General features: G+C 56.8%; 391 protein-coding genes, 2 tRNA genes, 1 other RNA gene, 5 pseudogenes and 1 other annotated feature (1 of these 400 running past the window's edge). Of the genes and pseudogenes, 214 read left to right on the top strand and 185 right to left on the bottom strand.

Going from position 1 to position 420,663, the window contains the following annotated elements:
• Nucleotides 1-343 precede the first annotated feature (343 nt).
• Both spy and ves read left to right on the top strand, forming a co-directional pair.
• Nucleotides 344-838 carry an ATP-independent periplasmic protein-refolding chaperone Spy gene (gene spy / locus MOQ06_RS12355; RefSeq protein ID WP_242173180.1) on the top strand — a complete coding sequence of 165 codons (495 nt, stop codon included), beginning with the start codon at nt 344-346 and terminating at the stop codon, nt 836-838.
• Nucleotides 839-1,005: 167 nt separating this feature from the next.
• Entirely contained in the window at nt 1,006-1,563 is a 558-nt protein-coding gene (gene ves, locus MOQ06_RS12350) for an environmental stress-induced protein Ves (RefSeq protein ID WP_242173178.1), read from the top strand.
• On the opposite strand, the gene cho is transcribed toward ves, so the two are convergent.
• Both cho and nadE read right to left on the bottom strand, forming a co-directional pair.
• Nucleotides 1,541-2,419: an excinuclease Cho gene (gene cho, locus MOQ06_RS12345; protein WP_242173176.1), complete on the bottom strand. Its 879-nt coding sequence runs from the start codon at nt 2,417-2,419 to the stop codon at nt 1,541-1,543. The genes ves and cho overlap by 23 nt on opposite strands.
• A 112-nt stretch (nt 2,420-2,531) precedes the next feature.
• Complete coding sequence (gene nadE / locus MOQ06_RS12340) at nt 2,532-3,359, bottom strand: ammonia-dependent NAD(+) synthetase (protein ID WP_148419086.1); 828 nt, start codon at nt 3,357-3,359, stop codon at nt 2,532-2,534.
• A 229-nt stretch (nt 3,360-3,588) separates the two neighbouring features.
• Here nadE and osmE point away from each other — a divergent pair, with 229 nt between their 5' ends.
• From osmE to chbG, 7 genes and pseudogenes are all read left to right on the top strand, one after another.
• On the top strand, nt 3,589-3,933 hold the full coding sequence (osmE, locus tag MOQ06_RS12335; protein WP_148419084.1) for an osmotically-inducible lipoprotein OsmE: 345 nt from the start codon (nt 3,589-3,591) through the stop codon (nt 3,931-3,933).
• A gap of 275 nt (nt 3,934-4,208) precedes the next feature.
• Nucleotides 4,209-4,532: pseudogene (locus tag MOQ06_RS12330) on the top strand (PTS sugar transporter subunit IIB); the annotation flags it as partial.
• Nucleotides 4,533-4,612: 80 nt separating this feature from the next.
• Entirely contained in the window at nt 4,613-5,971 is a 1,359-nt protein-coding gene (gene chbC / locus MOQ06_RS12325; RefSeq protein ID WP_017384664.1) for a PTS N,N'-diacetylchitobiose transporter subunit IIC, read from the top strand.
• A gap of 48 nt (nt 5,972-6,019) precedes the next feature.
• Entirely contained in the window at nt 6,020-6,367 is a 348-nt protein-coding gene (gene chbA / locus MOQ06_RS12320) for a PTS N,N'-diacetylchitobiose transporter subunit IIA (protein ID WP_148419080.1), read from the top strand.
• 17 nt (nt 6,368-6,384) lie between these two features.
• Nucleotides 6,385-7,215 (top strand): annotated as a pseudogene (chbR, locus tag MOQ06_RS12315) (transcriptional regulator ChbR); the annotation flags it as partial.
• Between the two features lie 109 nt (nt 7,216-7,324).
• Nucleotides 7,325-8,674 carry a 6-phospho-beta-glucosidase gene (locus MOQ06_RS12310; protein ID WP_242173174.1) on the top strand — a complete coding sequence of 450 codons (1,350 nt, stop codon included), beginning with the start codon at nt 7,325-7,327 and terminating at the stop codon, nt 8,672-8,674.
• 11 nt (nt 8,675-8,685) lie between these two features.
• On the top strand, nt 8,686-9,435 hold the full coding sequence (gene chbG / locus MOQ06_RS12305) for a chitin disaccharide deacetylase (RefSeq protein WP_148419074.1): 750 nt from the start codon (nt 8,686-8,688) through the stop codon (nt 9,433-9,435).
• Nucleotides 9,436-9,556: 121 nt separating this feature from the next.
• On the opposite strand, the gene katE is transcribed toward chbG, so the two are convergent.
• Nucleotides 9,557-11,806, bottom strand: a complete 2,250-nt coding sequence (katE, locus tag MOQ06_RS12300) for a catalase HPII (RefSeq protein ID WP_242173172.1) — start codon at nt 11,804-11,806, stop codon at nt 9,557-9,559.
• A 203-nt stretch (nt 11,807-12,009) separates the two neighbouring features.
• Here katE and cedA point away from each other — a divergent pair, with 203 nt between their 5' ends.
• The gene (cedA, locus tag MOQ06_RS12295; protein ID WP_209007147.1) at nt 12,010-12,249 is read left to right on the top strand and encodes a cell division activator CedA; all 240 of its coding nucleotides are present in this window, start codon (nt 12,010-12,012) and stop codon (nt 12,247-12,249) included.
• 45 nt (nt 12,250-12,294) lie between these two features.
• On the opposite strand, the gene MOQ06_RS12290 is transcribed toward cedA, so the two are convergent.
• The 4 genes from MOQ06_RS12290 to hxpB all read right to left on the bottom strand — a co-directional run bounded on the left by MOQ06_RS12290 (nt 12,295) and on the right by hxpB (nt 16,062).
• Nucleotides 12,295-13,686, bottom strand: a complete 1,392-nt coding sequence (locus tag MOQ06_RS12290; protein ID WP_193356251.1) for an L-cystine transporter — start codon at nt 13,684-13,686, stop codon at nt 12,295-12,297.
• A gap of 127 nt (nt 13,687-13,813) precedes the next feature.
• Nucleotides 13,814-14,404 carry a metal-dependent hydrolase gene (locus MOQ06_RS12285; protein WP_148419067.1) on the bottom strand — a complete coding sequence of 197 codons (591 nt, stop codon included), beginning with the start codon at nt 14,402-14,404 and terminating at the stop codon, nt 13,814-13,816.
• Between the two features lie 95 nt (nt 14,405-14,499).
• The gene (gene kduD / locus MOQ06_RS12280; protein ID WP_176610567.1) at nt 14,500-15,261 is read right to left on the bottom strand and encodes a 2-dehydro-3-deoxy-D-gluconate 5-dehydrogenase KduD; all 762 of its coding nucleotides are present in this window, start codon (nt 15,259-15,261) and stop codon (nt 14,500-14,502) included.
• Nucleotides 15,262-15,393: 132 nt separating this feature from the next.
• Nucleotides 15,394-16,062: a hexitol phosphatase HxpB gene (hxpB, locus tag MOQ06_RS12275; RefSeq protein ID WP_242173171.1), complete on the bottom strand. Its 669-nt coding sequence runs from the start codon at nt 16,060-16,062 to the stop codon at nt 15,394-15,396.
• Between the two features lie 142 nt (nt 16,063-16,204).
• Here hxpB and MOQ06_RS12270 point away from each other — a divergent pair, with 142 nt between their 5' ends.
• The gene (locus MOQ06_RS12270; RefSeq protein WP_193356249.1) at nt 16,205-16,741 is read left to right on the top strand and encodes a YniB family protein; all 537 of its coding nucleotides are present in this window, start codon (nt 16,205-16,207) and stop codon (nt 16,739-16,741) included.
• A gap of 37 nt (nt 16,742-16,778) precedes the next feature.
• On the opposite strand, the gene MOQ06_RS12265 is transcribed toward MOQ06_RS12270, so the two are convergent.
• The 3 genes from MOQ06_RS12265 to pfkB form a co-directional block, all read right to left on the bottom strand.
• Nucleotides 16,779-17,639 (bottom strand): fructosamine kinase family protein, encoded by an 861-nt coding sequence (locus tag MOQ06_RS12265; RefSeq protein WP_148419059.1) that lies wholly within the window; start codon nt 17,637-17,639, stop codon nt 16,779-16,781.
• Between the two features lie 105 nt (nt 17,640-17,744).
• Nucleotides 17,745-18,035: a type V toxin-antitoxin system endoribonuclease antitoxin GhoS gene (gene ghoS, locus MOQ06_RS12260; RefSeq protein ID WP_242173168.1), complete on the bottom strand. Its 291-nt coding sequence runs from the start codon at nt 18,033-18,035 to the stop codon at nt 17,745-17,747.
• A 92-nt stretch (nt 18,036-18,127) separates the two neighbouring features.
• Nucleotides 18,128-19,060 carry a 6-phosphofructokinase II gene (pfkB, locus tag MOQ06_RS12255; RefSeq protein ID WP_148419188.1) on the bottom strand — a complete coding sequence of 311 codons (933 nt, stop codon included), beginning with the start codon at nt 19,058-19,060 and terminating at the stop codon, nt 18,128-18,130.
• Between the two features lie 296 nt (nt 19,061-19,356).
• Here pfkB and MOQ06_RS12250 point away from each other — a divergent pair, with 296 nt between their 5' ends.
• Both MOQ06_RS12250 and MOQ06_RS12245 read left to right on the top strand, forming a co-directional pair.
• Nucleotides 19,357-20,115: a YdiY family protein gene (locus MOQ06_RS12250; RefSeq protein WP_148419055.1), complete on the top strand. Its 759-nt coding sequence runs from the start codon at nt 19,357-19,359 to the stop codon at nt 20,113-20,115.
• A 259-nt stretch (nt 20,116-20,374) separates the two neighbouring features.
• The gene (locus tag MOQ06_RS12245) at nt 20,375-20,599 is read left to right on the top strand and encodes a hypothetical protein (protein WP_176610565.1); all 225 of its coding nucleotides are present in this window, start codon (nt 20,375-20,377) and stop codon (nt 20,597-20,599) included.
• A 188-nt stretch (nt 20,600-20,787) separates the two neighbouring features.
• Here the strand turns inward: MOQ06_RS12245 and yniD are convergent, their stop codons facing one another.
• Nucleotides 20,788-20,895: a small membrane protein YniD gene (yniD, locus tag MOQ06_RS12240; protein WP_003857815.1), complete on the bottom strand. Its 108-nt coding sequence runs from the start codon at nt 20,893-20,895 to the stop codon at nt 20,788-20,790.
• Between the two features lie 98 nt (nt 20,896-20,993).
• The gene (yncL, locus tag MOQ06_RS12235; protein WP_071785204.1) at nt 20,994-21,086 is read right to left on the bottom strand and encodes a stress response membrane protein YncL; all 93 of its coding nucleotides are present in this window, start codon (nt 21,084-21,086) and stop codon (nt 20,994-20,996) included.
• Between the two features lie 323 nt (nt 21,087-21,409).
• Between yncL and thrS the strand changes: the two genes are divergently transcribed.
• The 9 genes from thrS to btuC all read left to right on the top strand — a co-directional run bounded on the left by thrS (nt 21,410) and on the right by btuC (nt 29,664).
• A complete protein-coding gene (thrS, locus tag MOQ06_RS12230) occupies nt 21,410-23,338 on the top strand; it encodes a threonine--tRNA ligase (protein WP_148419051.1) in 1,929 nt (642 codons plus the stop codon).
• Nucleotides 23,339-23,341: 3 nt separating this feature from the next.
• On the top strand, nt 23,342-23,884 hold the full coding sequence (infC, locus tag MOQ06_RS12225; protein WP_023616141.1) for a translation initiation factor IF-3: 543 nt from the start codon (nt 23,342-23,344) through the stop codon (nt 23,882-23,884).
• Nucleotides 23,885-23,981: 97 nt separating this feature from the next.
• Complete coding sequence (rpmI, locus tag MOQ06_RS12220) at nt 23,982-24,179, top strand: 50S ribosomal protein L35 (RefSeq protein ID WP_001124225.1); 198 nt, start codon at nt 23,982-23,984, stop codon at nt 24,177-24,179.
• A gap of 50 nt (nt 24,180-24,229) precedes the next feature.
• Nucleotides 24,230-24,586: a 50S ribosomal protein L20 gene (rplT, locus tag MOQ06_RS12215; RefSeq protein ID WP_000124850.1), complete on the top strand. Its 357-nt coding sequence runs from the start codon at nt 24,230-24,232 to the stop codon at nt 24,584-24,586.
• A 116-nt stretch (nt 24,587-24,702) separates the two neighbouring features.
• Nucleotides 24,703-24,827 (top strand) — a sequence feature (Phe leader region).
• The gene (gene pheM / locus MOQ06_RS12210) at nt 24,708-24,752 is read left to right on the top strand and encodes a pheST operon leader peptide PheM (protein WP_001386830.1); all 45 of its coding nucleotides are present in this window, start codon (nt 24,708-24,710) and stop codon (nt 24,750-24,752) included. Its footprint overlaps the feature before it by 45 nt.
• Nucleotides 24,828-24,889: 62 nt before the next feature.
• Nucleotides 24,890-25,873, top strand: coding sequence for a phenylalanine--tRNA ligase subunit alpha (gene pheS, locus MOQ06_RS12205; RefSeq protein WP_033145275.1), 984 nt, complete (start codon nt 24,890-24,892; stop codon nt 25,871-25,873).
• Nucleotides 25,874-25,888: 15 nt separating this feature from the next.
• Nucleotides 25,889-28,276: a phenylalanine--tRNA ligase subunit beta gene (gene pheT, locus MOQ06_RS12200; RefSeq protein ID WP_242173165.1), complete on the top strand. Its 2,388-nt coding sequence runs from the start codon at nt 25,889-25,891 to the stop codon at nt 28,274-28,276.
• Nucleotides 28,277-28,280: 4 nt separating this feature from the next.
• Nucleotides 28,281-28,580: an integration host factor subunit alpha gene (gene ihfA, locus MOQ06_RS12195; protein ID WP_003857805.1), complete on the top strand. Its 300-nt coding sequence runs from the start codon at nt 28,281-28,283 to the stop codon at nt 28,578-28,580.
• A gap of 103 nt (nt 28,581-28,683) precedes the next feature.
• On the top strand, nt 28,684-29,664 hold the full coding sequence (btuC, locus tag MOQ06_RS12190) for a vitamin B12 ABC transporter permease BtuC (protein WP_242173267.1): 981 nt from the start codon (nt 28,684-28,686) through the stop codon (nt 29,662-29,664).
• Nucleotides 29,665-29,685: 21 nt separating this feature from the next.
• Here the strand turns inward: btuC and MOQ06_RS12185 are convergent, their stop codons facing one another.
• A complete protein-coding gene (locus tag MOQ06_RS12185) occupies nt 29,686-30,012 on the bottom strand; it encodes a nitroreductase (protein WP_242173163.1) in 327 nt (108 codons plus the stop codon).
• 226 nt (nt 30,013-30,238) lie between these two features.
• Between MOQ06_RS12185 and MOQ06_RS12180 the strand changes: the two genes are divergently transcribed.
• From MOQ06_RS12180 to selO, 5 genes are all read left to right on the top strand, one after another.
• The gene (locus MOQ06_RS12180; RefSeq protein WP_148419044.1) at nt 30,239-30,790 is read left to right on the top strand and encodes a glutathione peroxidase; all 552 of its coding nucleotides are present in this window, start codon (nt 30,239-30,241) and stop codon (nt 30,788-30,790) included.
• Nucleotides 30,790-31,545: a vitamin B12 ABC transporter ATP-binding protein BtuD gene (gene btuD, locus MOQ06_RS12175; protein WP_242173161.1), complete on the top strand. Its 756-nt coding sequence runs from the start codon at nt 30,790-30,792 to the stop codon at nt 31,543-31,545. The genes MOQ06_RS12180 and btuD overlap by 1 nt, the downstream gene beginning before the upstream one ends.
• Nucleotides 31,546-31,617: 72 nt before the next feature.
• Complete coding sequence (locus MOQ06_RS12170; protein WP_242173159.1) at nt 31,618-32,082, top strand: NlpC/P60 family protein; 465 nt, start codon at nt 31,618-31,620, stop codon at nt 32,080-32,082.
• A gap of 292 nt (nt 32,083-32,374) precedes the next feature.
• The gene (locus tag MOQ06_RS12165) at nt 32,375-33,088 is read left to right on the top strand and encodes an EAL domain-containing protein (protein ID WP_148419038.1); all 714 of its coding nucleotides are present in this window, start codon (nt 32,375-32,377) and stop codon (nt 33,086-33,088) included.
• A gap of 61 nt (nt 33,089-33,149) precedes the next feature.
• A complete protein-coding gene (selO, locus tag MOQ06_RS12160; RefSeq protein WP_242173156.1) occupies nt 33,150-34,592 on the top strand; it encodes a protein adenylyltransferase SelO in 1,443 nt (480 codons plus the stop codon).
• Here selO and MOQ06_RS12155 read toward each other — a convergent pair.
• From MOQ06_RS12155 to ppsR, 8 genes are all read right to left on the bottom strand, one after another.
• Nucleotides 34,589-35,368 carry a heme ABC transporter ATP-binding protein gene (locus tag MOQ06_RS12155; protein ID WP_242173154.1) on the bottom strand — a complete coding sequence of 260 codons (780 nt, stop codon included), beginning with the start codon at nt 35,366-35,368 and terminating at the stop codon, nt 34,589-34,591. The genes selO and MOQ06_RS12155 overlap by 4 nt on opposite strands.
• Nucleotides 35,361-36,353: an iron ABC transporter permease gene (locus MOQ06_RS12150; RefSeq protein WP_242173152.1), complete on the bottom strand. Its 993-nt coding sequence runs from the start codon at nt 36,351-36,353 to the stop codon at nt 35,361-35,363. The genes MOQ06_RS12155 and MOQ06_RS12150 overlap by 8 nt, the downstream gene beginning before the upstream one ends.
• Nucleotides 36,353-37,171 carry a hemin ABC transporter substrate-binding protein gene (locus tag MOQ06_RS12145; RefSeq protein WP_148419030.1) on the bottom strand — a complete coding sequence of 273 codons (819 nt, stop codon included), beginning with the start codon at nt 37,169-37,171 and terminating at the stop codon, nt 36,353-36,355. The genes MOQ06_RS12150 and MOQ06_RS12145 overlap by 1 nt, the downstream gene beginning before the upstream one ends.
• The gene (gene chuS, locus MOQ06_RS12140; RefSeq protein WP_242173149.1) at nt 37,168-38,196 is read right to left on the bottom strand and encodes a ChuX/HutX family heme-like substrate-binding protein; all 1,029 of its coding nucleotides are present in this window, start codon (nt 38,194-38,196) and stop codon (nt 37,168-37,170) included. Before chuS ends, MOQ06_RS12145 begins: the two co-directional genes overlap by 4 nt.
• Before the next feature lie 35 nt (nt 38,197-38,231).
• Nucleotides 38,232-40,214, bottom strand: a complete 1,983-nt coding sequence (locus tag MOQ06_RS12135; protein ID WP_242173145.1) for a TonB-dependent hemoglobin/transferrin/lactoferrin family receptor — start codon at nt 40,212-40,214, stop codon at nt 38,232-38,234.
• Between the two features lie 75 nt (nt 40,215-40,289).
• Entirely contained in the window at nt 40,290-40,478 is a 189-nt protein-coding gene (gene hemP, locus MOQ06_RS12130) for a hemin uptake protein HemP (protein ID WP_148419024.1), read from the bottom strand.
• A gap of 197 nt (nt 40,479-40,675) precedes the next feature.
• Complete coding sequence (gene aroH, locus MOQ06_RS12125) at nt 40,676-41,722, bottom strand: 3-deoxy-7-phosphoheptulonate synthase AroH (RefSeq protein ID WP_176610554.1); 1,047 nt, start codon at nt 41,720-41,722, stop codon at nt 40,676-40,678.
• Between the two features lie 151 nt (nt 41,723-41,873).
• Entirely contained in the window at nt 41,874-42,707 is an 834-nt protein-coding gene (ppsR, locus tag MOQ06_RS12120) for a posphoenolpyruvate synthetase regulatory kinase/phosphorylase PpsR (RefSeq protein ID WP_023620693.1), read from the bottom strand.
• Between the two features lie 335 nt (nt 42,708-43,042).
• Here ppsR and ppsA point away from each other — a divergent pair, with 335 nt between their 5' ends.
• From ppsA to MOQ06_RS12105, 3 genes are all read left to right on the top strand, one after another.
• Nucleotides 43,043-45,421 (top strand): phosphoenolpyruvate synthase, encoded by a 2,379-nt coding sequence (gene ppsA / locus MOQ06_RS12115; RefSeq protein ID WP_148419020.1) that lies wholly within the window; start codon nt 43,043-43,045, stop codon nt 45,419-45,421.
• Between the two features lie 234 nt (nt 45,422-45,655).
• A complete protein-coding gene (locus MOQ06_RS12110) occupies nt 45,656-47,056 on the top strand; it encodes an MFS transporter (RefSeq protein WP_193356235.1) in 1,401 nt (466 codons plus the stop codon).
• A gap of 3 nt (nt 47,057-47,059) precedes the next feature.
• Complete coding sequence (locus tag MOQ06_RS12105) at nt 47,060-49,435, top strand: glycoside hydrolase family 3 N-terminal domain-containing protein (protein ID WP_242173142.1); 2,376 nt, start codon at nt 47,060-47,062, stop codon at nt 49,433-49,435.
• Nucleotides 49,436-49,446: 11 nt separating this feature from the next.
• Here the strand turns inward: MOQ06_RS12105 and rprA are convergent.
• Together rprA and ydiK are read right to left on the bottom strand one after the other, a co-directional pair.
• Nucleotides 49,447-49,554, bottom strand: an RNA gene (rprA, locus tag MOQ06_RS12100) — antisense sRNA RprA.
• Nucleotides 49,555-49,760: 206 nt separating this feature from the next.
• Entirely contained in the window at nt 49,761-50,876 is a 1,116-nt protein-coding gene (gene ydiK, locus MOQ06_RS12095) for an AI-2E family transporter YdiK (protein ID WP_148419014.1), read from the bottom strand.
• Nucleotides 50,877-51,073: 197 nt separating this feature from the next.
• On the opposite strand from ydiK, the gene MOQ06_RS12090 reads away from it, so the two are divergent.
• The 3 genes from MOQ06_RS12090 to MOQ06_RS12080 all read left to right on the top strand — a co-directional run bounded on the left by MOQ06_RS12090 (nt 51,074) and on the right by MOQ06_RS12080 (nt 54,817).
• On the top strand, nt 51,074-54,130 hold the full coding sequence (locus tag MOQ06_RS12090) for an FAD-binding and (Fe-S)-binding domain-containing protein (RefSeq protein ID WP_242173140.1): 3,057 nt from the start codon (nt 51,074-51,076) through the stop codon (nt 54,128-54,130).
• The gene (menI, locus tag MOQ06_RS12085; RefSeq protein ID WP_176610549.1) at nt 54,127-54,537 is read left to right on the top strand and encodes a 1,4-dihydroxy-2-naphthoyl-CoA hydrolase; all 411 of its coding nucleotides are present in this window, start codon (nt 54,127-54,129) and stop codon (nt 54,535-54,537) included. Before MOQ06_RS12090 ends, menI begins: the two co-directional genes overlap by 4 nt.
• 85 nt (nt 54,538-54,622) lie before the next feature.
• On the top strand, nt 54,623-54,817 hold the full coding sequence (locus MOQ06_RS12080; RefSeq protein WP_148419009.1) for a YdiH family protein: 195 nt from the start codon (nt 54,623-54,625) through the stop codon (nt 54,815-54,817).
• Nucleotides 54,818-54,862: 45 nt separating this feature from the next.
• Here MOQ06_RS12080 and MOQ06_RS12075 read toward each other — a convergent pair whose 3' ends face one another.
• Together MOQ06_RS12075 and MOQ06_RS12070 are read right to left on the bottom strand one after the other, a co-directional pair.
• A complete protein-coding gene (locus MOQ06_RS12075) occupies nt 54,863-55,492 on the bottom strand; it encodes a helix-turn-helix domain-containing protein (RefSeq protein ID WP_193356231.1) in 630 nt (209 codons plus the stop codon).
• 77 nt (nt 55,493-55,569) lie between these two features.
• Complete coding sequence (locus MOQ06_RS12070) at nt 55,570-56,229, bottom strand: winged helix-turn-helix transcriptional regulator (protein WP_176610547.1); 660 nt, start codon at nt 56,227-56,229, stop codon at nt 55,570-55,572.
• A 355-nt stretch (nt 56,230-56,584) separates the two neighbouring features.
• On the opposite strand from MOQ06_RS12070, the gene MOQ06_RS12065 reads away from it, so the two are divergent.
• The 6 genes from MOQ06_RS12065 (at nt 56,585) to MOQ06_RS12040 (ending at nt 62,596) form a co-directional block, all read left to right on the top strand.
• Nucleotides 56,585-57,115, top strand: a complete 531-nt coding sequence (locus MOQ06_RS12065) for a fimbrial protein (protein ID WP_242173138.1) — start codon at nt 56,585-56,587, stop codon at nt 57,113-57,115.
• A gap of 62 nt (nt 57,116-57,177) precedes the next feature.
• The gene (locus tag MOQ06_RS12060; RefSeq protein ID WP_242173136.1) at nt 57,178-57,867 is read left to right on the top strand and encodes a molecular chaperone; all 690 of its coding nucleotides are present in this window, start codon (nt 57,178-57,180) and stop codon (nt 57,865-57,867) included.
• A gap of 72 nt (nt 57,868-57,939) precedes the next feature.
• Nucleotides 57,940-60,420, top strand: coding sequence for a fimbria/pilus outer membrane usher protein (locus MOQ06_RS12055; RefSeq protein ID WP_277932266.1), 2,481 nt, complete (start codon nt 57,940-57,942; stop codon nt 60,418-60,420).
• Nucleotides 60,421-60,429: 9 nt separating this feature from the next.
• Nucleotides 60,430-61,389 (top strand): fimbrial protein, encoded by a 960-nt coding sequence (locus MOQ06_RS12050; protein ID WP_242173132.1) that lies wholly within the window; start codon nt 60,430-60,432, stop codon nt 61,387-61,389.
• Nucleotides 61,390-61,400: 11 nt separating this feature from the next.
• Nucleotides 61,401-61,913 carry a fimbrial protein gene (locus MOQ06_RS12045; RefSeq protein WP_242173130.1) on the top strand — a complete coding sequence of 171 codons (513 nt, stop codon included), beginning with the start codon at nt 61,401-61,403 and terminating at the stop codon, nt 61,911-61,913.
• A 41-nt stretch (nt 61,914-61,954) separates the two neighbouring features.
• Nucleotides 61,955-62,596 carry a LuxR C-terminal-related transcriptional regulator gene (locus MOQ06_RS12040; RefSeq protein WP_242173128.1) on the top strand — a complete coding sequence of 214 codons (642 nt, stop codon included), beginning with the start codon at nt 61,955-61,957 and terminating at the stop codon, nt 62,594-62,596.
• Nucleotides 62,597-62,711: 115 nt separating this feature from the next.
• Here MOQ06_RS12040 and MOQ06_RS12035 read toward each other — a convergent pair whose 3' ends face one another.
• The 3 genes from MOQ06_RS12035 to ycgZ (MOQ06_RS12025) are packed head-to-tail and all read right to left on the bottom strand — an operon-like array spanning nt 62,712 to nt 63,584.
• Complete coding sequence (locus MOQ06_RS12035) at nt 62,712-62,990, bottom strand: biofilm/acid-resistance regulator YmgB/AriR (protein ID WP_022647868.1); 279 nt, start codon at nt 62,988-62,990, stop codon at nt 62,712-62,714.
• Between the two features lie 29 nt (nt 62,991-63,019).
• Entirely contained in the window at nt 63,020-63,340 is a 321-nt protein-coding gene (locus MOQ06_RS12030) for a hypothetical protein (protein ID WP_242173125.1), read from the bottom strand.
• A gap of 4 nt (nt 63,341-63,344) precedes the next feature.
• Entirely contained in the window at nt 63,345-63,584 is a 240-nt protein-coding gene (ycgZ, locus tag MOQ06_RS12025) for a regulatory protein YcgZ (RefSeq protein WP_148418990.1), read from the bottom strand.
• A gap of 337 nt (nt 63,585-63,921) precedes the next feature.
• On the opposite strand from ycgZ (MOQ06_RS12025), the gene MOQ06_RS12020 reads away from it, so the two are divergent.
• The 9 genes from MOQ06_RS12020 to MOQ06_RS11980 all read left to right on the top strand — a co-directional run bounded on the left by MOQ06_RS12020 (nt 63,922) and on the right by MOQ06_RS11980 (nt 73,011).
• Nucleotides 63,922-65,142, top strand: coding sequence for a diguanylate phosphodiesterase (locus tag MOQ06_RS12020; protein WP_242173123.1), 1,221 nt, complete (start codon nt 63,922-63,924; stop codon nt 65,140-65,142).
• Between the two features lie 187 nt (nt 65,143-65,329).
• Entirely contained in the window at nt 65,330-66,058 is a 729-nt protein-coding gene (locus MOQ06_RS12015; RefSeq protein ID WP_148418987.1) for a MerR family transcriptional regulator, read from the top strand.
• A gap of 324 nt (nt 66,059-66,382) precedes the next feature.
• Nucleotides 66,383-66,751, top strand: a complete 369-nt coding sequence (gene sufA, locus MOQ06_RS12010) for a Fe-S cluster assembly scaffold SufA (RefSeq protein WP_148418983.1) — start codon at nt 66,383-66,385, stop codon at nt 66,749-66,751.
• 8 nt (nt 66,752-66,759) lie between these two features.
• Nucleotides 66,760-68,250: a Fe-S cluster assembly protein SufB gene (gene sufB, locus MOQ06_RS12005; RefSeq protein WP_242173120.1), complete on the top strand. Its 1,491-nt coding sequence runs from the start codon at nt 66,760-66,762 to the stop codon at nt 68,248-68,250.
• Between the two features lie 9 nt (nt 68,251-68,259).
• Nucleotides 68,260-69,006, top strand: a complete 747-nt coding sequence (gene sufC / locus MOQ06_RS12000; protein WP_148418979.1) for a Fe-S cluster assembly ATPase SufC — start codon at nt 68,260-68,262, stop codon at nt 69,004-69,006.
• Nucleotides 68,981-70,252, top strand: a complete 1,272-nt coding sequence (gene sufD / locus MOQ06_RS11995) for a Fe-S cluster assembly protein SufD (RefSeq protein WP_242173117.1) — start codon at nt 68,981-68,983, stop codon at nt 70,250-70,252. The genes sufC and sufD overlap by 26 nt, the downstream gene beginning before the upstream one ends.
• On the top strand, nt 70,249-71,469 hold the full coding sequence (gene sufS, locus MOQ06_RS11990; RefSeq protein ID WP_242173116.1) for a cysteine desulfurase SufS: 1,221 nt from the start codon (nt 70,249-70,251) through the stop codon (nt 71,467-71,469). The genes sufD and sufS overlap by 4 nt, the downstream gene beginning before the upstream one ends.
• Nucleotides 71,470-71,483: 14 nt before the next feature.
• The gene (gene sufE / locus MOQ06_RS11985) at nt 71,484-71,900 is read left to right on the top strand and encodes a cysteine desulfuration protein SufE (protein WP_176610537.1); all 417 of its coding nucleotides are present in this window, start codon (nt 71,484-71,486) and stop codon (nt 71,898-71,900) included.
• A gap of 97 nt (nt 71,901-71,997) precedes the next feature.
• Nucleotides 71,998-73,011 carry a L,D-transpeptidase family protein gene (locus tag MOQ06_RS11980; RefSeq protein WP_242173114.1) on the top strand — a complete coding sequence of 338 codons (1,014 nt, stop codon included), beginning with the start codon at nt 71,998-72,000 and terminating at the stop codon, nt 73,009-73,011.
• 61 nt (nt 73,012-73,072) lie between these two features.
• On the opposite strand, the gene lpp is transcribed toward MOQ06_RS11980, so the two are convergent.
• From lpp to MOQ06_RS11960, 4 genes are all read right to left on the bottom strand, one after another.
• Nucleotides 73,073-73,309 carry a murein lipoprotein Lpp gene (gene lpp, locus MOQ06_RS11975; protein ID WP_001082307.1) on the bottom strand — a complete coding sequence of 79 codons (237 nt, stop codon included), beginning with the start codon at nt 73,307-73,309 and terminating at the stop codon, nt 73,073-73,075.
• 312 nt (nt 73,310-73,621) lie between these two features.
• Nucleotides 73,622-75,043 carry a pyruvate kinase PykF gene (gene pykF, locus MOQ06_RS11970; protein ID WP_080327350.1) on the bottom strand — a complete coding sequence of 474 codons (1,422 nt, stop codon included), beginning with the start codon at nt 75,041-75,043 and terminating at the stop codon, nt 73,622-73,624.
• Between the two features lie 377 nt (nt 75,044-75,420).
• On the bottom strand, nt 75,421-76,566 hold the full coding sequence (locus tag MOQ06_RS11965) for a PLP-dependent aspartate aminotransferase family protein (RefSeq protein ID WP_193356220.1): 1,146 nt from the start codon (nt 76,564-76,566) through the stop codon (nt 75,421-75,423).
• Between the two features lie 11 nt (nt 76,567-76,577).
• The gene (locus MOQ06_RS11960) at nt 76,578-77,948 is read right to left on the bottom strand and encodes a cystathionine beta-synthase (RefSeq protein WP_242173112.1); all 1,371 of its coding nucleotides are present in this window, start codon (nt 77,946-77,948) and stop codon (nt 76,578-76,580) included.
• A gap of 399 nt (nt 77,949-78,347) precedes the next feature.
• Here MOQ06_RS11960 and MOQ06_RS11955 point away from each other — a divergent pair, with 399 nt between their 5' ends.
• From MOQ06_RS11955 to MOQ06_RS11915, 9 genes are all read left to right on the top strand, one after another.
• Nucleotides 78,348-79,370 (top strand): ATP-binding cassette domain-containing protein, encoded by a 1,023-nt coding sequence (locus tag MOQ06_RS11955; protein WP_242173110.1) that lies wholly within the window; start codon nt 78,348-78,350, stop codon nt 79,368-79,370.
• Nucleotides 79,363-80,031, top strand: coding sequence for a methionine ABC transporter permease (locus MOQ06_RS11950; protein WP_148418963.1), 669 nt, complete (start codon nt 79,363-79,365; stop codon nt 80,029-80,031). Before MOQ06_RS11955 ends, MOQ06_RS11950 begins: the two co-directional genes overlap by 8 nt.
• A gap of 24 nt (nt 80,032-80,055) precedes the next feature.
• Nucleotides 80,056-80,868 (top strand): MetQ/NlpA family ABC transporter substrate-binding protein, encoded by an 813-nt coding sequence (locus MOQ06_RS11945; protein WP_176610530.1) that lies wholly within the window; start codon nt 80,056-80,058, stop codon nt 80,866-80,868.
• A gap of 108 nt (nt 80,869-80,976) precedes the next feature.
• Nucleotides 80,977-81,204: a fumarate hydratase FumD gene (gene fumD, locus MOQ06_RS11940; RefSeq protein ID WP_148418959.1), complete on the top strand. Its 228-nt coding sequence runs from the start codon at nt 80,977-80,979 to the stop codon at nt 81,202-81,204.
• Between the two features lie 100 nt (nt 81,205-81,304).
• Nucleotides 81,305-81,472, top strand: coding sequence for a hypothetical protein (locus MOQ06_RS11935; protein WP_176610529.1), 168 nt, complete (start codon nt 81,305-81,307; stop codon nt 81,470-81,472).
• Between the two features lie 144 nt (nt 81,473-81,616).
• A complete protein-coding gene (locus MOQ06_RS11930) occupies nt 81,617-83,023 on the top strand; it encodes a DUF1996 domain-containing protein (RefSeq protein ID WP_193356215.1) in 1,407 nt (468 codons plus the stop codon).
• Between the two features lie 92 nt (nt 83,024-83,115).
• Nucleotides 83,116-84,426 (top strand): ATP-binding protein, encoded by a 1,311-nt coding sequence (locus tag MOQ06_RS11925; RefSeq protein ID WP_242173108.1) that lies wholly within the window; start codon nt 83,116-83,118, stop codon nt 84,424-84,426.
• Entirely contained in the window at nt 84,419-85,030 is a 612-nt protein-coding gene (locus tag MOQ06_RS11920; protein ID WP_148418953.1) for a LuxR C-terminal-related transcriptional regulator, read from the top strand. Before MOQ06_RS11925 ends, MOQ06_RS11920 begins: the two co-directional genes overlap by 8 nt.
• A gap of 89 nt (nt 85,031-85,119) precedes the next feature.
• Nucleotides 85,120-85,599 (top strand): heme-binding protein, encoded by a 480-nt coding sequence (locus tag MOQ06_RS11915; protein WP_176610526.1) that lies wholly within the window; start codon nt 85,120-85,122, stop codon nt 85,597-85,599.
• Between the two features lie 38 nt (nt 85,600-85,637).
• Here the strand turns inward: MOQ06_RS11915 and MOQ06_RS11910 are convergent, their stop codons facing one another.
• Complete coding sequence (locus MOQ06_RS11910) at nt 85,638-85,778, bottom strand: hypothetical protein (RefSeq protein WP_003857665.1); 141 nt, start codon at nt 85,776-85,778, stop codon at nt 85,638-85,640.
• 124 nt (nt 85,779-85,902) lie between these two features.
• On the opposite strand from MOQ06_RS11910, the gene MOQ06_RS11905 reads away from it, so the two are divergent.
• Both MOQ06_RS11905 and MOQ06_RS11900 read left to right on the top strand, forming a co-directional pair.
• Nucleotides 85,903-86,685 (top strand): MBL fold metallo-hydrolase, encoded by a 783-nt coding sequence (locus MOQ06_RS11905; RefSeq protein WP_242173106.1) that lies wholly within the window; start codon nt 85,903-85,905, stop codon nt 86,683-86,685.
• Between the two features lie 72 nt (nt 86,686-86,757).
• Nucleotides 86,758-87,393, top strand: a complete 636-nt coding sequence (locus tag MOQ06_RS11900; RefSeq protein WP_148418947.1) for a carbonic anhydrase — start codon at nt 86,758-86,760, stop codon at nt 87,391-87,393.
• A 27-nt stretch (nt 87,394-87,420) separates the two neighbouring features.
• On the opposite strand, the gene MOQ06_RS11895 is transcribed toward MOQ06_RS11900, so the two are convergent.
• From MOQ06_RS11895 to mdtK, 4 genes are all read right to left on the bottom strand, one after another.
• Entirely contained in the window at nt 87,421-89,016 is a 1,596-nt protein-coding gene (locus MOQ06_RS11895) for an FAD-NAD(P)-binding protein (protein WP_242173104.1), read from the bottom strand.
• A gap of 122 nt (nt 89,017-89,138) precedes the next feature.
• Nucleotides 89,139-89,215, bottom strand: a tRNA-Val gene (locus MOQ06_RS11890).
• Nucleotides 89,216-89,219: 4 nt separating this feature from the next.
• Nucleotides 89,220-89,296: transfer RNA gene (locus MOQ06_RS11885), tRNA-Val, on the bottom strand.
• A gap of 153 nt (nt 89,297-89,449) precedes the next feature.
• Nucleotides 89,450-90,823, bottom strand: a complete 1,374-nt coding sequence (gene mdtK, locus MOQ06_RS11880) for an MdtK family multidrug efflux MATE transporter (protein WP_242173102.1) — start codon at nt 90,821-90,823, stop codon at nt 89,450-89,452.
• A 225-nt stretch (nt 90,824-91,048) separates the two neighbouring features.
• On the opposite strand from mdtK, the gene MOQ06_RS11875 reads away from it, so the two are divergent.
• Nucleotides 91,049-91,690, top strand: coding sequence for a riboflavin synthase subunit alpha (locus tag MOQ06_RS11875; RefSeq protein ID WP_242173099.1), 642 nt, complete (start codon nt 91,049-91,051; stop codon nt 91,688-91,690).
• Between the two features lie 31 nt (nt 91,691-91,721).
• Here the strand turns inward: MOQ06_RS11875 and cfa are convergent, their stop codons facing one another.
• Both cfa and punC read right to left on the bottom strand, forming a co-directional pair.
• Nucleotides 91,722-92,870, bottom strand: a complete 1,149-nt coding sequence (cfa, locus tag MOQ06_RS11870; RefSeq protein ID WP_148418939.1) for a cyclopropane fatty acyl phospholipid synthase — start codon at nt 92,868-92,870, stop codon at nt 91,722-91,724.
• A 299-nt stretch (nt 92,871-93,169) separates the two neighbouring features.
• Complete coding sequence (punC, locus tag MOQ06_RS11865) at nt 93,170-94,369, bottom strand: purine nucleoside transporter PunC (RefSeq protein WP_242173097.1); 1,200 nt, start codon at nt 94,367-94,369, stop codon at nt 93,170-93,172.
• 113 nt (nt 94,370-94,482) lie between these two features.
• On the opposite strand from punC, the gene punR reads away from it, so the two are divergent.
• Nucleotides 94,483-95,394, top strand: coding sequence for a DNA-binding transcriptional activator PunR (gene punR / locus MOQ06_RS11860; protein WP_242173094.1), 912 nt, complete (start codon nt 94,483-94,485; stop codon nt 95,392-95,394).
• 17 nt (nt 95,395-95,411) lie between these two features.
• Here punR and purR read toward each other — a convergent pair whose 3' ends face one another.
• A complete protein-coding gene (purR, locus tag MOQ06_RS11855; protein ID WP_148418933.1) occupies nt 95,412-96,437 on the bottom strand; it encodes an HTH-type transcriptional repressor PurR in 1,026 nt (341 codons plus the stop codon).
• A 297-nt stretch (nt 96,438-96,734) separates the two neighbouring features.
• Between purR and MOQ06_RS11850 the strand changes: the two genes are divergently transcribed.
• On the top strand, nt 96,735-96,824 hold the full coding sequence (locus MOQ06_RS11850) for a YnhF family membrane protein (protein ID WP_003857632.1): 90 nt from the start codon (nt 96,735-96,737) through the stop codon (nt 96,822-96,824).
• Between the two features lie 160 nt (nt 96,825-96,984).
• A complete protein-coding gene (locus MOQ06_RS11845; protein WP_148418931.1) occupies nt 96,985-98,151 on the top strand; it encodes an MFS transporter in 1,167 nt (388 codons plus the stop codon).
• 37 nt (nt 98,152-98,188) lie between these two features.
• On the opposite strand, the gene sodB is transcribed toward MOQ06_RS11845, so the two are convergent.
• Nucleotides 98,189-98,770, bottom strand: coding sequence for a superoxide dismutase [Fe] (gene sodB / locus MOQ06_RS11840; protein ID WP_148418929.1), 582 nt, complete (start codon nt 98,768-98,770; stop codon nt 98,189-98,191).
• 122 nt (nt 98,771-98,892) lie between these two features.
• On the bottom strand, nt 98,893-99,651 hold the full coding sequence (locus MOQ06_RS11835; RefSeq protein WP_242173092.1) for a C40 family peptidase: 759 nt from the start codon (nt 99,649-99,651) through the stop codon (nt 98,893-98,895).
• A gap of 338 nt (nt 99,652-99,989) precedes the next feature.
• Here MOQ06_RS11835 and grxD point away from each other — a divergent pair, with 338 nt between their 5' ends.
• Nucleotides 99,990-100,337, top strand: a complete 348-nt coding sequence (gene grxD / locus MOQ06_RS11830) for a monothiol glutaredoxin 4 (RefSeq protein WP_003832760.1) — start codon at nt 99,990-99,992, stop codon at nt 100,335-100,337.
• Nucleotides 100,338-100,381: 44 nt separating this feature from the next.
• Here the strand turns inward: grxD and rnt are convergent, their stop codons facing one another.
• From rnt to eptA, 5 genes are all read right to left on the bottom strand, one after another.
• On the bottom strand, nt 100,382-101,038 hold the full coding sequence (rnt, locus tag MOQ06_RS11825) for a ribonuclease T (RefSeq protein ID WP_148418925.1): 657 nt from the start codon (nt 101,036-101,038) through the stop codon (nt 100,382-100,384).
• 96 nt (nt 101,039-101,134) lie between these two features.
• Complete coding sequence (gene gloA, locus MOQ06_RS11820; RefSeq protein WP_148418923.1) at nt 101,135-101,542, bottom strand: lactoylglutathione lyase; 408 nt, start codon at nt 101,540-101,542, stop codon at nt 101,135-101,137.
• Between the two features lie 89 nt (nt 101,543-101,631).
• Entirely contained in the window at nt 101,632-102,729 is a 1,098-nt protein-coding gene (locus MOQ06_RS11815) for an alkene reductase (protein ID WP_148418922.1), read from the bottom strand.
• 53 nt (nt 102,730-102,782) lie between these two features.
• On the bottom strand, nt 102,783-103,382 hold the full coding sequence (locus MOQ06_RS11810) for a TetR/AcrR family transcriptional regulator (protein ID WP_193356207.1): 600 nt from the start codon (nt 103,380-103,382) through the stop codon (nt 102,783-102,785).
• A gap of 26 nt (nt 103,383-103,408) precedes the next feature.
• Entirely contained in the window at nt 103,409-105,049 is a 1,641-nt protein-coding gene (eptA, locus tag MOQ06_RS11805) for a phosphoethanolamine transferase EptA (RefSeq protein WP_242173090.1), read from the bottom strand.
• Nucleotides 105,050-105,197: 148 nt separating this feature from the next.
• Between eptA and MOQ06_RS11800 the strand changes: the two genes are divergently transcribed.
• The 3 genes from MOQ06_RS11800 (at nt 105,198) to sodC (ending at nt 106,982) form a co-directional block, all read left to right on the top strand.
• Entirely contained in the window at nt 105,198-105,437 is a 240-nt protein-coding gene (locus tag MOQ06_RS11800) for a DUF1289 domain-containing protein (RefSeq protein ID WP_148418916.1), read from the top strand.
• Nucleotides 105,438-105,485: 48 nt separating this feature from the next.
• Nucleotides 105,486-106,382 (top strand): aldo/keto reductase family oxidoreductase, encoded by an 897-nt coding sequence (locus MOQ06_RS11795; protein ID WP_193356205.1) that lies wholly within the window; start codon nt 105,486-105,488, stop codon nt 106,380-106,382.
• Between the two features lie 81 nt (nt 106,383-106,463).
• Nucleotides 106,464-106,982, top strand: a complete 519-nt coding sequence (sodC, locus tag MOQ06_RS11790; RefSeq protein WP_148418912.1) for a superoxide dismutase [Cu-Zn] SodC — start codon at nt 106,464-106,466, stop codon at nt 106,980-106,982.
• Here sodC and MOQ06_RS11785 read toward each other — a convergent pair.
• From MOQ06_RS11785 to MOQ06_RS11775, 3 genes are read right to left on the bottom strand one after another with little or no spacing between them, the layout of a single operon-like run.
• Nucleotides 106,961-108,994: an FUSC family protein gene (locus MOQ06_RS11785; protein WP_193356204.1), complete on the bottom strand. Its 2,034-nt coding sequence runs from the start codon at nt 108,992-108,994 to the stop codon at nt 106,961-106,963. The two genes, sodC and MOQ06_RS11785, sit on opposite strands and share 22 nt — an antisense overlap.
• Nucleotides 108,994-109,854 carry an HlyD family secretion protein gene (locus MOQ06_RS11780; protein WP_193356203.1) on the bottom strand — a complete coding sequence of 287 codons (861 nt, stop codon included), beginning with the start codon at nt 109,852-109,854 and terminating at the stop codon, nt 108,994-108,996. Before MOQ06_RS11780 ends, MOQ06_RS11785 begins: the two co-directional genes overlap by 1 nt.
• A gap of 2 nt (nt 109,855-109,856) precedes the next feature.
• Nucleotides 109,857-110,093, bottom strand: coding sequence for a DUF1656 domain-containing protein (locus MOQ06_RS11775; RefSeq protein WP_148418908.1), 237 nt, complete (start codon nt 110,091-110,093; stop codon nt 109,857-109,859).
• Nucleotides 110,094-110,280: 187 nt separating this feature from the next.
• Here MOQ06_RS11775 and slyA point away from each other — a divergent pair, with 187 nt between their 5' ends.
• The gene (gene slyA, locus MOQ06_RS11770) at nt 110,281-110,721 is read left to right on the top strand and encodes a transcriptional regulator SlyA (RefSeq protein WP_193356202.1); all 441 of its coding nucleotides are present in this window, start codon (nt 110,281-110,283) and stop codon (nt 110,719-110,721) included.
• Between the two features lie 38 nt (nt 110,722-110,759).
• Here the strand turns inward: slyA and MOQ06_RS11765 are convergent, their stop codons facing one another.
• Both MOQ06_RS11765 and slyB read right to left on the bottom strand, forming a co-directional pair.
• Complete coding sequence (locus tag MOQ06_RS11765) at nt 110,760-112,121, bottom strand: GGDEF domain-containing protein (RefSeq protein WP_242173088.1); 1,362 nt, start codon at nt 112,119-112,121, stop codon at nt 110,760-110,762.
• Nucleotides 112,122-112,312: 191 nt separating this feature from the next.
• Entirely contained in the window at nt 112,313-112,780 is a 468-nt protein-coding gene (slyB, locus tag MOQ06_RS11760) for an outer membrane lipoprotein SlyB (protein WP_063448917.1), read from the bottom strand.
• A 255-nt stretch (nt 112,781-113,035) separates the two neighbouring features.
• On the opposite strand from slyB, the gene anmK reads away from it, so the two are divergent.
• From anmK to pdxY, 5 genes are all read left to right on the top strand, one after another.
• On the top strand, nt 113,036-114,160 hold the full coding sequence (gene anmK / locus MOQ06_RS11755) for an anhydro-N-acetylmuramic acid kinase (RefSeq protein WP_193356200.1): 1,125 nt from the start codon (nt 113,036-113,038) through the stop codon (nt 114,158-114,160).
• Nucleotides 114,161-114,247: 87 nt separating this feature from the next.
• A complete protein-coding gene (gene mliC / locus MOQ06_RS11750; RefSeq protein ID WP_242173087.1) occupies nt 114,248-114,577 on the top strand; it encodes a C-type lysozyme inhibitor in 330 nt (109 codons plus the stop codon).
• A 57-nt stretch (nt 114,578-114,634) separates the two neighbouring features.
• Nucleotides 114,635-115,291, top strand: a complete 657-nt coding sequence (gene pdxH / locus MOQ06_RS11745; RefSeq protein ID WP_242173265.1) for a pyridoxamine 5'-phosphate oxidase — start codon at nt 114,635-114,637, stop codon at nt 115,289-115,291.
• Nucleotides 115,292-115,416: 125 nt separating this feature from the next.
• Nucleotides 115,417-116,691, top strand: a complete 1,275-nt coding sequence (tyrS, locus tag MOQ06_RS11740; protein WP_148418896.1) for a tyrosine--tRNA ligase — start codon at nt 115,417-115,419, stop codon at nt 116,689-116,691.
• A 66-nt stretch (nt 116,692-116,757) separates the two neighbouring features.
• Nucleotides 116,758-117,618 carry a pyridoxal kinase PdxY gene (pdxY, locus tag MOQ06_RS11735; RefSeq protein WP_242173085.1) on the top strand — a complete coding sequence of 287 codons (861 nt, stop codon included), beginning with the start codon at nt 116,758-116,760 and terminating at the stop codon, nt 117,616-117,618.
• Between the two features lie 61 nt (nt 117,619-117,679).
• Here pdxY and gstA read toward each other — a convergent pair whose 3' ends face one another.
• The 12 genes from gstA to blr form a co-directional block, all read right to left on the bottom strand.
• Complete coding sequence (gene gstA, locus MOQ06_RS11730) at nt 117,680-118,285, bottom strand: glutathione transferase GstA (protein ID WP_176610510.1); 606 nt, start codon at nt 118,283-118,285, stop codon at nt 117,680-117,682.
• Nucleotides 118,286-118,390: 105 nt separating this feature from the next.
• Nucleotides 118,391-119,899, bottom strand: coding sequence for a dipeptide/tripeptide permease DtpA (dtpA, locus tag MOQ06_RS11725; RefSeq protein WP_242173083.1), 1,509 nt, complete (start codon nt 119,897-119,899; stop codon nt 118,391-118,393).
• 608 nt (nt 119,900-120,507) lie between these two features.
• Nucleotides 120,508-121,143, bottom strand: coding sequence for an endonuclease III (gene nth / locus MOQ06_RS11720; protein ID WP_242173080.1), 636 nt, complete (start codon nt 121,141-121,143; stop codon nt 120,508-120,510).
• On the bottom strand, nt 121,140-121,826 hold the full coding sequence (locus tag MOQ06_RS11715; protein WP_176610508.1) for an electron transport complex subunit E: 687 nt from the start codon (nt 121,824-121,826) through the stop codon (nt 121,140-121,142). The genes nth and MOQ06_RS11715 overlap by 4 nt, the downstream gene beginning before the upstream one ends.
• Before the next feature lie 2 nt (nt 121,827-121,828).
• On the bottom strand, nt 121,829-122,449 hold the full coding sequence (gene rsxG / locus MOQ06_RS11710) for an electron transport complex subunit RsxG (protein ID WP_148418884.1): 621 nt from the start codon (nt 122,447-122,449) through the stop codon (nt 121,829-121,831).
• Between the two features lie 10 nt (nt 122,450-122,459).
• Nucleotides 122,460-123,512 (bottom strand): electron transport complex subunit RsxD, encoded by a 1,053-nt coding sequence (gene rsxD / locus MOQ06_RS11705; protein ID WP_193356195.1) that lies wholly within the window; start codon nt 123,510-123,512, stop codon nt 122,460-122,462.
• The gene (gene rsxC / locus MOQ06_RS11700) at nt 123,513-125,630 is read right to left on the bottom strand and encodes an electron transport complex subunit RsxC (RefSeq protein ID WP_242173078.1); all 2,118 of its coding nucleotides are present in this window, start codon (nt 125,628-125,630) and stop codon (nt 123,513-123,515) included.
• A complete protein-coding gene (gene rsxB / locus MOQ06_RS11695) occupies nt 125,623-126,201 on the bottom strand; it encodes an electron transport complex subunit RsxB (RefSeq protein WP_148418879.1) in 579 nt (192 codons plus the stop codon). The genes rsxC and rsxB overlap by 8 nt, the downstream gene beginning before the upstream one ends.
• On the bottom strand, nt 126,201-126,782 hold the full coding sequence (gene rsxA / locus MOQ06_RS11690) for an electron transport complex subunit RsxA (RefSeq protein WP_022647920.1): 582 nt from the start codon (nt 126,780-126,782) through the stop codon (nt 126,201-126,203). Before rsxA ends, rsxB begins: the two co-directional genes overlap by 1 nt.
• Before the next feature lie 76 nt (nt 126,783-126,858).
• Nucleotides 126,859-127,299, bottom strand: coding sequence for a DUF2569 domain-containing protein (locus MOQ06_RS11685; RefSeq protein ID WP_148418877.1), 441 nt, complete (start codon nt 127,297-127,299; stop codon nt 126,859-126,861).
• 85 nt (nt 127,300-127,384) lie between these two features.
• The gene (gene ydgT / locus MOQ06_RS11680) at nt 127,385-127,600 is read right to left on the bottom strand and encodes a transcription modulator YdgT (protein ID WP_000217941.1); all 216 of its coding nucleotides are present in this window, start codon (nt 127,598-127,600) and stop codon (nt 127,385-127,387) included.
• A gap of 231 nt (nt 127,601-127,831) precedes the next feature.
• A complete protein-coding gene (gene blr / locus MOQ06_RS11675) occupies nt 127,832-127,957 on the bottom strand; it encodes a division septum protein Blr (RefSeq protein ID WP_176611222.1) in 126 nt (41 codons plus the stop codon).
• A 239-nt stretch (nt 127,958-128,196) separates the two neighbouring features.
• Between blr and MOQ06_RS11670 the strand changes: the two genes are divergently transcribed.
• Nucleotides 128,197-129,237 carry an oxidoreductase gene (locus tag MOQ06_RS11670; protein WP_242173076.1) on the top strand — a complete coding sequence of 347 codons (1,041 nt, stop codon included), beginning with the start codon at nt 128,197-128,199 and terminating at the stop codon, nt 129,235-129,237.
• Nucleotides 129,238-129,276: 39 nt separating this feature from the next.
• Here MOQ06_RS11670 and add read toward each other — a convergent pair whose 3' ends face one another.
• The 3 genes from add to malX form a co-directional block, all read right to left on the bottom strand.
• Nucleotides 129,277-130,278 carry an adenosine deaminase gene (add, locus tag MOQ06_RS11665; protein ID WP_242173074.1) on the bottom strand — a complete coding sequence of 334 codons (1,002 nt, stop codon included), beginning with the start codon at nt 130,276-130,278 and terminating at the stop codon, nt 129,277-129,279.
• Nucleotides 130,279-130,374: 96 nt separating this feature from the next.
• Nucleotides 130,375-131,547, bottom strand: a complete 1,173-nt coding sequence (locus tag MOQ06_RS11660) for a MalY/PatB family protein (protein WP_242173072.1) — start codon at nt 131,545-131,547, stop codon at nt 130,375-130,377.
• A gap of 48 nt (nt 131,548-131,595) precedes the next feature.
• Nucleotides 131,596-133,188 carry a maltose/glucose-specific PTS transporter subunit IIBC gene (gene malX, locus MOQ06_RS11655; RefSeq protein WP_193356189.1) on the bottom strand — a complete coding sequence of 531 codons (1,593 nt, stop codon included), beginning with the start codon at nt 133,186-133,188 and terminating at the stop codon, nt 131,596-131,598.
• Between the two features lie 179 nt (nt 133,189-133,367).
• On the opposite strand from malX, the gene MOQ06_RS11650 reads away from it, so the two are divergent.
• On the top strand, nt 133,368-134,396 hold the full coding sequence (locus MOQ06_RS11650; protein ID WP_148418865.1) for a Mal regulon transcriptional regulator MalI: 1,029 nt from the start codon (nt 133,368-133,370) through the stop codon (nt 134,394-134,396).
• A 10-nt stretch (nt 134,397-134,406) separates the two neighbouring features.
• Here MOQ06_RS11650 and MOQ06_RS11645 read toward each other — a convergent pair whose 3' ends face one another.
• The gene (locus tag MOQ06_RS11645; RefSeq protein ID WP_242173069.1) at nt 134,407-135,294 is read right to left on the bottom strand and encodes a LysR family transcriptional regulator; all 888 of its coding nucleotides are present in this window, start codon (nt 135,292-135,294) and stop codon (nt 134,407-134,409) included.
• Between the two features lie 108 nt (nt 135,295-135,402).
• On the opposite strand from MOQ06_RS11645, the gene MOQ06_RS11640 reads away from it, so the two are divergent.
• Together MOQ06_RS11640 and MOQ06_RS11635 are read left to right on the top strand one after the other, a co-directional pair.
• Entirely contained in the window at nt 135,403-136,383 is a 981-nt protein-coding gene (locus MOQ06_RS11640; RefSeq protein ID WP_242173067.1) for an MBL fold metallo-hydrolase, read from the top strand.
• Between the two features lie 12 nt (nt 136,384-136,395).
• Nucleotides 136,396-137,250, top strand: a complete 855-nt coding sequence (locus MOQ06_RS11635) for an alpha/beta hydrolase (RefSeq protein WP_176610500.1) — start codon at nt 136,396-136,398, stop codon at nt 137,248-137,250.
• 39 nt (nt 137,251-137,289) lie between these two features.
• On the opposite strand, the gene MOQ06_RS11630 is transcribed toward MOQ06_RS11635, so the two are convergent.
• The gene (locus MOQ06_RS11630) at nt 137,290-138,816 is read right to left on the bottom strand and encodes a YdgA family protein (protein WP_176610499.1); all 1,527 of its coding nucleotides are present in this window, start codon (nt 138,814-138,816) and stop codon (nt 137,290-137,292) included.
• Nucleotides 138,817-138,915: 99 nt separating this feature from the next.
• Nucleotides 138,916-140,091, bottom strand: a complete 1,176-nt coding sequence (manA, locus tag MOQ06_RS11625) for a mannose-6-phosphate isomerase (RefSeq protein WP_242173065.1) — start codon at nt 140,089-140,091, stop codon at nt 138,916-138,918.
• A gap of 199 nt (nt 140,092-140,290) precedes the next feature.
• Here manA and fumA point away from each other — a divergent pair, with 199 nt between their 5' ends.
• Together fumA and fumC are read left to right on the top strand one after the other, a co-directional pair.
• Nucleotides 140,291-141,937 carry a class I fumarate hydratase FumA gene (gene fumA / locus MOQ06_RS11620; RefSeq protein ID WP_176610497.1) on the top strand — a complete coding sequence of 549 codons (1,647 nt, stop codon included), beginning with the start codon at nt 140,291-140,293 and terminating at the stop codon, nt 141,935-141,937.
• 146 nt (nt 141,938-142,083) lie between these two features.
• Nucleotides 142,084-143,478 carry a class II fumarate hydratase gene (fumC, locus tag MOQ06_RS11615; protein ID WP_193356184.1) on the top strand — a complete coding sequence of 465 codons (1,395 nt, stop codon included), beginning with the start codon at nt 142,084-142,086 and terminating at the stop codon, nt 143,476-143,478.
• On the opposite strand, the gene tus is transcribed toward fumC, so the two are convergent.
• From tus to rstA, 5 genes are all read right to left on the bottom strand, one after another.
• Nucleotides 143,479-144,408, bottom strand: a complete 930-nt coding sequence (gene tus, locus MOQ06_RS11610) for a DNA replication terminus site-binding protein (RefSeq protein ID WP_242173063.1) — start codon at nt 144,406-144,408, stop codon at nt 143,479-143,481.
• A 74-nt stretch (nt 144,409-144,482) separates the two neighbouring features.
• On the bottom strand, nt 144,483-145,781 hold the full coding sequence (gene rstB, locus MOQ06_RS11605; RefSeq protein WP_242173060.1) for a two-component system sensor histidine kinase RstB: 1,299 nt from the start codon (nt 145,779-145,781) through the stop codon (nt 144,483-144,485).
• Between the two features lie 207 nt (nt 145,782-145,988).
• Nucleotides 145,989-146,357 carry an anti-adapter protein IraM gene (iraM, locus tag MOQ06_RS11600; protein WP_148418846.1) on the bottom strand — a complete coding sequence of 123 codons (369 nt, stop codon included), beginning with the start codon at nt 146,355-146,357 and terminating at the stop codon, nt 145,989-145,991.
• A gap of 308 nt (nt 146,358-146,665) precedes the next feature.
• Nucleotides 146,666-146,926 (bottom strand): hypothetical protein, encoded by a 261-nt coding sequence (locus MOQ06_RS11595; protein ID WP_148418844.1) that lies wholly within the window; start codon nt 146,924-146,926, stop codon nt 146,666-146,668.
• Between the two features lie 335 nt (nt 146,927-147,261).
• Nucleotides 147,262-147,978: a two-component system response regulator RstA gene (gene rstA / locus MOQ06_RS11590; RefSeq protein WP_148418843.1), complete on the bottom strand. Its 717-nt coding sequence runs from the start codon at nt 147,976-147,978 to the stop codon at nt 147,262-147,264.
• A 129-nt stretch (nt 147,979-148,107) separates the two neighbouring features.
• Between rstA and MOQ06_RS11585 the strand changes: the two genes are divergently transcribed.
• Nucleotides 148,108-148,443 carry a GlpM family protein gene (locus MOQ06_RS11585; protein ID WP_032670034.1) on the top strand — a complete coding sequence of 112 codons (336 nt, stop codon included), beginning with the start codon at nt 148,108-148,110 and terminating at the stop codon, nt 148,441-148,443.
• Here MOQ06_RS11585 and folM read toward each other — a convergent pair.
• The 3 genes from folM to ydgH all read right to left on the bottom strand — a co-directional run bounded on the left by folM (nt 148,440) and on the right by ydgH (nt 151,714).
• A complete protein-coding gene (gene folM / locus MOQ06_RS11580; RefSeq protein WP_193356179.1) occupies nt 148,440-149,162 on the bottom strand; it encodes a dihydromonapterin reductase in 723 nt (240 codons plus the stop codon). The genes MOQ06_RS11585 and folM overlap by 4 nt on opposite strands.
• A gap of 39 nt (nt 149,163-149,201) precedes the next feature.
• Nucleotides 149,202-150,584: an amino acid permease gene (locus MOQ06_RS11575; RefSeq protein WP_176610488.1), complete on the bottom strand. Its 1,383-nt coding sequence runs from the start codon at nt 150,582-150,584 to the stop codon at nt 149,202-149,204.
• Nucleotides 150,585-150,769: 185 nt separating this feature from the next.
• The gene (gene ydgH / locus MOQ06_RS11570) at nt 150,770-151,714 is read right to left on the bottom strand and encodes a DUF1471 family protein YdgH (protein ID WP_148418838.1); all 945 of its coding nucleotides are present in this window, start codon (nt 151,712-151,714) and stop codon (nt 150,770-150,772) included.
• A gap of 535 nt (nt 151,715-152,249) precedes the next feature.
• On the opposite strand from ydgH, the gene pntA reads away from it, so the two are divergent.
• The 3 genes from pntA to MOQ06_RS11555 all read left to right on the top strand — a co-directional run bounded on the left by pntA (nt 152,250) and on the right by MOQ06_RS11555 (nt 156,398).
• Nucleotides 152,250-153,779: a Re/Si-specific NAD(P)(+) transhydrogenase subunit alpha gene (gene pntA, locus MOQ06_RS11565; RefSeq protein ID WP_032673495.1), complete on the top strand. Its 1,530-nt coding sequence runs from the start codon at nt 152,250-152,252 to the stop codon at nt 153,777-153,779.
• 10 nt (nt 153,780-153,789) lie between these two features.
• Nucleotides 153,790-155,178: a Re/Si-specific NAD(P)(+) transhydrogenase subunit beta gene (pntB, locus tag MOQ06_RS11560; protein WP_148418834.1), complete on the top strand. Its 1,389-nt coding sequence runs from the start codon at nt 153,790-153,792 to the stop codon at nt 155,176-155,178.
• Nucleotides 155,179-155,285: 107 nt separating this feature from the next.
• A complete protein-coding gene (locus tag MOQ06_RS11555) occupies nt 155,286-156,398 on the top strand; it encodes a mechanosensitive ion channel family protein (protein ID WP_148418832.1) in 1,113 nt (370 codons plus the stop codon).
• A 38-nt stretch (nt 156,399-156,436) separates the two neighbouring features.
• Here MOQ06_RS11555 and uspE read toward each other — a convergent pair whose 3' ends face one another.
• From uspE to MOQ06_RS11525, 6 genes are all read right to left on the bottom strand, one after another.
• The gene (uspE, locus tag MOQ06_RS11550) at nt 156,437-157,387 is read right to left on the bottom strand and encodes a universal stress protein UspE (protein ID WP_148418830.1); all 951 of its coding nucleotides are present in this window, start codon (nt 157,385-157,387) and stop codon (nt 156,437-156,439) included.
• 137 nt (nt 157,388-157,524) lie between these two features.
• Nucleotides 157,525-158,277, bottom strand: a complete 753-nt coding sequence (fnr, locus tag MOQ06_RS11545; protein ID WP_014070017.1) for a fumarate/nitrate reduction transcriptional regulator Fnr — start codon at nt 158,275-158,277, stop codon at nt 157,525-157,527.
• Between the two features lie 183 nt (nt 158,278-158,460).
• Nucleotides 158,461-158,976 (bottom strand): methylated-DNA--[protein]-cysteine S-methyltransferase, encoded by a 516-nt coding sequence (gene ogt / locus MOQ06_RS11540; protein ID WP_148418829.1) that lies wholly within the window; start codon nt 158,974-158,976, stop codon nt 158,461-158,463.
• Between the two features lie 10 nt (nt 158,977-158,986).
• Nucleotides 158,987-160,513, bottom strand: coding sequence for a p-aminobenzoyl-glutamate transporter (gene abgT / locus MOQ06_RS11535; RefSeq protein WP_242173058.1), 1,527 nt, complete (start codon nt 160,511-160,513; stop codon nt 158,987-158,989).
• A 41-nt stretch (nt 160,514-160,554) separates the two neighbouring features.
• A complete protein-coding gene (locus tag MOQ06_RS11530) occupies nt 160,555-162,000 on the bottom strand; it encodes a M20 family metallopeptidase (RefSeq protein ID WP_242173056.1) in 1,446 nt (481 codons plus the stop codon).
• Nucleotides 162,000-163,310: a M20 family metallo-hydrolase gene (locus MOQ06_RS11525; RefSeq protein ID WP_242173053.1), complete on the bottom strand. Its 1,311-nt coding sequence runs from the start codon at nt 163,308-163,310 to the stop codon at nt 162,000-162,002. The genes MOQ06_RS11530 and MOQ06_RS11525 overlap by 1 nt, the downstream gene beginning before the upstream one ends.
• A gap of 175 nt (nt 163,311-163,485) precedes the next feature.
• On the opposite strand from MOQ06_RS11525, the gene MOQ06_RS11520 reads away from it, so the two are divergent.
• Nucleotides 163,486-164,394 carry a LysR family transcriptional regulator gene (locus MOQ06_RS11520; RefSeq protein WP_242173051.1) on the top strand — a complete coding sequence of 303 codons (909 nt, stop codon included), beginning with the start codon at nt 163,486-163,488 and terminating at the stop codon, nt 164,392-164,394.
• A gap of 348 nt (nt 164,395-164,742) precedes the next feature.
• A complete protein-coding gene (smrA, locus tag MOQ06_RS11515) occupies nt 164,743-165,306 on the top strand; it encodes a DNA endonuclease SmrA (protein ID WP_242173049.1) in 564 nt (187 codons plus the stop codon).
• A gap of 36 nt (nt 165,307-165,342) precedes the next feature.
• Here smrA and MOQ06_RS11510 read toward each other — a convergent pair whose 3' ends face one another.
• Nucleotides 165,343-167,004, bottom strand: a complete 1,662-nt coding sequence (locus MOQ06_RS11510; protein WP_148418817.1) for a methyl-accepting chemotaxis protein — start codon at nt 167,002-167,004, stop codon at nt 165,343-165,345.
• A gap of 145 nt (nt 167,005-167,149) precedes the next feature.
• Between MOQ06_RS11510 and MOQ06_RS11505 the strand changes: the two genes are divergently transcribed.
• Nucleotides 167,150-168,016, top strand: a complete 867-nt coding sequence (locus MOQ06_RS11505; RefSeq protein WP_242173047.1) for an aldo/keto reductase family oxidoreductase — start codon at nt 167,150-167,152, stop codon at nt 168,014-168,016.
• A 39-nt stretch (nt 168,017-168,055) separates the two neighbouring features.
• Here the strand turns inward: MOQ06_RS11505 and MOQ06_RS11500 are convergent, their stop codons facing one another.
• On the bottom strand, nt 168,056-168,256 hold the full coding sequence (locus tag MOQ06_RS11500; protein WP_148418813.1) for a hypothetical protein: 201 nt from the start codon (nt 168,254-168,256) through the stop codon (nt 168,056-168,058).
• Between the two features lie 635 nt (nt 168,257-168,891).
• On the opposite strand from MOQ06_RS11500, the gene MOQ06_RS11495 reads away from it, so the two are divergent.
• Nucleotides 168,892-171,321, top strand: a complete 2,430-nt coding sequence (locus MOQ06_RS11495) for a membrane-bound PQQ-dependent dehydrogenase, glucose/quinate/shikimate family (RefSeq protein WP_242173045.1) — start codon at nt 168,892-168,894, stop codon at nt 171,319-171,321.
• 84 nt (nt 171,322-171,405) lie between these two features.
• Here MOQ06_RS11495 and pqqF read toward each other — a convergent pair whose 3' ends face one another.
• From pqqF to MOQ06_RS11460, 7 genes are all read right to left on the bottom strand, one after another.
• On the bottom strand, nt 171,406-173,679 hold the full coding sequence (pqqF, locus tag MOQ06_RS11490) for a pyrroloquinoline quinone biosynthesis protein PqqF (RefSeq protein WP_242173043.1): 2,274 nt from the start codon (nt 173,677-173,679) through the stop codon (nt 171,406-171,408).
• A 5-nt stretch (nt 173,680-173,684) separates the two neighbouring features.
• On the bottom strand, nt 173,685-174,827 hold the full coding sequence (gene pqqE / locus MOQ06_RS11485; protein WP_176610476.1) for a pyrroloquinoline quinone biosynthesis protein PqqE: 1,143 nt from the start codon (nt 174,825-174,827) through the stop codon (nt 173,685-173,687).
• The gene (pqqD, locus tag MOQ06_RS11480) at nt 174,814-175,092 is read right to left on the bottom strand and encodes a pyrroloquinoline quinone biosynthesis peptide chaperone PqqD (RefSeq protein ID WP_148418805.1); all 279 of its coding nucleotides are present in this window, start codon (nt 175,090-175,092) and stop codon (nt 174,814-174,816) included. The genes pqqE and pqqD overlap by 14 nt, the downstream gene beginning before the upstream one ends.
• 2 nt (nt 175,093-175,094) lie before the next feature.
• Nucleotides 175,095-175,850 (bottom strand): pyrroloquinoline-quinone synthase PqqC, encoded by a 756-nt coding sequence (gene pqqC / locus MOQ06_RS11475; protein ID WP_242173041.1) that lies wholly within the window; start codon nt 175,848-175,850, stop codon nt 175,095-175,097.
• A gap of 2 nt (nt 175,851-175,852) precedes the next feature.
• A complete protein-coding gene (pqqB, locus tag MOQ06_RS11470) occupies nt 175,853-176,770 on the bottom strand; it encodes a pyrroloquinoline quinone biosynthesis protein PqqB (protein ID WP_242173039.1) in 918 nt (305 codons plus the stop codon).
• Between the two features lie 55 nt (nt 176,771-176,825).
• Nucleotides 176,826-176,897, bottom strand: a complete 72-nt coding sequence (pqqA, locus tag MOQ06_RS11465) for a pyrroloquinoline quinone precursor peptide PqqA (protein WP_002905689.1) — start codon at nt 176,895-176,897, stop codon at nt 176,826-176,828.
• Nucleotides 176,898-177,035: 138 nt separating this feature from the next.
• Nucleotides 177,036-178,055, bottom strand: a complete 1,020-nt coding sequence (locus MOQ06_RS11460) for a dipeptidase (RefSeq protein ID WP_242173035.1) — start codon at nt 178,053-178,055, stop codon at nt 177,036-177,038.
• Between the two features lie 253 nt (nt 178,056-178,308).
• Here MOQ06_RS11460 and MOQ06_RS11455 point away from each other — a divergent pair, with 253 nt between their 5' ends.
• Nucleotides 178,309-178,755, top strand: a complete 447-nt coding sequence (locus MOQ06_RS11455) for a hypothetical protein (RefSeq protein ID WP_176610473.1) — start codon at nt 178,309-178,311, stop codon at nt 178,753-178,755.
• A 67-nt stretch (nt 178,756-178,822) separates the two neighbouring features.
• On the opposite strand, the gene yajD is transcribed toward MOQ06_RS11455, so the two are convergent.
• Nucleotides 178,823-179,170, bottom strand: a complete 348-nt coding sequence (gene yajD / locus MOQ06_RS11450; RefSeq protein ID WP_006808895.1) for an HNH nuclease YajD — start codon at nt 179,168-179,170, stop codon at nt 178,823-178,825.
• A 206-nt stretch (nt 179,171-179,376) separates the two neighbouring features.
• On the opposite strand from yajD, the gene MOQ06_RS11445 reads away from it, so the two are divergent.
• On the top strand, nt 179,377-180,411 hold the full coding sequence (locus tag MOQ06_RS11445; RefSeq protein WP_242173032.1) for an LLM class flavin-dependent oxidoreductase: 1,035 nt from the start codon (nt 179,377-179,379) through the stop codon (nt 180,409-180,411).
• On the top strand, nt 180,404-181,351 hold the full coding sequence (locus tag MOQ06_RS11440; RefSeq protein ID WP_242173031.1) for a zinc-dependent alcohol dehydrogenase family protein: 948 nt from the start codon (nt 180,404-180,406) through the stop codon (nt 181,349-181,351). Before MOQ06_RS11445 ends, MOQ06_RS11440 begins: the two co-directional genes overlap by 8 nt.
• Here MOQ06_RS11440 and MOQ06_RS11435 read toward each other — a convergent pair.
• A complete protein-coding gene (locus tag MOQ06_RS11435; RefSeq protein ID WP_148418793.1) occupies nt 181,348-182,388 on the bottom strand; it encodes an AI-2E family transporter in 1,041 nt (346 codons plus the stop codon). The two genes, MOQ06_RS11440 and MOQ06_RS11435, sit on opposite strands and share 4 nt — an antisense overlap.
• Nucleotides 182,389-182,808: 420 nt before the next feature.
• Here MOQ06_RS11435 and mdtJ point away from each other — a divergent pair, with 420 nt between their 5' ends.
• Nucleotides 182,809-183,171 (top strand): multidrug/spermidine efflux SMR transporter subunit MdtJ, encoded by a 363-nt coding sequence (gene mdtJ / locus MOQ06_RS11430; RefSeq protein ID WP_193356159.1) that lies wholly within the window; start codon nt 182,809-182,811, stop codon nt 183,169-183,171.
• A complete protein-coding gene (mdtI, locus tag MOQ06_RS11425) occupies nt 183,158-183,487 on the top strand; it encodes a multidrug/spermidine efflux SMR transporter subunit MdtI (protein WP_176610469.1) in 330 nt (109 codons plus the stop codon). The genes mdtJ and mdtI overlap by 14 nt, the downstream gene beginning before the upstream one ends.
• Before the next feature lie 5 nt (nt 183,488-183,492).
• Here mdtI and MOQ06_RS11420 read toward each other — a convergent pair whose 3' ends face one another.
• The 4 genes from MOQ06_RS11420 to MOQ06_RS11405 form a co-directional block, all read right to left on the bottom strand.
• The gene (locus MOQ06_RS11420) at nt 183,493-184,308 is read right to left on the bottom strand and encodes a serine protease (protein ID WP_242173029.1); all 816 of its coding nucleotides are present in this window, start codon (nt 184,306-184,308) and stop codon (nt 183,493-183,495) included.
• Between the two features lie 276 nt (nt 184,309-184,584).
• Nucleotides 184,585-184,890 (bottom strand): acid resistance repetitive basic protein Asr, encoded by a 306-nt coding sequence (gene asr / locus MOQ06_RS11415; RefSeq protein ID WP_148418789.1) that lies wholly within the window; start codon nt 184,888-184,890, stop codon nt 184,585-184,587.
• 147 nt (nt 184,891-185,037) lie between these two features.
• Nucleotides 185,038-186,522, bottom strand: a complete 1,485-nt coding sequence (locus MOQ06_RS11410; RefSeq protein ID WP_242173027.1) for a carboxypeptidase M32 — start codon at nt 186,520-186,522, stop codon at nt 185,038-185,040.
• A gap of 74 nt (nt 186,523-186,596) precedes the next feature.
• Nucleotides 186,597-187,850, bottom strand: a complete 1,254-nt coding sequence (locus tag MOQ06_RS11405; protein ID WP_242173025.1) for an MFS transporter — start codon at nt 187,848-187,850, stop codon at nt 186,597-186,599.
• Between the two features lie 121 nt (nt 187,851-187,971).
• Between MOQ06_RS11405 and MOQ06_RS11400 the strand changes: the two genes are divergently transcribed.
• The 3 genes from MOQ06_RS11400 to bioD all read left to right on the top strand — a co-directional run bounded on the left by MOQ06_RS11400 (nt 187,972) and on the right by bioD (nt 191,046).
• Nucleotides 187,972-188,877: a LysR family transcriptional regulator gene (locus MOQ06_RS11400; protein WP_242173023.1), complete on the top strand. Its 906-nt coding sequence runs from the start codon at nt 187,972-187,974 to the stop codon at nt 188,875-188,877.
• A 121-nt stretch (nt 188,878-188,998) separates the two neighbouring features.
• Complete coding sequence (mlc, locus tag MOQ06_RS11395) at nt 188,999-190,219, top strand: sugar metabolism global transcriptional regulator Mlc (RefSeq protein WP_176610463.1); 1,221 nt, start codon at nt 188,999-189,001, stop codon at nt 190,217-190,219.
• 131 nt (nt 190,220-190,350) lie between these two features.
• The gene (gene bioD, locus MOQ06_RS11390) at nt 190,351-191,046 is read left to right on the top strand and encodes a dethiobiotin synthase (protein ID WP_148418784.1); all 696 of its coding nucleotides are present in this window, start codon (nt 190,351-190,353) and stop codon (nt 191,044-191,046) included.
• Here bioD and clcB read toward each other — a convergent pair.
• From clcB to MOQ06_RS11350, 8 genes are all read right to left on the bottom strand, one after another.
• Nucleotides 190,981-192,291 carry a voltage-gated ClC-type chloride channel ClcB gene (gene clcB, locus MOQ06_RS11385; RefSeq protein ID WP_242173021.1) on the bottom strand — a complete coding sequence of 437 codons (1,311 nt, stop codon included), beginning with the start codon at nt 192,289-192,291 and terminating at the stop codon, nt 190,981-190,983. The genes bioD and clcB overlap by 66 nt on opposite strands.
• 104 nt (nt 192,292-192,395) lie before the next feature.
• Nucleotides 192,396-193,544 (bottom strand): osmoprotectant ABC transporter ATP-binding protein OsmV, encoded by a 1,149-nt coding sequence (osmV, locus tag MOQ06_RS11380; protein WP_242173019.1) that lies wholly within the window; start codon nt 193,542-193,544, stop codon nt 192,396-192,398.
• Entirely contained in the window at nt 193,544-194,191 is a 648-nt protein-coding gene (gene osmW / locus MOQ06_RS11375) for an osmoprotectant ABC transporter permease OsmW (RefSeq protein ID WP_045332238.1), read from the bottom strand. The genes osmV and osmW overlap by 1 nt, the downstream gene beginning before the upstream one ends.
• Before the next feature lie 8 nt (nt 194,192-194,199).
• The gene (osmX, locus tag MOQ06_RS11370) at nt 194,200-195,099 is read right to left on the bottom strand and encodes an osmoprotectant ABC transporter substrate-binding protein OsmX (RefSeq protein WP_176610460.1); all 900 of its coding nucleotides are present in this window, start codon (nt 195,097-195,099) and stop codon (nt 194,200-194,202) included.
• An 18-nt stretch (nt 195,100-195,117) separates the two neighbouring features.
• Complete coding sequence (osmY, locus tag MOQ06_RS11365; RefSeq protein ID WP_242173016.1) at nt 195,118-195,828, bottom strand: osmoprotectant ABC transporter permease OsmY; 711 nt, start codon at nt 195,826-195,828, stop codon at nt 195,118-195,120.
• Between the two features lie 254 nt (nt 195,829-196,082).
• The gene (locus MOQ06_RS11360; protein ID WP_242173014.1) at nt 196,083-196,826 is read right to left on the bottom strand and encodes a YoaK family protein; all 744 of its coding nucleotides are present in this window, start codon (nt 196,824-196,826) and stop codon (nt 196,083-196,085) included.
• Nucleotides 196,827-196,972: 146 nt separating this feature from the next.
• Complete coding sequence (locus tag MOQ06_RS11355) at nt 196,973-198,157, bottom strand: MFS transporter (protein WP_242173011.1); 1,185 nt, start codon at nt 198,155-198,157, stop codon at nt 196,973-196,975.
• A 58-nt stretch (nt 198,158-198,215) separates the two neighbouring features.
• The gene (locus MOQ06_RS11350; RefSeq protein WP_242173008.1) at nt 198,216-199,343 is read right to left on the bottom strand and encodes an alpha/beta hydrolase; all 1,128 of its coding nucleotides are present in this window, start codon (nt 199,341-199,343) and stop codon (nt 198,216-198,218) included.
• A 112-nt stretch (nt 199,344-199,455) separates the two neighbouring features.
• Between MOQ06_RS11350 and MOQ06_RS11345 the strand changes: the two genes are divergently transcribed.
• Both MOQ06_RS11345 and catA read left to right on the top strand, forming a co-directional pair.
• A complete protein-coding gene (locus MOQ06_RS11345; RefSeq protein ID WP_242173005.1) occupies nt 199,456-200,340 on the top strand; it encodes a LysR family transcriptional regulator in 885 nt (294 codons plus the stop codon).
• An 85-nt stretch (nt 200,341-200,425) separates the two neighbouring features.
• Nucleotides 200,426-201,103, top strand: coding sequence for a type A chloramphenicol O-acetyltransferase (gene catA, locus MOQ06_RS11340; RefSeq protein ID WP_242173003.1), 678 nt, complete (start codon nt 200,426-200,428; stop codon nt 201,101-201,103).
• A gap of 49 nt (nt 201,104-201,152) precedes the next feature.
• Here catA and MOQ06_RS11335 read toward each other — a convergent pair whose 3' ends face one another.
• The 3 genes from MOQ06_RS11335 to MOQ06_RS11325 all read right to left on the bottom strand — a co-directional run bounded on the left by MOQ06_RS11335 (nt 201,153) and on the right by MOQ06_RS11325 (nt 205,785).
• Complete coding sequence (locus MOQ06_RS11335; RefSeq protein WP_242173000.1) at nt 201,153-204,269, bottom strand: multidrug efflux RND transporter permease subunit; 3,117 nt, start codon at nt 204,267-204,269, stop codon at nt 201,153-201,155.
• 45 nt (nt 204,270-204,314) lie between these two features.
• Nucleotides 204,315-205,220, bottom strand: coding sequence for an ABC transporter six-transmembrane domain-containing protein (locus MOQ06_RS11330; RefSeq protein ID WP_242172998.1), 906 nt, complete (start codon nt 205,218-205,220; stop codon nt 204,315-204,317).
• 181 nt (nt 205,221-205,401) lie between these two features.
• Nucleotides 205,402-205,785, bottom strand: a complete 384-nt coding sequence (locus tag MOQ06_RS11325) for a transporter (protein WP_242172996.1) — start codon at nt 205,783-205,785, stop codon at nt 205,402-205,404.
• Nucleotides 205,786-206,120: 335 nt separating this feature from the next.
• On the opposite strand from MOQ06_RS11325, the gene MOQ06_RS11320 reads away from it, so the two are divergent.
• Complete coding sequence (locus tag MOQ06_RS11320; RefSeq protein WP_148418772.1) at nt 206,121-206,825, top strand: response regulator; 705 nt, start codon at nt 206,121-206,123, stop codon at nt 206,823-206,825.
• Nucleotides 206,822-207,883 carry an ATP-binding protein gene (locus tag MOQ06_RS11315; protein ID WP_242172994.1) on the top strand — a complete coding sequence of 354 codons (1,062 nt, stop codon included), beginning with the start codon at nt 206,822-206,824 and terminating at the stop codon, nt 207,881-207,883. The genes MOQ06_RS11320 and MOQ06_RS11315 overlap by 4 nt, the downstream gene beginning before the upstream one ends.
• An 18-nt stretch (nt 207,884-207,901) precedes the next feature.
• On the opposite strand, the gene MOQ06_RS11310 is transcribed toward MOQ06_RS11315, so the two are convergent.
• The 7 genes from MOQ06_RS11310 to MOQ06_RS11280 form a co-directional block, all read right to left on the bottom strand.
• Nucleotides 207,902-208,816, bottom strand: a complete 915-nt coding sequence (locus MOQ06_RS11310) for an ATP-grasp fold amidoligase family protein (protein WP_242172992.1) — start codon at nt 208,814-208,816, stop codon at nt 207,902-207,904.
• Between the two features lie 221 nt (nt 208,817-209,037).
• Nucleotides 209,038-209,355: a YebG family protein gene (locus MOQ06_RS11305; protein WP_242172990.1), complete on the bottom strand. Its 318-nt coding sequence runs from the start codon at nt 209,353-209,355 to the stop codon at nt 209,038-209,040.
• A gap of 109 nt (nt 209,356-209,464) precedes the next feature.
• The gene (gene dmsD, locus MOQ06_RS11300; RefSeq protein WP_242172987.1) at nt 209,465-210,079 is read right to left on the bottom strand and encodes a Tat proofreading chaperone DmsD; all 615 of its coding nucleotides are present in this window, start codon (nt 210,077-210,079) and stop codon (nt 209,465-209,467) included.
• 44 nt (nt 210,080-210,123) lie between these two features.
• The gene (locus MOQ06_RS11295) at nt 210,124-210,978 is read right to left on the bottom strand and encodes a dimethyl sulfoxide reductase anchor subunit family protein (protein WP_242172985.1); all 855 of its coding nucleotides are present in this window, start codon (nt 210,976-210,978) and stop codon (nt 210,124-210,126) included.
• 1 nt (nt 210,979) lies between these two features.
• The gene (locus tag MOQ06_RS11290) at nt 210,980-211,597 is read right to left on the bottom strand and encodes a DMSO/selenate family reductase complex B subunit (RefSeq protein WP_148421066.1); all 618 of its coding nucleotides are present in this window, start codon (nt 211,595-211,597) and stop codon (nt 210,980-210,982) included.
• A 10-nt stretch (nt 211,598-211,607) separates the two neighbouring features.
• On the bottom strand, nt 211,608-214,046 hold the full coding sequence (gene ynfE, locus MOQ06_RS11285) for a selenate/tellurate reductase subunit YnfE (RefSeq protein WP_242172984.1): 2,439 nt from the start codon (nt 214,044-214,046) through the stop codon (nt 211,608-211,610).
• Between the two features lie 132 nt (nt 214,047-214,178).
• Nucleotides 214,179-214,484 carry a DUF1161 domain-containing protein gene (locus MOQ06_RS11280; protein WP_148421070.1) on the bottom strand — a complete coding sequence of 102 codons (306 nt, stop codon included), beginning with the start codon at nt 214,482-214,484 and terminating at the stop codon, nt 214,179-214,181.
• Between the two features lie 105 nt (nt 214,485-214,589).
• On the opposite strand from MOQ06_RS11280, the gene MOQ06_RS11275 reads away from it, so the two are divergent.
• Nucleotides 214,590-215,300 (top strand): YnfC family lipoprotein, encoded by a 711-nt coding sequence (locus MOQ06_RS11275; protein ID WP_242172982.1) that lies wholly within the window; start codon nt 214,590-214,592, stop codon nt 215,298-215,300.
• A gap of 17 nt (nt 215,301-215,317) precedes the next feature.
• Here the strand turns inward: MOQ06_RS11275 and speG are convergent, their stop codons facing one another.
• Together speG and MOQ06_RS11265 are read right to left on the bottom strand one after the other, a co-directional pair.
• Nucleotides 215,318-215,878, bottom strand: coding sequence for a spermidine N1-acetyltransferase (speG, locus tag MOQ06_RS11270; protein WP_148421074.1), 561 nt, complete (start codon nt 215,876-215,878; stop codon nt 215,318-215,320).
• On the bottom strand, nt 215,878-216,216 hold the full coding sequence (locus tag MOQ06_RS11265) for a DUF1283 family protein (protein ID WP_148421076.1): 339 nt from the start codon (nt 216,214-216,216) through the stop codon (nt 215,878-215,880). The genes speG and MOQ06_RS11265 overlap by 1 nt, the downstream gene beginning before the upstream one ends.
• A 149-nt stretch (nt 216,217-216,365) precedes the next feature.
• Between MOQ06_RS11265 and MOQ06_RS11260 the strand changes: the two genes are divergently transcribed.
• From MOQ06_RS11260 to MOQ06_RS11230, 7 genes are all read left to right on the top strand, one after another.
• Entirely contained in the window at nt 216,366-216,692 is a 327-nt protein-coding gene (locus MOQ06_RS11260; RefSeq protein ID WP_148421078.1) for a YnfA family protein, read from the top strand.
• A 112-nt stretch (nt 216,693-216,804) separates the two neighbouring features.
• Entirely contained in the window at nt 216,805-218,019 is a 1,215-nt protein-coding gene (gene rspA / locus MOQ06_RS11255) for a starvation-sensing protein RspA (protein WP_242172980.1), read from the top strand.
• Nucleotides 218,020-218,033: 14 nt separating this feature from the next.
• Entirely contained in the window at nt 218,034-219,053 is a 1,020-nt protein-coding gene (locus MOQ06_RS11250; RefSeq protein WP_193356134.1) for a Zn-dependent oxidoreductase, read from the top strand.
• A gap of 73 nt (nt 219,054-219,126) precedes the next feature.
• A complete protein-coding gene (locus MOQ06_RS11245) occupies nt 219,127-220,512 on the top strand; it encodes an MFS transporter (protein WP_242172978.1) in 1,386 nt (461 codons plus the stop codon).
• Entirely contained in the window at nt 220,509-221,915 is a 1,407-nt protein-coding gene (gene uxaC / locus MOQ06_RS11240) for a glucuronate isomerase (RefSeq protein ID WP_242172976.1), read from the top strand. Before MOQ06_RS11245 ends, uxaC begins: the two co-directional genes overlap by 4 nt.
• A gap of 27 nt (nt 221,916-221,942) precedes the next feature.
• On the top strand, nt 221,943-223,481 hold the full coding sequence (locus MOQ06_RS11235) for an MFS transporter (RefSeq protein ID WP_242172974.1): 1,539 nt from the start codon (nt 221,943-221,945) through the stop codon (nt 223,479-223,481).
• Nucleotides 223,482-223,705: 224 nt separating this feature from the next.
• The gene (locus MOQ06_RS11230; protein WP_242172972.1) at nt 223,706-225,169 is read left to right on the top strand and encodes a mannitol dehydrogenase family protein; all 1,464 of its coding nucleotides are present in this window, start codon (nt 223,706-223,708) and stop codon (nt 225,167-225,169) included.
• Between the two features lie 44 nt (nt 225,170-225,213).
• Here the strand turns inward: MOQ06_RS11230 and ydfZ are convergent, their stop codons facing one another.
• Nucleotides 225,214-225,417: a putative selenium delivery protein YdfZ gene (ydfZ, locus tag MOQ06_RS11225; protein ID WP_148421092.1), complete on the bottom strand. Its 204-nt coding sequence runs from the start codon at nt 225,415-225,417 to the stop codon at nt 225,214-225,216.
• A 287-nt stretch (nt 225,418-225,704) separates the two neighbouring features.
• Between ydfZ and MOQ06_RS11220 the strand changes: the two genes are divergently transcribed.
• A complete protein-coding gene (locus tag MOQ06_RS11220) occupies nt 225,705-226,136 on the top strand; it encodes a universal stress protein (protein WP_148421095.1) in 432 nt (143 codons plus the stop codon).
• Nucleotides 226,137-226,171: 35 nt separating this feature from the next.
• On the opposite strand, the gene MOQ06_RS11215 is transcribed toward MOQ06_RS11220, so the two are convergent.
• Together MOQ06_RS11215 and ydfG are read right to left on the bottom strand one after the other, a co-directional pair.
• The gene (locus MOQ06_RS11215; RefSeq protein ID WP_176610443.1) at nt 226,172-226,858 is read right to left on the bottom strand and encodes a GntR family transcriptional regulator; all 687 of its coding nucleotides are present in this window, start codon (nt 226,856-226,858) and stop codon (nt 226,172-226,174) included.
• A gap of 90 nt (nt 226,859-226,948) precedes the next feature.
• Complete coding sequence (gene ydfG, locus MOQ06_RS11210; protein ID WP_148421099.1) at nt 226,949-227,695, bottom strand: bifunctional NADP-dependent 3-hydroxy acid dehydrogenase/3-hydroxypropionate dehydrogenase YdfG; 747 nt, start codon at nt 227,693-227,695, stop codon at nt 226,949-226,951.
• 143 nt (nt 227,696-227,838) lie between these two features.
• On the opposite strand from ydfG, the gene dcp reads away from it, so the two are divergent.
• Both dcp and MOQ06_RS11200 read left to right on the top strand, forming a co-directional pair.
• A complete protein-coding gene (gene dcp / locus MOQ06_RS11205) occupies nt 227,839-229,872 on the top strand; it encodes a peptidyl-dipeptidase Dcp (RefSeq protein WP_242172969.1) in 2,034 nt (677 codons plus the stop codon).
• A 110-nt stretch (nt 229,873-229,982) separates the two neighbouring features.
• Nucleotides 229,983-230,288, top strand: coding sequence for a hypothetical protein (locus tag MOQ06_RS11200; RefSeq protein ID WP_242172966.1), 306 nt, complete (start codon nt 229,983-229,985; stop codon nt 230,286-230,288).
• Nucleotides 230,289-230,840: 552 nt separating this feature from the next.
• Here MOQ06_RS11200 and MOQ06_RS11195 read toward each other — a convergent pair.
• A complete protein-coding gene (locus MOQ06_RS11195; protein WP_148419412.1) occupies nt 230,841-231,080 on the bottom strand; it encodes a DinI family protein in 240 nt (79 codons plus the stop codon).
• Between the two features lie 324 nt (nt 231,081-231,404).
• On the opposite strand from MOQ06_RS11195, the gene MOQ06_RS11190 reads away from it, so the two are divergent.
• Both MOQ06_RS11190 and MOQ06_RS11185 read left to right on the top strand, forming a co-directional pair.
• The gene (locus tag MOQ06_RS11190) at nt 231,405-231,824 is read left to right on the top strand and encodes a translesion error-prone DNA polymerase V autoproteolytic subunit (protein ID WP_148419413.1); all 420 of its coding nucleotides are present in this window, start codon (nt 231,405-231,407) and stop codon (nt 231,822-231,824) included.
• Between the two features lies 1 nt (nt 231,825).
• Nucleotides 231,826-233,094, top strand: coding sequence for a Y-family DNA polymerase (locus MOQ06_RS11185; protein WP_242172963.1), 1,269 nt, complete (start codon nt 231,826-231,828; stop codon nt 233,092-233,094).
• A gap of 105 nt (nt 233,095-233,199) precedes the next feature.
• Here the strand turns inward: MOQ06_RS11185 and MOQ06_RS11180 are convergent, their stop codons facing one another.
• Nucleotides 233,200-233,736, bottom strand: a complete 537-nt coding sequence (locus MOQ06_RS11180) for a GNAT family N-acetyltransferase (RefSeq protein ID WP_242172960.1) — start codon at nt 233,734-233,736, stop codon at nt 233,200-233,202.
• Between the two features lie 550 nt (nt 233,737-234,286).
• On the opposite strand from MOQ06_RS11180, the gene MOQ06_RS11175 reads away from it, so the two are divergent.
• The 5 genes and pseudogenes from MOQ06_RS11175 to MOQ06_RS11155 form a co-directional block, all read left to right on the top strand.
• A complete protein-coding gene (locus MOQ06_RS11175; RefSeq protein WP_242172958.1) occupies nt 234,287-235,015 on the top strand; it encodes a YiiX/YebB-like N1pC/P60 family cysteine hydrolase in 729 nt (242 codons plus the stop codon).
• Between the two features lie 316 nt (nt 235,016-235,331).
• Nucleotides 235,332-236,300 carry a hypothetical protein gene (locus MOQ06_RS11170; RefSeq protein ID WP_242172957.1) on the top strand — a complete coding sequence of 323 codons (969 nt, stop codon included), beginning with the start codon at nt 235,332-235,334 and terminating at the stop codon, nt 236,298-236,300.
• A gap of 444 nt (nt 236,301-236,744) precedes the next feature.
• Nucleotides 236,745-237,215: an Rrf2 family transcriptional regulator gene (locus MOQ06_RS11165; protein WP_242172955.1), complete on the top strand. Its 471-nt coding sequence runs from the start codon at nt 236,745-236,747 to the stop codon at nt 237,213-237,215.
• Nucleotides 237,205-237,903, top strand: a complete 699-nt coding sequence (locus MOQ06_RS11160; RefSeq protein ID WP_242172953.1) for a class I SAM-dependent methyltransferase — start codon at nt 237,205-237,207, stop codon at nt 237,901-237,903. The genes MOQ06_RS11165 and MOQ06_RS11160 overlap by 11 nt, the downstream gene beginning before the upstream one ends.
• Nucleotides 237,904-238,332: 429 nt before the next feature.
• Nucleotides 238,333-238,578 (top strand): annotated as a pseudogene (locus tag MOQ06_RS11155) (IS1 family transposase); the annotation flags it as partial.
• A 147-nt stretch (nt 238,579-238,725) separates the two neighbouring features.
• Here MOQ06_RS11155 and MOQ06_RS11150 read toward each other — a convergent pair.
• Nucleotides 238,726-239,532, bottom strand: coding sequence for a DUF1460 domain-containing protein (locus MOQ06_RS11150; RefSeq protein WP_148419417.1), 807 nt, complete (start codon nt 239,530-239,532; stop codon nt 238,726-238,728).
• A 392-nt stretch (nt 239,533-239,924) separates the two neighbouring features.
• Here MOQ06_RS11150 and MOQ06_RS11145 point away from each other — a divergent pair, with 392 nt between their 5' ends.
• The 4 genes from MOQ06_RS11145 (at nt 239,925) to MOQ06_RS11130 (ending at nt 245,472) form a co-directional block, all read left to right on the top strand.
• Nucleotides 239,925-241,112: an efflux RND transporter periplasmic adaptor subunit gene (locus tag MOQ06_RS11145; RefSeq protein WP_193356124.1), complete on the top strand. Its 1,188-nt coding sequence runs from the start codon at nt 239,925-239,927 to the stop codon at nt 241,110-241,112.
• Complete coding sequence (locus MOQ06_RS11140) at nt 241,109-243,049, top strand: MacB family efflux pump subunit (RefSeq protein ID WP_148419419.1); 1,941 nt, start codon at nt 241,109-241,111, stop codon at nt 243,047-243,049. Before MOQ06_RS11145 ends, MOQ06_RS11140 begins: the two co-directional genes overlap by 4 nt.
• A gap of 3 nt (nt 243,050-243,052) precedes the next feature.
• On the top strand, nt 243,053-244,423 hold the full coding sequence (locus MOQ06_RS11135) for a TolC family protein (RefSeq protein WP_242172951.1): 1,371 nt from the start codon (nt 243,053-243,055) through the stop codon (nt 244,421-244,423).
• Between the two features lie 287 nt (nt 244,424-244,710).
• Nucleotides 244,711-245,472, top strand: a complete 762-nt coding sequence (locus MOQ06_RS11130) for an OBAP family protein (protein WP_148419421.1) — start codon at nt 244,711-244,713, stop codon at nt 245,470-245,472.
• An 86-nt stretch (nt 245,473-245,558) separates the two neighbouring features.
• On the opposite strand, the gene MOQ06_RS11125 is transcribed toward MOQ06_RS11130, so the two are convergent.
• Together MOQ06_RS11125 and MOQ06_RS11120 are read right to left on the bottom strand one after the other, a co-directional pair.
• On the bottom strand, nt 245,559-248,867 hold the full coding sequence (locus MOQ06_RS11125) for an autotransporter outer membrane beta-barrel domain-containing protein (RefSeq protein ID WP_242172949.1): 3,309 nt from the start codon (nt 248,865-248,867) through the stop codon (nt 245,559-245,561).
• A gap of 322 nt (nt 248,868-249,189) precedes the next feature.
• Nucleotides 249,190-250,155, bottom strand: coding sequence for a magnesium and cobalt transport protein CorA (locus MOQ06_RS11120; protein ID WP_242173263.1), 966 nt, complete (start codon nt 250,153-250,155; stop codon nt 249,190-249,192).
• Nucleotides 250,156-250,527: 372 nt separating this feature from the next.
• Here MOQ06_RS11120 and MOQ06_RS11115 point away from each other — a divergent pair, with 372 nt between their 5' ends.
• Nucleotides 250,528-250,893, top strand: a complete 366-nt coding sequence (locus MOQ06_RS11115; protein ID WP_242172946.1) for a hypothetical protein — start codon at nt 250,528-250,530, stop codon at nt 250,891-250,893.
• A 10-nt stretch (nt 250,894-250,903) separates the two neighbouring features.
• The gene (locus MOQ06_RS11110) at nt 250,904-253,000 is read left to right on the top strand and encodes a pyrroloquinoline quinone-dependent dehydrogenase (protein ID WP_242172944.1); all 2,097 of its coding nucleotides are present in this window, start codon (nt 250,904-250,906) and stop codon (nt 252,998-253,000) included.
• A 92-nt stretch (nt 253,001-253,092) separates the two neighbouring features.
• Here the strand turns inward: MOQ06_RS11110 and MOQ06_RS11105 are convergent, their stop codons facing one another.
• Nucleotides 253,093-253,446, bottom strand: a complete 354-nt coding sequence (locus tag MOQ06_RS11105) for a DUF4142 domain-containing protein (protein WP_242172942.1) — start codon at nt 253,444-253,446, stop codon at nt 253,093-253,095.
• A 233-nt stretch (nt 253,447-253,679) separates the two neighbouring features.
• Here MOQ06_RS11105 and MOQ06_RS11100 point away from each other — a divergent pair, with 233 nt between their 5' ends.
• Nucleotides 253,680-253,958, top strand: a complete 279-nt coding sequence (locus MOQ06_RS11100) for a DUF1471 domain-containing protein (protein WP_176610425.1) — start codon at nt 253,680-253,682, stop codon at nt 253,956-253,958.
• 122 nt (nt 253,959-254,080) lie between these two features.
• Here MOQ06_RS11100 and MOQ06_RS11095 read toward each other — a convergent pair whose 3' ends face one another.
• Both MOQ06_RS11095 and MOQ06_RS11090 read right to left on the bottom strand, forming a co-directional pair.
• Entirely contained in the window at nt 254,081-254,917 is an 837-nt protein-coding gene (locus tag MOQ06_RS11095) for an alpha/beta hydrolase (protein ID WP_193356117.1), read from the bottom strand.
• 273 nt (nt 254,918-255,190) lie between these two features.
• Nucleotides 255,191-256,180, bottom strand: coding sequence for a 2-hydroxyacid dehydrogenase (locus MOQ06_RS11090; RefSeq protein WP_193356116.1), 990 nt, complete (start codon nt 256,178-256,180; stop codon nt 255,191-255,193).
• A gap of 210 nt (nt 256,181-256,390) precedes the next feature.
• Here MOQ06_RS11090 and MOQ06_RS11085 point away from each other — a divergent pair, with 210 nt between their 5' ends.
• The 3 genes from MOQ06_RS11085 to MOQ06_RS11075 are packed head-to-tail and all read left to right on the top strand — an operon-like array spanning nt 256,391 to nt 259,543.
• Nucleotides 256,391-259,030: a YdbH family protein gene (locus MOQ06_RS11085; protein ID WP_242172940.1), complete on the top strand. Its 2,640-nt coding sequence runs from the start codon at nt 256,391-256,393 to the stop codon at nt 259,028-259,030.
• Nucleotides 259,027-259,218: a YnbE family lipoprotein gene (locus tag MOQ06_RS11080; protein WP_148419429.1), complete on the top strand. Its 192-nt coding sequence runs from the start codon at nt 259,027-259,029 to the stop codon at nt 259,216-259,218. The genes MOQ06_RS11085 and MOQ06_RS11080 overlap by 4 nt, the downstream gene beginning before the upstream one ends.
• Before the next feature lie 7 nt (nt 259,219-259,225).
• Complete coding sequence (locus tag MOQ06_RS11075) at nt 259,226-259,543, top strand: YdbL family protein (protein WP_176610420.1); 318 nt, start codon at nt 259,226-259,228, stop codon at nt 259,541-259,543.
• Here the strand turns inward: MOQ06_RS11075 and feaR are convergent, their stop codons facing one another.
• Nucleotides 259,544-260,452, bottom strand: a complete 909-nt coding sequence (gene feaR / locus MOQ06_RS11070) for a transcriptional regulator FeaR (protein WP_148419557.1) — start codon at nt 260,450-260,452, stop codon at nt 259,544-259,546. It lies immediately after the preceding gene.
• 241 nt (nt 260,453-260,693) lie between these two features.
• Between feaR and MOQ06_RS11065 the strand changes: the two genes are divergently transcribed.
• Nucleotides 260,694-262,193 (top strand): aldehyde dehydrogenase family protein, encoded by a 1,500-nt coding sequence (locus MOQ06_RS11065; RefSeq protein ID WP_242172938.1) that lies wholly within the window; start codon nt 260,694-260,696, stop codon nt 262,191-262,193.
• A 118-nt stretch (nt 262,194-262,311) separates the two neighbouring features.
• On the opposite strand, the gene MOQ06_RS11060 is transcribed toward MOQ06_RS11065, so the two are convergent.
• The 3 genes from MOQ06_RS11060 to paaZ form a co-directional block, all read right to left on the bottom strand.
• On the bottom strand, nt 262,312-263,418 hold the full coding sequence (locus MOQ06_RS11060; protein WP_242172936.1) for a GGDEF domain-containing protein: 1,107 nt from the start codon (nt 263,416-263,418) through the stop codon (nt 262,312-262,314).
• A gap of 120 nt (nt 263,419-263,538) precedes the next feature.
• Complete coding sequence (tynA, locus tag MOQ06_RS11055; protein ID WP_242172934.1) at nt 263,539-265,815, bottom strand: primary-amine oxidase; 2,277 nt, start codon at nt 265,813-265,815, stop codon at nt 263,539-263,541.
• A gap of 656 nt (nt 265,816-266,471) precedes the next feature.
• Nucleotides 266,472-268,517, bottom strand: coding sequence for a phenylacetic acid degradation bifunctional protein PaaZ (gene paaZ, locus MOQ06_RS11050; RefSeq protein ID WP_242172932.1), 2,046 nt, complete (start codon nt 268,515-268,517; stop codon nt 266,472-266,474).
• Nucleotides 268,518-268,802: 285 nt separating this feature from the next.
• Here paaZ and paaA point away from each other — a divergent pair, with 285 nt between their 5' ends.
• The 14 genes from paaA to betT all read left to right on the top strand — a co-directional run bounded on the left by paaA (nt 268,803) and on the right by betT (nt 282,179).
• Nucleotides 268,803-269,732 carry a 1,2-phenylacetyl-CoA epoxidase subunit PaaA gene (gene paaA / locus MOQ06_RS11045; protein WP_242172929.1) on the top strand — a complete coding sequence of 310 codons (930 nt, stop codon included), beginning with the start codon at nt 268,803-268,805 and terminating at the stop codon, nt 269,730-269,732.
• 12 nt (nt 269,733-269,744) lie between these two features.
• Nucleotides 269,745-270,032, top strand: a complete 288-nt coding sequence (gene paaB, locus MOQ06_RS11040; protein WP_003857353.1) for a 1,2-phenylacetyl-CoA epoxidase subunit PaaB — start codon at nt 269,745-269,747, stop codon at nt 270,030-270,032.
• Nucleotides 270,033-270,040: 8 nt separating this feature from the next.
• Nucleotides 270,041-270,787 carry a 1,2-phenylacetyl-CoA epoxidase subunit PaaC gene (gene paaC / locus MOQ06_RS11035; protein WP_193356501.1) on the top strand — a complete coding sequence of 249 codons (747 nt, stop codon included), beginning with the start codon at nt 270,041-270,043 and terminating at the stop codon, nt 270,785-270,787.
• An 11-nt stretch (nt 270,788-270,798) separates the two neighbouring features.
• Complete coding sequence (gene paaD / locus MOQ06_RS11030; RefSeq protein WP_193356500.1) at nt 270,799-271,296, top strand: 1,2-phenylacetyl-CoA epoxidase subunit PaaD; 498 nt, start codon at nt 270,799-270,801, stop codon at nt 271,294-271,296.
• 7 nt (nt 271,297-271,303) lie between these two features.
• Nucleotides 271,304-272,374 carry a 1,2-phenylacetyl-CoA epoxidase subunit PaaE gene (gene paaE, locus MOQ06_RS11025; protein WP_242172926.1) on the top strand — a complete coding sequence of 357 codons (1,071 nt, stop codon included), beginning with the start codon at nt 271,304-271,306 and terminating at the stop codon, nt 272,372-272,374.
• Nucleotides 272,371-273,138 (top strand): 2,3-dehydroadipyl-CoA hydratase PaaF, encoded by a 768-nt coding sequence (gene paaF, locus MOQ06_RS11020; RefSeq protein ID WP_148419438.1) that lies wholly within the window; start codon nt 272,371-272,373, stop codon nt 273,136-273,138. The genes paaE and paaF overlap by 4 nt, the downstream gene beginning before the upstream one ends.
• Nucleotides 273,139-273,140: 2 nt before the next feature.
• Nucleotides 273,141-273,926, top strand: coding sequence for a 2-(1,2-epoxy-1,2-dihydrophenyl)acetyl-CoA isomerase PaaG (gene paaG, locus MOQ06_RS11015; protein WP_347272546.1), 786 nt, complete (start codon nt 273,141-273,143; stop codon nt 273,924-273,926).
• A gap of 1 nt (nt 273,927) precedes the next feature.
• The gene (gene paaH / locus MOQ06_RS11010) at nt 273,928-275,355 is read left to right on the top strand and encodes a 3-hydroxyacyl-CoA dehydrogenase PaaH (RefSeq protein ID WP_242172924.1); all 1,428 of its coding nucleotides are present in this window, start codon (nt 273,928-273,930) and stop codon (nt 275,353-275,355) included.
• Nucleotides 275,345-275,767: a hydroxyphenylacetyl-CoA thioesterase PaaI gene (gene paaI / locus MOQ06_RS11005; protein WP_148419441.1), complete on the top strand. Its 423-nt coding sequence runs from the start codon at nt 275,345-275,347 to the stop codon at nt 275,765-275,767. Before paaH ends, paaI begins: the two co-directional genes overlap by 11 nt.
• Nucleotides 275,767-276,972: a 3-oxoadipyl-CoA thiolase gene (gene pcaF / locus MOQ06_RS11000; protein ID WP_242172922.1), complete on the top strand. Its 1,206-nt coding sequence runs from the start codon at nt 275,767-275,769 to the stop codon at nt 276,970-276,972. The genes paaI and pcaF overlap by 1 nt, the downstream gene beginning before the upstream one ends.
• A gap of 26 nt (nt 276,973-276,998) precedes the next feature.
• A complete protein-coding gene (gene paaK, locus MOQ06_RS10995) occupies nt 276,999-278,315 on the top strand; it encodes a phenylacetate--CoA ligase PaaK (RefSeq protein WP_242172920.1) in 1,317 nt (438 codons plus the stop codon).
• Nucleotides 278,316-278,448: 133 nt separating this feature from the next.
• Entirely contained in the window at nt 278,449-279,384 is a 936-nt protein-coding gene (gene paaX / locus MOQ06_RS10990; RefSeq protein WP_193356495.1) for a phenylacetic acid degradation operon negative regulatory protein PaaX, read from the top strand.
• 9 nt (nt 279,385-279,393) lie between these two features.
• Nucleotides 279,394-279,999, top strand: a complete 606-nt coding sequence (gene paaY / locus MOQ06_RS10985; protein ID WP_242172918.1) for a phenylacetic acid degradation protein PaaY — start codon at nt 279,394-279,396, stop codon at nt 279,997-279,999.
• A gap of 182 nt (nt 280,000-280,181) precedes the next feature.
• A complete protein-coding gene (gene betT, locus MOQ06_RS10980) occupies nt 280,182-282,179 on the top strand; it encodes a choline BCCT transporter BetT (RefSeq protein WP_242172915.1) in 1,998 nt (665 codons plus the stop codon).
• A gap of 44 nt (nt 282,180-282,223) precedes the next feature.
• On the opposite strand, the gene MOQ06_RS10975 is transcribed toward betT, so the two are convergent.
• Nucleotides 282,224-282,859 carry a helix-turn-helix domain-containing protein gene (locus MOQ06_RS10975; protein WP_148419447.1) on the bottom strand — a complete coding sequence of 212 codons (636 nt, stop codon included), beginning with the start codon at nt 282,857-282,859 and terminating at the stop codon, nt 282,224-282,226.
• A gap of 203 nt (nt 282,860-283,062) precedes the next feature.
• Here MOQ06_RS10975 and MOQ06_RS10970 point away from each other — a divergent pair, with 203 nt between their 5' ends.
• Nucleotides 283,063-285,039, top strand: coding sequence for an alkyl sulfatase dimerization domain-containing protein (locus MOQ06_RS10970; RefSeq protein ID WP_242172911.1), 1,977 nt, complete (start codon nt 283,063-283,065; stop codon nt 285,037-285,039).
• A 57-nt stretch (nt 285,040-285,096) separates the two neighbouring features.
• On the opposite strand, the gene MOQ06_RS10965 is transcribed toward MOQ06_RS10970, so the two are convergent.
• Both MOQ06_RS10965 and MOQ06_RS10960 read right to left on the bottom strand, forming a co-directional pair.
• Nucleotides 285,097-285,849, bottom strand: coding sequence for a hypothetical protein (locus MOQ06_RS10965; protein ID WP_148419449.1), 753 nt, complete (start codon nt 285,847-285,849; stop codon nt 285,097-285,099).
• Nucleotide 285,850: 1 nt separating this feature from the next.
• Entirely contained in the window at nt 285,851-286,048 is a 198-nt protein-coding gene (locus MOQ06_RS10960; RefSeq protein WP_022648035.1) for a hypothetical protein, read from the bottom strand.
• 259 nt (nt 286,049-286,307) lie between these two features.
• Here MOQ06_RS10960 and MOQ06_RS10955 point away from each other — a divergent pair, with 259 nt between their 5' ends.
• From MOQ06_RS10955 to MOQ06_RS10920, 8 genes are read left to right on the top strand one after another with little or no spacing between them, the layout of a single operon-like run.
• The gene (locus MOQ06_RS10955; protein WP_242172908.1) at nt 286,308-286,742 is read left to right on the top strand and encodes a nuclear transport factor 2 family protein; all 435 of its coding nucleotides are present in this window, start codon (nt 286,308-286,310) and stop codon (nt 286,740-286,742) included.
• Nucleotides 286,739-287,458 (top strand): SDR family NAD(P)-dependent oxidoreductase, encoded by a 720-nt coding sequence (locus tag MOQ06_RS10950; RefSeq protein ID WP_242172905.1) that lies wholly within the window; start codon nt 286,739-286,741, stop codon nt 287,456-287,458. Before MOQ06_RS10955 ends, MOQ06_RS10950 begins: the two co-directional genes overlap by 4 nt.
• Nucleotides 287,455-288,714 (top strand): FAD-dependent oxidoreductase, encoded by a 1,260-nt coding sequence (locus tag MOQ06_RS10945; protein ID WP_242172903.1) that lies wholly within the window; start codon nt 287,455-287,457, stop codon nt 288,712-288,714. The genes MOQ06_RS10950 and MOQ06_RS10945 overlap by 4 nt, the downstream gene beginning before the upstream one ends.
• Before the next feature lies 1 nt (nt 288,715).
• Complete coding sequence (locus tag MOQ06_RS10940) at nt 288,716-289,438, top strand: DUF1365 domain-containing protein (RefSeq protein WP_242172900.1); 723 nt, start codon at nt 288,716-288,718, stop codon at nt 289,436-289,438.
• Entirely contained in the window at nt 289,435-290,655 is a 1,221-nt protein-coding gene (locus tag MOQ06_RS10935; RefSeq protein ID WP_242172898.1) for a cyclopropane-fatty-acyl-phospholipid synthase family protein, read from the top strand. The genes MOQ06_RS10940 and MOQ06_RS10935 overlap by 4 nt, the downstream gene beginning before the upstream one ends.
• Nucleotides 290,652-291,137 carry a DUF2878 domain-containing protein gene (locus MOQ06_RS10930; protein WP_242172897.1) on the top strand — a complete coding sequence of 162 codons (486 nt, stop codon included), beginning with the start codon at nt 290,652-290,654 and terminating at the stop codon, nt 291,135-291,137. The genes MOQ06_RS10935 and MOQ06_RS10930 overlap by 4 nt, the downstream gene beginning before the upstream one ends.
• Nucleotides 291,134-291,658, top strand: coding sequence for a hypothetical protein (locus MOQ06_RS10925; RefSeq protein WP_242172895.1), 525 nt, complete (start codon nt 291,134-291,136; stop codon nt 291,656-291,658). The genes MOQ06_RS10930 and MOQ06_RS10925 overlap by 4 nt, the downstream gene beginning before the upstream one ends.
• A complete protein-coding gene (locus MOQ06_RS10920) occupies nt 291,655-292,182 on the top strand; it encodes a DUF3833 domain-containing protein (protein ID WP_242172894.1) in 528 nt (175 codons plus the stop codon). The genes MOQ06_RS10925 and MOQ06_RS10920 overlap by 4 nt, the downstream gene beginning before the upstream one ends.
• 2 nt (nt 292,183-292,184) lie before the next feature.
• Here MOQ06_RS10920 and MOQ06_RS10915 read toward each other — a convergent pair whose 3' ends face one another.
• Both MOQ06_RS10915 and MOQ06_RS10910 read right to left on the bottom strand, forming a co-directional pair.
• On the bottom strand, nt 292,185-292,643 hold the full coding sequence (locus MOQ06_RS10915; RefSeq protein WP_148419458.1) for a DMT family transporter: 459 nt from the start codon (nt 292,641-292,643) through the stop codon (nt 292,185-292,187).
• Between the two features lie 4 nt (nt 292,644-292,647).
• Complete coding sequence (locus MOQ06_RS10910; RefSeq protein WP_242172892.1) at nt 292,648-293,082, bottom strand: DMT family transporter; 435 nt, start codon at nt 293,080-293,082, stop codon at nt 292,648-292,650.
• A 98-nt stretch (nt 293,083-293,180) separates the two neighbouring features.
• Between MOQ06_RS10910 and MOQ06_RS10905 the strand changes: the two genes are divergently transcribed.
• Nucleotides 293,181-294,113, top strand: a complete 933-nt coding sequence (locus tag MOQ06_RS10905) for a LysR family transcriptional regulator (RefSeq protein ID WP_242172890.1) — start codon at nt 293,181-293,183, stop codon at nt 294,111-294,113.
• Here MOQ06_RS10905 and MOQ06_RS10900 read toward each other — a convergent pair.
• Nucleotides 294,110-295,138: a methionine synthase gene (locus MOQ06_RS10900; RefSeq protein ID WP_242172888.1), complete on the bottom strand. Its 1,029-nt coding sequence runs from the start codon at nt 295,136-295,138 to the stop codon at nt 294,110-294,112. The genes MOQ06_RS10905 and MOQ06_RS10900 overlap by 4 nt on opposite strands.
• A gap of 25 nt (nt 295,139-295,163) precedes the next feature.
• Nucleotides 295,164-296,138 carry a DUF1852 domain-containing protein gene (locus tag MOQ06_RS10895; protein WP_242173259.1) on the bottom strand — a complete coding sequence of 325 codons (975 nt, stop codon included), beginning with the start codon at nt 296,136-296,138 and terminating at the stop codon, nt 295,164-295,166.
• Between the two features lie 168 nt (nt 296,139-296,306).
• Between MOQ06_RS10895 and MOQ06_RS10890 the strand changes: the two genes are divergently transcribed.
• The gene (locus MOQ06_RS10890; RefSeq protein WP_242172886.1) at nt 296,307-296,846 is read left to right on the top strand and encodes a DUF2058 domain-containing protein; all 540 of its coding nucleotides are present in this window, start codon (nt 296,307-296,309) and stop codon (nt 296,844-296,846) included.
• A gap of 7 nt (nt 296,847-296,853) precedes the next feature.
• Here the strand turns inward: MOQ06_RS10890 and MOQ06_RS10885 are convergent, their stop codons facing one another.
• The gene (locus tag MOQ06_RS10885; protein WP_193356483.1) at nt 296,854-297,540 is read right to left on the bottom strand and encodes an RluA family pseudouridine synthase; all 687 of its coding nucleotides are present in this window, start codon (nt 297,538-297,540) and stop codon (nt 296,854-296,856) included.
• A gap of 89 nt (nt 297,541-297,629) precedes the next feature.
• Nucleotides 297,630-298,235, bottom strand: coding sequence for an FMN-dependent NADH-azoreductase (gene azoR / locus MOQ06_RS10880; RefSeq protein ID WP_148419465.1), 606 nt, complete (start codon nt 298,233-298,235; stop codon nt 297,630-297,632).
• 204 nt (nt 298,236-298,439) lie between these two features.
• Between azoR and hrpA the strand changes: the two genes are divergently transcribed.
• On the top strand, nt 298,440-302,342 hold the full coding sequence (gene hrpA / locus MOQ06_RS10875) for an ATP-dependent RNA helicase HrpA (protein ID WP_242172884.1): 3,903 nt from the start codon (nt 298,440-298,442) through the stop codon (nt 302,340-302,342).
• Nucleotides 302,343-302,438: 96 nt separating this feature from the next.
• Here hrpA and MOQ06_RS10870 read toward each other — a convergent pair.
• The 5 genes and pseudogenes from MOQ06_RS10870 to MOQ06_RS10850 form a co-directional block, all read right to left on the bottom strand.
• Nucleotides 302,439-302,681: pseudogene (locus tag MOQ06_RS10870) on the bottom strand (methyltransferase); the annotation flags it as partial.
• Between the two features lie 452 nt (nt 302,682-303,133).
• The gene (locus MOQ06_RS10865) at nt 303,134-303,799 is read right to left on the bottom strand and encodes a DUF1120 domain-containing protein (RefSeq protein WP_242172882.1); all 666 of its coding nucleotides are present in this window, start codon (nt 303,797-303,799) and stop codon (nt 303,134-303,136) included.
• Between the two features lie 364 nt (nt 303,800-304,163).
• Nucleotides 304,164-305,543, bottom strand: coding sequence for an efflux transporter outer membrane subunit (locus MOQ06_RS10860; RefSeq protein ID WP_242172881.1), 1,380 nt, complete (start codon nt 305,541-305,543; stop codon nt 304,164-304,166).
• A complete protein-coding gene (locus tag MOQ06_RS10855) occupies nt 305,540-306,622 on the bottom strand; it encodes an HlyD family secretion protein (RefSeq protein WP_176610385.1) in 1,083 nt (360 codons plus the stop codon). The genes MOQ06_RS10860 and MOQ06_RS10855 overlap by 4 nt, the downstream gene beginning before the upstream one ends.
• Before the next feature lie 19 nt (nt 306,623-306,641).
• Nucleotides 306,642-308,291 carry an MFS transporter gene (locus MOQ06_RS10850; protein ID WP_242173257.1) on the bottom strand — a complete coding sequence of 550 codons (1,650 nt, stop codon included), beginning with the start codon at nt 308,289-308,291 and terminating at the stop codon, nt 306,642-306,644.
• A gap of 222 nt (nt 308,292-308,513) precedes the next feature.
• On the opposite strand from MOQ06_RS10850, the pseudogene MOQ06_RS10845 reads away from it, so the two are divergent.
• Together MOQ06_RS10845 and aldA are read left to right on the top strand one after the other, a co-directional pair.
• Nucleotides 308,514-309,307: pseudogene (locus tag MOQ06_RS10845) on the top strand (YdcF family protein).
• 199 nt (nt 309,308-309,506) lie between these two features.
• Complete coding sequence (gene aldA, locus MOQ06_RS10840; RefSeq protein ID WP_242172879.1) at nt 309,507-310,946, top strand: aldehyde dehydrogenase; 1,440 nt, start codon at nt 309,507-309,509, stop codon at nt 310,944-310,946.
• A gap of 53 nt (nt 310,947-310,999) precedes the next feature.
• Here the strand turns inward: aldA and MOQ06_RS10835 are convergent, their stop codons facing one another.
• The 3 genes from MOQ06_RS10835 to MOQ06_RS10825 all read right to left on the bottom strand — a co-directional run bounded on the left by MOQ06_RS10835 (nt 311,000) and on the right by MOQ06_RS10825 (nt 313,504).
• The gene (locus MOQ06_RS10835) at nt 311,000-311,662 is read right to left on the bottom strand and encodes a DUF1120 domain-containing protein (RefSeq protein ID WP_176610382.1); all 663 of its coding nucleotides are present in this window, start codon (nt 311,660-311,662) and stop codon (nt 311,000-311,002) included.
• 258 nt (nt 311,663-311,920) lie between these two features.
• Complete coding sequence (locus MOQ06_RS10830) at nt 311,921-312,583, bottom strand: DUF1120 domain-containing protein (RefSeq protein WP_242172877.1); 663 nt, start codon at nt 312,581-312,583, stop codon at nt 311,921-311,923.
• Nucleotides 312,584-312,841: 258 nt separating this feature from the next.
• On the bottom strand, nt 312,842-313,504 hold the full coding sequence (locus MOQ06_RS10825; RefSeq protein ID WP_242172875.1) for a DUF1120 domain-containing protein: 663 nt from the start codon (nt 313,502-313,504) through the stop codon (nt 312,842-312,844).
• A 393-nt stretch (nt 313,505-313,897) separates the two neighbouring features.
• Between MOQ06_RS10825 and cybB the strand changes: the two genes are divergently transcribed.
• On the top strand, nt 313,898-314,428 hold the full coding sequence (gene cybB, locus MOQ06_RS10820) for a cytochrome b561 (RefSeq protein ID WP_242172873.1): 531 nt from the start codon (nt 313,898-313,900) through the stop codon (nt 314,426-314,428).
• A gap of 39 nt (nt 314,429-314,467) precedes the next feature.
• On the opposite strand, the gene MOQ06_RS10815 is transcribed toward cybB, so the two are convergent.
• Together MOQ06_RS10815 and MOQ06_RS10810 are read right to left on the bottom strand one after the other, a co-directional pair.
• Nucleotides 314,468-315,535, bottom strand: coding sequence for an oxidoreductase (locus tag MOQ06_RS10815; RefSeq protein WP_242172871.1), 1,068 nt, complete (start codon nt 315,533-315,535; stop codon nt 314,468-314,470).
• Between the two features lie 13 nt (nt 315,536-315,548).
• Nucleotides 315,549-316,292 (bottom strand): DeoR/GlpR family DNA-binding transcription regulator, encoded by a 744-nt coding sequence (locus MOQ06_RS10810; RefSeq protein WP_176610377.1) that lies wholly within the window; start codon nt 316,290-316,292, stop codon nt 315,549-315,551.
• A 735-nt stretch (nt 316,293-317,027) separates the two neighbouring features.
• Here MOQ06_RS10810 and MOQ06_RS10805 point away from each other — a divergent pair.
• The 4 genes from MOQ06_RS10805 to MOQ06_RS10790 all read left to right on the top strand — a co-directional run bounded on the left by MOQ06_RS10805 (nt 317,028) and on the right by MOQ06_RS10790 (nt 340,007).
• Nucleotides 317,028-318,365, top strand: coding sequence for a TolC family outer membrane protein (locus MOQ06_RS10805; protein WP_242172869.1), 1,338 nt, complete (start codon nt 317,028-317,030; stop codon nt 318,363-318,365).
• A 122-nt stretch (nt 318,366-318,487) separates the two neighbouring features.
• Nucleotides 318,488-336,493, top strand: coding sequence for an Ig-like domain-containing protein (locus MOQ06_RS10800; protein ID WP_242172867.1), 18,006 nt, complete (start codon nt 318,488-318,490; stop codon nt 336,491-336,493).
• 176 nt (nt 336,494-336,669) lie between these two features.
• Nucleotides 336,670-338,835, top strand: a complete 2,166-nt coding sequence (locus MOQ06_RS10795; RefSeq protein ID WP_242172864.1) for a type I secretion system permease/ATPase — start codon at nt 336,670-336,672, stop codon at nt 338,833-338,835.
• A complete protein-coding gene (locus tag MOQ06_RS10790; protein WP_148419482.1) occupies nt 338,832-340,007 on the top strand; it encodes an HlyD family type I secretion periplasmic adaptor subunit in 1,176 nt (391 codons plus the stop codon). The genes MOQ06_RS10795 and MOQ06_RS10790 overlap by 4 nt, the downstream gene beginning before the upstream one ends.
• Before the next feature lie 33 nt (nt 340,008-340,040).
• Here the strand turns inward: MOQ06_RS10790 and MOQ06_RS10785 are convergent, their stop codons facing one another.
• Nucleotides 340,041-340,925 (bottom strand): MarR family transcriptional regulator, encoded by an 885-nt coding sequence (locus MOQ06_RS10785; RefSeq protein WP_176611220.1) that lies wholly within the window; start codon nt 340,923-340,925, stop codon nt 340,041-340,043.
• A 285-nt stretch (nt 340,926-341,210) separates the two neighbouring features.
• Here MOQ06_RS10785 and MOQ06_RS10780 point away from each other — a divergent pair, with 285 nt between their 5' ends.
• Entirely contained in the window at nt 341,211-342,668 is a 1,458-nt protein-coding gene (locus MOQ06_RS10780) for an EAL domain-containing protein (RefSeq protein WP_242172862.1), read from the top strand.
• A gap of 85 nt (nt 342,669-342,753) precedes the next feature.
• Here the strand turns inward: MOQ06_RS10780 and MOQ06_RS10775 are convergent, their stop codons facing one another.
• The 5 genes from MOQ06_RS10775 to MOQ06_RS10755 form a co-directional block, all read right to left on the bottom strand.
• On the bottom strand, nt 342,754-343,032 hold the full coding sequence (locus MOQ06_RS10775) for a biofilm development regulator YmgB/AriR family protein (RefSeq protein WP_148419484.1): 279 nt from the start codon (nt 343,030-343,032) through the stop codon (nt 342,754-342,756).
• Nucleotides 343,033-343,055: 23 nt separating this feature from the next.
• Nucleotides 343,056-343,355: a hypothetical protein gene (locus MOQ06_RS10770; protein WP_148419485.1), complete on the bottom strand. Its 300-nt coding sequence runs from the start codon at nt 343,353-343,355 to the stop codon at nt 343,056-343,058.
• 118 nt (nt 343,356-343,473) lie between these two features.
• Entirely contained in the window at nt 343,474-343,713 is a 240-nt protein-coding gene (gene ycgZ / locus MOQ06_RS10765) for a regulatory protein YcgZ (RefSeq protein WP_193355075.1), read from the bottom strand.
• A gap of 184 nt (nt 343,714-343,897) precedes the next feature.
• Entirely contained in the window at nt 343,898-344,170 is a 273-nt protein-coding gene (locus MOQ06_RS10760; protein WP_148419487.1) for a CsbD family protein, read from the bottom strand.
• Nucleotides 344,171-344,407: 237 nt separating this feature from the next.
• Nucleotides 344,408-345,013, bottom strand: coding sequence for a transporter (locus MOQ06_RS10755; protein ID WP_242172861.1), 606 nt, complete (start codon nt 345,011-345,013; stop codon nt 344,408-344,410).
• Nucleotides 345,014-345,258: 245 nt separating this feature from the next.
• Between MOQ06_RS10755 and MOQ06_RS10750 the strand changes: the two genes are divergently transcribed.
• The 3 genes from MOQ06_RS10750 (at nt 345,259) to MOQ06_RS10740 (ending at nt 348,536) form a co-directional block, all read left to right on the top strand.
• Nucleotides 345,259-345,534 (top strand): metal/formaldehyde-sensitive transcriptional repressor, encoded by a 276-nt coding sequence (locus MOQ06_RS10750; protein WP_148419489.1) that lies wholly within the window; start codon nt 345,259-345,261, stop codon nt 345,532-345,534.
• A gap of 32 nt (nt 345,535-345,566) precedes the next feature.
• Complete coding sequence (locus MOQ06_RS10745) at nt 345,567-346,685, top strand: S-(hydroxymethyl)glutathione dehydrogenase/class III alcohol dehydrogenase (protein WP_148419490.1); 1,119 nt, start codon at nt 345,567-345,569, stop codon at nt 346,683-346,685.
• A gap of 159 nt (nt 346,686-346,844) precedes the next feature.
• Nucleotides 346,845-348,536, top strand: a complete 1,692-nt coding sequence (locus tag MOQ06_RS10740; RefSeq protein ID WP_242172859.1) for a methyl-accepting chemotaxis protein — start codon at nt 346,845-346,847, stop codon at nt 348,534-348,536.
• 41 nt (nt 348,537-348,577) lie between these two features.
• Here MOQ06_RS10740 and MOQ06_RS10735 read toward each other — a convergent pair whose 3' ends face one another.
• Entirely contained in the window at nt 348,578-349,501 is a 924-nt protein-coding gene (locus MOQ06_RS10735) for a LysR substrate-binding domain-containing protein (RefSeq protein ID WP_148419492.1), read from the bottom strand.
• Between the two features lie 227 nt (nt 349,502-349,728).
• On the opposite strand from MOQ06_RS10735, the gene MOQ06_RS10730 reads away from it, so the two are divergent.
• Together MOQ06_RS10730 and MOQ06_RS10725 are read left to right on the top strand one after the other, a co-directional pair.
• On the top strand, nt 349,729-351,072 hold the full coding sequence (locus tag MOQ06_RS10730; RefSeq protein WP_176610366.1) for a VOC family protein: 1,344 nt from the start codon (nt 349,729-349,731) through the stop codon (nt 351,070-351,072).
• Nucleotides 351,073-351,114: 42 nt separating this feature from the next.
• The gene (locus MOQ06_RS10725) at nt 351,115-352,620 is read left to right on the top strand and encodes a carboxylesterase/lipase family protein (RefSeq protein WP_242172858.1); all 1,506 of its coding nucleotides are present in this window, start codon (nt 351,115-351,117) and stop codon (nt 352,618-352,620) included.
• Here MOQ06_RS10725 and MOQ06_RS10720 read toward each other — a convergent pair.
• A complete protein-coding gene (locus MOQ06_RS10720; protein ID WP_242172854.1) occupies nt 352,607-353,449 on the bottom strand; it encodes a LysR family transcriptional regulator in 843 nt (280 codons plus the stop codon). The two genes, MOQ06_RS10725 and MOQ06_RS10720, sit on opposite strands and share 14 nt — an antisense overlap.
• A gap of 113 nt (nt 353,450-353,562) precedes the next feature.
• On the opposite strand from MOQ06_RS10720, the gene MOQ06_RS10715 reads away from it, so the two are divergent.
• Together MOQ06_RS10715 and MOQ06_RS10710 are read left to right on the top strand one after the other, a co-directional pair.
• Complete coding sequence (locus MOQ06_RS10715) at nt 353,563-354,732, top strand: pyridoxal phosphate-dependent aminotransferase (protein ID WP_242172851.1); 1,170 nt, start codon at nt 353,563-353,565, stop codon at nt 354,730-354,732.
• A gap of 31 nt (nt 354,733-354,763) precedes the next feature.
• The gene (locus MOQ06_RS10710; RefSeq protein ID WP_176610362.1) at nt 354,764-355,537 is read left to right on the top strand and encodes an ABC transporter substrate-binding protein; all 774 of its coding nucleotides are present in this window, start codon (nt 354,764-354,766) and stop codon (nt 355,535-355,537) included.
• Nucleotides 355,538-355,590: 53 nt separating this feature from the next.
• On the opposite strand, the gene MOQ06_RS10705 is transcribed toward MOQ06_RS10710, so the two are convergent.
• Nucleotides 355,591-355,863 (bottom strand): hypothetical protein, encoded by a 273-nt coding sequence (locus MOQ06_RS10705; RefSeq protein ID WP_176610361.1) that lies wholly within the window; start codon nt 355,861-355,863, stop codon nt 355,591-355,593.
• A gap of 30 nt (nt 355,864-355,893) precedes the next feature.
• Between MOQ06_RS10705 and MOQ06_RS10700 the strand changes: the two genes are divergently transcribed.
• Nucleotides 355,894-357,549, top strand: coding sequence for a glucan biosynthesis protein (locus MOQ06_RS10700; RefSeq protein ID WP_242172849.1), 1,656 nt, complete (start codon nt 355,894-355,896; stop codon nt 357,547-357,549).
• 53 nt (nt 357,550-357,602) lie between these two features.
• Nucleotides 357,603-358,142, top strand: a complete 540-nt coding sequence (gene rimL, locus MOQ06_RS10695; protein ID WP_242172847.1) for a 50S ribosomal protein L7/L12-serine acetyltransferase — start codon at nt 357,603-357,605, stop codon at nt 358,140-358,142.
• Here rimL and ydcK read toward each other — a convergent pair.
• Nucleotides 358,137-359,117, bottom strand: coding sequence for a YdcK family protein (gene ydcK, locus MOQ06_RS10690; protein ID WP_242172845.1), 981 nt, complete (start codon nt 359,115-359,117; stop codon nt 358,137-358,139). The genes rimL and ydcK overlap by 6 nt on opposite strands.
• A gap of 121 nt (nt 359,118-359,238) precedes the next feature.
• On the opposite strand from ydcK, the gene tehA reads away from it, so the two are divergent.
• Nucleotides 359,239-360,234, top strand: coding sequence for a dicarboxylate transporter/tellurite-resistance protein TehA (gene tehA / locus MOQ06_RS10685; protein WP_242172843.1), 996 nt, complete (start codon nt 359,239-359,241; stop codon nt 360,232-360,234).
• Nucleotides 360,234-360,827: a tellurite resistance methyltransferase TehB gene (gene tehB / locus MOQ06_RS10680; protein WP_242172841.1), complete on the top strand. Its 594-nt coding sequence runs from the start codon at nt 360,234-360,236 to the stop codon at nt 360,825-360,827. The genes tehA and tehB overlap by 1 nt, the downstream gene beginning before the upstream one ends.
• On the opposite strand, the gene pepT is transcribed toward tehB, so the two are convergent.
• A complete protein-coding gene (gene pepT, locus MOQ06_RS10675; protein ID WP_242172839.1) occupies nt 360,824-362,053 on the bottom strand; it encodes a peptidase T in 1,230 nt (409 codons plus the stop codon). The two genes, tehB and pepT, sit on opposite strands and share 4 nt — an antisense overlap.
• A 111-nt stretch (nt 362,054-362,164) precedes the next feature.
• On the opposite strand from pepT, the gene MOQ06_RS10670 reads away from it, so the two are divergent.
• Both MOQ06_RS10670 and MOQ06_RS10665 read left to right on the top strand, forming a co-directional pair.
• A complete protein-coding gene (locus tag MOQ06_RS10670; protein WP_148419561.1) occupies nt 362,165-363,760 on the top strand; it encodes an ABC transporter substrate-binding protein in 1,596 nt (531 codons plus the stop codon).
• Between the two features lie 134 nt (nt 363,761-363,894).
• Nucleotides 363,895-364,569, top strand: a complete 675-nt coding sequence (locus MOQ06_RS10665) for a DUF3313 domain-containing protein (RefSeq protein WP_242172838.1) — start codon at nt 363,895-363,897, stop codon at nt 364,567-364,569.
• 31 nt (nt 364,570-364,600) lie between these two features.
• On the opposite strand, the gene MOQ06_RS10660 is transcribed toward MOQ06_RS10665, so the two are convergent.
• On the bottom strand, nt 364,601-365,497 hold the full coding sequence (locus MOQ06_RS10660; RefSeq protein ID WP_242172836.1) for an EamA family transporter: 897 nt from the start codon (nt 365,495-365,497) through the stop codon (nt 364,601-364,603).
• Between the two features lie 173 nt (nt 365,498-365,670).
• On the opposite strand from MOQ06_RS10660, the gene MOQ06_RS10655 reads away from it, so the two are divergent.
• Nucleotides 365,671-366,543, top strand: a complete 873-nt coding sequence (locus tag MOQ06_RS10655) for an AraC family transcriptional regulator (protein WP_148419507.1) — start codon at nt 365,671-365,673, stop codon at nt 366,541-366,543.
• Here MOQ06_RS10655 and MOQ06_RS10650 read toward each other — a convergent pair.
• A complete protein-coding gene (locus tag MOQ06_RS10650; protein WP_242172831.1) occupies nt 366,523-367,689 on the bottom strand; it encodes a benzoate/H(+) symporter BenE family transporter in 1,167 nt (388 codons plus the stop codon). The genes MOQ06_RS10655 and MOQ06_RS10650 overlap by 21 nt on opposite strands.
• Before the next feature lie 92 nt (nt 367,690-367,781).
• Here MOQ06_RS10650 and MOQ06_RS10645 point away from each other — a divergent pair, with 92 nt between their 5' ends.
• Nucleotides 367,782-368,309 (top strand): XRE family transcriptional regulator, encoded by a 528-nt coding sequence (locus MOQ06_RS10645; protein ID WP_242172829.1) that lies wholly within the window; start codon nt 367,782-367,784, stop codon nt 368,307-368,309.
• An 80-nt stretch (nt 368,310-368,389) separates the two neighbouring features.
• Nucleotides 368,390-370,354: a U32 family peptidase gene (locus tag MOQ06_RS10640; protein ID WP_148419510.1), complete on the top strand. Its 1,965-nt coding sequence runs from the start codon at nt 368,390-368,392 to the stop codon at nt 370,352-370,354.
• Here MOQ06_RS10640 and MOQ06_RS10635 read toward each other — a convergent pair.
• Nucleotides 370,351-370,584, bottom strand: a complete 234-nt coding sequence (locus MOQ06_RS10635) for a DUF2554 family protein (protein WP_242172827.1) — start codon at nt 370,582-370,584, stop codon at nt 370,351-370,353. The genes MOQ06_RS10640 and MOQ06_RS10635 overlap by 4 nt on opposite strands.
• 243 nt (nt 370,585-370,827) lie before the next feature.
• Here MOQ06_RS10635 and MOQ06_RS10630 point away from each other — a divergent pair, with 243 nt between their 5' ends.
• Nucleotides 370,828-371,190: a hypothetical protein gene (locus tag MOQ06_RS10630; RefSeq protein WP_242172825.1), complete on the top strand. Its 363-nt coding sequence runs from the start codon at nt 370,828-370,830 to the stop codon at nt 371,188-371,190.
• A gap of 147 nt (nt 371,191-371,337) precedes the next feature.
• Here the strand turns inward: MOQ06_RS10630 and ftrA are convergent, their stop codons facing one another.
• Entirely contained in the window at nt 371,338-372,336 is a 999-nt protein-coding gene (gene ftrA, locus MOQ06_RS10625) for a transcriptional regulator FtrA (RefSeq protein ID WP_193355094.1), read from the bottom strand.
• 73 nt (nt 372,337-372,409) lie between these two features.
• Between ftrA and MOQ06_RS10620 the strand changes: the two genes are divergently transcribed.
• The 8 genes from MOQ06_RS10620 (at nt 372,410) to zinT (ending at nt 380,420) form a co-directional block, all read left to right on the top strand.
• The gene (locus tag MOQ06_RS10620; RefSeq protein ID WP_148419514.1) at nt 372,410-372,826 is read left to right on the top strand and encodes a rhodanese-like domain-containing protein; all 417 of its coding nucleotides are present in this window, start codon (nt 372,410-372,412) and stop codon (nt 372,824-372,826) included.
• Between the two features lie 150 nt (nt 372,827-372,976).
• On the top strand, nt 372,977-374,080 hold the full coding sequence (locus MOQ06_RS10615) for a cobalamin-independent methionine synthase II family protein (RefSeq protein WP_242172823.1): 1,104 nt from the start codon (nt 372,977-372,979) through the stop codon (nt 374,078-374,080).
• A 200-nt stretch (nt 374,081-374,280) separates the two neighbouring features.
• Nucleotides 374,281-375,552 carry an urea ABC transporter substrate-binding protein gene (gene urtA / locus MOQ06_RS10610; protein ID WP_148419516.1) on the top strand — a complete coding sequence of 424 codons (1,272 nt, stop codon included), beginning with the start codon at nt 374,281-374,283 and terminating at the stop codon, nt 375,550-375,552.
• Between the two features lie 24 nt (nt 375,553-375,576).
• Nucleotides 375,577-377,151, top strand: a complete 1,575-nt coding sequence (gene urtB, locus MOQ06_RS10605; RefSeq protein ID WP_242172820.1) for an urea ABC transporter permease subunit UrtB — start codon at nt 375,577-375,579, stop codon at nt 377,149-377,151.
• Complete coding sequence (gene urtC, locus MOQ06_RS10600; protein WP_242172818.1) at nt 377,151-378,224, top strand: urea ABC transporter permease subunit UrtC; 1,074 nt, start codon at nt 377,151-377,153, stop codon at nt 378,222-378,224. Before urtB ends, urtC begins: the two co-directional genes overlap by 1 nt.
• Nucleotides 378,224-379,021: an urea ABC transporter ATP-binding protein UrtD gene (gene urtD / locus MOQ06_RS10595; RefSeq protein ID WP_242172815.1), complete on the top strand. Its 798-nt coding sequence runs from the start codon at nt 378,224-378,226 to the stop codon at nt 379,019-379,021. The genes urtC and urtD overlap by 1 nt, the downstream gene beginning before the upstream one ends.
• A gap of 9 nt (nt 379,022-379,030) precedes the next feature.
• Entirely contained in the window at nt 379,031-379,729 is a 699-nt protein-coding gene (gene urtE, locus MOQ06_RS10590; protein WP_242172813.1) for an urea ABC transporter ATP-binding subunit UrtE, read from the top strand.
• Nucleotides 379,730-379,781: 52 nt separating this feature from the next.
• The gene (gene zinT / locus MOQ06_RS10585; RefSeq protein WP_242172810.1) at nt 379,782-380,420 is read left to right on the top strand and encodes a metal-binding protein ZinT; all 639 of its coding nucleotides are present in this window, start codon (nt 379,782-379,784) and stop codon (nt 380,418-380,420) included.
• Nucleotides 380,421-380,465: 45 nt separating this feature from the next.
• Here the strand turns inward: zinT and ydeE are convergent, their stop codons facing one another.
• Nucleotides 380,466-381,659 (bottom strand): efflux MFS transporter YdeE, encoded by a 1,194-nt coding sequence (gene ydeE, locus MOQ06_RS10580; RefSeq protein WP_242172809.1) that lies wholly within the window; start codon nt 381,657-381,659, stop codon nt 380,466-380,468.
• Nucleotides 381,660-381,851: 192 nt separating this feature from the next.
• Between ydeE and eamA the strand changes: the two genes are divergently transcribed.
• Complete coding sequence (gene eamA, locus MOQ06_RS10575; protein ID WP_148419523.1) at nt 381,852-382,751, top strand: O-acetylserine/cysteine exporter; 900 nt, start codon at nt 381,852-381,854, stop codon at nt 382,749-382,751.
• Nucleotides 382,752-382,788: 37 nt separating this feature from the next.
• Here eamA and marB read toward each other — a convergent pair whose 3' ends face one another.
• From marB to marR, 3 genes are read right to left on the bottom strand one after another with little or no spacing between them, the layout of a single operon-like run.
• Nucleotides 382,789-383,004, bottom strand: coding sequence for a multiple antibiotic resistance protein MarB (gene marB / locus MOQ06_RS10570; protein WP_148419524.1), 216 nt, complete (start codon nt 383,002-383,004; stop codon nt 382,789-382,791).
• Nucleotides 383,005-383,036: 32 nt separating this feature from the next.
• On the bottom strand, nt 383,037-383,417 hold the full coding sequence (gene marA, locus MOQ06_RS10565; RefSeq protein WP_001303241.1) for an MDR efflux pump AcrAB transcriptional activator MarA: 381 nt from the start codon (nt 383,415-383,417) through the stop codon (nt 383,037-383,039).
• A gap of 20 nt (nt 383,418-383,437) precedes the next feature.
• A complete protein-coding gene (gene marR, locus MOQ06_RS10560; RefSeq protein WP_003857182.1) occupies nt 383,438-383,872 on the bottom strand; it encodes a multiple antibiotic resistance transcriptional regulator MarR in 435 nt (144 codons plus the stop codon).
• Nucleotides 383,873-384,128: 256 nt separating this feature from the next.
• On the opposite strand from marR, the gene MOQ06_RS10555 reads away from it, so the two are divergent.
• The gene (locus MOQ06_RS10555; protein WP_193355104.1) at nt 384,129-384,794 is read left to right on the top strand and encodes a MarC family NAAT transporter; all 666 of its coding nucleotides are present in this window, start codon (nt 384,129-384,131) and stop codon (nt 384,792-384,794) included.
• A gap of 44 nt (nt 384,795-384,838) precedes the next feature.
• Here the strand turns inward: MOQ06_RS10555 and MOQ06_RS10550 are convergent, their stop codons facing one another.
• Nucleotides 384,839-386,035 (bottom strand): sugar transporter, encoded by a 1,197-nt coding sequence (locus MOQ06_RS10550; protein ID WP_242172807.1) that lies wholly within the window; start codon nt 386,033-386,035, stop codon nt 384,839-384,841.
• Nucleotides 386,036-386,210: 175 nt separating this feature from the next.
• Here MOQ06_RS10550 and MOQ06_RS10545 point away from each other — a divergent pair, with 175 nt between their 5' ends.
• Nucleotides 386,211-386,999: a PhzF family phenazine biosynthesis protein gene (locus tag MOQ06_RS10545; protein WP_242172805.1), complete on the top strand. Its 789-nt coding sequence runs from the start codon at nt 386,211-386,213 to the stop codon at nt 386,997-386,999.
• Nucleotides 387,000-387,022: 23 nt separating this feature from the next.
• The gene (locus tag MOQ06_RS10540) at nt 387,023-387,844 is read left to right on the top strand and encodes a PhzF family phenazine biosynthesis protein (protein WP_242172804.1); all 822 of its coding nucleotides are present in this window, start codon (nt 387,023-387,025) and stop codon (nt 387,842-387,844) included.
• Here the strand turns inward: MOQ06_RS10540 and MOQ06_RS10535 are convergent.
• Nucleotides 387,839-388,717, bottom strand: coding sequence for a LysR substrate-binding domain-containing protein (locus tag MOQ06_RS10535; RefSeq protein ID WP_242172802.1), 879 nt, complete (start codon nt 388,715-388,717; stop codon nt 387,839-387,841). The genes MOQ06_RS10540 and MOQ06_RS10535 overlap by 6 nt on opposite strands.
• Nucleotides 388,718-388,816: 99 nt before the next feature.
• Between MOQ06_RS10535 and sad the strand changes: the two genes are divergently transcribed.
• From sad to MOQ06_RS10495, 8 genes are all read left to right on the top strand, one after another.
• Nucleotides 388,817-390,199: a succinate-semialdehyde dehydrogenase gene (sad, locus tag MOQ06_RS10530; protein WP_242172800.1), complete on the top strand. Its 1,383-nt coding sequence runs from the start codon at nt 388,817-388,819 to the stop codon at nt 390,197-390,199.
• Between the two features lie 127 nt (nt 390,200-390,326).
• On the top strand, nt 390,327-391,916 hold the full coding sequence (locus MOQ06_RS10525; protein ID WP_242173256.1) for a methyl-accepting chemotaxis protein: 1,590 nt from the start codon (nt 390,327-390,329) through the stop codon (nt 391,914-391,916).
• A 62-nt stretch (nt 391,917-391,978) separates the two neighbouring features.
• The gene (glsB, locus tag MOQ06_RS10520; protein ID WP_148419531.1) at nt 391,979-392,905 is read left to right on the top strand and encodes a glutaminase B; all 927 of its coding nucleotides are present in this window, start codon (nt 391,979-391,981) and stop codon (nt 392,903-392,905) included.
• Nucleotides 392,905-393,267 (top strand): DUF4186 domain-containing protein, encoded by a 363-nt coding sequence (locus MOQ06_RS10515; RefSeq protein ID WP_148419532.1) that lies wholly within the window; start codon nt 392,905-392,907, stop codon nt 393,265-393,267. Before glsB ends, MOQ06_RS10515 begins: the two co-directional genes overlap by 1 nt.
• A gap of 58 nt (nt 393,268-393,325) precedes the next feature.
• Nucleotides 393,326-394,291, top strand: coding sequence for a sensor domain-containing diguanylate cyclase (locus MOQ06_RS10510; RefSeq protein ID WP_242172798.1), 966 nt, complete (start codon nt 393,326-393,328; stop codon nt 394,289-394,291).
• Between the two features lie 82 nt (nt 394,292-394,373).
• Nucleotides 394,374-394,901, top strand: coding sequence for a GNAT family N-acetyltransferase (locus MOQ06_RS10505; protein ID WP_242172796.1), 528 nt, complete (start codon nt 394,374-394,376; stop codon nt 394,899-394,901).
• A gap of 117 nt (nt 394,902-395,018) precedes the next feature.
• Nucleotides 395,019-396,470, top strand: a complete 1,452-nt coding sequence (locus MOQ06_RS10500; RefSeq protein WP_242172794.1) for a tagaturonate reductase — start codon at nt 395,019-395,021, stop codon at nt 396,468-396,470.
• 200 nt (nt 396,471-396,670) lie between these two features.
• Nucleotides 396,671-397,585 carry a bestrophin family protein gene (locus MOQ06_RS10495; RefSeq protein WP_148419535.1) on the top strand — a complete coding sequence of 305 codons (915 nt, stop codon included), beginning with the start codon at nt 396,671-396,673 and terminating at the stop codon, nt 397,583-397,585.
• Here MOQ06_RS10495 and MOQ06_RS10490 read toward each other — a convergent pair.
• Entirely contained in the window at nt 397,573-398,121 is a 549-nt protein-coding gene (locus tag MOQ06_RS10490) for a GNAT family N-acetyltransferase (RefSeq protein ID WP_242172791.1), read from the bottom strand. The two genes, MOQ06_RS10495 and MOQ06_RS10490, sit on opposite strands and share 13 nt — an antisense overlap.
• A gap of 112 nt (nt 398,122-398,233) precedes the next feature.
• Between MOQ06_RS10490 and MOQ06_RS10485 the strand changes: the two genes are divergently transcribed.
• The 6 genes from MOQ06_RS10485 (at nt 398,234) to MOQ06_RS10460 (ending at nt 403,818) form a co-directional block, all read left to right on the top strand.
• Entirely contained in the window at nt 398,234-398,839 is a 606-nt protein-coding gene (locus MOQ06_RS10485; protein WP_242172790.1) for a hypothetical protein, read from the top strand.
• Complete coding sequence (locus tag MOQ06_RS10480) at nt 398,836-399,276, top strand: GNAT family N-acetyltransferase (RefSeq protein WP_242172787.1); 441 nt, start codon at nt 398,836-398,838, stop codon at nt 399,274-399,276. Before MOQ06_RS10485 ends, MOQ06_RS10480 begins: the two co-directional genes overlap by 4 nt.
• 143 nt (nt 399,277-399,419) lie before the next feature.
• A complete protein-coding gene (locus MOQ06_RS10475) occupies nt 399,420-400,415 on the top strand; it encodes an alpha/beta hydrolase (protein WP_242172786.1) in 996 nt (331 codons plus the stop codon).
• Between the two features lie 44 nt (nt 400,416-400,459).
• Entirely contained in the window at nt 400,460-401,200 is a 741-nt protein-coding gene (locus tag MOQ06_RS10470; protein WP_242172784.1) for a response regulator, read from the top strand.
• Entirely contained in the window at nt 401,197-402,492 is a 1,296-nt protein-coding gene (locus MOQ06_RS10465; RefSeq protein ID WP_193355126.1) for an ATP-binding protein, read from the top strand. The genes MOQ06_RS10470 and MOQ06_RS10465 overlap by 4 nt, the downstream gene beginning before the upstream one ends.
• A 135-nt stretch (nt 402,493-402,627) precedes the next feature.
• Complete coding sequence (locus MOQ06_RS10460) at nt 402,628-403,818, top strand: cytochrome c biogenesis protein/redoxin (protein ID WP_242172781.1); 1,191 nt, start codon at nt 402,628-402,630, stop codon at nt 403,816-403,818.
• A gap of 6 nt (nt 403,819-403,824) precedes the next feature.
• On the opposite strand, the gene tam is transcribed toward MOQ06_RS10460, so the two are convergent.
• Both tam and MOQ06_RS10450 read right to left on the bottom strand, forming a co-directional pair.
• Entirely contained in the window at nt 403,825-404,583 is a 759-nt protein-coding gene (tam, locus tag MOQ06_RS10455; protein ID WP_242172778.1) for a trans-aconitate 2-methyltransferase, read from the bottom strand.
• 83 nt (nt 404,584-404,666) lie between these two features.
• Entirely contained in the window at nt 404,667-405,251 is a 585-nt protein-coding gene (locus MOQ06_RS10450) for an NUDIX domain-containing protein (RefSeq protein ID WP_176610327.1), read from the bottom strand.
• A gap of 85 nt (nt 405,252-405,336) precedes the next feature.
• Here MOQ06_RS10450 and MOQ06_RS10445 point away from each other — a divergent pair, with 85 nt between their 5' ends.
• From MOQ06_RS10445 to MOQ06_RS10425, 5 genes are all read left to right on the top strand, one after another.
• Entirely contained in the window at nt 405,337-406,095 is a 759-nt protein-coding gene (locus MOQ06_RS10445; RefSeq protein WP_242172775.1) for a DeoR/GlpR family DNA-binding transcription regulator, read from the top strand.
• 104 nt (nt 406,096-406,199) lie between these two features.
• Nucleotides 406,200-407,492: a glycosyl hydrolase family 28 protein gene (locus tag MOQ06_RS10440; RefSeq protein ID WP_242172773.1), complete on the top strand. Its 1,293-nt coding sequence runs from the start codon at nt 406,200-406,202 to the stop codon at nt 407,490-407,492.
• Nucleotides 407,493-407,577: 85 nt separating this feature from the next.
• The gene (locus MOQ06_RS10435) at nt 407,578-408,246 is read left to right on the top strand and encodes an epoxyqueuosine reductase QueH (RefSeq protein WP_242172771.1); all 669 of its coding nucleotides are present in this window, start codon (nt 407,578-407,580) and stop codon (nt 408,244-408,246) included.
• Nucleotides 408,246-408,689 carry a cell envelope integrity TolA C-terminal domain-containing protein gene (locus MOQ06_RS10430; RefSeq protein ID WP_242173254.1) on the top strand — a complete coding sequence of 148 codons (444 nt, stop codon included), beginning with the start codon at nt 408,246-408,248 and terminating at the stop codon, nt 408,687-408,689. The genes MOQ06_RS10435 and MOQ06_RS10430 overlap by 1 nt, the downstream gene beginning before the upstream one ends.
• A gap of 83 nt (nt 408,690-408,772) precedes the next feature.
• Nucleotides 408,773-409,252: a GNAT family N-acetyltransferase gene (locus MOQ06_RS10425; protein WP_242172769.1), complete on the top strand. Its 480-nt coding sequence runs from the start codon at nt 408,773-408,775 to the stop codon at nt 409,250-409,252.
• 214 nt (nt 409,253-409,466) lie between these two features.
• Here the strand turns inward: MOQ06_RS10425 and MOQ06_RS10420 are convergent, their stop codons facing one another.
• Both MOQ06_RS10420 and MOQ06_RS10415 read right to left on the bottom strand, forming a co-directional pair.
• Nucleotides 409,467-410,348 carry an arginase family protein gene (locus MOQ06_RS10420; protein WP_176610323.1) on the bottom strand — a complete coding sequence of 294 codons (882 nt, stop codon included), beginning with the start codon at nt 410,346-410,348 and terminating at the stop codon, nt 409,467-409,469.
• Between the two features lie 37 nt (nt 410,349-410,385).
• Nucleotides 410,386-411,480: an NADH:flavin oxidoreductase gene (locus MOQ06_RS10415; protein WP_242172767.1), complete on the bottom strand. Its 1,095-nt coding sequence runs from the start codon at nt 411,478-411,480 to the stop codon at nt 410,386-410,388.
• A gap of 102 nt (nt 411,481-411,582) precedes the next feature.
• Here MOQ06_RS10415 and MOQ06_RS10410 point away from each other — a divergent pair, with 102 nt between their 5' ends.
• Nucleotides 411,583-412,467 (top strand): LysR family transcriptional regulator, encoded by an 885-nt coding sequence (locus MOQ06_RS10410; RefSeq protein WP_176610321.1) that lies wholly within the window; start codon nt 411,583-411,585, stop codon nt 412,465-412,467.
• A 127-nt stretch (nt 412,468-412,594) separates the two neighbouring features.
• Here the strand turns inward: MOQ06_RS10410 and MOQ06_RS10405 are convergent, their stop codons facing one another.
• Nucleotides 412,595-413,755: an ISNCY family transposase gene (locus MOQ06_RS10405; protein WP_242172765.1), complete on the bottom strand. Its 1,161-nt coding sequence runs from the start codon at nt 413,753-413,755 to the stop codon at nt 412,595-412,597.
• Nucleotides 413,756-414,004: 249 nt separating this feature from the next.
• On the opposite strand from MOQ06_RS10405, the gene MOQ06_RS10400 reads away from it, so the two are divergent.
• Both MOQ06_RS10400 and MOQ06_RS10395 read left to right on the top strand, forming a co-directional pair.
• Nucleotides 414,005-414,412 (top strand): hypothetical protein, encoded by a 408-nt coding sequence (locus MOQ06_RS10400; protein ID WP_242172762.1) that lies wholly within the window; start codon nt 414,005-414,007, stop codon nt 414,410-414,412.
• The gene (locus MOQ06_RS10395) at nt 414,405-414,974 is read left to right on the top strand and encodes a hypothetical protein (protein WP_242172760.1); all 570 of its coding nucleotides are present in this window, start codon (nt 414,405-414,407) and stop codon (nt 414,972-414,974) included. The genes MOQ06_RS10400 and MOQ06_RS10395 overlap by 8 nt, the downstream gene beginning before the upstream one ends.
• Before the next feature lie 72 nt (nt 414,975-415,046).
• On the opposite strand, the gene MOQ06_RS10390 is transcribed toward MOQ06_RS10395, so the two are convergent.
• Nucleotides 415,047-415,796: an ankyrin repeat domain-containing protein gene (locus tag MOQ06_RS10390; RefSeq protein ID WP_242172757.1), complete on the bottom strand. Its 750-nt coding sequence runs from the start codon at nt 415,794-415,796 to the stop codon at nt 415,047-415,049.
• Nucleotides 415,793-416,755 (bottom strand): LysR family transcriptional regulator, encoded by a 963-nt coding sequence (locus MOQ06_RS10385; RefSeq protein ID WP_242172754.1) that lies wholly within the window; start codon nt 416,753-416,755, stop codon nt 415,793-415,795. Before MOQ06_RS10385 ends, MOQ06_RS10390 begins: the two co-directional genes overlap by 4 nt.
• A 126-nt stretch (nt 416,756-416,881) precedes the next feature.
• Here MOQ06_RS10385 and MOQ06_RS10380 point away from each other — a divergent pair, with 126 nt between their 5' ends.
• The gene (locus MOQ06_RS10380; protein WP_242172751.1) at nt 416,882-418,261 is read left to right on the top strand and encodes an MFS transporter; all 1,380 of its coding nucleotides are present in this window, start codon (nt 416,882-416,884) and stop codon (nt 418,259-418,261) included.
• A 13-nt stretch (nt 418,262-418,274) separates the two neighbouring features.
• Here the strand turns inward: MOQ06_RS10380 and MOQ06_RS10375 are convergent, their stop codons facing one another.
• The 3 genes in view from MOQ06_RS10375 to MOQ06_RS10365 are tightly spaced (at most 9 nt apart) and all read right to left on the bottom strand, a layout consistent with a single transcriptional unit that may run on beyond the window.
• Nucleotides 418,275-419,270, bottom strand: coding sequence for a DUF2891 domain-containing protein (locus tag MOQ06_RS10375; RefSeq protein ID WP_242172748.1), 996 nt, complete (start codon nt 419,268-419,270; stop codon nt 418,275-418,277).
• A gap of 9 nt (nt 419,271-419,279) precedes the next feature.
• Nucleotides 419,280-420,266, bottom strand: coding sequence for a DUF979 domain-containing protein (locus tag MOQ06_RS10370; protein ID WP_047354811.1), 987 nt, complete (start codon nt 420,264-420,266; stop codon nt 419,280-419,282).
• Nucleotides 420,263-420,663, bottom strand: partial view of a DUF969 domain-containing protein gene (locus MOQ06_RS10365; RefSeq protein ID WP_148422681.1) — the 3' portion only. 322 nt of this gene lie beyond the right edge of the window; 401 of the gene's 723 nt are visible here — the last part of the coding sequence; its start codon lies off the right edge, out of view; it ends in the stop codon at nt 420,263-420,265. Before MOQ06_RS10365 ends, MOQ06_RS10370 begins: the two co-directional genes overlap by 4 nt.

The raw sequence follows: 420,663 nt of genomic DNA, 5'->3' as shown, positions 1-420,663 counted from the left end.
TCTGATCGTTTTCCCCTCGCGTCGACCGGAGGGGAAACGGTTTATTAATTTCTTAGCGATAAAAGCGTTCTTGTTTTGTTTGCGGAATATTCCTGGATAATTGCTTTATTATTAAACGCCACTTCGCTATACTTCTCCATAATCTCTTTAAAATCATCTTGTTGAATATTTTACTTTCATCTCTCCATTATTTTTCCTTAATTTCTCCACAATTGGCGAAAAAGTGTTTTTTATACTTTCATTGTTTTACCGTTGCTCTGATTAATTGACGCTAAACCCCGTAAAGTTAATCTCGTCAACACGGCATAGCGCCGAAGAATAACTGAAAGTAAGGAAAGACATTATGCGTAAATTAACTGCACTGTTTGTTGCCTCTACCCTGGCTCTGGGCGCAACCAGCACCGCGTTCGCCGCCGATACCGCGACCACCGCCGCCGCGCCAGCTGAAGGCAAAATGATGATGCATCATAAAGGCAAGCCGGGTATGCACCATGAAATGATGATGTTTAAAGATCTGAACCTGACCGACGCGCAGAAACAGCAGATCCGCGACATCAGGAAAAGCCAGCGTGACCAGATGAAGCGTCCTCCGCTGGAAGAGCGCCGCGCGATGCACGACATCATTGCCAGCGACAGCTTCGATAAGGCAAAAGCCGAAGCGCAGATCGACAAGATGGCTGAGCAGCATAAGGCCCGCATGCTGGCCCATATGGAAACCCAGAACAAGATTTACAACATTCTGACGCCGGAACAGAAAAAACAGTTTAATGCCAATTTTGAGAAGCGTCTGACAGAACGTGCCGCGCCGGAAGGTAAAATGCCAGCACCAGCCGAATAATCGGCTCACACTCTTAAGACCGCCGGGCTCCTGTCTACAAAAGCGAAAACGCTGTGGACAGGACCGGCGGTTTTTCTTTTATTCCATGCCTAAGGTCTGGCCTTACCGCTGCCGATAATACCCCTGTGAAAATGCCCATACGCACGGTGCGTCCTTCAGGAGTGGTAATGGAATTCTTTGATATCCGTAAAATGCCGGTCAGCCTCTGGCGTAACGGCGCGGGTGAGACGCGTGAGATTTGCTGTTTCCCTCCCGCGACGCGGGAGTTTTTCTGGCGGGCCAGCATTGCCTCCATCGCCAGCAACGGCGAATTCTCCGCTTTCCCGGGCGTTGACCGGGTGATTACGCTGCTGGAAGGCGGCGAGGTGACCCTGGATGCGGGCAGCGCGTTTTGCCATACCCTGAAGCACCATCAGCCTTACGCCTTTGCGGGGGATCTGGCGGTGAAGGCCGTGCTCACGGAGGGGAAGATGTCGATGGACTTCAACATCATGACCCGGCGGGACCGCTGTCAGGCTAAGGTGCGCGTCGCTAATCGTACGTTCACCACCTTCGCGTCACGTGGCGGCGTGGCGTTCGTGTTAAGCGGTGCCTGGCAGCTGGGAGATAAATTGCTGACCGCCGATCAGGGAGCCAGCTGGGAAGAGGGCACGCATACCCTTCGTTTACTGGCATCGAAAGGCACGCTGCTGTTCAGTGAAATCACCTGGCTGCCGGGTCATTAAGCACGATAATCTCATACTTTCCGGTTAACAGCGGCTTACACAGAATTTTATAGCCGTCCTGATCGAACCCCGCAGGGGTGCGCAGCAGAGCGGCTGCGTCATTCAGGTTTTCGACGGCGCCAAGCCAGAGCCAGTTGCGGATAATGTGATAGTGCGTCATGCCATCGCGGGTTTCCTTCAACGCCACGGCGCCTTCCCACGGCCAGCAGTTGACGCTGATGGAGGCCAGGCCCGCCATAAAGCGGGCATGATGCTCTTCAACGCTCTCCTTTCCGCAGCACGCTCCGGCGCAGCGCTTCAGTGCGGAGCGAAAACAGGCGCGCCCGCGGGTGGTGGCTTCCAGCCCCAACAGGCCATAACAAAGCTGTAATTCATCTGCCAGCGTTTGCAGGGTTTGCAGCGCGGCACGCTTGTTGGCAAACAGGCCGTAGAGATTCGGTTCATGCGAAAAATCGACTTCACGCGCGTAGACGACCTGCGGTTTTCCGGCGTTGACCTGCAGGGAACAAAGCTGGCGGTTGCGGCGCAGGCGTTTATTAAACAGCGGCTGCTGCTCCTTGATAAGCCTGGCTTCGAGCAGAAGCGCGCCCAGCTCGCCTGCCGTCTCTATCCAGGTGATGCGCCGCGACTGCCTGAGCATTGAGGCTTCGTCCGGCGTTCGCAGGTGCGACATTACCCGGCTGCGGATATTGACGCTTTTGCCGATATAAAGCGGCATGGTGTCACTGTCGCCGTGAAAGAAGTAGACGCCAGGCTGTTTAGGCAGCGCCTCAAGCCAGGGGCGAAGATGCTCGGGATATTCGTAGATAGCCGCCGCTTCAAACTCAAGACGCGGGGCGGATTGACGCCTGCTCACATACTGCTCCATATACTGTTCAGGCATACAGTGTAGCAGGAGTTGGGTGGTTAAAAAAGAGCCGGGCGGCGGTACCTCACCCGGCCTGCAAAACTGAGTTACCGTTCTGCTTTTACTTTTTCCAGAAGTCGTCAAACACCGTGATCGGTGGACGGCGCTTGTGCTCGGTTTTCAGATACCAGCCTTCGATAATCTTAGCGGTAGCGTCGTCGAGCGTTTTGCCTTCCAGATAATCGTCAATGTTGTCATAAGTCACGCCCAGCGCCGCTTCATCCGGCAGGGAAGGGCGATCGTCTTCGAGATCGGCCGTTGGCGCTTTCTTGTAGAGATGCTCCGGGCAGCCCAGCGCAGCCAGCAGCTGCTTGCCCTGACGCTTGTTCAGGCGGAAGAGCGGGTTGATGTCCGTGCCGCCATCGCCGTATTTAGTGAAGAAACCGGTAATGGCTTCCGCCGCATGGTCGGTCCCCACCACAACCCCTTTGGTCATCCCGGCGATACTGTACTGCGCCTTCATGCGCTCGCGGGCTTTCTCATTGCCCCGGACAAAATCGCTCAGTTCAATACCGGCTTCGCGCAGCGCCTGCTCGCTTGCCAGCACCGAACCCTTAATGTTCACGGTGAGCACCCGGTCCGGCTGGATAAAGGCGATAGCATCCTGGCAGTCCTGCTCGTCGGCCTGAACGCCGTACGGCAGGCGTACGGCGATAAACTGCAGCGCGGCGTCACCGGTCTCTTCGCGCAGCTCGGAGATGGCCATCTGGCTAAGCTTACCGGCCAGCGTGGAGTCCTGCCCGCCGCTGATGCCCAGCACCAGCGTCTTCAGGAAGGGATGTGCTGACAGATAAGCTTTCAAAAAATCAACGCTACGACGGATCTCTTCATTTGCATCAATCGCAGGTTTCGCGCCCAGCGCCTGAATAATCTCTTGTTGCAGAGCCATTACGCCCTCCCTATGCAGAACCAAACAGAAAGTGATCTGTTAAAACTAACCCTTTGTCGGGAAAACGACAAGGATCACAGTTTTGAGTGTATCGTTTTACAGCGATTTAGCAGCTTATCGTTGTTTTATTAGAATTTTCCGAAATTCGTCTGGCGTAACTCGCAAAGTTGAACAATCGTAATTTTTATCCCATGCTTAGTTAACACGCTGATAAACAAGAGGACGGAATATGAACAAGAACGTAGCAGGAATTTTAAGCGCAGCGGCGGTACTGACTATGCTGGCAGGGTGTACGGCTTACGATCGCACCGCGGATCAGTTCACACAGCCAGTGGTTAAAGACGTCAAGAAAGGCATGACGCGTTCGCAGGTTGCGGCTATTGCCGGTAAACCTTCTTCTGAGGTCACCATGATCCACGCGCGCGGTACCTGCCAGACCTATATTCTGGGTCAACGTGATGGTAAGGCAGAGACGTACTTTGTTGCCCTGGACGATACCGGTCACGTGATCAATTCTGGTTACCAGACCTGTGCTGAATACGACACCGACCCACAGGCACCTAAGGCGCAGTAACCGCGCTTGCCTGAGAGCGTTAAAAAACCGGCCTGAAGGCCGGTTTTTTTATACCTGCGTAAATCTTAATTCTTGCCGCGAATTATTTGCCTGAAATGTGAAGGTAGTCAACAAGCCAGGTCAATGAGAGACAATTTCAGCCTATCCAGAATTATCCCCTCCCTGTACCATTGCGTATACTCACTTCAACGACAAACAATGTTCAGCACACTGTCCGTCAGCCAGGAGAGCGAGTCGAGTGATAGCGCGACGGCGGTCAGACAAACAAGAGGGAAGTTATCATGGAAAAGAAACATATCTACCTGTTCTGCTCTGCGGGCATGTCAACCTCACTGCTGGTTTCAAAGATGCGCGCGCAGGCTGAAAAATATGAAGTCCCCGTGGTGATTGAAGCGTTTCCGGAAACGCTGGCGGGTGAAAAGGGCCAGATGGCGGACGTTATTTTGCTGGGTCCGCAAATTGCGTATATGTTGCCAGAAATTCAGCGTCTGCTGCCGAATAAGCCGGTCGAAGTGATCGATTCTGGCCTGTACGGCAAAATTGATGGTTTAGGTGTATTAAAAGCTGCTGTTGCGGCGATTAAAAAAGCTGCTAATTAATTTTTTATTTTTCCCGTCAAAGAGTAATTTCACACACAATACGCCGTAACCCGCGTTGCGGCATTTAAGGGTATTTTCCTATGAGTAAAGTTATCGCTTCACTTGAAAAGGTACTCCTTCCTTTTGCTGTTAAAATAGGAAAGCAGCCTCACGTTAACGCCATTAAAAACGGTTTTATTAAATTAATGCCGTTGACGTTAGCAGGGGCAATGTTCGTTTTAATTAACAACGTTTTTCTGAGCTTTGGTGAAGGTTCCTTTTTTTATTCATTAGGAATTAGGTTAGACGCATCCACTATTGAAACCCTTAACGGCCTGAAAGCCATTGGCGGCAACGTATACAACGGTACGTTGGGTATTATGTCGCTGATGGCGCCTTTCTTTATAGGAATGGCGCTGGCGGAAGAGCGTAAGGTGGATCCGCTGGCGGCGGGCTTACTGTCTATTGCCGCGTTTATGACCGTCACACCGTACAGCGTGGGCGATGCCTATGCGGTTGGCGCTAACTGGCTGGGCGGGGCAAATATCATTTCCGGTATTATCATCGGGCTGGTGGTGGCCGAAATGTTCACCTTTATCATTCGCCGCAACTGGGTTATCCGCCTGCCGGATAGCGTACCGGCCTCCGTTTCTCGTTCATTTTCCGCGCTGATTCCGGGCTTCATTATTCTCTCCATCATGGGGATTATTGCCTGGGCGCTCTCTCACTGGGGGACTAACTTCCACCAGATCATCATGGACTCTATCTCAACGCCGCTGGCGTCGATGGGTAGCGTGGTCGGTTGGGCGTATGTCATCTTTACCTCCCTGCTGTGGTTCTTCGGCGTGCATGGTTCACTGGCACTGGCGGCGCTGGACAGCGGCATTATGACCCCGTGGGCACTGGAAAACGTTGCGCTTTACCAGCAGTACGGCTCCGTTGACGCGGCGCTGGCAGCCGGTAAAACCTTCCATGTGTGGGCGAAGCCGATGCTTGACTCCTATATCTTCCTGGGGGGGACCGGGGCGACGCTGGGTCTTATCATCGCGGTCTTTATTGTCTCTCGCCGCGCTGACCATCGTCAGGTTGCGAAGCTGGCCCTGCCGTCAGGTATCTTCCAGATCAACGAGCCAATCCTGTTTGGTCTGCCAATTATCATGAACCCGGTGATGTTCATTCCATTTATCCTGGTTCAGCCGCTGCTGGCTGCAATTACGCTGACGGCGTACTACCTGGGCATTATCCCGCCGGTGACCAACATTGCACCGTGGACGATGCCGGCCGGTCTGGGCGCGTTCTTCAACACCAACGGTAGCGTAGCCGCCTTCCTGCTGGCGATATTCAACCTCGGAATCGCAACCCTGCTCTACATGCCGTTCGTTGCGATTGCCAACAAAGCCGCAACGGTTATCGATGAAGAAGAGAGCGAAGAGGATATCGCCCTCGCACTGAAATTCTAAAAATTGCACGGCGCGGGGCAACCCGCGCCGGCTAAAAGGAGCTAAAAGATGTTAGATTTGGATAGTATCGTTGCCGAAGAGGCCGCAGAGAACGATCTGGAAGAAGTGGTGATGGGCCTTATCATCAACTCCGGGCAGGCGCGCAGCCTGGCGTATGCCGCGCTCAAGCAGGCCAAGCAGGGCGATTTCGTCGCCGCGAAAACCATGATGGATCAGTCCCGCACCGCGTTAAACGAAGCGCACCTGGTGCAGACGAAGCTCATTGAAGGCGATCAGGGCGAAGGGAAGATGAAGGTGAGCCTGGTGCTGGTTCATGCGCAGGATCACCTGATGACCTCCATGCTGGCGCGCGAGCTGGTGGCAGAGCTCATCGAGCTTCACGAGAAGATGCAGTAAGTCCGAACAGGCATCAGGAGGTCAGCACGATGGAAATCAAAACCGCACATGAGCAGCAGCTGTTTAATGGCAAAAATTTTCACGTGGTTATTTACAACAAAACGGAGAGCGCCAGTGGTCTGCACCAGCATGACTACTACGAGTTCACGATTGTTCTGACCGGCCGATACTACCAGGAGATCAACGGTAAGCGCGTCCTGCTTGAGCGCGGCGATTTCGTCTTTCTGCCGATGGGCTCTTATCACCAGAGCTTTTATGAATTTGGTGCTACGCGTATCCTGAACGTGGGGGTGAGCCGGCGCTTCTTCGAAAAGCACTATCTGCCGCTGGTGCCGTTCTGCTTCGTGGCGTCACAGGTGTATCGCGTCAAAAACGAGTTTATGACCTGGATTGAAACGGTTATAGCCTCGCTGAACTTCCGCGACAGTGAATTTGATGAATTTATTGAAACCGTGACGTTCTACGTGATGAACCGTCTTCGCCATCACCGTGAAGAACAGCAGGTGGTTGATGATATTCCGCAGTGGCTGCGCAGTACCGTGGAGCTGATGCACGACAAAGGGCAGTTCAGCGATAACGCGCTTGAAAATATGGTGGCGCTGTCGGGTAAATCTCAGGAATATTTAACGCGCGCCACGCAGCGTTATTACCGCAAAACCCCGGTGCAAATTATTAATGAAATCCGCATTAATTTTGCCAAAAAACAGCTGGAAATTACTAACTACTCGGTCACCGATATTGCTTACGAATCCGGTTACAGTAGCCCCAGCCTGTTTATTAAAACCTTTAAAAAGTTTACTTCATTCACACCGAACAGTTACCGCAAAAATTTAACGGTAATAAATTAACCTTCCGCGGATTATCCGCGACGAACATTGACGTAATTGCTTGCCCAAATAGCGGGAAGAGAACGCTATACCTTGCAGGCGGTTAACCTGATACGCTAAGGGAGATATTATGCAACAGAAATTAAAAGTCGTGACCATCGGCGGCGGCAGCAGCTATACCCCGGAATTACTTGAAGGTTTCCTGAAACGTTATCATGAATTACCGGTCAGCGAGTTATGGCTGGTGGATGTGGAAGAAGGCCAAGAAAAGCTGAATATTATTTTCGACCTGTGCAAACGCATGGTTGAAAAAGCCGGTGTGCCGTTAACCGTGCATAAAACGCTGGATCGCCGCCTGGCGCTGAAGGATGCTGACTTCGTAACCACGCAGCTGCGCGTTGGTCAGCTTAAGGCGCGCGAGCTTGACGAGCGTATTCCGCTGAGCCACGGTTATCTGGGCCAGGAAACTAACGGCGCAGGCGGCCTGTTTAAAGGTCTGCGTACCATTCCGGTGGTTTTTGACATCATTAAAGACGTGGAAGAGATTTGCCCGAACGCCTGGGTCATAAACTTCACCAATCCGGCCGGGATGGTGACCGAGGCAGTCTATCGCCACACCGGCTTCAAACGCTTTATCGGCGTCTGCAACATTCCGATCGGCATGAAAATGTTCATTCGCGACGTGCTGGAACTGACCGACAGCGATGAACTCTCCATTGACCTGTTCGGCCTCAACCACATGGTATTCATCAAGGACGTGATGGTGAACGGGCAGTCGCGCTTTGCGGAGCTGCTCGACGGCGTCGCCTCCGGTCGCCTGACCGCGGCCTCGGTGAAAAACATCTTCGATCTGCCGTTCAGCGAAGGGCTGATCCGCTCCCTGAATCTGCTGCCGTGCTCGTATCTTCTCTACTACTTCAAGCAGAAAGAGATGCTGGCGATTGAAATGGGCGAGTACTACAAAGGCGGCGCGCGTGCGCAGGTTGTGCAGAAAGTGGAGAAGCAGCTTTTTGATTTGTATAAAGATCCGAACCTCAACGTGAAGCCGAAAGAGCTGGAGCAGCGCGGCGGGGCGTACTATTCCGATGCAGCGTGTGAGGTGATCAACGCCATTTACAATGACAAGCAGGCCGAGCACTATGTGAACGTTCCGCATCATGGGCACATCGACAATATTCCGGCAGACTGGGCCGTTGAGATGACCTGTATCCTTGGGCGCGAGGGGGCAAAACCGCATCCGCGCATTACCCACTTCGACGATAAGGTGATGGGCCTCATTCATACCATCAAGGGCTTTGAAGTGGCCGCAAGCAACGCGGCGCTGAGCGGCGAGCTGAATGACGTGCTGCTGGCGCTGAACCTGAGCCCGCTGGTGCATTCTGACCGTGATGCCGAAAAACTCGCGAGCGAAATGATCCTGGCGCATGAAAAATGGCTGCCAAACTTTGCCGCCACGGTTGAGAAGCTCAAACACCGTTAAGAGGAGGCGCGATGGAAAACCTGCTGATCGTAAATGCCGATGATTTTGGCCTGTCGAAAGGGCAGAACTACGGCATTATTGAGGCCTGTCGCCGGGGCGTCGTGACCTCCACAACAGCGCTTATCAACGGCGAGGCGGCGGAACACGCGGCTCAGCTGAGCCGTGAGGTACCAGAGCTGGGCGTGGGTATGCACTTTGTGCTGACGCTTGGGCTACCGCTGTCGCCAATGCCGGGCCTGACGCGCGACGGGCAGCTGGGTAAATGGATTTGGGAACTGGCGGAGCAGAACGCGCTGCCGCTCGATGAGATTGCCCGCGAGCTGGACTGCCAGTTTAATCGCTTTGTCGACGCGTTTGGCCGTGAGCCAACGCATATTGACAGTCACCATCATGTGCATATGATCCCGGCGATTTTCCCGATAGTGGCAGAGTTTGCCCAGCGCAAAGGCGTGGCGATGCGCGTGGATCGTGACGTGCGCGGGTTGCCGGAGGTCGCCGTAACGGCAACGGACGGGTTCAGCAGCGCATTTTACGGCGACGCGATCGACGAAGCGCTGTTCCTCAGGGTGCTGGACGATTCTGCCGCAAAAGGGGAGCGCTCGCTTGAGGTGATGGCGCACCCGGCGTTTATCGACCAGACCGTGCGTAAGAGCGCCTACTGCTGGCCGCGCCTGGATGAACTGGATGTCCTGACATCGGCGTCTCTGAAGCACGCGATTGCCGAACGTGGGTATCGTCTGGGGACGTTCCGGGATCTTTAAAAAGTGCCGGTGTCGCGATAAAAGCAAAACGGTAACCCCTGGGTTACCGTTTTAATTATTGATTCCCTCTCCCGTGGGAGAGGGGCGCGGGCATCAGGCCGCACAACCGGGTATGGTTTGCTTACGCCGGGATCTCGTCGGTTTTACTGCTGCGCGACCACACGCGGTGCGCGGCGAGCAGATCAAACAGCCGGGTCATGAACGCATCGTCAACGCTATCCCCCTCAACAATGCCTTCTTCCCCCTGGTCCGGCACCTTCAGCAGGGTTTTAAACTTCCGCGCATCGCCTGCCAGGGCTATCGGCTTCAGGTGCTTATAGGCTTCCAGAAGATAATAGGCGGCATCACCGTTGCCGAGAAGGCTCTCTACGTCACCGCACGGCATAATCACCGCATCAACCGTCAGCGACGGTGCGCCCGCAAAGGTGGCGGCAATCGGCAGGACAGAGCCGTCATCGGCCGTTACTTCGCCCATGCGTGAGTAAAGCAGCTTGGCATGCACTCCCTGGGTTTTCAGCGCCTTCATGATCCCCAGCACGTCGCTGGCGCGGGTTTTATCGTTCAGCAGGATCGCCACCACGCGGCCCTTAATTGACCCGCCGGGTACCGCATACAGGCTCAGGGACGGATCCTTTTTCAGCCCGTTCACGTCTTTCGGCGGTGCGGCATGGCACTGCTCGTCGGTGAGCGTAATTCCGAGGTTGTTCGCCACGCCCTGGGCAAGCTGAATATCAATATGCGCCAGATGATCGACCACGCGCTCGCGAATGTACGTGCGCACCACCTTGCTCAGCTCAAAGCTGAAGCCGCCGATAATATGCTGCTGTTCAATCGGGGTCTGGCTGTTCCAGAACAGGCGAGGATGGGCGTAGTATTCGCCGAAGGACGGGCTGCGCTCGCGAATTTTCGTTCCATCAACGCGCTCCTGATACGACTCAAACCCGCCGCGCTTCGGTGCCGGCGGCGTTTCACGCGGCCAGTTATCGTTAATGGAGTTCGGTTCGTAGTTCGCCGGGTTGGTGTCAATATCCTGGCGGTGCATCCCGTCACGCTGGAAGTTGTGGTACGGGCAGGTTGGACGGTTGATCGGAATTTCGTGGAAGTTAGGCCCGCCGAGTCGGCTGATCTGCGTATCGGTGTAGGAAAAGAGGCGGCCCTGAAGCAGCGGATCGTTGGTGAAATCCAGCCCCGGCACGATGTGGCCCGGGTGGAACGCCGCCTGCTCATTCTCGGCAAAGAAATTGTCCGGGTTGCGGTTAAGCACCATTTTGCCCACCAGCTGAACCGGCACCAGCTCTTCGGGAATAAGCTTGGTCGGATCGAGCAGGTCGAAGTCGAATTTGAACTCGTCCTCTTCCGGAATCAGCTGTAACCCCAGCTCGTATTCCGGGAAATCTCCGGCTTCAATGGATTCCCACAGTTCTCGGCGGTGGAAGTCCGGATCGCGACCGGTGAGCTTCTGCGCTTCATCCCATACCAGGGACGCTTTCCCCGCGACCGGCTTCCAGTGGAAACGTACAAACGTTGCCTTACCTTCGGCATTGATCAGACGGAAGGTATGAATACCAAACCCTTCCATGGTGCGGTAGCTGCGCGGGATCCCGCGGTCAGACATCGCCCACATCACGTTGTGCAGGGTTTCCGGCTGCAGCGAGACATAGTCCCAGAAGGTGTCATGTGCGCTTTGTCCCTGCGGTATGGCCCAGTGAGGCTCTGGTTTTACCGCATGGACAAAGTCAGGAAACTTATGCGCATCCTGAATGAAGAAAACCGGGGTGTTATTGCCGACGAGGTCGAAAATACCTTCTTCGGTGTAGAATTTGGTGGCGAAGCCGCGAATATCACGCACCGTGTCGGCCGAGCCTGCGCCGCCCTGTACGGTGGAGAAGCGCACGAACACCGGGGTGATTTTATTCGGGTCGGACAAGAAATCCGCTTTGGTTACCTCTTTCAGGCTCTTATACGGCTGGAAATAGCCGTGCGCTGCGGAGCCACGCGCGTGAACGATACGCTCAGGAATACGCTCATGGTCGAAATGGGTGATCTTTTCCCGCAGGATGAAATCTTCCAGCAGCGTCGGGCCGCGCGTTCCGGCACGCAGGGAGTTCTGGTCATCGGCGATACGCACGCCCTGATTGGTGGTCAGCGCATAGCCTTCGCCCCCTTTGCGGTGCGGATCGAGGGATTTTAACTTCTCGTTTTCCGCATCGGGGGACTTCATGCTTCCCGGTGCGGTAGGCTGTTCCCCCGGTGCGGAAGGGCCCGGGGATGGTTTATGAGAGCCGTCAGCAGGGGCGAGTGAATCCATTCCCGGTTGAGATTCTTCGGTGCCATGAATGGGTGACTGATGTGGTTTATCATTGTTCGACATTGCACGCTTCTCCTTTGTTCATTCCTAAAAACCCTATTAAGGATAGAACAATGTTATGAATTAGCAGGCGAACTAAGAGTTTTCAGAGCGATTGATTAGCGAAAGGAGCCATCTGCCACACGCCGGGCGCGACGGGCGGGGTGAGGATCGGCTATGATAGAAATTTCCTGCTTTAAGAATTTGCTTTAGTGAACCAGTCGCTTATGAAACCTCTTCGTCAACAAAACCGCCAGGTTATTAGCTATGTGCCCCGCGTTGAACCCGCGCCGCCAGACCACGCCCAGAAAGTGGATGGTTTTCGCGATGTCTGGATGTTGCGGGGTAAATACGTGGCCTTTGTGCTGATCGGCGAGCACTTCCGTCGGTCTCCCGCATTTACGGTGCCGGAGTCGGCGCAGCGTTGGGCGGTACAGGTTCGCCAGGATGAAGAGGTTGAAGAGTAGCAGACAAAAAAAACCGCCATCAGGCGGTTTTTTTACAGTCGTTAATTAACGGTGCGCCAGCTCGGCGTCGTCTTCGCTTTCCAGAACCGCTTTGTCGGTCTGCTTCAGCCACTGGCTGGTCAGCGTACCGGCGGTCATCGAGCCGCTGACGTTAAGCGCGGTACGACCCATATCGATTAACGGCTCTACGGAAATCAGCAGGGCAACCAGCGTCACCGGCAGGCCCAGCGCAGGCAGAACAATCAGCGCGGCGAACGTCGCCCCGCCACCCACGCCCGCCACGCCCGCGGAGCTGATGGTTACGATACCCACCAGCGTCGCAATCCAGACCGGATCCAGCGGGTTGATGCCCACCGTCGGCGCTACCATCACGGCCAGCATTGCCGGGTAGAGGCCCGCACAGCCGTTCTGTCCAATGGTGGCACCAAATGAGGCGGAGAAGCTGGCGATAGACTCCGGCACGCCCAGACGACGGGTCTGCGCTTCCACGTTCAGCGGGATAGAGGCCGCGCTGGAACGGCTGGTGAAGGCGAAGGTCAGCACCGGCCAGACCTTACGGAAGTATTTCAGCGGGCTAACGCCGTTCACGCCAAGCAGGATGCCGTGCACAATAAACATAATGCCCAGACCCAGGTATGAGGCAATCACAAAGCTACCCAGCTTAATGATGTCCTGCAGGTTCGAGCCTGCCACTACCTTGGTCATCAGCGCCAGCACGCCGTACGGCGTCAGCTGCATCACCAGACGTACCAGCTTCATCACCCAGCTTTGCAGGGTATCGATGGCCGTCAGAACGCGCTCGCCCTTAGGCGCATCGTCCTTCAGCAGCTTCAGCGCAGCCACGCCCAGAAACGCGGCGAAGATAACCACGCTGATAATGGAGGTTGGGCTTGCACCGGTCAGATCGGCAAACGGGTTCTTCGGAATGAAGGAGAGCACCATCTGCGGAACGGTGAGATCGGCCACTTTACCCGCGTAGTTGGTCTGGATCGCCGTCAGACGCGCGGTTTCAGCGCTGCCCTGAACCAGGCCCTCTGCGGTCAGGCCGAACAGGTTAGTCACCAGCACACCCACCAGCGCCGCAATCAGCGTGGTGAAGAGCAGGGTGCCGATGGTCAGGAAGCTGATTTTACCCAGCTGCGTCGCGTTGTGCAGACGGGCAACGGCGCTCAGAATAGACGCGAACACCAGCGGCATGACGATCATTTGCAGCAGCTGCACATAGCCGTTGCCGACAATGTTGAACCACTGGATGGACTCTTTCAGTACCGGGCTATCGGAGCCGTAGACGGCGTGCAGGGCCAGCCCAAACACGACACCCATCACCAGACCGACCAGCACCTTTTTCGCCAGGCTCCACTGTTTGTGGCGCGCCTGGGCAAGAAGCAATAGCAATACGACGAACACAACGATGTTCGCTATGAGTGGAAAATTCATCCCCGTTCTCCTGATTTATTATACGGTCGATTTTTACCGAACCTGTTGGCGCAAGGTTAGCAGAAGTGTGATGTGGCGCTTATATCCATATGGAATGGTTTATGACAAATGTGATTATTTTGTCGGTTTAATGTTCAATCTGGTGATTAATGAAACGATTGAACTGATATTGCAGCGAATTGATCATCTGCGACGACCAGCGCACTGCACCATTTTCGGGCAACGTCTGCGGCATCCAGACGGCATACGCAAACAGCGCCATGCACAGGACGCGCTCCAGCTGGTTGCCTTTTTGCGGAACGAGGATCGGCAGACGAAAGCGCCAGCGGCACGGCCAGAGCAGCGGAACGCCGGCCGGCGTCAGCATGTCGGCAAGAATATGGCTCAGATAGCCGAGCACCATGCCCTGAATGGCATCCGCCGGGACTATCCAGCTGTCGGGCACTTTTAAGTAGAAGAGCGTCAGCAGGCCAAACACGGCCAGCAGGCTGTGGGTGAACCCGCGGTGGCCAAAGGCTCTGGCGATGGGCTTTGAGATCCACTTCAGCCGCTGGCCGAGGAATGATTTGGGATGATCGATGTCGGGCAGCAGGCAGGTCAGCACGGCAGAAGGGACAATATGCCACCAGTCCCCCTGTGCCAGCACAGGGGTTAGCTCAGCGTTTTTGGCAAACACTGCACAGGCAAGAGAAAAAAGCAGGTGGCCTTCCGCCGTCATGATAAAACCCGGTAAACTGTCGATTCATACAGTATAGGGTTTTTATACAGTGTGCGAAAGAGGTGACGGTGTAACTCTTTGTCACAAACGCCCGGCTAGCGTGCCAGCCAGCCCCCGTCGACGGCAAGGGTATGGCCGTTAACGTAATCAGACGCCTTCGAGGCGAGAAAGACCACCGGGCCCTGCAAATCTTCCGGCAGCCCCCAGCGGCCCGCGGGGATACGGTCGAGGATCGCCTGGCTTCGCTGCTCGTCATCGCGAAGCTGTTGGGTGTTATTTGTTGCCATATAGCCCGGCGCGATGGCGTTCACGTTGATGCCGAGCGGTGCCCATTCGTTTGCCAGCAGGCGGGTCAGCCCCAGCACGCCGCTTTTGGATGCCGTATAAGAGGGCACGCGGATGCCGCCCTGGAAGGAGAGCATGGAGGCGATATTTATGATCTTTCCGCCCTGACCCTGAGCAATAAACCGTTTCGCTACCGCCTGGGAAAGGAAAAAGACCGATTTAAGATTGAGGTCGATCACCTCGTCCCAGTCCTTCTCGCTGAATTCAAGGGCGTCGGCGCGGCGAATGGTTCCGGCATTGTTAACCAGAATATCGATACGTCCCATCCCGGCGACCGCGCTGTCCACCACGCTCTGAATATTTTCCTGCCTGCCGAGATCGGCACGGATCGCGATAAAGCGTCGCCCGAGCGCGGTGACACGCGCTGCCGTTTCATCAGGCGCCTTGCGGTTTACGCCCACGATGTCGCATCCCGCCCCGGCGAGTGCAACGGCCATGCCTTGCCCCAGACCCGTATCGCACCCGGTCACCATCGCCACTTTTCCCGCCAGAGTAAAAGCATCCATTATCATACGCGCCTCAGAAGTCAGGTTATTGTCATTCTGCACGTAAGAATAGGAGCCTGGAATGAGAAAAGCAAATAAACTAAAACGTTGTTTTAATTCTTTGATGCAGGCAGCCGAAGCTGCCTGAAAAGCGGATCACTACCCGCGCAGATGGCGGGCAGTCAGTTCTTCAAGAGACGTCAGCCTGACGTCCGCGAGGGCAAAGCGGGGATCGTGTCGACCTTCTTCAGCCGGCACGACGATGGAGCGCATACGTGCGGCTTTTGAGGCCACCATTCCGTTAACGGAATCTTCCAGCGCCACGCAGGTGAGCGGGTCAAGCCCCAGCTTAGCGGCGCAGTCCAGATAGACCTGCGGATGCGGCTTGCTGTAGGGAAGCTTTTCGGCCGACGCCAGCGCGTCGAAGCTGTCGCGCAGCCCGAACATGATGAGCACTTTTTCCAGCATGTGCAGCGGCGAGGCGGAAGCCAGGCCCACCTTCAGCCCTTGCGCCTTGCACAGCGCGATAGCCTCGCGGACTCCCGGCAATAAAGGCTTATGCTCTTCAACCAGCGAGATGGCGCGGTTGATGATGCGCGCCGTAACCTCTTCGCGGTCGGGGCCAACCCACGGCTGGTGGGCATACCAAAGGTCAACCACCATATCGATGCGCAGCCCCAGGGTGTCGGGAAGCTCGCTACGACGACTGATATCGACGCCGAGGCTGGCCATCACGTCCAGTTCAGCCCGATCCCACAGCGGTTCGGAATCAATCAGTAATCCATCCATGTCAAAAATAGCGGCAAGTATCTGGCGCGGTGTCGACATTACAACATCTCCTTATCATAGGGGGTAAGACGAACGGTGCTAAGCACAGGCAATTTAGCATATTGCATTCAAAGATCGGGCGAAAATGACCGACAGCAGGTAGACTTAGGCACAAATAACGCGTCTTTATGAAGAGGAACTAATGACGTATCAACAGGCTGGACGCATCGCGGTCTTAAAACGTATCGCTGGTTGGGTTATTTTCATTCCCGCCCTGATTTCAACGCTGATTTCCGTACTCAAATTTATGTACGAACGCAGCGAAAAACAGCCGGGCATCAATGCCGTCATGCTTGATTTTGCTCACGTAATGATTGAGATGATGCGGTTCAACACGCCGTTCCTGAATTTCTTCTGGCATAACTCGCCCACGCCGAATTTTCACGAGCAGCTCAACGTGGGGTTCTGGATTATCTTTGCGCTAATTTTTATCGCGATGGCGCTTCAGGCTTCCGGCGCACGAATGAGTCGCCAGACCCGCTTTTTACGTGAAGGGGTGGAAGATCGGCTGATCCTTGAGAAGGCGAAAGGGCCGGAAGGGATGACCCGCGAGCAGATTGAATCGCGGATTGTTGTACCGCGCCACACCATTTTTGTGCAGTTTTTCCCGCTCTATATACTGCCGGTCATTATCATTGTGGCCGGGTATTTCTTCTTTACCCTGCTCGGCTTCCTGTAGGCGCAAAGCGGGTGGCGCGTTGCCACCCGTTCAGCCGCTATGCCGCCAGAATGCGATCCAGCGCGCGCTGGGCATTCACAAGGTGGCCCCCTCCAAACAAAATGGCCCGGTTCAGCAGGGTGTAAAGCTGGTAGACCGGCTGACGCTCAAGGAAATCCGGCGGCAGCGGCGATACCGACTGATAGCCATCGTAAATTTGCGGCGGCTGTTCAGGATGCAGCGGCAGCATCGCAAGATCGCACTCTCTGTCGCCCCAGTAGCAGGCCGGGTCGTAAATATACGGACCATCAGGCCCAAGCGCGCAGTTATCCGACCACAAATCACCGTGTAAAAGGGAAGGCTGAGGCTGATGCGAGGCCAGTCGCTGCTGGACGTGTTCGACGATGGCGTCGATATTGCCGAACGCTAATCCTTTTTCAGCGGCCAGCTCCAGCTGCCAGCCGATGCGCTGTTCGGCAAAGAATGTCGACCAGCGGCGCTGCCAGGCGTTTGGCTGCGGGGTTGTGGAGAGGTCGTTATCGAAATCCAGCCCGAACTGCGGCTGATCGCTCCACTGGTGCAGCCGGGCAATCTGCTGTCCGAGAATAAAGGCATTGTGCGCATCCAGGGGGCGAGGGGGAAGATAGTTCATCACCAGAAAGCTGTAGTCGCGATCGCTGCCGACGGCTAATACCTGCGGAACGGTGACCGTTTTACTGCGCGACAGCAGTTCAAGCTGATCGGCCTCGGCCGTAAAAATGGGGAGCAGTTCGCGCTCGTCACATTTAACGAAAAGATCGCGCCCGGCGTATCGTAAATGCCACGCGGCGTGGATCTCTCCGCCTGGCAGTTCGTTACGCAGTTCAATTTCACCTTCACCCAGTTGCTCGCTTAAAAGATGACTGATAGCCTGCCACATGATGTCTCTCCCATGTTGTCTGCCAGATCATAAAGTTAGCGCAAAATCGCTGTAAAAAAACAGGAACTAACGCACAACTGAGCGGTTTAATTTTAAACAGGGCACTTATTGCTCTTTTTTATGCCAGTTGTCCCAGGTATCCACGTCAATTTCCGTGCTTTTGTCGGTGACGCTTTCCACCAGGGTACTGGCCAGCGCCTGCACCTCTTCCTGGCTCAGCGGGCTTATCAGGCCAAACGCCAGCGAGCCGAGGTCGTGTATATTGCCTTCATCGTCCGTCAGCGTAAGCTGAAAATTGGCGCGCGTGAACGCATTGTTGAGTTCATTCAGTTCGGTCAGCGACGCCTCATGAATATTCACGGTTACGACGTAGCGGGTGATATCACCACTGCTCATAATTCACCTCGTTGTTATCCTGAAAGTTTTCTTAGCATAGTCGATATGCCCTGTTTAGCGACTTCCCCCTCTGCCGGAAGGGGGAAGATCGTTCAGCTTCTTGACAGGTAATCGACGATTTTCTGGGTATCCGCGAGTGAACACAGCCGCGTGCCCTGATTGATGGTGGCTGCACTCCCCGCCGCGACGCCATAGCGCGTCATTTCAAGCAGCGACGCGCCCTGCGCCAGCTTCAGCGCCATCGCGCCGACCATGCTGTCACCTGCGCCTACGGTGCTCTGGCTCTTCATTGGCGGCGGGACGACCTGCACGAAACCCGTTTTATCGACGGCCAGCGCCCCCTGTGGTCCAAGAGAGACCACAACGCGGTGCGCTTTGCCGGTGCGTACCAGCTCTTCTGCGGCGGTACGCACGTCATCAGGCTGGTTCAGTTCGCGATTAACAAGCGCGCTCAGCTCTTTCTGGTTGGGCTTAACGAGTTCCAGCTGTCCGGGTTCTAACGCGGCCCGCAGGGCGTCGCCTGAGCTATCGACAATGCAGCGAATGCCGCGCTGGAGTACCGCCTTAATCAGCGCCGTCAGCTTTTCAGTTTTCACGCCCGGCGGCAGGCTACCGCTGATGACCAGCAGCGAGCCGCTCTCAATGGTCAGCACTTTCTCTTCCAGTTGACGAAACTCATCGTCGCTCAGCTTTGCGCCCGGCATCACGAAACGATACTGCTCGCCGCTGGATTCAACGTGAACATGCAGGTTTTGCCGGGTCCAGTCGTGGGCGTCTACGGTATCCACCGCAACCTGCTCATCCGCCAGCAGCGCCACCAGATGCTCGCCCGTCGCCCCGCCGGCGGGGAAGATGGCGGTCGCTTTCCCGCCGAGATGCGTAATGGCGCGCGCCACGTTAATGCCGCCACCGCCCGGTTCAAACACCGGTGCGCTACAGCGGAGCTTACCTTCCGGGTATATTTGCGGCGTCATGGTCGCGGAGTCGAGGGAAGGGGAGAGTGTCAGCGTATAAATTGAAGCCATCATTACCTCCTTTTAGCATGGGTTCTTTTAAGCCTGGCACCGATCGCCAGGAAGGCAACGTAAATAACAGTATGATTTTAAATATGAATGCTGACAAAAACCCTGCGGCAGATATATAAAATAAAACGCGTTTTGAGATCGTTCTTATTCAAAAAATGAAATAAGAAAACATTGCTATGTTATTTGCGGCTTTTTATAATTTGTTACCTTTCTCTGGACGCCTTGTCATTGATCCTCAAGAAAGTTTCCGAGACCGTGATGGTCTCTTTTTTTGTTGTACGGACTCCTTAAATAAAATGAAGCTTTTGAAGACAGTACCCGCAGCACTGATGCTGGCGGGTGGCGTGTTTGCGTCACTGAATGCAGCCGCCGATGATACCGTTTTTACTGTCATGGACGATCCTTCCACCGCCAAAAAACCCTTTGAAGGTAACCTTAATGCGGGCTATCTGGCGCAATCCGGTAACACGAAAAGCTCCTCCCTTACCGCAGACAGCACCCTGACCTGGTACGGCAACACCACCGCCTGGTCGCTGTGGGGGAACGCCAGCAACACCTCCTCCAACGACGAGCGTTCATCTGAAAAATATGCGGTGGGCGGACGTAGCCGTTACAACATGACCGATTATGACTACCTGTTCGGACAGGCGAGTTGGCTGACTGACCGCTTCAACGGCTATCGCCAGCGTGATGTCGCGACCGCGGGTTATGGTCGTCAGTTCCTGAACGGGCCAGTGCACAGCTTCCGTTTTGAATTCGGTCCGGGCGTACGTTACGACGAGTACACCAATGGCGAAGATGAAACGCAGCCGCTGGGCTACGCATCGGGCACCTACGCATGGCAGATGACCGACAACGCTAAATTCACCCAGGGCGTGTCGGTATTCGGTGCTGAAGATACGACGCTAAACTCTGAAAGTGCTTTAAATGTGGCCATTAACGAACACTTTGGCCTCAAGGTGGCGTACAACGTGACCTGGAACTCTGCACCGCCTGATTCTGCGCCGGAACATACCGATCGCAGAACCACGCTTTCTCTCGGCTATAAAATGTAATTCCGACGGGCCGGACTATCCCGGCCCGTTTTTTATTTTCAGTAACTGTGCTGTTTTATAATAAACGGCGTTTTAAATTAACTGGTCCTTTTTCATTTTTATTATTTCTCCATAATGCGCTTGAGGCCTTATTCAGTTTATTTGACACGAATTGATAAATAATTTGACTAGGAAAAAGTGTGATCCAGATCTACACTGAAAGCACAGGCAAAAGCTCGCCTCAAGCCTTTCAGCATTAATTAGTATGAGAATTATCATTATGAAAAAAATCAAAACCGCTACAGCAGCGATGGTGCTTTCCGCACTTTCATTTGGCGTATTTGCTGCTGATAATATGACGCAACCTGCCAGCAGCCAAACCGGTATTGTCAAAGCTTCGGATGTTGAAGCAGGCTCAAACATGGCTCCAGGCTCTCAGTCTACCGGCCAGTCCATGAACGATGCGTTTGATGTACATAAGCTGGTGGCGGGTGAGTGGTCCTGATCCCTGTTAACTGCCAGACTGTTGTTGAATATTCATCAATATTACAGCCTGTGTAAAACCGGATGAAGACGTACCGGTTTTTACACGCGGGAATAACCTAAAGACAGTTACAATATATACAGGAAATTCACCACCTGTTTACGTTTCGCTTTACGATAACCGTATACGCTTCTTCTCTGCTGGCTATATCAGCCCCAGATCATCGCGGCCCAGCGCAGCAGCAGCATCGCGCCGCAAATAGCAATTAATACCACGACCATTTTCCAGTGCTTAACGGCAAATCGTTTAGTTGGCATAACCTAATCCTTGTCAGTTGAGACCCTTAGTCTACCAAATTAAGCGCCAAAATGCGCTTTACCCTGGACAGCAGGCTATGCCAGATCACCGGTCTGATTCAGAACCAGTGAAATCTGTCGGCCAGGATCAATACCAGACCGGCAGCGGAAAGAAGATTTAATATCACAACGGTTCTGCTGGATACATTCATGTCATCACCCCTGGATGTTTAAGGACATGTTCAAGGATAGCTCAGCACTTTCGGAATGCGAGCATCTGGCAGCGAAAGTTCCCCCGCTCATACAGAAGGTTGAGAGGTTCAAAACGGTCGCAGAAGGTGCATTCGCCTTGTCAATAGTGTTACCATTACGCTGCGTGCCGTAAATCCGCATTATTCTGAAATCGGCAGGTGCAGGATGACGAACCAATTTGACGATTGTTGGTCAGATGGTTTCGTAATCTACTGTTTAATCACGATTATTTTCTTTGTATATGCTCTTATGTGTGGGGCATCACTGCAAATAAGGATATAAAATGCCTGTAATTACTCTTCCTGATGGCAGCCAACGCCATTTCGATCGCGCTGTAAGCCCAATGGATGTTGCCCTGGACATCGGTCCCGGTCTCGCGAAAGCGACCATTGCTGGCCGCGTGAATGGTGAGCTGGTTGACGCGTCCGATCTGATTGAAAGCGATGCGACGCTCGCAATCATCACTGCGAAAGACGAAGAAGGTCTGGAGATCATTCGTCACTCCTGCGCGCACCTGTTAGGTCATGCTATCAAGCAGCTGTGGCCAAACACCAAAATGGCGATCGGCCCGGTTATCGACAACGGTTTCTACTACGACGTTGACCTTGACCATACCCTGACCCAGGAAGACATCGACGCGCTCGAAAAACGTATGCACGAGCTCGCCGAAACGAACTATGACGTCATCAAGAAGAAAGTCAGCTGGCACGAAGCGCGTGAAACCTTCGTGAAGCGTGGCGAGAGCTATAAAGTCTCTATTCTCGATGAGAACATCGCTCATGATGACAAGCCTGGCTTGTACCATCATCAGGAATACGTCGACATGTGCCGTGGACCGCACGTGCCGAATATGCGCTTCTGCCATCACTTTAAGCTGATGAAGATCGCAGGCGCTTACTGGCGTGGCGACAGCAACAACAAAATGTTGCAGCGTATCTATGGTACCGCGTGGGCTGATAAGAAAGCCCTGAACGCGTACCTGCAGCGCCTGGAAGAGGCGGCTAAGCGTGACCACCGTAAAATCGGTAAGCAGCTTGACCTGTATCACATGCAGGAAGAAGCGCCGGGTATGGTGTTCTGGCATAACGACGGCTGGACTATCTTCCGTGAACTGGAAACCTTCGTGCGCTCTAAGCTGAAAGAGTACCAGTATCAGGAAGTAAAAGGGCCGTTCATGATGGACCGTGTGCTGTGGGAAAAAACCGGCCACTGGGACAACTACAAAGATGCGATGTTCACCACCTCGTCTGAGAACCGTGAATACTGCATCAAGCCAATGAACTGCCCGGGCCACGTTCAGATCTTTAACCAGGGTCTGAAATCCTACCGCGATCTGCCGCTGCGTATGGCGGAGTTCGGTAGCTGCCACCGTAACGAGCCATCAGGTGCGCTGCACGGTCTGATGCGCGTTCGTGGCTTTACTCAGGATGATGCGCATATCTTCTGTACTGAAGATCAGGTACGTGATGAAGTTAACGCCTGTATTCGTATGGTCTACGATATGTACAGCACCTTTGGCTTCGAGAAAATCGTCGTCAAACTCTCAACGCGCCCGGAAAAACGTATCGGTAGCGATGAGACATGGGATCGCGCAGAAGCGGATCTCGCCGTAGCGCTGGAAGAGAACGGAATTCCGTTTGAATACCAGCTGGGTGAGGGCGCATTCTACGGTCCGAAAATTGAATTTACCCTGTATGACTGCCTCGATCGCGCATGGCAGTGCGGAACGGTACAGCTGGACTTCTCTCTGCCGCAGCGTTTAAGCGCCTCTTATGTGGGCGAAGACAACGAGCGTCAGGTGCCGGTTATGATTCACCGTGCAATCCTCGGTTCACTGGAGCGCTTCATTGGCATCCTGACCGAAGAGTTCGCCGGCTTCTTCCCAACCTGGCTTGCGCCAGTGCAGGTAGTCGTGATGAACATTACCGATTCTCAGGCGGATTACGTTAAAGAATTGACGCAGAAACTACAAAATGCGGGCATTCGCGTAAAAGCAGACTTGAGAAATGAGAAGATTGGCTTTAAAATCCGCGAGCACACTTTACGTCGTGTCCCGTATATGTTGGTCTGTGGTGATAAAGAGGTGGAAGCAGGCAAAGTTGCCGTTCGCACCCGCCGTGGTAAAGACCTGGGGAGCCTGGACGTAAGTGAAGTGATTGAGAAGCTGCAACAAGAGATTCGCAGCCGCAGTCTTCAACAACTGGAGGAATAAGGTATTAAAGGCGGAAAACGAGTTCAAACGGCACGTCCGAATCGTATCAATGGCGAGATTCGCGCCCAGGAAGTTCGCTTAACAGGTCTGGAAGGCGAGCAGCTGGGGATTGTGAGTCTGAGAGAAGCGATCGAAAAGGCTGAAGAAGCTGGAGTAGATTTAGTTGAAATCAGCCCTAACGCCGAACCGCCAGTTTGTCGTATCATGGACTACGGCAAGTTCCTTTATGAAAAGAGTAAGTCTTCTAAGGAACAGAAGAAGAAGCAAAAAGTTATCCAGGTTAAGGAAATCAAATTCCGTCCTGGTACCGACGATGGCGATTATCAGGTAAAACTCCGCAGCCTGATTCGCTTTCTGGAAGATGGCGATAAGGCCAAGATCACGCTGCGTTTCCGCGGTCGTGAGATGGCCCACCAACAGATTGGTATGGAAGTGCTTAACCGCGTCCGTGACGATCTGAGTGAACTGGCAGTAGTCGAATCCTTCCCTACGAAGATCGAAGGCCGCCAGATGATCATGGTGCTCGCTCCTAAGAAGAAACAGTAAGGCCTTCAAGCAGCAAAATCTGTGGAGCCTTAGGGCCCCATAGGTTTTGTTCGCCTATGTTTCGTTTATTTAACAATGCGAAGTGGAAGTTATTAAAATGCCAAAAATTAAGACCGTACGCGGTGCTGCTAAGCGCTTCAAAAAAACCGGTAAAGGTGGTTTTAAGCACAAGCACGCTAACCTGCGTCACATTCTGACTAAGAAAGCTACCAAGCGTAAACGTCACCTGCGTCCAAAAGCCATGGTTTCTAAAGGCGATCTGGGCCTGGTCATCGCGTGCCTGCCGTACGCATAAGTCGTTAACGTTTAACTTTTTTAACTTAGAATAGATACAGGAGAGCACACATGGCTCGCGTAAAACGTGGTGTAATTGCACGTGCACGTCACAAGAAAATTTTGAAACAAGCTAAAGGCTACTACGGTGCGCGTTCACGCGTATACCGCGTTGCCTTCCAGGCTGTTATCAAAGCTGGTCAGTACGCTTACCGTGACCGTCGTCAGCGTAAGCGTCAGTTCCGTCAACTGTGGATTGCGCGTATCAACGCAGCAGCACGTCAGAACGGTATTTCTTACAGCAAATTCATCAACGGCCTGAAAAAAGCCTCTGTTGAAATCGACCGTAAGATCCTGGCTGACATCGCAGTATTCGACAAAGTAGCGTTCACCGCTCTGGTCGAAAAAGCGAAAGCAGCACTGGCATAAGCCAGTTGAAAGAGGGGGCTTTGCTCCCTCTTTTCATATACCCGATCAGAAGATTGACATTTACCCGTCCAGGCTTTTCAATAAGGTCTTTACGGTTTTTACCACACAAGGTAACGCAAGCATGAATGCTGCTATTTTCCGCTTCTTCTTTTACTTTAGCACCTGACTTCAGGAGGCTAGCGCGTGAAAGATGAAACGAAAAACAGCGCCAGATAAGCCTCCCGATGGAGGCTTTTTTTGTGCCTGAATTTGAGAGAATACGTCCAACAATTCGGTGTCTGCACCGACATAATGAGGAAAACCATGTCACATCTCGCAGAGCTGGTTGCCAGTGCAACGGCCGCCATTAACCAGGCCTCAGATGTTGCCGCGTTAGACAATGTCCGCGTCGAATATCTGGGCAAGAAAGGGCATCTGACCCTTCAGATGACAACCCTGCGTGAGCTGCCGGCAGAGGAGCGCCCGGCAGCAGGTGCAGTGATTAACGAAGCCAAAGAGCAGGTACAGCAGGCGCTGAACGCCCGTAAAGCCGAGCTGGAAAGCGCGGTACTCAATGCGCGCCTGGCGGCAGAAACGATCGACGTTTCTCTGCCGGGGCGTCGTATTGAAAACGGCGGCCTGCATCCGGTGACGCGTACTATCGATCGTATTGAAAGTTTCTTCGGTGAGCTCGGCTTTACCGTGGCGACTGGCCCGGAAATTGAAGATGATTACCATAACTTCGATGCCCTGAACATCCCTGGCCATCATCCGGCACGTGCTGACCACGACACTTTCTGGTTTGACGCTACCCGTCTGCTGCGCACCCAGACCTCCGGCGTTCAGATCCGTACCATGAAGGATCAGGAACCGCCAATTCGCATCATCGCGCCGGGCCGCGTGTATCGTAACGACTACGATCAGACGCACACCCCAATGTTCCACCAGATGGAAGGTCTGATTGTTGATAAAAACATCAGCTTCACCAACCTGAAGGGCACGCTGCACGATTTCCTGAACAACTTCTTTGAGGAAGATTTGCAGGTTCGCTTCCGTCCGTCCTACTTCCCGTTCACTGAGCCCTCTGCGGAAGTTGACGTCATGGGTAAAAACGGTAAGTGGCTGGAGGTGCTGGGCTGCGGCATGGTGCATCCAAACGTGCTGCGCAACGTGGGTATCGATCCGGAAGTTTACTCCGGCTTTGCGTTCGGTATGGGCATGGAGCGTCTGACCATGCTGCGCTACGGCGTGACCGATTTACGTGCATTCTTCGAAAACGATCTGCGTTTCCTCAAACAGTTTAAATAAGGGCAGGACAGAACAATGAAATTCAGTGAACTGTGGTTACGCGAATGGGTTAATACCACGCTGGACAGCGAAGCGCTCTCCAACCAGATCACCATGGCGGGTCTGGAAGTTGACGGTGTCGATCCGGTTTCTGGCGCCTTCACCGGCGTAGTCGTGGGTGAAGTGGTTGAGTGCGGCCAGCACCCTAACGCCGACAAGCTGCGCGTCACCAAAGTAAATGTGGGTGGCGATCGCCTGCTGGATATCGTCTGCGGCGCGCCAAACTGCCGTCAGGGCCTGAAGGTGGCCGTGGCGACCGTCGGCGCCGTGCTGCCTGGCGATTTCAAAATCAAAGCGGCGAAGCTGCGCGGCGAGCCGTCTGAGGGCATGCTGTGCTCCTTCTCCGAGCTGGGGATTTCCGACGATCACAACGGCATTATTGAGCTGCCGCTGGATGCGCCGATCGGCACCGATATTCGTGAGTACCTGAAGCTTGATGACAACACCATCGAAATCAGCGTTACGCCAAACCGTGCCGACTGCTTAGGCATTATCGGCGTGGCGCGCGACGTTGCCGTGCTGAACCAGACCGAGCTGAACGTGCCGGAGATCGCTCCGGTTGCGGCCACCATCAGCGACACGCTGCCAATTCAGGTCGACGCCGTTGATGCCTGCCCGCGCTATCTCGGTCGCGTGGTGAAAGGCATTAACGTTAAGGCACCAACCCCGCTGTGGATGAAAGAAAAGCTGCGTCGCTGCGGTATCCGCTCTATCGACGCCGTCGTTGACGTGACCAACTACGTTCTGCTGGAGCTGGGTCAGCCAATGCACGCGTTCGATAAGGATCGTATCGAAGGCGGTATTGTTGTTCGCATGGCGAAAGAGGGCGAAACCCTGGTGCTGCTGGACGGCAGCGAAGCGAAACTGAGCGCCGATACGCTGGTTATTGCTGACCACAACAAAGCGCTGGCGATGGGCGGTATCTTCGGTGGCGAGCACTCTGGCGTCAACGACGAGACGCAAAACGTCCTGCTGGAATGCGCGTTCTTCAGCCCGCTCTCCATCACCGGCCGCGCGCGTCGTCATGGCCTGCACACGGATGCCTCTCACCGCTACGAGCGTGGCGTTGACCCGGCGCTGCAATATAAAGCGATGGAGCGAGCGACTCGCCTGCTGATCGACATCTGCGGCGGTGAAGCCGGTCCGGTTATCGACGTCACTAACGAAGCGACGCTGCCGAAGCGTGCGACCATCACCCTGCGCCGCAGCAAGCTGGATCGCCTGATTGGCCATCACGTTGCCGATGCGCAGGTGACCGACATTCTGACGCGTCTGGGCTGCGACGTGACCGAAGGTCAGGACGAGTGGAAGGCCGTAGCGCCGTCCTGGCGTTTCGACATGGAGATCGAAGAAGACCTGGTGGAAGAGGTGGCCCGCGTATACGGCTACAACAACATTCCCGACGAGCCGGTGCAGGCAGGTCTGGTGATGGGCACCCATCGCGAAGCCGATCTGTCCCTGAAGCGTGTGAAAACCATGCTGAACGACAAAGGCTACCAGGAAGTGATCACCTACAGCTTCGTGGATCCTAAGCTTCAGCAGCTGATCCACCCGGGTCAGGAAGCCCTGATCCTGCCAAGCCCAATCTCCAGCGAGATGTCAGCGATGCGCCTCTCCCTGTGGACGGGCCTGCTGGGCACCATCGTTTACAACCAGAATCGTCAGCAAAACCGCGTACGCATTTTCGAAAGCGGCTTGCGCTTTGTACCGGATACTCAGGCTAATTTGGGCATCCGTCAGGATCTCATGCTGGCCGGCGCAATCAGCGGTAACCGCTACGAAGAGCACTGGGATCTGGCAAAAGGCACGGTCGATTTCTACGATATGAAGGGCGATCTGGAATCAATCCTCGATCTGACCGGTAAATTATCTGAAATTGAATTCCGCGCAGAAGCGTTTCCGGCCCTGCATCCGGGCCAGAGCGCGGCGATTTATTTAGACGGCAAACGTGTTGGTTTCATTGGCGTTGTGCATCCTGAGCTGGAACGTAAGCTTGACCTCAACGGCCGTACCATCGTGTTCGAGCTGGAGTGGAGCCCGGTCGCAGACCGCGTTATTCCTCAGGCGCAGGACGTCTCGCGCTTCCCGGCAAACCGCCGTGATATCGCGGTTGTGGTCGCTGAAAACGTGCCCGCAGCAGATATTTTGGCCGAATGTAAGAAAGTTGGCGTAAATCAGGTAGTTGGCGTAAACTTATTTGACGTGTACCGCGGCAAGGGCGTAGCAGAAGGTTTCAAGAGCCTCGCTATTAGCCTTATCCTTCAGGATACCAGCCGTACACTCGAAGAAGAGGAGATTGCCGCTACCGTCGCCAAATGTGTAGAGGCATTAAAAGAGCGATTCCAGGCATCATTGAGGGATTGAACCTATGGCGCTTACAAAAGCTGAAATGTCAGAATATCTGTTTGATAAGCTTGGGCTTAGCAAACGGGATGCCAAAGAGCTGGTAGAGCTGTTTTTCGAAGAGATCCGTCGTGCTCTGGAAAATGGTGAGCAGGTAAAACTCTCCGGTTTTGGCAATTTTGATTTGCGAGACAAAAACCAACGTCCGGGCCGTAACCCGAAGACGGGGGAAGATATTCCCATTACAGCCCGCCGCGTGGTGACCTTCAGACCCGGCCAGAAGTTGAAAAGCCGTGTCGAAAACGCAACGCCCAAAGCAGAGTAATATGAACTAACTAAAAAGGCCGCTCACGCGGCCTTTTTTCTTTGCGCTATTTGCTAAACCCGCCGTAAAATCAATGATATCTCAATCTGATAACCTGTCGCCTATGCTTGATCTTGCCCGTCGCCAGCGCCGCTCCGATCTCTACCGCCTGTCTTTGCTCGGGATGCTGTTGATTATCGCCACCACGGTCAGCCTGTGCGCGGGCGATCGGTGGCTGGGGCCGGAACGCTGGTTTACCCCAGACGGGCAGCTCTTTGTCTGGCAGATCCGCCTGCCGCGGACGCTGGCCGTCATTCTGGTCGGCGCGGCGCTGGCGCTGTGCGGCACGATTATGCAGGCGTTGTTCGAAAACCCGCTGGCGGAGCCAGGGCTACTCGGCGTCTCGAATGGGGCTGGCGTCGGGCTTATCGCCGCCGTAATGCTGGGGGGAGGCGAGCTATCCGCCTGGGGCATTAGCCTCAGCGCCATTCTCGGGGCGCTGCTGATCACCGTCATTCTCCTGCGCTTTGCCCGACGTCACTTATCAACCAGCCGGCTGCTGCTGGCCGGTGTCGCGCTGGGGATCATCTGTAGCGCGCTGATGACCTGGGCCGTCTACTTTTCCACCTCATTTGACCTGCGCCAGCTGATGTACTGGATGATGGGCGGCTTTGGTGGCGTTGACTGGCGTCACGGGTGGCTGATGGCGCTTCTGATCCCGGTGATCCTGTGGACGGCGCTTCAGGCGCAGCCGCTTAATATTCTGGCGCTGGGCGAAACCTCTGCCCGCCAGCTCGGGATGCCGATTGGATTCTGGCGCAACGTGCTGGTTGTCGCCATCGGCTGGATGGTTGGGGTCAGCGTGGCGCTGGCGGGCGCGATTGGCTTTATCGGGCTGGTGATCCCGCATATGCTACGCCTGTGTGGCATTACGGACCACCGAACCCTGCTCCCGTCCTCGGCGATTGCCGGGGCGGCAACGCTCCTGATTGCCGACATCATCGCCCGGCTCGCCCTGACGGCCGCAGAGCTGCCGATCGGCGTAGTGACCGCAACGCTGGGCGCGCCGGTCTTTATCTGGCTACTTTTAAAGGCTGGTCGCTGAACGGAATGATATTTACTCTAATTAGCTCCCCGATACGCCTGATTTATCGGCATCGACGCTTACGCTGACGTTAAGCCTTTTCGCTTCCATCGTTATCATTTTTTGAGCAAGATCCTTATCGCCACCGTGCACCCGGTCTATCAGTTTTTGTACGAGTGTCATCATTAAAAACGGCTGATTGGCAGGATAAAAATCAGCCATATCAATGCCGCGATCCGACAGTTCCCGGTGTGCGTCTTTCTCTGTTTTTTCAATAATGTTAGTTACTTCCTCACTCATTTTATCGATATGGTCGAAGACAATACGATTGATAATGTCAATTTGCTCAGGCGTAAAGGTCTTTGTCATTCGGGCTCACCTTTTAAAGTTATAAGTATCCAGAATGATATCATAGCCTGACCAGGGGCGTATTTTGCCCTGTCTCGCGGGCCTTCTCCGACAGAAATGCAGCTAAACAACTGGTTTTCATGTAAAATTATGATTGATAAAAGAATCATGGAGTCAGGCTTTAATCTGACTACTATTAAAAGCTGGACGTTAAAACACACCCCGTAAGTCAACCTGAGGGCATGCTATGCAGTCTGATATTCTGAATACCGAAGTGACCACCATTGACGGTGAGAAAACCACGCTGGAAGGCTACAAAGGCAAGGTGTTGCTCATCGTTAACGTGGCGTCGAAATGTGGTCTCACGCCGCAGTATGAACAGCTGGAAAATATCCATAAAGCCTGGGAGAAAGACGGCTTTTGCGTGCTGGGTTTCCCGTGCAACCAGTTTCTGGGGCAGGAGCCCGGCAGCGAAGAGGAGATTAAGACCTTTTGCAGCACCACCTATGGCGTGACGTTCCCGATGTTCAGCAAGATTGACGTGAATGGCGACAATCGTCATCCCCTGTATGCCAAACTGGTGGCCGCTGCGCCAGCCGCCGTCGCGCCGGAAGAGAGTGGCTTCTATGAGCGTATGGCGAGTAAAGGCCGCGCGCCGCTCTATCCGGACGATATTCTGTGGAACTTCGAAAAATTCCTGATTGGTCGCGACGGGCAGGTGGTTCAGCGTTTTTCACCTGACATGACCCCTGAAGATCCTATCGTGATGGAATCTATCAAGCTGGCGCTGGCGAAATAATGACGCTGCTGATGCAGCTCACAGACGTTGCCGACAAGGGACGTCTTGAGCCTGTTACCGCTACGGTCAACGCAGGTGAAGTTCTTCACCTGGTTGGGCCAAACGGCGCAGGGAAAAGCACGCTGCTGGCGCGTATGGCGGGGTTAACCTCCGGGCAGGGGGAGATTACCTTTCTCGGGCAATCTCTCGTTGACTGGCAGCCCGCCTCACTAGCTACCCGTCGAAGCTACCTGGTACAGCAGCAGGTAGCGCCCTTTGCGATGCCCGTCTGGCACTACCTGACGCTGCATCTTCCCGATAAGCATCAGGTGGAATTGCTCAACGAGGTTGCTGCGGCGCTCGGGTTAGACGACAAGCTCACCCGTCAGGCCAGCCGGCTTTCCGGCGGTGAGTGGCAGCGCGTGCGGCTGGCCGCCGTCATCCTTCAGGTCCATCCGGCGGGGAATCCTCACGGGCGCTTGCTGCTGCTGGACGAGCCGATGAGCGGGCTGGATGTTGCCCAGCAGGCGGCGCTGGATACCCTGCTCGGCGCGCTCTGCCGCAAGGGCATGACCATTGTGATGAGCAGCCACGATTTAAACCATACCCTGCGCCACGCGCATCGGGTGTGGCTGCTGGCGCGCGGCAGGCTGATTGCCAGCGGGGCGCGGGACAGCGTGCTGACCCCGCCCAATCTGGCGAGCGCCTATCACATGTCGTTCCGGAGGCTGGATATTGAGGGACACAGGATGCTCATTTCCACGGCTCAGGAGTGACCCTCCTTGCACAGCGGCATAGATGCACGCTAAATTACCGAAAGAATAAAAAAAGCAGAGGATTCGTCTGAAATGCGATTCTGGTTTCTCCTTGTTGGCGCGCTATTTCTGGCGGGATGCAGTAGCCATCGTGCCCCACCGCCTAACCCGCGGCTTTCCGATTCCATAACGGTCATTGCCAGCCTGAACGATCAGCTCAGCAACTGGCGCGGTACACCCTATCGCTACGGCGGCATGAGCCGGGGCGGGGTGGACTGCTCGGGCTTCGTGCTGATGACCTTCCGCGATAAATTTGATTTACAGCTGCCGCGTGAAACGCGGATGCAGGCGGAAATCGGCACCGAAATTGATAAAGACGAGCTCCTGCCCGGCGATCTGGTCTTCTTTAAAACAGGCTCCGGTGAAAATGGCCTGCATGTGGGCATTTATGATACCGACAACCAGTTCATTCACGCCTCAACCAGCCGCGGCGTGATACGCTCCTCTCTCGATAATGTTTACTGGCGAAAAAAATTCTGGCAGGCCAGACGTATTTAACCGGTGAAAGCGATGCAGCTGCTGCGAGCCTGGTGATGAATAAAAGCGCCAGGCTTTTCTCGCAGTAAGATTAAAGTAAAATTTGTGCCAAATTATTTACCCTGGTAAGTGCCTGTTTTATCTAAAACTGGCTATTATTCACTTTCCAGGATAAAATTATTTTAGATTCAGGGAAAAATCTGAAAATTAATACGGAAAGAATGAAACTAATCTTATTAAAATCAAGACAGTGGAATTGTGCCTGCAATTGCTTCAGGATGTACTCTCTCATCTTTAATGCAGGGCGAGCGCGATGATAATTACGCTAGATAATGCTTACCAGTCTGAACTTTTACTGCTTCCGGCGCGTGATAGTGCAGGTTTGCTTAAAGGTTTAGAAATCGTGGTTAACTTTACTGGCGTAGGTACGGACGTGCGGATCCCTACTGAACTGGTTATCCCGCATCTTTCTAAGGAAGATGAATTAGCCCTGTTTCAGGAAAAACTACAATTACTCGATACCTGTAAGCTATTTTTTATTCAGCATCAGTTAATTGCATGGATCAATATTACACCTGCAACTGTTGAATTTTTATTAACTAATGGGAACGTTGTTTCAATTCTTGAACGTTATCCATTTCTTGAGTTTACTGTTAATGAGAACTATCCAGGTTTAAATAACGGGAAAGACGATCCCGACCTGGCAAGAATGGCGATCCATTTCCCCTTAGTGCTGGCTAACTTTGGCGCCGGGGCTGCATCCCTGAAGCCGGTTTATGATGGTTTGTTCAGGCGGGTCATTCTGGATAAGAATTTTATCCAGCAGCGCGTGTCGGCGCTCTCTTTTGAACCGTTTATGCGCGCCATTCTCTGGCAAATCGCGCCGCATTGTCAGTCGGTAATGGTCGCGGGTATTGACGAGCACGGCATATTACAGCGCGTGCTGCCCTTCAATTTTGACGCCATGCAGGGAACCCTGTGGCCTGCCGTCCCGGCAGAGCGGGTTACCACCCTCGTACAGCAATAACCCCTTTCTTCGCCCGTGTTTACGTTCAGGGAAACCCTCTACACTTAAAGCAGGAGGACTTATGACCCTGTCTTTTACTGCCCACTGGCACGATGAACTACCCGGCTTCTACACCGCGCTTAAGCCAACGCCCTTACAGAACGCGCGCCTGATCTGGCATAACGATGCGTTAGCGGACTCGCTCGGCATCCCTTCGGCGCTTTTTCAGCCGGAAAAGGGCGCCGGCGTCTGGGGCGGCGAAACGCTGCTTCCGGGCATGAAGCCGCTGGCCCAGGTGTATAGCGGACATCAGTTTGGCGTCTGGGCAGGGCAACTCGGCGACGGCCGGGGGATCCTGCTGGGCGAACAGTTACTCCCGAACGGCGACACGCTTGACTGGCACCTGAAGGGCGCAGGTCTTACCCCGTATTCCCGCATGGGAGACGGCCGCGCGGTGCTGCGTTCCACCATCCGCGAAGGGCTGGCCTCCGAGGCGATGCACGCGCTGGGGATCCCCACCTCACGGGCGCTGTCGATTGTCACCAGCGATACCCCGGTTGCCCGCGAGACGATGGAGCAGGGGGCGATGCTGATCCGCGTTGCCGGGAGCCACCTGCGCTTCGGCCATTTTGAACACTTCTACTACCGCCGGGAGCCGGACAAGGTTCGCCAGCTTGCCGATTACGCCATTCGCCGCCACTGGCCGCAGCTGCAGAACGAACCGGACCGCTACGTTGCCTGGTTCCGCGATATCGTCGCGCGCACCGCCAGGATGATTGCCCGCTGGCAGGCCGTCGGCTTTGCGCACGGCGTAATGAATACGGACAATATGTCCCTGTTGGGGCTGACGTTTGACTACGGTCCGTACGGCTTCCTTGATGACTATCAGCCGGGCTACATCTGTAACCACTCGGATTATCAGGGACGTTACCGTTTCGACAATCAGCCCGCGGTGGGGCTGTGGAACCTCCAGCGTCTTGCGCAAAGCCTGTCGCCGTTTATCGACGTCGATGCCCTGAACGATGCCCTCGACGGCTATCAGGAGGTTTTACTGCGGGAATATGGCGCGCTGATGCGCAGCAAGCTGGGGCTAATGACCCAGGAAAAAGGCGATAACGAGTTACTGAACGGGCTATTTGCGCTGATGGCGCGCGAGGGCAGCGACTATACCCGCACCTTCCGCATGCTCAGCCAGACCATGCAGCAGAGCGCCGCCTCGCCGCTGCGCGACGAGTTCATCGACAGGCAGGCGTTTGACGACTGGTTTGCCGCCTACCGCGCGCGTTTGCAGCAGGAACAGATTGAAGATGACGTCCGCCAGACGCAGATGAAGGCGGTGAACCCGGCGATGGTGTTGCGTAACTGGCTGGCGCAGCGAGCAATCGAGCAGGCGGAGCGGGGGGATTATGCCGAGCTGCACCGGCTGCACATCGCGCTGCGCACGCCGTTTGCCGACCGGGATGATGACTACGTCAGCCGCCCGCCGGACTGGGGCAAGCGGCTGGAGGTGAGCTGCTCAAGCTAGGGCGCGAGGAAAACCTGCGGCGCGGCGTGCGCCGGATGTTTGCCTACGTGCACCTGCGCACCGTACCACCGGGCCAGCGCGTCGGCCTGCAAAACCGCCTCCGGCGTTCCCCGGGAGACGATCCGTCCGTCGTGCAACAGCAGGATCCGATCCGCCCATAACGCGGCAAGATTGAGGTCGTGCAGCACCACGCAGGCGTGGAGGTTGCCCTGCCCGGTCAGCGATTTCAGCAGGCGCAGCAGGTGCTGCTGGTGGTAGAGATCCAGCGCCGAGGTGGGTTCATCGAGAAACAGCCAGCCGCGGGGCGTGCCGTCACGCCATAGCTGCGCCAGCGCGCGGGCCAGCTGGACGCGCTGCTGCTCGCCGCCCGAGAGGGCATGATAGCGTCTGCCGGCCAGCGGCATACAGCCGGTCAGGAGCATCACCTCACGCACGATCTCTGGCTCAGGATAACGCGTCCAGGGCGCGCGGCCCATCCCGACTACCGCCTCCACATGCCAGTCAAAGCCAAGCTGCGTCTGCTGACGCATCACCGCCCGGTAGCGGGACAGCGTTAGCGGATCCCATTGGCCGAGGGCTTTCCCCGCCAGCGAACAGCCCCCGCTGGTGGGCTTCAGGTAGCCGGTCAGCAGCCGCAGCAGCGTGGATTTCCCCGCGCCGTTAGGCCCAATCAGCGTAACCAGCTCTCCCTGCGACAGTGACAGCGAGACGTTCTCAACCAGCGTGCTTCCGGACAGGGAGAACGTCAGGTTTTCAGCCGCATAACGTTCAGCCATGCTGCCCTCCACGACGGAAAATCAACCACAGAAACCAGGGCGCGCCGAGAATGCTGGTGAGCAGGCCGACGGGCATTTCAGCCGGGGCCACCAGGGTGCGCGCGACCGTATCGGCCACCAGCAGCAGAATAGCACCGGCAAGCACCGCGCCGGGAACGGTAGCGCGGTGATCGGCACCCAGCCACATGCGCATCAGGTGCGGCACCACCAGCCCGACAAAGCCGATCACCCCGCTGACGGCGACAGCAGCGGCTACCAGCAGGGCGCTGCACAGCAGCAAGATCCGCTGCACCACCGCAACGTCCACGCCGAGGTAATGTGCTTCCTCTTCGCCAAGCTGGAGGAGGTTTAACGCGCCGGCACAGCGCCAGATCGCCAGAACGGCAGGCACCATCAGCGAGGTCACGGCCAGCAGCGTTGACCACTGCGCCTGGCCGAGGCTGCCCATACCCCAGAGTGAAAGCTGACGAAGCTGAGCGTCATTACTGACCCACGAAAGCACGCCCACGGCCGCACCGCACAGGGCATTGATGGCGATACCCACCAGCAGCAGGCGAGACAGGGAGCTATGACGCTGCTGGCTGAGCAGGAAGATCGCCCCTGTGGCCGCCAGCGCCCCAATGAATGCCGCCAGCATGGGAGCGTAAAGCATGACCAGCGCGGGCAGCGAGAGCGGGAGAACCACCCACAGGGCGACGGCCAGCGCCGCGCCGCTGCTGATCCCGAGCAGGCCCGGGTCGGCCAGCGGATTGCGAAACAGCCCCTGCATCACGCACCCCGCCAGCGCCAGCGACCCGCCAATCACCAGCGCCAGCAGCACGCGGGGCAGGCGAATGGTCAGCCAGATCTGGCGCAGCGTCTCGTCGCTGCCGCTCCACAGCACGCTCGCCGGCAGGCGTAACGCGCCAAACCCCGTGGCCGTGAAGGTCATGACGGTGAGCAACGCCGCCAGCAGCCACAGGGATAGCGTAACGCGCCGCGACATCAGGGCAGTTGCTCCGCTCTGGCGCGCAGCTGCTGAATGGCCTGCGGCGTGCGCACGCTAAAGCCGAGCAGCGCCATGTCATCGATCGCCAGCACCTGCCGGTGACGTCCTGCCGGGGTTTGCGCCAGGCCGGGTAACTTCCACAGATTCTCTTCACCGCCCAGGGCGTTGACGCCGTCCTGCGAAATCACCACCAGATCCGGCCGGCTGGCGATTACGCCCTCCTGCGAAAGCGGCTGATAGCGGCTAAATCCCTGCATGGCGTTCTGCAACCCGGCGGCACGTATTGCCGCATCCGCGCCGGTCTGTTGCCCGGCAGCCATCGCGGTCATCCCGCCGTGGTTGAGGATAAACAGCACGCGCTTGTTGAGCGGCGATGACGGCAGCGCCGCCATCGCCTGACGCAGCGAGCCGCGCAGGGCTTCACCCTGCTGCTCCCGGTGCGTCGCCTGAGCAATGACCCGCACCTTCTCGTCAATCACGCTCAGGTCGGGACGGCCGGGTACGGTGACCACCCTGACGCGGCTCTGTTCCACCTGCTTCAGCGCGAGAGACGGCTGTGCCTGGTCGCTCGCCAGCACCAGCGTCGGGCGCACGGATAAAATGCCCTCCGCATTGAGCTGGCGCAGATAGCCCACGTCAGGTAGCGCGTCCGCCGCCTGCGGCCACCGGCTGGTGCTGTCGCGCGCAACCAGGGAAGACGCCGCGCCGAGGGCATAGACGATCTCCGTCACGTCGCCGCCAAGGGCGACGATTCGCTCCGGCGCGGCGACGGCGGCCAGCGGCAGGGCGAAGAGCAGGGCAAACCATTTTTTCATGCGGCCAGCCCTTCTGGCGTCAGGGCGTCGATCTGGCTGCGCCACTGGCTTTGCTCCGGCTCGCCTTCGGTACGCTGGCCGTACAGCTGTGCGATTTGCGTACCATCCGCAGCAAACAGCTCCAGGCTGGTGACGTGACCGTCCGCCGTGGGCTTGCGCGTCACCCAGGTCTCCGCGATAGTCTCCTCAAGCAGATGGAGGGTAAAGGTTGGGTTGAAGATGTTCAGCCAGCCCTTCATCGGGACCAGTTTTTCCACCGCGCCGGTGAAGATCTGCACGCAGCCGCGGTTGCCGACAAAGATCATGATCTCGTTACCGTCTCGCCGCGCCGCCTCCAGCAGCTGTGCCAGCGCGCCGTTCTCTACCTTACAGGCCAGGTCGTCGCTCACCAGGCGAAACGCCTGCTGGCGACTCAGGTTGTGGCGCCTGAGCAGGGTGAAGAACTGGTGCACGTCGGTCATGGCGCGCCACTCTTTCTCCACCGTGCCCGCATCGGCCCGTTCCGCGTGAGCGGGGGCGTCGGCCGCTTTCAGCTCCAGCGCGGGATTATCGGCAAAGATAAAGCGGGTCAGCACGTCGCCCCAGGCGGACAGGTCAGTGTTATCCGTGGTGTAGACCTTCAGCAAAGCGTCGCCCTGACGATCGAAGAACTGAATGCTCTGACGTTCGCCGCGCGGGGTCGTTTCGCTGAGATGAAACGCGCTCGCCCACTGGTTGAGGAACAAACGCAGATCCAGCGCGCGCGGGTTCAGCACCAGCCCGGCATGGCCGCCAAGATGCTGGTTAGTAAACGCCCCGACCTGTTCGTGAACGGCGTATTCGTTACGGCAGATGCACTTTGTTTCGCCCACGGACTCCAGCGCAGCCAGAATGTCGCGCATTTCACCGCGCAGCCGCCAGGCGTCGTGGCCGACGCGCGCCCGGGCCAGCTCCGCTTCGCGGATGTTCATCAAACCGGCGATGTCGCGCGCGTACTTACCCGGATGCGCTTCTTTTAGCTCAAGCCAGCGTGTGTAGTGACTCATTGTCTTATCCTTCTGAATCGTTGCCCCGAAGGGAATTACCATTGATAACTGACGAAGATCTTGCCGTTGCGGCCATCCTGCGGGATGCCCTGCGGTGACCAGTAGGCTTTGTCAAAGGCGTTCCCCAGCACGAGGGTGGTGGTGATACCTTTGAACTGCTGCTGGCCTTTATAGCTGACGTAGAAATCGTTCACCGCATAGCCCGGCTGCTCGCTGTAGCTGCTGCTGACGTGCGTGGAGCGTTCGACGAAGGTGCCGATCCAGCCCACGGAGAAGCCGCTTTGCGCCACCGGAACGTCCAGCTTGCTGGTAACGGTGTCCGGGTTAATGCTGGAGATATACTCGCCCGTGTCGGTGTCCTTGCCGCGCGTGCGGTTGTAGGCCACGTCGAGGTTGAACAGGTCGGTCGAGTAGGTCGCCATCATGTCCCAGCCCCATATTTTGGCGTCAGGCACGTTATAGGACATGGTCGTGGCCGCCGCAAAATTGACGGCGGTGGAGATGTAATCTTTCGCTTTGGTGTCGAAGTAGCTGGCTTTGAACTCCAGCGCGTCGTTGGCGAGCATCAGGTCGTCGAAGCGCAGCCCAAAACCGAACTCCTGGGTTTCGTTGGTTTCAGGACGCAGGTTCGGGTTTGGCACCCAGTAGTTGGTGTAGAAGCTGCCAATAGAGAAGTGCTTCGAGTCGTTATACATTTCGCCCATGGTTGGCGCGCGGAAGGCCTGCGCGTAAGAGCCGAACAGCATCAGCCAGTCGGCAGGGCTCACGGTTATCCCGGCGCGCGACGACCACTTATCCGCGTTCACGTCGGCGTAACCGTCGCTGCTGCCGCGGTAGTTGTCGTAACGCGTACCGCCGAGAAGCGTGACCGGCAGGTCGCGAAGGGTGATCTCATCCTGCAGCCAGCCGGAGCTGAAGTCGATCTTCGCGTCCGGGAAGCCGGTGGTCGCGCCGCCGGGACGTTGTTCCTGACGGTAGTATTCGCCCCCGTAGGTCAGAAGGTGCGAGGCGAAGGAGTCGCTGAACAGGCGGGTGCGGTTTTCCACTTTGCCGCCTTTGGTGGTCTGCTTGCGGAACTCGCCGCTGCTGTCGATGTTCTGGGCGTTAATTCGCGCTTCGGACCAGTAAATTTTCGCATCGGCGTTCAGCCAGTCGTTTCCGGCCGGGGCGATGCGGTAGCCAAGCTGGGCATCGCGCTGGATGGTAGAGCGATCGGTCATCGGGTTACTGCTGCTGGCGTCCGTGGTTTGCGGGTTTTTCGGCTCCCGCGCGTCGTTGTTGTAGTAGCGCAGCGAGCCGCTCAGCGTCTGGGCCGGATCGATTTTCCAGCTTCCCTTCGCCAGCATATTGTTAATGGACTCGTCGTTTGGCGCGGTCGCGCCGTCGCTCTGGCGAATGTCGCCGCGATCGCGGCTGGACCAGGAGACCAGCCCGTCCAGCGTGTCGGTGCGGCCATAGGCGCTGGCCCCCATCCCGATGCTGCGATCGCCCGTCGCGCCGGTCCCGAATACGCGATAGCCGCTGTTTTTGCCGGCCTCCAGCAGATCGCTGGCGTCGGCGGTGTCATAGGAAATCACGCCTCCCAGCGCGCCACTGCCGTACAGCAGCGCGGAAGGGCCGCGCACCACCTCGATACGTTTGATCAGCGCCGGGTCAAGGAACGTGCTGTTCAGGTGTCCGGTGTCGGTGCCCTGGCGCACGCCGTCCACCAGCACCAGCACGCCGCGGCGGTCGTAGCCCCTGAGGTTGACGTCCTGGCCGTTGGTGCGCCCGGTGCCGTCCAGCGTCACGCCGGGTACCCTGCGCAGCAGGTCGGCGGCAGAGCTGGTGGTCTGGTTTTCCGGCGCGGTGGCGTCGATGACGCTCACCATCATCGGGGCTTCAAAGGCGCTGCGGGCGTTGCCGGTGGCGGTTACGGTGATATCGTCCGCGGCGGCAGACGCAACGCCCGGCAGGGTGCTGACAATCGCCAGCGCCAGAAGCGACGGGCGTAAAGACGCGGATTGCAGGTGTGGCATAGCAACTCTCCATAAGAATTGAAAAGCGCTGGCTGCCTGGGGATCACCTGGGTGGCTGGCGAAGGTTGTTCTGGTTTATTTAGTCAGAATAAGCTTTCCGGCATTGGTCTGGCGCAACAGGTAGTGTTGCCCGTCATGCTCGATAATCACCCGGCCCGCTTCACCGAGCAGGCTCTTACTGTCGATGCGGCGATCGCCGGGAGCAGGGGATGGCGCTGTGTGTGCTTTAGGTTGCGTTGCCGTGCTGTTATCTGTGGGTGACATAATGTTTATAAATAACAATCAATGTAACAATGATAATCATTATCAATAAACTGTATTTTCACAGCAAGCATTTTTGTGAAAATTGTGTGACGGGATCAAATTTGGGGGGAAGAGATGCGGCCTGATGCCCTCACCCCAACCCTCTCCCACGGGGAGAGGGAGAAGGGTGTTAAGCATAGCCGCCACCCGGCAAGAGTTTAAAATCGAGAATCAACCGCCGCAGCCAGCTTCTCCAGCAGCAGCTCGCTGTCTTCCCAGCTCAGGCACGGGTCGGTAATCGACTGGCCGTACACCATCTGCTGACCGGCCACGATCTTCTGGGTGCCTTCCTTGATAAAGCTCTCCGCCATAATCCCCGCAATGGCGGTCGAGCCGCTGCGGATCTGCTGGCAGATCTCATCGCAGACGTCCAGCTGGCGGCGGTGCTGTTTCTGGCAGTTGCCGTGGCTGAAGTCCACCACCAGGTGCTCCGGCAGGTCAAATTCCGCCAGCGTTTCGCAGGCGGCGGCGATATCCTGCGCGTGGTAATTCGGCTTTTTACCGCCGCGCATGATGATGTGCCCGTACGGGTTGCCGCTGGTCTGGTAGATGGTCATCTGACCGTTTTTATCCGGCGAGAGGAACATATGGCTGGCGCGCGCCGCGCGGATCGCATCCACCGCGATACGGGTGTTGCCGTCGGTACCGTTCTTGAAGCCCACCGGGCAGGAGAGAGCCGACGCCATTTCACGGTGGATCTGGCTTTCGGTCGTGCGGGCGCCAATCGCGCCCCAGCTGATGAGGTCGGCGATAAACTGCCCGGTCACCATATCCAGAAATTCGGTGGCGGTCGGCACGCCCAGCTCGTTGACCTGCAGCAGCAGCCTGCGCGCCAGGGCAATCCCGTGGTTCACCCGATAGCTGCCGTTAAGATCGGGATCGGAAATTAACCCTTTCCAGCCCACGACGGTTCGCGGTTTTTCAAAGTAGGTGCGCATCACGATCTCAAGGCGATCCTGATACTTTTCACGCAGAGCCTGAAGGCGTTTGGCATAATCTACGGCCGCATCCAGATCGTGAATGGAGCAGGGGCCAATCACGACCAGGAGACGCTTGTCTTCACCATTGAGGATTTTTTCGATACGGCGACGGGAGGCCGTCACGTGTTCCGCAACCTCTGCGGAGACGGGGTGCAGCCGGGCCAGTTCAGCCGGTGTGACCAGGCTATCGATGCGCGCAGTGCGCAGTTCGTCGGTTTTGTTCATGGAATGTCTCAGAAATTTTTTGCTTCATCGGCAGACTACCGGGAAGTGATGGGCATCACCTTAAACCAATCCCTGCTGATTTCAAGTTCGGGGCGCGCCGCCCCGGGAATAAGCAGCATAATAACTGAAACTGGATTAATGTACTAGCATATTAGTACATGCGGCGATTCAGGCCCATAATATCGAGGATCTTGGTGGCAATTTCTTCTACCGAATAGTTGGTGCTGTTCAGCCACGGAATCTGATTTTTCCGGTACAGCGCTTCCACTTCGGAGACCTCCATTCGACACTGGCGCATCGACGCGTAGCGGCTGTTCTCCCGGCGCTCCTCGCGGATCGCCGCCAGCCGTTCCGGGTTGATGGTCAGGCCAAACAGCTTGTGCTGGAGCGGCTTGAGCGCGGCGGGCAGCACCAGGTTGTCCATGTCATCGGCAATAAAGGGGTAGTTAGCGGCGCGAATGCCAAACTGCATCGCCAGGTAGAGGCTGGTAGGCGTTTTACCGCAGCGCGACACGCCGAGCAAAATGACCTGCGCCTGATCCAGATTACGCAGCGAGATCCCGTCGTCGTGCGCCAGGGTGTAGTCAATGGCGGCAATGCGGGCATCGTATTTAGTCAGGTTTCCGGGGTTCAGCCCGTGGGTACGGTGGGCAATCGGCGTCGGGTCGAGCTTCAGCTCGCTTTGCAGCGGCGCAACCAGCGCCTGCACGATATCCTGACAGAAGCCTTCGCTTTGCAGAATGATGTTGCGGATCTCGGGAATCACGATGGAGTAGAACACCAGCGGGCGAACGCCGGTCTGCTGGTAAATGGCGTCAATCTGGTCCTTCACCGCTCTGGCCCGGCTCTCGTTTTCCACAAACGGCAGCGTGATGCTGTTTATCGACACCGGGAATTGCGACATCACCGCGTGTCCCAGCACCTCGGCGGTGATCGCCGTCCCATCAGAAATATAAAAAACGTGGCGATCGACAGCATTATCCATTTTATCCACCCTGAATAGCGTACGTAATTGCCTGAAAGCATAAATTAAAAAAGTGAATTGCACAGCAAAGAACTTATCCGAATTTAAAATGAAATGGTGTTTTTGATTTTCCTGAAAAGTGGATTTCATTTCCTGAATAGCGGCTTTATTTCTATGGTTTTTGGCGGAATCTATAGGAATCATCGGGTTAGCGAGTGCAGGGAAAGTGTCCGAAAAGTTGAAAATTTAAATTGCTTACACGATTCACCGTTTTTTTAGCGGAAATAATTATGCCAGTATAAATACGTAGTCAGGTGTTTCTTACTCCGATCAAATATCACAAAAGGATTGTTTCGATGTCCAACAATGGCTCGTCACCGCTGGTGCTTTGGTATAACCAACTCGGCATGAATGATGTAGACAGAGTTGGGGGCAAAAATGCCTCCCTGGGTGAAATGATTACAAATCTGTCCGGTATGGGTGTCTCCGTACCTAACGGGTTTGCCACAACCGCCGACGCGTTTAACCTGTTTTTAGACCAGAGCGGTGTAAACCAGCGCATTTACGACCTGCTGGATAAAACGGATATTGATGACGTAACCGAGCTTGCCAAAGCCGGTGCGCAAATCCGCCAGTGGATTATCGACACACCTTTCCAGCCGGAACTGGAAAAAGCCATTCACGACGCGTACAACCAGCTCTCCGCTGACGATGCGCAGGCCTCCTTTGCCGTGCGCTCTTCCGCCACCGCGGAGGATATGCCGGATGCTTCATTCGCCGGGCAGCAGGAAACCTTCCTCAACGTCCAGGGCTATGATGCGGTGCTGGTGGCGGTGAAGCACGTCTTTGCCTCGCTGTTTAACGACCGCGCCATCTCCTATCGCGTGCATCAGGGCTATGACCATCGCGGCGTTGCGCTCTCTGCCGGCGTTCAGCGCATGGTGCGCTCCGACGTGGGCTCCTCCGGCGTGATGTTCTCCATCGATACGGAATCCGGCTTCGACCAGGTGGTGTTTATCACCTCCGCGTGGGGCCTGGGTGAAATGGTGGTGCAGGGGGCCGTGAACCCTGACGAATTTTACGTGCATAAACCGACGCTGGCGGCCAATCGTCCGGCGGTGGTGCGCCGTACCATGGGCTCGAAAAAAATCCGCATGATCTATGCCCCGACCCAGGAGCATGGCAAGCAGGTGAAAATTGAAGATGTGCCGCAGGAGCAGCGCGATCGCTTCTCCCTGACCGATGCCGAAGTGGAAGAGCTGGCGAAGCAGGCGGTGCAGATTGAAAAACACTACGGCCGTCCGATGGACATCGAGTGGGCGAAAGACGGTAACACCGGCAAGCTGTTTATCGTGCAGGCGCGCCCGGAAACCGTCCGTTCACGCGGTCAGGTAATGGAGCGCTACACGCTTCATTCGCAGGGTAAAATCGTGGCCGAAGGTCGCGCTATCGGACATCGCATTGGTGCCGGTCCGGTGAAGGTGATCCACGACATCAGCGAAATGAACCGTATCCAGCCCGGCGACGTGCTGGTCACCGACATGACCGACCCGGACTGGGAACCGATCATGAAGAAGGCGGCCGCTATCGTCACCAACCGCGGTGGCCGTACCTGCCACGCGGCTATCATCGCCCGCGAGCTGGGGATCCCGGCGGTGGTCGGCTGTGGCGATGCCACCGAACGCATGAAGGATGACCAGAAGGTTACGGTGTCCTGCGCAGAAGGCGATACCGGCTACGTGTACGCCGATATTCTCGACTTCAGCGTGAAAAGCTCCAGCGTGGACACCATGCCGGATCTGCCGCTGAAGATCATGATGAACGTGGGTAACCCGGACCGCGCGTTTGACTTTGCCTGCCTGCCGAACGAAGGCGTAGGCCTGGCGCGTCTGGAATTTATCATCAACCGCATGATCGGGGTGCACCCGCGCGCGCTGCTGGAGTTCGACGACCAGGACGCGAAGCTGCAAAACGAAATCCGCGAGATGATGAAGGGCTACGACTCGCCGAAAGAGTTTTATGTCGGTCGCCTTACGGAAGGGATCGCCACCCTCGGCGCGGCCTTCTATCCGAAACGCGTGATCGTGCGTCTGTCGGACTTTAAGTCCAACGAATACGCTAACCTGGTGGGCGGCGAGCGCTACGAGCCGGAAGAAGAGAACCCGATGCTCGGCTTCCGCGGGGCAGGCCGTTACGTGTCGGAAAGCTTCCGCGACTGCTTCGCGCTGGAGTGCGAGGCGGTGAAGCGCGTGCGCAACGACATGGGGCTGACCAACGTGGAGATCATGATCCCGTTCGTGCGTACCGTGGAACAGGCGAAAGCGGTGGTGGACGAGCTGGCGCGTCAGGGGCTGAAGCGCGGCGAGAACGGGCTGAAGATCATCATGATGTGCGAAATTCCGTCTAACGCCCTGCTGGCCGAGCAGTTCCTGGAGCACTTCGACGGCTTCTCCATTGGCTCGAACGACATGACGCAGCTGGCGCTCGGCCTGGACCGCGACTCCGGCGTGGTCTCTGAGCTGTTCGACGAGCGTAACGAGGCGGTGAAGGCGCTGCTCTCCATGGCGATTCGCGCGGCGAAGAAGCAGGGTAAATACGTGGGCATCTGCGGTCAGGGCCCATCCGACCATGAGGACTTTGCGGCCTGGCTGATGGAAGAGGGGATCGATAGCCTCTCCCTGAACCCGGACACCGTGGTGCAGACCTGGCTGAGCCTGGCAGAGCTGAACAAGTAAGGCCTTCTTAACCTGAATAAGGCGAGGATATATGTCCTCGCCTTTTTTATTTTCCTGCGAATATGCTCACCATCACAAATAATACAAAAAACCAAATATCATAATTTATCTGTTAATTTAGACAATTGTTAGCGAGCAATGCGTTGCTAATACTTGAGCCTTACCGCGTACCGCCTTCGGGACGATATGCAACTGGTTGAAATACGTTTTAACCTGATAAAAAGGCAAATAACAATGACAATCTCCTCTGTACTGCGTACCAAAGATAAAATAGGTTATGGCTTAGGTGATATGGCCAGCGCGCTGGTCTGGCAAACGGCAACGTTATTTCTCGCTTATTTCTATACGGACGTATTCGGTTTACCGGCGGCCATTATGGGCACCATGTTTTTAGTGGTGCGCGTGGTCGATGCCTTTGTCGATCCCTGTATTGGCGCGCTGGTGGATCGGACGCAGACCCGCCACGGCCGTTTTCGCCCCTGGCTGCTGTGGTTTGCCATTCCGTTTGGCGTAAGCTGCCTTATTACCTTCTATGTGCCGGATGCCGGGGATACGGCAAAAATTGTCTACGCCTGCGTAACGTACGCCATCCTGAGCCTGATCTACTCCGCGATTAACGTGCCCTATTGCGCTATGCCCGGCGCGCTGACGCTCGACCCGCGCGAGCGCCATTCGCTGCAATCCTGGCGCTTTGGCCTGTCGTTTATCGGCGGGCTGATTGTGACGGTTATCGCGCTGCCGCTGGTCTCTTTATTAGGTCAGGGCAACGTGCAGAAAGGCTATTTCTATGCCATGAGCCTGATGGGGCTGCTGGGCATTGTTTTATTCTTCTGCTGCTTCTTTATGACCCGGGAGCGTTACTCGCCGCGTAATGATACCTCCGGCTCGATGCTGACGGATTTAAAACTGCTGGCCGGTAACAGCCAGTGGCGAATTGTTTTTGTCTTTAATATTTTACTGTTAACCGCCGTCGTGACGCGCGGCTCCGCCACGATGTATTACGTTAACTATGTTCTGCTGCGCCCGGAGCTGGTCTTTGCCTTTATTGTTTCCGGCATGGTGGCCTCCCTGAGCGGGGCATTATTATCGGAACGCCTGCTGGGGAAATTTGACCGCGTTCGCGCCTACCAGTGGACCATTATTTCCTTCGTTATTTTTGGCGCACTGATTTTCTTCATTCCCCCTTCTCAGGTGTGGCTGATATTCGGACTGAATATTGTCTTTAGCTTTATTCAGAACCTGACCACGCCGCTGCAATGGACCATGTTCTCAGACGTGGTGGATTACGAAGAGCATCGTAGCGGCCGCCGTCTGGACGGGCTGGTCTTTTCTACCGCACTGTTTGCCATCAAGTTTGGCCTGGCGCTGGGCGGTGCCGTGGTCGGCTGGGTGCTCGGCATGGTGGACTACGCGCCGGGGCAGGCAAACCAGGCGCCCCACGTGCTCGCAACCATCAACGCGCTGTTCACCCTGATCCCCTGCGCGCTGTTCCTCTGCATGGTGGCGCTCCTTGCCGTCTACAAACTCAACAGCAGGCTGGTGGATTCCATTGCCCGTGAGCTGGCCAGCAGGCGCGACATTCGAAACGATGCGGGGCAGCCCAGCCCGGCAACTCAATCCGCACTACAGGAGTAAACCATGACTGTGATCTACAAGGACGCGGGACGTCCCGTACACGAGCGCGTCGCCGATTTGCTGGCGCGCATGACGCCGGAAGAGAAATTTGCCCAGATGCACGCGTACTGGCTGATCCTTGACGAAAGCGGCAACCACCGCGAGCGCAGCGACTTAAGCGACGAGTTTGCAGGCGTAAGCGAACAGGCCTCTCTCGGCGAAAGGCTGAAGCTGGGCGTGGGTCAAATCACCCGTCCGCTCGGGACGCACATTGTGGATGCGAAAACCGGCGTGCGTGCCGCCAATCGCCTGCAGCGAATGATGATGGAAGAGACGCGGCTCGGCATTCCGGCGCTGTTTCACGAGGAGTGCCTGGTGGGGCTGCTGTGCAAAGGGGCGACGCTGTTTCCGTCCTCGCTGAACTACGGTTCAACATGGGATCCGGCGCTGGTGCAGCGCGCGGCGGAGCAGATTGGCAAAGAGGCCCGTTCCGTCGGCTGTCAGCAGGGGCTGGCCCCGGTGCTGGACGTCTCCCGCGACGTGCGCTGGGGGCGCACGGAGGAGACCTTCGGTGAAGATCCGTGGCTGGTCGGCGTAATGGCCACGGCGTACGTAAAAGGCCTGCAGGGCGATAAGCGCGATCTGCTCGCGACCCTGAAACACTACGTCGGCCACTCCTTCAGCGAAGGGGCGCGCAACCACGCGCCGGTCCATCTCGGCTTTAGCGAACTCAATGATACCTTCCTGCTGCCGTTTGAAATGGCGGTTAAGCTGGCAAACGCCGGTTCGGTGATGCCTGCCTATCACGATATTGATAATCAGCCCGGGCACAGCGACCACTTCCTGCTGACTACCGTGCTGCGCGAACGGTGGGGCTTCGACGGCATTATCGTGGCGGACTACGGCGGCGTGAGCCTGCTGCACCAGCACCACGGCATTTCTCACGATCCGGCGGAATCGGCGGCGCTGGCCTTCAACGCCGGGCTGGATGTGGAACTGCCGAAGGATGACTGCGCGCGCCATCTGGCGGAGGCGCTAGAGCGCGGGCTGATCTCAATGGATAAGGTGGACGAGATTGTGGCGCGGGTGCTGGGTGAAAAATTCCGCCTCGGGCTGTTTGAAAACCCGTACGCCGATGAAGACGGTATCGATTTGCAGAACGAGGCTACCCGACGGGTGGCGCGTGACGTTGCCACCGCATCAATAACGCTGCTGGAAAATAACGGCATTTTGCCGCTCAGCGGAAAACCGCGGGTAGCGGTGGTGGGGCCAACGGCAGACGATCCGCTGGCGCTGCTGAGCGGCTACAGCTTCCCGGTTCACCTGATCATCAGCGATATGGTTGAAGAAACCTCACAGGTAACGACGCCGCGCGCGGCGCTGGAGCAGTACCTTGGCGCATCGCAGGTTCGTTACGCTAAAGGGTGTCACATTATTGAAAAACGGATGGCGGGGGCGCCGGTATTTCCGGGCGACAGCGGCGGTAAACCGATGCAGCAATCGCCGGTTTCCCGACGCACGGACCTGATCCCCGAGGCCGTAAGCGCCGCAAAAGAGAGTGACGTGGTGGTAGCCTGCGTCGGCGATCTCGCCGGGCTATTCCAGAGCGGCACCGTGGGGGAAGGCTCGGACACGGATTCGCTAAACCTGCCGGGCGTTCAGCAGCAGCTGCTTGACGCGCTGGTGGCAACCGGCAAACCGGTGATCGTCGTCATGACCGGCGGACGTCCCTATAACCTCCAGGGGCTGGAGGATAAGGTAGCCGCGCTGATGATGGCCTGGGCGCCGGGGCAGGAAGGGGGCTGGGCGATTGCCGATGTGCTGACCGGGCGCGCCGAACCGCAGGGCAGGCTGGTGGTGAGCGTACCGAAAAGCGCCGGCGCGATGCCGTACTACTACAACCACAAGCTCAAAAGCGGCGGCACGCCGTTTGCGTTCCATTTCGGCGCACGCTACCCGTTTGGCTTCGGCCTCGGCTGGACGCGGTTCCGCTGGGGAGCGGCGCGCCTGGCGGAAAGCCGCGTCCCCGTTGGCGCAGAGGTGATGCTAAGCGTGGATATCACCAATACCGGCGAGCGCAGCGGCAGCGAAGTGGTGCAGGTGTATGTGCGCGATAAGATCGCCACGCAGGTTCGCCCGCTTCAGGAGCTGAAGGCCTTCCAGCGCGTCACGCTTTCACCGGGAGAAACCGCCACGCTGACGTTTACCCTGCCCGTGGAGATGTTCAACTTCACGCGCCGTGACGGGAAGCGAATCGTCGAGCCCGGGGAGTTTGAGCTACAGGTTGGCGCCTCCTCAGCGGATATTCGCGAGGTGGTGACGGTGCAGGTGACCGGGGAGACGCGGGAGCTGGCGGACGAGTGGCAGATGCTCAGCCGCTGCGATATCACGCGCGCCTGAACGTAAAAAGGATAAAAAAAAGCCCATCGTGGGAGATGGGCAAAGACTACACACAGCAATTCGTTGTTTCACTCAGGGGATTTCCATGCTTATAAATCAAGGTGTTGATTTATAACCGTGTCCTAATAGTAGGCATGGCAACTTTTTGAGTCGATCGGATTCGTCTCAATAGTTAAAGAGAGGTAAAGATTTCTTGAGGATAACGGCGTTATCAGGCGCGAAAAGGCGGGTATGACCAGTGCGCAGAGATTAAATAGTTTAGCGTCGTTTAAGTATTGTGGCGAAGTGTGTAGGCCGGGTGGCACAATACCGCCCGGCAAAACCCTTACTGCGCGTTCTTGTCTTCCAGCTCTTCAAGTTCGCTTAAGATGACGTCCGGATCGGTTCCCGGCGGCGGCACCTCATGCACCCAGGCGGAGAAGAGTCGCCACGTCACCGCGAGCAGAACCGGACCGATGAACAGGCCAATCATGCCGAAGGCAATTAACCCCCCGATAACCCCGGACAGGATCAGGATCAGCGGCAGGTCGGCGCCCATGCGGATGAGGAGCGGACGGATGACGTTATCCATGGTGCCCACCACGCAGCTCCAGACCAGCAGCACCGTGCCCCACGTGGTGTCACCCGTCCAGTAAAGCCAGATGATGCTGGGGACCAGCACCAGCAGCGGGCCAAGCTGGGCAAGGCAGGTCATCAGCATGATGACGGTGAAAAGCGTGGCGTACGGCACGCCGGAAATCGCCAGACCGATACCGCCCAGCACCGCCTGCACCAGCGCCGTCACCACCACGCCCAGCGCAACCGCGCGCACGGCCTGCGCGGCCAGCAGCACCGCCGCGTCGCCGCGTTTACCCGCCAGTCGGGTGGCGAAATGACGCACGCCCAGCGCAACCTGCTCGCCGCGCCAGTAGAGCAGGGCGCTAAAGACCAGCATCAGCGCACAGTGCATCATAAAGCGGCCAACGTGGGCGGCCTGACCCACAAACCAGGTGGTGGTCGTGCCGATGTACGGACGCACTTTCGCCATCAGGGCGCTGCCGCCCATCTCCAGCAGGCCGTGCCAGCCGCTGTACAGCTTCGCGCCCACCACAGGAATGCTGTTCAGCCACGCGAGATCGGGCAGCGTCATGTCCCCGCTGGTGACCGCGCGAATGACCGGGCCGCTGGTATCAACCAGGCTGTTCACCAGCAGCGCAACGGGAATGATAAACAGCAGGAACAGCAGCAGCGTCATCACCAGCACGGCGAGGCCGCGACGACCAAACAGCAGCTTCTGCAAGCGTAAGAGTAAAGGCCAGGTGGCGACGACCACGGTAGCGGCCCACGCAAAGCCGAGCACGAAAGGCCGAACAATCCACAGACACGCAATAATCATGAGGGCCAGGAACAGCACCGACAGTAAAATTTGCGCAACATCCCTGGGCTGGCGAAGGTTGACCATAAATAAAACTTTCCTTAAAAGAACGCCAGCCTGGCTGGCGGGAACGTAAACCGCATCTCTTTAATCATTAATGATCTCAGCGATTTTTGACAGGCGAATTCTGCCTGTAATTCTGCTGAGCGTATAAGAAAAAAATGTGATAAAAAGTTGTGATACAACGCAAACGATTCCCACCACTCTAATTAGGGTCGACAGTAATGATCCCACAGATTTCTCAGGCACCTGGCGTCGTTCAGCTGGTGCTTAATTTTTTGCAGGCACTGGAGCAACAGGGTTTTACAGGTGATACCGCCACCAGCTACGCCGACAGGCTGACGATGGCGACCGATAACAGTATCTACCAGCTTCTTCCCGATGCCGTCGTTTTCCCGCGCTCTACCGCCGATGTGGCGCTCATCGCCCGCCTGGCGTCCCAGGAGCGCTTCGCGACTCTGGTCTTTACCCCTCGCGGCGGCGGTACGGGCACCAATGGGCAGGCGCTGAATCAGGGCATCATCATCGATATGTCCCGCTATATGAACCGCATCATTGAGATCAACCCTGAAGAGGGGTGGGTGCGCGTGGAGGCGGGGGTAATCAAAGATCGGCTGAATCAGTTCTTAAAACCGTATGGCTATTTTTTTGCCCCGGAGCTGTCCACCAGTAACCGCGCGACGATTGGCGGGATGATCAATACCGATGCCTCCGGGCAGGGCTCGCTGGTCTACGGTAAAACCTCCGATCACGTCATGGGCGTGCGGGCGGTGCTGCTGGGGGGCGATATTCTCGACACCCGGCCGATGCCGGTCGAGCTGGCCGAAACGCTGGCAAACGAGAGCACCACCAGCGGGCGCATTTATCGCACCGTGCTGGAGCGCTGCCGCGATAATCGCGAACTGATCCTCGAAAAATTCCCTAAGCTCAACCGCTTCCTGACGGGCTACGACCTGCGTCACGTCTTTAATGACGACCTCAGCCAGTTCGATCTCACCCGCGTGCTGACCGGTTCAGAAGGCACGCTGGCCTTTATCACCGAAGCGCGGCTGGACATCACCCCGTTGCCGAAGGTGCGCCGCCTGGTAAACGTCAAATACAACTCCTTTGACTCGGCCCTGCGCAACGCGCCGTTTATGGTGGAGGCGCGGGCGCTGTCGGTGGAAACCGTCGATTCAAAAGTGCTGAATCTGGCGCGGGAAGATATCGTCTGGCATTCGGTGAGCGAACTGATTACCGACGTGCCGGATAAAGAGATGCTTGGCCTGAACATCGTCGAATTTGCCGGCGATGACGCAGAGCTCATCGAGAGCCAGGTAAATACCCTCTGCCAGCGTCTGGACGAGCTGATTGCTCAGGGCGAAGGCGGCGTAATTGGCTGGCAGCTGTGTAACGATCTCTCCGGCATTGAGCGTATCTACGCGATGCGTAAAAAGGCGGTAGGGCTGCTCGGCAACGCCAAAGGCGCGGCCAAGCCGATTCCGTTTGCGGAAGATACCTGCGTGCCGCCGGAGCACCTTGCGGATTACATCGTGGAGTTCCGGGCCCTGCTCGACGGCCATGGCCTGAGCTACGGCATGTTCGGACACGTTGACGCCGGCGTGCTGCACGTACGACCGGCGCTGGACATGTGCGATCCGCAGCAGGAGATCCTGATGAAGGAGATCTCCGACGAGGTGGTTGCCCTGACCGCAAAATACGGCGGTTTGTTGTGGGGCGAGCACGGCAAAGGTTTCCGCGCCGAGTACAGCCCGGCGTTCTTTGGCGAGCAGCTCTACGCCGAGCTGCGCAAGGTTAAAGCCGCGTTCGACCCGGATAACCGCCTCAATCCGGGTAAGATTTGCCCGCCGGAGGGCGTTGATGCGCCCATGCTGCAGGTAGACGCCGTTAAGCGCGGCACCTATGACCGCCAGATCCCGATTGCGGTCCGCTCCTCCTGGCGCGGCGCAATGGAGTGTAACGGCAACGGGCTGTGCTTCAACTTCGATGTGAAAAGCCCGATGTGTCCGTCAATGAAAATCACCAGCAACCGTATCCACTCCCCGAAAGGGCGTGCGACGCTGGTGCGCGAATGGCTGCGCCTGCTGGCCGATCGCGGCATCGATCCGCTCAGGCTGGAGCAGGAGCTGCCGGAAAAACGCGCCAGCCTGCGCGGGCTTATCGAACGCACCCGCAACAGCTGGCATGCGAATAAAGGCGAATACGATTTCTCGCACGAAGTGAAAGAGGCGATGTCCGGCTGCCTGGCGTGCAAGGCTTGCTCGACACAGTGTCCGATTAAAATTGACGTGCCGGAGTTCCGTTCGCGCTTCCTCCAGCTGTACCACACGCGCTATCTGCGCCCGATGCGCGATCATCTGGTGGCGACGGTGGAGAGCTACGCGCCGATAATGGCGCGCGCGCCGAAGACCTTTAATTTCTTTATCAATCAGCCGCTGGTGCGCAGGCTCTCTGAAAAACATATCGGCATGGTGGATCTGCCGCTGCTGTCAACGCCATCGTTGCAGCGTCGGCTGGTGGGACACCGCTCGGCGAACATGACCCTGGAACAGCTGGAAGCGTTAAGCCCGGAGCAGAAGGCGAAGGTAGTGCTGGTGGTGCAGGATCCGTTTACCAGCTATTACGACGCGCAGGTGGTGGCCGATTTCGTCCGCCTGGCCGAAAAAATCGGCTATCAGCCGGTCGTGCTGCCGTTCTCACCGAACGGCAAGGCGCAGCACATTAAGGGCTTCCTGACCCGCTTTGCGAAGACCGCGCGCAAGACCTCTGACTTCCTGAACCGCGTGGCGCAGCTCGGCATGCCCATGGTTGGGGTCGATCCGGCGCTGGTGCTCTGTTACCGGGATGAGTACAGGCAGACGCTCGGCGACAGGCGCGGTGATTTTCACGTCCTGCTGGTGCACGAATGGCTGCCTGGGGTGCTGGAACAAACGGCGCCTCAGGAAGCCAGCGGTGAACCCTGGTATCTGTTTGGGCACTGTACCGAAGTTACCGCGCTGCCGACGGCGCCTGCCCAGTGGGCGTCCATCTTTGCCCGCTTTGGCGCGAAGCTGGAAAGCGTCAGCGTGGGCTGCTGCGGTATGGCCGGAACCTACGGGCATGAAGTGAAAAACCACGCCAGCTCGCTCGGTATTTATGAGCTGTCCTGGCATCAGGCGATGCAGCGCCTGCCGCGCAACCGCTGTCTGGCGACGGGGTATTCCTGCCGCAGTCAGGTCAAACGCGTGGAGGGTAACGGCGTACGCCATCCGTTGCAGGCTTTACTGGAGATAATGGGATGATCTGGAAACGTGCGGTCACGCTGGAAGCCTTAAACGCCATGGGCGCGGAGAACATGGTCGGTTTGCTGGACATCCGCTTCACGCGCATTGGCGACGACGAGCTGGAAGCGACGATGCCGGTAGACGGCCGAACCCATCAACCGTTTGGCCTGTTGCACGGCGGCGCGTCCGTCGTGCTGGCCGAAACGCTGGGGTCGGTCGCGGGCTATCTGTGTACGGAAGGGGAGCAGAAGGTGGTAGGCCTGGAGGTTAATGCCAACCATATCCGCTCCGTTCGCAGCGGGCGCGTACGCGGCGTCTGCCGCGCGCTGCACGCCGGAAGCCGTCATCAGGTGTGGCAGATTGATATTCTGGATGAGCAGGAGCGGCTGTGCTGTTCGTCCAGGCTGACGACGGCAGTTGTGTAAAGTTTCCAGATGTCTTGCTTTTGGTCAAAAATTAGCCACTCGGTTGTGATATACTGGTCGCGTTTTATACATAAGCGAGGACATCATGGATACTGAAATAACCCCAACACGACTGGCAATTGAATATTTACGTCGCGATAACAGCAACCTGTCTCCGGCACAGTACCTGAAAAAGCTGAAACAGCTTGAGCTGGAGTTTACGGACCTGCTGGCGCTCTCTTCAAACGAGCTGAAAGAAGAGATCTACTTTGCCTGGCGGTTGGGCGTTCACGTCCATTAAGCACTGAAGAAAAGGCCGCTAAGCGGCCTTTTTTGTCTCTGCCATTCAGTATCTGGCGGGAAGTTTGTTGATTTTAATAAGCCTGCCTTCTTCCATTTCGATGTATCCACCCGTTTTCAGGTCGGCCAGAATGCGCATTACGCCGCTGCGGGACAGCTGGGTTTTATCTCTGATATACCTCTCCGCCGGCACGCTGCGCCGGTAGCTGTCGTCTTCCTCCATCAGCTTCATCAGCTGCTGGCGAATCATCTCGTACGCCGTGGGCGCGCCTTTCGGCATAACGTTGTGGTAGAGGCGGTTATAGACGAACATCAGCTGGTTAGAGAGCAGCCCCCACAACGCGTTCTCTTTGATGATTGCAGCTACCCGCTCGGTTGTGAGCACGCCGATCAGGCAGGGCGTCACCGTGCGAAGATAATCGTTGAAATAGACGTCAGTCAGGTTTGCGAGGCCAAAAAGGGCGGGGCTGCGGGCCGTCGACAGCATCATATTGTCGCTTCTTCTGTATATCGCGATGGTACCCTCAAGGATCAAATAACACATGCTCTGGCCGTTGACCTGGAGATCGAACTGCTCGCCGGGCCCGGATTTGTGCAGGGTGCAGTGCGGCCGTAAGTGAGAAATGAGCTCCTCTGCATAGGGAGATCCGCGATGCGATGGCTTATCAGACAACATAGCGTAAACCTGGAAAAAGACTGAACTCTCTATAGTGTCGCTCTTCTTTTACGCCTTCACCAGATCTAAATAGCGCGTCAGTACCTGCGGGGTAAGTGATGGATCGCTATCAGCACGCCACGCTCCATGGTGATGTATTTTCCCGTCCGCAGCTCCGCCAGGATCCGCATAATGCCGCTGCGCGACAGGTAGGTCCGGCTTTTGATATAGGCCGCAGCGGTAATACTCTGTCTTATTGCCTCCGGCTCCTGCATCAGCTCGACGAGCTGAAAGCGGATAATGTCGTAGGCCGACATCTGCGATATCTGGGCGCAATGCTCATAGACGCGCGATGCGGTATAGATCAGCAGGTTCGAGAAAGGCTCCCACAAATTTTGCTGCGCCACCACGCTGTTAAAGCGCTCCAGCGAAACGCTGGCCACTTCGGACGTTTCCAGCGCCCGGACGTACAGGTGTTCTGAAGAAAACTGGCTGCTCACGCCGAGAATAAATGGCGCAGATTCAGAATTTAACACGATGCCGTCACCGCGACGGTGCAGCGCAACGCTGCCGTGTAACAGCAAAAAGCACAGGCGGATCTCGCCGGAGTAATAATGAATAACGTCCCCTTTAGCCATAATGCGTCGTTCCGCATGGGGAAATACGCTGTCGATGATTTTTTCAATGTGCTTAACAGGTTTAGCGCCAGCCACCGTCGATATTTCCTTGACCGACTCAGGCGCGATTCGGGTGTTCATAAGAGACCTCACTCACTGGTGCGATCATTTTTTGATCGGTATAGAGAATTATCTTAAAAAACAGTAGGTCAGGGAACGTTTTAAGCGGGTCTAATTATAGACTCGGCCGTATTCCAGAATTAATTTATTGAATTATAAAATCTTTTAACTCAGGTCTAAAAGTAGACCGGGGAAAAGAATCTTACGTTATTTCTGCATGAATGTGTTTTGTTTTTGTTAAACGGAGGTCTACAGCTAGACCTTAAAATTGATTGTGCGCCGAAATAGAGTTGTATAAATTTTAACTCATCGACGGGCATTATGTTTTTTTGCCTGAATATAAGTGGTCAATAAAAGCGACACAGGACAGAGCACTATGAATAAAAATTTGATGATGGCAATGTTTGCGGCAGGTTCTTTACTGAGCATGACTAACGTTTTCGCCGCGGCCGGCACCGTTAATTTCAACGGTAATATTCTGGATTCCGCCTGCGACGTCGATGTGGCATTGCAGAATCAGGTAGTGGTATTGGGCGATTATAATAAAACGGAATTCTCGGCAGCGGGTGCCAGAACGGCTGCAACACAGTTCAATATTATTTTGAAAAACTGTCCGGTGACGGTCAACAGTGCAAAAGTACGTTTTGACGGTACGCCGGATCTAACCAATTCCAGCCTGCTGGCGGTGGATACCTCCCTGCCGGGCGCGGCAACAGGGGTGGCGATTAACCTGATGACGGCAGACAAAGCCGACCTGCCGTTACACGGCAGCAACGGCTATACCTACGCGCTCAGCAGCACGGCTGACAATACGCTGAACTTTTACGCGCAGTATGTTTCAACGGCGTCAGCGGTCACGGCTGGCCCCGCAAATTCTGTGGCTAATTTCTCCGTCGTCTATAACTGATTTTTCCTGACGGAAGCCTTGGGGGGCCGGTCTGGTCGGCCCCTTCGTTATTGAGGAATAAAATGCATTTTCTGAGTAAAACTGTCGTTGCCTGCGTGTTTCTTTCTGTCGGTATTACAGAGGTAAATGCTGGCGTGATAATTGGAGGGACGCGTGTCGTTTATGATGGCAATAAAAAGGAATCTTCTGTTAGCGTCACTAACCCGGACTCATCGCCTTATTTAATTCAGTCGTGGGTGGAATCGCAAAATGGGAGCGCTGAGAAAACGCCTTTTATTATTACGCCACCGCTGTATCGCCTTGATAAAGGGCAGCAGAACGTGGAGCGTATCGTATTAGCGGGTTCAGTTGCTCAGGATAAAGAGTCACTTTATTGGCTAAACATCAAATCTATTCCTGCTGCGTCGCGAAAAAATAACGCGCTGCAAATAGCGGTGAAAACTCGCATTAAGCTGATTTACCGTCCATCTGCGCTGAAAGGGGTCATTCCTGAAGAGCTGGCAGATAATTTAACCTGGCGGCGTAGCGGGAGTCAGATTCAGGTAATTAACCCCACGAAGGTAGTCATGAATTTCAATGAAATCAGCGTCAATGGTAAAAAGCTTGAGGACGTAACCTATGTGCTTCCAGGGGCTAGCGCGCAATTTGATTTGCCGAAAGGTATTACCGGTGAAACGGTAACCTTCAAAATTATAAACGATTACGGTGGTGTCGGAAAGGCACATAACGCCAGCCTTTCAAAGGCGCTGTGACAGAACACCTATATTTCGTCCGGATGGAGCAACGTGGTGAATAAGCTTAATAAGCAGGCAGTTTTATTTAAACTGGCGGCCCTTGCTTGTTTAATCGCTACTGCGCTCGCTTCAGCTGCTTATGCAAATGAATATTTTAACCCGGAGTTGATTGAGCTTGATAATCCAGGCATGAAGGGTGCTGACCTCTCTGCGTTTGAGTCCGGCTCCCAGCTGCCCGGCACGTATCGGGTTGATGTTCTTATCGGCGGGCAGATTGTCGATACGCGTGAGATCAAATTCGACGCGGTAAAAAATGCAGAAGGCGAGACGACTTTGCAGCCCTGCCTGAGCGTGGCACAGCTCAACAGCTGGGGAATTAAAACCGGACTATTTCCCGATCTGGCTTCGGGGGGGGAATGTGCAAAGCTATCGGCGATCCCTCAGGCTTCCACCGAGCTCGTTTTCAGTGCACAGCAACTGGCGATCGGTATTCCACAGGCGGCGCTGTCAGCGCAGGCACGCGGATACGTGCCGCCAGAAATGTGGGATGAGGGGATCGCCGCTGCGCTGCTTAACTACAGCCTAAGCGGCTCGAATAACTGGGGACATGGCAGCAACGCTAGCAGCCTGTACGCCAACCTGCGTTCCGGAATTAACGTCGGTCCATGGCGGATCCGCAACTATGCCACCTGGATCCGCGATAGCAACGGAAACCGAAAATGGGACAATGTCTACGTCTACGCTCAGCGGGCGATCGTTCCACTAAAAGCGCAGCTCACAACCGGGGACGGTGCCTCTCAGGCGGACGTGTACGACAGTATTCCCTTTCGCGGCGTGCAGCTTGCCTCTGACGACGACATGATGCCGGACTCATTGAAAGGCTACGCCCCAGTGGTGCGCGGTATTGCGCGTACCAATGCACAGGTGATCATTCACCAGAATGGCTATCAGATTTACCAGAGCGACGTGGCTCCCGGGGCCTTCGAAATTACTGACATCTATCCAACTGGAAGTGCGGGCGATCTCGATGTCACCGTGAAAGAGAGTGACGGCAGCGAGCAGCGCTACAGCGTGGCCTTTGCTTCATTGCCGGTACTACAGCGAGAGGGGCGCCTCAAGTTTGCTATAACCGGAGGCCAGTACCGCTCCTCTGACAACGATGCAGATCAAATCCTGTTCAGCCAGTTGACCGGGATCTACGGCTTGCCGTATGGCCTGACCCTGTACGGCGGTCTCCAGGAGGCGAGTAAATATCATTCTCTGGCTGCCGGTATGGGTAAAAACCTGGGCGACTTTGGTGCCTTCTCAACGGATGTAACCCAGGCGTGGTCAACATTACAGAACATGCAGAGAAACAGCGGGCAGTCCTGGCGTATTCGCTACAGCAAGAACTTTGTCGGGACGGGAACCCATTTCGCCATTGCTGGCTACCGCTATTCAACCAGCGGCTACTACGGCATGCAGGAAGTCCTGGATAACTATAGTGACAATAGCGCATTACAGAATCGCCGTCGCAACCGCGCTGAGCTGACGATGAGCCAGAATATTGGTCAGAGCCTGGGGGCGCTTACGCTTAGCGCCGTACGTGAAGATTACTGGAATTCAGATAAAACCATTGCGTCTTACGGCGCCGGGTATAACAACGCCTGGCAGAGCGTGACCTACGGAATCACCTATACCTTTAGTAAAAATGGCAGTACCGACAGCTACAGTCGTACAACCCGCTACGGCAAAGATCGGCAGATTGCATTGAGCGTAAGCATCCCATTAGAGGCTTTACTGCCGCGTACGTGGGTTAACTACAGCATAAACGCCAGCAAGAACAACGGCACTACGCACAGCGTTGGACTGAACGGCACTGCGCTTGAGAACAACGCCCTAAGCTGGAACGTGCAGCAAGGCCATGGAACCGATGCCGTGGGCTATACCGGAAACGCCAGCGTTGATTTCAAAGGCACCTATGGTGAGGCCTATGCTGGCTACGGTTATGACAAGGGTAGCGATCGTCTGAACTATGGATTACAGGGTGGAATAATTGCCCACGCCGACGGGGTTACCTTCTCGCAACCGCTGGGTGAGACCAGTGTGCTGGTTAAAGCACCCGGGGCGGTAGGGGTGAGTATCCAGAATCAGAGCGGGGCAAAAACCGACTGGCGGGGGTACACAGCAGTGAGCAACCTGACGCCGTACCGTAAGAACGACGTGGCGCTGAGAACCGATACGCTCCCGGATGACGTGGAGCTGGAGCTGACCAATAAGACAGTGATACCGACCCGTGGTGCGGTGGTAAGAGCGGATTATGTAGCAAAAGTGGGTATGCGGGTGTTGATGACGCTCCATCACCGCGGTGGAGAGCCTGTACCGTTTGGCGCTATCGCGACTGCCGCAAATAGCGAGAGCAGTTTTATCGTAGGGGAGAAAGGCCAGGTTTATTTGACTGGATTGAGCCCAAACGGAACGTTGTGGGTGAAATGGGGTAATGAAGATTCAGAGCAATGTCGGGTCAACTACAGAATCAATGAAAAAGATAAATTTACCGCTATTTCTGTCGTTGCTTTTAATTGTAGTTGAGGACGAATAATGTGTTATCAAAATAAACATAGGCTGCGTTGGCGATTTATTCCTTCATTCTTATGGTTATGTTCTGTGCCTGTTGAAGCAGACTGTAACTATCAGGGAGAGGGATTTGAACCAGCGCAACCGCTTAACATACAGCAGCCCGCGGTATACGTTCAACGTGACGCGCCAACAGGAACCGTGATAAGTAGTTTTATTACCAATGGGACGGGTGATATCGATTATTGTACAGGCACGGGGACAATAACGTATGAGATGATTAAGTTTAGTAATCCTTCGGCAATACCTAACTATTATAATACGAATGTCCCCGGCGTTGGGATTAGCTTGAGGTTTACGTCTGCAGATTGGTATTTTTCAAAAATCAGACAGTATTCAGTATCATTACCGACAGTCACGGTTGTTGCTCCGCTGGAAGTCACTTTAATAAAGACGGGCGAAATCACCTCAGGCGCGATCGGTTCTGGATTACTGGCAAAGGCATATGGAGATGATGGAATTCAATCGTTAGTGGTCAACTTTACAGGTAATCAGGTGACTCAACTGGCGTGTTCAATCACAACGCCTAATTTAAATTTTCCTTTAGGCGATATTTCAGCAGCGAATTTTGGAAGTACGGTAGGTACAGTTCCATCAGGCGCGCAAAATACGCAGAATTTAGGCCTTGATTGCGACACCAACGCTAATATCAACGTCATGTTACAGGGCGCGCAAAACCCTGACGCAGGTGCCAGAAGCGTATTAGCCTTGACTGGACAGGGGAATGTGGATGTGGCGAAAGGTGTCGGCGTGCAATTATTATACAATGGAGCCCCGCTAGAGTTAAACAGCCGAATTGTTCTGAAACGATCTGCTGGTGGTCAGGAAACCTTTCCTGTAACCGCACGTTATTATCAGACCCAGCCTACTGTTACTACCGGTAGAGCTAACGCATCAGCAACCCTTGATTTAACGTACCAGTAATGGATAAAGCGATGAATATACTGCGCACGGTTGCGCACGCCGCCGTCTTAATCAGCTGTAGCGTATTTGCAGGGGAGCGCGTTAACGTCAGCGTTACCGGAAATATCGTTGCCTCCCCGTGTATCTTTAATGAAGGAAATAACAGTCTGGATATTAATCTGGGCAATATCCAGGCAACCAATCTGGCGACGCCGGGCTCAGCCTCAGATCCGGTGCCGTTCAGCCTCCGCTTCACCCGGTGCCCGTCGGGAACGCGCGGCGTGACGGTCTCGTTTACCGGCACCCCCGATCCCGTGGCGGGCGCGGAGTACTTCAGGAACAGCGGTTCGGCCACCGGCGTGGCGATTGCCATGCGTGACGCCGAAACCGGTACGCTGAAGGGAACAGGCTCCGCTATGAGCCAAACCGTTGCCGCAGACGGAACCGCGACCCTGCCCATGCAGGCCTCGGTGGTATCCGTGGCCGGTGGCGTCACGCCGGGAAGCATCAGTGCAGTGGTTGTCATGACGATGCAGTACAACTGAGCGCCGGTAAATAGCCTTCATAAATGACGTGGGTATCAACGATGTTAACGATTCTGATTCAGGAAACCGATCTGTTTTTCCAGGCGGGGCTACGGTATTTTTTCGAAGATTTTTTTGCGCATAACTTTCATCATCGTATCCGCTTTACCCTCAACCTGACCCATGACAACGTCAGCCAGGCCGATATCATCGTCCTTTCATTATGCCAGGGTGAGACGCTGACCTGTTTTCCAGAGCTGCTGTCCCGGCAAAAGGGGATTGTGATTGGGATGGTCGACGATGAGCTGCGATTTACCGCGTTGCCCTCCTGCTTTCAGGACATCATTTTCATCCCCCGCCGGGCATCGCTCGATCGTATTTGCGGCGCTCTGTTTATCGCCTGGTTCAGGACGCAGTTACCGGGCTACGCCTGGCGTAAAAAATCCTGCTTTGAGTGCAGGCATAAGGATTTATCCCGGCAGCAGATTCGTATTATGGTGAATTTTTACCGGGGGCTTTCGGTTGTGCAAACCGCAAGCGCGCTAAAGATGAGCGACAAAACGGTCTTTACCCACAAATATATGATGATGCAGAAGTTTAACCTGCGAAGTGATTACGAGCTGGTGGCCCTGCTGCGACGGATGATGGAGAAACAGAGCCGTCCGAACCTGCTTCGTGATTATCTGGAAAATAATCGGGCCTGATGGGGGGCTGGATCGCCTGCGCTTTTGCTGAGCTATGCGGCTATGATATGTGGTCAGAACAAGAGGCTCGCTGTGCGAGCCTTCAGGATGTGGTATCAGGAACAAAGCGGGATAATTACAGATCGTCCATTGTATAGCCGACAACGATTTCCAGCGTCTTGCGGATCACGTCCGCCTTAACGACATCATCGGTAGTTTCCAGCGTCTGGATCAGCCAGAGGATGATCGCCTTGTTGGTCAGATGACCTTCGGATGCGAGAACACAACGTACCGCAGTTGAAAAAATGGCAGATTCTTCAGCAAAGCGATCGCCGGCGTGGCGGAAATATTCCGACAACGCGCTATCTAAAAAGGCGGAATGGTATTCGGGTTGAAGCTGAATATTTTGTCTCATTTGTTCTCACCGTAGCTGTGAAGAAGAAGTCAATGTATCTTTTTGGAATCGGACGGTTTTCCATTACCAAATAAGGGCACTACATTGTCTTGTTTAGACTGGAGAGTTCCCTCTCTCTCTGTTCGTCCTTGCGCGGTTCTGCGACCATTAAAAGCGACCGTGTCTGAGCTGATTTCAGCTATTACCGTCGCCAGCGTCTCCCGCCGCCGGGGATCCGTTTCATATGCCTGCATGTCACGCAGCCGCTTAATCAACCCACCGGACGTCACGGAGCCTCGCTCCTTCAGAAGTGAAAGAACGGCTTCTCCAATAAGCAGGTCGATAAGTTTGTCTGCGTCTGTGCTGTTCATAACATTAACGTTCGAACAGCAGACCAAGCAGCATGTGATAATGTTGTTCCTCTTCCGGGCCATCGGCCTTTTCGAGTCGGCTCAGAAGTTTGGTGCAGAGCGATTTGCGGTTGAGATTCCGCCCGTCGCTAAGAATTTCAACAACAACCTGACCCAGCGTTTCCTGCTGGGTTGGCAGCGCGGCTTTTTCGAAGTACTGCGCAATGGCTGCTGCTGAGTCTGCGACGTAACCATTCTGGTGCATGTTTCGCTCCTGTAAAAATCTGTAATCAGTAACGTTACATTTAAGGTATACATAATTTTCAAATCTGTACATTTAAAATGTACAATTTTTTAAACATTTTATAATATATTTTATAATCTCTTTATTTATTAATAAGTTACTTGTGGGTGATTTTAAGCGTCTACCCGAGAATATATTGTACAATCCGAAGCGGGGACCTGGAGTTGTACAAACTGCCAAATGTTACCTGGATGCTGTTTAAATCATTGAGATGTAAATTATTTGTTGGGCAATAAATATGCTATAACAGAGCGCTATCCACGAGCTTCGTGGTCACCCCTCTATCTTCAGGATTAGCATGCTAACGACCATCATTTACCGCAGCCATATCTGCGAGGACGTTCCAGTGAAAGCGCTGGAGGACATGGTAGCTGCTGCAAATTGTAGAAATCGCCAGTTCGATGTGACGGGGATTTTGCTGTTTAACGGCACCCACTTTTTCCAGTTACTGGAAGGGCCCGCTGAAAACGTCAGGGAAATCTATCAGCTCATCTGCCAGGATCCGCGACACCACAACGTGGTCGAGCTGCTGAGCGATCACGGCCCCTTACGACGGTTTGGCAACGCCGGTATGGAGCTTTTTGACCTTCGTCAGTACGACACGGACGAAGTGCTGCAACAGGTGCTTGATAAAGGCACGACAAAGTATCAGCTGACCTACAACGACCGTGCCCTGCAGTTTTTCCGCACGTTCGTTGAGGCGACTGAAAAAGCGAACTATTTTGAGCTGCCTCCGGCAGACTCCTGGGATTTTGTCAGCGAAGAGACGGCGCTGTCTTCACGGCCCGCGGTCGTGCCAAAGGGGGCGGAGTGTAGCTTCGCGTTCCAGCCTATCGTCGATCCCTTTATGCAGCAGGTGGTGTCCTGGGAAGCGCTGATCCGCACGCCCGACGGTGATTCCCCTGAAGCTTACTTTGCTAACCAGTCGAGCGAGGCGCTGTACGACTCGGATCTGAAAAGCAAGCAGGTGGCGCTGTCGATGGCCAGCGCGCTGGGCTTGCAGGATCAAACGCTGTGCATCAACCTGCTGCCGATGACGCTGGTGAACGTTCCCGGTGCCGTGGATTTTTTACTTACGGCAATCGAGGCGAACGGATTTGTGCCGGAGCAGATTGTGGTCGAATTTACCGAGCGTGAGGCGATCTCGCGTTTCGAAGAGTTTACCAGTGCGGTCCGGCAGCTCAAAAGCGCCGGCATCAGCGTGGCCATCGATCACTTTGGGGCCGGATTTGCCGGGCTACAGCTGCTTGCCGAGTTCCAGCCAGACAGAATTAAGATTAATCGTGATTTAATCGCCAACGTGCACAAGAGCGGCCCGCGTCAGGCCATCGTGCAGGCGATAATCAAGTGCTGCGCTTCGCTGGAGATCCAGTTCTGTGCCGTAGGCGTCGAGCTGGCGGAAGAGTGGATGTGGCTGGAGTCTGCCGGGATTTCTCAGTTCCAGGGACACCTGTTTGCCAGCCCGCGCCTTGGCGGTATTCCGGCGATTGCGTGGCCTGAGAAAAAGTTCGATTTTTAAAAACTTGTACTGAACCCGCAAGAGTTACCTGTACGTACGGCAAAATTTATACAACAATATATTAACGAGTGAATGGCTCATTGAGCCATTCACTTGCTCAGAACGAGGAGTTAGTTATACAAATGGTTTGTACAATCTGATAAGGTTGGTTAGGTTAGGTATGGAAGTATTGAGCGTGAGGGAGTTAATGGCCTATTACAGTATCGGCGAAGTGGCCGAACGATGCGGTATCAACCCCGTTACGCTGCGTGCCTGGCAGCGCCGTTATGGATTGTTGAAGCCGCAGCGCAGCGAAGGGGGTCATCGTCAGTTTGACGATGAGGATATCCTGCGTATCGAAGAGATCAAACGCCTGATGAAAACGGGCATTTCGGTCGGCAAAGTAAAAGCCCTTCTTGAAAATAAAGAAGTGATGACGCAGGGGAACTGGGCATCCTTCCAGGAAGAGATGTTGACCGTTCTGCGCTATGCCAGCCCGGCAAAGCTGCGCGCCAAAATCGGCGAGTTCCGCCGCGACCATGCGATGGACGCCCTGATCGATAACATCATTACCCCGGTACGACAGCGAATGAACCAGGATCAGAATACGGTGCGCCATATGGCGAGCCTGCTCGACGGCGTCCTGATCGAGTTTGCCGTCACAAGCCTGCTGGATGCGCGAAAAAAAGCCGGTAAAGACGCGCTGCTGGTAGGGTGGGAATGCGACGACCGTACGCACCTGTGGCTGGAAGCGGCGCGTCTTGCCGGTAAAGGCTGGCACATTGACGTACTGGCTGAACCGATTGATTCTCCGCGCCCGGAACTCTTCCCGGGGCAAAAAATATTCGTCTGGACAGGTAAAGCGCCGACGCCTCGCCAGCAGGAACAGCTCGACCACTGGCGTGAACAGGGCTTTGCGGTATCGTTCCACCACTAAATTAAGGGGGGTCCGTCAGGGCCTTTTTTGTTTAAGCATTTCCTTCTTCAGTCCTGAACAATATCTATCTCAAAAATAGGTATTTTCAATGCATTTTTTCTTTTTGCCTGCCACGCCACGATCTTTCTGATGAAATGCATTATTTATCAATGCATTGAACAAATATAACCATCCCATCCGCATCCCGTCACAGGGTCTATGCTTAATGAAAGTAGCCAAAAAGGGCGGTTTAGCCCAAAGCCCCTGCTCGCAGGGGGTTGAAGTGATAATCGTTATCACTAACATGGTGTTATGCCCTGGTGGCTTATCAGATGAGGTGGACCTATGGAACTGCATTCAGAAACCTTCAATCCGGCCGATTTCGCCTGGCGTGGCTTAACGCTCACGCCTGCGGCAGCGGCCCACATACACGAGCTGGTGGGGAAAAACCCCGATATCCTCGGCGTGCGCCTGGGCGTTAAGCAGACCGGCTGCGCGGGCTTTGGCTACGTGCTGGACACCGTTACCGAGCCCGAAAAAGATGACCTGGTCTTTGAAACCGACGGAGCAAAACTGTACGTCGCGCTTCAGGCCATGCCGTTTATCGACGGAACTGAAGTCGATTACGTTCGGGAAGGTTTAAACCAGTTATTCAAATTTCATAACCCGAAAGCCCAGAACGAATGCGGCTGCGGCGAAAGCTTTGGGGTATAGGCGGTACTATGTCTCGTAATACTGAAGCAACGAGTGATGTAAACACCTGGAGCGGCGGACACCTCAACTATAAAGAGGGTTTCTTCACGCAGCTGCAAACCGACGAGCTGGCGAAAGGCATTAATGAAGACGTCGTGCGCGCCATCTCGGCCAAGCGTAACGAGCCTGAGTGGATGCTGGAGTTTCGCCTCAGCGCCTTCCGCGCCTGGCTGGAGATGGACGAACCACACTGGCTTAAGGCGCACTATGACAAGCTGAACTATCAGGATTACAGCTATTACTCCGCGCCATCCTGCGGCAGCTGTGATGACACCTGCGCGTCGCAGCCCGGTGCGGTACAGCAAACGGGCGCGTATAACAGCTTCCTGAGCAAAGAGGTGGAAGAGGCGTTTAACCAGCTCGGCGTGCCCGTGCGTGAGGGTAAAGAGGTGGCGGTGGACGCCATCTTTGACTCCGTATCGGTGGCAACGACCTACCGTGAAAAGCTGGCGGAGCAGGGGATCATTTTCTGCTCCTTCGGCGAAGCCATTCACGACCATCCGGAGCTGGTGAAAAAGTATATCGGCACCGTGGTACCGAGTAACGATAACTTCTTCGCGGCGCTGAACGCGGCGGTAGCCTCAGACGGCACCTTTATCTACGTGCCGAAAGGGGTGCGCTGCCCGATGGAGCTGTCGACCTATTTCCGCATCAACGCGGAAAAAACCGGCCAGTTTGAACGCACCATTCTGGTGGCGGACGATGGCAGCTACGTCAGCTACATTGAAGGCTGTTCCGCGCCGGTACGCGACAGCTACCAGCTGCACGCGGCGGTGGTGGAAGTCATCATCCATAAAGACGCGGAAGTGAAATACTCCACGGTGCAGAACTGGTTCCCGGGCGACGGCAATACAGGCGGGATCCTCAACTTCGTCACCAAGCGCGCGCTGTGCGAAGGCGAAAACAGCAAGATGTCCTGGACGCAGTCAGAAACCGGCTCCGCCATTACCTGGAAATACCCGAGCTGCATTCTGCGCGGGGATAACTCCATCGGTGAGTTTTACTCCGTGGCCCTGACCAGCGGACATCAGCAGGCCGATACCGGCACCAAGATGATCCACATCGGTAAAAACACCAAATCGACCATCATCTCCAAAGGTATCTCCGCCGGGCACAGCCAGAACAGCTACCGCGGGCTGGTGAAAATTATGCCGACGGCCACCAACGCGCGTAACTTCACCCAGTGCGACTCGATGCTGATTGGTGCCGACTGCGGGGCGCATACCTTCCCGTACGTCGAGTGCCGTAACAACAGCGCCCAGCTTGAGCACGAGGCCACCACGTCGCGCATCGGTGAAGACCAGCTTTTCTACTGCCTGCAGCGCGGGATTAGTGAAGAAGATGCGATTTCAATGATTGTTAACGGCTTCTGTAAGGACGTGTTCTCTGAACTGCCGCTGGAATTTGCCGTTGAAGCCCAGAAACTCCTCGCCATTAGTCTTGAACACAGCGTCGGTTAAGGAAAGCACATGTTAAGCATTAAAGATTTACAGGTTAGCGTGGAAGACAAAGCCATCCTGCGTGGCCTCAATTTTGACGTTAAGCCGGGTGAAGTTCACGCCATTATGGGGCCAAACGGCTCCGGGAAAAGCACGCTTTCAGCGACGCTGGCGGGACGCGAAGATTATGAAGTCACCCACGGCTCCGTTGAGTTTAACGGTAAAGATCTGCTAGAGATGTCGCCGGAGGAGCGAGCCGGTGAGGGGATCTTCATGGCCTTCCAGTATCCGGTAGAAATTCCGGGCGTCAGTAACCAGTTCTTCCTGCAAACCGCGCTGAACGCGGTGCGCAAGTATCGCGGCCTGGAGGCGCTGGATCGCTTTGATTTCCAGGACCTGATGGAAGAGAAGATCGGGCTGCTGAAAATGCCGGAAGATCTGCTGACCCGCTCGGTGAACGTGGGTTTCTCCGGCGGTGAGAAAAAGCGCAACGATATACTTCAGATGGCGGTGCTTGAGCCGGAGCTGTGCATTCTCGACGAGACGGACTCCGGTCTGGATATCGACGCCCTGAAGATCGTCGCTGACGGGGTGAACTCCCTGCGCGACGGCAAACGGTCATTCATTATCGTTACCCACTATCAGCGCATTCTGGACTACATCAAGCCCGACTACGTCCACGTGCTTTACCAGGGGCGCATTGTGAAATCCGGCGACTTTACGCTGGTTAAACAACTGGAGGAGCAGGGTTATGGCTGGCTTACCGAACAGCAGTAATGCACTCCAGCAGTGGCACCGGCTGTTTGAAGCGCAGGGCGAATCGCGTTCTGAACAGGCTCAGCACCATCTTCAGCAGATGCTGCGTCTCGGCCTGCCTACGCGCAAGCATGAAAACTGGAAATATACTCCGCTGGACGGCCTGCTGAACGGCGAGTTTGTTACGCGTCTGGCGCAGGTTAGCCCTGACCGGCGCGACGCGCTGGCGCTAAGCGTGGATGCCGCGCGTCTGGTGTTTGTCGACGGCCAGTTCCGGGCCGAGCTGAGCGACAGCGTGCAGGGCAGCGGGTTCGATATCGAGATTAACGACGAGCGCCAGAGCCTGAGCGCCCCGGTTCAGCCTGAGGTCTTCCTGCACCTGACCGAGAGCCTGTCCCGCAGCGTGACGCATATTCGGGTGAAGCGTAACCAGCGACCGGCGAAGCCGCTGCTGCTGATGCACATTACGCAGGGCGTTGAGGGTGACGAGATCAACACCGCCCACTATCGCCATCATCTTGAGCTGGCAGAAGGGGCGGAGGCGACGGTAATCGAGCATTACGTTAGCCTTAACGATACTCGCCACTTCACCGGCTCGCGCCTGACGATGAACGTGGCCGCCAATGCGCAGCTTCACCATATCAAGCTGGCGTTTGAGAATCCGCTCAGCCACCACTTTGCCCACAACGATGTGCTGCTTGGCCAGGATGCAGCGGCGTACAGCCACAGCTTCCTGCTCGGCGGGGCGGTGTTGCGCCACAATACCAGCACCCGGCTGAACGGAGAAAACACCACGCTGCGCATTAACAGCCTGGCGATGCCGGTCAAATCGGAAGTGTGCGACACGCGTACCTGGCTTGAGCACAACAAAGGCTACTGCAACAGCCGCCAGCTGCACAAAACCATCGTCAGCGACAAAGGGCGTGCGGTGTTTAACGGTTTGATCAACGTGGCGCAGCACGCCATCAAAACCGACGGGCAGATGACCAACAATAACCTTCTGCTGGGGCGTCTGGCGGAAGTTGACACTAAGCCGCAGCTGGAGATCTACGCCGACGACGTGAAGTGCAGCCATGGCGCGACGGTCGGGCGCATTGACGATGAGCAGATGTTCTACCTGCGCTCGCGCGGGATAGACCAGCAGGCGGCGCAAAAGATGATTATTTACGCCTTTGCGGCCGAGCTGACGGAAGCGCTGCCCGATGGCGCACTTAAACAGCAGGTGCTGGCCCGCATCGGCCAGCGTCTGCCTGGAGGCGAAGCATGACGTTCCCCGTAGAGAAAGTCCGGGCAGATTTTCCGGTGCTGACCCGTGAGGTAAACGGTCTGCCGCTGGCCTATCTCGACAGCGCGGCCAGCGCGCAAAAACCGAACCAGGTGGTGGATGCGGAAGCGGAATTTTACCGCCACGGTTATGCGGCGGTGCACCGCGGTATTCACACCCTGAGCGCCGAAGCGACGCAGCGCATGGAAAACGTGCGTACGCAGGCGGCGGCCTTCCTCAACGCGCGTTCGCCGGAAGAGCTGGTGTTCGTCCGCGGGACCACCGAAGGGATCAACCTGGTGGCCAACAGCTGGGGCACCGCGCAGGTGCGTGCGGGTGACAACATCATCATCACCCAGATGGAGCACCACGCCAACATCGTGCCGTGGCAGATGCTCTGTGAGCGCGTGGGTGCCCAGCTGCGGACGATCCCGCTGAACGAAGACGGCACGCTGCAGCTGGAGCAGCTGGATGCACTGCTGGACGACAGGACGCGGCTGGTGGCCGTAACCCACGTTTCAAACGTGCTGGGGACGGAAAACCCGGTGGCGCAGATCGTCGATAAGGCCCATCAGGCTGGCGCGAAGGTGCTGATTGACGGGGCGCAGGCGGTTATGCACCATGCGGTAGACGTTCAGGCGCTGGACTGCGATTTCTACGTCTTCTCGGGCCACAAGCTCTATGGCCCGACGGGCATCGGGGTGCTGTACGTAAAAGAGGACATTCTCCAGGCCATGCCGCCGTGGGAAGGGGGCGGGGCGATGATCGCCACCGTCAGCCTGACGGAAGGCACAACCTACGCCCGCGCGCCGTGGCGCTTTGAGGCGGGTACGCCAAACACGGGCGGGATTATCGGGCTGGGAGCAGCCCTTAGCTACGTCTCTGAAGCGGGGCTGGAGGCTATTCAGGAGTACGAGCGGCAGCTGATGCAGTACGCCCTGCACGAGCTTGCCGGCGTCCCGGATTTAACCTTATACGGCCCGGCAGACCGTCTTGGCGTAATAGCGTTTAACCTCGGGAAGCATCACGCCTACGATGTGGGCAGTTTCCTCGATAATTACGGCGTCGCCGTGCGCACAGGGCACCACTGCGCAATGCCGCTGATGGCCTTTTATCAGGTGCCCGCGATGTGCCGCGCGTCGCTGGTGATGTACAACACAATGGAAGAGGTCGACAGGCTGGTGGCGGGACTAAAACGTATTCACCAGCTGCTTGGCTAACGGAGAGGCGAGAGATGGCAGAATTGCCGGACAGAGATAAATTGCTGCGCAACTTTGGGCGTTGCGCAAACTGGGAAGAAAAATACCTTTATATCATCGAGCTGGGTCAGCGCCTGCCGCCGCTCGGCGAAGAGGCGCATAACCCGGACAACATCATTCAGGGCTGCCAGAGCCAGGTGTGGATCCTGATGCGGCAGAATGACGACGGGGCGATAGAATTTCAGGGCGACAGCGACGCTGCCATCGTAAAGGGGCTGATTGCCGTCGTGTTTATTCTTTATCACCAGATGTCGGCGCAGGATATTGTCGCCTTTGACGTCCGCCCGTGGTTTGAAAAAATGGCCTTAACCCAGCACCTCACTCCGTCCCGCTCCCAGGGGCTGGAAGCGATGATCCGCGCTATCCGCGCCAAAGCCGCAATCCTTAGCTAAACTTACAGAACAGCATTCATTCTGTTTCGCGGGGTGGTTTCCACCTCGCTGGTTTTTCAGCTTTCTGGCGTTCTGCCAGTGAATAAGGAATCTCAGCATGAAGCGCGCGTCTCTAATAACTCTATTACTCCTCGGTTCGCTCGGTGCGCTTAATTCAGCCCGGGCGGTTGATTATCCTTTGCCGCCTGCGGGCAGCCGCCTGATTGGGCAAAATCAGACGTACACCATTCAGGAAGGGGACAATAAACTCCAGGCGATCGCCCGCCGGTTTAATACCGCGGCGCAGCTTATCCTTGAAGCGAATAATACCATTGCGCCGGTGAACCCTGCGCCAGGTACGGCGATCACCATCCCGTCCCAGATGCTGCTCCCGGACACCGAGCGAGAAGGCATCGTGGTGAACCTGGCGGAGCTGCGTCTTTACTTCTACCCGCCGGGTGAAAATATCGTGCAGGTCTATCCGCTGGGTATTGGTCAGCTTGGGCTGGAAACGCCGGTCAGCACCACTCGCGTGAGTCAGAAAATCCCTAACCCAACGTGGACGCCCACAGCGGGCATCAGAGCACGCTCTCTGGCGCAGGGCATTAAACTGCCGCCTGTGGTACCCGCAGGGCCAAATAACCCGCTGGGGCGCTATGCGCTGCGTTTAGGCATCGGGAATGGGGAATATCTCATTCACGGTACCAGCGCGCCGGACAGCGTAGGGCTGCGCGTTAGCTCTGGCTGTATGCGAATGAACGCGCCGGATATTAAAGCGCTGTTTGAAAACGTGCGCGTCGGAACGCGTGTACAGATTATCAATGAGCCAGTTAAATTCTCCGTAGAGCCGGACGGTAAACGCTATATCGAAGTCCACAGGCCGCTGGCACAGGTCGAAGGGGAAAACCCTCAGACGGCATCGTTCACGCACTCTGCGGCGTTCACCGCGTTTGCAGGGGAGGCGGGCAGCGATAAAACGCTTATTGATAAGGCGCTGTCGCGCAGGGCAGGTATCCCGGTAGCCGTTTCAGCGGGCAATGCGCCATCTTCAGGCAGTGCGGTCCTGTCGGTGCAGAACAGTCGGGTATCAGCGGCGGTTGCGGAAGGCGAAGGTGAGAAAGTAACGCAGTAGGCGGTTTGACGCAGACAAAAAAAATGGCGCACAATGTGCGCCATTTTATTAACAGGTACTATTACTTACGGTATTTAGTAGCCTGGTTGTCCAGACGCTGGTTAGCGCGAGCTGCGTCGTCTTTAGCAGCCTGAACGTCGGAACGCATTGCGTTCACGTCGTTGCTCAGCTGGTCAACTTTAGCGTTCAGAGTCTGAACGTCAGAAGACAGCTGATCGATTTTAGCGTTGCTGGAGCAACCTGCCAGCAGAGTAGAACCCAGGATTACCGCGCCCAGTACCAGTTTAGTACGATTCATTATTAATACCCTCTAGATTGAGTTAATCTCCATGTAGCGTTACAAGTATTACACAAACTTTTTTGGGTTGAGAATATTTTTTTGATGGGATTACGCCTATTTTTGATCGTTCGCTCAAAGAAGCAACGAAATCGGCAGTTTTGACGAAAAAGCTATGTTAAAAAAGGCATTTTTCATCGGATTCATCTTAGATAAATCGCGATTAAATAGAGAAACCCGATTTGCTTTTTGAATAGTTCTGGTTAAAGGCGGGAATAAAAAAAGCGTCCCGCAGGACGCTTTTTAACAAAAATATAATTTGTTCGGGAAATATTACAGCACGTGAACAGATGCGGTGTTAGTTGTGCCGGACGGAACCAGAGCACCAGAAACCATTACCACAACGTCGCCTTTCTGTGCCAGGCCGCGGTCAACCAGCTCCAGAGCCACTTCTTTACCCAGACGATAGAAATCATCGGTAGAGGCAATTTCTTTCACCAGGTGTGGGATCACGCCTTTGCTCAGCACCAGCTGACGCGCGGTGGTTTCGTTGGTGGTCAGCGCCAGAATGGTCGCGTCCGGGAAGTATTTACGCACCGCGCGAGCAGATTTACCGCCCTGCGTCGCAACCACAATCAGTGGCGCTTCCAGTTTCTCAGCGGTTTCTACCGCGCCACGGCACACGGCTTCGGTGATGCGCAGTTTACGGCTGTCGTTGTTGTAATCCAGGCGGCTCTTCATCACGCGGTCGGTACGCTCACAGATGGTCGCCATGATGCTGACCGCTTCCAGAGGATATTTACCTTTAGCAGACTCGCCAGAAAGCATTACCGCATCGGTGCCGTCGAGGATGGCGTTAGCCACGTCGCCAGCTTCTGCGCGGGTAGGGCGTGGGTTTTTGATCATGGAGTCCAGCATCTGCGTGGCGGTGATAACCACCTTACGCGCGCGAACACACTTCTCGATCATCATCTTCTGCGCGAAGATCACTTCTTCAACCGGGATTTCAACGCCCAGGTCGCCACGCGCAACCATGATACCGTCAGACGCTTCGAGGATTTCGTCGAAATTGTTCAGGCCTTCCTGGTTTTCAATTTTGGAGATGATCTGGATCTTCTCGCCGCCGTGCGCTTTCAGGTGCTCGCGGATTTCAACCACGTCAGAACGCTTACGGATAAAGGACGCCGCAACGAAGTCAACGCCCTGTTCGCAACCGAAGATCAGGTCTTGCTTGTCTTTTTCAGCCAGCGCCGGCAGCGCAATGGAAACGCCCGGCAGGTTAACGCCTTTGTTTTCGCCCAGGTCGCCGTTGTTCAGCACTTTACAGATAACCTTGTTACCTTCGATGGCGGTGACTTCCATGCCGATCAGGCCGTCATCCACCAGAACGGTGTTGCCGACAGACAGATCGCTGGTAAAGCCTTCATAGGTTACTGCAACGATTTCGTTGTTACCTACCACGGACTTGTCGGTGGTGAAGGTGAAGGTCTGGCCCGCTTTCAGCGAAACGTCGTTACCGCCTTCCAGCTTAATGGTACGGATTTCAGGACCTTTGGTGTCGAGCAGAATCGCGGCTTTTTTACCGGTTTTGCTCATGACGTTGCGCAAGTTCTGGATACGCTGACCGTGTTCAGCATAGTCACCGTGGGAGAAGTTCAGACGCATCACGTTCATGCCGGCATCCAGCATTTTGCTCAGCATCTCTTCGGATTCGGTTTTCGGGCCGATAGTACAAACAATTTTCGTCTTTTTCATGACAGTCTTAGTCTTTAAGTTGGGAAGGATATGGAAATCTCGCTCCGGGGGCGCACCGCCGCGGAGTCAAACCTGTGTTGCGAAAGAGTCTATGACACGCACTAAGAATAGGTGACATCACATGAGCGTGCAGAAGAAAGTGTGCCTGAGTGCCAGCCCAACGAAGGAGAGGAGAAGTTGTACGTTGTTTTTTGTATTCCAAGCGCTGAAACCATTCACCAGGGGTTTGGCGCGCATTATACGCTGATTCAACGCAAAAAGGAAAATGGAAACGGTGTTTCAAAAACAATCTGTGCAGATTCACATAAGTTTGTTATCAAGGCGTTAAGGCATAATGTCATCTTATGAAGGCAGGCGGTACGCCCGCCGTCTTTTGCTCACTTTTCCAGCGCCTGCTGGAGGTCCGCGATCAGATCGTTTGCATCTTCAATTCCCACCGACAGGCGGATGAGCTGCGGCACAATGCCGTTCGCAAGCCGTTGCGCGAGGGGAATGGAGGCGTGGGTCATACTGTAGGGCTGGCTCACCAGGCTCTCCACGCCACCCAGGCTTTCTGCCAGGGTAAAAAGCCTCAGGCTGCGGATCGCGTCTGTTGCGCGTTGCGCATCTCCCTTTATTACTACGGAAATCATGCCGCCCGGTAGCGCCATCTGGCGGCGGGCAAGCGCGTGCTGCGGGTGTGACGCCAGCCCGGGATAGAACACGCTTTCAACCTGCGGATGCTGCTCCAGCCATTGCGCAATCGCCAGCGCGTTGGCGCTATGCTTTTCCATACGCAGGGAAAGGGTGCGGATCCCCCGCAGGGTCAGGAAGCTGCTGAACGGATCCAGAACACCGCCAACCGCGTTTTGCAGATAGCCGAGGCGCTCCGCCAGCTCGTTATCGGCCCCGACCACCGCCAGCCCGGCGACCACGTCTGAATGGCCGTTGAGATATTTGGTGGCGGAGTGCACCACGATGTCAAAACCCGATGCCAGGGGGCGATGAATGACCGGGGAGGCGAAGGTATTATCGGCCACGCTGATGACGTTATGGCGCCGGGCGACGTCCGCGATGGCCGCCAGATCGGCCAGCTTCAGCAGCGGGTTGGTCGGCGTTTCTACCCAGATCATCCGGGTGTCCGGGCGAATGGCGGCCTCAAGACCGGCTAAATCGTCCGGCTTAACCCAGCTCACCTGTAGCCCGGCGCTGCGCTTGCGGACGTTTTCAATCAGGCGATACGTACCGCCATACACGTCATCAATGGCGACAATATGGCTGTCTTTGTCCAGCAGCTCCAGCACGGTGGAGATGGCCGCCAGGCCGGAGGCAAACGCGTATCCGCGCGTGCCGCCTTCCAGTTCGGCGATGGCGGTTTCCAGCGCGTGGCGGGTCGGGTTGCCGCTGCGCGAGTATTCATAGCCGGTGTGCTCACCCGGCGACGGTTGCGCAAACGTCGAGGTGGCGTAAATAGGCGGCATGACGGCGCCGTGCCGATCGCGATACTCGCCGCTGTGTACGCTGAGGGTTGCCAGATTTTTCATCGTTTGTTCCTTTATTTTTGCAGACGGTTGCGCCACGCGGTGAGAACGTCGCTGCGCGTAATCAGACCCAGAAAGCGGTCCTGGTCATAGATAATGGCGACCAGGCCACGGTCAAAAATGGCGTGCAGCGCGCTCTCCGGCGCCTGCTTATCCAGAGACTCGACCTGCCGGGTCATGGCCGCCGTCACGGGGAGGGAGAAGCGTTCCCCGTCTCCGCCGATGTGCCGGAGCAGGTCCCATTCGTCAACGATGCCGATGACCTTATCGTTATCGAGCACCGGCAGCTGCGAGATATCGTACAGGCGCATGCGGGCCAGCACGGTGGAAAGGGTGTCATCCGGCGCGGCGGTGACCGTCGCGCCTTCATCATGCCGCAGGGCGATATAGTCGGAGAGATCGCCTGCCCGGGGGCGCGAGATAAGTCCCTGCTGGCGCATCCAGTCGTCGTTGAACATCTTTGAGAGATATTTATTGCCGCTGTCGCACGCGAAGGTGACCACGCGTTTCGGCGTAGTTTGTGCCTGACAGTATTTCAGCGCCGCCGCCAGCAGCGTGCCGCTGGAGGAGCCCGCCAGGATCCCCTCCGTTTTCAGTAGCTCACGCGCGGTGGCGAACGCTTCGCGATCGGTAATGCGCCAGGCGCGCTCCACCCCTTCGATATGCGCCAGAGGGGGGATAAAGTCCTCGCCAATCCCTTCAACCAGCCACGACCCGGCATCGTGATAGCGCCCGGTCTCGACCTGGTCCGCCAGCACCGACCCGGCCGGATCGGCAAGCACAAATTCCGTGTGCGGCGAGTGTTCAGCGAACCACGCCTGCAGGCCGCCCAGCGTACCGCCGGATCCAACGCCGACGACGATGGCGTCGATTTGCCCGTCAAGCTGTGCAAAGAGTTCAGGAGCGGTAGTGGTGCGGTGCGCCAGCGGGTTGGCCTCGTTATTGAACTGGTCAATATAAAACGCGCCAGGCACCTCGTTCGCCAGGCGCCGGGCGTAATCCTGGTAATAGGCCGGATGGCCCTTGTTCACATCAGAGCGGGTCAGCACAACCTGCGCGCCCAGCGCCCGCAGGTGGAAAATCTTCTCGCGGCTCATTTTGTCCGGCACGACCAGCATCAGCGCGTAGCCTTTCTGCGCGGCAATCAGCGCCAGCCCCAGCCCGGTATTCCCCGCCGTGGCTTCGATAATGGTGCCACCGGGCTGAAGCCGCCCCGTACGCTCGGCTTCGTTAATCATCGACAGCGCGACGCGGTCTTTGATCGAGCCGCCGGGGTTCTGGTTTTCCAGCTTGATGAACAGCGAGCAGGGGCCGGTATCAAGCTTGTGCAGCTGCATAACCGGCGTGCGGCCAATCATTTCGGTGACGGAGTGGTAGATCGTCATGGTTATTTCCTGTCAGGAGGTCATGACCGGATGATAGGACCACGAAATTTGCTCAATAAAGAACGTTTCACCAGGTTTTAGAACGGAAAGGAATATTCATCATGTTTTCAGACGCAAGGACAGCGAGACGTAAAGTTGTCTGGATGTGGGGATGGCTATACGCGCTAAAAATGCTGTAAAAATAGACGATTTTATCGGTTGCCGCCGGGCTGCTATGCCTCTGGCAGATAACCATTTCTGATATTCATCTAAGCCTTTCCCGCCAGCCGCTCTGCTGCTTATTTCATGACGTTATATGAAATTCCTTTTTGGTCATTTAAAAGCTGATAACGGCTGTTTACTATCGTTTGGACATCCATACTGCTAAACCGCTATATGCGAAACGGATAACCCATAAGAATGATCGTACTCAGCAATATTTCGAAGGTTTTTGATAACGGAAAGGCGTCGCTCACCGCCGTTGATAACGTCAATCTGACGATAGAGCAGGGACAGATTTATGGAATTATCGGCTACAGCGGGGCCGGAAAAAGCACGCTGATCCGCCTGCTGAACGGGCTGGAAAAGCCGAGCGCCGGAAGCGTCACCATCAACGGACAGGATATCTCAGCCGCAAAAGGGGAAGCGCTGCGTCAGGCACGCCTGAAAATCAGCATGGTGTTCCAGCACTTTAACCTGCTCTGGTCGCGCACGGTGCGGGAAAACATCGCCTTTTCGATGCAAATTGCCGGTGTGCCAAAAGCGCAAATTCAGGCCCGCGTCGCCGAGCTGGTGGAGCTGGTCGGCCTGAAGGGGCGCGAGAATGCCTACCCGTCGCAGCTGAGCGGCGGACAAAAACAGCGCGTTGGGATTGCCCGCGCGCTGGCCAACCATCCGGACGTGCTGCTGTGTGACGAAGCGACTTCCGCGCTGGATCCGCAGACCACCGATCAGATCCTCGATCTGCTTCTGGACATTAACCGCCGTTTTAACCTGACCATCGTGCTGATCACCCACGAGATGCACGTGGTGCGCAAAATCTGCGATCGCGTGGCGGTGATGGAGAACGGCAGGGTGGTGGAAGAGGGCGACGTGCTGAGCGTATTTACGCATCCGCAGCAGCCGATCTCCCGTCAGTTCGTCCGTCAGGTAAGCCAGTACGCCGAAGACGAAACCTTTAATACGGAACTGGCAACCGGGCTGGAAGGCACGATTATCAGGCTGACCTTTACGGGACACAGCACGCACAGGCCGATCGTGGGTGAGCTGACCCTGCGCTACGGCCTGCCGTTTAACATCCTGCACGGGAAAATGACGCAAACCGCCCACGGCGTTTTCGGGCAGCTCTGGGTGCACGTGGCGGCCTCCGATGAACAACTGAACAATATCCTCGCCGACCTGAAGCAAAGCGATATTGAAGGCGAGGTAATTAAGCATGGCTGAAAATCTTTTTCCGCACCTGAAGTGGGATCAGCTGTGGGCTGCAACGCAGGAGACGCTCTACATGACCGCGCTTTCGGGCGTGGCGACCTTTATTCTGGGGATCGCGCTTGGTCTGGCGCTGTTTTTAACCGCCCGCGGCGGGTTGTTCCACAACCGCACGGTCTACAGCGTGATTTCGATAGTGGTGAACGTGTTTCGTTCTATCCCGTTCATCATTCTCATCGTCCTGCTGATCCCGTTCACCAAGACCATCGTGGGCACCATTCTTGGCGCCAACGCCGCGCTGCCCGCCCTGATTGTTGGTGCCGCGCCGTTTTACGCCCGCCTGGTCGAGATTGCCCTGCGTGAAGTGGATAAAGGGGTTATTGAAGCCACGCGCTCGATGGGCGCACGGCTGAGCACGCTCGTGTTTCGGGTTTTACTGCCGGAATCCTCACCCGCCCTGGTGTCAGGAATGACGGTGACGCTGATTGCGCTGGTGAGCTACAGCGCAATGGCAGGGGTAATTGGTGCCGGCGGCTTGGGAAATCTGGCTTATCTGGAAGGATTCCAGCGCAACCATGGTGACGTCACGCTGGTGGCAACGGTGACCATTTTAATCATCGTTTTCATTATCCAGTTCTGCGGCGATGTCATCACATCACTGTTAGATAAACGCTAATAAATACACACAGGAACCATCATCATGAAAAAAACGCTGACGCTGATCGCCGCAGCCACCCTGAGCGCCCTGAGCTTCGCCTCCTGGGCTGACACCCTGACCGTGGGCGCCTCCAACACGCCGCACGCCGAAATTCTGGAGCAGGCGAAGCCGATCCTGGCGAAGCAGGGTATCGATCTGGAGATTAAACCGTTTCAGGACTACATTCTGCCAAACACCGCGCTGGCCGGACGCGACATCGACGCTAACTACTTCCAGCACGTTCCTTATCTGAACAGCGTGCTGAAAGATCACGCGGGCGATAAGGAGTATGATTTCGTGAGTGCGGGCGCGATCCACATCGAGCCAATCGGCATTTATTCCAAAAAATACAAATCGCTGAAGGATCTGCCGGAGGGCGGCAAAATCATTATGCGTGACGCGGTTTCCGAGGAAGGCCGTATTCTGTCTATCTTCGAAAAAGAGGGCGTGATCAAGCTCAAGCCAGGCATTGATAAAGTGACCGCGCGGATCAGCGATATCGTTGAAAACCCGAAAAAGCTGCAGTTTACCCCTAACGTTGAAGCCTCTCTGCTGCCGCAGATGTACAACAACGACGAAGGTGCGGCGGTGGTGATCAACGCCAACTACGCCATCGATGCAGGCCTGGATCCGGTACACGACCCGATTGCGGTTGAGAGCGGTGAAAACAACCCGTACGCCAACATCATTACCGTCCATCGCGGAGACGAGAAGAAGAAAGATATCGTCGCGCTGGTGAACGTGCTGCACTCCAAAGAGATCCAGGACTGGATCCGCACCAAATACAAAGGCGCGGTGATCCCGGTAAATAACTAATCTTCTGATTTTTAAGATGAAGCCCGGCGGGAAATACGCCGGGCTTCTTTTTTGTATCCAGCCAACGAATCATTTAAGCTGACGCTTTAGGGCAACGGAGTGATGACAATGGGCAATGTGACCAAAGACGAAGCGCTGTATCAGGAGATGTGCCGGGTGGTAGGCAAGGTCGTTCTCGAAATGCGTGATTTAGGCCAGGAGCCGAAGCATATTGTCATTGCGGGCGTATTGCGTACCGCGCTGGCGAACCAGCGCGTTAAGCGCAGCGAGCTGACAACCAAAGCGATGGAAACGGTGGTAAAAGCGCTGTCCGGCCATGACGTCAGCGCGTCGTGAGTTACTCAGATCCCGCATATCAACAGCCATTATTGTTATTTCCCCTTCATGGCTAACGCGTGCTTAACTGAGTTCCGGTTAAGCGAGAAGGGTGATGACGATGAAAAAGTGGATAAGCACGTTACGGCGGTTTTTTGCGGCCCGACCAGCGAGTGCGGAGAACAGCGCGCAACGTGTTCTTGAGTCAGTATTGCCCGTCGCCAGCCTGTACGGCGTGGACGTAGCCAACATTGACCCGGAGTGGTTCAATGATAAAACGTCACGCTGAACTGCGCCGGACGCGCGAAACGTACTGGAATGAGCTGTGCGTGATGCGTGTAAAGCAGGGATGAGCGGAAAAATACGCGGGTAAATCCTCGGTAAACCGCAGCCGTTTTGCTACCACTATCTCCTCTCAACGATGGAGATAATAATGAAACGGACAGTATTAACCCCGGCACTTTCTGCCACCGCTTTACTGATTGCCATGCAGGCGGCACACGCCGGGCCACAGGCGCACGTTGTCTGCGCTTACTCCCACACCCTCGGCGACGATGCCATTATGATGTACGGCATGCCCAACGAGGCCATGCTGCACGACTTCTTTGGCAACGAACAGGCGGATGCTTACGCCAGCCGTGAATCGCTGCGCGCGCATGAAAAGACCACCTGCGATAATAAAGCAGACGGCTCGGCCTACTGGGCCCCTTCGCTGAAGCTGCCTGACGGAACGGTGGTTAAACCCGCCTATCAAAAAACCTATTATCAGGCATCGAACGTTGACGCCTGGCCGCTGCACCCTTTCCCGGCGGGGCTGTCGCTGCTGGCAGGCGACCATCATGGTACCGCGCCGAACCCACATATCACCTTCCTGTGCGCCAACGGCAGGGGCTACACCACCAAAACGGGTGAGGTTTGCGGCCTGCGCAAGGCGAACGATGCCGTGCAGTTTAATATCGGCATTCAGTTCCCGAACTGCTGGGACGGGGTAAACCTGAAGCCCGCCCACGGCCTGGCCAACGCCACCTACGATACCAGAGGGCAGTGCCCGTCCGCCTTCCCGGTGAAAATCCCGACCGTTAACATGAATGTTGCGTACGTGCTACCGACGATCGACTCTCTGGATACCAGCAAAGTGCAGCTCTCCCTCGATCCAATCATGCACGGAGACGAGCGCGAAGAGCGGTGGGGAAGCCTGTATACCGCTCATGCTGACTTTATGAACGGCTGGACGGAAGATGCCGCGCGCTTTATGACCGACCTGTGCATGAACCGCGGAATGGATTGCGGCACCACCGTTCCGTATGGTTATTCGAAACCGAAGGCCAACGTCTGGCTCAGCAGCCTGGAGCCAGCGCTTTCCCAGCCGGATCCGCAGGTTCTGCTGGTGCAGGATAACTGGAAGAACGGCGGACGCACGCGCAACAGCGAAACGCTGTCGCTGGTGAAGTTCCGCATTCCGCCGCTGCCTGCCGGGCAGGACCCCTCGCAGTTTAAATACCGCGTGCGTATCTACGGCGGGAAAGTGGAAACTAACGGCGCGGACCAAATCTTCTTCTATCCGGCGAGCAACGACTGGGATCCGGCCAGCGTGAGCTGGCATTCGCGACCGTCCTGTAACTACCGTTCGGATGCGATTCTTTACCTGAACCACTCCCGGGAATACCGGATGGTGGATGTCGATAAAGCGGTGCGCAAGGCGCTGGCAGAAGGCAAAACCGAGATCTCATGGTACATCGGCGGCGATCGTCAGGGAAACCACTATCAGTTTGACGCGGCATCCTCCCCACAGGGCCCGATCCTCATGCTGACCGGTTTTAGCAGAACGCCGGAGATCTGATAACGTCCGCGTTTTTTTGTTCTCATCAGCGTTAACTGGTAATGTCGACAGCCTGAATGACTGCGCCCGTTAACGCTATGAGCTTAAAAAAGATGATAAAGCGCAGCATCGCTGCATGGGTGGCGGTCTGCCTGATAAGCGGTGTGCTGCTGTATGCGGAACAGATACGTCGCCAGTACTGGGAGCGCGATCGCGAGTTTACGGCACGCTATTCGGCGATCGGCGCGGTGCTGACGCAAAACGAATCGGTGCTTCCGCTTCTGAGCGGCGATGAAGATATCTCCGCGTTACGCAAAAAGTTTCCTTCTGTCCTGGCCCTGGAAAAAACCGCGGGGCGTGCGCTGGACGCCCCGCGCGTGGAGCCGTTTAGCGGGGTGCGGTACTGGTTATACAATCCCTGGCGGCAGATACGCGTGCTGGTCGACCTAAGCGCGCTGATTCCCGCGCGCCATAGCTTCGCGCAGCTGCATCTTAACGTCACGAACGGCGATGATCCGCCATCCTCCGGCGCTTTCTGGCGCTGGCAGCGCGCTTTCCCGCAGCATACCCAGCCCTTCGTTCTTACAGCCGAGGCAGAGCCTGACTGGTTCAGCGTTTCCCTGCTGCCTTACCTGCTGCTCTTTCTGACGTGGGGGGTAGCGATTGCGGGCGTGGGAAGCGTGCTCTGGCAGCGCAAACAGCGGCAGCAGGCCGAGCAGCGCGCCCGCTATTATCAGCATGCCAGGCTTAACACGCTGGGGGAGATCACCGCGGGCATTGTCCATGAAATTAACCAGCCGCTTACCGCCGTGCAAACCTGGATCCAGGGGGCGCAGCGACAGCTCGAGGCTAATCCGCAGGCCGTGCCGCAGGCGCTTGCGGCCGCGCTGCTGCAAACGCAGCGCATCAGCGCCCTGCTGACGCGCTTTCGCGAGCATGTGGTACAGGAGAAGGTGACCCTGCGCGAAACCGATCTGGTGCAGTGCTGGCAGCAGGTTGAGAGCCTGCTGGAGCACGAGCGCAAATCGAACCGTATCGCGGTCATCCATGCGTTTGCAGCGGATGCCACGACCGTGCTGGCAGACAGGCTCTGGCTGGAGCAGATACTGCACAACCTGCTCAGCAACGCGATTCAGGCTCAGCAGGAGAGCACGCACGGCTGGGTGCGGATCGACAGCCAGAAAAACGAGAAGGGCATTCTGGTCACGCTTACCGACGGCGGGCCGGGATTTAGCCCGGAGGCCCTGCAAAACGCCTTTATGCCCTTCTTTAGCGGACGCCCCGGCGGAACGGGGCTGGGGATGACGTTAACGGAAACGCTAATAACCCGCATGAACGGCTCGATCGCGCTGGGCAACGCCCCGCAGGGCGGGGCGCAGATCCGGTTGCAGCTGGCAGAAGGTAAGGAGACAAAGCATGGATAAGGTGGTCTGGCTCATCGATGACGATGAGTCCATCAGGGAATCATTGACGTTTTTACTCTCCGGAATGGGCTGGCAGGTTAAGGCATTCGAGAGCGTCGATGCCTTTACGCTGGCGCACGGCGGCGAAACGGCGCTTGTCGGCTGTCTGCTGCTGGATATGCGCATGCCGGGCAAGGGCGGGCTTGCCTGGCTGGAAGAGGGTGAATGGCCCTGGCCGCTGCTGCCGGTCGTTATCATGACCGGGCACGGAACGGTCGACGCCTGCCGTCGCGCGTTTCGCAACGGCGTGTTTGAGTTCTTCACCAAACCCCTGGATGCCGACAGGCTTATCGAAACGGTTGGCATGGCTTTCGAAGAGAGCCTGCGGCGATCTGCCGCCTGGCAGGATATCTCGCGGATTAAAGCGCGATTCGAACAGCTAACCGCGCGGGAGCACGAGGTGCTGAGCGTGCTGATGGAAGGATGCAGCAACAAAGAGGCGGCTGCGCGTCTTAACCTCTCCCCGAGGACCGTGGAAGCGCACCGCGCGGCGGCGTTTGCCAAGCTTGGCGTCAGCAGCCTGGTTCAGGCGAGCCGGGAATATGACAAATTGCAATCCGTATAACTACCAGGTGGAGTGCGTAATCAACCGAATTACGCGTAGACGCGCGCTTCAGTAATCTCGGGTTGTCTCCCAACACTCGAGGAAGTGCAATGAAAAAAGTATTGATGGTAGCGGCACTGGTCGCGGGTAGCGTAAGCCTGGCTGCACGGGCGGATGCGCTGAATCAGAAAAGCCTCTCTCTGGCACAGGCTAACGCGCTGGCAACGTCCGCCGTTCAGGCCTGTATGGCAAAGCACTATCAGGTTACGGTGACCGTGGTTGACCGCGCAGGGGTTGTTAAGGCGGTGCAGCGCACGGATAACGCTGGCCCACATACGGTAAAAGCCAGCGAAATGAAGGCCTATACCGCGCTGAGTACGAAAAACGCGTCAGGTAAGGTAATGGAAGCTGCACAGACTAACGCGGGCGCGCAGAATATGCGTGATGTTCCCGGCTTCCTGCTGCTGGCGGGTGGTTTACCTATAAAAGAGGGCGATGAGGTGATTGGGGCGATTGGCATCGGCGGCGCGCCGGGCGGTCATCTTGATGAAGCCTGTGCCCAGGCGGCCATTGACGGGGCCGGACAGTAATTCATAAAAAAAGCACCGGCATGGCCGGTGCTCTGTATTCAGATCTTGCAGGCATCGCCGCAGTCGTCATCGGCGACGATCGCCTGGGCTTTTTTATCCGCGTCGTCAAGACGTTCCGCGTTACGCTCTTCTGCTTCATCCAGCCCGTTAAAGACTAAGTTATCGAGATCAATTTCCATGTGGCACCTGCGTTTTCAGTTTTTGATACCGGCAGAGTATAAGCCAAAAAAACCGGGCAGTGCACCTCGCAGCACATAAGGATAATCCCTGCCATACTCAGAGCTTTATTGCTGAGGAAAGCTGATGATTACGCTCTGTAAAACCTGCGGTACCGCTTACGATGAACAGCCCATTAACTGTCCAGTTTGTGACGATGAGCGTCAGTATGTTCCGGTAACGGGGCAGGCATGGATAGATTTCAACAGCCTTACCGCCACGCACGTTAACAAATGGCAGCAGCTGGAGCCCCATCTGTTCAGCATCAAAACCGTACCGTCCTTTGCCATCAACCAGCGGGCAATCCTGCTGCGCACGCCGCACGGCAATATCCTGTGGGACTGCATCGCTAACCTCGATCCGGCGACCATAACGCTGGTTGAAGCGCTCGGCGGGATTAGCGCGATCGCGATTTCGCATCCGCATTACTACACCACCATGCAGGAGTGGGCCGGAGCGTTTAACGCACCGATCTACCTTCACGCCAGCGATCGGCAGTGGGTAATGCGCGACAGCCCGGCGATACGCTTCTGGGAAGACGACGCTCTTGAAATTTTGCCGTCAGTGACCCTGCTGCGGCTTGGCGGCCATTTTGCCGGCGGCACGGTGCTGCACTGGCAGTCGGGGGAGGGCGTGTTGCTGGCGGGGGACATCTTGCAGGTCACGCCGGGTAAAGACGCCGTGTCGTTCATGTGGAGCTATCCGAATATGCTGCCGCTGCCTGCCAGCACCGTCGAGTCCGTGACCCGCAGGCTTACGGGGAAAAAGTTTGCGCGCCTGTACGGGGCGTTTGAGGGGCAAAACATAGCGGCGAGCGCGGATGAGATAGTCCAGCGGTCGGGCCAGAAATATATTGCTTGTCTCCGCTAAGGCACGGTGGTTAAATTTTACGAGTGTGATCGCGATCATACCTAAACTAAAACAGATAAAAGAGAAATGGCTATGCAACATATCATTGAAGGTTTTCTCAGCTTTCAAAAAGAGATTTTCCCGCAACGTAAAGAGCTCTTTCGTAGTTTAGCGTCCAGTCAGAATCCCAAAGCGCTGTTCATCTCCTGCTCCGACAGCCGTCTGGTCCCGGAACTGGTTACCCAGCAAGAGCCAGGACAGCTCTTTGTCATTCGAAACGCCGGCAATATCGTGCCTCCGTTCGGGCCGGAGCCAGGCGGTGTCTCTGCGACAATCGAGTACGCGGTGGTGGCGCTGGGCGTAACCGACATCGTTATCTGCGGCCACTCAAACTGCGGTGCGATGAAGGCGATTGCTGACAACGCCGATCTGGAGCCAATGCCGGCCGTTTCCCACTGGCTGCGCTATTCCGATGCGGCAAAAGCGGTGGTGGAGAAGAAAGCCTGGGATAAGCCGATCGACAAAGTGAATGCGATGGTGCAGGAGAACGTTTTTGCGCAGCTGAGCAACATCAAGACCCATCCGTCCGTGGCGGTAGGCCTGCGCAACAACGCCATTCGCCTGCACGGCTGGGTGTATGATATTGAAAGCGGCAAAATTCTTGCCCTGGACAAGAACACCAAAACGTTCGTATCGCTGTCGGAAAACCCGGAAGTGTACTTCGAGTAATCCGACGCTCAGGGCAGGGATGCCCTTTTAATACTCCGCAAAAGGTAACCTGCGGCGCACTCCCGAAGCAGGATTTACCGCCGCCTTCGCCATCGCCTGACCAATTTCAGCACACTCTGACAACCCCTGTACAAACGGACGATCGTGCATCAGCCACGGAATCGCCCCAAAGGCTATACGCCCGCGCAGAGACGCTGGTGCCAGCAGCGTGTAGTCTTCCCCAACGTCCGGTATCTCATCGCCGGTTTCCTCAAGCTGTTTGCGCAGCGTCGGGAAGGGAATATGCTTATTTTTGAGCGGCTTTTGCCCGCGCGCGTCAATAAACACGTCAAAGCGATAACTCTTTTCTTTCGTGGTGATGACGGTTTGATCGCTGCCGATATCCAGATCGTAATCATCACCGAGCGTAACCACGCTGACGATCCCCGCTTCACGCAGCGCCAGCAGCCGGCGGATAGACTGCGGGGGTATAGCGGCATAGTTATCAATAAACACGCGTTCCAGCCCGGACTTAAACCGCGCTCTGTCCCGTTCGTTCAGTAAAGGGACAATCGCCTGAACCACCTCATGCAGGCGTAGCACGGTGTAGCGCCAGGCGACGGTACGTTTTTCGCGCTTATTTCGCTCCACTTCTTTCAGATTCGCTTCGGCCCATGTGAACGGCCCGTGCTTTTTGCGATCCTCAAACCAGACATCGCGAAGCGTGTCGGCATTCAGCGTGCTTAGGGAGATTGCCCGGCACCACTGCGGATCGGCACGCTCAAGCTCTTTCACCATCAGCGCAAAAATGCGGTCAAGCAGTCCGTCCGGCCCTTTTGCTATTTCGCTCTCAGCCACGGCCTCGGTTAATACGGACAGCGGCTCGTAAGGGATGGGGCAGTAAAAGTCGGCCTCCGGCAGCACGCCGGTGCGGGACATGAGCACGATTTTTAACGCCTCGCTGCCCTTATTCAGAATGAACTGCTCCCCGGTAAACTGACCATGCTGCATCACGACCGCCATGGCCGCGTCCAGCCCGCTGAGGGACGTGCCCATGATCCCCACCTCGCAGGCGCGGATCTCCGCGTCCATCAGCCCTGACCAGGGGCTTGGGAAAAAGGTGCGGGTGGCTTCCTCTTCATCAGGCCAGACGTGACCGGTGGCGACCACGGCAAGATCAAACCTCCTGGAGAACGGAGCATCGTTCACTGAAAGGGCCACGCCGTCTGCGTCAGCCTTGATATCCGTGACTTCAGCGTTGGGATGAACCTCGACGTGAAATCCCGCCTTTTTTGCCTCCGCGACAACGGCAAGAAACCGATCGTGAAAATATTCACCCAGCAAAATGCGCGGCAGGAACTGCCGGTCGTGCAGCGTCTCTTTGTCGACGCTATAGCGGGCAAGGTGAGCTGCATTTTGCTGCTTTAGCCATTCGAGGTAGCTGATAAAAATGGGCGGAATTTCAATACTGGCGATATTCGCCAGCATCAGCCGGGAGTTATCCTCATCGCTGTAGGGCATACCGACGCCGGGCTGGTCTGCTTTCTCAAACACGGTGACGGACAGTGGCGCTGCGTTGCCAAGAAGAGAGTAGAAGGTGTAAATCCCTGTTGGGCCTGAGCCGATAATGGCAATTTTTTTCATCGAAAGCGTTCCTGCGTTTCTGAACCATATAACAAGCGTAGCAGGAGAAAGGCTAAGTCATTCAATGAAGGGAGAAATTAAGATATTCAGAAGAGGAAATTTGCACCATTTCAGAACTGAAATGGTGCGTCCGAGTGGACTCGAACCACCGACCCCCACCATGTCAAGGTGGTGCTCTAACCAACTGAGCTACGGACGCAGAATGGTGCGTTCAATTGGACTCGAACCAACGACCCCCACCATGTCAAGGTGGTGCTCTAACCAACTGAGCTATGAACGCAACGTGTTGTCGGTGACAACGGGGACGAATATTAGCGGCACAGCACCATGGTGGCAAGAGGGAAAACGCATTTTTCTCTCTGATTTCACGCGATTGCTTCATTACCGCGCAAAGTGAAGAGAAAGTAGCCGCCATCCGGCGGCTACCGCGTGTTTAACGTGCAGCGCGCTGCAAAATCACCGCGGAAGGCTGACGTTGCAGGAAGCGCATGCGCAGCATCATCATAATGGCCGCCGAGGTTAAGCCGATGATAAAGCCCATCCAGAACCCGGCTGGCCCCATGCGGTTTACGACCAGATCCGTCAGCGCCAGAATATACCCGCAGGGTAAACCCAGCACCCAGTACGCAATAAAGGTGATAAAGAAGATGGAGCGCGTATCTTTATAACCGCGCAGCACGCCGCTGCCGATGACCTGGATGGAGTCAGAGATCTGGTACAGGGCAGCCAGCAGCATCAGGTGCGATGCGAGCGTCACCACCTCCGGATTATCGTTGTAGAGCAGGGCGATTTGCTCTCTCAGCAGCACGGTGAAGAGCGCGGTACAGACCGCCATGCAGACGCCGACGCCCAGCCCGGTGCGGGCCGCCGTTTGCGCATCCAGCGTTGAGCCTTGTCCCAGACGGAAGCCCACGCGGATCGTCACCGCAGCGGCCAGCGACATCGGCAGAACGAACATCAGCGAGCTGAAGTTCAGGGCGATCTGGTGACCTGCCACGTCAATAATGCCCAGTGGCGAAACCAGCAGAGCGACGACGGCAAACAGCGTCACTTCAAAGAACAGCGCCAGCGCAATAGGCAGACCCAGCTGGGTAAGGCGGGTCATCATCGACCAGTCAGGCGTGCTGAAGGCGGTGTCGTTACGAATGTCTCGCATGGAGCGTGAATGTTTGATGTAGGTGAGCATGCAGCCAAACATCACCCAGTACACCGCAGCCGTCGCCACGCCACAGCCTACGCCGCCGAGTTCCGGCATGCCAAAATGACCGTAGATAAAGATGTAGTTCACCGGAATGTTGACCAGCAGGCCGATAAAGCCCATCACCATGCCCGGTTTGGTTTTTGCCAGCCCCTCACACTGGTTGCGCGCCACCTGGAAGAACAGATAGCCGGGTGCGCCCCAGAGCAGGGCGCGCAGATAACCTACCGCCTTATCCGCCAGCGCCGGGTCGATATTATGCATAGCGCGGATGATATACCCGGCGTTCCACAGGACAATCATAATCAGAATGGAGACAATCCCGGCCAGCCAGAAGCCCTGGCGAACCTGATGGGCCACGCGCTCGCGTCGGCCAGAGCCGTTGAGCTGCGCAATAACTGGCGTCAGCGCCAGCAGCAGGCCGTGGCCAAACAGAATGGCCGGAAGCCAGATTGAGGTTCCGATCGCCACGGCGGCCATATCGGTGGCGCTGTACCCACCGGCCATCACCGTATCCACAAATCCCATTGCGGTTTGGGCTACCTGCGCGACGATCACCGGTATTGCCAGTGCCAATAACTGACGCGCTTCGATCATATACTTCTGCACGTGAACACCTTTGTATTGTAGTTATTTGAGAGACTAAAAAGGCCGCCGTAACTGGCAGCAAGAAGAAAAAACAGAGGGATGCCAGCTATTGTAGCGGGGTTTAACTAATTATCTAGTGAAAAAAACGTCAGAAATTGCGCATCGCTGGCAACCTGTTTTTTCAACTGTTATTGTGGTGGGATTAAACGGCGTTATCGCCGTCCGGAATGAACAGGAGCTGTAAGCATGTTTACTGGTATTGTGCAGGGCACTGCCAAAGTGGTGTCCATTGATGAAAAACCAAATTTCCGTACTCACGTGGTTGAGCTACCTGAATATATGCTCGACGGCATCGAAACCGGTGCGTCGATTGCGCATAACGGCTGCTGCCTGACGGTAACCGAAATTAACGGTAACCGGATCAGCTTTGATTTAATGAAAGAGACGCTGCGCATTACTAACCTCGGCGAGCTTGTGCCGGGCGATATCGTAAACGTCGAGCGTGCGGCTAAGTTTAGCGACGAGATTGGCGGGCATCTGATGTCGGGCCATATTATGACCACCGCAGAGGTGGCGAAAATTGTCACCTCGGAAAATAACCGTCAAATCTGGTTTAAGGTGCAGGATCCGTCATTAATGAAATACATCCTCTATAAAGGATTTATTGGCATCGATGGGATTAGCCTGACCGTAGGTGAAGTGACGCCAACGCGTTTTTGCGTGCATTTAATTCCTGAAACGCTGCAGCGCACAACGCTCGGAGCAAAAAAGCTGGGGCAGCGCGTGAATATCGAAATTGATCCCCAGACCCAGGCGGTCGTGGATACCGTTGAGCGCGTGCTGGCGGCGAAAGAAGCGGCGATAATAAAGGCCGTGGAAGAAGAATAAAAAATAACCCCGGGTAGCCGGGGTTATTTTTTTAGCGGGCCACCCGCAGGCCGTGCTCAATGCCCCGGCTAAACACCACCTGCCATAGCTGTATATCCCGCGCGCGGAACGCGCCAGCGCAGGCATTCAGGTAATAGCTAAACATTCGTTTGAATCGTTCCGAATAGTTGTCGGCAATTTCAGGCCACGCGGCCTGGAAACGCTCGTGCCACGCCATCAGGGTGGTATCGTAATCTGCGCCAAAGTTATGCCAGTCTTCCACGATGAAATGCGGTTCGCTGGCGTTCGCTATCTGGCGTACGGAGGGTAAACAGCCGTTCGGGAAGATGTATTTATTGATCCAGGGATCCACATTGTTGTCGGTGCGCTTAGAGCCGATGGTATGTAACAGGAAAATACCGTCAGGCTTCAGGTTACGGTCGGCCACCTCAAAATAGGTTTTGTAGTTCTTCGGACCCACGTGCTCGAACATGCCAACGGAAACGATGCGGTCAAACTGCTCGTTCAGGTCACGGTAATCCTGAAGCCGAATATCAACATCCAGGCCCAGGCAGCGCTCCTGCGCCATCTTCTGCTGTTCGGCCGATATCGTGACGCCCACCACGCTGACGCCGTAATGCGTCGCCATAAACCAGGCGAGACCGCCCCAGCCGCAGCCAATGTCCAGCACCCGCATGCCGGGCTGCAGCTGCAGTTTGTCGCAGATCAGCTGTAGTTTATCCTGCTGCGCCTGTTCCAGCGACGTTGCTTTTTTCCAGTATCCGCAGGAGTACTGCATTAACGGGTCGAGCATCCGGCTGAACAGATCGTTACCCAGGTCGTAATGCTCTTTGCCGACGATCCACGCCCGCTTTTTACTTTGCAGATTGAACAGGCGAGCGGAGGCGATACGCAGCGTATCTTTGAAGTGACGAGGGAGCTGATTTTCAAGACCGGCGCGTAATACGCTGGAGAAGAACATATCCAGCCGTTCACACTCCCACCAGCCGTCCATATAGCTTTCGCCCAGCCCTAACGATCCCTCCTGCAAAACGCGTTTAAAAAAATCGGGATGTTTAACCTGGGGATCGGAGGGGGATGAGCCATTAATCGTAATGCCCGCACGTCCCAACAGTTCACTGACGATCCGGGACCAGTTATCGTCCGGAACGCTGACTTCTTCTATACACGATGAACTCATAGCTTCTCCATCACCTTGCTGTGATCAGAACCTTAAAACAGCGTAGACGCTTTTTTTGGTTTGTGAGAAATCTCACGGTAAATGCCCGCGAGGCTAATATCCGACGTAGAACAGAGGAAGGGAGATTTCCCTTGCCGAAAAGCCGTCCATGGTAAAACGGGAGCGCTCCGGCTCCCGTTAACACTTAATATTTATCGTATTTAATCGAACCAAATTTAGTATAGGCCTCTAAATTTGGTGATTCAACAGAAAATTGTTAGCAACCTAATCACTGGTTTTTAACATAATTTCCTGTGCAATCAGGCGTGCGACGTTTCTCTGTGCGCGTCTTGATTCTGCTCACGATGCGCTGATGACTGCATGCGATAGCCCAGACCTGCCAGCGCAACGGTGGCCAGCATGACGCTGGTGGTCGTGAGCAGCGGTGTTGCAATCAGCGCGGAGACCACCAGGCTTGCCAGGAAGCACAGACCCAGCTGCAGGGTATTTTGCAGCGCGGCAGCGCGGCCCGTCGCCTGCGGGAACGGGCGCAGCGCCTGAGCCACAACGATAGGGTAGATGGCACCGTTTGCGATCGCCATGACGCAGAACGGAATCAAAATTTCAGCAAGCCCGGCGCCCGGAATAAAGCCAACGGCCCAGGTCGCGATCACGCTTAACGCGTAGAGCACCAGCAGCCAGGGAAGCATCTGCTGGCCTTCCCATTTTTGCAGCGCGGCGCGACAGCCGTAGCCGCCCACCAGGAAGGCGATGGTCTGCGGAACGTAGCTCAGGCCGATAGCCGCCGGGCTGTAGCCCATGTCATGCAGAATAAACGGCGAACCGGTCAGCCATGCGAAGAAGCTGGCGGAGCAGGCGGCGTAAATCAGCACGTTGCCGCGATAGGCCTTAGCCCGCAGTAAGGAGGTGAAGGTGACCGGCTTCGCGTCCGGATGCGCCTCTTTTTTATGCGCAGGCTTAAGCGCAAACGCGGGCAGCATCAGCACCAGCGTGATGGCGAACAGCGTGGCGAAAATGGCCTGCCAGTCGAAGTGTGCCAGGATCCAGCTGCCCAGCAGCGGGGCGAGCGCCGGCGACAGGCCAACCAGCGGCATAATGGTGGCGAAAATACGGTTAGTGCGCGAGGCCGGATAATAGTCGGTAACCAGCGCCTGCCACGTGACCGCTGCGGCGCAGACCCCGACTGCCTGAATGAAGCGCAGCGCCAGTAGCCAGGCGGCATCGCGAACCCACAGCATGCCCAGACAGCCAACGGCAAATATCGCCAGCCCCAGCAACAGAACGGGCTTACGGCCAAAACGATCCGACAGCGGTCCCCATAGCAGCTGCGCAAAAGCGAAGCCTGCGAGGAACAGGCTCAGGCTGGCGCTGATGGCGGCGGCAGGGGTTTGCAAATCTTCCTGCATCGCGGCGAACGCGGGCAGATACATGTCGGTCGCCAGAAAGCCCAGCACGCTTAAGCCGCCGAGCCAGACTAAAAATCCTTTCCTGGGTTGCACTATTTATTCTCCTGAGGAGGCAGGTGTACGTTGCCGCAGAGTGTAGGGAGTGCAAAGCGGCTTGTGAAACGCTAATATTTGGCGAGTGCATTCAAAAATTTTGCAGGCAGAAAATGTGGTCAGATTATTCCCTTGAAGTGGTCGATGCCGTGGCCCGTAACGGCAGCTTTACCGGTGCCGCGCAGGAGCTGCACCGCGTTCCCTCGGCAATCAGCTATACGGTGCGGCAGCTGGAAGAGTGGCTCGCGGTCCCGCTGTTCGAGCGGCGCCATCGCGACGTTGAACTGACGCCCGCCGGGGCGTGGTTTTTGAAAGAAGGGCGGTCTGTTATCAAAAAAATGCAGATCACCCGCGAGCAGTGCCAGCAGATCGCTAACGGCTGGCGCGGACACCTTTCCATTGCGGTGGATAACATCGTTAAGCCGGAGCGTACCCGGCAGATGATCGTCGATTTTTATCGCCATTTTTCCGACGTTGAGCTGCGCGTTTCGCAGGAAGTGTTCAACGGGGTCTGGGATGCGCTGGCGGACGGCCGGGCAGAGATGGCGATAGGCGCCACGCAGGCCATCCCGGTTGGCGGGCGCTATGCGTTTCGCGACATGGGCATGCTGAGCTGGACTTGCGTCGTGGCGCGCGATCACCCGCTGGCGGCGATGGAGGGGCCGCTGAGTGACGACACGTTACGCAACTGGCCGTCGCTGGTGCTGGAGGATACCTCCCGTTCGCTGCCCAAGCGCATTACCTGGCTGCTGGACAATCAGCGCCGGGTAGTCGCGCCGGACTGGGAGTCGTCAGCCACCTGCCTGAGCGCGGGGCTGTGCGTTGGGATGGTGCCGGTACACGTTGCGCGTCCGCGCATCGACACGGGGGAGTGGGTGGCCCTGACGCTGGAAAATCCCTTCCCGGACGCAGCCTGCTGTCTGACCTGGCAGCAAAATGACGTATCGCCCGCGATGGCCTGGCTGCTGGATTATCTGGGAGACAGCGAAACGCTGAACCGGGAGTGGTTACGGGGACCAGCGTAGCTGGCCCCGAGAAATGATTAACGACGGTAGTCGCGGAACGGGCCGTCCGCAACGGAGCGGCGTTCAATCAGGCGCGGGTGGACTTCAATGGACTGGGACTGTTCACGCTTGTTGACGATCCTGTCCATCAGCATATTGAAGGCCGTTTCACCCAGAGAGTCTTTCGGCTGGTGAATGGTGGTCAGCGCCGGGGTGAAGAAGCGGGCGTTGCGCACGTTATCATAGCCGATCACCGAAATGTCCTGCGGCACGCGCAGGCCCAGCTCGTCCGCCGCACAGAGCGCGCCCATCGCCATGATGTCGCCGCCGCAGAACACCGCGGTAGGGCGATGCTGCTGGGAAACGATCTGCTGCATGGCGCGGTAGCCGGACTCCGGCTCGAAGTCGCCCTGCACGATCCAGTTTTCCGGCACGACGATCATCGCTTCTTCCATCGCCTTCATAAAACCGGCCAGGCGGCCAGCGCCGGTGTTGCGCTCCAGCGGGCCCGGGATCACGCCAATTTCGCGGTGACCGCGTTCCACCAGGTAACGACCCGCCATGTAACCGCCTTCGAAGGCGTTATCAATCACCGAATCGGTGAAATCGGCGCGCGCTTCGCCCCAGTCCATCACCACCATTGGAATGTGGCGATACTCTTCCAGCATGGAAAGGACCGACTCAGGGTATTCAGAACACATCACCAGCAGGCCGTCCACGCGCTTTTGCGCCATCATCGACAGGTAAGCGCGCTGTTTCTCAATGTTGTTCCACGCGTTGCCCAGAATCAGGGTGTAGCCTTTCTGGAAGCAGTTTTTCTCAACGGCTTCGATGATTTCAGCAAAGTAGGCCGCTTCACTGCTGGTAGCCAGCAGGCCAATCGATTTCGTGTGATTAACCTTCAGGCTGCGCGCAACGGCACTCGGCGAGTAGTGCAGTTCTTTGATCGCTGCCCACACGGCATTACGCGTCTCTTCTGCGACGAAACGCGTTTTGTTAATAACATGTGATACGGTTGTAGTGGAAACGTTTGCGCGTTTTGCTACGTCTTTAATTGTTGCCATTAAATGTCACTCCAGACCATATCCTAAGCTCCTGAAAAACTTGAAGGTAAACGTTTGCCTTCTCTCACCCTTATTACGCAATCTTGAGTTGCGACACGCCGGGAAAACGACACAGGACGTCAGGAGGGGGTCAATGGCCGGTACGCTAATAAATTTAGCGTGGAATTTTGTCCTATCTTGATGAAAAGGGGAAGAGGTAAAGTGGATATCCGCTTAAATCCTGGAAGATTTTTGACCTGAACTGTGTAAAAATGAGCAGGCTCACTTTTCGTAGGGTGAATAAAAGGAGAAAAATTGATGAGTACCGATCTTAAGTTTTCGCTGTTTACCACCATTGTTGTTCTTGCTCTTATCGTTGCGGGTGGTTTAACCGCTGCGCTGCACTGATTCAGACGGGGGAGAGCTTTCTCCCTCGCTTTGTGCGATTGTTACCCCTCCGGCAAAAATCTTTTGCCAAAATGTTAACTTCTCATTTTTTGTGATTGATGTCATGCTTTTGACTTCTTAATTCTGTGTCGCGTTATGGCACGGTTTCCGGAGTTCATTCATGAAAATCAATTTTCCACTGCTGGCCCTGGCGATTGGCGCTTTTGGGATTGGCACCACTGAGTTTTCCCCAATGGGGTTATTGCCTGTTATAGCCCGGGGCGTGGACGTCTCAATCCCTGCGGCCGGTATGTTAATCAGCGCCTACGCGGTTGGCGTGATGGTAGGGGCGCCGCTGATGACGCTGCTGCTTTCGCACCGCGCGCGCCGCAATGCGCTGATTTTCCTGATGGCGATTTTCACCCTGGGGAACGTGCTTTCCGCGATTTCACCGGATTACACCACCCTGATGCTCTCACGCATTTTGACCAGCCTTAACCACGGCGCGTTCTTCGGGCTGGGATCGGTTGTGGCCGCCAGCGTGGTGCCAAAACATAAGCAGGCCAGCGCGGTGGCCACTATGTTTATGGGGCTGACCATCGCCAATATCGGCGGCGTGCCCGCAGCCACCTGGCTGGGTGAGACGATCGGCTGGCGTATGTCTTTCCTCGCAACCGCGGCGCTCGGCGTAATTGCGATGGTGGCGCTGTTCTTCTCTCTGCCGAAAGGGAGCGCCGGTGAGCGTCCGGAAGTGCGTAAAGAGCTGGCTGTGCTGATGCGTCCTCAGGTGCTTTCTGCGCTGCTCACCACGGTGCTGGGAGCAGGGGCGATGTTTACGCTCTACACCTATATCTCCCCGGTGCTGCACGATATCACCCACGCGACGCCGGTATTTATTACCGCGATGCTGGTGCTGATTGGCGTGGGCTTCTCCATCGGTAACTATCTTGGCGGGAAGCTGGCGGACCGCTCCGTCAGCGGGACGCTGAAGGGTTTCTTAACCCTGCTGATTGCGATCATGATTGCGATCCCGTGGCTGGCGCGTAACGAAGTGGGTGCCGCAATTGCCATGGTGGTGTGGGGCGCAGCGACTTTTGCCGTGGTACCGCCGCTGCAGATGCGCGTAATGCGCGTCGCGCACGAGGCTCCTGGGCTCTCTTCTTCGGTCAATATCGGTGCGTTTAACCTCGGCAATGCGCTGGGCGCGGCTGCCGGCGGGGCGGTCATTTCCGGGGGGCTGGGCTACAGCTTCGTTCCGGTGATGGGCGCAATCATTGCCGCACTCGGCCTGCTGCTGGTGCTGATGTCCGGTCGCAAACAGCCTGAAGCAGCGTGCACCGCTGAATAAACAAAAACGCAGAAGGGTCTCCCCTTCTGCGTGTCTCTTACGCGGCGAAGTTCTTCGCAACAAACTCCCAGTTAACCAGTGCCCAGAAGTGCTCCAGGTAGTTAGGACGCGCGTTACGGTAATCGATGTAGTAAGCGTGTTCCCACACGTCCACGGTCATCAGCGGCGTTGCGCTGGTGGTGAGCGGGGTGCCTGCATTTGAGGTGGAAACGATAGCCAGTTTTCCATCGGCCTCCTTCACCAGCCAGGTCCAGCCGGAGCCGAAGTTTTTAACCGCGGCGTCGGTAAACTTCGCCTTGAACTCGGCGAAGCTGCCGAATGCGGCGTTAATGGCTTCGGCCAGCTCGCCGGCTGGCTCTCCGCCAGCATTGGGTGCCAGGCAGTGCCAGTAGAACGTATGGTTCCACACCTGAGCGGCGTTGTTGAATACGCCACCGTCTGAGCTGCGCACGATCTCTTCCAGCGTTTTGCCTTCAAAATCGGTGCCCTTGATCAGGTTATTCAGGTTGGTGACATAGGTCTGGTGATGTTTGCCGTAATGGTACTCCAGGGTTTCCGCAGAAATGTGCGGGGCCAGGGCGTCTTTTGCATACGGTAGTGCAGGTAATTCGAACGACATTGCTTCTCTCCTTATAGTTTTATACGTTGCCAATAACCCTACAGACAACATGGACAGAATAGCAAATTGAAAGGGTATGCAAAAGAGGAACTTACCCTGCCACGGATGCGGCAGGGCAGGGTTTAGCGGATGGTTTTCGGCGTCATGACGCGTCGCGCGCCCACGTAGTGGCGCACCCAGTAATCTTCGCTGAGAGAGGTGATCTGAATGTCCCGGCCGCTGCGCGGTGACTGGATGAACTTACCGTTACCCACGTACACGCCAACGTGGTCAGCCGTGCCGCGTCCCTGGGTGCGGAAGAACACCAGGTCGCCGTTTTGCAGTTCGCCACGGTTAACCGGGGCGGCGTCGCGCAGATGGTACATTTCGTTTGCGGTGCGCGGAATGCGGAATTTCACCAGATCCTTATAGGCATAATAAACCAGCCCGCTACAGTCAAAACCGGTGCGCGGGGAGGTGCCGCCCCAGCGGTACGGTTTACCAATTTGCCCCATCAGCTTATTCATCGCCGTTTTTTGCGCCTTCTGCATGCGAACCTTATGCGCGTCGGCCAGCTTCGTCACTTTTGTGCATTTGGTTTTATGGCCTTTGCGCACGATGCATTTTTCGGAAGCGGATCTGGCGGCAGTGCGGGTGGTGTTGCGCGTGCTGGAGCGGAGCGTTTTTGATGTGGTGGAGGCAGTCTTCTTCGTTTTCGCGGTGGATTTCTTTTTAACGGTTTTGCCGGTGGTTTTTTTCTTTTTTTCTGCGTTTTTTGCCAGATGCGTTTTTTGTACGGCAGAGTGTCGCGCCTGTTCAGAGGCGTTCGCCGCTGGCGCAAATGAGAGTGTGGTAAACAGTAAAGCACAGAGCGTCATCGAGATTTTCGTTATCCGCGCCACTGGGCAGTCCCCTGATGAATGCAGGCTATCAATAATACCCGCGTATGATTTACAAAACGTGTCGATTCTAATCCAAAAAATCAGAATAAGTTAATAGCATTTTTCATTCTCAAAAGCTGTTTCGTTAGCAAGTGCAAAAAAATTCATCGTTCTGTAGCAGAATTGTTCGCTCCCTGAGCAAATCCGCGCTGCGGGCAGCGATAAACGACATTAGCAATGCATCTTTACGCGATAGCAGATAAAATAATGAGACGTGACAAAAATGTTATTTTCCGATGTCGGCCTGACCCGCTACAATGTCAGACTGATGCCGTAACAGAAGTTAAAGGAAGCAAGACATGAGCACCACTATTGAAAAAATTCAGCGCCAGATCGCTGAAAACCCAATTCTCCTGTACATGAAAGGTTCTCCGAAGCTGCCAAGCTGCGGCTTCTCCGCACAAGCGGTTCAGGCGCTGTCTGCCTGTGGTGAGCGTTTTGCTTACGTTGATATCCTGCAAAACCCGGACATTCGCGCTGAGCTGCCAAAATACGCAAACTGGCCTACCTTCCCACAGCTGTGGGTTGACGGTGAACTGGTTGGCGGATGCGACATCCTGATTGAAATGTATCAGCGCGGCGAACTGCAGCAGCTGATCAAAGAGACCGCGGCGAAGTATAAAACCGAAGAGCCGGACGCAGAATAAGTTTTCTGCGCGGACAAAAAAGCGACCTCAGGAGGTCGCTTTTTTTATGCCTGCTCTTCGCTGTCGCCCATCGGCAGGGGCCAGCCGCCCAGACGCTTCCAGCGGTTGACGATCTCGCAGAACAGCTCCGCCGTACGCTCGGTGTCGTATAACGCGGAATGCGCCTGGGTGCCGTCAAACGCAATACCCGCCGTGATGCAGGCTTTGGACAGCACGGTTTGGCCCAGCGCCAGGCCGCTCAGCGCGGCGGTGTCGAACGTGACGAACGGATGGAATGGGTTACGCTTCAGCGAGGCGCGTTCCGCAGCGGCCATCGTGAAGCTGTGATCGAACGTGGCGTTGTGGGCGACCATAATGGCGCGGCTACAGTCACTCTCTTTCATGCCCTTGCGCACCATTTTGAAAATGGCGTGAAGCGCCTCGTATTCACTTACCGCCCCGCGCAGCGGGTTTGTCGGATCGATACCGTTAAAGGCCAGCGCCTCCGGCTGTAGGTTTGCCCCTTCAAAGGGTTCAACGTGGAAATGCAGCGTGGTGTCCGGTACAAGCCAGCCCTGTTCATCCATCTTCAGCGTGATGGCGGCAATCTCAAGCAGCGCATCGGTTTTAGCGTTAAATCCGGCTGTTTCAACATCAATGACAACGGGATAAAAACCACGAAAACGGTCGCACAGACCGGTAAATTGAGCATTATCGGACATCAGGGTCTCTTACAAGGGGAAAAAAGCAGTGCGTATTATGGCAAATTTTGAGAGGCGATGCAGCAAAACAACGGGCGCATAGTGCGCCCTGCGGGATCAGTTGCCCAGACCACGACCAGCGTCTTTGGCTTCGATCAGTTCGATTTTGTAACCGTCCGGATCTTCAACAAAGGCAATCACGGTGGTGCCGCCTTTAACCGGGCCCGCTTCACGGGTGACGTTACCGCCGCTGCTGCGGATGCGTTCGCAGGCTTCGGCCGCGTTATCCACTTCCAGCGCAATATGGCCGTAAGCCGTACCCAGCTCGTAGCTGTCTACGCCCCAGTTGTACGTCAGCTCAATGACGGCTTCATCAGACTCCGGACCGTAACCCACGAACGCCAGGGAGTATTTATATTCCGGGTTTTCGCTGGTGCGCAGCAGCTTCATGCCCAGAACGTTAGTGTAAAAATCGATGGAACGTTGCAGGTCGCCAACGCGCAGCATGGTGTGAAGTAGGCGCATAATTTCCTCAGTTTGGATTATCTTTTTGAACAGAAACGATGTTTTAGTATAGCGGCGAAATGTCGCCGCTATCAATGTGCAATGCGGGATTAGAGAGAAGGGTAGTCGGTGTAGCCTTCCGCGCCGCCGCCGTAGAAACTTTCAGGGCGCTGCGGGTTCAGCTCCGCTTTCTTCTGCAAACGGGCAACCAGATCCGGGTTAGCAATGTAATCGCGGCCAAAGGCTACGGCATCGATCAGACCCTTGCCGATCAGATCTTCAGCTTTCTCCGCCGTGTAGGCACCCGCGCCGATAATCACGCCGTGGAAGCGCTCGCGCACCTTCTGGCGGAAGGCTTCGCTATAAGGCTTGCCGCCAGCCCAGTCCGGCTCGGACATGTGCAGGTAAGCAATGCCGCGTTTTGCCAGCTCTTCAATCAGGTACAGCGCGTCCGCTTCTTCATTCGGGCCGTTGTCGACGTTCTGGAACGTGCCGATCGGCGAAACGCGAATACCAATGCGGTCTGCGCTCCACTCGTTGCAAACAGCATCCACCACTTCAAGCACCAGGCGCGCGCGGTTTTCAACGCTGCCGCCGTACTGGTCGGTACGCTGGTTAGACGATGGTGAGAGGAACTGGTGCAGCAGGTAACCGTGCGCGGAGTGCAGCTCAACCAGATCGAAACCGGCTTCACGGGCATTGGCCACGGCCTGACGGAAATCGTTCACGATGCCCGGGATCTCGTCCAGCTCCAGCGCGCGCGGGGTGGTGGTATCGACGCGGATCGCGTTCCCGTTTTCATCGCGCAGGGAGGTACGGGTATTCGCGTTCAGGGCAGAGGCAGAAACCGGAGCCTGGCCGCCGGGCTGGATGCTGCTGTGCGAGATACGGCCAGTGTGCCACAGCTGTACCGCAATACGGCCCTCTTCAGCATGTACGCCCGCGGTGATCTTTTTCCACGCGGCAATTTGTTCCGGGCTGTGCAGGCCCGGCGCGCCGGCATAGCCTTTTGCCTGGGCAGAAATCTGCGTGGCTTCAGAGATGATCAGGCCTGAGCTGGCGCGCTGACGATAATATTCACCCATCAACGGTGTTGGGATATCGCCCGGCTCGATGCTGCGCAGACGGGTGAGCGGGGCCATAAATACGCGGTTTGGGGCGGTAACGGCACCGACTTTCAGTGGGGTAAATAACTTTTCAGCGGACATAACGGCTCCTGAGTAGACCAGTCGACTAGTAAAAGGATAAATAAAAATGCCGGCTACGCGCCGGACGCAGTAATACAGCTTTTCACATGTGCCAGCGCGCTTTCGAGCGGCACGGCGCTGCGAGAAATCTTGGCCTGCAGGTTAGCGCCTAACCAGAGTGAGTAGAGCACCTGCGCCTGCGTTAACGGATCGCCGAAGAAGGCGAGGGTTTGCTCATCGCGACCCTTCTCCAGCGCCTGCGCCAGCAGGGCGATAACGCCGCTGGCACCTTTATCCATGGCCGTGCGCATATCTTCGGAAAGATCGCACACTTCGGCAGACAGTTTTACCGTCAGGCAGCCGCTGATGATGCCCTGCTGACAGAACTGCGTCAGCGTCTCCTGATAGTAGTTCAGAACCCGATCCCGGTAGTTACCTTCACCGCTGGCGAAGTGCGTTGCCAGGCGCTGATGGTAGCTGGCATAGTGCCGCTCCAGCATGGCGACGCCGAACGCCTCTTTGGATCGGAAGTAGTGATAAAACGATCCCTTAGGGACTTCCGCGGTTTTTAACAACTCGCTCAGCCCCATACCGGTAAATCCGCGATGCATGCAAAGGCGCTCGCCGGTAGCCAGTAAATGTTCGCGGGTATCGTGTTCTGTATGTCTGCTCATGACTTCACTCTAATAGACCGTTCGGTCTAATGCAAGGCAGCATCGCGACGGCACTGCGACAAAATATCCAGCTGCGGTTGATAAACCGTTGATTTAACATCCATCATCCCCAGAACGGTGGCGAACAAATTGTCCTGTGAAACCGCATCTTTTGCAGCATGGTCACGCAGGCAGTCCGTGTTGACACCGAAGTTTTTCACGTAATCCGCAGAGAGCCAGAACATAAACGGAATATGCGTTTGCTGCTCCGGCGCCAGCATATACGGCGTGCCGTGCAGATAAATTCCGCTTTCGCCCAGCGACTCACCGTGATCGGAAAGGTAAATCAGCGCCGTGTTCATGGTGGCCTGTCGGACTTTCAGCGCGTCGATAGTCCTGCTGACCACGCTGTCGGTATACAGAATTGAGTTGTCGTAGGTGTTGATCAACGCCTGATGATCGCAGTTCTGAATTTCATTGGTGTCGCAGGTCGGGGTAAACCTGCGGAAACTGTCCGGATAACGGTTGTAATAGGCCGGGCCGTGGCTTCCCATCAGGTGGATCACCAGTACCGTGTCCTGCTTCAGACCATCCAGCACTTTGTCCAGGCGGTAGAGGTTTACGTCGTCGATACAGACTTTGTCCCTGCAGTACGAGTCCAGATTCCACTGGGTCATGTCCGTATGCGGCACGCGGTCGCAGGCACCTTTACATCCGCCGTCGTTGTCGCGCCACAGCAGGTTGAACCCGGCGTGGTTAAGCACGTCAAGCAGGCCTTCCTGATGTTGCGCCAGGTCCGCATCGTATTTTTTCCGCGTCATACCGGAGAACATGCAGGGAACGGAAACGGCGGTTTCCGTGCCGCAGGAGGAGGCTTGGGGGAAGTTGATGACGTCCTGCTTTTTAAGCTCCGGGTTGGTTTCACGGCGGTAACCATTCAGCGAGTAGTTTTCGGCGCGGGAGGCTTCGCCCACCACGAGAACCAGCACGGTTTTCTTTTGCTGGCCTGAAATTAGCGCGCCCTTACGGGCATCCTGACCAATGCGGACCAGCGTCCGATCGCCTGCGAACCAGCGCATTTTACCGTACTTGACCACGGCGCTTACGTAGTTCGCCGGGGTAACCATTTTGACGATGCTTTTATTATTGCGGAACAGCGAAGCGTAATCTTTATAAAATACCGCCGCGACCAGGATAATGGCCAGCAGCGCGCCGAGCAGGGTGGCAAGCCGCATCAGCAGGGCGTACCACCATTTTCCGCTTCGAATGCGCGTCAGGGCTAAGATGATGGACGGAACCAGGCCCGCCAGCACAAGCCACACGATCATCTGCGGCGTCACCAGGGCGGTGGCCTCCTGAGAGTTAGTTTCGAAGACGTTCACCATCATGTTCCGATCGATAACCGCGCCATAGGTATACATAAAATAGGTCGCGGCGGCGCATCCCATGGTCAGGACAATCATCAGCGGCTTGCGAATAAAGGGTATATTCAGCACGCTAAAGACGATTACCCAGCCGCAGAACAGCACCAGCGGTACGCTGGCGGCAAACAGCAGGTCGTGCAGGCGCGCTGGCGCAATTATTGCCCAGCTGCGCTGTATAAACAGCGCGTTAAACGCGGTGAAGAACAGCGCGCAGCCCAGGGTGAAAACCGTTTCGTTACAGCGTAACTTCTTAGTGAACCACATGATGAACAGACCATTCGTTATATCAGTGCGGCGAGTATAAGAGGGGAAGATTAGCGAAACCTTAACGTCATATTTGTGGCTGCCGCCCCTTGCGTGCGGGTCGTTTAGGGTCTTCACTGTAGGAAATAGTGACGCTGTGGAGGTAGAAGTGGCAGAGCAACTGGAATTTTTCCCCGTCCAGAGCCCGTGCCGGGGGATTTGCCAGGTTGATGAACGAGGTTACTGCCGCGGGTGCATGCGCACGCGGGATGAGCGTTTTAACTGGCAAAAATTCAGCGACGCGCAAAAGCAGGAGGTGATACGCCTCTGTCGGCAGCGACTGCTGCGCAAAATTCGCGCAAACAAAGCGGTTGAAACCGAAGAACCTCAGCAACCTTCACTGTTTTAGCAAGGTAATTGCGTATACTGGTGACATAATCTCCTTGAGGAAAATGTTATGGTTCAGCGTATTACTCTTGCCCCGCAGGGCCCGGAATTCTCCCGCTTTGTAATGGGCTACTGGCGCCTGATGGACTGGAATATGTCCCCCCTCCAGCTGGCGAACTTTATTGAAGAGCATCTTGATTTAGGAGTCACTACCGTCGATCACGCCGATATTTATGGCGGTTATCTGTGCGAGGCCGCCTTTGGCGAGGCGCTGAAGCTGGCGCCGGCGCTGCGCGATCGTATGGAAATTGTGACCAAATGCGGTATTGCCACAACGGCAAAACCGGAGAATGCCCTGGGACACTACATCACCGACAGCGCGCACATTGTGAAAAGCGCCGAGCAGTCGCTGGTTAATCTGGCTACCGATCGTATCGACCTGCTGCTGATCCACCGTCCCGATCCGCTGATGGATGCGGACGAGGTCGCTGAAGCCTTCCTGACCCTGCACCAGAGCGGCAAGGTGCGCCACTTCGGCGTGTCTAACTTTACCCCGGCGCAGTTTGCGCTATTGCAGTCTCGTCTGCCGTTTACGCTGGCGACTAATCAGGTGGAAATCTCCCCGGTTCATCAGCCGCTGCTACTCGACGGTACGCTCGATCAGCTGCAACAGCTGCGCATCCGTCCGATGGCATGGTCTTGCCTGGGCGGAGGCCGTCTGTTTAACGATGAGGCATTCCAGCCGCTGCGTAACGAGCTCGAAACCGTGGCCCGCGAGCTCAATGCGGAAAGTATCGAACAGGTGGTTTACGCCTGGATCCTGCGCCTGCCGTCTAAGCCGCTGCCGATTATTGGCTCCGGCAAGATTGAGCGCGTACGCGCGGCGCTTGCCGCCGAAGAACTGGAGATGACGCGTCAGCAGTGGTTCCGCATCCGCAAGGCCGCGCTGGGCTACGACGTTCCCTGAGCAAGTAATTGACTGACTTTCCGGTGAAATCTGCGCCTCTGGTATAGACTTAAGGTGCAAAAAATAACCCGTGGAGGTCTTATGAAGCGTTTTGCTCTGGCTATTGTCACGCTGGCCGTATGCGCAGGAGCGCAGGCAGCCAGCGACGACGTTGAAATGAATCTCGTCACTTCTCAGGGGGTCGGTCAGTCCATCGGGACGGTGAAAATCACCGAAACGGATAAAGGGCTGGAGTTTGCCCCCAATCTTAAGGCGCTGCCCCCCGGCGAACACGGTTTCCACGTTCATGCTAAAGGCAGCTGCCAGCCCGCAATGAAAGAGGGTAAGCCTTCCGCCGCAGAAGCCGCCGGGGGCCATCTCGACCCGCACAACTCCGGCAAACACGAAGGCCCGGACGGGATGGGTCACCTCGGCGATCTGCCGGTGCTGGTGGTCAATAACGACGGTAAGGCTACCGATCCCGTCGTCGCGCCCCGACTGAAAAAGCTTGATGAGGTCAAGGGCAAGGCGCTGATGATCCACGTGGGCGGCGATAACATGTCAGATAAGCCTAAACCGCTTGGCGGCGGCGGGGCGCGCTATGCCTGTGGGGTGATCTGATCGCCTATCGTGCCGGGAGGCGGCGCCTGTTCAAGCTGTGACAGGGAACAGTGCAGCCGCCAGATGATGGACGCCAGATCGCGCGCCGCAGGCAGATGATGGCGCGCCAGAGCGTCGCAAATGCGCTGAAGCTCGGCGAGGGTGACGCTGAGCGGGCGCTGCTGAACGCCGCGCTCGCTCATGACGTCGCGCAGCAGGGCAATGCAGGTGTCGCGGACCCGCGACAGCGGATCGGACCGCGTCTCCCAGGCGCGCAGCTGCCACACCACGTGCGAACAGTTCAGCAGCACCACGCCCCAGCGCAATAGCCAGCGCCGGGAGAGTGAATCCTGGCTGTTATTGAGCTGGCTGACGTGATGATAAACCAGCGATTCATATTCACTTTCGCGAAGGTGCGGCCTGCGGCTCAGCTGGTCGACAAATCCTCTGCGTAACTCCCGGATATGCCTGCGGCTTTTACGCGCGTCCGAACCAGGGCGCAGCACGGCGAACGCCAGCCATGCCAGCCCCACGCCGAGAATTTTCGCCAGGTTGTCATTCAGGAAATCGGCGTAATCGTAAACCGGCGGATTCGTCACCGAGATGAACGATCCCATAAAAACAATCAGCTGCCCCCACAGGCCGGCCAGCTTAGGCATTTGCAGCTTGAGCAGCTGCATGGTGGTTAACAGCGGAAAGAGAAACAGCAGGAATTGCCACAGATCGGTTATCTGCACCATCAGGCCAAACTTCACCACAAAGCTGAAGAGGGACAGCAGCACCAGCGTGCGCATGAGGAGCGTAAGCGAGTTGAAGGGGGACGCCGCCACCGAATAGAGCACGCAGCTGATGGCCGCAAGCGTCAGCGCCGCGCTGCCCGCGTCCCACTGCGTGGTAATGGCCCATGCGCCGACCAGCATCAGTGCACAAAAGGTACGAAAACCGCTCCACAGCGCCTCCATGGCGTCGGTATGCCGCGCCAGAGCGGGGCTGCCGGGTACGGAAAACTCGGTAACGGGCGTGGCATTTTCGACGGCTTTCAGCCAGCGGCTGCTGCGCAGATACAGGCGGCAGAAATAGTTCAGACGCTGCCAGAAGGCGCGGTGGCGGTAGTCATACTCATCCGCTGGGGCGAGCGGAGCAATTATCCGGGCCACGCTGTAGATATCCGCGTCCGGGCGCGCAAGGGCGGCGAGCAGAGTGTCAATCACCTCCCGGGTATGCGCGGGCGGTGCAGGCCAGTTCAGCAACATCCGGCGAAGGCTCGATATTGCGCTGGTCATGCGTAGCTGCTGGTGCAGCAGGTAGTTCAGCAGCGTGTTCTGGCGACGAAAGCGATAGTGGCTCCAGAAGGCCTGTATGCGCAGCAGATTCATGGTCAGGATCTGGCCGATGACTTTTTCATGCGCGAGACGGATCTCATCGTTTGTGTCGGGTTGCCAGAGCAGGCTGGCATGTTCCAGCAGGCGCGCGTGCATCGTTTTCAGGGCGGTGATGAGCGTGGTGCCGTCAGAGGTGCTGGGCAGGATCATCATCATCATGCCGCCGCACAGGATACCGACCATCACCTCGCACACGCGTGCCTGCGCGATATCCCACAGTTCGGTGGTATCCAGCACGTTAACCACCGGGAAGGCGATAATGGCCGCGGTATAGCCCGCCAGCTGAAACGCGTAGGCAACGTTATTGGTAAAATGGGCGCAGGCCCAGGTGCACAGCCCCAGCCAGGCGGACATGCTGAGCAGAAACAGCCACGGGTCGTTCAGGGTATGGCCAGCCAGAATCAGGGCGGCGGTGGCGCCGAGCAGGCTACCCGCCACGCGTCCGAGGCTTTTACTGATAACGCCGCCGACGGTGGGGAAGCTGACCACCGCCGCTGACGTCATCGCCCAGTAGGGTTCATCCAGGTTCAGGTAATAGGCAACCGTAAGCGCAAGGCACATGGCGATGCCGTTGCGCAGCGCGTAACGCCACTGCGGGCGCGTCGCTTTTATCCAGGGCGCATTGCGCCACGAGACAGCCCGCAGGTTCATCATCGTGTCCCGATGGAGACGGTACAGGTGGTCCCTGAAACGAGAGTAATCTCTTTCGGCAGGCTGTCGAACTCCACGCGAACCGGCACTCGCTGGGCCAGACGCACCCAGGGTACGTTGGGTTTAATATCAGGCACCAGGCCAGAATCGGTTTCGACGCTTTGGTCGTAGATTGCCCGACCGATACTGGATACGTGACCCTGTAACGTTTGCGCGCCGCTGTAGAGGGTGATTCGGGCTGGCGCGCCCTCGCGAATATGGCGCAGCTTCGTCTCTTCAAAATAGCCAACCACGTAAAACGAGCGGCTATCCACCAGGGCAAAAACCGGCTCTCCGGTCGTGGCGTAGTCTCCCACGCGCGTGGACAGGTTCGTAATCCACCCGTCTACCGGCGCTTTAACCACCGTCTGGGTCAGCTGCCACTCCGCCTCCTTCAGCGTGGCCTCCGCCACCTTCAGACCGGCCTGCATGGTTTTCACGTTGATGTTGGCGGTATCCAGATCTTCCGCAGAGATATAGTTTTTCGACAGATGACGGCGTCGGTCGGCTTCGTTGTTGGCTTTTGCGAGATCGGACTGAGCCTTAGCCAGCTGCGCCTGAGCGTTAAGCACGGCAATCTGAAAAGGGGTCTCGTCAATGCGGAACAGCACATCGCCCGCGTGGACGAACTGGTTGTCCTTTACCATGAGCGCGGTGATGCTGCCCGACACCTGCGGCGTGATGCTGACCTGTTCTGCGCGTATTTTGCCGTCGCGGGTCCAGGGGGACTGCATGTAATAGTTCCAGAGCCACCAGCCGGCAATCAGCGCCAGCGCCAAAACGAAAAGAGTGGAAAAATATTTAAGCGTTTTCAAGGGGATTCTCACCAGACGGTTAACACGGCAAGGCCAAGACAGACGGAAAGGGTAAACAGCGAGAGATCCATCAACATCGGGTGCCAGATTTCACCAGAATACATCCAGTCCCGCAGCAGTCGGTGCGCCACGAGCCAGATCACAAATCCAACCATAACGGCTTTAAAAAGAGGCGGAAAGTAGACCGATGCGCCGATAATCAGATCCTGAAGGGGCAACCCGGCAGAGAAAGAGAAAAACGTCACGAGCAGCGATCCTTTGCAGTGGAGTGAGTGCCGCAATGGCATGTATCAGTGCGATGGCGCATGAATATTCAGTGTAAATCATTCTTTCTGGAATGATGAATACCGTGATTGCATTTGTTTTGGCAATACAAATACTGCAAACTATTCTAAAATCACTATAATCACTTAGCAAGCTAATTATAAGGAGATGAAATTGGAATCGCCATTAGGTTCTGATCTGGCAAGGTTGGTACGCGTCTGGCGTGCTCTGATTGACCATCGCCTGAAACCTCTGGAACTGACGCAGACGCACTGGGTTACGCTGCATAACATCCATCAGCTCCCGCCAGAACAGTCGCAAATTCAGCTGGCAAAAGCGATCGGTATTGAGCAACCGTCCCTGGTGCGTACGCTTGACCAGCTGGAAGAGAAGGGACTCATCTCCCGTCAAACCTGCGCCAGCGATCGTCGCGCCAAGCGTATAAAACTGACGGAAAAAGCGGCGCCTATCATTACGGAGATGGAAGCCGTCATCAGTAAAACGCGGGGGGAGATCCTGTCCGGTATTTCACCTGCGGAGCTGGAGATGCTAATTGGACTTATCGCCCGTCTTGAGCAGAACATCCACGATCTGCAATCCCGCGACTGACCGAACGTAATGGCCCTGCTTATGCAGGGCCTTTCTCATTACCTGAACACCACGACCCGGTTGCGCCCCGTCTCCTTTGCCTCATACATGGCTTTATCCGCGCTTTCCACGCAGGTTTCCGCGCTGGTATCCGGCGAGGTTGCGGTGAATACGCCCATGCTGATGGTAATTGGCTCCGGCAGATGGCCGCCGCTGCTGGTTTTATCAAACCCGCTCAGCTTGAGACGGATGCGCTCGGCGACCTGCCGCGCGGCGTCTGATGGGGTATTGGTCAGCATCAGAACAAACTCTTCACCGCCGATTCGGGCCGCGATATCCTGGGGGCGCACGGAATCCGTCAGAAGATTAGAGACAAACTGCAGCACCTTATCTCCCTGCAAATGCCCGTAGCAGTCGTTGATGCGCTTGAAACGGTCAAGATCGCTTACCACCACCGATACCGGGTGTGCCTCCGTTGCCGAGCCGAGGGCGTAGTTTAATGAATCATAAAAATAGCTGCGGTTATAAAGACGGGTGAGCGGGTCGCGGATCGAGTTTTGATAAGACTGCTGGTATTTGACGTGCGAGTCGCGATACAAATTAAAGACGTCGGAAAGCAGAATAAATATTATCATTAACGTCGCGACGGTTTCGAATAACCGGGCGCGATACCACGAAACATCTTCCGCGTGTCCGCCTAACAGCAGCATTAACAGCGTGACGACATAACAGACGCACAAAAAATTTCCGCCTACCCAGAACAAATTTCTTATCCGGGTCACGGCCATCAGGGTGATTAACGTAACGCCCCAGAGAACGATCAAAATGATATTGATCGTCTGGCTCCAGAGAACCATAAACTTCCGGGTTTCATTATCCACGAGATCCAGGGTTAGCATCGTGGAATGGCTGGAATAGAACCACGCCAGCCCAAGCATACCGCACGCGAAAAGAGCCGATCCGGCAACGGTGCCGATGTGGGCGCTTCGCGTGAGGGGGGAAGCGCGAAGCGTATACAGTAATACCGAGGCGATCATCAGCACCGCCATTAAAAGGTGGCGGAACATATAAAAGATCATCGCGTCATTATAGTTCGCCTCGTTGAACTGATAGAGATCCAGCCAGGCCGGAAAGCTGGACAGCGTACCCACCATCAGCAGTGCCGAACCGGCAAAGGCCGCGGCAATCGGAACGAGATATAAACGTTTTTTATCGCACCAGTATTTCATTGCCATAAAGCAGGCAATAAACAGATGGAATACAAGAAGAAAAATAGTTAGCGTAGGGAAAAATAGCGGAGAGAATGAAGGAACCCATTCAACAAGTTTTATAAATAATCCCTGTAATACGCTTATGACGACGATGCATCCAATGACGAACGCCATATAGCGGTTTTTTACAAATCGAGAGATCGCAAGCATATAAGTTCAAATAAATAAAAAAGAAAAAATGAATGCGAAGAGTCTAACGAAGAGAAGTAAAAAATACTTTGCGCAGGAACAAGAACAGAGGAGATGAATAATTCACCAAATGAATTATTTTTGTAACTATATTTATTAAATTGATATGTTTTGTAAATGAATGCGGTCTTTTGACCGCATCCATTATTATTTTAACGCGGGGAGACGGTAACCTGGCTGCCGTTGCTAGCCAGTACAACACGCTGGCCAGCGGAGAAGCGGGTATTACCCTGTTTCTGCACGACCATAATGGTGCTGCCATCGTCCTTGCGAATTTCCAGCTCAACGCCCTGGGTTTTGTTCATCGCGCCCTGAACGCCCTGACCGGCTACGCCGCCGGCAACTGCGCCCGCCGCGGTGGCCAGAGAACGTCCGGTACCGCCGCCAATGGTGTTACCCAGGAATCCACCCAGTACCGCACCACCGATTGCGCCCACAACGTTCGTGTCATCGCCACCCTGAATCTGAACAGGACGGGCATTAACGATAGTACCGTATGTCACGTTCTGTACCTGTTTAGCTTCAGAAGCACTATATACGTCGCCGGAGAGTGAATTGTCGTTCACACAACCCGCCAGTGTTAAACCAATCAGCGAAACGCCCATTACACGTAAAATCATTTGACTCTCCTGTTCACCAAAAAACGCCCGGTTGGGGCATCCGTTATGGCTAAATTATATGGCATTAACGACCACAGTTCATATCTTTGCATGCCGAATAAAAAAATTTTACTTGAATCTGGCTTAACGGGACATAAACAAAAGCCGCCTGTGCGGCAGGTCTGAGATTGTTAAAAATTATAATCACCGCATAGCAAAGCAGCGTCATTTATGGTGGAGTGTTTGCACTTAGCCCACGTAACGTAAGGAAAGCGCATGAAATCGGGTCGCTATATCGGTGTGATGTCCGGGACCAGTCTTGACGGTGTGGATGTCGTCCTGGCCGCTATTGATGAAAACATGGTGGCGCAGCAGGCAAGCCTGAGCTGGCCTATTCCGGTCTCGTTAAAAGAAGAGATTCTGAGCATCTGCCAGGGACAGCAGCTGACGCTTTCTCAGCTTGGTCAGCTGGACGTGCGTCTGGGGGCGCTGTTTGCACAAGCGGTACTGGCCCTGATGCAGCAAGAGCGCCTTCATCCGCAGGATGTCGTGGCGATCGGGTGCCACGGGCAGACCGTCTGGCATGAGCCCGTCGGCGAGGTGCCGCACACGATGCAAATTGGCGATAACAACCAGATTGTGGCCAAAACCGGCGTGACGGTAGTGGGCGACTTCCGCCGTCGGGATATGGCGCTTGGCGGTCAGGGCGCGCCGCTGGTGCCGGCATTCCACCAGGCGCTGCTGGCCCATCCGGTTGAGCGCAGGATGGTGCTGAACATAGGCGGGATCGCCAACCTGTCGTTGCTCATCCCGGGTCAGCCGGTGCGCGGATACGATACCGGGCCCGGCAACATGCTGATGGATGCCTGGATATGGCGTCAGATCGGTAAACCTTACGACAAAGATGCCCGCTGGGCCAGCCAGGGGAAGGTGATCCTCCCTCTACTGCAGTCTCTGTTAAGCGATCCGTTCTTTGCGCTGCCTGCGCCAAAAAGCACGGGGCGAGAATATTTTAACTACGGCTGGCTTGAACGCCAGCTGGCGCAGTTCCCCGCGCTCGCGCCGCAGGACGTGCAGGCTACGCTTACTGAGCTAACCGCCATGTCCATTTCTGAACAGGTATTGCTGAGCGGCGGCTGCGAGCGTCTGCTGGTATGCGGGGGTGGAAGCCGCAATCCGCTGATCATGGCGCGCCTCGCCGCACTGTTGCCGGGCACGGAAGTGACTACCACAGATGAAGCCGGCATCAGCGGAGACGATATGGAGGCGCTGGCCTTCGCCTGGCTTGCCTGGCGTACGGTTGCCGGGCTGCCGGGGAATTTGCCTTCCGTGACCGGCGCGCGGGAAGCGAGCGTTCTCGGCGCTATTTTCCCCGCGAACCCCCGTCATAATCAGAGTTAACTGAAATTCAGCGGCGGGTGTAACCCTTAAAATGAGGAACAACAGGAGGGCGGCCATGCCCTCCGGGACCAGGATAGTCTTCGGGATATGCTCATGAAAAAACACCTTCTTATTGCTTTGCCTTTTCTTCTGACCGGATGCAGCGCCTATAACCAGCTTGTTGAGCGTATGCAAACCGACACGCTTGAATACCGCTGTGATGAAAAACCGCTGACGGTGAAGCTGAACAACCCTCGTCAGGAAGCCAGCTTTGTCTACGACAATAAGTTGCTGACCCTGAAGCAGGGCATGTCGGCCTCCGGCGCGCGCTACACGGACGGGATCTACGTGTTCTGGTCGAAAGGGGACAGCGCTACCGTTTACAAGCGTGACCGCATTGTGCTGAACAACTGTCAGCTCGAAAATCCGAAGCGTTGAGATTTTTACAAGGGGGGCGCACAATAGCGCCACCCAATGTCAATTTCAGCTAACGCCATGTCAGATAACGACGAATTGCAGCAAATTGCGCATCTGCGCCGTGAATACACCAAAGGCGGGCTGCGCCGCCAGGATCTTCCCGCCGAACCGCTGGTGCTTTTTGAACGCTGGCTGAAGCAGGCCTGTGAAGCGAAGCTGGCCGATCCGACGGCCATGGTTGTCGCCACGGTTGATGAAAACGGTCAACCCTACCAGCGCATCGTCCTGCTCAAGCACTTCGACGACAAAGGGCTGGTGTTCTACACCAACCTCGGCAGCCGGAAAGCCCACCACCTGGAAAACAACCCGCGCATCAGCCTGCTGTTCCCGTGGCATATGCTGGAGCGTCAGGTGATGGTAACCGGCAAAGCGGAGCGCCTCTCCACGCTCGAGGTCGTGAAGTATTTCCACAGCCGCCCGCGCGACAGCCAGATTGGCGCGTGGGTGTCTAAGCAGTCCAGCCGCATCTCTGCCCGCGGCGTGCTGGAGAGCAAATTCCTCGAACTCAAGCAGAAGTTTCAGCAGGGTGAAGTGCCGCTGCCGAGCTTCTGGGGCGGATTCCTCATTCCCATCGAGCAGATGGAGTTCTGGCAGGGCGGTGAACACCGTCTCCATGACCGCTTTTTATACCAGCGCGACAACGGTGGCTGGAAAATAGACCGGCTGGCCCCGTAAACCCTGAAATTTGTTGTGTTAAGCGCTAGCGCACGCCGCGCTTGCGCTTTATTCTATGTACCTTTCGCACCAGGCGAAAAGTCGTGTACCGGCAAAGGTGCAGTCGTTTATACATGGAGAATTTGATGGCAAGCAGTAACTTGATTAAACAATTGCAAGAGCGGGGCCTCGTGGCCCAGGTGACGGACGAAGAAGCGTTAGCAGAGCGACTGGCGCAAGGCCCGATCGCGCTCTATTGCGGCTTCGATCCCACCGCTGACAGCTTGCATTTGGGGCATCTTGTTCCGTTGTTATGCCTGAAACGCTTCCAGATGGCCGGCCATAAGCCCGTCGCGCTGGTTGGCGGCGCGACCGGTCTGATTGGCGACCCGAGTTTTAAAGCCGCTGAGCGTAAGCTGAATACCGAAGACACTGTTCAGGAGTGGGTAGACAAGATCCGCAAACAGGTTGCACCCTTCCTCGATTTCGACTGCGGTGAAAACTCCGCAATTGCGGCGAACAACTACGACTGGTTTGGCGGCATGAACGTGCTGACCTTCCTGCGCGACATCGGCAAGCATTTCTCTGTTAACCAGATGATTAACAAAGAAGCGGTGAAGCAGCGTCTTAACCGTGACGATCAGGGCATCTCCTTTACCGAGTTCTCCTATAACCTGCTTCAGGGTTATGACTTCGCCTGCCTGAACAAGCTCCACGGCGTTTCTCTGCAAATTGGCGGCTCCGACCAGTGGGGCAACATCACCTCCGGTATCGATCTGACCCGTCGTCTGCACCAGAATCAGGTCTTTGGTCTGACCGTTCCGCTGATCACCAAAGCAGACGGTACCAAGTTCGGCAAAACCGAAGGCGGCGCGGTATGGCTGGATCCGAAGAAAACCAGCCCGTACAAATTCTACCAGTTCTGGATCAACACGGCGGATGCCGACGTTTATCGCTTCCTGAAATTCTTTACCTTTATGGATATTGAAGACATCAATGCCCTGGAAGAGGAAGACAAGAACAGCGGTAAAGCTCCGCGCGCCCAGTACGTGCTGGCGGACGAAGTTACAAAACTGGTGCACGGCGAGGAAGGCCTGGCGGCGGCGAAACGTATTACGGCGAGCCTGTTCAACGGTACCCTGAGCGACCTGAGCGAAGCGGACTTTGAGCAGCTGGCCCAGGATGGCGTGCCGATGGTCGAGATGGAGAAAGGCGCAGACCTGATGCAGGCGCTGGTGGATTCCGAGCTACAGCCGTCCCGCGGCCAGGCGCGTAAAACCATCGCCTCAAACGCTATCACCATCAACGGCGAAAAACAGGCCGATCCGGAATACACCTTCACCGAGAGCGATCGTCTGTATGGCCGCTACACGCTGCTGCGTCGTGGTAAGAAAAATTACTGTCTGGTCTGCTGGAAGTAATTAAAAGTATGCAGGGGCGTGGGAAACCACGCCCCTTTTGTTTTGACAGGGTTTGGTAAGTACAACATGAAGAACATCCTCGCCATTCAGTCCCACGTTGTTTTTGGGCATGCCGGCAACAGCGCTGCGGAGTTCCCGATGCGCCGCCTCGGCGCCAACGTCTGGCCTCTCAACACCGTCCAGTTTTCGAATCACACCCAGTACGGTAAATGGACCGGCTGCGTGATGCCGCCCTCGCATCTGACGGAGATCGTTCAGGGTATTGCGGAGATTGACCAGCTCCGGCGCTGCGACGCTGTGCTGAGCGGCTATCTCGGTTCGGCGGAGCAGGGGGAGCATATCCTTGGCATCGTGCGCCAGGTGAAAGCGGCAAACCCCGCAGCGAAATATTTCTGCGACCCGGTGATGGGCCATCCGGAAAAAGGCTGCATCGTGGCACCGGGCGTGGCGGAGTTTCATGTCCGGCATGCCTTGCCGGCCAGCGATATTATTGCCCCCAACCTGATTGAGCTGGAGATACTGTGCGAGCATCCGGTAAACAGCGTAGAAGAGGCTGTAAGCGCGTCTCGCGAACTGATAGCCCAGGGGCCGGAGATTGTACTGGTAAAACACCTGGCGTGCGCAGGGATGAGCCAGGACCGTTTTGAGATGCTGCTGGTGACGAAGGACGACGCCTGGCATATCAGTCGGCCGCTGGTGGACTTCGGCATGCGTCAGCCCGTTGGCGTCGGTGATGTTACCAGCGGTTTGCTGCTGGTAAAGCTGTTGCAGGGGGCAGGCCTGCGCGATGCGCTGGAGCACGTGACCGCGGCCGTTTATGAAATCATGATTGCGACGAAAACGATGCAGGAATATGAGCTGCAGGTGGTTGCGGCGCAGGATCGCATCGCGAAGCCGGAGCACTATTTCAGCGCCACACGGCTGTAAATTCCCATATTGACGTTTGCCGGGTATGCGTTATCGCTACCCGGCAACACGGTCTCTCTGATTAGTTTAAACCTTCCGCTTTCAGCGCCGCGGCAACCGCAGGACGCTCCGCCACGCGTGCCATGTACGACGCGATATGATCTAATCCGTCCATATTCAGCTTAACCGCGCGCGCCCAGCGCAGAACGGTAAACAGGTATGCATCGGCAATGGTGAAGCGTGAGCCACAGATCCACTGGTCGTCCTTCAGGCTGTCGTTAATGTACTGAAGCTTTTTCTCCAGCAGCGTGCGCACGGTCGGTTTGTACTCTTCCGGGGTATCCGGGCGGAACAGGGGCGTAAAGCCCTTGTGCAGCTCGGTGGCGATGTAGTTCAGCCACTCCAGCGTCTTATACCGTGCAATGCTGCCGGTAGGGGCAAGGAGCTGACGATCCGGTACGTTATCCGCGAGATACTGCATAATCGCCACCCCTTCGGTCAGCAGGGTGCCATCATCCAGCAGCAGGGCCGGAACCTGCCCTTTTGGGTTAATCGCAAAAAAGTCATCCCCGTTTTCCAGGCGCTTTTTCATCAGGTCAACGCCGTCCAGCGTAAAATCCTTACCGCTCTCGCGAAGGGTGATATGGGAAGCAAGAGAGCAGGCGCCCGGTTTATAGAACAGTTTCATCGGTAACTCCTTTTTGCTGAGGTTCCAGCTATGTTAGTGCGCGTTCGGATAAAAAAAAAGCCGCTAATACGTTAGCGGCTTCTGGTCAGTCGTTTCCCGATGACGTTACGCGGTGGCGGTTGAGCTCGCCTTAGCGGATTTGTCGTCGTCCTGAGTCATACGATTCAGTTTAGGGGCAGTCAGCAGCATCAGTACGGCAATCACGGCGGTCGCGATACCAATCTGCATGAACACGGTGCCGTAAACGTTCAGGGACACCAGCGGGTCGGTAACGTTTTCTGGTACCGCCATCAGGTTCGCAATCTTACCGGCGATGATCGCCGCGCCAGCGGTGGTCAGGAACCAGCTACCCATGATGAAGCCCATCAGACGCTGTGGTACCAGCTGTGCAACCATTGCCAGGCCCAGGCCGGAGATCATCAGCTCACCGATAGATTGCAGCGCATAGCTCAGGATCAGCCAGTTAACGGAGACGATACCCGCGTCAGTCGCGAATTTGGTACCCAGCGGCAGGACCAGGAACGCGCCAGAGCACAGCACCATACCGATGGCGAACTTGTGCGGCATAGGCAGACGGTCGCCCATTTTGTTATAGATAGCGGCCAGAATCGGGCTACCAATCATGATCCAGAACGGGTTGAGCGCCTGATACTGCTCCGGCTCGAACGCGATACCCAGGATTGAGTGCTCAACGTTACGGATAGCGAAGAAGTTCAGAGACGTAGGCATCTGGCTGTACAGCACGAAGAAGATAATCGCTTCCAGCATCAGGATGAAGGCCACAATCATCTTGCGGCGGGCGGCACCCTGCATGGCGAAGGTTTCTTTGGCGAAGATGATAACGATACCCAGCGCAACCACGCCCAGTACCGCACGTGCAACGCCCTGGTTGTGCAGCAGCCAGGTGGCAACGGCGGCCAGGATCACAACACCAACGATGGTTGCCAGCAGTTTGCCCATGTGCACCGGTTCGAAGTCTGGTTTTGAACCATAATCTTTAACCCAGCTGCGGCAGAACAGGAAGTTCACTACCGTGATCAGCATGCCCACGAAGCTCAGCGCAAACGCCACGCTCCAGCCAAATTTCGCGGCCAGCCATGGGGTTGCCAGCATGGAGAAGAATGAACCGATGTTGATGGACATGTAGTACATGGTGAATGCACCGTCCAGACGGGGATCATCTTTGCTGTAGCAGGTAGAAAGCAGGGAAGACGGGTTAGCCTTGAAGAGGCCGTTACCGACCGCGATGGTGGCCATGCCCATGTATACCACGCCTGCATCGTGCCCGGACCACGCAACCAGTCCATAACCAATCGCCAGAACCACGGCGCCCAGCATAATGACGCGTTTAGTCCCGAGGACTTTATCGCCTAACCAGCCGCCAATTGCGACCAGGCCATACACCAGAGCGCTGAAGGATGAGAACAGCGTGATGGAATCCGCTTCGGACATACCCAGTTGCTTAACCAGGTAAACGGCCATAATCCCTTGCAGGCCGTAGTAGCCAAAACGCTCCCATAATTCGATAGAGAAAATGAGATAGAACGCTTTAGGCTGTTTGAAAGCGTTAAGACTTACGCTCTCATCTGTTGGTTTATTGTTTGCAGTTGACACATATACCTCTTTTTTTACATCCCATATTAACGGGGGTGTTCATAGCGTGATGACCGTAGTCCATCCGCTTTATAGTTATATTGGGAGGGGAAACGGCGGGTAATGTTCACTATCCAGCCCCGTCTGGCAATACGTTTGTAATACTCTGTTACATATAACTGATGCGGCATAATCCTCGGTTCATGCAAATGTTATTCAGCGTTAAATTTCATTGGTTGAAAATTGCTGGTTTTTTTCACTACAAAAGGCCCGGTCGAATGGCTGTTTGGCGATATGTTCTGCTATTTATGGTTGCTGGCAGTGATATAGCCCATAATCTGAAAAATGACTGGTCTTATCTGCGGCTTGGGGCCAATTACATCTTGTGTGGCAAAGGGGCAGGGACGGTTTTATAAACAAAAATCCAACATGACGTTATCAGAGTGATCGGGATCACAGATGTATAGAAATTTTTGGTAATGAAAAAACTATTAACCTGTTTGAGTGTTAAATGGCCGACGAATCAGCGTAGCTGAAAGCCAAAGCGGAGGGCATTTTATGGTCAATCTAAGGGATAGCAGAGCCCTTATTGAAACTAAGGGCTTAAGAAGCGAGCGGAAAAAGCGCTGTCAGGGATAGACCTTTTCGCTGTACTCGCAAAGATCTTCAATAATGCAGGAGCCGCAGCGCGGCTTGCGGGCTATGCAGGTATAGCGCCCGTGCAGGATCAGCCAGTGGTGGCAGTCCACCTTAAACTCGGCGGGAACCACCTTTAGCAGCTTCTCTTCAACCTGCTCCACGTTCTTTCCTGGCGCAAAATGGGTGCGGTTAGAGACGCGGAAGATATGCGTATCCACGGCAATTGTCGGCCAGCCAAAAGCCGTGTTCAGCACAACGTTTGCCGTCTTGCGCCCGACGCCCGGCAGCGCCTCCAGCGCAGCACGATCTTCCGGAACTTCACCGCCGTGCTGCTCAAGCAGGATCCGGCAGGTCTTAATAACGTTTTCAGCCTTGCTGTTAAACAGGCCGATGGTTTTGATATAGGATTTTACCCCCTCCACGCCCAGCTCCAGCATGGCCTTCGGGGTATTCGCGACGGGGTAGAGCAGGGCAGTCGCTTTGTTGACGCTTACGTCAGTGGCCTGCGCGGAGAGCAGCACCGCGATCAGCAGCTCAAACGGAGAGTTAAAGTTCAGCTCCGTCGTTGGATGAGGATTCTGATCGCGCAGGCGCGTCAGTATCGCAATGCGTTTCTCTTTATTCATGAGGCTTTTTCGGGGATCCCTTCCTGCACGCTGCGCTCGGCCGCGCGGCGCTTACGTTTTTCATCAATCAGGTATTTTACCGCCAGCATCATGCCAAGGCCAATAAATGCTCCCGGAGGCAGCATCGCCAACAGGAACGGGGTGTCCGTGTGGAACACCTCGATGCGCAGCGCCTTAGCCCAGCCGCCGAGCAGCGCATCTGCGCCGTCAAAAAGCGTGCCGTTGCCCAGAATTTCACGCATAGATCCGAGGACGAACATCGCGGCGGTAGCGCCCATGCCGATGGAAAATCCGTCCAGCGCGGAGATGGCCGGGTTGTTTTTCACCGCGAAGGCTTCGGCGCGGCCAACGACGATACAGTTGGTCACAATCAGCGGAATGAAGATCCCCAGCGACTGGTACAGGCCAAAGGCGTAGGCATTAATCAGCATTTGCACCACGCTAACCACCGAGGCAATGATCATCACGTAAATCGGAATGCGGATTTCCGACGGCGTCCAGCGGCGAAGCACGGAAATAGAGAAGTTGGTCAACGTGAGCACCAGCGTGGTTGCCAGGCCCAGACCGAGCGCGTTGGTGGCGGTGGACGTCACCGCCAGCAGCGGGCACAACCCCAGCAGCTGCACCAGCGCCGAGTTGTTCTTCCAGAGTCCCTGAACGATGACTTCTTTAACCTGGCTCATGGTCACTCCTCACACGGTGAAAGATTGTTAAGCTGCCCGGGCAGCGTTTCGGCATACAGCCCGGCGCGCTTGACGGCGTTGACCACCGCGCGCGGCGTTATGGTGGCGCCCGTGAACTGGTCAAACTCGCCGCCATCTTTTTTCACCGCGAAAGCGGGATCGTCCTCGCCATGAATCACCTTCCCGGCAAAGTGTAAGATCCAGTCGCTTAAGCGCGTTTCGATTTTATCACCGAGGCCCGGCGTTTCGTGATGCTCCGTGACGCGCGTGCCCAGCACGGTGCCGGAAAAATCACTGCCCACAAGCAGCTGAATCGCACCCGAGTAGCCGTCCGGCGCGGTGGCTTCCATGATGGCACCCACCGGGTTCTCGCCCTTACGGGCAATATACACGCGGTGCGGTCCGCTGCCGAGCTGCGGAGCCTGCACGACAAAGCAGCTTTTCTGCAGGTCGTTATCGTAGAAATCTGACGGGATCACCTGATCGAACAGCGCTTTTTGCTGTTTTACAGCCTGTTCTTCAATGGTGGTTTTCGTCAGCTCATTCACCAGCGCCGTCAGCCCGGTGAGGGCGGCGGCGAAGATTGCCAGCGTGACGCCGTGTTTTTGCATTGTCTTAAGCATGGCGTAACCCTTAGCGATGACCGTACACGCGCGGACGGGTGTAGTAGTCGATGAGCGGAACGGTGATATTGGCCAGCAGCACGGCAAACGCCACGCCGTCGGGATAGCCGCCAAAGCTGCGAATAAGCCAGACCAGCAGTCCCGCCAGCGCGCCAAAGATGAGGCGGCCGCGGTTAGTGGTGGAGGCGGTTACCGGATCGGTCAGGATAAAGAATGCACCGAGCATGGTCGCGCCGGAGAGCAAATGAAGCTGCGGGGTTGCCAGTGAGTCCGGGGAAATAACCCAGCCGAGCGTCGAGCAGACGGCCAGCGTCGCCAGGAAGCTGACCGGAATATGCCAGCGAATGGCCTTCTGTTGCAGCAGGAACGCACCGCCCAGCAGGTAGGCCACATTGACCCACTGCCAGCCAGCACCTGCCAGAACGCCGCTGTAAATGGAGGACTGCATCACCTGCTCAACGCTGTGTCCGGCGCGCAGGGAGGTTTTAAAGGTGTCGAGCGGTGTCGCCTGGCTGATACCATCCACGCCCATGCGCAGCGCGTTCATATCCGCGCCCTGCGCGGTGTGGCCGCTAAAGATTACATGCAGAGCGTCCATAAACCCGGGCACCGTGGCGGCAAGCTCATGCGGCGGCAGCCAGCTGGTCATCTGGACCGGGAAGGAGATGAGCAGAACAACGTAGCCAATCATCGCCGGGTTAAACGGGTTATGGCCCAGCCCGCCGTACAGCTGCTTAGCGATGACTACCGCAAATACGGTTCCTGAAACCACCATCCACCACGGCGCAAACGGGGGAATGCTGATGGCCAGCAGCAGGCCGGTCAGCAGGGCGGAGTTATCGCTCAGGATGCGGGCAACGTCCATTTTGCGCAGCTTCAGGATCAGGGCTTCCGCTGCAACGGCGCTGGCGCAACCAAGAGCCAGCTGGAAAAGCGTGCCCCAGCCGAAAAACCAACACTGAACGGCAATGCCCGGCAGCGCGGCCAGGCACACCAGCATCATGATACGCGATGTCTGGCGCTGGTTATGGGTATAAGGGGAACTAGCAATTCTGAAAACCATTTAATCCTCGTTAACGGCTTGCTGCGCGGCTTTCTTTGCCTGAACACGCGCAATCGCGGCGGCGACTGCGGCTTTGCGTGGATCGTCGTTAGCGGCCGCAGGCAGCGTTTCCTGCTGTGCCGCCTTGCGCGCCTTAGCGCGGGCGATGGCCGCTTCCACGGCGGCTTTACGCGGGTCGACGGGGGCTTCGCTCTCTTCGGCAGGCTGAATCTGTGCCGCCTTGCGCGCCTTAGCGCGGGCGATGGCCGCTTCCACGGCGGCTTTACGCGGGTCGACGGGGGCTTCGCTCTCTTCGGCAGGCTGAATCTGTGCCGCCTTACGCGCCTTAGCGCGGGCGATGGCCGCTTCCACGGCAGCCTTGCGCGGATCCGGCGCGTCCTGCTCAACCACCACTGCCTGCTGTCCGGCCTTGCGCGCTTTGGCACGGGCGATAGCCGCTTCCACCGCGGCTTTACGCGGATCGGCATCGGCTTCCGGTTTGGCGTTTTGCGCCTTCTCCGCCTGACGCGCGCGCGCTTCGGCTTTACGCGCTTCGCGGGCGGCAATCGCTTCGCTGTTGTCCGGTTTTTGTCCGGCCGCTATTTCCACCGCCTGGGCGGCAGTAGCTTTTTTCTCCCGCACGCGGGCCAGTGCGGCGTTAATCGCATCCTGATCTTTTGCATCAGGCTGCACGGCGGCCTGCTTATGGCGTTCCTGACGGGCGAGCTTCTCGCGCTCCAGTCTTGCCTGGCGCGCTTCAAAGCGGGCTTTAGCTTCAGCGGCGCGTTTTTCCTCCATCGAGATCGCGTAGATTTCGGCTTTCTCCTGGCGGAAGTACTGCACCAGCGGAATATTGCTCGGGCAGACCCAGGCACAGGCACCGCATTCAATACAGTCAGCCAGGTTGTGCGCCTGCGCCTTATCGTGCAGCTGGCCTTTGCTGTACCAGTACAGCTGCTGCGGCAGCAAATCTGCCGGACACGCGTCCGCGCAGGCGCTACAGCGAATGCAGCTTTTCTCTTCCTGCGTTTCGCCCATCTCCGTCGGGGAAGGGGCGAGCAGGCAGTTAGTGATTTTCACCACCGGGACGTCGAGCCACGGCAGGGTAAAGCCCATCAGCGGGCCGCCCATGATGACCATCTGATCGCTGCCCGGACAGAACCCCGCCTGCTCCAGCAAATGACGCACCGGGGTGCCCAGGCGAGCCCAGACGTTGCCGGGACGCGAGACGGACTCGCCGGTCAGGGTGACCACGCGTTCGGTCAGCGGCTCCCCATCGATGACCGCACGCTTCACCGCGTAGGCGGTACCGACGTTCTGCATCAGCACCCCGATATCGGACGAACGGCCCCCGTGGGGAACCTGCTTGCCGGTCAGGATCTGCGTCAGCTGCTTTGCGCCACCGGACGGGTATTTTGTTGGGATCACGCGCAGGCCGATATCATGGCTATCCGCCAGCACCGCGCGCAGCATGGAAATGGCCTGCGGCTTATTGTCCTCAATACCGATGAGCACTTCGCGGGGCTGCAGGATATGCGCAAGGATGCGAATCCCTTCCACCACCTGCGCCGCGCAGTCCTGCATCAGGCGGTCATCCGCGGTGATGTACGGCTCGCACTCGGCGGCGTTGATGATCAGCGTTTCGATTTTATCGCCGCCGCCGTGAAGCTTGGCGCCGGTCGGGAAGCCTGCGCCGCCCAGACCCGCAACGCCGAACTGATGAATACGCGCTATCAGCTCTTCCCGGCTGCGGGAGCGGTAGTCGCTCCAGCCGTCGCGATCGATCCAGCGGTCTTCGCCATCTGCTTCAATGATGACGCTCAGCTCGGACAGCGCCGACGGATGGGCAACGGTATGTGGGGCAATAGACACCACTTTACCGGAGGTCGGGGCGTGAACCGGCAGCATACGGCCGCGGCCAAAGGTCAGCGGCTGGCCGCGAAGGACGCTGTCGCCTTCCTTAACGCACAGTTCACCTTCCGTGCCGATATGCTGTTTCAGAGGCATAACGTAACGGGTCGCCAGCGGGATCTGACGCAGCGGCGTGCCGTTAGACTGCGATTTCATCTCCGGCGGATGGATGCCGCCGTCGAAATCCCAGATCTTCTCTTTTCTGAAAGCAGAAAATAACTTAAACATGTTGTTCCACAGGAATATTGCGAACCGGAATGGCTTGAAGATCCCACTTCCAGTTTTCGGTAGTCGTTTCAACCGGGCGTAGTTCTATACACTGCGTCGGGCAGGGCGCCACGCAGAGATTACAGCCGGTGCACAGATCCGCCACAACGGTGTGCATAGCGCGCGTTGCGCCCACAATGGCGTCTACAGGACACGCCTGAATACATTTGGTACAGCCAATGCAGTTGGCTTCGTCAATAACGGCAAGGGCGCGCACGGGCTCCTGCGCCTGTTCATCGCCGTCGACGGGCTGCGGGTCGACGTTAAGCAGCGCGGCAATTTTGAGCATGACGGCTTCGCCACCCGGCGCGCAGCGGTTAATTTTCTCACCCTGCACGCCCACCGCCTCAGCATAAGGGCGGCAGCCGGGGTAGCCGCACTGCCCACACTGGCTCTGCGGTAAAAGCTCATCGATTTTTTCAACAACCGGATCGTCCTCGACCGCAAAACGGCGGGAGGCATAGCCCAGAATGACGCCAAACACCAGTCCCAGCACGCTGATGGACGCGATGGCAATCCAGATAGCACTCATTACAACTTCACCAGACCACTAAAGCCCATAAAGGCCAGAGACATTAAACCTGCGGTCACCAGCGCGATGGCGTTGCCGCGAAACGGCGCGGGAATATCCGCCGCCGCCAGACGCTCGCGAATGGACGCGAACAGAACCATAACAAAGGAAAAACCGACCGCCGCGGAAAAACCGTACAGCGCCGACTGCATGAAATTATGCCCAAGGTTGATGTTGAGCAGCGCCACGCCCAGCACCGCACAGTTGGTGGTGATGAGAGGCAGAAAAATACCCAGCAGGCGATACAGGGCCGGACTGGTTTTACGCACCACCATTTCGGTGAACTGCACAACCACCGCAATGACCAGGATAAAGGACAGGGTGCGCAGATAAAGCATGTCCAGCGGGATCAGGATCCAGGTATCAATCAGCCATGCGCAGATAGAGGCCATCGTCATCACGAAGGTGGTTGCCAGCCCCATGCCCATTGCCGTCTCCAGCTTTTTGGAGACGCCCATGAACGGGCACAGGCCAAGGAACTTCACCAGCACGAAGTTATTAACCAGCACAGTTCCGACAAAGAGCAGTAAGTAATCGGTCATTATTTAGCCTGAAATAAAATAGCCGCCTATTATCGGATAAACGACAACAGGCCACAACAGGTTAACTGTAAGGTTATTACGGGTTAACGAAGGTCTTCTTCACGCGCGTTGAGCGCTTGAAATAGGGTACCAGCAGCGCCGTTGCCAGCAGCGGAAACAGCAGCTGGCGCACCGCCAGCGCGTCAGACACGGGCGAAAAGGCGAAAGCTTTTACGGCCAGCAGCACGGAGACCAGCAGCCAGATAATGTAGTGCTTCGGCACGCTTTTGCGGCGCCTGAAGAATGCGATGGTCAGCCACAGCGTGTAGTACCACATCGCGATCGCGAAAACGAACGACACAAACCAGGTCGCAATATTGAGCGCGCTCTGAGACATCAGCGTCTGGATAGCATGAGGCGTAATCAGTGCAGTGGTATAAAGCAGCAGCGCCAGAGACGCGCTTAATAATGCAACCAGCAGCCATGCCAGCGGGGCGATTAACCAGCCACCAATTCTTTCTCCAGGCAATGCGGTCATAGGCTCTCCCATAGTCTGCGCGAAATGTTATACAGAAATTTGCAGGGCGCAGAGTATATAACATTTCACGCGGATGGCTACTTTCTTATACTACATAACGCCATACGGATTTAGGGACTTCACCTACGTTGAACAGACGACCGCCAGAGACCAGTTCGGCGCGACGGTGATCTGCGGCACGGTACATATTGATGATGTCCTGATTATCCGACAGGGTATAGTTCAGATGGTCAAACAGTTTTTCCAGGCTCTCAAGGGAATTGATTTTGCGAAATTTTAATAAATAGTCCTGAACTGTCATATTAATGAGTTTCCATATAAAAGGGGTAATACCCGTAAAGGTAACGCGTTCGAATAATAAACGGATTAATAAAGACGTAAACTGTCCACTCGGGTAGCGTGACGAAATTAGGAGTTTTCTTTGCGAAGAATCAGGCACCCGTCGATGCCTGGAAGTGAAGGGTAACCCCGTTCATAACGTCAGGCAATACGTGCCATAACGTAAATTGTCACGCTTTATGACGATACCGGATTACTTATGTTGTGCAACGGTCACAGGCTCCGGCGGCTGGTAGTTATCGATATGGCTGGCAACGCCAAGCAACACGACCGACACCCCAAGGACAATCCATCCCGCTAATTCAATGATTCGATTAATTATTGACGCCATAATTTGTGTTTGTAATTTATCCATAAATACAGATTGCAAATGTTACAGCGCCATTTTCCTCAGAGCAAGCGCTTTGGGAACGATTCCCCGGGTTAAAAGGCACACTTTTACGGGCCGTAACAAATACCTTTGCCGCAGGATGCTATTTTAAGTCTAAGGGCACATTATTAATCCGTGCGGCAAGCGCAAATGCGGTGGTAAATAAGCGCACGGCGAGGGGGCATATCATGAGTGAAAACATCCGCGTCGGTCTTATTGGCTACGGATACGCGAGCAAGACCTTTCATGCACCGCTGGTTGCCGGTACTCCGGGAATGGAGCTGGCGGCTATCTCAAGCAGCGATGAAACCAAAGTCCACGCCGACTGGCCGGCCGTGCCGGTGGTGATGGAGCCAAAGCATCTCTTTAACGATCCGAATATTGACCTTATCGTCATCCCCACTCCTAACGACACCCACTTCCCGCTGGCGAAGGCGGCGCTGGAAGCGGGTAAACACGTTGTCGTCGATAAGCCTTTTACCGTGACGCTGTCACAGGCGCGCGAGCTGGACGCGCTGGCGCGCAGCCTGGGGCGGCTACTGTCAGTATTTCATAACCGGCGCTGGGACAGTGATTTTCTGACGGTTAAGGCGCTGCTGAACGAAGGCACGCTTGGAGAAATTGCTTATTTTGAGTCGCACTTCGATCGTTTTCGCCCGCAGGTGCGGGACCGCTGGCGCGAGCAGGCCGGACCGGGCAGCGGCATCTGGTATGATCTGGCGCCGCACCTTCTCGATCAGGCCGTTCATCTGTTTGGGCTTCCCGTGAGCATGACGGTCGATTTGGCTCAGCTCAGGCCGGGGGCGCAAACCACCGACTATTTCCACGCCATGTTAAGTTATCCGCAGCGCCGTATTGTGCTGCACGGAACGATGCTCGCGGCTGCGGAATCGGCCCGCTATATCGTTCACGGCGCGCGCGGCAGCTACGTGAAGTTCGGCCTGGATCCGCAGGAGGAGCGTCTAAAAAATGGCGAACGCCTGCCGCAGGAGGACTGGGGTTACGACATGCGTGACGGCGTGGTGACGCGTGCGGAGGGAGAGGTGCTGGTGGAGGAGACGGTGCTGACGCTACCGGGAAACTACCCGGCCTATTATGCCGCTATCCGCGACGCGCTGAACGGTTCCGGGGAAAATCCGGTTCCGGCGAGTCAGGCAATACAGATTATGGAGCTGATCGAGCTGGGAATTGAATCTGCCAGACATCGCGCAACGCTCTGTCTGGCATAAGGCCGTGCCGGGCAGGCCCCGTGCCGCCCGGCACTGGCGTTAACCGCGAGCCACTTTATCCTTAAGCGCCTGCTTCTCTTCAGGCGTAAGGAAGGCGATTTCCAGACCGTTGATCTGAGCCTTGCGGATCTGCTCCCGGCTCAGCCCGGCCTGCGGTGCGGCGATAGTGTATTCGTGAATGATATCCACGCCCTGGACCGCCGGATCGTCGGTGTTCAGTGAAGCCAGCACCCCGTGCTCGAGGAAGGTTTTCAGGGGATGGTGCGCCAGCGATGCCACTGTGCTGGTCTGAATGTTGGAGGTCAGGCAGGATTCGATCCCGATGCGCTGCTCGGCGAGAAAATCCATCAGGGCGCGATCTTCAACCGCTTTGACGCCGTGGCCGATACGTTCCGCACCCAGCTCACGAATGGCCTGCCAGATGCTTTCCGGCCCGGCGGCTTCACCCGCGTGAACGGTGATGTGCCAGCCTGCATCGCGCGCCCGGTTGAAATGGGACAGGAACAGGCTGCCCGGGAAGCCCAGCTCGTCACCGGCAAGATCGACGGCGGTAATCTGGTCGCGATGCGCCAGCAACGCTTCCAGCTCCTGGAGGCAGGCCGATTCACCGAAGGTACGGCTCATAATGCCGATCAGCCGCGCCTGAACGTCAAAGGTTTTACAGCCTTCACGCACGCCGTCAATTACCGCTTCAACGACGCCCGCCACGGGCAGGCCGTGGGTCATCGCCATATAGCCCGGCGAAAAACGCAGCTCGACATAGTGCAGGCCGTTACGTGCCGCATCTTCGATGTTTTCAAAGGCAACGCGGCGGCAGGCGTCGAGAGAGGCCAGCATCTTCACGCCCCAGTCGAGTTTGCTCAGGAAACTCACCAGATCCGGTTCGTTCGAGGTGACCTGAACGTGCGGGAGCAGGGTATCAAGCGTTTCGGCAGGAAGCGTGAGATTGAACTGGCGGCCAAGATCGAGAATGGTTTGGGCACGAATGTTGCCGTCAAGGTGGCGGTGAATATCTGTTAAAGGCAGGCGGGTATCAATCATGGTCGCACTCTTTGCTGGTTAAAGTGCGCCATATTATAAAAACAAATCGAGGTAAAAAGCTATTTGCGCAAGGGAATATTCCGTTGCGCAAATAATTTACAGCAGGGTGTTAATGCCGGCGATCAGCCGCTGAACGCCCTGTTCGAGCTTGCTGCGCGGGCAGCCGGCGTTCAGTCGGACGAAGCCTTTGCCCTCATCCCCGTAGGTATATCCCGGCATAATGGCCACTTTTTGCTGTTCGATCAGCACCTTTTGCAGTGCTCTATCATCGATATCCAGCGGGCGGAGATCGATCCAGGCCAGATAGGTTGCCTCGGGCGGCAGCCAGTTGAGCTGCGGGAAAGCGCGGTTTAGCTCGTCGGCAACGTAGCGCAGGTTCTCTTCAAGATAGGCCCGCAGCGCGTCCAGCCAGGGCTCGCCCTGCTGGTAAGCGGCGATGTGGGCGGTGAGGGCCAGCACGGAAGGGGAAGAGAGTCCGTCCCGGCCTTTTAGCGCACTCAGGTAGGCGTTACGGCTGTCGTTATCGGCAATCAGTCCGTAGGCCCCCGTCAGCGCTGGTATATTGAAGCTCTTGGAACCGGAGGTGAGCAGGGCCCATTTACCGCGCGCAACCGCGTTCCAGGGCGTATGGCGATGCGATCCCCAGACCATGTCCATATGAATTTCATCGCTGACTACCGCCACGTTATAGCGTTCGCACAGCGCCGCGATCCCGGTCAGCTCATCCCGCGTCCAGACTTTGCCGGTCGGGTTTTGCGGGCTGCACAGCAGCAGGATGGTGTTTTCAGGTTTTGCCAGCGCGGCTTCGAGCGCGGCCATGTTCCCGTCCCAGCCGCCCGGCGTCTTCTGCATTGGCACCGAAACCACGGTACGCTGGTTGCCTTCGATGGCCTTATAAAACGCATCGTAAGCCGGGGTATGAACCACTACGCCGTCCCCCGGCGAGGACCAGACGCGGATAAGTTCAGAAACCATATAGATGACAGACGGCCCGTACACAACGGTTTCCGGGTCAATATCGCTGTTAAAGCGCTGGCGGAACCAGTGCGCCACGGCGGCCAGAAACTCATCATTTTTCCAGCGGCTGTACCCTAACACGCCGTGGTTCACGCGCTGGTGCAGCGCATCGAGAATGCAGGGCGCGGTGGCAAAATCCATATCAGAGATGGTGAAGGGCAGCAGATCGGCGGCGCCGAAGCGGTCGGCGACATAATCCCACTGGGTACACCAGGTGCCGTGTCGGTCCACGACGGTAGAAAAATCAAACATCACGGTGCTCCGTAAAATAAAACCCCCTCACAGCGAGGGGGCGAGGCATCAGGCTTCGACGGTTCGCATCAGGGTTGCCAGTTCATCCTTCACTGACTGAACCTGCGGGCCTATGACCACCTGCAAATTGTGTTGATTTAACTGTACCACGCCGATTGCCCGGTTAGCCTTCAGCGCGTTAGCATCGACTTTAGACATATCCGCCACCGACAGGCGCAGGCGGGTGATGCAGTTATCCAGCGAGGTGATGTTATCCGCACCGCCCAGCGCCGCCAGAATCGCCGGCGTGTTATAGCCGGATTTGCCGACGGTACCGGCCACCGCCTGCTCAACGCTGGTGGCGGTATCGGTATCGCGTCCAGGCGTTTTCAGGTTGAAGCGGGTGATGGCGAAGCGGAAGATCCCGTAGTACACCGCGAACCAGATCGCGGCCACAACCGGCACCAGATACCACTTGGTGGACAGGCCGTGCAGGATACCGAATACCACGAAGTCGATCACGTTGCCGTCGGTGTTGCCGATGGTCACACCCAGTACGGCCATTACGGTAAAGCCCAGGCCCGTCAGAACGGCGTGGATGAGGTACAGCACCGGCGCTACGAACAGGAACAGGAACTCGATAGGCTCTGTCGTGCCGCCCACCACGCAGGCGATTACGCCGGAGATCAGCAGGCCCTTAATTTTATGACGATTCTCCGGACGGGCGCAGTGGTACATTGCCAGCGCGGCTCCCGGCAGGCCGCCGAGGAATGCGGGCATTTTACCCTGCGACAGGAAGCGGGTCGCGCTTTCAGAGAAGCCGTGGGTGGTCGGGCAGCTCAGCTGCGCCTGGAAGATGGTCAGCGCGCCGCTTACCGAATGGCCGCAGACGTCCATGGTGCCGCCGGCTTCGGTAAAGCGAATCAGGGCTACCAGAATATGCTGTAAGCCAAACGGCAGCAGCAGACGCTCGCCCGTACCGAAAATCATCGGGCCGAAATCACCCGCACCGTTAATGATCCGGCCAATCCCGGCGATCCCCATGGCAAACACTGGCCAAATCAGCGGTATGATCAGGCCAAACAGGCCCATTACAACCAGCGTAATGATGGGCACAAAGCGGGTGCCGCCGAAGAAGGCCAGCGCGTCGGGCAGGCGGATATTGTGGAAGCGCTCGTGCAGCATCCAGATAATCACGCCGGCGATCACCGCCCCGAGGATCCCGGTATCGATGGACTGAATGCCAATCACGCTCTGAATGTTATTGGCTTTCAGCACCGCCGCGTCGGTCGTCGGCAGGATCCCTTTAGCGGTGAGCCAGAAGTTGACCGCGAGGTTCATCACCGCATAGCCAACGAAGCCCGCGAACGCCGCTACGCCTTTGTTCTCGCGCGCCAGCCCCAGAGGAATAGCGATACAGAACATCACCGGCAGGAAGCTGAAGGCGAAGGAGCCAACCTTGCTCATCCAGATGAAGATCGCCTGAAGCACCGGATTACCGAGGAACGGGATCAGGGTAATCACGTCGTGGCTGCTTAACGAACTGCCGATCCCCAGCATAATCCCGCAAAAAGAGAGAAGCGCCACGGGCAGCATAAAGGTTTTACCCAGTTGCTGGAAAAACTCCCACAGCGATATTTTTTGTGCTGCTTTCGCCGTCATAAAACGACTCCTTAAATAGTGGAACGTTATTTACCTGCCTCAATGGAGCGAGAAGATAAAACGTTTTATCAAACTTTAGTGCGCGCTGAATCACATTCCCGGGCTTTCACTGGTAGTATAAAGAGAACATATTGATAAAACGTTTTAGCGATCTCACTATCAGGGAGTCACGCCACCACATGGCTGTAGCGAAAAAGATCACCATTAACGATGTCGCGCTGGCGGCGGGGGTTTCCGTCAGCACCGTTTCGCTGGTGCTGAGCGGGAAGGGGCGCATCTCTCCCGCCACCGGCCAGCGCGTCAACGAGGCCGTTGAGCAACTGGGTTTTGTGCGTAATCGCCAGGCGTCGGCGCTGCGCGGCGGGCAGAGCGGGGTGATAGGGCTGATCGTTCGCGACCTGACGTCGCCGTTTTACGCCGAGCTGACCGCCGGGCTTACCGAAGCGCTCGAAGCGCAGGGGCGAATGGTCTTTCTCCTTCACGGTGGCCGGGAAGCGGAGCAGCTACTGTCCCGGCTGGACATGCTGCTGACGCAGGGGGTAGACGGCGTGATCGTCGCCGGGGCCTCCGGGGTAGGCAGCGAGCTGTGCGAGCGCGCCGCGCAGAAAGGCGTGCCGCTGGTGTTTGCCTCGCGCGCCAGCTATCTCGACGAAGCCGATACGCTTCGCCCGGACAACATGCAGGCCGCGCAAATGCTGACCGAGCATCTTATTCATCGCGGACATCAGCGCATCGCCTGGCTCGGCGGCAAAAGTTCGTCCCTGACGCGCGCCGAGCGTGTAGGCGGATACTGCTCAACGCTTATCAAATACGGGCTTCCGTTCCACAGCGAATGGGTGGTGGAGTGCGAGTCCAGCCAGAAGAAGGCGGCGGAAGCGATCGCGACGTTGCTGCGCAGCAGCCCGACCATCAGCGCCGTCATTTGCTATAACGACGTGATTGCCATGGGGGCATGGTTTGGCTTAATTCGTGCCGGCCGCCAGAGCGGCGAGGGCGGAGTTGAAACGTTCTTCGGCCATCAGGTGGCGCTGGGGGCGTTTGCCGACGTCGGGGAAAATGCGCTGGACGATCTTCCCATCGTCTGGGCGACGACCCCGGCCCGGGAGATGGGTTACACCCTGGCGGACAGGATCATGCAGCGGATTGAAAAGTCGGACGTGCAGGCCGGGCACCAGATTGTGGCGGCGCGGTTAGTGACGGTGAAGTAATCCCTGCCGCTTACGTCAGTGGATCCTGCGCCAGCCGCGCCTCCAGGGCTTCCACAAACTTTCTTACCTTAGCGGGGATCAGCCGGGACGTCGGGTAGACGGCCCACACGGCCAGCGCTTCCGGCCGCGCATCCTTAAGAACGATCCGCTCGAGCTGGCCCGTGGCAAACGCGGGTTCAACGTACCAGCGGGACAAATTCGCGATCCCCATTCCCCCCAGGCACGCTTCAAAGATGGCCTCTATAGAGTTAGCCGAAAAACGTCCCGACACTTTTTGCCGGTGGCGGATATCGCCCTGCTCGAATGACCAGTGCATAGCGTCTGAAGCGGTCAGGCAGCTGTGTTCAGCAAGATCGCTAAGCGTTTCAGGATAGCCGTTCGCCGCCAGGTACTCCGCGCTGGCGCACAGGTCGCGGGGGTTATCGCAAAGCCGGTGGGCCACCAGGCGGTTATCCCTCAGCGGCGCGATACGTAAGGCCACGTCCAGCCCATGGCTGACAATATCGATTTGTTCGTCAGTAGCCAGCAAATCGACCTGTAGGGCGGGGTGCTGGCGCATAAAGCCGGGGAGCATCGGGGCGATGATTTTGCGTCCAAACGCCGCAGAGGCGGTGATGCGAAGACGTCCGGCAAGGTGAGACCCATCGGGAAAAAGATCCGCCAGCGCGTTGGTTTTATCCTCCAGCAGGGCATGCGCGTGGGGCAAAAACACCTCGCCATCGCCGGTGGGCGAGAGGGATCGCGTGGTGCGGTGAACCAGACGCACCCCCAGCTCCGCTTCAAGGGCATTCAGCGCGCGGGAAGCCGCCATGGCGCTCATTGACAGCCGCCGGGCGGCACCGGCCAGGCTGCCTGCCCTGACTGCTTCAACAAATACTTCAACGTCTTCCAGCTTCATTATATCGATTCTCGTTATACTGGCGTATCAAATCATACATCTACACTATTAATCGTTATAGCGCCATAGTCATTTCACGTCCTGATAAACGCTACATTCGGAGTGAAAATGAAAAAGATAACAACGGCGCTGGCGCTCAGCGGTTTGATTTTTGTTGGTTCAGCGTGGGCGGATGCGCCTGCACAGATTCGCCAGCAGTTTCCGGGCTATTACCGTCTGGCAGTGGGGCACTATGAGGTCACGGCGCTGTTCGATGGCTACAACGATCTTTCGCCATCACTGTTGAAGGGGCTATCCGCGAATAACATTCGCACGCTGCTGGCGCAGCGCCGCATCGATGCCGAACGTATGCCGACCTCATTTAACGCGTTTCTGATCAACACCGGTAAGCATCTGATCATGATTGACAGCGGGGCGGGCAATTGCGTGCCGCAGACCGCAGGCCAGCTGATCCCGAATATGGAGGCTTCCGGCTATCGCCCCGGGCAGGTAGACGCCATTTTCCTTACCCACCTCCATCTCGATCACGTCTGCGGTCTGAGCGATGCCGCAGGGAAGGCGCTTTTCTCTAACGCTACGGTTTACGTCCCACAGGGTGAGGCTGACTACTGGCTCGATCCCGCTAAAGAGGCGAGCGCGCCTGCGAATGCAAAAGAGTATTTCGCCATCGCGCAAAAAGCGTTGTCGTCTTATAGCGCCTCGGGGCGACTTAAAACCTTCGTTCCGCCCGCGTCGCCGATCCCGGAGGTGCAAACCGCCTATGCGCCGGGCCATACGCCGGGCAGCACCGTTTATCGTTTTACGTCTGAAGGGCAGGCGATCGACGTTATTGGCGATCTCATCCACGCGCCGGCGATCCAGTTTCCCCACCCCGACATCTCGATTCGCTTTGATGTTGACGCGAAGAAAGCCGTCGCGTCCCGCACGCAGGAATTTAACGCCCTGGCAAAAAGCGGCGAATGGGTCGCTGCTGCGCACCTGCCTTTTCCTGGCGTGGGCCATATTACCGCCAGCGATCAGGGCTTCAGCTGGAGCCCCGCCATCTATGGTCCCTATCAGCGCGCCGCGCACGTGCCGCTGCTGAAATAAGAGGTTAAACGCATGAAAAGTTACACCGTAACAGCTAACGGCATCCGCCAGTTTGTGGTTGAGGAAGGCGAAGGCGCGCCGGTGATCCTCCTGCACGGTTTTCCCGAAACGCATTACGCCTGGCGCTACCAGATGCCGGTGCTGTCCAGGCACTATCGCGTAATTGCACCCGATCTGCGCGGTTACGGGGAGACGGACAAACCCGCTTCGGGCTACGACAAACGCAATATGGCCCGGGATATCCGGGAGCTTATGCGCGCGCTGGGTCTGGAAAAAGTGGTGCTGGTGGGGCACGACCGGGGCGCCCGCGTCGCCACCCGGTTCGCTAAAGATTACCCTGAAAAGGTCGATCGTCTGGTGGTGATGGACAACGTGCCAACGCGTATCGTCGCACGCGATCTTAATGCCTCGGTTGCCCGGGCGTACTGGTTCTTCCTGTTCCATCTGGTGCCCGATCTGCCGGAGGCCTTAATTGCAGGGCGCGAGCATATCTGGCTTCGTCATTTTTTCTCAGACTGGACGTTCGATCCGTCGACAATTAGCGGTGAGGCCTTTGATACCTACGTCCGCGCGTATCAGGCACCGGGAGCGGTAAGGGGAGCAATGGCGGACTACCGCGCCAATGCCGAAGACGTGGCGCAGGATCTGGACGATGCCGATGTGAAGATTGCCTGCCCGGTTATGTCCTTGTGGGGTAATGATTTTCACGCAGTGGGTAAACTGTTCGATATGCGAAGCGTTTGGGCAGAAATGGCGGATGACCTCAGAGCGCATGCCATAGAAGAGTGTGGGCATCTGCCGCAGGAGGAACAGCCGGAGAAAGTGAACGCGCTGCTGATGGATTTCCTGGAGGGCTGGAAGGGATAAGCGGCAAGAAAAAGCCCCTCAATGAGGGGCTTGGGTCGATTACTGCTGCGGTACCGCCGGCGGCACTGCCGGGGCAGCCGGTTCCGGCATGCCCAGGGTCGGCATACCAAACATGCCGACAAAGTCTTCCAGCGGCATTTTGTCGCCGTTAAGCGTTACCTGCCCGTTGGCGTATTGCAGGCTGGTGGAGATAGTGTTGTCTTCCACCTTCGTGATGCGGAACATCTGGCCCATCGCCGCCAGGCCTTTCACCTGCTGGTTCGCCAGCTTGCCTGCATCATCCTCACCGTAACCCTCAAGCTTCGCAATCTGCGTCATGAACTCGGTCGCCATATCCATCGGGATGGTGAGCTTGCTGTCGAGCGACTTCACGCTGCGGTCAACTTCCTGTGCCAGCGTCTGCGGCTCACCGGTGGCGGCCGCCGGATCCTTCAGGAACAGGGACAGGTTAAGGTTGGTTTCGCCCTTCGCGTTTTTCCAGCTCAGCGGCGCTACGGTAATAACCGGTTCGCCTTTCAGCAGAACAGGCAGGTTATTAAACAGCACCGCCATGGCCTGCTGCTGGTAAGCCTGCGGGTTCTGCTGCAGCGCGGCATCGGTCAGCAGGGCCTGGCTCTCTTTGCTGTATTTCTGGCTAAACTCGTGCCACGCCTTGCCGTCAATATTGCCGATTTTGAGCGACAGTTTGCCGGTACCCAGGTCCTGGTTCTGCACCTTCAGGCTTTTCAGGCCGTAATCCAGCTGGGTATTGATGCTTTTACCGTCTTTGGAGACGTCGGACTTGCCGTCCAGCTCCATGCCTTCCAGCACGGCCATCTCTTTGCCCTCAATCGCAATGGCGATTTTGTCGAGGCTCAGCTTCTGGTCACCAATACGCTCGGCAAAATCGGTCATACGGCTGTTGCCGCTCGCTTTAAGGTTGTTAAAGGTGAGCTGGACCTTCTGGTTGTACTCATTGACTGAGTTAACCAGGCCGCTTTCCGCCTCGCCGGTCAGCGAGACGTTTTTGCCGTCGCGATCGGCATCAAGCTGGAAATTACCGCCGCTGAAGGCGACCTTGTCGGTGCCTTGTTCGTAATTCAGCGCTTTCAGGTCGATATCAGAGCGCGTGTCGCCGGCATAGCTGATGCGGGTATTAATCTCAAACGGAGATTCATTTTTCGCCATGTCGAAAAGCGGCTTCGTCACGTCGTTATTCACCAGCACGGTTCGGGCCGACGCCATGGATGGGATCAGGTTAAACTTTTTCAACTGCGCCAGCGGGAACGGACCGTGGCTGACCACTTCATCCAGCACGACGCTCTGGCCCGGCTTCAGCCAGGCATTCTGATTCCCCGCCACCGGCTTCACCACCACCTGCATATGGCTGGTAAACACGCCACGCTGGTAGTTCTGGTAGCTCAGCTCCAGGCCTGCTTCAGGCGCGCTGCGCTTAATCTCGCTGTTTGCCTGCGCCATCATCTCTGCCAGACGGCTTTCCAGCTGTTTCCCGGTATACCAGGAAGCACCCGTCCAGATCGCGCCTAAAGCAACAATCACTCCTACCGCTACGACCGATTTTTTCATTGCGATTATCCCTAAAATGAAACCAGGCGGTGAAAACCGCCTGGTGTTACAACGCCTGTTACTAGCTTAGCAAGAGTTGTTAAAAAATTCAGTAAGTCCCTAAAGCTTATTAAAAACGCGCGCCAGGCGGCCGGTGCCGCTCACCAGGACAGGCGACTCGTTTGCCGGAACAAAGGCGGATTCGCCCGGCCTGAGCACCAGGCGCTGGTCGTCTTTGCGCAGCGTCGCTTCGCCATCCACGCAGAACAGGATCGCCGCGCTCTCCTGCGCAACGGTAGCTTCGGCTGCGCTGAGGTCATGCAGGGCGAAGGCAAAATCGTCTACCGGGATAGGGAAATCCAGCTCTGCGCCATTTTTTACCGGCTGAGTAAGCAGCTCACCGGCAGGTTTAGCCTCGAACTTCACGTTGGCAACCAGCTCAGGGATGTCGATGTATTTTGGCGTCAGGCCCGCGCGCAGCACGTTATCGGAGTTGGCCATCACCTCCAGCGCCACGCCGTTCAGGTAAGCGTGCGGCGTTTCGGCGAACAGGAACATCGCTTCGCCCGGGTTGAGCTTCACCACGTTCAGCAGCAGCGGAGAAAACAGGCCGCTGTCGTCCGGGTAAAACTCGGAAATCACGCGAATGGTGTCCCACGGTTCTCCCTGCTGGCCTCTGAGGGCCGCTTTCAGCACCGCCAGCGCGTGGGATTTTTCCTCTCCCTGCATGCTGAGCAGGCTGGCAAATAGTTCGCTCAGCGCGTCTGCGTCCGGGTTTTCCAGGAAGTGGGCGATAGCCTTGCTGGCCCCGGCGACCGGTTGCAGAAGGGAGACAATCTCGGAAAACTCACGAAACGCGTTCATCGCCAGGAAAGGGGTAAGGGCAAACACCAGTTCCGGCTTGTGGTTGGGATCTTTGTAATTACGCTCTGCGGCGTCCAGCGGAATACCGGCGGCATTTTCTTTGGCAAAGCCGATTTCGGATGCCTTCTTGTTCGGGTGAACCTGAATGGAGAGCGGCTGGTCGGCGCACAGCACCTTAAACAGGAACGGCAGCTCGCCAAAGCGGTTCGCCACCTTACTGCCGAGCAGCGCGGTTTTGTCGGCATCGATCACCTCGCGCAGGCTGCGGGCCTGGCCGCTGGCATCTTCAATTTTTGAGCTGCTCTTCGGGTGCGCGCCCATCCACAGTTCTGCCATCGGCAGGTTGTTTGGGTTCGCGATACCGTAGAGATCCGTTAACGCAGTTTTACTTCCCCAGGCATAGTTTTGCACCGAGTTGATGAGTTTTTGCATTATCAAGCCCTGATTCAAATGTGGAATTAACTGCGCGTATTAAAGCAATAAACCGAATGGAAGTAACCTGCGGATGTAAAAAGTCGTACTAGTCTCAGTTTTTGTTAAAAAATTGTGTAGGATAAGCTGACTCGCTTTTAAGCCGGGCAGCGGAACATCTGCCCTGAATAAACAGACCGAAGCAGTAAGTGAGAGAACAATGTCGAATAAACCCTTCCATTATCAGGATCCTTTCCCCCTCAGCGAGGATCGGACCGAGTATTATCTGTTAACCCGCGATTACGTTTCTGTCTCTGAGTTTGAAGGGCAGGAGATCCTCAAAGTTGACCCGCAGGCCCTGACGCTGATGGCGCAGCAGGCCTTCCACGATGCGTCCTTTATGCTTCGTCCGGCGCATCAGCAGCAGGTTGCCGATATCCTGAGCGATCCGCAGGCCAGCGAAAACGACAAATACGTCGCGCTGCAGTTCCTGCGTAACTCGGATATCGCGGCGAAGGGCATACTGCCAACCTGCCAGGATACCGGCACGGCGATCATCACCGGCAAGAAGGGCCAGCGCGTCTGGACCGGCGGCGGTGACGAAGCGGCGCTGGCGCACGGCGTCTACAACACCTACACCGAAGACAACCTGCGCTATTCGCAAAACGCGGCGCTGGACATGTACAAAGAGGTCAACACCGGTACCAACCTGCCGGCGCAGATTGACCTCTACAGCGTCGACGGCGATGAGTACAAATTCCTCTGCATCGCCAAAGGCGGCGGTTCGGCCAACAAAACCTATCTTTACCAGGAAACCAAAGCGCTGCTCACCCCGGGCAAGCTGAAGAACTATCTGGTTGAGAAGATGCGCACTCTCGGCACGGCCGCCTGCCCGCCGTACCATATCGCGTTTGTGATTGGCGGCACGTCCGCGGAAAGCACCCTGAAAACCGTCAAGCTGGCCTCAACCAAATACTACGACGGCCTGCCAACCGAAGGTAACGAACACGGCCAGGCGTTCCGCGACGTGCAGCTTGAGCAGGAACTGCTGACCGAAGCGCAGAATCTGGGGCTTGGCGCGCAGTTTGGCGGCAAATACTTCGCGCACGACATTCGCGTGATCCGCCTCCCGCGCCACGGCGCGTCCTGTCCGGTCGGGATGGGCGTCTCGTGCTCTGCGGATCGTAACATCAAGGCCAAGATCAACCGCGACGGCATCTGGATCGAAAAGCTGGAAAACAACCCGGGCAAGTATATTCCGGAAGCGCTGCGCAAAGCGGGTGAGGGTGAAGCGGTACGCGTTGACCTGAACCGCCCGATGAAGGAGATCCTGGCGCAGCTGTCGCAGTACCCTGTTTCAACGCGCCTTTCGCTGAACGGGACGATCATCGTGGGCCGCGACATCGCCCATGCGAAGCTGAAAGAGCGCCTGGACAACGGTGAAGGGCTGCCGCAGTACATTAAAGATCACCCAATCTACTACGCGGGCCCGGCGAAAACGCCAGAAGGGTATGCCTCCGGCTCGTTGGGCCCAACCACCGCGGGCCGCATGGACTCGTACGTTGACCAGCTGCAGGCCAACGGCGGCAGCATGATCATGCTGGCGAAGGGCAACCGCAGCCAGCAGGTAACGGACGCGTGCCACAAGCACGGTGGTTTCTACCTCGGCAGCATCGGCGGCCCGGCAGCGGTGCTGGCGCAGGGCAGCATCAAGAGCCTGGAATGCGTGGAATACCCGGAACTGGGCATGGAGGCTATCTGGAAAATTGAAGTGGAGGATTTCCCGGCGTTTATCCTGGTGGATGACAAAGGAAACGACTTCTTCAAACAGATCCAGTCATCCCAGTGTTCGGCGTGTGTGAAGTAACCTGAAAAAAGCCGGGTGGCGGTTAAGCGTCAGCGCCACCCGAGATACTAAAGAGCGCACAAAGCGCCATATCGTTTCTCAGAAGTCATCAATACTTATCCCTTAAGCATGTGAGCAATCCCGACAGCGTTATCAAGGAGAAAGTAATGACAACGGTACGCCATGAGAAAGACTCTATGGGCGCAATCGAGGTTCCGGCCGACAGGCTATGGGGCGCGCAAACCCAGCGTTCGCTGGAGCATTTCCGCATTTCAACCGAGAAGATGCCCGTCTCGCTAATTCAGGCGCTGGCGCTGACCAAACGCGCCGCTGCCAAAGTGAACCAGGATCTGGGCCTGCTGGACGCCGAAAAAGCCACGGCCATCATCCGCGCCGCCGACGAAGTGCTGGCGGGTAAACACCCCGACGAATTCCCGCTTGCCGTCTGGCAGACCGGCTCCGGCACCCAGAGCAACATGAACATGAACGAGGTGCTGGCGAACCGGGCAAGCGAGCTGCTGGGCGGCGTGCGCGGCATGGAGCGCAAGGTACACCCGAACGATGACGTTAACAAAAGTCAGAGCTCCAACGACGTGTTCCCGACGGCGATGCACGTGGCGGCGGTTATCGCCATCCGCGAACAGCTCATCCCGCAGCTCAACGTCCTGAAATCCACGCTTAATGAAAAAGCGCAGGCCTTCCGCGATATCGTTAAAATCGGCCGTACGCACCTGCAGGACGCCACCCCCCTGACGCTCGGCCAGGAGATTTCCGGCTGGGTGGCGATGCTGGAGCATAATCTTAAGCATATCGATGGTAGCCTGCCGCATCTGGCGGAGCTGGCGCTCGGCGGGACGGCGGTCGGTACTGGGTTAAACACCCATCCCGAATACGCGGCGCGCGTGGCGGACGAGCTGGCGAAGATCGCCGGGCAGCCGTTCGTAACCGCGCCTAACAAGTTTGAAGCGCTTGCAACCTGTGACGCGCTGGTCCACGCGCACGGCGCGCTGAAAGGGCTGGCCGCCTCCCTGATGAAAATTGCCAACGACGTGCGCTGGCTGGCCTCCGGCCCGCGCTGCGGCATCGGCGAAATCAGCATCCCGGAAAACGAGCCGGGCAGTTCCATCATGCCGGGGAAGGTTAACCCCACCCAGTGTGAAGCCATGACCATGCTCTGCTGCCAGGTGATGGGCAACGACGTGGCGGTTAACATGGGCGGCGCGTCCGGTAACTTCGAGCTTAACGTCTATCGCCCGATGGTGATCCACAACGTACTGCAATCGATCCGTCTGCTGGCAGACGGCATGGAAAGCTTTAACGAGCACTGTGCGGTGGGCATTGAGCCAAATCGCGAGCGGATCGGCCAGCTGCTGAATGAGTCCCTGATGCTGGTAACGGCGCTGAACACCCACATCGGCTACGACAAAGCGGCCGAAATTGCCAAAAAAGCGCACAAGGAGGGGCTGACGCTAAAAGCCTCGGCGCTGGCGCTGGGCTACCTGACGGACGCCGAGTTTGACGCCTGGGTCCGTCCGGAGGCGATGGTCGGCAGCCAGACGTAATCATCCCGCCACGTACAGGTGCAGCCGCGGAATAATCAGCTTAAGCGGCTGCGCCTGGGGCTTATAGCGATGCTGTACGTTTTCGGCATCGTAGTTAAGCAGCTCCCCGATGTCCGGCACCACCGCACCGCGATCGGCGTCGTAAAGCGCTATCAGCGGCGTCGGGCAGGCATACTGCACCTGCTTTTGCTGCCCCGCATACCAGACGCGGGCGATAGGCTGTACCTTTACGGGACGTTTTATCTTCAGATGAGCATCCGCCGGCAGGGAGGCAATGCTGTGGTACTCCTGCTCCAGCCGCTCAATCCACTGTTCCCGCGACCAGGGGGCGACCGTACGCGGCGCCTTCAGGCTTTTCTCCAGCTGCGCCAGGATCTCATCGCGCGTGAAATTTTTAATGATGTGCTTATTCGCCCAGCCGAAGCGCAGCGTGGCGGGGTGGTTCAGCACCGTCAGCGTGCGGTAGGCGTTCAGGGTTATCAGCCCGGGAAGCTGACGATGCACCCACTCAAAACGGGCAGCCGGTGCCAGCCCGGATTCAACGGTCACGATCTTCTCGAAGTCTGCCTTCAGCGCATTAATATGCGCAATTCTGGCCTCCAGCGCCTCACGCGACGCGGTGTCCGTCTGCAGGCAGATGACGCCGGGCAGGCGCACGGCGGCCTTGCTGCTGCGGTTTTCGGACTGCTGCTGGATGAACAGGCGGCGATAGTGCTGCAACGTCAGCTCAAGCGCCGCGCTGCCGATATGCTGCGTCACCTCAATGGTGTCCAGCGGATCGTGTTCCGCCCCTTTCGCCACCTCGGGCAGGGAGAAGACGCGCGCGGCCAGCAGGCGACAGCCCTGTAATTCTGCCGTCAGGGTGAGTAATTCCTGTTCTATTTCCCAAAACGTGGCGTTCAGCCTTTCGATGAGGTCGTAAGTTGCCATGGCAGCCCCTAATTAGTTACAACATACTGATGGTATAGCACAGCACGCCGGGTCAGGCCAGCGTGCGGTGAAGGTCAGGCAGGAACGGGAAGGGGAATGTTGTGGTAGATCGGCCAGCTAAAGACGAAGCGGGCGCCGCCCAGTTCGCTCTCTTCACAACGGACCGAGCCGCCCATCTCCTGGGCAATGGAACGGACAATGGCCAGCCCCAGACCGCAGCCGCCGGTGGCGCGGTCGCGGCTGGGATCGAGGCGCACAAACGGCTCGAAAACCTTTTCCCGTTCTGACGGCTCAATGCCGGGCCCATCGTCTTCCACGGAGAGGTTCGCCTGGCTTCCCTGTAAATCTAAGCGAATACGCAGCGTGGTCTCGCTGTACCGCATGGCGTTATTCATCAGATTATCCAGCACGCGTTCCATCAGGCGCATGTCCAGCGCGCCGTAATCGCCGGGTTTAATGACCGTCAGCAGCCTGCGCTGTGGGTTAACGCTCTGCACATCGGTGATGTGTGTCTGTAACCAGGCAGGGAGATCCGGGGTGCTGAGGTGCAGCTCGTTCTGCGGCCGGTCGAGGCGGGCATAGGTCAGCAGCTCTTCAATGAGCGCTTCAAGCTGGCCGATATCCCGGTTGAGCGCCTGCGATTCAGCACCGGTCAGGTTCTCGCTCATCTCCAGACGATAGCGCAGACGCACCAGCGGCGTACGTAGCTCGTGAGCGATGCCGTCGATCAGCTGCTTCTTGCTGGCTATCAGGGCGTTGATATTATCGGCCATCTGGTTGAAGGCGATGCCGAGACGCTCAAAGCCGGATCCGCTGTCAAAGTGAATACGTTCGGTAAGATGACCCTCCCCGAAACGCTGCGCGGCGGATTCCAGCTTCAGCATGTCCTGCCAGTGCGGCCGCATCCAGATGAAAACCGGGAGCGCGAGCGAGATGGCAATGAAGGCGAGCAGGGCGAGATCCAGCAGGCGCATCTGGTGCAGATAATAGAGATAGGGCACGGGGCCGACGGCCAGAACGTAATGGCTACGCGGGATTCGCTGTATAAAAGTATACTTCTCGTCCAGCGCCACGATGTCTCCGTCCCGCAGGCGCTGCATTGCTGGCGGCTCCAGATCGAAATCCTTGATGGGCTCAATGCGCAGATCAAACGACAGGTTAAGGTCCAGCTCTTTCATCGTGCGCGCCCAGTCGTGCGGGGGTATTTCACGCAGCTCGCTGCGCATCAGGTAGAGCGAGCTTTTCATCAGGTCGTCAAGGGACTGCCTGCCCGCGCGCTCGGCAGTGAACTTATAAACCAGCCCGACCAGCATGGTCATCACCAGGAAGCAGACAAACAGCAGAAGATAAAACTGTACAAACAGCTTTTTCATTAAAACCACCAGCACACTACGCGGAAAGTATTTCAGCGTTCACACCCCAACAGTATTGCTATGAAAGCAGGGTTTAACCGTGCTGACAACACCGTAACGGCTCATCGTTGACTTCATTTACAGGATGACGCCATAAAGGAAAAGCCCTGACTCATTAGAATTTCTCATTGAATCAGAGCGTTGTAATCGCAGTGAGAAGTTACGGATTTAATGATTACGCCGTAATCCTATTATTAGAGGATTAGTGGTAAAACCGTGAGGGCATTTGCGCGCGTTACAGTGTATTGAATATGCACAGTCTTCAGTTTCATTATCTTTATTAAAAGGGCAGGACATTTTATTTTTTATCTCGTTCCATAATGCCTCCCGGTACGGCGAAACGTTATAAAGTGATATCGGACTAAATTCCCCGTTAATGAAAATGCCATTTTTTGTTGGATGAATTCTGTCGCCCGGCACTAAATAAATATCACTTTCGTACCATATAATCAGCCTTATTAATTTCATACCAACGATGCATGAGTAAACAATGCCTGTGTTTGGGCAGATCACAGAACTTAACACTCGCCATGCCATTACGGGTTCCTCAGATTAGGATTATAAGCCTGTAATTTTGTTTAGCACGGGATTTCAATTTGATCAATCTTGTAACCTATTGATATTGATCGTTATTTTTATTATGTTTGGATAATTCCTTTTATTTCAAGGAGGTAATCCTTATCAGCCTAAGGGTTTTTTTTGAGTTTTTTTTATGAATGATGATTTATCGGTTAAATTTTGATCTGGATTGGGGTTTAACAATAGTGAAGAATGTTGAAGAACTATCCGTAAGCATCATTGCCATTACGCCGGAGAACATACCGTAATGGCAAGGCTCAAAATATTTAAATTGCGTCTCCGGGACGTTTCAGTTTGGCTATCAGGTTTTCCGTAACGGACAGGCCTTCTGCGATATTCGCATCTATAACAGAAATACCAAATTCGTTGATTAATTCAAGGAGCGCTTCGTAGGTCTGGATCAGTTTCAGAAGATTAAAGATGGCTTTTTGGTCGTGCGGGGTGGGTAGCGGATGGTGAGTCGCTGACTGATGAACAATCCATTCAAGATTGGTTTTGATGCTATCTACATCATCGTAGCTATACATATTTCATGGGCTTAAATCCTCATTTCAAGATTTTTTTGAGAAGAATGGCTTTCAACGTCACTGTTAGAAGCGTTGCACTACATTAGAAGCACTGATGATTGAGTAGAGATAGGGCGATCTGCAGTAGCGGCTCCTGGCCGATTACGCTACCGCTGGCATGACCCGTGAAGAATGGCGCGAGGCGTGTAGGTCAATTATGAGCCTTCTTGCCGCGATAGCAAGAAAACTCTTACATAAAATTCGCTTAGTCGGGAATAAGGCCGAGCGATACCCGGCTTTCGAACGAAACGGGAAGCCGGGGCAGCACAACGTGCTTTTTCATCAGCGGATGTAGATCAGGTTTCCCACGCGTGCGGAGCAAACAGGTAGCCCTTGTTACGCACGGTTTTAATGCGGTAGGGCTCGGTGGCGCTGTCCTGGAGCTTTTTTCGCAGGCGAGAAATCGCCACGTCCACGCTGCGATCCATGCCGTCGTAGCTTACGCCGCGCAGGTTTTTCAGCAGCGCATCACGATCCATGATTTGCCCGGCGTGGGTTGCCAGTTCCCACAGCAGGTCAAAATCTGCCGTCGAGAGCGAAATCTGCTCCCCGGCGAGCATAACCTGACGGTTGACGGGATCGATAGACAGCGTGCCGAACCGCATCGCTTTATGCGGCGTTAACGAGCCAGCGGGCGCGTCACGCTCGGCGCCGGCACGCTGGCGAAGGTGAAGGCGCAGGCGGGCCAGCAGGACCGCCGGAGGCGTGGTTTTGAGTATGTAGTCATTGGCGCCCATCTCAAGCGACAGAATATGGTTCATATCGCTGTCGAGTGAGGTCAGCAGCACGATTGGCCCGTCCCACTTCGCCCGCAGATCGCGGCAGAGCGTCATGCCATCTTTACCGGGCAGCATGATGTCCAGCAGCACCAGATCCGGGTTTACGCGGGTGACGACGTCCTCTGCGCGGTCGCCGCGAGGCTCAACAATCACGTCCATATCATGTTTACCCAGGTAAGCGGCGATTAATTGCCCCACTTCTGGTTCATCTTCTACATAAACAATCTTATTCATACTGCATCTGTTATCGCGAAAAATGCCAACATACACCGCACAACGTTAACCTTCCATTAATCTTTCTCAATTAGCCAGAGTTCCGTTATTCTGCGTATCATTGTTATTTGATTGTTAATGGGAAAAAGCATGGGGCTGGTGATAAAAGCCGCGCTTGGTGCGCTGGTGGTGCTGCTGATTGGTGTGCTGGCTAAAACCAAAAATTACTACATTGCCGGGCTGATTCCGCTTTTCCCGACCTTTGCGCTGATCGCCCACTATATTGTGGCCTCCGAGCGGGGTATTGAGGCGCTGCGCGCCACCATCGTCTTCGGGATGTGGTCAATTATTCCGTATTTTATCTATCTGCTGTCGTTGTGGTACTTCACCGGCTTTCTGCGTCTGCCCCTGGCGCTGGGCGGAGCGGTGGTCTGCTGGAGCCTCAGCGCCTGGGTGCTGATCTTCTTCTGGAGCCGCTTTCACTAGCGCAGCGGACGGCCTCCGTCCACGGCAAAGGTTCGGCCGGTGACGTAACAGCTGGTCAGCAGATAGTCGATCAGGTCGATAATCTCTTTCTCGCCGGGCGCAATTTTCATTAGCGACTTGTTGAGCGCCTGCTGACGATACTCCGCGTCGTCGCCCTCGTTGAACAAAATCATTGCCGGCGCAATTGCATTGACCTTTACCTCGGGCGCCAGCCTGCGTGCAAACGATCGCGTCATGTTATCCAGAGCAGCTTTGCTGGCCGCGTAGGCGATGTGCTTGTCGCTTCCTCGCTCCACCACGTAATCGGTGAAGTGGATGATGTCGCCCGCGGCATGGCCGTGCCCGCGCAGCAGATCCTGCAAGGCATGGTTGAGCAAGTAGGGGGCATTAACGTGGATCTGCATCATGCAGGCGAGCGTTTCGCTGAGCGAGTGGCCTGCTTTTTCAGGAAGCCAGGTGCTGGCGTTATGAATAACCGCCCTCAGCCCGCTGGTGGTCGATTTCACTGCTTCCGCAAAGGCGAGGATGCCCTCATCCGTTGAAAAATCCGCCTGAATGCATACGGCTCCGGCGTTTCTCAGCCCTTCAATGGAGGGATATTCCGTGCGGTAACTGACAATGACCGGATGGCGAAGATTGAGGAAGTGATGGGCGAGGGCGAGGCCGATGCGGCGGCCTGCGCCAGTGATCAGTATTGGGCGTTGCTGCGTATGTCCCATCGTATTCTCCTTTTCAGTTCAACAATGGGACAGGCGGCGCTATCCCATTAACATCCACGTTGCCGGTACGGCAGCGACTAACAGCATACCTATCAACACCATTTCGCGGCGCTGAAGGGCATTCTCCAGCTGATGCGTGCGGCGAGCATAGATGAACACCAGCAGGCCTGGCGCGTACAGCACCACGGACAGCAGCAGATGCATCGGCCCGGAAGCATACAACAACCATAGCCCGTAAATACAGGCGCCGACGCCCACCGCATAGTGTGCCGGACGGGTCGCAATTTTTAACAGATATGCGCCCACTAAGAAATAGGGTACCAGAATCATCTCGGAGGCGATGGTCAGCAGCGTGTTATAGTCTGAACCTGTGAGCCAGATCAGCACCAGACAGACCTGTACGCTGATGTTGGTGAGCCACAGCGAGGCGGAAGGCGCGCTGTTTTTATTCTGACGCGCAAAGAGGCGCGGGAATGCCTTATGGGTGGCGGCCAGGAACGGGACTTCCGCGGCCATAATGGTCCAGCTCAGGTACGCTCCGCAGACGGAGACAATCAGGCCCGCCGCGATAATTACGTCGCCCCACGGGCCCATCATTTTCACCATCAGCCCGGCCATCGACGGGTTGCGCATTTCCGCCAGCTCAGGGCGCGCCACCACGCCGAGCGACAGCAGCGTCACCAGCAGATAAACGCCCAGCGCCGCCAGCACGGCCAACAGCGTGGCGCGTCCCACGTCGCGCTTGTTACGCGCTCGTGCGGAGACCACGACGGCACCTTCTACGCCGATGAACACCCACAGGGTGATCAGCATGGTATTTTTCACCTGCTCCCAGACGGGAACCCCCAGCGCAATCCCGCTGAAGTCGAGGTTAAACACGTCCAGGCGGAAGGCGAGAAAGGCCAGCACGACGAACAGGCCAAGCGGCACCAGCTTGGCCAGCGTCGCCACCAGGTTGATGCTGGCAGCGGTCTGGACGCCGCGTAAAATCAGCCAGTGAACGATCCACAGCAGTACCGAGGCGCCGACGATGGACTGCCACGTATTGCCGTCGCCAAACAGGCGCAGCTCGGGCGTATCGGTAAAGAAACTGAGCGCCGAAAAGACAATAACCAGATAGGAGACGTTGGCGATCACCGCGCACAGCCAGTAACCCCAGGCGGAGCAGAAGCCAATCAGCTCGCCGAAGCCTTCGCGCGCGTAGGTGAATATGCCGCCGTCCAGATCCGGTCGGATGCGGGTCAGCAGCAGCATGGCGAACGCCAGCAGCAAAATTCCGGCACCGGTTATGCCCCAGCCGATCAGCAGCGCGGCAGGGCTGGCGACGGCGGCCATATTCTGCGGCAAACTGAATACGCCCGCGCCCAGCATTGAGCTCAATACGAGTGCAGTTAAAGCACTCAGGCCAAGTTTCTTTTCCATTGGCTTCCTGTTATGAAACGTCCAAACCCAGAATAATTATTTCGCTAAGGCGCATAAAAATGGTGGATCACACTAAGGCGCGGGATTTTACGGAGTGTCACGAACGCATGCAATGACGTGTGGCAGAAATCAGAAAAAAAGTAACAAAAAAGGCGGCACGGTGCCGCCTTTATGAAACCGTTTTGTTACTTATACAGATCGGCGCTGATGGTCATGTTGTTACCACGTTCCTGCCACTGGCGGGTAATGTGATAGTACTTCGCGCCTTTCTTCGCAGCGCGCTTCGCCACCTGATAGGAGATCTCGGTCATATTGCCGTAGTTGCCGGTAAACTTGATGCTGTCGAACGGAACCATCTGCGCGGCAGTGGCTTTGTTCAGCTCTTCAATTTTAGTGCCGTCCGGTAACGTGACGGTGTAACGGCCACCCTTCGTGGATTGCGTCTCAAAGAAACGACCCACCTCAGCGCTTGGTGCAGCAGAGGTTGCTACGCCCGGAATTTCAACTTTCTTCGCTTCTTCACCACCCTTCGCTAACGCCGCGCGTCCGGCTTCAGAATTCGCAGGAATGGCATCCGGGCTTTGTACTACGCGCTTTTTCGCATCCTGCTTATAGATGAACGCGGTAATGCGCTGGTTGCCGCCCTGGTTGGCATCAACCTGGCGCACGATATAGAAAGCGTAAGCGCCTTTTTCACGCGCGGCTTTGGTGATGACATCGTTAACTTCTGGCTGGCTGCGGTAGAAGCCCTGAACGGTGACGGTGTCGTACGGTTCCAGCTGAACGGCCTGATCTTTCGGCAGCTCAACGATGCCGTTAATCACGCGGTTTTTCTGCTCATCTGCTTTAGGGGCGTTATCTTTGTACAGCGCAACGGTCACGCGCTGGTTGCCGCTGTTGCCCTGATCGGATTGATCGAGCACGTAAAACGCAGCCGCGCCTTTCTTATCGGCGGCTTTAGAAGCGGCGGCAACGCCGTCGCCGATGGAGTTAAAGCGGCCCACAATGACCGTCTGGTCAAAAGGTTTTAACGCTGCCGCTTGCTCCGGCGTTAACTCCGTCGCGGCATTCGCGGACAGGGCGGTCGCGGAAAGAAGTGCGGACGCCAGGAGTGTGTTCTTAAGCTTCATAAAAATAATCCTTCGCCTTGCGCAAACCATGTACTGGTATTGTTGTTAATTTGAGACGGTCCCGATTATGGCATTGAACACCCGTCGCTGTCTGCGCCATTTTTCACAGCCTGTGCTCACCGAAGCGCCTGATTCGATAACATTTAGTGATATGTGGAAAAAACAGGCGTTTGACAAGCAAAACTGATAAAGCATATGACTTTTACAAGTTAATTTAATGTTAATAAGTTGTTCTCTTATGGCGCTATATCATGTTTTTACCGCTCCGCTTGCGCGAATTATCGGTCATGAAGGTGAATTAAAGGTAAATATCTCTGTCAGTGACCCCGATCGCTTATTTTTCACAGATAAAGTAAGAAATAGTGTTTTCTGGCGGTAGATCGCGGGCGCTATTTTCAGTAGGTTATAGAAAGTTTGTTACTGTTTTATTTTCCGGGGTTAATCATGCTTCGCCGTTATGGTACTGGCGAAAAATGAAGCTAGCCGCGGGCAATTATCGACAAACCATCATCAAAAACCGATGGAAGGGAAAACTATGCGTATTGGGGTACCAAAAGAACGGTTAGCCAATGAAACCCGCGTAGCGGCAACACCGAAAACGGTGGAGCAACTGCTTAAGCTGGGGTTCACCGTCGCGATTGAAAGCGGCGCAGGCAAACTGGCAAGTTTCGACGACGAGGCCTTTATTCAGGCTGGCGCGGACGTTGTGGACGGTGCTGAGGTCTGGCAATCACCCATTATTCTGAAGGTAAACGCACCGGAAGAGAGTGAAATTGAACTGCTGAACGCCGGCACCACGCTGGTGAGCTTTGTCTGGCCAGCGCAAAACCCGGAGCTGATGGAGAAGCTTGCGGCACGCGGCGTCACCGTGATGGCGATGGACTCCGTGCCGCGTATTTCGCGCGCGCAGTCTCTGGATGCGCTGAGCTCTATGGCGAACATCGCCGGCTATCGCGCGATTGTCGAAGCTGCCCATGAGTTTGGTCGCTTCTTTACCGGTCAGATTACCGCGGCAGGTAAAGTGCCGCCTGCAAAAGTGATGGTGATTGGTGCCGGCGTGGCCGGTCTGGCGGCTATCGGTGCGGCAAACAGCCTGGGCGCTATCGTCCGCGCGTTTGACACCCGCCCGGAAGTGAAGGAGCAGGTGCAGAGTATGGGCGCCGAGTTCCTTGAGCTGGACTTCAAGGAAGAAGCGGGCAGCGGTGATGGTTACGCGAAGGTCATGTCTGAAGCGTTTATCAAAGCGGAAATGGCGCTTTTCGCCGCGCAGGCGAAAGAGGTGGACATTATTGTCACCACCGCGCTGATTCCGGGTAAACCGGCACCGAAGCTGATCACCCGCGAAATGGTCGATTCCATGCAGCCGGGTAGCGTCATCGTCGATCTGGCGGCGCAAAACGGCGGTAACTGTGAATACACCGTGCCAAACCAGGTTACTACAACCGCTAACGGCGTGAAGGTGATCGGTTATACCGACCTGCCGGGGCGTCTGCCAACCCAGTCCTCTCAGCTGTACGGCACTAACCTCGTTAACCTGCTGAAGCTGCTTTGCAAAGAGAAAGACGGCAACATCACCGTTGATTTTGACGATGTCGTGGTGCGCGGCGTGACCGTGGTGCGTGAAGGGGAAATCACCTGGCCTGCACCGCCGATCCAGGTTTCCGCTCAGCCGCAGGCGGCCCCGAAAGCGGCGCCCGAGCCAGTTGAGCCAGCGAAGCCTGCCTCACCGTGGCGTAAATACGCCATCATGGCGCTGGTCATCATCCTGTTCGGCTGGCTGGCGGACGTTGCGCCAAAAGAGTTCCTCGGCCACTTCACCGTCTTCGCGCTCTCCTGCGTGGTGGGTTACTACGTCGTGTGGAACGTCTCTCATGCGCTGCATACGCCGCTGATGTCGGTTACCAACGCCATCTCCGGGATTATCGTGGTGGGGGCATTGCTGCAGATTGGTCACGGCGGCTGGATCAGCTTCCTGAGCTTTATTGCGGTGCTGATCGCCAGTATCAATATTTTCGGTGGCTTCACCGTGACTCAGCGCATGCTGAAAATGTTTCGTAAAGGCTAAGGGGTAGCATATGTCTGGAGGATTAGTTACAGCCGCATACATTGTTGCTGCAATCCTGTTTATTTTCAGTCTGGCGGGACTTTCCAAGCACGAAACGTCTCAGCAGGGAAATAACTTTGGTATCGCCGGGATGGCGATTGCGCTGATTGCCACCATCTTCGGGCCGGACACCGGCAACGTGGCGTGGATCCTGGTGGCGATGATCATCGGCGGCGCGATCGGTATTCGCCTGGCGAAACGCGTTGAAATGACCGAGATGCCGGAGCTGGTTGCGATCCTGCACAGCTTCGTGGGGCTGGCGGCGGTGCTGGTGGGCTTTAACAGCTACCTGTACCACGAACCGGGCCTGGAGCCGATTCTGGTAAATATTCACCTCACCGAAGTGTTCCTCGGCATCTTCATCGGTGCGGTCACCTTCACCGGGTCGATCGTGGCGTTTGGCAAACTGCGCGGGAAGATTTCGTCTAAGCCGCTGATGCTGCCTAACCGCCACAAGCTGAACCTCGCGGCGCTGGTGGTTTCCTTTGTGCTGCTGGTGGTCTTCGTTCGTACCGAAAGCGTAGGCCTGCAGGTGCTGGCGCTCCTGGTGATGACCATCATCGCGCTGGCGTTCGGCTGGCATCTGGTGGCCTCTATCGGCGGGGCCGACATGCCGGTGGTGGTTTCCATGCTGAACTCCTACTCCGGTTGGGCAGCGGCGGCGGCTGGCTTCATGCTGAGCAACGACCTGCTGATTGTCACCGGTGCGCTGGTGGGCTCTTCCGGTGCGATCCTGTCTTACATCATGTGTAAGGCGATGAACCGTTCGTTTATCAGCGTCATCGCCGGTGGCTTCGGCACGGACGGCTCCTCTACCGGCTCTGATGAGGAAGTGGGCGAGCACCGCGAGATCGGTGCGGAAGAGACCGCCGAGATGCTGAAAAACTCGCATTCCGTCATCATCACCCCGGGCTACGGCATGGCGGTGGCGCAGGCGCAGTATCCGGTGGCGGAAATCACCGAGAAGCTGCGCGCGCGCGGGATCAAGGTTCGCTTTGGTATTCACCCGGTGGCGGGGCGTCTGCCGGGCCACATGAACGTGCTGCTGGCGGAAGCGAAAGTGCCTTACGACATCGTGCTGGAGATGGACGAGATCAACGATGATTTCGCCGATACCGACACCGTGCTGGTCATTGGTGCCAACGACACCGTTAACCCGGCGGCACAGGACGATCCGCGTAGCCCGATTGCGGGCATGCCCGTTCTGGAAGTGTGGAAAGCGCAGAACGTGATTGTCTTCAAGCGCTCGATGAACACCGGCTATGCTGGCGTTCAGAACCCGCTTTTCTTCAAAGAAAACACCCACATGCTGTTTGGCGACGCCAAGGCCAGCGTGGATGCGATTCTGAAAGCGCTGTAATTCAGCGTCATCCTGACAAACCGCTCTTCGGGGCGGTTTTCTTATTTCTGCGGTCAGCGTTTCTCCTCTGTCTATACTTTACCCTTTGTGTAATACGAGGAGGTGTAATGCAATTTTTGTCCCGCTTCGACATCATAGAGCTGATGATGACGCCAGCGTTCTGGATTGGTGTCGCCACGGTTGTCTTTGTGACGCTGCTGGTGTACTGGCTGCTGACGCGCCTGATCGCGTTCGTTAAGAAAGGCATCACCACCTGGGGCGACAAGCACCCAACCACTAACCGGATGCGCTTTATCCTGACGGATATGCTTAACCGCACCAGCCGCTTCCTGCTTTTTGTGGTGGCGCTGCTCTTCAGCCTGCGTTTCGTTGACTTACCCGATCGCCTTTTTGGCACCGTGAGCCACGCCTGGTTCCTGGTCTTCGCGATCCAGGTGGCGCTGTGGATGGATCAGGGGGTTGTGTCGTGGCTTCGTCACGTCATGCTGGCGCCGGGAAGCCATAAAAACCCGGTTACGCTGGTGATCACGGGGCTTATCCTCCGTGCCATCGTCTGGTCAGTGATGCTGCTGTCTATTCTTGCTAACGCGGGCGTCAACATCACTGCTCTGGTTGCCAGCCTTGGGGTAGGGGGTATCGCTATCGCCCTCGCGGTGCAAACGATCCTGAGCGATGTCTTTGCATCCCTTTCCATCGGCTTTGATAAGCCGTTCGAGATTGGCGATTTTGTGGTGTTCAACGACGTGGCGGGGACGGTAGAGCATATTGGCCTCAAAACCACCCGCATCCGCAGCCTGAGCGGGGAGCAGATTGTCTGCGGAAACGCCATTCTGCTGCAACAGACGCTGCATAACTATAAGCGAATGCAGACGCGGCGGATCGTCTTTACCTTCGGCGTGGCCAGCGATACGGCGCCGGACAAGCTGCGCTCCGTGGGCGAAATGGTGAAGCAGATCATCACGGACGTCGGTGAAACGAAGTTTGACCGCGCCCATTTCCTGGGCTTCGATCGCGATCGCCTGACCTTCGAGGTTGTCCATATCGTCAATACGGCGGATTACAACAAGTACATGGATATTCAGCAGGAGATCAATATCCGTATTCTGGAAGGGCTAAACCAGCAGGAGATCAGGCTGGCGCTGCCGAGCATGGTTCTGCACGCGCCGTGGATGAATGCTGGCGACGAGGCACCACCGCAACGCGTGAGCGAAGCGCAATAAAAAAAGCCCGCCTTACCGGCGGGCTTTCTATTTCTGGATTAGTCGTCTTCCTCATCGTCCAGTTCAACCGGCGTCTGGTACTGGTCCGGTTTAATGACCAACAGGTCGCAGCGCAGATGGTCGATGACCTGCTCGGCGGTATTTCCCAGGAACGCGGCAGAAATACCGGTACGACCGATGGTGCCCAGCACCACAATCCCGGCCTGCAAATGTTCCGCCAGGTCCGGAATAACCTCTTCCGGTAACCCTTTTTCTACGTGGGTCATGTTCTCGTCAATGCTGAATTTCTGGCGCAGCGCCTTCATAGCCAGCAGATGCTGGCCGCGAATCGCGTCGTTATATACGCTCGGATCAAATTCAGGCAGTTCGATGGCGATATTGATTGGCGTAACCGGATACGCCCCCACCAGATGCACTTCGGTGTGGTTTACCTGGTCGGCAAGCTGAAGTGTCTCCTTCACCAGCTTCTCGTTCAGCGAATTGTGATAATCCTCTTCGCTGGCCAGGTTGACCGCCACGACGGCTTTGCCGCCCTCGGGCCACGGCTGATCTTTCACCATCCATACCGGGCAAGGGCATTTGCGCAGCAGGTGCCAGTCGGTTGGGGTGAAGATAACGGATTCCAGCTTGTCGTGCTGGTGCGCCATTTTCAGCAGCAGGTCATGCCCGCCGGCCACCACTTCCTGGATAATGGCTTCGAAAGGCCTGTTATGCCAGACCACTTTGATATCGATAGGAACGCCCGCTTCCAGGTAATATTTCGCCTGCTCGCGGATCCACGCGGTACGCTGGCCGATCACTCCCTGACGCATAGCGGTACGCTCGTCAGGCGACAGAAGGGTGGTCATCTCGTATGAGAAGTCATAAATCGGCAAAAACGCTTTAATTTTGCCACCAATCCGTTGATGTAAATACACAGCACGTCGTAATGCCGGCTGATCGTCCTGGTTAGGATCGATAGCCACCAGCATGTTTTGATACTTTGCCATACAGGTCTCCTTACTACTGTCACCACAGTCTGTAAGTAAAAGAGTAACCTATATATCTTGAATGAAACAGGGGGGAAGTTTTTGCCAGATCAATAATTACGAAAATTTATCGACCTGGCATTCGTTATCCGGGAGGGTTATGCCACGTTGCGGGAGTGACCGGCCAGAACCGCCAGCGCTTCGCCGTTTTCAATGGTGATGTACTTACCTTTAACCGCCAGCATGCCACTCTTCTGGAAACGACCCAACAGACGGCTGATGGTTTCCACGGTCAGGCCCAGATAGTTACCGATATCGCCACGCGTCATGGTCAGACGGAATTCGCGCGGCGAGAAACCACGTTCAGCGAAACGGCGGGAGAGGTTATAGATAAAGGCGGCCAGACGCTCTTCTGCATTCTTCTTGGAAAGCAGCAGGATCATATCCTGATCGCCCTTGATCTCACCGCTCATCAGACGCATCATCTGCTGACGCAGGTTCGGCATCTTACCGGAGAGATCGTCCAGCGTCTCAAACGGGATTTCGCAGACCATAGAGGTTTCCAGCGCCTGAGCAAAGCTCGGGTGATGGCCTGTGCCGATGGCGTCAAAGCCTACCAGGTCGCCCGCCAGGTGGAAGCCAGTGATCTGCTCGTCGCCCTGTTCGGTGATGGTGTAGCTTTTGATGGTGCCAGAACGGATAGCATAGAGCGATTTCAGTTCGTCTCCCGCCTTAAACAGCGTCTGCCCTTTCTGAATAGGCTTTTTGCGCTCGATAATGTTGTCAAGCTGATCGAGTTCGTGCTCATTCAGGGTAAACGGGATACAGAGCTGGCTGATGCTGCAATCCTGGCAATGGATAGCACAACCGCCAGACTGAATGCGTCGTATAATTCGCTTTTCCGGGATCATAGGTTTGCTCAAGCCTTAATTGATATTGGTCAATTTTAACATCTTTTTGGTAAGTACGTAAGCCTGGCAAACCCCCAATAGCGACAAGAGACGGCAACGTGTTGCCATCTCATTGAAATTCCACAGAATGATTAAGGATTATTGGCCTAACCGGAAGAAAATTAAGCACTAAAAGCCTGGGATCTACAGCAGCAGATACCCTTCATGACGCAGCAGCCACTCCTTGCGCTGCACGCCCCCGGCATAGCCGGTCATGGTGCCGTTGCGTCCAATGACGCGGTGGCAAGGCACGACAATGCTGACCGGGTTAGAGCCGTTTGCCGCACCCACCGCGCGCGCCGCGCCGGCACGGCCAAGCTGCTCTGCCAGCTGACCATAGTGCATCACCTGGCCACAGGGGATATTACGCAGCGCCTGCCACACCTCGCGCTGAAAAGGGGTTCCCGCCGTAGCGGTTGGCAGGGTAGTAATGATGCCGAGATCGCCTTCGAAGTAGGCCTTCAGCTTATCGCTTAGCCCGCCCGGATTGCTGGCGGCGATGCGCTCGTAACCCTGGGCGCGATAATGGATGTTGAGCAACTCAACCATCCGGTCGCTGTGTTCTTCCCATTCAACGGCGCGCAGATTGAACGCTTCATCCGCGATAACCCACAGCGGACCCAGCGGCGTCGCAATCTTGTCTTCGAGTAATCTCAGCATCAATATTCCTTCAGTTCAGCCTCGGGTAAATACCCGGCCCAATCGGCAGGCCGACAAGATACCACGCCACCAGCATCACCAGCCATACCCCTAAAAAGATAAGCGGATAGGGCAAGACCAGCGAATAGTAGGTACCCAGTCTGGCCTCCGGCCTGTAGCGTTGCAGGAAGCCCAAAAACAGCGGCACGAAGGGGGAGACGGGCGCCAGCGGGATCACCGACGAGTCGGCGACGCGGAACAGGATCTGGGCGAACGCCGGGTGGAAGCCCAGCATCATAAACATCGGTACAAAGATGGGGGCCAGAATTGACCAGATAGCCGAACCGCTGGCAATAAACATGCACAGCAGGGATGACAGCAGCGCCAGGCCAACAAACGCCGGAACGCCGCTTAACCCCGCCGCCTCCAGCGCGTCCGTCAGGCTAACGGCCATAAACTTGCCCATGTTGCTCCAGTTAAACATGGCCACGAACTGCGCCAGCGGAAACACCATCACAATGAACCCGGCCATCTCTTTCATCGGCTCGATCATCAGGTGCGGCAGATCCCCCTGTCGGCGTATTTTGCCGGTGGCGATGCCGTACGCGAGCGAAACGACAAAGAAGAAGAGGATAATCAGCGGCACAATGCCCTGAATGAAGGGCGAAGGCAGAACGGTGTGCTTAACCGGGTCGCGAAGCACGCCGTTTTCCGGTACCACCATCAGCGCCACCGCCGCGACAAACGCCAGCGAGACGATCCCCGCGACGCGCAGGCCAAACTGCTGCTCTTTGCTCAGCGTCTCCAGCTTTTCATCGCTGCGTCCTTCCCATTTACCCAGGCGCGGCTCGATGATTTTATCGGTAATCAGCCCGCCGACGATCGTCAGGACAATCACCGAGCTGGCCATAAAGTACCAGTTGTCGATCACGCTGACGTGCACGGCGGCGTCGATGGTTTTAGCGGCCTCGGTACTGATGCCGGAAAGCAGCACGTCGGTGGTAACGATCAGCAGGTTAGCGGTAAACCCGCAGCCCACGCCCGCTATCGCCGACAGCAGCCCTGCAACAGGGTGGCGGCCAACGGCGAGGAAAATCAGCGCCCCCATCGGCGGCATGATCACCAGCGCGGCGTCGGACGAGATATGGCTGAAAAAGGCGATAAACAGAACCATGTAGCTGGCGTAGCGCGCGCTGACGTGAGAGGCCATCTTCACCATCAGCGCGGGCAGCAGGCCCACGCGTTCGGCCAGTCCCGCTCCCAGCACCAGCGCCAGAATGGCGCCCAGGGGGGCAAACCCGCTGAAGTTTTTAATCACGTTCGGTAAAAACCAGTGCAGCCCTTCAACGCTGAGCAGGTTTTTTACCGCCACCATGCTGCCGTCGGCCGGGCTGCGCACGCTGACATCAAAGGCCGACAGCACGGCAGTCGCGACCATCAAAATTACAATCAGATAGATAAAAAGCAGGAAAGGGTGCGGCACTTTATTGCCGATCCTTTCAACCCAGCCATAGAGCTTACCGGATGGGGAATGCGAAGGTATGGATGACATACTCATGGGCGTTCCTCGGGACTGTTGTGTTGTTGTGTTGTGTTTTTTTATTTTAAAGGTGACGGCGTCACGCCCGGTGGGATCGGACACGCGTACGGTTTTTCTTGTGTTTGTTGTTCGAACTCTTCACGGCATTTATTCAGCAGGTCGGCATCCTGTAGCAGGTTGAGCGCCGTGGCCCCCATCACTTTTCCGGCCAGCAGCATGCCTTTATGGGCAATGGAGGTACGCCCCTGCGCCACGAGTTGCCAGGTATGCAGCGGCGTACCGACGGTAAAGCAGGGGCTGAAGCACTGGGCGACCGGCATTTTCCAGCTGACGTCGCCCACGTCGGTTGACCCCGCCAGCACGTTGTCGGTGATGGCATAGGGGGCGACTTCATCCACCAGCAGCGTCTCCTGGTGACGGCGTGCAAAGGCTTTACCCGCCTCCCCACCGGTGGCGGCAATATTTTTCAGGCTGTTTTGCAGGTCGTTCGGGGTCAGCGTAGCCCGAATTTCACGGGCGAAGTCCCGCTCCTCTTCCGTCCATGCCGGCGTGCCGTAATGCTGCAACGCGCGGTACATCGCCGCCTCGAGCGTGCGGTTTGGCAGATAGCTTGAGCAGGCTTTATCAAAGCGACACTCGACGGTGGTTTCGGTCATCATCGCCGCGCCCTGGGCGATTTTCTCGATGCGTTCGTAAATCTGCTGCGCATCGGCCATCTCCGGGGCGCGGATGAGGTACAGCACCTCAGCCTGGGCCTGCACCACGTTGGGGGAAATGCCGCCGGTATCGGTAATGGCGTAATGGACGCGCGCTTTCTCAATGATGTGTTCGTTGAGGAAGTTGGTGCCGGTGGTCATCAGCGTCACGGCGTCCAGCGCGCTGCGTCCCAGATGCGGAGAGTTTGCCGCATGGGCCGCGATCCCCTTAAACCGCCAGGCGGCCTGAATATTGGCCAGCGTGCTGACGTTAAACATCCCGGCGAAGGCTTCCGGGTGCCAGGTGACGGCGGCGTCCACATCGTCAAATAACCCTTCACGCACCATGAAGGTTTTACCTGAGCCGCCTTCCTCGCCCGGGCAGCCGTAAAAACGCACCGTTCCGTCGCCGCCGTGCTGCTCCAGCCAGCTTTTCACCGCCACCGCGCCGGCGACGGCAGCGGCACCTAACAGGTTATGCCCGCAGCCGTGGCCGTTCGCCCCCGGCGTGGCGGATTGCGCCGTCGCGCAATGTGCCTGCTGGCTTAATCCTGCCAGCGCGTCGTACTCGCCCAGCAGGGCAACAACGGGCCTGCCGCTGCCGTAGCTGGCAATAAAGGCGTTGGGAATGCCGCCGGCTTCCCGCGTCAGGGTAAAGCCCTCGGCCTCCAGCGCGCCGGCAAGCCGTTCGGCTGACCAGAACTCTTCAAAACGCGTTTCGGGATGATCCCAGATGTCGTCGGCAATATCGGTAAACGTCCGACATCGCGTGTCGATGGCATCGGCGATAAAAGCGTAGTTCTCCTGCATTACACACCTCGCGTCCACGGGAAATTAAGCGCAGCTCGCGCCAGCGTTTCGATGGCAACGTTCATCACCTGCTCATCGAAATCGAATTTTTCGTTGTGATGTCCGGCGCTGAGCCCGGTGCCGAACACCATGTAGGAGGCCATTCCGCCGTTCTGCTGCACGCGGGCCATCATCAGCGTCGCATCTTCGGAGCCGGCAGGCGCGTTGACCCTGTCAATGGCGCGAGCAATGCCGGAAACCTGGCCTGCCTGTTCGCGAAGGTAGTCGACCCAGGCCGGAGAGGGGGCGCTGGAGGTCGCCGCCCCCATCAGGCTTATCTCAGCCGATACGCCGTAAAGCGCCGCTGCGCCGTGAATTACCGCCTGCGCGCGGTCAAAGACGTACTGGTTAATTGCGTCGCTTTCGCCGCGGGTTTCAACCTTAAGCAGCGCGCTGGCGGGCACCACGTTGCGTCCGCTGCCCGCCTGCATCACCCCCACGTTGACGCGGGACGCGCCTTCGCTGTGGGGCGCAATGCCGTGCAGCGCGATAGCGGCCTGGGCCGCCGCGAGCAGGGCGTTACGGCCATCCTCCGGCTTACCGCCCGCGTGTGCGGCGACGCCGGTAAAGCGCGCGTCAAATTTGGTGGTCGCCATAAAGTTATCGCTGCCGCAGACCGCCGTTCCGGCAGGCACGCCGGTCCCTATGTGGATGGCGGTAAAATAGTCCACGCCGTCCAGCGCGCCTGCGGCTACCATGGCGCGCGCGCCGCGCGTGCCCTCTTCGGCGGGCTGGAAGATCAGCCTGACGGTGCCGTTGAGCCGCGCTTCATTCTGCTTAAGCACCTGCGCCAGACCCAGGCCGATGGTGGTGTGCCCGTCGTGGCCGCAGGCGTGCATCATGCCGGGGTTGCAGGAGGCAAAACCCTCGCGGAACGGGCGATGGCTGTCGTCAAGCGCCTCGCTCAGATCAAGCGCGTCCATGTCCACGCGAAAGGCCAGGGTCGGGCCGGGACGGCCGGTATTCAGGGTAGCGACGATGCCGGTGAATCCCCCTTCGAACGGGGCGAGCCATTTCTCGGGCGCGCCCTGCGCGCGGGCCCGGTCAAACTCTCGCGAAAGGGTGGCATCGTCGGGCAACCCCATTCGGCTTTCGGCATCCACCACGTCGCGGCCCATCGCCAGTTCGTAACCCAGCGAGTCGAGGATTTCCGCAACTTTCGCCGCGGTACGAAACTCTACCCAGCCGGATTCCGCAAAATGGTGAAAATCGCGACGCCACGCGCTCAGCTGCGGGGTTAACGTCTGGATGTACTGCGCCAGTGTGTCCATATCTGTTCCTGTCATCATTAAAATATGTGAACTGCTTCACGCTGTGATAGTTTTTACTTATCACTAACCGATTTTTCACAGTTTTAACCGTTCAGGAATTACCCTCGCACATCCCTTTCCATTAAAGTAGATGACAGTTTCTTTACTCTGATAAACAACGGTTATCGGTCGCGATATGTCATTTCAGATTAAATTTCATCAAATCAGGGCGTTTGTTGAAGTGGCGCGCCAGGGCAGCATTCGCGGCGCCAGCAGGACGCTTAACCTCTCGCAGCCCGCGCTGACCAAATCCATCAAAGAGCTGGAGGAGGGGATGGCGGCACAGCTGTTTGTGCGCCGGAGCAAAGGCGTCGCCCTGACCGAGTGCGGGGAAGGGTTTTACCACCGCGCAAATTTGATTCTGGAAGAGCTGCGCGCCGCGCAGGATGACATCCGCCAGCGTCAGGGCGAGCTTGCGGGGCAGATCAGTATAGGCATGGGGGCAAGCATCTCACGCAGCCTGATGCCGAGAGTGATTACGCGCTTTCACGCGCGGCATCCTCAGGTCAACGTGCGAATTATGGAAGGCCAGCTGGTTTCGATGATAAATGAGTTACGCCAGGGCGAGCTGGATTTTACCATCAACACCTATTATCAGGGGCCGTACGATCACGAATTTACGTTTGAAAAGCTGTTTGAAAAACCGTTTGCCGTTTTTTGTCGGGAAGGGCATCCGGCGACGGGAGCAACCTCCATTAATGAACTTCTGCAATATAGCTGGACAATGCCAACCCCTCGCGGAAGTTATTATAAGCAGCTGCAGGATACCTTTACCCACCGCGCGCAAATACCGCGAATTGGCGTAGTCTGTGAGACCTTTTCTTCCTGTATCAGCCTGGTGGCGCAAAGTGACTTTATCAGCATTTTGCCGCAGGAGCTGGGCTGTGACCCGCTGCTGGCGCACCGTCTGGTGATGCTGCCGGTTGCCGAATCCCTTCCCAAAGCGGCATATTATTTAATTCAGCGACGAGATTCGCGCCAGACCCCGCTTGCCGAATCGTTAATAACGCTATTCAGAAGGGAAGCCGGGAATATTATTTGCTGATAATATCGACAATAAAAAAATAGAGTCTGCCCGACATCAGACAGACCCTACAGTACACACGGTCGTGCATCCTTTCGGGGATCCTACATGTATTATCCCTTTGGCAGGTTTAATAAGTTATAACAGGTTTTCTTTAAAAGAGAAGGGCGTTGAGTGACTGATTTCACGAATTTTTAACGTAAATTATTTTATTTATTAAGGCTAAAATTTACGTTAAGTTTCGATTAAATATTTTTCGGGTTATATTTATATATATTCATCGGGTAAATATTTGCCCTTACCCGGGGTTGTTGAGACCCGTATCGGGCGCAGGTATAGTACAGGCTCAGATGCAGCCGGAGGATTTCCATGAACCCTGACGACAAATCACTTTTTCTTGACGCCATGGAGGATGTCCAGCCGCTGAAACGCTGCGCGGATATTCACTGGCAGCAGAGCCGCAACGCGCGGGCGCGTCAGGAGATCGATACTGAGCAGCTCGACAATTTTCTGACGCTGGGATTTCTGGAACTGCTGCCGCTTGAAGAACCGCTGATGTTCCAGCGTGAAGGGGTACAGCAGGGAGTCTTTGAAAAATTGCGCTCCGGTAAATATTCCCGCCAGGCCAGCTTAACGCTGCTGCGCCAGCCTGTGGAGCAGTGCCGCCAGATGGTGTATTCCTTTATTCGCCAGGCCGGACGCGACGGTTTACGCAATCTGATCGTCGTGCATGGTAAAGGGCGAGAGCAGAAGACTCACCCGAACGTGGTGCGCAGCTATCTTGCGCGCTGGCTGACCGAGTTTGACGAGGTGCAGGCATTTTGCGAAGCGCAGCCGAACCACGGCGGCAGTGGAGCATGCTACGTCTCGCTGCGTAAGTCAGATGACGCGAAGCGGGAGAACTGGGAGCGCCACGCCAAGCGCAGCCGCTGACCGGGCAGGCGAGCGATATGCCCGCCCACCCGTCACTCAGAAAGTTTCCCAGTTAGCGTCTGACGCGTTCGCCCCTGCCGTTGACGGGCGCAGCAGTACGGGCGTTTTTACGTTTTTAGGACGAGATGCAGTGGCTTCCTGGGCGTTCAGCCTGAATGCCGCCACCGCCTGGCGCAGCTGTTCAGACTGATCCTCCAGCGCCGCTGCCGCGGTTGCCGACTCCTGTACAAGCGCGGCGTTTTGCTGCGTTACGCTGTCCATCTGCGAGACCGCCAGGCTGACCTGCTCAATACCCCGGCTCTGCTCGTCAGATGCCGACGAGATTTCACCCATAATATCGGTGACGCGGGTTACGGCGGCGACGATCTCCTGCATGGTCGCACCCGCCTCGCTCACCTGTTCAGAGCCCGTATTTACCCGGCTGACGGAGTTCTCGATAAGCCCCTTGATCTCTTTTGCCGCCTGCGCGCTGCGGCTGGCCAGCGTGCGCACTTCGCCTGCCACGACCGCAAAGCCGCGGCCCTGTTCTCCCGCACGAGCGGCCTCAACCGCCGCGTTGAGCGCCAGAATGTTGGTCTGGAAGGCAATGCTGTCGATCACGCCGGTAATATGCGCGATTTGCCGCGAGCTGTCGGCAATATCGTTCATGGTGCGCACCACGTTATCCACCACCTGGCCGCCGCGCGCGGCCGTTTCGGAGGCGTTCTTCGCCAGCAGCGTGGCCTGACGGGCGTTGTCGGAGTTCTGCCTGACCGTGGCTGTCAGCTCTTCCATGCTGGCGGCGGTCTCTTCCAGCGAGGCGGCCTGCTGTTCGGTTCGTGCAGACAGGTCGTTACTCCCGGCGGCTATTTCGCCTGCGCCCGTGTAGATGGAGTCCGTGCTGCCGCGCACGGCGCTGACGGTGCGCGCCAGCGACCGCTGCATCTCGTGCAGACCGGCGGCCAGCTGGCCCATTTCGTTGCGTCCGGAAATATCGACGTTTTGCGTCAGATCGCCGCTCGCGATGGTGCGAATATGGTTCATGATGGTCTTAAGCGGTTTTACCAGCAGGTGCTGCAAACCCTGCCAGATCACCACCAGCACGGCGATGACGGTCAGGAAGATCGTCGCCAGCGTCCACTGCATCTGGGTGAAGCTGCTCTGGTTCTCTTCAGCGGCGGCTTTCAGCAGGACGTTGTTTTCGGCGCGCCAGCGGGCGTACACCGCTTCCATATCGTCCTGCGCCTGCTGGGCATCCAGGTCGCCATAGGCCTGATAGTTATCGGCGCGCAGATACTCAATCGACAGGCGCATCACCTCGTGCATGTGATTCCACGCTTTCTGCATCTCTGCGGTGAGCGCGGCGTTCTGGCCGTTAACCTGCGGTATGTCCTGCCAGTTTTTATAATAGGTTTCGGCCCTGGTCAGCGAGGCGTTCGCGGTGCCGAGCAGGGTATTAATTGCCGCAAGGGACGCGGGATCGCGCTGGTTTTTCAGGTAGCGGATCGCCACCCGGGTAACGGTGACGCGCGTTTTAACCAGCGTGTTTACGCTGTCGCTCAGGCTCTCCTGTTGGGCATTGAGCACCCCGGAGTTCTGGAAGTTATGTCGATCGTTATTCACGGCAGAGTAGAACAACCCTCCCGTGACAACTTGCATCAGACAGAATATGGTGAGTGCAAAGATAATACCGGTAATCACGTGCAGATTTTTCAGCATAGCGGTCGTCCGTAAGAGAAGGTGCAGGGTTACATCAATACTATCGTCGTAGCGAATTTAAACTTTAATTTTACTATTGCTTAACTAATGGTTTCGTTGCAGAACCTGTTGTAAATCCGGATCATTTTTCACGAGGAAGGTCAGCATGAGCAGCATTGATAAAAGCGGAACGTTCACGCTCGGAACGCGTACGGTTAAACGATTTGGCTATGGCGCAATGCAGCTTGCCGGGCCTGGCGTATTTGGGCCGCCAAAAGACAAACAGGCGGCGCTGGCGGTGCTGCGTGAGGCGGTGGAGTCGGGGGTAAATCACATTGATACCAGCGACTTTTACGGTCCACATGTGACCAACCAGCTCATCTGCGAGGCGCTTCACCCGTATCGGGATGACCTCACTATCGTGAGCAAGATTGGAGCCCGGCGCGGGGATGACGCCTCCTGGCTACCGGCGTTTTCCGCCCAGGAGCTGACGAAGGCGGTGCATGACAACTTGCGAAACCTGAAGCTGGACGTGCTGGATGTGGTTAACCTGCGGATCATGTTCAGTGCCCACGGGCCGGCGGAAGGATCGATCGCCGCGCCGCTGAGCACCCTCGCGGAGCTGCAGCATCAGGGTCTGGTTCGTCATATCGGGTTAAGTAACGTCACCGCTTCGCAGGTTGCCGAAGCGCAAAAGATGGTTTCCGTGGTGTGCGTACAGAACATGTACAACGTTGTGCATCGCGGCGACGACGCGTTAGTCGATTCGCTGGCGCAGCAGGGGATTGCCTGGGTGCCGTTCTTCCCATTGGGAGGCTTCACGCCGCTGCAGTCTTCCGGGCTACAGGCGGTGGCGGATTCACTCGACGCAACGCCGATGCAGGTGGCGCTGGCGTGGCTGCTGCAACGCTCGCCAAATATCCTGCTGATCCCGGGTACCTCGTCGCTGGCGCATCTGCGGCAAAACCTGGCGGCAGCGGAACTGGTGCTGCCGCCTGAGGCGCTGGAGACGTTGAATTCGCTGATGGATTAGTCCCGGCATCAACGAAAGCCCGGCATCCTTCCGGGCTTTTTATGAGCCCATCTGGCTTTTCTGACGGTGAAGCGCTAACGCTTCCGCCACGATCTCCTGCTTACTTTTACGTGTTTCATACGCCGTAATGCGGATGTACTCCATCAGCGCCGGATCGATACGGGCGCTTAACATCCTCAGCTCTGCCTCCTTTGCTAAACCGCGAGCTACGCGCTTATCGGGATAATCACGGGCTGGCATAGAAAACGTTCTCCAGAAATTGTCTTGTTAATTTGTGCTGTAAAATATGCGCTAGTCTTGTTTGAAAGTCAATGCATAGTGAGAGTGCAGTGATATGGTTTTTATGGATTTTGTGTCTTAAGTCTTGAGTAAGTGTTTAGATAGTGTTTATGTTGTCGACGCCGTGAATTCGCTTTTATGCATAAAATAATATTTTCCGTTTTGATAATGAGCGAATTTGCAGCGCGCTGCATTCTATAAAATGATTAATAATTTCTTCCTGAAACTTACTTCACCTCTATTCCCGTGCCGGGGTAAGGGTATTATCGAATTAAATCTGCTGGCTGAACGCCAGGGTGTAAAAATCTGATGTGATGATGCCCGCTCCGCCGTGGATCCCTGATATTCTTCGAATAAGCATCGGTTGACCGGTCAAATATTCCAGAGCAGAGGAGTTATTTAGCGATATTCAATTATTTCACCCCGATAAGCCCCTGCTATTTCGCTGGTTTTCTTTTCTTCCGACGTAATACATTTTGTCTGCGCGCTATTTTTAATTTATGCTTCGCATACGAACAATTTGTGTTGTGCAGGGCTAAAGCATCGTAGCTGTTAATTTAGCCTTGTTTTATAAAGAAATCAGGAGATTCATTTTTATGTCAGACAATAATCCCCGCACATCCGGCTGGCTGGGGCTGTGGTGCCTGCTGGTCGGTGTGATACTTCTTGTGACGGGGCTGTTTTTTGCCGTCGGCGGCTTTAAGCTCGTTACCCTTGGGGGCAGCTGGTACTTTCTCATTGCCGGTATTTTCATCCTGCTCTCGGCAATTCAGTTTTTCCGCCGGAAGTCCTCCGCCGTGCTGCTGTTCGCCCTGGTGTTTCTTGGCACCCTGATCTGGGCATTTTTCGATGCTGGCGCAGACTTCTGGCCGCTGGTTTCCCGCTTAATGTTGCCCGCCGGGCTGATGCTGCTGGCAGCAGCAACCTGGCCGGCCTTGCGTAAACGTGAAGGTAAATCTTCCTGTGCAAAAGGAGCGTGGGGAGTCTGCGCGGTTCTTATTATCGCCATGGGCGTCACCTTTGTTCAGATGTTTCAACCCCATCCGACCGTGGCCTTCAGCGGCGAAAAACGCCCGCTGGTGCCGGTCAAGGATGATGCGAAACAGCAAAACTGGGATCACTACGGCAACACTGCCGGCGGCAGCCGCTTTGTCGCGCTGGACCAGATAACCCGCGACAACGTGAAAAACCTGAAGCCGGTCTGGACGTACCACACCGGCGACGTTCCGGAAAGCCCGGACGGCAATGGCGCAGAAGATCAGCAGACGCCGCTGCAGGTAGGCGATCGCGTTTTCCTGTGTACGCCGCATAACAACGTGATTGCCGTGGATGCCGATAGCGGCAAAGAGATCTGGAAAGCGGAAATCAACGCCAAGTCTGCAATCTGGATGCGCTGCCGTGGCCTGGCGTACTTTGATGCCACTAAACCGCTGGCGCAGCCGACCGTGGCTGGCTCCACGCCGGTTCTTCCGGCGCAGGTCGCGCCGGGCGCAGCGTGCCAGCGTCGCATCCTGATGAATACCATTGACGGTAAGCTGATGGCCTTAGACGCCGACAACGGGAAGGTCTGCCCTGATTTCGGCACTAACGGCAGCGTCAACCTGCATGAAGGGATGGGCGACGCGTCAGATCCAACCTATGTATTAACGTCGGCCCCAACCCTGGCCGGGACCACTATTGTGGTTGGCGGGCGCGTTGCGGATAACGTTAGCACCGATATGCCGGGCGGGGTGGTACGCGGTTATGACGTGATCACGGGCCAGCTGCGCTGGGCGTTCGATCCGCGTAATCCGGATCCGAACTACGTTCTGAAGCCGGGCGAACACTACAAACGTAGCTCCGCCAACTCCTGGGCTCCTATGTCCTGGGATGCGTCGATGAATACCGTGTTTATTCCGATGGGAAGTTCCTCCGTCGACCTGTGGGGCGCTGACCGTATTCCGGAAGATCACAAATACGCCACCTCAATCCTGGCGCTGGATGCGACTACCGGGAAAGAGAAGTGGGTATACCAGACCGTGCATAACGACCTCTGGGATTTCGATATTCCGATGCAGCCGAGCCTGGTTGATTTCCCGACCAAAGAGGGTAACAAGCCGGCGGTGGTGGTGGGCACCAAAGCGGGGCAAATTTACGTCCTCGATCGCCTGACGGGTAAACCGCTTACGGAAGTGAAAGAGGTTCCGGTAAAACCGGCCGATATTCCGCGCGAACAGTATCCGGCAACGCAGCCGCGCTCCGTGGGTATGCCGCAGATTGGCGCGGAGACCCTGAAGGAATCGGATATGTGGGGGGCAACGCCGTTCGACCAGCTGGCCTGTCGTATCAGCTTCAAATCAATGCGTTATGACGGCCTGTACACGATGCCGGGAACCGATGTTTCCCTTAGCTTCCCGGGCTCGCTGGGTGGGATGAACTGGGGCAGTCTGTCCACGGATCCGAACAACCAGTATATCTTCGTCAACGACATGCGCCTGGGCCTGTGGGTTCAGCTGATTAAGCAGGATCCGCAAAGCGCGGTGGCCAACACGGGCGGTGAAGCCGTAAACGCCGGGATGGGCGCCGTTCCCATGAAGGGGACGCCGTACTCGGTTAACAAAAACCGTTTCATGTCACCGCTGGGCATTCCGTGCCAGAAACCACCGTTTGGCTCCCTGTCCGCCATCGATCTGAAAACGCAGAAAATCGTCTGGCAGGTGCCGGTCGGTACCGTCCAGGATACCGGGCCGTTTGGGATTAAAATGCGTATGCCGATGCCCGTCGGAATGCCGACGCTGGGAGGTACGCTGGCCACGCAGGGCGGTCTGGTGTTCATTGCCGGAACCCAGGATTACTACCTGCGCGCGTTCGATTCGTCTACGGGTGAAGAAGTGTGGAAAGCGCGACTGCCTGTGGGTAGCCAGGGCGGCCCTATCAGCTATGTTTCACCGAAAACCGGCAAGCAGTACATCCTGATTTCCGCCGGCGGCGCGCGCCAGTCGCCGGATCGTGGAGACTACGTGATTGCCTACGCGCTGGATAACTAACCGCGAAAGCAGCCAGGCCCCGTCTCAGTACGGGGCTTTTTTTTGGCGTAAGCACCATGAAGATGAAGAAGGGAACGGTTCAGGTCAGCCTGTGAAAAGCACCCGCCAGCTGCGGCGACGGCGGGCCATCTCGCGGCCCAGCGCGATCGCCTCGTCGTGTTGCAGAGCGTCAATGGCCTGCGGGGTCAGTACCGGTAAACCATAGCGCTGGCGCAGGGCAGCCAGTGCCGTGGCGCTGGCATCCCCCGGGGAACGGATCTCCGCCGCCAGCTTCTGGCGCAATGCGCCGAATGTCGCCTCATCACACTGCGTCAGCTCACGCAAAAAACGTTTACAGCAGCCCAGCAGATTCAGGGGCGAGCGGTCAGGCGACTGTAACGCCAGCAGCAGGCCGTCCCGGTCGGCAACGCGCTGATAGCGACAGCTGACCACGTAGCCAATCTGCTCCTCCACGCGCAGGCGCTGGAAAAACTGCGGCTCACACCACAGCGCCAGCAGCCGCAGCGCGGCGAGCGACGCGCCCGGCGGCAGGGGGATAAACACCAGCAGTGCCGAATCCGCGCTGGCGTGCGGGATTCGTTCGATCCCGCGCGGAAAATCGCCAGGCGGCGTGCCGTCAGCGTTTACCGGCGCGTCAAGCAGGGCAAGCAGCCGGCCTGCCCGGCGCGCGTCCCCGGCGCTGCCGCCGGCTAACGCCGCCAGCCAGCCTTCCGGTGGTGAAGCCGGGACAAGGCGTTCAGGCAGCTGCTGAAGGAGCTGACGGATCGCAATGCCTTCCGCCGCTGGCGCAATAGCCGGTGCGGGACGCGCGAGGCACTCTGCTATTTTTCTGATGATGCGTTCCGCCTCCGCGAGGGCGTCAGGAAGCCGCAGGGTAAGCTGCCAGCTGCCGTCGACCGTTTGCCACTCGCCGCTGCCGCCGACATGGCGTAGCCCGGCAAGGAGAGAGCGTAACTGACTGCCGATCGCCACCCCTTCAGACCAGCCAACGCGAGAATAAAAAGGCCTGCGCAGGACAAGCGCTGGCGGCTGCGTCTGCGGGGACACATGCAGCAGCGGAACGGCTTCGGCGGGCAGCGGTGGCGCCGAGCCTGGCGCTTTCTGCGGGTAGAACGTAAACGCGATGGGCTTATCCGAAGCCCGCTGATGCCGCCAGCGGCGAAGCGGCAGGGCAAAACCCTGGCTGACGATAGCTTCATCGACGTCCATTTTTTTGCAGGCCAGATAAGAGGCTGGCGCCGCCAGCAGATCGGCACAGAAGGCGGAAAAACCGGCGGGCGACGCGCCGGGCGCAAAGCCAAACGCCCGCTGGCGCAGCTGCTCCAGCGCCGACAGGGCGCTAAAACGCTGCTGCGCCAGCCGGTAGTAGTGCCGCTGCTGATCCGCCGTCGTTTGCTGTAGCGCCCGCAGCCAGTGCGTAACCTGCTCGTTTATGGCTTCATGCTGCTCGCCGCCAAGCGTAATCGCCAGCCAGCCGCACTCGTCATCCTGATAAAGCCAGTCTAACCCTACGTCTTCGGCCAGCCCGCGCGCCCGTAGTCCGGCTATCAGGCTGCCGGGGGCGTCGTCGAGTAAAAATTCCCGAAACAGAGCGACGTTGTCATTTAACCGGATCGTCGGGCAGCGCCACAGGGCGGGGCGCTCCGCCACCGCCAGCTCATACTCCGCTGGCGCGCTAAGGCGCAGCGGCGGCGCGGCTTCAGGCGCTTCACCTGAAGCAAAACCTGCCGCAAAGGTATGGGCAAGTCCGGCTAAATCATCCAGCGCCTGCGGCCCCTGTAGCCACAGCTGCAGCCGCCCGGCCACATAGTAGCGGCGGTGAAAGTCGCGCAGGGCGGCCTGAAGCGCCTTTGCGTCATGGCCCAGGGAGTCCTGGCTGCCCACCTGAAAGCGGCGAAACGCCGCCGGTGCATCCATCGCGTGGCGCGCCGCGGCTTCGCGCCTTGCGCCATCGTGTTGCTGGATGAGCCGGTTTTCCGCATCAATGACCGCAACTTCACGCTGAACGTCATGCAGCGAAAGCAGCGGCGACTGCAGCATATCGCGCAGCCGCGCCACGCCGTCGGACAGGCTATCGGCGGCAACGTCGAAGAAAAAGGCGCAGTGGCGTGCCAGCGTGGTGGCATTAACGCTGCCGCCCTGGCGCTGGACCCAGGCCATTAGCCGCTCGTCGTCCTGATAGCCCTGACCGCCGCGGAACAGCAGGTGCTCAAGTAAATGCGCCAGCCCGGCGAAGCGCTGCGGCTCGTGATGGCTTCCGGCGCTCACTCGCGCCAGCGCCGCCGCGCGCGTCGCCTGCGGCTGATGAACCAGCGTCGCCCGGATGCCGCCTGCCAGCTCGACGATGCGGGTGTCCATGGACCTCAGAGTTCCCGGGTTTTGTAGATGAGCTGGGAGCGGGTACGGTTGCGGAACTGTAGCTGGCCGATTTTCATGTCGCTACAGGCCGCTTCGCGCCGCGCCTCGAGGATTTTATGGTGATGCGGCGATTTGCTGCACACCGGATCGGCGTTGTCCGCGCTGCCGGTAAGCATAAAGGCCTGGCAGCGGCAGCCGCCGAAGTCCTTCTCCTTTTCATCGCAGGAACGACACGGCTCCGGCATCCAGTCAAAGCCGCGATAGCGGTTGAAGCCGAAGGAGTCATACCAGATGGATTCCAGGCTCTGCTCAAGCACCGAGGGAAACTCCACCGGCAGCTGGCGCGCGCTGTGGCAGGGCAGCGCCGTCCCTTCCGGGGTGACGCTGAGGAAAACCGAGCCCCAGCCGCCCATGCAGCCTTTCGGCCGTTCCTCATAATAATCGGGCGTGACGAACAGCAGGTTGGTCAGATTGCCCGCGGCAGCCATTTTCTGACGGTATTCGGCAACCACCCGTTCAGCGCGGGCAATCTGTTCCCGCGTCGGCAGGAGACCCTGACGATTAAGAAACGCCCAGCCGTAGAACTGGCAGGTGGCAAGCTCAACGTCGTCGGCGTCCAGTTCGATGCACAGCTCGATGATTTTATCGATCTGATCGATGTTATGCCGGTGGAGGACGAAGTTGAGCACCATCGGGTAATCGCGCGCCTTAACCGCTTTGGCCATCGCCAGCTTCTGCTGAAAGGCTTTTTTATTCCCTGCCAGCGCGGCGTTGAGCACCTCATCGCTGGCCTGGAAGCTTATCTGGATATGATCGAGACCGGCCTCGCTGAACGCGTCAAGCTTGCTTTCCGTCAGGCCAATTCCCGAGGTAATCAGGTTGGTATAAAAACCCAGATCGCGGGCGGCGCGAATCAGCTCAGGCAGGTCTTTACGCGTGAGCGGTTCGCCGCCGGAGAAGCCCATCTGCACGCTGCCCATTGCCCGCGCCTGGCGGAAAACCTCGATCCACTGTTCGGTGGTGAGCTCCCGATCCTGCCGGGCAAAATCCAGCGGGTTAGAGCAGTAGGGGCACTGTAGCGGGCAGCGGTAGGTCAGCTCCGCCAGCAGCCACAGCGGTGGATTGACGGCGGTTTTATTCTGGCTCACGGAAAATTATCCACTTCTGCTGGTAAGCAATTTGCAGGAATTCAACGACGTCGTCATCGACGCCGCCGGCTTCCGGGAACCGCTCGTTGAGTTCGGCAATAATCGCTGCCGCATCGCGCTGGCCGTCAACCAGTTCGAGGATCGCGGCCGCGGTTTCATTAAGTTTAGCCATCCCTTCCGGATAGAGGATCACATGGCTGTCCTGAGCGGCTTCCCACTGCAGGCGATAGCCACGACGAAAGGCGACGATTGCGTTCTTTTTCATGCTTATACCAGTCGGGTTGTGTGCCAGGCCGCTTTGTCGGTGACCGTGTGATAGGGAGGGCGCTGCAACGCGTAGGCCATGGTCATTGCGTCAAGCATCGTCCACAGGATATCGAGCTTGAACTGCAGGATCTCCAGCATCCGATTCTGCTTTTCTGCGCTATCGCAGTAGGTCTTCGCCAGTTCCAGGCCATGCTCAACGTCGCGGCGGGCCTGGCTGAGGCGGCTGCGGAAATAAAAATAGCCTTCCTCTTTGATCCACGGATAGTGTTGCGGCCAGCTGTCGAGACGCGACTGGTGAATTTGCGGGGCAAACAGCTCGGTCAGCGAGCTGCAGGCCGCCTCCTGCCAGCAGGCGCGGCGGGCGAAGTTAACGTAAGCGTCAACGGCGAAACGGACGCCGGGCAGCACGTGGCGTTCGCTGATTAAGTCGTCGCGGCTGAGCCCTACGGCTTCGCCCAGCTGAAGCCAGGCTTCGATACCGCCGTCATGGCCGTTGCTGCCGTCATGGTCGAGGATCCGCTGCACCCACTTGCGGCGCGTGTGCGGATCGGGGCAGTTTGCCATGATTGCCGCGTCTTTCAGCGGAATGGTGGTCTGGTAGTAAAAGCGGTTCGCCACCCAGCCCTGGATCTGCTCGCGGCTGGCCTCGCCGTTGTGCATCGCGATATGGTACGGATGGTGGATATGATAGTAGGCGCCTTTCGCCCGCAGGGCGTGTTCAAACTCTTGCGGCGACAGCGTTTCGCGAATGTGCATAGTTAGTCCTGAAGCGTAATGTTCATCCCGTCCCAGCTCACCTCTATTCCCTGCTCTGCGAGGGCGTGACGCTGCGGCGATTGCTCGTTAAGGATCGGGTTGGTGTTATTAATGTGAATCAGAATTTTGCGCCTGGCCGGCAGGGAGGCCAGCAGCGCCATCATGCCGTGTTCATCCCCGAGCGCCAGGTGGCCCATGTCGCGACCGGTATTGCGCCCGACGCCGGCGGCCTGAAGCTCATCGTCCTGCCAGACGGTGCCGTCAATCAGCAGACAGTCCGCCTTGTTAAGCCACGGCAGGATGGCATCGTCGGGTTCGCCGAGTCCAGGGGCGTAGAACAGCGTCTGGCCGTTACGGCGGTTTTTGATAAACAGCGCCACGTTATGGCCCGGCAGCGGGCGGTCGCGCCACGGGGAATAGGGCGGCGCGTTACTGGCAATGGGGACAGCGGTAAACTCCAGGTCCGGGCAGGCTTCCACGCTAAACGGGCTGAGCGGGGCGATGGGATGATGAATCAGGCCGCCGTTCCAGTGCTTTAGCATGGTAAAAACCGGAAAACCGCTGGAGAGATCCTCATGCACCTCCGGCGTACACCATACGTGATGCGGGCATCCCTCGCGCAGGCTGAGCAGCCCGGTGGTGTGGTCAATCTGGCTATCGGTAAGGATAATGCCGCCGATATGCGTCCCGCGCAGAACGTCTTTCTTATTCAGTTCCGGCGTATGCGCGATCTGCTGGGCGATATCGGGGGAGGCGTTACACAGCACCCACTCTTTGCCGTTATCGCTGACGATGATGGACGACTGGGTGCGGGGGGTAGCCTGGATGGTGCCGTTGCGTAAACCCTGACAGTTGGCGCAGTTACAGTTCCACTGGGGGAAACCGCCGCCGGCGGCGGAGCCGAGGACTTTAATAAACATGGAGATGGACCAGGTAGTCAAACGAAAATGCCCGCACGGATGGCGGGCAGAGCGATTAGCGGTTGGAAATGTACAGCGTCACTTCCAGGCCAAGGCGTAAATCAATAAAAGCAGGTTTCTTCCACATCGTTTTTTCCTCTATAAAAATACGGCACTAACACCATCGTTTGTGCCGGTTTTGTGATAGCCATCAAATAATGCGCTACAGAGGGGTAAAGCTCAACCCGCAAAATGTAAGGAATTAACTTAACGTTTACAATACAACCTATTGTTGCCAAACATTTTTTAATACCTTTTGCCAGTTGCCCCACAGCAGCTTATCCAGCATTAATTGATCATAGCCGCTATCGCGCAACGCGCTGATTAGCCGCGGTAAACCACTCACGTCGCCTAACTCATCAGGCAGCGTAATGCCGTCAAAGTCCGATCCCAGCGCGACGCAATCGTCACCCATGATGTTAATAAGATAGTCGATATGGCGAACAATAGCGCTCAGCGGGGTGTCGCTATCGCGTTTACCGTCGGCGCGCAGAAAGGCATTGCCGAAATTTACGCCCACCACGCCGCCGCTGTTGCGGATAGCCAGCAGCTGCCGATCGGTTAAATTACGCGGCTGCGGGCACAGCGTGTGGGCGTTGGAGTGGGTGGCGACCAGCGGCGCCGAGGAATGGCGGGCGGTATCCCAGAACGCCTTTTCATTCATATGCGAGACGTCAATCAGCATGTTCAGGGCGTTAGCCTGCCTGATGAAGGCGATACCTTCCGGGGTGAGTCCAGGACCGCTGTCCGGGCTGCCGGGAAAGGCGCCGTTTACGCCGGTGCCAAAGCGGTTAGCAATATTCCAGAATGGACCAATGCTGCGCACGCCGGCGGCATAAAAAGCCTGCAGGTCGTCTCCGTCACTGTCGAAACCGCCCGCGCCCTCAATATGCGCCACCATCGCCAGCACCTTGTCCTGACGGCAGCGTTCAATATCAGCCGCGCTCAGGCACAGTCGCGCGCGGCCAGCAGATTGCGCGACGATCTGCTTAAGGATCGCCAGCTGCTGCCAGAGAATGTCGACCGGCTGCCACGGCTCGTCGGCGTGCTGCGGCGCCATGCGGGCGATATACGCCTGCGGCGGCACGAAGAGGGCAAACAGCCCGCCGGAAAATCCGCCCTGCTGCATGCGCGGATAATCGAGGTGCCCGTTCCCGATGCCCGAAAAGAAGGCCGTGACCGGATCCTGGCGATGGTGAAGCCAAAGATTAAGCAACAGGTCGTTGTGACCATCAAAAATCGCCATAGCGCATCCCACTGTGTTGTTGCTAAGAGAGTTGCCCGGCACGATAACCGATTTGTCCCGTCCGGCAAGGAGAAATTTACAACCTGGCAGCAATTATTAATACCACTTAACCGTTAGGAGATCGGCACATCGCGTTGCGCGTCGGGGCGAAAGCATTTCCGATTCCATCCGCCATTGCAGCGCATTCGTTCCCTGAGCTAGAGGTCTACGCTATACTCCGCCACTTAGCATTATGCGTGGCAGGTAATGAAATATGCGGGAGAGCATTAACTTACTTTTCGTGGTGCTGTCTTTTGCGGCACTGATTATGCTGATGCGCTTTTTCGTCAGGCGTATTCGGCATCCAAAGCGTATCGTTGCCGACAGTCGGGGATTGAAAAAAATCTCTACCCATCCTTTCTGGTTTGGCGGATCGTCAGGTAAAACCTACTTTTATGATGAGCAGTATTTATACGAGGTTATAAAGGGAGATGCCCGTAAAATTGAGCTGGCGGCTATCGTAAAAATTAAGCCGGGCTCGATAGTGGTAAATAACAGGCGGCTCTGGTCTGTGAGCTATCTTGAGGGAGCCGGTGAAAAACAGGTGCAGTTTTATAATAATCTGACGGTGTTTAATCAAAACTTCGCTGCTTTTTTAGAGACTGTAAAACGCGTGAATCCTGAAGCCGATATTAAGGCCGTCTCCTTGTTCAACCTGTGACTGGAATACATCACCTTTCTTTTTCTGACTGCCCATACGGCAGGTATGGGCAGTGAAGCCGTCGATATTATTTCTTCTTGTTCATCATCGCTTTTAAATCGGCGAAGGGGTTAAACGTGGCGACGCCCACGTCTTTTTGCGCATCCTCACCCGCGACAACGGTGGTGCCATACTGGTCCGCCTCGGTGTACTTCGAGTGCTCGTGATCGTGGCAAAACAGACACAGCAGCTCCCAGTTACTGCCGTCTTCCGGGTTGTTGGTGTGATCGTGGTCGATATGGTGAACCGTAAGTTCACGAAGATTCGAATAAACAAACTCGCGCGAGCAGCGTCCGCAAACCCATGGGTAGATTTTTAGCGCTTTTTCACGGTAGCCGCTTTCCAGCCGTGCGTAGTTTTTGGGGATAAGAGCCATTGCTGAAGTACCTGTTAACATGAGAATACGTCACACTATATCGCATTATGTTATGACGGGAGAATGCCATCCTCGCATGGCCGGATGGATACAAACGGCGTTTTTAGTCAGTTTATTTGAACCATTCCGTTAAATAATCACCATTTATTCTCATCCGTGAATGCGTAGAGTAGGGATTACGCAATGCTTCATCAGGATACGTCATTATGAAAAAGATCGGATTTTTGTCGTTTGGCCACTGGACACCGTCCTCCCAGTCCGCCACGCGAAGCGCGGCAGACGCGCTGCTGCAGTCTATCGACCTGGCGGTTGCAGCCGAGGAGCTGGGGGCGGACGGGGCGTATTTCAGGGTGCATCACTTTGCCCGCCAGCTCGGCTCGCCGTTCCCGCTGCTGGCTGCGATAGGCGCAAAAACCAGGCGTATCGAAATCGGTACGGGCGTGATCGACATGCGCTATGAAAATCCGCTGTATATGGCGGAGGATGCCGGTGCGGCCGATCTGATCTCTGGCGGACGGCTACAGCTTGGCATCAGCCGCGGCTCCCCGGAGCAGGTGATTGACGGCTGGCGGCATTTTGGCTATGTGCCGCAGGAAGGTGAAAACGAATCCGATATGGCGCGCCGCCACACGGAGGTACTGCTTGACGTCCTGCGCGGTGAGGGGTTTGCGAAACCGAATCCACAGCCGATGTTTCCGAATCCGCCGGGGCTGCTGCGACTCGAGCCGCACTCGGACGGCCTGCGCGAACGTATCTGGTGGGGCGCGGGCTCAAATGCAACAGCAGTATGGGCGGCAAAGCTGGGGATGAATCTGCAAAGCTCAACGCTGAAAGACGATGAAACCGGCGAGCCGTTTCACATCCAGCAGGCAAAACAGATCCGCGCCTACCGGCAGGCCTGGGCTGATGCGGGGCACGCGCGACAGCCACGCGTTTCGGTCAGCCGCAGCATTTTTGCCCTGATGGACGAACGCGACCGGATGTATTTCGGTTCAGGCCGCAATGAGAGCGACAGCGTGGGCTATCTGGATGAAAAAACGCGGGCAATCTTTGGCCGCAGCTACGCCGCGGAGCCAGACAGGCTGATTGAACAGCTGAAGCAGGATGAAGCGATCGCGGAAGCGGATACGCTGTTGCTCACCGTGCCAAATCAGCTCGGCGTGGAGTACAACGCGCACGTTATTGAGTCCATCCTGAAGCACGTCGCTCCTGAAATGGGCTGGCGGGACGGCAATGCATAACCTGTCTCTCTGGTATCGCCGTTTTGGCGAGCCTGAATCGGTACTCCAGGCAGAATCCGCCGCGCTTTGTGCGCTAAAGCCGGGCGATCTCCGGGTGCGCATGCTTTTTGCTCCGGTCAACGCCTCCGATCTCATCCCCGTTACCGGAGCGTATCGTCACCGCACGCCGCTGCCTGCGGTCGCCGGCTATGAAGGCGTCGGCGTAGTGGCTGAAGCGCCCGCGGCTTACGCGGCGCTGCTCGGTAAGCGGGTGCTGCCGCTGCGCGGGCAGGGAACCTGGCAGTGCTACGTCGACTGCCCGGCAGAATATGCCGTTCCCGTTCCGGACGACGTCGACTCGCTGCTTGCCGCGCGCGCCTATATCAACCCGCTTGCCGCGCAGATGATGCTGGACCGCTATCCTGCGAGCGGGAAAACGGTGCTGCTCACCGCCGCCGGATCGGACTGCGCCATCCTCCTTGGCCAGTGGGCGCGCCGGGCGGGGGCAGAAGCCGTTTACGGGATCCATCGTTCAGCGGTACATGCCGGGCGCCTGGCTGATATGGGGATCGTCCCGATCGCACAGCACGACCGGGAGGCGGTCAGCGCCGCGGCCTCTCGGGCGGACGTGGTGTACGACGCCACGGGCGGTAGCCTGGCGGAGACGATTCTGAGCGTGATGCCTGAAAGGGGGACGTTTGTCTGCTACGGGCTGCTCTCCGGGCAGACCTTCCGGCAGCAGCGGGCGTTGCCGCGCGTGGCCTGGTTTCATATCCGCAACTATCTGGACAGCCTCAGCGCAGGGGCGTGGCAGGCGGAGTTTCAGCGTATCTGGCCTGAACTGCGCGCCAGCCGGTGCAGCGATGTCGCCCTTTACCCTCTGCCGGAATGGCAGAGGGCACTGGGTTACTATCGCGAAGCGGGAAGAGCGGGCAAGCCCGTGCTGTCGATGGAGGATTAATCGGCCCTGTGGCTCATATCGCTCAGCAGAACCGCGATACTTTGCCCACCAGCCGTCTGCTCAAGGCCAATTTTGACGATAATGGTCAGCGGAACGGAGAGCAGCATGCCGACAGGCCCGAGCAGCCAGCCCCAGAATATCAGGGACAGGAAAACAACGAGGGTGGAAAGCCCCAGCCCGCGTCCCATCATTCGTGGCTCAAGAATGTTCCCGAAGACGAGGTTAATCACCAGATAGCCCGCCAGCAGGATCAGCGCGTCGTATAATCCGCTAAAAACCAGAGTCTGAAGGATAGGGGGGATCGCCGCCAGCACGGAGCCGATGTTGGGGATGTAGTTAAGCGCAAAGGCCAGCAGCCCCCAGACGAAGGCAAAACGCACGTCCAGCGCGACGAGCATCCCCCAGACCACGATCCCCGTCACCAGGCTGATGGCCGTTTTCAGCACCAGATAGCGTGAGACGCTGTCGAGCGCGCGCTGAATGGCGCCCATTCCCTCCACCGGACGAACCATAAGGTGCTGAAGCTTTGCGGGCAGCTGCGGGACTTCAAGCAGCATAAATACTACCGTCAGGAACAGCAGGAAAATGGAAGTCATCGCGTTAGACAGCTGCGCCAGCAGGCTGGTCACAATCGTCATGGCGGCATTCGGATCGATGTATTTAAGCAGCTCTTCAACCGAAACTTCGATGCCTGCCCGCTGTAGCCAGGGCTCAATTTGCAGCAGCGGGATCGCCAGCGAGGAGCGATACTTCGGCAACGTTCGCGCCAGCTCGTTCAGGGACGTTCCCAGATAGGCCACCAGCAAAACCATCGCAACGATAATAATGCTGATAAGCAGGCTTATCGCCAGCACGCGAGGAATGCGCAGCCGCACCATCCGCTGCACCAGCGGGTTGAGGATCACCGCGATAAACAGCGCCAGGATAAAGGGCACGATGATATCGGCCGCGAAGCGGACCCCGGTTAAAACGATCGTCAGCATGCCCAGCATGATGACGATCTTTAGCCCGTTGAGGGTAATAATGGGTTTAGCCATGAACGTTCCCAAAAAGTTTTTATTAATAATAGAGGGTAAAGCGGTTGCAATAAACTAACCAAAATCAAACGGAGTGGGTAAAGAAGTGAAAAGACTTTGAGTAATTTCCTGGCTTATGATACAAATCAGGCGTGTTCAACTACTGAGGACAATTTTCATCCGCAAAGACGAGAAGCAAGACCGCGGATAATTGTAATTTTATGGACAATTTGTTCAGGACGTATTTTTCAAACAACTCTGCTCTGTTTTCTACCTCCCTCTGCCTTCTTTCCGGTGAGCAACACTGGCGTTCCGCGCTATAGTCACGTCTTCTGCCTGAGCTGGCGCTATGCGCTTAGCTATCTGATTTAATTCCCTATATTTTTGGTTTGCTGCCCGCAGCGAGCCTCGATGGATTATATTCTCAAGCAGGAGAAAAACATGTTTTACTGGATTTTATTAGCTCTGGCTATCGTCGCTGAAATTACCGGCACCTTGTCGATGAAATGGGCGAGCGTCAGTGACGGCAGCACCGGTTTTATTTTGATGCTGGTGATGATTACGCTTTCCTATATTTTTCTCTCTTTCGCGGTTAAAAAAATCGCGCTCGGCGTGGCCTACGCATTGTGGGAAGGTATCGGTATTTTGCTGATTACGCTGTTCAGCGTGCTGTTATTTGACGAAACCCTGACGACGATGAAAATTGCCGGTCTGACGACCCTGGTAGCAGGTATCGTGCTGATTAAATCGGGTACCCGCAAGCCGGCTAAACAGCAGAAGGAGCAGACCCATGCAGCAGTTTGAATGGATCCACGCGGCCTGGCTGGGGTTCGCGATCGTTCTGGAAATAATGGCTAACGTCTTTCTGAAGTTTTCTGACGGTTTCCGTCGTAAAGCCTACGGCCTGTTATCGATTGCCGCGGTGCTGGGGGCGTTCAGCGCCCTGTCACAGGCGGTAAAAGGCATCGATCTTTCCGTCGCCTATGCGCTGTGGGGCGGTTTTGGTATTGCCGCCACCCTGGCAGCAGGCTGGATTATGTTTGGCCAGCGTTTAAACAATAAAGGCTGGATTGGGCTGGTACTGCTGCTCGCAGGCATGATCATGATTAAGCTCGCCTGAGCAATCTACTGCTGCGCCAGCGCCTCCAGCCTGTCGCGGAATCCGGTCACTGACAGCGCCCGGTTATCGGCCCGCCAGCGATCTTTCGCTGCCGGCGCCGAGCTTTGAACGCCAATCAGCTGCCAGCCCTTGTCGGTTTTTAGCATCAGCGGCGATCCGCTGTCACCCGGCAGCGTATCGCACTGATGCGACAGCACGCTGCTTTGCGCCCAGCCCGTTACCACGCAGTCCGTATGGGTGTACAGCGAATCGAGGTGATCGACAGGATAGCCTGCCTGCGTCACTTTTCGATCGGCGGCCTTCAGGGCGTCGGTAAGTGCGGCTTTGTCGCCATCAAAAAGCGGCAGCGGGGCGATCCCGGACGGCGGATAGCGTAAGGCAATGAGGCCGAAATCCCAGGATGCCGCGCCCGGCGGCACAATCCAGCCGTCACCGTCCGCTTTTAACCGTTTACCGAGCGACGGATCCACCCTGCCCTCGATACCGTGAATTTCATAACGCCATATCCCTTTTTGCGACACAAAGCGCAGGGCGATCGCCTTGTCCGGCTTGCCCTCGGGCGGCATTAACAGGCAGTGTCCCGCCGTCAGCGCCAGGTGTGGCGTAATGAGCGTTGCTGTACATAAATTGCCGCTGGCGGTTTCCAGCTGCCCGATGGCATCCCAGGGGGAGTCGGTAGGATCGGTGACACGCGTGCGGTCGTCATGACCAAAAAACAGCGTCTTAACCTCTTTAGCGCTAATGGCGTCGCCATCATCCGCATGTGAAAAGCCCGCAAAGAGGCTAAACGTTCCCAGTAACAGCACAACAGATTTACGCATATCACACTCTGGTGGGGTAATTATGATTATTAAAAGTGAACCCTATGAAAATACTATAGACGGGACAGCGCGAAAGTGGGAGTAAAATCAGCGTGCTACATTCAGGAAAGATAAAAACGGCTGGCAACGAGCGCGCATAAAATTAGCAGGATAAGAATGAACTCAAACCGATAGCGCCGCAGCATACGCCCTCCGGATAAAAAAACGGCGCTGACCTGTTTCCCGTTCAGCGCCGGTTTACCAGCGTGCCCCGAAGGGCACGGTTAAGCCTGTACCTTACGCTGCCGGCTGTGCAGCAGGTTTAGCCGCTTCGTGTTTTGCCGCTTTCTTGTGATGCTTTTTAGCGGCCTGGGCTTTCTGCTCTACCGCAGGTTTAGTTGCCTTTTTGTGGTGCTTTTTCGCCGCCTGAGCCTTCTGTTCTGCCGCAGGTTTTGCTGCTTTGTGGTGTTTTTTATGGTGAACCGCTTTGGCCGGAGCGGCGGTGGCTGCCGCAGGTGCTGCGGTGGCGGTAGTTTCCGCCGCGAATGCAGCAGAAGACAGACCCATAGCAGCGGCAACAACCAGAGCTAATACTTTTTTCATTTTCATACCCTCGAATTTGGTTTTTCATTTAACCCCACTGCGGGGCCGTTGAAATAACTATATCCCTGTAAATTCGGGGTTTCCGTGAGTGATTGGTATCGGCGTGTAACCGTATGTACACGCCGGGGTTGCCCCCGGCGCGGACGGTTACAGGTAGCGGGAAGTAAGATGTTCGCGGAAGTAACGACTGTTCAGATCTTCGCCCGTCGCCTGGGTCATTAACTGCGAGGTGCTGAAGCGGCTGCCGTGCTGCCAGATGTTCTGACGCAGCCACTCAAACAGCGCCGTAAAATCGCCTGCGGCAATTGACGCCTGCAATCCGGGCAGCGCGGTTTTCGCGGCGTGGAAAAGCTGTGCCGCATACATTGCCCCCAGCGTATAGGACGGGAAGTAGCCAAAACCGCCGTCGGTCCAGTGGATATCCTGCATGCAGCCGTTGCGGTAGTTGTCTTTGGTGGACAGCCCAAGCCAGGCCTGCATTTTTTCATCCCACAGGGCGGGGATATCATCGACCTCGATTTCGCCGTTGATCAGCGCGCGCTCAATCTCGTAGCGCAGCACCACATGCGCCGGGTAGCTGACTTCATCCGCGTCAACGCGAATGTATCCCGGCTTCACGCGCTGGTTCCAGGCAATGAAGTTCTCTTCGCTGAATGCCGCCTGGCTGCCGAAGCGGGCATGCACCGCCGGAAGCAGATGCTTCAGGAACGCGTCGCTGCGGCCAAGCTGCATCTCGAAAAACAGGCTCTGGGATTCGTGTATCGCCGTAGAGCGCGCCAGCGCAACGGGCTGACCGGCCCATGCCCGGGGAAGGTTTTGCTCGTAGCGGGCATGTCCCGTTTCGTGGATCACCCCAAAAAGCGCGCTGAGCAGCTCATCTTCATCATAACGCGTGGTGATTCGCACGTCCTCCGGCACGCCGCCGCAGAACGGATGGGCGCTGACGTCCAGACGACCGCCGTTAAAATCGAAGCCAAGCATTTTCATCGCTTCCAGACCCAGCTCGCGCTGGGTTGCGGTCGGGAAGGGGCCCTGTGGCGGAACGAACGAATGCTGGGCCTGCTTTTCCACCACCTTTGCCAGCAGATCCGGCAGCCACGACTTCATGTCGCCAAACAGCACGTCCAGGCGGGCGCTGGTCATGTCCGGCTCAAAAATATCCAGCAGCGCGTCGTAAGGCGTACAGCCTTTGGCATCGGCACGCAGGCGGGCTTCTTCACGACTGAGTTTCACCACCTCCTTCAGGTTGGCAGAAAAGCCCTGCCAGTCGTTGGCCGGACGCTGGGTACGCCAGGCGTGCTCGCACCTGATGCCTGCCAGCGATTTGGCCTCCACCAGCGATTCCGGCAGCAGCGTCGCCTGCTGGTAGTGACGCGTCATTTCACGCAGGTTGGCCTGCTCAACGTCGTTCAGATCTTCTTCTGCCGCCGCGGACAGCCATTCGCCCACTTTTTTATCGGTCAGGATCTGATGTTGCAGGACGCTCATCTCCGCCAGCGCTTCACCCCGCGCGGCGCTGCCGCCTGGCGGCATCATGGTGAACATGTCCCAGCTGGCGATGGAGGTGAGGTGAGAGAAGCGTGAGAGGCGCTGGAAGGTGCGGGTGAGCTGTTGATAGTTATTGTTTTTCATGAAGTCCTCGTGTCTGAATCAGCCGATGACAAAAATTAGCATCGGCTCGATTTAAACACGAAGAGGGAGGAATGTTAATGCAGACGTTTATGCAGGCTGGCGCCCACCAGCAGCGCAGCGCACAGCATCAGGGCAATAAACCCGCCCACACCGTTCCAGCCGTAGTGATGCCAGAACATGCCGCCGAGCGTACCGGCAATGCTGGAACCGAGGTAATAGCTAAACAGATACAGCGACGACGCCTGGCCTTTGGCGCGGCGCGCGCGCGGGCCAATCCAGCTGCTGGCAACGGAATGCGCGGCAAAGAATCCGGCGGAGAAGAGCAGCATGCCGGCAAAAATCAGCCAAAGGGAGGAGAAAAGCGTCATCAGCAGCCCGAACAGCATTACGCCGGTGGACGCCAGCATCACCGGACCGCGGCCGTAGCGAGCCGTCATAGCCCCGGCTTTTGGCGAACTCCAGGTTCCGGTGAGATACGCAACGGAGAGCAAACCGACCAGCGCCTGGCTGAGATGCCACGGAGAGAGCATCAGACGATAGCCAATATAGTTGAACAGCGTCACGAAAGAGCCCATCAGCAGGAATCCGGTCAGGAACAAACGCGGCAATCCCTTATCGCGCCAGTGCAGGCGGAAGTTGATAAACAGCGTTTTCGGGCGCAGGGAGGCAGGGCGGAAATGGCGCGATTCCGGCAGTATTTTCCAGAACATCAGCGCCGAGGCGAGCGCGAAGCAGCCGATAACCGCCAGGGCAATGCGCCAGTTAAAGAAATCCGTAAACACGCCGCTCAGCAGGCGTCCGCTCATCCCGCCGATAGAGTTCCCGCTGATGTACAGCCCCATGGAAAAGGCCACAAAACTCGGGTGGATCTCTTCGCTGAGGTAGGTCATCCCCACCGCCGCCACGCCGCTAAGGGAGAGGCCAATCAGCGCGCGCGCGATCAGAATGCCGTGCCAGCTGGTCATCATAGTGGACAGCAGGGTACAGACGGAGGCCAGCATTAACGCCGTTACCATGACCTGCTTGCGGCCGATAGCGTCCGACAGTGGCCCGGTAAACAGCAGGCCAATCGCCAGCATCCCGGTTGAGATGGAGAGAGAAATACTGCTGCTGGCCGGCGACACGCCAAACTCATGCGACAGGACCGGCAGAATAGGCTGTACGCAGTAGAGCAGGGCAAAGGTGGCGAGACCTGCGGAAAAGAGCGCCAGGGTGACGCGCATAAACTGCGGTGTTCCACGCTTAATAAACTGAACCGGCTGCGGTGCTGCGGGTAAGGCATCAATGTCGCTTGCCGGCGCGACATCAACAGCTGTTGTACGACTCACACGTAATCCTTGCTTAAACATCCCCGTGATTTCTGGTGACGGGTATGACCACAGGATCAGGGTAGGAAAATGTAAATATTCTGTCTAATATATTAATAATCTCAAATGATACTTTAAAAATATGAATATCGAACTGCGCCATTTGCGTTATTTTGTTGCCGTCGCCGAAGAACTGCATTTTGGCCGCGCAGCGGCAAGGCTGAATATCTCTCAGCCGCCGCTAAGCCAGCAGATCCAGATCCTGGAGCAGCAGGTGGGGGCGCGCCTGCTGGCGCGAACCAACCGCAGCGTGAGCCTGACGGCGGCGGGGAAGCAGTTTCTCGCCGACAGCCGACAAATCCTGAGCATGGTGGATGACGCCGCGGCCAGAGCGGAGCGGCTCTATCTTGGCGAAACGGGGGAGTTGCGCATCGGGTTTACCTCGTCGGCTCCCTTTATCAGCGCCGTTTCACAAACGCTGTCATCGTTTCGCCGCAACTTTCCCGACGTGCATATTCAGACTCGCGAAATAAATACCCGGGAACAAATATCGCCGCTCAATGAAGGCTCGCTCGACCTGGGGCTGATGCGCAACACGCGGTTGCCTGATACCCTGGCGTGGCAGGTGATCCTGCGGGAACCGCTGATGGCGATGATCCCCCGCGACCATTCTCTTGCCGCGCAGCACAGCGTCACGCTGGCTGAGCTGGCGAAAGAGCCGTTTGTCTTTTTTGACCCGCAGGTGGGGACCGGGCTGTACGACGATATTCTCGGCCTGATGCGGCGCTATGGGCTTGTTCCGACCATCGCCCAGGAGGTAGGAGAAGCAATGACGATCATTGGTCTCGTTGCCGCAGGGCTTGGCGTTTCGATTCTTCCGGCCTCGTTCAAGCGGGTGCAACTGCCGGAAATGCGCTGGGTAACTATTGCCGAGCCGGATGCGGTGTCGGAGATGTGGCTGGTGTGGTCTAAACATCATGAACAAAGCCACGCGGCACAGCGTTTCAAAGCAGCGCTAATTACCGCCTCTCACGGGCGCTATTTATAGGGAAAAGTGGGAAAAAATGTGCAGTAAATCACATGGCTAAGTAAAAATTTGACGTCGGCCATTGAAGTGCTTCACCATAGCCCTCAGTTTATTTCGAAGCTCGAAAATAAGGGAGTAAGAGGTGGTTGCTGATAGTCAGCCAGGGCATATCGATCAGATAAAGCAGACCAACGCGGGCGCCGTTTATCGCCTGATTGATCAGCTCGGTCCGGTTTCGCGTATCGATCTTTCGCGCCTGGCACAGCTGGCACCCGCCAGTATCACCAAGATTGTCCGCGAAATGCTGGAAGCCCATCTGGTTCAGGAGACGGAAATTCAGGAGCCTGGCAGCCGCGGCCGTCCGGCGGTAGGGCTGGTGGTCGAAACCGAGGCATGGCACTACCTGTCGCTGCGCATTAGCCGCGGGGAAATCTTTCTCGCGCTGCGAGATTTGAGCAGCAAGCTGGTGGTGGAAGACCGGCTCGAACTCCCGCTCGACGCAGAACAACCTCTTCTTGACGCCATTCTGATCCATATCGACCAGTTCTTTATTCGCCATCAGCAGCGCCTCGAACGCCTAACGGCAATTGCAATTACCCTGCCGGGAATTATTGATACCGAAAATGGCATTGTGCACCGCATGCCGTTTTATGAAAACGTCAAAGAGATGCCGCTGGGAGAAGTGCTGGAAAGCCATACCGGCGTGCCGGTCTACATTCAGCATGATATCAGCGCCTGGACGATGGCCGAGGCGCTGTTTGGGGCTTCCCGCGGCGCACGAGACGTGATTCAGGTGGTGATTGACCACAACGTCGGGGCGGGGGTGATCACCGACGGCCGCCTTTTACACGCCGGAAGCAGCAGCCTGGTGGAGATCGGCCATACGCAGGTCGATCCCTACGGCAAACGCTGCTACTGCGGCAACCACGGCTGCCTTGAGACGATCGCCAGCGTCGAAAGCGTGCTGGAGCTGGCGCAGGTGCGGCTCAGCCAGTCGATGAGCTCCACGCTGCATGGGCAGCCGCTGAGCGTAGATGCGCTGTGCGCGGCGGCAAGGCAGGGCGATCTGCTGGCGAAGGACATCATTACTGGCGTGGGCAATAACGTCGGGCGCATTCTGGCCATAATGGTGAACCTGTTCAATCCGCAAAAAATCCTGATTGGCTCGCCGCTCAGCCAGGCGGCGGAGATCCTCTTTCCGGCGATCTCCGCCTGTATCAGCCAGCAGGCACTTCCCGCTTACAGCAAAAATATCGTGGTCGAAAGCACCCAGTTCTCCAACCAGGGAACGATGGCGGGCGCCGCGCTGGTTAAAGATGCGATGTACAACGGCTCGCTGCTGATTCGTTTACTGCAGGGCTAACTCTTTTCCACTGATGTACGAAAAATTGCGCTATCTCAAGCCGGGTAGCGCACGCATCCCGTAGACTTTCCCCCACTGAATTATTTACCTGGTTTATATTTTTGAAGCATACCCAAGAGGTGGAATGAGTCATGCTTAAGCGTTTCTTTATTACTGGTACTGATACTTCTGTCGGGAAGACAGTGGTATCCCGCGCGTTGTTGCAGGCCCTGGCGGCAAGGGGTGAACGCGTTGCAGGATACAAGCCGGTTGCAAAAGGCAGTAAAGAGACGCCAGAAGGGCTGCGTAATAAAGACGCCCTGGTTCTGCAAAGCGTCTCGTCTCTGGAGCTGCCCTATGACGCCGTTAATCCTATCGCCCTGAGCGAGGAGGAGAGCAGCGTCGCCCACAGCGGGCTAATTAACTACAGCCTGCTTTCTGATGGCCTGGCAAACCTGAGTGAACAGGTTGACCACGTTGTCGTTGAAGGTACCGGCGGCTGGCGCAGCCTGATGAACGATTTGCGTCCGCTATCCGAGTGGGTGGTGCAGGAGCAACTGCCGGTGGTGATGGTGGTGGGTATTCAGGAAGGGTGCATCAATCACGCCTTGCTGACGGCGCAGGCTATTGCGAATGACGGCCTGCCGCTGATTGGATGGGTGGCGAACCGGATTAACCCGGGCCTTGCGCACTACGCTGAAATCATCGACGTGCTGAGCAAAAAACTGCCTGGTCCGCTGGTGGGTGAACTGCCTTATCTGCCCCGCGCCGAACAACGCGACCTAGCGCACTACGTCGATCTCTCTGCTTTCGGCGGTATGCTGCCCGTAGATCGAGTCGTGGCGTAACGTCCTCGACAGTACGGACGCCACCACGCAGGCAACCAGCAAGCCGGGGAGTAAGACATACTGCCCGGTCATTTCACATACCATCAGGGCCGACATGATCGGCGCGTGCGTAGTGGCGGCGAGCAACGTCGCCATCCCCGCCAGCCCGAGCAAAATCGCCGTCTCAGCGCCGGGAAACCACAGGGCAAATAGCTGCGCAAACAGCATGCCGGTCGCCATACCGACAAACAGCGTTGGCGTGAATACCCCTCCGGGCGCACCGGAGCCGCTGCTCGCGAGCACCGCCAGCAGCTTGCAGATAAAGACGCCCGCAATCACCGACAACAGCGGTGGCGACTGCAAAAATGCCTGAACCACGCTGTAGCCATTTCCCCAAACCTTCGGCGTTAGCAGCGACAGCAGCCCGACGATCAGCCCACCCAGCGCCAGCTGCCACGGCGGCGAAAGCTTCAGACGCAGAAACAGCGTATGGCTAAACCCCATCAGCCACATCAGCAGCGGGCCGCAAACCCCTGCCAGCAAACCGACGCCAACCATCAGCGCATAATCTGCGGCCGTTAAGGCTTCGCTCAGGTGCACCGTATAAAGCGTGTTTGCGCCGGGGCTTAACAGGCGCGTGGTGAGCAGCGCCACCACGGCGGCAATCACTACCGGGCCGAGCGAGGCCAGCATGAGGGTGCCGAACAGGATCTCAGCGATAAACAGGCTCCCGGCCAGCGGCGCGTGATAGGCGCTGGCCATCCCGGCGGCGGCACCGCAGGCTATCCACAGTTTCCATTCAGATTTCGGCGTAAAACGCTGTGCAAAAAAGGAGGCGGTGAGCGCCGCGAGCAGGATCATGGCGCCCTCGCGGCCGATGGCGCTCCCGCTGGAGACCACCAGCAGCGACGCGAGGGATTTCACCAGGCTGGCACCGTAATCAAACTGGCCGTCACCCGTTTCCAGCGCTTCCATATAATCGGTAGGCGCGTGGGGGCGCTGTGACGTCATGCGCTGCCATCCCCACAGCAGGATGCCTGCGGCCAGGCCGCCCAACGCGGGCGTCAGCGCCCGACGCCAGGGAGATAACGCGGCGGCGGCGTTCACCAGGCTACCGCTGTCGTTACTGAGAAACAGCCACTCCAGCAGATACATGCTGTGGCGAAACACGGCAACGGCCAGCGCGGCCAGTACGCCCGTGACGGTGGCAATCAGAAGCCGGCGGAACATCGCGCGGATATCGGGGTAAGCGTGAAGTCGTTGCATGGGGCAGAATTAAACGGAGACGATAGGATATTGTGATAGGAAAACGAGGGGTTAGCAAAAGGTATGCGTGCGAAAAGAGGCCGGGCATAGCCCGGCGTGGGTGTTTAACTGTCGCTATGAATATTTAACGCCCGGCGCGTGCGCCCTGAACTCAAATACTCCGCAATATAATCCTGAGAAATTTCGCCGTTGTAGCGTCCGTCTTCGTCCACGATCGGCATCCAGCTGGTGTTGCTTTCATACAGGCGAGAAAGCACCACGCGCAGGTTGTCTTCGGCCTTACCGGTCATGCGGAACGGATGGAGGATGTCGACGCAGGCGCCGATAGCATTACGCGCTTCGCGGCGCTTCACAAAGCCCAGCGGCTTGCCCTGTTCGTCAACCACGGTAATGGCGCGAATATCGTTATCGTCCATGATGGCAAAGGCCTCCGGCAGCGGCGTTGATTCGCGCACCGTAAGGGTAGGCTGCCGATCGGTCACGTCCCCCGCGGAAACCAGCAGCAGGCGTTTCAGCGTGCGATCCTGGCCCACGAAAGAGCCGACAAACTCGTTGGCCGGCTTCGCCAGCAGCTCGTCCGGGCTGGCGCACTGGACGATACGCCCCTGGCGGAAAACGGCGATGCGATCGCCCAGCTTCAGCGCTTCGTCAATATCGTGGCTCACCAGCATGACGGTCTTTTTCAGCTTGCGCTGCATTTCCAGAAACTGGTTCTGGATCACCTCACGGTTGATCGGGTCCACCGCGCCAAATGGCTCATCCATCAGCAGTACCGGCGGATCCGCCGCCAGCGCGCGGATCACGCCGATACGCTGCTGCTGGCCGCCGGACATCTCGCGCGGATAGCGGTTCAGGAACTTGTGCGGATCCATCGCCACCATATCCATCAGCTCTTCGGCACGGGATTTACAGCGGGCTTTGTCCCAGCCCAGCATGCGCGGCACAACGGTGATGTTCTCTTCGATGGTCATGTTCGGGAACAGGCCAATCTGCTGGATCACGTAGCCAATGTTGCGGCGCAGGGTAACGGTGTCCATTCCGCTGGTGTCTTCGCCGTTAATCAGGATCTTACCGCTGCTGGGGGCGATAAGCCGGTTAATCATCTTCAGGGTAGTGGTTTTCCCGCAGCCGGACGGGCCGAGCAGCACGCACATTTCCCCTTCGGGCACGTTCAGGTTAACGTTGTCGACGGCCTTAACGGTCTGGCCGTGCTTCTGTGAAAATTGTTTGGTGAGGTTTTCCAGTTTTATCATTATCGAATCCCCTTCGGAGTCAGTACTACCTGCAAACGGTGCAGCAGCCAGTCGAGCACAATCGCTAAAAGACAGATCATCAGCGCGCCCGCAATCAACATACGAATATCGCTTCCGCCAATGCCGTTAAGCAGCAGCAGGCCGAGCCCGCCCGCGCCGATCACGGCGGCAATCGCCATAACGCCGATATTCATCACCACGGCGGTGCGGATCCCGCCGAAGATCACCGGCAGCGCCATCGGGATTTCCACCCAGCGCAGGCGCTGCCAGAAGGTCATGCCGATACCGCGCCCCGCTTCGCGCAGCCCGGGGGGCAGGCTGTCGAGCGCGGTGTGGGTATTACGCACTATCGGCAGCAGCGAGTAGAGGAACACCGCCGTAATGGCGGGCAGGGCACCAATGCCCTGACCGATCAGCGAAAAGAGCGGGATCATCAGGCCGAAAAGCGCGATAGAGGGGATGGTGAGCACGATGGTGGCAATCCCCAGCACCGGCGTAGCCAGCCATTTGTGGCGAACGATCAGAATGCCAAGCGGAACGCCAATAATAATCGCCAGCCCCACGGCCAGGGCCACCAGCCAAAGATGCTGAAGCGTCAGGGTGAGCAGATAGTCCCAGTTGTCGAAAATGTAGTGAATGGTCTCCATAGCGCCTCCTACAGCAGCCGTTTGCTACGCAGGAAATCACGGGCGACCTGCTGCGGTGACTGATGGTCGATATCCACCTTCTTGTTCAGCTCGGTGATAACGTCGTTGTTAAGCTGGGCTGAGAGGGTGTTAAGCGCCTCTTCCAGCCCCGGGTTGGCCTCCAGCGTGTCTTTACGCACGACCGGCGTCACGGCGTAGCTCGGGAAGAAACCTTTATCATCTTCCAGCACTTTGAGATCGAAACCTTTTACTCGCCCGTCGGTGGTGTAAATCAGCCCCGCATCGACAAAGCCGTCGCGCACCGCGTTATAGACCAGACCGGGATCCATCTGGCGGATCTGCGGGCGGTCGAGCTCCATGCCGTAGGCCGCCTGCAGCGGCTTCATCCCGTCGCTGCGTCCGGCAAACTCCAGGTCAAGACCCAGCATCCAGTTGTTATCCGGGTCGGTTTTACGGACGTGCTCAATCTTTGCCACCATCTCAGACATGGTGTTGATATGTTCCGCCTCGGCGCGCTTGCGCTGCATGGCGAAGGCGTAGGTGTTGTTCATATCGGCAGGTTTAAGCCACACCAGGCCGTGCTTTGCGTCCAGGCGTTTCACCGTCTCGTAAGACTCCTGCGGCGACATGCGCTTGTTGATGTGGTTAAAGATGATTAGCGACGTACCGGTATACTCCCACGTCATGTCGATCTGCTTGTTGATCATCGCGTTACGGGAAATTACCGTTGCAATATTGGTCTGCGGCTGCACCTGAAAGCCTTTCTTTTGCAGGTACTGCACGGTCATGGCCGACAGGATGTGCTGCTCGGTAAAGCTCTTGGTCGCCAGGATCAGCGGGGCCGCCAGCGCGTGGCTGGAGAAGAGCGCGGCGGCACACAGCGCCGCCAGGCGGGAAAATGGTCTCATAAAAGCTCCTTGTTATTGTTATCGAGCGAGATGTGGGCTCATCACGCGGCCCAGCGCGGCCAGCAGGGTATCCAGGATCAGGGCGAACAGGGCGGTAGCCGCCGCGCCCAGGATCAGCGTCGGGAAGTCATTCAGATAAATGCCGGGGAATATCAGCTCGCCGTAGCTGCTGGCACCAATCAGGAACGCCAGCGGTGCGGTGCCGACGTTAATCGCGGTGGCTATGCGGATCCCGGAGAGCATCACCGGCCAGGCGTTGGGGATCTCCACCTGGCGCAGGCGCTGCCATTTGGTCATGCCAATGCCGTTCGCCGCTTCCAGCAACGATGAGGAAACGGAGCACAGCCCGGCATAGGTATTACGCACAATCGGCAGCAGCGAGGCGAGGAACAGGGCGATAATGGCCGGCTTATCGCCAATGCCAATCACCACCATCGCCAGCGCCAGCACCGCCAGCGGAGGAAGGGTGTTGCCCACGTTGAAGATTTGCATCACGTATTCAGCGATACCTCGCGCGGCCGGCCGGCTCAGCAGAATGCCGCTTGGAATACCGACCAGCAGGGCAAAGAACATCGATGAGAAGACCAGAATCAGGTGCTGCCGTCCGAGATAGAGCAGGTCAACCTGGCGCGCCTTAATCGTCTCAGGCCCAATTCCCCAGACGAGGAGGGCGAGAACCACGATAATGGCGCCGATAAAAAGCAGCGATCGTTTGAGTAATGGGTGCATTGCGGTGTGTCTCCCTGTGCGCATGCGTTATAGCAACCACCGGTTGCCTGTTGTTATGCCATGTTTCGGCAGGGGTACTTCACCTATAGCAAGCGAATGGGACGGGTTCCAGCGAAGGGGGTAAAACAGTAACCCTATGAAATTAGTGACAACCTGGACTAAGCCTTATGCGATAAGGGCTGTCAGCGGGAAGGCAGAATAGTCTTAAAGAGAAGCGCCGTAAGTGACAACGTCACCTAAGGCATAGCGACGGGCTATCGGCTCAGCGCGGCACGAACCTTTCGAACACGCCATGAGATGCGAACAATCGAGAAGCCAGCCACGAGTACCAGCATCAGCCCCAGCGCCAGCATCGCGTTGAATCCAAACCAGCGAAAGAGGATCAGCCCCGCAATACCGCCGGTGATAAACGAGAACAGGGTGGTTAAATGGGTTTTTAGCTGGCTTTTCTGCGCCGCCGTGTCTTTTGAGTAATCCCGGCGCAGCATGGCGATCATGACGGAGGCCAGCGAAATGCCCGCATCGGTTAGCGTGCCGGTAATATGGGTTGATCTCACCCGCCCGCCTGAAAGCTGCGTGGAGGTGGAATTATGGATCCCCATCAGTCCACACAGGAAAAGAATAATTTCCTGATTTGTGGCGAAGGAGTGGAAATAGAGTTCGTAGAGAGAGACCCCGGCCAGTAAAAAACCTTCCACCAGCAGAACCTGGCTAAATACCAGCCTGACGTTATGGATAATGCCCCAGATAACAATCATTCTGGCGACAATGGCGCCCGTCACAAACGACAGAATAATGGCGCCAAAGAAAAGGATATCGTTAAGATCGGTGGAGGAGACTTCGCTGGATAGCTGCGAGGTGTTACCCGTCATGTGGGAGGGAAAAAAGCCAAACGCGCCCAGCGCAATGGCATTCAGCAGACCCGCGGAGGTCGCCAGCCACAGAGCAAGACGGCGATCCTCCTGATGCGTTCGTTCTTTCTTTAATTTAATCAGCAAAGAATACCTCCCGTTTGAGCTTTGCCTGATTCTTCAAGCTAACAAAGCGATATCGCTGGCTGACCAGGATATTGCTTAATTATTATTTCATCGGGAGGGGTTCGTGGTTTTGTAATTAAATAAAATAACCCTGTTAATATAATGCCTTATCTTGCGTAGCGCGACGCCTTAAAGGTCAGCCCCACCGCGCTCAGCAGTAATATGCCGCTCAGCCCGAAGGTGCTCTTCCAACCAAGGGAGTCAAATATCAGGCCACCTGCCGTCGAGCCGAGCGCGATGGAGAGCTGGATCACCGCGACCATTAGCCCGCCGCCCGCCTCGGCATCTTCCGGGAGCGTCCGGGCGAGCCACGTCCACCAGCCCGTGGGCGCCGCCGTTGCCAGCATTCCCCAGAACCCTAACAGCAGAGCAACGATCCACAGGCTATGCCCGGCCAGGATCAGCACGCCGGCAATTATCGCCATCAGCAAAGGTATGGCCATTAAGGTCAGGTAAAAGCCGACATTCAGCACCAGGGCCACGATCAGCGTGCCGACAAAACCCGCTATTCCGATAGCCAGCAGGATCAGCGACAGGCCGGAGGCGCTTACCTGCGTGACGGTTTCGAGGAAGGGACGAACATAGGTAAATAACGCAAACTGGCCCATAAAGAACAGACCACACGCCATCAGACCGACGGAAACCGCGGGCTGAAGAATCAGGCGAAATACGCTTTTGCGTGACCCCTGGCCCTGGTTTGCGTTCATAGCGGGCAGGCTAAACCATTGCCAGACGAACGCCGCTATCGCCACGGGAACCAGGCAGAGAAACGCGCCTCGCCAGCCGATGGTCGCTCCAAGATAGCTGCCCAGCGGGGCGGCAACAACCGTCGCCAGCGCGTTGCCGCCGTTGAAAATCGCCAGCGCTCGGGAGACCTGATGCTGCGGCACCAGACGGATGGCCGTTGCGGCAGACATCGACCAGAACCCGCCGATGGCAATGCCGATCAGCGCCCGGCCCGTCATATAGACCAGATAGTTCGGGGCGAAAGCGATGACGATCCCCGATAGCGCCATCAGCATGGTCATGCCCAGCAGAAGATATTTACGGTTCATATTCCCGGCAAGTTGGGAAAGAAAAAGACTGGTCAGGACCGCCAGCGCACCGGAAATGGCGATGCCCTGGCCTGCAAGCCCCTCCGTCACGCCTAAATCCCGGGCAAGGGGCGTGAGCAGGCTGACGGGCATAAATTCCGAGGCAATCAGAACGAATACGCACAGGGTCATGGCAAAAATACCTCCCCAGCGCGCAGGTTCAGTATTACGGGATGTGATGGGGTTCAGCGTAGACATAGTCATAATTCACAGCGGAGAGAAGAGAAGCCCCCTTGAGACTCGGGGGCTGTGCGTATTATTTCAGGCTGGTTTTGAAGAACTGCGCAAACTGCGCGAACGGGATTTTCCCCGCGGCGTTGTCGTAGAGATCGACGTGGTTTGCGCCCGGGACAATCACCAGCTCTTTCTGTTTACTGCCGACGGCCTTAAACGCGTCTTCCGCAAAATAGCGAGAGTGCGCGTTTTCACCGGTCACAATCAGCGTCGGAATGGCGATCTCCCCGGCATAGCTCAGCAGCGGCATATTCATAAACGATAACGGCATTGTCGCGGTCCACGCGCCGGTGGAGTTAACGGAACGGGCGTGGAAGCCGCGCGGCATTCGGTAGTAGTCATAAAATTCTTTCAGAACCGGATGCGGATCGGCGGGTAACGCTTCCGGCAGGATCCGTTCGGCCGCCGTCACCTTACCGTTTTCATCAACATAAATGTCATGGCCGCCGTGGGCGAAGGTGCCGCTTTCGGCATCTTTCCAGCGCTGTGCGTTCAGATACTGCAATACGGCCCGGCGATCGGCCGTCGTGTAACGATCTTTCCCGTCGCCCACGCCGTGACCCATCGCGCGGCTCATGTCATACATGACGCTGGTGGCAACCGCCTTCACGCGGGTATCCATGGATGCCGCGTTCAGCGCCATACCGCCCCAGCCGCAGATGCCGAGAATGCCAATACGGTTACGGTCAACTTCTTTCTGTAATCCCAGAAAATCCACCGCGGCGCTAAAGTCTTCGGTGTTGATATCAGGAGAGGCGACGTTGCGCGGCTGGCCGCCACTTTCACCGGTATAAGACGGGTCGAACGCCAGGGTAACGAAACCCTGTTCAGCCAGAGTCTGGGCGTACAGTCCGCTGGATTGTTCTTTGACCGCGCCAAAAGGCCCGCTGACGGCAATCGCTGCCAGCTTGTGGTCGCCGCGGTTTTTAGGAATGTAGAGATCCCCAACCAGGGCGATCCCGTACCGGTTCTGGAATGTCACCTTGCGATGGTCAACCTTATCGCTCTCGGCGAACGTTTTATCCCAGGTGGTCACCATCGAAACGGGCGCGTTTGGATTCGTTGTTTCTGCATAACTCATTGTCGTCACTCCACTTAATGATGCGCAAAGCAGCATCGCTACGGATAGTTTTTGGGTGAATATTTTCATAAGAGGTACCGCGTGTTGTTGTGATGGGGGACATTATAGTTAGCAGTAATAGTGATGATTAGAGGCCGAAAGCTGCTAAAATTAATATCATATTGTTATAAATGGAGGGGCGATGGCGAAGCGGGAAAACTACAACGAGCTGTACCTGTTTATTCAGGTGGTGCGCGAGGGAAGCTTTACGGCAGCCGCACAGCGGCTCGGGCTTGCACAATCTGGAATCAGCCGCTCGGTCCGGGAGCTGGAAGAGCGGCTGGGCGTTCAGCTTCTGGTACGGACCACGCGTAAACTGTCGCTCACCCACGCCGGGGAACAGCTTTATCAGACCGCGGGCGCGGCCTTTGACTCGCTCGATTCCGGCCTTACCCGGCTGGCACATTACCGCCAGACGCCTGCCGGAACCGTGCGCATCAATGCCAGCCAGCACGCCATCGAAAAATGCCTGCTGCCAAAGCTTGCCGTATTCAAACAGCGCTACCCGGATATTCGGCTGGAGCTGATGAATGAAAGCCGCTTCGTGGACATTATCGCCGAACGGTTTGATGCGGGCGTCCGGCTGGGGCCGGAGGTGGGGCAGGGAATGATTGCCGTCCGCATCACGCCCGATATGGAAATGGCCGTGGTGGCCGCCCCGGAACATTTTCGTCGCTACGGTTTTCCGCAGACGCCCGCAGATTTAGTTGCCCATCCGTGCATTGCCTATCAGTTTGCCGACGGTAGCCACTATCAGTGGGAACTGGTGCAGAACGAAAAGAGTATTACGCATCGCCCCGAGGGCCAGTGGGCCTTTTCGGACAGCTATATGGAGGCCGAAGCGGCGCGCCTGGGGCTTGGGCTGGCCTATGTCCCGGTTGAGCTGGTGGCTGACGATCTGGAGCGCGGCACGCTGATACGCGTTTTGCAGCGCTACAGCCTGCGGATGGACGGGCTATATCTCTATTATCCGCACCGTAACGTGTCGCCGGCGCTGAGAGCCGTGATTGATACGCTGAAAATTTAAGGGCCATCTACGCTACGGCCTATACAGCCAGTATGGTTGTGATACGCTACTATTTTATATTGCGCTGCTCAACTAAGGCTAAGAAATGACAAAAATAACGGCAGAATATACGACTGTTGATCTATCCCGTTGGGCAAGAAAGGAACACTTTGCGGTATTTCAGGGCTTTGCTCAATCCACGTTTAACCAAACGGTTCAGCTGGACATTACCGCGCTGCTAAAACATATTAAACAGGCTGGCTGGAAATTTTATCCTGCGATTATTGCCCTTATTTCTAAAGCCGTAAACCGGCATCCGGAATTCCGCATGGCCATGAAGGATGATGAGCTTATAATATGGAACGAGGTGCATCCAGGGTACACCCTTTTTCATAAAGAGACGGAGACGTTTTCATCATTATGGAGCCACTTTGACGGGAATATTAGTCACTTTCAGAACGTTTATGCAGAAGACGTTTCTCGCTATGGTGATAACCTTGCCTACTGGCCTAAGGAAGAGTCCCGGGAAAATGTTTTTTTCATATCGAATATTCCCTGGGTGAGTTTCACCACTTTTAATGTCAACGTCGCTAACATGCGGAACTTTTTTGCACCCATGTTCACCTTCGGGAAATATTACGCGCTGGACGGGAAAGTCTTGCTGCCTTTCGCCGTTCAGGTTCATCACTCGGTATGCGATGGTTTCCATGTGGCAAGACTGATCAACGAGCTGCAGGAAATGTGTGATGACGTAGCGCGCTATTCAGAGCCTGAGATGCCATAAGCCAGCCCGGAGATAAAAAGCTCTGGACTGGCCGGGAGAGTGGACGATCTCAGACGTCCTGGCGTTTTACTAACCTGCCTTTTCGCACTTCAGTCAACCGCGTAATCACGACGAAGAATACCGGGACGAAGAAAATGGCCAGTAGCGTGCCGCTGAGCATTCCGCCGAAAACGCCCGTTCCGATAGCATGCTGGGTGCTGTCGCTGGGGCCTCTGGCAAGCATCAGCGGAACCACGCCTAAGGTAAACGCCAGAGAGGTCATCAGTATTGGCCGCAAGCGTTGCTTCGCTGCGGTCACCGTCGCATCAACCAGGTTATGCCCTTCGTTCACCAGCTGCCTCGCAAACTCAATGATAAGAATCGCATTCTTGGCGGAGAGTCCGATCAGGGTTATCAGGCCGACCTTAAAGAAGACATCGTTGGCGCTATTCGCAATGGAGACGGCCAGCACGGCGCCGACCAGCCCTGGCGGAACAGCAAGCATTACCGCGAACGGAACAGACCAGCTTTCGTAAAGTGCCGCCAGCACCATTAATACCACCAGTATCGACAGGGCAATCAGCGCCGGGAACTGGGCGGCGGACTCCTTTTCCTGTAAGGAGCTGCCTGCCCATTCACCCGCAAAGCCCGCAGGTAAGCGCCGCGCCAGGCTGTCCATCGCGTCCATTGCGGTACCCGTCGATTTTCCCTGAGCCGCACTTCCGGTTATGCGCAGGGCAGGAAAACCCTGATAGCGGTTCAGCTGCTGCGGGGCGACATTCCAGGAAAGCGTCACAAAAGTCGATAAGGGAACCATTTTCCCGAGACGATTCCTGACAGACAGGGCCAGCAATTGTTCTGGCTGCATCCGGTAGGGGGCATCCGCCTGAACGATAACCTGCTGAACCCTGCCGTTGTTGGTAAAATCGTTGACATAATTCGAGCCTGTCGCCACGGAAATAGTTTGATTGATTTCATCAAACGACACGCCCATGGCTTCTGCCTTCTCCCTGTCGATATCAAGCGCGAGGCTGGTTCCCTCACTAAGCCCATCGATATAAACATCGGCCAGCTGTTCATGCTGATTCGCCTGCATAACAAGTTCGTCTGCCGCGGCTTTCAGCGCCGGATAACCTTTACCGCCCCTGTCCTGTAAATAATAGGTGAAGCCGGATGAGGTACCCATATCCGAAATTGCCGGAGGCAGCAGGCTCATGGTCACCGCGTCAGGCACGTTTGCCATTCTGGTCTGAATGGAGTCAGCTTCGCTCTGCGCCGTGGCCCCCTGGCGTTTCTTCCAGTCTTTAAGCGTGGTGAATGCCATGGCCGAGTTCTGACCCGAGCCAGAAAAACCAAATCCGAGGATCATAATGTTACTCTGTATCGCCTGACGCTGAGCGATTTCCTCTTCAAATTTATCAACGACCTTTAGCGTTCGCTGCATGGTGGCATCAGAGGGGAGCTGGATTGATGACATAAAATACCCCTGGTCTTCGTCTGGCAAAAATGAAGAAGGCAAAGAAGACAGGCCCGCATACAGTGCTAAACATAACGCTGCGTAAATCAACATCATGCGGCCGGTACGCTTGAGCACAAATCCCAGACCGGAAAGGTAAAATGCGGTTAGCCTGTGAAAGCGCGCGTTGAACCATACTGAAAATGCTCTGCTTATACCGTGATGATTGCTATGAGGCTTGAGCAGGGTCGCACAAAGCGCAGGGGTTAACGTCAGCGCCAGGAATGCTGAAAGTAAAATAGAGATCGCCATCGAAATACAAAACTGTCGATAAATGATACCAACTGATCCGCTGGCGAAAGCCATAGGTATAAATACCGCGGTAAGCACCAGCGTAATGCCGATAATGGCCGGAGTAATTTCACTCATCGCTTCTCGCGTCGCTTCCTGAGGGGACATATTTTTTTCTTCCATCAGGCGCTCAACGTTTTCTACCACAACAATTGCATCGTCAACGATAATTCCGATGGCCAGCACCATACCAAACATGGTCAGAATATTGATGGAATAACCACTGAATAGCATAACGGTAAAGGTCCCGAGCAGGGCTACCGGCGCCACAATCGCGGGAATAAGCGTGCAGCGAATCTTGTGCAGAAAAAGCAGCATCACAAAAAACACCAGCACCATCGCTTCGATAAATGTCTCAACCACTTTCAGGATAGAAAGCTTAACAAACGGAGACGTATCGAAAGGTACGGTAAACGCCATGCCCTCTGGAAGCACATCGGATAGCTCCGCCAGCCGCGCGCGGATGCCGGCGGCAGTGCTCATCGCATTTGCGCCGGGAGAAAGCTGTATAGCGGCAGACGTTGCTGGCACGCCATTTTCACGTATCCCAAATGCATAGCTTTGCAATCCGATCTCCACGCGGGCAACGTCTGCCAGCCTCAGGCGAGCACCGGAGGTCTCTGATTTGATCGTGATGTTACGAAACGACTCTACCGAAGAGAGTTGCCCTTTTACCGTTATAGGATAACTCACCCCCTGTCCGCTGGTTGCAGGTTCATCTCCCGTTCTGCCCGGAGAAACAATCACGTTTTGATGGCTGATAGCGTTTAATACGTCGGTGACCGACAGCGCATACGCGTGTAATTTCATCGGATCCAGCCATATGCGGAGCGCCTTTTCCCCTCCAAAAAGCTGGACTTTACCTACACCGGGTACGCGTCGGAGTTCATCCGTGACGTTTCTGGCAAAATAATCGCTCAGGTCGGCTTCCTGATATTCTCCTTTTTTTGATTTCAGTCCTACCATCATTAAAAAACCGGAGTTGGCTGCCTCAACGCTTATGCCATTTTGCCTCACCGGTTGCGGCAGGCGCGGCTCCACAATTTTAATTTGATTTTGCAGATCCATTTGAGCAATTTTAATATCGGTCCCTGGCTTAAACGTTACCGTAATCGTTGCCATCCCCGTGTTGTCAGTGGAGGACTCGAAATAGAGCAAATCGTCAACGCCAGAAATTTCACGCTCAATCAACGATACTACGGACGTGTTCATCACATCCGGGCTAACGCCAGGATAACTGACCGAAATAATAATGCCCGGCGGCGCAACGGCAGGATATTGCGCAACGGGAAGGCGAGGAATAGACAATATTCCTGTAAGAACAATAAACAGCGCGACAACCCATGCAAAAATGGGCCGTTCAATAAAAAAATGTGACATTACAGGTTTATCCAGTCAGCGTATAAGAGTTTATCGTCAAGTTGTTTATTTTGATAAGGGTATTTCATCGTCCGTAGAAACCCGCTTACCGATATCCCTAAGCTGGGAGAATTTCTCGAGCAGATGGGGCGCATCATCCAGGCTTGTAGCAAACATCCACATATAAGTCATTACGGAATAAATATAACCAGCGCTGATCCCGGACTGCAGACTCATTCTGATAATCGTCACCGAAAAGAGGATAAATACCAGAATGCCGATGGAAAAATATCCCCACGCCTCTCTGTCGGACAAGACCATGCGCAGGCGGGCAAGCGTGTCATAATGTCTGCTCAGGGATTCAAACGATGCCCTGCTAACGTAATCCACCTCTTTTTCGAGGCGATTATTAAGCCGACGGTATAACGTCTCGTTTTTAAAGGCATAGCCCGGAACGAAGGCCATCAGTATTGCCACGATGATGAAACAGATCGCACCTGCCCAAAAATCAATCCATAACAGCATCGCTGCCGCGCCGAAAAGCGAAACAATCGAGGTGATAAATACGGGCAAATGCAGCTCGAAGAAATCCACAAATTCTCGCGATAGCGTGACCCTCGCGGCGATAGTCGAGTGACTAAGCGAGTATTTCCGTTGAGCGATAACAACCGTCACCGCAAGGCTTGCGTAGATACGTGCAAAGGTTCGCGTATCGACGCTGCGTCGGGCGGCGCCGATGCACCACATGAACAGCACCATCAGGCCATAAATGGCCGCACGGGAGGTTTGACCCGCCAGTATCGCATTTATCGCCACGCCCGCCAGAACGGGATACAGCAGGAAAGCAACGTTTTCAGCAATAACGAGCAGGAAAGTAATACTCAACTTTTTTCTGTGGCGGAAGGCGAGCCTCTTAAGTGAAAGCGCAACTCCAGAGGCCGCAGGCGCGTTTGTTTTGTCTTTATAGATCATCTTGTATATATATGCATCGAAGCGGCGAGAGCATTCTGCCGCTGGTTAATGACGTTCGTTCAGGTAAGTACCGGCTGGTATGCGCTGAGTATATCTTCATGATGTCACCCGCGAGTGGAGGTTTTATGGAGGATATGTGTAGCCAACGCTTAGGTACTTTTCATAATGGCAGGGCGTGTAATCAAATCATTCGTAAACATAAGTACATGGGCAAGCCGCAAAAAAACAGCAGTAAAAAACACTCATAATAAAAAACCAAATCGCTAACGTCTGGCATGATTTTTAAAAGTAAATGCAGGGCAGTAATGATTTGCAGGAATGTTAATATTGTTCCCGATGTAATGATGAAGAAGGTTTTCAGTACTCCCGGTCTTTTCTGTATGATGAAAAACAACACAGCTATAGCTATTGATATTCGGATCGGTGATGAAAAAGGTAGGGTTGACTCGCCTTTTTCATTGACATAATGCATAAGACAAAGCCAGGCGTATAGTAAGCCCCATGAAGCTAATGCGTATAAAAACGAGGCCACGACGTTTTCATGTCGTAAATTAAATTTAGCCATTATGATAGTTTTCCTTACGCAGCAGCGGCTGTCTTGCTATGGCGCTTTATCCTGCGAGGGCAGAAGGAAGTTGCTGGAGTCCCGAACGCTTATTACCTGTACGTTCATTATTACGTGACAATGTTGCTTTGTTATTTTTGAATTGTGTAGCCAGTATGGAGAACGCAAAGACCTTTTAAAGCCTCAGGCATAATTTCATGAACTTCTCCCTGGATTTCCTGTCAGACAGCACTGCTGTAAGAGATGTTGATAATGCAGCGAATATTTTTTAACCATGTCGTTAAAAGACCTTTCAGGGTAAAATCCTCGCTGTCATCAGTACTGTGGAAGAAAATATGAACAACAACATTCTGATTATCGTCGCCGAAGACGATGATGACATCGCTGCCATACTGACGGGCTATTTGCATAAGGCAGGAATGAAAACCCTAAGAGCTGAAGATGGTGAGCAGGCGATCAATCTTACCCGTATACATAAACCGGATCTCCTGCTGCTGGACATTCACCTGCCCGTATACGATGGCTGGAATGTACTGACCACCCTGAGAAAAGAAACCAGCGTACCCGTCATCATGGTTACCGCACTGGATCAGGACGTAGATAAGCTTATGGGGCTGCGGCTTGGGGCTGACGACTATGTCATAAAGCCTTTTAATCCCTCAGAAGTTATTGCCAGAGTGGAAGCGGTACTTCGCAGAACCAGAACGAGAGTTGAGGCTCCGCATTCACGGCCTGTAAGAACGCCGTATCTGACAATTTATCCCGATGAATTTTATATTGAAATTACTATCGAGGGTGAGGTTCACGCGCCGGTACTCACGACCACTGAATTTAAGCTTCTGACCTATTTAGCCAGAAACCCAAGAAAGGTATGTTCACGTGAAGAGTTACTCGACGCGTGTTTGCCTGAAGGGGACACGCTGGACCGCACGGTAGACAGTCATATGAGCAAACTGAGGAAAAAGCTTGAACAAGCCGGGCTTAAGGGGATGCCTGAAAGCATCAGAGGATTAGGCTACCGGCTGGGTGAAAAAAAATGAACAAAGAAACGTTTCTGAGCCGTCAAATATTGACGCATATGCTGTCGTTAACGTTCATCATTATCGCCATTGCCGTGCTGGGATCCTATTTATTCTACAGCTTCCTGATCGACTTTCTGCCGGGCGGGACGAATGCGGGTAATGAAGAAAATATGACATTCCTCGACTGGATGTGGATCCTGATCGCTTCACTTACCAGTCTGGTCGTTTCACTCTTCTTCACCGTCAAACTGTCTGCGAGGATCTTAAAACCGCTGAACGACGTGGCGTTCAGCCTGAAGCAGATCGCGCAGGGAAATCTTAGCGCCAGAGCGTGTGGCGGCAGCTCCCAGCTGGGTGAGATGAATAATCTCGTTAATGACTTTAATGAGATGGCGGAAAAATTACAAACGCTGGATACGCAGCGGAATTTATGGAATGCGGCAATCGCCCATGAGCTTCGCACGCCGGTGACTATTTTGCGGGGAAGGCTTCAGGGACTGGTTGACGGCGTTTTCGAACCAGACCCGGCGCTATTAAAAAACCTCCTGAAACAAACGGAAGGATTGACCAGCTTAATTGAGGATCTTCGCGTTGTGAGCTCCTCAGGCGGGGCAGGTTACTCCCTGATGCTTAGCGAGGTCGATCTTGCGGCAACGATTTCGAATGCGATCGAAACCTTTTTGCCTGATTTTAAAGCTAAACAATTTGTAATCATTCCTGAGCTTAAATATCAGCGAAGCGTTTGCGACCCTTTACGTATTATTCAGTGCCTGACGGTGCTGTTCGACAACGCCTTAAAATATTCAACGTCACAGACCCTCTTAGTGAAAAATGGCGTTATGGGAAACGATAACTATATTCTCGTTCAGGATAAAGGCCCTGGAATTCCGGAAGCGTTGCAGAAGTCTTTATTCCAGCCTTTTCAGCGAGGTGAAGAAGCCAGAAAGGTCAATCCTGATGGGTGCGGTTTAGGGTTGTCGGTAGTTAAGGCCATTATGCACGCGCACGGAGGAAACGTTAGCTATAGCCTAACGCGAGAAAACGGCTCGCTGTTCAAACTATCGTGGCCAGTGTAAAAACCTTGCTGCACAGGCTCAATTGAGCCTGTTGTCAGCAAGGGTAAGGTTCCACAAACTGCCAAGTTTAGCATCCCACTCCGCTGGGGTTATCTTCAGCTTTCCTCTTTTTGGGCTCAGGGTTATTTCACTGAAATACAGGTCCGGCCCTTTTAGCATAAGGTCGATGCGGCAATAGCTGATGTCTTTCGACAATTCCTGGGCAGCAATGACCGATTTAGCAAATGATTCAGGCTCATCAACCGGTTGCGGCGTGTTGGGATATTCCATTTGAAAGGGCTGCAAAGTCCATGAACTGTCATAGACATTAATGAATCCTTGTCCCTTATCATCTGTAAAGTCAGCTTCGATGAAGCAGGCTTTCCCATGAAAACAGTGTACTCTTAACATCTCTGGCGTAACGCTCCTGTCCTTATCTGCAAATAAATCAAGGTAAGGTTCGCAAATAATGACGGGCTTAATATCCTTATATTGCCATTCTCTGGTTGTATAATACATGTTTCTTTTTAGCGAAAGCTTCAGCCTGGTCAGTGCTTTCCTGGGTTCAAAATATGCTTTATCTTTGCAGACGATAGCGCTTCCACTGTCGTGATTGCATTTCAATACGAACCGATCGGGTAGTGTTTCGACGTCAATATCTTCCACCCTGTTATAAACGCCGGCCAGCGGAATAAGCTTAACTAAAGACGTGCTTTTTGCCACGTACTCTCTTACGGCAAGCTTATCAGCTAACATTGTGTAAAATGGATTATGTTCAAATAAGATGCGGTGGCAAATTTTCTCATTAAGCGTTGACGGGTTGCGTAAATCCGCGCTAACACCCGTCACTCTTTTAAGTCTGGCCAGATGGAAAGCCATATCATTAGTTAAGAGCGTTTTATACTTTCTTAAAAAATATTCCAGGTATCTAAGGTGGTAATTTATTTTATTCATTTCGCCTCCATATCAGAATTTGCATTCTGTCAGAGGATCATTGATTTAATTTTCGCAAATGATGGAGGCTATATGGACAGATATGCGCTTTTAATGCAGGGGGCTTTGAGAACCTTTGCCCCTCGCAGGGTGCGAACGGCCAGGAATGTCCGGGCTAACAAAAACGCCGCGAGCTGTTTCCAGCCTGCGGCGTAAGGATCGGTGATGAAGCGTTCTGACGATCAGGCAGCCTTAACGGCTCTGATTTTCTTACCGCCATCCGCCTCTGCGTCTGTCTTACCGGCAACAGGAGCGGCATTAAGATCGGGAAGCTTGCTGGTACGCAGAATATGCTGCACGGCCTCTTTCTGTTCGGCGAGATAGAGCCCAAGGTTTTCCGCCTGCGTTTCATCCATCTGCATTCCGCTTTGCAGCAGCCAGTCGGTGAACGCTTCTGCCATGTCGAGCAGTTTGTCGTGAGCGTCAGCCTCTTTCTTACTGGCAAAAGTCATTTTCTCTTCACCTTTTCTTACGACAACGAATTTTGTTTCAACAGCCATTTTGCGCCTCCGGTACTGTAATTATATACAGTATAACAGGTCCGGATCCGCGTTGCAGCAAAAATGTACATAGATGGCTTGCCCAAAAGGATGCGCAAGCCAGAAGCGTCTACCGGTACAGCGTTTTTTCGGCAACGGGGATGAGCAGGGTGGATTGCCAGTCTGCCAGCGTCAGCTGAGCCAGTTTACCCAGCGCGACGTAGAATGGGTGCGCCGCGTTTTCAACAAATACGGAGAGAAAACGCGTGCTCCACGGCAGCAGATGCCAGGCCAGAAGCTGGTCGCGCTCTGCGTCGCGTCCGTTTTCGGCGAGCCATGCCGCCAGCATCAGCAGCGTGCCGACGTGATCTTCCGGCTCATTCTGCTGCATCTCAAAAGCGATATTGTTTTCACGCATCCACTGGCGCAGCGCAAGGGTCGAATCGCCAAACAGCACGGACTCGCGATCCAGCCAGACGGAGCCCCACGGTGGAGCGGGTAAGGCATACGGGCCAATAAACAGACGCTGCCAGGCGTCCTTCAACGCTTCATCTGTTTGAGCCTTAAACATATCGGCGACGGGCTGCAGGCTTTCCTGTGCCAGCGGCCAGTCCTGAACCCAGTCACCTGCGGTAAGGGCGTTCACCAGTGGCGCGGTCTGTTCGCTGTCCGGGGCAAAATAAAATAGCGCACCCAGTACCCGGGCGCTGAACGCGAACGATTCGCGATGTGAGAGGTCATTCATTACAACATTCCTTACTTGCGCGCGGGCTGCCCCGCGCGCCTGTGTTAACCGGCAATCGCCAGTCCAGCGGTCATATGCAGACCATAGAATAGCCCACGGCCAATAAGTTCACCCAGCACCACCAGCACGAAGCCGGCGAACAGGCCGAGCGTTTTTGGTTCCTGGCGACGAATAAGAGGGCAGATCCAGCAGCCTAAACCCGCCGCCAGCAGCGCGATGCGCCACACCTGAAGCGAGCCATAATCAGGCAGCAGAGCGCTGGCCTGCTGGATGGCGCTGTGGATAGTCGCCAGCGCGTTGCTTTGCAGCACGATCGCACCCACGCTGACCAGCAGCGCCAGCGCGCTGACGGAGGCGGCAAAAGTCCCTCTGAACGCGACGTTTGCGGCGCGAAGCAGCAGCACGGCCAGCAGTGGACCAGCAAGAGCCAGCGTCAGGAAGAAGGCCAGCGTGGTATAGCCCGTGTACCAGGTCGGAACGGTATCAATCTGATAGACCCGGGTCATCGCCCAGACAAAGACGAGCCCCAGTATCTGACTGACGGCCAGCCACACTTTACCTAAAGCAGGGGGCATTTTACCGATAACCGACACCAGCCACCAGAAACCGCCCACGGCAAAGAAAAGCGAACCAGCCGCGATTTCATTACTCAGGGCAGAAGAGCCAACCCGGTTAAGCGAGTTAAAGGCGCGCAGCGGTGAGCCAAGGTGCAGTACCGAGGCCATAAACCCAACACCCATCACGACCCAGAGAAAAAACATGCTGCGCACGATACGTTTTTTAGCCGCATCGTCTTCTGCCCTGAGCCAGGCGAAACCCATCACGATTAACGCCCCGGCCACGCACTGCCCAAAGACCGTGAAGATTACAAGCGGCCATTCATGCCATCCACTTCCCATCTCACACCTCCTTCGGGTTTGCCAGGTAGCCGGTGGTGTCACCCGTCGGACGGCTGTTGGCGTTAGGTTTGATCGCAATGCTCGGCTTCGTAAAGTGCGCAGACGGCAGCGGCGCGACCGCGGCAAGCTGGCCGTGCTTTTTGCGCAGCTCCTCAATCGGGCCGAAGTCCAGCGCGCGCAGCGGGCAGGACTCGACGCAGATCGGCTTTTTGCCGTCCGCCACGCGGCTGTGGCAGCCGTCGCACTTGGTCATGTGGCCTTTGGCGGCGTTGTACTGCGGCGCGCCGTACGGGCAGGCCATGTGGCAGTAGCGGCAGCCAATGCAGACATCCTCGTCCACCACCACAAACCCGTCGTCGCGCTTGTGCATCGCGCCGCTCGGGCAGACCTTGGTGCAGGCCGGATCCTCGCAGTGGTTGCAGGCAATCGACAGATAGTAGGCAAAGACGTTCTGATGCCAGACGCCGTTATCCTCCTGCCAGTCGCCGCCCGCGTATTCGTAAATACGGCGGAAGCTGACGTCCGGGGTTAAGTCTTTGTAGTCCTTACAGGCCAGCTCGCAGGTTTTGCACCCGGTGCACCGGCTGGAATCAATAAAAAATCCGTACTGGGTTGTCATCGGTTACTCCTTAGGCCTTCTCAATCTGCACCAGGTTAGTGTGCTGCGGGTTTCCTTTCGCCAGCGGTGACGGGCGGTGCGTGGTCAGCGTATTGATACAGGAACCGTGATCGACCCGATCGCCGTTCATGCTGGCGTCGTGCCAGGCGCCCTGGCCCATTGCGCTCACGCCGGGCATGATGCGCGGCGTGACTTTCGCGGCAATGCGCACTTCACCGCGGTCGTTAAACACGCGCACCATATCCCCGTTTTTAATGCCGCGTTTATCGGCATCCACGGGGTTTAGCCATACCTCCTGGCGACAGGCGGCCTGAAGCACATCCACGTTGCCGTAGCTGGAGTGGGTACGGGCTTTGAAGTGAAAACCGAACAGCTGCAGCGGGAATTTGCTGCGCTCGGGCGCATCCCAGCCTTCGAAGGTGGGGGTATAAACCGGCAGCGGGGTGATGGTTTCGTCTTTTTGCAGCTCCCAGGTTGCAGCGATATCCGCCAGCCTGCTGGAGTAGATCTCGATTTTTCCCGACGGCGTTTTCAGCGGGTTGGCGTGCGGATCGTCGCGGAATTTTTTATAGGCCACAAAGTGTCCATTCGGATCTTTGCGCTTATAGATGCCCATTTTTTTGAGCTCATCGTAGGAGGGCAGCTGAGGATCTTTAGCGACCATTTTGGCGTACAGATATTGCAGCCACTGTTCCTGCGTACGGCCCTCGGTGAATTTCTGATAAATATCCGGCCCAAGGCGCTTCGCCACCTCGCTCATGATCCAGTAGATTGGCCTGCGCTCAAACTTCGGCGCGGTAACCGGCTGGAGGAAAATCAGGTAGCCCATGTTCCCGGCGTAATCGTTAGGAATGATATCTTCCTGTTCGACGGTCATCAGGTCCGGCAGGATGATATCGGCATACTTCGCCGATGAGGTCATGAAGTTATCGATAACGACGATCGTTTCGCACTTGCTCTCATCCTGCAAAATGTCGTGGGTTTTGTTGATGTCAGAGTGCTGGTTGATGATGGTGTTACCGGCGTAGTTCCAGATGAACTTGATCGGCACATCTAGCTTGTCTTTACCGCGTACCCCGTCGCGCAGGGCGGTCATCTCCGGGCCACGGGCGATGGCGTCCGTCCAGCAGAAGCAGGAGATTTGCGTTTTCACCGGGTTTTCCGGCAGCGGCATACGCTCAATGGTGATGGTGTAGGTCGATTCGCGCGCGCCGCTGTTGCCGCCGTTAATGCCGACGTTGCCGGTGAGGATCGGCAGCATGGCGATGGCGCGGGAGGTTTGCTCGCCGTTCGCCTGGCGCTGCGGCCCCCAGCCCTGACAAATATAGGCCGGCTTTGCAGAGCCGATTTCGCGGGCAAGCTTGATAATCCGATCGGCAGGAATGCCGGTAATCCGCGACGCCCACTCCGGGGTTTTCGCCGTCCGATCGTCACCCTGGCCGAGGATATAGGCCTTGTAATGGCCGTTGGCGGGCGCGCCTTCCGGCAGCGTTTTTTCGTCATAGCCAACGCAGTAGTTATCGAGGAAGGGCTGGTCGACGAGATTTTCATCAATCAATACCCACGCAATACCCGCCACCAGCGCCGCATCGGTGCCCGGACGGATTGGGATCCACTCGTCCTCGCGCCCTGCGGCGGTGTCGGTGTAGCGCGGATCGATAACGATCATGCGCGCGTTGGAGCGTTCGCGAGCCTGCTCGAGGTAGTAGGTGATCCCGCCGCCGCTCATGCGCGTTTCCGCCGGGTTATTGCCGAACATCACCACCAGCTTGCTGTTTTCGATATCCGAAGTGCTGTTGCCGTCGTTGCTGCCGTAGGTGTAGGGCATTGCGCAGGAGATTTGTGCGGTGCTGTAGGTGCCGTAGTGGCTGAGGAAGCCGCCGTAGCAGTTCATCAGGCGTGCGACCAGCGAGGCGTAAGGGGAGGAGCGGGTAATATTGCCGCCAACGATCCCGGAGGAGTAGTTAATATAGACCGCTTCATTACCGTATTTTTCGACCACGCTTTTCAGGTTCGCGGCGATGGTGTCCAGCGCCTCTTCCCAGGTGATTCGCTCGAACTTGCCTTCACCGCGTTTCCCCACGCGTTTCATCGGGTAGTTCAGACGGTCAGGATGGTTAATGCGGCGGCGGATGGAGCGGCCTCGCAGACAGGCGCGAACCTGGTGGTTGCCGTAGATATCCTCACCGGTGTTATCCGTTTCGACCCAGTAAACTTCGTCGTCGCGGACGTGCAGACGCAGCGCGCAGCGGCTGCCGCAGTTCACCGAGCAGGCACCCCACACAACTTTATCTTCCGCGGGCTGGATGGCGGCCTGCACCGCAGCGGCGGCGCTTTTCAGACCAAAAGGTAACGCGATCCCACCGGCGGCAAGCGCCAGGGATCCTATGGCGGTAGATTTAACCAGAGCTCGGCGGCTGATCCCGCCGTGATGTTCAACTTCGGACATGACTCACCCCATCATTGTTAGTATTTATTTTCACCCGTGATTACAACCGGGCTAATGATGGGGGGAGTGTTACTTATTTGGAGGTATTAAATATTAATCCTCGTCAAATCAGGGGGATTGAGTGCAGAAAAATCATTGCGGCTCAGCGGGCGCACTGTCCTGCGTACCCGCGCCGCTTACCGGGTAGTTACCGCTGCTGGTGCGGGTGTACAAAATTTTGAAGGTATCGTTGGCACAATGCCCAACGACCTGCGCATCCGGCTGGTCGGCCTGATCGTTGGGGACGATATTTAGCGTAAAGCCAGACTCCGGCACGCCGTTGTTGATAATTTTCTGCTGAATGTCGCTTTTCACGCGCTCGCAGGAATCCGGGGCGGCGAGGATCGCAGGTGAAGCACTCATTAACAGCAGGGCGGTAATCCAGGGTAACTGTTTCATCTGTTGCTCCTTTTCAGTGTGTATGAGTTAATTTTAGCAGGAACCGTGTAAATAACTGTATTTGCTAATATGATTGAGAATATTGTCTTTTGACGGGTAAATGATGTGAAGAATTACGCAGCGATAACGTTACTGGCAACGGTACTGGTGGGATGCGACAACAACAGCGCGCCGCTGTCCTTTACGCCGGAGATGGCGAGCTTTTCGAACGAGTTTGATTTCGATCCTCTGCGCGGCCCGGTGAAGGATTTCACCCAGACGCTCTTCAACGAAAAGGGTGAGGTCTCTAAACGCGTGACCGGTACGATGTCGACAGAAGGGTGTTTCGATACGCTTGAGCTGCACGACCTGGAGGCCAATACGGGAGTTGCGCTGGTGCTGGACGCTAACTTCTACCTCGACGCAGAGACCCAGCAGCAGAAGGTAAAGTTACAGGGTAAATGCCAGCTGGCGGAGCTGCCCTCTGCCGGCGTGAAGTGGGACACCGACGATAACGGGTTTGTGGTTGCCGCGCACAGCAAAGAGATGGAGGTGAAGTACCGGTATGACGCCGACGGCTATCCGCTGGGTAAAACCACCGTGTCCGGCGACCAAAAGCTGGCAGTTCAGTCTACGCCGTCAATCGATCTGCGCAAGCGCCTGGATTACACGGCGGTAAGCCTGTTGAACGATAAGCCAATGGGCAGCGTGAAGCAGACCTGCGACTACGATCGCCACGATAACCCGGTGAGCTGCGAGCTGGCGATCGTCGATGACAGCGTCAAACCTGCCGTTGAGCGCAAGTACACCATCAAAAACAGTATTGAATATTACTGAAATGAAAACCGCGCAGGTTACTGCGCGGTAGGTTTAAGCAGGCTGGCGGCGGAAGATTTGTGCCCGGCCAGATGCTGATGCTGGAAAATACACATGCGGATGGTGTTACGGTACTCGCCGTTGATAAAGAACTCATGGATCAGCTCGCCCTCCACCATGAAGCCCAGCTTACGGTAGATATGAATCGCTTTTTCGTTCTCTTTATCGACGATGAGATAAAGCTTATAGAGATTCAGAACGTTAAAGCCGTAATCCATCGCCAGCTTTGCCGCCCGCGACGCAAGGCCTTTCCCCTGATGTTCCGGTGAGATAATGATCTGAAACTCGGCCCGGCGGTGAACGTGGTTGATCTCAACCAGTTCAACCAGCCCGGCCTTCTCGCCTTCGCACTCCACCACAAACCGGCGCTCGCTCTGGTCGTGGATGTGCTTATCGTAAAGATCCGACAGCTCAACAAACGCCTCGTAAGGCTCTTCAAACCAGTAGCGCATCACGCTGGCGTTGTTGTCGAGCTGATGGACAAAGCGTAAATCTTCGCGCTCCAGCGGGCGGAGCTTAACGTCACACAGGTTCGTCATTACGGTGCAACCGTGCGTCCAGTGCGACGATCCAGACAGCGCAGGGTGTTAGGTTCCCAGTAAGCGTTGACGTTGGCACTTTGCTGACACTTATCGCGCGCATCAAACGCGACGTCTTCTTTATCCCACTCTTTTTCCGCGCGCTTGTTCACTTTCTGACGCAGGCTGCGGGTGTCATTCCATTGTTCTTTGTCCATGGCGGCGTTCTGACGGCTTTGCGCGCTGTCACCAGACTCAATGATGAGCTTGCTGGTTTCGGCAGTCGCCGTTGCGGCAAAGGTGAACGATGACAGCGCCAGTACGGCTGTCAGACAAAGGCGTTTGCTTAATGTAGTCATAGCGTTTCCTTTAAACGGGTGCAGATAATCGGATTCCCCGCTGGATTCTACACCAATCCAGAAGGGTGTCATACCCGCGCCGCAGGTATGGGAACGTTGAGACCATTATCGCGTATCATGCCTAAATCAATCCTCACGAAATGAAAAAAATGTTGAAAACAACGCTGCTTTTTTTCGCGACCGCGCTGTGCGAAATCATCGGATGCTTTTTGCCGTGGCTTTGGCTAAAGCGGGGCGCGCCTGCGCTGCTGCTGATTCCGGCTGGCGTGGCGCTGGCCCTTTTTGTCTGGCTTCTCACCCTGCATCCGGCCGCCAGCGGTCGGGTTTATGCCGCCTACGGCGGGGTTTACGTCTGTACCGCGCTGCTGTGGCTGCGCGTTGTCGATGGCGTCAGGCTCAGCGTATATGACTGGGCCGGAGCAGCAGTTGCCCTGTGCGGCATGCTGATCATCGTCGCTGGCTGGGGGCGCGCCTAGGCGCCCCCTATAATGTGATCGCTCGCCGATTTTACGATCATTATACTTGTATGGTAGTAGTGTAGTTGCGTAAATTTCCTGCATCACAACGAGCGATGTAAGGAAATGGATTATGAAGATTGTCGGGGCTGAAGTATTTGTAACCTGCCCGGGGCGTAACTTTGTCACCCTTAAAATCACCACCGACGACGGTATTGTCGGCCTGGGGGATGCCACGCTGAACGGACGTGAACTCTCCGTTGCCTCCTACCTGAAAGACCACCTGTGCCCTCAGCTGATAGGCCGCGATGCGCATCGCATCGAAGATATCTGGCAGTTCTTCTACAAAGGGGCTTACTGGCGCCGTGGCCCGGTCACCATGTCGGCAATTTCCGCCGTGGATATGGCCCTTTGGGACATCAAGGCGAAAGCCGCGAACATGCCGCTGTATCAGCTGTTAGGCGGGGCATCCCGTGAAGGGGTGATGGTCTACTGTCATACCACCGGCCATACCATCGACGACGTGCTGGAAGACTATGCCCGCCATAAGGAGATGGGCTTCAGGGCGATCCGCGTTCAGTGCGGCGTGCCGGGGATGAAAACCACCTACGGCATGTCCAAGGGGAAAGGGCTGGCATATGAGCCAGCGACCAAAGGGGACTGGCCGGAAGAGCAGCTGTGGTCCACTGAAAAATACCTCGACTTCACACCAAAACTGTTCGACGCGGTACGCAGTAAATTTGGTTTTAACGAACATCTGCTGCACGACATGCACCACCGCCTCACGCCAATTGAAGCCGCGCGCTTCGGCAAGAGCATCGAAGAGTACCGCATGTTCTGGATGGAAGATCCTACCCCCGCAGAAAACCAGGCGTGCTTCCGCCTGATTCGCCAGCACACCGTCACCCCGATTGCCGTAGGCGAGGTGTTTAACAGCATCTGGGACTGCAAGCAGCTGATTGAAGAGCAGCTCATTGACTACATCCGCGCCACTATTACCCATGCGGGCGGCATCACCGGGATGCGTCGAATTGCGGACTTTGCCTCACTCTACCAGGTACGCACCGGCTCACACGGTCCTTCGGATCTGTCGCCAGTCTGCCATGCGGCGGCGCTGCATTTCGACCTGTGGGTGCCTAACTTTGGCGTGCAGGAGTATATGGGCTACTCGGAGCAGATGCTGGAAGTCTTCCCGCACAGCTGGCGTTTTGATAACGGCTATATGCATCCGGGCGATAAGCCAGGGCTGGGCATTGAGTTTGACGAAAAGCTGGCGGCGAAATATCCGTACGATCCGGCCTATCTGCCGGTGGCCCGTCTGGAAGATGGCACCCTCTGGAACTGGTAAACGAGGAGCGAATAATGAAAAGCGTAGTAATCCAACAGCCAAATTCGCTGGTGATTGAAGAACGTTCCCTCCCGCTGCCGGGCGCTGATGAAGTCCGCGTCAAAATTAAGCTCGCCGGGATCTGTGGTTCAGACAGCCATATCTATCGGGGGCATAACCCGTTTGCGAAATACCCGCGCGTGATTGGTCACGAGTTCTTTGGCGTGATAGACGCCGTAGGCGAGGGCGTGGAGAACAGCCGTCTGGGCCAGCGCGTTTCCGTTGATCCGGTGATCAGCTGCGGGCACTGCTACCCCTGTTCTGTGGGTAAACCGAACGTTTGCACCTCGCTGGTGGTGCTGGGCGTGCATCGCGACGGTGGCTTCAGCGAATACGCCGTCGTACCGGCTAAAAATGCGTGGCGCATTCCGGATGCGATATCTGACAAACATGCCGTTATGGTGGAGCCGTTCACCATTGCCGCCAACGTGACGGGGCAGGCAAAACCAACCGAACAGGACGTGGCTCTGATCTACGGCGCAGGTCCGATGGGGCTCGTCACCGTGCAGGCGCTGAAGGGCGTTTATAAGGTGAAGCAGGTCATCGTGGTCGATCGTATTGACGAGCGGCTGGCGATGGCGCAGCGCAGCGGTGCGGACTGGGTAATCAACAACGGCGAGCAGGCGTTACCGGCCGCGCTGGACGAAAAAGGTATCAAGCCGACGTTAATCATTGATGCCGCCTGTCATCCGACCATTTTGCAGGAGGCGATCGCGCTGGCTTCTCCGGCCGCGCGTATCGTGCTGATGGGCTTCTCCAGCGACCCGAGCCAGATCGTGCAGCAGGGGATCACCGGCAAAGAGCTGTCGATTTTCTCTTCGCGCCTGAACGCCAACAAGTTCCCGGTCGTCATTGACTGGCTGGAAAAGGGGCTGATCGACCCTGAAAAACTGGTCACCCATACCTTTGACTATCACCACGTTACGGACGCAATCGAGCTGTTTGAAAAAGACCAGCGGCGGTGCTGCAAGGTCTTGCTCACGTTCGACCAATAACAATTCATGCGGTTAAGAGCCTGCGAAGACAGGCTCTAAGTGGTACGCATCTTACCTTTCAGAGATAGCCATTATGACTCATGTACAACCTCAAAGAACGACGTCGGATCTGGTGAAAGCCGCCGTATCCGGCTGGCTGGGCACCGCCCTGGAGTTTATGGATTTTCAGCTTTACTCCCTTGGCGCCGCGCTGGTATTCCATGAAATTTTCTTCCCTGAACAGTCCGCCGCCATGGCGCTGATCCTGGCGATGGGCACCTATGGCGCGGGCTATATCGCGCGCATCGTCGGGGCGTTTATCTTCGGCAGGATGGGGGACAGGATTGGCCGTAAAAAGGTGCTGTTTATCACCATCACCATGATGGGGATCTGCACCACCCTGATTGGCGTATTGCCGACCTACGCGCAGATCGGGATTTTTGCGCCGGTGCTGCTGGTGACGCTGCGTATTATTCAGGGGCTGGGCGCGGGGGCGGAAATCTCCGGCGCGGGTACCATGCTGGCGGAGTACGCGCCGAAGGGTAAACGCGGCATCATCTCCTCGCTGGTGGCAATGGGCACCAACTGCGGGACGCTGAGCGCCACGGCGATCTGGGCCGTGATGTTCTTTGCCCTCGACCGCGAAGCGCTCGTCGCCTGGGGCTGGCGCGTGCCGTTCCTCGCCAGCGTGGTGGTGATGATTTTCGCCATCTGGCTGCGTATGAATCTGAAAGAGAGCCCGGTGTTTGAGAAGGTTAACGACGCCGAAACCGTTGCGCCGGTCGCCGTGCAGGATACCTCATTAGGCGCGATGTTTAAGAGCAAATCCTTCTGGCTGGCGACGGGGCTGCGCTTTGGTCAGGCGGGGAACTCAGGTCTGATCCAGACCTTCCTGGCCGGGTATCTGGTGCAGACGCTGTTATTTGATAAGGCGATCCCAACCGATGCGCTAATGATCAGCTCGATTCTCGGCTTCCTCTCCATCCCGCTGCTGGGCTGGCTGTCCGATAAGGTGGGGCGTCGCCTGCCTTATATCATCCTTAACATTTCAGCCATCATTCTGGCTTACCCGATGCTGTCGATTATCGTCGACAAGAGCTACGCGCCGGGCGTGATTATGCTCTCTATGATCGTTATCCATAACTTCGCGGTGCTCGGGCTGTTTGCGCTGGAAAACATCACCATGGCGGAGATGTTTGGTTCGCGAAACCGCTTTACCCGCATGGCGATTTCGAAAGAGGCGGGCGGCCTGGTAGCCGTAGGCTTTGGTCCGGTGCTGGCGGGGATCTTCTGCAACATGACCGGGTCCTGGTGGCCGATCGTTGTCATGCTGGTGGCGTACTCGCTGATTGGGTTAATTTCTGCTTTGATGATGCCAGAAGTCCGCGACCGCGATTTAAGCCTGGCGGAAGACGCGGCTGATCCCCTGCGTCAGAACGCTGCCGCCGCGGAGCAGCAGAAATATGGAGCCCTGTCATGAGCTTCATTAACGATAACTTTATGATTGGCAATGCCAGAGGCGTCGAGCTCTATCGTGACGTCGCGAAAGCGCTGCCCATTATTGACTATCACTGCCACCTGGACGCGAAAGATATCTTCGAAAATAAAAACCTCGAGAATATTACCGAACTCTGGCTGGCAGGCGATCACTATAAATGGCGCGCCATGCGCGCCAACGGTATTGACGAAAAATACATTACGGGCAATGCCCCGGCGGAGGAGAAATTTGCGGCGTGGGCCGAAACGGTCGAAGCGAGCTATGGCAATCCGCTTTATCACTGGACGCATTTAGAGCTTCACCACTATTTTTCCTGTGACGAACCGCTGGGTAGCCATAACTGGCGTGAAATAATGGAACGCTGTAATCGGCTATTACAACAGCCTGATTTTACGCCGCGGGAACTTATTAAGCGCTCAAGAGTAGAGGTTATTTGCACCACGGACGCGCCGCTCGATGATTTACGTTACCATCAGCTGTTGCGTGATGACGCGACGTTCCGCGTGAAGGTATTACCGACCTTCCGCCCGGACGACGTTTTTTCACCAGACGCACGGCAGTTTGCTGCCTTTGTCGATCGGTTAGGAGAGAAGACCGGGGCGGCAATTCAGACCTTCGATGATTTTGCCAGAGGGATGAGCCAGCGTATTGCCTGGTTCCACGACATGGGGTGCCGAATTTCCGATCACGGCCCCGTGGAGCTCCCTTTTCAGGCAGCGGATGAAGGCCTGGTTGAATCCGTATTTGCCCGAAAACGCCGGGGCGAAAATCTGGACGCCCGTGATAACGCGATTCTCGACAGCGCCATTTTTATTATGCTGGCGCGTTATTACAGGCAGCACAGCTGGGCAATGCAGATACACTTCGGTGCGATTCGCAACAATAATTCCCGCATGTACCGTACCCTTGGCAGTAATACCGGTTTTGACTCACTGACCGACCAGTCGAATCTTGCGGCCAACCTCAACCAGCTTCTGGATGCCATGGCGCAGGCTGAGGCCTTGCCCAAAACCATCCTGTATAACCTCAACGCCAGCTATAACGATATCGTCGCGACGACTATCGCCAACTTTCAGTCTGCGGAGTTGGGCGTTAAATCCCCGATACAGTTTGGCTCCGGGTGGTGGTTTAACGACACCCGACGCGGAATGGAAAACCAGCTGAACAGCCTTGCGGATCAGGGGCTGCTAATGAATTTTGTCGGTATGCTGACCGATTCGCGCAGCCTGGTTTCGTATACCCGCCACGATTATTTCCGCCGCATTTTGTGCAATCTCATCGGTGGCTGGGTGGAGCGCGGGGAGGTTCCGGATAATAACGCCATCCTCACGAAGATGGTTAAAAATATTTGCCACGATAATGCTGAAAACTATTTCAGATTTTAAATTCTACTCACTGAGTGGGGATGAAACATGTCTCGGACTGCAAAAAAAATTACCATTCCAGTTAGTATCGGCTACGGACTAACGGATATTATGGGCGGCGGTGCATTTACCGTTATCGGCGCCTGGCTATTATTTTTCTATACTACATTTGTCGGGCTCTCTCCGGTTGAAGCGGCGTCTATTGTCGCCATCGCGCGTATTGTCGATGCTGTTGTAAGTTTGTTTATGGGGAGCTTCACGGACCATTTTTACAAAAACTATTTTGGTAAAAAATTTGGCCGTCGGCGCTTCTTTTTGCTCATCGGCGCACCGCTAATGCTGGTCTACGCGCTGCTGTGGCTTGACGGCATGACATACGGCTTTTATCTCGCGGTCTATCTGGCGTTTGAAATTATTGCCGCAATGGTGCTGATCCCCTGGGAAACGTTACCATCAGAAATGACGAAAGACTTTAACCAGCGGACCAAGCTCTCTACCTGCCGCATGTTTCTTTCGGCATCGGGGACGTTTCTGGCGACATTCATTCCCGGATTGCTGATTGGCTATTTCGGTGAAAACAGCGCCCATGCCTATCTCATTAACGGCGTTATTTTTGCCGTCCTGTTTATGGTGTGCGTATTTATCTCGTGGAAAGTGACCTGGGAGCGCGAGCTGACGCCGGAAATGCTCGCCGGGCTTGAAAAAAGCAGGCACCCGCAAACGGCACTGGAGAAGCTGGCCGCCTTTGGCCGTCTTTTTAAGGAGTATGGCTCAACCCTGAAAATTCGGGCCTTCAGAAAACATCTCGCCATCTATCTGCTGTCGTTTACCGGCAAAGACGTTTACAACACCGTGTTTGTCTTTTTCTGCGTCTATTGTCTGCATGTCTCATCCTCGCTGGCCGGCACGCTGCTGTCGATGAGCATCGTAGGGCTGCCCGTCACGTTAATCGCAGGCGTAGGGATCATCAAATATGGGCCATCGAAGCTGTACGTATTTGCCTATTCACTGATGCTGCTTTGTCTGGGTGGCTTCTTTGCCGTGTACCAGATCCCCGCGCTGAATACCGTCGCGACGCTGGTCATTCTGGCCGGAGTGTATCAGGTGGGGCGATGCGTGCTTGAATTTACGCCGTGGAACGTGTTTCCGTTCATTCCGGATATCGATGAGATGGTGAGCTGTCAGCGTCGTGAGGGGCTGTTTGCCGCGGTAATGACCTTCTCCCGGAAAACCACGGTCGCCATCGCCACCTTTATCGTGGGCCTTCTGCTACAAAGCGGCGGCTTTGTTAAAGGGAGCCTGACGCAGCCAGCGGAAGCCATCCACACCATCGCAATGCTTATGTTCATCGGTACCGCTGGCCTGCTTATTCTGGCCCTGTGGCAGGCCCTGACGTTCAACCTGAACAAGCGTACGCACAAAATCTTTGTGGATGAGCTCGATCGTCTGAAGGCAAACGGGTCTCCTCAGCGCGTATCCGCCGAGGCTCGCCGGGTCGTGGAAGATTTAACAGGCTACCCCTACGACAGGTTGTGGCGCGAGCCGACGGTCCGGCCTGGCGAGGAGCCGGTGCGCACCTCGGTATGATTTTGGTTTATATCTTTTGCCAGATGTCACACAACTTTATTTTTATATCACACCAGTTAGCCGAAAGTTAATGTAAATCAATGTTCACGGCAGCGTAACCAGTATGGTGATCGGCAAGACACAATAATGACGCTGCCATTCTAGTTGGTGTAGTCAACAGGCGCTGTTGCTCTCACGAAGAGCGGCAGCGGTTCTCAGCTTCCTTTATCAAACGAGTCACAATCATGGAAAACCGGTTATTACAGGCTAAAGCCACGCTTCCTCAGTACAATCGCGACGCGCTTCAGACCCGCATTGTTCACCTTGGATTCGGCGCGTTTCATCGCGCGCATCAGGCGGTGTATGCCGATATTCTTGCCGCCGATCGCGGCAGCGACTGGGGTTATTGTGAAATTAACCTGATTGGCGGCGAACAGCAGATAGCCGATCTTAAGGCGCAGGATAACCTCTATACCGTGGCAGAAATGTCTGCCGATGCGTGGACGGCACGCGTGGTTGGCGTCGTCAAAAGCGCGCTACATGCGCAGGTCGACGGGCTGGAAGCCGTGCTGGCGGCGCTGTGCGAGCCGCAGGTTGCCATCGTTTCACTGACCATCACCGAGAAAGGGTATTGCCACTCCCCGGCAACCGGAAAACTGATGCTCGATCATCCGTTAATCGTTGCAGACCTGCAAAACCCGCAGCAGCCCAAATCTGCACCTGGCGTCGTGGTTGAAGCGCTGGCGCGTCGTAAGGCAGCGGGATTACCGGCATTCAGCGTGATGTCATGCGATAACATGCCGGAGAACGGCCACGTGATGCGCAATGTTACCTGCGCCTACGCGCGCGCTGTTGATGGCGAGCTGGCAGACTGGATTGAAGCTAACGTCACCTTCCCGTCCACCATGGTGGATCGCATCGTGCCCGCCGTCACGGCCGATACGCTGGATAAAATCGAGCAGCTGACCGGCGTACGCGACCCGGCAGGCGTGGCCTGCGAGCCGTTCCGCCAGTGGGTCATTGAAGATAATTTCGTTGCCGGACGTCCGCAGTGGGAAGAGGCGGGGGCGGAGCTGGTTTCTGACGTTATTCCGTTTGAAGAGATGAAGCTGCGTATGCTAAATGGCAGCCACTCGTTCCTGGCGTATCTCGGGTATCTGGCGGGCTATCAGCACATTAACGACTGCATGGAAGACGAAAACTACCGCGCCGCCGCCCGCGCGCTGATGCTAAACGAGCAGGCCCCGACGCTGAAGGTGAAGGGCGTTGATTTAGCTCACTATGCCGACCTGCTGATCGCGCGCTACAGCAATCCGGCGCTGCGTCACCGCACCTGGCAAATCGCCATGGACGGCAGCCAGAAACTGCCGCAGCGCATGCTGGATCCCGTGCGCTGGCACCTGGTTCACCAGACGCCTTTCCCGCTGCTGGCGCTGGGCGTGGCGGGCTGGATGCGTTATGTCGGCGGGGTGGATGAGCAGGGTAACGCCATTGAGGTGAGCGACCCGCAGCTGGCGGCGATACAGGCGGCGGTAAACGGCAGCGCCGAGGGCGAAAGCCGCGTTAACGCGCTGTTGGGCATTGAGTCTGTTTTTGGCAACGAACTGCCGCAGGACGCCGTTTTTGTGGGGGCTGTTATGCAGGCCTATCAAACGTTACTGCAAAAAGGGGCGAAAGCCACGGTTGCTGAGTACGCCGCCCGGCTTTAATGCTATGACATGCCGCCGTTCGCGGCGGCATGTCGGGGCATAGCTTAGTGCATCCCCAGGCGAATCAGCTCAATCGGCTCGAACTTACCTTCGCATCCTTCCACTTCAACCGTTTTGCTACGACGCACCTGCTCGGCGTTAAGGCCGTCGCTGTGGATCGCTTTAATCACGCCGAACTGGCCCGTACCGCTAATCATGACGCGGCTGCCGGTGGTGATTGCATTTCGGTTACGGTCGTATGTCATCATGGTATTTTCTCCTCTCTCACTTATCCGTTACGGCGCTATTTCAGCGGCTGCCGTTCACGGGGCACTATTAATACGCCTCTCTTCGCCAAAATTATTTGTTTTTGATCAAGCTCACACTTTTTTCTTATTTGAGGGCGGCATTGACGGTTCAGCACATCCCTTTACAAAGCGGACAGTTCTTTTACGAAACTGATAGTTTCGACGCGTAAGCGTTTAGGGTTCGTTTATATCCGTAATGCCATTCTTGAAGCAGGAAATAACCCTTCACCGGAAAAGGAGTCAGGCTTATGTACAAGAAAATTTTGATGCCTGTTGACGTGTTTGAAATGGATTTAAGCGACAAAGCGGTACGCCACGCGGTCAACCTCGCGAAGGCGGAAGGTGCGACAATTACGCTGGTCAACATTCTGCCCAACAGCAGCCGTTCGCTACTTCGGGGCTTCAACGCGGATATTAAGAAGTTCGAAGAGTATATGACCGCCGAGTCCGACAAGAAAATGAAGGCGTTGAAACGCCTGTTTGATATGGCCCCGGAGAATATTGATTGCGAGGTACGCTTCGGCAACGTACGCGACGAAATAATCAAGCTCAGCAAAGAGGGGGAATATGACGTCATCGTCATCGGGTCAAAAAATCCGAGCATCACGACGCATTTGCTTGGTTCAAATGCCGAAACTATCCTGCGTTACGCCACTATTCCGGTATTAGTGGTCCGTTAAACGCGTCGCCGCAACCGAAAGGGGGCGGCGAGGCTTTATTCTTCGCTAAACCACTCGCTGTTTTCCTGACGAATTAACTGTACCGACTCGCTAATTTCCTGGAGGTGCAGCGTCATCGCTTTTTCTACGGCCTCCGCGTCGCGTTTTTCCAGCGCGCTGAAAATATCGTGATGCTGGCGCAGCAGCATTTCTGGCGGAGACACGTGGTCGAGGCTCATATAGCGCACGCGGTCAATGGTGGCTTTAATATTCTCGACGGTATCCCAGGCTAACTGGCACTCGGCAATCTGCGCCAGCTTCTGATGAAATTCATCGTCCAGCTGGAAAAAGTCATTTAGCTGTTTGCGATCGATGGCAATACGTTGCTGATGCAGGTTTTGCTCCAGCAGGTAGCACTGGTTGTCGTTGATGAGCGTCGCGGCGCGGCGCACAACGGCGCACTCGATGGCCTGGCGTACGAAACAGCCGTTACGCACCTGCGAAAGCGAAATTTTATTGACGTAGCTGCCGCGCTGAGGGCGGATCTGAATCAGGCCGTTTTCCGCAAGCTTAATAAACGCCTCGCGCACGGGCTGACGGGAAACGTCAAAACGCACCGAAACCTCTTTTTCTGAGAGCGGCGTACCCGGCGGGATCAGGCAGCGAACAATATCGCGTCGTAATATGCGATAAATTTGCTGATTAACGGGCTGGGTAGGATTAAGTTGCGATTCAGCGGCCATGGATTATGATTTCTCAGAGAGTTAACCTGAACATACTACCATTCTTTTGCATGCCGTCACATACCCGGCCCGCAGGCCGGGAAGGGCAGTTTAGCCGCGATGCACGTTCAGTCCGGCATAGCTTTGGCTAACCGGCATCATTTCAACGGTATTGATGTTGACGTGCTTCGGCAGGGTGGCGACCCACCACACGGTTTCGGTGATGTCTTCCGGCGTAAGCGCGTTGGCATTTTCATAGGTTTTATCCGCCTTCGCGTCATCGCCCTTGAAGCGCACGTTGGAGAACTCGGTTCCGCCCACCAGGCCTGGTTCAACGTCGGTCACGCGGATGGCGGTGCCGTGCAGGTCGGTGCGCAGGTTCAGGCTGAACTGGCGGACGAAGGCTTTGGTTGCGCCATACACGTTGCCGCCCGCGTAAGGCCAGCTGCCGGCGGTAGAACCGATGTTAATGATGTGCCCACGGTTGCGCTCAACCATGCCCGGCAGCACGGCGCGGGTCATGTACACCAGCCCTTTGTTGTTGGTGTCGATCATGTTTTCCCAGTCTTCCACGCTGGCTTTATGAGCAGGCTCCATGCCCAGCGCCAGGCCGGCGTTATTGACCAGAACATCAATTTCGCGCCATTCGGCAGGCAGGTGAGCAATCATCTCTTCAATGGCGGCGCGGTTGCGCACGTCCAGCTGTGCGGTCAGGATGCTGTCGCCCAGCTCGTCCTTCAGCTCCTGAAGGCGCTCCTGACGACGGCCCGTTGCAATCACTTTGTGTCCGTTGGCGACGAAGCGACGCGTGATGCTTTCACCAAAACCCGCTGTCGCCCCGGTAACTAAAATAATCATCTCACTGTTCCTCAACGCTTTTTGTGTGGTACTAACATAGCACGCTCTCCGGCACGTCGTTAAGGCAACATTTGTATGACATCGTTGCAGGCCAGCGCTGGCTGGCCTACTCTGGGGAGAAATACCGTGCTCAGGAGTAAACGATGTCGGTCAACAATCCGTTTTTTGAAAGTAGCCTGTTGCCCTATCAGGCACCACGTTTTGATGCGATCAACGACAGCCACTATCGTCCGGCCTTTGATGAGGCAATGCGCCTTAAGCGCGCGGAAATTGACGCGATCATCGCGCAGAGCGCCGCGCCGGACTTCGATAACACCGTGCTCGCGCTGGAAAAAAGCGGGGCCATGCTGTCGCGCGTCAGCAGCGTGTTTTTCGCCATGACGTCCGCACACACCAACGATGACCTCCAGGCGCTGGACGAGCAGTTCTCGGCCGAACTGGCCGGTCTGGCGAACGATATCTGGCTTAACGATACGCTTTTCGCCCGCGTGGAAGCCGTCTGGCAGGATCGCGACGCGCTGGACGCCGAATCCCGCCGCCTGGTAGAGGAGACGTATCAGCACTTTGTTCTCGCGGGCGCGCGCCTGAATGCCGATGAAAAAGCAGAGCTGAAAGCCCTGAATACCGAATCTGCCACCCTGACCAGCCAGTTCAACCAGCGCCTGTTGGCCGCGAACAGGGCGGGAGGGCTGGTGGTGGACGATGTTCGCCAGCTTGATGGACTCAGCGCGGAGGAGATTGCCACCGCGGCCCACGCTGCCGCGGAAAAAGGGCTGAAGGATCGCTGGCTGATCCCGCTTTTGAATACCACGCAACAGCCTGCGCTGGCGGCGTTGGCGCAGCGCGAGACGCGAAAAAAGTTATTTTATGCGGGCTGGGAACGCACTCAGCAAGGCGACGAAAACGATACGCGCGGCCCGATCAGTCGGCTGACCGCCTTACGGGCAAGGCAGGCGCAGCTGCTCGGTTTTGAAAACTATGCCAGCTGGAGTATTGCCGATCAGATGGCGAAAACGCCGGACGCCGCGCTCGGGTTTATGCGCGGGATTGTCCCCGCGGCGCGCAGCAGGGCCGCGCTGGAGCAGGCGGATATTCAGAAGGTGATTGACGACGAGCAGGGGGGCTTTGCGGTGCAGGCCTGGGACTGGGCATATTATGCCGAACGCGTGCGCTCGGTAAAATATGCGCTGGACGAGTCGCAAATCAAACCCTATTTCGCGCTCAATACGGTGCTGGAAGAGGGCGTGTTCTGGACCGCCACGCAGCTGTTCGGCATCCGTTTTGTCGAGCGTTTTGATATACCGGTTTACCACCCGGACGTTCGCGTGTGGGAGATTTTCGATTGCACCGGTGAAGGCATGGCGCTGTTTTACGGCGATTTCTTCGCGCGTGATTCCAAAGCGGGCGGCGCGTGGATGGGGAATTTCGTTGAGCAGTCTTACGAATTTGCCGCGCGCCCGGTTATCTACAACGTCTGCAACTATCAAAAACCAGCCAGCGGGCAGACCGCGCTGCTCTCCTGGGATGATGTGATTACCCTGTTCCACGAGTTTGGCCACACGCTGCATGGCCTGTTTGCCAGCCAGCGGTATGCCACGCTTTCCGGTACCAATACGCCGCGTGATTTCGTTGAATTTCCGTCGCAGATCAATGAACACTGGGCCAGCCATCCGCAGGTATTCGCGCACTTTGCCCGTCACTATCAAACCGGTGAGCCAATGCCGGATGCGCTGCGGGAAAAAATGCTCAACGCGACCCAGTTTAACAAGGGTTATGACATGACGGAGCTGCTGAGCGCCGCGCTGCTGGATATGAACTGGCACGGCATTCAGGAGCCGGTGGAGGACGTTGTTGCCTTCGAAGCCGCCGCGTTGAAAAAAGAGGGGCTGGATCTACCTGCCGTACCGCCGCGCTATCGCAGCAGCTACTTCGCCCATATCTTCGGCGGCGGCTACGCGGCGGGCTATTACGCCTACCTGTGGACGCAGATGCTGGCGGACGATGGCTACCAGTGGTTTGTCGAGCAGGGCGGCCTGACGCGTGAAAACGGACAGAAATTCCGCGAGGCGATTTTGTCGCGCGGCAACAGCACTGATTTAGCTGAACTTTACCGGAACTGGCGCGGGCACGATCCGAAGATCGAACCGATGCTGGAGAATCGTGGATTGAGTGAGTAAAGGCATTACTGGCTGAAGACAGAACCGGGCGTGAAGCCCGGTTTATTGCCTGAAATTGTTTTAACCGAGAAGACAATAAGGATAGAAACATTCGGCTTTGGAGATAAATCATGGAGATTGTCCAACCTGTCTGGCCTGCTGCGGTCTATTTTATTGTGTCTGTTGCAGTTTTTTTCTTGCGTTACCTGGGGAAGTTAAAAGTTAACAGGCTCCATAAATACCCGCCATTTATTGCCTATATGGTGTTCGTTATTGCTATGGCAACCGTTCAGATAAATATCTTTGCAAATGGCCACGAATTTTTCAGAGGGTTTTTACATATTGACTTTGACCCTTATCGATATGACTCGGTGTATTGGGGATCGTTGTTTTTCGCCATGCTTTACTTACTGGCGATACCACGGAACACGTTTTAGGATAACGTATTTGTTTCACCATAGAGTCAGGTACGGGAACAGAGCCAGCGAGAATAAACCGGCTTTACCCATGAGTAACATTGACTGGGAAAGTGAATGCGGCATAATTTATTCTTGTGGTGAATGTTTTGTGCCAAAGGGCGTTCCAGGCAACTGCCCTCTGCGGGTATGCGCATGTCTTTGCTGACTCGGGCAACGACACCGGGAGACACCACATTCTGTCTGCAAAATGTTGTCCCATTGGAAGGGGTTGAAGTGTTTAAGTTTAATTCATCTGTATTCGTTTTTTTTCTTCTGTCAGGCTGTAGTTCCGATCTGGTTCTTAGCCCTCCTGAACAACCTGAATATAAATCAATGCCTGAAATAACCCAGTCTGTGACGCCATCACAACAGCGTGCCATTATGGCTGGTGAGAGGCCCGACTGGTCAGAAAGGGCACCAGTCAACACAATGAAGCGATATTAATAAACATCTGTCCCACCTTTATTTGACGTCGATGACAGGGAAACTCCGGCATACGCTATAGCGGGTTTCCTTGTCACTAAACGCCTGTTACTCATGCGTCAGCCACATGTCTGACTCTTCAAACATTTCCTCAAGCATACGGTTCAGCTTTTCCCGGTCGCTTTTGCTGGCATCGCTATTCAGGCCGTTCGCCTGCATCGGCTTAACCTTGACGCTGGCATCAGGAAAAATCCGGTGCACGCGTTTTGTCAGTTCAGCCAGAATTATCTCCCTGGCTCCCTCCAGCCCCTGTACGTTGCGCTTGTCATAAACCAGTTCAACAAACATCTTTTTTCCTTATGAATATTAATTATGCGATTCAGTCTGAACGTAAAAATACTACTGTATATTGGTACAGTCAAACGACATTCCGGCTAAAGAAGTGCCATGCCGTCCTTCAGCTTGTCGCGTTGATGACAATCTATTCATTTAGTCTTTAAAACGAGCAGTCGAAGCGTTTAAGCGTAAAATTTACAAAAACCATAATTCGAAGCCAGAGAGAAACTTACAAGCGAAACGGTGAAGGTTTAAACAGTCGCTGCGGTTCAGCTACCTTGCGCGTGCTCCAAAACAAAACTACTGTATATAAAAACAGTAGCAGAGGTATGCGTAATGGAATTTATCAGACCTGCAGAACTGCGTGAGATTATCGCGCTTCCACTTTTCAGCGATTTAGTTCAGTGCGGATTCCCAAGCCCGGCTGCCGACTATGTGGAACAGCGCATCGATCTGAATGAGCTTCTCGTTGCTCATCCCAGCTCGACGTATTTCGTGAAAGCCGCGGGTGATTCGATGATTGAGGGGGGAATAAGCGACGGCGATTTGCTGGTGGTGGATAGCTCCCGAACGGCCGAGCACGGAGATATCGTCATCGCCGCGGTGGAAGGGGAATTTACCGTTAAGCGCCTGCAGCTGCGGCCTACCGTTCAGCTCAATCCGATGAACAGCGCTTATTCGCCGATTATCGTTGGCAGCGAAGATACGCTGGACGTCTTCGGCGTGGTTACATTTATTGTTAAATCGGCCAGCTGATATGTTTGCGCTCTGTGATGTGAACTCATTCTACTCATCATGCGAGACGGTATTCAGGCCAGATTTGAAAGGCCGACCGGTGGTTGTCCTCTCAAATAACGACGGTTGTGTGATAGCGCGCAGCGCAGAGGCCAAAGCCGCTGGCGTGACGATGGGTGCACCATACTTTAAGCAGAAGGAGTTGTTCCGGCGCGCCGGCGTGGTTTGCTTCAGCAGCAACTACGAACTTTACGCTGACATGTCCAACCGGGTAATGACCACGCTGGAAGAAATAAGCCCTCGCGTCGAAATATATTCCATTGACGAGGCCTTTTGTGACCTCACCGGGGTTCGAAACTGCCGGGATCTGACTGACTTTGGCAAGGAGATCCGCGACACGGTTTTGAAGCGTACGCACCTGAGGGTTGGCGTTGGCATCGCCCAGACGAAGACGCTGGCGAAGCTGGCAAATCACGCGGCGAAGAAATGGCAGCACCAGACGGGTGGGGTAGTGGATTTATCCAATATCGACCGCCAGCGCCGGCTGTTGGCTATCGTGCCGGTAGAGGACGTGTGGGGCGTGGGCAGGCGCATCAGCAAGAGGCTCAACGCGATGGGCATCAAAACGGCGCTGGATCTCTCAGAGCAGAGCACGTGGATTATCCGCAAGCACTTCAATGTGGTGCTGGAGCGAACGGTCCGGGAGCTTCGCGGCGAGCCATGCCTCGAGCTGGAAGAGTTTGCACCGACAAAGCAGGAGATCGTCTGTAGCCGGTCATTCGGTGAGCGCGCCACAGAATACGAGCAGGTGCGTCAGGCTATATGCAGCTATGCGGCCCGCGGCGCTGAGAAGTTACGCGGCGAGCACCAGTATTGCCGCTTTATCTCGGCGTTCGTTAAGACCTCCCCATTCGCGCTGAACGAGCCCTATTACGGCAAGAGTGCCTCAATGACGCTTCTCACGCCCACTCAGGATTCCCGCGACATTATCAACGCTGCCGTAAAGTGCCTCGATAAAATCTGGAAGGAGGGCCACCGCTACCAGAAAGCCGGCATTATGCTCGGGGACTTCTTCAGCCAGGGCGTTGCCCAGCTCAATTTGTTTGACAACAGCGCGCCGCGTGCCGGAAGCGAAAAGCTGATGGAAGTGCTGGATCGTCTGAACGCGAAGGATGGAAAGGGTACGCTTTACTTTGCCGGGCAGGGCATACAGCAGCAATGGCAGATGAAGCGTGAAATGCTTTCGCCGCGATACACGACCCGCTATTCAGATTTACTGAGGATTCGATGAATGTTAATGGCTGTTTTAGTCTGCTTTGTGCCAATGACGGACGTTGGTTCTTTCCAAAGCGCCGTAGAACGATTCTTTTGAATTAATGATTTAGAGTAAATATGCTCACATTGATTGTCTTAACCATTCACCGTGCGTAAGAGAAAAAAGCAGACTCGGCGGCGCGTCTTTCACATCATGAATCTCTTTGATGTATTGCAACCCAGCTTTTTGAAGGACTTTCTGCGATGCCACGTGGTTACCTCTCACTACGGCAGATATCTCGGTTAGCTTTAATTCACAAAATCCATATCTGACAGAGCTTTTCGAAAACTCTGTCGCCAGACCTTTTCCCCATGCCTCGGTGGCGAAACGATACCCTAAATTATTAATTAATAAATTCGCATAACTGCTGATACTCAGACCGCCAAAACCGATGATTCTTTCCGGGCTATCCTTCAAAGAAATTGCCCAGTTTCCAAAATTGTGAGTTTCCCAGTGGTTAATCCAGCGAGCTAAAACAGTTTGTGCGTGCTGTATGTCAGGATACGGCCCTGCAGGGTTAAAGGTGTTCGTAGCCGGGTCACCATAAATTCTGAAAAGATCATCCAGGTCAGATTCAGTTACGGGACGAAGATACAGTCGGGTGGGTTGAAGTTGCAAAACTACTTCCTAAATAAAGAGTCATTAGCAAAGTTGGATATCTGTTTTTATAGTAAGGAAAAAGTAGGTTCGCAACATCTCACGCATCATTTACTTTACAGGTCTGTTGGCAAAAATTTCGATGCTGGATACAGATTTGAATATCGCTATGTCCGCAGATCGCCCAGAGTGGAACTCCAACCCAGTTACCGTGTCCGCTCCCTGCCAGAAGAGGACATTGTTAACGTGGAGTTTGTGCCTAAGAGGGGGTGAGGACCGGGTTATTGATATGAGATTGTGTCCCGTAACTATTTTTGTATAAATCAACATTGTTATAACTGTGCAAAAATACTCTCAAGCGATAAGTGACGTCCTGAAAACGCTCAATGCTCAACCAAAAATCACGTTTTGGAAATGATTCCTAAAGCGCTTTTTAGTGTGTAGGGAGGTTAAGGGACACAGCCTAGCGTCGGCTGTTGCCGTCTTGACGATAGTTGAGGTATGTTATATAGAAATCGTTGTTAGGAAAGTCTATTTATTGCACTATACAAAACATTTAATGGTGGATGTGATGATTGGAGATATCTTTCTTGTTCGTGGTGGCAGCAAATCTTCAACTGCGATAGTTAATGCTCAAAAAATATTATACCCAAAGGCACAATCAAGCCATGTCGAATTCTATCTGGGTGATGGTTCTATCATTCATTCAACCGGTGATAATGGTGTGCACTTGGCTTTTTTGCTTGATGAGCTTAAAGATATAAAAGATGAGTGGAAAGTTATAAGGTTACTGGGGTTGACAGAGCAAGATACCGAAAATCTTGCTAAGGCTGCTCTTTATTTTCTTCGCCAAGAGTATAATGTAAAGTATATGATGGAAGGTGTTGATAATAAATCCTTCTGCTCAGAGTTAATTGCTAAAATATACATGAAGGCTAATATAAAAATCCTTAACGGAAAAGACCCTAGTAAGGTTGCTCCAGCTCATTTTGATAAGGAAGCGGATCAGTTAGGTCTATGGGAGGATGTTACAAGTGAATATCACCAAATTATAAAAAAAATTAAAGAAAATGAGTTTGAGTATCGCTTTATCCACAATGCAATTAAAGATTCTTTAGCAAAAAGACACATTTTAAGTCAGATGCGTAAAGATTTAAGTGAAGCAGCCACTATAATATCGGCGGAGACTGGGAGTGAAGGCGTCTCAAAATTATTTGATAAAGTGAAGAGGGAGTTGAGTGAATCTAGAACTCTTGATTTTTGGGATGAAAATGACACGTTACCATATAAGAAATATTAGACATATCTGCAACGGTGACTTAGGATTAAGCTAATGATTTTTACAACTTGAAATCCAGATCTCTAGAAGTATTGTGAGCTACCTAACCCAGTAAGGAATTAAAATGGATCTTTTCAAAGTAATTAAAATAGAAGTCCCAATTTGTGACGAGTTCAAATCAATACTTGAAGATCCATATTACCAACCTGTCCATAAAGTTCTGCAGGGATGGGGAGAAGGCCTGTTGGGAAGGGCTGGGGAGTAGCGTAAATTTATTGTCGAATTCCAGACCACATTTAACTCATCGTTTTGGGAGCTGTATCTTAACAAAGTATTCATGGAGCTGGGATATTCAGTCGATTATACAAAAGACAGACCTGATTTCTGCGTGACTACACCCGGGGGGCATCAGTTCAATGTCGAAGCAGTAATATCTGATAGAAGTAAGGTTTTAACTAAAGACGAGGAGGAAATGGATGAGGAAACCTATGCTCAGCATTCCACTATCAAACTAATAGGCAAGTTAAAAGATAAGAAAGATCTTTTTACAGGCAGTGAGAAGAAAAAGAATTCTTACTCTTCACTGGAGCATGTGAAAGGTAATCCCTTTGTTATCGCCATTGCCCCGTTTGATAGCAGGATGTCTTTGTCCCAAAATAATACGATGATTAATCGGGTGTTGTTTGGAATAGAGGTGCCTGACATGAATGATTTTACTGTAGGTAAACAGAGAACAGTAAGTTCAATTTTCAAGCCCAATGGTGCAAAGATTGAAGTCGGAATCTTTACGAATGATTCCTATAAAGAGATCAGTGCGGTAATATTCTCCACTACTGGTACGCTTGGTAAAGCCTTGATCGAAAGTGGTACTGGGCGGCTAGTAAGATCTACTCGTTTTAAAACGATGGGAATGAACGAATTCATATCTAAGGAAGGTATGAAAAATAAAGGTCGGCAGGTTCATAGGCTCAGTCGGTATAATTACCTGATCACCAATCGGATATTACATGATGACCTGGTTTTTGGCTCAGATACAAGTGTTTGCCATTCCTCAGATTGGATAGAAACGCATTTAGACGGTTTACACATCTACTACAACCCGTTCGCCACAACTCCATTAGACCCCAAAATATTCAAAGCGAAAGAAATTACTCATAACTTTTATGATATCGATCGACAAGTGCCAGACATGCAACATCCTGACGGGGCTTTAGTCTCTAGGCAAGTATATGAACCCACAAAGCAATGCTTGGACTTTTTAGTGGCTACAAACTGTCCTGAGTTTATTACTGATATCAAGTGGTAATTTCATTGCTACTGATCACCAAGGCACTTTAAAACCACTGTTTTCAGGTTTATTTACTACAGGCATAACGTCCGCTCCTCGCTCACAACGGACACTAAACCTACCAAGGGAAGTCCACAGGCCTTCCCCCTTCTAACTTACAACCACGCACCGATTTTTACATTAGGGATTTATCATCATTGCCAGTTGCATTGTTAATGAAGTCCGCCACCCTGTCCATGACCCGAGCGAACCGCGTCGGGTCGCTGGCAAACATTAGCAGTATCTCCCCCATATCCGCCTGTGCCATTGAACCAGACGCAAATGAAAGCAGCGGTAGGTAAGTGATTAACAAAACGATTTTTGCTCATCCTGAAGCGCTCACTGCTGCTTAGTTACACATTAATACCCGGATTAAAACGGCTGTGTTTGTAAAATAAACTCATTTGTAATATTGTAAGTTACATGAAAAGAGACAGTAAATTTTCCGGCATTCTGCACGTACTCCTGCATATGGCTGCAAACCCAGAGCCAGTCACCTCAGATGTGCTATCACACATTATGCAAACCAATCCAGTTGTTATCCGGAGGACACTGGCGGGTTTGCGTAAAAAAGGCTACGTCAGCTCAGAGAAAGGTTCAGGTGGCGGATGGAAACTGACTGCTGAACTTTCGCAGATCAATTTAGCCGGGATATGGCATGCGATTGGAGAGTCGCCATTGATAGCCCTGAATCACCGGACAGAATCACCGGGTTGCAGGGTTGAAACTGCGGTCAACTGTTTGATTACTGACGTTTGCGAAGAAGCACAGGCGTTAATTCTATCCCGTCTGGAAAACATCACGCTTGAACAACTTGTCGACAATCTTCAACTGCTTAGCGCTGAGCGTTTTATCTGCCCCACCTTCAATAAGGAACGACCCGATGGCGAATAATACGAATGACATCTTTAACCAGGAATTCTCCAGACGTTATGACGAATATAACGAGCCTCTGAATGCTGTATCCAACAATCTGCGTTTCCTGATTTCAGTTCTGCTTCGGCATCTTCCTGTGAATGCTCGAATACTGTGTGTGGGGGTAGGAACCGGTACTGAAATAAGCAGCCTGGCTCGTCAACATTCTGGATGGTCTTTTACCGGCATTGATCCTTCACCTGATATGCTGGCCGTCTGCGCAGAGAAAATGCATCAGGAAGGGTGTTATGATCGATGTACCTTGATTGAAGGCTATCTGTCAGATGTCCCGGCCACCGGGCATTTCGACGCTGTGCTTTGCCTGCTGGTAACGCACTTTATTCAGGATCACCGTCGGCTCGATATTTACGAGCAAATGAATGCACAGTTGGTTACTGGCGGCAGTATGATCGTGGCTGAAATTGCAGGCGATATGGATTCCAGTGACTTTGACGAAATGCTGGCCGCTTGGGCAGGTTTGCACTCCGGCGCCAGCAATATTGAACGTGATCCTGAAGAGATCCGCAGCCAGATGATCGAACGCCTGCTTCTGCTGCCACCGGCACAAACGGAACGGCTTATATCAGAAGCTGGATTCAGCTCTGTGCAACAGTTTTTCCAGTCACTGTTAATTCGTGGATGGGTTGCAAGAAAGCCTGTTTCCTGAAACAGGAGTAACCCTGAACAGGATGTAAATTGAAGACATGGCCAAATGCTCAGCCCCATAACGATCAACTTACACAACGTAATTAACGGATCAGTTTCTGGTCCGCTTCTCGCTCTTACTGGATGTTCTTAGTCAGTGATAGCAGCACGACTGAAAGGGACTCTGGATTTCACCATTCGATGGAATCTGAGGACGTTACCGTTACCAATGCAGATGACCAAACGTTTCTTCACCCCAAATCCCGCGCTTCCCTCCCTTACCCTTAAAGGCCTTTAAAGGCCCTTTAGCGAGCTTTTGTTTATGCTTATGAGGCTTGGCTCAATCGCAAAGTTGAATCGCCACAGTTTCGGTAGGCATCCTTTAAGTTGGCATATAAATCAAATGCCAACTTCCGCTGTTCGCTCACATCAGACTTCCAAAACATGCACAATGAGCCTGCTATCGGCCTTTCATATGGTGGTATGGGTAACGGGCGGATGGTAACTGTATGCATCACGCCAGGAGGGAAAGCTGCGTGTTATAAGCAAGCATTACGCGCAACGAAGTGAATGGCATAACTTGAATCAGGGGTACCCTCTGGCAAAGCCAGGCAGAAAGTCGTTGTAGTTCTCAGTTTCGGTGAAACTGTATGACAAAATCACTGGGCATTATCCGAACATAAAACTCTATCCGTAAACTGGAATCATTACTCCAGCAGGCCAAAAATGATCAGACGCGCGAGAGGGCGATCATCAAAAAGGATTGCTGTGTACTGCTACTCCTTAAAGCGTCTATACAGCAAACGAAAACTCGTTTAATACCATACTTACGATGATGGGCTGGTCACTCAGCTCGCAGAACGACGATGCCCGGTTTCGCGCGCATATATTCCAGAAACGCCGAATCCACCACTTTTCTGTTTGCGGCCAGCGAGGAGGCATTTCTGAACCATACCCGACCGTCGTGGCGGACTACTATCCCCACATGCGAAACGTCCAGCCCCTCAAGCGGAGAATAGACGCCGACATAATCTCCGGTTTTCAAGCGGTCCAGCACCTGCAGAGTGATGGCGTTTCCAGGAATATAATTAATTTTACGGGGATGTATGCCCAGGCCGGAGATGTACTCACCCCCATCCGGTTTGCGGTTAAGCTGCTTGTCGACGACAGCATAGTCAGGGCTTATCTCCGGCGTAACGTCCCGGGCATTGCGTGGTTGCGTGGCGAACCAGTCAGAGAAGAAGTGCCGGCGGCTGAGATAGTCAACATTCCCCTGGGTGTAACGAACCTCCGCCAGATTATGCAGAAATGTTGTCTTGTCATGGCTGCGCGTCAGCGCCTCGACGTAATCTGCCAACGTAAAGCAGTCCACGCCGTTGAAATTCGCGACAAGCGCTTCGGGAGTGTCGGGCCCTCCGATGAGCGTGTCAGCCTGGTAAGGCGTACCGAGAAAAGCAGCCGACACGCGGCTGATAATTTCCCCGTGTTTTTGACCTGAAGAAGGGATGACGTCCGACCGGATTATCCGGCTGACTTTTTCCGCCGTCACGCTGTCCATGATGGTCTGATATTTCTCTGTACGGGGTGTGGCACAGGAAGTCAGACATACCGACATCAGTAAAACTGTCCATGCTTTTACGTTCACAATCATATTCCTTAAAGGTGCAGGTGAGATTTTTACCTTTAAGAAAGACGAACGTAATTGATATAAAAAACCGCTACTGGTTGATTCCCGATTGAAAAATCAGGAACTGGAAAGTGAAAAATGTGAAGGCCATCATACGACCTGACTCAGCAGGGTTATCGTGTGGGGGCCGATCGCTCGGTGATGTCTGAATGCAAATGGTTGTCGGACATTTTGTCGATTCCGGCGCAGAACCCCTGGCTGGCGGCGGTTTACTGGCGGCTACGTAATTGATTGCGGGGTGGAGGAGCCCGATTACGCTTTTCGACAAATAGCGCAGCGCGTTTACCTCCGGTAAATACTGGCGATGTTACGATGATGCCTGATTCAATGTTTTATCGTTATGGAAAACCTGCGCCATGTTAATAAAATCCCCACCCCGTCGCGTATTGGCCTGTGCTGCGGCTCTGCTAATTGTTTTTAGCATCGCCTTGTTCTTCTTCCTGAAAAGCCCACAGGTTCCTGATTATGTTACCGCTCCAGTACGCCTCGGCGATATTGAAAACGCCGTACTTGCTACCGGTCGGATTGATGCGATTGAGCGGGTCAACGTTGGGGCACAGGTTTCTGGCCAGGTTAAGTCGCTGAAAGTGAAGTTAGGCGATCGCGTCACGAAAGGACAGCTAATTGCTGAAATTGATGACGTACCGCAGCGTAATGATTTACGCAACGCCGAGGCCGCTCTCAACGTGGTCAAAGCAGAGCTTCAGGCTAAGCAGGCGCAGTTGAAGCAAGCCTCTTTGCGTTTTAAGCGCCAGCGCCAGATGCTAAACGAGGATGCCAGCTCGAGGGAAGATTTCGAAACGGCTGAAACCACGCTGGCGACTACTCGCGCTGAGCTATCGGCATTGAACGCCAAACTCGTCCAGTCGCAAATTGATGTCGATAAGAAAAAGGTCGATCTGGGTTATACAAAAGTTGTTGCTCCAATGGACGGCATTGTTATTGCCGTTGTCACCCAACAGGGCCAAACGGTTAACTCCAGCCAAAGTGCGCCGACCATTATCAAACTCGCTCGTCTGGACGTTATGACAATTAAAGCCCAGATCTCTGAGGCGGATATCACGCGAATTTCACCGGGACAGAAAGCCAGATTCACCATTTTTTCGGAGCCGGATAAGCATTATGACGCCACGTTACGTACCGTTGAACTGGCACCTGAGTCGGTTATGAAAGATGATACCCTGGCCAGCAGTAGCTCAGCCTCGGGGTCAGGCACGTCAAATGCTTCGGTGTACTACAACGCGCTGCTGGATGTTCCCAATCCAGAAAACCGTCTGCGAATTGCCATGACAGCACAGGTGTCCTTGCTGTCTGGAGAAGCTAAAAATACGTTGCTGGTGCCGATTCAGGCTGTTCACAAAGTTAATGGCAACAAGCAGCAGGTGCAGGTATTAACCAGTGATAACCGGCTGGAAACCCGCGAGGTCAAAACCGGCATTACTAACAGTGTGGATATTCAGGTCCTGGAAGGTTTAAACGTTGGGGAACATGTTGTGTTATCGCAGCCGGGTGAAAAAGCGCCCGGGGAAGGGTTTGTATCTTGAGTAATATCATAGAACTCAAGGGCATCAGCCGCACCTACAGGAACGGTGGACAGGATCTCACCGTGCTAAAAGGGATTGATTTGACTATCGCAGCAGGGGAGATGGTAGCGATCATCGGCGCCTCCGGTTCCGGTAAGTCAACCCTGATGAATATTATGGGCTGTCTCGATGTCCCTGATTGTGGCGACTACTATATCAGCGGTCAAAATGCCGCCCAGCTTTCACCTGACGATCTGGCAAGGATCCGTCGGGAGCACATCGGCTTTATCTTCCAGCGTTATCATTTAATGCCCGACCTGAGCGCGTTAAGTAACGTTGAAATTCCGGCGATTTATGCCAATAGTGAGCGCGAAAAGCGCCGTCTGCGCGCGGCTACTCTGCTTGGTAGACTCGGGCTGGAAGGGCGTGAACATCATAAGCCGGGAGAGCTTTCAGGCGGCCAGCAGCAGCGTGTCAGTATTGCCCGTTCGCTGATCAACGGCGGTGAAATCATTCTGGCGGATGAACCAACCGGCGCGCTGGATACGCAGTCCGGTCAGGAAGTGCTGTCAATACTCAGTGAACTGAATCAGCGTGGCCATACCGTGGTTATGGTGACGCATGATATGAAGGTAGCGCAGCATGCTAACCGTATTATTGAGCTGCGTGACGGTGAAATTATTTCTGATACCGGTAGTCGAGTTACTTCCGGGGTTGCCCTTACACCACCAGACAGCGTTCAGCAGAGCTGGTGGCAAAGTATTTTTGACCGTACCCGTGAATCCCTGCACATGGCGTTAAAAGCGATGAATGCGCATCGCCTGCGTACGACGTTAACCATGACGGGCATTATTTTTGGTATCGCCGCGGTTGTTACGGTCGTGGCGCTGGGTGAAGGCGCGAAACAGCGAACCCTTGAGAATATCAAGGAGCTTGGAACCAACGTGGTGAGCATCTACCCGGGAAGGGATTTCTTTGACGACAGCACCGAAGGCATTCGTACGCTGGTCCCGGCAGACGCCGAAGCATTAGCAAAGCAGGGGTTTGTTGACAGCGTCAGCCCCGAAGTTAACGCTTCAGACAACATTCGCTTTCTCGGTAAATCCGCTACCGCCACGATCAATGGCGTTGGGCGCGATCATTTTCGCGTAAACGGTATTGAACTGATGCAGGGATCAACTTTCCGGGACGATCGAAATGCCTTGCAGGAGGTCATCATTGATGAAAACGCCCGCAAGGCGTTATTTGACGATGCAGGACTAAAGGCACTTGGGCAAATCGTTTTTCTGGGTTCAGTGCCTGCACGGGTTGTCGGCATCGCCAAAGGGAACAGCCGAAGCTATGCGCCTAATCGCATAAACGTCTGGATGCCTTACAGCACGGTGATGTACCGAATGACAGGAAAACCGGTGTTGACCAGCATCAGCGTAAGGCTTAAGGATGATGTTGCCAACGAGGCTGCGGTTAGCGCTATTTCTCAGCTTCTGACCCAACGCCACGGCGTGAAAGACTTCCAGCTTTATAATTACGAGCAGATTCGACAATCAATCGAACGGACCTCAATGACCTTTAGCATCTTGATTCTGATGGTGGCCTGCATCTCGCTGATGATTGGCAGTATTGGGGTGATGAATATCATGCTGGTGTCGGTCACTGAACGGACCCATGAGATTGGTGTGCGAATGGCGGTCGGTGCGCGTCAGGGCGATATCATGCAGCAGTTTATGATTGAGGCTGTGCTGGTATGTCTAATAGGCGGAGCGTTAGGTATTGCCCTGTCGTATGCCGCCGGAGCGCTGTTCACCGCGCTGGCAGGCGGCATTTTCACCGCCATTTATTCGTGGCAGGCCGCTGCTGCCGCCTTCTTCTGCTCAACGTTAATCGGCATGATCTTTGGTTATCTCCCTGCCCGTAAGGCAGCAAGGATGGATCCGGTCGTTTCACTGGCCAGCGAGTAACCCATGAAAATAGTATTTCCTTTAACGGTATGTCTTGCTTTCCTGCTTAGCGCTGGCTGCGCAAACTCTCTGAAAAGCGATTATCAGCCTCCTGAGGTGAAATATCCTGCCAGCTGGTATCAGGCGGATGCTGCGGAAGAGAAGGTGCCGTTCGACTGGCAGGCCTTTAACGATCCAGACCTCGACGGCTGGCTGCGGCAGGTTATGGCGCGCAATAACGATGTCGCTGGAGCGGTACTGCGTGTTTATCGCGCCCGACTGGACGAAGAGCGGATTGGCATCGCAAACGATCCGGGACTCAAAGGTTCGCTCGGCCTTAAAGGTGAAAAACAGCTGAACGGCTCAGCCAGCTGGAGCAGGAGCAGCTCTGCCAATATTAATACCAGCTATGAGCTGGATCTGTGGGGCAAAATAGCGCGGCAGCGCGACGCGAAGGTGTGGGCACGTTTTGCCTCGGAAGAGGATCTCCGCGCTGCCCGCCTGACGCTGCTTTCAAATGCCAGTGATAATTACTGGCGTTTAGGCTTTATTAACCAGCAGCTGTCTGTCCTGCAACAAAGTATCGACTATGCAAAAGAGACGCTGCGCCTGGCTAAGGCGCGTTATGCCGCGGGCGGCGCTTCCTCTCTGGATGTTGTGGATGCTCAGCAGGGCGTACTTTCGCAGGAAAACAGGCTGGCGGCATTGAAGAATGAACGTTTACAGGTGCTCAATCAGCAAGCCGTTTTGCTTGGTACCGCGCCGGGCAGCTCGATAGTCGAACCGAAAGCGTTACCCATGGGGCCACTGCCGCAGGTCAGTGAAAAAATTCCGGTCAACGTGCTGCGGCATCGGCCAGATATCAGCGCTAAAGAGTGGCGGGTAAGGGAAGCATTGGCCACCGTTGACGTCCAGCGTACTGAATTTTATCCAGCGTTTAGTCTGACCGGCTCGCTTGGCACCAGCAGCAGCACCCTCATGGCCTTCCTGCAAAATCCTGTAGGCTCTGTTGGAGCAAACCTGACCCTGCCGTTCCTGGAATGGAGAGAAAGGGGCATGGACGTGAAGATTGCCCGCAACGACTACGAACAACGGGTTCTGGAGTTTAAGCAGGAACTTTACAAGGCGATGAGCAGCATAGAAGATGCGCTTGCTTTGCGTCATCAACTCCTGGAACAGGAGACGCTTCTCCGTGAAGGTCTGGAACTGGCGAAAAAATCAGAGAGGCTAAACGAAGTTCGCTACCGGCAGGGCGCGGTGCGAATTTCTTTCTGGCTTGATGCCCAGGAGAAACGCCGTCAGGCCGAACTGTTACTGAGCGAAAATCGCTTTAACCAGTTAAATAATCTGGCAAAAATTTATATGGAGTTCGGCGGTTCGGTATCCTTCATCTGAATTATGCAGACTCATTTACGTCCGGCAGCAAATGGATTTGCTGCTCACGGCGCATCAGTTTGGCTATTTCGCTGATTTTCCGTCATATAAATTCACAGTGATGGTAGTTAAATGACTATTTACCGGATAACAGATGGTTTAAAAGATTTATAGCGTCCGGGCATAAATATAAATGGTGTTCTTAAACAGAAGGTACGCCCGTTTGCCCGATGGTTTAATAAAAATTCTCCTGGCGTGTCTGCGCGAATGTACTACTTTCAGTAAAGCGACTTTTACAGGGAGGGTCAATGAAACCATTATCGCTTTTATTATTGTCGAGCCTGACCTTGGTGGGTTGCGGCGCGAACAATACCCCTTCAAATACGCCTGTTCCGGGTGCAAAAACCTCCGTCGGGACGAGCACGCTTGAAGCCGGTGCGCAGCTTATCCAGTCCCGTCCGCCCATTGATGCAATTAGTGCCTACCTTGACGGTTTCCATTTTTATAGCGGCGATAAAAATGGCCAGATGGAAGCCCATCATTATGTAACCGTCCTGAATGAGGACGTGATGCAGGCGGTGATCTACGACGGTAACACCAAAGATGCCCGTTTAATGGGCGTTGAGTACATCATTAGTGAACGTTTGTTTAACACACTGCCGCAGGAAGAAAAAAAATTGTGGCACAGCCATCAATATGAAGTGAAATCCGGCAGCCTGATTGCGCCAGGTTTACCTGCAGTGGCTGACAAAGCATTGATGAGCAAAATTGTGAATACCTACGGCAAGACCTGGCATACCTGGCACACCGACCGCGATAAAAAGCTGCCGCTCGGCATTCCGGCACTGATGATGGGCTTTACCGGGGAAGGGCAGTTAGACCCCAAACTGCTGGCGGACAGAGATCGACGCTTTGACGTGAGCACGCAAGCCATCAAAGAAGAACGTAAGGATATTGTGGCGCACCCGGTTGCTAAGGGCGCTGATGCCTGGCAACGTGGTGAAGAGATCCAGCTTAAGCGGGTTAAAGGTTCAGGTGAGCATGGCCAGGGAGACACAAGCCATTTCTGATATCAAAAACCTTCAGGAATACCCCGGCAACGCCGGGGATACGGTGAGTTAAATTACCAGCCCTGTTATTTTCTCGTCCTCAGACATCAGAAACGCCAGGTGGCTGAAAGATTACCTGCGATCGAGTCATAGCCAGAACGAAACATTTCGCTTTCAACCCCGATGCCCAATTCGACATCAGCGTTGATTTTATAGCTCATACCTGCCTTAACGCCCAGAGCGTCACGGCCAGTCACCTGATTCCTGGAACTAAACCCTGTGCTTCGATAGCCGGCGAAAGAGGCTCGTTGCACTACGTTGCCATCAAGCAGTTCATGATCCCAGGTGAGCTGCAGCTCAGCTGCTACCGACGCCCCTGAAGCGAGCGGTACATTCCAGTTACCATTCACCCCGATACTTGATCTCAGAGAATCGAAGGTCTGCGAACCCAGCATCAGTCGGCTGCCGTCGTTGCCGCTTTCCTTCACGCCGGGACGATGTAATGTGGTGTAATTCAGTGACGTTACCGGTCCGGCGTTCACGTTATTATTCAGCGCCCATCGATAGCCACCGCCGGCCGACACAGAGCCTGACAATCCGGTCCAGGTGGCATGGTGGCTTGCTCCGTAAGTTTCGACATTAATGTTTCTGTCCAGCCTGCTGTCTTCAATACCCAATCGGCCAGTGCCGAATAAATACATTCCTTCGAACCTTTCAGCGCCGTAACGAGCATGAATACCCAGATCGAAAGCAGTGGTTTTCCCGGTCGCGGTTTCTGGTGATTTCACCGTCACCGACTGGCCGCTGACCGCGCCATGAAAGCCATAAATCCAGTTGTGATTCTCATCGTTTTGTTTTTCAGCACCGAATACAATGCCATAACTGCTGGCGTCGTACCCTACACTGTCACCCTGACGCTGTTGCCAGAAGCCGCCGCCAAAGGGTATGGCAAAGCTGCGCCATTCACCTTCCGCCAGCTGCTTCGGCATAACCACAGGATTTGGCCCGCCAACGATCCGCGCTATCTGCTGTTCACGGTGAAGGGAACTTGCGAACATGGCGCTGTAGGCGCCCGCAGAAAGTTGCGGCAAGGCATTGCTGATACTCCTGCCATCAGTGGCTGAGAAATCCAGGGTACGGTACAGCGGCTGTATATCAGACTTAGCTTCTGCCACAATTTTATCCAGCGCTTGCCCTACCTGCCGCGCATTAGCGTCCTGCGCATACCGGCTGTATGCGTTTGAAGCGCGCAACATTGAGAGCTGCCAGACATTCTTTCCCTGAGGCGTTGTTTGCAGCGTTAGCGTGGGTGAGCGGAGCACGCTGTTTACCGCACTGAAATTGCCGCCGGAAGAGTCCGTTTTTAGTAAATCTTGCGTATCCAGACGCCAGTTTGTTGCGTACCAGTCCGGCTGCGGCGCAAACGTCAGCTGACCGTCAAATTGTGCGTGACCGTCCACTCGCAGAGTATCATGCCTGCCGCGCCCGTCGACTTCCAGCAACAACTGCCCGGTATCCCCCTGTTGATAAGCACCGGATATATTGATTTGCCCAAGTGAATTACCCGGCGCAAGGATCCCGTTATTTACAAAGCGGCCTTCCTCATTAAGCGTGTAGCTAGCGTTGCCGGACAGGCTGGCACCTGGCGCGATAGTCATGCTGTAAATCTGAAAATCGCCGTTAAGCGAGGTTTTTCCTCCGTGCGCGTCCAGTGCCAGATTATTGATACCTTCAATGTTCCCGCGATAAGTAAAGCTGAAATCAGCATCGGCAGCTTCCGTTGCTTGCCCGTACGCATTGGCCTTCCGACCGAAGGTAAGCAGCGTTAACCGCTGTTGGCCATAGTCATCCCGCTGGGCGTAGTCCGAATAAATATCACCCTCCAGCCGGGCGCCCGTTAATATATTTATATTACCGACCAGCGCGTTCGGTGATATATAAATCGCCGCGCCTTTACCGGCAACCCGTCCGCTGATGTCGGCATTGTCTACCAGCGCTCCCTGCAGCTCGGGTAATAACGCATCGTAATATCCGTCCACGATATGAAGCCAGGATCCACGATAGTCCACTTCGTTACCCAGGAGATTATTGCCAAAATCAAAACTGATACCGACGCCACTGGCGCCCATTGCCTGAACGTCGCCACGCTGAATAAGGCTGTGCTGTTTACCGTAGGCAAACATCACCCCACGGCCATTAACGCCATCGGCGTATACCCGAACTCCGGGTTCGATGCTCAGGGTGTTATTTTGCCCGTCTATACGGATGCCCGCGCCGCCAGCCCCTGACGTCAGCAGGTCCGCTTGTTGAAAGATATGGTTATTACTGCCATACACATGCAGGCCAACCCCCAGGTTAGCGGTATTGTATTGACCAGCCAGATAGCCATCCGCCTGCTGATTACGCTGAAAATAGCCGTTGCGGTTAACGAGAGTTTGCCCGTTGCCATACAGCGAAAAACCGAAAAAGTTACGTCGGTCAATCTGATATCCCATATCCTGCAGCAACGCCAGTTCCGCTTCCATAAACGTTGTGTAATTACGGTAGTTCTGATGGCTCATCATGCTGTTTTTCAGCTCGATATGGCTCATGTAGTTATCATCGACCGAACCGTCGTCTGCTAACATTTTCACCGGCACGCCAGGCATGGCGCCTGCAAGGACTTCATCCACGTGCCTGCCGGTGAAATAGCCTTTATCGAGCCGTACATCAAAGCCTTGTGGATCCCATGTGTTATTGCATCCATTACACAATATCACTTGCCCAGGTCGGGCAGGATTGCCACGGTCATCGCGCAGATGGCTGGTCCAGGAGCCAAAAGGCTCGGTATCAAAAGCGGGCGTGAATGTGCCACTTCCCTGCAGCTCGGTAACCATATTGGATATTCCCAGGCCATGGGCCAGCTCATGAATAGCGACGCTGACCAGATCGGCCTTTCCAGTGCGCGGCAGCTGCGCGGGCACATAGGGAACGTTATCAAAATCCAGTTTGCCCATGATGAACTGGGCGTGGGAGCCAAAGGTCAGCTCTCCGGTATCAATGCCGTTCAATGCGCCCTGCAGCTGCGTCAGGCTTATGATGCCGTCGGTAACTGATTCGCTGGAACCTGCGGCATTCTCGTCATTAAACGTCCCCACATTGATGATGGCGGGCAGTTGCCCTGGGCTGGGGGTAATAACCTCAGCCCAGTAACGCATGGCATCGAGTATTTTTTCTTTTTGTTGCTGGCCAAGATCCCAGGTTGACTCAGACGCGCTCGGCCAGTCCGGCATAAAGGGGCCGTCGCCAACGTTAAAGAAACGGACTTCAAATACCGCAATATTGTGTGGGTTATAGACCAGATAGCTTTCTCCTGCATATGGATTATTACTGACAAATAAACCAGTTAATGCAGCCGTCATAAAAACCCTTTTCATATTAACCATCCTTGTGTAAAAAAAATTAGTGCCTATGTCCGTCAATATGAATTCACACCCGAGCTCAATAAAGCATAAACAAATATAATAATTATCGATGTGGCTTGATGATTTGTAATAACGAATGACCTTGCCCTGTAATTGCCTCGTTTTGCAGTATTTTATAAACGGTAAAGCGGGAGATCCCGGATCTCAATGAACAGGGATGTACCGACATATGCAGGGGAAATAGCGGAGAGGGTAGGGTGTCGTGGCATAATCGACGTAAGCGTGAGGCGCTACTGTACTTCACGACACCAAAAACTATCAGATCGCTTATCAATCAAAGCCAGCGAGAGCGTTTGAGCCGAAGCCACAGTAATACACAGGCCCCCAGCGTGACAGCGACCGTAGCCGGATAGCCAAAGAGCGTCTTCAGTTCCGGCATATGTTCGAAGTTCATACCATACATGCTGAAGACTACCGTCGGGATCACGAGTATCGCCCCCCAGCCGGCCAGTTTCTTCACGACTTCGTTTTGCTGCACTGAAACCAGGGCCAGGTTGACGTGCATCGCGCTGCTAAGCAGCTCACGCATGTCATTGACGTCCGTTACGACATGGCGAGCGTGATCCTGAATATCTCTGAAATAGGCCCTGAGGGGTTTTGGGATGAGTTCTTCATGAATGCGGATAAGCTCTGTACAGATTTCTTCTACGGGCTGAGCGGCATTGCGAAGCCCGAGCAGATTGCGGCGGAGGGAATACACGTCCTGAATGGCTTCACGGTCAAATTCACTGTGAAAAAGCGTCGCTTCAATATCGCCAATCTTTGTGTTGAGGCGCGCGGTCAGCTCTGCATAGCTGTCGACAATGAAATCCAGAATACAGTAAAGGGGATAAGCCGGACCATGCAAAAGCATGTCCGGGGCCTCGGCAGCGCGGGCGCGTATAGGCGCGTAGCTCTCTGAAGCCCCATGGCGCACCGTAATAAGGAAGTTTCGGCCCACGAACAAATGCGTTTCGCCAAACTCAATATTGTCGCCCTGACCGCTGACGGTCTTCACAACGATAAATGCCGAGCTGCCATAACGTTCTATCTTAGGCCGCTGATGTGCGTTAAGGGCATCCTCTACTGCCAGATCGTGCAGACCGAACTCCTCCTGTACCTTGTACATAAACGCCGGTTCAGGCTGCCAAAGCCCCAGCCATATAAACGCATCGGGGTCCTGAATAACTTCGCTGATATCTTCAATATCTACGGTTTCGGCGGGGTGGCCTGAACGGTAAACCATACAGTTAACAATCATTTTCTGGCTATCCTTAAGCATGTTTATAAGAAGCTTAACCATTTCCGTTAAATTTCCAAATTTTTGAGCCGGTAGGTTTTTACATGAGGAATTGCGTTGTTTGCTCCTCGTTCAAAGCAGACATTAAATCTCGCCCGTGCGTTTTTCTCGGAACACGCCGCCTTCTGAACGCAGCGTGGAGCAGGGCGCTCGCCGGATAAACGCCCCTTAAAAAAATCCTCTTCTATACTCTGTTACGTTTAGTGAAATATGCCGCCGTTTCTCACGCCGCGTTGTTTTTTTAGCGAGTGTCTGCGCGAACGGCAGCGGCATATATCCACGAAAACGCCTTATCGGTGGTTTATTTTGCATTTTTATAGGGGGCTTCCTGGTATGTATCATTCTCAATCCTCGCGCGTCGGCAGCATTTTGCTGCTGCTGGCCGCGTTAACCGGCTTCGCGGTAGCGCTGTACGCCTGGTGGACGCCGCTTACCGGCGTCACCGGCACCATTGGCGCACTGGGCGTAGCCATCGCCAGCGCGGTGCTGGCGATACTGGCCTTTATGCTACGCGCGGCGTCCGGTCGCGGATCGCGCATTTTCCTGATTATTATCACCTTGGTGGTGCTGGCGGGCGTAGGTTTTGCCGCCGCGCTGCTGCATCAGTACATCATCACGGCAGCCATGGTGGTCGGCCTGATCGGTCTGATTATGCTGAGCAGCACGTCCGCCCGTAACCATCAACGCGTCAAAGCCTGAGGAGCCGCCCGTGCATAACGATAAGTATTATCCCTTCCTGAAGGTCGGCATGACGGCGCTGGCGCTGCTGGTCGCCCCGTTCGCGCTACAGGCCCAGGATAAGGCCGCCGAGGCCTCTCAGGGGACCCAGGATTCGCTTGATATTGATGCGGCCGATCGACAGGCGCCAGGGACGACAAAAACCACAGACGAAGCCTCAACCGGCAACGGTAGTGGGCAAAAAGTCGCTTCGACCAGCCAGCCGGCAACGCCGCTGGTGCCTTCCACCGCCACCTGGGACAGCTTCCATGGGCAGCTTAACGCGCAAAAATACAGCCCGCTGACCCAAATCACGGCGGAAAACGTCGGCAAATTAACGAAAATCTGGGAGTTCCATACCGGCGACGTCTCGGATGGGAAAGGCGATACGCCCGCCACCGTCTGGTCCGCCACGCCCATTTTCGCCAACGACACCCTCTACATCGGCACACCTTTCGATCGCCTGATTGCGCTGGATCCGGGCACGGGCAAAGAGAAGTGGCACTATGACACCAAATCCTCGCGCAAGGCGCTGACCCAGCCGGTGCTGAAGAACCGCGGCGTGTCCTACTGGCAGGCAAAAAATCCGGTGAACGGCCAGGCATGCCAGAAGATCGTCTATATGGGCACCGTTGACGGCAAGCTCTTCGCGCTGGACGCCGATTCAGGCAAACCGTGCAGCGGCTTTGCGGACAACGGCGTGCTGGACGTGAACCAGTGGAACACCATTAACGCCAGGTATCCGCTCTCTATCCTGCAGCCGCCAACCGTGGTCGGCGACCATCTGCTGGTGGGCTGGGCCGGTAAAGACTGGGCCTATGCCGAAGCGCCTCCGGGCACCGTATTCTCCATCAATGCCCGGACCGGCGAGCGTGAATGGACCTTTGACGCGATCCCGGAAGCGATCCGCAAGCGTACCGGTACCGCCAACGTCTGGACGCACATGTCCGCGGATGAGGCCAATGGCCTGGTCTATCTGCCGGTCTCATCGCCGTCGCCCAACTACTGGGGCGGCAACCGCGTCGACGCGATTCCCCTCGGCACCTCGACCACCGCGCTGGACATCAACACGGGTAAGGTGGTCTGGTCCCGCCAGTGGGTACACCACGACGTCTGGGATTACGATATCAACTCCGCGCCGACGCTGATGGATATCACCGTAGACGGCAAAAAGATCCCGGCGCTGGTGCAGGCCACCAAGCAGGGCTTCCTGTTTGTGGTTAACCGCCTGACGGGGGAGGACGTATGGCCTATCGAAGAACGTCCGGTTCCGCAGGGCGACGGTTCGGTGCAGGGCGAAGTTCTCTCGCCCACGCAGCCGTTCCCAACCAGGCCCGCGCCGCTGCTCGACCAGTCGAAAAAGCCAAAAATCTGGAAGCTGGCGGATATCGTCGGTGCCGGCCAGTGCTCCCGCCTGTGGGACAACCTGACCTATGAGGGAATGTATACGCCGCCCACCACCAAAGGCGAGGGCGCGTTAACCTATCCCGATAGCGCCGGCGGCGTGCAGTGGGGCGGGGTTGCGTTCGATCCGCAAAAGCAGATCGCCATCGTCAACACCTCGCATATCGTCCAGTACGTGAAGCTCTACAGCCGCGAGGATTACGATAACGCCGATAAAACCGCCGGTAACGAAAGCGGCTTTGCGCCGCAGGAAGGGGCCCCGTACGGTATGCGCCTGCTGGTGGCCGATAACTGGCTGGGCATGCCGTGCTGGCAGCCACCGTTTGGCGAAATTGTGGCGCTGGACATGCACACGGGCGATGTGAAATGGCGTCGTCCGGTTGGCGCATCCCAGCAGTATGGCTTCTTTATGCCGGAAGGCTGGGGTTCACCTACTATCGGTGGTCCGGCCGTGACGGCGGGCGGGGTGATCTTTATCGGCGCCTCGATGGATGCCAAAGTGCGTGCCTACTCGGTTGAAAGCGGAGAAGAGCTGTGGTCCGATCAGGTTGAAGCCCCGGCAGTTGCTAACCCGTCGGTCTATGAATATAAAGGCCGTCAGTACGTGGCGTTTGTGGCGGGCGGGAACACTATCCTGAAGGATCAGGTGGGCGACCAGGTGGTGGTCTACGCGCTGCCTGAATAATTTCACCCGGGAGGGTAGAAATGCGCGTGGGGCCTGCGGGCCCCACTTTTTTTGGGTCAGCGCGCTCGGGGCGCGCTATTTTACCGCGGCACTTACTTTTTGTCCGCTGACGCGCCGGACGGCACCGACATTTGCTCGGCGGTCTTCAGATGCTGCTCAACGACCGGAGTATGCTCGTTAGCCAGGGCCTTCACGTCCGGATCGTCGATCTTGCTGGCATCCTTTTGTAGCTTCGACAGCACCATCTGGTGGTCTTTCACGCCGGCATATTCCATATACATCTTGTCAAAGGCGTCGCCGGAGCTTAGCTTAGCGCCCGATTGAGCCTGGCCCGCAGCGCTGGTTTGCGCGGCGTTAGTCGTCTGGGCTTGTACGCCAACGGTGCTGAACATCGCTGCAGCTACTGATACGGCTAGCACCCTTTTCAGGGTTTTACTCGTGTGCATATTGTTCTCCTGATGGTCATGGTACAGGTGAGTTTTCGTTACTTTACGCGTAACCGCGCGGATAAATGACAACTGCATCGGTCAGTATAGTAGATGAAACTGCTGGGCCCGCGTGGTGAGGAATAAAAGCCAGGAAATGAAGCACTGCTTAAACCCTTTGTGAAAATGACCCGGCTCGTTTACATATTTAGTGCTAATGTTAAACAGGAAGATACATCCACAGGAGGAATGATATGAAAAAGGCACTATTAGGGACTGTACTGGCTTTAACGGTAGCAAGCTTTGGCGCATCTGCGGCAGATATGATTTCCAAGGATGAAGCGCACCACTTCAAGCTGGAATACCTGGGTAATGTAACCGTAGGGGCTTCAGGTGGACAAATTTCTTCACCTTCCGATCTTCATGAAAAACTATCAAAACTGGCAGACGAGAAGGGCGGGAAATACTACGTCATCATTGCCGCTCGTGAGCATGGCCCTAATTTCCAGGCCGTAGCTGAAGTGTTCAAATAATCTTCATGGCTACTACAAAAACCCGCTCCCGGCGGGTTTTTTGCTTATGCTCAGCCCAAAATGCCCCTTGTGCAAAAGAGAACCGGGCGTGCCGCCCGGTTTTATATGCATAATCATCGTCTTTATGAGCGAATAAATGCCAGGATATCGGCGTTTATGGTATCGGCATGCGTGGTATGCATCCCGTGCGGGAAGCCCGGATAAATTTTAAGCTCGCTGTTTGCGAGCAGCTTGTCCTGCAGAAGGGCGGCATTTTTATACGGCACGACCTGGTCGTCATCGCCCTGCAACACCAGGACAGGCACCGTAATGGCTTTGAGATCGTCCGTCTGGTCGGTCTCTGAAAACGCCTTAATGCCCTCATAGTGGGCTTTGGCGCTACCGATCATTCCCTGACGCCACCAGTTCTGTATCGTGCCCTGCGAAACGTCTGCCCCGTCCCGGTTAAAGCCATAGAAAGGACCGCTGGCGACGTCGAGGTAAAACTGGGCGCGGTTAGCTGCCAGCGCCTGGCGGAAGCCGTCGAACACCTCAATGGGCGTTCCGCCGGGGTTAGCGTCCGTTTTTACCATCAGCGGTGGAACGGCGCTGACCAGGACCGCTTTGGCCACGCGGCCCTGAGGCTGGCCGTACTTCGCAACGTATCTGGCGACCTGGCCCCCGCCGGTGGAGTGGCCGACGTGCACGGCATTACGCAAATCCAGGCTTTCGACCACCGCCGATGCGTCGGCGGCATAATGATCCATATCGTGGCCTTCACTCACCTGATCGGAACGACCATGACCGCGACGGTCGATGGCGATGACGCGGAAGCCTTCTGCAAGGAAAAAGAGCATCTGGTTATCCCAGTCATCGGCGCTTAGCGGCCAGCCGTGATGGAAAACGATGGGCTGCGCATCCTTCGGGCCCCAGTCTTTGTAATAAATACTGACACCATCTTTCGTTGTTACGAATGCCATATTTCAGGCTCCTCTGCTAATGGCAACAATGTGTGAAGGCTACGTAAATAGCCCGGCATTTAAGGACGTAATAAAATTGTCTTATATTAATCTTATTACGGATATATCCGCTTAAAGTGTAGAACGGCTTCATGAAAACAGTTGTAGATTTGTTTTACGCGGTCGTTATTTATTTTTAAACGAAATATCCCCTCTGCCAGCCGGGGCACCGTTATTTTTCCGATGGGCTTATTATCGGCCGGGCAGAGGTAACCGCCACCCGGCCAGACTGGCTTAAACGATCGCGTTAGGACACGCTTCACCTTTTTCGAGCTGCTGCAAATTCCCCAGCGTGGTTTCCGAGATGCCGATCAGCGCTTCGGCGGTCAGGAACGCCTGGTGGCCGGTAAACAGCACGTTGTGGCAGGCCGACAGGCGACGGAACACGTCGTCCTGGATCACGTCGTTAGATTTATCCTCAAAGAACAGATCGCGTTCGTTCTCGTACACGTCCATCCCCAGCGCGCCAATTTTCTGCGTTTTCAGCGCTTCAATAGCGGCCTGAGAATCAATCAACCCGCCGCGGCTGGTGTTGATAATCATCACGCCGTCTTTCATCTGTTCGAATGCCGACTGGTTAAGCAGATGGTAGTTTTCCGGCGTCAGCGGGCAGTGCAGGGAGATGACGTCAGACTGGGAGAAAAGCGTTTTCAGATCGACATACTCTACGCCCAGCTCGAGCGCAGCCGCGCTTGGGTACGGATCGAACGCCAGCAGGCGCATGCCGAAACCTTTCAGAATGCGAAGGGCGGCCACGCCGATTTTGCCGGTACCGATTACGCCTGCGGTTTTACCGTACATGGTAAAGCCGGTCAGCCCTTCCAGAGAGAAGTTGGCATCACGGGTGCGCTGGTAAGCACGATGAATACGACGGTTGAGCGACATCATCATGCCGACGGCATGCTCGGCAACCGCTTCCGGAGAGTAGGCCGGGACGCGAACCACCTTCAGGCCCAGCTCTTTGGCGGCATCAAGATCGACGTTGTTAAAGCCCGCGCAGCGCAGGGCAACGTATTTCACGCCCTGTTTTTTCAACTCTTCCAGCACCGGTCGGCTGCCGTCATCGTTCACGAAGATACAAACGCCTTCGCAGCCGTGGGCCGTTTTTGCCGTCTTTTCAGTCAGCAGAAAGTCGAAAAATTCAAGATCGAAACCGTACGTCTCGTTAACATGTTGCAGATACTTTTTGTCGTACTGCTTTGTGCTATATACCGCGAGTTTCATAAGACGTTCTCCAGTGATTTTGCAACCACGTTAGCATGATTAAAATTATCTTACAATTTTTCAAATTTCATTGAAATCAATAAGTTCTATGAATTATTGTAGAGCATCTACTCTTAAAAATGGCATTACCTTCAACTGACTGGCTAAACATGCGACAATGAGCGGCAGGAACGGCTTATTTATTTCGCTAAATCAGGATATTAACTGCCCATGAAGGGTAAATACAAAGCCGCAATCGCGCTATTACTGCTGCTCTTTATTGTGCCGCTGACGCTGCTGATGACGCTCGCCCAGTGGGTGCCCACGCTCGCCGGGATCTGGCTACCGGTTGGAACGCGCATCGCGTTTGAAGAAAGCCCGCGGCTCACGCGCCACGCCCTGATCGTTCCCGATCTCCGCTATCTGGTAGATGAGTGTGAAATTGCCCGCGTCGAAAACCTCACGCTGTCCCATCCGGGCCGCTGGGATCTGGATATTGGCGCGCTCGATCTCAACGCCGTCTGCCTGAGCAAATTACCGCAATCCGCGCCATCTACGGTGGCGCCGAAAACGCTGGCCCAGTGGCAGGCCATTCTGCCCAACACCTGGCTTACCGTTCACCGCTTTACGCTTTCCCCCTGGCAGCAGTGGGAGGGGGAGCTGCACGCTTCACTGACCCCGGCCCGCCAGGAAATCACCTATAAAGGAGAGCAGGTGAGCATCAGGGGGCAGCTGCGCGGCCAGACGCTTTCAATAACCCAGTTCGATGTGCAGCTGCCGAACCAGCCGCAGCCCGTGAAGCTGGTCGGCGAATTTACGATGCCGCTGGTACCGGACGGCGTGCCGGTAAAAGGGCATACGGTCGCCACCTTCAACGTGCCACAGTTATCCTCGCTGGTCGATGCCGATCTTGACTGGGAGGGCAATCAGGGCCAGCTGCTGGTCATGGCGCGTGGCAATCCCGATCCGCTGCTCGATTTACCGTGGCAGATTACCGCCCAGCGGTTAAACATCAGCGACGGCCGCTGGAGCTGGTCGGCCTCCGGTATGCCGATGAGCGGTCGCGTCGGCCTCAGAGTGGATAACTGGCAGCAGGGGCTGGAAAAAGCCACGTTCACGGGGCGTCTCAACGTCCTGACGCAGGGGGATGCGGGTAAGGGCAACGCGGTGCTGAATATCGGCCCCGGCTCGCTCAGTATGGAAAACAGCGATATGCCGCTGTACCTGAGCGGTGAAGCCAAGCAAAACGATCTGATCCTGTATGCCAGACTCCCGGCAAAGCTGACCGGCAGCCTTTATGATCCTCAGCTTACTTTTGCTCCCGGCGCGCTGCTGCGCTCGCGCGGTCGCCTCATCGACTCGCTCGATATCGATGAGATCCGCTGGCCGCTGGCGGGGGTGAAGCTTACGCAGAAGGGCGTGGACGGCCGCCTGCAGGCCATTCTGCGGGCGCATGAGAACGAGATGGGCAATTTTGAGCTGCACCTGGACGGCCAGGCGAACGACTTTTTACCCGATAGCGGCCTGTGGCAGTGGCGCTACTGGGGTAAAGGGAACTTCACGCCAATGAACGCGCGCTGGGATGTGCGGGGCAGGGGGGAGTGGCGCGACAGCCTGATTGAGCTGACGGACCTCTCTACCGGTTTCGACAAACTCCAGTACGGCACGATGCTTGTCAGCAAACCGCGCCTGGCGCTGGATAAGCCGGTGCGCTGGTCGCGGGACCCGGATAAACCCACCTTCAGCGGCGCGCTCGTGCTTAATGCCGGACAAACCACCTTCTCTGGCGGAAGCGTGCTGCCGCCGTCCGTCCTGACCTTTAGCGTTGAGGGGACAGACCCGACGGTATTCCAGTTTAAGGGTGACCTCCATGCGGAAAAAATCGGCCCGGTACGGGTGAATGGCCGCTGGGACGGCCAACGCCTTCGCGGTCAGGCCTGGTGGCCAAAGCAGTCCCTCACCGTGTTCCAGCCGCTGATCCCACCGGACTGGAAAATGACGCTGCGCAACGGTGAGATGTATGCCCAGGTCGCTTTCTCGGCGGCAGCCGGGCAGGGCTTTGAGGCGGGGGGGCACGGGGTGCTGAAAGCAGGCAGCGCGTGGATGCCGGATAACGAGATAAACGGCGTCGATTTTGTACTGCCGTTCCGCTTGAGCCAGGGCACCTGGTCTCTGGGCACGCGCGGGCCGGTAACGCTTCGCATCGGCGAGGTGAAAAACCTGGTGACGGCCCGAAACATCACTGCGGATCTCCAGGGCGATTATCCCTGGACCGAAGCGAACCCGCTCCTGCTCACCAACGTTAAGGTTGAGGTGCTGGGCGGAAAAATCACCATGCAGCAGCTGAGAATGCCGCAGCACGATCCGGCACTCCTGCGCGTGGATAATATTTCCTCCAGCGAACTGATTAGCGCGGTAGATCCTAAGCAGTTTTCCATGTCCGGCCCGGTGAGCGGTGCGCTGCCGTTCTGGCTGGACAATGAGAAATGGATCATTAAAGATGGCTGGCTGACCAACCCGGGGCCGATGACGCTGCGTATCGACCAGGATACGGCAGACGCCATTGTGAAAGACAACATGGCTGCCGGGGCGGCAATTAACTGGCTCCGCTATATGGAAATTTCGCAGTCGTGGACAAAACTCAATGTGGATAATCTGGGCGTATTAACCATGCAGGCGTCCATTAAGGGCACCAGCCGCGTCGACGGCAAAAGCGGCTTCGTGAACCTGAACTATACCCATGAAGAGAACATTTTTACCCTCTGGCGCAGCCTGCGCTTTGGGGACAATTTGCAAACATGGTTTGAGCAACATGCGGCGATACCACTTCTCCGCGGTTCGACAGGCAAGGAAAGTGAGGAACAACAATGAAAATGAGGGCTGGTGTGCTCGCCGTGGCCGTGGCCGCGCTGCTGTCAGGCTGTACGCCGCGCATTGAAGTGGCGGCGCCCAAAGAGCCGATCACCATCAACATGAACGTGAAAATCGAGCACGAAATCCATATCAAGGTGGATAAAGACGTTGAAGCCCTGCTGAAATCCCGCAGCGATCTGTTCTGAGGATGCCATGAAACGATTAGCACTGCTGTTACTGGCGCTGGGGATGAACGTTCACGCCGCCACGCTCACGCTCAACGACGCGCGCGCCCAGGGGCGCGTGGGGGAAACCCTGAGCGGCTACCTTGCCCCCGTCCAGCATGACGCGGAAACGCTGGCGCTGGTGAACCGTATCAACGCCGCGCGCACGGAAAGCTATCAAAAACTGGCCGACAGCAATAATCTGCCCGTGGACGACGTGGCAAAAATGGCGGGGCAAAAGCTGGTGGCCCGCGCGCAGCCGGGGGAGTACGTGAAGGGGATAAACGGCAGGTGGCTGAAAAAGTAGCTAGCGAAAACGCTTCCGGTACTCGCCCGGCGAGACCCCAAAACGCTGCTTAAACGCGGTGGAAAAATGGCTATGGTCGGTAAAGCCCCAGCTGTAGCCAATTCCCGCCAGCTTTTCGTCATCGCTAATGCCGCGCAGCGCCTGAGCGCATAAATCGAGGCGACGGTTCTTGATATACTGCGCCACCACCAGCCCCTTCTCGGCGAACATGCGGTACAGGCTGCGTACTGACATGCCGCTCTCAGAGGCTATCCACTCCGGTCTTAACGCCTCTGACTGAATATGGTCGTCAATCAGTGACAGAACGTTGCGGAACTGGCGCTCCTTGCGCGGCAGCACCTCGTCACGCTGCTGGAACGCCGGGCGCAGCAGGCACACCATTGCCTCAAGGGCCGCTTCACTCTCTCTGGCGCTCAGATCGGCATTGCCCATGCTCTCCTGCAACAGACGATAGCTAAGCTGAACGGTAGGAAGACTGCGGGAAAGGGTAAGCGCGCAGCTCACTTCCTGAAAGCGCGCGTATTGCTCAACGATCTGCCGCGGCAGCAGCAGCGAAATCTGGCGGGATCGCTCCTGCCAGTATATGGAGCACGGGCGGGAGGCATCAATCAGCGTGATATCCCCGGTTTTTAACACCGAGCGGCGGTCGTCCTGCTCAATCTCCGCGCTACCTTCCAGCTGAAACACGGTATAGAACCAGGCGTCGTTGCCGTTTTTGATCTCCTGACGGGTGCGAAACAGGTTTACGCCTGCGGCGGTTACGGTGCTTAGCTTCAGGCTTTGGGTGTAGCTGGTTTCCAGCTCGCCGAGAAACGCGCCCCCTAGCGGACGCGCAGCAAAGCGCCCGCAAACCTGGTTAATCTGCGCCAGCCACTGCTGAAAATTGTCCTGTTCGCCTGCACATGCCATTGATTTTCTCGCTGTACCGTCACCGTTTTCACATTGTTGCATTTATGTTGCATTTAGTCAGGGCTACGAGGCTGACTATAGGAAAGAACACTCAATGGTTACAGCGTTATAAGCGGGAATTATCACAATTTGCGGAGCCTGTCACAGGTGGCAAAGCGAATGTCACACAGACAAAAGCAGGAATGCGAAACCCCTCTTAGACTGCATACACACCCTGCGAAGCATAACGAAGGAGTACCCTATGTCGGAATCACATATCGCCGTTCTACCGGGCGTGCAGCAGTTTTTAGATCGCCAGCATGGCCTGTGGATTGAAGGGCGTCAGGCCGCGTCCGATAGCGAAAAGCGTCTGAACGTCTACAACCCGGCGACCGGAGAGGTGATTGCCTCCACCGCCGATGCCAGCGTTGATGACGTGGATCGTGCGGTGATGTCGGGCTGGCGCGCCTTTGTCGCCCGAAGCTGGGCAGGGCGTCTGCCGGCCGAGCGGGAACGCATCCTGCTGCGGTTTGCGGATCTGGTGGAGCAGCACGGCGAAGAGCTGGCTCAGCTCGAAACGCTGGAGCAGGGGAAATCCATTACTATTTCCCGCGCGTTCGAAGTGGGCAGCACCCTGAACTGGATGCGCTATACGGCGGGGCTGACCACCAAAATTGCCGGTAAAACCCTCGATCTCTCTATTCCTCTGCCGCAGGGGGCGCGTTATCAGGCGTGGACGCGCAAAGAGCCGGTTGGGGTCGTGGCGGGGATCGTGCCGTGGAACTTCCCGCTGATGATTGGCATGTGGAAGGTGATGCCCGCGCTGGCGGCAGGCTGTTCAATCGTGATCAAGCCCTCCGAAACCACCCCGCTGACCCTGTTACGGGTGGCGGAGCTGGCGAGCGAGGCGGGGATCCCGGATGGCGTGTTCAACGTGGTTACCGGAAGCGGCGCCGTCTGCGGCGCGGCGCTGACCTCGCATCCGCGCGTTGCCAAGGTGAGCTTTACCGGTTCGACGGCGACGGGCAAGCAGATCGCCCGCGCGGCGGCGGACACGTTAACGGGCGTGACGCTGGAGCTGGGGGGCAAAAATCCGGCTATCGTCCTGAAGGACGCCGATCCGTCATGGGTGATTGAGGGGCTAATGACCGGCAGTTTCCTGAATCAGGGGCAGGTATGCGCCGCCAGCTCGCGCATTTATATTGAGGCTCCCCTGTTTGACACGCTGGTCAGCGGGTTTGAGCAGGCCGTAAAGTCCCTCAGCGTCGGGCCGGGCATGTCGCCCGAGGCGTTTATCAACCCGCTGGTGTCGCGCGCCCACTGCGATAAGGTTCAGGCGTTCCTTGACGACGCGAAAGCACACAACGCGGAACTGATTAGCGGTAACCGCGGGCCGGACGACAAAGGCTATTACGTTTCGCCGACGCTGGTGGTTAACCCGGATAATAACCTGCGCCTGACGCGTGAGGAGGTGTTCGGCCCGGTGGTAAACCTGGTGCGCGTGGCGGACGGGGAGGAGGCGCTGCAGCTGGCGAACGACACCGAGTACGGGCTCACCGCCAGCGTCTGGACGCAGAATATCGGTAAAGCGCTGGAATACACCGACAGGCTACAGGCCGGGACGGTATGGGTAAACAGCCACACGCTGATCGACGCCAACCTGCCGTTTGGCGGAATGAAGCAGTCCGGCACCGGGCGCGATTTCGGCCCGGACTGGCTGGACGGCTGGTGTGAAACCAAGTCAGTTTGCGTGCGGTATTAAAAACGTCGGGTAACCCTCTCCCTGTGGGCTGAGGGATCCTCACAAATTAATGCGGGCACTGAGCATGCCCTCGGCTCTCAGGGGAGAGGGTTAGGGTGAGGGGACGCGGGTGTCAGACTTACCGCGACCACCGATCCCGTCCTCCCTCTTTCGCCCGATACAGCGCCGCGTCGGCGCGGGCGATGATTTCCGGCCCGGCCAGACCTTCGGTGCGACCTGCGATACCCATACTGGCCGTCACATAGTTATTGACCTTAGACGCGGCGTGCGGGATCGCCGCCGCGCGCAGGCCAGCCTGGATCCGTGCGGCGACCTTTTCAGCAACGCCCTCCGTGCAGTCGAAGAGGATCACCACAAACTCCTCGCCACCGTAGCGTGAGACCACATCCTCAGGCGTGCGCACCGACGTATTCAGCACCTCGGCCACCCGCGCCAGGCACTCATCTCCCGCCTGGTGACCATAGGTATCGTTATAAAGTTTGAAGTAATCCACGTCCAGCATCAGCACCGTGAAGGGCTTGCCTTGCTCCACCGCGTTTTCCAGCACCAGCTCCATCGCGCGGCGATTGGCCGTTTTCGTCAGCGGATCCTGATGGGCCAGCGCGTCCAGCCGCGAAATTAACCGCTGGTTCTGCTGGTTGCGGCGCCAGGCTTCATCAAACCAGCGGAGCAGGATATAGCGTCCGCAAACGAGGATGAACGTGAAGATCACCCACAGCCCGGCAAATCGAAGCGTCATTTCCTTATTCAGCAGCATGCTGGCAACGGGCATGGTGAGCCACAGCGGCACGATGAAGCATAACAGCCCCACCGGGTGAAAATAGAGTGCGGTCATGCCGGCCATCAGCAGGGTGACAAATATCGGCCAGGGGTGAGGTAGCTGGATAACGTTGATAAACCAGTAACAGCACAGCGACCAGAGCACGCTGCATATAAACAGCACGGCGCTGACCCCGCGGATGCGTCGCCAGGCCATCATCACCAGCGCAACGGAGAGGATCACCACGCCCAGCATGGAGGCGTCAATCATCAGCCGCAGGTGCTGGCTGATGTGCAGAAGGGCATCAATATGGCCGAACAGGGAGTTGCGTAGCAGAACCATCAGCGCAAAGCTCGCATTCACGAAAGCAAGCCACGGCAGGTTTACGGCCAGCCCGTGGACGACCATCGAATTACGGGTTGGCCAGGTCGCTGGCTCAGGTGTAGCGTTGTGTCTTTTTTCCATTACAATTTTTGTTCCCGTCCGGTGGATAGCTCGCGAAAGCCAGGTATTACTAACTATAAGCAGGCTCGATTATTCCTCAAATGTATGGATAAAAAAACCGGGCAAATGCCCGGCGTGTGCTTATTTCTGCTCGGTTTTTTTCTTGCCGAGCGTTGGCGTCTCGTCGAAGAAGTTCCACGGTTTTAGCAGCGTGTGTACCCACTCCGTCGGCATAATCGGCCACTCTTCGGCGCGGGCAACGTGGGTGGTGCCGGTGGTCATCCAGATGACGTTATCCTGGTCGTTGAGCGACTCGTTATCTTTGCCGTACTGGCCGAGGCCCGTATCGCGCGTGGAGCGGTTCGGGAATTTTCCTTCCGGATACATTTCGTCAGGATGGTAACGCGTTACCCACAGCTGTTTATCCATAAAGCTCAGGCGGTGATAAATCCACTCGTCCGGGGCGAATTTCGCGCCGGTCGCCACCGGGTGCGTACCGCCCGCGTAAGGGATTATCTGATACGAGACCGGGTTCCCCATGCGGTTCTCCTTGCTGGTGTTGTTCAGCAGGCGAATGGTGCCCGGGTCAAACCTCTGCGCCGCCTGCTGTTCGGTATCAATGCTGTACTGATTAACCTGCATGGTGCTGGTGCGCGGGCCGCCTGCGGTGTTCGGCTTCACTTCCGGATCCATCGCCACCAGCCTGTTGCCGATCCCGTCCACGTCCATGTCCAGACGGAAGTTATAGATGTGCTGGTGCGTGGTGCCCACGATGTTATGGTCGATCAGCGTGCCGTAGCGGGTGTCATCCTTCGCGGTGGCGTCATGCATAGTTTTCGTCTGCACGCCCTTCACCGCTTCAATCCCCGTTGCGCCCGCATCAATGCCGATGGTGCCGTTTTCGTGGAACACCCAGTCGAAGATGTAATCGTAGTTGCCAACGGTGCTGACCCAGCGGACCACCAGCTCGCGGCGCTCGGTGCTGACGTTGGGCTTACCCAGCTCCTGATGCTTATATTCCGGCCCGGCGTAGCGCTCAAAAATCGCTATTGCGCGCGGGATCTCCAGCGGCGCCCCGGTGTAGTCCGGAATGGTTTCATCAAGCATAACGGCGTTAGACGGCACGTCCTTGCCGCGCACCAGCGGAGAGGTCAGGGTGCCCATGCCGTAATCGCCGGAATCCAGATAGGCTTTGAAGTACCAGCCGATATCCGGGTCGCCGTAAGGCACGATCATGCCGCCGAGCGAGCCCTGATACATCACCTGACGCTTTTTGCCGTTGTCGTTATAGGTGACGGTGGAGATAATCGGGCCGACGCGTGAATCCAGGCTCAGGTGGAAATCCCAGTTCTGCCAGTGCACCATATCGCCGGTAATGGTGTAGTTTTTGCCTTCCGGCTCGATAATCTCCAGCGGTTTCTTCACCGTTTCAACGCGGTCGCGGCCATCATAGGGGCGCGGAGTAAGCGGCACCGGCACCACCGGGCCTTCCTCAATCTTCTGAATTTTCTTCTGGTCGAGATCCACCACCGCGACCAGATTTTCAATCGGGTGCGCCCAGTAGTTACCGTCGCCCACGTCCAGATAGCCGATCACTTTCAGCAGGCGGTCTTCCTGCTTCAGGCCGTCTTTGCCGTCAAAAAAGCCGACGGTAAGCGGCGTGGTGATGACTTTCGTCGGATCGGTAATGCCGCGCTTTTTCAGCACCGCGGCATACTCCGGGCTCTCGTTGATGATCTGCTGAACGGTGTTGAAATCATCCAGCAGCACCATGCCGTGCGCGTCTTTTACCGGCGCCCAGTGCAGGATTTTTTTGTCCTTCAGATCCACGCGACTTTCGACAATCTGCTTGCCAACGAGCATGGTGATATTTGCCTGCCGGGGCGTATCCACGGCGGTGCCGTTGAGCACGAAGTCCCACACTTTGGCTTTTTCCGGCTCCGCCAGTGCGATCTGGGTAAAGCGGGTGTTGGGCTTAAAGTCCGCCGAGGCTTTCACAATCCCGACGGCCTGCTTAATTTCATCCGCCGTCAGCGCGTTTAGCGGGTGAGGGCGCTTCTCCACCTGGAAAGTCTGGTCAAGGCCGGACTGAAAAACGTCGTTGATAAAGGTCTCAGAGATAAACGCTTTTTTGTCCTTCATCACTACCGGCACCTGGAGCGTCAGGGGTTTACCGTTGACGATAGCGGTGTTCGCCCCTGGCTTGACCTTCACAAAAGCACCGTCCTTCGCGATGGTGAACATTTGGGCGTAATCATCCCACTGCACGTCAGCCCCAAACTCCTGAAGCGCGTTATCCATCGGGACCATATGCGCCTCGCTGCCGTGAGCGAAAACAGGGGACTGCCAGGCGCAGCAGAGCGTAACGGCCATGGCCAGCGCCGTTCTGCGGGCAGAAAAAGAAGGAGTGCTTCCCATCGTAGACCTCATCTTGTTGTGTTTATTGTGTTGTGTCAGCCTTATCCTGACAGGCGCCCACGAAAAACGTTTGCCTGCATCTGCCAGGTTGTTTGTCAGTCTTGCCAGGTTAAAAAAAGAGCGGGGGTTAATCACACGCTCATGCAGATGCATTCCCCACAACATAATGTCGGCAGGGACTGTTCCCTCTCCCGTGGGGCTGAGGGATCCCCAGTAATTTTTTTACCGAAAGCGACGAATGTTGTTTCAGGAAAATAAATGAATTACAGCGACGCCCTGGTCCGGCTGTAAATCGCTGAGGCGTTTCCTGCAGGCCGGGGCGAGGCGCAGGGATGCGCCGAGAGGGCGGCTTTACAGGGAGGTTACCTCCGCCCGTCCCCGATAAGCCGGAAGGAATAAGCCGAAGGCACCGCGAAGCGGCGATTTACCGCCGGGAGCCCGGGTCGCCAGGGCGGCGGCGACTGAGCCGCCATGGCACGTTCACAAGTCATGCCGTTAAAGAGTAGCAAGGAATTTAAAGTGAACGGAATTACCTCTACAACCATATGTTCCCCCTCACCCCAGCCCTCTCCCTCAAGGGAGAGAGGGTCCTCCGTGCAGGCATTATTTTGTGGGGAACCCTCAGCCCGTGGTGAGAGGGTTAGGGTGATGGGAAATCAGCCGTTGAAATCACCCTGCTGGCGCGCCACCAGCGTCAGGATGGAGTAGAGCGCCACGGCCTGCTGATGCTGGTTGAAAATTTCAACCGCCCATTCCACCACGCCGGTGGGCTTTTCATCGGCAGCGCGCTGCTTCTTCAGCGTTTTACGTTTGCAGGTCAGGCGTACCTGAATGGTGTCACCCGGCTTGACCGGCTCGATAAAGCGCAGGTTTTCCATCCCGTAGTTGGCAATAACCGGGCCGACGCCGGCGTCAACAAACAGCCCCGCTGCGGCAGAAATCAGGAAATAACCGTGCACCACGCGCTCGCCAAAAATCGACTCCGCCGCGCCAATTTTGTCCATATGGGCGTAGAAGTGATCGCCGCTGAGGCAGGCAAAATTGACGATATCGGCTTCCGTCAGGGTACGGCGCGGCGTAAGCAGGCTGTCACCCGGCTGTAGCTCCTCGAAGTATTTACGGAAGGGATGGATGCGATCTTCCTGTACCTCTGCGCCACGCACCCACTGCTTGCCAATGGCGGCCAGCATGGACGGACTGCCCTGAATGGCCGTGCGCTGGAGGTAGTGCTTCACCGCGCGCAGGCCGCCCAGCTCCTCGCCGCCGCCCGCACGTCCCGGACCGCCGTGCACCAGCTGCGGCAGCGGGGAACCGTGTCCGGTAGACTCTTTGGATGATTCCTCGTTGAGGATCTGAATACGCCCGTGGGCGCGTGCTGCTCCGGCAATAAACTGCCGCGCCACGTTTGAATCTGCCGTGACCAGCGTTCCCGCCAGGCTGCCGCCGCCTGCCCGCGCCAGCCGCATGGCGTGTTCGGTATCGCGGTACGGCATCAGGGTTGCGACCGGGCCAAAGGCTTCGGTGGAATGCACGGCCGGGGTTTCGTCAGGCTGCGGGCAGAACAGCAGGGTGGGCGGGAAAAATGCGCCAGCCGCCTGCAAATCGGCTTTGCCGCCCAGGCGGACCTGACAGCCGGCGGCAAGCAGGCTATCGACTTTTTCCTGCACGTCGGCGCGCTGCTCGCCGTTTACCAGGGCGCCCATCTTCACCCCTTCCTGCGACGGATCGCCGACAACCACCTTCTCCAGCCGCGCAATCAGCGCCTGGCTGACCGCCTCAACCTGCGCTTCCGGCACGATGATGCGGCGGATGGCGGTGCATTTTTGCCCGGCCTTGGCGGTCATCTCGCGCACCACCTCCCGAATGAACAGCGCAAACTCCGGCTGCTCCTGGGTCACGTCCTCACCGAGCACGCAGCAGTTCAGGGAATCGGCTTCCATGGTGAACGGAATGGCGTTCGCGACGATATTCGGGTGCACGCGAAGGCTCTGGCCGGTGCTGGCCGAGCCGGTAAACGTCACCACGTCCTGGCTGTCGAGCTGGCTCAGCAGATCCCCCGCACCGCCGCAGATCAGGCTGATGGCGCCGTCCGGCACCAGACCGCTTTCGACAATCGATTTCACCATCGCCTGAGTAACCTGCGCGGTGGCGGTGGCCGGCTTGATGATGGCGGGCATCCCGGCAAGCCAGGTAGGCGCGAGTTTTTCCAGCATCCCCCAGCACGGGAAGTTAAAGGCGTTGATATGCACCGCCACGCCGGATTTTGAGGTTAAAACGTGGCGGGCCGCAAAACCGCCTTCCTTCGACAGCGGGATGAGCTCATCTTCCGGCCACAGGGTATCGTCCGGCAGCTCACGGCTGCCGAGGCTCGCGTAGGTGAAGAGGGTGCCGATGCCGCCCTCAATATCCACCCAGCTGTCGGCCTTCGTCGCGCCGGTCTGGGCTGACAGCGCATAAAACCGATCCTTCTGGCCCAGCAGGTGTTTAGCTACCGCCTTCAGCATGGCGGCACGCTCGATAAAGCTCATTGCGCGAAGCGCTTCACCCCCGCGTTCAATGGCGTAACGGCGGGCGGCCGCCATGTCCAGCCCTTCGCTGGTCACTTCGTATAGCGTCTCGCCGCTGATGGCGTGGGTTATGGTGCGCGCGCGGCCCCGGCCTGACTGCCAGGTGCCGGACAAGAAGCTGGCTAACTGCTGCATTTCTTCTCTCCAGGTGTTTCGTGATTTACCTATAAATAGTTTGATCGTGAATCATAAAAATCAAGCTGAGTTTTAATGAATTGTTAACGATGTGATCTGCGTTGCCCGGAACCCTGATGCTAAACCCGCGCGTAGCAAGCCTTAAGCGAAAAGACTTGCGAGCGTCGTCACAAAACAGGCAAACGCTTCTTGGGGTTGTATTTAACCTTTGTGTAACTTTTAAGAAACCAAATGATTCACCATTTTGCTATATATGGTGATCTAACGAATCATAAAGGTGGTTATGTGACGCAAGAACAACGCTTTGAGCAACGCATCGCGCAGGAGACGGCCATCGAGCCGCAGGACTGGATGCCGGAAGCCTACCGCAAGACGCTAATCCGCCAGATTGGTCAGCACGCCCACTCCGAAATTGTCGGCATGCTGCCGGAAGGCAACTGGATCGCCCGCGCGCCGACGCTGCGCCGTAAAGCCATTTTACTGGCGAAGGTGCAGGACGAAGCCGGACACGGCCTGTACCTCTACAGCGCGGCGGAAACGCTGGGCTGCGCCCGGGAGGACATCTATCAAAAGATGCTCGACGGCAAGATGAAATACTCCTCCATCTTCAACTATCCGACCCTGAGCTGGGCCGATATCGGCGTTATCGGCTGGCTGGTGGACGGGGCTGCCATCGTTAATCAGGTGGCGCTGTGCCGCACGTCCTACGGCCCGTACGCCAGGGCGATGGTGAAAATCTGTAAAGAAGAGAGCTTTCACCAGCGTCAGGGCTTTGAAGCCTGCATGGCGCTGGCGCAGGGCAGTGAAGAACAGCGTCAGATGCTGCAGGACGCCATCAACCGCTTCTGGTGGCCGGCGCTGATGATGTTTGGGCCAAACGACGACAACTCTCCCAACAGCGCCCGCAGCCTGGCCTGGAAGATCAAGCGCTTTGGCAACGACGAGCTGCGTCAGCGCTTCGTGGATAACACCGTGCCTCAGGTGGAGATGCTGGGGATGACCGTGCCGGATCCCGACCTGCGCTTCGATGAGGAGAGCGGCCGCTACCGCTTCGGCGAGATCGACTGGCAGGAATTTGACGAGGTAATTAGCGGGCGCGGGATCTGTAACCACGAACGTCTGGCCGCAAAACGTAAAGCCTGGGACGACGGCGCGTGGGTGCGCGAAGCCGCGCTGGCGCACGCCGAAAAACAGCGCGCTCGCCGGGCCGCATAAGAGGAAACCAACATGAGCAATGTTTACTGGCCGTTATACGAAGTTTTCGTCCGTTCTAAGCAGGGGCTGTCGCACCGTCATGTAGGCAGCCTCCACGCTGCCGACGACCGCATGGCGCTGGAAAACGCGCGCGACGCCTATACCCGCCGCAGCGAAGGCTGCTCCATCTGGGTGGTGAAGGCGAGTGAAATTGTCGCCTCCCAGCCGGAAGAGAGCGGCGAGTTCTTCGACCCGGCGGAAAGCAAGGTCTACCGCCATCCGACGTTTTACACGATCCCCGATGGCATCGAGCACATGTGAGGTTAGGGATGAACAACGTATCCGCATATGCCCTGCGCCTGGGCGACAACGGTCTGGTGCTTTCTCAGCGTCTGGGCGCCTGGTGCGGCCACGCGCCGGAGCTGGAAATTGACCTGGCGCTCGCCAATATTGGCCTCGATCTGCTCGGCCAGGCGCGCAACTTCCTGACGTACGCCGCCGGGCTGGAAGGCCAGGGCGATGAAGACGCGCTGGCGTTTGGGCGCGATGAGCGTCAGTTCCGCAACGTGCTGCTGGTGGAACAGCCAAACGGCAGCTTTGCCGACACCATCGCCCGCCAGTACCTGATGGACGCCTGGAACGTGGCGCTGTACGAGCGGCTGATCCGCAGCAGCGACGGCCAGCTTGCCGCCATCGCGGCTAAAGCCATTAAGGAGGCGCGCTATCACCTGCGCTTCAGCCGCGGCTGGCTGGTGCGCCTGGGCGACGGCACGGAAACCTCCGCGCAAAAAATGCAGCAGGCGGTGAACGGCCTGTGGCGCTTTACGGCCGAGCTGTTCGACGCCGACGACGTCGAGCTGGCGCTGATTGATTCCGGCGTGGCGGTTGACCCTCGCACCCTGCGTGAACCGTGGGAGAGCGAGGTGTTTGCCGGCCTGGCGGAAGCTCAGCTCAGCGTGCCCGAAGAGGTGGCGTATCGCACGGGAGGCAAGAAGGGCCTTCATACCGAACATCTGGGGCCGATGCTGGCAGAGATGCAGTATCTCCAGCGCGCCTACCCCGGGCAGCAGTGGTAAAGGAGCACGCTATGCAACGCCTCGTCGACGTCACCCCGGCGCAAATCCCGCAGATCTGGGCGCTGTTAAGCCAGATCCCCGACCCGGAAGTGCCGGTTCTTACCATCACCGATTTAGGCATGGTGCGCAGCGTCAAGGCGCAGGGTGAGGGCTGGGTCATCGGCTTTACGCCAACCTATTCGGGCTGCCCGGCAACGGAGCACCTGCTGGGGGCGATCCGCGAGGCGATGACCGCAAGCGGCTTTACCCCGGTGCATATCGTGCTCCAGCTTGAACCGGCCTGGACCACCGACTGGATGACCGCCGACGCGCGCGAGCGCCTGCGGGCATACGGCATCAGCCCGCCCGTGGGCCACAGCTGTCACGCACACGCGCCGGCTGAGGTGAGCTGCCCGCGCTGCGCGAGCACCGATACCTCGCTTATCAGTGAATTTGGATCCACGGCCTGCAAGGCGCTCTATCGCTGCAATACCTGCCGTGAGCCGTTCGACTATTTCAAATGTATTTGAGGCCGCCATGACAACGTTTCATTCATTAACAGTGGCAAAAGTGGAACCCGAAACCCGCGACGCGGTAACCATTACCTTCGCGGTGCCGCAGGCGCTGCAGGAGGCGTACCGCTTCCGCCCCGGCCAGCATCTGACCCTGAAAGCCCGGCTCGGGGATGAAGAACTGCGCCGCTGCTACTCCATCTGCCGCAGCACCGCGCCGGGAGAAATTAGCGTGGCGGTGAAGGCCATCGAGGGCGGGCGCTTTTCCCGCTATGCCCGGGATGAGATCAAACAGGGCATGGCGCTGGAGGTGATGGTTCCCCAGGGACATTTCGGCTACCAGCCGCAGGCCGAACGGGAAGGCCACTATCTGGCGATTGCCGCCGGATCCGGGATCACCCCGATGCTGGCCATTCTCTCCGCGACCCTTTCCACGGAACCGCACAGCCATTTCACCCTGATTTACGGCAACCGCAGCAGCCAGAGCATGATGTTCCGCCGGGCGCTGGCGGACCTGAAGGATAAGTACCCGCAGCGTTTGCAGCTGGTGTCCATCTTCAGCCAGGAGACCCTCGACAGCGATCTGCTGCATGGCCGCATTGACGGCGAAAAGCTCCAGGCGCTGGCAAAAACCCTGATTAACTTCCGCCAGTACGACGAAGCCTTCATCTGCGGCCCGTCGGCGATGATGGACGACGCCGAGGCGGCGCTGAAAGCGCTGGGCATGCCGGAAAAAGCGATTCACCTGGAGCGCTTTAACACGCCGGGCATCGCCGCGAAGCGAACGCACGGCGTGCAGGCCGAGGGGCAGAAGGTGACCGTCCGCCAGGACGGGCGCGACCGGGAAATCACCCTGACGGCGGACGACGAGAGCATCCTGGACGCGGCCCTGCGTCAGGGGGCGGATCTGCCGTACGCCTGCAAGGGCGGCGTATGCGCCACCTGCAAATGCAAAGTGCTGCGCGGGAAAGTCGATATGGCTACCAACTACAGCCTGGAGCCGGACGAGCTGGCGGCAGGCTATGTGCTGAGCTGTCAGGCGCTGCCGCTGACCGCCGACGTTATTGTCGATTTTGACGCGAAGGGGATGGCATGAACGAACTGATTGTCACCCGCCATGGCCGCGTGATGCAGCTGACGCTCAACCGTCCGGCGGCGCGCAACGCGCTCAACAATGCGCTGCTGACGCTGCTCGCGGGGCAGCTCGAGGCCGCCGCCGCGGACGCGGAAATTTCTGCCTGCGTGATTTACGGCAGTGAACGCTGCTTCGCGGCCGGGGCAGACCTCAACGAAATGGCTGAAAAAGACCTGCCCGCCACCCTGAACGATATCCGTCCCCAGCTGTGGGCGCGGATTAACGCCTTCAACAAGCCGCTGATCGCCGCCGTCAACGGCTTCGCGCTCGGCGCCGGCTGCGAGCTGGCGCTGCTGTGCGACGTGGTGATTGCCGGCGATAACGCCCGCTTTGGCCTGCCGGAGATTTCCCTGGGCATCATGCCGGGCGCGGGCGGCACCCAGCGGCTGATCCGCTGCGTGGGTAAATCGCTTGCCAGCAAAATGGTGCTGACGGGCGAAAGCATTACAGCGGTTCAGGCGCACGGCGCCGGGCTGGTCAGCGACGTCTTCCCGGCCTCGCTGACGCTGGAGTACGCCCTGAAGCAGGCGGCGCTGATGGCGCGCCACTCGCCGCTGGCGCTACAGGCGGCGAAGCAGGCGCTGCGCCAGTCGCAGGAGGTGCCGCTCCAGGCCGGGCTCGCGCAGGAGCGTCAGCTGTTCACGCTGCTCGCGGCCACCGACGATCGCCGTGAAGGTATCGCTGCCTTCTTACAAAAACGCACCCCAGACTTTAAAGGACGCTAACTGTGGAATTTATTCTGAGCCATGTTGAGCAGGGCGTAATGACCATTACGCTGAACCGCCCCGAGCGCCTGAACAGCTTTAACGACGTAATGCACCAGCAGCTTTCCGAGTGCCTGAAGCAGGCTGAGCGCGATGACGCCATCCGCTGCCTGCTGATTACCGGCGCGGGGCGCGGCTTTTGCGCCGGGCAGGATCTTAACGACCGTAACGTTGACCCGAACGGCCCCGCGCCCGATCTGGGCATGTCCGTTGAAACCTTTTACAACCCGCTGGTGCGCCGCCTGGCAAAGCTTCCAAAGCCGGTGATATGTGCGGTGAACGGCGTGGCGGCAGGGGCCGGTGCGACGCTGGCGCTCGGCTGCGACATGGCGATCGCCGCCCGCTCGGCCACCTTCGTGATGGCCTTCAGCAGGCTCGGGCTGGTGCCGGACTGCGGCGGCACCTGGTTTCTGCCGCGCGTTGCCGGACGCGCCCGCGCCATGGGGCTGGCGCTGCTGGGGGATAAGCTCAGCGCCGAGCAGGCGCAGGACTGGGGAATGATCTGGCAGGTTGTGGACGACGAGCAGCTCTCCGCTACCGCGCAGCAGATGGCGCTCCATTTCGCCTCTCAGCCCACGTTCGGGCTGGGGCTGATCAAGCGGGCGATTAACGCCGCGGAAACCAACACGCTGGACGCTCAGCTCGATCTTGAGCGGGATTACCAACGGCTTGCCGGACGCAGCGACGACTACCGGGAGGGCGTCAGCGCTTTCCTGGCGAAACGCGCTCCGCGCTTTACGGGGAAATAAGATGGCGACGAACATTCACACGGTCGCCGTGATCGGCAGCGGCACCATGGGTGCCGGTATTGCCGAGGTGGCGGCCAGCCACGGTCATCCGGTGCTGGTGTACGACATTGACGCTTTGGCCATTTCCCGCGCCATTGACGGTATTCGCGAGCGTCTGTCCTCTCGCGTTTCGCGCGGAAAACTCACTGCCGAAGCCGGGGAGCAAATCCTGGCCCGCCTGACCCCGGTGACGAACATCAATGCCCTGGCGCAGGCCGATCTGGTGATCGAGGCGGCCTCTGAGCGTCTTGAGGTGAAAAAAGCGCTGTTTAGCCAGCTGGCAGAGGTCTGCCCGCCGCAGGCGCTGCTTGCCAGCAACACCTCATCCATCTCCGTTACCGCCATTGCGGCGGAGGTTAGCCATCCCGAGCGCGTCGCCGGGCTGCACTTCTTTAACCCCGCGCCGGTGATGAAGTTGGTGGAGGTGGTCAGCGGGCTGGCAACCTCGGCGGAAGTGGTCGATACCCTCTGCGAGCTGGCGCTGAACTGGGGAAAACAGCCGGTACGCTGCCAGTCCACGCCGGGTTTTATCGTCAACCGGGTGGCGCGTCCTTTCTATTCCGAAGCGTGGCGCGCGCTGGAAGAGCAGGTGGCGGCGCCGGAGGTAATTGACGCCGCCCTGCGGGACGGCGGTGGCTTCCCGATGGGGCCGCTCGAGCTGACGGACATGATTGGCCAGGACGTCAACTTTGCGGTGACCTGCTCCGTGTTTAACGCCTTCTGGCAGGAGCGCCGGTTTCTGCCGTCGCTGGTGCAGCAGGAGCTGGTGCTTGCCGGGCGTCTGGGCAAAAAAAGCGGGCAGGGTGTCTACCGCTGGCAGGAAGAAAAGCCTGCCGTCAGCTGGCTCGCGCCGGTTAGCGACAGCTTCAGCCCGATGCGCGCCCAGCGAAGAAGTGACGGCGTCACGGAAATCGACGAGCTGCTGTTGATTGAAACGCAGGGGGAAACCGCTCAGTCCCTGGCGCTGCGCCACGGTCGGCCGGTCGTGGTGGTTGACCGCATCGAGCGCGACGTGGCCGTGATTGCCGCAGCGTCTGGCAACCCGCACTCCGCCACGCAGAAGGCCATTCACTGGTTGCAGCACCAGGGGAAGCGGGTGGTGCAGATTGCCGATTACCCCGGCCTGCTGGTCTGGCGCACGGTGGCGATGATTGCCAACGAAGCGCTGGACGCGCTGCAAAAAGGGGTTGCCAGCGAAAAAGACATCGATACCGCCATGCGCTTAGGGGTGAACTACCCCTGCGGCCCGATTGCCTGGGGCGAGCGTCTTGGCTGGCAGCGTCTGTTAGCGCTGCTGGAGAACCTGCAACGTCACTACGGCGAAGAACGCTATCGCCCCTGTTCACTGCTGCGCCAGCGCGCGCTTCTGGAGAGTAGCCATGAGTCATAACGCCTGGCACAACGCCCGTGCCATGTATGAACGGGACGCCTGCGCCCGGGCGCTTGGTATCGACATTATCGAAATGGACGAAGGCTATGCGGTGGTCACGATGACCATCACGCCGCAGATGCTCAACGGCCATCAGACCTGCCACGGCGGCCAGCTGTTCTCGCTGGCCGATACCGCCTTTGCCTACGCCTGCAACAGCCAGGGGCTGGCGGCGGTGGCCTCTGGCTGCTCCATCGACTTTCTGCGTCCGGGCTTCGCCGGGGATAAGCTCACCGCCACCGCGCGGGTAAAGCATCAGGGCAGGCTGACCGGCGTATACGACATTGAAATTCAAAACCAACAACAGAAAACCGTCGCTCTCTTTCGCGGGAAATCCCACCGCACCGGCGGCAGTGTGACAGGAGAAGCCTGATGCGTGACGCATTTATTTGTGATGGTGTTCGTACCCCGATCGGTCGATACGGCGGCAGCCTGTCCGGCGTGCGCGCTGATGATTTAGGCGCCGTGCCGCTGCGCGCGCTGCTGGCGCGGTACCCGCAGCTTGACCTCGAGCGGATAGATGACCTGATCTTCGGCTGCGCGAATCAGGCCGGGGAAGATAACCGCAACGTGGCGCGCATGTCGGCGCTGCTCGCCGGGCTCCCGCACGCGGTTTCTGCTACCACCATTAACCGTCTGTGCGGTTCAGGCCTGGACGCGCTTGGCTTTGCGGCGCGCGCCATCAAGGCCGGAGAGGGCGATTTGCTGATCGCCGGCGGCGTGGAGTCCATGTCCCGCGCGCCTTTCGTGATGGGCAAGGCCACGGCGGCGTTCCAGCGTCAGGCGGAAATCTTCGACACCACCATCGGCTGGCGATTTGTGAATCCGCTCATGCATCAGCAATACGGAACTGACAGCATGCCGGAAACGGCAGAGAATGTAGCTGAATTGTTAAATATCAGCCGTGCCGATCAGGACGCGTTTGCCCTGCGCAGCCAGCAGCGCACCGCGCGGGCGCAGCAGAACGGCGTTCTGGCGCAGGAGATTGTGCCGGTTCAGGTGCCCGGCAAAAAAGGGGCGGTGACGGAGGTGGCGGAGGATGAGCATCCGCGCGCGGAGACCACGCTTGAACAGCTGGCCGCGCTGAAAACCCCGTTTCGTAAGAACGGCGTGATTACGGCGGGGAACGCGTCCGGCGTGAACGACGGCGCGGCGGCGCTGATTGTCGCCAGCGAGCAGATGGCGCTGGCCCAGGGATTAACCCCGCGCACTCGCATTGTGGCAATGGCAACCGCGGGGGTAGAGCCGCGTCTGATGGGGCTGGGCCCGGTTCCCGCCACCCGCAGGGTGCTGGAGCGTGCCGGGCTCAGTATCGCCGATATGGACGTCATTGAGCTTAACGAAGCCTTTGCCGCACAGGCGCTGGGCGTGCTGCGCCAGCTGGGCCTGCCGGATGACGCGGAGCACGTCAACCCGAACGGCGGGGCGATCGCGCTGGGCCACCCGCTGGGCATGAGCGGTGCCAGACTGGCGCTGGCCGCAGGCAATGAATTGCACCGACGCGGCGGGCGCTACGCGCTGTGTACGATGTGCATCGGTGTGGGTCAGGGCATTGCCATGATCCTTGAGCGTGTTTGAGCGAACAATAATGTGAGTACCCTGCGATGATAAATACAACAAAGCTTGACCCGATCGAATCCGCGTCCGTTGATGAATTACAGGCCCTGCAGACCGCGCGCCTGAAGTGGACGCTGAACCACGCCTACAGCAACGTTCCGATGTACAAACGCAAGTTTGACGCGGCGGGCGTTCACCCTGACGATTTTAACGAGCTGGCGGACCTGCAAAAATTCCCGTGCACCACCAAGCAGGATCTGCGCGACAACTACCCGTTCGATACCTTTGCGGTGCCGATGGAGCAGGTGGTGCGCATCCACGCCTCGTCCGGCACCACCGGGAAGCCGACCGTGGTGGGCTATACCCAAAATGACATCGACAACTGGGCCAATATCGTCGCCCGCTCCCTGCGCGCCGCCGGGGGCAGCGCGAAGGATAAAATTCACGTGGCCTACGGTTACGGGCTGTTTACCGGCGGGCTGGGCGCGCACTACGGTGCCGAGCGTCTGGGGGCGACGGTGATCCCGATGTCCGGCGGCCAGACGGAGAAGCAGGCGCAGCTGATCCGCGATTTCCAGCCGGACATGATCATGGTTACGCCGTCCTACTGCCTGAACCTGATCGAAGAGCTGGAGCGCCAGATGGGCGGTGACGCCAGCGCCTGCTCCCTGCGCGTCGGCGTGTTTGGCGCCGAGCCGTGGACGCAGGCGATGCGCCGTGAAATTGAAAAACGGCTGGGCATTACCGCGCTGGACATCTATGGCCTCTCCGAAGTGATGGGCCCGGGGGTAGCGATGGAGTGTCTCGAAACCGCTGACGGCCCGACCATCTGGGAAGATCACTTCTACCCGGAGATCGTCAACCCGAATGACGGCGCGCCGCTGGCCGACGGCGAGCAGGGCGAACTGCTGTTCACTACGCTCACCAAAGAGGCGCTGCCGGTGATCCGCTACCGCACCCGCGATCTGACGCGCCTGCTGCCGGGCACCGCGCGCACCATGCGCAGGATGGACCGCATCAGCGGGCGTAGCGACGACATGCTCATCATTCGCGGCGTTAACGTCTTCCCGTCACAGCTGGAAGAAGAGATCGTCAAGTTTGAACACCTTTCGCCGCACTATCAGCTGGAGGTGAACCGTCGCGGGCATCTTGATTCACTTTCGGTGAAGGTTGAGCTTAAGCAGAGTAGCTTAACGTTAACGCACGAGCAGCGCTGTCAGGTCTGCCACCAGCTGCGCCACCGTATTAAGTCGATGGTGGGGATCTCAACCGATGTGATGATTGTGAACTGCGGCAGCATTCCCCGCTCGGAGGGTAAAGCCTGCCGGGTGTTTGATTTGCGTAAAGTGGCCGCCAACGGTTGAATTTCCCTCACCCCAGCCCTCTCCCAAAAGGAGAGGGTGTACTACGTTCCCTCTCCCTTTGGAAGAGGGTTAGGGTGAGGGTCGATCCCAGATTCCTGTGCTATGATTCATCCAGGAAAAAAATCACAACAGAATGAATCATATGAATAAACTTGACGCCTTTATCCAGCACGCGGTCAGCTCCGTTCCCATCAGCGGGACCTCGCTTATCGCTTCCCTTTACGGTGATGCGCTTTCCCATCGCGGGGGCGAGATCTGGCTCGGCAGCCTGGCGGCCCTGCTGGAGGGGATGGGATTCGGCGAACGCTTTGTGCGCACCGCGCTGTTCCGCCTCAATAAAGAGGGCTGGCTGGACGTGTCGCGCATTGGACGACGCAGCTTTTACCGCCTCAGCGACAAGGGGTTACGCCTGACGCGGCGCGCGGAGAACAAAATTTATCGCGCGGAGCTGCCGGCGTGGGACGGCAAATGGCTGCTGCTGCTCTCCGAGGGGCTGGATAAAACCACCCTCGCGGACGTGAAAAAACAGCTCATCTGGCAGGGATTCGGCACGCTGGCACCAAGCCTGATGGCCTCGCCGTCGCAGAACCTGGCGGACGTGCAGTCCCTGCTGCACGACGCGGGCGTGGCGGAAAACGTCATCTTCTTTGAGGCCCATTCGCCGCTGGCCCTGTCGCGCGCGGCATTGCGGTCCCGCGTGGAGGAGTGCTGGCAGCTTACCGAACAAAACGCGATGTACGAGACGTTTATTGACTCGTTCCGTCCGCTGCTGCCGCTGCTGAAGGAAGCATCGCCGGAGGATCTGACCCCGGAGCGCTGCTTCCAGATCCAGCTGCTGCTGATTCATTTTTATCGTCGCGTGGTGCTAAAGGATCCGCTGTTGCCCGAGGAGCTACTGCCCGCGCACTGGGCGGGGCAAAGCGCGCGGCAGCTGTGCATCAATATTTACCAGCGCGTGGCGGCGGGCGCTCTGGCGTTCGTCAGCGAGAAGGGGGAAACCTCGGTGGGCCAACTGCCTGCCCCCGGCACGCTTTATCACCAGCGCTTTGGTGGTCTGAATATCAAGTAAGGAGATGCTATGCCCGTTTATCAAATTGATGGCCTGACGCCGGTGGTGCCTGAAGAGAGCTACGTTCATCCGACGGCGGTGCTGATCGGCGACGTGATCCTCGGTAAAGGCGTTTACGTTGGCCCCAACGCCAGCCTGCGCGGTGATTTTGGCCGTATCGTGGTGAAGGATGGCGCCAACATTCAGGATAACTGCGTGATGCACGGGTTCCCGGAGCAGGACACCGTGGTGGAAGAGGACGGGCATATCGGCCATAGCGCCATTCTTCACGGCTGTATCATCCGCCGCAACGCGCTGGTGGGGATGAATGCGGTGGTCATGGACGGGGCGACGATCGGGGAAAACAGCATCGTCGGCGCAGCGGCGTTTGTGAAGGCCAGGGCGGAGATGCCCGCTAATCATCTGATTATCGGCAGCCCGGCAAAGGCCATCCGTGAGCTGAGCGCCCAGGAGATGGAGTGGAAAAAGCAGGGCACGCGGGAGTATCAGGTGCTGGTGGAACGCTGCAAGCGAACCCTGCATCAGGTTGAGCCGCTGCGCGAAGAGGAGCCCGGACGCCAGCGGCTGGTCTTCGATGAGAATTTACGGCCAAAGTCGTCAGGCCGGGATAATTAACTCTTTCTCGCGTACGTGATAATACACCGGCATGAGGAAGCGCTAACGCGCGATAAATAATCCCGCTGCGGGATAGTGTATATTTGAACGAATCTGACCTGCATTCACACAGGTATTTTGTTACCCTGACGCAGATCATGCCTCTCATTCAGAGCGGTCAATGCGTTTATGGAAGACACTATATGAGTGAAAACGACACTATCCCAAAGCAGTCCAAAAGCCAGATTAACAAAGCGGTATTTTACACATCTGCTTTGTTAATTTTCCTTCTTGTCGCCTTTGCCGCGATTTTCCCCGACGTTGCCGATAAAAACTTTAAGTTACTGCAACAGCAAATATTCACTAACGCCAGCTGGTTTTACATTCTTGCCGTCGCGCTGATTTTAATGAGCGTGACGTACCTCGGCCTGTCCCGCTACGGCGATATTAAACTCGGGCCCGACCACTCCCAGCCTGACTTCAGCTACCACTCCTGGTTCGCGATGCTGTTTTCGGCGGGGATGGGGATCGGCCTGATGTTCTTCGGCGTGGCGGAACCGGTGATGCACTATCTTTCTCCGCCGGTGGGGACGCCTGAAACGGTAGCTGCGGCCAAAGAGGCCATGCGGCTGACATTCTTCCACTGGGGGCTGCACGCCTGGGCTATCTACGCCATCGTTGCGTTGATTCTGGCGTTCTTCAGCTACCGCCACGGCCTGCCCTTGACGCTTCGCTCGGCGCTGTATCCGATTATCGGCGACCGTATTTACGGCCCGATAGGCCATGCGGTGGATATCTTCGCGGTAATCGGCACCGTATTCGGCGTGGCGACCTCGTTAGGCTATGGCGTTTTGCAGGTCAATGCCGGGCTGAACCACCTGTTTGGCGTGCCCATCAACGATACCGTGCAGGTGATCCTGATCGTCCTGATTACCGGGCTGGCGACCGTTTCCGTGGTGTCCGGCCTGGATAAAGGCATTCGTATTTTATCTGAGCTAAACCTGGGGCTGGCGGTGCTGCTGCTGGTGCTGGTGCTGTGCCTCGGGCCAACCGTGCTGCTGCTGAAATCCTTTGTGGAAAATACCGGCGGCTACCTGTCCGAGCTGGTGAGCAAAACGTTTAACCTGTACGCCTATGAACCGAAGTCCAGCAACTGGCTGGGGGGCTGGACGCTGCTGTACTGGGGCTGGTGGCTGTCGTGGTCGCCGTTTGTCGGGATGTTCATCGCCCGCGTGTCCCGCGGCAGAACCATCCGCGAGTTTGTCACCGGCGTGCTGTTCGTCCCGGCAGGCTTTACCCTGATGTGGATGACGGTGTTCGGCAACAGCGCCATTTACCTCATCATGAATAAGGGGGCGTCCGATCTGGCAAATACCGTCCAGCAGGACGTGGCGCTGGCGCTGTTTAATTTCCTTGAGCATTTCCCGTTCTCGTCGGTGCTGTCATTTATCGCCATGGCGATGGTCATCGTCTTCTTTGTTACCTCCGCTGACTCCGGGGCGATGGTGGTGGATACCCTCGCGTCCGGCGGCGAGGCCAATACCCCCGTCTGGCAGCGCATCTTCTGGGCCGCGCTGATGGGCGTTGTGGCAATCGCGCTGCTGCTCGCGGGTGGACTGAGCGCGCTGCAAACCGTGACCATCGCCAGCGCGCTACCGTTCTCGATGATCCTGCTGGTGTCGATCTATGGCCTGCTGAAGGCGCTCCGACGCGATTTGACCAAGCGCGAGAGCCTGAGCATGGCGACTATCGCGCCGACGGCGGCCCGCAACCCCATTCCGTGGCAGCGACGTCTGCGCAACATCGCCTACCTGCCTAAGCGCTCTCTGGTGAAGCGCTTTATGGAAGAGGTGATCAGGCCGGCCATGGTGCTGGTTCAGGAGGAGCTGAATAAGCAGGGAACGCAAAGTCATATCAGTGACGCGTCTGACGAGCGTATTCGTCTTGAGGTGGATTTAGGCAACGAGCTGAACTTTATTTATGAAGTCAGGCTGCGCGGCTATAACTCCCCAACCTTCGCGCTGGCGGCGATGGACAACGATGAAAACCAGGCAGAGCAGCACCGGTACTACCGGGCAGAAATCTACCTCAAGGAAGGCGGGCAAAATTACGATGTGATGGGCTGGAACCAGGAGCAGTTAATTAACGATATCCTGGACCAGTACGAAAAACATCTGCACTTCCTGCACCTGGTGCGTTAATCGGCCAGCATGAGCATGCCCTGAGGCATCTGCTTCAGGGTAGGCTAATAGTCTTCCGGCAGCGGCCTGTCGATCGACACCAGCTTTCCGCGCTTCATGGTGATATAGCCCCCGGCTTTGAGATCCGCCAGCACGCGAAACACGTGGGTTCTCGACAGGTTAGTGCGCTTGATGATAAACAGCGCCAGGCCCTCATTCTCGCCCGTGTGGGTATTCTGCCGGTAGAGATAGCGATACAGCATCGGTTTGATGGTCTGGTAGCTGGTGACCTGCCTGCGTTCGTTATGCAGATCGATAGTAAAAATCGACATGAAGGTCAGAATGGTGGCCAGCTCCTGCACGCGCTCTGGCCCGCCGTGCAAAAATAGCCGATCGAAATCGGCACAGGGAATTTTTACCAGCTTAACCTTCGCGCTGCTGCGATATTCAAACTTCGCTAACGGGCAATACCGTTCCATAAGCCCTATCGGCATATATTCAATAGTATTGCCAATATTCAAACCATCTTCCGGCATTAATATCGTCAGTGAACCTTCGGTACAGAAATAAATATAGCCAGGCTCGACGGTTAGCTTTTTATTTGCACCAACGGTTAACGCTTCTCCTGTAGAAAGGATTTGGGGAAAAAAGCCCCCAATATTGAGCTGCTGATAATAGGTATGTATATCCTGAAAATTCACGCCAGGCCTCGTTCCGCAACGTCTGTCTTCGTAGCGAGTATAGCAGCAGTAGCGACCGGATGACGAGATAACCTTATACCAGTCCCATATGGGACTATCATGGGAAAGTATTCTGATTAGAATGGTCTGCAATGAGTTCGCATTAAAATTATCCGCCAGCAGTAAATATCGCAGGCGGTGCTAATAATCTATGAGGCCATTTAATGAAATTAACGATAATCGCGAAGCAGCTGGCGCTGGCCGGTGTATTCACATCGCTTTCGCTTTCTGCCTGGGCTGAAGCGCAGCCGCAGAATGCCACGCCCGTCACCCGCGAGGCGAATAACGCCCTGTATAACAAGCTGCCGTTTGCCGATAAGACTGACTTTGAAAACGCGCATAAAGGATTTATCGCCCCGTTACCGCAGAACATGATTAAAGGGGAGAAAGGAAACGTTATCTGGGATCCCGCGAAATATGATTTCGTGAAGGAGGGTGAAAAAGCCCCGGACACGGTAAACCCGAGCCTGTGGCGTCAGTCGCAGCTGATTAACATCGGCGGCCTGTTTAAGGTGACCGACGGCGTGTATCAGATCCGCAACCTCGACCTCTCCAACATGACCATCATCGAAGGCGAGAAGGGGATCACCGTTATTGACCCGCTGCTAAGCGCCGAGCCGGCGAAGGAAGCGCTCGAACTCTACTACGCTAACCGTGGCAAAAAGCCGGTAGTGGCGGTGGTGATCACCCACAGCCACGTTGACCATTACGGCGGCCTGCGCGGCGTGGTTGACGAAGCCGACGTGAAGTCCGGTAAGGTGAAGATTTACGCGCCGGATGGCTTTATGAAAGAAGCCGTTTCCGAGAACATCATGGCCGGGAACGCGATGAGCCGCCGCGCGAGCTACATGTACGGCAACCTGCTTAAGCCGGACGCGAAGGGTCAGGTTGGTGCGGGGCTTGGGACGACCACCTCCGCAGGTACGGTAACCCTGATCCCACCAACCAACTATATTACCCATACCGGGCAGCAGGAAACGATCGACGGCCTGACCTATGACTTTATGATGGCCCCGGGCTCTGAGGCGCCGTCGGAGATGCTGTGGTACGTCAAAGAGAAGAAAATGATCGAAGCGGCAGAGGATGTGACCCACACCCTGCACAATACCTACTCCCTGCGCGGGGCGAAAATCCGCGATCCGCTGGCCTGGTCTAAGTACATTAACGCCGCCATTGAGCGCTGGGGCGCGGACGCGGAAGTGATTATTGCCCAGCACCACTGGCCGACCTGGGGCAACGAGAATATCGTCAGGCTGATGAAAGGCCAGCGCGATATGTACCGCTACATCAACGACCAGACCCTGCGTATGGCCAATAAGGGCCTGACCCGCGATGAGATTGCCGCCGAATTTAAGCTGCCGGAATCGCTGGAGAAACAGTGGGCCAGCCGGGGCTATTACGGCTCCGTCAGCCACGACGTTAAGGCTACCTACGTGTTTTATCTCGGCTGGTTCGACGGCAACCCGGCTACCCTCGACGAGCTGCCGCCTGAACAGGCTGCGAAGAAGTTCGTGCAGTACATGGGCGGCGCTGATGCCATCATGCAGAAGGCCAAAGCTGATTATCAGCAGGGCAATTACCGCTGGGTGGCGCAGGTGGCCAGCAAAGTGGTATTTGCCGACCCAAACAACCAGGCCGCGCGCAACCTCGAAGCCGACGCGCTGGAGCAGCTGGGCTACCAGGCCGAAGCGGGCACCTGGCGTAACTTCTATCTGACCGGCGCGCAGGAGCTGCGTAACGGCGTTAAAAAGCTGCCAACGCCAAACACCGCCAGCCCGGATACCGTGCGCGCGATGACGCCGGAGATGTTCTTCGACTATCTGGGCGTGCACATCAACGGCGTGCGGGCCGGTAACGCGAAAGCGGTCTTTAATGTCGATCTCGGCAAAGATGGCGGCAAATACAAGCTGGAACTGGAAAACGGCGTGCTGAACCATACCGCCAATGCCCAGGCGAAGGATGCCGATGCCACCATCACGCTCGATCGCGCCACGCTGAACAAGATCATCCTGAAAGAAGCGTCGCTGAAGCAGGCGATGGACAGCGGTGAGGTGAAGGTGAGCGGGAACAGCGCGAAGCTAGAAGAGATGCTGAGCTACATGGACAAGTTTGACTTCTGGTTCAATATTGTGACGCCATAACCCGGCATTTCTCCCGTCCTGACGATGGCGCCTTATCTGCAATAAGGCGCCATTTTTTTACTCACGCATCGCCAGCGCGCTGGCGCTCGCCGGATCGAATAACGAGATACTCTCAATCTGGTCCAGCATGATCACCTTCCGAAAATCCATTGCGCTTTTTGGGTCTGAATCCAGCGTAACGTCATGCTCGGCGTACCACCTGCTGTAGTTGTGCTCAATGCACAGCTGCATATTTTTCCCGTCACGATAGCCGCTCAGCATGGGAATAAGCACGATGTTGGCCGTTTTTTCATATTCCAGGGTTGCGGTGTGGATCATGCCGATATAAATCCGCCGCGATTTCAGCGTGACGTGCGCCAGTTCACCTTCTTCCATGCACTGGTAGAGCAGCTGTTCGATCCCGCTCGACTGCGCGAGCCGCTTGTAGAGCTTTTTCCGGCCTTCGCCGTCCAGCCGGGCGCTGCCTGCCCAGTTCGAGCGGTAGAGGCAAAACAGGATCGCAAAGGTAAGCATTACCACCACCGGCGCCTGTATACCCAGAAAGCTCCAGTTCATGAAGTCAATTTGCCAGTCGGCGTATTTTGCGGACGTAAAATGGAACGTGTTGTCGGCGGCGGAGAGGGCGAACAGCAGCAGCCAGAGCAGGCCGGTGGCGATCACGCCCTGCAGGACGAAAATGCAGCCATACAGCGCAACCAGAAAATAGACATCCCAGCCGAATGAACGCTTAATTTTGAACCGTGTAGAGAGATCGCGGCTGGTGTACCAGTAGCCGCACACCATCAGAACCATAAATATTGCCGTTCCCATTTCAGGCCCTCTTTAGCGCGTTGACATGGCGCAGAAAGTCCTGCCGTACCTCGTTGCTTTTGTAGTTAACCGAGGCGTTTCCATCCTGATCGATAATGATGCGGTCGCCATCCTCGACGGCTTCGATAATTTCCTGGTGACTCATGACCTGCAATAAAGATTCCGGGCTGGAAAAGAGCGCCATCAGTAAATTTTTCATCGCGTGACATCCTTATGAATTAAAAGGATAAGTCTGGAAGATAAAAGCAACATTTGCCTTAAGGTTATCCCTAAAAAAATAACGGCGCGGCGGCGCCAGTCGACTTTTGAGTCAAAAGCGCAATACGGAGCGTCTATGTAAGCTCATGAAATAAAACAGATATAAAAAATATATCCGCACAAACTTGGACAAATAACGTTAATTGTGTAAGTTTAATTTATGCGATATCGCTACGTTGTTTACAGCCAGGATGTGACCCATGAGCACGTTACCGTCCGTCATCAGTCGGTTTGTTGATTACTACGCCGCGCTGGACACCCAGCCACCTTCCGCGCTGGCGGAAATTTACCGTTCCGATGCCACCCTTATCGATCCCTTTGGCGAACACCGCGGGCTGTTCGCGCTTCAGCGTTACTTCACACATCTGCTGGCTAACGTCCAGCAGTGCCGCTTTACCGTCGATGCGCCGCTGCAGCAGGGGGATCGCTTTGTTGTGACCTGGGTTATGCACTGGTCGCATCCGCGTATCGCCCGGGGAGCCGTGCTGCAGCTGCCGGGCTGCTCCGTGGTGGACATGCTGGACGATCGCATTATTCGCCAGCGGGATTATTACGATGCCGGAGAGATGATCTATGAGCATCTTCCGGTGCTTGGCTGGGCCGTGCGCGGCGTTAAGCGGAGGGTGAGATCGTGAAAACGGTGCTGATTACCGGCGCAAGCTCGGGCATTGGCGCGGGGCTGGCCGCCTCCTTCGCCAGCGACGGCTACCGGGTGATTGCCTGCGGGCGCGATGCGCAACGTCTGGCTTCCCTGCACCAGCACAGCCCCAACGTCACGGTGCGCCAGTTCGATATGACGGACAGGGACGCCTGTCGCCAGGCGCTGGCGGACTGTGCCGCCGACGTGGTGATTCTGTGCGCCGGCACCTGCGAATATCTCGATCGTGGCGTAGTGGACGCGGAGCTGGTGGAGCGGGTGATGACCACCAATTTCATGGGGCCGGTGAACTGCCTCGCGGCGCTGCAGCCGCAGCTGGTGGCCGGAAACCGCGTGGTGCTGGTCAGTTCGATGGCGCACTGGCTGCACTTCCCGCGAGCCGAAGCCTATGGCGCTTCCAAGGCGGCGCTAACCTGGTTTGCCGACACGCTGCGTCTCGACTGGGAGCCAAAAGGGATTGCCGTCACGGTCGTTTCACCCGGTTTCGTTGACACGCCGCTGACCCGTAAAAACGATTTTCCGATGCCGGGTCGGGTAAGCGTGGAGGAGGCCGTCGTCGCCATCCGCCGCGGGCTGGCAAAGGGAAAAGAGAGTATCGCGTTTCCCGCCGGGTTTGGCCTGGCGCTGCGGCTGCTCGCCGGGCTGCCTGACGTTGTTCAGCGCGCGCTGCTGCGCAGGATGGTGAGATCATGAAGATTGCGATTATCGGCAGCGGCATCGCCGGCTTAACCTGCGCCTGGCGCCTCGCCGGGCATCATCAGGTCACGCTGTTTGAAGCGCAGGCCACCCCGGGCGGCCATACCGCGACGGTGGACGTCGACACCCCGCAGGGCACGTACGCCATCGACACCGGATTTATTGTCTACAACGACCGCACCTATCCGCGCTTTATGGGCCTGCTCAGCGAGCTGGGCATCAGCGGGCAAAAAACGCAGATGAGCTTTTCGGTGCACAATCCGCAGAGCGGGCTGGAGTATAACGGCCACACCCTGACGTCGCTGTTCGCCCAGCGCCGTAACCTGGTGAACCCCGGCTTCTGGATGCTGCTGAGGGAGATTGTGCGCTTCAACCGGCTGGCGAAACGGGCGCTCCAGGCCGATGTGGATGCGTCCGCCACCCTGGGGACGTTCCTGAGCCAGCACCGCTTTACGCCGTTTTTCGCGCGCCACTACATTCTGCCGATGGGGGCGGCTATCTGGTCCTCGTCATTACAGGAGATGAAGCGCTTCCCGCTGCCGCTCTTTTTGCGCTTTTTCGAAAACCACGGTCTGCTGGACATCACCCATCGTCCGCAGTGGTACGTGGTGCCGGGCGGCTCCAGAGAGTATATCCGCGCGATGATGGACAGGCTCGGCAACCGCCTGACGCTGCGCCTCAACGCCCAGGTCCAGCGGGTTATTCGCCACGATCGGGGCGTCGACGTTGAGCTGGAGGGGGAAACATGCGCCTTTGACCAGGTGATTTTTGCCTGCCACTCCGCCCAGGCGCTGGCGATGCTTGCCAGCCCAACCCAGGCTGAACGCGAGGTGCTGGGGGATATCGGCTGGCAGCGCAACGAGGTGGTGCTTCACAGCGATCCGCGCTGGCTGCCGGTGCGCGAGCGCGCGTGGGCCAGCTGGAACTATCGCCTGAGCGAACAGGATCGGGCCAGCGCCTGCGTCACCTACAACATGAATATTTTGCAGGGGTTGCCCGCCGGTAGCCCGCTGTTTTGCGTCACCCTTAACCCGGAAACGCCGGTGGAAGAGCGCTTTGTGCTGCGCCGCTTCGTCTACGAACATCCGCTGTTTAACCCGAAAAGCTGGCATGCCCAGGCCCGGCGCGGCGAGATAAACGGCCGCCAGCGGAGCTGGTTCTGCGGCGCCTACTGGTACAACGGCTTCCACGAAGACGGCGTGCGCAGCGCGCTGGACGTGGTGAACGCCATCGCGGCCGGGGAGGGCGGGTGAGATGAACAGCTGCCTGTACCACGGCGCCCTGCGCCACCGCCGCCTTACGCCGAAAGCGCACCATTTTACCTACAGCGTGTTTATGGCCTGGCTCGATCTCGATGAGCTGGAGATGCTGCCCTCCGTCGGGGTGCGGCGAAACCGCTTTGCCCCGGCGGCGTTCTGTGATGCGGATTACCCGCTGGGCACGCCGCTGAAAGAGCGCGTCCTCGAGCGTCTGGAAAACCTGACCGGCGAGCGCCCGGCGGGGCGGGTCATGCTCCTGACGCAGCTGCGCTATTTCGGCCTGCATTTTAACCCGGTCAATTTTTACTACTGCTATGACGGCGAAGGCACCCTGCGCTGGGTGCTCGCCGAAGTGCGTAACACGCCGTGGAATGAACGGCATTACTACGCGGTGGAGGGGCAGGACGCCCGGCCGACGGAGAAAGCGTTTCACGTCTCGCCCTTTAACCCAATGGAGATGGTTTACCACTGGCGCTTTAACAGCCCGGACCACGCGCTGCGCATGCATATTGAAAATCATCAGGAGGCGAAGGTGTTTGACGCCACGCTGACGCTTCGCCGCGCGCCGCTCACGCGCCCGGCGCTGCGCGCGATGCTGGTGCGCATCCCGCTGATGACCCTCAAAACCGTTTTCGCTATTTACTGGCAGGCGCTAAGGCTGTGGCTGAAGCGCGTGCCGCTGCATAACCATCCCCTCAGCAGGAGTGAACGATCATGACCGATCCCGTCTTTGCGCTTGAACCCGATATCCCGCGCAACGCTCGCGTCGCGCGCTGGTTGCTTTTTCGCCTGCTGAGCGGCCTGCGCGGGGGCTCGCTGACCCTCCGTGAGGGCGCGCAGACCTTCCGCTTCGGCGATACCTCCGCCGCGATCCACGCTGATGTTCAGGTGCTCTCTGCGGGCCTGTACTGGCGCATCTTAACGGGCGGCAGCCTCGCCGCGGCGGAAGCGTGGATGGACGGCGACTGGGAGACGGCTCACCTCACGCCGCTGCTGGAGCTGATTGCGCTCAACGGCCAGATCCTCGGGCAGCTGGAAAAAGGGTTCCGCCTGTTCGGAAAGCCGGTAGAGCGGCTGCGCCACTGGACGCGGCGCAACTCCCGTGCTCAGGCGCGGGACAATATTGCCGCCCATTACGATCTCGGCAATAGCTTTTACGCCCATTTCCTCGATGAACAGCTCCTGTACTCCAGCGCGCTGTTTACCGCTGAGGATCAGGATCTGACCGCGGCCCAGCAGGCGAAAATGGCGAGGCTGTGCGACCAGCTGGCGCTCGGCCCGAACGATCGTCTGCTGGAGATTGGTACCGGCTGGGGGGCGATGGCGGAGTACGCCGCCCGTCATTACGGCTGTCGGGTCACCACCACCACGCTGTCTCAGGAGCAGTACCAGTGGGCCACGGCGCGGATCGCCCGGGCCGGCCTGCAGGATCGCGTTGAGGTGCTGCTCTGCGACTACCGCGATCTGACCGGCGTCTACGACAAGCTGGTGTCGATTGAGATGATTGAAGCCGTCGGGCAACGCTACCTGCCGACGTTTTTCCGCACCTGCCAGGCGCGCCTGCGTCCGGGCGGGCGTATGGCGATTCAGGCCATCACCATTCAGGATCAGCGCTACCGCGACTACAGCAAAAGCGTCGATTTTATCCAGCGCTACATCTTCCCCGGCGGCTTTTTGCCCAGCATTACCGCCATGAATGACCTGATGACCCGCCATACCGATTTTGTGGTGCGTAACCTCTTCGACATGGGGCCGGACTACGCCCGCACGCTGGCCCACTGGCGTCAGCGCTTCGTTCACGCCTGGCACGAAATAGAGAAGCTCGGGTTTGATGACCGTTTCCGCCGGATGTGGCTGTACTACTTTGGCTACTGTGAGGCCGGATTTAACGCCCGCACCATCAGCGTGGTGCAGCTGACCGCGGAACGCGTATGAAACGCTACGGGCAGGTCTTTCTGCTGGCCATCGGGTTTGATCTCTACTGGACCCTGGTGGTGCTGTTTCGCGAGCAGGGGCAGGTTATCTGGATCGCGCTGGCGGCGATTGCCTGGCTGATGTTACCGCCCTCGCACCGGATTTATGCCCTCGGGCTGGCCGCGTCGGGGGCGCTGCTGGACGCCGTCTGGGCGCTGACCGGGCTGATTGATTTTACCGGCGCGTCGATAATGCCGCTATGGATGGTGGCGCTGTGGCTAATGTTTGCCTGCGTCTGGACGCAGCTGACCCGCACGACCACGCTGCCGGGCTGGCTGCTGACGGCGCTGGCGACCCTGGGCGGGCCGGTGGCTTACCTGATCGGCGAGCGGCTGGGGGCCATTACGTTCCTGGAGCCGACCTTCATCGTCGTCAGCTGGACGATCCCGGGCTGGCTGGTGCTGATGCTGTTTTTCCACCTGCTGATGGGGAGGCAACAATGAGACATCTGTTACTCGCGCTCGCGCTAACCGTTATGGCCTGTAACGCGCAGGCGGCTGACTGGCTGAGCTGGCGCAAGGTGGGCGACGCCACGCTCACCTGGGGGCCGTTTACCGTGTATACCTCCCGGCTGCTGACGCCCGACGGGCGCTATGCGGGGATGGACAGCGATAACGCGCTGATTATCACCTATGCCCGGGATATCGATCGCGACGAACTGGTCGACGCGACCCGCGACCAGTGGCAGGCGCAGGGCATCCTGCAGCGGGAGCCGCAGAGTGAAGCCTGGCTGCGCATGCTGTCCACGCTCTGGCCGGACGTTACTGCCGGCGCGCAGCTCGCGTTTGTGGTGAGCAGCGGCCAGGGACAATTCTGGTATCGCAGCCCGACGTCGCAGACGGGCTTTACGCCGCTGGGGCCGCGACAGTCGGCAGCGTTCAGCTCGCGTTTTCTGGCGATCTGGTTCGATCCCCGCACCGAATATCCTGAACTGCGTCAGCGGTTAATCGGAGGTCCAAAATGAAACGTATTCTGTTAATGGCGCTTGCCCTGACGATGCTGGTGGCCGGGTGCAGCACGGAGGTGAAAGAGTATCGTCAGCAGCAGCCGACGCTGGATATTTTTACCTACTTCCAGGGGAAAACCGAGGCGTGGGGGATGGTTCAGGACCGCAGCGGGAAGCAGATCCGCCGTTTTCACGTCGAGATCGCCGGGGATGTTATCGGCGATACGCTGACGCTGAACGAGCATTTTGTCTACGACGACGGCGAGAAGCAGCAGCGCGTGTGGCACATCCGCCGGGTCGGCAGCGATCGCTACGAGGGTACGGCAGGGGATATTGAGGGCGTCGCTACCGGCCAGACGGCGGGCAACGCCCTGAACTGGCGCTACAGCATGAACGTGAAGGCGGACGGCAAAACCTGGCTGCTGCACTTTGACGACTGGATGTACCTGCAGGACAGCACGCATCTGTTTAATAAAACCGAGATGAAGAAATTTGGCGTCACCGTCGCCACGGTGACGCTGTTCTTTACCCGCAAGGAGTAAGGTTAATCGCCTTCGGGCCGCGGCTTGCTGCTGGAGTAAATAAAGCACAGCGCAATACCCAGGCAGACGACGGCCCCCAGGCGGCTCATGGAAAACGGAATGGCCGCATTGTTAAGCCAGCCGAAGTTGTCGATCAGCATACTCATGGTCAGCTGGCCCAGAATCACCGCCACCGTCGCGACGGCGGTGCCGATACGCTGCACGGCGAGGACCATAATCACGATATAGGGCACGCCGCACAGCGCGCCCAGAAGCTGCCATTTGGGCACGTCCATCAGGCCGACCGCCTGTTTCGGCTCAAAGAAGAAGATGAGCAGGGCGGTCACCAGTGCCCCGACGGAAAACGTCAGAAACGCGCTTTTGAAAACCCCCACGCTGCTGCCTAATTGCCCGTTGATGGCGGCCTGAACGCTCAGCGTCGCGCCGCCGATAACGGCCAGAATAATCATAATTACCGTCATAACCTTACCCCTGCGCCACGAGAATAAGCGCGGCGATAATAAACGCCAGCGCGATAATGCGTTTCGTATCGATCCTGCGGTGCGGCGTGCCCAGCAGGCCAAAGTGGTCGATTATCAGGCTCTTAAACACCTGACCGGCCAGAATGCCAATCATCGTCATGGCAATGCCGATTGCCGGCGTGGCAATGGTCAGAATGACGACGTAAACCGGGCCGAGTACCCCGCCGAGCAGATGCCACGACGGCTGCGCAAAGAACGAGGCGCTGTTGCGCGGGCTGAAAAACAGCATCAGCAAAAACGTCAGCCCGGCCCCCACGCTGAATATGCTGAATGTGGCCCACAGATCGCCGACTTCGGCACCCAGCGGCCCCAGCAGCCCGGCCTCCACGGACAGCCCCATACCGCCGGCAATCACCAGTAAAATCAAAATAACGTGCATAACGCCTCTTCTCCTTTTTTCAGGCGGAGAAGAGTACGTCTGATAATCATTGAGAAAAATGCCATAATGCAGGAAACACCTGTGCAGGATATGCATTAATGATTGATGCCGGAAATATCAGCATTCGCGCGCTGCTGATTTTTATCGACGTGTATGACGCGCAGAATTTTTCCGTGGTCGCGAGGCGGGAGGGGATCTCCGCGTCGCAGGTTTCGCGCGTGATCCACCAGCTTGAAGATGCCCTCGGGCAGCAGCTGTTCTACCGCAACACGCGGGCAATTATCCCCACCGAGAGCGGGCATCTTTTTGTTCGCTATGCGCGGGCGATGGCGGGGAATCTGGAGGACGCGCGACGCGAGCTGGATGAACGCGCGCGCGAGCCGTCGGGCACGCTGCGCATCAATGGACCGGTCTTTTTCGGGCAAAGGCACATCGCACCGGGGCTGCCCGCGCTTTCAGCGCGTTATCCCCGCCTTTCCGTCGAGCTGACCCTCACCGACGATTTTATCGATCCTCACCGCGACGCCGCGGACGTTATCTTCCGCATCGGCGCGCTCACGGACTCCTCGTTTCACGCGCGGGTGTTCGGGCAGCAGTTCTATCACCTCGCGGCCTCGCCGGACTACCTGCGAAAGCACGGCGCGCCTGAAGGGCCGGACGATCTCAGCCGCCACCGCTGCCTGGTCTATCGCGGCTCGTCCGGGCCTAACCGCTGGCTGATCCGCAGGCCGGGCGAGGCGTGGGTTCACTATCCCATCGCACCGCTGATGGCCTCGAATAATGCGGAAACGCTGCTTATTGCCGCACTGGGCGGCATGGGGATTGTGCTTTTCCCGGACTGGATGGTGAGCGAAAGGCTGAAAAGCGGCGAGCTGGTGGCGCTGCTGCCGGAGATGGAGTGTTCCATTAACGCGGAGCCACTGACGATTGCGGCGATTTACCCGAACGCGCGGCACCCGCCCCTGAACGTCAGGGCGGTTATCGATCACTATATTGAACGGTTCGGCACGCCGCTCTACTGGCAGGTCTAGCGGGCAAGCTCGCGGCGGACGATCTCTGCCCCGGCGCTCAGCGCGTTGAGCTTACCGTTAGCGACCTGGCGGGAAAGGGGAGCCATGCCGCAGTTGGTTGACGGATAAAGCTTGTCCGCATCGACAAACTGCAGCGCCTTGCGCAGCGTATCGGCGACCTCTTCCGGCGTTTCGACGGTAGTCGTTGCCACATCGATTGCCCCCACCATCACTTTTTTACCGCGGATCAGCTCCAGCAGATCCATCGGCACGCGGGAGTTGTGGCACTCCAGCGAGATGATGTCGATTTTCGAGGTCTGCAACTTAGGAAACGCTTCTTCATACTGGCGCCACTCGGAGCCGAGCGTCTTTTTCCAGTCGGTATTGGCCTTGATGCCGTACCCGTAGCAGATATGCACCGCGGTTTCGCATTTCAGCCCTTCCACGGCGCGTTCCAGCGCGGCGATACCCCAGTCGTTCACCTCGTCGAAAAAGACGTTAAAGGCAGGCTCATCGAACTGAATAATGTCGACGCCGGCCGCTTCCAGCTCGCGGGCTTCCTGATTGAGAATTTTAGCGAACTCCCAGGCCAGCTTTTCGCGGCTTTTGTAGTGGGCGTCGTAGAGGGTGTCTATCATGGTCATCGGGCCGGGCAGCGCCCATTTGATCGGCCTGTCCGTGAGCTGGCGCAGGTATTTCGCGTCGTCAACGAACACCGGCTTCTGCCGCTCGACCGCATCGACCACCGTCGGCACGCTCGCATCGTAGCGGTTGCGGATCCGCACCGTCTGGCGGTTTTCAAAATCCACGCCGCTCAGGTGCTCAATAAAGGTGGTAACGAAGTGCTGGCGGGTTTGCTCGCCGTCGCTGACGATATCGATTCCCGCGCGAAGCTGTTCATCCAGGGACAGGCGCAGCGCGTCCTGTTTGCCTGCCAGCAATTCCTCGTCCTGCAGTTTCCACGGCGACCAGAGCGTTTCCGGCTGCGCGAGCCAGGTAGGTTTCGGCAGGCTGCCAGCCGTTGAAGTCGGGAGCAATGTTTTCATAATAAGTAACCTTTTATCCGTAATATTAAAGCGTGAAGTTATGAGACCACTGCTCAAGAAGGGTTTTATAGGGTTTGATAAACCGCTCTTCGGTATATTTTCCCTGCTCAATGGCCAGCCGGCTGCGCTCTTCGCGGTCATAAACGATTTTCGTTAACGAGTGATCCTGCTGGTTCAAATCAGGCTGGTAACACTGTCCCGCGGCGGAATTGGCATTATAAATTTCCGGGCGATAGATCTTCTGGAACGTCTCCATGGTGCTGATGGTGCCGATCAGCTCGAGGTTGGTGTAATCGCGCAGCAAATCGCCGGTGAAGAAGAAGGCAAAGGGCGCGACGCTGTTTTCAGGCATGAAGTAGCGGACGCTGAGGCCCATTCTGGCGAAATACTGCTCCGTCAGCGACTCGCCGTCCGGCTGGTACTCAAAGCCCAGCACCGGATGATGGTTGCCGGTACGACGGTAGGTGTCTTTGCTTGAAACGCTCAGGCAGATTACCGGCGCTTTTTTAAAGTTCGTCCGATACGCCGCAGAGTGGATAAAGCTTTTAAAGATATTGCCGTGCAGCTCGCCAAAATTGTCGGGGAGGCTAAAACGGGATCGATCTTTATTATGCTCCAGCAGCAGGACGCTGAAGTCATAGTCGCGGACGTAGGAGGAGAAGTTATTTCCCACGATGCCTTCGATGCGCTCGCTGGTTTTTTTATCCACGATCGTCGCCTGCAGAATTTCGATGGCCGGGAAGGTAAAATCGCCGCCGATATTCATATCGACAGAAATAATCTCCAGCTCGACGGCGTAGCGGTCGGCTTTAGGGTTATCCCAGCGCGCCAGCGCGTTGAAGCGATTGTTGATCATCACCAGCGTATTGCGCAGGTTTTCCTGACGCTTCTCGCCGCGGGCCAGGTTGGCAAAGTTGGTGGTGGTACGCGTATTTTCAGACGGGTTATAATTTTCATCGAAGCAACTGCGCTTAAGGGTAAATGTGAAAGCCTGGCTCATTTGGTTATGCATCCTAAGTTCATGTTGCCGGAACGTTATCAATGTATAATTTATGCCTGAGCCGCTGGCGCAGGGGAAGTGACTTAATTTCACCGCAACATGAGGGTTCTTCATGAACGGCTCAATTCAGGTATAATCCTCCGACATTTCTAAACGGTTTAAACGATCATGACAAAACTCACCCTGCAGGAGCAGATGCTGAAAGCGGGCTTAGTCAGCAGCAAAAAGATGGCGAAGGTTCAGCGCACGGCGAAAAAATCCCGCGTCCAGGCTCGCGAGGCGAGAGAGGCCGTAGAAGAGAACAAGAAAGCGCAGCTTGAGCGCGACAGGCAGCTGAGCGAGCAGCAGAAGCAGGCCGTGCTGGCGAAAGAGTTTAAAGCGCAGGTGAAGCAGCTGATTGAGATGAACCGCATCACCGTGGCGAAAGGCAACATCACCTTTAACTTTACCGACGGCAACCTGATCAAAAAAATCGACGTTGATAAGCAGACGCAGGCTCAGCTGATTAACGGCCGTCTGGCGATTGCCCGACTGGTGATTAACGCCAGCGGCGACTGCGAATACGCGATTATTCCGGCCGTGGTGGCGGATAAAATTGCCCAGCGCGATGCCGACAGCATTGTGTTAAACAGCGCGCTGAGTCAGGAAGAGCAGGACGAAGACGATCCGTATGCGGATTTCAAAGTCCCTGACGATTTAATGTGGTAAACCCCGCTCAGAACGGCGCGGCGTGACGGGCGTGGATCGTCTCGCCGCTCGCCGGATGAATAAAATTCAGCTCGCTGGCGTGCAGCATCAGCCGTGGCGTCGCCCCGGTGCCCGGCAGCGTCAGTCCCCCATACAGATCGCAGCCTAAAATCGGATGGCCCAGCTGCTGGCAGTGAAGGCGCAGCTGGTGGGTTCGCCCGGTTTCAGGCGACAGTTCGACCCGCGTTACCGGCACCTCCCTATTCTGATACAGACGTTCCATCACCCGATAGCGCGAGCGGGCGGGTTTGCCGTTGACGGCACAGATCGACATCAGCGGAAACAGTGCCGGATCTTTGGCGATGGGTGCATCGACGATCCCGCCATCCTGCTCCACGTGCCCGCAAAGCAGGGCGCTGTAAACCTTGGTCACGGCGCGCTGGCTGAACTGGTGGCACAGGGCGGCGTTAACGGCTTTATTCAGGGCAATCACCATCAGGCCAGACGTGCCGAAATCGAGACGGTGCACCAGCGTGCAGCCGGGGAAGTCCTGGACCAGACGATAGTGCACGGAATCGCGGTTCTGCGGATTTTTACCCGACAGGCTAAGCAGCCCGGAAGGTTTGTTAATCAGCAAAAGATGATCGTCCTGCCAGAGGATCTCAACCTCGTCGTGACACGGCGGAGCGATAAAAGTATCGATAATGACAGACATCAGGCTGTCCGGCTGGAAAGGGGGAGCGGATGATAACGAACTTTCAGGGAAAGAAAAACCCTCCCACCGGGCGGTGAGAGGGGAGGATCTTACGCTGCGACCAGGCTGTCGATAGCGGCTTTCGCGTCGGTCTGCGCTTTGGTTGCCACTTCCGGGCCGTAAGCGATACCTTCCGCGAACACAAAGTTCACGTCGGTAATGCCGATGAAGCCCAGGAACAGCGTCATGTACGGCGTGACCAGGTCAGTTGGGGTATCTTTATGAATACCGCCGCGGCTGGTCAGCACGATGGCACGTTTACCTTTCACCAGGCCTTCCGGGCCGTTCTCGGTGTAACGGAAGGTTACGCCAGCGCGCGCCACCAGGTCGAAGTAGTTCTTCAGCTGGGTAGGAATGTTGAAGTTGTACATTGGAGCGTTGAACACGATAACGTCGTGCGCCTTCAGCTCGGCAATCAGCTCGTCAGAAAGGGCCAGGGCTTCCTGCTGACGCGGGGAGAGCGGCGCATCGCTCGGACGCAGCGCACCAACCAGTTCGCCATCCAGCACGGGAATCGGGTTTGCCGCCAGGTCGCGGACGGTGATTTCATCACCGGTGTGCTGTTCACGCCATTGTTCAACGAAATAGTCGGACAGCTGACCAGACTGTGAGTACCCTGCCAGAATACTGGATTTCAACACTAATACTTTGCTCATGGGTGATTCCTGTTTTGTATTTGACTGAAGGGGGTTGCCCCGTTGCTTGTTGACACTTTATTCACAATCCTGCCACAGGGATAGCGCAATATATCGAAGCCTATGTTCGAATTTTTTGAATAAGGCGCGAAAAGCGCTGATGTGGTACGCTATAGCAATCATTAAAAAGAGATTTTACCCGGCAGAGCACTGCCCATTAACGCTATGACAGAACAACAAAAGTTAACCTTCCCGATGCTGATGCAGCAGCTTGATTCGCTGATGCTGCGCGATAAACAGCGGTTTGCGCGCCGCCTGCACGGCGTTAAGAAGGTTAAAAATCCTGATGCACAACAGGCCATTTACCAGGAGATGGCGAAAGAGATTGAACAGGCGGCAGGGAAAGTTGTGCTGCGTGAAGCCGCGCGCCCGGAGATTACCTATCCGGAAAATCTGCCCGTCAGCCAGAAAAAGCAGGACATCCTCAACGCCGTGCGCGACCACCAGGTGGTGATCGTCGCGGGCGAAACCGGGTCGGGGAAAACGACCCAGCTGCCGAAAATCTGCATGGAGCTGGGCCGCGGGGTGAAGGGGCTGATTGGCCACACCCAGCCGCGTCGTCTGGCGGCGCGTACCGTGGCCAACCGTATTGCTGAAGAGCTGCAAACGGAGCCGGGCGGCTGTATCGGTTATAAGGTGCGCTTCAGCGACCACGTGAGCGATAACACCATGGTCAAGCTGATGACCGACGGTATCCTGCTGGCAGAAATCCAGCAGGATCGCCTGCTGATGCAGTATGACACCATCATCATTGATGAGGCGCACGAGCGCAGCCTGAACATCGACTTCCTGCTCGGCTACCTGAAGGAGCTGCTGCCGCGTCGTCCGGATCTGAAAATCATCATCACCTCCGCGACCATTGACCCGGAGCGTTTCTCAAAACACTTCAACAATGCGCCGATTATTGAAGTGTCGGGCCGTACCTATCCGGTGGAAGTGCGCTATCGCCCGATTGTGGAGGCGGCGGACGATACCGAACGCGACCAGCTGCAGGCTATTTTTGACGCCGTAGACGAGCTGGGGAACGAAAGCGCGGGCGACATTCTGATCTTCATGAGCGGCGAGCGCGAGATACGCGATACCGCCGACGCGCTCAGCAAGCGCGACCTGCGCCATACGGAAATCCTGCCGCTCTACGCGCGCCTGTCGAACAGCGAGCAGAACCGCGTGTTCCAGCCCCACGGCGGACGCCGCATCGTGCTGGCGACCAACGTGGCGGAAACCTCGCTGACCGTACCGGGCATTAAATATGTTATCGATCCGGGCACGGCGCGCATCAGCCGCTACAGCTACCGTACCAAGGTCCAGCGCCTGCCGATCGAGCCGGTTTCCCAGGCGTCGGCCAACCAGCGTAAGGGCCGCTGCGGCCGCGTGTCCGAGGGGATCTGCATTCGTCTCTACTCGGAAGACGATTTTCTCTCGCGCCCGGAATTTACCGACCCTGAGATCCTGCGCACCAACCTGGCGTCCGTCATCCTGCAGATGACCGCCCTGGGCCTCGGCGACATCGCCGCCTTCCCGTTTGTGGAAGCGCCGGACAAGCGCAACATTCAGGACGGGGTGCGCCTGCTGGAAGAGCTGGGCGCAATTACCACCAATGAACAGGCGAGCGTGTATAAGCTGACGCCGCTTGGCCGCCAGCTCAGCCAGCTGCCGGTGGATCCGCGCCTGGCGCGCATGGTGCTGGAAGCGCAGAAGCACGGCTGCGTGCGCGAGGCGATGATCGTTACGTCTGCGCTCTCCATTCAGGATCCGCGCGAGCGTCCTATGGACAAACAGCAGGCGTCGGATGAAAAGCACCGGCGCTTCCACGACAAAGAGTCTGATTTCCTCGCCTTCGTCAACCTGTGGAACTACATCGGCGAGCAGCAGAAGGCGCTCTCGTCTAACCAGTTCCGTCGCCAGTGCCGGGTGGATTTCCTTAACTACCTGCGCGTGCGCGAGTGGCAGGATATCTACACCCAGCTGCGCCAGGTGGTGAAGGAGCTGGGGATTCCGGTTAACAGCGAGCCGGCAGAATACCGCGAAATTCATATCGCGCTGCTGACCGGCCTGCTGTCCCATATCGGGATGAAGGATGCGGATAAGCAGGAATATACCGGCGCACGCAACGCGCGCTTCTCCATCTTCCCCGGTTCCGGCCTGTTCAAGAAGCCGCCAAAATGGACCATGGTCGCGGAGCTGGTGGAAACCAGCCGCCTGTGGGGACGCATTGCCGCGCGTATCGATCCGGAGTGGGTTGAGCCGGTGGCGCAGCACCTGCTGAAGCGTTCGTACAGCGAACCGCACTGGGAGCGCGGGCAGGGCGCGGTCATGGCGACGGAAAAAGTGACCGTCTATGGTCTGCCTGTCGTCGCCGCGCGTAAGGTGAACTACAGCCAGATTGACCCGGCGCTGAGCCGCGAGCTGTTTATCCGCCACGCGCTGGTGGAGGGGGACTGGCAGACGCGTCACGCGTTCTTCCGTGAAAACCTGAAGCTGCGCGCCGAGGTGGAAGAGCTGGAGCACAAGTCCCGCCGCCGCGACATTCTGGTGGACGACGAAACGCTGTTTGAGTTTTACGACCAGCGCATCAGCCACGACGTGATTTCGGCGCGCCATTTCGACAGCTGGTGGAAAAAGGCCAGCAAAGAGACGCCGGACCTGCTCAACTTTGAAAAGAGCATGCTGATCAAAGAGGGCGCGGAGTCGGTCAGCAAGCTCGACTACCCGAACTTCTGGCATCAGGGCAACCTCAAGCTGCGCCTGACCTATCAGTTTGAGCCGGGCGCGGACGCGGACGGCGTCACGGTGCATATTCCGCTGCCGCTGCTTAACCAGGTGGAAGAGAGCGGGTTTGAGTGGCAGATCCCCGGCCTGCGCCGCGAGCTGGTGATTGCCCTGATTAAATCCCTGCCCAAGCCGGTGCGGCGCAACTTTGTGCCCGCTCCGAACTACGCTGAAGCGTTTTTAGGCCGCGTCACGCCGCTGGAGCTGCCGCTGCTGGACGCGCTCGAGCGCGAGTTCCGACGCATGACCGGCACCACCATTGACCGCGACGACTGGAACTGGGATCAGGTGCCCGATCACCTGAAAATCAGCTTCCGCGTGGTGGACGATAAAAACAAAAAGCTGCTGGAAGGCCGTTCTCTGACGGAGCTGAAGGAGGCGTTAAAAGGCAAGGTTCAGGAAACGCTATCCGCCGTGGCGGACGACGGCATCGAGCAGAGCGGGCTGCACATCTGGAGCTTCGGCCAATTGCCGGAAAGCTATGAGCAGAAGCGCGGCAACTACAGGGTGAAGGCCTGGCCTGCGCTGGTGGACGAGCGCGATAGCGTGGCGATTAAGCTTTTTGACAATCCGCAGGAGCAGCAGCAGATGATGTGGCGCGGGCTGCGTCGCCTGCTGCTGCTCAACATCCCGTCGCCGATTAAGTATCTGCACGAGAAGCTGCCGAACAAAGCCAAGCTGGGGCTGTACTTTAACCCGTACGGCAAGGTGCTGGATCTGATCGACGACTGTATTTCCTGCGGCGTGGATAAGCTTATCCACGAGGCGGGCGGCCCGGTCTGGACGGAGGAGGGTTTTGCTCGGCTGCATGACAAGGTGCGCGCGGAGCTGAACGATACCGTGGTGGAGATAGCCAGACAGGTTGAGCAGATCCTCACCGCCGTGTTCAACATCAACAAGCGGCTTAAGGGGCGCGTGGATATGACCATGGCGCTGGGGCTGTCGGACGTGAAGGCGCAGATGGCGGGGCTGGTCTATCGCGGCTTTGTCACCGGCAACGGCTTTAAGCGTCTGGCCGATACGCTGCGTTATTTACAGGCGATTGAAAAACGTCTGGAGAAAATGGCGGTGGATCCGCACCGCGACCGCGCGCAGATGCTGAAGGTGGAAAGCGTGCAGCAGGCGTGGCAGCAGTGGCTCAACAAACTGCCTCCGGCGCGCCGCGATGACGAAGACGTGCAGGAGATCCGCTGGATGATCGAGGAGCTGCGCGTGAGCTTCTTTGCTCAACAGCTCGGTACGCCGTATCCGATTTCGGATAAGCGTATTCTGCAGGCAATGGAGCAGATCACCGCTTAAAACCCGGTTTTCTCCCTCTCCCCGTGGGAGGGGGCACTTTAACCTCCCTCTCCCTGTGGGAGAGGGCCGGGGTGAGGGCAACAGGCCGCACAATTTTCACCCGTTCACCATCGCCAGGGTAAACCCATCCCAGCCTTTAACTCCGACCGTTTGTAGCGCGGTGGCGGTTAAGCGCGGATTATCCCCTATCATCTCGATAAATCGACGTACTCCCTGCACGCGCGCGTCGTCGCTTTGGCCGTTAATCACTTCACCCTCGCGCACCACGTTATCGCCGATAATCACCGTGCCGGGACGAGAGTAGTGCAGCGCCCATTCGAGATAGCCGGGGTTGTTCGGATGGACTCCTGATTTTTTCGCCATCTCCACGTGGGCTGAGGGATCCCTACAAATTAATGCGAGCACTGAGCAATCCCCTCGCCCATCTGGAGAGAGGGGAACATACGGCTGTACTGGTCATTCCATTGACTTTATGTTTCTTTCAACTTTGAAACGACAGGATCTGCCAACGTGCCAGGGTGGCTCAGCGCAGTCGCCGTCAACCTGGCTTCCGGCGGTAAATTGCCGCTTTGAATCGCTGAAAGTCCTCAGTCATTCTGAAAGCGGCATTATTATTGCATCTGTATAAAAAAATACAGGAGATTCCTCAGCCCCACAGGCAGAGGAATGCCTCCGCAAGATGTGTCGGCCATTACGGGCAATCTGAAGTAAACGGCGCTTGGGGCTACGCACATAAAACTATAAATCGTAAAGGGACTCCGATGGAGTCCCTTTTGCGATTAAATAAATTTTTACAGATAAACCAGCGTCATGGTGGTCTGACCATCCAGAGCGGTATCGTCTGTAATAGCCAGCGTTGCGGTATCGCTAATTACCAGATTGGTCACGAAGTTAAATGAAGCTGTTGTGATAGGCATTGGAGTGGTAGTGCCTTTTTCCGCAAAGGTGAGGATACTGAAAGCATCACTACGCGGACCGGAAGCTGCTGTCCATTTGCCATCAGGCCAGTCCAGATTGTGTGCAATTCCGTCAACGGAATTTCCATCGACAGTAGGATCCATCGTCCACATCGCGTAAGAACCAATTTTCACGCCGTTAGTGGTCGTTCCCACACCATAGGTTTTATACTTAGCAGAGGTGCTACCCCCTGTAGTACCCACCGGCACCGTCAATCCGGCATTGCTGTCGCTACGGTTATCGGTAAGGGTGAATCCCACTTTGGTTGGCGCGGAGCAGTGAATGGTCGCAGGAAGTTGTTTTTCACCAATGACGTTGCTTTCTGTTGCGGATAACTCACCCAGGTGAATAGCGCCATAATCAAACACGCCGCCGTTACCCAGTTCAACCGTACAAGAAGAGTTGGTTAACGTACCTGTAACTTTCAGAACAGCGGTTTCAGCTGCGAAAGCCGATGTAATACTTAATGATAAAATAGTGGTAAGAATGACTTTTTTCATCCCTGATAATTCCTTTAAATAAATATGATAACGAGAATAAGATGAATATGCGCGAATTATTTCACCCCTTAAGCATAATAATATAATTATGCTTGTATGTGTATTTAGGAGTACTAAATTTATTTATTAAAATTAATAAGTGGATTTACAAGCTGAAATATAGGATGGGATTATTGGCTGGATATATGCGTGATGAAATAACAAAGATATTATAACGTTAACCCCATTGCCATAATAGGGCCTCGATAAAATGTCGCCGATCGCGATACACGATGCTGGCAGTTCCTGGATACGAGTAGTGCAGCACCCGTATCGCCGGGGGCGAAATGTTGGCCCGGCAAGCGTAGCGCCACCGGGCATGTCTTCAGGCACTGACCCAGCCGCCGCCCAGCGCTTTATACAAATCAATCTGCGCCAGCAGCAGGTTATTTTTCACCTGCACCACGTTTGTTTGCACCGAGAACAGCGTGCGCTGTGCGTCCAGCACGTCCAGATAGGACGAGTACCCGTTGCGATAGCGGTTCTGCGCAATGCGCAGCGTCTCCTGTGCCACCTCCTGCTGGGCCAGCAGTTCGGCCAGCTGTTCCTGATAGCGCGTAATGGCGTCAAGGCTGTTGTTCACCTCCGCAAAAGCGTTGCGAACGATTTTCTCGTAGCCGTACAGCGCCTGGTTACGCTGCGACTGGGAAATATCCACCTGCGCGTTCAGCGCCTGGCGGTTCAGCAGCGGGGCGAGAACGCTGCCGCCCACGCTCCAGAGCTGGAGCGGATTGTCCAGCAGCCCTGGAAGGGTGCGATCCTGAACCGATCCGGTTGCCGTCAGGTTGATCGACGGCAGCAGGCTGGCGCGTGACGCGGCAAGCGTCGCATCGGCCGCGACCAGCTGGCGCTCGGCCTGAACGATGTCAGGACGTCGGTTAAGCAGCGACGACGGCAGCTGTGAAGGCAGCCTGAGCGGGGTGAGCGTGCTGAAGCTCTCGCTACGCGCCACCTCGCCGGGGTTGCTGCCCAGCAGCAGGCTAAGCGCGTTTTCCTGCTGCGCAATCTGGTGCTGGAGAAGCGGAACCTGCGCCCGGGTGGCGCGCAGCTCGGAGTCGGACTGCATCAGCTCCAGGCGCGAGCTGTAGCCCGTTTCGAACTGCCGCCTGGCAAGGTTAAAGGCTTCCTCCCGGGACTTCAGGGTGGAGCGGGTAACGCGCAGTTGTTCATCCAGCGACAGCAGGGTGACATACCCGGAGGCCACCGATGACGCAACGGTTAGATCCGCAGCCGCGGCGGCCGCCTTTTGCGCCTCCAGCGACGCTTCGGCGGCGCTGGCGGTGCTGCGGTTTACGCCCCAGATATCAACGTCGTAGCTGGCGGTCAGGCTGCCTTTGTACAACGCGCCGTATACCGGAAGCCCCGTCGCGGCGGACTGCGACCGGGCGCGCGTGCCCGAGATGCCCGCATCCAGGGAGGGAAACAGGCTGCCGTCGGCAGCGTACACCCGCGCCTGGTATTCGTTAATCCGCTCGCGGGCAATGAGCACGTCGCTGTTGTTCCTGAGCGCCCGCTCCACGTAGCGGTTCAGATTGTTGTCGTGGAAATTCCGCCACCAGAGCTGCTCCGCCGGGCTGTTCGGCCCCGACGCGGCGCGCCACTGCTCAGGAATGTGCAGTGACGATGTGGCTGGCTCAACGTCTACCGACTGGCAACCCGCCAGCATAACCATCATCAGCAGGCCAGCTATCGGGCGAAGCGTCATGGTTTCGCCTCCCGCGTGTCAATGGTCACCTGCACCGACATGCCCGGACGCAGCAGCCGGTAATCCTCCGGTTCGCCGAGCACCTCAATGCGCACCGGAATACGCTGGGCGATTTTGACGAAATTCCCGGTAGCGTTATCCGGGGTAATGGCGCTGAACTCGACGCCCGTTGCCGGGGAAATGCTCTCCACGCGGCCCTGATAGGCTTTGTTGTTGAGCGCATCGACGGTGAATTTAACCGGCTGACCGACGCGCAGCTCCGCAAGCTGCGTCTCCTTAATATTGGCAATAACCCAGTGCTGCGGGGGAACCAGGGTGGTGAGATGGGTTCCGGCGGTCACGTACGCCCCCAGGCGCACCGCGATCTGCCCAAGCTGGCCGTCCCGCGGGGCGACAATGCGGGTATTTTGCAGGTCAATCTGCGCCAGCTCCAGCGCGGCTTTGGCGTTTTCAACATCCGCTTCCAGCGCAGCGCGGTTCACGATTACCGTCTGCAAATCCTGACGCGACATCTCAAGCGTTGCTTTCGCCTGGTCGATGTTGGCGCTGCCCTGCGCGGCACTCGCCAGCGCCGCATCGCGCTCGCGAATGGAGAGGGAGCCGTCCGCGGTCAGTTCCTTAACGCGTTTTAAATCCGCCTGGTTTTTCAGGCTCTGCGCGCGGGCGTTTTTCAGCGCCGCCTCGTTACTGACGATCGCCGCTTCCGCGCTTTTTCGCTGTTGCAGGTTGTTATTCAGCGCCGCAACCTTCATTGCCAGCTGCGCTTCGGCCTGATGCACGCGCTGGCGATAGATGCGGTCATCAATTTGCAGCAGCAGCTCGCCTTTTTTAACCTGCGCGAAATCCTGCACGCGTACCTCGGTGATATAGCCATTCACCTGCGGGCTGATAAACGTCGTCTGGCCGCGCACGTAGGCGTTATCGGTAAACTGCACGTGGCGGGTGAACGGCGGCAGCTGCCACGCGTACAGGATCGCCAGTACCCCGACTATACCGATGGCGGCGGCGGTGAAAACGGAAACCACGCGCACGTTTTTGCGGGTGTTAGCCTGCTCTTTGGCGGCGTCCTGCTGACTCATAACTTCTCCTGAAAAATAATCATTGCTTATTGCCAGTGGCGTGCTTAAGGGCCATACGGGCGGTGATGCGCAGGCGCAGCAAGCGCCATAAAATCCAGACCAGCGTGGCAGTAGCAATGCTCGCCGTCAGTAGATAAGTATCGTTGTAAGCCAGAATATTTGCCTCAAGGGCGGTCACCGTCTGAAGCTGGGTAATGGCCTGGGTGCCCAGCAGAGCGCTGTCACCAATCAGGCTTTTGTACATCTGGGTGTAAAGCTGAATACGTTCGTTCACCAGCGGGTTGAGGGTGGTGAGCTGGTCGGCCAGCAGGCTGGAGTGGTACTTTTCGCGCCAGGTCTGGAAGGTGCCGAGAATAGCGGAACCCAGCAGGCCCCCGAGGTTCTGGCTCATGCCGAACATTACCGAGAAGCTGACCAGGTTACGCGGATCGGCAATCACGCCGCCGATGGCGGCCAGCATGGCCGGGGCGAGGAAGAAGGCGCTGCCGAAGCCCAGCAGGAACTGGCTGAGGATCAGCTGGTCCGGGCGGGTCAGGTTGTTGGACTGGCTGTCCAGCAGCGAGGCGACAATCATCAGCACCAGGGACGTTATAATCGGCCAGGCCAGCCTGGTGGGCTTAATCGTCAGGCAACTGGTGACGATACCGCAGACGATCCCGGCGAAGATAGCCCACGCCAGATGCGTCATCTGCTCGTTCTGCAGGCCCACGTACTGCAGCCAGCCGATGACGCCGGTGTTCTGTTCCGCCAGCACGATGCGGATCAGCAGCATAATCAGCCCCAGGCGCACGATGCTGCCGCTGGACAGCCAGCGGGTGTTCAGCAGCGGGTTACTGCGATTATGCTCAAACGTGATGGCGGAGACGATCAGCACCAGCGAGAGCGCCAGCGCCCAGCCGATCCACGGCGCTTCAAACCACCAGTCGAGCCGTCCCAAAGAGAGCACCGCGCAGAGCAGGGCCATTCCGGGGGCCATTAAGAAGAAGGTAATAAAATCTTTTTTCTCAAATACCTTACGGCGGTCGCCGGGGGGCAGCTTCAGGGCTATCACGCAGGCCAGGGAGATCAGCGCCAGACCCAGTTCAAAGAAATAGAGCCCGCGCCACTCGTCCAGCTGTAGTAGCTCGGTCGAAAAAAGGCGGGCCAGAGGGATGGCGAGAGAAGAACCGGTGATGCCGATGGTCAGCGCCTTTAGCCGGTGCTTTGCGGGCCAGGCCTGGATTTGGTAATAAATGCCGAGCGAGCTCAGCGCGGCGGCCACCATCCCGTGCGCGGCGCGGACCATAAGCGCGGAGCTAAGGTCGTTCACGAACAGGTGGAAGAACGTCACCAGCACGTACAGCACCAGAAAACCTTCCGTAAAGGCGCGCAGACCGTACTGCTGGCGGAACTTCACCAGCAGCAGGTTAATGGAGATGTTGGTCATCACGTAGACCGCCGGCAGCCAGGCTATCTCCGTAGACCAGGCGCCAAACGTACCCTGCAAATTTTGCAGGTTGGCGGTGACCAGCGCATTGCCCAGGGCTCCGGTCAGGCATACCAGCAGGCCAACGACGCCATAGGCAATCCGTTTGGGCGTGCTGTGTTCCGGCGTGGAAGGCGAACCCAGCAGGGCGGGTTTCTCATGTGGCTGCCACTCGCGAGGAGCATAAGGGTCGCGTTTGGGCAGGCGCATAACGGGGGTTACCTTATGAAAAGTGGAATAATTTGCGAGCTAATAAGTCTACGTCTGACGTAAATAATAATTCAAGTGAATATGATTCTCACAGCTTAATCAAATCTCAGGACTGCGCTGAAAAATCAGCGGTCAGTGCTTTTTCAGCAATCTGCCATAGCATGACATTCTGAAAGGGGGATAATCAAAGGCTCTGTATGCTGTAAGGAGGTAACGATGACACTGGCACTTTTTCCCTGTCTGCCCGGCTCGACGCTCAACGCCGTCAATACCGTCGGGAAGTGGCTGGCGCAGGATGACTATCAGGCCAGCCAGCCGCTGATCTGGTGATTCTGGCGGGTAACGCGGTGATCCCCGCGATTGATGCTGCCTGTAACATCGCGGCAGAACAGCGTGCTCCACTGATCGTCAGCGGCGGCATCGGGCACTCAACCACTTTCCTGTACGCCGCGATTGCGAAACATCCTCGCTATAACCGGCTGCCCACCACCGGCCGCCCGGAAGCTGCCATCCTGGCCGATATCGCGCGTGAGTTCTGGAACATCCCGGCTGAAAACATTGTTATTGAAGATCAGTCTACCAACTGCGGCGAGAATGCCCGCTTTAGCCGGGAGCTTATCAGGCATCGCGGCCTTAACGACGCGCGGATACTGGTGGTACAGGACCCGACCATGCAGCGGCGCACGATGGCCACCTTTGCCCGCGTTTTCCGTGATGAACCGGTTTCGCCCGCGTGGTTAAGCCACCCTGGCCTCACGCCGGTCCTGAAAAACAGCGACGACGGTCTGGCGTTTGTTGGTTCGGGCGAAGGGCTGTGGCCTGTCGAGCGCTATCTGTCGCTGGTGCTGGGAGAACTTCCGCGCCTGCGGGACGACGTTAACGGCTACGGCCCGGCGGGGCGCGACTTTATCAACCATGTCGACATCCCGGCAGAGGTAGAGGAAGCGTGGCAAACTTTGCGCAATGACGCGATCCTCACCGACGCGCTGGTCAGCCGCTCGCTGCTGTAACGTTCTGCCCGTTTGCGCCATCTTTTACGCAAACGGGCACCTTATGTTGCCGGTTTGTGACTTTTAATAACCGGCTGACCCGATTCTTTTATGAGATATCTCACAAAAACAGCCAGCCAGGGTAGGCAACGGCGCCGGTAATTATAATTTTTAACAATGCATTCACTTGTTAAAAACAGCGTAATTACAGGAGCAGGTCATGACAGTACCCGTACAACATCCTATGTATATCGATGGACAGTTTGTTGCCTGGCAGGGGGACGCCTGGATTGACGTGATCAATCCCGCCACCGAGGAGGTCATTTCCCGCATTCCAGACGGCGGCGCGGAAGATGCCCGTAAAGCGATTGACGCGGCTGAGCGCGCACAGGCCGGCTGGGAGGCGCTGCCGGCCATTGAGCGGGCAGGCTGGCTGCGTAAAATCTCCGCCGGGATCCGCGAACGGGCGGATGAAATTGCGGCGCTGATTGTGGCAGAAGGTGGAAAAATCCAGCAGCTGGCGGCGGTGGAAGTTAACTTTACCGCTGACTATATCGATTATATGGCCGAGTGGGCGCGTCGCTATGAAGGCGAAATCATCCAGAGCGACCGCCCGGGCGAGAACATCCTGGTCTTTAAACGCGCGCTGGGCGTTACCACCGGTATCCTGCCGTGGAACTTCCCGTTCTTCCTGATTGCCCGCAAGCTTGCGCCCGCGCTGCTGACCGGCAACACCATCGTGATTAAGCCGAGCGAATTTACCCCGAATAACGCCATTGCGTTCGCCAAAATCGTCGATGAGATTGGCCTGCCGAAAGGCGTGTTTAACCTTGTGCTGGGCCGCGGCGAAACCGTCGGCCAGGAGCTGGCGGGCAATCCTAAAGTGGCGTTGGTCAGCATGACAGGAAGCGTCGGTGCGGGTGAGAAAATCATGGCGGCGGCTGCGAAAAACATCACCAAAGTGGGGCTTGAGCTCGGCGGTAAAGCGCCGGCCATCGTGATGGATGATGCAGATCTGGAGCTGGCCGTTAAGGCCATTGTAGACTCGCGCGTCATAAACTCCGGGCAGGTGTGTAACTGTGCAGAGCGCGTTTACGTGCAGAAGGGAATTTACGACCGCTTTGTCAACCGCCTGGGGGAGGCGATGAAGGCCGTGCAGTTTGGCGATCCGGCTGAACGTACCGATATTGCGATGGGGCCGCTGATTAACGCCGCCGCGCTGGAGCGGGTCGAGCAGAAGGTGGCGCGCGCGGTGCAGGAGGGAGCAAGAGTCGTTCTCGGCGGTGAGGCTGTGCAGGGAAGAGGATATTTTTATCCTCCAACCCTGCTGCTCGACGTGCGCCAGGAGATGGCAATTATGCACGAGGAAACCTTCGGTCCGGTGCTGCCCGTGGCGGTATTTGAAACGCTGGAGGAGGCGCTGAACATGGCTAATGACAGCGACTATGGGTTAACGTCTTCCATATATACCCGGGATCTGAACGTGGCGATGAAGGCCATCAGGGGGCTGAAGTTTGGCGAGACCTACATCAACCGCGAGAACTTTGAAGCGATGCAGGGATTCCACGCGGGCTGGCGCAAGTCCGGCATCGGTGGGGCGGACGGCAAGCACGGTCTGAATGAATACCTGCAAACACAGGTCGTCTACCTGCAGGCGTAAAAAAAGCCGGGCCAGCGCAACCCGCTGACCCGGCATGAATAACGCGTATTTGTTTACAGATAAACCAGCGTCATGGTGTTCTGGCCATCCAGTGCGGTATCGTCGGTGATGGCCAGCGTTGAGGTATCCCGAATCACCAGATTGGTGACGAAGTTAAAGTTCGCTGTCGTGAACGCCATTGGGGTAGTTGTGCCCGTTTCGGCAAACGCGAGGGTATTATACCCATCGCTGCGAGGAATGCCGTTTTTATTCCATTTGGTTGAAGGCCAGTCGTGGTTATTCGCGATACTGTCCGCGGACTTACCGTCTACGCTTACGCCCGTAATCCACATACCGTAATTACCGATTTTCACGTCCTGAGCCGTTTTACCTACGCCATAGGTATAATATTTGGCCGTCTGGTTCAAATTACCTGCGATATCAACCGGCAGTTGAGCATTAGTGTCGCCGCGATTGTCGGTGATAGTGAAACCCATTTTAGTTGGCGCGGTGCAGCTAATGGTCACCGGGATCTTTTTTTCACCGATTTTGTTATTCGCGCCTTCTGATAATTCACCCAGGCGAATATAACCGTAATCAATAACGCCGCCGTTGCCCAGTTCCGCCGTGCAGGACGCGTTGGTTAATGTGCCTGCAACTTTAATAATGGCAGTGTCTGCGGCGAAAGCTGATGAAGTGATAAGGGCGAGGGTTGTGGCCAGAATGACTTTTTTCATCCTTGATTTCCTTTGCTTGATTTTAAAACATGCGGGGCAGATAAGAGAACGCCGCGATGGCGTCCTTACCCATCGGCGGGAATAATATTTATTATTCGTTTTTTGGTATATTTATTAAAATTTAATCCACTTTGTAGAAAAAATTAAGTTATGAGAATCCCGAAATTTAAGAAATCTTTTTAATTGGTGGTGTGAATATAACTACGGTAAAAGTACCGGTTCAGGCACTCGCTGAACCGGTATAGGCAACGTCTGTGATTAGAGGTACACCAGCGTCATTGTGGTCTGACCATCCAGCGCGGTATCGTCGGTTATGGCCAGGGTGGCGGTATCACGAATTGCCAGGCTGGTGACGACGTTAAAGTTAGCCGTCGTGATGGCCATAGGAACGGTTGTGCCTGTTTCAGCAAAAGTAAGGGTCTGGAGGCCATCGCTGCGAGAAATTCCGGCTTTTTCCCACTTGGTTGAAACCCAGCCTTGGTTTTGCCCAATATTATCCGCGGCTTGACCGTTTACGGTGGAGCCGCTAATCGACACGCCGTAGTTACCAATCTTAATCCCCTCAGGCGTCAACCCTACGCCGAAGGTGTAATATTTTGCAGTCACGTCCTTATTTTTCGCAATATCAACAGGGACCTGCGCATTGCTGTCGGCGCGGTTATCGGTCATGATGAAGCCGACCTTGGTTGGCGTGGTGCAGGTGATGCTCACAGGAATCTGTTTTTCACCAAGCTTATTATTGGCTGTATCTGATAGTTCGCCGAGGCGAATGTAACCGTAATCAATAACACCGCCGTTACCCAGTTCTGCCGTGCAGGCCGCGTTGGTTAACGTGCCTGTAACTTTAATAATGGCAGTGTCTGCTGCGAAAGCTGATGAAGCAATGAGGGCGATGGTTGTTGCCAGAATGACTTTTTTCATCCTTGATTTCCTTTGCGTGATTGTAATATTTGCGGAGCAGATAAGAGAACGCCGCGATGGCGTCCTTACCCATCGGCGGGAATAATATTTATCATTCGTTTTTTGGTATATTTATTAAAATTTAATCTACTTTTTAGAAAAAATAAAGTTATGCGGATGCGGAAAATGAATGAAGCGTTTTTAATTGGTGGCATGAATATAATTACGGTGAAAGTACCGGTTCAGCCACGCGCTGAACCAGTATAGTTCAATGTGTAGTTAAAGGTACACCAGCGTCATCGTCGCCTGACCGTCGAGAGGGGTATCGTCGGTAATAGCCAGCGCTGCGGTATCGCGGATCGTCAGGTTAGTAACAAAGTTAAAGTTAGCCGTGGTAATGGCAATCGGCGCCTCGGTTCCGGTTGCCGCAAAGGAGGTGGTCGTAAACGCATCGCTGCGCGGGATCCCGGTTTTATGCCACTTAGACGCTTCCCAGTCGTGGTTGTTGCTCACCGGATCTACCGTATTGCCATCCGCCGTAACATCCGTCATCCACATGCCGTAGTTACCAATTTTAACGCCTTCGGTCGTGGTGCCCACGCCGTAGGTATAATATTTAGCAGACTGGTTCTGGTTACCACCAATATCCAGCGGAAGCTGCGCATTGCTGTCGGCGCGGTTATCAAGAATGGTAAAGCCCACTTTGGTTGGCGCCGTACAGGTAATGGTTACCGGAACCTGCTTCATGCCAATTTTGTTATTTTCCGTTGCGGATAAATCACCGAGACGAATAAAACCGTAATCGATAACCCCCCCATTGCCAATGGAAGGCGAACAGGCAGCATTCGTCAGGGTGCCCTGTACTTTTAATACCGCGGTTGGTTCTGCGAAAGCTGAGGCGCTGGCCAGCGCGATTAATGAAGCTAAAATAACTTTTTTCATTGTTGTTCCTTAACAATATAAAGATGGGCGTTTAACGTGACAGGCGTAATTGCATGTCTTGCAATTATATTATTGGGATGGCTTATAAAATTAAAGCAACTATATTTAAAAGCTGATTTTAGAAGTTCTAATGATAATTAACGGTGAATACTAAACTTAAGTGAATAATATTACCCGAGAAAATTAATGACAGCGTAAAAGCCATTTCTGCGTGTCGCGTTGGGCGGACAGCAGCGCACTTAGTTACGGCAATGACCCTTCAATGCATATGTAACTGGCAGCTGAAGAGGCGCATGCGAGGGGACCGACCGGGTAAGCATACAGAAAAGTTAATGAATTTTTAAGGAAAGGAGATTATGTTGGCGCGGTAACTGTGTTTAATCGGGAAAGTACATGCGTACAAAATATACAAGCCTGCAAATCGGCATTCACTGGCTGGTGTTTCTGCTGGTCATCGTCGCCTACTGCGCCATGGAGTTCAGGGGGTTCTTCCCGCGCACCGCGCGTCCGACGATCAATATGATCCATGTCTCCTGCGGCATCAGTATCCTGGTGCTGATGGTGGCGCGTCTGCTGGTTCGCCTCAGGTTCCCCGCGCCACCGATTCAACCGAAGCCAAAAGCAATGGTCACGGGACTGTCTCACCTGGGGCATCTGGTGATTTATCTGCTGTTTATTGCGCTGCCGTTGATTGGCCTTGTGATGATGTACAGCCGCGGAAATGACTGGTTTGCCTTCGGCATGGTGATGCCGCATGCGGCGGAGTCAAATTTTGACCTGGTGGATACGCTCAAGGCGTGGCACGTCACGCTGGCGAATCTGGGATATTTCGTGATTGGCCTGCACGCGTTTGCCGCGCTGCTGCATCACTATTTCTGGAAGGATAATACGCTTCTGCGCATGATGCCGAAAAAGCGCCAGTGAATGAAATGCCCTGCAAACCGCAGGGCATTTTTTTGCTAGTTACTGAAGCTGCGCAATCTCCTGCGCGGTCAATTCCAGCGCCTGCGTTGAGCCGGTTTCGGAAGATTTCACCGCCGCTTCCAGCACCGCCATCACCGCCAGCGCCTCTACCGGGCGCACCGGATTTTCGATTTCTCCGCTCAGCGCATCGCGCACGTTAATGTAGTACTGACGCTGATCGCCGTCGGGCGTGCGCAGGGTACTGGCTTCCCCCTGAGCGTTAAACAGCACCATATCGTCGCTGTCCTTGCCCCAGCTTTCGCTTCCCGGGATAACGCCCGCCAGCAGCTGCGCTTCCTGCTGATCGATACGCGCCTTCACCACGCTGGCTTTGTCCCCGTGTACGGTAAAGCGCGAAACGCCGCCGGCCACCAGCATGCTGCAATGAAGCACTACCCTGTGTTCCGGGTAATTGAGCACCACGTGCGCCCAGTCGTTAATTTCCGCGCCGTCGCGCAGGGTGGCGATATTGCCCTGTACGGACTGCGGCAGACCAAACAGCTGCAGCGCCTGGTCAATCATGTGCGGGCCTAAATCGAACCACAGGCCGCTGCCGGGAACGTTTTGCTCTCTCCAGCGGACGCGAACCTCCGGGCGGAAGCGGTCAATGTGTGACTCAAAGTGTTTAACCCTGCCGATGCTGCCTTGCTTAATAACCTGCTTAATGCCGAGAAAGTCGGTATCCCAGCGGCGGTTATGGAAAACGGAGAGCAGCAGCCGTTTTCCGTCCGCAAGCGCGATCAGGTCCCGCGCTTCCTGCATGTCGAGGGTGAAAGGCTTATCCACGACCACGTGTTTACCGGCGTTCAGGGCAAGCGTCGCCAGCGGGGCGTGGGTGGCGTTAGGGGAGGCAATCACCACCAGATCGACATCAGGATGCTGAATCGCCTCTTCTGGCGTAGCCACCACCTGCACGTCCGGAAGATCGCGTTTTACCTTCTCCTCATCGCGGGAAGAAACCACCGCCAGCTTAAGCCCGTCGACGGACTGGATCAGCGGGGCGTGAAAGGTTTTACCGACAAACCCATAGCCGATCAGCGCAATATTTACTGTCTTCACTTTACTCATGACCTTCTCCACGTTAATGCGCGCAAACGGTGACCTGCACTGCGCTATGGTCCCCAAGCTCGGCCCAGGGACGATCTAAAAACAGCTGATGTATGTTGGATAACCCCGACACCAGATACGGTTCGCACTGGTTGAGCTTCAGATGGTCGGCGACGATCCAGTGCCTCTGGCTTGCGGCCAGCATGGCGCGCTTCACCTCCGCATCCGCTTCCTGGCTGGCGCTCAGGCCCAGCTCCGCATCAATGGCGCATGCGCCAAGAATGGCAATATCTGCCCGATAGCGCGAGAGCAGGGAAAGGGTAGCGCTGCCGGCGAACAGGCGCTGCTTCCTGTCCCACCTGCCGCCGAGGAGGATCAGCTCGATATCCTCCCGGTCGCTGACGTGATGGGCGATATCCAGCGAGGTGGTAATGACGGTCAACGGTCCCTTAAGAAAAGAAGCTACGGCCAGCACCGTGCTTCCCGCATCCAGAAAAAGCGTTGAACCCGCCGGTACGCTTTCCGCGACGCGTTTACCGAGCCGCTGCTTGGTTTCAGGCAGCAGGGTATTTCTGCTCTGGCGGGTCATCGTTGAGAGATTCAGCGCGATGGCGCCGCCGTGGTTTTTCTGCGCCAGCCCCTGGTTTTCCAGGTCAGTCAGGTCGCGACGGATGGTATCGGCAGAAACCTGCAACTTCTCGGCAAGCTCGGTAATGCTGGCCTGGCCTCGTTCACTAAGGAGATCAAGCACGTATTTTTGACGGGCGGTTTTATGCATAGCGCGGTGAATCCTGCAAAATGTCGCAATAAATCGCATAATACAGCATCGCGGCGGAAAAGGAATGGGCGAGAGGCAGATGTTAAGCAAAGCAGTTCAATGGCGTTATTATTGATAATGCATTAATAAGCCTTAAAAAACATGTTTTTAACCCTTACGCTTGTTGTTATCGACATGTTTTATCTGAAAATTTGGTTTAAGTAACCAGGGTGGGCGGTAAATATGGAGTATTGATTTGATTGCAAATGGATTTGTAGGCTAATTATCTAGCCAATCATGTATTTGTGGTTAAATAATCTAAATATATCCTCCTCATTACCTAAACTGACACTTCTTTGAAAATCTTTGTGTCTGAACCGGCATGAAATTAACCCAAAAATGTACAGGCGACACTTTAGGAATTTTCCTTAAATTACAGCATGTTTATATGTTTCATCTGAAAGGCGTCTTATAGCCATTTGTCCAGAAACCCCATCTTTTTTCTTGCTTGTAACACCGCGTTAACATTGCGGGTGTGGTTGCTCATATCACATTTTGTTATGCTGCGAATCAATAAATAATTAAGTAAATTCTTAATTGTAATAAGACGCAGAACGGCTCTCATCTCAATTTGAAATGGGTGCGGGCCTCTATTACCTAAAAATTTTCGAGAAGGAGCGAGAAGATATTTGTCGAATTATCTGTACCTCTTCTTGGGTAATTATTTAGTCACCACCTGGATTCGGGAGAGATATTATGACGATGATGCGCAATAACAGGTTACTCAGAATATCCCTCTCCCTGGTCGTAATATCGCTGACCGCGACGGCGGCAAATGCAAATAGCGCTCAGGGGGGTATTGCTCCCGTTGCGGCAACCACGCTGAAGGAAAGTATTCTTTTCGCGCTCGATCGCGATCCGTCGGTTAGCCAGCAGGCTGCGCAGCTGGGAATTGGTCAGGCACAAATAGACGAAGCGCGCAGCGGCTGGATGCCACAAATATCCCTGAACGGAAGCACGGGCCATAGCCAGACTACCGATTCAAGCGGCTCGCTGCGCAACTCCGCCGCCTGGGGGCTGAGCCTGACGCAGCTGGTGTACGATTTTGGCAAGACCAACAACAGCATCAGCCGGTCTTCAGCGCAGCGTGACGGCTATCGCTACCAGCTGATGGGCACGCTCTCTGAGGTGGCGGAAAAAACGGCCCTCAGCTATGTGGAGGTCAAACGCTACAGCGATCTGCTGCAGGCGGCAAAAGAGAACGTGCAGGCGCTCAAAAACGTGGAACAGCTGGCGAAGCTGCGCGCCGACGCAGGCGTTAGCTCCACCTCTGACGAGCTTCAGACCCGCACGCGCATTGCCGGGATGCAGGCGACGGTAGAGCAGTACAACGCGTCCCTGAACAGCGCCCGCGCGAGGCTGGCGGTATTAACCGGCATTGAGGCTGAACGCTATTCTCCGGTGCCGGGAAGCCTGGCGGTGGAGCCCGGCGCGCTCAATCGCATTGATTATTCACTGATTCCGGCGGTGATGGCCGCGCAGAACATGGAGCGTTCAGCCCAGTACGGCGTTGAAACCGCAAAGTCGCAGCACTGGCCAACCCTGAGCCTGAAGGGGGGCCGAACCCGGTATGAGTCCGATAATCGCGCCTACTGGGACGACCAGATCCAGCTCAACATTGACGCACCGCTTTATCAGGGCGGCGCGGTCTCGGCACGCGTGCGCCAGGCTGAAGGGGCACGGGCGATGGCATCGTCTCAGGTCGATCAGGCCCGCTTCGATGTGCTGCAAAAAGCCTCCGTTGCGCAGGCCGACTGGACCGGCGCCCGGGGGCGAATGGAGGCCGGAAAACGGCAGCTGGAAAATGCGCTGCGTGCACGGGATGTCTATAAAAACGAATATACCCTGAGCAAGCGCAGCATTAACGATTTGCTCAGCGTGGAGCAGGACGTGTGGCAGGCCACCTCCGCCAAAATAATCGCTGAATATGACGGCTGGAGCGCGGCAATTAATTACGCCGCAGCCGTTGATAACCTTATGCCGCTAATTGGAATAGAGAAGAACGCTGCCGCAAAATTACCCGATTTGAGTTAATAAAAAACGCGCCTTCCTGCGCAAATTAGGTCTGATAAAAAATGGGTGTTTTTTCCCAGGGATAGCTACATCCATCTGGTGGACATATCCACAGGAATCCGCACACCTGCAAGGAGAAGAATATGAGTAACGCAAAAGTTGTTGATGTCATCGTTCGCAAGACGGCAGAAAAAACGAGATTAACCGGCGAAGGAAATCTGTCGGTCTCCATTTCATCGCCGAGCGTAATTGAAATTCAGGGTTCTGCGCAGGACGTGGTGCGTTATGTCCGCCAGGGAAAAGACCTCCTTATTTATATGAAAGACGGCAGCGTCATTCGCTGCAATAACTATTTTGTCGAAGATCCGGAAACCCATAATCAGTCCGAACTGGTATTTAACGATAGCCAGGAACTGACGCATATTTCATTAGCCGATGCCGGGGAAGCATCAGGTGCTGTCGCGACCGAATTAACCGCCCAGGCCGCGCCGATTAGCAGCATTGAACCTTTCCTGGAGCAGGGAAGCGCGCTGAGCGATGCGCCGTGGGGATGGATTGCGGGCGCGGCGCTCGGCGGCGGGGCCATCGGCGCGCTGCTGGCCAGCGGGGGCGACGGTGAAACCAAAACGAAGGTGATTGATAATACGAAAGAGGTTGAGAGCGCCACGCCGACGTTCTTGCTTACGGACAACGCGGGTGACAGGCAGGGCGTGCTGAGCGCAAACGCCATCACGGATGACAACACCCCAACCTTTAGCGGCACCGGCCAGCCGGGCGCGACGATACAGGTCAAAGACAGCAGCGGAAGCACCATCGCCAGCGCCATGGTCGCCAAAGACGGCACCTGGTCGGTAACCTTACCCGCTCAGAAGGACGGGGAGCATACCTGGTCGGTCGTGCAGATCGACGGCAGCAAAACCACGGCGGCCGGCAGCATTACCGTCACCGTCACCACTGCCGACGCGAGCGTGACGCTGGCGACGACGGCGGGGGATAACGTGATTAACGCCAGCGAACAGGCCGCCGGCTTTACGCTCTCCGGCAGCGCTAAAAACCTGGCGCAGGGCACGGCGCTGACCGTTACGCTGAACGGCAAAACCTATACCGCTGAAGTGGGCGCCGACGGCGGCTGGCGCGTGAACGTGCCGGCCGCGGACGCGCAGGCGCTGGGGGACGGCACCTGGACGGTGAACGTCAGCGGCAAAGACGCGGCGGGCAACACCGTGACCGGCAGCCAGACGATTGGCGTGGATACCGCTGCGCCGACGCTTTCCGTCGATACTCTCGCGCAGGACAACGTCATCAACGCGGCGGAGCATAATCAGCCGCTGACGCTGACCGGTAAAACCAGCGCCGAAGCCGGACAAATCGTGACGGTGACGCTGAACGGTAAAAACCATACCGCGACCGTGGGCAGCGATGGCGTCTGGTCCGTCACGCTGCCCGCCAGCGAGGTGCAGTCGCTGGCGAACGGTCAGCACACCCTGACGGTTAACGTCAGCGACAAGGCGGGGAACGGCGCATCCACCACCGCGGACGTTACCGTTGATACGACGGCTCCGGTAGTGACCATCAACACCGTCGCGGGCGACGATATTCTGAACACCAGCGAGCAGGGCCAGGCGCAGATTATCTCCGGTAAGGCAAACGGTGCGGCCGCTGGCGATATCGTGACCGTCACCGTCGGCGGACAGACCTTCACAGGTGCGGTGCAGGCGGACGGCAGCTGGAGCGTCGGCATTCCTGCCTCCGCGGTCGGCGCGCTGGGGGAAGGCAAACACGGCATTTCCGTTTCCGTGACCGACGCGGCGGGCAATACCGGCAGCGCCACGCGCGATATTACCCTGAGCGGCAACCCGCCGGAATTCACGATCGACGCCATCAGCCAGGATAACGTCCTGAATGCGCAGGAGGCCATGCAGCCGCTGAGCCTGACCGGTACCTGCAACCTGCCGGACGGCAGCGCCATCACCGTGACCCTCAACGGCGTTAGCTATGCGGCCACGGTGGCGGGCGGCGTCTGGTCCGTGCAGGTGCCGGTCTCCGACGTGCTGAACCTGGCGAACACCCTTTACACCGTCAGCGTGAGCGGCACCGACAGCGTGGGCAACAGCGGCTCCGCCGAGGCGAACCTGCTGGTTGACACCGCGCTGCCGCAGGTGATCGTCAATACCTTTGCGGGCAATAACCTGGTTAACAATGCCGAAACGGCTGTCGATCAGACCCTCAGCGGGCGCGTAACCGGCGCGGCGGCGGGCGATACGGTCTCCATTACCGTGGGCGGCAAGAGCTATACCGCCGAGGTCGGCAGCGATTTGACCTGGAGCGTGACGATCCCTTCAGCGGATCTTCAGGCGTTTGGCGATGGCGAACTGACCTTCACCGCCTCCGTCACCAACGCCCACGGCAACACCGGCACCGGCGAGCGCGATATCAGCATCAACGCCGAACTGCCGGGCCTGCGCGTCAACACCATCTCCGGTGATGACGTCATTAACGCCATAGAGCAGCAGCAGGATCTGACCGTATCCGGCTCCAGCACCCATCTGGCCGCCGGCGCGCAGATTACCGTCACCATTAATAACGTCGACTATCCTGCCGTGGTTAACGCCAGCGGCGGCTGGCAGATCGGCGTGCCGGCAGCCGATCTCCAGGCCTGGACGGCGGGCAACGTCGTCGTGCACGCCAGCGCGCAGGATGCCTGGGGCAACACCGTCTCTGCCGAGCATCCCGTTGAGCTGGACCTGAACGCCGTGGCGGTCACGATTGACGTTGTCTCAGGCGATGACCTGCTCAACGCGGCGGAAAAAGGCAGCGACCTGACCCTGTCCGGCCAGACGCAGGGCGTGGAAGCAGGCCAGACCGTGGTGGTCAAATTCGCTGACCAGACCTTTACCGCGCAGGTACAGCAGGACGGCACCTGGAGCCTGACCGTGCCCGCCAGCGCCATGGATACCCTGATCGACGGCCGCGCGCAGATTAGCGCCAGCGTGACGAACGCCAGCGGCAACAGCGCCGATGCGGCCCGCGTGATGACGGTGGATACGCAGCCGCCGACCATAACCATTAACAACCTGACCGACGATAACATCATCAATGCGGCAGAAGCGCAGCAGGACCTGATCGTCAGCGGCACCAGCAGCGCGCAGGCGGGCCAGACGGTCACCGTAACGCTGAACGGCAAGTCGTACCAGACCACCGTGCAGGCGGACGGCAGTTGGCAGCTGAGCGTTCCGGCCGCCGATGCTGGCGCGCTGAACGACGGTAACCTCACCGTGACGGCCACCGTGAGCGACGTGGCGGGCAACACCAGCAGCGCGGACCGCGTCGGCCTGGTGGATGCCACCGTGCCGCAGGTGACGATTAACGACTTTGTCACCGACACCAATACTGTTAACCAGCTCGCCCATTCACAGGCGCAGATCCTGAGCGGCTCCGTGACCGGCGCGGCGGCGGGCGACCTGGTGACCATTACCCTCAACGGCGTGGAATACACCACCGTGGTTGACGCTGCGGGCAGCTGGAGCCTCGGCCTGCCTGCATCCGTGGTGCAGGGGCTGGCCGACGGCACCTGGACCATCAGCGTCTCCGTAACTGACCAGTCCGGCAATACGGGCAGCAGCGCGGTGGACGTGGTGGTAAATACCGGCATTCCTGACGTCGCCATCAACACGCTGGCCGCAGACGACGTAATCAACGCCGCTGAAAAAGGCGAAGCGTTGCAGATTACCGGGACCAGCAACCAGCCAGCCGGGACCACCGTCACCGTGACCCTGAACGGCATTCACTACGCGGCCACCACCGACGCCAGCGGCAGCTGGAGCGTCACCGTTCCCGCGTCCGCCGTCAGCGCGCTGGGCGAAGCGCAGTACACCGTGACCGCCAGCATCACCGACGGCGTGGGCAACAGCGCGTCTGCCGCTCACGACGTGCTGGTGGACAGCTCGCTGCCGGGAGTCACCATTAACGTCCTGGCGGGCGATAACGTGGTGAACGCCGCGGAGCTGGCGGCGGGGCAAACCCTGACCGGCCATGTTACCAACGCCGCGTCAGGTGACACTGTCACTATTGTGCTGGGCGGACAGGCCTATACCGCTACCGTACAGGACGATCTGAGCTGGAGCCTGCCGTTAAGCGCAGCCCAGCTGAACGCGCTCGGCAACGGCGATCTGACCGTATCTGCCAGCGTCACGAACGGGCACGGCAATACCGGAACGTCGTCGCTGGCGTTTACGATTGACGCCCAGCTGCCGGGGCTGCGGATCGATACCGTGGCGGGCGATGACGTTATCAACGTCATCGAACACGGCCAGAACCTGATCGTCTCCGGCACCAGCACCGACCTGGCGGCGGGCAGCGCGGTGACCGTCACGATTAACGGCAAGGACTATTCTGCGACGGTGCTGGCGGACGGCACCTGGCAGGCCGCGGTGCCGGCGGCGGACGTTTCCGGGTGGGCGGACGGTTCGCTCGCCATCAGCGCCAGCGCGCAGGACGCTTCCGGCAACCCGGTGACCATCGGTACGCTTGTTGACGTTGATCTGTCGCCCGTCGCCATCAGCATCAACAGCGTCACCGCTGATAACGTGCTCAACGCGGCGGAAAAAGGCCAGGACCTGGTGCTTTCCGGCACCACGACCAACGTTGAAGCGGGTCAGACCGTGACCATCACCTTCGCGGGTAAAACCTATACCACGACGGTGGATACCAACGGCGACTGGACCTACACCGTACCGTCAGCTGATTTGAGCGGCCTGAAAGACGGCGACGCCAGCGTGCAGGTCAGCGTCACCAACGTGAACGGCAACGCGGCGTCTTCGGCGCAGGAATTCAGCGTCGATACCACCGCGCCGACGGTGACCATCAACACCATCAGCAATGACAATATGCTGAACGCGGCAGAGGCGGCGCAGGATCTGACCCTGAGCGGCACCTCTACTGCCGAAGCAGGCCAGACGGTCACCGTGAACTTCAACGGTAATCAATACACCGCGCAGGTGCAGGCGGACGGCAGCTGGACGCTCGACGTTCCGGCGGCGGATATGGCAGGCATCACCGACGGCAGCGCGGCGGTAACAGCGACCGTGTCCGATAAGGCAGGCAACCCCGCCAGCGCGGGCTCCTCGGTGCTGGTCGACACCACCGTTCCGCAGATCACGTTCAACATCGTGGCGGGCGACGACATCGTTAATATTGCCGAGCACGGCCAGGCGCTGATCGTTTCCGGTAAGGTAACGGGCGCGCAGGCGGGCGACGTCATCACCGTTACCCTGAACGGCAAAGACTACACCGCGATGCTGGACGCGTCCGGCAGCTGGAGCGTGGGCGTGCCGGCGGCGGACGTGGGCGCGCTGGCGGACGGCGGCCAGACCATTACCGCCACGATTACGGATAAAGCGGGCAACAGCTCCACCGCAGCGCACAATGTTGACGTCTCCCTGACCGCGCCGACTATCGCCATCAATACCGTCGCGAACGACGACGTGATTAACGCGACGGAGAAAGGCCAGGATCTGCTCCTCACCGGCACCAGCAACCAGCCGGCCAATACCGCCGTTACGGTAACCCTGAACGGCATAAGCTACGCTGCGACCACCGACGCCAGCGGCAGCTGGAGCGTTACCGTTCCGGCGGCCAACGTCTCGGCGCTGGGCGAAGCGGGTTATACCGTCTCGGCGAGCGTGACCGATGCCGCAGGCAACAGCGCGAGCGCCGACCACAGCGTGCGGGTTGACGGCGCGCTGCCGACGGTGACCATCAACGCGGTGGCGATTGACGATACGATCAACGCGGCGGAGGTCGCCTCCGGGCAGACCCTGAGCGGAAAGGTCAGCGGGGCGGCGAGCGGTGACACTGTCACGATTATCGTGGGCGGCAACCGCTTTACCGCCACGGTTCAGGACGACTTAAGCTGGTCGGTCAACGTGCCGTCCGACGTGCTTACCGCGCTCGGTAACGGCGATTTGACCGTGTCCGCCAGCGTTACCAACGGCGTGGGCAACACCGGCTCCGGCGCGCGCGACATCACCATCGACGCCAGCCTGCCGGGCCTGCGCGTAAATACCGTGGCGGGTGACGACGTCATCAACAGCATTGAACATGCGCAAAACCTGATTATCACCGGCTCCAGCGAGGGGCTGGCAAGCGGCACCGCGCTGTCGGTGAACGTAAACGGTAAAAACTATGCGGCGACGGTGCTGGCCGACGGCACCTGGACAGCGGCCATTCCGGCCTCCGACGTGAGCGCGCTTGGCGCGGGCACGGTCACCGTGACCGTCACAGGCCAGAGCACGGCGGGTAACCCGGTCTCCATCAGCCATGACGTGAAGGTCGATCTGGCGGCGGTGGCCATCAGCGTTGACGCGATTGCCGCGGACGACGTGATTAACGCCGCGGAAAAAGGCGCGGATCTGGTGCTGACCGGCACCACCACCAACGTGGAAGAAAACCAGACCGTCCACATCACCTTTGGCGGCAGGTCATACACCGCCACCGTGGACGCCAGCGGCCACTGGACGGCGACCGTGCCGTCAGCCGACCTCGGCAGCCTGAAGGACGGGGATGCCAGCGTGCAGGTGAGCGTCACCAACGTGAACGGCAACAGCGCCTCGGCGGGGCGCGAATACAGCGTGGACGCGACCCCGCCGACGGTATCTATTGAAATTGTCAGCGACAACAACATCATCAATGCGGCCGAAGCGCAGCAGGATCTGGTCGTTAACGGCGTCACTAACGCCGAAGCGGGCCAGACCGTCACCGTGACGCTGAACGGCGTGGACTATACCACCACCGTACAGGCGAATGGCAGCTGGAGCGTGAACGTGCCGTCTGCAGACGTAGGCGCGATTACCGACGGCAACTACACCATCAGCGCCGCCGTGTCTGATAAGGCGAACAACCCGGCCTCTGCGGATCGCGACGTGCTGGTCGATACCACCGTTCCGCAGCTGACCATTAACACCGTTTCCGACGACGACGTGATCAACAGCGCCGAGCATGCGCAGGCGCTGATTGTGACAGGCTCCGTAACCGGCGCGGCGGCGGGCGACGTGGTCACCGTTACCCTCAACGGCAAATCGTACACCGCCACCCTGGATGCCTCCGGCAGCTGGAGCGTGGGCGTGCCTGCGGCAGACGTTAGCGCTCTGGCCGCCGGGGATCACGCCATCACCGCGGCGCTGACCGACAAAGCCGGGAACAGCGGCAGCGCTACCCGCGACGTTGAGGTCAACCTCACCGCGCCGGTGCTGACCATCGACACCGTTTCCGACGATGACGTCATCAACAGCGCCGAGAAAGCGCAGGATCTGACGATCTCCGGTACGGCTTCCGGCCTGGCGACAGGCGCGGTAGTGACCGTGATGTTGAACGGCAAAGCGTACAGCGCGATGGTCGACAGCAACGGGAAATGGACCACCACCGTTCCTGCGGATCAGGTCGGCGCGTTGGGTGAAGCGTTGTACACCGTTACCGCATCGACAACGGACAGCGTCGGCAACAGCACCAGCACGTCGCACACCGTGAACGTGGAATCCGTTCTGCCGGGGGTAATCGTCAACACCATTGCAGGTGACGACGTCATTAACGCGGCGGAGCTGGCAGCCGGGCAGACCATCAGCGGTAAGGTGGTGAATGCCGAAGCGGGCAACACCGTGACCGTGACCATTGGCGGTAACAGCTACACCGCAACGGTGCAGAGCGATCTGACCTGGTCCGTGAACGTGCCGGAATCCGTTCTGACCGCACTGGGCAACGGCGATTTGACCGTGTCAGCCAGCGTTACCAACGGCGTGGGCAACACCGGTTCCGGCGAGCGCGAAATCGTTATAGACGCAAATCTGCCGGGCCTGCGCGTGGACACCGTGGCGGGCGATGACGTGATCAACAGCATCGAGCACGGGCAGAACCTGATCGTGAGGGGCTCCAGCGATGGCCTGGCCGCAGGCGCCGCGCTGACGGTCACCCTGAACGGTAAAACCTATGCGGCCACCGTGCTGGCAGACGGCACCTGGCGCGCGGCGATCCCGGCGGCGGACGTTGGCGCACTGAGTGCGGGCACGGTTGCAGTAACCGTTGCGGGTCAGAGCAGCGCCGGTAACCCGGTTTCCATCAGCCACAATGTGACGGTCGATCTGGCGAACGTCGCCATTAGCATTGACGCGATTGTGTCAGACGACGTGATCAACGCGGCCGAGAAGGGCGCGGATCTGGTTCTCTCCGGCACCACTTCGAACGTGGAAGAGAATCAGACCGTCACCATCACCTTCGGCGGCAAGAATTACACCGCCACGGTCGATGCCGACGGTAAATGGACCGCCACGGTGCCAGCGGCCGATCTGGCGGGCCTGAAGGACGGCGACGCCAGCGTGCAGGTGAGCGTCACCAACGTCAACGGCAACAGCGCCTCGGCAGGACGCGAGTACAGCGTGGATGCGACCGCACCGTCCGTGACCATCAATACCCTGGCGACCGACGACATTCTGAATGCCGCAGAAGCCCAGTCCGATCTGACCGTGTCCGGTACCAGCACCGCCGAAGCGGGCCAGACGGTGACCGTATCGCTGAACGGCAAAGACTACACCACAACCGTCAGCGCAGAGGGCAGCTGGACGCTGAACGTTCCGGCGGCGGATCTGGCTGGATTAACCGACGGCAGCGTGACCGTCACCGCGTCGGTTAGCGATAAAGCGGGTAACCCGGCGTCCGTGGATCACAACCTGGCGGTAGATATCACCGCGCCTGCGGTGACCATCAACACCGTGGCGGGCGATGATGTCATTAACATCGCAGAACACGGCCAGGCGCACATCATCAGCGGTACCGCCACCGGCGCGGCAGCGGGCGATAAGGTTACCGTCACGATTGGCGGCCAGACTTACACCACCGTGCTGGACGCGGCGGGCAACTGGAGCGTGGGGGTACCGGCGAGCGTGATTTCGGGCCTCAGCGACGGCACCGTGACCGTCACGGCGTCCGTCACCGACGCGGCGGGCAACACCGGCACCGGCACGCATAACGTGACCGTCGATACCGGTCTGCCATCGGTCAACTTCAACGCCATCAGCGATGACAACGTCCTGAACGCCGTTGAAAAGGGTCAGGATCTGAGCGTCAGCGGCACCAGCGCCAACCTCGCGGAAGGCACCGTGGTGACCGTGACCCTCAACGGCAAAAACTACACGGCGACGACTGCGGCAGACGGCACCTGGAGCCTGACGGTTCCGGCAGCGGATCTGGCCGGTCTCGGTCAGGCTAATTACACCCTGAACGCGACCGCCACCAACGGCGTGGGCAACACCGTGAGCAATACCGTGAACCTGCTGGTGGACACCGCGCTGCCTACCGTAACCATCAATACCGTGGCGGGCGACAACGTCATCAACGCGGCGGAAGTGGCGGCAGGCCAGACCCTGAGCGGCACCGTGGCGAATGCCGAAGCGGGCAATACCGTTACCGTCACCATAGGCGGCAACAGCTACACCGCAACGGTGCAGAGCGATCTGACCTGGTCCGTGAACGTGCCGTCTGACGTGCTGACCGCGCTGGGCAACGGTAGCCTGAGCGTAACCGCAGCCGTCACCAACGGCCACGGCAACACCGGCGCGGGCGAGCGCGAGATCGCTATCGACGCAAATCTGCCGGGCCTGCGCGTGGACACCGTGGCGGGCGATGACGTGATCAACACCATCGAGCATAACCAGAACCTGATCGTCACCGGCTCCAGCGACGGCCTGGCCCCGGGCACCGCGCTCACCGTGACCGTCAACGGCAAAGACTATTCCGCAACGGTACTGGCGGACGGCACCTGGAGCGCGGCGATCCCGTCCACCGACGTGAGCGCCTGGCCGGAAGGCACCGTCAAAGTCAGCGTTACCGGCGACAGCGCGGCGGGGAATCCGATTACCATCAGCCACGACGTCACCGTGGATCTGGCGGCCGTTGCCATCAGCATCAACGCCATTGCCGCCGACGACGTGATTAACGCGGCGGAGAAAGGGGCGGATCTTGTGCTCTCAGGCGCTACCACCAACGTGGAGGCCGGGCAGACCGTTACCCTGAGCCTGAACGGCAAAATTTACACCACGACCGTCGACGACAGCGGTAACTGGACCTATACCGTGCCGTCTGCGGATCTGGCGGGACTGAAGGACGGCGACGCCAGCGTGCAGGCGAGCGTGACCAACGTCAACGGCAACAGCGCCTCGGCGGGACGCGAGTACAGCGTGGACGCTACCGCGCCGTCCGTGACCATCAGTACGATTGCCGCAGACGACATCCTGAACGCCGCGGAAGCGCAGTCTGATCTGGCGATCTCCGGCACCAGCACCGCCGAAGCGGGCCAGACGGTGACCGTCTCTCTGAATGGCAAGGATTACACCGCAACGGTAGGTTCAGACGGCAGCTGGACGCTGAACGTTCCGGCGGCCGACCTTGCGGGTCTGAGCGACGGCAGCGTGACCGTGACGGCCTCCGTGAGCGATAAAGCCGGTAACCCGGCCTCCGTTGACCACAACCTGACGGTGGACGTGACCGTTCCGGCGGTGACCATTAACGTTATTGCGGGCGATGACGTGATTAACGTCACCGAGCACGCTCAGGCGCAAATCGTCAGCGGCTCCGCCACCGGCGCGGCGGCGGGCGATAAGGTCACCGTCACCATTGGCGGCCAGACCTACACCACCGTGCTGGACGCGGCGGGTAACTGGAGCGTGGGCGTTCCGGCCAGCGTCATTTCCGGCCTCAGCGACGGCACCGCGACCGTCACGGCGTCCGTCACCGACGCGGCGGGCAATACCGGCACCGGCACCCATAGCGTGACCGTCGACACCGGCCTGCCTTCCGTTAACTTTGGCGCCATCAGCGGCGATAACGTGCTGAATGCGGTTGAGAAAGGTCAGGATCTGAGCGTGAGCGGCACCAGCGCTAACCTGGCGCAAGGCACCACGGTCACCGTGACCCTGAACGGTAAAAACTATACGGCGACGACGGCGGCGGATGGCACCTGGAGCCTGAGGGTCCCGGCGGCGGATCTGGCGAGCCTGGGCCAGGCGAATTACACCCTGAGCGCGACCGCGACTAACGGCGTGGGCAACAGCGTAAGCAACACCGCGAACCTGCTGGTGGACACCGCGCTGCCGACCGTCACCATCAATACCGTGGCGGGGGACAACGTCATCAACGCCGCGGAAGTGGCTACCGGCCAGACCATCAGCGGCACCGTGGCGAACGCCGAAGCGGGCAATACCGTGACCGTATCCGTGGGCGGTAACACGTATACCGCCACGGTGCAGAGCGATCTCTCCTGGTCGGTAAGCGTGCCGGAGTCCGTCCTGACGGCGCTCGGCAACGGCGATTTGACCGTGTCAGCCTCCGTCACCAACGGCCACGGCAACACCGGCACGGGCGAGCGCGAGATCGTCATCGACGCCAGTCTGCCGGGCCTGCGCGTGGACACCGTGGCGGGTGATGACGTGATCAACGCCATCGAGCATGGGCAGAATCTGATCGTGACCGGTTCCAGCGACGGGCTGGCCCCGGGTACCACGCTCACCGTCACCGTGAACGGCAAAGACTATGCGGCCTCCGTGCTGGCAGACGGTACCTGGAGCGCGGCAATCCCGGCGGCAGACGTAGATGCCCTGGCCGCAGGTACGGTCACCGTCACCGTGGCGGGACAGAGCAGCGCGGGCAACCCGGTCTCCATCAGCCACGACGTGACCGTCGATCTGTCAGCAGTGGCTATCAGCATTGATGCCATTGCCGCTGACGACGTGATCAACGCGGCGGAGAAAGGGGCGGATCTGGTGCTTTCTGGCGCCACGACTAACGTGGAAGAAAACCAGACCGTCACCATTACCTTCGGCGGCAGGACATATACCGCGAAAGTGGATGCTGACGGTAACTGGACGGCAACCGTGCCTTCTGCGGATCTGGCGGGCCTGAAGGACGGCGACGCCAGCGTGCAGGTGAGCGTCACCAACGCGCACGGCAACAGCGCGTCCGCGGGGCGCGAGTATAGCGTGGATGCCACCGCGCCAGCCGTCACCATTGATACGGTTGCGGGCGATAACGTGATCAACGGCGCTGAAGCCGGAGCCGGTGTGACGGTTTCCGGTACGACAACGGCCGAAGTCGGGCAAACGGTGACCGTGACGCTCGGCGATAAGAGCTATACCGCCCAGGTGCAGCAGGGGGGCGTCTGGAGCATCAGCGTGCCATCGGCAGACCTGACGGCGCTGGCCGACAGCGGGTACACCGTGCAGGTCAGCGTGAGCGATGCCGCGGGGAACCCGGGCAGCGCGAGCAAGGCGATTACGCTGGACACCACGCCGCCGACCGTCAGCTTTAACGTCGTGGCGGGCGATAACGTTATTAACAGCGTGGAGCACGCGCAGGCGCAGATCGTCAGCGGCACGGCAACCGCCGCGAACGTCGGCGATAAGGTGGTCATCACCTTAGGTACGAACCAGTACACCACCACCGTTGACGCCAGCGGTAACTGGAGCGTGGGCGTTCCGGCCAGCGTGATTTCTGCGCTCAACGACGGCACCGTGACCCTCAGCGCGACCATCACCGACAGCGCGGGCAACAGCAGCACCCGGACCCACGACGTCGTCGTGAACACGGCCTCCGTCGCGCTGACGGTGAACGCTATCGGCGGCGATGACGTTATTAACGCCGCGGAAGCGGGCAACGCGCTGGTGATTAGCGGGTCGGGCGCGCAGTTTGCCAGCGGTACGCAGGTTACCGTGACCCTCAACGGCAAGAGCTATACGGCCACCATCCAGAGCGACGGCTCGTGGACTACCACCGTTCCGGCTGCGGACGTCGGCGCGCTGGCGGACGGCGCGCGCTATCAGGTTTCTGTATCGGCGCACGACAGCGCGGGCAACGGCGCTTCGGCAGCGCATACTATCAGCGTGGATACCACCGCGCCGGTGGTGAGCATTGCGGCGCTGTCAGGGGATGACGTGCTGAATGCGGCGGAAGCGCAGCAGCCGCTGACCGTTCGCGGCTCCTCCAGCGCGGAGGCGGGCCAGACCGTCACCGTTACGCTGGGTGGGAAAACCTATACCGCCACTGTGGCAAACGACGGCACCTGGACGCTCGACGTTCCTGCCGCCGACCTGGCTGCCCTGAACGACGGCGCGCTGACGGTGACCGCCTCGGTTAACGACAAAGCCGGGAATAACGGCCAGACCACGCATACCTTAACGGTAGACACCACGGCGCCGACCGTGACCATCAGCACCGTCGCCGATGACGATATTGTGAACAACGCCGAGCAGCTGGCGGGCCAGACCATCAGCGGCACCACCACGGCGGAGCAGGGGCAGACGGTCACCGTCTCCTTCAACGGGCACAGCTATCAGGCGACCGTCGCGGCGGACGGGGCGTGGTCGGTCTTCGTGCCGGGCCGCGACTTCCTTGGCCTGACCGACGGGGAGTACACCATTACCGCCTCGGTGAGCGATAAGGCGGGGAACCCCGGCAGCGCATCGCACGACGTGACGCTGAACGGCGACGTGCCGACGATCGGCATCAACACGTTTGCGCAGGACGACATCGTTAACGCCGCCGAGCACGGCACGCCGCTGGTTATCAGCGGGACCACCGACGCGCCTGCGGGCCAGACGGTGACCATCACGTTGAACGGCAAAACCTATACCGCCACCGTGCAGGCGGACGGCAGCTGGGGCTATACGCTCGGTAGCGCGGACGTGACCGCGCTGGCGGACGGCGGCTCGTACGTTATCAACGCTCAGGTGAGCAATGCCATCGGCAACGCCGCCAGCGACAGCCACACCGTCACCGTGGATCTGACCGCGCCGTCAATGGGCATCAGCATTGATTCCCTGCAAAACGACACCGGCCTGAGCGCGAGTGATTTCATCACTAACGACGGCCAGGTGGTGGTCAACGGCTCGCTGACGGCGGCGCTCGGCAATAACGAGAAGGCGCAGATCAGCCTCGACGGCGGCGCGACCTGGACTGACCTGACCGTCACCGGGACCAGCTGGCGTTACGCGGATGGTCGCACGCTGACCGACGGTACCTATGCGTACCAGGTGCGGGTGATTGATAACGCCGGGAACGTGGGGGCAACGGACAGCCAGGACGTGGTGATTGACCTGACGAAGCCTGCGGCAACGACCATAACCGTGGATGCCGTTTCGCAGGATACCGGCCTGTCCGGCAGCGACTTTATCACCAGCGACACCCAAATCAGCCTGAAGGGCACGCTCGGGGCGGCGCTCGGCAGCGGCGACCACGCGCAGATCAGCCTCGACGGCGGCGTGACCTGGACCGACGTGAGCGTGAGCGGGCTGAGCTGGACGTATGTGGACGGCCGCACGCTTGCCGACGGCGACTACAACTACCAGCTGCGGGTGATTGACGACGCGGGGAACGTCAGCGCGACGACAAGCCAGGTTGTCACGATTGATACCGTAGCGCCGGACGCCAGCAAAACGATCGCTATCGACAGCATCAGCGACGATACCGGCCTGAGCAGCAGCGACTTTATCACCAACGATACCTCGCTGACGCTGCGCGGATCGCTGGGCGCGACGCTGGCCGACGGGGAGTATGCCCAGATCAGCATCGACGGCGGCGTAACCTGGCAGAACGTTATCGTCACCGGCAACAGCTGGTACTACGTGGACGGACGCACGCTGGGTAACCAGACCTATGACTACTACGTGCGCGTGGTCGATGCGGCGGGCAACGTGGGCGCCAGCTCGCATCAGCAGGTGACCGTCGATACGGTGGCGCCAGATGCCGCGATTACGGTGACCGTGGATAACATCACCGTGGATACCGGCTTCGATAACAACGATTTCCTGACCAGCTCGACCTCGTACACCCTCAACGGCACGCTCGGGGCGGAGCTGGGGGCGGGAGAGTACGTGCAGGTAAGCATGGACGGCGGCACCACCTGGGTATACGCCACCGTGAGCGGCACGCAGTGGCGCTATAGCGACACGCGCACGCTGACCGACGGTAGCTACAGTTACCAAGTGAGAGTCGTCGACCAGGCGGGGAACGTCGGCGCTACCGCGTCGCAGGCGGTAACGGTGGACACGCAGGCGCCGCAGTACGGCATCACCATCGACAGCATCAGCGACGATACCGGGCAGTCCGGCAGTGATTTCATCACCATGGACACCACCCTGACCCTCAACGGCTCGCTCGGCAGCGCGCTTGCAGGCGACGAGCGGGTGCAGATCAGCCTCGACGGCGGCAATACGTGGGTTGACGCTTCGGTGACGAACCAGCGCTGGAGCTACACCGATACCCGCGATCTGCCTGACGGGGATTACGCTTATCAGGCGCGGATTGTTGACCAGGCGGGCAACGTTGGCTCGACCGCTTCTCAGATCGTGACGGTGGATACCACGCCGCCTGACACGGTGGGAACGGTGGTCAGCTACACCGACGGGGAAGGCGAACGTCAGGGCACCTACGGCGCGTCAGTCGCGACGGATGATACCTCGCCGCTGATTAACGGTACGCTCAACCGCGCCCCGGAGGACGGTGAAATTGTGCAGCTTTACCGTGACGGGATCCTGCTTGGTCAGGTGACCATGAACGGCAGCGCCAGCTGGTCCTTCCAGGACAACGGCCTGAGCGATGGCAACCACACCTACATTGTGCGCGTCACCGATAAAGCCGGTAACTACACGGAATCGGACGGGTTTGTGCTGAACGTCGATACCAGCGTACCGACCACCACGGCGGCAATTACCGCCCAGACCACCTCCGATACCACGCCGATTGTCAGCGGTACGGTATCCGCAGACCTGGTAAACGGTGAATATCTGGTGGTGACGGTGAACGGTAAAACCTATACCTCGCAGACCGGCGGTGCGGTCGTCGTCGATCCGGATCACAACACCTGGTATCTGCAGATCCCGGACGGCGATGCCCTTAGCGTGGCGAGCTACGACGTCACGGCGCAGGTCAAGAGCAGCGCGGGCAACGGCAATACCACCGGCACGGCGACCGGCAGCCTGGTGATTGATACCACCACGGTGAATACCGACTGGGCGACCACGGCGGGGAACAGCAACAACTCGACCATGACCGTCGGCACGAACAGCAGCGGCCTGTGGAGCATCATTGCTAACAGCCAGTCTTACTCCAGCAGCGATAGCTCGACCTATGCCGGAAATACGCTGAGCAATACCCGCGGCTACTACGTGGTGAGCCAGACCGCCGCCGACTTCGACCGTAACGGCACGCAGGATATCTTCGCGACAGAGACCACCTACGCCGGCTCCACGCAGGTGATGTGGACCTACGATGGCAGCACCTACAACGCCAGCCAGCTGGCGATGGGGACTACCATCTGGTACGGCGGCGTCATTGCCTATGATAAAACCGGGGATGGCTATCTGGATCTGGCGTACGGCGATGCCGGTGCTGACTCCATCACCTATCTGATCAATAACAATGGGGTACTTTCGCCTGACGGTACCTACGGCGGCGCGGGATTCTGGGGACAATTCACCACCATGCGTGAGATCTCCGGCGTCGATATTAACAATGACGGTACCGTGGATGTGGTTCAGCACACCAACCGCAGCGGCGCGTACTCGCTTACCGTGATTAACAACAACGGCAACGGTACGCTGTCCATCGGCCAGAACATGACCAACGTGTTTGTGGTGAACGCGGCGAATACCACCACGGCGGCGTCCATGACGTGGGCGGACTTCAACGGTGATGGCTACATGGATCTGTACCTGGGCAGCAGCTACAACAACACCGGTGGGGTGATTTACTACAACAACGGTGCAGGACAGTTGTCCACCACCAAGAGCGCGGTTGAGGCCTCTAACGCCTCCGCGGGCTATCTGTCGGTGGCGGTAGACTGGAACGGTGACGGGCAGATGGATATCGTTAAGCTCAGCACCTACGGCGGCTCGCAGACCGCGACGCTGTTCACCAACAACGGCTACGGCTCAAGCTGGACCTCCAGCCAGCTGGCGTCAGGGCTTGCTAACGTTACCGGCGTGGCCGCAGTGGACTACAACTGGGACGGCGCGAAGGACCTGCTGGTCTCGCAGCAAAACGGCAAGGTGGTGCTGGTGCAAAACAGCAAGACCATTGCGGACGGTACCGCGATGCATCTGCATATTGTCGACAGCGAAGGCATCAACGCCTACTACGGCAATACGGTCAACCTGTACAACGCCGCGGGCGTGCTGGTGGCCTCGCAGATCATCAACGCCCAGTCCGGTATTGGTTCGAACGATACCTCCGCGCTGGTGAGCTTCTACGGCCTGGATCCGAACGAGACCTACTCGGCAGAGATTGTGAAAATCACCAACGGCGCGTCGGATAACGTCACCTGGAGCGGCCTGGAGGCGGGCAACGGCAAAGAGGGCTACGTGCTCACCGCCGAAGCGGCCACCGGCGGCCACAGCGGAACGATTACCGGTACCGGGTATAACGACACCTTTATCGCGGAGGATGGCACCTATACCTACAACGGCTCCGGCGGCTGGAATACCCATTCCGACTATGACACCTGGAGCAACACCGGCGGAATGGACGTGGTGGATTACCGCAACGCCACGTCCGGCGTAACCGTCGATTTGCGCCTCTCAACCGCGCAGGACACCGGGTTCGGTACGTCACGACTGCTCAATATTGAAGGGATCAACGGCTCTGACTACGACGACGTCATTACCGGCAACAGTGGTGATAACCAGTTCGAAGGTCGCGGCGGTAACGACACCTTCAACATCGGCAGCGGCGGTCACGACACGTTGCTCTATAAGCTGATCAGCGCCTCTGACGCTACCGGCGGGAACGGCAGCGATGTGGTCAACGGCTTCACCGTCGGTACCTGGGAGGGGACGGCGGATACGGATCGCATTGACCTGCGCGACCTGCTGTCCGACAGCGGCTATACCGGCAGCGGCTCGGCGAGCTATGTCAACGGCGTCGCCACGCTGGACAGCAGCGCGGGCAACATCGCCGATTACATCCGCGTGGTGCAGAACGGCAGCAACACCGAGATCCAGGTTGATCTGGACGGGGCGGGCGGGCAGTTCACGCCGACCACCCTGGTGACGCTGAACGGCGTGCAGACGGATCTGGCCACGCTGCTGGCTAATCATCAGCTGTTAATTGCGTAAAAACCTGCCGCGGGGAGCGATCCTCGCGGCCTTTTGCGTTTCTTTACACGAATAGCCATAACCCTATATTTCACAAGATTATTTTGCGGGTTCGTTTAGGGATCGTTCCATTACTTATCGTCCCGCAAAGGTATCATTTCAGTGCGAAATTATCGCCCTGAACAGGACGTAGCATTATGAAGACACATCCACAGTACGAACCCTGGCTGCAGGGCATGCTCATCATCGCGAAGCACTATCGGCTGGACTTTTCGGCTGAGCATGTTCGGGTAACGATTAACCACGAAAGTCAGTCGCCGCGCCAGCTGGTGCTGGAGGAGATGGCGCGCCAGCTGGGGCTGGGGATGCGTATGGTGGCGGCGGAGGCGGTCTCGCTCGATCCGTGGCGTTTACCCCTGCTGGCGGAATTTACCGGCGGGCAGATTGCGGTGATTAACCGTATGGACAGCGACGGCAACGTCAGCCTGCAGTTTAGCGGCGACGGCGGCCTTGAGACGACGCTCACCCGCGAAGAGCTGGGGCCACGCCTGAAGGGGCTGATGGTGCTGCGCCCGCTGGAGTCCACGCCGGATGCCCGCGTAGACGAGTACATCAAACCGTACGAGAAGAACTGGTTCTGGCAGCTGGCGCTGAAGGACTGGCGGCGCTACGGCGACATCATGCTGGTGGCGCTGGTCGCTAACGTGCTGGCGCTCTCCGGGATGGTTTTTTCCATGCAGGTGTACGACAGGGTGGTGCCGTCGCAGTCGGAGGCCACGCTGTGGGTTCTGTTCGGCGGGGTAATGATTGCCATTGTGTTCGAGTTCATCATGCGCATGCTGAGGGTACATATTTCGGACGTGGTGGGGAAACGCGCGGATCTGCGCATTTCTGAACGCGTGTTCGCCCACGCCCTGCGGATCAAAAACGGCGCTCGCTCAAGGTCGACCGGCTCGTTTATCGCCCAGATCCGCGAGCTGGAGTCGGTGCGCGAGCTAATCACCTCAACCACCATCGCGGCCATCTCCGATCTGCCGTTCTTCCTGCTGTTTGTCTTCATCCTGTGGATGATTGGCGGCCCGCTGGTGCTGGTGGTGCTGCTGGCCGTTCCGCTGCTGCTGATCCCCGGCCTGCTGGTACAGCGCCCGCTCGGGAAGCTGTCCAGCGAGGGGATGCGCGAATCGGCCATCCGTAACGCCACGCTGGTGGAGGCGGTGCAGGGCATCGAGGACATTAAGCTCATGCGCGCCGAGCAGCGCTTTCAGAACCAGTGGAACAACACCAACGACGTGGCTGCCAGCGTCGGCATGAAGCAGCGCTGGCTGACGGGGCTGCTGCTGACGTGGACGCAGGAGGTACAGTCCATAGTTTACGCGGTAGTGTTGCTGGTAGGGTGCTATCTGGTTATCAGCGGCGATATGACCACCGGCGCGCTGGTGGGGACCTCGATTCTGGCCTCGCGCACTATCGCGCCGCTCTCACAGATTTCGGGCGTACTCTCCCGCTGGCAGTCGGCGAAGGTGGCGAGAAAGGGCCTGGACGACCTGATGCAGCGCCCGATTGACGATCCTCAGCAGGGCAAAAAGGTGCACAAAGCGCACCTGCGGGGCGACTACGCCCTCGACGACGTGGGCTTTTACTATGACGAAGAAGAGAAGCTTACCGTGCTGAGCATCAGCAAGCTGCGCATTCGCGCCGGGGAGCGCGTGGCGGTACTCGGGCGCAACGGCTCCGGGAAAAGCACCTTGCTACAGCTGCTGGCGGGCATGCAGGAGCCGCAGCAGGGCAGCATTCTGCTGGACGATATCGCGCTCAATCAACTGGACCCGGCCGACGTGCGCCGCGACATGCAGCTGCTGAGCCAGCAGGCGCGGCTGTTCTTTGGCTCCGTGCGGGACAACATCCTGATGGGTAACCCGCTGGCGACGGACGACGAGATCCACCAGGCGCTGGTCAACAGCGGCGCGCTGGAGTTTGTGCGTAAGCAGAAAATGGGGCTGAACTACATCATCAATGAAGGGGGCGCGGGGCTTTCAGGCGGCCAGCGTCAGGCGCTGCTGCTGGCCCGCGCGCTGATCACGTCGCCGAATATTCTGCTGCTGGACGAGCCTACCGCCTGGCTGGACGAGGTGAGCGAAAAGCAGTTTATTCAGCACCTCAGGCAGTGGCTGGGCAAGCGCCGGACGCTGGTGGTCGCTACCCATCGTCTGCCGATTCTGGAGCTGGTGGACCGCATCATCGTGCTGGAAAACGGTAAAGTGGTGATGGACGGCCCGCGCGATGCCATCCTGCGCCAGCACGGCATGGCGCCGCAGCAGGCGCCCCAGCGTACCGTCAAACTGAAAGCGGAGGGCGTGGCATGAATGATTTCTCCCGTTTTAACAGCCGGCTGAAGGAGCCGCGCCTGCCGCGCTCCACGCTGGTGGCCTGGTCTTTGTTTGCCCTGCTGGCGGTCTTTATCATCTGGGCCAGCCTGTTCCAGCTGGATGAGGTGACGACCGGCAGCGGCAAGGTGATCCCCTCGTCCCACGAACAGGTGATCCAGTCCCTGGAAGGGGGGATTATTCACAGCCTGCTGGTGCGCGAAGGCGATATCGTCGAGCGGGGCCAGCAGCTGGCGCAGCTCGACCGCACCAAAACGGAATCCAGCGTGCTGGAGAGTGAATCCCGCCTGAATGCCGCGCTGGCAACCGCCGCGCGCCTGAAGGCCGAGGTAAACGATACGGCGCTGGCTTTCCCGGCGGAGCTGGACGATGACGTCGAGCTGGTTAAGCAGGAAACGGCACTTTATCAGTCACGCCGCGAGAGCCTGGAAAAAGGGCTGGCCGGGCTGCGTCAGGGAGCGGCGCTGGTGCAGCGCGAGCTTGCGCTAACCCGTCCGCTGGTTGTGCAGGGCGCCGCCAGCAAGGTCGAAGTGCTGCGTCTTGAGCGCCAGAAGAACGAGCTTGAGAATAAAATCACCGAGATGAAGAACCAGTACTACGTTCGCGCGCGTGAAGAGCTGGCGAAGGCCAACGCGGAGATCGAAGCGCAGCGTTCCGTCATGAAAGGGCGCGAAGATTCGCTGACTCGTCTGACCTTCAATGCGCCGGTGCGCGGCATCGTAAAGGATATTGACGTGACGACGGTAGGCGGGGTGATCCCGCCAAACGGCAAGCTGATGAGCCTGGTCCCGCTTGACGACCAGATGGTTATCGAGGCGAAAATCTCCCCGCGCGACGTGGCGTTTATCCATCCGGGGCAAAAAGCGCTGGTCAAAATTACCGCCTATGACTACTCCATCTACGGCGGGCTGAAGGGCGAGGTGACGATGATTTCCCCGGATACGCTCCAGGACGAGGTAAAAAGGGACGTCTATTACTATCGCGTTTATATCCGTACGGAGAGTAACCACCTGACGAACAGGCAGGGTAAAGCATTTCCGGTGTTTCCGGGCATGATAGCCACCGTCGATATCAAAACCGGCAGTAAATCGATTATTGATTATCTGCTGAAGCCGCTCAATAAAGCAAAAGAGGCGCTTCGCGAGCGATAAAAAAGGCGTTCAGCAAGCCGAACGCCGGTGAGATTAGTATGCGGACGTCATGCTGGGGGCATGGCGTCGTTCTTTTGGCACCACGTTGATGTAATGGGTGACATAGGCGAAATAGAGCCCGGCATAATTTTCGACAAGCTCAATAAATGCCGGGTAGACCGACATCCGGCCGTCGCCGCGATCTTTTAGATAACCCGCCTCCTGTGCCGACTTGATAATCCGGTTAACGTGAATACGCGAAACAAAAAATTCTTTTGCCAGCGTGCTGGCTGAATACGCAATGGTTGCGCCGTGTGCGGTTTTATTATCAATGGCCTGTAAGTAGAGATACAGCATAATCATGCGGCCGCCATCTTTATCGATAAATAACCCGACCTCAGGAAGTACTTTTCTGAACGTTAATCCCCGGAAAAGATATTCCGCAGCCCGCCGGAAAAAGTTGTGTCGTAAAATATCATTATCCAGCAGGTTAACGTTTATATTGAATGCCGGATAAAGAATGCTCACGGGCGTAAATGCCCCGGACATATAGCGCTTAAGCTCATCGAGTCCCTTATCCGTAGGGGCGATTTTTGTCTTTCGTCGATCTTCGGTGCAGCGCCAGGTCTTAATTCGCCCGGTGGTTTTCAGTATTGTGATGATCGCGATAACGCTGTTAGGGCTGGCGATATTATAGCGGGAGCACAATTCCTTAATTTCTGAAACTGACTCGGCCTGATTGCCAAAAACAAAACAACACATAGACAGTATTATATTGAAGCGTGATTCCTGAAGCATCGTCTTGTAGAACAGGGGCTGTTTTTTATAGATGGCGTCATTAATTCTGTAGTGCTCTTTTATGGCTTCGCTAAATCGCGGGTTGTGCTTAATGACATCCCGTCGATGTAACAAGGCCCTGGATGAGATATGATTATCCATAGCATTTTCTCTTTTTGTATGAGCCGATAAGATGAAGTGTCCGCTCTTCTTTTTCGGAATTTTCATTATACCTTGAGAAAGTCCCGGATACTTACGTTATATGAAAAGAAAGTTATATTTATACGGCTTATGGATGCGCCGGTTGATTAACCCAAAGATGTTCCGGTACTTAACATTGATAACGGTTTATTAACCTTAGGGGGTGCGGTAAAATAATGTTGTGCAACGCGAATTATTGATTTTCATCCCCAGCGGGAATGACATCTTCATTCTCAGGAGCAGGTTATGCCTCAACATTTATCTTCACTGAACGACGCGTGTTCTGAGCAACGATTTGTTATTTCATCCTGCGCCTTTACCTTCCAGGGGTACAGCCAGCTCCTTAAGGCCCGTGGCGTAAACGTCACGCGCCTCCGTTTTGAAGAGGATGAGGTGTGTTCGGCTGATGTGAGTAAAATGGCATATAATCAATCAGTTACCATTTCTGTTTTTCTTGGTCGCGACGTTGCCGCCTTTCTTGAAAGCCTGAAGCGGCTGGTATCCGTTCTTAATGCGCTGCCCGCTGTTTCCGGCGTCACGCTGTATGGCGCAGTGCCTGAAAGGTGGCTCTACGCCACGCTGAAAAGCCTCGTCAGTAATAAAAAAATGCTCTCCAGGATCCGCATAGCGAATATTTCAGAGGTCATAGATAAGTTAACGAATAATTCGAACGGCCAGGCACGTTCGTCACGCCTTTTGCGTGACGTTCCCGATAATGGAGAAAAAGAAAATGTGCATGGCTTAACGAAGCGTGAGCTGGACGTATTGCTGAACTTTTATCGCGGGGTTTCAATTAAGGCGTTATGCGTGAAGCTGGGGGTGTCGGATAAAACCGTCTATAGCCATCGTAAGGTGGGTTTAACCAAGCTGCATCTTATTCGGCTGTGGTTTAACGATTCGCGCGTATTCAGGGATGAAGTCTATATTGCGCCTGATAATCAGCAGGCCTTTTCAGAAGCGGAAGTGGCGGTATTACAGGCGCTGCACAAGCGGGAAATCTTTGCGGCATATCAGATTATTACCGACGGCGATAAAAAAGGGGTAGGGTTTGAAATTTTGCTGCGCTGGAATAAAAACGGAGAAATTATTAAGCCGGGCCAGTTTCTTAGCGGTATAAAAAACGCTGAAATATGGCTAAAGCTGACGGCGCTGGCGATCCACGCTGCCGTATCCGGCATTAATAAATACAACGGTAAATATTATTTTTCAGTGAATATACCGCCCCAGCTGGCGTCCGGAAACGCGCTGCCGGGCATGGCGAAAAAGGCCGTTGAGATGTTACTTAAGACGCAATGGGCCGATAAGCTTGTCTTTGAATTAGCGGAAACCGTTGACGTCACGAAGGATAAAAATATACCCGAAACGCTTCAGCGCTTACGCAGCGCTGGCTGTCGTTTGTTTCTGGATGACTGTTTTTCACGAGATCACGCGATGTTTCCCGTCAGACAGGTTCACTTTGATGGTCTTAAGCTCGACCGGGATATCGTCGAGGCGTTTGTCGCTAACGATAATGAATATAATATTATTAAGGCAATACAGATTTATAGCGATCTGACGGGCGGGGAATGCGTTGCGGAAGGGGTGGACAGCGAGGAAAAATTTGAAAAGCTTGTCGCATTGGGCGTTAAGCGCTTCCAGGGATACTATTTTTCCCGGGCGGTAAAAGAAGAAGAGTTAGATCGTATGGTGCGGTTATTTAGCTAGCGGTACGCTGGTGGAAGAATAAAAGCAGGCTTTTAGTTAACCACCAGCATTTAAAACGGAGACTCACCGTTGATACAGACCGTTCTCAGATATCATCACGAGTAAAACCGACCACAATTTCAAGCGTGTTGCGAATAACGTCACAGGCATCAGGCTCTGGCGTAATTTCAAGAGCGTGAATAAGTTGCAGGATAATCTCTTTATTAGAAAGATTATCGCCGGTCAGCATAATGCAGCGTATCGCAGAGCCTAATACTTCAACCTCACCGCTGAGATGCGTTCCCGCATTCAGGAAATGTTCTGCCAGTCCTTTATCGTGCAGTGCTTCAAAGTTGTACGTCTGCTGCCTAAGCGCTTTACTCATGGTGGTCACCGTGTCGGTTAAAATTAGTGTTTCTTGTCTGGGGCCAGAAGCGTGGTTTTGCTGAAGAGAGAGCGCATGCGGCCGATGTCATAATCTCCTATGACCCTTCCTCGATCCTGCGATACGCCGGTTACGCGCTGGCGCACTTCATCTTCAGCAGCAACCAATGCATTTTTACGTTCGTCATTTGATTCAACGGTAGCCATTGCCCGGAGGCGACTGGCAAGAGACGCAAAGGTAATCGGCCCGTTCTCTTTCAGGATTGATAAAACGGCCTCACCAATCAGGTCATCTTTAAGTCGTTCAAATTTAGTTCTATGCATAGCTTCAATCTCACTCTGCTACACGCGGCAGGCTGTAGCATGGGGTTAGTCATCGCGTTCGATATAGCTATTCTCGCTCAGCGTGCCTAACTTAGTAAGTTAAAAAACAGTGTTCAGGTTAACGCTCGAAGAAAAGGGCGATCAGACCGTTATAGTGTGCTTTCTCGACGTCGGAATTTGACTCCTCAATCCGGCGTAAGAGCTTTGTACAAATTGTCATTCTGCTCAGTTGTACATTTTCTTTAATGATTTCACTAACAATGGCGCCGAGCGTTTCCTGCTGTGTTGGCACGTTATCTTTGTTGAAATACAACGTGATAGCGCTTTCTGCTGTAGAGGGAGCATGGTTGCGACGCATAATTTTCCACCGTTAACAAACAATTGTGTAACATCACTGGAATGGAATTTATACTATTTAGTCAAATCTGTACATAGAAATTGTACAAGTTTGTTGTACAGAGCGTACGTTTGACCCCAGAACTATCAGAATTAGGGGGGAGGAAAGGGGAGGGAGAGAGAAAAAGGCCCCGGAGGGCCTGATGTTATTTACGTCCCAGCAAAAGCCCCAGGACGATACCAACCGCACCTGCGGCGATTAAGCCGGTTAGCGGGTTGTTTCTGACGGCTTCAGTGACGTCCGAAACGGCATCGCTGGCCTGGGCCGCGTATTTTTTCGCCGCCCCCTTCACCTGGTGCTTAGGGGAATCAACGAACTCGCCAAACTGCTGCTGCGCAGAGCCGGACAATTCATCGAGTTTGTTTTTGGCTTTATCGCCAGCGTATTGTGCGTTTTTATCAGCGTCGATATCAGACATTCCTGCCTCCTTTTGTTGGTAGATTAAGGATAGTCGCTGATGGCGGAAGTGAGAGATAAACTGCTGAAATCGGCAGCAGATTGCGCATTTTTAGGATATGTCTACCTTTCACTCTCTGACCTTCTACGAAATAAACCCGTATCCTTAATTAACAAAAGTTAATGTCTTAAAGGGGCGCCGGGATATAGGCCGGCCGCGAGCGCGAAATAACGACTCCATACGCAGCGGGAAAGCGGATTATTTCCGACCCTCGCGTTGGCGAAAGGTAGCGTAATAGCCAAGGGAAGCGCTCAGGCACAGCATATAGCCGAACGTTTCGCTACCTTCCTCAACGGCGTTTTTCACTACGCGAATATAGCCATGCTCCAGGATGGCGTGCCATAGCTCCTGCATACCGAACAGGCGGGAGAAGACCAGCACGCACAGCAGGCCGCTCAGCAGAATGCCGTACCACGGCGATTGTGTATATTTTGCCAGCTGGTCCAGCGTTTCACGATAATGCATTAATGGGCGAATAAGCGCCGCCAGCGCGGTAATAAGGGCGAACCACACCCAGCTGCCGTGAGAAATAAGATCGAAAAGGGCATCCAGCTCGCGAATTAACATGCTCAGGAAAAAACCTCCCACCAGAATATTGCAGTAGCGCATGGCAACATACAGCCTTGCGAGCCGAAAATGGAGAAATACGATGGCCGCTAATACCGTTTCCTGCATGATTTCGGTCATTGATAATTCTGGGATGTCATGACCAAAAAAGTGCATGTCCACCCAAAGGCAAAGTACGCCAAGTGCGCAGGCGGCCGCTGCGCCAGCGAAGAATAAAAAGCTTTTTAGTACAATCATTAACACCACCATTTTGTTTATCGCGACTATGTTAGGTGACGAAAATGTTATTTCTGTTCACATCGTGCGTTATAAGTGCAAATTTTTAACATTACGAGCTAAATAGCCTCAGCGGTGGAGAACATATGCCGTAAATATCGTCTGTACCGTTTGGAAGGGTTACGCTCAATTCAAATATCTTTCTTATTGTTTACAGGTGAGCAACATGCGAGGTAGTATACCCCCCTATAGTATACGGAGGGCATATGCCACATTCACCTGAAGACAAAAAACGTATCCTCACGCGAGTGCGCCGTATTCGGGGCCAGGTCGATGCCCTTGAACGCGCCCTGGAATCGGGCGAGCCCTGCCTGGCTATCCTCCAGCAGATCGCGGCCGTACGCGGTGCGGCGAATGGCCTGATGGGGGAGATGGTCGAAATTCACCTCAAAGATGAGCTGGTGACGGGAGAGACAACCCCGGATCAGCGGGCCGCGCGTATGGCAGAAGTCGGCCATTTGCTGCGCTCTTATCTAAAATAAACCCACACACCACACAACAGGGGAAAGACATTATGAAATCTCGCGCAGCTGTCGCGTTTGGCCCAGGCCAGCCGTTGAAGATTGTTGAAATTGATGTGGCGCCGCCTAAAAAAGGCGAAGTGCTGATCAAGATCACCCATACGGGCGTCTGCCATACCGATGCGTTTACCCTGTCCGGCGAGGATCCGGAAGGGGTATTCCCGGCGGTGCTCGGGCACGAAGGGGGCGGCGTGGTGGTGGAAGTGGGTGAAGGCGTGACCAGCCTTAAGCCCGGCGACCACGTGATCCCGCTGTACACCGCGGAGTGCGGCGAGTGTAAGTTCTGTAAATCCGGCAAAACCAACCTCTGTCAGGCCGTACGCGCCACCCAGGGCAAAGGCCTGATGCCGGACGGCACCACCCGTTTCTCCTACAACGGTGAGCCAATCTATCACTACATGGGCACCAGCACCTTCAGCGAATATACGGTCTGCGCCGAGATCTCGCTGGCGAAAGTCAACCCGCAGGCGCCGCTGGATAAAGTCTGCCTGCTCGGCTGCGGCGTGACCACCGGTATCGGCGCGGTGCATAACACGGCGAAGGTAAAAGAGGGCGACACCGTGGCGGTGTTCGGCCTCGGCGGCATCGGCCTGGCGGTTATCCAGGGCGCGGTACAGGCGAAGGCGGGCCGTATCATTGCCGTTGATACCAACCCGGAGAAGTTCAGGCTGGCGGGTGAAATGGGCGCGACCGACTTTGTTAACCCGAAAGACTACGACAGGCCGGTTCAGGAGGTGATTGTTGAGTTGACCGACGGCGGCGTGGACTTCAGCTTTGAATGTATCGGCAACGTCAACGTGATGCGCTCGGCGCTGGAGTGCTGCCATAAGGGCTGGGGCGAGAGCATTATCATCGGCGTGGCCGGGGCTGGTCAGGAGATCAAAACCCGTCCGTTCCAGCTGGTGACCGGGCGCGTCTGGCGCGGCTCGGCATTTGGCGGCGTGAAGGGCCGTACGCAGCTGCCGGGAATGGTTGAAGATGCCATGGCGGGCAAAATTCAGCTCGATCCGTTCATCACCCACCGCCTGCCGCTGGATCGGATCAACGAAGCGTTCGATCTGATGCACGAAGGTAAATCCATTCGTACCGTTATTCACTTCGGCGACAACTAATTATTCTGCCAGCGGTTTTTGCCGCTGGCCTTTCTTCCCTGAACTTCTCTAAAGTGTGACCTGTCTGGCGCTTTTAGGCGTAATCTAATCCCCGGCCGTGCCGATGACTATTTTACAGGCGTGTTTTTACGCATCTTACCTATAAGAGAGTCGACGGTCATGGACAACACAACATCAATGCAGGCGCAGCACAGGCTGAGCTTTCTGCATCACATCCGGCTGGTTCCGCTGTTTTCCTCCATTCTCGGTGGCATTATTCTCCTGTTTGCATTGAGCTCGGGCCTGGCGGGCTATTTCCTGCTTCAGGCCGACAACGATCAGCAGGACGTCACGGCAGAAATCCAGGTGCGTACCGGCCTATCGAACAGCTCTAACCATTTACGCACCGCCCGCATCAACATGATCCACGCCGGGGCGGCGAGCCGTATTGCGGAAATGGAGGCGATGAAGCAAAACATCGCCGAGGCCGAAACCCGCCTGAAGCAATCGCAGGATGGATTTGCCGCCTACATGAAGCGCACCGTTCGCACTCCGGCGGATGAAGCGCTGGATGGCGATCTGAAAGCCCGCTACGACGCCTACATTGCCGGCATGCAGCCGATGCTTAAATACGCCAAAAACGGCATGTTTGAAGCCATCATCAACCATGAGAACGAAACCGCGCGCCCGCTGGACGATGCCTATAACGCGGTGTTGCTGAAGGCGATAAAAATTCGCACCGACCGCGCAAACGCCCTGACGGCGCAGGCACATACCCGCACCCGGTTAGGTCTAATCTTCATGTTCGGCGCCTTTGGGCTGGCGCTGGCGCTGGCGGTGATTACCTTTGTGGTGCTGCGCCGCACGGTGATTAACCCGCTGCAGCGAGCCGCGACGCGCATCGGGAATATCGCGAAGGGCGATTTAACCCTGCCGGACGAACCGACCGGGCGCAGCGAAATCGGCCGCCTGACGCACGATCTGCAAACCATGCAGCACGCGCTGGTCAGCACCGTGAGCACCGTGCGGCAGGGGGCGGAGGAGATCTACCGGGGTACCAGCGAGATTTCTGCCGGAAATACCGATCTCTCTTCCCGCACCGAGCAGCAGGCGGCGGCCATCGAACAGACGGCCGCCAGCATGGAACAGCTCACCGCGACGGTGAAGCAGAACGCCGATAACGCGCACCATGCGAGCAAACTCGCGGAAGATGCCTCCGGTAAGGCCAGCCGCGGGGGACAGATGGTCTCCGGCGTGGTGAAAACCATGGGCAACATCTCCACCAGCTCGAAGAAGATCTCTGAAATTACCGCCGTGATTAACAGCATTGCTTTCCAGACCAATATTCTGGCGCTCAACGCGGCGGTAGAAGCGGCGCGTGCGGGTGAGCAGGGGCGCGGCTTTGCGGTGGTGGCGAGCGAAGTCCGTACGCTGGCCAGCCGCAGCGCGAACGCCGCAAAGGAGATTGAAAGCCTGATTAATGAATCGGTGTCGCTTATCGATCAGGGTTCCGGCGAGGTGGTTGCTGCGGGCAATACCATGAATGAAATCGTGGAGGCGGTTAAGCGCGTCACCGATATCATGCTGGAGATTGCGGCGGCATCCGACGAGCAGAGCCGCGGCATCGTTCAGGTGAGCCAGGCGATTTCCGAGATGGATAAAGTGACGCAGCAGAACGCCTCGCTGGTGGAGGAAGCCTCCGCGGCGGCGGCATCGCTTGAAGAGCAGGGCGCACGACTGACCGAAGCCGTCGGGGCGTTTCGTCTCGCCGGCTCGCGTGCGGGACGGCCCGCGACCGCTGCACCGGCGGTAAAAAACGCGCCGCTGGCTCCGGCGGCTGCCGTTTCAGGGGATAACTGGGAAACGTTTTAGGTCAAAAAAACCCGCCTTCGCGGCGGGTTCTGAGCATCGCGTCAGAGAGGCATTGATTTTCGAATGGCGCTTAGCAGCGTTTGGGCGCCGTCGGAAAGCGGGGCGTCTACCCGCGTCAGGATCCCGATCGGTTCTCCCGCTCCGGGCGACGTGACCGGCAGCGCCGTGAGCACGCCGCGACGCAGATCGTCCTTCACCGCGCCGGACGGCACAAACCACACGTAGTCATAATCCACCGTGAGCTGGCGAGACAGCGACGCCGAAAGCGTTTCAATACACCCTGAAGGAAGCGTGCAGCCCTGCATTTGCAGCAGCGCTTCCGCATTCTGGCGCGGAACGGTTCCTTTTGGTGAGACCACCACCGGCCACTCCATCACGCGGCTCAGGGTCACGGTATCCTGCAGCAGCGGGTGATTTGGACGCACCACCAGCTTCAGTGATTCCAGGAACAGCAGCTCGTAGTTAAGGCCGCTCATCAGCTCCGGGTCGGACATCCGGCCGATACCCAGGTCAAGCTCGCCCGACTTCAGCCCAGCCAGCAGCATGGTGTTATTCATGGTCGCCACCTGGAGCGTGGCGTGCTTTTGCTGCCTGTGGAACTGGCCAATGGCGGCGGGAAGAATGCCCAGCGCCGCGGTGGGAAGTGCCCCCACGCGCACGATGTCGCTGGCAGGCTCTTCTTTGCGGTTCAGCGCCTGACCGGCGGTATTGAGGGCATCCAGAACCTTAACGGCATGCGTCAGAAACTGTTCGCCCATAAGCGTAAGCTGGGCGCCCAGGCGACCGCGATCGAACAGCCGGGTTCCGGTAAGCTGTTCCAGTTCGTTCAGCGTTTTTGAAAGCGCGGGCTGGCTGAGGTTAAGGGTTTCAGCCGCTCGCCCCAGCGTTCCCTGTTGAGCGACGGCTACAAAAGTATGCAAATGGCGCAAGCGTATGCGCTGACTGAAAAGAGCATTTTTTTCCATAGGCGATGTTAAAAACAGAGCGACGCGGGTGACAAGTTAAGATGTTTGAATTTGATAACCTGATAGCAAAATATTTTTAACATTTGATCTATTTGAGTTACAACCGTTTTTCGAAAATGCCCATGCTTTGACCACTCGTCTGTCTGGATCACAATTCGTAAATTCTTCCCGACGAAAGGAACGGGCTTCTCTACACTCCAGGTAGTATTCACTGGAGGCATGACATCATGGCGAACACCATCACGGCTGATGATATTCGGGAACACTTTTCGCAGGCTATGTCGGCGATGTACCAGCAGGAAGTTCCGCAGTACGGCACGCTGCTGGAACTGGTGGCGGACGTTAACCTGGCGGTTCTGGAAAATAACCCACTTTTACATGAACAACTGGCAAATGCGGACGAGCTGGCGCGCCTGAATGTTGAACGTCACGGTGCGATCCGCGTCGGCACCGCGCAGGAGCTTTCCACCCTGCGCCGGATCTTCGCCATTATGGGCATGTACCCGGTCAGCTATTACGATCTCTCCCAGGCGGGCGTTCCCGTCCACTCGACGGCGTTTCGTCCGGTTGAGGATGCCGCGCTGTGCCGCAATCCGTTTCGCATTTTCACCTCGCTGCTGCGCCTGGAGTTAATCGGGAACGCTGAGCTGCGCGAAAGGGCGGCGGCGATCCTCTCCCGCCGCAACATCTTTACGCCGCGCTGCCTTGAGCTGCTCGACCTGCATGACGCGCAGGGACACTTTACCGGGGCGCAGGCGCGGGAGTTTGTGCAGGAGGCGCTGGAAACCTTCCGCTGGCACCGCCACGCGACGGTCGACAGGGAAACCTACCTGGCGCTGAGCAACGAACACCGCCTGATCGCCGACGTGGTCTGCTTCCCGGGTTGCCATATTAACCATCTCACGCCGCGCACGCTGGATATCGACCGGGTGCAGGAGCTGATGCCGAAATACGGTATTGAGCCGAAAATCCTGATTGAAGGGCCGCCGCGTCGCGAGGTGCCAATCCTCCTGCGCCAGACCAGCTTTAAGGCGCTGGAAGAGCCGGTACTTTTTGCGGGTGAACATAAGGGAACCCATACCGCGCGTTTCGGTGAAATTGAGCAGCGCGGCGTGGCGCTAACGCCGAAAGGCCGCGAGCTGTACGATAGCCTGTTGAATCAGGCGGGGACCGGCAAAGACAACCTGACCCATCAGCTTCACCTGCGCGAGGTATTCAGCGCCTTCCCGGACAGCGAAATGTTCCTGCGCCGCCAGGGGCTGGCCTACTTCCGCTATCGTCTGACCCCGACAGGCGAGGCGCATCGCCACGCGTTTCGTGCAGGTGACGATCCGCAGCCGCTGATCGAGCGCGGCTGGGTCGTGGCGCAGCCTATCACCTATGAGGATTTTCTGCCGGTCAGCGCGGCGGGGATATTCCAGTCGAATCTCGGCAACGAAACGCAGGCGCGCAGCCACGGCAATGCCAGCCGCAACGCCTTCGAAGCGGCGCTGGGCTGTGCGGTGTATGACGAGTTTTCGCTTTACCAGGAGGCGGAACAGCGCAGTAAACAGCGTTGCGGTTTGCTCTGAAAGCGTTACTCTGCTGGGGTGTGTTGGAAAAAGAAGGTTGATATGGAAAATCCCTCCGCCCCTGTAGTTGAAACGCGCCTGGGCGCACTGATTGGTTTTACTGAAGACGATACCCACGCGTGGTGCGGCATTCCGTATGCGGCACCGCCGGTTGGCCCGTGGCGCTGGCGCTCCCCGCGACCCGCTCCGCGCTGGGACGGCATGCGCCAGACGACGTCGTTCTCCTCCTCCAGCTGGCAGAGCAGCGAAGGATGCCAGGAGCTGGGCGGCGGCGATCCCGGCCAGTTCTCTGAAGACTGCCTGTATCTCAACGTCTGGTCGCCCGCGTCGCGCACCGCTCCGCTGCCGGTGATGGTCTGGCTGCACGGCGGCGGGTTTACCCTCGGCGCGGGCGGGCTTCCTCCCTATAACGGCAGGGCGCTGGCGAGGCGCGGCGCGGTGGTTGTGACCATCAACTACCGCCTCGGACACCTCGGCTTTTTTGCCCATCCGGCGCTGGAGGGTGAAGAGGAGCGCGTGGTGCATAATTTTGCCCTGCTCGATCAGATCGAAGCCCTGAGGTGGGTGCGGGATAACATCGCCGCGTTCGGCGGCGACCCCGACAACATCACCCTGTTCGGCGAGTCCGCCGGCGCGCGCAGCGTGCTGTCGCTGCTGGCTTCTCCGCTGGCGGAAGGGCTGTTCCATAAGGCCATTGTGCAAAGCGGGTATACCCTGCCGGACACGCCGCGTGAGCAGGCGATGCGAAAAGGCGAAGCCATTGCCGCCCATTTCGGCTTTGAAAACGCCACCGCAGAGCAGCTTCGCGCGATCCCTCCTGAGGCGTTCTGGCCGCTTACCGCGCCGCTGAATATCGCCCCCGCACCCATCGTGGGTGACTGCGTGCTGCCGGAAGCCATGCTCGACGTCTTTTTCGCGGCCCGTCAGCATCCGGTCCCGGTGATGGTGGGGTCGAACAGCGACGAAGCCAGCGTGATGTCGGTATTTGGCGTCGATCTGGCCGGGCAAATCCAGAAGCTCCGCCGCGAGCGGCGCTTTGGCCTCGGGCTGATAAAGCTGCTCTATCCGGGCGTGAGGGGCGACGAGGAGTTGGGCAGGCAGGTGTGCCGCGATATGGCCTTTACCACCATGGGATACGTGGTGATGCAGGCGCAGCAGCGGGCGGGGGGCCTGTGCTGGCGCTACTGGTTTGATTATGTGGCCGAAGCGGAACACGCGACGTACGTTAACGGCGCCTGGCACGGCAACGAGGTGCCTTACGTGTTCGACACCCTCGGGCAGGTTGAGCCCTCGCGACAGTATGTGAACGAACGCGATCTGGCCTTCGCCGCTCGGGTGGCGGACTACTGGGTGAGCTTCGCGCGGGACGCGGGTAAACGTGACAGCCTGGCAGGACCGACGCGCTGGCCGGCCTGCCGCAAGGGGCGGGATGTACTGTTACGCATCGGCGTGAATAAACATGCAGGGTTCAGGCTTGAAAACCGCTTTATGCGCGCCCGCATGAGCCTCTTCAGGCGGGTGATGAAACACCACGTCAGCCTCGACTGAGCAGACAGTCACGAAACGCATCCAGCCCGTTCTCCGGGCCGGGTGCTTCACGCAGTACCAGCCGGTAGCTCGCGCCGGTCCTGATGCTCGTATCGTAAGGCCGCATCAGCCGCCCGGCGCGCACGTCCTCTTCCACCAGCGTTTCATCCGCAATGGCGACGCCCAGCCCCTGAATGGCGGCCGTAATCGCCAGATCCATGGTATCGAAGTGTTGATTTTTAAGCATGGCTTGCGCCGGGCGCGGCTGTTTCGCCAGCCACAGCGACCAGTCCGTTTTGTCACGCGTCGGGTGAAGAAAGGTGAGCGTTTCCAGCGCCGAACCGGCCCGCAGCGGGTTCATTACCGGGGTCAACGCCTCCTCGAACAGCAGATCGCCCGCGCTCATGTGCGTGCCAAACACAATCGCCGCATCGTAGGATTCGGTTTTGAAGTTGACGTTATGATCGTTGGTGGTGGTAAGCGCAATTTGCAGGTCCGGCTGCTCGCGCTCCACCTTCAGCAGGCGAGGAACCAGCCAGCGCATGGCGCAGGTTGGGGCCTTCAGGCGAATGACGGTCTGGTGCGCCCGAGCCTGCTCGGCCACGTTCAGCAGCTGCTCAAACGCGGACTGTAGCTCCGGCAGCAGGGCGCTTCCCTGGGAGGAGAGGCGCAGGCCGCGCGCATGGCGTTCAAAAAGCGGGAACCCAAACCAGCCCTCCAGCGCGGCGATTTTACGGCTTACCGCCCCCTGCGTAAGGCAAAGCTCCTTCGCGGCGTGGGTCAGGTTCAGGTGACGCGCGGTCACCAGGAAAGCCTCTACGGCATTGAGCGGAAACGAACGACGCGACATACCCCACCTTAGCTATGCGTTTTAGTCATGGCTATTATGACAACAATTCGGTTGTCCCGACAGCGCAGTTGTTGTTTGAATAGTTATGCATTAACCATGAGAAGGGACAGAGGATGAGTTTACAAACGCCGGTGCAGACACGTTCCAAACTGCCAGATGTGGGGACCACCATTTTTACCGTTATCGGCCAGCTTTCTGCCCAGCATAACGCCATCAACCTTTCTCAGGGCGCGCCGAATTTTTCCTGCGACCCTAAGCTCATTGCCGGCGTGACCCGCGCCATGGAGGCCGGGCATAACCAGTACGCCTCCATGATCGGTCTGCAACCGCTCAGGGAACGTATCGCGGATAAAATTGCCGCGCTTTACGGCACGCGCTATGACCCCTCCAGTGAGGTGCTGGTGACCGCCAGCGCCAGCGAAGGGCTCTATTCGGCCATCAGCGGGCTGGTTCATCCGGGCGATGAGGTGATCTATTTCGAACCGTCCTTTGACAGCTACGCGCCGATTGTCCGGCTGCAGGGGGCGACGCCCGTCGCCATTAAGCTTACGGTGCCGGATTTTGCCGTGAACTGGGATGAGGTTCGCGCGGCGATCACCCCGCGGACGCGGATGATCGTCGTTAATACGCCGCATAACCCGAGCGGACAGGTGTTCTCGGCACAGGACCTGCACCAGCTCGCGGCGCTTACGCGCAATACCGACATCATCATTTTGTCTGACGAAGTGTATGAGCACGTCGTTTTTGACGGCGTTCCGCACCACGGGATGGCTACGCACCCGCAGCTGGCGGAGCGCAGCGTCATTATTTCTTCTTTCGGAAAAACCTATCACGTGACCGGCTGGCGGGTGGGTTATTGTGTGGCACCCGCGGCGCTGATGGATGAGATATGCAAAGTCCATCAGTTTTTGATGTTCTCTGCCGATACGCCAATGCAGCACGCCTTTGCAGAGCACATGACCGATCCGCAAACCTGGCTGTCTCTGGCGGCATTTTATCAGCGCAAGCGCGATCTGCTGCAAAGTTTACTGGCCGACTCTCCCTTTACGCTGCTGCCCAGCAAAGGATCGTTCTTCCTGCTGGCGGATTACAGCGGCTTCAGCAGCGAGCGGGACAGCGACATGGTGCAACGGCTGATCGTCGACTGCGGCGTTGCCACGATTCCGCTGTCGGCGTTTTACGCCGACGGCACGGACAATAAGTTGATTCGTCTCTCTTTTGCGAAAGATGAGGCGACGTTACGGGCTGGTGCCAGGGCCCTGTGCCGGGTTACACCACGTTGAGCCTATCCCATCAGGATCTGAGGAGTTTGAGATGAAATTACGCGCGTTAGTTATCGGCATGGGACTGCTGTGTTCGTTTTCGTCCTTCGCGGCCACCGAGCTGCGTTACGGGCTGGAGGCGGAATATCCGCCGTTTGAAAGCCGCAATGCCTCAGGCGAGCTGGAAGGGTTTGACGTAGAGCTGGGAAACGCCATCTGTAAAGCCGCCGCGCTGAAGTGCAGTTGGGTGGAAACCTCGTTTGATGCGCTGATCCCGGGCCTGGTGGCGAAAAAGTTCGACGCCATCAACTCGGCGATGAACATCACCGAGCAGCGCCGCAAGAGTATTGATTTCACCCAGCCAATCTACCGCATTCCCTCCCAGCTGGTAGGCAAAGCCGGCTCGGCGGTAGAGGCCACGCCGGAAGGTCTGAAGGGCAAAACCATCGGCGTTCTCCAGGGTTCAATTCAGGAAACGTACGCCAAAGAGCACTGGGAAAAGCACGGTGTCACCGTGGTGTCTTATAAAGATCAGAACATGGCGTGGGGCGATCTGCTGAATGGCCGCATCGATGCCTCGCTGGTGATGTCCGCGGCCGGGCAGGCAGGTTTCCTCAGCAAGCCGCAGGGTAAAGGGTTTGGCTTTATCGGCAAACCGGTGTCGGACGACACCATCCTCGGCAGTGGTATCGGCTTTGGGCTGCGTAAGGGGGATGAGGCCACCAAAAAGCAGCTTGACGCCGCAATTGATAAAGTACGTGCCGACGGCACGATCGCTAAACTGGCTGATAAGTACTTTCCGGGTATCGATGTCAGCGTAAAATAACCGCCTCGTTTGTCCCGGCTGTCGATGTCCAGCCGGGACACTTTTAATACGCTTCATCCTTCATGCTGCCTCTGCGCTGCCTTCGTCTGCTCACCCCAGTCACTTTCTAAAGTAAGCTCCTGATGATCCACACACCTGTCGCCTTGATCCAGCATGAATGATTTTGCGTATTTACTGTTTTTTACACCACTTTCAGGCCGTTCTGGTCGACAGAAAATATTTCTCAGTTTGTTCAGATAATCACCCGCCAACAATTGGATTCTTAACCGTTTTTGTTTAGGCTGTGCGTTCTTTCTTGCCGTCATTTCGCCGCGCGCGAAACGCACTCACACGACCATAAGGACGTTTTCTCAGGCATGAATCGCAGACGTTTTCTCAAAGGTTCCCTGGCAATGGCTGCCCTGAGCGGCACTTCTGGCCTTGCTTCTCTGTTTTCCCAGGCGGCGTATGCTGCTGATTCCGACATTGCGGACGGTCAGAGCCATCGCTTTGACTTCAGCGTCCTGCAATCCATGGCGCACGATCTGGCGAAAACCCCGTGGGGCGGTGCGCCGCGTCCGCTGCCGGAAACGCTGGCGACCATGACGCCGCAGGCGTACAACGCCATCCGTTACGATGAGAAGCAGTCCCTGTGGAATAACATTGAAGGCCGTCAGCTGGACGCCCAGTTCTTCCATATGGGGATGGGGTTCCGTCGCCGCGTGCGCATGTTCTCGCTGGATCAAAGCACCTCACAGGCGCGTGAGATCCATTTCCGTCCCGAGCTGTTCAGCTACGGCGATACGGGCGTGGATACTAAACAGCTTGAAGGGCAGAGCGATCTCGGGTTTGCCGGATTCCGCGTCTTTAAAGCGCCCGAGCTGGCGCGGCGCGACATCGTTTCGTTCCTGGGCGCAAGCTACTTCCGCGCGGTAGATGATACCTACCAGTACGGCCTTTCCGCGCGCGGTCTGGCGGTAGACACCTTTACCGACACGCCGGAAGAGTTCCCGGACTTCACCTCCTTCTGGTTTGAAACCGTCAAGCCGGGGGATACCACCTTTACCGTTTACGCGCTGCTGGACAGCCCGAGTATTACCGGTGCCTATAAGTTCGTGATCCACTGCGAGAAGAGCCAGGTGATTATGGACGTGGAAAACCATCTTTACGCGCGCAAAGACATCAAGCAGCTCGGCATCGCGCCGATGACCAGCATGTTTAGCTGCGGCAACAACGAACGCCGCATGTGCGATACCATCCATCCGCAGATCCATGACTCGGATCGTCTGGCGATGTGGCGCGGCAACGGCGAGTGGATCTGCCGTCCGCTGAACAACCCGCAAAAACTGCAGTTCAACGCCTTCCAGGATAAAAACCCGAAAGGCTTTGGCCTGCTGCAGCTTGACCGCGACTTCTCCCACTATCAGGACGTGATGGGCTGGTACAACAAGCGCCCGAGCCTGTGGGTGGAGCCGCGCAATAGCTGGGGCAAAGGCTCCATCGCGCTGATGGAGATCCCGACCACCGGTGAAACGCTGGATAACGTGGTCTGCTTCTGGCAGCCGGAAAAAGCGGTAGAAGCGGGCGATGAGCTGAACTACAAATACCGTCTTACCTGGAGCGCGCAGCCTCCGGTGCGCTCGCCGCTGGCGAACGTCTACGCGACCCGCACCGGCATGGGCGGCTTCCCGGAAGGCTGGGCACCGGGCGAGCACTACCCGAAAGTGTGGGCGCGTCGCTTTGCCATTGATTTCGTCGGTGGCGATCTGAAGGCCGCCGCGCCGAAGGGCATTGAGCCGGTGATTACCCTTTCCAGCGGTGAAGCGAAGCAGGTGGAGATCCTCTACGTCGAGCCGTTCGACGGGTATCGCATTCTGTTTGACTGGTACCCAACCTCTGACGCTACCGAGCCGGTAGATATGCGCCTGTTCCTGCGCTGTCAGGGCGACGCCATCAGCGAAACCTGGCTGTATCAGTACTTCCCGCCAGCGCCGGACAAGCGTAACTACGTTGACGACCGGATCATGCGCTAGCTTTGTGAAACCGTGCCGGGTGGCGCCACGCTTACCCGGCAAGTGAGAGGCCTATGTCTTCAGAAATTATCCCCGTGAACCAGGATATCGAGCTTCGCGCCGTCGAAGAGCGGTATACCGCCGACCTGCACGGCCTCGTTGTCAAAAACAAAATCTGGCTGCAAACCGCCTTCGACTGGGCGCAGCACGTGGGCTCCGAAGAAGATACCCGCCGCAACGTGCAGAGCAACCAGTTGCTGCACCAGCGCGGCTACGCCAAAATGTTCCTGATTTTCTTTAAAGACGAGCTGGCCGGCGTGCTGTCGTTCAATGCGATTGAGCCTGCGAACAAAGCCGGGTACATCGGCTACTGGCTCGACGAAGGGCAACAGGGGAAGGGCATTCTCTCTCAGGCGCTACGGGCGTTTATGCGCTATTACGTCGGGCGCGGCGAGATCCGCCGCTTTGTCATCAAGTGCCGGGTGGATAACCTGAGCAGTAACCGCGTGGCCCAGCGCAACGGTTTTGCGCTGGAAGGGTGCCTGCGGGAGGCCGAAATGCTGAACGGCCGCTACGATGACGTAAACCTCTACGCCAGAATTTTTCCCCTATAGCGCCCCCAGCAGCGGCGTTCGGGTGATCCGCGCGCTGCCGTTGATTGCCTTTACTCCCCGAACGTGAATGCTCTCGCCCTCAAACGCTTCGATAACCGCATCGTCTGTTATCTCCACCTGATGCTCGATCAGCACATCGCCGACGATGCGCGCGCGCCCCTGGATCACGACCCTGTCGTCAATCAGGATCGGGCCGCCCCGTAGCCGCGCCTCGCCGCCAATTAACACGTGGTGCTTAATGACGCAGTTGCCTTCTACGAGGGCGTTTTCCGCTATTTGTGAACTGTAGCGTACGGTGGGGATAGCATCGTCGTCCAGGCCAGCCAGCAGGCGGGCGTTGCCGTACACTTTGGCGCAGTCGCAGACCCAGACGTTATTTATTTCGTTGCCCTCAAGAATGGCGCGATCGAACACCTCCGCACGGTGCTCAACGAAGGCGTGCGTCACCATGGCATCGCCGTAGATTTGCGCCTGATGGACGATCCGCGACTGGCTGACCGTGGCCCTGTCGTAAATTTTGAGGATCTGGTCATGGTCCGTGGTTAGCCCTTTAGCTGCGACGATCGTGCTGTTATGCAGTACCCGCGCGTCGCCAGCGATATGGCACTCGCCGCGGACCGTAGACTGCTGAATCGTGACGTTGTCACCTATCACCGCGCCGTGGCTCACCTCTGCGGCATCCAGCCAGCTGTTGCCGCCAACCTGCGCGCGGTGGCTGACGGTGCAGGGCCGGGTGAGGCGGGCGTTACCGGTTATTCGGGCACCCGCAAACGCCACGCTGTTTTCATCGTAAATCCAGCACGCGCCGTCCTGTGCGAGCGCGCGCTCGTCCTCGACCCATCCGCCTTTTGTCCCGCTGGCAACATCGCTAAAATCGCACACGGCAACGATCTGTCTGAGGGTGGTGGTGCGCGGCGTCGCACCGTCCAGCCAGTGCCAGAGCCGGGTGTCGTCGCTGAGCCGGTATTTTGTCATGGTAGTATCCCTGAGAAGCCCTTCACTAAACGTAGCAAACTTTTGGCTTTTCGAAATGCTGGCGTCTTTGAACGAAACCTCTTAAAATGGCATTTCAAATACATTTTAAAGTTTAAAAAAAATGCATAATGAAAACCAACGCGTTCTTAACTTACCCGCGGGCTATTTTGGTATGGTGCTGGGCACCATTGGCATGGGGTTCGCCTGGCGTTACGCCAGTACCCTCTGGCCGGTTACGCGGTGGCCGGGGGAGATCCTGGTCGCGCTGGCGGTGACGATCTGGTTCCTCTTGAGCGTAGCGTTTATCGCCCGCGCGGTACGGTTTCCGAAGAGCGTGCTGGCGGAGATGCGCCATCCGGTGATGAGCAGTTTTGTCAGCCTGTTTCCCGCCACAACGATGCTGGTGGCCATCGGCTTTGTACCCTGGTACCGCCCGCTGTCGCTGGGGCTGTTTGGCATGGGGGTGACGATCCAGCTTTCGTATGCCGCCTGGCAAAGCGCCGGGCTTTGGCGCGGAAAGCATCCTCAGGAGGCCACCACGCCCGGATTGTATCTGCCGACCGTGGCGAACAATTTTATCAGCGCGATGGCCTGCGGCGCGCTGGGTTTTCATGATGCGGGGCTGGTGTTTCTCGGCGCCGGGGTGTTTTCGTGGCTGAGCCTGGAGCCGGTCATCCTGCAGCGCCTGCGCAGCGCAGGAGAACTGCCCGCTGCGCTTCGTACTTCCCTCGGGATCCAGCTTGCGCCCGCGCTGGTGGCCTGTAGCGCCTGGCTTAGCGTTAACGGCGGCGAAGCGGATACCTTTGCGAAAATGCTGTTCGGGTATGGCCTGCTGCAGCTGCTGTTTATGCTGCGTCTGATGCCGTGGTACCTGTCGCAGCCGTTTAACGCCTCGTTCTGGAGCTTCTCGTTCGGCGTGTCGGCGCTGGCGACCACCGGCTTACACCTGGGGCAGAGCAGCCCGTCGGGGTTCTTCCATGCCATTGCCGTTCCGCTGTTTATTTTCACCAACTGCATCATCGCGATGCTGCTGGTCCGTACATTTATCTTGCTGATGCAGGGCAAACTTCTGGTGCGCGCTGATAAAGCACTGCTTATGCAACCTGAGGAAAAATAATGACTGTCGATGAAAACTACTTTACCGAGAAGTATGGTCTGACCCGCACGCACTCGGAGGTGCTTTACAGCGCGGAAATCGTTAAGCCGGGTAAAACGCTCGATCTGGGTTGCGGTAATGGGCGTAACAGCCTGTACCTGGCCGCGAACGGTTATGACGTAACGGCGTGGGATAAAAACCCCATGAGCATCGATAACATCGAGCGCATCAGGGCGGCGGAGGGGATCGCTAACCTGCAAACGGCCATCAAGGATCTGAACAGCCTGAGCTTTGAGGGCGAATACGATTTTATCCTCTCCACCGTTGTGCTGATGTTCCTTGAGGCGAAAACCATCCCGGGCCTGATCGCCAACATGCAGCGCTGCACTAAGCCGGGCGGCTACAACCTGATTGTTGCCGCGATGGATACGGAAGATTATCCCTGCACCGTTGGCTTCCCGTTTGCGTTCAAAACCGGTGAGCTGAGCCACTACTACGAAGGCTGGGAGTTGCTCAGGTACAACGAAGAGGTGGGTGAGCTTCACCGCACCGACGCCAACGGCAACCGTATCAAGCTGCGCTTCGCCACTATGCTGGCGCGCAAGCCCGCCTAACGCGCCGCCAGCAGGCAGAGTTGCAGGGCAGTGCGATAGGACGCCTCGAACGACGACAGCGGTAAAAACTCAAACTTCGAGTGGAAGTTATGGGCACCGGTGAAGAAGTTCGGGGTGAGCAAGCCTTTAGCCGACAGGGCTGCGCCATCGGTGCCGCCGCGCATGGGGGTCGGCTTAGGCGCGATCCCGAGCGACGCCATCGCCTCGAACATCAAGTCGATGGCGCGGCGGTCTTCCCCTATGGCATTGCTGATATTGCTGTAGGTATCCTCGATGCGATACTCCACGCCTGCCGTGGGGTACCGTGCGGCAATCTGCGCCGCCACGTCAGCGATCTGCTGCTTGCGGGCGGCAAAACCGTCTTTATCAAAATCGCGGATGTTGGCCTTCAGGATCGCCTCGTTTTGTCCGGCCTGAATGCCGTTAAACCAGACGTACCCCTCGCGGCCCTCGGTGCATTCCGGGGTTTGCCGGCGATCGAAATGGCTGATGTAATCTGTAGCCATCAGAAGCGGATTCACCAGCACCCCTTTGGCAGACATGGGGTGGGCCGTTACGCCGGTAAAGCGAATTTCAGCCGCCGCCGCGTTGAAGTTCTCGTAAACGATCTCCCCCAGCTCGCAGCAGTCGATGGTCCAGGCAAAATCCACGTCGAAGCGTTTCAGATCCAGCGCTTTGGCGCCGCACAGGCCAATCTCCTCGTCGGGCACAAACGCCACCACAATATCGCCGTGCTTATGCTCTGCGGTCAGGTTTTCCAGCACCGTCATCACCACGGTCACCGCCGCTTTATTATCTGCGCCTAATACGCTGGTTCCGTCGCTGAAAATAATCTCCTCATTGGGATAAGCCAGAATTTCCGGATGTTCTTTTACGCGCAGCCAGATCCCTTTCTCTTTATTCAGGCAGAGATCATCGCCCGTAAACGTTAATATTTGTGGATGAATATCCGGTGATAAACCGACGTCTACCGTGTCGATATGGGTAATAAAACCTATCCGCGGCGCGCCGGGGATATTCCCTTTTTTAACGGCGGTTACGGTGGCGAACTCATCAATCACAATATCGTCTAAGCCCAGCTTTTCCAGCTCGTTCGCCAGTTCCCGCGCCATCTCATGCTGGCCCGGCGTGGAGGGCAGCGTTTTTACTTTCGGGTCGCTCTGGCTGGTAATGGCGAGATAGCGAAAAAAACGTTGGGTTAATTGTCTGGAGAGTTCGGAGGCCATAGTGATTCCTTCTGTATTTATTTTTCATGTGTTTGCGCCATCACTTTAATGTTATTTATGGAATGGCAAAAGAAGTAATTAGCCGTCGAATTAAAAAGACAGGAATAAATGATGAAAAGCACATTCACAATGATAGCGCTGGCGCTTGCTGCGCTGACGGCCAGTTCCACCGTCGCGGCAAAAACGCTGGTGTACTGCTCCGAAGGATCGCCGGAAAACTTCAATCCACAGCTGTATACCTCAGGAACCAGCGTGGATGCCAGCGCCGTGCCGGTGTATAACCGTCTGGTCGATTTTAAACCCGGCACCACCGAGCTGGTGCCGAGCCTGGCCGAAAGCTGGGAGGTGAGCGACGATGGCAAGGTTTACACCTTCCACCTGCGTAAAGGGGTGAAATTCCACAGCAACAAAGCGTTCACGCCGACGCGCGACTTCAACGCCGACGACGTTATTTTCTCGTTTATGCGCCAGAAGGATGTAAATCATCCTTACCATAACGTCTCAAACGGCAGTTACTCCAACTTCGAAAGCCTGGAGTTTGGCAGCCTGATCGTCGCCATTGATAAAATTGACGATCGCACCGTGCGCTTTACCCTCGCGCACCCGGAAGCGCCGTTTGTCGCTGACCTGGCGTGGTATTTTGCCTCAATTCTTTCGGCGGAATATGCCGACGCCATGCTTAAGGCGGGCACGCCGGAAAAGGTCGATATGCAGCCCATTGGCACCGGTCCGTTTAAGCTTGCGCAATACCAGAAGGACTCACGCATACTCTTTACCGCCTTCCCGGACTACTGGCAGGGGAAATCGAAGCTGGATCGTCTGGTGTTTACCATTACCCCGGACGCCTCGGTGCGTTTTGCGAAGGTTGAGAAAAACGAATGCCAGGTTATGCCGTTCCCCAATCCGGCGGACCTGCCGCGCATGAAGGCCAACAAAGACATCAATCTGATGAGCAAGGCCGGGCTGAATACCGGTTTCCTGGCGTTCAATACGCAAAAGCCGCCGCTGGATAACGTAAAGGTGCGCCAGGCGCTGGCGATGGCAATTAACAAACCCGCGATAATTGACGCGGTTTTCCACGGCACCGGCACGGCGGCGAAGAACCTGCTGCCGCCGGGCGTCTGGAGCGCCGACGGCGAGCTGAAAGACTACGACTACGATCCAGAAAAAGCCAAAGCCCTGCTGAAGGACGCCGGTTTTGCTAACGGCGTAAGCGTTGACCTGTGGGCGATGCCGGTGCAAAGGCCGTATAACCCGAACGCGAAGCGGATGGCGGAGATGATTCAGGCGGACTGGGCGAGCATTGGCGTGCAGACCAAAATCGTCACCTACGAATGGGGCGAATACCTGAAGCGCGTGAAGGGAGGGGAACATCAGGCCGCGCTGATGGGCTGGACAACCGCCACGGGCGATCCGGATAACTTCTTCGGGCCGCTCTTTACCTGCACCTCAGCCAACGGCGGATCGAATTCGGCCAAATGGTGTTACAAGCCCTTCGATGACCTGATTGCGAAAGCAAAATCGATAACCGATCGTGATGAACGGGTGGTGCTGTACAAACAGGCGCAGCAGATGATGCACGACCAGATGCCTGCGGTGATGATTGCCCACTCGACCATTTTTGAGCCAGTGCGTAAAGAGGTGAGCGGCTATGAAATCGACCCCTTCGGCAAGCACCTTTTCTGGCAGGTAGACATTAAAGAGTAACGTTCATGGCCCGGCTTCTGTCCGGGCTACTTTTTTACGATTTGTGCTGTCTTCGTCATTTTTTGCTACAACGGCTATCTCCCTTTTTTGCTATAACTTCAAGTGCATACTTGCAGATAACCTGGAATACTATCATGCGTACTCACACTCTTTTTAAAGTTGCAGTGCTTTCTGGTCTGTTAGCGCTGGCTGGCTGTTCATCTAAGGTCGCCGCTCCCGAACAGTACTCCGGCTTTTTAAAAGACTATTCAGGCTTGCAGCAGACAACGTCTGCAACGGGTAAACCGACGTTACGCTGGGTTGACCCTTCGTATAACGAAGCCAATTACGACAGCATTATCTGGACGCCGATTACGTATTACCCTACGCCTAAACCGACTACCCAGATTGGGGAAAGAACCCTTGATGAACTGCTAAATTATACCAACACGAAGCTGAAAACGGCGATTGGTACCCGTAAGCCTGTCGTCACAACGCCGGGTAAGCGTAGCCTGATTTTCCGCGGCGCCATCACCGGCGTGAGTTCGCAGAAGGAAGACCTCCAGTTCTATGAAGTGGTGCCCGTCGCGCTGGTAGTAGCAGGTACGCAGATGGCAACCGGCCACCGCACCATGGATACCCACCTGTTCTTCGAGGGTGAACTGATTGACGCGGCGACCAATAAACCGGTGGTGAAGGTGGTTCGTAAAGGGGAAGGTAAAGAGCTGAATAACGAAAATTCACCTATGACCTTTGCCACGCTGAAGCAGGTTGTGGATGACATGGCGACGGACGCCACCATGTTTGACGTGCATCATACAGCGAAATAACGAAAATGGCCTGCATCACGCAGGCCATTTTTTATGCTGTTCGCAGGCGTCTGAACCAGGTTTCCGGCTTAGTAAACATCACCATATTCCCTCCCAGTATAAGCAGCAGACCCACGATGCCGTTGAGGTGCCACTCGTAACCTTCGTACACCGTTGAAATCGACAGCGCCACCAGCGGGAAAAGCAGGGTGCTGTAGGCGGCTTTGCCGGGGCCAATGCGGCCAACCAGCATGAAGTAGGCCCCGAAGGCGATCACCGATCCGAACAGGGCCAGGTAAAGCAGTGCGCCCATATAGCTCACCGTCCATTCCGGCATGAAGCTGTCGCCTCTGGTGAGGGCGATGACGCCCATGATCGCCGTCCCGTAGAGCATCGCCCAGGCGTTGGTGGTCATGGTTTCAAGCCCGTTTCGCTGATGGCGCATGCTGATCATGTTCCCCAGCGAGAAGCCGTAGGTGCCGAGGGCGGAAAGGCCGATGCCGGTGAACAACGACGCGCTCCAGCCGCTGGCGAGCAGATCGTTCCAGAACAGGGTGACGATCCCGATAAGGCCCAGCGCGGCCGCCGTCCAGAAGCGAGCCGGAGGGCGCTGCCCGAAGAAAATAAAGCTGTTGATGGCGTTATAGAGCACCGCCATCGAGAAAATCACGGACTCCAGCCCGGTATTGATATGCGCCGCGGCGGCGTAAAAACACCAGAAGTTAAAGCAGAACACGCAGCAGCCCTGGAGCATACAGTAGAGGTGATCCCGCAGCGCCAGCCTGCGCAGGCGGCGAAGGGCGATTAAGACGATCATCATCGTGGCGCAGGCCACGGCGAAGCGCCAGAAAATGGATACCGGTGCCGCCACCGGCCCCTGCTGCAGGAATATGGCGATCCAGGTCGTCCCCCAAATCACGACGACCAGCCCGTAGAGTAATGCGTTCATGGTTTCTCTCTTCTCATACCGCGAAAATGCCAGTGTGGCGAAGAAGAGGGCGCGCGGCTTTCACCGGCTTGCGCCGGACTTGCAAATTCTTGCGCTTTTTTCTCGTCCGAACGCTGGTAACAGGCTGCAACACTTCTTAGACTGACGATCTGATTAATCACCTGTTTACGGCCATGTCTCTCGTTTACGACACCTTTGAAACGTTACGCCAGCAAAATGCGGTGCTGCGGGAAACCGTCGCGCTCAACTCTGGCATTCAACTGGCGGCCTGGTACAACAAGCACGACACGATCACCGTTAAAAGCAACCACCACACCCTCAGCCTCTACGTGGCGGACGGCTATGAAAGCTATCAAAAAACGCCGGGCGGCTGGAAAAACGGCGGCGGCCCGGATCGTTTTTGCCTGATGCCTGAAGAGAGTGAATCCACGTGGGATATTCGTGACGACCTGTCGTTCGTCCATCTCTACTGTACCGACGCGCACCTGCGGGACGTGGGAGAGAAAATCTGGGATAAACGCCCGCTGTCGCTGACACTGGATGAAAAAATCTTTGGCAGCGATCCGAAAATCACCGCGCTGTATCGCCAGTTCCTGCTTGGCTGCGACTGGCAGCAGAACGCCAATCAGCTCACCCTGAGCACCGCCTCGACCTTATTGCTGACGCACCTGGTTCAGCACTACTCCAGCGTGCAGTGGAAGCTGCCGGCGGTCACCGGGGGGCTGTCGCCGTTTGTGCTGCGCAACGTGCTGGCGTTTATCGAAGAAAATCTTGCGCAGCCCCTGACGCTGGCGGAGCTGGCCGGGCAGGCGGCGCTCAGCGAGTATCACTTCGCAAGGATGTTCCGCCAGTCGATGGGGCTGGCGCCGCATCAGTACGTCATGCAGCGGCGCATGGAGAAAGCCAAAGCGCTGGTGCAGCACACCACCACGCCGCTCACCGACATCGCGCTGGCCTGCGGGTTTAGCTCCGCCAGCCACTTCAGCAACCGCTTTCGCAGCATGACGGGGGTAACGCCCTCGCAGCTACGTGCGGCGAAGGCGTGAGAAGACCGCGTAACAGATCCCGCCCAGCACCAGCCCCCAGAAGGCGGAACCAATTCCCAGGATCGTCACCCCGCTGGCGGTCATCAGGAAGGTGACGATCGCCGCGTCGCGTTCCGCCTCGTGATTCAGCGCCTGATACAAACTGCCGCTGATGGTGCCGAGCAGGGCCAGCCCGGCCAGCGTCTGGATCCAGCCTGGCGGCAGGGCGGCCATCAGCCCGGAAATCGAACCGCCGAACACCCCCGCCAGCAGATAAAACCCGCCTGCGGCAGCCGCCGCCAGCCAGCGTTTACCGGCATCCGGATGGGCGTCCGGGCTCTGGCAGATGGCGGCAGTGATAGCGGCGATGCAGATGGAATAGACGCCGAAGGGGGATAGCAGCAGCGCCAGCCCGCCGGTCGCAATCATCAGCGGTGAGGCCGCCAGCGGATATCCCGACGCCTGCATGGTGGCGAAGCCGGGCGCGTTCTGCGACGCCATCGTCACCAGAAAGAAGGGCAGCCCGATGCCGATCAGGCTGGAGAGCGTGAACGACGGGGCAATAAATTCCGGCATCACCACGGACAGCGTCAGCCTGTTAGTGACAACGTCACCTCCCATCCATGCCGCGACGACGCCTGCCAGCAGCGTGGCGACGATGGCGTACCGGGGAGCCACTGCTTTGGCCACCAGCCAGGCCGCCAGCATAGTGCCGCAAAGAACCCAGTTATCCTCAAGGTTGCTGAAGGCCTTAAGGCCAAACTGCAGCAGCACCCCGGCCAGCATAGCGGCGGCAAGGGAGTGCGGGATCAGCTTCATCAGCCGGGCGAACAGGCCGGTTACGCCGCACAGCAGAATCAGCGCATTGGCAAAAATAAAGACGCCGATGGTTTCAGCCAGGGTGATGCCGTGCAGGCTGGTGGCGAGCAGCGCCGCGCCGGGCGTCGACCAGGCGGTAAGCACCGGGGCCTTGTACCACCAGGACAGCGCCAGGGTGCTGATCCCCATGCCCAGCCCCAGGGCGGTCATCCACCCGGCGATTTGCTGCGCGCTGGCGCCGGCCGCGGCGGCGGCCTGCCAGATAATGGCGGCCGAGCTGGCGTAGCCCACCAGGACGGCGACAAAACCGGCAAGGACGGCAGGAAAAAGATGAGTTGTCGATCGCATGGAAACCCCGTTGTGCGTTATAACGTCCGCAGTAAGGTATCACTGTGCGTTATAGCGTACAAGTGGTATGCTTTCCCGCAACGGGAGGAACCATGGATATTACTCAACACCTTGCCACCACGCTGAAAGCGCTGCGACAGGCGCGGGGCTGGAGCCTGTCTAAGCTGGCCGACGAGACCGGCGTGTCGAAAGCGATGCTCGGGCAAATCGAGCGCAACGAGTCCAGCCCGACGGTCTCCACGCTGTGGAAAATCGCCACCGGGCTGAACGTGCCCTTTTCGGCGTTTATCACCCCCGAGAGCGATCCGCAGGCGGTGTTCGATCCGCAGCAGCAGGCGATGGTGGTGAAGCCGCTGTTCCCCTGGGATGACCAGCTCCGGTTCGACCATTTCTCCATCACCCTGTCGCCGGGCGCGCTGAGCGAATCCGCCCCGCACGAGGCCGGGGTGATTGAGCACGTCGTGGTGATTGGCGGCGAGCTGGAGATGCAAATCGACGGTATCTGGCGCACGATTTACGCCGATTCCGGCGTGCGTTTTGCCGGTGATAAACCGCACGCGTACCGCAACAGCAGCGCCCGGACGGTCCATTTTCACTCTCTGATCCATTATCCCCGCTAAAGCGTCGCAAAACGGTTTCACTGACACAGACTTCTGACTACAATAGCCGCCATTTTGACCATAACGGATAACGACGACGTATGCGCCTGCACTCCCATCATCTTGAACTGTTAAGCCCGGCCCGCGACGCCGCCATTGCCCGTGAAGCCATTCTTCACGGTGCGGATGCCGTCTACATTGGCGGCCCGGGCTTCGGTGCCCGCCATAACGCCAGCAACAGCCTGCGCGATATTGCCGAGCTGGTACCGTTCGCCCACCGCTTTGGGGCGAAGGTGTTCGTAACCCTGAACACCATACTTCATGATGATGAGCTGGAGCCCGCGCAGCGTCTGATCGCCGATCTCTACCAGACCGGCGTCGACGCCCTGATCGTTCAGGATATGGGCGTTCTGGAGCTGGATATCCCGCCCATCGAGCTGCACGCCAGCACCCAGTGCGATATCCGCACCGTTGAGAAGGCGAAGTTTCTCGCGGACGTCGGGTTTACCCAGATCGTTCTGGCGCGCGAGCTGAACCTGAATCAGATCCGCGATATCCATCAGGCCACCGACGCCACCATCGAATTTTTCATCCACGGCGCGCTGTGCGTGGCCTATTCCGGGCAGTGCAATATCTCTCACGCCCAGACGGGCCGCAGCGCCAACCGCGGTGACTGCTCCCAGGCCTGCCGCCTGCCGTATACACTCAAAGACGATCGGGGCCGGGTGGTGGCGTTCGAAAAGCACCTGCTCTCCATGAAGGACAACGATCAGACGGCTAACCTCGGCGCGCTGATCGATGCCGGGGTGCGCTCCTTCAAGATTGAAGGGCGCTACAAGGACATGAGCTACGTGAAAAACATCACCGCGCACTATCGTCAGATGCTGGATGCCATCATTGAGGATCGCGGTGACCTGGCGCGGGCGTCCGCCGGACGTACCGAGCATTTCTTCGTTCCGTCTACGGATAAAACCTTCCACCGCGGCAGCACGGATTACTTCGTCAACGCGCGCAAGGGGGACATTGGCGCCTTTGATTCACCGAAATTTATCGGTCTGCCGGTAGGGGAAGTGCTGAAAGTCGCAAAAGATCATCTGGACGTTGAGGTCACGGAACCGCTGGCCAACGGCGATGGCCTGAACGTGATGATCAAGCGTGAAGTGGTCGGCTTCCGCGCCAATACGGTGGAGAAAACCGGCGAGAACCGCTACCGCGTGTGGCCGAACGAAATGCCTGCCGATCTCTATAAGGCCCGCCCGAATGCGGCCCTCAACCGTAATCTGGATCACAACTGGCAGCAGGCGCTGCTGAAAACGTCCAGCGAGCGCCGCATTGCGGTAGATATTGCGCTGGGGGGCTGGGAAGAGCAGCTGATCCTGACCATGACCTGTGAAGACGGCATCAGCGTGACGCACACGCTGGACGGCATGTTCGAGGTGGCGAACAACGCGGAAAAGGCGATTAACAACCTGAAGGACGGCGTGGCGAAGCTCGGCCAGACCATCTACTACGCGCGTAACGTTGAGGTTAATCTGCCGGACGCGCTGTTTGTACCGAACAGCCTGCTGAACCAGTTCCGCCGTGAAACCGCTGAGATGCTGGATGAAGCGCGCCTGGCAAACTATGCTCGCGGCACGCGTAAGGCCGAAGCGGTGCCCGCGCCGGTCTATCCGGATACGCATTTATCCTTCCTGGCGAACGTTTACAACCACAAGGCGCGCGCGTTTTATCACCGTCACGGCGTCCAGCTGATCGATGCCGCCTATGAGGCCCATGAAGAGAAGGGCGATGTGCCGGTGATGATCACCAAGCACTGCCTGCGTTTTGCATTTAACCTCTGTCCGAAGCAGGCGAAAGGCAATATTAAAAGCTGGAAAGCAACGCCGATGCAGCTGGTGAACGGCGATGAGGTGCTGACGCTGAAGTTCGACTGCCGCCCGTGCGAAATGCACGTTATCGGTAAGATGAAGAACCACATCTTCAAAATGCCGCCGCCGGGCAGCATCGTGGCGTCCGTGAGCCCGGACGATTTGCTGAAAACCCTGCCGAAGCGTAAAGGAAGCTAGCCCGGAAAGTGGGTGTCCGGTTTGCGCGACTTCAGCCAGGAATGGCGTTCGCGCAGACCCTCCGCAGACTCTTCTGCCGCGCTGCGTAACTCGTCGCTGTCGGCTTCGTGACGAAGCTGATGGTCGGCGCTTTTCACGTACAAAAATTCATGCCCTTTATGCCCGGCCATCAGCTGCCCCGAGAACAGGGCGCAGAACACCATCGCCATGGCCAACCCTTTTTTGAACATCCCACATCTCCCGAAAATACGCTTCGGCCATCGTAAAGATAATTTCATCAAGTAATTATTCGGATTTTCAAATTTGAGAAAACGGGCTGTCAAAAAGTGTGGCTGTAATAAAACCGGTTTAAGATTAATCTTAAAAGCAATATTGCCGTTGTAAACTCCCATTTCTGGTATCAAAAGAGAAGCTAGATTTAATGAGAAATCATTTACAATAAGATTTTTCTGGCTAAGGATCGGATCTAATAAATGAAAAAAATAATTGTGCTATCACTTCTGGGCGTAGTGGTTGCAGTGGGTGCTGCTGCCAGCATCTATTCAAACGATGAACCTGAATATATTCAGTCAGCAAAAAGCCGTGTAGGTTCGTATTTAACCAGCGATTACGGACGCGTCGAATGTAATAGCACGCAGGTTGGTGAAGGCCGCTGGGAGCTGGGCTGCATCAATAAGGCGAGGGGTAAGACCTTCCAGTTTGCGGTTTATCCATCCGAGCAGGCGCCGTACGGTGTCTCACGCGCATTTTATCTCGAAGCCATTAATGACGATGCCCGGCAGAGCGCAGAACAGGGGCTGATGCGATATCTGCAAATTAATACCAAAGCGGGTTAATCGGTCCGTTTACGCTTTGTTGAAACTCAGCGTGGTAGATTACAGGCGATCCACATCCGGTATGGAATACCGGTGCGTAGATACCAAAATACAAATCTATCCATGCAAGCATTTACCGCCAGAATATGGCGGTTTTTTTTTGCCCTGTTATCGGGTCGGCTGTAAAAACTGCTTACGATATTGCGCCGGAGAAAGGGCGTATTGCTGGCGGAAATGGTGACGCAGCGTGGCGCCCTGGCCAAAGCCCGTTTGTTCAGCAATGGCGTCGATGCCGAGCCGGCTATTTTCCAGATAATCTCGCGCGCGCTGCAGCCGGGCGTTCAACAGCCAGCGCGCGGGCGTTGTGCCGGTCGCATCCTGAAAACGGCGCAAAAAGGTGCGCTGGCTCATTCCAACCCGCCGGGACAGGGACTCGACGGTATGCCCAACGGCCAGATGCTGATGCAGATAATCAAACAGCTGCCCCAGCCGCTGGCTTTCGCGCAGCTGCGCCACCGGCCGGCTGAGCTGCTGGGTTTGCGAGCCGTCCCGATGGGGCGGGATCACCAGCCTGCGCGCCACGCGGTTTGCCGCCTCGATGCCATAGTCCCGGCGCACCACGTGCAGGCACAGGTCGATTCCGGCTGCGCTGCCCGCAGAGGTCAGAATATCGCCCTCGTCCTGATACAGCACATCCTCCACCACGGTGATGGCGGGATAGCGTGTTTTAAGCGCCTCCGTGTAGCGCCAGTGGGTGGTGGCCTTCCGCCCGTTCAGCAGGCCCGAGGCCGCCAGAACAAACACGCCAGAGCAGATGGAGAGCAGCCTACAGCCGCGGCCATGCGCCTCGCGTAACGCCTGGCGGAGCGCCTCGGGCACAGGCTCGTCCATGCCGCGCCAGCCGGGCACGACTATTAAATCTGCCGTCTCCAGCAAACGCAGATCGCCATCGGCAAGCATACGGATCCCGCCGGTTGCCCGAAGTTCACCTTCATCCACGCCCGCTACGGCGAACCGATACCACGCTTCGCCCATCTCCGGGCGCGGCAGGCCGAAGATTTCTACCGCCACGCCAAACTCGAAGGTACATAAACCGTCGTACGCCAGCACCACCGCGCGCGGGCGCGCGTGTCTTAAGTTTGTCATCTTTTTGCTGTTTTCTGGCATAGGCGGGCGCATTCACGGGCTGAATTTACGAATAGAGTAGTGTTAACACAAACGCCACAAATGAGGAAGATTCATGAGCTACGTTACTGAATTTCCGGCGGCAGAGCCGCAGGAAGCCGCAGGACATTTTCTGCGCCGTCTGAGCGTTGAGACGGATTGCGCCGACGTGCATCACGCCCTGTCCAGCGGTGAACAGGACTTTGTTCTGCTCCACGTCGTCGGAACGACCGGGCAGTTTGCCAGGCGCCATCTGCCCGGCGCGCTGCATTTGCCGTGGAGCCAGATCGACGCCGGGCGGATGAAGGCGTGGCCGGAGGGAACGCTGTTTGTCGTGTACTGTGCCGGGCCGCACTGCAACGGGGCGGACAGGGCGGCGCTGAAGCTTGCGCGCCTCGGCCTGCCGGTCAAGATTATGCTCGGGGGCATTACCGGCTGGGAGGACGAGCGGTTCGCGTTTGCAGGATCCTCATCGCCCGCGCAGCGATCGTGAATTTTTTTCAACACAGATGAAATTTTCTCGTTTGTCGGCAGGGTGCCGGTATGACATCTTTTTAGGACGTTTAGACATCCAGAAGTCTAAAACTTCAAGAGATGAATTATCACTGTTGGCAATTAACGCCGGCAGACAGAGGAGATTTCCATGCAGCGACACCACGCCCCGTACCGCGCCGATGTAGTCGGCAGTTTTTTACGCCCGGACACCATCAAGCAGGCACGACTGAAGTTTGCCAGCGGTGAAATTGATGCCGGCCAGCTTCGCGCCGTCGAGGACGAGGCTATTCGCCAGGTCGTCGAGCAGCAGTGCGCCTGCGGCCTGCACGTGGTGACCGACGGGGAGTTCCGCCGCGCCTGGTGGCACTTTGACTTTTTTGACGGGCTGCAGGGCGTAGAGCGTTACGATTCGCAGCAGGGGATCCAGTTTAACGGGGTTCAGACTAAAGCTCACGGCGTGCGCGTCACGGGCAAGCTGGGCTTCGGCGATCACCCTATGCTGGAAGACTTCCGCTACCTGAAGAGCATCAGCGGTGACGCGCAGCCGAAGATGACCATTCCAAGCCCGAGCGTGCTGCACTTCCGCGGCGGCCGCAAGGACATCGATGCCACGGTCTACCCGGATCTGGACGTTTATTTTGACGATCTGGCAACCACCTGGCGCGACGCCATCCGCGCGTTTTACGACGCGGGCTGCCGCTACCTGCAGCTCGACGATACCGTCTGGGCCTACCTGTGCTCGGAAGAGCAGCGCCGTCAGATCCGCGAGCGGGGCGACGATGCGGACGAGCTGGCAAAAACCTACGCCCGCGTGCTGAACAAAGCGCTGGAAGGCAAGCCGGACGACCTCACCGTCGGGCTGCACGTCTGCCGCGGCAACTTCCGCTCCACCTGGATTTCTGAGGGCGGCTACGAGCCGGTGGCGGAAGTGCTGTTCGGCACGGTTAACGTCGATGCCTTCTTCCTGGAGTACGACAACGACCGAAGCGGAGATTTCGCGCCGCTGCGCTTTGTACGCCCGGGTAAACAGCAGGTGGTTCTGGGGCTGATCACCACCAAGCACGGCGAGCTGGAGAACCCGGAAGGGGTGAAGGCGCGCCTGGAAGAGGCCGCGCGGTACGTGGCGAAAGAGCAGATTTGCCTCAGCCCGCAGTGCGGTTTTGCCTCCACGGAGGAAGGTAACAGCCTGAGCGAAGCCCAGCAGTGGGATAAAGTTCGCCTGGTCACGCAAATCGCCAGCGACGTCTGGTAACGCCGTTCACGGCGCTGCATTATTCCGGTGCAGCGCTGTTCCATTCTGAGCCGTTCCCGACACATCTTCTCTGCACTCTCCGTAAAATCCGGCCTCTGCAACCTGGCACTCTTTTTGCTCTCCTGAAGCTGACGTTACTTTTTTCTGCGTCCATGCGGTAACGGACGTCTTCGCACAGCTTTCTTTTCAGGAGTGAAAATATGCACCGTCGTACCTTTATAAAAGCTTTCGCCTTGTCCGCGTCCGTCGTCGCCATGGGAATGAGTTTTGGCGTACGGGCCGCAGAGACCATTAAAGTCGGGATTATGCACTCCCTGTCCGGCACGATGGCCATTTCAGAAACGCCCCTGAAGGATGTTGCCCTGATGACCATCGACGAAATCAACGCTAAGGGCGGCGTGCTCGGGAAAAAGCTGGAGCCGGTGGTGGTTGACCCGGCGTCTAACTGGCCGCTGTTTGCCGAGAAAGCCCGCCAGCTTTTGAGCCAGGATAAGGTCGCCGTGGTGCTTGGCTGCTGGACGTCCGTGTCGCGTAAGTCGGTTCTGCCGGTGTTTGAGGAGCTGAACGGGCTGCTGTTTTATCCGGTGCAGTACGAAGGTGAAGAGATGTCACCTAACGTCTTCTATACCGGTGCGGCGCCTAACCAGCAGGCGATCCCGGCGGTGGAGTACCTGATGAGCGAAGACGGCGGCGGCGCGAAACGCTTCTACCTGCTGGGGACGGACTACGTTTATCCGCGCACTACCAATAAAATCCTGCGCGCCTTCCTGCACTCGAAGGGCGTGGAGGATAAGGACATTGAAGAGGTCTACACCCCGTTCGGCCACAGCGACTACCAGACCATCGTGGCCAGCATCAAGAAATTCTCCGCGGGCGGGAAAACGGCGGTGGTTTCCACCATCAACGGCGATTCCAACGTGCCGTTCTATAAGGAGCTTGCCAACCAGGGGCTGAAGGCGACGGACGTGCCGGTGGTGGCCTTCTCGGTGGGCGAGGAGGAGCTGCGCGGCATTGATACCAAACCGCTGGTGGGTAACCTGGCGGCGTGGAACTACTTTGAGTCCGTGGACAACCCGACTAACCAGACCTTCGTGGCGGCCTACAGGGCCTATGCGAAAGCCCATAAGCTGCCGAATGCCGATACCGTCGTCACTAACGATCCGATGGAAGCGACCTACGTAGGGCTTCACATGTGGGCGCAGGCGGTTGAGAAAGCGGGAACGACCGACGTGGACAAGGTGCGTGCTGCCATGGCGGGCCAGACGTTCAGCGCGCCGTCCGGCTTCACGCTGACCATGGATGCCACTAACCACCACCTGCACAAGCCGGTGATGATTGGCGAAATCGAAGGCAACGGCCAGTTTAACGTCGTCTGGCAGACCGAACAGCCGGTCCGCGCCCAGCCCTGGAGCCCGTTTATCGCCGGAAATGACAAAAAGCCAGACCAGCCGATGAAAACCGCCAGCAACTAAGCCGGTGCGCCAGGGAGAAATGCCATGAACGCGATGCGCATGATGATAGCGATAGTGTGGCTTGCCGGACTGCTGCCAGGGATGGCTGCGGCAACGGATGCCGATGATTTCGTTGCCGCAAACCGCAGCCAGCAGGCCGCCATGCTCACCCGGTGGGCAACCGCGCCGGAACCTGCCCGTTTGCCGCTGCTTGCGGCGCTGCAAAAAGAGAACCTGTTTACCGACAGCCGAAAGCATGCCTTTGCGCTCATCGACGGCGAGCTGACAGGGCTTGGGGCATCACAAACCGCCGAAGGGGCCACCAAAGCCGTGCGCCTGACCAACCGGCTGCGGTCGTTAGCCGCTACGGCGCTGGCGACGCATCAGCTTGTAAGTGACAGCGTCACGGAAAGGCGCGCCGCCGCGAGGCAGCTCCAGCGCGGCGCGCAGCCGGACATGCTCGATTTTCTGCAACGGCGGGCCAGCAGCGAAACGGACGAAATTACCCGGCAGTCGCTGAGGCTGGCGCTGGCGAATCTCCAGCTGGCGAGTCCGCAGGCTGAAACGCGGCTGAGGGCGGTTGAGCTGCTGGGCGAGTCCGACGATCCGGACGTGCAGGCCGCGCTGGCGCCGTTTACCCAGGCGCAAGCCGAGCCGGATGCGCGGGTGCGCGCCGCGGCTGCCGGGAGCCTGGAGCGTATTCAGCACCGCCTGATGTGGGGCGAGCTGCTGGGGCAGGCGTTTATGGGCCTGTCGCTGGGGTCGGTGCTGCTGCTGGCGGCGCTCGGGCTTGCCATCACCTATGGCCTGCTGGGCGTGATCAACATGGCGCACGGCGAGATGCTGATGCTCGGGGCGTATGCCACCTGGATGGTGCAGCAGCTGATGGCGCAGTGGATGCCTCATTATCTGGCGATGTATCCGCTGGTGGCGCTGCCGGTGGCGTTTTGCCTGACGGCCGGTATCGGGATGGTGCTGGAGCGCACGGTGATCCGCCACCTGTATGGACGCCCGCTGGAAACCCTGCTCGCCACCTGGGGGATCAGCCTGATGCTCATCCAGCTGGTGCGCATGACCTTCGGCGCACAAAACCTCGAGGTGGCAAACCCGGCCTGGCTTTCCGGCGGCGTGCAGGTTTTTGCCAACCTGACGCTGCCGTGGAACCGCATCGTGGTGCTCGGCTTTGTGCTGCTGGTGCTGTTCTTCACCTGGCTGATTCTGAACAAAACGCGTCTTGGCCTCAACGTGCGGGCCGTGACGCAAAACCGCAGCATGGCGGCCTGCTGCGGCGTGCCGACCGGGCGTGTGGATATGCTGGCCTTTGGCCTTGGCTCCGGCATTGCCGGGCTGGGCGGCGTGGCGTTATCCCAGCTGGGGAACGTGGGGCCGGAGCTGGGCCAGGGGTACATCATCGATTCGTTCCTGGTGGTGGTGCTGGGCGGCGTCGGCCAGCTGGCCGGTAGCGTGGCGGCGGCCTTTGGCCTTGGGATCTTCAATAAAATTCTTGAGCCGCAGATGGGCGCGGTGCTGGGCAAAATCGTGATTCTGGTGGCGATTATTCTGTTTATCCAGAAACGTCCGCAGGGGTTATTCGCGCTTAAAGGGAGGGTAACAGACTGATGAGCCAGCCGCTGACCTTAACGCTGGCGCGCCGCGCGCCGCGTACCGCTCAAATCGTCGGCAGCCTGCTGGCTGCGGCGCTGCTGGTGCTGCCGTTTCTCGCGCTGCTGCCCGCCGCGCATCCGCTGGCGATCTCCACGTGGATGCTGACCCTCATCGGCAAGATCCTTTGCTACGCGGTGGTTGCCGTGGCTCTCGACCTGGTGTGGGGCTATGCCGGGATGCTCTCGCTGGGGCACGGCTTATTTTTCGCGCTGGGCGGCTATGCGATGGGGATGTACCTGATGCGCCAGGCGGCAGGGGACGGCCTGCCCGCATTTATGTCGTTTCTCTCCTGGAGCGAGCTGCCCTGGTTCTGGTGGGGAACGCAGCATTTTGCCTGGGCGCTGGTCCTGATCGTGACGGTCCCCGGCCTGCTGGCGCTGGTCTTCGGCTGGTTTGCCTTCCGCTCGAAGATAAAAGGAGTCTATTTCTCCATCATGACCCAGGCGCTGACCTATGCGGGCATGCTGCTGTTCTTTCGCAACGAAACCGGCTTTGGCGGCAACAACGGCTTTACCGGCTTTACCACGCTGCTCGGGTTTTCCGTTACGGCGACCACCACGCGGATCGCGCTGTTCCTCGCGACGGTATTGCTGTTGATGCTGGCGCTGGGCACAGGCTATGCGCTGGCGAAGAGCAAATTTGGCCGGATTTTGACCGCGGTGCGCGATGCGGAAAACCGTCTGACCTTTTGCGGCTACGATCCGCGCGGGTTCAGGCTGCTGGTATGGACGCTCTCTGCCGTGCTGTGCGGCCTGGCGGGGGCGCTGTACGTTCCGCAGGTGGGCATTATCAACCCGGGAGAGATGTTGCCAACGAACTCGATTGAAGCGGCCATCTGGGTGGCGCTGGGCGGGCGCGGCACGCTGGTGGGCCCGGTGATTGGCGCGGCGCTGGTTAACGGCGCGAAGAGCGTCTTCACCGTGGCGATGCCGGAGTACTGGCAGCTGTTTCTGGGGCTGATTTTCATCGCCGTCACGCTGTTCTTGCCGCGCGGCGTATACGGCCTGTTTCGTAAGGGGGAGAAATAATGCAGCCTTCAGAAGGGCTTTTTACCCGTCAGCTACCCGGGGATCGTTACCGCGAGCAGACCGATCCGGTATTGCAGCTTGAGGCCATCAACGTCAGCTTCGACGGCTTTCAGGCGCTGACCGACCTCTCGATTAACATCGGCGTGGGCGAGCTACGCTGCGTGATTGGGCCTAACGGCGCGGGCAAAACCACGCTGATGGACGTGATTACCGGCAAAACGCGGCCTAAAAGCGGAAAAGCCATTTACGATCAGTCTGTTGACCTGACCGCGCTTGAGCCAGCGGCCATTGCCCGCCGGGGAATTGGCCGTAAGTTTCAAAAACCGACGGTCTTTGAGGCGCTGACGGTATGGGAAAATTTTGAAATCGCCATGAAGGCCGACAGGTCCGTCTGGGCGAGCCTGCGGGCCACCCTCAGCGGCGAGCAGCGCGACCGCATTGACGAGATGCTGGTATTGCTGCGGCTTGGCAGCGAGCGCGACCGTCGCGCCGGGCTGCTTTCCCACGGGCAGAAGCAGTTTCTGGAGATCGGCATGCTGCTGGTGCAGGATCCGCATCTGCTGCTGCTGGACGAGCCCGCCGCGGGGATGACCGATGCGGAAACGGAATACACCGCCGAGCTGTTCCGTACCCTGGCAGGCAGGCATTCCCTGATGGTGGTTGAGCACGATATGGGGTTTGTCGAAACCATCGCCGATCGCGTCACGGTGCTGCATCAGGGACGCGTGCTGGCGGAAGGTTCGCTTCGCGAGGTGCAGGCCAACGAGCAGGTGATTGACGTCTATCTGGGACGCTAAGGAGAGGTAATGTTGCAGGTTAACGAACTGAATCAGTACTACGGCGGAAGCCATATTCTGCGCGGGGTGAGCTTTGAGGCCGTGACCGGGGAAATCACCTGTCTGCTGGGGCGCAACGGGGTGGGTAAAACCACGCTGCTGAAGTGTCTGATGGGGCTGATCCCGGTGAAAACCGGGGAGGTGGTCTGGCAGGGGCAAACCATCACCCACAGTAAGCCGCACCAGCGGGTGCAGTCCGGCGTGGCGTATGTTCCGCAGGGGCGCGAGATTTTCCCGCGTCTGACCGTTGAGGAAAACCTGCTGATGGGGCTGTCGCGCTTTTCCGCGCGTAACGCGAAAGGCGTGCCGGAGGAGATCTGGCAGCTTTTCCCGGTGCTGAAGGAGATGAAGCACCGTCGCGGCGGCGATCTTTCCGGCGGCCAGCAGCAGCAGCTGGCGATTGGGCGCGCGCTGGCAAGCCGCCCGCGGCTGCTGATTCTGGATGAACCCACGGAGGGGATTCAGCCCTCGGTAATTAAAGAGATTGGGCAGGTGATCCGCAGCCTCGCCAGCCGGGGAGATATGGCGATCCTGCTGGTTGAGCAGTTTTACGATTTCGCCGCGGAACTGGCCGACAGCTATCTGGTGATGTCGCGCGGCAGTATCGTCCAGCACGGGCGCGGGGAAAATATGGCGCAGGAGGGCGTGCGCGGACTGGTTGCGATCTGAAATGTTATACTATAACATCCTCATTCTTATAACACGGAATGAGGGTTTTGCTTTGGCTGCACATGCTGGAAAAATTGCGCTGGCTCTGGGAACGCTGCTGGTCAGCGGCTCGCTTTTTGCCCACTCGCACGGTCATCAGATGACCGAGGCGGAACAGAAGGCGGCAAACGGCGTCTTTGAGGATAAAGACGTCAGGGACAGAAAGCTGTCTGACTGGGACGGGACCTGGCAGTCGGTTTATCCGTTCCTGCTCGACGGCTCGCTGGATCCGGTTTTCAAAAAGAAAGCCCGGAAGGGCGAGAAGTCCGCTGATGAGATAAAAGCCTACTACCGCACGGGCTACGCCACGGACGTGGACTCCATCGGCATTGAAAACAACGTGATGGAGTTTCATAGGGGCAGCACGGTGAGCAGCTGCCGCTACGACTACAGCGGCTACAAAATTCTGACCTACGCCTCCGGCAAAAAAGGCGTGCGCTACCTGTTTGAGTGCAAGGATACCGCGAGCCAGGCCCCGAAGTTCGTGCAGTTCAGCGACCATACCATCGGGCCGAAACCCTCTTCACACTTCCATATCTTTATGGGCAATACCTCCCACGAGGCGCTGCTGAAAGAGATGGATAACTGGCCGACCTACTACCCGAACGAGATGTATAAAGAGCAGGTGGTGGAGGAGATGTTACACCACTAACCGCGAGTGCCGGGTAGCGGCTACGCCTTACCCGGCCTGCCGTGGCTATGCGACCCTGGGCGCTTCGCACCACGCCCTGACGCGCATCCCGCGCAAAATCATCAGCCACGCCGCGATAATGGCGGCCATCATTATGACAAACAGCGACCAGTGCGGCAGACGGGTGAGGATAATCCCGGTGATCATCGGGTTCGCCGCCGCGCCCAGCCAGCCCAGCGCCTGCGCGGAGAAGTAGCTCGCCTTCATGCCCGGCGGGGCGATATTGTCGATCAGCATGTATTCGCCCGGCGCATAGATAACTTCACCCAGCGTAAAGATAGCCGCGGCGATCCCCCAGTAGATCAGGTTCTCCCCGGAGAGCATAAACCCGCCCAGCCCGAGGATAAAAAAGAGCGTTGCGACAGTCATTAACGGACGAATATTGCTGGCGGTGATCCTGCGCCCAAGCGCGTATTGCAGGGTCACCACCACCGCTGCGTTGACGGGCAGCACCACCGCCACCACCTTTTCGGCAAAATCGCCGTCCGCGTGCGCGGCCAGAACATACTGCGAAATACAGCTGGCGAAGGAGCCGCCGACGTAGGAGGCCAGCAGGCCGGAGAGGGTATACCAGAGCAGCGCCCGGTCTTTCAGCAGCACCGACGGCTGCCACGGCGCCTTTTCCTCAACGCTGTCTGACGCCACGCTTTTCTGCACGAAGAAATGGATAAACCCGAGCGGCAGCGCAGCGCAAAACGCCGCCAGCCAGAACGGCAGCTGCAGGCTGTACATCACCAGCAGGGTGCCAACCGGCGGCCCGATGGTCCAGCCGATATTCAGGAAGCTGTAGTTGAGCGAGAACACGCGCGCCTTTTCGCCCGACGTCAGCACGTCAGCAAACCATGCCTTCAGCACCGTAGAGAACACGGAATAGGCGCAGTTAATCAGGGCAAAGAACAGCACCACCAGCGTGACGTTATTCACCAGCGGAATGGCCACAAATCCGGCGATAAAGGCCACGATGGCGATCAGCATGTAGCGCTTTTTGTCGAACCTGTCGGCCAGGATGCCAAATCCCAGGCTGAACACCACGCCAATGGTCAACGCCACGGTGAGGGCATAGCCAATATTCTCCACGCTCATGCCGTACACGCGCGTGAGGTAAATGGTCATAAAGGGCAACGTTGCCCCGCGGCCAATTGTTAATAACAATGACGATGCCAGCAGCGCTGCGGTTGAGCGCCTGATTGATGGTTTCATTTTCCTGCCCGACAAATGCTTATGCTTTTATTGTTGTGTTCTGACAGGATTATCACGGGATTGGGAGCTTGTATAGCACCCAATTTATCCGCAAGTGCTTCTTGCCGGTACCAGAATTAACGTCTTTTCGCTGCGCTATTTTTTCTGTTACCTTGAAGTGTTTACAAAAATTTAATATTTCAGGGGCGGATGATGACGCGCAAAGACGGGCTGTTGGCGTTGCTGGTTGTGGTGGTGTGGGGACTCAATTTTGTGGTCATCAAAATGGGGCTGCACAATATGCCGCCGCTGATGCTTGCCGGCCTGCGCTTTCTGCTGGTGGCGTTTCCGGCGCTGCTGTTCGTTGCCCGCCCGAAAATCCCGCTCAGGCTTCTGCTGGGTTATGGCCTTACCATCAGCTTCGGTCAGTTTGCGTTCCTTTTCTGCGCCATTAAATTCGGCATGCCTGCGGGCCTGGCCTCGCTGGTGCTCCAGGCGCAGGCGTTTTTTACCATCATCCTCGGCGCGTTTGTCTTTGGCGAACGGCTGCAGGGTAAGCAGCTGGCAGGCATAAGCCTGGCGGTGTTTGGCGTGCTGGTGCTGATTGAGGCCAGCCTTAACGGCCAGCACGTGGCCCTGCTGGGCTTTATGCTGACCCTGGCGGCGGGGCTGAGCTGGGCGTGCGGCAACATCTTCAACAAGCTGATTATGCAGCACGAAGCGCGCCCGGGGGTGATGTCGCTGGTGGTCTGGAGCGCGCTCATCCCGATTGTGCCGTTTATGGCCGCGTCGTTTATCCTGGACGGGCCAGAGACGATGCTGAAAAGCCTGCTGGAAATAGACCTGACGACCATTTTATCGCTGGTCTATCTGGCGTTTGTCGCCTCCATCATCGGCTACGGCATCTGGGGGGCGCTGCTTGGCCGCTATGAAACCTGGCGCGTGGCGCCGTTATCGCTGCTGGTACCGGTAGTCGGGCTTGCCAGCGCCGCGCTTTTGCTGGATGAAACGCTCAGCGGGCTGCAGCTGGCGGGTGCGGGGCTGATTATGGCCGGGCTGTATATCAACGTTTTTGGTCTGCGGGTGCGTCGGGCTTCGCGGGTGCGGGGCTAAGGCAAAAAAAGCCCCGCATCGGCGGGGCAAAAACGAATCACAGGTCGTGGTTGTAATACGGCACGCCCAGTTCGTCGGATTTGTCGCTGCCAGCGCCCATGTGGTTAAAGTCATAGGGTGACTGGCCTTGAGCGGACGGCATAATCAGCGTGTCACGATTATTTTGCTGCGCCGCACTGGGGGTTTGCTCCGCGAAGCTCTGGCCGGAGACCAGCACCAGCAGGGTGAGGGCGGCGGAGGCGATGAATTTCATGATTTCCTCGGTTACGTCTTTACAGGCGAAAATTAACTGCAATGTTTTAGCGGATACAGATAACGGGACTCACCCGGCATGCTGGTAATACGGTACTTATGAGGCGGCACGTCGAAGTAGTTCTTGAACGTACGCGTCAGGGTTTGCTGCGATTCAAAGCCATAACGTTCCGCCAGATAAAGGATCGGCTCATTGCTCTCTTTCAGTTTCTGGGCAATTTCCGTCAGCTTGCGGCTGCGAATATATTGACCTAATGAATGACCGGTCTCTTTTTTGAACATCCGTTGCAGGTGCCATTTTGAGTAACCTGAACGCTCGGACACCTTTTCAAGGGAGAGCGGGGATTCCAGGTTATCTTCGATCCAGTCCAAAATGCTATGAATGGTGATAGCGTCAGTATTGCGTCTGGACATCGTCATACCTCTTTTTTTGTTTACGGCAGTATTTTCTTGAGTAAAAGCTCAAGCGTTGCCACTTCATCTGCCGTTAAGTTTTTTGTCAGTTCCTGGTGCAGTGTTTGTCCTACTAGCTGATGACATTGCTCACACATGGCCGCGCCGTCGCTGGTCAGTTTCACCAGCACGCCGCGTTTGTCATTCGGGTTAGGGCTTCGTTCGACCCATCCTTTGCAGACGAGCCGATCCAGCATGCGGGTTAACGCACCCAGATCCACAGAGAGCACCTTTTTCAGCTCAACCGGCGTGATACACACTTCGCAGCGAATGGAACACAGCACTTTGAACTGTGTTGCGGTGATATCCAGCGGTGACAGGTAGTCATTGAGCAGGCGATCTTTTTTCTGATTGACCATATGAATAAGACGACCCAGTGGGATTATGTCGTTAAAGAGATCACTGGTGCTTTTCACAATGGTTGCCCTGGCAAGTAGTTTAGTCACGGCAGATATTATTGCTCAGGCAAGTATAAGTCAACTGAATGGATTGCCCGATGCCACGAATTGCTAAAACGCTTCAGGAACTTTTTCTGTGCGCTTTTAAATCATACATATAGCCTCTGGTTATTGGTTGCGCGGGAAAACAATGGTTACGTCGTGCGAATAGCTCAGGACGTGGTTTTCCCCCTATAATTGCGGAGTTGATTAAGGATAAGGGCAGCGATGCATTATGTTGGATTTGATTAAAGCAATTGGTCTTGGGCTGGTGGTATTGCTGCCGCTGGCAAACCCGTTAACCACGGTGGCGCTCTTTCTGGGCCTGGCGGGGAACATGAACAGCGCGGAGCGCAACCAGCAGTCGAGGATGGCGGCCGTGTACGTTTTTGCCATCATGATGGTGGCCTATTACGCCGGGCAGCTGGTCATGAATACCTTTGGTATTTCCATCCCCGGGTTGCGGATAGCGGGTGGGCTGATTGTGGCCTTTATCGGTTTCCGGATGCTGTTCCCGGCGCAAAAAGCGCATGAATCACCGGAAGCCAGGAGCAAATCCGAGGAGCTTGAAAGCGAACCGAGCGCCAACATCGCCTTCGTGCCGTTAGCCATGCCGAGCACGGCTGGCCCGGGGACGATTGCGATGATCATCAGCTCCGCCTCAACGGTGCGCGACGGCTCCACCTTCCCGGACTGGGTTATCACCGTTGCGCCGCCGATCATTTTCGCGCTGATCGCGGTTATCGTCTGGGGATCGCTGCGCAGCTCCGGGGCCATTATGCGCTGGGTAGGCAAGGGCGGTATTGAGGCCATCTCCCGCCTGATGGGCTTCCTGCTGGTGTGTATGGGCGTGCAGTTTATTATTAACGGCGTGCTGGAGATTATTAAGACCTATCACTGATGCTGTTGCCGGGTAAGGCGAAGCCGCCACCCGGCACGTCAAACTTAACCGTGGCCGGTCTGTTCTTCCATCGCGACCGGCCATTTACGGAAGATAAGCACCGACCAGATGAGCGCAATCAGCGCCGGGATGGCGCCAAGGTAGCCAATGGCCGACATCGACACGTGCAGGCTGATCTGATTCCCCACCAGCGCACCGGCACCAATTCCCAGATTAAAAATTCCCGAGAACAGCGACATCGCTACGTCCGTTGCGTCCGGCGCCAGCGCCAGCACCTTCACCTGCATCCCCAGCCCGATAATCATGATCGCCACGCCCCAGAACAGGCTGAGGATCGCCAGATGACTTTCGCTGCCTGCCGCAGGCATCAGCAGCAGCAGACACGCCAGCAGCAGGCCAATCGCGCTGCTCACCAGGGCAGAAGCGTGCTGGTTGCCGAGCTTGCCGAACAGGATGCTGCCGATAATGCCCGCGCCGCCCAGCAGCAGCAGGAGAACGGTGGCGAAATTCGCGCTAAAGCCCGCCACAACCTGTACGAACGGTTCGATATAGCTGTAAGCCGTGTAATGGGCGGTCACCACGATGACGGTCAGCAGATAGATGCTCATCAGGGCCGGGCGACGAACCAGCAGCGGCAGGCTTTTTAGCGAGCCGGAGTGTTCGCTCGGCAGCGCGGGCAGCAGCTTAATGAGGCACATCAGCGTAACCAGCGCTCCCATGCCGATGGCAAAGAAGGTGGTGCGCCAGCCGAAATATTGCCCCACGATGCGTCCTATCGGCAGGCCCAGCACCATCGCCAGTGCCGTGCCGGTGGCGATCAGGCTCAGCGCCTGGGCGCGTTTCCCCGCCGGGGCCAGACGAATGGCGAGCGACGCGGTGATCGACCAGAAGATGGCATGGGCAAACGCAATGCCCACGCGGCTAATAACCAGCACCGTAAAGTTCCAGGCCATAAACGACAGCATGTGGCTGGCAATAAACACCACAAACAGCCCAATCAGCAGCCTGCGCCGTTCCATCTGGCTGGTCAGCAGCATAAACGGCAGAGACATCAGCGCCACTACCCAGGCGTAGATGGTTAACATAATGCCCACCTGCGCCGTTTCCATGTTGAAGCTGGCTGCAATGTCCGACAGCAGCCCAACCGGAACAAATTCCGTGGTGTTGAAAATGAACGCCGCGATGGCGAGCGTGACTACGCGCAGCCACGCGACCCTGCGGGAAACCGTGTGTGTTGTCATAGGGATATCTGGGATTCGTTGCCTGAAAGATGAGGAGACGATCTTAAGGCCTTAAACGGCGAAAACTCAACCGTTATGTGATGTAAATCACAAAATTTACCTTCATGCAGCGGTAGCGAAGGCGGGTGTTTTCCCTGAAGATAAAGGATACACAGCAAAAACAGGCGGCAGGACAATGCAGGAGATTGATTTTTATCTGGTGGATGCCTTCAGCGAGTCCTCCTTCGGCGGCAACCCGGCGGCGGTCTGTCCGCTCGACGCGTGGCTGCCGGACGAGACCTTGCTGCAAATGGCGCAGCAGCATAACCAGTCGGAAACCGCGTTTTTCGTGTGCACGAAAGGGGGAATTGAGCTGCGCTGGTTTACCACGCTCGCCGAGGTCAGTCTCTGCGGGCACGCGACGCTTGCCGCGGCGTACGTACTGTTTAACGAGCTGGATTACCCGGACTCACGCATTCATTTTGATACCGCCTCCGGGCGCCTCACCGTCAGCCGTGAGGGCGACTGGATGACGCTGGATTTCCCGGCCTGCCCGACGCGGGCGCAGACGCCGCCGCCGGAGATGCTCTCCGCGCTCGGCATCAGCCGCTGCGTCGATGCCCGGAAAGGGCGGGCCTGGGTGCTGGTTCTGGAAAACCGCGAGCAGGTTGAAGCCGTTACGCCGGTTTTCTCAGCCATGATCCCTGGCGAGCATAAGGTGGCCGTCACCGCGCGGGGCGAGGGGGAATATGACTTTGTCAGCCGCTTCTTCTCGCCGGGCGTTGCCGTACCGGAAGATCCTGTCACCGGCTCCGCGCACACCATGCTTATACCCTACTGGAGCGAGAGGCTCGGTAAAACGGAGCTTTTTGCGCGTCAGGTTTCCGCCCGTGGGGGAGACGTACGCTGCACGCTCAGGGGCGACCGGGTGTTGATGGGCGGACAGGCGTCGCTGTATCTGAAAGGCACCGTATTTCTGCGCTGAAAACGAATAAGAGAGGTAAGACGATGCAGGAAATTGACTTTTATCTGGTAGACGCCTTTAGCGACAGGGCGTTCGGCGGCAATGCGGCGGCTGTCTGCCCGCTGGAAGCGTGGCTTCCTGATGAGACGCTGCTGAAGATGGCAAAGCAGCACAATCAGTCGGAAACGGCGTTTTTCGTGCGCACGGATGAGGGCTTTGAGCTGCGCTGGTTTACCACGCAGGATGAGATAAACCTCTGCGGACATGCCACCCTGGCGGCCTCCCATGTGATATTCGAATATCTGGATTATCCGCACACGGAGATCGTGTTTACCACGCGCTTTGTCGGTGAGCTGACGGTAAAACGCAGCGGCGACTGGCTGACGCTGAATTTCCCGGCGTGGTCAGCCGACGTTGTTGATCGTCCACCGGCGGCGCTGTTCAGCGCGCTGGGCATTAGCGGGGCAAAAGAGGTGCGTGCAGGGCGCGATTACATGGTGGTGCTTGAAAGCCAGCAGCAGGTTGAGTCCCTTACGCCGGATATCCCGGCGATGCTTCCGCTGGGCAAAATGGTCTGCGTGACGGCCCCGGGAGACGACTATGATTTCGTTAGCCGCTTCTTCTGCCCGGGCGAAGGGGTGCCGGAAGATCCGGTAACGGGGTCAACCCACAGCATGCTGATCCCGTACTGGAGCGAAAAGCTTGGCAAAACGCAGATGTTGGCCCGCCAGGTCTCCTCCCGTGGCGGGGATCTGCGCTGTGAGCTGAAGGGCGACCGCGTGCTGATTGGCGGCCAGGCCACGCTGTATATGAAGGGTAAAATTTTCCTTCGTCTCCAGGATTACGCTCAGTATGAAACGCTATGATGCGGGGATCGCGGCCTGACGTTCGTTCAGCAGCGCGATAAACGCCTCAAGCTGGCGGGTCATCGCCCCCCGACGCCACACCAGCCAGGTGGTAAGCCAGCGCCAGTTTTCCGCCAGCGGCCACGCCGCCACCTGATGGTGCCCCGGCATGCTCTCCAGCATCGAGCGGGGCATCAGCGCAATGCCGGCTCCGGCAATCACGCAGGCGAGCATCCCGTGGTATGACTCCATCTCGTGAATACGCCCCGGCGTTACGCGGTCGGCATGAAACCAGCTTTCGAGATGCCGACGGTAAGAGCAGTTGGCGCGAAAGGCGTAAACGTCGCAGCCGCTCACCTGCGTCGCTTTTGACACTTCCGCGTGTCCCGCAGGCGTCACCAGCATCATCTCTTCCCGGTAAACCGGCATGCCCTCCAGCTCAGGATGCGAGAGCGGCCCGTCGACAAACGCGGCGCTGAGCGTCCCCTCCAGCACGCCGTCAATCATCGTCCCGGAGGGGCCGGTGGACAGCGCAAACTGTATGCGCGGATAGCGCTGGTTAAACCGCGCCAGCGTTTCCGGAATGCGCACGGCGGCGGTACTTTCCAGCGCGCCGAGAGAGAACAGCCCCTGCGGTTCATCGCCGGCGACCACCATGCGCGCCTCGTCCACCAGGGCCAGGATCTGTTTGCTGTAGCGCAAGAAGATGTGCCCGGCGGGCGAAAGCCGCAGCCGCTGATTCTCGCGGATGAACAGCGCCACGCCGAGGTCCGCTTCAAGCTGACGAATGCGGGTGGTCAGGTTTGACGGTACGCGATGCACCTTCTGCGCCGCCTGGGTAATGCTGCCGGTAAGCGCGACGGCGTTAAACATCTCAAGCTGTGTTAAGTCCATGCCATTCTCGATTCGTGAACAGGGTGGTAAATATTATTCATTTTTAAGAAATAGCAGAGTGGGCCACAATGAATCAACCGTTATTACGTGGAGAACATCATGAACTATTCACCTGCAACCCATGCCCTCTCTGTAAACCCGGCGACCGGCGAAACGCTGGCAGCCCGTCCGTGGGCAACGGCTCAGGAGGTTGATAACGCGATTGCCCAAGCGGATACCGCTTTTCGCGGGTGGCGACGCGAGAGCGTGGCGCACCGGGCGCAGAAGCTGCGCGACCTCGGTGCGGCGCTGCGTAACCGCGCGGAGGAGATGGCGCAGACCATCTCCCGGGAGATGGGCAAGCCGATTGGCCAGGCGCGTGCGGAGGTCGCCAAGTCCGCCAGCCTTTGTGACTGGTATGCAGAACACGGCCCGGGGATGCTGAGCCCTGAATCAACCCAGGTCGAAAACGCCGTCATTGAATATCGTCCGCTGGGGCCGATTCTGGCGGTGATGCCCTGGAACTTTCCGCTCTGGCAGGTGCTGCGCGGTGCGGTGCCGGTCCTGCTGGCGGGAAATAGCTATCTGCTTAAACATGCCCCAAACGTGCTCGGCTCGGCGGCGCTGATTGGGCAGCTGTTCGCGGATGCCGGTTTCCCTGAGGGCGTCTTTGGCTGGGTGAACGCCACCAATGACGGGGTAAGCCAGGCGATTAACGATCGCCGTATCGCCGCGGTGACGGTCACCGGCAGCGTGCGGGCAGGGGCGGCGATTGGCGCTCAGGCAGGCGCGGCGCTGAAGAAATGCGTGCTTGAGCTTGGCGGCTCCGATCCGTTTATCGTCCTCAACGATGCCGATCTGGATCTGGCCGTTAACGCTGCCGTGGCCGGACGTTATCAGAATACCGGGCAGGTTTGCGCCGCGGCGAAACGCTTTATTGTGGAAGCGGGCGTTGCGCAAGAGTTTACCCGTCGCTTCGTTGAGGCGGTAGCGGCGCTCAAAATGGGCGCGCCGGATGAGGAAGAGACCTACCTCGGCCCGATGGCGCGGTTCGACCTGCGCGACGAACTTCACCAGCAGGTGCAGGCGACGCTGGCGGAAGGGGCAACGCTGCTGCTTGGCGGGGAGAAGGTTGCCGGCGCAGGTAACTATTATGCGCCAACGGTGCTCGGCGACGTCACGCCGGAGATGACGGCCTTCCGTCAGGAGCTGTTTGGTCCGGTGGCCGCAATTACCGTGGCGAAGGACCCTGCCCACGCCCTGCATCTGGCAAACGACAGCGACTTTGGCTTATCCGCGACGGTCTTTACCGCGAACGAGGCGCTGGCCGAGACGTTCTCCCGCGAGCTGGAGTGCGGCGGGGTGTTTATCAACGGCTACAGCGCCAGCGATGCGCGCGTGGCGTTTGGCGGCGTGAAGAAGAGCGGCTTCGGGCGGGAGCTTTCTCATTTTGGCCTGCATGAGTTTTGTAACGTGCAGACGGTGTGGAAGGATCGCGTCTAGTTTTCAGGCCGGGTGTGGCAGGGCTGCCCCCCGGCGCTTAACAACCCCTGTCATTATTCTGCAATGGTTCTGTCATTTTCGTTTCGTAGACTCGCTCGCGTCTAACGTATTGTTATAGAAGAAAATGATGAACCTAACGCAAATTTTTCGCCGTGTTGCGCCGCGCATTATTCCCCGTCAGTTTGGCCTGCTGACCGGCATCTTTTGTATTATTGGCCTTTTCTCCGCCCTGCAGCTCTCGTCCTCCATTCTCCTTACCGCCTCCCTGAATCAGGCCCAGCGTAACGAACAGCGCAATCAGCTGGCCTTGCAGCAGCAGGGGAAGCTGGATCAGGCGCGCGTCACCCTGCTGGCGGCAAGCGATCTGCTTAACCGCTCAGGCGTGTACTTCATGCAGGATAAAGAGACCGGCTCGGAAGGGAGCTGGCATAGCCTGATGGACGAGGCGCAAAAATCGCTGGCGGCTTCTCAGCAGGCGTGGAAAGCCTGGCTCGCGCTTAACCCGCCCCGGGACGAGGCGCTGGTGAATAGCTACCAGCTGTTCTACGGCGCGATAAGCGAGCAGGCGGAAGGGCTTGTAAAAACGAACAGCATCGATCTCTTTTTCGCCGTGCCAGCCCAGGCCTTTCAGACCGATTTTAACGACAATTATGCCCGCTACCAGCTTCAGAGCGAGACGCGGGCGGCAAAGGGCCGTCAGTCGCTGATGGACCAGCTTTCGGGTCTGCAACGGCTGTTCCTGTTTGCCCCGCTGGTGCTGCTGGGAATTGCCATTGCCGTCTGGTTCGGGATGGCGAAGTGGGTGATAACCCCGCTGCGCCGCCTGATTGCGCATATTAATCTGCTTGCGGCAGGGGACCTGTCAGGCACCCCGCCCGACGTGGTGCGCTTCAACCGGGAGATAGGCCAGCTCAGCGACAGTATTACCGCCATGCAGTACGGGCTTCAGCAGCTGGTGACGCAGGTCAGCGAGGCCACCACTGCGATGGTGGAAAATATCGGATCGCTTGCGCAGGGGAATCAGAAGCTTTATCAGCAGTCGGCGCGGCAGGCCAGAGAGCTGGAGGACGTCACCGCGCATATTGCCGATCTTGAAACCCACGTTGAGGGGAATACGGGCTATGCAAAACTCGCCAGCACGCGCGCCGATGATGCCCGACAGGCCGCCGCCGGCGGAGAGCAAATGATGTCTGCCGTGAATGGGTCTATGCAGACGATCGTCGACCGATCCGCCGAGATGCGCGGGATCGTCGCGATGATCGACAGCGTGGCGTTTCAGACCAACATTCTGGCCCTCAACGCGGCCATTGAAGCCGCCCATGCGGGGGAGCAGGGGCGCGGATTCGCGGTGGTGGCGCGGGAAGTGGGGCTGCTTGCCAGAAAAAGCAGCCATTCCACGCAAACCATTCAGGCGCTGATTAACCACTCGCTGCAGGGCATTGAGGAGGGCTCTAAGGTCGTGAATCGTCTGGAGGATAACCTGCAGCAGGTTACCGGCCTGGTGGCGAACTTAAGCAGCCTGCTGAACGATATTTCTATGGCTACCCTGAATCAGGGGGAAAGCATTCATCAGATGACGCGTCAGCTCCAGGGGCTGAACCAGGTTTCGCGTCAGACGGATATGCTGGTGGCTGAAGCGTCAAGGGCATCGGAACGGTTGCATCAGGAGTCGGATCTTTTGCTGCAGGCCGTCTCGCGTTTTCGCCTCCCTGCCTGACGCGACATATAAGCCTCTGTTATACTCGCAGCCCGTTTTAGCCTGAGGGCAAGGAGCAAAGTGTGGCTGCGGTCATTCATAATGAGATGCTGGACGATATTCTGGCGCAGGTTCGTCCATTACTGGGGCAGGGTAAGGTTGCCGATTACATTCCCGCGCTGGCCTCGGTCAGCGGTAACAAGCTCGGCATCGCCATTTGTACGATAGACGGTCAGCGTTTCCAGGCGGGAGACGCGCTGGAGCGTTTTTCCATTCAGTCGATCTCAAAGGTGCTTAGCCTGGTTGCCGCCATGCGCCAGTATGACGAGCAGGAGATCTGGCAGCGGGTAGGCAAAGATCCCTCCGGCCAGCCGTTTAACTCCCTTCTTCAGCTCGAAATTGAGCAGGGCAAGCCGCGAAACCCCTTTATTAATGCCGGAGCGCTGGTGGTGTGCGATATGCTGCAAAGCCGCCTGAGCGCGCCGCGCCAGCGGATGCTCGAAATTGTGCGTCAGCTTTCCGGGGTGCAGGACATCGCCTACGATCCGGTGGTGGCGCGCTCCGAGTTTGAACACTCCGCGCGTAACGCCGCCATTGCCTGGCTGATGAAGTCTTTCGGCAATTTTCATAACGACGTCGCCACGGTTCTGCAAAACTATTTCCACTACTGCGCGCTGAAGATGAACTGCGTTGAGCTGGCGCAGACCTTCCTGTTCCTCGCGCATCAGGGCCACGCCCCGCACCTGGCCGAGGACGTCGTCTCTCCGATGCAGGCCCGTCAGATTAACGCCCTGATGGCGACCAGCGGGATGTATCAGAATGCCGGGGAATTTGCCTGGCGCGTGGGGCTACCGGCTAAATCCGGCGTAGGCGGCGGGGTTGTGGCTATCGTTCCGCACGAGATGGCCATTGCCGTCTGGAGCCCGGAGCTGGATGAGACGGGAAATTCACTGGCAGGCGTGGCGGCGCTGGAGCAGCTCACCAAACGTCTGGGACGTTCCGTATACTGATGTCAACGTTAGATCCTTTATTCGCTCGCCTGGCCCGCTCCACGTTCCGCTCGCGCTTTCGTTTAGGTCCGAAAGAGCGGCAATACTGCTGGGATAAAGGCGTGGAAACTATCGATCGGCATGCCGCCGATTTTGTCGCAAAGCGGCTGGCGCCTGCACACCCGTTGAATGATGGCAAGCAGACGCCGATGCGCGGCCATCCGGTCTTTATCGCCCAGCACGCCACGGCAACCTGCTGTCGGGGCTGTCTGGCCAAATGGCATGCCATCCCGCAGGGCGTGCCGCTGAATGCGCAGCAACAGCAGTATATCGTTAACGTTATTCATCATTGGCTGGTCATCGAGGTAAATCGTGCCGGATGAACTGACAATGTCTCTGTTTAAGCTACGCTTTTACTAATGCTCAGCGTCAGGAGACGTTATGAAAGCACCTGCAATACCTGTTAATGAAACCGAGCGTCTGAACGCTCTGCGCGAGTCCGGCCTGCTTGAACTCGACGGTTATCCCGCGTTCGACAGGCTCACGCGGCTGGCAAAACGCTTTTTCAAGGTGCCGCTGGCGATGATCACCCTGGTGGACGATCGTTCCGTGGTCGTGAAATCGGCTGACGGCCAGGTATCCGGCAGCCAGCCACGGGAGCTCTCCTTTTGCGGCCATACCATCCTGAGCGAAGCACCGCTGGTGGTTGAGGATGCGCGGCTTGACGAGCGCTTTGCGGATAACCCGCAGGTGACGGGAGAGCCAGGCGTGCGCTTTTATGCCGGTTTCCCGCTCCGCCTGCGTGACGGTTCGAGCGTCGGTTCGCTGTGTCTGATTGATTACGCGCCCCGCGAATTTACGGCAGGCGATTCCGCCGCGCTGGCCGATCTCAGCGCGCTGGCAGAAGACGAGTTTACGGCAGTAAGCGCGTCCACAACCGATGAGCTGACGGGGCTGTTTAACCGTCGCGGGTTTAACCAGTTTGCGCGCTTTGCATTATCCGTGGCGCGGCGTCGGGCGGAACCCTTAACGCTGGGCTGGCTGGATCTGGACCAGTTCAAGGCGATCAACGATAGCTTCGGGCACCAGGAGGGCGACAAGGCGCTGAAAGCGATGGCCGCCCTGATGCGTTCCTCCTTCCGCGAGGCCGATCTGCTGGTGCGCTACGGCGGGGACGAGTTCGCGGTACTGTTCGCGGATACCGATGAGCCCGGGGCGTGGATTGCCATGCAGTACCTCGTTGAGCAAACTGAAAGCTATAACGCGCGCCAGCTGCATCCGTGGTCGCTGCAGTTCTCCTGGGGACTGAGCGAGTTCGATCATACCCGGAACGATATGCAGGCGTGGTTAAAACAGGCCGATGAGGCGATGTACGCCATGAAGAAACAGCACCATGGTGAGGGATGACATAACAAAATCCTATGCCTGCGCAAGTTGCGTTGCAAAAATGTTAATAGCATAGTGGAGAGATTCACTCAGAGGAACAACGATGAACTCTCCCATGCTTATTAAACCTCTCTCCCGGCAGGATATTCTTTCCCACATTGATGCGCTAACCGATATCCTCGTCAACTGCGTTAACGGCGGCGCATCCGTCAGCTTTATGCTGCCTTTTACCTCCGATAAAGGCCACGCTTTCTGGCGTGGAGTTGCCGACAGCGTGGGGCGCGGTGAACGCACCGTGCTGGGCTGTTTCGATGGGGCACTGGGCCTGATCGGAACGGTACAGCTCATCACCGATCAGCCTGAAAATCAGCCGCACCGCGCAGATGTGGCAAAACTTCTGGTTCATGAAAAGGCGCGTCGCAGAGGGGCTGCAATGGCGCTTATGGAAGCGCTGGAAGCCGCTGCGCGCGAGAAGGCGCTTTCGGTGCTGGTGCTTGATACGGCGACCGGCAGCGGCGCAGAGACGTTTTATCAGCGTGCAGGCTGGCAAAAGGTTGGGGAGATCCCGCGCTACGCGCTGATGCCGGGCGGGGAAATGGCTTCTACCTCGGTGTTTTATAAGTTTTTGTGATTAATTTTCACAAAAGCGGTATGAGTTGATCCAGACAGGGGTTCTGGTTGTTAAGTTTTGATAAGTTATTACACCAATCTTATCAGGCTGTATGACTAATCATAAAGGACCTCCATTGTGAACACACTCAACCGTCGTGATTTCCCCGGTGCGTGCTATCCCGAACGTATCATCCAGTTTGGCGAAGGTAACTTCCTTCGCGCGTTCGTTGACTGGCAAATTGACCTGTTAAACGAGCATACGGATCTCAATTCCGGCGTGGTGATAGTTCGCCCGATCCAGAGCGATTTTCCGCCGTCACTGAGCACCCAGGACGGGCTCTACACCACCATTATCCGCGGCCTGAACGAGCAGGGGGAAGCGGTAAGCGAAGCGCGCCTTATTCGCTCCGTGAACCGCGAAATCAGCGTCTACAGCCAGTACGATGAATTTCTCAGGCTCGCCCATAACCCGGACATGAGGTTTGTTTTCTCCAACACGACGGAAGCGGGCATCAGCTATCACGCGGGCGACAGGTTTGAAGATGCGCCAGCCGTCAGCTATCCGGCAAAACTGACGCGACTCCTGTTTGAGCGCTTCAGCCACTTCGATGGCGCGGCGGATAAGGGCTGGATCGTCATTCCTTGCGAACTTATCGACTACAACGGCGAAGCGCTGCGCGAGCTGGTGCTGCGCTATGCGCAGGAGTGGGCGCTGCCGGCGGCATTTATTGCGTGGCTGGACGAAGCGAATACCTTCTGCTCGACGCTCGTTGATCGCATCGTTACCGGCTATCCCCGTGATGAGGTGGCGGAGCTGGAAGCCGGATTGGGCTATCGCGACAGCTTCCTGGACACGGCCGAGCATTTCTACCTGTTTGTTATTCAGGGGCCAAAATCCCTTTCAGCGGAGCTGCGCCTTGATAAATACCCGCTCAACGTGCGGATTGTGGACGATATCAGGCCGTATAAAGAGCGTAAGGTGGCGATCCTGAACGGCGCGCATACCGCGCTGGTGCCGGTCGCGTTTCAGGCCGGGCTGGATACGGTAGGGGAAGCGATGAACGACGCGGAGATTTGCGCGTTCGTTGAAAAGGCTATCTATGAGGAGATTATTCCGGTGCTGGATCTGCCGCGCGACGAGCTGCACTCCTTTGCCAGTGCCGTAACGGGGCGTTTCCGTAACCCGTACATCAAGCACCAGCTGCTGTCGATTGCGCTAAACGGGATGACCAAATACCGCACCCGTATTCTGCCGCAGCTGCTGGCAGGGCAGAAGGCGACCGGTAAACTGCCCGCTCGTCTGACCTTTGCGCTGGCGGCGCTGATTGCCTTTTACCGCGGCGAACGTAGCGGTGAAGCCTATCCGTTGCAGGATGACGCGCACTGGCTGGAACGTTACCAGCAGCTGTGGACGCAATATCATGATAAACAGCTGAACATCCGCCAGCTGGTATCCGCGGTGCTAAGCGTGCGCGAGCACTGGGAGCAGGATCTGACCCAGGTGAGCGGACTGGTAGAACAGGTTGCGCAGGATCTGGATGCGATTCTCCATAAAGGGATGCGCGAGGCGGTAAAACCGCTCTGCTGATATCTTCGCCCGGCGTTTGCCGGGTTTTAAATACGACCTCATTAGTTACAACATACTATATGTCCTTTTTTTAAAACTCTATTCAGCACCGTGCGCGTTAGGCTAAACAGGTCAGAAAATGCAATGAACCATTAACATGCTTGCAACTGTGAGGGCGATCACGTTTAATAGCCGCGCTCTTTACTTTTCTGAAGCTGATTATGATTGTTCGTCCTCAACAGCACTGGCTACAACTGATTTTCGTCTGGCACGGTTCGGTACTTCCTAAAATTTATACCCGACTGCTGCTGAACTTCCTGCTTTCTATCGCCGTCATCGTGATGCTGCCGTGGTACACCTCGCTGGGCATCCGCTTCACCGTTGCGCCGTTTAGCATTCTCGGCGTGGCTATCGCCATCTTCCTGGGTTTTCGCAACAACGCCTGCTATTCGCGCTACGTTGAGGCTCGCCTGCTGTGGGGGCAGTTGATGATAGCGGCGCGCTCGCTGTTTCGCGAGGTAAAAAATACCTTACCGGAAGATAAGCAGCTTGGAGAGTTTGTTCGCCTGCAAATTGCCTTTGCAAACTGTCTGCGCATGACCCTGCGCAAAGAAATCAACGCCGAGCAGCTCTCTCGCTATCTGGCCCCTGACGACCTGCGCAAAGTGATGGATGCCAATTCCCCGGCGAACCGTATCCTGCTGATAATGGGGGAGTGGCTCGCCGTCCGGCGGCGCAGCGGACACCTTTCGGACATCCTGTTTCACAGCCTGAACAACCGCCTGAACGATATGTCCATCGTGCTGGCTGGCTGCGAACGCATTGCTAACACGCCGGTGCCGTTTGCCTATACGCTGATCCTGCACCGGACGGTATATCTGTTCTGCATCATGCTGCCGTTTGCGCTGGTTGTTGACCTGCACTACATGACGCCGTTCGTCTCTGCGTTGATTTCTTACACCTTTATCTCTCTGGACACGCTGGCGGAAGAGCTTGAAGATCCGTTTGGTACGGAAGATAACGATCTGCCGCTGGATGCCATCTGCAACATGATGGAACGCGACCTGCTGCAGATGAACGATGAAGAGAACATCCCTGAAAGGCTAATGCCGGACAAGCATTATCAGCTGACCTGACGGGCGTTCCACTCCTCGCGGGTGATTTCCCACAGTTCGGAGTCCAGCACGCCGCTCACGTACGCTTTCTTTTCCGTCCTGATGAGCCGCATGCCGCTGCTGTCGGAAATACGGCGGGAGCGGCTGTTGGCGGCCGCTTTCGGCGCGCGCAATACCGGTTTGTTAAGAGTATTAAACCAGTAATCCGTTGCCGCAATGCTCGCTTCCCGCATATATCCCTGGCCCTGAAACTCCGGCGCCAGCCAGAAGCCACGGTTATTATCCTCCACGTCATACAGGCAAATCAGCCCCATCAGTTCGTCAGGCGCTTCGCGGCGGCGAATGGTCCAGAACCACGCAATCCCTTTAGCCATATCGGGCAGCGCAACCTGGTTCACGTAGCTTTCAGCCCCGTCATCGGGATAGGGCCAGGGAACGGAGGCCACCATATAGCGAACGATTTCCCAGTGCGGATAACGCTTCTGTATCTGGACGGCATCTTCAGCGACAAGGGGTTTAAGCAGCAAGCGATCTGTCGTTAGCGTGGGTATCGTCATCCGGCAATCTCCATATTTAAGTGTTATGCTTTTGTCTGGCTTCTGGTATTTTCATCTTAATATAATTATTTCAAATCAGTAATTTTGGTGCTGTTTCTCCCTGGCGGTTTTGATGAAAATTTTGCCTTTGCTAACCGGACGCATTTCATACGATCTGCTGCAACATGGAAAAGAGATAGATGAAGCCATTGCCCATGGCAACGTTTTGTTAAACCATTCGACTCCCGCACTGGAGCGCTATTTTTCACGCCCGCTTAGCGAGTTGCCGGGGCAAAATCCTTATCCTGTTGCCATGTTATTGCCGCTATTCCTCGCGGTATTTGCGTTTAATATGCTGCCTTTTCTCAAGGCGATTTCCAGTATGTCGCCTGCGCTTCATGCACTGAGTTTTTTTGCCCCGTCGATAGTCATACTTATCTACCTGATATCCACCAGTACTCTGCTGGCCAGAGGTTACACATCAGGGCTGTCAGGATTGTTAGCGCTTTTCATCTTCCTGCTGGCGGTGACGATGCTGCAGTGGATTTATTACCTGTTCACTTCTGACGGCAGCAGCTGGCAACTGTTAATCGCCACGATCGCTATGGTAATCATTCGATGGTTATTAAACAGTCAAGGCTTTGCACTCTTTACCCTTTACTGCCGGACGAAGCGTCTTGCTGCTCTGGCCCATAAAATGTGCTTAAAAAGCAGCAAGGATAATGTGAGGATCCCATGACGCTAACCGTACGTCCTTTACGCCCCGAAGATTACCCGCAGTGGCGACCGCTGTGGGACGGCTATACCCATTTCTATGAGTGTTACCTTGAGGAATCCGTTACCGCAGCAACGTGGGAAAGGGCGCTTTCTGGCTCATCATCCCTGTTTTGCCGGGTCGCGGAGAAGGACGGCAGCGTCATCGGCTTCGCCATGTGTATCCTGCATGAAGGCACCTGGTCAACCGCGCCCATTTGCTATCTTGAGGATCTGTTTGTTGATGCAGCGGAACGTGGCGCAGGAGCGGGTAAGGCGCTTATCGACGCCCTGATCGATGAAGGCAAGCGGGAAGGCTGGTCAAAACTCTACTGGCTCACCCGCGAGAACAATCCGGCCCGTAAGCTGTATGACAAATACGCCGAAGCCGACGATTACGTTCGTTACCGCCTGTCGCTTTAGCTGATCGTCACGAGTTTGTATCACACTGTATCTGTGAGCGAGATACGTACACTGGTATGCAATAAAACCGCTTTCGCACACGTTCGCTATACAAACGCATGGTGTTATATCCCCGTCAACTGAACTTACCCGGAGATAACATCATGCTTAACAAACTCGCCTTTTCCGCCGTCGCGCTGAGCGTTTCGCTTGGTAGCGTGATGTCCTGTCAGGCAGAAGCGACCGGCAACGATTATTCGTCTGCCTTTACCCAGGTCAAACAAATTAACGCCGGCGATCTTAACGTCGGTTATGTCGATATCGGGCCGAAAGACGGGCAACCGGTGATCCTGCTGCATGGTTGGCCGTACGATATTCACAGTTACGCCGAGGTTGCCCCGGCGCTGGCCGCGAAGGGATACCGTGTGATTGTGCCGTCCCTGCGCGGTTACGGCACTACGCGGTTTATCTCTGATAAAACGCCGCGTAACGGCCAGCCTTCTGCAATGGCAAAAGACATTGTTAACCTGATGGATGCGCTCAACATCCGGCAGGCGGTGTTTGCCGGGTATGACTGGGGCGCGCGCACGGCGGATATCGTCGCCGCGCTGTGGCCGGAGCGCGTGAAATCGCTGGTCTCGGTGAGCGGCTACCTGATTAGCAGCCAGGCGATTGGTAAGCAACCCTTACCGCCGAAGGCGGAGGTGCAGTGGTGGTATCAGTTCTACTTCGCCACGCCGCGCGGTGCGGAAGGCTATGCCAAAAATACGCACGATTTTGCTCGCCTGATCTGGTCGCAGGCCTCGCCAGACTGGAAATTCAGCGATGCCACCTTTGAAGCCAGCGCTAAATCCCTCGATAACCCTGACCACGTTGCCGTCACGCTCAGTAATTACCGCTGGCGTCTGGGGCTGGATAGAGGAGAGAAAAAATATGACGCCTATGAGCAAAAGCTGGCGACGCTGCCGAATATCACGGTTCCGACGATAACCATCGAGGGCGGTAACAATGGTGCGCCTCATCCTGCGCCCGCTGCCTATGCGGGAAAATTTATCGGGAAATACGAACACCGTACCTTCGGTGCTACCGTTGGCCACAACCCGCCGCAGGAAGATCCGCAGGACTTCGTTAAGGCGGTTGTTGACGCGGACAAGCTCTGAGATGTGCTATTTTCAATCCGTTACCCCTTATTCAGGAGCCTGCGGTGGAGCATATTGATCGCATCCTTGTCGTCGATGACGACAGGGATATTCGTGAACTGGTTGTCGATTATCTCGTGAAGTCGGGCTATCGCGCCTCCGGCGCGGCGAACGGCAAAGAGATGCGCGCGGTGCTCGACAAACAGCATATCGACCTGGTGGTGCTGGACGTGATGATGCCCGGCGATGACGGCCTGACGCTGTGCCGACAGCTGCGCAGCAGCAGGCATAAGGATCTGCCGATCCTGATGCTCACCGCCCGGAACGAAGACACCGACCGGATCCTGGGGCTGGAGATGGGTGCAGACGATTACGTGGTGAAGCCGTTTGTGGCCCGCGAACTGCTGGCGCGTATCAAAGCCATCCTGCGTCGCTTTCGCGCCATGCCGCCCAATCTCCAGGTGACCGAAGCAGGGCGCCTGGTGGTATTCGGAGAATGGCAGCTGGATACCGTGGCGCGTCACCTGATTGATAGCGAGGGGATGATTGTGGCGCTAAGCGGGGCGGAATACCGTCTTCTGCGCGTGTTTCTTGATCATCCTCAACGGGTGCTGACGCGGGACCAGCTGCTGAACCTGACGCAGGGACGCGATGCCGAGCTGTTTGAACGCTCGATAGATCTTCTGGTAAGCCGCGTGCGTCAGCGCCTGAATGAAGATGCGCGCACGCCAGCCTATATCAAAACCGTGCGCAGCGAAGGCTACGTGTTTACCATGCCGGTGACCATCGTCGAGGCCAATGAATGACGCTGTGGCCGCGCACGCTACTGGCCCGGCTGCTGATCGTTGTGCTGCTTGGGCTCCTGCTGGCCAACTCGCTCAGCCTGACGCTGGTCATGGTTGAGCGAATGCGCAGCGCCCGCGCCGTGATGCTGGGCAACCTTGAGAACGACGTCGCGACCAGCGTGGCCATTCTCGACCGGCTTCCGGCCAGCGAGCGGCCCGGGTGGCTGGAACAACTCAATCGCGGCAATTACCGGTATATCCTTGGCCCCGGCGAGTCAGGCGCCGCGCCAGCGGATAAGCGCTCGCAGGATGCGGTCCGTACCCTCAAAGCAACGCTGGCTGAACGCTACCCGCTCACGTTTACGGCGGTTCCGGGGCCCGTATCCCATATCCAGGCCCATCTTACGCTTAGCGACGGCGCGCCGCTGACTATCGATCTGATCCCACGCATGCCGCCCGTCGCCAGCTGGCTGCCCGCGGTGCTGATACTTCAGCTGTTACTGGTCGCGCTCTGCGCATGGATCGCAGTCCGCCAGGTCGTCCGGCCCTTCATGCAGTTCACGCGCGCGGTCGACTCGCTTGACCCGGCGGCACATTCCCCGATGGCGGAAAAAGGGCCGGTCGAAGTCCGCCAGGCGGCGCATGCCTTCAATGAGATGCAGTCCCGGATACAGGCGCACCTGCGCGAACGCGCCCAGATCCTGGCGTCTATCTCTCACGACCTTCAGACCCCCATCACGCGCATGAAGCTGCGGGTCGAAATGACGGAGCAGCCGGCGCTCCGCGATAAGCTGCTGAGCGACCTCGACAATATGTCGCGTCTGGTACGGGAGGGGATTGCCTATGCCCGGTCATCAGAATCGCTTGAGGAGACGACGCTAAAGCTGGAGCTGAATGCGTGGATCAACAGCATCGCCAGCGATTATCAGGATATTGGTAAAAACGTGCAGTTTCATGCACGCGATATCCGCCTGCCGATCGTCACGCGCCCGCAGGCATTGCGTCGGGTAATGACCAACCTGCTGGATAACGCGCTGAAGTTTGGCGATAGCGCGACGATCGAGATTGATGAGGACGAACGACAGGTAGCAATCCGCATCATGGATAACGGACCGGGCATCCCGGATGCCGAACTGGACGCGGTTTTACAGCCGTTCTACCGGGTTGAAACGTCGCGCAACCGCGAAACTGGCGGTACGGGGTTAGGCCTTGCCATTGCAGCGCAGCTCACCGCCCGGCTCAGCGGCAAACTGCATCTTGCCAACCGTGAGGAGGGCGGGCTGATGGTGAGCGTGACGCTGCCGCGCGGCTAATTGTACGCGTCTGTATCCGGTTGCGGCGCCGATACGCTGGCAGACAAAATTACGCTTTTTGCACACGGCCCGAACACATTCGTACGGTGAAATGACCTCACTGCACCTTCGCAGCAACGGTATCGTGAGGTCCTTATGTTTCTGATAATCGCTTTTTTGGGCGGAATGATTAGCCTGCTCAGCCCGTGCACGCTTCCCGTCATTCCTCTGCTGTTCGCCGGATTTCAGGGGCAGCGCAAGCACATTCTGGCGCTTCTGGCGGGCATGATTGTAATGTTCACCCTGGTGGCGATGGTGGTGACGGCTGCCAGCGAGTGGATCGCTGACGCCACCGCTATCGGCCGCTGGATTGCGCTTCTGGTGCTGGGCATCGCCGCGCTGGCCCTCATTTTCCCGCAGCTCGCCCAGCGCATTGCCAGCCCGGCGGTCAGCGCCGGGAACGTGCTGAACACCCGCAGCGCGCAGACGCGCGGCATGCTGTCGGCGTTTCTGGCAGGGCTTGCCGTAGGACTGCTATGGTCTCCCTGTGCCGGGCCGATTCTCGGGGTGATCTTCAGCATCAATATTGCGGGACACTCGCCCGTCGCCACCGGCGCGCTGTTAGCCGCTTACGGCGCAGGATGCGCGCTGATGCTGGGGCTGCTGGCAGCAGGTGGCCGAAAGCTGATCGCGCCGTTACGATCCAAATCCGCGCTGATGGCGCGTCTGCGCCAGGGGGCGGGAGTGATGATGTTAGCCGCCGTTGCCTTTAATGCTTCCGGAATGACGTCGGGGCTGAAGGGGGCCAACGGCATTGCCGACCGTCTGGAAAACGCGCTCCTGAACCTGGCGAAACCGGCACCGTCGCAGGTGAAGCTGCAGCCGGCAGTGGAAACGGCCCCCAGCAGCCAGCTGCCGTCGCTGAGCGGCGGAACGGGCTGGATAAACGGTGACCCTGTCACGCCTGAAACCTTACGGGGTAAGGTTGTCCTTATCGACTTCTGGACCTGGGGCTGTATTAACTGCCAGCACGCGCTCCCGCACGTGCGCGACTGGGCCAGGAAATATCAGTCTCAAGGCCTGGTGGTGATTGGCGTACACACGCCGGAATACCCGTGGGAAAAACCGCTATCGTCGGTGAAGAACGCGGTGAACAAGTGGCAGCTGCCGTATCGGGTGGTGACGGACAACGGCTATAAGATCTGGACCGCGTTCGGCAATCAGTACTGGCCCGCGCATTACTATTTCGATGCGAAAGGGCAGCTGCGCTACACCTCGTTTGGCGAAGGCAACTACGACAGGCAGGAGGCCGTTATTCAGCAGCTGCTCAAGGAGGCGCGTTCCTGAATCGCCCTACGGCACCCGCTGAGCAACGATAAACAGGCGGGGAAAGGCCAGCAGTATCTGCCCGTTTTCCTGAAGCGGATACTGCCCCTGCAAAAGCTCATGGTAGCGTTCCAGGAATTTTTTTTGCTCGTTCTCGCTGAGATCCTGTATCCACGGACGTAATCCCGTCGCGCTTACCCAGTCTACGATGGCCTGATGCGAACTCATCTGATGGAAGTAGGTGGTGCGCCAGATATCCACGTCGCATCCCGCTTCCGTCAGAATATCGTAAAAGGCATGGATGCCCGGCAGCGGCTCGCGGCCCCGATCCGGGTAGCCCTGTTCCAGGGCGACTTCGCGCATTAAGGCGTGCGTTGGCTCAAGCCAGTTATCCGGCATTTGCACCGCCAGCACGCCGTTTAGCTGGAGCAGCGATACCAGATGCGGCAGAAGATGGTAATGGTCCGGGATCCACTGAAGGGAGGCGTTGGCATAGACGAGGTTCACAGGCTGCACCGGCCTGTAGTGGCGGATATCCGCTTCAACAAACTGGCAGTCCGGCAGGGCGTTTCGGGCTTCCTCGAGCATCGCCGGAGAGTTATCCACTCCCGCAATCTGGGCTGAAGGCCAGCGCTGTCGCAGCAGCGCCGTGCTGTTGCCGGGCCCACAGCCCAGATCAACGGCAGACGTCACGTCAGCAAGCGGCACCCGGGCAAGCAGATCGGCTGCGGGTCGCGTGCGCTCTGCGCTGTACTGTAGATAAAGAGAGGGATCCCAGTCTGCCATTTTCGCATCTCCGCGTTGAGGTGTTCAGCAAGAATAGCACAGGGAGATACCTGCACCGGGGCAGGTATCTGGTTTCCGCCGGATCACATAATCCCCTTCAGGGCCACGTGATAAAGCAGCATGATAGTTTTTCCGTCCACGATCTGGCCGTTCTCAATGCCCCGAAGCGCGTCGTCGAGCGTCATTTCCAGCACCTTGATATCTTCGCCCTCTGATTTGACGCCGCCGCCCGCGCCGGTCCGGTCCTGCGGGTGATATTCCGCCAGATAGAAGTAGAGCTTTTCGGTTACGGAGCCCGGGCTCATATACGCCTCAAAAATCTTCTCCACGCGGGACACCCTGAACCCGGTTTCTTCTTCCGCTTCGGCCCTGATGCGGCTTTCCGGATCGAGGTTGTCGAGCAGCCCCGCGGCTGCCTCAATGAGATCCTCTTCGTGACCGTTTACAAAGACCGGAAAGCGGAACTGGCGGGTCAGAATGACCGTCCTTTTGTCGCGATTGTAGAGCAGGATCGTCGCGCCATTGCCGCGGTCATACACTTCACGCTCCTGTCGCTGCCATTCGCCATCGCTGCGCTGAAGATCAAACGTGTATTTTTTCAGGATGTACCAGTTATCGGACAAGGTTTCACTGCTGATGATGCGTATATCTGCACGTTTTGATTGCACGTTTCGTCCTCCTCTCGTAGAGTAAGCATCATAAACAGCAACTTCACGCACATACAAGAATTATCGTGCAACACCAGGAAAGAAAATGCTTACCAGTCAGCGTAAACAGTTAATACTTGAAAAGCTGGAGGCGGAAGGCCAGGTTCAGTCCACGGCGCTCAGCCACTATTTTTCAGTGTCCGAAGACACTATCCGTCGTGATTTACGCGAGCTGGCGGCAGAAGGGCGTCTACAGCGCGTTCACGGCGGCGCGCTTCCGGCATCCTCCGCGATTGCCCCGTTTGCTGAACGTCAGTCCGTAAAGATGGATGCCAAAAAACGCGTGGCCCGCCGGGGCGCGCAGCTTATTTCACCGGGGCAGGTCGTTATCATCGATGGCGGGACGACAACCTCTGAACTCATTACCTTCCTGCCGCCAGATCTGCGCATTACCGTGGTGACGCACAGCCCCGGGATCGCGCTGGGTCTGGTCAACCATCCCTGTATTGAGGTGATCCTGATTGGCGGACGCCTGTATAAACACTCCATCGTCACGGTCGGCGCGGCCGCTATTGAAGGTATCAACGCTATTCATGCGGATCTGTTCTTCATGGGCGTAACCGGCGTTCATCCTGACGCAGGGCTAACCACCGGAGATTATGAAGAAGCGTGCATCAAACGCGCATTTTCCGGCAGGGCGGCGGAAACGGTGGTGCTGGCTTCACCGGAAAAGATCAACTCCGCCTCTGCGTTTGCGATCGGCGATTTGTCGTTAGTGAATACTCTGGTCGTTGAGGACACGACGGATGAACGTTGGGTCAACGCCATGAAAGAAAAGGGCGTTGCGGTGATCGCCAGCCGGTAAATATCCGCTTTTTTGCCAGCCAGACCGCGCGGCTGTCAACGAGAGAAAGGTTATCCGCCATGCCGATCCTTAGACTGAAGCTTTTATCAGCTTAAGGATCGCCCATGACAGAGATCTCTGTTCTGGCGTTTGGCGCGGATCCCGCCGCGCAACGCCCATCAACCTCCGCCATTCAGCAGGCAATAAACTCGGCTCACCGCGGCGACGTTATCGTCATCCCGCAAGGCCGCTATCTGAGCGGAGCGCTGTTTCTTAGAAGCGGCGTTTCGCTTCGCCTGGACGCCGGTGCCCGGCTCGCGGGAAGCCAGGATCTGGCTGACTATCCGCTTATTACTACCCGCGTGGCCGGTATCGACATGCGCTGGCCGGCAGGCATCATTAATATTATCGATTGTGAAGACGTCAGCATTACCGGCACGGGCACGATAGACGGGCAGGGTGAGATATGGTGGCGACGCTTCTGGGGCGATGACGAGCGCGGCGGAATGGTCGGGGACTACGGTGCCAGAGGATTGCGCTGGGTCGTTGATTATGACTGCCAGCGTCCGCGCAACGTTCTGGTCTTTGAGAGCCAAAATGTTACGCTCCGCGAGTTCAGCAGCCGGGAATCCGGTTTCTGGAATCTGCATCTGTGCTATTCGCGCCATATTGCGGTTGAGGATGTGAAAATTACTAATTCCGCAGGGCCAAGCACCGACGGAATAGACATAGACTCCTGCGAACAGGTTCGGGTTGAGCGCTGCATCGTCTCCTGTAATGACGACAATATCTGCATCAAATCTGGACGAGGACGCGAGGCGGCACAAAACGCCCGCGCCGCAAGGGACATCGTTATTCGCGGCTGCACGCTGAACAAGGGGTCCGGCATCACGCTGGGCAGCGAAACCTCAGGCGGCATCGAGCGCGTCCTGATCGAAAATAATGCGTTTAACGGGACGGGCGTCGGGTTTCGCGTAAAGTCTGCCCGCAACCGGGGCGGATTTATACGGGACATCACCGTTCAGAATTTGCAGCTAACTGACGTGCGTTTTCCGGTGCTGATCCAGCTAAACTGGTTCCCGCAGTACAGCTACGGCGATCGGGATAATCTCTCTGATAAACCAGAACACTGGCGCAAGCTGGCCGAGGGCGTCGAGGGAGACGCCGGTCTTACCGAAGTCAGCGGCCTGACGATTAAAAATATCACGGCGCGGCGCTCGGACGACCAATGCTTCTCGCGGGCATTTTTCATTGAAGGGTATCCGGAACGTCCCGTGAGCGGGCTAACGCTGGACGGTATTAGGATTGATGCCACCGAGTTCGGCAAGATTTCGGGCGTTGACGGGCTGCGCTTTAATGATGTCCTGGTCACGGCAAGGGAGTTGACGCGGGACAGCAATGACGTCTATGAGCGTTGAGGGCACGAGGCTTATCGCATTTTTTACAGTAATCTTATAAGTGCTACACTGTCCGCAACCATAATTTTCCTGAATCAAATGACTGATGGCTATGACTAATTTTGAACGTCCGAAACTACAGCTTCCAAACGGCGCAGATAGGCTGTTGCTGCACTCCTGTTGCGCCCCCTGTTCCGGTGAGGTCATGGAGGCCATTCAGGCGTCGGGCATTGATTACACCATCTTCTTTTACAATCCGAATATTCATCCCCAGAAAGAGTATCTCATCCGCAAGGAGGAGAATATTCGTTTCGCTGAGAAAAATGGCGTGCCGTTCGTCGACGCAGATTACGACACCGATAACTGGTTTGAGCGCGCGAAAGGCATGGAGTGGGAGCCCGAGCGCGGCGTTCGCTGCACCATGTGCTTTGATATGCGCTTTGAGCGCACGGCGCTGTATGCCGCAGAAAATGGGTTCAGCGTGATCAGCAGCTCGCTCGGAATTTCCCGCTGGAAGAATATGCAGCAGATCAACGACTGCGGACAGCGGGCTGCCGCGCATTATCCGGGAATGGTGTACTGGGATTACAACTGGCGTAAGCAGGGAGGATCGTCGCGCATGATTGAGATCAGCAAGCGCGAACAGTTCTACCAGCAGGAGTATTGTGGCTGCGTTTATTCACTGCGCGATACGAATATGCACCGTAAATCGCAGGGCAGGCCGCTCATCAAACTCGGTAAACTTTACTACGGTAAGGAAGATGAAGGGCAATAATAAGCGCCTGTGCACAATGGATTGAGGAACAAAAAGTGGCATCGTCAGACACCGTTAAGAAATTCGTTATGCTGGCCGTTGTGGTCAGCCTGGCCGCGGGATGCGCGCCGTTACATCCTTCCGGCTGCCACAAGACCACGGCCACGGGCAGTTGCAGTTCAGGACGCTGGGACGATCCGGATGAATGGGGTGCGCAAGCGCGGGCAATCAGGGCGGCCATTAACGATAAGCTTGATGAGCCACAGAAATGGAAAGGGAAGAAATGCCGGCTGCACATGGAGTTTTCCCGGGACGGCACGGCGCTAAGCATATCAACCAGCAACGGCAATAAAGGCTATTGTGAAGCGATAAAATCAGCCGCACGGAAAGCCACATTCCCGGCCTTTAACAATCCGGAAGTCTACCGGGATTTTCAAAAATCCGGCTTCGACATGCAGGGTTAGCCACATAAGAAATATGTATTAGACATTGAGGGCGGCGCTTGTTTGTATGTTAACAAACTGTAGCCAACCATCTGGTATAATTCATGTTTACTATCAAAACGGACGATCTCTCGCATCCAGCCGTGCAGGCATTAGTTGCCTATCATATCTCCGGCATGCTGGAACAATCCCCGCCGGAAAGCAGCCATGCGCTGGATGTCCAAAAGCTACGCGATCCGGCAGTCATATTTTGGTCAGCATGGGACGGGGAGCGGCTCGCGGGAATTGGCGCGCTGAAAGTGCTCAATGAGGACCATGGCGAGCTGAAATCAATGCGTACCGCACCTGATTATTTGCGCCGCGGTGTAGCAAATCTGTTTCTGCTGCATATCTTACAGGTTGCGCGAGCAAAAGGCCTGAAACGTCTGAGCTTAGAAACGGGGACGCAGCCAGGATTTACCGCATGTTATCAACTTTATAGCAAACACGGTTTTGTTGACTGCGAGCCGTTCGCTGATTATCAGCCTGATCCAAACAGTCGGTTTATGACGCTGGATTTATGCCGGAATAGCGGAAAGGAGTAGTGACATGATTGGGGAGATTGGACTGGAGGCGCATGTCATTATTTCGCTAGTATGTCAAAGCTAAGTTCAGATGTCCGAGGCAGGGCAAAGCTCAAATGTCCGCTCTGTGCCAGAAGCGGACGATGTGACAGGAAAAGTATCAGTACTGCCAATAGGTTATGTCAGAAGTCCGTATATCCTCAAGATGACGTGCTGACAAAATTAGATCTGGCTCTTACTCGTTCATTATAGGAAGCTTTTTAAGAAACTCTTTAAGATTCCAGGCATCCCATGGCAGATGTTCGGTAATACCTATAATCACAATTTCTGTCTCGGCAGAGACATCACGGATAATCCTAAGCGTCTGCGTAAGGTTCAGTTTCCCTACCGGATACACCGCCTGCCAGTCAAACTCAGGTTCAGGCTCCGCGAACAGCAGCGAACGGAAGACGTCCGGATTAAGAACGTCCAGGTCCAGATGCACGGCAAGTTTGCGGATATTCTGTTCTTTTATCCAGCGTGTGATCCTGTCACTGTTTTCATAAAGCTCTTCCGGTCGGGCGACCTGCAGACCAAGATCGCTGATAACGGCCGTTTCCTGCTCCGTCAGCCCTTCTTCAATCAGGCCGGCATACATGACGCGTGAGGGGGCGACCGGGGTCTTCACTTTTGAAGCAAACTCCGGATCGCCACCGCCTAAAAGATTGCCCAGTACCATGGTATGGCCGTTGGTAAAATCGCGAGGGGTCTTCACATCCGGGTGTGAATCGATCCACAGTACGCCCATTTCGCCATTGTGCCTCTCGTTCATCCAGGCAAAGGGGGCCTGGTCTACAAGGCAGTCACCGCCAAACACCACGATATGATCCGGTTCTTCTTTTTCCAGCACTGCCCAGGCCTCATCATGCTGGCTGAGTAACTGCCGGCGATAAAGCAGCCCCTGTTCAGGCTCAGGCGTGTCCGGGTTAAACTCCGGCACGCTGATAGTATGCAGAGGGGAGCGTGACTCCGGAGAGAGCCAGTGCAGCAGCCGGGCACCAAACCCGTAGAGCTCCTGGTTGCCACCCTGCCACTGTGGAAATAAGATCCTGATGGTTTTTTTCGACTTGTCAGTCATGTTAACTCCCTGGTTTCAGTACAGCTGGTGATAACAATTAAAAACGCTCTTTTTCCTTAATGTCCGCAACCGGTGAAAGAATATCGCCAGGCAGATCGTGGAGTGGCAGACCGCTGCTGACCTTTCGTGGCCAGTCAGAATTGGCAAGCGCAGCTTTGCCAATGGAAACAAAGTCAGCCCCCATACGCAGAAGCTTTTCTGCCGTTTCACCGTCATCCAGCCCGCCGTTAGCAATGATGACGGTCTCAGGAGCGGCTTCACGGGCAAGCTCAACAAGGCTCTTATCGCCATTCTCGAATGCAGGCAGCCAAGCTTTATATTCGGTCACATGGATATAGTCCACGCCGGCATCGGCGAGCAGGCCAAATATTGTCCTGGCCTCTGCCTCACCTTCTTTCCATTTATGATGAAAATCGTTTACTTTTCCCTGCGAAATCCTGACGCCCAGCACCTTTTCTGCGCCAATTTCGCTGCGTACAGCACGGATAACTTCCAACGTAATGGCCAGCCGGTTTTCCAGGGAACCACCCCATCCATCAGTACGCTGGTTGGTATAGTCTGTCAGGAACTGATCAAGCAGGTACCCGTTCGCCGCATGGATCTCAACCCCGTCAAATTTTGCATCACTGACGGCACGCTCAGCGCTGTCAGCAAAACTGGAGATGATGTCGTGGATCTGCTCTTCACTGAGTGCCTGGGGTGTACGGTATTCACCGGAACCATGATAGAACTCAAGCTGCTGACCTTTAGGTTTTACGGCAGAAGGACCGGCAGAGTCCGGACGGTAGATATTTTTCTGAGACAACGCACCGGCATGAATGAGCTGGGCTATAACGCGTGCACCGTTCTGATGCGCTTTTTCGACAATATTTTTCCAGCCGGAGAGCTGTTCTTCATTCACGATGCCTGGCTGAAACGCATAGGTCTGCGACCACGCCTGGTCAATATAGATACCTTCGGTGATGATGGCACCAAAACCTCCCCGGGCAAACCGGGAGTAATAATCCTGCATTTTTTTACCCGGTACGCCGGTTTCAGACGCGGAGATACGCGTCATAGGGGCAACCATAATGCGATTGCGGAACAGGGTGCGGTTAATGGATTTGGCTTCATATAAGGATGCGTAGTGCATGGTGACTCCCTGGTAACAATTATAATAAATATTATTATAATGCCGTTATCATAAACGTTATACTGGTAAAAAATGCATCACTGTATAACGGAAATAGATATAATGAATCTTCGGGACGTCGAACTGTTCACCGTACTTGCGGAAACCTGCAATCTTTCTCAGGCCGCACGCAGACTTGGCATGAGCGCGATGAGCGTGTCGCGACATCTCGCCCAGCTGGAAAAGGATTTAGGGGCGCGCCTGTTTCAGCGTACGACCCGCGCGGTCTCACTGACCAGCGAGGGCGAAGAATTTCTTCCCTATGCCAGAACCATGATGGAAGCAGAGCAGGGCGCGCGGATTATGTTCAGTGAGGACGCTGGCGGGGCAACAGGCCTCTTGAGGATCACGGCACCCTCCGGCATCGGCCGCCGTTGCATACTTCCCCTGCTGCCTGAACTCATGGAACGGAATCCGAAGATGAAAATCGACCTCAACCTTAGCGATGACGTAGTGGATATCGTGGGTCAGGGATACGATGTGGCCATCAGGGTTGCCCCGCTCAAGGATTCGAACCTGATTGCCCACAGACTCAGCAGCAACCCCCGGGTCCTCTGTGCCTCACCTGCTTATCTTTCCCGGCACGGGATTCCCACCACTCTGGCAGAACTGACCAATCATCTGTGTTTGAGAACGGCAATGGTGTCTCAGTGGACATTTGTGAAAGATGGGAACCTACTCAGTCATTTATTTGAGCCACGGTTCATTTGTAACAATGTAGAAGGTGTCCGAAGTATGTGTAAGGCCGGAGCGGGCCTGGCACAACTAACAAAAGCAGATATTCACTCTGAACTTGCAACCGGAGAACTCGTCGAAATAACACTTAGTGATGCGGAATGCCACATGCTGGCAATATGGGCGCTGTTTCCGACAAAGCGCTACCTGCCATGCCGCGTTACTGTCTTTCTAGATGCTTTAAAGTCTTCGCTGAAGAGACTTATGTCATGAATGATAAGTTCAACTTTTGCAGAGAGTGATAAGGTCATAATGTCCGCTCTTCGCTCAAAGCGGACATTAAGCTCTCTGGCATTTCAGTTCTATGAAGGGTGGGATTATGTTTGCCTTCAGAGATTTGTTATTTCCTTGTACCGAAAATTTCTTCAGAACGGGACTGTAATGTCTTCAATGCTTCCAGCATATCGTCACCATTCAGGGAACGCTGGGATTTCTTCTGCGTGGGTTTTCTGCGCCGCCGCGAGGGGCCATCTCCGGCAGGGAGAGCCTGAGATCGGTTATTGTCGCGTTTGTCCTGAACCAGCTTAATAAACTCAAGTGTCCGCCCGAGGCGCTTGTTGTCCACGATAGCACCTAGGTCAATTTCCTGAAGACGATCATAAGTGGAGTAGGGAAGGACGACTCCGTTTAGCCGGAGTTCTTTCCGGCCATCCGGGTAATGCCAGACCTCAATGTACTTCCCAATAGATCTGCGGCTTAACTCATTATCTTCAATCAGATAGAGTACTTTGTCATACTGCACCGTCAGGGATTTTGAAACACGGCGCTGTTCCCGCCATGTGAAAAATGCGGCCAGATCATCGTCATTCTCAAGTGGTCGATGCACATCAAAGTCATGCCGGGGCGCTTTCGCAAAACGCCGGTTGTAATCAGTCATAAACTCATCAGCAAAATGATTGGCTGCATCAACTGAAGAAATGCCCCTGAGCCTGAGTTCCTTTACGAGGCGATCCTGAAGCGTCAGATGGGCGCGCTCCACGCGGCCTTTAGCTGAGCTGGTATTGGCGCAGATAGTCTGGATGTTCAGTTCGTGCATCGCACGGCCAAACTGGGTATAACCATCGCCGCCGGTGGCATTTTTATTGTTGATTCTGAAGACGCTGGCTTTGTCGCTATACAATGCCAGTGGTTTGCCATGCTTTTCCAGATAGCCCCTGGTGGCTTCAAAATAGGTGGACAGGTGAATATCGTGCAGTTCTGCGAGTTTCTCGCACGCAAGCGTAGGCCCAAAGTCGGTATAGCGTTCGCGGATAATATTGAGTGCGTACTGGGCAAGACCATCAGGTAGTTGGTTATTGCTGGGTTTTCCACGACGACGGCTAGCCATACCCAGTGGGCCATATTCACGGTAACGCGACAGAAGGCGTCGGCACTGACGATCGGAAATACCAAGGCGCTGCGCGGCCATCAGTGTGGTCAGACGCCGGTCGACAACGTCCTGAATGATTTTGAATCGGTTAACTTCGTCCAAAGTGAAAAACTCCGCGGAGTGTGCCGTCATCAGAATCCCTCGATGGTGAATCTACGTGACGGACATCTTAACTTAGCCCAGAACGGACATTACAACTTTGCCGTTACAACCTAAGTGCGCATAATGTATATTATGTTAAATCACCTGTGGTGATGAATAGTGTGTGATTTGATCGCTGAGTTAACGCTGATATTATCTAACTAACAGTCTTCACGGAATGAAGGAACTCTCCGATGTATTTCCCCGGTAAGCAGTCGCTTGACAGCACCCTTCCCTCTTATGATCTCTCGCGCAGCCTTGGCCTGCTGCCCTGTACTGATATCGACTTTAAAAGCTGCCGCTCAGCTCGACTGCACACGTAACTTTTACAATGTCGGCATCATTTTCGATGATGGCATGCCCGGCGTGATTGCGGCGATTAGCCTGTCCGGCACACTGGCTAAGGGAGCACAATGCATGATTGGCGCGGGCCGTCTGCTTATCATCCATAACGTCCATGGTTCCGATGTTGCCTGGCTCGACAGCCAGGACTGGTACGTTGCCACAACGACGGTTCTGGATGTCATTTCGCTGACTGCGGCAGGAATCGCGCTACGAGGTACATTAGAAATGTACAAGCTGATGAAAGCGGCATCTTCAAGTAAAGTTACTGCCTGGTTCCTGAGCGCTGAGTATTCAAATGTTTAAAGTTTTAACCCGCCGCCTGCAATATTGTAACGAGGTGTCCGCCCGCATAAAAAATGCCGCCCCGACACAGTTGCAGCAGCTGAAGACGCAGTTGGCTGAAGAGATGGTTAAGCCTGTGGGGCTACATACCATGGGTATACCGGCAGCGGTCAGTACGCTCGGGGTGATTGTCAGTTTCGCCATTCCTCAACTGTGGCTGGGGTATGGCGTAATCACCGTACTTGGCCAGCCATCAGAGCGCGTATTCGTTTGGGTTGTGCTGATCGCCCTGCTCTTCGCCGGCATCAACGGAGTGACGATGTTTATGATTGGCAAAGGCAGCATGCGCGCCGTGCGGTTACATCTTATGCTGGCGGTGCTAAGCCTGGTATTAACGGCAGCCTATCTGCTGGTTGCGCTGAGCGGTTGTTCTTATCCGGGCGTCAGCCTGACCGCGGCGCTGGTGAGTATTGTCATGCTGGGGCTTAGCGGCAGCTGTATCCTTTCTACCGCTTTCTATAAGATGCTGCTATTTACATTGCATAACAGAGTCTGGCGCAAGCTTATCAGCCAGACGCGCTAAACATTCATGCCATAAGAATCCCGCCGCTACCGGCGGGATTTCTTTACTCCCGTTGATATGTACAGCCTGACGTCACTCTGGACTGTTGGGTAACATTGTATCGCGAATATTAATCAAACTTTTCACATACTCATTATTATTGTCTTTTCGCGATATTTCTTTATTAATTAAAAATATGAAGTCCTCGTCAAATGAATCACTGAGCTGCGGATTCGCTCCTTTATCTAATAAAAGCTTAATATGGTCGATTTTTCCGGCATACAAGGCATTAATTAGTAAAGTGCGTTCCATTGCTCCTCTCGCATTGATATCTGCTCCCGATTCAAGCATGACTTTTAAGGTCTCAGTATTTTTTGCTTTTAATGTTTCGAATATTATTGGCTTATCAAAAGTCGTATCCCTGGCGTCCGGAGAAAGTCCACCGTCCAGCATAGCTTTTATCCAGATCCCTTTGTCTCCCTGAAGAACAAACTCAGCGGGACTGCTCCCACCTTCCGATCTGGGTTGCAACGGATCTGCTCCGGCCTTAACCAGATCTGTTATTATTTTTAACCTTGCCGGAGCGGTATCATCCCAGGTTGAGTTGAGCACTGACCAGAATAGCAACGTCATTTCGGCTTTCGCAGGACGATTCAACTCGTCTTTACTGACGGTCATCAGTTTTTGGCTAAGTTGTTCTTCGTTACCGTCATAAATAATCTGAGCAATTTTCAGCTGTTGGCCATCAAAAAAATCTTGTGGTTCATATTGCATATTCTCTTTACACCCTTGCACAATGAGTAGGATAAATAAAAGCGTAAGCGCCACTATCATTTTGTTCATGTTCTACTCCTGATAGTGGCAATATCATCATCCTTTTGATCTTCTATGAGCTTTATTGTCTGCACGCTACATATCGCAAGTATTTTCTCTCTCAGCCAGCGGTGACCCGGGTCGCGCTCCATCCTTGGGTGCCACATCTGCGACACCGTAATGCGCCGGCTTTTGAACGGCAGCTCAAAAACGTGAACCTGTTCCGTAACCTGCTGATTAGCTAAATAGAGTGCGGGTATCATGGCGATTAGATCGGACGCCAGCGCCACGGAAAGCGCCGTCGGAAATCCCGGCACCACGCTCGCGATTTTTCGCGTCATTCCCCGCTCTGCCAGCACGTCATCGACGAAGCCGTGCAGCGTGCCTTCGGGGGACGCCACCACGTGGCCCCAGGAGACATAGTCTTCCAGGTTTTTTTCTGCCAGGGAGGCCAGCGGATGCCCTTTACGCACCACGCCCACAAACCGATCCTCAAACAGTCTTTGCAGACGTATTTCAGGCCCCATATTGCTTTGCACGCCAATCTCCAGATCGACCAGACCTTCACGCAGGTAGCGCGACGTTTTTTCAGGCTTTGGCGCAAAGCGTATGCAGACGTCCGGTGCGGCATCGGCCACAGCCGCAATAAGCGCCGGGCCAAACGCCACCACAAAACCGTCGTTTGCCCGAATAGTGAAAAGGCGCGAAAGATCTTCGACGTTGAACGTTTCGGTGGATGGCTGCAAAACCGCCTTCGCCTCGTGCACCGCGCGCCGGGCGCGCTCCCGGGTTGCCTGCGCCCAGGGCGTCAGTACCATGTTGCGTCCGGCGCGCACCAGGATTGGATCTCCCGTTACGTCGCGCAGCCTGCTCAGGGTGCGGCTCATGGCCGAGGTGCTTAGGCGTAAACGGCGGGCCGCACCCGCAACGCTGGCTTCGCTCAGCAATACGTCGAGGGCAACCAGCAGATTGAAATCGGGATCGGACATGACTAATCTCCCAGGATTCAGACAAGGCGTTTCATGCAACGATAAAGTGCAAATGGTGCGCCTTCCGCCACGTAAAAGCCATCTTTATAGTTCCGTCATCCACCATCCTTATCAGGAGACAGCAAGATGACGCTCTTTTCCAGCCAACCCGGCGATGACGGCCTGCCGGGACCGGCGCGCGCCCGGGTGTTGGCCGCGGTAATGACCACCACGCTAATGGGCTTATTTGACGGCACCATGATCAACGTCGCCCTGCCGTCCATGGCGCAGGCGATGCAGGTACCCGCCAGCACCGCCGTCTGGTTTGCCAACGGGTATCTGCTGGCGGCGGCCATGACGCTGGCGCTATTCGCGGCGCTGGCGGCACGTCTGGGTTACCGCCCCGTATTTCTGGCAGGCCTTATGACCTTTACCCTGACATCGCTGGGCTGCGCGCTGGCAACAGGCCCCGGAATGCTTATCGTGATGCGTATCCTGCAGGGGATCGGCGGCGCGGCGACGCTGAGCATCGCGCCCGCGATACTGCGGTCCGTGTTTCCCGGCCGATTGCTTGGCCGCGTTCTGGGTTTACACGCCCTGCTCATCGCCTCCAGCTCGGCGCTTGGGCCGGTATTGGGCGGCACTCTTCTACACACCCTGAGCTGGCAATGGCTGTTTGCCGTAAACGTTATTCCCGGTGCGGTGGCCCTGCTGCTGGCAACCGGAGCGCTGCCGCGCCAGGCTATCAGCGTTCGGGCGCCCTTCGATTCACTCGGGGCCATTTTATCGGCGCTGATATTGGGCTCAACGATCGTGGCGGCGAACAGTTTCCAGAGCGCAGCACATTACACCGCCAGCCTCTGCTGGGCGGCGATCGCTGCGACGAGCGGCATCGCCTTTATCTGGCAGATCCGCCGTACGGAAAACCCGCTGCTGCCGCCAGCAATGTTTAAAAATGCGCGTTTTACCCTCGCGGCCCTTACCTCGATGACTGCGTTCGTCAGCCAGGGGATCGCCTTCATTGCCCTGCCGTTCCTGTTTCAGAGCGTCTATGGCTATAGCCCGCTCGTCTCTGCCCTGCTGTTTACGCCGTGGCCGTTGGGGATCGTGCTCATTGCTCCCCATGCCGGCCGGTGGGCGGACACGATTTCGGCTCCGCCGATCTCAACTCTCGGGCTGATGATTTTCGCTCTGGGGCTGGGGCTTCTGGCGACGCTGCCAGCCAGCCCAGCCATGTGGGATATCTGCCTGCGGTGCCTGGTGTGCGGTATTGGGTTTGGCTGCTTCCAGAGCCCCAATAACCGGGAGATGCTCTCAAACGTTACCCGTGACCATGCGAGCTTCGCTTCTGGCGTTTTGTCCATCATGCGGACGTTCGGGCAGTGTCTCGGTGCAGCGGTTGTGGGGGTTATGCTGACGGCAGAGGGAAGACCGGTGCATGCTGCGCTGTGGATCGCCACGGCAGCCTCAGCGGGATCCGTATTCGTTAGCGTAAGCCGGTTACGGTCGCTGAGGCTGATAAAATAAGCGCTAGCCTGGGCTACTCCAGCGCCAGCAGCGCAAAGCTCGCCAGCCAGTGCCCGCCGCTGTAGTGGCTGCCGACAACATGCTCCACGCTTGCCGCCAGATGGCGCGCGGCGGCATCGCGCAGTGCCTGCCGCGCCGGATGGTTTTCCGGCAGGGCGTGCGCAACGTGCTTCATGCACCAGGCGCGGCTGAGGTTGAGCCCGTCCAGGTGCGCAATTTTCGGATCGGTGCGATCGCTCACCTCTGCCGGATACATCAGCGCCGACACGGCGCCCGCGTCCGGCAGAAACGCATCGAACCAGGCCGGGAAATTGTCCGTCACCTTGCTCATCAGCAGGGCTTCGGTAAGCGCCCCGGAAATATACTCGTCGCCGCCCGGCTCATAGTGCGCGGGATAGCGGGTGTCCGCGAGATAAAACCGCGTTGCCGCGTCCAGGATAACCTGCTCGAGCGCGTTATCGTTCACCGCCCGGGCGTAATCCAGCCCCAGCGAGAGCGCAAATGCGGTGTTGTAGTGCGTCCCGACGCGGATTGGGTAGGTTAACTTGCTGAGGTAATCCACCAGCCGCTGACGAATATCCAGCGTGAGCGGTTGCAGCGTCTGGTACCAGCGCGCCGCCTGCGGCAGCGAGGACTGTTGCAGCTCCTGCGCCAGCGCCAGCAGCCAGCCGTAGCCGTAAGGTCGCTCAAACGACGCGCGGAACGGCGCGCTGAAATAGGCCAGCTCTTTCGCCACCTTCTCGTCGGTCAGGTGTTCCTCAAACAGGGCGACGATCTCTTCCCGGCACGGCAGCTCGGGATACAGGCGCAGGCAGCGCAGCAGTAGCCAGTAGCCGTGCACCGCCGAGTGCCAGTCAAAGCAGCCGTAAAAAATCGGGTGCAGCTCGCGGGGCGGCAGAACGTCGCCGTCATCGTTCAGCAGATGCATGATGTGGTTCGGGTATTCCTGACGTAAATAGGTCAACGGCATTCTGGCGAACGCGTCGGCCTGTTGTTGCGTTAATTCCATAGCGGCTCCTTAGCGAAACACGAGGAAATACATTAAGAACACGTTTACCACCAGCAGGGTTAACGCGGTCGGGATCTGGATCTTGATGACCTGATATTTGTCCTTCAGCTCCAGCAGCGCGGCGGGCACGATGTTGAAGTTGGCGGCCATGGGGGTCATCAGCGTGCCGCAATAGCCCGCGTACATCCCGATAGCCAGCAGCGGCGCCGGGTTGCCGTGATGAACGTTAATCAGGAACGGCAGGGCGATACCGGCGCTCAGCACCGGGAACGCGGCGAAGGCGTTGCCCATGATCATGGTAAACAGCGCCATCCCCACGCAGTAAATCACCACCAGCATAAAGCGGCTGTCCGGGTTGACGAACAGGCTGACCACCTTCTGGACCGATTCGCCGGTATTGGCCACCACAAATACCCCGCCGAGCATGGCGAGCATCTGCGGCAGGATCACCGCCCAGCCGATGGTATCCACCAGCCGACGAGACTGACGGACCGCATGCAGCGGCGTGCCTTTCGTCAGCCACCAGCCGGTGAGGATTGCCGCCACGCAGGCCACGCACAGCGCCGCCAGGGTAAGCTGCTTCTGGTCGAGCAGATAAACGCCGCCAATCGACACGCCCTTCAGGAACAGCGTCCCGATGACCGTCACCACGGGGATCATCAGCGCCGGCAGGAACAGCCAGTTTTTCAACCGGTTCGACGAGGCGACGCGCTCCTCCTCGGTGGACATTTTATAATGCCCCTTCCCGACCAGCCCAAAACCCGCCAGCAGCGCAATCACGATAACGGCGCCGCCAATGATGCGATACGCCAGCGACTTGCCCAGCTCCTGCACCATCAGATCGCCAAACAGGAAGATCCCGCCGAACAGGAACCAGAACAGCGCGGTGGTAAAACGTTTCGGGTTGGCGCGGTCGCGAAGGGTCATAACGACCAGCAGCATCACAACAAAGCCAATCAGGTAGTACACGCGGTTAATGGTGATGAGCGTCATCATGATGCGATCTCCTGCGTGCCCTGCTCTGCTTTCCAGGCCATCACGTCGCGACGAATGCTGGCGTCGAGGCGCAGCAGGCGCGTCATGTGAATAATCAGGGCAGCGATGGCGGTCGGAATGGCCCACAGGCCGATGTGCAGCGGCTCGATCCCCTCGATCCCGTTCTCTTTAAGAAACGCGTCAATCAGCAGCACCGCGCCGAAGGCGATAAAAATATCCTCCCCAAAGAACACCGCGATATTGTCGCAGGCGGCGGCGTGCGCCTTAATTTTGTCGCGGATAGTCTGCGGCAGCTCGCCGTACTCGTTCAGCGCCGCCCCTTCGGCCATCGGCGCCAGCAGCGGGCGCACCGTCTGCGCGTGGCCGCCCAGCGACATCAGCCCCAGCGCCGCCGTTC

It is taken from the genome of Enterobacter sp. I4 (assembly GCF_022669095.1).
Classification (GTDB): Bacteria; Pseudomonadota; Gammaproteobacteria; order Enterobacterales; family Enterobacteriaceae; genus Enterobacter; species Enterobacter pasteurii.
This window is presented reverse-complemented; position numbering and strand designations above follow the sequence as displayed.

What these genes read in the sequence shown, in the direction of transcription:
- spy (WP_242173180.1), top strand. Translation starts at nt 344, where the DNA reads ATGCGTAAATTAACTGCACTGTTTGTTGCCTCTACCCTGGCTCTGGGC.
- ves (WP_242173178.1), top strand. Translation starts at nt 1,006, where the DNA reads ATGGAATTCTTTGATATCCGTAAAATGCCGGTCAGCCTCTGGCGTAAC.
- nadE (WP_148419086.1), bottom strand. Translation starts at nt 3,359, where the DNA reads ATGGCTCTGCAACAAGAGATTATTCAGGCGCTGGGCGCGAAACCTGCG.
- osmE (WP_148419084.1), top strand. Translation starts at nt 3,589, where the DNA reads ATGAACAAGAACGTAGCAGGAATTTTAAGCGCAGCGGCGGTACTGACT.
- chbC (WP_017384664.1), top strand. Translation starts at nt 4,613, where the DNA reads ATGAGTAAAGTTATCGCTTCACTTGAAAAGGTACTCCTTCCTTTTGCT.
- chbA (WP_148419080.1), top strand. Translation starts at nt 6,020, where the DNA reads ATGTTAGATTTGGATAGTATCGTTGCCGAAGAGGCCGCAGAGAACGAT.
- MOQ06_RS12310 (WP_242173174.1), top strand. Translation starts at nt 7,325, where the DNA reads ATGCAACAGAAATTAAAAGTCGTGACCATCGGCGGCGGCAGCAGCTAT.
- chbG (WP_148419074.1), top strand. Translation starts at nt 8,686, where the DNA reads ATGGAAAACCTGCTGATCGTAAATGCCGATGATTTTGGCCTGTCGAAA.
- katE (WP_242173172.1), bottom strand. Translation starts at nt 11,806, where the DNA reads ATGTCGAACAATGATAAACCACATCAGTCACCCATTCATGGCACCGAA.
- cedA (WP_209007147.1), top strand. Translation starts at nt 12,010, where the DNA reads ATGAAACCTCTTCGTCAACAAAACCGCCAGGTTATTAGCTATGTGCCC.
- MOQ06_RS12290 (WP_193356251.1), bottom strand. Translation starts at nt 13,686, where the DNA reads ATGAATTTTCCACTCATAGCGAACATCGTTGTGTTCGTCGTATTGCTA.
- MOQ06_RS12285 (WP_148419067.1), bottom strand. Translation starts at nt 14,404, where the DNA reads ATGACGGCGGAAGGCCACCTGCTTTTTTCTCTTGCCTGTGCAGTGTTT.
- kduD (WP_176610567.1), bottom strand. Translation starts at nt 15,261, where the DNA reads ATGATAATGGATGCTTTTACTCTGGCGGGAAAAGTGGCGATGGTGACC.
- hxpB (WP_242173171.1), bottom strand. Translation starts at nt 16,062, where the DNA reads ATGTCGACACCGCGCCAGATACTTGCCGCTATTTTTGACATGGATGGA.
- MOQ06_RS12270 (WP_193356249.1), top strand. Translation starts at nt 16,205, where the DNA reads ATGACGTATCAACAGGCTGGACGCATCGCGGTCTTAAAACGTATCGCT.
- MOQ06_RS12265 (WP_148419059.1), bottom strand. Translation starts at nt 17,639, where the DNA reads ATGTGGCAGGCTATCAGTCATCTTTTAAGCGAGCAACTGGGTGAAGGT.
- ghoS (WP_242173168.1), bottom strand. Translation starts at nt 18,035, where the DNA reads ATGAGCAGTGGTGATATCACCCGCTACGTCGTAACCGTGAATATTCAT.
- pfkB (WP_148419188.1), bottom strand. Translation starts at nt 19,060, where the DNA reads ATGGCTTCAATTTATACGCTGACACTCTCCCCTTCCCTCGACTCCGCG.
- MOQ06_RS12250 (WP_148419055.1), top strand. Translation starts at nt 19,357, where the DNA reads ATGAAGCTTTTGAAGACAGTACCCGCAGCACTGATGCTGGCGGGTGGC.
- MOQ06_RS12245 (WP_176610565.1), top strand. Translation starts at nt 20,375, where the DNA reads ATGAAAAAAATCAAAACCGCTACAGCAGCGATGGTGCTTTCCGCACTT.
- yniD (WP_003857815.1), bottom strand. Translation starts at nt 20,895, where the DNA reads ATGCCAACTAAACGATTTGCCGTTAAGCACTGGAAAATGGTCGTGGTA.
- yncL (WP_071785204.1), bottom strand. Translation starts at nt 21,086, where the DNA reads ATGAATGTATCCAGCAGAACCGTTGTGATATTAAATCTTCTTTCCGCT.
- thrS (WP_148419051.1), top strand. Translation starts at nt 21,410, where the DNA reads ATGCCTGTAATTACTCTTCCTGATGGCAGCCAACGCCATTTCGATCGC.
- rpmI (WP_001124225.1), top strand. Translation starts at nt 23,982, where the DNA reads ATGCCAAAAATTAAGACCGTACGCGGTGCTGCTAAGCGCTTCAAAAAA.
- rplT (WP_000124850.1), top strand. Translation starts at nt 24,230, where the DNA reads ATGGCTCGCGTAAAACGTGGTGTAATTGCACGTGCACGTCACAAGAAA.
- pheS (WP_033145275.1), top strand. Translation starts at nt 24,890, where the DNA reads ATGTCACATCTCGCAGAGCTGGTTGCCAGTGCAACGGCCGCCATTAAC.
- pheT (WP_242173165.1), top strand. Translation starts at nt 25,889, where the DNA reads ATGAAATTCAGTGAACTGTGGTTACGCGAATGGGTTAATACCACGCTG.
- ihfA (WP_003857805.1), top strand. Translation starts at nt 28,281, where the DNA reads ATGGCGCTTACAAAAGCTGAAATGTCAGAATATCTGTTTGATAAGCTT.
- btuC (WP_242173267.1), top strand. Translation starts at nt 28,684, where the DNA reads ATGCTTGATCTTGCCCGTCGCCAGCGCCGCTCCGATCTCTACCGCCTG.
- MOQ06_RS12185 (WP_242173163.1), bottom strand. Translation starts at nt 30,012, where the DNA reads ATGACAAAGACCTTTACGCCTGAGCAAATTGACATTATCAATCGTATT.
- MOQ06_RS12180 (WP_148419044.1), top strand. Translation starts at nt 30,239, where the DNA reads ATGCAGTCTGATATTCTGAATACCGAAGTGACCACCATTGACGGTGAG.
- btuD (WP_242173161.1), top strand. Translation starts at nt 30,790, where the DNA reads ATGACGCTGCTGATGCAGCTCACAGACGTTGCCGACAAGGGACGTCTT.
- MOQ06_RS12170 (WP_242173159.1), top strand. Translation starts at nt 31,618, where the DNA reads ATGCGATTCTGGTTTCTCCTTGTTGGCGCGCTATTTCTGGCGGGATGC.
- MOQ06_RS12165 (WP_148419038.1), top strand. Translation starts at nt 32,375, where the DNA reads ATGATAATTACGCTAGATAATGCTTACCAGTCTGAACTTTTACTGCTT.
- selO (WP_242173156.1), top strand. Translation starts at nt 33,150, where the DNA reads ATGACCCTGTCTTTTACTGCCCACTGGCACGATGAACTACCCGGCTTC.
- MOQ06_RS12155 (WP_242173154.1), bottom strand. Translation starts at nt 35,368, where the DNA reads ATGGCTGAACGTTATGCGGCTGAAAACCTGACGTTCTCCCTGTCCGGA.
- MOQ06_RS12150 (WP_242173152.1), bottom strand. Translation starts at nt 36,353, where the DNA reads ATGTCGCGGCGCGTTACGCTATCCCTGTGGCTGCTGGCGGCGTTGCTC.
- MOQ06_RS12145 (WP_148419030.1), bottom strand. Translation starts at nt 37,171, where the DNA reads ATGAAAAAATGGTTTGCCCTGCTCTTCGCCCTGCCGCTGGCCGCCGTC.
- chuS (WP_242173149.1), bottom strand. Translation starts at nt 38,196, where the DNA reads ATGAGTCACTACACACGCTGGCTTGAGCTAAAAGAAGCGCATCCGGGT.
- MOQ06_RS12135 (WP_242173145.1), bottom strand. Translation starts at nt 40,214, where the DNA reads ATGCCACACCTGCAATCCGCGTCTTTACGCCCGTCGCTTCTGGCGCTG.
- hemP (WP_148419024.1), bottom strand. Translation starts at nt 40,478, where the DNA reads ATGTCACCCACAGATAACAGCACGGCAACGCAACCTAAAGCACACACA.
- aroH (WP_176610554.1), bottom strand. Translation starts at nt 41,722, where the DNA reads ATGAACAAAACCGACGAACTGCGCACTGCGCGCATCGATAGCCTGGTC.
- ppsR (WP_023620693.1), bottom strand. Translation starts at nt 42,707, where the DNA reads ATGGATAATGCTGTCGATCGCCACGTTTTTTATATTTCTGATGGGACG.
- ppsA (WP_148419020.1), top strand. Translation starts at nt 43,043, where the DNA reads ATGTCCAACAATGGCTCGTCACCGCTGGTGCTTTGGTATAACCAACTC.
- MOQ06_RS12110 (WP_193356235.1), top strand. Translation starts at nt 45,656, where the DNA reads ATGACAATCTCCTCTGTACTGCGTACCAAAGATAAAATAGGTTATGGC.
- MOQ06_RS12105 (WP_242173142.1), top strand. Translation starts at nt 47,060, where the DNA reads ATGACTGTGATCTACAAGGACGCGGGACGTCCCGTACACGAGCGCGTC.
- ydiK (WP_148419014.1), bottom strand. Translation starts at nt 50,876, where the DNA reads ATGGTCAACCTTCGCCAGCCCAGGGATGTTGCGCAAATTTTACTGTCG.
- MOQ06_RS12090 (WP_242173140.1), top strand. Translation starts at nt 51,074, where the DNA reads ATGATCCCACAGATTTCTCAGGCACCTGGCGTCGTTCAGCTGGTGCTT.
- menI (WP_176610549.1), top strand. Translation starts at nt 54,127, where the DNA reads ATGATCTGGAAACGTGCGGTCACGCTGGAAGCCTTAAACGCCATGGGC.
- MOQ06_RS12080 (WP_148419009.1), top strand. Translation starts at nt 54,623, where the DNA reads ATGGATACTGAAATAACCCCAACACGACTGGCAATTGAATATTTACGT.
- MOQ06_RS12075 (WP_193356231.1), bottom strand. Translation starts at nt 55,492, where the DNA reads ATGTTGTCTGATAAGCCATCGCATCGCGGATCTCCCTATGCAGAGGAG.
- MOQ06_RS12070 (WP_176610547.1), bottom strand. Translation starts at nt 56,229, where the DNA reads ATGAACACCCGAATCGCGCCTGAGTCGGTCAAGGAAATATCGACGGTG.
- MOQ06_RS12065 (WP_242173138.1), top strand. Translation starts at nt 56,585, where the DNA reads ATGAATAAAAATTTGATGATGGCAATGTTTGCGGCAGGTTCTTTACTG.
- MOQ06_RS12060 (WP_242173136.1), top strand. Translation starts at nt 57,178, where the DNA reads ATGCATTTTCTGAGTAAAACTGTCGTTGCCTGCGTGTTTCTTTCTGTC.
- MOQ06_RS12050 (WP_242173132.1), top strand. Translation starts at nt 60,430, where the DNA reads ATGTGTTATCAAAATAAACATAGGCTGCGTTGGCGATTTATTCCTTCA.
- MOQ06_RS12045 (WP_242173130.1), top strand. Translation starts at nt 61,401, where the DNA reads ATGAATATACTGCGCACGGTTGCGCACGCCGCCGTCTTAATCAGCTGT.
- MOQ06_RS12040 (WP_242173128.1), top strand. Translation starts at nt 61,955, where the DNA reads ATGTTAACGATTCTGATTCAGGAAACCGATCTGTTTTTCCAGGCGGGG.
- MOQ06_RS12035 (WP_022647868.1), bottom strand. Translation starts at nt 62,990, where the DNA reads ATGAGACAAAATATTCAGCTTCAACCCGAATACCATTCCGCCTTTTTA.
- MOQ06_RS12030 (WP_242173125.1), bottom strand. Translation starts at nt 63,340, where the DNA reads ATGAACAGCACAGACGCAGACAAACTTATCGACCTGCTTATTGGAGAA.
- ycgZ (WP_148418990.1), bottom strand. Translation starts at nt 63,584, where the DNA reads ATGCACCAGAATGGTTACGTCGCAGACTCAGCAGCAGCCATTGCGCAG.
- MOQ06_RS12020 (WP_242173123.1), top strand. Translation starts at nt 63,922, where the DNA reads ATGCTAACGACCATCATTTACCGCAGCCATATCTGCGAGGACGTTCCA.
- MOQ06_RS12015 (WP_148418987.1), top strand. Translation starts at nt 65,330, where the DNA reads ATGGCCTATTACAGTATCGGCGAAGTGGCCGAACGATGCGGTATCAAC.
- sufA (WP_148418983.1), top strand. Translation starts at nt 66,383, where the DNA reads ATGGAACTGCATTCAGAAACCTTCAATCCGGCCGATTTCGCCTGGCGT.
- sufB (WP_242173120.1), top strand. Translation starts at nt 66,760, where the DNA reads ATGTCTCGTAATACTGAAGCAACGAGTGATGTAAACACCTGGAGCGGC.
- sufC (WP_148418979.1), top strand. Translation starts at nt 68,260, where the DNA reads ATGTTAAGCATTAAAGATTTACAGGTTAGCGTGGAAGACAAAGCCATC.
- sufD (WP_242173117.1), top strand. Translation starts at nt 68,981, where the DNA reads ATGGCTGGCTTACCGAACAGCAGTAATGCACTCCAGCAGTGGCACCGG.
- sufS (WP_242173116.1), top strand. Translation starts at nt 70,249, where the DNA reads ATGACGTTCCCCGTAGAGAAAGTCCGGGCAGATTTTCCGGTGCTGACC.
- sufE (WP_176610537.1), top strand. Translation starts at nt 71,484, where the DNA reads ATGGCAGAATTGCCGGACAGAGATAAATTGCTGCGCAACTTTGGGCGT.
- MOQ06_RS11980 (WP_242173114.1), top strand. Translation starts at nt 71,998, where the DNA reads ATGAAGCGCGCGTCTCTAATAACTCTATTACTCCTCGGTTCGCTCGGT.
- lpp (WP_001082307.1), bottom strand. Translation starts at nt 73,309, where the DNA reads ATGAATCGTACTAAACTGGTACTGGGCGCGGTAATCCTGGGTTCTACT.
- pykF (WP_080327350.1), bottom strand. Translation starts at nt 75,043, where the DNA reads ATGAAAAAGACGAAAATTGTTTGTACTATCGGCCCGAAAACCGAATCC.
- MOQ06_RS11965 (WP_193356220.1), bottom strand. Translation starts at nt 76,566, where the DNA reads ATGAAAAATCTGGCAACCCTCAGCGTACACAGCGGCGAGTATCGCGAT.
- MOQ06_RS11960 (WP_242173112.1), bottom strand. Translation starts at nt 77,948, where the DNA reads ATGACGATCTACCACTCCGTCACCGAAATGATTGGCCGCACGCCGGTT.
- MOQ06_RS11955 (WP_242173110.1), top strand. Translation starts at nt 78,348, where the DNA reads ATGATCGTACTCAGCAATATTTCGAAGGTTTTTGATAACGGAAAGGCG.
- MOQ06_RS11950 (WP_148418963.1), top strand. Translation starts at nt 79,363, where the DNA reads ATGGCTGAAAATCTTTTTCCGCACCTGAAGTGGGATCAGCTGTGGGCT.
- MOQ06_RS11945 (WP_176610530.1), top strand. Translation starts at nt 80,056, where the DNA reads ATGAAAAAAACGCTGACGCTGATCGCCGCAGCCACCCTGAGCGCCCTG.
- fumD (WP_148418959.1), top strand. Translation starts at nt 80,977, where the DNA reads ATGGGCAATGTGACCAAAGACGAAGCGCTGTATCAGGAGATGTGCCGG.
- MOQ06_RS11935 (WP_176610529.1), top strand. Translation starts at nt 81,305, where the DNA reads ATGAAAAAGTGGATAAGCACGTTACGGCGGTTTTTTGCGGCCCGACCA.
- MOQ06_RS11930 (WP_193356215.1), top strand. Translation starts at nt 81,617, where the DNA reads ATGAAACGGACAGTATTAACCCCGGCACTTTCTGCCACCGCTTTACTG.
- MOQ06_RS11925 (WP_242173108.1), top strand. Translation starts at nt 83,116, where the DNA reads ATGATAAAGCGCAGCATCGCTGCATGGGTGGCGGTCTGCCTGATAAGC.
- MOQ06_RS11920 (WP_148418953.1), top strand. Translation starts at nt 84,419, where the DNA reads ATGGATAAGGTGGTCTGGCTCATCGATGACGATGAGTCCATCAGGGAA.
- MOQ06_RS11915 (WP_176610526.1), top strand. Translation starts at nt 85,120, where the DNA reads ATGAAAAAAGTATTGATGGTAGCGGCACTGGTCGCGGGTAGCGTAAGC.
- MOQ06_RS11910 (WP_003857665.1), bottom strand. Translation starts at nt 85,778, where the DNA reads ATGGAAATTGATCTCGATAACTTAGTCTTTAACGGGCTGGATGAAGCA.
- MOQ06_RS11905 (WP_242173106.1), top strand. Translation starts at nt 85,903, where the DNA reads ATGATTACGCTCTGTAAAACCTGCGGTACCGCTTACGATGAACAGCCC.
- MOQ06_RS11900 (WP_148418947.1), top strand. Translation starts at nt 86,758, where the DNA reads ATGCAACATATCATTGAAGGTTTTCTCAGCTTTCAAAAAGAGATTTTC.
- MOQ06_RS11895 (WP_242173104.1), bottom strand. Translation starts at nt 89,016, where the DNA reads ATGAAAAAAATTGCCATTATCGGCTCAGGCCCAACAGGGATTTACACC.
- MOQ06_RS11875 (WP_242173099.1), top strand. Translation starts at nt 91,049, where the DNA reads ATGTTTACTGGTATTGTGCAGGGCACTGCCAAAGTGGTGTCCATTGAT.
- cfa (WP_148418939.1), bottom strand. Translation starts at nt 92,870, where the DNA reads ATGAGTTCATCGTGTATAGAAGAAGTCAGCGTTCCGGACGATAACTGG.
- punR (WP_242173094.1), top strand. Translation starts at nt 94,483, where the DNA reads ATGTGGTCAGATTATTCCCTTGAAGTGGTCGATGCCGTGGCCCGTAAC.
- purR (WP_148418933.1), bottom strand. Translation starts at nt 96,437, where the DNA reads ATGGCAACAATTAAAGACGTAGCAAAACGCGCAAACGTTTCCACTACA.
- MOQ06_RS11850 (WP_003857632.1), top strand. Translation starts at nt 96,735, where the DNA reads ATGAGTACCGATCTTAAGTTTTCGCTGTTTACCACCATTGTTGTTCTT.
- MOQ06_RS11845 (WP_148418931.1), top strand. Translation starts at nt 96,985, where the DNA reads ATGAAAATCAATTTTCCACTGCTGGCCCTGGCGATTGGCGCTTTTGGG.
- sodB (WP_148418929.1), bottom strand. Translation starts at nt 98,770, where the DNA reads ATGTCGTTCGAATTACCTGCACTACCGTATGCAAAAGACGCCCTGGCC.
- grxD (WP_003832760.1), top strand. Translation starts at nt 99,990, where the DNA reads ATGAGCACCACTATTGAAAAAATTCAGCGCCAGATCGCTGAAAACCCA.
- rnt (WP_148418925.1), bottom strand. Translation starts at nt 101,038, where the DNA reads ATGTCCGATAATGCTCAATTTACCGGTCTGTGCGACCGTTTTCGTGGT.
- gloA (WP_148418923.1), bottom strand. Translation starts at nt 101,542, where the DNA reads ATGCGCCTACTTCACACCATGCTGCGCGTTGGCGACCTGCAACGTTCC.
- MOQ06_RS11815 (WP_148418922.1), bottom strand. Translation starts at nt 102,729, where the DNA reads ATGTCCGCTGAAAAGTTATTTACCCCACTGAAAGTCGGTGCCGTTACC.
- MOQ06_RS11810 (WP_193356207.1), bottom strand. Translation starts at nt 103,382, where the DNA reads ATGAGCAGACATACAGAACACGATACCCGCGAACATTTACTGGCTACC.
- eptA (WP_242173090.1), bottom strand. Translation starts at nt 105,049, where the DNA reads ATGTGGTTCACTAAGAAGTTACGCTGTAACGAAACGGTTTTCACCCTG.
- MOQ06_RS11795 (WP_193356205.1), top strand. Translation starts at nt 105,486, where the DNA reads ATGGTTCAGCGTATTACTCTTGCCCCGCAGGGCCCGGAATTCTCCCGC.
- sodC (WP_148418912.1), top strand. Translation starts at nt 106,464, where the DNA reads ATGAAGCGTTTTGCTCTGGCTATTGTCACGCTGGCCGTATGCGCAGGA.
- MOQ06_RS11785 (WP_193356204.1), bottom strand. Translation starts at nt 108,994, where the DNA reads ATGAACCTGCGGGCTGTCTCGTGGCGCAATGCGCCCTGGATAAAAGCG.
- slyA (WP_193356202.1), top strand. Translation starts at nt 110,281, where the DNA reads ATGAAATTGGAATCGCCATTAGGTTCTGATCTGGCAAGGTTGGTACGC.
- MOQ06_RS11765 (WP_242173088.1), bottom strand. Translation starts at nt 112,121, where the DNA reads ATGCTTGCGATCTCTCGATTTGTAAAAAACCGCTATATGGCGTTCGTC.
- slyB (WP_063448917.1), bottom strand. Translation starts at nt 112,780, where the DNA reads ATGATTTTACGTGTAATGGGCGTTTCGCTGATTGGTTTAACACTGGCG.
- anmK (WP_193356200.1), top strand. Translation starts at nt 113,036, where the DNA reads ATGAAATCGGGTCGCTATATCGGTGTGATGTCCGGGACCAGTCTTGAC.
- mliC (WP_242173087.1), top strand. Translation starts at nt 114,248, where the DNA reads ATGCTCATGAAAAAACACCTTCTTATTGCTTTGCCTTTTCTTCTGACC.
- pdxH (WP_242173265.1), top strand. Translation starts at nt 114,635, where the DNA reads ATGTCAGATAACGACGAATTGCAGCAAATTGCGCATCTGCGCCGTGAA.
- tyrS (WP_148418896.1), top strand. Translation starts at nt 115,417, where the DNA reads ATGGCAAGCAGTAACTTGATTAAACAATTGCAAGAGCGGGGCCTCGTG.
- pdxY (WP_242173085.1), top strand. Translation starts at nt 116,758, where the DNA reads ATGAAGAACATCCTCGCCATTCAGTCCCACGTTGTTTTTGGGCATGCC.
- gstA (WP_176610510.1), bottom strand. Translation starts at nt 118,285, where the DNA reads ATGAAACTGTTCTATAAACCGGGCGCCTGCTCTCTTGCTTCCCATATC.
- nth (WP_242173080.1), bottom strand. Translation starts at nt 121,143, where the DNA reads ATGAATAAAGAGAAACGCATTGCGATACTGACGCGCCTGCGCGATCAG.
- MOQ06_RS11715 (WP_176610508.1), bottom strand. Translation starts at nt 121,826, where the DNA reads ATGAGCCAGGTTAAAGAAGTCATCGTTCAGGGACTCTGGAAGAACAAC.
- rsxG (WP_148418884.1), bottom strand. Translation starts at nt 122,449, where the DNA reads ATGCTTAAGACAATGCAAAAACACGGCGTCACGCTGGCAATCTTCGCC.
- rsxD (WP_193356195.1), bottom strand. Translation starts at nt 123,512, where the DNA reads ATGGTTTTCAGAATTGCTAGTTCCCCTTATACCCATAACCAGCGCCAG.
- rsxC (WP_242173078.1), bottom strand. Translation starts at nt 125,630, where the DNA reads ATGTTTAAGTTATTTTCTGCTTTCAGAAAAGAGAAGATCTGGGATTTC.
- rsxB (WP_148418879.1), bottom strand. Translation starts at nt 126,201, where the DNA reads ATGAGTGCTATCTGGATTGCCATCGCGTCCATCAGCGTGCTGGGACTG.
- rsxA (WP_022647920.1), bottom strand. Translation starts at nt 126,782, where the DNA reads ATGACCGATTACTTACTGCTCTTTGTCGGAACTGTGCTGGTTAATAAC.
- MOQ06_RS11685 (WP_148418877.1), bottom strand. Translation starts at nt 127,299, where the DNA reads ATGACCGCATTGCCTGGAGAAAGAATTGGTGGCTGGTTAATCGCCCCG.
- ydgT (WP_000217941.1), bottom strand. Translation starts at nt 127,600, where the DNA reads ATGACAGTTCAGGACTATTTATTAAAATTTCGCAAAATCAATTCCCTT.
- MOQ06_RS11670 (WP_242173076.1), top strand. Translation starts at nt 128,197, where the DNA reads ATGAGTGAAAACATCCGCGTCGGTCTTATTGGCTACGGATACGCGAGC.
- add (WP_242173074.1), bottom strand. Translation starts at nt 130,278, where the DNA reads ATGATTGATACCCGCCTGCCTTTAACAGATATTCACCGCCACCTTGAC.
- MOQ06_RS11660 (WP_242173072.1), bottom strand. Translation starts at nt 131,547, where the DNA reads ATGTTTGATTTTTCTACCGTCGTGGACCGACACGGCACCTGGTGTACC.
- malX (WP_193356189.1), bottom strand. Translation starts at nt 133,188, where the DNA reads ATGACGGCGAAAGCAGCACAAAAAATATCGCTGTGGGAGTTTTTCCAG.
- MOQ06_RS11650 (WP_148418865.1), top strand. Translation starts at nt 133,368, where the DNA reads ATGGCTGTAGCGAAAAAGATCACCATTAACGATGTCGCGCTGGCGGCG.
- MOQ06_RS11645 (WP_242173069.1), bottom strand. Translation starts at nt 135,294, where the DNA reads ATGAAGCTGGAAGACGTTGAAGTATTTGTTGAAGCAGTCAGGGCAGGC.
- MOQ06_RS11640 (WP_242173067.1), top strand. Translation starts at nt 135,403, where the DNA reads ATGAAAAAGATAACAACGGCGCTGGCGCTCAGCGGTTTGATTTTTGTT.
- MOQ06_RS11635 (WP_176610500.1), top strand. Translation starts at nt 136,396, where the DNA reads ATGAAAAGTTACACCGTAACAGCTAACGGCATCCGCCAGTTTGTGGTT.
- MOQ06_RS11630 (WP_176610499.1), bottom strand. Translation starts at nt 138,816, where the DNA reads ATGAAAAAATCGGTCGTAGCGGTAGGAGTGATTGTTGCTTTAGGCGCG.
- manA (WP_242173065.1), bottom strand. Translation starts at nt 140,091, where the DNA reads ATGCAAAAACTCATCAACTCGGTGCAAAACTATGCCTGGGGAAGTAAA.
- fumA (WP_176610497.1), top strand. Translation starts at nt 140,291, where the DNA reads ATGTCGAATAAACCCTTCCATTATCAGGATCCTTTCCCCCTCAGCGAG.
- fumC (WP_193356184.1), top strand. Translation starts at nt 142,084, where the DNA reads ATGACAACGGTACGCCATGAGAAAGACTCTATGGGCGCAATCGAGGTT.
- tus (WP_242173063.1), bottom strand. Translation starts at nt 144,408, where the DNA reads ATGGCAACTTACGACCTCATCGAAAGGCTGAACGCCACGTTTTGGGAA.
- rstB (WP_242173060.1), bottom strand. Translation starts at nt 145,781, where the DNA reads ATGAAAAAGCTGTTTGTACAGTTTTATCTTCTGCTGTTTGTCTGCTTC.
- iraM (WP_148418846.1), bottom strand. Translation starts at nt 146,357, where the DNA reads ATGGCATGGCGAGTGTTAAGTTCTGTGATCTGCCCAAACACAGGCATT.
- MOQ06_RS11595 (WP_148418844.1), bottom strand. Translation starts at nt 146,926, where the DNA reads ATGTATAGCTACGATGATGTAGATAGCATCAAAACCAATCTTGAATGG.
- rstA (WP_148418843.1), bottom strand. Translation starts at nt 147,978, where the DNA reads ATGAATAAGATTGTTTATGTAGAAGATGAACCAGAAGTGGGGCAATTA.
- MOQ06_RS11585 (WP_032670034.1), top strand. Translation starts at nt 148,108, where the DNA reads ATGGGGCTGGTGATAAAAGCCGCGCTTGGTGCGCTGGTGGTGCTGCTG.
- folM (WP_193356179.1), bottom strand. Translation starts at nt 149,162, where the DNA reads ATGGGACATACGCAGCAACGCCCAATACTGATCACTGGCGCAGGCCGC.
- MOQ06_RS11575 (WP_176610488.1), bottom strand. Translation starts at nt 150,584, where the DNA reads ATGGAAAAGAAACTTGGCCTGAGTGCTTTAACTGCACTCGTATTGAGC.
- ydgH (WP_148418838.1), bottom strand. Translation starts at nt 151,714, where the DNA reads ATGAAGCTTAAGAACACACTCCTGGCGTCCGCACTTCTTTCCGCGACC.
- pntA (WP_032673495.1), top strand. Translation starts at nt 152,250, where the DNA reads ATGCGTATTGGGGTACCAAAAGAACGGTTAGCCAATGAAACCCGCGTA.
- pntB (WP_148418834.1), top strand. Translation starts at nt 153,790, where the DNA reads ATGTCTGGAGGATTAGTTACAGCCGCATACATTGTTGCTGCAATCCTG.
- MOQ06_RS11555 (WP_148418832.1), top strand. Translation starts at nt 155,286, where the DNA reads ATGCAATTTTTGTCCCGCTTCGACATCATAGAGCTGATGATGACGCCA.
- uspE (WP_148418830.1), bottom strand. Translation starts at nt 157,387, where the DNA reads ATGGCAAAGTATCAAAACATGCTGGTGGCTATCGATCCTAACCAGGAC.
- fnr (WP_014070017.1), bottom strand. Translation starts at nt 158,277, where the DNA reads ATGATCCCGGAAAAGCGAATTATACGACGCATTCAGTCTGGCGGTTGT.
- ogt (WP_148418829.1), bottom strand. Translation starts at nt 158,976, where the DNA reads ATGCTGAGATTACTCGAAGACAAGATTGCGACGCCGCTGGGTCCGCTG.
- abgT (WP_242173058.1), bottom strand. Translation starts at nt 160,513, where the DNA reads ATGAGTATGTCATCCATACCTTCGCATTCCCCATCCGGTAAGCTCTAT.
- MOQ06_RS11530 (WP_242173056.1), bottom strand. Translation starts at nt 162,000, where the DNA reads ATGCAGGAGAACTACGCTTTTATCGCCGATGCCATCGACACGCGATGT.
- MOQ06_RS11525 (WP_242173053.1), bottom strand. Translation starts at nt 163,310, where the DNA reads ATGGACACACTGGCGCAGTACATCCAGACGTTAACCCCGCAGCTGAGC.
- MOQ06_RS11520 (WP_242173051.1), top strand. Translation starts at nt 163,486, where the DNA reads ATGTCATTTCAGATTAAATTTCATCAAATCAGGGCGTTTGTTGAAGTG.
- smrA (WP_242173049.1), top strand. Translation starts at nt 164,743, where the DNA reads ATGAACCCTGACGACAAATCACTTTTTCTTGACGCCATGGAGGATGTC.
- MOQ06_RS11510 (WP_148418817.1), bottom strand. Translation starts at nt 167,004, where the DNA reads ATGCTGAAAAATCTGCACGTGATTACCGGTATTATCTTTGCACTCACC.
- MOQ06_RS11505 (WP_242173047.1), top strand. Translation starts at nt 167,150, where the DNA reads ATGAGCAGCATTGATAAAAGCGGAACGTTCACGCTCGGAACGCGTACG.
- MOQ06_RS11500 (WP_148418813.1), bottom strand. Translation starts at nt 168,256, where the DNA reads ATGCCAGCCCGTGATTATCCCGATAAGCGCGTAGCTCGCGGTTTAGCA.
- MOQ06_RS11495 (WP_242173045.1), top strand. Translation starts at nt 168,892, where the DNA reads ATGTCAGACAATAATCCCCGCACATCCGGCTGGCTGGGGCTGTGGTGC.
- pqqF (WP_242173043.1), bottom strand. Translation starts at nt 173,679, where the DNA reads ATGGACACCCGCATCGTCGAGCTGGCAGGCGGCATCCGGGCGACGCTG.
- pqqD (WP_148418805.1), bottom strand. Translation starts at nt 175,092, where the DNA reads ATGAAAAAGAACGCAATCGTCGCCTTTCGTCGTGGCTATCGCCTGCAG.
- pqqC (WP_242173041.1), bottom strand. Translation starts at nt 175,850, where the DNA reads ATGCACATTCGCGAAACGCTGTCGCCGCAAGAGTTTGAACACGCCCTG.
- pqqB (WP_242173039.1), bottom strand. Translation starts at nt 176,770, where the DNA reads ATGTTTATTAAAGTCCTCGGCTCCGCCGCCGGCGGCGGTTTCCCCCAG.
- MOQ06_RS11460 (WP_242173035.1), bottom strand. Translation starts at nt 178,055, where the DNA reads ATGGCGATTTTTGATGGTCACAACGACCTGTTGCTTAATCTTTGGCTT.
- MOQ06_RS11455 (WP_176610473.1), top strand. Translation starts at nt 178,309, where the DNA reads ATGCGGGAGAGCATTAACTTACTTTTCGTGGTGCTGTCTTTTGCGGCA.
- yajD (WP_006808895.1), bottom strand. Translation starts at nt 179,170, where the DNA reads ATGGCTCTTATCCCCAAAAACTACGCACGGCTGGAAAGCGGCTACCGT.
- MOQ06_RS11445 (WP_242173032.1), top strand. Translation starts at nt 179,377, where the DNA reads ATGAAAAAGATCGGATTTTTGTCGTTTGGCCACTGGACACCGTCCTCC.
- MOQ06_RS11440 (WP_242173031.1), top strand. Translation starts at nt 180,404, where the DNA reads ATGCATAACCTGTCTCTCTGGTATCGCCGTTTTGGCGAGCCTGAATCG.
- MOQ06_RS11435 (WP_148418793.1), bottom strand. Translation starts at nt 182,388, where the DNA reads ATGGCTAAACCCATTATTACCCTCAACGGGCTAAAGATCGTCATCATG.
- mdtJ (WP_193356159.1), top strand. Translation starts at nt 182,809, where the DNA reads ATGTTTTACTGGATTTTATTAGCTCTGGCTATCGTCGCTGAAATTACC.
- mdtI (WP_176610469.1), top strand. Translation starts at nt 183,158, where the DNA reads ATGCAGCAGTTTGAATGGATCCACGCGGCCTGGCTGGGGTTCGCGATC.
- MOQ06_RS11420 (WP_242173029.1), bottom strand. Translation starts at nt 184,308, where the DNA reads ATGCGTAAATCTGTTGTGCTGTTACTGGGAACGTTTAGCCTCTTTGCG.
- asr (WP_148418789.1), bottom strand. Translation starts at nt 184,890, where the DNA reads ATGAAAAAAGTATTAGCTCTGGTTGTTGCCGCTGCTATGGGTCTGTCT.
- MOQ06_RS11410 (WP_242173027.1), bottom strand. Translation starts at nt 186,522, where the DNA reads ATGAAAAACAATAACTATCAACAGCTCACCCGCACCTTCCAGCGCCTC.
- MOQ06_RS11400 (WP_242173023.1), top strand. Translation starts at nt 187,972, where the DNA reads ATGAATATCGAACTGCGCCATTTGCGTTATTTTGTTGCCGTCGCCGAA.
- bioD (WP_148418784.1), top strand. Translation starts at nt 190,351, where the DNA reads ATGCTTAAGCGTTTCTTTATTACTGGTACTGATACTTCTGTCGGGAAG.
- clcB (WP_242173021.1), bottom strand. Translation starts at nt 192,291, where the DNA reads ATGCAACGACTTCACGCTTACCCCGATATCCGCGCGATGTTCCGCCGG.
- osmV (WP_242173019.1), bottom strand. Translation starts at nt 193,544, where the DNA reads ATGATAAAACTGGAAAACCTCACCAAACAATTTTCACAGAAGCACGGC.
- osmW (WP_045332238.1), bottom strand. Translation starts at nt 194,191, where the DNA reads ATGGAGACCATTCACTACATTTTCGACAACTGGGACTATCTGCTCACC.
- osmX (WP_176610460.1), bottom strand. Translation starts at nt 195,099, where the DNA reads ATGAGACCATTTTCCCGCCTGGCGGCGCTGTGTGCCGCCGCGCTCTTC.
- osmY (WP_242173016.1), bottom strand. Translation starts at nt 195,828, where the DNA reads ATGCACCCATTACTCAAACGATCGCTGCTTTTTATCGGCGCCATTATC.
- MOQ06_RS11355 (WP_242173011.1), bottom strand. Translation starts at nt 198,157, where the DNA reads ATGTCTACGCTGAACCCCATCACATCCCGTAATACTGAACCTGCGCGC.
- MOQ06_RS11350 (WP_242173008.1), bottom strand. Translation starts at nt 199,343, where the DNA reads ATGAAAATATTCACCCAAAAACTATCCGTAGCGATGCTGCTTTGCGCA.
- MOQ06_RS11345 (WP_242173005.1), top strand. Translation starts at nt 199,456, where the DNA reads ATGGCGAAGCGGGAAAACTACAACGAGCTGTACCTGTTTATTCAGGTG.
- catA (WP_242173003.1), top strand. Translation starts at nt 200,426, where the DNA reads ATGACAAAAATAACGGCAGAATATACGACTGTTGATCTATCCCGTTGG.
- MOQ06_RS11335 (WP_242173000.1), bottom strand. Translation starts at nt 204,269, where the DNA reads ATGTCACATTTTTTTATTGAACGGCCCATTTTTGCATGGGTTGTCGCG.
- MOQ06_RS11330 (WP_242172998.1), bottom strand. Translation starts at nt 205,220, where the DNA reads ATGATCTATAAAGACAAAACAAACGCGCCTGCGGCCTCTGGAGTTGCG.
- MOQ06_RS11325 (WP_242172996.1), bottom strand. Translation starts at nt 205,785, where the DNA reads ATGGCTAAATTTAATTTACGACATGAAAACGTCGTGGCCTCGTTTTTA.
- MOQ06_RS11320 (WP_148418772.1), top strand. Translation starts at nt 206,121, where the DNA reads ATGAACAACAACATTCTGATTATCGTCGCCGAAGACGATGATGACATC.
- MOQ06_RS11315 (WP_242172994.1), top strand. Translation starts at nt 206,822, where the DNA reads ATGAACAAAGAAACGTTTCTGAGCCGTCAAATATTGACGCATATGCTG.
- MOQ06_RS11310 (WP_242172992.1), bottom strand. Translation starts at nt 208,816, where the DNA reads ATGAATAAAATAAATTACCACCTTAGATACCTGGAATATTTTTTAAGA.
- MOQ06_RS11305 (WP_242172990.1), bottom strand. Translation starts at nt 209,355, where the DNA reads ATGGCTGTTGAAACAAAATTCGTTGTCGTAAGAAAAGGTGAAGAGAAA.
- dmsD (WP_242172987.1), bottom strand. Translation starts at nt 210,079, where the DNA reads ATGAATGACCTCTCACATCGCGAATCGTTCGCGTTCAGCGCCCGGGTA.
- MOQ06_RS11295 (WP_242172985.1), bottom strand. Translation starts at nt 210,978, where the DNA reads ATGGGAAGTGGATGGCATGAATGGCCGCTTGTAATCTTCACGGTCTTT.
- MOQ06_RS11290 (WP_148421066.1), bottom strand. Translation starts at nt 211,597, where the DNA reads ATGACAACCCAGTACGGATTTTTTATTGATTCCAGCCGGTGCACCGGG.
- ynfE (WP_242172984.1), bottom strand. Translation starts at nt 214,046, where the DNA reads ATGTCCGAAGTTGAACATCACGGCGGGATCAGCCGCCGAGCTCTGGTT.
- MOQ06_RS11280 (WP_148421070.1), bottom strand. Translation starts at nt 214,484, where the DNA reads ATGAAACAGTTACCCTGGATTACCGCCCTGCTGTTAATGAGTGCTTCA.
- speG (WP_148421074.1), bottom strand. Translation starts at nt 215,878, where the DNA reads ATGACGAACCTGTGTGACGTTAAGCTCCGCCCGCTGGAGCGCGAAGAT.
- MOQ06_RS11265 (WP_148421076.1), bottom strand. Translation starts at nt 216,216, where the DNA reads ATGACTACATTAAGCAAACGCCTTTGTCTGACAGCCGTACTGGCGCTG.
- MOQ06_RS11260 (WP_148421078.1), top strand. Translation starts at nt 216,366, where the DNA reads ATGTTGAAAACAACGCTGCTTTTTTTCGCGACCGCGCTGTGCGAAATC.
- rspA (WP_242172980.1), top strand. Translation starts at nt 216,805, where the DNA reads ATGAAGATTGTCGGGGCTGAAGTATTTGTAACCTGCCCGGGGCGTAAC.
- MOQ06_RS11250 (WP_193356134.1), top strand. Translation starts at nt 218,034, where the DNA reads ATGAAAAGCGTAGTAATCCAACAGCCAAATTCGCTGGTGATTGAAGAA.
- MOQ06_RS11245 (WP_242172978.1), top strand. Translation starts at nt 219,127, where the DNA reads ATGACTCATGTACAACCTCAAAGAACGACGTCGGATCTGGTGAAAGCC.
- uxaC (WP_242172976.1), top strand. Translation starts at nt 220,509, where the DNA reads ATGAGCTTCATTAACGATAACTTTATGATTGGCAATGCCAGAGGCGTC.
- MOQ06_RS11235 (WP_242172974.1), top strand. Translation starts at nt 221,943, where the DNA reads ATGTCTCGGACTGCAAAAAAAATTACCATTCCAGTTAGTATCGGCTAC.
- MOQ06_RS11230 (WP_242172972.1), top strand. Translation starts at nt 223,706, where the DNA reads ATGGAAAACCGGTTATTACAGGCTAAAGCCACGCTTCCTCAGTACAAT.
- ydfZ (WP_148421092.1), bottom strand. Translation starts at nt 225,417, where the DNA reads ATGATGACATACGACCGTAACCGAAATGCAATCACCACCGGCAGCCGC.
- MOQ06_RS11220 (WP_148421095.1), top strand. Translation starts at nt 225,705, where the DNA reads ATGTACAAGAAAATTTTGATGCCTGTTGACGTGTTTGAAATGGATTTA.
- MOQ06_RS11215 (WP_176610443.1), bottom strand. Translation starts at nt 226,858, where the DNA reads ATGGCCGCTGAATCGCAACTTAATCCTACCCAGCCCGTTAATCAGCAA.
- ydfG (WP_148421099.1), bottom strand. Translation starts at nt 227,695, where the DNA reads ATGATTATTTTAGTTACCGGGGCGACAGCGGGTTTTGGTGAAAGCATC.
- dcp (WP_242172969.1), top strand. Translation starts at nt 227,839, where the DNA reads ATGTCGGTCAACAATCCGTTTTTTGAAAGTAGCCTGTTGCCCTATCAG.
- MOQ06_RS11200 (WP_242172966.1), top strand. Translation starts at nt 229,983, where the DNA reads ATGGAGATTGTCCAACCTGTCTGGCCTGCTGCGGTCTATTTTATTGTG.
- MOQ06_RS11195 (WP_148419412.1), bottom strand. Translation starts at nt 231,080, where the DNA reads ATGTTTGTTGAACTGGTTTATGACAAGCGCAACGTACAGGGGCTGGAG.
- MOQ06_RS11190 (WP_148419413.1), top strand. Translation starts at nt 231,405, where the DNA reads ATGGAATTTATCAGACCTGCAGAACTGCGTGAGATTATCGCGCTTCCA.
- MOQ06_RS11185 (WP_242172963.1), top strand. Translation starts at nt 231,826, where the DNA reads ATGTTTGCGCTCTGTGATGTGAACTCATTCTACTCATCATGCGAGACG.
- MOQ06_RS11175 (WP_242172958.1), top strand. Translation starts at nt 234,287, where the DNA reads ATGATTGGAGATATCTTTCTTGTTCGTGGTGGCAGCAAATCTTCAACT.
- MOQ06_RS11170 (WP_242172957.1), top strand. Translation starts at nt 235,332, where the DNA reads ATGGAGCTGGGATATTCAGTCGATTATACAAAAGACAGACCTGATTTC.
- MOQ06_RS11165 (WP_242172955.1), top strand. Translation starts at nt 236,745, where the DNA reads ATGAAAAGAGACAGTAAATTTTCCGGCATTCTGCACGTACTCCTGCAT.
- MOQ06_RS11160 (WP_242172953.1), top strand. Translation starts at nt 237,205, where the DNA reads ATGGCGAATAATACGAATGACATCTTTAACCAGGAATTCTCCAGACGT.
- MOQ06_RS11150 (WP_148419417.1), bottom strand. Translation starts at nt 239,532, where the DNA reads ATGATTGTGAACGTAAAAGCATGGACAGTTTTACTGATGTCGGTATGT.
- MOQ06_RS11145 (WP_193356124.1), top strand. Translation starts at nt 239,925, where the DNA reads ATGTTAATAAAATCCCCACCCCGTCGCGTATTGGCCTGTGCTGCGGCT.
- MOQ06_RS11135 (WP_242172951.1), top strand. Translation starts at nt 243,053, where the DNA reads ATGAAAATAGTATTTCCTTTAACGGTATGTCTTGCTTTCCTGCTTAGC.
- MOQ06_RS11130 (WP_148419421.1), top strand. Translation starts at nt 244,711, where the DNA reads ATGAAACCATTATCGCTTTTATTATTGTCGAGCCTGACCTTGGTGGGT.
- MOQ06_RS11125 (WP_242172949.1), bottom strand. Translation starts at nt 248,867, where the DNA reads ATGAAAAGGGTTTTTATGACGGCTGCATTAACTGGTTTATTTGTCAGT.
- MOQ06_RS11120 (WP_242173263.1), bottom strand. Translation starts at nt 250,155, where the DNA reads ATGATTGTTAACTGTATGGTTTACCGTTCAGGCCACCCCGCCGAAACC.
- MOQ06_RS11115 (WP_242172946.1), top strand. Translation starts at nt 250,528, where the DNA reads ATGTATCATTCTCAATCCTCGCGCGTCGGCAGCATTTTGCTGCTGCTG.
- MOQ06_RS11105 (WP_242172942.1), bottom strand. Translation starts at nt 253,446, where the DNA reads ATGCACACGAGTAAAACCCTGAAAAGGGTGCTAGCCGTATCAGTAGCT.
- MOQ06_RS11100 (WP_176610425.1), top strand. Translation starts at nt 253,680, where the DNA reads ATGAAAAAGGCACTATTAGGGACTGTACTGGCTTTAACGGTAGCAAGC.
- MOQ06_RS11095 (WP_193356117.1), bottom strand. Translation starts at nt 254,917, where the DNA reads ATGGCATTCGTAACAACGAAAGATGGTGTCAGTATTTATTACAAAGAC.
- MOQ06_RS11090 (WP_193356116.1), bottom strand. Translation starts at nt 256,180, where the DNA reads ATGAAACTCGCGGTATATAGCACAAAGCAGTACGACAAAAAGTATCTG.
- MOQ06_RS11085 (WP_242172940.1), top strand. Translation starts at nt 256,391, where the DNA reads ATGAAGGGTAAATACAAAGCCGCAATCGCGCTATTACTGCTGCTCTTT.
- MOQ06_RS11080 (WP_148419429.1), top strand. Translation starts at nt 259,027, where the DNA reads ATGAAAATGAGGGCTGGTGTGCTCGCCGTGGCCGTGGCCGCGCTGCTG.
- MOQ06_RS11075 (WP_176610420.1), top strand. Translation starts at nt 259,226, where the DNA reads ATGAAACGATTAGCACTGCTGTTACTGGCGCTGGGGATGAACGTTCAC.
- feaR (WP_148419557.1), bottom strand. Translation starts at nt 260,452, where the DNA reads ATGGCATGTGCAGGCGAACAGGACAATTTTCAGCAGTGGCTGGCGCAG.
- MOQ06_RS11065 (WP_242172938.1), top strand. Translation starts at nt 260,694, where the DNA reads ATGTCGGAATCACATATCGCCGTTCTACCGGGCGTGCAGCAGTTTTTA.
- MOQ06_RS11060 (WP_242172936.1), bottom strand. Translation starts at nt 263,418, where the DNA reads ATGGAAAAAAGACACAACGCTACACCTGAGCCAGCGACCTGGCCAACC.
- tynA (WP_242172934.1), bottom strand. Translation starts at nt 265,815, where the DNA reads ATGGGAAGCACTCCTTCTTTTTCTGCCCGCAGAACGGCGCTGGCCATG.
- paaZ (WP_242172932.1), bottom strand. Translation starts at nt 268,517, where the DNA reads ATGCAGCAGTTAGCCAGCTTCTTGTCCGGCACCTGGCAGTCAGGCCGG.
- paaB (WP_003857353.1), top strand. Translation starts at nt 269,745, where the DNA reads ATGAGCAATGTTTACTGGCCGTTATACGAAGTTTTCGTCCGTTCTAAG.
- paaC (WP_193356501.1), top strand. Translation starts at nt 270,041, where the DNA reads ATGAACAACGTATCCGCATATGCCCTGCGCCTGGGCGACAACGGTCTG.
- paaD (WP_193356500.1), top strand. Translation starts at nt 270,799, where the DNA reads ATGCAACGCCTCGTCGACGTCACCCCGGCGCAAATCCCGCAGATCTGG.
- paaE (WP_242172926.1), top strand. Translation starts at nt 271,304, where the DNA reads ATGACAACGTTTCATTCATTAACAGTGGCAAAAGTGGAACCCGAAACC.
- paaF (WP_148419438.1), top strand. Translation starts at nt 272,371, where the DNA reads ATGAACGAACTGATTGTCACCCGCCATGGCCGCGTGATGCAGCTGACG.
- paaH (WP_242172924.1), top strand. Translation starts at nt 273,928, where the DNA reads ATGGCGACGAACATTCACACGGTCGCCGTGATCGGCAGCGGCACCATG.
- paaI (WP_148419441.1), top strand. Translation starts at nt 275,345, where the DNA reads ATGAGTCATAACGCCTGGCACAACGCCCGTGCCATGTATGAACGGGAC.
- pcaF (WP_242172922.1), top strand. Translation starts at nt 275,767, where the DNA reads ATGCGTGACGCATTTATTTGTGATGGTGTTCGTACCCCGATCGGTCGA.
- paaK (WP_242172920.1), top strand. Translation starts at nt 276,999, where the DNA reads ATGATAAATACAACAAAGCTTGACCCGATCGAATCCGCGTCCGTTGAT.
- paaX (WP_193356495.1), top strand. Translation starts at nt 278,449, where the DNA reads ATGAATCATATGAATAAACTTGACGCCTTTATCCAGCACGCGGTCAGC.
- paaY (WP_242172918.1), top strand. Translation starts at nt 279,394, where the DNA reads ATGCCCGTTTATCAAATTGATGGCCTGACGCCGGTGGTGCCTGAAGAG.
- betT (WP_242172915.1), top strand. Translation starts at nt 280,182, where the DNA reads ATGAGTGAAAACGACACTATCCCAAAGCAGTCCAAAAGCCAGATTAAC.
- MOQ06_RS10970 (WP_242172911.1), top strand. Translation starts at nt 283,063, where the DNA reads ATGAAATTAACGATAATCGCGAAGCAGCTGGCGCTGGCCGGTGTATTC.
- MOQ06_RS10965 (WP_148419449.1), bottom strand. Translation starts at nt 285,849, where the DNA reads ATGGGAACGGCAATATTTATGGTTCTGATGGTGTGCGGCTACTGGTAC.
- MOQ06_RS10960 (WP_022648035.1), bottom strand. Translation starts at nt 286,048, where the DNA reads ATGAAAAATTTACTGATGGCGCTCTTTTCCAGCCCGGAATCTTTATTG.
- MOQ06_RS10955 (WP_242172908.1), top strand. Translation starts at nt 286,308, where the DNA reads ATGAGCACGTTACCGTCCGTCATCAGTCGGTTTGTTGATTACTACGCC.
- MOQ06_RS10945 (WP_242172903.1), top strand. Translation starts at nt 287,455, where the DNA reads ATGAAGATTGCGATTATCGGCAGCGGCATCGCCGGCTTAACCTGCGCC.
- MOQ06_RS10940 (WP_242172900.1), top strand. Translation starts at nt 288,716, where the DNA reads ATGAACAGCTGCCTGTACCACGGCGCCCTGCGCCACCGCCGCCTTACG.
- MOQ06_RS10935 (WP_242172898.1), top strand. Translation starts at nt 289,435, where the DNA reads ATGACCGATCCCGTCTTTGCGCTTGAACCCGATATCCCGCGCAACGCT.
- MOQ06_RS10930 (WP_242172897.1), top strand. Translation starts at nt 290,652, where the DNA reads ATGAAACGCTACGGGCAGGTCTTTCTGCTGGCCATCGGGTTTGATCTC.
- MOQ06_RS10925 (WP_242172895.1), top strand. Translation starts at nt 291,134, where the DNA reads ATGAGACATCTGTTACTCGCGCTCGCGCTAACCGTTATGGCCTGTAAC.
- MOQ06_RS10920 (WP_242172894.1), top strand. Translation starts at nt 291,655, where the DNA reads ATGAAACGTATTCTGTTAATGGCGCTTGCCCTGACGATGCTGGTGGCC.
- MOQ06_RS10915 (WP_148419458.1), bottom strand. Translation starts at nt 292,643, where the DNA reads ATGACGGTAATTATGATTATTCTGGCCGTTATCGGCGGCGCGACGCTG.
- MOQ06_RS10910 (WP_242172892.1), bottom strand. Translation starts at nt 293,082, where the DNA reads ATGCACGTTATTTTGATTTTACTGGTGATTGCCGGCGGTATGGGGCTG.
- MOQ06_RS10905 (WP_242172890.1), top strand. Translation starts at nt 293,181, where the DNA reads ATGATTGATGCCGGAAATATCAGCATTCGCGCGCTGCTGATTTTTATC.
- MOQ06_RS10900 (WP_242172888.1), bottom strand. Translation starts at nt 295,138, where the DNA reads ATGAAAACATTGCTCCCGACTTCAACGGCTGGCAGCCTGCCGAAACCT.
- MOQ06_RS10895 (WP_242173259.1), bottom strand. Translation starts at nt 296,138, where the DNA reads ATGAGCCAGGCTTTCACATTTACCCTTAAGCGCAGTTGCTTCGATGAA.
- MOQ06_RS10890 (WP_242172886.1), top strand. Translation starts at nt 296,307, where the DNA reads ATGACAAAACTCACCCTGCAGGAGCAGATGCTGAAAGCGGGCTTAGTC.
- MOQ06_RS10885 (WP_193356483.1), bottom strand. Translation starts at nt 297,540, where the DNA reads ATGTCTGTCATTATCGATACTTTTATCGCTCCGCCGTGTCACGACGAG.
- azoR (WP_148419465.1), bottom strand. Translation starts at nt 298,235, where the DNA reads ATGAGCAAAGTATTAGTGTTGAAATCCAGTATTCTGGCAGGGTACTCA.
- hrpA (WP_242172884.1), top strand. Translation starts at nt 298,440, where the DNA reads ATGACAGAACAACAAAAGTTAACCTTCCCGATGCTGATGCAGCAGCTT.
- MOQ06_RS10865 (WP_242172882.1), bottom strand. Translation starts at nt 303,799, where the DNA reads ATGAAAAAAGTCATTCTTACCACTATTTTATCATTAAGTATTACATCG.
- MOQ06_RS10860 (WP_242172881.1), bottom strand. Translation starts at nt 305,543, where the DNA reads ATGACGCTTCGCCCGATAGCTGGCCTGCTGATGATGGTTATGCTGGCG.
- MOQ06_RS10855 (WP_176610385.1), bottom strand. Translation starts at nt 306,622, where the DNA reads ATGAGTCAGCAGGACGCCGCCAAAGAGCAGGCTAACACCCGCAAAAAC.
- aldA (WP_242172879.1), top strand. Translation starts at nt 309,507, where the DNA reads ATGACAGTACCCGTACAACATCCTATGTATATCGATGGACAGTTTGTT.
- MOQ06_RS10835 (WP_176610382.1), bottom strand. Translation starts at nt 311,662, where the DNA reads ATGAAAAAAGTCATTCTGGCCACAACCCTCGCCCTTATCACTTCATCA.
- MOQ06_RS10830 (WP_242172877.1), bottom strand. Translation starts at nt 312,583, where the DNA reads ATGAAAAAAGTCATTCTGGCAACAACCATCGCCCTCATTGCTTCATCA.
- MOQ06_RS10825 (WP_242172875.1), bottom strand. Translation starts at nt 313,504, where the DNA reads ATGAAAAAAGTTATTTTAGCTTCATTAATCGCGCTGGCCAGCGCCTCA.
- cybB (WP_242172873.1), top strand. Translation starts at nt 313,898, where the DNA reads ATGCGTACAAAATATACAAGCCTGCAAATCGGCATTCACTGGCTGGTG.
- MOQ06_RS10815 (WP_242172871.1), bottom strand. Translation starts at nt 315,535, where the DNA reads ATGAGTAAAGTGAAGACAGTAAATATTGCGCTGATCGGCTATGGGTTT.
- MOQ06_RS10810 (WP_176610377.1), bottom strand. Translation starts at nt 316,292, where the DNA reads ATGCATAAAACCGCCCGTCAAAAATACGTGCTTGATCTCCTTAGTGAA.
- MOQ06_RS10805 (WP_242172869.1), top strand. Translation starts at nt 317,028, where the DNA reads ATGACGATGATGCGCAATAACAGGTTACTCAGAATATCCCTCTCCCTG.
- MOQ06_RS10800 (WP_242172867.1), top strand. Translation starts at nt 318,488, where the DNA reads ATGAGTAACGCAAAAGTTGTTGATGTCATCGTTCGCAAGACGGCAGAA.
- MOQ06_RS10795 (WP_242172864.1), top strand. Translation starts at nt 336,670, where the DNA reads ATGAAGACACATCCACAGTACGAACCCTGGCTGCAGGGCATGCTCATC.
- MOQ06_RS10790 (WP_148419482.1), top strand. Translation starts at nt 338,832, where the DNA reads ATGAATGATTTCTCCCGTTTTAACAGCCGGCTGAAGGAGCCGCGCCTG.
- MOQ06_RS10785 (WP_176611220.1), bottom strand. Translation starts at nt 340,925, where the DNA reads ATGGATAATCATATCTCATCCAGGGCCTTGTTACATCGACGGGATGTC.
- MOQ06_RS10780 (WP_242172862.1), top strand. Translation starts at nt 341,211, where the DNA reads ATGCCTCAACATTTATCTTCACTGAACGACGCGTGTTCTGAGCAACGA.
- MOQ06_RS10775 (WP_148419484.1), bottom strand. Translation starts at nt 343,032, where the DNA reads ATGAGTAAAGCGCTTAGGCAGCAGACGTACAACTTTGAAGCACTGCAC.
- MOQ06_RS10770 (WP_148419485.1), bottom strand. Translation starts at nt 343,355, where the DNA reads ATGCATAGAACTAAATTTGAACGACTTAAAGATGACCTGATTGGTGAG.
- ycgZ (WP_193355075.1), bottom strand. Translation starts at nt 343,713, where the DNA reads ATGCGTCGCAACCATGCTCCCTCTACAGCAGAAAGCGCTATCACGTTG.
- MOQ06_RS10760 (WP_148419487.1), bottom strand. Translation starts at nt 344,170, where the DNA reads ATGTCTGATATCGACGCTGATAAAAACGCACAATACGCTGGCGATAAA.
- MOQ06_RS10755 (WP_242172861.1), bottom strand. Translation starts at nt 345,013, where the DNA reads ATGATTGTACTAAAAAGCTTTTTATTCTTCGCTGGCGCAGCGGCCGCC.
- MOQ06_RS10750 (WP_148419489.1), top strand. Translation starts at nt 345,259, where the DNA reads ATGCCACATTCACCTGAAGACAAAAAACGTATCCTCACGCGAGTGCGC.
- MOQ06_RS10745 (WP_148419490.1), top strand. Translation starts at nt 345,567, where the DNA reads ATGAAATCTCGCGCAGCTGTCGCGTTTGGCCCAGGCCAGCCGTTGAAG.
- MOQ06_RS10740 (WP_242172859.1), top strand. Translation starts at nt 346,845, where the DNA reads ATGGACAACACAACATCAATGCAGGCGCAGCACAGGCTGAGCTTTCTG.
- MOQ06_RS10735 (WP_148419492.1), bottom strand. Translation starts at nt 349,501, where the DNA reads ATGGAAAAAAATGCTCTTTTCAGTCAGCGCATACGCTTGCGCCATTTG.
- MOQ06_RS10730 (WP_176610366.1), top strand. Translation starts at nt 349,729, where the DNA reads ATGGCGAACACCATCACGGCTGATGATATTCGGGAACACTTTTCGCAG.
- MOQ06_RS10725 (WP_242172858.1), top strand. Translation starts at nt 351,115, where the DNA reads ATGGAAAATCCCTCCGCCCCTGTAGTTGAAACGCGCCTGGGCGCACTG.
- MOQ06_RS10720 (WP_242172854.1), bottom strand. Translation starts at nt 353,449, where the DNA reads ATGTCGCGTCGTTCGTTTCCGCTCAATGCCGTAGAGGCTTTCCTGGTG.
- MOQ06_RS10715 (WP_242172851.1), top strand. Translation starts at nt 353,563, where the DNA reads ATGAGTTTACAAACGCCGGTGCAGACACGTTCCAAACTGCCAGATGTG.
- MOQ06_RS10710 (WP_176610362.1), top strand. Translation starts at nt 354,764, where the DNA reads ATGAAATTACGCGCGTTAGTTATCGGCATGGGACTGCTGTGTTCGTTT.
- MOQ06_RS10700 (WP_242172849.1), top strand. Translation starts at nt 355,894, where the DNA reads ATGAATCGCAGACGTTTTCTCAAAGGTTCCCTGGCAATGGCTGCCCTG.
- rimL (WP_242172847.1), top strand. Translation starts at nt 357,603, where the DNA reads ATGTCTTCAGAAATTATCCCCGTGAACCAGGATATCGAGCTTCGCGCC.
- ydcK (WP_242172845.1), bottom strand. Translation starts at nt 359,117, where the DNA reads ATGACAAAATACCGGCTCAGCGACGACACCCGGCTCTGGCACTGGCTG.
- tehA (WP_242172843.1), top strand. Translation starts at nt 359,239, where the DNA reads ATGCATAATGAAAACCAACGCGTTCTTAACTTACCCGCGGGCTATTTT.
- tehB (WP_242172841.1), top strand. Translation starts at nt 360,234, where the DNA reads ATGACTGTCGATGAAAACTACTTTACCGAGAAGTATGGTCTGACCCGC.
- pepT (WP_242172839.1), bottom strand. Translation starts at nt 362,053, where the DNA reads ATGGCCTCCGAACTCTCCAGACAATTAACCCAACGTTTTTTTCGCTAT.
- MOQ06_RS10670 (WP_148419561.1), top strand. Translation starts at nt 362,165, where the DNA reads ATGAAAAGCACATTCACAATGATAGCGCTGGCGCTTGCTGCGCTGACG.
- MOQ06_RS10665 (WP_242172838.1), top strand. Translation starts at nt 363,895, where the DNA reads ATGCGTACTCACACTCTTTTTAAAGTTGCAGTGCTTTCTGGTCTGTTA.
- MOQ06_RS10660 (WP_242172836.1), bottom strand. Translation starts at nt 365,497, where the DNA reads ATGAACGCATTACTCTACGGGCTGGTCGTCGTGATTTGGGGGACGACC.
- MOQ06_RS10655 (WP_148419507.1), top strand. Translation starts at nt 365,671, where the DNA reads ATGTCTCTCGTTTACGACACCTTTGAAACGTTACGCCAGCAAAATGCG.
- MOQ06_RS10650 (WP_242172831.1), bottom strand. Translation starts at nt 367,689, where the DNA reads ATGCGATCGACAACTCATCTTTTTCCTGCCGTCCTTGCCGGTTTTGTC.
- MOQ06_RS10645 (WP_242172829.1), top strand. Translation starts at nt 367,782, where the DNA reads ATGGATATTACTCAACACCTTGCCACCACGCTGAAAGCGCTGCGACAG.
- MOQ06_RS10640 (WP_148419510.1), top strand. Translation starts at nt 368,390, where the DNA reads ATGCGCCTGCACTCCCATCATCTTGAACTGTTAAGCCCGGCCCGCGAC.
- MOQ06_RS10635 (WP_242172827.1), bottom strand. Translation starts at nt 370,584, where the DNA reads ATGTTCAAAAAAGGGTTGGCCATGGCGATGGTGTTCTGCGCCCTGTTC.
- MOQ06_RS10630 (WP_242172825.1), top strand. Translation starts at nt 370,828, where the DNA reads ATGAAAAAAATAATTGTGCTATCACTTCTGGGCGTAGTGGTTGCAGTG.
- ftrA (WP_193355094.1), bottom strand. Translation starts at nt 372,336, where the DNA reads ATGCCAGAAAACAGCAAAAAGATGACAAACTTAAGACACGCGCGCCCG.
- MOQ06_RS10620 (WP_148419514.1), top strand. Translation starts at nt 372,410, where the DNA reads ATGAGCTACGTTACTGAATTTCCGGCGGCAGAGCCGCAGGAAGCCGCA.
- MOQ06_RS10615 (WP_242172823.1), top strand. Translation starts at nt 372,977, where the DNA reads ATGCAGCGACACCACGCCCCGTACCGCGCCGATGTAGTCGGCAGTTTT.
- urtA (WP_148419516.1), top strand. Translation starts at nt 374,281, where the DNA reads ATGCACCGTCGTACCTTTATAAAAGCTTTCGCCTTGTCCGCGTCCGTC.
- urtB (WP_242172820.1), top strand. Translation starts at nt 375,577, where the DNA reads ATGAACGCGATGCGCATGATGATAGCGATAGTGTGGCTTGCCGGACTG.
- urtC (WP_242172818.1), top strand. Translation starts at nt 377,151, where the DNA reads ATGAGCCAGCCGCTGACCTTAACGCTGGCGCGCCGCGCGCCGCGTACC.
- urtD (WP_242172815.1), top strand. Translation starts at nt 378,224, where the DNA reads ATGCAGCCTTCAGAAGGGCTTTTTACCCGTCAGCTACCCGGGGATCGT.
- urtE (WP_242172813.1), top strand. Translation starts at nt 379,031, where the DNA reads ATGTTGCAGGTTAACGAACTGAATCAGTACTACGGCGGAAGCCATATT.
- ydeE (WP_242172809.1), bottom strand. Translation starts at nt 381,659, where the DNA reads ATGAAACCATCAATCAGGCGCTCAACCGCAGCGCTGCTGGCATCGTCA.
- eamA (WP_148419523.1), top strand. Translation starts at nt 381,852, where the DNA reads ATGACGCGCAAAGACGGGCTGTTGGCGTTGCTGGTTGTGGTGGTGTGG.
- marB (WP_148419524.1), bottom strand. Translation starts at nt 383,004, where the DNA reads ATGAAATTCATCGCCTCCGCCGCCCTCACCCTGCTGGTGCTGGTCTCC.
- marA (WP_001303241.1), bottom strand. Translation starts at nt 383,417, where the DNA reads ATGTCCAGACGCAATACTGACGCTATCACCATTCATAGCATTTTGGAC.
- MOQ06_RS10555 (WP_193355104.1), top strand. Translation starts at nt 384,129, where the DNA reads ATGTTGGATTTGATTAAAGCAATTGGTCTTGGGCTGGTGGTATTGCTG.
- MOQ06_RS10550 (WP_242172807.1), bottom strand. Translation starts at nt 386,035, where the DNA reads ATGACAACACACACGGTTTCCCGCAGGGTCGCGTGGCTGCGCGTAGTC.
- MOQ06_RS10545 (WP_242172805.1), top strand. Translation starts at nt 386,211, where the DNA reads ATGCAGGAGATTGATTTTTATCTGGTGGATGCCTTCAGCGAGTCCTCC.
- MOQ06_RS10540 (WP_242172804.1), top strand. Translation starts at nt 387,023, where the DNA reads ATGCAGGAAATTGACTTTTATCTGGTAGACGCCTTTAGCGACAGGGCG.
- MOQ06_RS10535 (WP_242172802.1), bottom strand. Translation starts at nt 388,717, where the DNA reads ATGGACTTAACACAGCTTGAGATGTTTAACGCCGTCGCGCTTACCGGC.
- sad (WP_242172800.1), top strand. Translation starts at nt 388,817, where the DNA reads ATGAACTATTCACCTGCAACCCATGCCCTCTCTGTAAACCCGGCGACC.
- MOQ06_RS10525 (WP_242173256.1), top strand. Translation starts at nt 390,327, where the DNA reads ATGAACCTAACGCAAATTTTTCGCCGTGTTGCGCCGCGCATTATTCCC.
- MOQ06_RS10515 (WP_148419532.1), top strand. Translation starts at nt 392,905, where the DNA reads ATGTCAACGTTAGATCCTTTATTCGCTCGCCTGGCCCGCTCCACGTTC.
- MOQ06_RS10510 (WP_242172798.1), top strand. Translation starts at nt 393,326, where the DNA reads ATGAAAGCACCTGCAATACCTGTTAATGAAACCGAGCGTCTGAACGCT.
- MOQ06_RS10505 (WP_242172796.1), top strand. Translation starts at nt 394,374, where the DNA reads ATGAACTCTCCCATGCTTATTAAACCTCTCTCCCGGCAGGATATTCTT.
- MOQ06_RS10495 (WP_148419535.1), top strand. Translation starts at nt 396,671, where the DNA reads ATGATTGTTCGTCCTCAACAGCACTGGCTACAACTGATTTTCGTCTGG.
- MOQ06_RS10490 (WP_242172791.1), bottom strand. Translation starts at nt 398,121, where the DNA reads ATGACGATACCCACGCTAACGACAGATCGCTTGCTGCTTAAACCCCTT.
- MOQ06_RS10485 (WP_242172790.1), top strand. Translation starts at nt 398,234, where the DNA reads ATGAAAATTTTGCCTTTGCTAACCGGACGCATTTCATACGATCTGCTG.
- MOQ06_RS10480 (WP_242172787.1), top strand. Translation starts at nt 398,836, where the DNA reads ATGACGCTAACCGTACGTCCTTTACGCCCCGAAGATTACCCGCAGTGG.
- MOQ06_RS10475 (WP_242172786.1), top strand. Translation starts at nt 399,420, where the DNA reads ATGCTTAACAAACTCGCCTTTTCCGCCGTCGCGCTGAGCGTTTCGCTT.
- MOQ06_RS10465 (WP_193355126.1), top strand. Translation starts at nt 401,197, where the DNA reads ATGACGCTGTGGCCGCGCACGCTACTGGCCCGGCTGCTGATCGTTGTG.
- MOQ06_RS10460 (WP_242172781.1), top strand. Translation starts at nt 402,628, where the DNA reads ATGTTTCTGATAATCGCTTTTTTGGGCGGAATGATTAGCCTGCTCAGC.
- tam (WP_242172778.1), bottom strand. Translation starts at nt 404,583, where the DNA reads ATGGCAGACTGGGATCCCTCTCTTTATCTACAGTACAGCGCAGAGCGC.
- MOQ06_RS10445 (WP_242172775.1), top strand. Translation starts at nt 405,337, where the DNA reads ATGCTTACCAGTCAGCGTAAACAGTTAATACTTGAAAAGCTGGAGGCG.
- MOQ06_RS10440 (WP_242172773.1), top strand. Translation starts at nt 406,200, where the DNA reads ATGACAGAGATCTCTGTTCTGGCGTTTGGCGCGGATCCCGCCGCGCAA.
- MOQ06_RS10435 (WP_242172771.1), top strand. Translation starts at nt 407,578, where the DNA reads ATGGCTATGACTAATTTTGAACGTCCGAAACTACAGCTTCCAAACGGC.
- MOQ06_RS10425 (WP_242172769.1), top strand. Translation starts at nt 408,773, where the DNA reads ATGTTTACTATCAAAACGGACGATCTCTCGCATCCAGCCGTGCAGGCA.
- MOQ06_RS10420 (WP_176610323.1), bottom strand. Translation starts at nt 410,348, where the DNA reads ATGACTGACAAGTCGAAAAAAACCATCAGGATCTTATTTCCACAGTGG.
- MOQ06_RS10415 (WP_242172767.1), bottom strand. Translation starts at nt 411,480, where the DNA reads ATGCACTACGCATCCTTATATGAAGCCAAATCCATTAACCGCACCCTG.
- MOQ06_RS10410 (WP_176610321.1), top strand. Translation starts at nt 411,583, where the DNA reads ATGAATCTTCGGGACGTCGAACTGTTCACCGTACTTGCGGAAACCTGC.
- MOQ06_RS10405 (WP_242172765.1), bottom strand. Translation starts at nt 413,755, where the DNA reads ATGACGGCACACTCCGCGGAGTTTTTCACTTTGGACGAAGTTAACCGA.
- MOQ06_RS10400 (WP_242172762.1), top strand. Translation starts at nt 414,005, where the DNA reads ATGATCTCTCGCGCAGCCTTGGCCTGCTGCCCTGTACTGATATCGACT.
- MOQ06_RS10395 (WP_242172760.1), top strand. Translation starts at nt 414,405, where the DNA reads ATGTTTAAAGTTTTAACCCGCCGCCTGCAATATTGTAACGAGGTGTCC.
- MOQ06_RS10390 (WP_242172757.1), bottom strand. Translation starts at nt 415,796, where the DNA reads ATGAACAAAATGATAGTGGCGCTTACGCTTTTATTTATCCTACTCATT.
- MOQ06_RS10385 (WP_242172754.1), bottom strand. Translation starts at nt 416,755, where the DNA reads ATGTCCGATCCCGATTTCAATCTGCTGGTTGCCCTCGACGTATTGCTG.
- MOQ06_RS10380 (WP_242172751.1), top strand. Translation starts at nt 416,882, where the DNA reads ATGACGCTCTTTTCCAGCCAACCCGGCGATGACGGCCTGCCGGGACCG.
- MOQ06_RS10375 (WP_242172748.1), bottom strand. Translation starts at nt 419,270, where the DNA reads ATGGAATTAACGCAACAACAGGCCGACGCGTTCGCCAGAATGCCGTTG.
- MOQ06_RS10370 (WP_047354811.1), bottom strand. Translation starts at nt 420,266, where the DNA reads ATGATGACGCTCATCACCATTAACCGCGTGTACTACCTGATTGGCTTT.